Origin of the sequence: Sutcliffiella halmapala (genome assembly GCF_002019665.1) — a bacterium.
Classification (GTDB): domain Bacteria; phylum Bacillota; class Bacilli; order Bacillales; family Bacillaceae_I; genus Sutcliffiella_A; species Sutcliffiella_A halmapala.
In genome coordinates, this window is the sequence record NZ_KV917375.1 from 3649802 (window position 1) to 4111174 (window position 461373).

Annotated in this window: 410 protein-coding genes, 17 tRNA genes, 3 rRNA genes and 4 pseudogenes (2 of these 434 only partly in view); 128 read left to right on the forward strand and 306 right to left on the reverse strand. The window is 37.5% G+C overall.

Annotated features, from left to right (window positions below):
* The 6 genes from BK580_RS18005 to BK580_RS18030 all read right to left on the reverse strand — a co-directional run.
* On the reverse strand, positions 1 to 767 hold the 5' portion of the coding sequence (locus tag BK580_RS18005) for a GAF domain-containing sensor histidine kinase (RefSeq protein WP_408055249.1). Its footprint begins 370 nt before the window's first position; only the first 767 of its 1137 coding nucleotides appear in the window; it begins with the start codon at positions 765 to 767; the stop codon falls past the left edge of the window.
* Positions 768 to 997: 230 nt separating this feature from the next.
* The gene (locus tag BK580_RS18010) at positions 998 to 2761 is read right to left on the reverse strand and encodes a phospho-sugar mutase (protein WP_078381680.1); all 1764 of its coding nucleotides are present in this window, start codon (positions 2759 to 2761) and stop codon (positions 998 to 1000) included.
* 424 nt (positions 2762 to 3185) lie between these two features.
* On the reverse strand, positions 3186 to 4883 hold the full coding sequence (locus tag BK580_RS18015) for a glycerol-3-phosphate dehydrogenase/oxidase (protein ID WP_078381681.1): 1698 nt from the start codon (positions 4881 to 4883) through the stop codon (positions 3186 to 3188).
* A gap of 157 nt (positions 4884 to 5040) precedes the next feature.
* The gene (gene glpK, locus BK580_RS18020; RefSeq protein ID WP_078381682.1) at positions 5041 to 6531 is read right to left on the reverse strand and encodes a glycerol kinase GlpK; all 1491 of its coding nucleotides are present in this window, start codon (positions 6529 to 6531) and stop codon (positions 5041 to 5043) included.
* Positions 6532 to 6546: 15 nt separating this feature from the next.
* Positions 6547 to 7122 carry a glycerol-3-phosphate responsive antiterminator gene (locus BK580_RS18025; protein ID WP_078381683.1) on the reverse strand — a complete coding sequence of 192 codons (576 nt, stop codon included), beginning with the start codon at positions 7120 to 7122 and terminating at the stop codon, positions 6547 to 6549.
* A 122-nt stretch (positions 7123 to 7244) separates the two neighbouring features.
* On the reverse strand, positions 7245 to 8147 hold the full coding sequence (locus tag BK580_RS18030) for an AEC family transporter (protein WP_078381684.1): 903 nt from the start codon (positions 8145 to 8147) through the stop codon (positions 7245 to 7247).
* A gap of 195 nt (positions 8148 to 8342) precedes the next feature.
* Between BK580_RS18030 and BK580_RS18035 the strand changes: the two genes are divergently transcribed.
* Positions 8343 to 8750, forward strand: coding sequence for a DUF4395 domain-containing protein (locus BK580_RS18035; protein ID WP_078381685.1), 408 nt, complete (start codon positions 8343 to 8345; stop codon positions 8748 to 8750).
* A gap of 45 nt (positions 8751 to 8795) precedes the next feature.
* Here BK580_RS18035 and BK580_RS18040 read toward each other — a convergent pair whose 3' ends face one another.
* The gene (locus tag BK580_RS18040; RefSeq protein ID WP_078381686.1) at positions 8796 to 10340 is read right to left on the reverse strand and encodes a bifunctional GNAT family N-acetyltransferase/carbon-nitrogen hydrolase family protein; all 1545 of its coding nucleotides are present in this window, start codon (positions 10338 to 10340) and stop codon (positions 8796 to 8798) included.
* A 205-nt stretch (positions 10341 to 10545) separates the two neighbouring features.
* On the opposite strand from BK580_RS18040, the gene BK580_RS18045 reads away from it, so the two are divergent.
* From BK580_RS18045 to BK580_RS18055, 3 genes are read left to right on the forward strand one after another with little or no spacing between them, the layout of a single operon-like run.
* Positions 10546 to 10941, forward strand: a complete 396-nt coding sequence (locus BK580_RS18045) for a hypothetical protein (protein ID WP_078381687.1) — start codon at positions 10546 to 10548, stop codon at positions 10939 to 10941.
* An 18-nt stretch (positions 10942 to 10959) separates the two neighbouring features.
* Positions 10960 to 11571 carry a gluconate 2-dehydrogenase subunit 3 family protein gene (locus BK580_RS18050; protein ID WP_078381688.1) on the forward strand — a complete coding sequence of 204 codons (612 nt, stop codon included), beginning with the start codon at positions 10960 to 10962 and terminating at the stop codon, positions 11569 to 11571.
* The gene (locus BK580_RS18055; protein ID WP_078381689.1) at positions 11549 to 13111 is read left to right on the forward strand and encodes a GMC family oxidoreductase; all 1563 of its coding nucleotides are present in this window, start codon (positions 11549 to 11551) and stop codon (positions 13109 to 13111) included. The genes BK580_RS18050 and BK580_RS18055 overlap by 23 nt, the downstream gene beginning before the upstream one ends.
* 157 nt (positions 13112 to 13268) lie before the next feature.
* Here BK580_RS18055 and BK580_RS18060 read toward each other — a convergent pair whose 3' ends face one another.
* A complete protein-coding gene (locus BK580_RS18060) occupies positions 13269 to 13553 on the reverse strand; it encodes a thiamine-binding protein (protein WP_078381690.1) in 285 nt (94 codons plus the stop codon).
* Between the two features lie 231 nt (positions 13554 to 13784).
* Between BK580_RS18060 and BK580_RS18065 the strand changes: the two genes are divergently transcribed.
* Positions 13785 to 14219, forward strand: a complete 435-nt coding sequence (locus BK580_RS18065; protein ID WP_078381691.1) for a disulfide oxidoreductase — start codon at positions 13785 to 13787, stop codon at positions 14217 to 14219.
* Between the two features lie 2 nt (positions 14220 to 14221).
* Positions 14222 to 14704 (forward strand): thioredoxin family protein, encoded by a 483-nt coding sequence (locus BK580_RS18070; protein WP_078381692.1) that lies wholly within the window; start codon positions 14222 to 14224, stop codon positions 14702 to 14704.
* 22 nt (positions 14705 to 14726) lie between these two features.
* Here the strand turns inward: BK580_RS18070 and BK580_RS18075 are convergent, their stop codons facing one another.
* A complete protein-coding gene (locus BK580_RS18075) occupies positions 14727 to 15140 on the reverse strand; it encodes a DUF5365 family protein (RefSeq protein ID WP_078381693.1) in 414 nt (137 codons plus the stop codon).
* A gap of 142 nt (positions 15141 to 15282) precedes the next feature.
* On the opposite strand from BK580_RS18075, the gene BK580_RS18080 reads away from it, so the two are divergent.
* The gene (locus BK580_RS18080; protein ID WP_078381694.1) at positions 15283 to 16176 is read left to right on the forward strand and encodes an RluA family pseudouridine synthase; all 894 of its coding nucleotides are present in this window, start codon (positions 15283 to 15285) and stop codon (positions 16174 to 16176) included.
* Between the two features lie 7 nt (positions 16177 to 16183).
* On the opposite strand, the gene BK580_RS18085 is transcribed toward BK580_RS18080, so the two are convergent.
* Complete coding sequence (locus tag BK580_RS18085; RefSeq protein ID WP_078381695.1) at positions 16184 to 16603, reverse strand: GNAT family N-acetyltransferase; 420 nt, start codon at positions 16601 to 16603, stop codon at positions 16184 to 16186.
* 149 nt (positions 16604 to 16752) lie between these two features.
* On the opposite strand from BK580_RS18085, the gene BK580_RS18090 reads away from it, so the two are divergent.
* Positions 16753 to 17511 carry a FixH family protein gene (locus BK580_RS18090; protein ID WP_078381696.1) on the forward strand — a complete coding sequence of 253 codons (759 nt, stop codon included), beginning with the start codon at positions 16753 to 16755 and terminating at the stop codon, positions 17509 to 17511.
* Positions 17512 to 17549: 38 nt separating this feature from the next.
* Here BK580_RS18090 and BK580_RS18095 read toward each other — a convergent pair whose 3' ends face one another.
* From BK580_RS18095 to BK580_RS18105, 3 genes are read right to left on the reverse strand one after another with little or no spacing between them, the layout of a single operon-like run.
* Positions 17550 to 18674 carry a DHHW family protein gene (locus BK580_RS18095; protein WP_169865103.1) on the reverse strand — a complete coding sequence of 375 codons (1125 nt, stop codon included), beginning with the start codon at positions 18672 to 18674 and terminating at the stop codon, positions 17550 to 17552.
* Positions 18675 to 18688: 14 nt separating this feature from the next.
* Complete coding sequence (locus BK580_RS18100) at positions 18689 to 20113, reverse strand: MBOAT family O-acyltransferase (RefSeq protein WP_078381698.1); 1425 nt, start codon at positions 20111 to 20113, stop codon at positions 18689 to 18691.
* Positions 20114 to 20151: 38 nt separating this feature from the next.
* Positions 20152 to 20712 (reverse strand): DUF4358 domain-containing protein, encoded by a 561-nt coding sequence (locus tag BK580_RS18105; protein ID WP_078381699.1) that lies wholly within the window; start codon positions 20710 to 20712, stop codon positions 20152 to 20154.
* Positions 20713 to 20988: 276 nt separating this feature from the next.
* Between BK580_RS18105 and BK580_RS18110 the strand changes: the two genes are divergently transcribed.
* Entirely contained in the window at positions 20989 to 21315 is a 327-nt protein-coding gene (locus tag BK580_RS18110; protein ID WP_078381700.1) for a hypothetical protein, read from the forward strand.
* Positions 21316 to 21363: 48 nt separating this feature from the next.
* On the opposite strand, the gene wrbA is transcribed toward BK580_RS18110, so the two are convergent.
* The 5 genes from wrbA to BK580_RS18130 all read right to left on the reverse strand — a co-directional run bounded on the left by wrbA (position 21364) and on the right by BK580_RS18130 (position 26544).
* Positions 21364 to 21975, reverse strand: a complete 612-nt coding sequence (gene wrbA / locus BK580_RS18115; protein ID WP_078381701.1) for an NAD(P)H:quinone oxidoreductase — start codon at positions 21973 to 21975, stop codon at positions 21364 to 21366.
* A gap of 121 nt (positions 21976 to 22096) precedes the next feature.
* A complete protein-coding gene (locus BK580_RS18120; protein WP_078381702.1) occupies positions 22097 to 22495 on the reverse strand; it encodes a DoxX family protein in 399 nt (132 codons plus the stop codon).
* A gap of 429 nt (positions 22496 to 22924) precedes the next feature.
* Complete coding sequence (locus BK580_RS18125) at positions 22925 to 24850, reverse strand: S8 family serine peptidase (protein ID WP_078381703.1); 1926 nt, start codon at positions 24848 to 24850, stop codon at positions 22925 to 22927.
* A 230-nt stretch (positions 24851 to 25080) separates the two neighbouring features.
* On the reverse strand, positions 25081 to 25230 hold the full coding sequence (locus BK580_RS23710; RefSeq protein ID WP_169865106.1) for a hypothetical protein: 150 nt from the start codon (positions 25228 to 25230) through the stop codon (positions 25081 to 25083).
* A 12-nt stretch (positions 25231 to 25242) separates the two neighbouring features.
* Positions 25243 to 26544: a helix-turn-helix transcriptional regulator gene (locus BK580_RS18130; protein ID WP_169865109.1), complete on the reverse strand. Its 1302-nt coding sequence runs from the start codon at positions 26542 to 26544 to the stop codon at positions 25243 to 25245.
* 299 nt (positions 26545 to 26843) lie between these two features.
* On the opposite strand from BK580_RS18130, the gene BK580_RS18135 reads away from it, so the two are divergent.
* The gene (locus tag BK580_RS18135; RefSeq protein WP_078381705.1) at positions 26844 to 27356 is read left to right on the forward strand and encodes a MerR family transcriptional regulator; all 513 of its coding nucleotides are present in this window, start codon (positions 26844 to 26846) and stop codon (positions 27354 to 27356) included.
* Between the two features lie 22 nt (positions 27357 to 27378).
* Here the strand turns inward: BK580_RS18135 and BK580_RS18140 are convergent, their stop codons facing one another.
* Positions 27379 to 27666, reverse strand: a complete 288-nt coding sequence (locus tag BK580_RS18140) for a hypothetical protein (protein WP_078381706.1) — start codon at positions 27664 to 27666, stop codon at positions 27379 to 27381.
* A 114-nt stretch (positions 27667 to 27780) separates the two neighbouring features.
* Here BK580_RS18140 and BK580_RS18145 point away from each other — a divergent pair, with 114 nt between their 5' ends.
* Together BK580_RS18145 and BK580_RS18150 are read left to right on the forward strand one after the other, a co-directional pair.
* Positions 27781 to 29088 carry an ATP-binding protein gene (locus BK580_RS18145; RefSeq protein ID WP_169865112.1) on the forward strand — a complete coding sequence of 436 codons (1308 nt, stop codon included), beginning with the start codon at positions 27781 to 27783 and terminating at the stop codon, positions 29086 to 29088.
* Positions 29089 to 29222: 134 nt separating this feature from the next.
* A complete protein-coding gene (locus tag BK580_RS18150; protein WP_078381708.1) occupies positions 29223 to 29465 on the forward strand; it encodes a hypothetical protein in 243 nt (80 codons plus the stop codon).
* Between the two features lie 63 nt (positions 29466 to 29528).
* Here the strand turns inward: BK580_RS18150 and BK580_RS18155 are convergent, their stop codons facing one another.
* From BK580_RS18155 to BK580_RS18165, 3 genes are all read right to left on the reverse strand, one after another.
* On the reverse strand, positions 29529 to 30593 hold the full coding sequence (locus BK580_RS18155) for an SDR family oxidoreductase (protein ID WP_078381709.1): 1065 nt from the start codon (positions 30591 to 30593) through the stop codon (positions 29529 to 29531).
* A gap of 262 nt (positions 30594 to 30855) precedes the next feature.
* Complete coding sequence (gene proC, locus BK580_RS18160; RefSeq protein ID WP_078381710.1) at positions 30856 to 31674, reverse strand: pyrroline-5-carboxylate reductase; 819 nt, start codon at positions 31672 to 31674, stop codon at positions 30856 to 30858.
* Positions 31675 to 31907: 233 nt separating this feature from the next.
* Entirely contained in the window at positions 31908 to 33176 is a 1269-nt protein-coding gene (locus BK580_RS18165) for a hemolysin family protein (protein ID WP_078381711.1), read from the reverse strand.
* A gap of 301 nt (positions 33177 to 33477) precedes the next feature.
* Between BK580_RS18165 and BK580_RS18170 the strand changes: the two genes are divergently transcribed.
* From BK580_RS18170 to BK580_RS18180, 3 genes are all read left to right on the forward strand, one after another.
* Complete coding sequence (locus BK580_RS18170; protein WP_078381712.1) at positions 33478 to 34446, forward strand: ring-cleaving dioxygenase; 969 nt, start codon at positions 33478 to 33480, stop codon at positions 34444 to 34446.
* Positions 34447 to 34594: 148 nt separating this feature from the next.
* Entirely contained in the window at positions 34595 to 34774 is a 180-nt protein-coding gene (locus BK580_RS18175) for a hypothetical protein (RefSeq protein WP_078381713.1), read from the forward strand.
* 85 nt (positions 34775 to 34859) lie between these two features.
* Positions 34860 to 35771 carry a GNAT family N-acetyltransferase gene (locus tag BK580_RS18180; RefSeq protein WP_078381714.1) on the forward strand — a complete coding sequence of 304 codons (912 nt, stop codon included), beginning with the start codon at positions 34860 to 34862 and terminating at the stop codon, positions 35769 to 35771.
* An 81-nt stretch (positions 35772 to 35852) separates the two neighbouring features.
* Here the strand turns inward: BK580_RS18180 and BK580_RS18185 are convergent, their stop codons facing one another.
* The 3 genes from BK580_RS18185 to BK580_RS18195 form a co-directional block, all read right to left on the reverse strand.
* Entirely contained in the window at positions 35853 to 36854 is a 1002-nt protein-coding gene (locus tag BK580_RS18185) for a DUF3231 family protein (protein ID WP_078381715.1), read from the reverse strand.
* Between the two features lie 121 nt (positions 36855 to 36975).
* Complete coding sequence (locus BK580_RS18190; protein WP_078381716.1) at positions 36976 to 37836, reverse strand: VOC family protein; 861 nt, start codon at positions 37834 to 37836, stop codon at positions 36976 to 36978.
* The gene (locus BK580_RS18195; protein WP_078382826.1) at positions 37836 to 38267 is read right to left on the reverse strand and encodes a DoxX family protein; all 432 of its coding nucleotides are present in this window, start codon (positions 38265 to 38267) and stop codon (positions 37836 to 37838) included. Before BK580_RS18195 ends, BK580_RS18190 begins: the two co-directional genes overlap by 1 nt.
* Before the next feature lie 167 nt (positions 38268 to 38434).
* Here BK580_RS18195 and BK580_RS18200 point away from each other — a divergent pair, with 167 nt between their 5' ends.
* Positions 38435 to 38755: a winged helix-turn-helix transcriptional regulator gene (locus tag BK580_RS18200; RefSeq protein ID WP_078381717.1), complete on the forward strand. Its 321-nt coding sequence runs from the start codon at positions 38435 to 38437 to the stop codon at positions 38753 to 38755.
* An 84-nt stretch (positions 38756 to 38839) separates the two neighbouring features.
* On the opposite strand, the gene BK580_RS18205 is transcribed toward BK580_RS18200, so the two are convergent.
* The 3 genes from BK580_RS18205 to BK580_RS18215 form a co-directional block, all read right to left on the reverse strand.
* A complete protein-coding gene (locus BK580_RS18205) occupies positions 38840 to 39328 on the reverse strand; it encodes a DinB family protein (RefSeq protein WP_078381718.1) in 489 nt (162 codons plus the stop codon).
* 24 nt (positions 39329 to 39352) lie between these two features.
* Entirely contained in the window at positions 39353 to 39763 is a 411-nt protein-coding gene (locus BK580_RS18210) for a DUF1761 domain-containing protein (protein WP_078381719.1), read from the reverse strand.
* 81 nt (positions 39764 to 39844) lie between these two features.
* Complete coding sequence (locus tag BK580_RS18215) at positions 39845 to 40642, reverse strand: helix-turn-helix domain-containing protein (protein WP_078381720.1); 798 nt, start codon at positions 40640 to 40642, stop codon at positions 39845 to 39847.
* A gap of 220 nt (positions 40643 to 40862) precedes the next feature.
* Between BK580_RS18215 and BK580_RS18220 the strand changes: the two genes are divergently transcribed.
* Entirely contained in the window at positions 40863 to 41066 is a 204-nt protein-coding gene (locus tag BK580_RS18220; RefSeq protein ID WP_078381721.1) for a hypothetical protein, read from the forward strand.
* A 118-nt stretch (positions 41067 to 41184) separates the two neighbouring features.
* On the opposite strand, the gene BK580_RS18225 is transcribed toward BK580_RS18220, so the two are convergent.
* The 4 genes from BK580_RS18225 to BK580_RS18240 are packed head-to-tail and all read right to left on the reverse strand — an operon-like array spanning position 41185 to position 45079.
* Positions 41185 to 42198, reverse strand: coding sequence for an ABC transporter ATP-binding protein (locus BK580_RS18225; protein WP_078381722.1), 1014 nt, complete (start codon positions 42196 to 42198; stop codon positions 41185 to 41187).
* Positions 42191 to 43216: an ABC transporter ATP-binding protein gene (locus BK580_RS18230; protein ID WP_078381723.1), complete on the reverse strand. Its 1026-nt coding sequence runs from the start codon at positions 43214 to 43216 to the stop codon at positions 42191 to 42193. Before BK580_RS18230 ends, BK580_RS18225 begins: the two co-directional genes overlap by 8 nt.
* A gap of 13 nt (positions 43217 to 43229) precedes the next feature.
* Positions 43230 to 44156 carry an ABC transporter permease gene (locus BK580_RS18235; RefSeq protein WP_078381724.1) on the reverse strand — a complete coding sequence of 309 codons (927 nt, stop codon included), beginning with the start codon at positions 44154 to 44156 and terminating at the stop codon, positions 43230 to 43232.
* Between the two features lie 23 nt (positions 44157 to 44179).
* Positions 44180 to 45079, reverse strand: a complete 900-nt coding sequence (locus BK580_RS18240) for an ABC transporter permease (protein ID WP_078381725.1) — start codon at positions 45077 to 45079, stop codon at positions 44180 to 44182.
* 350 nt (positions 45080 to 45429) lie between these two features.
* On the opposite strand from BK580_RS18240, the gene BK580_RS18245 reads away from it, so the two are divergent.
* Positions 45430 to 47028 (forward strand): glutathione ABC transporter substrate-binding protein, encoded by a 1599-nt coding sequence (locus BK580_RS18245; protein ID WP_078381726.1) that lies wholly within the window; start codon positions 45430 to 45432, stop codon positions 47026 to 47028.
* Positions 47029 to 47206: 178 nt separating this feature from the next.
* Here the strand turns inward: BK580_RS18245 and BK580_RS18250 are convergent, their stop codons facing one another.
* The 8 genes from BK580_RS18250 to queG form a co-directional block, all read right to left on the reverse strand.
* Positions 47207 to 50563, reverse strand: a complete 3357-nt coding sequence (locus BK580_RS18250) for a pullulanase (RefSeq protein ID WP_235864067.1) — start codon at positions 50561 to 50563, stop codon at positions 47207 to 47209.
* A gap of 244 nt (positions 50564 to 50807) precedes the next feature.
* Positions 50808 to 52055, reverse strand: a complete 1248-nt coding sequence (locus tag BK580_RS18255; RefSeq protein WP_078381728.1) for an ATP-binding protein — start codon at positions 52053 to 52055, stop codon at positions 50808 to 50810.
* A gap of 613 nt (positions 52056 to 52668) precedes the next feature.
* Positions 52669 to 53838 carry a sporulation protein YhbH gene (gene yhbH / locus BK580_RS18260; RefSeq protein ID WP_078381729.1) on the reverse strand — a complete coding sequence of 390 codons (1170 nt, stop codon included), beginning with the start codon at positions 53836 to 53838 and terminating at the stop codon, positions 52669 to 52671.
* A gap of 306 nt (positions 53839 to 54144) precedes the next feature.
* The gene (locus tag BK580_RS23715) at positions 54145 to 54309 is read right to left on the reverse strand and encodes a hypothetical protein (protein WP_169865115.1); all 165 of its coding nucleotides are present in this window, start codon (positions 54307 to 54309) and stop codon (positions 54145 to 54147) included.
* Positions 54310 to 54432: 123 nt separating this feature from the next.
* Complete coding sequence (locus tag BK580_RS18265; RefSeq protein ID WP_078381730.1) at positions 54433 to 56328, reverse strand: PrkA family serine protein kinase; 1896 nt, start codon at positions 56326 to 56328, stop codon at positions 54433 to 54435.
* 410 nt (positions 56329 to 56738) lie between these two features.
* Positions 56739 to 57239, reverse strand: a complete 501-nt coding sequence (trmL, locus tag BK580_RS18270) for a tRNA (uridine(34)/cytosine(34)/5-carboxymethylaminomethyluridine(34)-2'-O)-methyltransferase TrmL (protein WP_139365003.1) — start codon at positions 57237 to 57239, stop codon at positions 56739 to 56741.
* 63 nt (positions 57240 to 57302) lie between these two features.
* Positions 57303 to 58193 (reverse strand): amidase domain-containing protein, encoded by an 891-nt coding sequence (locus BK580_RS18275; protein WP_078381732.1) that lies wholly within the window; start codon positions 58191 to 58193, stop codon positions 57303 to 57305.
* Positions 58194 to 58286: 93 nt separating this feature from the next.
* A complete protein-coding gene (gene queG, locus BK580_RS18280; RefSeq protein ID WP_235864068.1) occupies positions 58287 to 59444 on the reverse strand; it encodes a tRNA epoxyqueuosine(34) reductase QueG in 1158 nt (385 codons plus the stop codon).
* Between the two features lie 91 nt (positions 59445 to 59535).
* Between queG and BK580_RS18285 the strand changes: the two genes are divergently transcribed.
* A complete protein-coding gene (locus BK580_RS18285; RefSeq protein ID WP_139364927.1) occupies positions 59536 to 60210 on the forward strand; it encodes a B3/B4 domain-containing protein in 675 nt (224 codons plus the stop codon).
* 536 nt (positions 60211 to 60746) lie between these two features.
* Positions 60747 to 61262, forward strand: a complete 516-nt coding sequence (locus tag BK580_RS18290; protein ID WP_078381735.1) for a hypothetical protein — start codon at positions 60747 to 60749, stop codon at positions 61260 to 61262.
* 229 nt (positions 61263 to 61491) lie between these two features.
* Here BK580_RS18290 and BK580_RS18295 read toward each other — a convergent pair.
* From BK580_RS18295 to BK580_RS18395, 21 genes are all read right to left on the reverse strand, one after another.
* Positions 61492 to 61565: transfer RNA gene (locus BK580_RS18295), tRNA-Gly, on the reverse strand.
* 39 nt (positions 61566 to 61604) lie between these two features.
* A tRNA-Leu gene (locus BK580_RS18300) sits at positions 61605 to 61686 on the reverse strand.
* Positions 61687 to 61707: 21 nt separating this feature from the next.
* A tRNA-Leu gene (locus tag BK580_RS18305) sits at positions 61708 to 61796 on the reverse strand.
* 29 nt (positions 61797 to 61825) lie between these two features.
* Positions 61826 to 61899 (reverse strand) — tRNA-Cys (locus BK580_RS18310).
* Positions 61900 to 61910: 11 nt separating this feature from the next.
* Positions 61911 to 61985 (reverse strand) — tRNA-Gly (locus BK580_RS18315).
* 4 nt (positions 61986 to 61989) lie between these two features.
* Positions 61990 to 62064 (reverse strand) — tRNA-Gln (locus BK580_RS18320).
* A 104-nt stretch (positions 62065 to 62168) separates the two neighbouring features.
* A tRNA-His gene (locus BK580_RS18325) sits at positions 62169 to 62244 on the reverse strand.
* Between the two features lie 19 nt (positions 62245 to 62263).
* Positions 62264 to 62337: transfer RNA gene (locus tag BK580_RS18330), tRNA-Trp, on the reverse strand.
* 29 nt (positions 62338 to 62366) lie between these two features.
* Positions 62367 to 62450 (reverse strand) — tRNA-Tyr (locus BK580_RS18335).
* A gap of 7 nt (positions 62451 to 62457) precedes the next feature.
* A tRNA-Thr gene (locus BK580_RS18340) sits at positions 62458 to 62533 on the reverse strand.
* A 10-nt stretch (positions 62534 to 62543) separates the two neighbouring features.
* Positions 62544 to 62619: transfer RNA gene (locus tag BK580_RS18345), tRNA-Phe, on the reverse strand.
* Positions 62620 to 62641: 22 nt separating this feature from the next.
* Positions 62642 to 62717, reverse strand: a tRNA-Asp gene (locus BK580_RS18350).
* A gap of 4 nt (positions 62718 to 62721) precedes the next feature.
* Positions 62722 to 62798 (reverse strand) — tRNA-Met (locus BK580_RS18355).
* A gap of 166 nt (positions 62799 to 62964) precedes the next feature.
* Positions 62965 to 63040: transfer RNA gene (locus BK580_RS18360), tRNA-Val, on the reverse strand.
* Positions 63041 to 63046: 6 nt separating this feature from the next.
* A tRNA-Glu gene (locus BK580_RS18365) sits at positions 63047 to 63121 on the reverse strand.
* Positions 63122 to 63130: 9 nt separating this feature from the next.
* A tRNA-Ser gene (locus tag BK580_RS18370) sits at positions 63131 to 63222 on the reverse strand.
* A gap of 4 nt (positions 63223 to 63226) precedes the next feature.
* A tRNA-Asn gene (locus BK580_RS18375) sits at positions 63227 to 63301 on the reverse strand.
* Between the two features lie 9 nt (positions 63302 to 63310).
* Positions 63311 to 63427, reverse strand: a 5S ribosomal RNA gene (rrf, locus tag BK580_RS18380).
* 118 nt (positions 63428 to 63545) lie between these two features.
* Positions 63546 to 66477, reverse strand: a 23S ribosomal RNA gene (locus BK580_RS18385).
* Positions 66478 to 66712: 235 nt separating this feature from the next.
* Positions 66713 to 68262: ribosomal RNA gene (locus tag BK580_RS18390) — 16S ribosomal RNA — on the reverse strand.
* Together the 16S, 23S and 5S rRNA genes with 17 tRNA genes alongside form the textbook arrangement of a ribosomal RNA operon.
* Positions 68263 to 68667: 405 nt before the next feature.
* On the reverse strand, positions 68668 to 69540 hold the full coding sequence (locus BK580_RS18395; RefSeq protein WP_078381736.1) for a nucleotidyltransferase-like protein: 873 nt from the start codon (positions 69538 to 69540) through the stop codon (positions 68668 to 68670).
* Positions 69541 to 69739: 199 nt separating this feature from the next.
* Here BK580_RS18395 and BK580_RS18400 point away from each other — a divergent pair, with 199 nt between their 5' ends.
* Complete coding sequence (locus BK580_RS18400) at positions 69740 to 70093, forward strand: YgzB family protein (RefSeq protein WP_078381737.1); 354 nt, start codon at positions 69740 to 69742, stop codon at positions 70091 to 70093.
* Positions 70094 to 70129: 36 nt separating this feature from the next.
* Here the strand turns inward: BK580_RS18400 and perR are convergent, their stop codons facing one another.
* The 6 genes from perR to BK580_RS18430 all read right to left on the reverse strand — a co-directional run bounded on the left by perR (position 70130) and on the right by BK580_RS18430 (position 75314).
* On the reverse strand, positions 70130 to 70564 hold the full coding sequence (gene perR / locus BK580_RS18405; RefSeq protein WP_169865117.1) for a peroxide-responsive transcriptional repressor PerR: 435 nt from the start codon (positions 70562 to 70564) through the stop codon (positions 70130 to 70132).
* 105 nt (positions 70565 to 70669) lie between these two features.
* Positions 70670 to 71227 carry a cob(I)yrinic acid a,c-diamide adenosyltransferase gene (locus BK580_RS18410; RefSeq protein ID WP_078381739.1) on the reverse strand — a complete coding sequence of 186 codons (558 nt, stop codon included), beginning with the start codon at positions 71225 to 71227 and terminating at the stop codon, positions 70670 to 70672.
* A gap of 2 nt (positions 71228 to 71229) precedes the next feature.
* Positions 71230 to 72186 carry a D-2-hydroxyacid dehydrogenase gene (locus BK580_RS18415; RefSeq protein ID WP_078381740.1) on the reverse strand — a complete coding sequence of 319 codons (957 nt, stop codon included), beginning with the start codon at positions 72184 to 72186 and terminating at the stop codon, positions 71230 to 71232.
* A 134-nt stretch (positions 72187 to 72320) separates the two neighbouring features.
* A complete protein-coding gene (locus tag BK580_RS18420; protein WP_078381741.1) occupies positions 72321 to 73868 on the reverse strand; it encodes an AbgT family transporter in 1548 nt (515 codons plus the stop codon).
* Between the two features lie 435 nt (positions 73869 to 74303).
* Positions 74304 to 74774 carry a thioredoxin-dependent thiol peroxidase gene (gene bcp, locus BK580_RS18425; RefSeq protein ID WP_078381742.1) on the reverse strand — a complete coding sequence of 157 codons (471 nt, stop codon included), beginning with the start codon at positions 74772 to 74774 and terminating at the stop codon, positions 74304 to 74306.
* Positions 74775 to 74891: 117 nt separating this feature from the next.
* Positions 74892 to 75314 carry a potassium channel family protein gene (locus tag BK580_RS18430; RefSeq protein ID WP_169865119.1) on the reverse strand — a complete coding sequence of 141 codons (423 nt, stop codon included), beginning with the start codon at positions 75312 to 75314 and terminating at the stop codon, positions 74892 to 74894.
* Positions 75315 to 75559: 245 nt separating this feature from the next.
* Between BK580_RS18430 and BK580_RS18435 the strand changes: the two genes are divergently transcribed.
* The 4 genes from BK580_RS18435 to BK580_RS18450 all read left to right on the forward strand — a co-directional run bounded on the left by BK580_RS18435 (position 75560) and on the right by BK580_RS18450 (position 83756).
* Complete coding sequence (locus tag BK580_RS18435; RefSeq protein WP_078381744.1) at positions 75560 to 76855, forward strand: glutamate-1-semialdehyde 2,1-aminomutase; 1296 nt, start codon at positions 75560 to 75562, stop codon at positions 76853 to 76855.
* A 324-nt stretch (positions 76856 to 77179) separates the two neighbouring features.
* On the forward strand, positions 77180 to 81649 hold the full coding sequence (locus BK580_RS18440) for a glutamate synthase-related protein (RefSeq protein WP_078381745.1): 4470 nt from the start codon (positions 77180 to 77182) through the stop codon (positions 81647 to 81649).
* Between the two features lie 141 nt (positions 81650 to 81790).
* Positions 81791 to 82294 carry a CBO0543 family protein gene (locus BK580_RS18445; protein ID WP_078381746.1) on the forward strand — a complete coding sequence of 168 codons (504 nt, stop codon included), beginning with the start codon at positions 81791 to 81793 and terminating at the stop codon, positions 82292 to 82294.
* Positions 82295 to 82658: 364 nt separating this feature from the next.
* Positions 82659 to 83756, forward strand: a complete 1098-nt coding sequence (locus BK580_RS18450) for an aromatic acid exporter family protein (protein WP_078381747.1) — start codon at positions 82659 to 82661, stop codon at positions 83754 to 83756.
* A gap of 197 nt (positions 83757 to 83953) precedes the next feature.
* On the opposite strand, the gene BK580_RS18455 is transcribed toward BK580_RS18450, so the two are convergent.
* The 5 genes from BK580_RS18455 to fabL form a co-directional block, all read right to left on the reverse strand.
* The gene (locus BK580_RS18455) at positions 83954 to 85699 is read right to left on the reverse strand and encodes an ABC transporter ATP-binding protein (RefSeq protein ID WP_078381748.1); all 1746 of its coding nucleotides are present in this window, start codon (positions 85697 to 85699) and stop codon (positions 83954 to 83956) included.
* A gap of 179 nt (positions 85700 to 85878) precedes the next feature.
* Positions 85879 to 86409, reverse strand: a complete 531-nt coding sequence (gene ntdP, locus BK580_RS18460) for a nucleoside tri-diphosphate phosphatase (protein ID WP_078381749.1) — start codon at positions 86407 to 86409, stop codon at positions 85879 to 85881.
* A gap of 133 nt (positions 86410 to 86542) precedes the next feature.
* The gene (locus BK580_RS18465) at positions 86543 to 86794 is read right to left on the reverse strand and encodes a YgaB family protein (protein ID WP_078381750.1); all 252 of its coding nucleotides are present in this window, start codon (positions 86792 to 86794) and stop codon (positions 86543 to 86545) included.
* A 247-nt stretch (positions 86795 to 87041) separates the two neighbouring features.
* Positions 87042 to 87239 (reverse strand): gamma-type small acid-soluble spore protein, encoded by a 198-nt coding sequence (locus tag BK580_RS18470; RefSeq protein ID WP_078381751.1) that lies wholly within the window; start codon positions 87237 to 87239, stop codon positions 87042 to 87044.
* A gap of 82 nt (positions 87240 to 87321) precedes the next feature.
* Positions 87322 to 88071 (reverse strand): enoyl-[acyl-carrier-protein] reductase FabL, encoded by a 750-nt coding sequence (fabL, locus tag BK580_RS18475; RefSeq protein ID WP_078381752.1) that lies wholly within the window; start codon positions 88069 to 88071, stop codon positions 87322 to 87324.
* Between the two features lie 133 nt (positions 88072 to 88204).
* Between fabL and BK580_RS18480 the strand changes: the two genes are divergently transcribed.
* The gene (locus tag BK580_RS18480) at positions 88205 to 88429 is read left to right on the forward strand and encodes a hypothetical protein (protein ID WP_078381753.1); all 225 of its coding nucleotides are present in this window, start codon (positions 88205 to 88207) and stop codon (positions 88427 to 88429) included.
* Between the two features lie 48 nt (positions 88430 to 88477).
* On the opposite strand, the gene mutY is transcribed toward BK580_RS18480, so the two are convergent.
* Together mutY and BK580_RS18490 are read right to left on the reverse strand one after the other, a co-directional pair.
* Positions 88478 to 89581, reverse strand: a complete 1104-nt coding sequence (gene mutY / locus BK580_RS18485) for an A/G-specific adenine glycosylase (protein ID WP_078381754.1) — start codon at positions 89579 to 89581, stop codon at positions 88478 to 88480.
* 15 nt (positions 89582 to 89596) lie between these two features.
* A complete protein-coding gene (locus tag BK580_RS18490) occupies positions 89597 to 89914 on the reverse strand; it encodes a hypothetical protein (protein WP_078381755.1) in 318 nt (105 codons plus the stop codon).
* Positions 89915 to 90132: 218 nt separating this feature from the next.
* On the opposite strand from BK580_RS18490, the gene BK580_RS18495 reads away from it, so the two are divergent.
* A complete protein-coding gene (locus BK580_RS18495) occupies positions 90133 to 91116 on the forward strand; it encodes a metal-dependent hydrolase (RefSeq protein WP_078381756.1) in 984 nt (327 codons plus the stop codon).
* A 108-nt stretch (positions 91117 to 91224) separates the two neighbouring features.
* Here BK580_RS18495 and BK580_RS18500 read toward each other — a convergent pair whose 3' ends face one another.
* On the reverse strand, positions 91225 to 91494 hold the full coding sequence (locus tag BK580_RS18500) for a YfhJ family protein (RefSeq protein ID WP_078381757.1): 270 nt from the start codon (positions 91492 to 91494) through the stop codon (positions 91225 to 91227).
* Between the two features lie 155 nt (positions 91495 to 91649).
* On the opposite strand from BK580_RS18500, the gene BK580_RS18505 reads away from it, so the two are divergent.
* The gene (locus BK580_RS18505; protein WP_078381758.1) at positions 91650 to 91817 is read left to right on the forward strand and encodes a small, acid-soluble spore protein K; all 168 of its coding nucleotides are present in this window, start codon (positions 91650 to 91652) and stop codon (positions 91815 to 91817) included.
* 28 nt (positions 91818 to 91845) lie between these two features.
* The gene (locus tag BK580_RS18510) at positions 91846 to 92016 is read left to right on the forward strand and encodes a YpzG family protein (protein ID WP_078381759.1); all 171 of its coding nucleotides are present in this window, start codon (positions 91846 to 91848) and stop codon (positions 92014 to 92016) included.
* Positions 92017 to 92055: 39 nt separating this feature from the next.
* On the opposite strand, the gene BK580_RS18515 is transcribed toward BK580_RS18510, so the two are convergent.
* The gene (locus BK580_RS18515; RefSeq protein ID WP_268877418.1) at positions 92056 to 92382 is read right to left on the reverse strand and encodes a YfhH family protein; all 327 of its coding nucleotides are present in this window, start codon (positions 92380 to 92382) and stop codon (positions 92056 to 92058) included.
* Between the two features lie 395 nt (positions 92383 to 92777).
* Positions 92778 to 94427, reverse strand: a complete 1650-nt coding sequence (locus tag BK580_RS18520; RefSeq protein WP_078381760.1) for an L-lactate permease — start codon at positions 94425 to 94427, stop codon at positions 92778 to 92780.
* A gap of 112 nt (positions 94428 to 94539) precedes the next feature.
* Here BK580_RS18520 and BK580_RS18525 point away from each other — a divergent pair, with 112 nt between their 5' ends.
* A complete protein-coding gene (locus BK580_RS18525) occupies positions 94540 to 95199 on the forward strand; it encodes an SDR family NAD(P)-dependent oxidoreductase (RefSeq protein ID WP_078381761.1) in 660 nt (219 codons plus the stop codon).
* 8 nt (positions 95200 to 95207) lie between these two features.
* On the opposite strand, the gene recX is transcribed toward BK580_RS18525, so the two are convergent.
* Complete coding sequence (gene recX, locus BK580_RS18530; RefSeq protein ID WP_078381762.1) at positions 95208 to 95999, reverse strand: recombination regulator RecX; 792 nt, start codon at positions 95997 to 95999, stop codon at positions 95208 to 95210.
* A 113-nt stretch (positions 96000 to 96112) separates the two neighbouring features.
* Between recX and BK580_RS18535 the strand changes: the two genes are divergently transcribed.
* From BK580_RS18535 to BK580_RS18555, 5 genes are all read left to right on the forward strand, one after another.
* Entirely contained in the window at positions 96113 to 97024 is a 912-nt protein-coding gene (locus BK580_RS18535) for a TIGR01777 family oxidoreductase (protein ID WP_078381763.1), read from the forward strand.
* 23 nt (positions 97025 to 97047) lie between these two features.
* Entirely contained in the window at positions 97048 to 98175 is a 1128-nt protein-coding gene (locus tag BK580_RS18540) for an amidohydrolase (RefSeq protein WP_078381764.1), read from the forward strand.
* A gap of 223 nt (positions 98176 to 98398) precedes the next feature.
* Entirely contained in the window at positions 98399 to 98959 is a 561-nt protein-coding gene (locus BK580_RS18545) for a GNAT family N-acetyltransferase (protein ID WP_078381765.1), read from the forward strand.
* Between the two features lie 124 nt (positions 98960 to 99083).
* Positions 99084 to 99206, forward strand: coding sequence for a YfhE family protein (locus tag BK580_RS18550; RefSeq protein ID WP_078381766.1), 123 nt, complete (start codon positions 99084 to 99086; stop codon positions 99204 to 99206).
* Positions 99207 to 99343: 137 nt separating this feature from the next.
* Positions 99344 to 99541 carry a YfhD family protein gene (locus BK580_RS18555; protein WP_078381767.1) on the forward strand — a complete coding sequence of 66 codons (198 nt, stop codon included), beginning with the start codon at positions 99344 to 99346 and terminating at the stop codon, positions 99539 to 99541.
* A 47-nt stretch (positions 99542 to 99588) separates the two neighbouring features.
* On the opposite strand, the gene BK580_RS18560 is transcribed toward BK580_RS18555, so the two are convergent.
* Positions 99589 to 100104, reverse strand: a complete 516-nt coding sequence (locus BK580_RS18560) for a DoxX family protein (RefSeq protein ID WP_078381768.1) — start codon at positions 100102 to 100104, stop codon at positions 99589 to 99591.
* A gap of 584 nt (positions 100105 to 100688) precedes the next feature.
* Between BK580_RS18560 and BK580_RS18565 the strand changes: the two genes are divergently transcribed.
* Positions 100689 to 102197, forward strand: a complete 1509-nt coding sequence (locus tag BK580_RS18565) for a gluconokinase (RefSeq protein WP_169865122.1) — start codon at positions 100689 to 100691, stop codon at positions 102195 to 102197.
* 257 nt (positions 102198 to 102454) lie between these two features.
* On the opposite strand, the gene nhaC is transcribed toward BK580_RS18565, so the two are convergent.
* Complete coding sequence (gene nhaC, locus BK580_RS18570) at positions 102455 to 103849, reverse strand: Na+/H+ antiporter NhaC (RefSeq protein ID WP_078381770.1); 1395 nt, start codon at positions 103847 to 103849, stop codon at positions 102455 to 102457.
* Between the two features lie 507 nt (positions 103850 to 104356).
* Positions 104357 to 105490, reverse strand: coding sequence for a sensor histidine kinase (locus BK580_RS18575; protein ID WP_078381771.1), 1134 nt, complete (start codon positions 105488 to 105490; stop codon positions 104357 to 104359).
* Positions 105491 to 105961: 471 nt separating this feature from the next.
* On the opposite strand from BK580_RS18575, the gene BK580_RS18580 reads away from it, so the two are divergent.
* The 4 genes from BK580_RS18580 to BK580_RS18595 all read left to right on the forward strand — a co-directional run bounded on the left by BK580_RS18580 (position 105962) and on the right by BK580_RS18595 (position 109098).
* Entirely contained in the window at positions 105962 to 106741 is a 780-nt protein-coding gene (locus BK580_RS18580) for a TerC family protein (protein ID WP_078381772.1), read from the forward strand.
* A gap of 145 nt (positions 106742 to 106886) precedes the next feature.
* Positions 106887 to 107666 (forward strand): transporter substrate-binding domain-containing protein, encoded by a 780-nt coding sequence (locus BK580_RS18585; protein ID WP_078381773.1) that lies wholly within the window; start codon positions 106887 to 106889, stop codon positions 107664 to 107666.
* Positions 107667 to 107728: 62 nt separating this feature from the next.
* Entirely contained in the window at positions 107729 to 108373 is a 645-nt protein-coding gene (locus tag BK580_RS18590; protein ID WP_078381774.1) for an amino acid ABC transporter permease, read from the forward strand.
* Positions 108370 to 109098 (forward strand): amino acid ABC transporter ATP-binding protein, encoded by a 729-nt coding sequence (locus BK580_RS18595; RefSeq protein ID WP_078381775.1) that lies wholly within the window; start codon positions 108370 to 108372, stop codon positions 109096 to 109098. Before BK580_RS18590 ends, BK580_RS18595 begins: the two co-directional genes overlap by 4 nt.
* Positions 109099 to 109398: 300 nt before the next feature.
* Here the strand turns inward: BK580_RS18595 and BK580_RS23720 are convergent, their stop codons facing one another.
* Both BK580_RS23720 and BK580_RS18605 read right to left on the reverse strand, forming a co-directional pair.
* Positions 109399 to 109575 carry a hypothetical protein gene (locus tag BK580_RS23720; protein WP_169865125.1) on the reverse strand — a complete coding sequence of 59 codons (177 nt, stop codon included), beginning with the start codon at positions 109573 to 109575 and terminating at the stop codon, positions 109399 to 109401.
* 59 nt (positions 109576 to 109634) lie between these two features.
* Complete coding sequence (locus tag BK580_RS18605) at positions 109635 to 110402, reverse strand: ArsR/SmtB family transcription factor (protein ID WP_078381777.1); 768 nt, start codon at positions 110400 to 110402, stop codon at positions 109635 to 109637.
* Between the two features lie 188 nt (positions 110403 to 110590).
* Here BK580_RS18605 and BK580_RS18610 point away from each other — a divergent pair, with 188 nt between their 5' ends.
* A complete protein-coding gene (locus tag BK580_RS18610) occupies positions 110591 to 111871 on the forward strand; it encodes a phytoene desaturase family protein (RefSeq protein WP_078381778.1) in 1281 nt (426 codons plus the stop codon).
* Positions 111872 to 111946: 75 nt separating this feature from the next.
* Here the strand turns inward: BK580_RS18610 and BK580_RS18615 are convergent, their stop codons facing one another.
* Positions 111947 to 112684, reverse strand: a complete 738-nt coding sequence (locus BK580_RS18615) for a DUF2161 domain-containing phosphodiesterase (RefSeq protein WP_078381779.1) — start codon at positions 112682 to 112684, stop codon at positions 111947 to 111949.
* 39 nt (positions 112685 to 112723) lie between these two features.
* Positions 112724 to 115942, reverse strand: a complete 3219-nt coding sequence (locus BK580_RS18620; protein WP_078381780.1) for a DEAD/DEAH box helicase — start codon at positions 115940 to 115942, stop codon at positions 112724 to 112726.
* Positions 115943 to 116207: 265 nt separating this feature from the next.
* Between BK580_RS18620 and BK580_RS18625 the strand changes: the two genes are divergently transcribed.
* A complete protein-coding gene (locus BK580_RS18625; protein ID WP_078381781.1) occupies positions 116208 to 116648 on the forward strand; it encodes a hypothetical protein in 441 nt (146 codons plus the stop codon).
* Between the two features lie 137 nt (positions 116649 to 116785).
* On the opposite strand, the gene BK580_RS18630 is transcribed toward BK580_RS18625, so the two are convergent.
* Both BK580_RS18630 and BK580_RS18635 read right to left on the reverse strand, forming a co-directional pair.
* Positions 116786 to 117412: a metal-dependent hydrolase gene (locus tag BK580_RS18630; RefSeq protein WP_078381782.1), complete on the reverse strand. Its 627-nt coding sequence runs from the start codon at positions 117410 to 117412 to the stop codon at positions 116786 to 116788.
* Between the two features lie 212 nt (positions 117413 to 117624).
* Positions 117625 to 118500 (reverse strand): YitT family protein, encoded by an 876-nt coding sequence (locus BK580_RS18635; protein WP_235864069.1) that lies wholly within the window; start codon positions 118498 to 118500, stop codon positions 117625 to 117627.
* Between the two features lie 294 nt (positions 118501 to 118794).
* Here BK580_RS18635 and BK580_RS18640 point away from each other — a divergent pair, with 294 nt between their 5' ends.
* From BK580_RS18640 to BK580_RS18675, 7 genes are all read left to right on the forward strand, one after another.
* Positions 118795 to 120228 carry a hypothetical protein gene (locus BK580_RS18640; protein WP_078381783.1) on the forward strand — a complete coding sequence of 478 codons (1434 nt, stop codon included), beginning with the start codon at positions 118795 to 118797 and terminating at the stop codon, positions 120226 to 120228.
* Positions 120229 to 120610: 382 nt separating this feature from the next.
* Positions 120611 to 121738 carry a GerAB/ArcD/ProY family transporter gene (locus tag BK580_RS18650; RefSeq protein ID WP_078381785.1) on the forward strand — a complete coding sequence of 376 codons (1128 nt, stop codon included), beginning with the start codon at positions 120611 to 120613 and terminating at the stop codon, positions 121736 to 121738.
* Entirely contained in the window at positions 121713 to 123281 is a 1569-nt protein-coding gene (locus BK580_RS18655) for a spore germination protein (protein ID WP_078381786.1), read from the forward strand. Before BK580_RS18650 ends, BK580_RS18655 begins: the two co-directional genes overlap by 26 nt.
* A 1-nt stretch (position 123282) precedes the next feature.
* Positions 123283 to 124479: a Ger(x)C family spore germination protein gene (locus tag BK580_RS18660; protein ID WP_169865127.1), complete on the forward strand. Its 1197-nt coding sequence runs from the start codon at positions 123283 to 123285 to the stop codon at positions 124477 to 124479.
* 159 nt (positions 124480 to 124638) lie between these two features.
* Complete coding sequence (locus tag BK580_RS18665) at positions 124639 to 125172, forward strand: sigma-70 family RNA polymerase sigma factor (RefSeq protein WP_169865130.1); 534 nt, start codon at positions 124639 to 124641, stop codon at positions 125170 to 125172.
* On the forward strand, positions 125162 to 125980 hold the full coding sequence (locus BK580_RS18670) for a DUF4179 domain-containing protein (protein WP_078381789.1): 819 nt from the start codon (positions 125162 to 125164) through the stop codon (positions 125978 to 125980). Before BK580_RS18665 ends, BK580_RS18670 begins: the two co-directional genes overlap by 11 nt.
* On the forward strand, positions 125949 to 126482 hold the full coding sequence (locus BK580_RS18675) for a DUF5643 domain-containing protein (RefSeq protein ID WP_328589068.1): 534 nt from the start codon (positions 125949 to 125951) through the stop codon (positions 126480 to 126482). Before BK580_RS18670 ends, BK580_RS18675 begins: the two co-directional genes overlap by 32 nt.
* A 58-nt stretch (positions 126483 to 126540) precedes the next feature.
* Here the strand turns inward: BK580_RS18675 and BK580_RS18680 are convergent, their stop codons facing one another.
* From BK580_RS18680 to BK580_RS18700, 5 genes are all read right to left on the reverse strand, one after another.
* Entirely contained in the window at positions 126541 to 127506 is a 966-nt protein-coding gene (locus BK580_RS18680; protein WP_078381791.1) for an ABC transporter ATP-binding protein, read from the reverse strand.
* Positions 127506 to 128525: an ABC transporter ATP-binding protein gene (locus BK580_RS18685; protein ID WP_078381792.1), complete on the reverse strand. Its 1020-nt coding sequence runs from the start codon at positions 128523 to 128525 to the stop codon at positions 127506 to 127508. The genes BK580_RS18680 and BK580_RS18685 overlap by 1 nt, the downstream gene beginning before the upstream one ends.
* A 10-nt stretch (positions 128526 to 128535) precedes the next feature.
* Entirely contained in the window at positions 128536 to 129609 is a 1074-nt protein-coding gene (gene opp3C / locus BK580_RS18690; protein WP_078381793.1) for an oligopeptide ABC transporter permease, read from the reverse strand.
* Positions 129606 to 130538: an ABC transporter permease gene (locus BK580_RS18695; RefSeq protein WP_078381794.1), complete on the reverse strand. Its 933-nt coding sequence runs from the start codon at positions 130536 to 130538 to the stop codon at positions 129606 to 129608. Before BK580_RS18695 ends, opp3C begins: the two co-directional genes overlap by 4 nt.
* A gap of 183 nt (positions 130539 to 130721) precedes the next feature.
* Positions 130722 to 132374, reverse strand: a complete 1653-nt coding sequence (locus tag BK580_RS18700; protein ID WP_078381795.1) for a peptide ABC transporter substrate-binding protein — start codon at positions 132372 to 132374, stop codon at positions 130722 to 130724.
* 142 nt (positions 132375 to 132516) lie between these two features.
* Between BK580_RS18700 and BK580_RS18705 the strand changes: the two genes are divergently transcribed.
* Entirely contained in the window at positions 132517 to 132885 is a 369-nt protein-coding gene (locus tag BK580_RS18705; protein WP_078381796.1) for a DUF3899 domain-containing protein, read from the forward strand.
* A gap of 135 nt (positions 132886 to 133020) precedes the next feature.
* On the opposite strand, the gene BK580_RS18710 is transcribed toward BK580_RS18705, so the two are convergent.
* The 3 genes from BK580_RS18710 to BK580_RS18720 form a co-directional block, all read right to left on the reverse strand.
* A complete protein-coding gene (locus BK580_RS18710) occupies positions 133021 to 133947 on the reverse strand; it encodes a dipeptidase (RefSeq protein WP_078381797.1) in 927 nt (308 codons plus the stop codon).
* A 27-nt stretch (positions 133948 to 133974) separates the two neighbouring features.
* Positions 133975 to 134673, reverse strand: coding sequence for a gamma-glutamyl-gamma-aminobutyrate hydrolase family protein (locus BK580_RS18715; RefSeq protein ID WP_078381798.1), 699 nt, complete (start codon positions 134671 to 134673; stop codon positions 133975 to 133977).
* Positions 134674 to 134847: 174 nt separating this feature from the next.
* A complete protein-coding gene (locus BK580_RS18720) occupies positions 134848 to 140745 on the reverse strand; it encodes a lamin tail domain-containing protein (protein ID WP_078381799.1) in 5898 nt (1965 codons plus the stop codon).
* Positions 140746 to 140958: 213 nt separating this feature from the next.
* On the opposite strand from BK580_RS18720, the gene BK580_RS18725 reads away from it, so the two are divergent.
* Positions 140959 to 141243 (forward strand): DUF5316 domain-containing protein, encoded by a 285-nt coding sequence (locus tag BK580_RS18725; RefSeq protein WP_078381800.1) that lies wholly within the window; start codon positions 140959 to 140961, stop codon positions 141241 to 141243.
* Between the two features lie 51 nt (positions 141244 to 141294).
* Here the strand turns inward: BK580_RS18725 and BK580_RS18730 are convergent, their stop codons facing one another.
* From BK580_RS18730 to BK580_RS18740, 3 genes are read right to left on the reverse strand one after another with little or no spacing between them, the layout of a single operon-like run.
* Complete coding sequence (locus BK580_RS18730) at positions 141295 to 143115, reverse strand: ABC transporter substrate-binding protein (RefSeq protein ID WP_078381801.1); 1821 nt, start codon at positions 143113 to 143115, stop codon at positions 141295 to 141297.
* A 45-nt stretch (positions 143116 to 143160) separates the two neighbouring features.
* A complete protein-coding gene (locus BK580_RS18735; RefSeq protein ID WP_139364929.1) occupies positions 143161 to 144672 on the reverse strand; it encodes an ABC transporter permease in 1512 nt (503 codons plus the stop codon).
* Between the two features lie 13 nt (positions 144673 to 144685).
* A complete protein-coding gene (locus BK580_RS18740; RefSeq protein ID WP_078381802.1) occupies positions 144686 to 146146 on the reverse strand; it encodes an ABC transporter permease in 1461 nt (486 codons plus the stop codon).
* Positions 146147 to 146279: 133 nt separating this feature from the next.
* On the opposite strand from BK580_RS18740, the gene BK580_RS24125 reads away from it, so the two are divergent.
* Both BK580_RS24125 and BK580_RS18750 read left to right on the forward strand, forming a co-directional pair.
* Positions 146280 to 148031 (forward strand): ABC transporter ATP-binding protein, encoded by a 1752-nt coding sequence (locus tag BK580_RS24125; RefSeq protein ID WP_078381803.1) that lies wholly within the window; start codon positions 146280 to 146282, stop codon positions 148029 to 148031.
* Positions 148032 to 148110: 79 nt separating this feature from the next.
* A complete protein-coding gene (locus BK580_RS18750; protein ID WP_078381804.1) occupies positions 148111 to 148911 on the forward strand; it encodes an alpha/beta hydrolase family protein in 801 nt (266 codons plus the stop codon).
* Positions 148912 to 149077: 166 nt separating this feature from the next.
* Here BK580_RS18750 and BK580_RS18755 read toward each other — a convergent pair whose 3' ends face one another.
* The 10 genes from BK580_RS18755 to BK580_RS18800 all read right to left on the reverse strand — a co-directional run bounded on the left by BK580_RS18755 (position 149078) and on the right by BK580_RS18800 (position 160628).
* Positions 149078 to 150055 (reverse strand): Gfo/Idh/MocA family protein, encoded by a 978-nt coding sequence (locus BK580_RS18755; protein WP_078381805.1) that lies wholly within the window; start codon positions 150053 to 150055, stop codon positions 149078 to 149080.
* A 78-nt stretch (positions 150056 to 150133) separates the two neighbouring features.
* Positions 150134 to 151243: a Gfo/Idh/MocA family protein gene (locus BK580_RS18760; RefSeq protein ID WP_078381806.1), complete on the reverse strand. Its 1110-nt coding sequence runs from the start codon at positions 151241 to 151243 to the stop codon at positions 150134 to 150136.
* Between the two features lie 26 nt (positions 151244 to 151269).
* Positions 151270 to 152148, reverse strand: a complete 879-nt coding sequence (locus tag BK580_RS18765; RefSeq protein ID WP_078381807.1) for a sugar phosphate isomerase/epimerase family protein — start codon at positions 152146 to 152148, stop codon at positions 151270 to 151272.
* Positions 152149 to 152183: 35 nt separating this feature from the next.
* Positions 152184 to 153017, reverse strand: a complete 834-nt coding sequence (locus tag BK580_RS18770; RefSeq protein ID WP_078381808.1) for a carbohydrate ABC transporter permease — start codon at positions 153015 to 153017, stop codon at positions 152184 to 152186.
* A gap of 13 nt (positions 153018 to 153030) precedes the next feature.
* Positions 153031 to 153936, reverse strand: a complete 906-nt coding sequence (locus tag BK580_RS18775) for a carbohydrate ABC transporter permease (protein ID WP_078382830.1) — start codon at positions 153934 to 153936, stop codon at positions 153031 to 153033.
* Between the two features lie 120 nt (positions 153937 to 154056).
* Entirely contained in the window at positions 154057 to 155346 is a 1290-nt protein-coding gene (locus tag BK580_RS18780; protein ID WP_078381809.1) for an ABC transporter substrate-binding protein, read from the reverse strand.
* 245 nt (positions 155347 to 155591) lie between these two features.
* Positions 155592 to 156770: a GntR family transcriptional regulator gene (locus tag BK580_RS18785; protein ID WP_078381810.1), complete on the reverse strand. Its 1179-nt coding sequence runs from the start codon at positions 156768 to 156770 to the stop codon at positions 155592 to 155594.
* Between the two features lie 287 nt (positions 156771 to 157057).
* Positions 157058 to 159085, reverse strand: a complete 2028-nt coding sequence (gene ptsG / locus BK580_RS18790; protein ID WP_078381811.1) for a glucose-specific PTS transporter subunit IIBC — start codon at positions 159083 to 159085, stop codon at positions 157058 to 157060.
* Between the two features lie 200 nt (positions 159086 to 159285).
* Positions 159286 to 160116: a glucose PTS transporter transcription antiterminator GlcT gene (gene glcT / locus BK580_RS18795; RefSeq protein WP_078381812.1), complete on the reverse strand. Its 831-nt coding sequence runs from the start codon at positions 160114 to 160116 to the stop codon at positions 159286 to 159288.
* 320 nt (positions 160117 to 160436) lie between these two features.
* Entirely contained in the window at positions 160437 to 160628 is a 192-nt protein-coding gene (locus BK580_RS18800; RefSeq protein ID WP_078381813.1) for a hypothetical protein, read from the reverse strand.
* A 1284-nt stretch (positions 160629 to 161912) separates the two neighbouring features.
* On the opposite strand from BK580_RS18800, the gene BK580_RS18810 reads away from it, so the two are divergent.
* Positions 161913 to 162824 (forward strand): nuclease-related domain-containing protein, encoded by a 912-nt coding sequence (locus BK580_RS18810; protein WP_235864070.1) that lies wholly within the window; start codon positions 161913 to 161915, stop codon positions 162822 to 162824.
* 29 nt (positions 162825 to 162853) lie between these two features.
* Here BK580_RS18810 and BK580_RS18815 read toward each other — a convergent pair whose 3' ends face one another.
* The 5 genes from BK580_RS18815 to BK580_RS23730 form a co-directional block, all read right to left on the reverse strand.
* Positions 162854 to 163111, reverse strand: a complete 258-nt coding sequence (locus BK580_RS18815; RefSeq protein ID WP_139364930.1) for a hypothetical protein — start codon at positions 163109 to 163111, stop codon at positions 162854 to 162856.
* Positions 163112 to 163262: 151 nt separating this feature from the next.
* The gene (locus BK580_RS18820; RefSeq protein ID WP_139364931.1) at positions 163263 to 163508 is read right to left on the reverse strand and encodes a hypothetical protein; all 246 of its coding nucleotides are present in this window, start codon (positions 163506 to 163508) and stop codon (positions 163263 to 163265) included.
* A 44-nt stretch (positions 163509 to 163552) separates the two neighbouring features.
* Positions 163553 to 163696 carry a hypothetical protein gene (locus tag BK580_RS23725; RefSeq protein ID WP_169865133.1) on the reverse strand — a complete coding sequence of 48 codons (144 nt, stop codon included), beginning with the start codon at positions 163694 to 163696 and terminating at the stop codon, positions 163553 to 163555.
* Positions 163697 to 163811: 115 nt separating this feature from the next.
* Positions 163812 to 164057: a hypothetical protein gene (locus tag BK580_RS18825; RefSeq protein WP_078381817.1), complete on the reverse strand. Its 246-nt coding sequence runs from the start codon at positions 164055 to 164057 to the stop codon at positions 163812 to 163814.
* A complete protein-coding gene (locus BK580_RS23730; protein ID WP_169865136.1) occupies positions 164035 to 164217 on the reverse strand; it encodes a hypothetical protein in 183 nt (60 codons plus the stop codon). Before BK580_RS23730 ends, BK580_RS18825 begins: the two co-directional genes overlap by 23 nt.
* A 731-nt stretch (positions 164218 to 164948) precedes the next feature.
* On the opposite strand from BK580_RS23730, the gene BK580_RS18840 reads away from it, so the two are divergent.
* Together BK580_RS18840 and BK580_RS18845 are read left to right on the forward strand one after the other, a co-directional pair.
* The gene (locus tag BK580_RS18840; protein WP_078381820.1) at positions 164949 to 165881 is read left to right on the forward strand and encodes an L-lactate dehydrogenase; all 933 of its coding nucleotides are present in this window, start codon (positions 164949 to 164951) and stop codon (positions 165879 to 165881) included.
* 45 nt (positions 165882 to 165926) lie between these two features.
* Positions 165927 to 167501 carry an L-lactate permease gene (locus BK580_RS18845; RefSeq protein WP_078381821.1) on the forward strand — a complete coding sequence of 525 codons (1575 nt, stop codon included), beginning with the start codon at positions 165927 to 165929 and terminating at the stop codon, positions 167499 to 167501.
* 154 nt (positions 167502 to 167655) lie between these two features.
* Here the strand turns inward: BK580_RS18845 and BK580_RS18850 are convergent, their stop codons facing one another.
* The 14 genes from BK580_RS18850 to BK580_RS18915 all read right to left on the reverse strand — a co-directional run bounded on the left by BK580_RS18850 (position 167656) and on the right by BK580_RS18915 (position 186492).
* The gene (locus tag BK580_RS18850; RefSeq protein WP_078381822.1) at positions 167656 to 168834 is read right to left on the reverse strand and encodes a M20 family metallopeptidase; all 1179 of its coding nucleotides are present in this window, start codon (positions 168832 to 168834) and stop codon (positions 167656 to 167658) included.
* Between the two features lies 1 nt (position 168835).
* On the reverse strand, positions 168836 to 170065 hold the full coding sequence (locus tag BK580_RS18855) for a Zn-dependent hydrolase (protein ID WP_078382832.1): 1230 nt from the start codon (positions 170063 to 170065) through the stop codon (positions 168836 to 168838).
* Between the two features lie 21 nt (positions 170066 to 170086).
* Positions 170087 to 171283, reverse strand: coding sequence for a hypothetical protein (locus BK580_RS18860; RefSeq protein WP_078381823.1), 1197 nt, complete (start codon positions 171281 to 171283; stop codon positions 170087 to 170089).
* 388 nt (positions 171284 to 171671) lie between these two features.
* The gene (locus BK580_RS18865; RefSeq protein ID WP_235864071.1) at positions 171672 to 172670 is read right to left on the reverse strand and encodes a GGDEF domain-containing protein; all 999 of its coding nucleotides are present in this window, start codon (positions 172668 to 172670) and stop codon (positions 171672 to 171674) included.
* A gap of 291 nt (positions 172671 to 172961) precedes the next feature.
* A complete protein-coding gene (locus tag BK580_RS18870; protein WP_078381824.1) occupies positions 172962 to 173942 on the reverse strand; it encodes a carbohydrate kinase family protein in 981 nt (326 codons plus the stop codon).
* Positions 173943 to 173967: 25 nt separating this feature from the next.
* The gene (locus BK580_RS18875) at positions 173968 to 175446 is read right to left on the reverse strand and encodes a glycoside hydrolase family 32 protein (RefSeq protein ID WP_078381825.1); all 1479 of its coding nucleotides are present in this window, start codon (positions 175444 to 175446) and stop codon (positions 173968 to 173970) included.
* A 293-nt stretch (positions 175447 to 175739) separates the two neighbouring features.
* The gene (locus BK580_RS18880) at positions 175740 to 177347 is read right to left on the reverse strand and encodes an ABC transporter substrate-binding protein (protein ID WP_078381826.1); all 1608 of its coding nucleotides are present in this window, start codon (positions 177345 to 177347) and stop codon (positions 175740 to 175742) included.
* 21 nt (positions 177348 to 177368) lie between these two features.
* Positions 177369 to 178244 (reverse strand): carbohydrate ABC transporter permease, encoded by an 876-nt coding sequence (locus tag BK580_RS18885; protein WP_078381827.1) that lies wholly within the window; start codon positions 178242 to 178244, stop codon positions 177369 to 177371.
* 17 nt (positions 178245 to 178261) lie between these two features.
* On the reverse strand, positions 178262 to 179191 hold the full coding sequence (locus tag BK580_RS18890; RefSeq protein WP_408055265.1) for an ABC transporter permease: 930 nt from the start codon (positions 179189 to 179191) through the stop codon (positions 178262 to 178264).
* 631 nt (positions 179192 to 179822) lie between these two features.
* Positions 179823 to 181148, reverse strand: coding sequence for an ABC transporter substrate-binding protein (locus BK580_RS18895; RefSeq protein ID WP_078381829.1), 1326 nt, complete (start codon positions 181146 to 181148; stop codon positions 179823 to 179825).
* 19 nt (positions 181149 to 181167) lie between these two features.
* Positions 181168 to 182766 (reverse strand): response regulator transcription factor, encoded by a 1599-nt coding sequence (locus BK580_RS18900; protein ID WP_235864072.1) that lies wholly within the window; start codon positions 182764 to 182766, stop codon positions 181168 to 181170.
* Positions 182741 to 184546, reverse strand: a complete 1806-nt coding sequence (locus tag BK580_RS18905; RefSeq protein WP_078381830.1) for a sensor histidine kinase — start codon at positions 184544 to 184546, stop codon at positions 182741 to 182743. Before BK580_RS18905 ends, BK580_RS18900 begins: the two co-directional genes overlap by 26 nt.
* Before the next feature lie 287 nt (positions 184547 to 184833).
* The gene (locus BK580_RS18910; RefSeq protein ID WP_078381831.1) at positions 184834 to 185379 is read right to left on the reverse strand and encodes a response regulator; all 546 of its coding nucleotides are present in this window, start codon (positions 185377 to 185379) and stop codon (positions 184834 to 184836) included.
* 78 nt (positions 185380 to 185457) lie between these two features.
* On the reverse strand, positions 185458 to 186492 hold the full coding sequence (locus tag BK580_RS18915) for a Delta(5) desaturase DesA (RefSeq protein ID WP_078381832.1): 1035 nt from the start codon (positions 186490 to 186492) through the stop codon (positions 185458 to 185460).
* Positions 186493 to 186726: 234 nt separating this feature from the next.
* On the opposite strand from BK580_RS18915, the gene BK580_RS18920 reads away from it, so the two are divergent.
* Positions 186727 to 187428, forward strand: coding sequence for a metallophosphoesterase family protein (locus tag BK580_RS18920; RefSeq protein WP_078381833.1), 702 nt, complete (start codon positions 186727 to 186729; stop codon positions 187426 to 187428).
* 72 nt (positions 187429 to 187500) lie between these two features.
* On the opposite strand, the gene BK580_RS18925 is transcribed toward BK580_RS18920, so the two are convergent.
* The 5 genes from BK580_RS18925 to BK580_RS18945 all read right to left on the reverse strand — a co-directional run bounded on the left by BK580_RS18925 (position 187501) and on the right by BK580_RS18945 (position 192658).
* Entirely contained in the window at positions 187501 to 188154 is a 654-nt protein-coding gene (locus BK580_RS18925) for a TetR/AcrR family transcriptional regulator (RefSeq protein WP_078381834.1), read from the reverse strand.
* A gap of 33 nt (positions 188155 to 188187) precedes the next feature.
* Positions 188188 to 189258: an ABC transporter permease gene (locus BK580_RS18930; protein ID WP_078381835.1), complete on the reverse strand. Its 1071-nt coding sequence runs from the start codon at positions 189256 to 189258 to the stop codon at positions 188188 to 188190.
* Positions 189255 to 189980 carry an ABC transporter ATP-binding protein gene (locus BK580_RS18935; RefSeq protein ID WP_078381836.1) on the reverse strand — a complete coding sequence of 242 codons (726 nt, stop codon included), beginning with the start codon at positions 189978 to 189980 and terminating at the stop codon, positions 189255 to 189257. The genes BK580_RS18930 and BK580_RS18935 overlap by 4 nt, the downstream gene beginning before the upstream one ends.
* Before the next feature lie 162 nt (positions 189981 to 190142).
* Entirely contained in the window at positions 190143 to 191747 is a 1605-nt protein-coding gene (locus BK580_RS18940; RefSeq protein ID WP_078381837.1) for an ABC transporter permease, read from the reverse strand.
* Positions 191747 to 192658: an ABC transporter ATP-binding protein gene (locus BK580_RS18945; protein WP_078381838.1), complete on the reverse strand. Its 912-nt coding sequence runs from the start codon at positions 192656 to 192658 to the stop codon at positions 191747 to 191749. Before BK580_RS18945 ends, BK580_RS18940 begins: the two co-directional genes overlap by 1 nt.
* A 198-nt stretch (positions 192659 to 192856) precedes the next feature.
* Between BK580_RS18945 and BK580_RS18950 the strand changes: the two genes are divergently transcribed.
* The gene (locus BK580_RS18950) at positions 192857 to 193444 is read left to right on the forward strand and encodes a TetR/AcrR family transcriptional regulator (protein WP_078381839.1); all 588 of its coding nucleotides are present in this window, start codon (positions 192857 to 192859) and stop codon (positions 193442 to 193444) included.
* 136 nt (positions 193445 to 193580) lie between these two features.
* Here BK580_RS18950 and BK580_RS18955 read toward each other — a convergent pair whose 3' ends face one another.
* The 3 genes from BK580_RS18955 to BK580_RS18965 all read right to left on the reverse strand — a co-directional run bounded on the left by BK580_RS18955 (position 193581) and on the right by BK580_RS18965 (position 195310).
* Entirely contained in the window at positions 193581 to 194336 is a 756-nt protein-coding gene (locus BK580_RS18955; RefSeq protein ID WP_139365006.1) for a class I SAM-dependent methyltransferase, read from the reverse strand.
* Positions 194337 to 194400: 64 nt separating this feature from the next.
* The gene (locus tag BK580_RS18960) at positions 194401 to 194793 is read right to left on the reverse strand and encodes an SRPBCC family protein (protein ID WP_078381841.1); all 393 of its coding nucleotides are present in this window, start codon (positions 194791 to 194793) and stop codon (positions 194401 to 194403) included.
* A 34-nt stretch (positions 194794 to 194827) separates the two neighbouring features.
* Positions 194828 to 195310, reverse strand: a complete 483-nt coding sequence (locus BK580_RS18965) for an SRPBCC family protein (protein WP_078381842.1) — start codon at positions 195308 to 195310, stop codon at positions 194828 to 194830.
* A 652-nt stretch (positions 195311 to 195962) separates the two neighbouring features.
* Between BK580_RS18965 and BK580_RS18970 the strand changes: the two genes are divergently transcribed.
* A complete protein-coding gene (locus tag BK580_RS18970) occupies positions 195963 to 196430 on the forward strand; it encodes an RNA polymerase sigma factor (RefSeq protein WP_078381843.1) in 468 nt (155 codons plus the stop codon).
* Positions 196431 to 196434: 4 nt separating this feature from the next.
* Positions 196435 to 197637 (forward strand): hypothetical protein, encoded by a 1203-nt coding sequence (locus tag BK580_RS18975; protein ID WP_078381844.1) that lies wholly within the window; start codon positions 196435 to 196437, stop codon positions 197635 to 197637.
* 83 nt (positions 197638 to 197720) lie between these two features.
* On the opposite strand, the gene BK580_RS18980 is transcribed toward BK580_RS18975, so the two are convergent.
* The 9 genes from BK580_RS18980 to BK580_RS19020 form a co-directional block, all read right to left on the reverse strand.
* Positions 197721 to 198479: an urease accessory protein UreD gene (locus BK580_RS18980; protein WP_139364934.1), complete on the reverse strand. Its 759-nt coding sequence runs from the start codon at positions 198477 to 198479 to the stop codon at positions 197721 to 197723.
* Positions 198480 to 198537: 58 nt separating this feature from the next.
* Positions 198538 to 199155: an urease accessory protein UreG gene (gene ureG, locus BK580_RS18985; RefSeq protein WP_078381846.1), complete on the reverse strand. Its 618-nt coding sequence runs from the start codon at positions 199153 to 199155 to the stop codon at positions 198538 to 198540.
* A gap of 39 nt (positions 199156 to 199194) precedes the next feature.
* On the reverse strand, positions 199195 to 199881 hold the full coding sequence (locus BK580_RS18990; RefSeq protein WP_078381847.1) for an urease accessory protein UreF: 687 nt from the start codon (positions 199879 to 199881) through the stop codon (positions 199195 to 199197).
* Entirely contained in the window at positions 199874 to 200320 is a 447-nt protein-coding gene (gene ureE / locus BK580_RS18995; protein ID WP_078381848.1) for an urease accessory protein UreE, read from the reverse strand. The genes BK580_RS18990 and ureE overlap by 8 nt, the downstream gene beginning before the upstream one ends.
* 10 nt (positions 200321 to 200330) lie before the next feature.
* Positions 200331 to 202037 carry an urease subunit alpha gene (ureC, locus tag BK580_RS19000; protein ID WP_078381849.1) on the reverse strand — a complete coding sequence of 569 codons (1707 nt, stop codon included), beginning with the start codon at positions 202035 to 202037 and terminating at the stop codon, positions 200331 to 200333.
* A 2-nt stretch (positions 202038 to 202039) separates the two neighbouring features.
* Entirely contained in the window at positions 202040 to 202357 is a 318-nt protein-coding gene (locus tag BK580_RS19005) for an urease subunit beta (protein ID WP_078381850.1), read from the reverse strand.
* Positions 202358 to 202404: 47 nt separating this feature from the next.
* On the reverse strand, positions 202405 to 202707 hold the full coding sequence (locus tag BK580_RS19010) for an urease subunit gamma (protein ID WP_078381851.1): 303 nt from the start codon (positions 202705 to 202707) through the stop codon (positions 202405 to 202407).
* 353 nt (positions 202708 to 203060) lie between these two features.
* Positions 203061 to 204536 carry a protein adenylyltransferase SelO gene (locus BK580_RS19015; protein ID WP_078381852.1) on the reverse strand — a complete coding sequence of 492 codons (1476 nt, stop codon included), beginning with the start codon at positions 204534 to 204536 and terminating at the stop codon, positions 203061 to 203063.
* A gap of 96 nt (positions 204537 to 204632) precedes the next feature.
* Positions 204633 to 205946, reverse strand: a complete 1314-nt coding sequence (locus BK580_RS19020; protein WP_078381853.1) for an MFS transporter — start codon at positions 205944 to 205946, stop codon at positions 204633 to 204635.
* A gap of 120 nt (positions 205947 to 206066) precedes the next feature.
* On the opposite strand from BK580_RS19020, the gene BK580_RS19025 reads away from it, so the two are divergent.
* Positions 206067 to 207290, forward strand: a complete 1224-nt coding sequence (locus tag BK580_RS19025) for a helix-turn-helix domain-containing protein (RefSeq protein ID WP_078381854.1) — start codon at positions 206067 to 206069, stop codon at positions 207288 to 207290.
* Between the two features lie 394 nt (positions 207291 to 207684).
* Complete coding sequence (locus BK580_RS19030) at positions 207685 to 209247, forward strand: glycoside hydrolase family 10-like protein (protein ID WP_078381855.1); 1563 nt, start codon at positions 207685 to 207687, stop codon at positions 209245 to 209247.
* Between the two features lie 107 nt (positions 209248 to 209354).
* Here BK580_RS19030 and BK580_RS19035 read toward each other — a convergent pair whose 3' ends face one another.
* From BK580_RS19035 to BK580_RS19055, 5 genes are all read right to left on the reverse strand, one after another.
* A complete protein-coding gene (locus BK580_RS19035; RefSeq protein WP_078381856.1) occupies positions 209355 to 210383 on the reverse strand; it encodes an SPFH domain-containing protein in 1029 nt (342 codons plus the stop codon).
* A gap of 41 nt (positions 210384 to 210424) precedes the next feature.
* The gene (locus BK580_RS19040) at positions 210425 to 211207 is read right to left on the reverse strand and encodes a TPM domain-containing protein (RefSeq protein WP_078382835.1); all 783 of its coding nucleotides are present in this window, start codon (positions 211205 to 211207) and stop codon (positions 210425 to 210427) included.
* Between the two features lie 11 nt (positions 211208 to 211218).
* Positions 211219 to 212247 carry a TFIIB-type zinc ribbon-containing protein gene (locus tag BK580_RS19045; RefSeq protein ID WP_078381857.1) on the reverse strand — a complete coding sequence of 343 codons (1029 nt, stop codon included), beginning with the start codon at positions 212245 to 212247 and terminating at the stop codon, positions 211219 to 211221.
* An 84-nt stretch (positions 212248 to 212331) separates the two neighbouring features.
* Entirely contained in the window at positions 212332 to 213012 is a 681-nt protein-coding gene (locus tag BK580_RS19050) for a PspA/IM30 family protein (protein WP_078381858.1), read from the reverse strand.
* A gap of 267 nt (positions 213013 to 213279) precedes the next feature.
* Positions 213280 to 214152, reverse strand: coding sequence for a LysR family transcriptional regulator (locus BK580_RS19055; protein ID WP_078381859.1), 873 nt, complete (start codon positions 214150 to 214152; stop codon positions 213280 to 213282).
* A 252-nt stretch (positions 214153 to 214404) separates the two neighbouring features.
* Between BK580_RS19055 and BK580_RS19060 the strand changes: the two genes are divergently transcribed.
* Positions 214405 to 215682, forward strand: a complete 1278-nt coding sequence (locus BK580_RS19060; RefSeq protein WP_078381860.1) for a uracil/xanthine transporter — start codon at positions 214405 to 214407, stop codon at positions 215680 to 215682.
* A gap of 128 nt (positions 215683 to 215810) precedes the next feature.
* Here BK580_RS19060 and BK580_RS19065 read toward each other — a convergent pair whose 3' ends face one another.
* On the reverse strand, positions 215811 to 216452 hold the full coding sequence (locus BK580_RS19065) for a hypothetical protein (RefSeq protein WP_078381861.1): 642 nt from the start codon (positions 216450 to 216452) through the stop codon (positions 215811 to 215813).
* A gap of 90 nt (positions 216453 to 216542) precedes the next feature.
* On the opposite strand from BK580_RS19065, the gene BK580_RS19070 reads away from it, so the two are divergent.
* Both BK580_RS19070 and BK580_RS19075 read left to right on the forward strand, forming a co-directional pair.
* Positions 216543 to 218714 carry a sensor domain-containing diguanylate cyclase gene (locus BK580_RS19070; RefSeq protein ID WP_078381862.1) on the forward strand — a complete coding sequence of 724 codons (2172 nt, stop codon included), beginning with the start codon at positions 216543 to 216545 and terminating at the stop codon, positions 218712 to 218714.
* Positions 218715 to 218890: 176 nt separating this feature from the next.
* Positions 218891 to 219529, forward strand: coding sequence for a hypothetical protein (locus BK580_RS19075; RefSeq protein WP_078381863.1), 639 nt, complete (start codon positions 218891 to 218893; stop codon positions 219527 to 219529).
* Positions 219530 to 219824: 295 nt separating this feature from the next.
* Here the strand turns inward: BK580_RS19075 and BK580_RS19080 are convergent, their stop codons facing one another.
* Positions 219825 to 220379 (reverse strand): helix-turn-helix domain-containing protein, encoded by a 555-nt coding sequence (locus BK580_RS19080; protein ID WP_078381864.1) that lies wholly within the window; start codon positions 220377 to 220379, stop codon positions 219825 to 219827.
* A gap of 114 nt (positions 220380 to 220493) precedes the next feature.
* Between BK580_RS19080 and BK580_RS19085 the strand changes: the two genes are divergently transcribed.
* Complete coding sequence (locus BK580_RS19085; RefSeq protein ID WP_078381865.1) at positions 220494 to 221078, forward strand: LysE family transporter; 585 nt, start codon at positions 220494 to 220496, stop codon at positions 221076 to 221078.
* A 72-nt stretch (positions 221079 to 221150) separates the two neighbouring features.
* Here BK580_RS19085 and BK580_RS19090 read toward each other — a convergent pair whose 3' ends face one another.
* The 8 genes from BK580_RS19090 to BK580_RS19125 form a co-directional block, all read right to left on the reverse strand.
* Positions 221151 to 221954 (reverse strand): nucleotidyltransferase domain-containing protein, encoded by an 804-nt coding sequence (locus BK580_RS19090; protein WP_078381866.1) that lies wholly within the window; start codon positions 221952 to 221954, stop codon positions 221151 to 221153.
* Positions 221955 to 222055: 101 nt separating this feature from the next.
* A complete protein-coding gene (locus BK580_RS19095; protein WP_078381867.1) occupies positions 222056 to 222787 on the reverse strand; it encodes a class I SAM-dependent methyltransferase in 732 nt (243 codons plus the stop codon).
* Between the two features lie 245 nt (positions 222788 to 223032).
* On the reverse strand, positions 223033 to 225141 hold the full coding sequence (locus BK580_RS19100) for an MMPL family transporter (RefSeq protein ID WP_078381868.1): 2109 nt from the start codon (positions 225139 to 225141) through the stop codon (positions 223033 to 223035).
* A gap of 132 nt (positions 225142 to 225273) precedes the next feature.
* Positions 225274 to 225849, reverse strand: coding sequence for a TetR/AcrR family transcriptional regulator (locus BK580_RS19105; protein ID WP_078381869.1), 576 nt, complete (start codon positions 225847 to 225849; stop codon positions 225274 to 225276).
* A gap of 99 nt (positions 225850 to 225948) precedes the next feature.
* Positions 225949 to 226572 (reverse strand): YesL family protein, encoded by a 624-nt coding sequence (locus tag BK580_RS19110; RefSeq protein WP_078381870.1) that lies wholly within the window; start codon positions 226570 to 226572, stop codon positions 225949 to 225951.
* 136 nt (positions 226573 to 226708) lie between these two features.
* The gene (locus BK580_RS19115) at positions 226709 to 228247 is read right to left on the reverse strand and encodes a type 2 periplasmic-binding domain-containing protein (protein WP_078381871.1); all 1539 of its coding nucleotides are present in this window, start codon (positions 228245 to 228247) and stop codon (positions 226709 to 226711) included.
* Positions 228248 to 228264: 17 nt separating this feature from the next.
* Complete coding sequence (locus tag BK580_RS19120; protein WP_235864073.1) at positions 228265 to 229185, reverse strand: carbohydrate ABC transporter permease; 921 nt, start codon at positions 229183 to 229185, stop codon at positions 228265 to 228267.
* A 16-nt stretch (positions 229186 to 229201) separates the two neighbouring features.
* Positions 229202 to 230098 carry an ABC transporter permease gene (locus tag BK580_RS19125; RefSeq protein WP_078382837.1) on the reverse strand — a complete coding sequence of 299 codons (897 nt, stop codon included), beginning with the start codon at positions 230096 to 230098 and terminating at the stop codon, positions 229202 to 229204.
* Positions 230099 to 230453: 355 nt separating this feature from the next.
* Between BK580_RS19125 and BK580_RS19130 the strand changes: the two genes are divergently transcribed.
* Together BK580_RS19130 and BK580_RS19135 are read left to right on the forward strand one after the other, a co-directional pair.
* Positions 230454 to 232181 (forward strand): sensor histidine kinase, encoded by a 1728-nt coding sequence (locus tag BK580_RS19130; protein ID WP_078381872.1) that lies wholly within the window; start codon positions 230454 to 230456, stop codon positions 232179 to 232181.
* 1 nt (position 232182) lies between these two features.
* A complete protein-coding gene (locus BK580_RS19135) occupies positions 232183 to 233817 on the forward strand; it encodes a response regulator transcription factor (RefSeq protein WP_169865140.1) in 1635 nt (544 codons plus the stop codon).
* 382 nt (positions 233818 to 234199) lie between these two features.
* On the opposite strand, the gene BK580_RS19140 is transcribed toward BK580_RS19135, so the two are convergent.
* The 8 genes from BK580_RS19140 to BK580_RS19175 all read right to left on the reverse strand — a co-directional run bounded on the left by BK580_RS19140 (position 234200) and on the right by BK580_RS19175 (position 244401).
* Complete coding sequence (locus tag BK580_RS19140) at positions 234200 to 235177, reverse strand: exonuclease domain-containing protein (RefSeq protein WP_078381874.1); 978 nt, start codon at positions 235175 to 235177, stop codon at positions 234200 to 234202.
* 109 nt (positions 235178 to 235286) lie between these two features.
* On the reverse strand, positions 235287 to 236369 hold the full coding sequence (gene xylF, locus BK580_RS19145) for a D-xylose ABC transporter substrate-binding protein (RefSeq protein ID WP_078381875.1): 1083 nt from the start codon (positions 236367 to 236369) through the stop codon (positions 235287 to 235289).
* 22 nt (positions 236370 to 236391) lie between these two features.
* A complete protein-coding gene (locus BK580_RS19150; RefSeq protein ID WP_078381876.1) occupies positions 236392 to 237936 on the reverse strand; it encodes a response regulator in 1545 nt (514 codons plus the stop codon).
* Complete coding sequence (locus BK580_RS19155) at positions 237930 to 239375, reverse strand: sensor histidine kinase (protein ID WP_078381877.1); 1446 nt, start codon at positions 239373 to 239375, stop codon at positions 237930 to 237932. The genes BK580_RS19150 and BK580_RS19155 overlap by 7 nt, the downstream gene beginning before the upstream one ends.
* On the reverse strand, positions 239372 to 240349 hold the full coding sequence (locus BK580_RS19160; RefSeq protein ID WP_078381878.1) for a substrate-binding domain-containing protein: 978 nt from the start codon (positions 240347 to 240349) through the stop codon (positions 239372 to 239374). Before BK580_RS19160 ends, BK580_RS19155 begins: the two co-directional genes overlap by 4 nt.
* Before the next feature lie 163 nt (positions 240350 to 240512).
* A complete protein-coding gene (locus tag BK580_RS19165) occupies positions 240513 to 241685 on the reverse strand; it encodes a sugar ABC transporter permease (RefSeq protein ID WP_078381879.1) in 1173 nt (390 codons plus the stop codon).
* Between the two features lie 12 nt (positions 241686 to 241697).
* A complete protein-coding gene (locus tag BK580_RS19170) occupies positions 241698 to 243218 on the reverse strand; it encodes a sugar ABC transporter ATP-binding protein (RefSeq protein WP_078381880.1) in 1521 nt (506 codons plus the stop codon).
* A gap of 73 nt (positions 243219 to 243291) precedes the next feature.
* The gene (locus tag BK580_RS19175) at positions 243292 to 244401 is read right to left on the reverse strand and encodes a sugar ABC transporter substrate-binding protein (RefSeq protein WP_078381881.1); all 1110 of its coding nucleotides are present in this window, start codon (positions 244399 to 244401) and stop codon (positions 243292 to 243294) included.
* A 433-nt stretch (positions 244402 to 244834) separates the two neighbouring features.
* On the opposite strand from BK580_RS19175, the gene BK580_RS19180 reads away from it, so the two are divergent.
* On the forward strand, positions 244835 to 246100 hold the full coding sequence (locus tag BK580_RS19180; RefSeq protein WP_078381882.1) for a SulP family inorganic anion transporter: 1266 nt from the start codon (positions 244835 to 244837) through the stop codon (positions 246098 to 246100).
* 306 nt (positions 246101 to 246406) lie between these two features.
* On the opposite strand, the gene BK580_RS19185 is transcribed toward BK580_RS19180, so the two are convergent.
* The 9 genes from BK580_RS19185 to BK580_RS19225 all read right to left on the reverse strand — a co-directional run bounded on the left by BK580_RS19185 (position 246407) and on the right by BK580_RS19225 (position 255441).
* A complete protein-coding gene (locus BK580_RS19185; protein WP_078381883.1) occupies positions 246407 to 246946 on the reverse strand; it encodes a chromate transporter in 540 nt (179 codons plus the stop codon).
* Between the two features lies 1 nt (position 246947).
* Positions 246948 to 247517, reverse strand: a complete 570-nt coding sequence (locus tag BK580_RS19190) for a chromate transporter (RefSeq protein WP_078382838.1) — start codon at positions 247515 to 247517, stop codon at positions 246948 to 246950.
* Between the two features lie 26 nt (positions 247518 to 247543).
* Positions 247544 to 249148, reverse strand: a complete 1605-nt coding sequence (locus BK580_RS19195) for a gamma-glutamyltransferase family protein (RefSeq protein ID WP_078381884.1) — start codon at positions 249146 to 249148, stop codon at positions 247544 to 247546.
* A 93-nt stretch (positions 249149 to 249241) separates the two neighbouring features.
* Entirely contained in the window at positions 249242 to 250264 is a 1023-nt protein-coding gene (locus tag BK580_RS19200; RefSeq protein ID WP_078381885.1) for an ABC transporter ATP-binding protein, read from the reverse strand.
* Positions 250248 to 251237, reverse strand: coding sequence for an ABC transporter ATP-binding protein (locus BK580_RS19205; RefSeq protein WP_078381886.1), 990 nt, complete (start codon positions 251235 to 251237; stop codon positions 250248 to 250250). The genes BK580_RS19200 and BK580_RS19205 overlap by 17 nt, the downstream gene beginning before the upstream one ends.
* A gap of 8 nt (positions 251238 to 251245) precedes the next feature.
* The gene (locus BK580_RS19210) at positions 251246 to 252790 is read right to left on the reverse strand and encodes an ABC transporter substrate-binding protein (protein WP_078381887.1); all 1545 of its coding nucleotides are present in this window, start codon (positions 252788 to 252790) and stop codon (positions 251246 to 251248) included.
* A gap of 20 nt (positions 252791 to 252810) precedes the next feature.
* The gene (locus BK580_RS19215; RefSeq protein ID WP_078381888.1) at positions 252811 to 253707 is read right to left on the reverse strand and encodes an ABC transporter permease; all 897 of its coding nucleotides are present in this window, start codon (positions 253705 to 253707) and stop codon (positions 252811 to 252813) included.
* A gap of 14 nt (positions 253708 to 253721) precedes the next feature.
* Positions 253722 to 254663, reverse strand: coding sequence for a nickel ABC transporter permease (gene nikB / locus BK580_RS19220; RefSeq protein ID WP_078381889.1), 942 nt, complete (start codon positions 254661 to 254663; stop codon positions 253722 to 253724).
* 334 nt (positions 254664 to 254997) lie between these two features.
* Positions 254998 to 255441 (reverse strand): Lrp/AsnC family transcriptional regulator, encoded by a 444-nt coding sequence (locus BK580_RS19225; protein ID WP_078381890.1) that lies wholly within the window; start codon positions 255439 to 255441, stop codon positions 254998 to 255000.
* 446 nt (positions 255442 to 255887) lie between these two features.
* On the opposite strand from BK580_RS19225, the gene BK580_RS19230 reads away from it, so the two are divergent.
* The gene (locus tag BK580_RS19230) at positions 255888 to 256379 is read left to right on the forward strand and encodes a hypothetical protein (RefSeq protein WP_078381891.1); all 492 of its coding nucleotides are present in this window, start codon (positions 255888 to 255890) and stop codon (positions 256377 to 256379) included.
* Positions 256380 to 256880: 501 nt separating this feature from the next.
* Complete coding sequence (locus tag BK580_RS19235; protein WP_078381892.1) at positions 256881 to 257450, forward strand: biotin transporter BioY; 570 nt, start codon at positions 256881 to 256883, stop codon at positions 257448 to 257450.
* 116 nt (positions 257451 to 257566) lie between these two features.
* Here BK580_RS19235 and abc-f read toward each other — a convergent pair whose 3' ends face one another.
* Positions 257567 to 259210 carry a ribosomal protection-like ABC-F family protein gene (gene abc-f, locus BK580_RS19240; RefSeq protein WP_078381893.1) on the reverse strand — a complete coding sequence of 548 codons (1644 nt, stop codon included), beginning with the start codon at positions 259208 to 259210 and terminating at the stop codon, positions 257567 to 257569.
* Between the two features lie 364 nt (positions 259211 to 259574).
* Positions 259575 to 260447, reverse strand: a complete 873-nt coding sequence (locus BK580_RS19245; protein WP_078381894.1) for a LysR family transcriptional regulator — start codon at positions 260445 to 260447, stop codon at positions 259575 to 259577.
* A 285-nt stretch (positions 260448 to 260732) separates the two neighbouring features.
* Here BK580_RS19245 and BK580_RS19250 point away from each other — a divergent pair, with 285 nt between their 5' ends.
* Positions 260733 to 261551 carry an SDR family oxidoreductase gene (locus BK580_RS19250; RefSeq protein ID WP_078381895.1) on the forward strand — a complete coding sequence of 273 codons (819 nt, stop codon included), beginning with the start codon at positions 260733 to 260735 and terminating at the stop codon, positions 261549 to 261551.
* A gap of 86 nt (positions 261552 to 261637) precedes the next feature.
* On the opposite strand, the gene BK580_RS19255 is transcribed toward BK580_RS19250, so the two are convergent.
* The gene (locus BK580_RS19255) at positions 261638 to 261994 is read right to left on the reverse strand and encodes a winged helix-turn-helix transcriptional regulator (protein WP_078381896.1); all 357 of its coding nucleotides are present in this window, start codon (positions 261992 to 261994) and stop codon (positions 261638 to 261640) included.
* Positions 261995 to 262230: 236 nt separating this feature from the next.
* Between BK580_RS19255 and BK580_RS19260 the strand changes: the two genes are divergently transcribed.
* Entirely contained in the window at positions 262231 to 262833 is a 603-nt protein-coding gene (locus BK580_RS19260; RefSeq protein WP_078381897.1) for an NADPH-dependent FMN reductase, read from the forward strand.
* Between the two features lie 251 nt (positions 262834 to 263084).
* On the opposite strand, the gene BK580_RS19265 is transcribed toward BK580_RS19260, so the two are convergent.
* Positions 263085 to 264077, reverse strand: coding sequence for an ABC transporter substrate-binding protein (locus BK580_RS19265; protein ID WP_078381898.1), 993 nt, complete (start codon positions 264075 to 264077; stop codon positions 263085 to 263087).
* Between the two features lie 117 nt (positions 264078 to 264194).
* On the opposite strand from BK580_RS19265, the gene BK580_RS19270 reads away from it, so the two are divergent.
* Together BK580_RS19270 and BK580_RS19275 are read left to right on the forward strand one after the other, a co-directional pair.
* Positions 264195 to 265226, forward strand: coding sequence for a FecCD family ABC transporter permease (locus tag BK580_RS19270; RefSeq protein ID WP_078381899.1), 1032 nt, complete (start codon positions 264195 to 264197; stop codon positions 265224 to 265226).
* Entirely contained in the window at positions 265226 to 266227 is a 1002-nt protein-coding gene (locus BK580_RS19275; RefSeq protein ID WP_078381900.1) for a FecCD family ABC transporter permease, read from the forward strand. The genes BK580_RS19270 and BK580_RS19275 overlap by 1 nt, the downstream gene beginning before the upstream one ends.
* A 169-nt stretch (positions 266228 to 266396) precedes the next feature.
* Here BK580_RS19275 and BK580_RS19280 read toward each other — a convergent pair.
* A pseudogene (locus BK580_RS19280) lies at positions 266397 to 266582 on the reverse strand (ATP-binding protein); the annotation flags it as partial.
* Between the two features lie 225 nt (positions 266583 to 266807).
* Between BK580_RS19280 and BK580_RS19285 the strand changes: the two are divergent.
* Positions 266808 to 267290, forward strand: coding sequence for a DUF2798 domain-containing protein (locus BK580_RS19285; protein WP_078381902.1), 483 nt, complete (start codon positions 266808 to 266810; stop codon positions 267288 to 267290).
* Positions 267291 to 267412: 122 nt separating this feature from the next.
* Here BK580_RS19285 and BK580_RS19290 read toward each other — a convergent pair whose 3' ends face one another.
* The 5 genes from BK580_RS19290 to BK580_RS19310 form a co-directional block, all read right to left on the reverse strand.
* Complete coding sequence (locus tag BK580_RS19290) at positions 267413 to 267976, reverse strand: alpha/beta fold hydrolase (RefSeq protein ID WP_078381903.1); 564 nt, start codon at positions 267974 to 267976, stop codon at positions 267413 to 267415.
* A 50-nt stretch (positions 267977 to 268026) separates the two neighbouring features.
* Positions 268027 to 268872: a VanY-A/VanY-F/VanY-M family D-Ala-D-Ala carboxypeptidase gene (gene vanY, locus BK580_RS19295; protein WP_078381904.1), complete on the reverse strand. Its 846-nt coding sequence runs from the start codon at positions 268870 to 268872 to the stop codon at positions 268027 to 268029.
* A gap of 96 nt (positions 268873 to 268968) precedes the next feature.
* Complete coding sequence (locus tag BK580_RS19300; RefSeq protein ID WP_078381905.1) at positions 268969 to 270084, reverse strand: sensor histidine kinase; 1116 nt, start codon at positions 270082 to 270084, stop codon at positions 268969 to 268971.
* Positions 270077 to 270772, reverse strand: a complete 696-nt coding sequence (gene vanR / locus BK580_RS19305; RefSeq protein ID WP_078381906.1) for a vancomycin resistance response regulator transcription factor, VanR-F/VanR-M family — start codon at positions 270770 to 270772, stop codon at positions 270077 to 270079. The genes BK580_RS19300 and vanR overlap by 8 nt, the downstream gene beginning before the upstream one ends.
* Positions 270773 to 270831: 59 nt before the next feature.
* Complete coding sequence (locus BK580_RS19310; protein ID WP_078381907.1) at positions 270832 to 271896, reverse strand: DmpA family aminopeptidase; 1065 nt, start codon at positions 271894 to 271896, stop codon at positions 270832 to 270834.
* Positions 271897 to 272136: 240 nt separating this feature from the next.
* Between BK580_RS19310 and BK580_RS19315 the strand changes: the two genes are divergently transcribed.
* The gene (locus tag BK580_RS19315) at positions 272137 to 272421 is read left to right on the forward strand and encodes a hypothetical protein (protein WP_078381908.1); all 285 of its coding nucleotides are present in this window, start codon (positions 272137 to 272139) and stop codon (positions 272419 to 272421) included.
* A gap of 74 nt (positions 272422 to 272495) precedes the next feature.
* Here the strand turns inward: BK580_RS19315 and BK580_RS19320 are convergent, their stop codons facing one another.
* From BK580_RS19320 to BK580_RS19340, 5 genes are all read right to left on the reverse strand, one after another.
* Positions 272496 to 273323 (reverse strand): MetQ/NlpA family ABC transporter substrate-binding protein, encoded by an 828-nt coding sequence (locus BK580_RS19320; RefSeq protein WP_078381909.1) that lies wholly within the window; start codon positions 273321 to 273323, stop codon positions 272496 to 272498.
* 19 nt (positions 273324 to 273342) lie between these two features.
* On the reverse strand, positions 273343 to 274005 hold the full coding sequence (locus BK580_RS19325) for a methionine ABC transporter permease (protein WP_078381910.1): 663 nt from the start codon (positions 274003 to 274005) through the stop codon (positions 273343 to 273345).
* Positions 273998 to 274747: a methionine ABC transporter ATP-binding protein gene (locus tag BK580_RS19330; RefSeq protein ID WP_078381911.1), complete on the reverse strand. Its 750-nt coding sequence runs from the start codon at positions 274745 to 274747 to the stop codon at positions 273998 to 274000. The genes BK580_RS19325 and BK580_RS19330 overlap by 8 nt, the downstream gene beginning before the upstream one ends.
* Positions 274748 to 274861: 114 nt before the next feature.
* Positions 274862 to 275473 (reverse strand): hypothetical protein, encoded by a 612-nt coding sequence (locus BK580_RS19335; protein ID WP_078381912.1) that lies wholly within the window; start codon positions 275471 to 275473, stop codon positions 274862 to 274864.
* Between the two features lie 62 nt (positions 275474 to 275535).
* Positions 275536 to 277089, reverse strand: a complete 1554-nt coding sequence (locus tag BK580_RS19340) for a histidine kinase N-terminal 7TM domain-containing diguanylate cyclase (RefSeq protein ID WP_078381913.1) — start codon at positions 277087 to 277089, stop codon at positions 275536 to 275538.
* Between the two features lie 192 nt (positions 277090 to 277281).
* Here BK580_RS19340 and BK580_RS19345 point away from each other — a divergent pair, with 192 nt between their 5' ends.
* Positions 277282 to 277671 (forward strand): hypothetical protein, encoded by a 390-nt coding sequence (locus tag BK580_RS19345; protein ID WP_078381914.1) that lies wholly within the window; start codon positions 277282 to 277284, stop codon positions 277669 to 277671.
* A gap of 128 nt (positions 277672 to 277799) precedes the next feature.
* Here the strand turns inward: BK580_RS19345 and BK580_RS19350 are convergent, their stop codons facing one another.
* Positions 277800 to 278870 carry a Gfo/Idh/MocA family protein gene (locus tag BK580_RS19350; RefSeq protein WP_078381915.1) on the reverse strand — a complete coding sequence of 357 codons (1071 nt, stop codon included), beginning with the start codon at positions 278868 to 278870 and terminating at the stop codon, positions 277800 to 277802.
* A gap of 273 nt (positions 278871 to 279143) precedes the next feature.
* Between BK580_RS19350 and BK580_RS19355 the strand changes: the two genes are divergently transcribed.
* From BK580_RS19355 to BK580_RS19370, 4 genes are all read left to right on the forward strand, one after another.
* Positions 279144 to 279521: a type IV pilus modification PilV family protein gene (locus tag BK580_RS19355; protein WP_078381916.1), complete on the forward strand. Its 378-nt coding sequence runs from the start codon at positions 279144 to 279146 to the stop codon at positions 279519 to 279521.
* Positions 279518 to 280051 carry a Flp family type IVb pilin gene (locus BK580_RS19360; RefSeq protein ID WP_078381917.1) on the forward strand — a complete coding sequence of 178 codons (534 nt, stop codon included), beginning with the start codon at positions 279518 to 279520 and terminating at the stop codon, positions 280049 to 280051. Before BK580_RS19355 ends, BK580_RS19360 begins: the two co-directional genes overlap by 4 nt.
* A gap of 57 nt (positions 280052 to 280108) precedes the next feature.
* Positions 280109 to 281464 carry a prepilin-type N-terminal cleavage/methylation domain-containing protein gene (locus BK580_RS19365; RefSeq protein ID WP_078381918.1) on the forward strand — a complete coding sequence of 452 codons (1356 nt, stop codon included), beginning with the start codon at positions 280109 to 280111 and terminating at the stop codon, positions 281462 to 281464.
* A gap of 396 nt (positions 281465 to 281860) precedes the next feature.
* Positions 281861 to 283039: an IS256 family transposase gene (locus tag BK580_RS19370; protein WP_078378567.1), complete on the forward strand. Its 1179-nt coding sequence runs from the start codon at positions 281861 to 281863 to the stop codon at positions 283037 to 283039.
* A 320-nt stretch (positions 283040 to 283359) separates the two neighbouring features.
* Here BK580_RS19370 and BK580_RS19375 read toward each other — a convergent pair whose 3' ends face one another.
* The 10 genes from BK580_RS19375 to BK580_RS19420 all read right to left on the reverse strand — a co-directional run bounded on the left by BK580_RS19375 (position 283360) and on the right by BK580_RS19420 (position 291588).
* On the reverse strand, positions 283360 to 284256 hold the full coding sequence (locus BK580_RS19375; protein WP_078381919.1) for a PHP domain-containing protein: 897 nt from the start codon (positions 284254 to 284256) through the stop codon (positions 283360 to 283362).
* A complete protein-coding gene (locus tag BK580_RS19380; protein WP_078381920.1) occupies positions 284253 to 284693 on the reverse strand; it encodes a GNAT family N-acetyltransferase in 441 nt (146 codons plus the stop codon). The genes BK580_RS19375 and BK580_RS19380 overlap by 4 nt, the downstream gene beginning before the upstream one ends.
* Positions 284694 to 284702: 9 nt before the next feature.
* Complete coding sequence (phnL, locus tag BK580_RS19385) at positions 284703 to 285422, reverse strand: phosphonate C-P lyase system protein PhnL (RefSeq protein ID WP_078381921.1); 720 nt, start codon at positions 285420 to 285422, stop codon at positions 284703 to 284705.
* 14 nt (positions 285423 to 285436) lie between these two features.
* Complete coding sequence (locus BK580_RS19390; RefSeq protein WP_078381922.1) at positions 285437 to 286627, reverse strand: alpha-D-ribose 1-methylphosphonate 5-triphosphate diphosphatase; 1191 nt, start codon at positions 286625 to 286627, stop codon at positions 285437 to 285439.
* 270 nt (positions 286628 to 286897) lie between these two features.
* Positions 286898 to 287758 carry an ATP-binding cassette domain-containing protein gene (locus tag BK580_RS19395; protein WP_235864074.1) on the reverse strand — a complete coding sequence of 287 codons (861 nt, stop codon included), beginning with the start codon at positions 287756 to 287758 and terminating at the stop codon, positions 286898 to 286900.
* On the reverse strand, positions 287755 to 288603 hold the full coding sequence (locus tag BK580_RS19400; RefSeq protein WP_235864140.1) for an alpha-D-ribose 1-methylphosphonate 5-phosphate C-P-lyase PhnJ: 849 nt from the start codon (positions 288601 to 288603) through the stop codon (positions 287755 to 287757). The genes BK580_RS19395 and BK580_RS19400 overlap by 4 nt, the downstream gene beginning before the upstream one ends.
* A gap of 35 nt (positions 288604 to 288638) precedes the next feature.
* A complete protein-coding gene (locus BK580_RS19405; RefSeq protein WP_078381924.1) occupies positions 288639 to 289766 on the reverse strand; it encodes a carbon-phosphorus lyase complex subunit PhnI in 1128 nt (375 codons plus the stop codon).
* 5 nt (positions 289767 to 289771) lie between these two features.
* Entirely contained in the window at positions 289772 to 290395 is a 624-nt protein-coding gene (phnH, locus tag BK580_RS19410; protein WP_078381925.1) for a phosphonate C-P lyase system protein PhnH, read from the reverse strand.
* Entirely contained in the window at positions 290382 to 290819 is a 438-nt protein-coding gene (gene phnG, locus BK580_RS19415) for a phosphonate C-P lyase system protein PhnG (protein ID WP_078381926.1), read from the reverse strand. Before phnG ends, phnH begins: the two co-directional genes overlap by 14 nt.
* Positions 290820 to 290862: 43 nt before the next feature.
* Positions 290863 to 291588 carry a GntR family transcriptional regulator gene (locus BK580_RS19420; protein WP_078381927.1) on the reverse strand — a complete coding sequence of 242 codons (726 nt, stop codon included), beginning with the start codon at positions 291586 to 291588 and terminating at the stop codon, positions 290863 to 290865.
* Positions 291589 to 292083: 495 nt separating this feature from the next.
* On the opposite strand from BK580_RS19420, the gene BK580_RS19425 reads away from it, so the two are divergent.
* The 4 genes from BK580_RS19425 (at position 292084) to BK580_RS19440 (ending at position 295887) form a co-directional block, all read left to right on the forward strand.
* A complete protein-coding gene (locus BK580_RS19425) occupies positions 292084 to 293178 on the forward strand; it encodes a PhnD/SsuA/transferrin family substrate-binding protein (RefSeq protein ID WP_078381928.1) in 1095 nt (364 codons plus the stop codon).
* Between the two features lie 278 nt (positions 293179 to 293456).
* Positions 293457 to 294245 carry a phosphonate ABC transporter ATP-binding protein gene (phnC, locus tag BK580_RS19430; protein WP_078381929.1) on the forward strand — a complete coding sequence of 263 codons (789 nt, stop codon included), beginning with the start codon at positions 293457 to 293459 and terminating at the stop codon, positions 294243 to 294245.
* On the forward strand, positions 294235 to 295020 hold the full coding sequence (locus BK580_RS19435) for an ABC transporter permease subunit (protein WP_078381930.1): 786 nt from the start codon (positions 294235 to 294237) through the stop codon (positions 295018 to 295020). Before phnC ends, BK580_RS19435 begins: the two co-directional genes overlap by 11 nt.
* Positions 295021 to 295887 carry a PhnE/PtxC family ABC transporter permease gene (locus tag BK580_RS19440; RefSeq protein ID WP_078381931.1) on the forward strand — a complete coding sequence of 289 codons (867 nt, stop codon included), beginning with the start codon at positions 295021 to 295023 and terminating at the stop codon, positions 295885 to 295887.
* A 171-nt stretch (positions 295888 to 296058) separates the two neighbouring features.
* On the opposite strand, the gene BK580_RS19445 is transcribed toward BK580_RS19440, so the two are convergent.
* From BK580_RS19445 to BK580_RS19455, 3 genes are all read right to left on the reverse strand, one after another.
* Positions 296059 to 301005: a cell wall-binding repeat-containing protein gene (locus tag BK580_RS19445; RefSeq protein ID WP_078381932.1), complete on the reverse strand. Its 4947-nt coding sequence runs from the start codon at positions 301003 to 301005 to the stop codon at positions 296059 to 296061.
* Positions 301006 to 301454: 449 nt separating this feature from the next.
* Positions 301455 to 301724: a phospholipase D-like domain-containing protein gene (locus BK580_RS19450; RefSeq protein WP_139364936.1), complete on the reverse strand. Its 270-nt coding sequence runs from the start codon at positions 301722 to 301724 to the stop codon at positions 301455 to 301457.
* A 561-nt stretch (positions 301725 to 302285) separates the two neighbouring features.
* The gene (locus BK580_RS19455) at positions 302286 to 304340 is read right to left on the reverse strand and encodes a catalase (protein ID WP_078381934.1); all 2055 of its coding nucleotides are present in this window, start codon (positions 304338 to 304340) and stop codon (positions 302286 to 302288) included.
* A 343-nt stretch (positions 304341 to 304683) separates the two neighbouring features.
* Between BK580_RS19455 and BK580_RS19460 the strand changes: the two genes are divergently transcribed.
* Positions 304684 to 305085, forward strand: a complete 402-nt coding sequence (locus BK580_RS19460; RefSeq protein ID WP_235864075.1) for a MerR family transcriptional regulator — start codon at positions 304684 to 304686, stop codon at positions 305083 to 305085.
* A 47-nt stretch (positions 305086 to 305132) separates the two neighbouring features.
* Positions 305133 to 305873, forward strand: coding sequence for an SDR family oxidoreductase (locus BK580_RS19465; RefSeq protein WP_078381936.1), 741 nt, complete (start codon positions 305133 to 305135; stop codon positions 305871 to 305873).
* A gap of 420 nt (positions 305874 to 306293) precedes the next feature.
* Here BK580_RS19465 and BK580_RS19470 read toward each other — a convergent pair whose 3' ends face one another.
* The 3 genes from BK580_RS19470 to BK580_RS19480 form a co-directional block, all read right to left on the reverse strand.
* Positions 306294 to 307052 (reverse strand): hypothetical protein, encoded by a 759-nt coding sequence (locus BK580_RS19470; RefSeq protein ID WP_078381937.1) that lies wholly within the window; start codon positions 307050 to 307052, stop codon positions 306294 to 306296.
* 182 nt (positions 307053 to 307234) lie between these two features.
* Entirely contained in the window at positions 307235 to 307792 is a 558-nt protein-coding gene (locus BK580_RS19475) for a thioredoxin family protein (protein ID WP_078381938.1), read from the reverse strand.
* Between the two features lie 197 nt (positions 307793 to 307989).
* A complete protein-coding gene (locus BK580_RS19480; RefSeq protein ID WP_078381939.1) occupies positions 307990 to 309258 on the reverse strand; it encodes an MFS transporter in 1269 nt (422 codons plus the stop codon).
* Between the two features lie 311 nt (positions 309259 to 309569).
* Between BK580_RS19480 and BK580_RS19485 the strand changes: the two genes are divergently transcribed.
* Positions 309570 to 309770: a hypothetical protein gene (locus BK580_RS19485; RefSeq protein WP_078381940.1), complete on the forward strand. Its 201-nt coding sequence runs from the start codon at positions 309570 to 309572 to the stop codon at positions 309768 to 309770.
* Here the strand turns inward: BK580_RS19485 and BK580_RS19490 are convergent.
* The 3 genes from BK580_RS19490 to BK580_RS19500 form a co-directional block, all read right to left on the reverse strand.
* A complete protein-coding gene (locus tag BK580_RS19490) occupies positions 309741 to 310676 on the reverse strand; it encodes a LysR family transcriptional regulator (protein ID WP_169865143.1) in 936 nt (311 codons plus the stop codon). The genes BK580_RS19485 and BK580_RS19490 overlap by 30 nt on opposite strands.
* Before the next feature lie 76 nt (positions 310677 to 310752).
* A complete protein-coding gene (locus BK580_RS19495; protein ID WP_078381942.1) occupies positions 310753 to 311784 on the reverse strand; it encodes a hypothetical protein in 1032 nt (343 codons plus the stop codon).
* Positions 311774 to 312286, reverse strand: a complete 513-nt coding sequence (locus BK580_RS19500; protein ID WP_235864076.1) for a sigma-70 family RNA polymerase sigma factor — start codon at positions 312284 to 312286, stop codon at positions 311774 to 311776. The genes BK580_RS19495 and BK580_RS19500 overlap by 11 nt, the downstream gene beginning before the upstream one ends.
* 228 nt (positions 312287 to 312514) lie before the next feature.
* On the opposite strand from BK580_RS19500, the gene BK580_RS19505 reads away from it, so the two are divergent.
* The gene (locus tag BK580_RS19505) at positions 312515 to 315181 is read left to right on the forward strand and encodes a choice-of-anchor I family protein (RefSeq protein WP_078381944.1); all 2667 of its coding nucleotides are present in this window, start codon (positions 312515 to 312517) and stop codon (positions 315179 to 315181) included.
* 495 nt (positions 315182 to 315676) lie between these two features.
* Here BK580_RS19505 and BK580_RS19510 read toward each other — a convergent pair whose 3' ends face one another.
* The 6 genes from BK580_RS19510 to BK580_RS19535 form a co-directional block, all read right to left on the reverse strand.
* Complete coding sequence (locus BK580_RS19510) at positions 315677 to 316420, reverse strand: sensor histidine kinase (protein WP_169865145.1); 744 nt, start codon at positions 316418 to 316420, stop codon at positions 315677 to 315679.
* A 488-nt stretch (positions 316421 to 316908) separates the two neighbouring features.
* Positions 316909 to 317916, reverse strand: a complete 1008-nt coding sequence (locus BK580_RS19515) for an IS1595 family transposase (RefSeq protein ID WP_078381946.1) — start codon at positions 317914 to 317916, stop codon at positions 316909 to 316911.
* A 66-nt stretch (positions 317917 to 317982) separates the two neighbouring features.
* Complete coding sequence (locus BK580_RS19520) at positions 317983 to 318693, reverse strand: hypothetical protein (RefSeq protein WP_078381947.1); 711 nt, start codon at positions 318691 to 318693, stop codon at positions 317983 to 317985.
* Between the two features lie 108 nt (positions 318694 to 318801).
* Complete coding sequence (locus BK580_RS19525; protein ID WP_078381948.1) at positions 318802 to 319512, reverse strand: copper homeostasis protein CutC; 711 nt, start codon at positions 319510 to 319512, stop codon at positions 318802 to 318804.
* A 297-nt stretch (positions 319513 to 319809) separates the two neighbouring features.
* Positions 319810 to 323925, reverse strand: coding sequence for a S8 family serine peptidase (locus BK580_RS19530; RefSeq protein WP_078381949.1), 4116 nt, complete (start codon positions 323923 to 323925; stop codon positions 319810 to 319812).
* Positions 323926 to 324111: 186 nt separating this feature from the next.
* Positions 324112 to 325383, reverse strand: coding sequence for a helix-turn-helix domain-containing protein (locus BK580_RS19535; protein ID WP_078381950.1), 1272 nt, complete (start codon positions 325381 to 325383; stop codon positions 324112 to 324114).
* A 234-nt stretch (positions 325384 to 325617) separates the two neighbouring features.
* Between BK580_RS19535 and BK580_RS19540 the strand changes: the two genes are divergently transcribed.
* The gene (locus BK580_RS19540; protein ID WP_078381951.1) at positions 325618 to 326847 is read left to right on the forward strand and encodes a helix-turn-helix domain-containing protein; all 1230 of its coding nucleotides are present in this window, start codon (positions 325618 to 325620) and stop codon (positions 326845 to 326847) included.
* 80 nt (positions 326848 to 326927) lie between these two features.
* Here the strand turns inward: BK580_RS19540 and BK580_RS19545 are convergent, their stop codons facing one another.
* The 4 genes from BK580_RS19545 to BK580_RS19560 form a co-directional block, all read right to left on the reverse strand.
* On the reverse strand, positions 326928 to 331076 hold the full coding sequence (locus tag BK580_RS19545; RefSeq protein WP_078381952.1) for a S8 family serine peptidase: 4149 nt from the start codon (positions 331074 to 331076) through the stop codon (positions 326928 to 326930).
* Between the two features lie 695 nt (positions 331077 to 331771).
* On the reverse strand, positions 331772 to 332485 hold the full coding sequence (locus BK580_RS19550; RefSeq protein WP_078381953.1) for a hypothetical protein: 714 nt from the start codon (positions 332483 to 332485) through the stop codon (positions 331772 to 331774).
* 19 nt (positions 332486 to 332504) lie between these two features.
* Complete coding sequence (locus tag BK580_RS19555) at positions 332505 to 333050, reverse strand: signal peptidase I (RefSeq protein ID WP_078381954.1); 546 nt, start codon at positions 333048 to 333050, stop codon at positions 332505 to 332507.
* 374 nt (positions 333051 to 333424) lie between these two features.
* Complete coding sequence (locus BK580_RS19560; RefSeq protein ID WP_078381955.1) at positions 333425 to 334867, reverse strand: spore germination protein; 1443 nt, start codon at positions 334865 to 334867, stop codon at positions 333425 to 333427.
* A 302-nt stretch (positions 334868 to 335169) separates the two neighbouring features.
* On the opposite strand from BK580_RS19560, the gene hemF reads away from it, so the two are divergent.
* Both hemF and yiaA read left to right on the forward strand, forming a co-directional pair.
* Positions 335170 to 336093: an oxygen-dependent coproporphyrinogen oxidase gene (gene hemF / locus BK580_RS19565; RefSeq protein WP_078381956.1), complete on the forward strand. Its 924-nt coding sequence runs from the start codon at positions 335170 to 335172 to the stop codon at positions 336091 to 336093.
* Between the two features lie 68 nt (positions 336094 to 336161).
* Positions 336162 to 336626, forward strand: a complete 465-nt coding sequence (gene yiaA / locus BK580_RS19570) for an inner membrane protein YiaA (RefSeq protein ID WP_078381957.1) — start codon at positions 336162 to 336164, stop codon at positions 336624 to 336626.
* A gap of 166 nt (positions 336627 to 336792) precedes the next feature.
* Here the strand turns inward: yiaA and BK580_RS19575 are convergent, their stop codons facing one another.
* From BK580_RS19575 to BK580_RS19665, 19 genes are all read right to left on the reverse strand, one after another.
* The gene (locus tag BK580_RS19575) at positions 336793 to 337047 is read right to left on the reverse strand and encodes a hypothetical protein (protein ID WP_078381958.1); all 255 of its coding nucleotides are present in this window, start codon (positions 337045 to 337047) and stop codon (positions 336793 to 336795) included.
* Positions 337048 to 337356: 309 nt separating this feature from the next.
* Positions 337357 to 339744, reverse strand: coding sequence for an RNA polymerase recycling motor HelD (gene helD, locus BK580_RS19580; protein ID WP_078381959.1), 2388 nt, complete (start codon positions 339742 to 339744; stop codon positions 337357 to 337359).
* Between the two features lie 367 nt (positions 339745 to 340111).
* The gene (locus BK580_RS19585; RefSeq protein WP_078381960.1) at positions 340112 to 341398 is read right to left on the reverse strand and encodes an MFS transporter; all 1287 of its coding nucleotides are present in this window, start codon (positions 341396 to 341398) and stop codon (positions 340112 to 340114) included.
* A gap of 207 nt (positions 341399 to 341605) precedes the next feature.
* Positions 341606 to 342841, reverse strand: a complete 1236-nt coding sequence (locus tag BK580_RS19590) for a dicarboxylate/amino acid:cation symporter (protein ID WP_078381962.1) — start codon at positions 342839 to 342841, stop codon at positions 341606 to 341608.
* A gap of 294 nt (positions 342842 to 343135) precedes the next feature.
* Positions 343136 to 344206, reverse strand: coding sequence for a Gfo/Idh/MocA family protein (locus BK580_RS19595; protein WP_235864141.1), 1071 nt, complete (start codon positions 344204 to 344206; stop codon positions 343136 to 343138).
* Between the two features lie 450 nt (positions 344207 to 344656).
* Positions 344657 to 345748: an ABC transporter ATP-binding protein gene (locus BK580_RS19600; RefSeq protein ID WP_078381964.1), complete on the reverse strand. Its 1092-nt coding sequence runs from the start codon at positions 345746 to 345748 to the stop codon at positions 344657 to 344659.
* Positions 345749 to 345777: 29 nt separating this feature from the next.
* Positions 345778 to 347004, reverse strand: a complete 1227-nt coding sequence (locus BK580_RS19605; protein WP_078381965.1) for an MFS transporter — start codon at positions 347002 to 347004, stop codon at positions 345778 to 345780.
* Between the two features lie 33 nt (positions 347005 to 347037).
* Positions 347038 to 348306 carry a CehA/McbA family metallohydrolase gene (locus BK580_RS19610; protein WP_078381966.1) on the reverse strand — a complete coding sequence of 423 codons (1269 nt, stop codon included), beginning with the start codon at positions 348304 to 348306 and terminating at the stop codon, positions 347038 to 347040.
* A 13-nt stretch (positions 348307 to 348319) separates the two neighbouring features.
* Positions 348320 to 349189: a carbohydrate ABC transporter permease gene (locus tag BK580_RS19615; RefSeq protein WP_078381967.1), complete on the reverse strand. Its 870-nt coding sequence runs from the start codon at positions 349187 to 349189 to the stop codon at positions 348320 to 348322.
* 1 nt (position 349190) lies between these two features.
* Positions 349191 to 350069, reverse strand: coding sequence for an ABC transporter permease subunit (locus tag BK580_RS19620; RefSeq protein WP_078381968.1), 879 nt, complete (start codon positions 350067 to 350069; stop codon positions 349191 to 349193).
* Between the two features lie 68 nt (positions 350070 to 350137).
* Positions 350138 to 351562, reverse strand: a complete 1425-nt coding sequence (locus tag BK580_RS19625; RefSeq protein WP_078381969.1) for an extracellular solute-binding protein — start codon at positions 351560 to 351562, stop codon at positions 350138 to 350140.
* A gap of 17 nt (positions 351563 to 351579) precedes the next feature.
* Positions 351580 to 352626: a LacI family DNA-binding transcriptional regulator gene (locus BK580_RS19630; protein WP_078381970.1), complete on the reverse strand. Its 1047-nt coding sequence runs from the start codon at positions 352624 to 352626 to the stop codon at positions 351580 to 351582.
* A 210-nt stretch (positions 352627 to 352836) separates the two neighbouring features.
* On the reverse strand, positions 352837 to 353100 hold the full coding sequence (locus BK580_RS19635) for a TetR-like C-terminal domain-containing protein (RefSeq protein WP_169865148.1): 264 nt from the start codon (positions 353098 to 353100) through the stop codon (positions 352837 to 352839).
* A gap of 59 nt (positions 353101 to 353159) precedes the next feature.
* Positions 353160 to 353951, reverse strand: a complete 792-nt coding sequence (locus BK580_RS19640) for a DUF817 domain-containing protein (RefSeq protein WP_078381972.1) — start codon at positions 353949 to 353951, stop codon at positions 353160 to 353162.
* Positions 353952 to 354062: 111 nt separating this feature from the next.
* Complete coding sequence (locus BK580_RS19645; RefSeq protein WP_078381974.1) at positions 354063 to 354284, reverse strand: helix-turn-helix domain-containing protein; 222 nt, start codon at positions 354282 to 354284, stop codon at positions 354063 to 354065.
* Positions 354285 to 354294: 10 nt separating this feature from the next.
* The gene (locus tag BK580_RS19650; protein ID WP_078381975.1) at positions 354295 to 354777 is read right to left on the reverse strand and encodes a DUF2975 domain-containing protein; all 483 of its coding nucleotides are present in this window, start codon (positions 354775 to 354777) and stop codon (positions 354295 to 354297) included.
* A gap of 206 nt (positions 354778 to 354983) precedes the next feature.
* The gene (locus tag BK580_RS19655) at positions 354984 to 356204 is read right to left on the reverse strand and encodes an amidohydrolase (RefSeq protein ID WP_078381976.1); all 1221 of its coding nucleotides are present in this window, start codon (positions 356202 to 356204) and stop codon (positions 354984 to 354986) included.
* Between the two features lie 60 nt (positions 356205 to 356264).
* Complete coding sequence (locus BK580_RS19660; RefSeq protein WP_078381977.1) at positions 356265 to 357491, reverse strand: amidohydrolase family protein; 1227 nt, start codon at positions 357489 to 357491, stop codon at positions 356265 to 356267.
* Between the two features lie 51 nt (positions 357492 to 357542).
* The gene (locus BK580_RS19665; protein WP_078381978.1) at positions 357543 to 359114 is read right to left on the reverse strand and encodes a glutathione ABC transporter substrate-binding protein; all 1572 of its coding nucleotides are present in this window, start codon (positions 359112 to 359114) and stop codon (positions 357543 to 357545) included.
* A gap of 280 nt (positions 359115 to 359394) precedes the next feature.
* Between BK580_RS19665 and BK580_RS19670 the strand changes: the two genes are divergently transcribed.
* The 8 genes from BK580_RS19670 to BK580_RS19705 all read left to right on the forward strand — a co-directional run bounded on the left by BK580_RS19670 (position 359395) and on the right by BK580_RS19705 (position 367569).
* The gene (locus BK580_RS19670) at positions 359395 to 360291 is read left to right on the forward strand and encodes an ABC transporter permease (RefSeq protein ID WP_078381979.1); all 897 of its coding nucleotides are present in this window, start codon (positions 359395 to 359397) and stop codon (positions 360289 to 360291) included.
* Between the two features lie 18 nt (positions 360292 to 360309).
* Positions 360310 to 361230 (forward strand): nickel ABC transporter permease, encoded by a 921-nt coding sequence (gene nikB, locus BK580_RS19675; RefSeq protein WP_078381980.1) that lies wholly within the window; start codon positions 360310 to 360312, stop codon positions 361228 to 361230.
* Positions 361231 to 361242: 12 nt separating this feature from the next.
* A complete protein-coding gene (locus tag BK580_RS19680) occupies positions 361243 to 362262 on the forward strand; it encodes an ABC transporter ATP-binding protein (RefSeq protein WP_078381981.1) in 1020 nt (339 codons plus the stop codon).
* Complete coding sequence (locus BK580_RS19685) at positions 362262 to 363260, forward strand: ABC transporter ATP-binding protein (protein ID WP_078381982.1); 999 nt, start codon at positions 362262 to 362264, stop codon at positions 363258 to 363260. Before BK580_RS19680 ends, BK580_RS19685 begins: the two co-directional genes overlap by 1 nt.
* A gap of 89 nt (positions 363261 to 363349) precedes the next feature.
* On the forward strand, positions 363350 to 364099 hold the full coding sequence (locus tag BK580_RS19690) for a sensor histidine kinase (RefSeq protein ID WP_078381983.1): 750 nt from the start codon (positions 363350 to 363352) through the stop codon (positions 364097 to 364099).
* 12 nt (positions 364100 to 364111) lie between these two features.
* Complete coding sequence (locus BK580_RS19695; RefSeq protein ID WP_078381984.1) at positions 364112 to 364807, forward strand: response regulator transcription factor; 696 nt, start codon at positions 364112 to 364114, stop codon at positions 364805 to 364807.
* A complete protein-coding gene (locus BK580_RS19700) occupies positions 364804 to 366117 on the forward strand; it encodes an SLC5/6 family protein (protein ID WP_211279050.1) in 1314 nt (437 codons plus the stop codon). Before BK580_RS19695 ends, BK580_RS19700 begins: the two co-directional genes overlap by 4 nt.
* Positions 366118 to 367569 (forward strand): cytosine permease, encoded by a 1452-nt coding sequence (locus tag BK580_RS19705; RefSeq protein WP_235864077.1) that lies wholly within the window; start codon positions 366118 to 366120, stop codon positions 367567 to 367569.
* A gap of 407 nt (positions 367570 to 367976) precedes the next feature.
* On the opposite strand, the gene BK580_RS19710 is transcribed toward BK580_RS19705, so the two are convergent.
* The 3 genes from BK580_RS19710 to BK580_RS19720 all read right to left on the reverse strand — a co-directional run bounded on the left by BK580_RS19710 (position 367977) and on the right by BK580_RS19720 (position 371951).
* Positions 367977 to 369542 (reverse strand): glutathione ABC transporter substrate-binding protein, encoded by a 1566-nt coding sequence (locus BK580_RS19710; protein WP_078381986.1) that lies wholly within the window; start codon positions 369540 to 369542, stop codon positions 367977 to 367979.
* A 193-nt stretch (positions 369543 to 369735) separates the two neighbouring features.
* Positions 369736 to 371205: an amidohydrolase family protein gene (locus BK580_RS19715; protein WP_078381987.1), complete on the reverse strand. Its 1470-nt coding sequence runs from the start codon at positions 371203 to 371205 to the stop codon at positions 369736 to 369738.
* A gap of 350 nt (positions 371206 to 371555) precedes the next feature.
* The gene (locus BK580_RS19720) at positions 371556 to 371951 is read right to left on the reverse strand and encodes a VOC family protein (RefSeq protein WP_078381989.1); all 396 of its coding nucleotides are present in this window, start codon (positions 371949 to 371951) and stop codon (positions 371556 to 371558) included.
* 162 nt (positions 371952 to 372113) lie between these two features.
* Here BK580_RS19720 and BK580_RS19725 point away from each other — a divergent pair, with 162 nt between their 5' ends.
* Positions 372114 to 372977: a helix-turn-helix transcriptional regulator gene (locus tag BK580_RS19725; RefSeq protein ID WP_078381990.1), complete on the forward strand. Its 864-nt coding sequence runs from the start codon at positions 372114 to 372116 to the stop codon at positions 372975 to 372977.
* Between the two features lie 52 nt (positions 372978 to 373029).
* Positions 373030 to 373407, forward strand: a complete 378-nt coding sequence (locus BK580_RS19730; protein ID WP_078381992.1) for a VOC family protein — start codon at positions 373030 to 373032, stop codon at positions 373405 to 373407.
* A 154-nt stretch (positions 373408 to 373561) separates the two neighbouring features.
* On the opposite strand, the gene BK580_RS19735 is transcribed toward BK580_RS19730, so the two are convergent.
* From BK580_RS19735 to BK580_RS19765, 6 genes are all read right to left on the reverse strand, one after another.
* Positions 373562 to 374476, reverse strand: a complete 915-nt coding sequence (locus BK580_RS19735; RefSeq protein WP_078381993.1) for a VOC family protein — start codon at positions 374474 to 374476, stop codon at positions 373562 to 373564.
* A 222-nt stretch (positions 374477 to 374698) separates the two neighbouring features.
* Complete coding sequence (locus BK580_RS19740; protein ID WP_078381994.1) at positions 374699 to 375250, reverse strand: hypothetical protein; 552 nt, start codon at positions 375248 to 375250, stop codon at positions 374699 to 374701.
* A 241-nt stretch (positions 375251 to 375491) separates the two neighbouring features.
* A complete protein-coding gene (locus BK580_RS19745) occupies positions 375492 to 375998 on the reverse strand; it encodes a hypothetical protein (protein WP_235864078.1) in 507 nt (168 codons plus the stop codon).
* Positions 375999 to 376407: 409 nt separating this feature from the next.
* The gene (locus tag BK580_RS19750; RefSeq protein ID WP_078381996.1) at positions 376408 to 377037 is read right to left on the reverse strand and encodes a class I SAM-dependent methyltransferase; all 630 of its coding nucleotides are present in this window, start codon (positions 377035 to 377037) and stop codon (positions 376408 to 376410) included.
* A 355-nt stretch (positions 377038 to 377392) separates the two neighbouring features.
* Positions 377393 to 378307, reverse strand: a complete 915-nt coding sequence (locus BK580_RS19755) for an exonuclease domain-containing protein (protein WP_078381997.1) — start codon at positions 378305 to 378307, stop codon at positions 377393 to 377395.
* 708 nt (positions 378308 to 379015) lie between these two features.
* Positions 379016 to 379861 carry a GNAT family N-acetyltransferase gene (locus BK580_RS19765; protein WP_078381999.1) on the reverse strand — a complete coding sequence of 282 codons (846 nt, stop codon included), beginning with the start codon at positions 379859 to 379861 and terminating at the stop codon, positions 379016 to 379018.
* Between the two features lie 737 nt (positions 379862 to 380598).
* Between BK580_RS19765 and BK580_RS19775 the strand changes: the two genes are divergently transcribed.
* Positions 380599 to 381198: a restriction endonuclease gene (locus BK580_RS19775; RefSeq protein WP_078382001.1), complete on the forward strand. Its 600-nt coding sequence runs from the start codon at positions 380599 to 380601 to the stop codon at positions 381196 to 381198.
* 498 nt (positions 381199 to 381696) lie between these two features.
* Positions 381697 to 381825 carry a hypothetical protein gene (locus tag BK580_RS24060; protein ID WP_268877427.1) on the forward strand — a complete coding sequence of 43 codons (129 nt, stop codon included), beginning with the start codon at positions 381697 to 381699 and terminating at the stop codon, positions 381823 to 381825.
* Positions 381826 to 381871: 46 nt separating this feature from the next.
* On the opposite strand, the gene BK580_RS19780 is transcribed toward BK580_RS24060, so the two are convergent.
* Together BK580_RS19780 and BK580_RS19785 are read right to left on the reverse strand one after the other, a co-directional pair.
* Positions 381872 to 382147, reverse strand: a complete 276-nt coding sequence (locus BK580_RS19780; protein ID WP_078382002.1) for a hypothetical protein — start codon at positions 382145 to 382147, stop codon at positions 381872 to 381874.
* A gap of 132 nt (positions 382148 to 382279) precedes the next feature.
* Positions 382280 to 382462 (reverse strand): hypothetical protein, encoded by a 183-nt coding sequence (locus BK580_RS19785; protein ID WP_078382003.1) that lies wholly within the window; start codon positions 382460 to 382462, stop codon positions 382280 to 382282.
* Positions 382463 to 382896: 434 nt separating this feature from the next.
* On the opposite strand from BK580_RS19785, the gene BK580_RS19790 reads away from it, so the two are divergent.
* Positions 382897 to 383532 (forward strand): HNH endonuclease family protein, encoded by a 636-nt coding sequence (locus BK580_RS19790; RefSeq protein ID WP_078382004.1) that lies wholly within the window; start codon positions 382897 to 382899, stop codon positions 383530 to 383532.
* 73 nt (positions 383533 to 383605) lie between these two features.
* On the forward strand, positions 383606 to 383848 hold the full coding sequence (locus BK580_RS19795) for a hypothetical protein (RefSeq protein ID WP_078382005.1): 243 nt from the start codon (positions 383606 to 383608) through the stop codon (positions 383846 to 383848).
* A gap of 87 nt (positions 383849 to 383935) precedes the next feature.
* Here the strand turns inward: BK580_RS19795 and BK580_RS19800 are convergent, their stop codons facing one another.
* From BK580_RS19800 to BK580_RS19810, 3 genes are all read right to left on the reverse strand, one after another.
* Positions 383936 to 384133 (reverse strand): hypothetical protein, encoded by a 198-nt coding sequence (locus BK580_RS19800; RefSeq protein WP_078382006.1) that lies wholly within the window; start codon positions 384131 to 384133, stop codon positions 383936 to 383938.
* 63 nt (positions 384134 to 384196) lie between these two features.
* Positions 384197 to 384670 carry a hypothetical protein gene (locus BK580_RS19805; RefSeq protein WP_078382007.1) on the reverse strand — a complete coding sequence of 158 codons (474 nt, stop codon included), beginning with the start codon at positions 384668 to 384670 and terminating at the stop codon, positions 384197 to 384199.
* A gap of 139 nt (positions 384671 to 384809) precedes the next feature.
* Entirely contained in the window at positions 384810 to 385559 is a 750-nt protein-coding gene (locus BK580_RS19810; RefSeq protein WP_078382008.1) for a YqjF family protein, read from the reverse strand.
* 189 nt (positions 385560 to 385748) lie between these two features.
* On the opposite strand from BK580_RS19810, the gene BK580_RS19815 reads away from it, so the two are divergent.
* Positions 385749 to 387173: an FMN-binding glutamate synthase family protein gene (locus BK580_RS19815; RefSeq protein ID WP_078382009.1), complete on the forward strand. Its 1425-nt coding sequence runs from the start codon at positions 385749 to 385751 to the stop codon at positions 387171 to 387173.
* Positions 387174 to 387178: 5 nt separating this feature from the next.
* Positions 387179 to 388297 carry an NAD(P)/FAD-dependent oxidoreductase gene (locus BK580_RS19820; protein WP_235864142.1) on the forward strand — a complete coding sequence of 373 codons (1119 nt, stop codon included), beginning with the start codon at positions 387179 to 387181 and terminating at the stop codon, positions 388295 to 388297.
* 234 nt (positions 388298 to 388531) lie between these two features.
* Here BK580_RS19820 and BK580_RS19825 read toward each other — a convergent pair whose 3' ends face one another.
* The 3 genes from BK580_RS19825 to BK580_RS19845 all read right to left on the reverse strand — a co-directional run bounded on the left by BK580_RS19825 (position 388532) and on the right by BK580_RS19845 (position 391300).
* Entirely contained in the window at positions 388532 to 388837 is a 306-nt protein-coding gene (locus tag BK580_RS19825) for an antibiotic biosynthesis monooxygenase family protein (RefSeq protein WP_078382011.1), read from the reverse strand.
* Between the two features lie 194 nt (positions 388838 to 389031).
* Positions 389032 to 389658 carry a hypothetical protein gene (locus BK580_RS19830; RefSeq protein WP_078382012.1) on the reverse strand — a complete coding sequence of 209 codons (627 nt, stop codon included), beginning with the start codon at positions 389656 to 389658 and terminating at the stop codon, positions 389032 to 389034.
* A gap of 883 nt (positions 389659 to 390541) precedes the next feature.
* Positions 390542 to 391300 (reverse strand): hypothetical protein, encoded by a 759-nt coding sequence (locus BK580_RS19845; protein ID WP_078382014.1) that lies wholly within the window; start codon positions 391298 to 391300, stop codon positions 390542 to 390544.
* Positions 391301 to 391775: 475 nt separating this feature from the next.
* On the opposite strand from BK580_RS19845, the gene BK580_RS23735 reads away from it, so the two are divergent.
* Complete coding sequence (locus BK580_RS23735; RefSeq protein ID WP_169865151.1) at positions 391776 to 391946, forward strand: beta/alpha barrel domain-containing protein; 171 nt, start codon at positions 391776 to 391778, stop codon at positions 391944 to 391946.
* 325 nt (positions 391947 to 392271) lie between these two features.
* Here BK580_RS23735 and BK580_RS19855 read toward each other — a convergent pair whose 3' ends face one another.
* The 8 genes and pseudogenes from BK580_RS19855 to BK580_RS19890 all read right to left on the reverse strand — a co-directional run bounded on the left by BK580_RS19855 (position 392272) and on the right by BK580_RS19890 (position 403869).
* The gene (locus BK580_RS19855; protein WP_139364938.1) at positions 392272 to 394116 is read right to left on the reverse strand and encodes a serine/threonine-protein kinase; all 1845 of its coding nucleotides are present in this window, start codon (positions 394114 to 394116) and stop codon (positions 392272 to 392274) included.
* Positions 394117 to 394167: 51 nt separating this feature from the next.
* Positions 394168 to 397041 (reverse strand): AAA family ATPase, encoded by a 2874-nt coding sequence (locus tag BK580_RS19860; protein ID WP_078382016.1) that lies wholly within the window; start codon positions 397039 to 397041, stop codon positions 394168 to 394170.
* Positions 397038 to 397691 (reverse strand): hypothetical protein, encoded by a 654-nt coding sequence (locus BK580_RS19865; protein WP_078382017.1) that lies wholly within the window; start codon positions 397689 to 397691, stop codon positions 397038 to 397040. Before BK580_RS19865 ends, BK580_RS19860 begins: the two co-directional genes overlap by 4 nt.
* On the reverse strand, positions 397672 to 398976 hold the full coding sequence (locus tag BK580_RS19870) for a hypothetical protein (RefSeq protein ID WP_078382018.1): 1305 nt from the start codon (positions 398974 to 398976) through the stop codon (positions 397672 to 397674). The genes BK580_RS19865 and BK580_RS19870 overlap by 20 nt, the downstream gene beginning before the upstream one ends.
* Before the next feature lie 320 nt (positions 398977 to 399296).
* Complete coding sequence (lsrB, locus tag BK580_RS19875; protein ID WP_408055266.1) at positions 399297 to 400316, reverse strand: autoinducer 2 ABC transporter substrate-binding protein LsrB; 1020 nt, start codon at positions 400314 to 400316, stop codon at positions 399297 to 399299.
* 13 nt (positions 400317 to 400329) lie between these two features.
* On the reverse strand, positions 400330 to 401331 hold the full coding sequence (locus BK580_RS19880; protein ID WP_078382020.1) for an ABC transporter permease: 1002 nt from the start codon (positions 401329 to 401331) through the stop codon (positions 400330 to 400332).
* An 85-nt stretch (positions 401332 to 401416) separates the two neighbouring features.
* Positions 401417 to 402349: pseudogene (locus tag BK580_RS19885) on the reverse strand (ABC transporter permease subunit); the annotation flags it as partial.
* Entirely contained in the window at positions 402346 to 403869 is a 1524-nt protein-coding gene (locus tag BK580_RS19890; protein ID WP_078382022.1) for a sugar ABC transporter ATP-binding protein, read from the reverse strand. The pseudogene BK580_RS19885 and the gene BK580_RS19890, both read right to left, overlap by 4 nt.
* A 396-nt stretch (positions 403870 to 404265) precedes the next feature.
* On the opposite strand from BK580_RS19890, the gene BK580_RS19895 reads away from it, so the two are divergent.
* From BK580_RS19895 to lsrF, 4 genes are read left to right on the forward strand one after another with little or no spacing between them, the layout of a single operon-like run.
* Complete coding sequence (locus tag BK580_RS19895) at positions 404266 to 405210, forward strand: sugar-binding transcriptional regulator (RefSeq protein WP_078382023.1); 945 nt, start codon at positions 404266 to 404268, stop codon at positions 405208 to 405210.
* A 1-nt stretch (position 405211) separates the two neighbouring features.
* Entirely contained in the window at positions 405212 to 406771 is a 1560-nt protein-coding gene (gene lsrK, locus BK580_RS19900; protein ID WP_078382024.1) for an autoinducer-2 kinase, read from the forward strand.
* A 23-nt stretch (positions 406772 to 406794) separates the two neighbouring features.
* Positions 406795 to 407151 (forward strand): cupin domain-containing protein, encoded by a 357-nt coding sequence (locus BK580_RS19905; protein WP_078382025.1) that lies wholly within the window; start codon positions 406795 to 406797, stop codon positions 407149 to 407151.
* 24 nt (positions 407152 to 407175) lie between these two features.
* Positions 407176 to 407964 carry a 3-hydroxy-5-phosphonooxypentane-2,4-dione thiolase gene (gene lsrF, locus BK580_RS19910; RefSeq protein WP_078382026.1) on the forward strand — a complete coding sequence of 263 codons (789 nt, stop codon included), beginning with the start codon at positions 407176 to 407178 and terminating at the stop codon, positions 407962 to 407964.
* 250 nt (positions 407965 to 408214) lie between these two features.
* Here lsrF and BK580_RS19915 read toward each other — a convergent pair whose 3' ends face one another.
* The 3 genes from BK580_RS19915 to BK580_RS19925 form a co-directional block, all read right to left on the reverse strand.
* Positions 408215 to 409426, reverse strand: coding sequence for a HEPN-associated N-terminal domain-containing protein (locus tag BK580_RS19915; RefSeq protein ID WP_078382027.1), 1212 nt, complete (start codon positions 409424 to 409426; stop codon positions 408215 to 408217).
* Between the two features lie 29 nt (positions 409427 to 409455).
* Entirely contained in the window at positions 409456 to 410316 is an 861-nt protein-coding gene (locus tag BK580_RS19920) for an AbaSI family restriction endonuclease (protein ID WP_078382028.1), read from the reverse strand.
* 99 nt (positions 410317 to 410415) lie between these two features.
* Positions 410416 to 411801, reverse strand: coding sequence for a reverse transcriptase/maturase family protein (locus tag BK580_RS19925; RefSeq protein ID WP_078382029.1), 1386 nt, complete (start codon positions 411799 to 411801; stop codon positions 410416 to 410418).
* A 93-nt stretch (positions 411802 to 411894) separates the two neighbouring features.
* On the opposite strand from BK580_RS19925, the gene BK580_RS24065 reads away from it, so the two are divergent.
* The gene (locus BK580_RS24065; RefSeq protein WP_268877428.1) at positions 411895 to 412017 is read left to right on the forward strand and encodes a hypothetical protein; all 123 of its coding nucleotides are present in this window, start codon (positions 411895 to 411897) and stop codon (positions 412015 to 412017) included.
* 492 nt (positions 412018 to 412509) lie between these two features.
* Here the strand turns inward: BK580_RS24065 and BK580_RS23740 are convergent, their stop codons facing one another.
* The 6 genes from BK580_RS23740 to BK580_RS19955 all read right to left on the reverse strand — a co-directional run bounded on the left by BK580_RS23740 (position 412510) and on the right by BK580_RS19955 (position 417509).
* Positions 412510 to 412668 (reverse strand): hypothetical protein, encoded by a 159-nt coding sequence (locus BK580_RS23740; protein WP_169865154.1) that lies wholly within the window; start codon positions 412666 to 412668, stop codon positions 412510 to 412512.
* A 329-nt stretch (positions 412669 to 412997) separates the two neighbouring features.
* Complete coding sequence (locus BK580_RS19935; RefSeq protein ID WP_078382030.1) at positions 412998 to 413780, reverse strand: TdeIII family type II restriction endonuclease; 783 nt, start codon at positions 413778 to 413780, stop codon at positions 412998 to 413000.
* A gap of 145 nt (positions 413781 to 413925) precedes the next feature.
* The gene (locus BK580_RS19940; RefSeq protein WP_078382031.1) at positions 413926 to 414345 is read right to left on the reverse strand and encodes a MazG nucleotide pyrophosphohydrolase domain-containing protein; all 420 of its coding nucleotides are present in this window, start codon (positions 414343 to 414345) and stop codon (positions 413926 to 413928) included.
* A 146-nt stretch (positions 414346 to 414491) separates the two neighbouring features.
* Entirely contained in the window at positions 414492 to 415286 is a 795-nt protein-coding gene (locus tag BK580_RS19945; RefSeq protein WP_078382032.1) for an Eco47II family restriction endonuclease, read from the reverse strand.
* A gap of 15 nt (positions 415287 to 415301) precedes the next feature.
* A complete protein-coding gene (locus tag BK580_RS19950) occupies positions 415302 to 415664 on the reverse strand; it encodes a hypothetical protein (RefSeq protein ID WP_139364939.1) in 363 nt (120 codons plus the stop codon).
* 483 nt (positions 415665 to 416147) lie between these two features.
* Positions 416148 to 417509, reverse strand: coding sequence for a DNA cytosine methyltransferase (locus tag BK580_RS19955; RefSeq protein WP_078382034.1), 1362 nt, complete (start codon positions 417507 to 417509; stop codon positions 416148 to 416150).
* A gap of 434 nt (positions 417510 to 417943) precedes the next feature.
* On the opposite strand from BK580_RS19955, the gene BK580_RS19960 reads away from it, so the two are divergent.
* The 3 genes and pseudogenes from BK580_RS19960 to BK580_RS19970 all read left to right on the forward strand — a co-directional run bounded on the left by BK580_RS19960 (position 417944) and on the right by BK580_RS19970 (position 419123).
* Positions 417944 to 418414 (forward strand): helix-turn-helix domain-containing protein, encoded by a 471-nt coding sequence (locus BK580_RS19960; RefSeq protein WP_078382035.1) that lies wholly within the window; start codon positions 417944 to 417946, stop codon positions 418412 to 418414.
* Positions 418415 to 418504: 90 nt separating this feature from the next.
* Positions 418505 to 418832: pseudogene (locus BK580_RS19965) on the forward strand (DUF771 domain-containing protein).
* An 81-nt stretch (positions 418833 to 418913) separates the two neighbouring features.
* On the forward strand, positions 418914 to 419123 hold the full coding sequence (locus BK580_RS19970) for an Arm DNA-binding domain-containing protein (RefSeq protein ID WP_328589078.1): 210 nt from the start codon (positions 418914 to 418916) through the stop codon (positions 419121 to 419123).
* Here the strand turns inward: BK580_RS19970 and BK580_RS19975 are convergent.
* The 3 genes and pseudogenes from BK580_RS19975 to BK580_RS19985 all read right to left on the reverse strand — a co-directional run bounded on the left by BK580_RS19975 (position 419109) and on the right by BK580_RS19985 (position 420222).
* Positions 419109 to 419513 carry an HNH endonuclease domain-containing protein gene (locus BK580_RS19975; protein ID WP_078382037.1) on the reverse strand — a complete coding sequence of 135 codons (405 nt, stop codon included), beginning with the start codon at positions 419511 to 419513 and terminating at the stop codon, positions 419109 to 419111. The genes BK580_RS19970 and BK580_RS19975 overlap by 15 nt on opposite strands.
* Before the next feature lie 30 nt (positions 419514 to 419543).
* Positions 419544 to 419906 (reverse strand): hypothetical protein, encoded by a 363-nt coding sequence (locus tag BK580_RS19980; protein WP_078382038.1) that lies wholly within the window; start codon positions 419904 to 419906, stop codon positions 419544 to 419546.
* 33 nt (positions 419907 to 419939) lie between these two features.
* A pseudogene (locus BK580_RS19985) lies at positions 419940 to 420222 on the reverse strand (nucleoside triphosphate pyrophosphohydrolase).
* A gap of 259 nt (positions 420223 to 420481) precedes the next feature.
* Between BK580_RS19985 and BK580_RS19990 the strand changes: the two are divergent.
* Positions 420482 to 421513, forward strand: a complete 1032-nt coding sequence (locus BK580_RS19990; RefSeq protein ID WP_078382039.1) for a S66 family peptidase — start codon at positions 420482 to 420484, stop codon at positions 421511 to 421513.
* Between the two features lie 712 nt (positions 421514 to 422225).
* Here the strand turns inward: BK580_RS19990 and BK580_RS19995 are convergent.
* From BK580_RS19995 to BK580_RS20025, 8 genes are all read right to left on the reverse strand, one after another.
* Positions 422226 to 425519: a DEAD/DEAH box helicase gene (locus BK580_RS19995; protein ID WP_078382040.1), complete on the reverse strand. Its 3294-nt coding sequence runs from the start codon at positions 425517 to 425519 to the stop codon at positions 422226 to 422228.
* Positions 425509 to 426720, reverse strand: a complete 1212-nt coding sequence (locus BK580_RS20000; RefSeq protein WP_169865157.1) for a sigma-70 family RNA polymerase sigma factor — start codon at positions 426718 to 426720, stop codon at positions 425509 to 425511. The genes BK580_RS19995 and BK580_RS20000 overlap by 11 nt, the downstream gene beginning before the upstream one ends.
* Positions 426721 to 426970: 250 nt before the next feature.
* Entirely contained in the window at positions 426971 to 427123 is a 153-nt protein-coding gene (locus BK580_RS23965) for a BrxA family protein (protein WP_235864080.1), read from the reverse strand.
* A gap of 519 nt (positions 427124 to 427642) precedes the next feature.
* The gene (locus BK580_RS20010; RefSeq protein WP_078382042.1) at positions 427643 to 428266 is read right to left on the reverse strand and encodes an EcsC family protein; all 624 of its coding nucleotides are present in this window, start codon (positions 428264 to 428266) and stop codon (positions 427643 to 427645) included.
* 202 nt (positions 428267 to 428468) lie between these two features.
* Positions 428469 to 428630 carry a hypothetical protein gene (locus BK580_RS23745; protein ID WP_169865160.1) on the reverse strand — a complete coding sequence of 54 codons (162 nt, stop codon included), beginning with the start codon at positions 428628 to 428630 and terminating at the stop codon, positions 428469 to 428471.
* Between the two features lie 312 nt (positions 428631 to 428942).
* On the reverse strand, positions 428943 to 429095 hold the full coding sequence (locus BK580_RS23750) for a hypothetical protein (RefSeq protein WP_169865163.1): 153 nt from the start codon (positions 429093 to 429095) through the stop codon (positions 428943 to 428945).
* 45 nt (positions 429096 to 429140) lie between these two features.
* On the reverse strand, positions 429141 to 429326 hold the full coding sequence (locus BK580_RS20020; RefSeq protein WP_078382044.1) for a pepsin/retropepsin-like aspartic protease family protein: 186 nt from the start codon (positions 429324 to 429326) through the stop codon (positions 429141 to 429143).
* Positions 429323 to 429583, reverse strand: coding sequence for a hypothetical protein (locus BK580_RS20025; RefSeq protein WP_078382045.1), 261 nt, complete (start codon positions 429581 to 429583; stop codon positions 429323 to 429325). The genes BK580_RS20020 and BK580_RS20025 overlap by 4 nt, the downstream gene beginning before the upstream one ends.
* Before the next feature lie 293 nt (positions 429584 to 429876).
* Between BK580_RS20025 and bioD the strand changes: the two genes are divergently transcribed.
* The 3 genes from bioD to BK580_RS20040 are packed head-to-tail and all read left to right on the forward strand — an operon-like array spanning position 429877 to position 432495.
* Positions 429877 to 430569 (forward strand): dethiobiotin synthase, encoded by a 693-nt coding sequence (gene bioD / locus BK580_RS20030; protein ID WP_078382046.1) that lies wholly within the window; start codon positions 429877 to 429879, stop codon positions 430567 to 430569.
* Positions 430566 to 431945, forward strand: coding sequence for an adenosylmethionine--8-amino-7-oxononanoate transaminase (bioA, locus tag BK580_RS20035; RefSeq protein ID WP_078382047.1), 1380 nt, complete (start codon positions 430566 to 430568; stop codon positions 431943 to 431945). Before bioD ends, bioA begins: the two co-directional genes overlap by 4 nt.
* Positions 431938 to 432495, forward strand: coding sequence for a biotin transporter BioY (locus BK580_RS20040; protein ID WP_078382048.1), 558 nt, complete (start codon positions 431938 to 431940; stop codon positions 432493 to 432495). Before bioA ends, BK580_RS20040 begins: the two co-directional genes overlap by 8 nt.
* A gap of 249 nt (positions 432496 to 432744) precedes the next feature.
* On the opposite strand, the gene BK580_RS20045 is transcribed toward BK580_RS20040, so the two are convergent.
* Positions 432745 to 434019 carry a hypothetical protein gene (locus BK580_RS20045; protein ID WP_078382049.1) on the reverse strand — a complete coding sequence of 425 codons (1275 nt, stop codon included), beginning with the start codon at positions 434017 to 434019 and terminating at the stop codon, positions 432745 to 432747.
* 663 nt (positions 434020 to 434682) lie between these two features.
* Between BK580_RS20045 and BK580_RS20050 the strand changes: the two genes are divergently transcribed.
* Positions 434683 to 435933 carry a DUF418 domain-containing protein gene (locus BK580_RS20050; RefSeq protein WP_078382050.1) on the forward strand — a complete coding sequence of 417 codons (1251 nt, stop codon included), beginning with the start codon at positions 434683 to 434685 and terminating at the stop codon, positions 435931 to 435933.
* Between the two features lie 86 nt (positions 435934 to 436019).
* Here BK580_RS20050 and hxlA read toward each other — a convergent pair whose 3' ends face one another.
* The 13 genes from hxlA to BK580_RS20115 all read right to left on the reverse strand — a co-directional run bounded on the left by hxlA (position 436020) and on the right by BK580_RS20115 (position 448442).
* A complete protein-coding gene (gene hxlA, locus BK580_RS20055; RefSeq protein WP_078382051.1) occupies positions 436020 to 436643 on the reverse strand; it encodes a 3-hexulose-6-phosphate synthase in 624 nt (207 codons plus the stop codon).
* 11 nt (positions 436644 to 436654) lie between these two features.
* Positions 436655 to 437491: an SDR family oxidoreductase gene (locus BK580_RS20060; protein WP_078382052.1), complete on the reverse strand. Its 837-nt coding sequence runs from the start codon at positions 437489 to 437491 to the stop codon at positions 436655 to 436657.
* 2 nt (positions 437492 to 437493) lie between these two features.
* Positions 437494 to 438564, reverse strand: coding sequence for a mannonate dehydratase (uxuA, locus tag BK580_RS20065; RefSeq protein WP_078382053.1), 1071 nt, complete (start codon positions 438562 to 438564; stop codon positions 437494 to 437496).
* Between the two features lie 9 nt (positions 438565 to 438573).
* Positions 438574 to 439200, reverse strand: coding sequence for a bifunctional 2-keto-4-hydroxyglutarate aldolase/2-keto-3-deoxy-6-phosphogluconate aldolase (locus BK580_RS20070; RefSeq protein WP_211279052.1), 627 nt, complete (start codon positions 439198 to 439200; stop codon positions 438574 to 438576).
* An 11-nt stretch (positions 439201 to 439211) separates the two neighbouring features.
* A complete protein-coding gene (locus BK580_RS20075) occupies positions 439212 to 440231 on the reverse strand; it encodes a zinc-binding alcohol dehydrogenase family protein (RefSeq protein ID WP_078382054.1) in 1020 nt (339 codons plus the stop codon).
* Positions 440232 to 440242: 11 nt separating this feature from the next.
* Positions 440243 to 441517 carry a TRAP transporter large permease gene (locus tag BK580_RS20080; RefSeq protein WP_078382055.1) on the reverse strand — a complete coding sequence of 425 codons (1275 nt, stop codon included), beginning with the start codon at positions 441515 to 441517 and terminating at the stop codon, positions 440243 to 440245.
* On the reverse strand, positions 441514 to 442011 hold the full coding sequence (locus BK580_RS20085; RefSeq protein WP_235864081.1) for a TRAP transporter small permease: 498 nt from the start codon (positions 442009 to 442011) through the stop codon (positions 441514 to 441516). The genes BK580_RS20080 and BK580_RS20085 overlap by 4 nt, the downstream gene beginning before the upstream one ends.
* 75 nt (positions 442012 to 442086) lie before the next feature.
* Positions 442087 to 443076, reverse strand: a complete 990-nt coding sequence (locus BK580_RS20090; RefSeq protein ID WP_078382056.1) for a TRAP transporter substrate-binding protein — start codon at positions 443074 to 443076, stop codon at positions 442087 to 442089.
* A 76-nt stretch (positions 443077 to 443152) separates the two neighbouring features.
* Entirely contained in the window at positions 443153 to 444163 is a 1011-nt protein-coding gene (gene allD / locus BK580_RS20095) for an ureidoglycolate dehydrogenase (protein WP_078382057.1), read from the reverse strand.
* A 10-nt stretch (positions 444164 to 444173) separates the two neighbouring features.
* Positions 444174 to 444719: a 6-phospho-3-hexuloisomerase gene (hxlB, locus tag BK580_RS20100; RefSeq protein ID WP_078382058.1), complete on the reverse strand. Its 546-nt coding sequence runs from the start codon at positions 444717 to 444719 to the stop codon at positions 444174 to 444176.
* A 15-nt stretch (positions 444720 to 444734) separates the two neighbouring features.
* Positions 444735 to 445691, reverse strand: coding sequence for a sugar kinase (locus tag BK580_RS20105; RefSeq protein ID WP_078382059.1), 957 nt, complete (start codon positions 445689 to 445691; stop codon positions 444735 to 444737).
* Between the two features lie 18 nt (positions 445692 to 445709).
* Positions 445710 to 446714 carry a LacI family DNA-binding transcriptional regulator gene (locus tag BK580_RS20110; RefSeq protein ID WP_078382060.1) on the reverse strand — a complete coding sequence of 335 codons (1005 nt, stop codon included), beginning with the start codon at positions 446712 to 446714 and terminating at the stop codon, positions 445710 to 445712.
* Positions 446715 to 447002: 288 nt separating this feature from the next.
* Positions 447003 to 448442, reverse strand: coding sequence for a sulfatase family protein (locus tag BK580_RS20115; protein ID WP_078382061.1), 1440 nt, complete (start codon positions 448440 to 448442; stop codon positions 447003 to 447005).
* A 1029-nt stretch (positions 448443 to 449471) separates the two neighbouring features.
* Here BK580_RS20115 and BK580_RS20120 point away from each other — a divergent pair.
* Positions 449472 to 450329 carry an AraC family transcriptional regulator gene (locus BK580_RS20120; RefSeq protein WP_078382062.1) on the forward strand — a complete coding sequence of 286 codons (858 nt, stop codon included), beginning with the start codon at positions 449472 to 449474 and terminating at the stop codon, positions 450327 to 450329.
* A gap of 216 nt (positions 450330 to 450545) precedes the next feature.
* Here the strand turns inward: BK580_RS20120 and BK580_RS20125 are convergent, their stop codons facing one another.
* From BK580_RS20125 to BK580_RS20145, 5 genes are all read right to left on the reverse strand, one after another.
* The gene (locus tag BK580_RS20125) at positions 450546 to 450923 is read right to left on the reverse strand and encodes a hotdog domain-containing protein (RefSeq protein ID WP_078382063.1); all 378 of its coding nucleotides are present in this window, start codon (positions 450921 to 450923) and stop codon (positions 450546 to 450548) included.
* 21 nt (positions 450924 to 450944) lie between these two features.
* On the reverse strand, positions 450945 to 451928 hold the full coding sequence (locus BK580_RS20130; protein ID WP_078382064.1) for an MBL fold metallo-hydrolase: 984 nt from the start codon (positions 451926 to 451928) through the stop codon (positions 450945 to 450947).
* Positions 451929 to 452026: 98 nt separating this feature from the next.
* The gene (locus BK580_RS20135) at positions 452027 to 452833 is read right to left on the reverse strand and encodes a helix-turn-helix domain-containing protein (protein ID WP_078382065.1); all 807 of its coding nucleotides are present in this window, start codon (positions 452831 to 452833) and stop codon (positions 452027 to 452029) included.
* 25 nt (positions 452834 to 452858) lie between these two features.
* On the reverse strand, positions 452859 to 453434 hold the full coding sequence (locus BK580_RS20140; protein ID WP_078382066.1) for a LysE family translocator: 576 nt from the start codon (positions 453432 to 453434) through the stop codon (positions 452859 to 452861).
* Between the two features lie 168 nt (positions 453435 to 453602).
* Entirely contained in the window at positions 453603 to 454325 is a 723-nt protein-coding gene (locus BK580_RS20145) for a sulfite exporter TauE/SafE family protein (protein WP_078382067.1), read from the reverse strand.
* Between the two features lie 439 nt (positions 454326 to 454764).
* Between BK580_RS20145 and BK580_RS20150 the strand changes: the two genes are divergently transcribed.
* Genes BK580_RS20150 through BK580_RS20160 form a run of 3 tightly spaced genes read left to right on the forward strand, consistent with a single transcriptional unit; the run spans position 454765 to position 456779 of the window.
* Positions 454765 to 455148, forward strand: a complete 384-nt coding sequence (locus BK580_RS20150; protein WP_078382068.1) for a GntR family transcriptional regulator — start codon at positions 454765 to 454767, stop codon at positions 455146 to 455148.
* Positions 455138 to 456004 (forward strand): ATP-binding cassette domain-containing protein, encoded by an 867-nt coding sequence (locus BK580_RS20155; RefSeq protein WP_078382069.1) that lies wholly within the window; start codon positions 455138 to 455140, stop codon positions 456002 to 456004. Before BK580_RS20150 ends, BK580_RS20155 begins: the two co-directional genes overlap by 11 nt.
* A 1-nt stretch (position 456005) precedes the next feature.
* The gene (locus tag BK580_RS20160; RefSeq protein ID WP_078382070.1) at positions 456006 to 456779 is read left to right on the forward strand and encodes a hypothetical protein; all 774 of its coding nucleotides are present in this window, start codon (positions 456006 to 456008) and stop codon (positions 456777 to 456779) included.
* Between the two features lie 150 nt (positions 456780 to 456929).
* Here the strand turns inward: BK580_RS20160 and BK580_RS20165 are convergent, their stop codons facing one another.
* Positions 456930 to 458726: a hypothetical protein gene (locus tag BK580_RS20165; protein ID WP_078382071.1), complete on the reverse strand. Its 1797-nt coding sequence runs from the start codon at positions 458724 to 458726 to the stop codon at positions 456930 to 456932.
* A complete protein-coding gene (locus BK580_RS20170) occupies positions 458726 to 460783 on the reverse strand; it encodes an efflux RND transporter permease subunit (RefSeq protein ID WP_078382072.1) in 2058 nt (685 codons plus the stop codon). Before BK580_RS20170 ends, BK580_RS20165 begins: the two co-directional genes overlap by 1 nt.
* 163 nt (positions 460784 to 460946) lie before the next feature.
* Here BK580_RS20170 and BK580_RS20175 point away from each other — a divergent pair, with 163 nt between their 5' ends.
* A protein-coding gene (locus tag BK580_RS20175; protein ID WP_078382073.1) for a TetR/AcrR family transcriptional regulator crosses the window boundary here: on the forward strand, positions 460947 to 461373 show its 5' portion. Its footprint extends 140 nt past the window's final position; only the first 427 of its 567 coding nucleotides appear in the window; it begins with the start codon at positions 460947 to 460949; its stop codon lies beyond the right edge, outside the window.

Genomic DNA, 461373 nt, shown 5'->3' on the forward strand with positions numbered 1-461373 from the left:
AGCGCACTTACTAAACCATTTTCAAGCCCCTGTGGTCGAAGTTGCCAAATAAGGGCACGCATTTCACTCAACGCCTCTTGTGAAAGCTCTTGCATATAACTCAGCATCTCTTTAATTTGCGGATCTTCTGTTAATTCCTTTGTCCCTCTTGCCGTTAACATCAGCGAAAATAACAGCTGGTTGACGGAATCATGAAGGTCTCTTGCTAACCGGTTACGTTCAGCAATAACTAATAAATGCTGCTCATTTTCGGCAAGCCTAATCCGTTTTAGCGTTGTTCCAATTTGAAAGGCAACCGATTCTAATAAAGCTAGCTCTGTATCAGAAAAATAGGTTTTGTTTGGGGAAGCTACATTTAACAAGCCAAACTTCTCCTCTCCTGCCCGTAATGGTACCGTCGCGTGGTGGGTGATATCATCTGTATTTCCCCATTTAAATTTAATGGCATCTTCTAGCCTTTTACATTCAATAATATTGGAGGCACGCTTTAGCCGACCATCTTTATACTGATCTAAACACCAACATCCCCCTTTACACATTGGCTTTTTATTATTACCAACAAGCGCTTCTGGAAGATGATGGTCCGCCGCTAACGTATATGATCCATTCTCATCTATTAGGTAAATCCAGCCTGCTTGTAGACCTGTCACTCGAAGTAATTCCTCGAGTACTCCATTTAACATTGTCTTTTGATCATTAGCCTGGTTTAATGCCTCCGCAATTATCTTTAAAGCACGTAACTCCTGCACCCTCTGATCCTCACCCAAAAAATCCCCTCCCACTACACACTTCTAATCCGTATCATTATTCCTCTATTTTACCAAGCCCCTCACACATTCACCTTAGAAAAAAGTCTCGGATTCTCTACAACTTTAGTCTCAGGAAGTTTATCTATTGTTAAATTTATGGGACTAACCCCTTTTTTAATAAACTGGATCATACGATTAGAACGTAATAAAAGGAAAGGCAGAAGCCTTTCCTTCGATTACTTACTTATTTACGCTTTTCCTACAGAGTTCATATTAGTTAAGAACTCCTCTACTTTTACCATAAATGCGTTAGAAATTTCTTCTAGCTTTTCTTTACTTTGGGTAAAAGTCTCGGATTGAATGCCAAAATAGAATTTAATCTTCGGCTCTGTTCCAGATGGACGTACACATACCCATGATCCGTCCTCTAAAAAGTATTTCAATACATTGGATTTTGGTAATTCTATCTTTTCACGTTTTCCTGAAGCAATAACAGTTCTTTCTTGACTCGCGTAATCTTCCATAGCGACCACTTTGTAGCCATTAATTTCCGCTGGTGCAGACTCTCGGAAAGCGGTCAATAGGTTGCCAATTTGCTCGGCGCCTTCCTTACCTTTTAATGTTAGAGACTTCATACCTTCTAAATAGTAGCCATACTGTTCATATAAATCAATCAAGCCCTCATACATCGTCTTGCCCTGTTTTTTGTAAAATGCACAAATTTCAACTGCCATTAAAGCTGCTTGAACGGCATCTTTATCACGTGCAAAATCACCAATTAATGAACCATAGCTCTCTTCGTATCCAAATAAGAAGGAATATTCACCAGTTGCTTCATATTGCTTCATTTTTTCTCCGATGAATTTAAAGCCAGTCAAGGTGTCCACTGTCGCAACCTTATAACTATCAGCAATCACTCGACCAAATTCAGAAGTAACAATTGTTTTTAACATTACTCCATTTTCAGGAAGGGTACCCGTTGCTTTCTTTTCAGACAGTAGATAGTGAAGGAATAACGCTCCCGTTTGATTCCCAGTTAGCACCACATACTCGCCCGCTTCATTCTTCACAGCCACTCCAAGTCTATCAGCGTCAGGGTCTGTTGCGATTAAAATGTCCGCATCTATTTCTTTTCCATCACGAATCGCAAGCTCAAATGCGGCATGCTCTTCTGGGTTAGGAGAAGCAACCGTTGAGAAATTCGGATCTGGCAGTTCTTGCTCTGCTACAATCTTTACATTCTTATAGCCTAAAGCTTCTAATCCTGCGCGAACTGGTAAATTTGCTGTTCCGTGAAGGGGAGTAAAAACAACCTTCACTTTGTCACCCATTTCTGCTCCTAATTCAGGATGAACAGAGATTGTTTTAAGCTTTTCTTGATAAGCTTGATCCAATTCTTCCCCAATCATTTTAATGAGTCCTTTTTCTTTTAGGACTTCTTCTGATTCCACCTTAATTTCCAACTCATTTTCTACTTCCTGTACTTTTGCAATCACTTGATCTGCTTCGAATAAAGGAAGCTGTCCTCCGTCTGGACCATATACTTTATATCCATTATATTCCGGAGGGTTATGACTTGCGGTCACTACAATTCCAGAAAAGGCGTTTAATTCACGTACCGCAAATGATAACACGGGCGTTGGACGCAGACTTTCAAATACATAGGTTTGAATACCATGACTAGCTAAAGTTTTAGCTGCTTCCATCGCAAATTCAGGAGACTTATGACGGCAATCATACGCAATCGCTACGCCACCTCTTTTTGCATTCTCCCCAAAGGATTCTATGTAACGCGCAAGACCTTCCGAAGCTTTTCGGACCGTATAAACATTCATTCTATTTGTACCAGCGCCGATTTCTCCTCGCATACCACCTGTACCAAACTCTAATTCTTTATAAAAGCTATCCTCTTTTACTGTTTCATCGTCTTTCATTTCCTCAATAAGCTTGACCATTTCCTCGTCAAGATTCGTGTTACTTTCCCAAAGTTCGTATTTATCCATCCAGTTCATCTGTCTCTTCCTCCTTGCAATTATCAGGATACTGTACATTTCTCTTTTACACGTACACCTTCCTGCAAAAAAAATCCGTCGAATTATGACAAAATATGCACGAGTGAACGCTTCCATCCTTTATTATACTAAAAAAATAAGGCTATGTTAAAGCTAATTATTAATACTTGCCTAACTCTTGCTGGTGATTGGAACGAAAGTCGTAGCCCATACAAACCAAATTTGCACTATGAAGGATGAAAATGTATTTGTTAAATGTTAGTTACATCTAAACCGGGCTACTCTGAGGTCTTATTTTTCCTTACAATTCAAATCCATAACCTCAGACACTCGGCACAACTGCAACGGAAATCATCCGGGGGATCAAAGGTAACACCCTATTCTCAAGCTAGCCAAAAAAAAAAGGAATCGCATAGGCAATTCCTTAACCAATTTTTTTTGCAGCGTCAGGTTCTTCATCATCTACTACCACTACCGCATCTTTCAAGTGCTGTTCAAGCGTTTTTTGATATTGTTGTAATTGCTCTTTTGTCCATATCAGTTCTTTTGCCATGATTTCTATTACTTTCCCTTTCCACTTTTGAACCCAAGCAATCTGAAAGAAAAGGGCGCCCGTTCGTCGGATAAAGAAATCCAATGGTGTAACCGTCATTTCCTCATGAATAGCATAGATTAACTGGCTGTATACATCTAATGGCACCCCAAGCTGCTTCGCTTTTTTATCAGAAGAACCAGCAATAGAAAATAGTTTATCGACATTAGACCCATACATCGCTGAAAGTTTTCTTGATTGTTCCTCTGTCAATCCGAAGTCTGTTCCTTCTTTTGTCTTTTTATCAATAAAGTGTTGAAGGTTTTTAGATCCACCGACATCTCCACCTGAGATCGGTAACTTTTTAGTTTTACTAGGGCCAAAGTTCACTCCTAATTCTTTGGAAAATTGCTTATTAATTTGATTGACAACCATTTCCGCCATTTTTCGATATCCTGTTAACTTTCCACCAGCAATCGTGATTAAACCTGAATTGGAAATCCACACCTCATCTTTTCTTGAAATTTCAGATGCGGATTTTCCTTCTTCATAAATTAGCGGACGTAATCCTGTCCAACTGGACTCAATATCAGTCTCGCTGATGCTTAAGCTTGGAAATAAATAATTGATAGCCTGCAATACGTAGTCTTTATCTTGTCTCGTCATACGTGGATGGACCATGTCCTCTTTATACACGGTATCTGTTGTTCCGACATATGTTTTTCCATCTCTAGGAATAGCAAAAATCATTCGCTTATCTTCTGTATCAAAATAGATGGCTTGCTTTAATGGAAACGTCTTTTGGTCAAATACAAGGTGAATTCCTTTCGTTAATTGTAAGTACTTCCCTGTTTTGGAGCCGTCCATTTCACGCAAGGAATCTACCCAAGGACCAGCTGCATTGACGACCTTCTTCGCTCGTATCTGATACGCCTTGTTGCTAATTTGATCCACAACCAACGCTCCTGAAACCTTCCCATTTTCGTATAATAATCTCTCCACTTTTGCATAATTTACAGCATCCACGCCTTGTTTTACCGCTTCTTTCATAACCTCAATCGTAAGGCGAGCATCATCTGTACGATATTCTACATATACGCCTCCGCCTTTTAGCTTATCCCAAGAAAGCAAAGGCTCTAACTTCATCGTCTCTGTTGCATTTAACATTTTGCGCCGTTCACTTCTTTTCACATTTGCTAAAAAATCATAAAGTCTTAAGCCAACAGACGTGGAAAACTTCCCGAAAGTTCCACCTTTTTGAATAGGCAAGAGCATCCATTCCGGTGTCGTTACATGTGGACCATTTTCATAGACAACCGCTCTTTCCTTACCAACTTCTGCAACCATTCTCACCTCTAACTGTTTCAAATAGCGCAAACCACCATGGACTAGCTTTGTCGAGCGACTAGATGTTCCTGCTGCAAAATCCTGCATCTCTACCACCGCTGTTTTCATCCCTCTAGTAGTTGAATCTAAAGCAATTCCACTGCCGGTAATCCCTCCACCTATCACGAGGACATCATACGTTTCTTCTTTCATTTTTTCCAAAAGCATGGTGCGATTGGTACTTGAGAAAGTTAGTCTTTTCATTGAGCGAGCCTCCATTTTTATGTATATTTTGTGTAAAATATATACAAAAAAAGACCACAGGAAACATAGACAAAGCTCTTGCTCTGATTATGTTCTGTGGTCTCTCCTAATCTCCAACCGAAATATTAACTTATTTTCATTATAACATATGGATTAATTACTTAAAAGCCATAGTTGCGTTAATTGCTTTTTTCCAGCCATCATAAAGTTTTTCCTGCTCGGTTACTTTCATCTTCGGTTCAAAGCTTTTCTCTATGCTCCACTGGGTAACTATGTCTTCTTTATTTCCCCAAAATCCTACAGCTAATCCAGCTAAGTAGGCGGCACCTAATGCCGTTGTTTCATTAATTGTCGCTCGCCCAACGTCCACTCGAAGCAAGTCACTTTGAAATTGTAGTAGGAAATTATTTTTCACTGCGCCTCCATCCACTCGGAGTGCTTTTAATTTTATAGCGGAATCCTGCTCCATTGCTGTTAATACATCCTTTGTTTGATAAGCTAGAGACTCCAATGTAGCTCGGACAAAGTGCTCCTTGGATGTTCCGCGCGTTAATCCAAAGATGGCTCCGCGGACATCGCTATCCCAATATGGAGTACCAAGACCGACAAATGCTGGCACCACATAGACACCTTCACTTGATTCCACTCTAGTTGCATACTCCTCACTGTCCTTGGCATCTTTTAGCATTCGCAACCCATCACGTAGCCATTGAATTGCCGAGCCTGCTACAAAAATACTACCTTCTAATGCGTAGGTTACTTTACCGTCTAATCCCCAGGCAATCGTTGTTAAGAGCCCATTCTCTGATTTAATCGCCTTTTCTCCGGTATTCATCAACATAAAACACCCAGTACCATAGGTGTTTTTCGCCATCCCTTCTTCAAAGCAGGCTTGCCCGAATAACGCAGCTTGTTGATCTCCAGCAACCCCAGCAATCGGAATTTCCTCTCCAAAAAAGTGATAATCGATCGTTTTAGTATATACTTCAGAAGATGACTTTACCTCTGGCAACATGCTTGATGGAACATCTAAAATCGATAAAAGCTCTTCGTCCCACTTAAGCTCATGAATGTTATACAGTAAAGTTCGGGAGGCATTCGAGTAATCGGTTACATGCGCCTTTCCCCCAGAAAGCTTCCAAATTAACCAGGTATCAATTGTTCCGAATAACAATTCACCCTTTTCCGCCTTTTCTCTTGCCCCAGCTACATTGTCCAGTAGCCACTTCACTTTCGTTCCTGAAAAATACGCATCAATCAAGAGACCAGTTTTATCACGAAATAGCTGTTCATGACCTTGTGCTTTCAGTTCTTCACAAATGGTCGCAGTTTGTCTCGATTGCCAAACAATCGCGTTATGTATCGGCTGTCCTGTACGTTTATCCCAAACCACTGTCGTTTCCCGTTGGTTCGTGATTCCAATCCCTACAACCTGTCCAGGTTTAATTCCTGATTCAGACAGGCAAGAAGCAATAACAGCCAAAATAGAGCTCCATATTTCATTCGCATTGTGCTCCACCCAACCTGACTTTGGGAAGTATTGCTGAAATTCCTTTTGCGCAGTATAGACTACTTCCCCCTTTTGATTAAATAAAATTGCTCGCGAGCTCGTTGTACCTTGGTCTAAAGAAAGAATATACTTTTCCACGATTTCTCCACTCCCTCACGTTTCTTTTTCATCTGTTTTCGCGTAATGTCTCCACAATTCCTGCTTTGAAGTGGTAACTGCAGTAGCACCTGCGGCAATTGCTCTATCCACATCCTCCACGGAACGAATCAATCCTCCTGCGAATACTGGAATTCCCGTCTTCTCCTTTACTTCTTTTATCATATGAGGCACTACTCCAGGTAACACCTCGATAAAATCTGGTTTTACTTTCTTAATCACTTGCAAGCTTTTCTCTACCGCATTTGAATCTAGTAAAAACAATCGTTGAATGGCATAAATTCCTCGTTGCTTCGCCTTTGCTATAACAGCAGCCCTCGTCGAAATAAGTCCAGCTGGCTTTAAAAACTGACAGAGAAATTCCCCAGCATGTTCATCATTTTTTATCCCTTGTATGAGATCCACATGAACAAAAAGTTTCTTGTTCTCCCTCTTCGCAGTTTGAATAAAACTAGGAATCTGTGAAAGTTGACTGTCAAGAATCACCCCATACTCATAGCTTGATTGCAAAAAAAGCTCCAGACTTTTCCCGTTTTTGACTGCTGGAAGGATGATTTGTTGTTGAAAGGTCATTATGGATCCCTCTTTTCTACTTTTAATTAGAAGCTCTCCTCTATCAGAGAAGTTAGATATTAGCCAAAGGACAAAAAAGAAACTAAATTCAACACCAAAGTATCTTCATTTAGAAACCCACATCACAGAATCAACCAAAACAACACCGGCAATGTTACTAGCGTCAAAAGTGTGCTCACTAATGTTGCACTAGACACAAACTCTGGTTCTGTATTAAATTCTACCGCATACATCGTAGTATTCGCCGCTGCAGGCATCGCAGCCATTACAATCATTAGCTGTTTTATCATAAGATCAACAGGTAAAACCAATGTGATAAGAAAAGCAATAATTGGCGATATTACTAGTTTAGTAGAAACAGCATAGAATAATTTTTCTTTTTTAGTCGTTCTAATGGAGATTTTTGCGAGCTGCATCCCCAGAATCACCATAATGACAGGAATTGTTGCATCCGCTACCAAATGAACTGCTTCCATAATAGATACTGATACTGGAACAGCTAGATATTGAAATAGTAACCCTAATGCCGCACCATACATAATTGGCATTTTAACCACCGCTCTAACTGCTGAGCGAAATCCGTCACTTTCCGGACTACCTTTTGCTGCATAATACACCCCTACTGTTGCCATAAGCATCTGCTGAGCAACCATCAAAACTACCGCATACTCAAATCCAACAACACCAAACAGTAATAACGCTAGTGGCGTCCCATAATTTCCGTTATTCATGAAACTAGCTGAAAGAATTAACCCACATGTTTCAGCGCGAGAATACTTCTTTAGCCATGAAAGGAGATAGACAAATAGAATAAGTGAAAAACAAAGTATTACCGTGTAGAGGACAATATAGAGATGTTCACTCGTAAATTGATTCGTGTAAAATGTCCGAAACACCAAGACTGGTGATAATAAATAGAGTGCCATCTTGGAGAGAGCCTTCGTATCGAAGCCAAGCGTCTTTTGTCCAATAAAACCAATGGCAAATATCAGAAAAACTGGTAAAAGTACATCTAAAAAAATCATGGGATTCCTCTCAATCTTCTACAATACCGTCACGCGGTTTTCCTACTATATTACCAAATTTCTGAAGGAAAAGTTGAAATTATTTCGAGTTACTGAATAATTTCAACACTTTATCCTAATTTCTTCCCTTGCACAATCTCCTCTTTATCGAGTAGACTAGAAGTATTCCGATTAAATAGGTGGGATTAATAAACAATGATACCTAAACCTCTCGTTACCGTTAATCAATGGTTTATCTTACTTACTGTGGCCATTTCACTTTTAACTGGCTTTTATTTTCTATTATTGCTTCCTTTATTGGCAGGGTTAAGTGGCTTGCTAACTGGTTACAATCCAGTCTTAAAGATTGCTAGCAAATTTTTAGCTAAACCACCTTCTTCCTATATTCAAGAAGATAAAGCACAGCTACAGTTTAATCAAACGATTGCTGTGAGCTGCTTAGCACTATCACTGATAGGTTTTTACACAGGTTACACAATTATCGGTTTTGCCTTTTCTATCATGGTTGGCCTTGCATCTGGTGTCGCACTACTCGGATTTTGTGTCGGCTGTTTTATCCGATTCCAGTGGCAACAATACCAATATCGTCGTTCGACAAAATAAAAAAGCGAAGATGACTTCACACACGAGTCATCTTCGCTTTTTTCATTATTTTTTATAGTTGATTTCATACACATCTCGTCTGCGATCCTTTAACTGACGAACGGTTCCTGATTGACGTTGTCTTCTTAAAATTTCCAAATCAACATCTCCATTTATTACCATCTCGATATTTGGATTACACTCCCCTACTATGCCATCACGAGCAAACTCAAAATCAGATGGTGCAAAAATGGCCGATTGCGAATATTGAATATCCATGTTTTCTACTTGAGGGAGATTTCCACATGTCCCTGCGATAACCGTATATATTTGATTTTCTACTGCACGAGCTTGCGCACAATAACGAACACGTAAGTACCCTTGACGGTCCTCCGTATTGAACGGACAGAAAATAATATTCGCACCCTTATCGGTAGCAATTCGAGCTAATTCTGGAAACTCAATATCGTAACAAATTTGAATCGCAATTTTCCCACAATCTGTATCAAATACTTTAACTGTATCCCCTCGGCTAATCCCCCACCATTTTCGTTCGTTTGGAGTGATGTGTATCTTATACTGCTTTTCAATCGTTCCATCTCTTCGGAACAAATAAGCAATATTAAAAACTTTATCATCTTCCTCTACAAAATGAGAGCCACCAATGATATTTACATTGTACTTAACCGCTAAATCAGTGAATAGTTGAATATAATCTTCGGTATATTCGGTTAAACGTTGCACCGCCTTACTTGGCGATCTTTCATTTAAGAAGGACATTAACTGAGTAGTAAATATCTCTGGAAATACCGCAAAATCAGCACCAGCATCAGATGCTACATCTGTATAATATTCTACCTGTGTCGCAAATTCTTCAAACGAACTGATCGATTTCATCATGTATTGTACTACACAAATCCGAACTGGAAACGATGTTTTATAATGCCGCTTCGTTTGCGGAATGTACTCAACATTGTTCCATTCCATTAAGGTTGCATATTTATTAGAAGCCAGATCATCCGGAAGATATCCAGGATTAATACGCATGAGAGTAAACTCATTTAATAATTGGAAGGATAAGACTGGATCATAAATTTTGTGCCTCATTACTTGTTTCACATATTCTCGAGGTGCCATTTCATCAGCGAATTTATGATAGTTTGGAATCCTCCCACCTATAATAATACTTTTCAAATTTAATCTACGTGCTAAATCCTTTCTTGCTTCATATAATCGATGTCCTACTTTCATTCGACGAAAGCCAGGATGTACCATTACTTCAATACCATACAGATTATAACCATCTGGATTATGATTGGTTATGTAACCTTCTTCGGTAATATCGTCCCAAGTATGTCGATCATCGTACTCATCGAAGTTAATTAAAAGACTTGAACATGAACCTATAATCTCCCCATCGTATTCCGCACATAACTGCCCTTCTGAAAACATCGTCAAGTGACTTTCTAAATGTTCTCTCGTCCAAGGCTGCATCCCTGGAAAGCATAAATGTTGAAGGGCAATAATATCATCTATATCTTTCATTTCTATATTTCTTATCATCATTTTTTTCTCGAATTTAGACAAATCAATTTTCGACACAACATCCATCTCCTACTCTTTTGCAAAATGAAACATTCATTCTTTTGAGTTTTTTATATAAAAAAAGAGAATTACCCAATATTACTTATTCCCCAAATTCACTAGAACAAAACCTCCTCTGTATCTTTCGCCTCTAGTTTTGCATACTTCTAGCCTCCTTTTAAAATAATATGTATAACAATGAACAAAATCCCCTTCAATTGGAGGCTATTATATGATTATTGGCTGGGATTCTTGGAGCTTAGCCCGTGTACTCACTTTATTTCTTGGTTTTGGTTACTTCTCATTTTGGATACAAATCTATTTATGGCATAAAAGAGGAAAGTTTCATGTTTGGCAAATGTGGATACCTGTCGTTGCATTACCTATAGCAGGGATAGTCGCAATCCTTCTAGCCATCTTTCCCGTAACTTGGTTAATCTGGCTCCATAGCTTTATTTCCTTACTAGTTATCGTGACAGGTTCATATGGAAGTCTTCTTCACTGGAAAGCAATTAGCAAAAGAACAGGTGGAATTAAAAAGGAGAATCTGATGTCTGGTCCCCCTATCACTCTTCCGTCTATCATTTCTTCTCTTGGATTCATTGCATTACTACTTGTTTGGTTCTAATAATGGGAGGTGGAGTAGTTGCAACACCCTAAAAATTCTTACTATCCTGAATATAATGTAGTAGACCAATTTCATGAATGGGATAAAGTGACACAACACGTAGTAAAGACTCGACTAGCAGCTTTTCATGTCGAGTTTTTCACCCCAGAAGAACAAGAGTTACTAGTAGCCTTGTTTCCAATATTCTTTCCCTCTCACCTTGGAGACATTGGAATCAATTGTCTATCTATTTTAGACGAGCGTTGTCGACAAGAAAAAATTCAAACCTATGCTAGAGGTACGAGTCTTTTAACAAAGGACGTCATTCGTAAAGGCTTAAAGGCGATACATCTCGAATGTTTCACTCAATTTCATCAGCCCTTTTCAAAGCTAGAAAACAAGCTTCAGCATTCCTATATAGACTCTATTAAGCAAAATATTAGTACAAAGGATATGTGGCAAGATTTTAGTCCAGCTTTATTTGTTAAAACATTCTCTTGTGAAATGATCAAAATAATATATTCAGATCCTTCTGTATGGTCAAAGATAGGTTATGGTGGCCCTTCCTATCCAAGAGGCTACTATGCGTTTGGATTTAAACAGTTTGATTCTTGGGAGGCCCCCTTATATGAAAAGAAGCGAGATGGTTGATATTTGTATTATCGGTACAGGGGCAAGTGGGAGTCTCTTAGCAAGTGAGCTTAGTAAAAGCGGACTGTCTGTTGTTTGCTTGGAGGCTGGCCCTAACAGAATTCCACAGCTTGACTTTGCAAGTGATGAGCTTGAAATGGAGAAATTATTTTGGAATGACCCAAGAATTAGTCTTGGCTCTGATCCGCTCGATCTTGCAAGAAGCACATCAGGAAAAGGAGTTGGCGGTAGCGCCGTTCATTATACAGGACAGCTTTTGCGTTTTCATCACTCTGACTTCCGGACAAATTCATTTGAAGGTGTTGGAGAGGATTGGCCAATAAATTATGAAACATTAGTAAGTTACTATGAAAAGATAGAAAAGCGTTTGCTTTTATCTGGTCCAATTGATTTTCCGTGGGAGCCCTATGGAGGGAATTACCCTTATCCTCCTCATCACGATTTAAGTAATAATACCCTTAAATTTCGTGAAGGCTGTGAAAATGCTGGTTTACGACATGCTGTTTCACCACTTGCTATTCTCTCTGCACCATATGAAAATCGGCACCCTTGTACAAATCGCGGATTCTGTGAGGAGGGATGCATACCAGATGCAAAAACTACACCGCTTAACACCTTTATTCCTGAAGCAGTTAAACACGGTACTATTATTTACACTGAAGCAATGGCTACTTCAGTTGGATTAGATAACAAAGGTAATGTTACCGGTGTGGAATATATTCACGAAAACGAAACCTATTTTCAAAAAGCCCGGGTGGTTATAATAGCCGCTCACGCCATAGAAACACCAAGATTATTATTACATAGTAAGAGCTCTATTTTTCCAGAAGGACTCGCCAATTCGAGCGGCATTGTTGGCAAATATCTAATGACTAACTTAAATGATCATCTGCTAGTTAAATATGAGGAAGAAATTCGGATGTATCGTGGCAACCCTGTACAAGCCTTAACGATGGATCCCTATGAAATGGGTAAAGCTTCAGGATTTGCTCGTGGTTTTATTATGAATTCCTATGGCTTAAGACCTGTAAGACTTGCCAGCTTATTTATCGAGAATGATCCAACTTGTGTTGGGGAGGAATTAAGAAGTAGAATGCTCGATTATAATTTTTATGGATCTTTCGCAATGCTAAGTGAAACCTTACCACAAGAGTCCAATCAACTATCACTTGGCACTCAAATCGATTCCAATGGATTACCCGTACCAGTAGTGGAATTCTCCTTAAGTAATAATGATAAAAAAATCCGTAAAGAAGCCCGTAAGCTTTTGGAACAAATCGGACAAGCATCTGACGGAGTGCCAGCATATTATTTAAAATCTCATGCCCATTTAATGGGTGGGTGTCGGATGGGCATCGACCCTACCAGATCTGTATGTAATAGCTTTGGACAAACACATGATGTACAGAATTTATTCATTGCCGGCTCCCCAACATTTGTGACTGGTCCATCAGCAAATCCAACTTTAACCATCTATGCTTTAGCCTTGCGCACAGCGGAGTATATAAAAGAAGAACTACGAATGCGTAATATAGGGTAGACCAGGAAATAATTTTATCTCCTGGTCTACACACTTATTAGATTAAGTTGTTCAAATCTCTCATTATTTCCTGAGAAATTTGTCATATTCAAGCAGTTTTCGTCGTACTATGAACATCTATTAATAAACGATTCAGGTTAATGTACCTAATAAACTTTTACACATGAGTAAGTTTTTCCTCTAAAGACACGCCACTTTGCTTATAATGAATTTTCACATTGGTTACAACCTCTGTTGCTCCCGCATCAATTCCTACTTGTTGTGCTGTCTTGATTAAACTGAAGACTTCATCTAGAGGCCCTTCTACTACAGTTTCCATAGGACCAACATGACATGGGAGACCAGAATCCTTTAATACACTTACGATGCTTGGTATAACTCCGTCTGTATCAACATCTCTTCCATTAGGCATAATTTGTATTCCGACCGTATATTTAGCCATTTCCGCTCATCCCTTCTTTAATCCGTTATACCATACAATATCCTTGATAATGAAAGAGTAAACATTTTTCGTAGTTGATGCTCTTAATGACTTTTCTGCCTACCAAAATTTCAGTTCCTAATGTCTGTCATGAAATGTTCACAGGATATTAAGTGTAATAGCTTTGCAATGCACCCAAGTACGTACTATAATTTTAAACAAGAATACAGAAAAAAATGAGGCGAGTACTTAGTGGACCATTCAAAAAAAATAGAGAATCTATTGTTATTAGCTTCCGTCATTGCCCTAGTTGCTACACTAGGAAGCTTGTACTTTTCAGAAATTTTGTTATACATACCATGTGATTTATGTTGGTATCAGCGTATTCTGATGTATCCTCTCGTTGTTTTACTCGGTATAGCAGCAGTTAAAAAGGATGCAGCAATTGCAACTTATGTACTTCCGCTTTCCATCATTGGCAGCTCCATTTCTTTCTACCATTATCTTGTTCAAAAGGTAGAATTCGTTGGACAAAATTCTTTCGCATGTGGAATCGTACCATGTAATGGCCAATATATTAATTGGTTAGGATTTATCACCATTCCATTTTTAGCACTTATCGGATTTACTTCCATCACCATTATTTTAATTTTCGTAAAAAAATTGTCCGCAAAGGAAGGAAAATAACCTTGAAAAAAATTATCGTCATTGTCTCTATAATCGTTGCAATATTTGTTGCTTTAGCAGTCATAACGAATTATCAGCAGAAGAAAAGTTCAGAAGGTAACCCGTATGGAAAAGATAAAATCAAACCATCTACACAACAACAATTGAATGACCCTTTGTATCAAAATCTTATTTTGCCTGATCAATTAGAGGAAAAACTTGAAAACGGTGAAACGACTACTGTTTATTTCTATAGTCCGGAATGCGTATATTGCCAACAGACTAGCCCAGTAATCGTACCGATGGCCGAAGAAATGGATATTAATTTAGAACTGTATAACATTTTAGAATTTGAGCAAGGTTGGGCAGATTATAACATACACTCTACTCCAACTATCATTCATTTTGAAAACGGAAAAGAAATAAAACGTTTAGAAAAATATTATCAAGATCACTCTGTATATTCAAACTGGTTTGAAGATATAAAAGAAACTCCAAGCGAATAATTCGCTTGGAGTTCTTTCTTTGTTACACTAAGTATTGATTACTTGGTCGCATGTATCTACTTATCACTAAATGATTCTGCGTTTTTTGCTTAAATTGATCAATGGCAAATGGAAAGGAAAAGCCAAAGTCTCTTAACATATTTACATTCCTTGTAAATATTTCACGATGCTCATGTTTGATTTCCTCATCCTGGGTTACTTCAATTACGGCAATAATTGATTGAAGACATGAAATAATATGAAATGCTTCTTTCAATGTTCCATTATAATCGGTAAATGTGTCGTGAACTGCACCAGTGTGAAGCGATAACTGATTTTCAAGGTTTTCAATCTCTTTATCTGTGAAATAATAAGGAAGAATATTCGTTAAGAGGTGTTGGACCAATTCTCCAATATGGTCCTCTTGCTCTGGAGTAGATGCATATACAACTTTCACGAATTAAACCCACCTTTGTAACTTCTCTATAAGAGAAGAGTAACACAAATAGCTGTTTAATGGCGTAGGTAGTTAATGGAATCATATGAGTATATCCGACAAAAATTTCAGATAATTTTTCACCATAAAGGAGTTTTAATAGATGGTAATTGAATTACACGTTACAGTAGAAAAACCACCTTCCTTACAAGATTACTTAAGGAATTTGGTTGGCGTTCCTAAAGGTCTTCTACACGAGTTACGCATGTCAAAGGAAGTAAAAGTAAACCACGAAGAACCGGTCTGGACTCATTCCCTTCGCAAAGGCGACATAATCTCTCTTCCTCTATTTCAAGAAGAGGTGAGCCCAACACCCACTAATATAGATTTATCAATTCTTTATGAAGATGAGCATCTATTAATTCTCAATAAAGACGCTGGCATAGACACACACCCCGCGTCAGAAAACGATTACCATTCCCTTACAAATGGTGTCGCCTATTATTTTATTCAGCAAAGCATTCATTCCAAAGTCCGTCATATTCATCGCTTAGATAAAGAGACAAGTGGGGCAATCCTCTTTGCCAAGCATGCTTTAAGCGGCGCAATTTTAGACCGTGAATTGGAAGCAAGAAAAATAAAAAGGACGTATCTTGCACTAGTGGAAGGACTTGTAGAAACTTCTCAAGGAACCATTAATAAACCAATAGGAAAGGACCGGCATCATGCTTCAAGACGACGAATCTCTCCTAATGGGCAAATAGCCATCACTCATTTTAAAGTAGTCAAGAAATTTCCTAAAGAAAAACTGACTTTAGTAGAATTGAACTTAGATACCGGCAGAACGCATCAAATTCGTGTGCATATGAGTAGTCTAGGTCATCCGTTATTTGGAGATACGTTGTATGGTGCGAAAAGTAAACATACCCGTCATAGCCTTCATGCATGGAAACTGGAGGTTCCCCAACCGTTTAAGCAAGAAGGAATTTTCGTAACAGCTCCGATTCCTCTTAATTTCGGACCACCACTTCTATCTCTTAACATTGAAAAGCTGTAGCAAACTTCTACAGCTTTTTCTTAAACACATAACTTGTTTTATCATACTGCATTTTCACTTCATAAAAGCGGTGTGCATCTTTTCGTTGTAATCCTGATGAGAGTGTTACACTTTGACAGCCTTTTTCTTTTGCAAGATTTTCAACATACGATAATAGTTTTTCTCCATACCCCTTAGATCGTCCACTACTTGCTGTTACTAAATCATAGACATATATATGATAGCCGTCATAAAGGTTGGTTAATGTGATAATCCCTGCCACTGCCACTACTTCATTTCCTTCGTAGCATCCATACATCTCATAGCCTTCTTCTGTCATTTTTTCATACATTTCTAAAAAGGTTTCTTCTGTTAAATGTGTTCTCAATTCTTTTAACACAAGATATCCATCATGTAATTCTTCTTTTGTTTGAAGCTGTTTAATCATTTGCCTTCTTCCTCCCTTAGGTATATTTAAACACTTTTTTGGTAATTAACTTTATAGTACTAAAAAATTCACAAGATTGAGCTATTTTTTAAAAATCTACTCTACATTTATAGATATAATGAATTCATTGAGAAAAAGGAGTGCTAACCATGAAAAAATACACATTTTTAATAAGTATTATTATTACTATCCTTATATTAGCGGCATGCGGGAATAATTCGAACAAGGAAAGTACAGGAAACACGGATGAAGTCCCTACAATAATCGAGGTTGAAGTTTTGTTGCCTGAATCGATCGAACCTAATCAAGAAGTGAAAATTGAAGCACTTGTTACACAGGGCGGAGAAAAAGTAGCGGATGCAAACGAGGTAACTTTTGAAGTATGGAAACAAGGACAAGAAGCAGATCATGAAATGATAGAAGGAAAAAATGATGGTTCCGGCATCTACTCCTTCACGAAGAGCTTTGAAGAAGAAGGATTGTATTATGTTGTTGCCCATACTACAGCAAGAGAAATGCACGTCATGCCCCGTGTAGAGGTTACAGTAGGAAATCCTGATCATCATGGCCATGATTCCCATAATGAAGATCACGATGCACATGAACACGAGCATGAATCTACACTAATGATGACGCTAAATAACAAAGAGACAAAAAAAGTAAATCAAGAAACCACTCTTACTACGGAAATAAAACAAGAAAATAAGCCATTAACAGATGCACTTGTCAGCTTTGAGGTTTGGCATGAGGACTCTGATAAGCATGAATACATCGATGCAGTGGAAGTTAGCGCTGGCGTATACGAAGCAAAAACAACTTTCCAAACAGCTGGGCATCACAATATCCAAATACATGTAAAAAAGGATAAACTTCATGAGCATCAATTAGAAGTACTTGAAGTAGAATAACTCGTTCACACAGTAAAAGGCAGCCATCCAGCTGCCTTTTACTGTTTTAACCAAATCATATTTGAATCAGTCGAGAAATTAGCAATGTTATATAGAAACAACACTTCTGAGATTCCTTGTTCTGCTAAATAATCGTATATATTACTATGGTTATAGCGTAAATCGATGACATGTACTTCTTCATAATGATTCACTAAAAACGGTATGAGTGCATGTGCATATGAATCTTTAATCACTGCAAGTTTACGACCATTTTTTATAGTAGAAGTGATTGTTAACAAACTATGGTTTCCATCTAAAAAAAACGCATACTTATCCTTCGTGTTTAGATGCTTCCATTCATATAAACTTGGAGTAGTTCTCTGATTATCTTTATATTCTACTTCATAGGAAACCGTAAATTCGGGTTGAAAAATCTCCATGACATCGGGTTTAACATTGCGTAAATTGGCTTTTGAATGAAAGGTTCCATAAAATTCCTTCGATACATTACTAGTGGTAAAATCACTTATCTCATTTGGTTTAAAACCTATTATCTTAGCAGCTTCTGCATATGCATAATAGGCACCCCTCATCGTCCAGTGGTGGTCCGTTCGAAAATAGAGATTTTCTTCTTTATGGTGTCGAAACGATTCCAACACATCTATTAATTTTATTGAATCCGTAAGTTTACTAGTAGCTTCTTCCAATACCTCTTTTTGACTAAAGGAGGTTGCAAGGAAAGGGAGATTTTCAGAGTAAATTTCTACTGAAGTTGGAGCAAGCATTAAATAAACTTTTTTTCCCTCCGCTTTATTTGCAAAATAGTTTAGCGACTCTATATTTTGATACAATTTTTCTTTCGGTTTATCATAACCTTCAAACAGAAATTCATTTTTCCCAAAAAACACACCGTTATTTTCTTGTTTTAAGGTGGCTTTTTGAACCTCTGCCTTTATTCCCGTCCAAAAATCCTTCCAGATAAATTGATCACTTACATACTCCTCAAAATCACTCATATATCTTCCCGTTACAAAGCGTTGAATAGAAAATTCCGGCATTTGAGTAAGTACACGATTTTCATGTTCAGAAAAAGTTCTATCCTCTGCTAATAGGTTCATTAAACCAATGCCACCAACTATGCATATAAATAATACAATTTGCACTCTGTGTCCTACAGACATTGAAAAGCACCTCATTAGAATCGAAAATAGAGAAATGGATTAAAGGATTCATCCACTAAATAGGCAATGGATAATAATAATATCAACTGATAATATACTAACAAGATAGCCGTGATTGTAAAATTAAAAGCTCTTTTATTGATCCATTTTTCACTAGATTTCCGTATCGTTATCATTACGGGAGTAGCTGCAATAATAAGAATGACTAATAAGATAGAATGAGTATACAAGTCATATAGAAACTGAGCGTCCATTAGATGATTGCTTGTAAATCCAAACATAATTTTCAGATATGCTATCCCCTGCATATAATCTTCAAATACAAATAAAACCCAACCGACCAGAATAATAAGTATTAAATACATATGTTGCAGAATTGGATTCCATCTCTCCATTATTTTTAACCATCCAGCTTTTTCAATAGCAATAATTAGTCCGAAGTATAAACCCCAGATGATAAAATTCCAGCTCGCACCATGCCATAAGCCTGTTAATCCCCATACGATAAATAAATTTCTAATGGTGATATACTTTCCACTCTTACTACCACCTAGCGGGATATAAAGATAGTCTCGAAACCAAGTTCCAAGTGAGATATGCCATCTCCGCCAAAACTCTGTCACACTTCTTGCTATATAAGGATAATGAAAATTTCTCGGAAAATTAAAACCGAACATCTTCCCTAATCCCATTGCCATGTCTGAATATCCACTAAAATCAAAATAAATTTGAAAAGCAAAAGCAATGATACCCAGCCAGGCAGCAAATACCGTCAACTCACTAGTTTGTTGGCTTTGAATATTACTCCAAAGTAGACCAATATTATTAGCTAACAGAACCTTCTTTCCTAATCCAATTGAAAAATAGTTAATTCCTTCTACAAACTGCGCCGAATTCCATGTTCGATGATGAAGCTCATTGGCAATCGATTTGTACCGGACTATCGGACCAGCAATAAGCTGGGGAAATAAACAAACATACATAGCCAATGCAATCGGGCTTTTTTGTGGAAGTACTTGTCCACGATACACATCAATAGAATAGGACATCGTTTGGAACGTATAAAAGGATAATCCTATTGGAAGCGGCAAAGAAAGTAGTGCAATTTCTGTTCCAAAGAATTGATTTAAATTTATAACCAGAAAATCTGCATATTTAAAAAACATCAATATCCCAATATTAATAACGATAGAAGAAATGAGTGCTACCTTCGCTTTCAACGGTTGCTTATTACGATATTTATAAATGACTAGTCCATGAATATAATCCGTAAAAGCGGAAAAAAGCATAAGTAATATATAAACTGGCTCTCCCCAAGCATAAAAGACGAGACTAACACACAATAATACGATATTCCTCATTTTCTTCGGACTCACATAATAGAGCAAAAGACTGAGTGGCAAGAAAAAAAACAAAAAGGTTAAGCTACTGAAAACCACATGACCACTTCCATTTTTTTAAGTAGAAACGACCATCCTTACTCGAAATAACTATCAAAAATAGCCTCAATTTCATCAGGATTTTGAGCAGTCACATACAATAAGTATTTTCCATTCGTTTTAATCACATTATTTTTTACTTTTTCATATTGATCAGGTAAATATTGTTCCCATGTTTGAATTTGTGCTTCCTTTTCTCTTTCCAAGGCTGCTTTCAGTGAATCCACATGTTCCTTTTCCTTCGCTTCAAAAAGAAAGATTTCATCTGAATTAACATTCATCATTGCAGCTACTACATGTCCACTCGCAAGCTCTTCCTTGTTTAGTTGCATTTTTTCAAAATAAATCGCGACCATTGGATCCGTTTCATCTGCTTTCACTAAATCTGCTTCTATATATCCTTGTAAATTCCCATCCACATACACATCGTCGCCCGCACCATTTGCTTTCATATCTTCTGCTAACTGTTCTTTTATTTCATTCAACATTTCCTCGGTGGAGATATTCACATCCTTCTCCTTGTTCTCCGCGTTAGAACCGCAACCTGCAAAAATAAATACCAATAAACTTAACATTACTAAACTACTAAATCTTTTCATGATGTCCTCCTATTAGTTGAATATTTTTGGTTTACATTAATGTTAGACGGAAGTTTTCTAGGTTGGTTACACTTCTTCTTATTTTTGGAGGTTTTTTTGGGGCTGAATATTATGGGAGAGTGGAAGTTTTCATTTATATATGTGGAAATTTTTCTTAAAGACCGCTTTTTTGGAACAAACAACGTTATTTTATATTAAAATCCAACTGAATCATCATAATATTCCACTCACACATTCTTTTGTCCTGGGATATATATAACAAAAAGGAGTTTTACAATGGAGATGTATGACTACATGATGCTCATAAATGTGCTAGTTATTGTTTCTTCTGTGATAATCAGTTATTTCTATGTCTCACAGATGGTTCTGAGGAAGGGAGCTTTCATGTTTCATACAATGATTAGTCTCTCATTTGTTGTAATTACATGGTTTATTACTACGACCATCTGGTATTTCATTACTTTTCATGTTGATGAGCTTCTTTATATAAGCGGCATGCTTTTCCATATGATTGTTATGTTATTATGTATCACCGTGTTGATTGCTTATTTGATCGTAAGGCGCCCTTTATTATTGAGACACTATAAATCAAAGAGTAATTAAAAATACTCCTCACCCCCTTATTTTTGGAGGATGAGGAGTATTAATTATTTATTGCATTCCATTCTTCACTGCACTTGCAACTTGAATCGTACGTCTTGCTTGGTGCTTCACTGCTGCTGTTACATCTTCCTTCCAGTTACCCTCTTGATCAACGGTAACACTAGTTCCGTATGGATTACCCCCAGCTGCATAAGCTGAGTTGTCCGTGTAACCTGGGGCAACAACTATAGCACCCCAGTGGTACATCGTTGTATAAAGTGAAAGGATAGTTTGCTCTTGGCCACCATTAGGATTACTTGCAGATGCCATGGCACTTACCACCTTATTCGTTAGCTTCCCTTGAAACCAAAGTCCCCCTGTTGTATCAAGATATTGTTTCATTTGAGAAGGCACATTCCCAAAGCGAGTAGGGATACTGAATATAATCGCGTCTGCCCATTCTAAATCACCTAAGGTGGCTGTTGGGACATCCTTCGTATCTTCTACATGAGCCTTCCATGCAGGATTTCCTTCAATTACTTGTTCTGGTGCTAACTCAGGAACCTTGATAACTTTCACTTCTGCTCCTGCCTCAATTGCTGCTTCTTCAGCTGCTTTGGCAAGCTTATAATTGGTTCCTGTTGAACTGTAATAAATGATCGCTAATTTTACATTTGACATTTCACTCTCTCCTTTTCCTTTTAAATCCAAATATTATCATTCCATTTCCTAGCATATTTATACAAGAATTCATCTTACTAATTAACTCAGTACCCTTTTATCTCGAATTCAAACTATATATTTAAAAGAAAAGAGCATCGATCGCATAGTTACCTGCACCCATAAAAGCGAAAGCAATCGCAACCACTAATAATATTAAGTTGTATTCATACCCACCCGAAGTTGCCCAAAATCCGTTAGCAGCATGGACCTTGAAAATTGCTACAATCATTGTTCCCGCTAGAATGATTCCAGCAAACGGAGTAAACAAGCCTACTACTAATAAAAGTCCACCTATAAATTCAGAAAGCCCTGCGGCCGCTGCCATTGGTTTCCCCGGCTTAATGCCGATTGATTCAAAGAATCCTCCAGTCCCCTGGATACCGTGTCCTCCAAACCACCCAAACAACTTTTGCGCACCGTGTGCCATAAAGGTTAATCCAACCACTATTCTTATTAATAAAAGACCTATACTTAACATTTTATTTTCTCTCCTTAAGAAGTTTTATTTTGAAACCATTGAAAATTAATATCTTGATTTCGAGATAATTATATTCGAGATATATAGTGTGTGTCAACCTATTTTTTTCGCAAGGATTGTTAGGCTCTATGTTCATAAATCAAAACCGTAATGCTTTTATTAGAAAGCAAATAATTGACCTTTTAATCAAAGGCTGTTTTCGCATACTTTGTTGCTTTTCGTAAATAGAAATCACCCCGTCATAAACGTTGCAATCGTGCTCTTTTCCATCAGTAATGAAAGTACTCTCATCAATTTCCCAAGCAAAATGACTGGTAAAAAGTCCAAATACCGACTTTTTACCGACTTAAAGCAACAACCTTTACGAAAAGAGCCTAATCAAAAAAAGAGCTGCTGATATATTCATCAACAACTCTTCCTTCCAATATTTTAATGTACAATCGCTAAAGAAAAGGTTTGCGGACCTACTGGTACATTGTAAGCCTGCACTTCGACTGTATACGTTCCGCTTTGAGGAGCATTGATAAACACATTTTCCACGTTGTTTCTGCCATCCCAATTGTTATCATACGGTGCTGTAAAGTCATTTCCGACGTATTTAGTTCCATTTGGTGCAGTGATTACTAAGTCTAAATCATTCACTAAAGTTAGTGATGCCGTCGTGCTACCTGGTGCATCTGACCAAACAAGTGATATTTTTAAGGGTTTACCAGCTTGAGCCGTAAACGAATATGTTGCTTTTTGACTTGTTGATAAAGGGCTCGTTTCATTCACAAATGCGACATTTAGGGATTTATCTAACGTTACTCTTCCCCATCCTTGGTTACCATTTGGAAAGCCAAGTCCAACATCCGCAGCACCTGCAATTAAAGCAGCTTTTAAAAGGGAAGGCTTAGGAGTTACCCCTCTATTTTTCACAAAATGCTCCCTTAATTGTGCAACATTACCTGCTACAATTGGAGTAGCCATAGAAGTACCACCCATGTAGGCATATTTACTATCATGGTTTGCCCAGAATGAGGAATCTGGAGCTAATGATGATCTAGCAGAGAGAATATACGTACCTGGTGCCATGACGTCCGGCTTAATACGTCCATCTCTAGTAGGACCTCGTGAAGAGAATTGAGCAACATGGTTAATATTATCCGCATAAGATCCGAAGCTTGGACGTAGGTTTTCGGTTGCCCCAACTGTAATCGCATTTTTTGCTGTTCCTGGTGCACTGATTGTACCGCTACCTGGTCCCTCATTTCCGGCCGCAAAAAGAATCGTCATATCATTTTTTCTCACATAATCATCAACATTTCGAGAGTCTGTCGTATAGGCACCGTTTACTGGAGCCCCCCATGAATTCGTATGAATTCTCGCTCCAGCACTATATGCTTGACTGAATAATGTTTGTAGATTAGCAGGTAGTCCTCCCAGCCCTCCACCACTATCCATAATAGATTGAAAGACTAGATTGGCTTGCGGTGCCATCCCTTTATTTGTAGCATTTCCTAACACAGATCCAGCAACATGGGTTCCATGTCCATTTGGATCATTGGCGTTATTCGTTCTGCCCAGTGCATATAGTGCGGTAATCTTACCGCGGAATGCTTCATGCATCGAACTGTCATTTCTTCCTGTATCAAGCCCAGTATCAGCAACTGCTACAATCTGTCCTTGTCCATATAAGCCAAAGTTATTTTGTGCGACGTCTGCTTTCACAATGCCACGGGCCACGTCATTCAAAACTTCGTATTCAGGCTTTGGGGTTACGTATAATACATCATTATTTGTCGCGTATTGGGCAATTTGTTCCAATCCTCTTAAACGTACTTCTTTACTTCTTTGCTTTTTATCTAAAGCTACTGTTTCTACTAATTCAGAAGCTCCTCTGGAAAATAATTGCGGGTCTATTTTATATAAAGGTAAATATGGTTCAACCGATTCCAAATGCGCAATTGCGTTAGTTACGGCCTTTACATCCCCATCATATTCGACAATATAAGCGTAATCTGGTATGTAATCGAGAATTTTCGCTCCCGTCTTCTCTAGTTGAAGTTGCGTTTCCTCTAAAATAGGTCCGTCAAATTGAACGATATATAGCTTGTTATCCGCTGGAACTACTTCTAGTTTCTTTTGAATACTCTTTGGGATTTTCACATTTTCAGAGTTTACAAGAAAAGATGCCTTTCCCGTTTTTCCTTGCTTGGTGGCAGCCTTCTCTAGCGTAAGTGTCTCTATCCCCTTAAAGTCCAATTCAAAATTGTTCGCCCCAATAGTAGAAGGACTGCTTAAAGCAACAGAAGACAATAGTGCAGCAACTGATAAAACGGATAAAAAAACCCTCTTCGATCCTTTCTTTCTCATTCTATAGCTCAACTCCTCTCAATTTATAACACATCATTAATTTATCACAGGAAACAAAAACTTTATATTGGGAAAATTCAGATTAAAATAGCTTCATAATTCGCTTTTTGGGCTCATACTTTCCCAATGGAAAATTACTGTCAAGCCAGACTACAGCGACCATTCAATATTTTCTAAAAAAATGAAAGAAAAAAAGAACCCTCTCCAGTAGAGAAAGTTCTTTATTGTTTTTAACCATTTGGAAGCGGCTCAGGATGTTCATCTTTTAAAGCAGTAACCTCGCCATGTGCAATTACTTGAGGCTCTTGAATAGATTTTTCCAAAGTACCTACTAAAAAAAGAATTCCAACTAAAACTACAAGCAACAGTTTTTTTTTCATATTACCCTCCCCTTAGTATAAAAAAGTTTGCTTCTTTAATTCTTGGTAGCATAACGAATAGTAGTAGCTTGCTTTTTTGTATTTATAACAAGATTCAAAATAGATGGCGAGCCTCTCTGCATATTTAATAATTGGTTCTTTTAAATCTTGTTGTTGAAAAAAAGGTAAAACGACTTCTTGGAAATAGACATCAAGCTCATCCATATTGTCTGCTAGGACATAGTCAAAAATGGTGAAATAATAATGATATTCTACCAATTCGTCTGGACTAGTTAGCAAAGATTTCCCAATTTCTAACCATTTTCTACATTGAGTAGAATCTTCCATGTTATCGTATTCCATCAAAAGACAATAAATCGAATTTAATTTACTGTCTAACCCCCTATCCTCTTTTAAATAATAACTTTTTTCGAATTCTTCAATGGCTTGAGGATGTAATCTCTGTATAGAGTAAAGCTTGCCTAAGTTGTGAAAAATCAGAGCTTGCAGATACTTATTATTTAAGGACTCAGAAAGTTTTTGCGCTAATAAATAGCTTTCTTCTGAACGATCATATTCTCCAATACGGCGATAGCAAATTCCGAGGAGAACCTGACATTCAGCACTTCTTTTTAAATCATAGATAGCCTGGAAGATATGTAGGGCCTTTGTTGTATATGTAATACTTAGAGGAACTTTAGTTGTTTGACTATAAGTTAAGCCAAATAAATAGAATAGGTCCGCTTCTTCCGAACTGTCAAAGTTCGTATTTCTTTGTAATAGCTTTTCAGCAACTTTTAAATGCTTCAACGCATCAGCATAATTATTTAAGCGATAGGAAAATATAGCGTAAAATTTTTCAAAATAATAGTGCATTTGCAAATCAAAAATATCGTTAAATTGCTGGAGCTTATGTATTAAGAGTTTTGCCTGTTCTAAGTCTTGTAAATAAAGGTGGTATCTTAATTCAAACAAGACAAAGTACATATATGTTTTTGTATTCGCTGTCTGTATTTTTCTACCTAGTTCTTCATAGCTGTGCCTTATCTCATCACCATTACTAGTCATCATTAGTTTATACCATGCTATAAGTTCACTTAAGATGGTATCGTCCTGCTGTTCTATCAAGCTTACACCAAGTCTTTCACACAACAGTTGCAGTACTTCCTCACTAGGTGATGTTAGGTTATTTTCTATTTTAGAAAGATAGGAAACAGAGATGATACCCCGAGCTAAATCTTCTTGTTTTAAATTGCGTTGTATGCGAAAAAATTTCAATTTACTTCCAATATCCATTTTGGTTGTCTTGGCAGAATGTTGATCGACTTTTATCATATGGATCATTCCTCCGCAATCATTTTTATTCCGAAAATTCAGATTAATAATCACGCAACTATAAGTCTATGTGACTAAATCTTCCTTCTCTTTATTATAAAATGGATAAATGTATTTAGTAACCATTTTCTTATAGTTTTCTAGGCATATTTTTCATAGGAATATTTCCCCACTCTGTTTCATAGAATTATAATTTGTTATTTTTTCACTTTATTTGACGAACAGTAACTAGTTTTGTCTACCTAAAAGGATTTTGAGAGGAAATGTTTAATATTGATGTGTAAGGGAGGGATTATAGCATGGAATTAAAAACGCATGAAGTAGCAAGAGAGTTAGGGATGGCTCCAAGAACAATTCGAAAATGGGTAAAAAAATACAAAATTCCTTGTAGCAGAAATGACTATGGACACTATGTGTACGATCAAAAGGCCATCACTTTATTAGAAACCTTAAAAGCAAGCTCGGAAGTTGCTGGGACACTTGAGGTTTACGAGCATGTCCTCAAAAATAAAGAAGCTGCCTTAAACAATACTCATTCCACGGATTCTAAGGAGCATCAAATGGAAAAATTAATAGAAAGAATGAATCGTGCTGAGCAGCTATTAGATCAAAAAGCTGATGAAGTCGTATCTTATCAACTGCTTCAGCAACGAAAAGAAATTGAAGACTTGAATCGCAGAATAGAGAAATTAGAAAATGTCATCTTAACGCTACAAGAACCCCCTATCAAAAAATATGAACCTCCTCTCATTTTTGATCAGCCGATAAAACCCAAGCGTCGTGGTGTATTCCGTTCTATATTTGGACTGTAGGGAAGTTAACTTTCTTATATAGTTAGCTTCTTTTTTTGTTCTCTGCTTGTAAACTATCTAGAGCATGATTAAATTGTTTGATCAATAAAAGCTGGTCTGAATCTTCAAGGTTAGAATTAGTAATTCTTTTTATAGCAAGAAAATATTTTTCAATTGGTTGTTTTCTTGTTCTAGGATGGGTTAGTTCATCCTTTAACTCTACTTTAATGGCTTCTTTTAGTAGCTCCGTTTCTGAAACTCCTTCTATTTTTAAAGACCTGTTACTCCAAAGTTGTTGGTAAGCTATTAATAATTTTGTCGAATCCTCCAAGTTTTTTTCTCCTTTCTTCTTACAAATTCGTCAAACATATAGAATTTTCTTTCAATTTATGGTATTTTGTTAATGAATAATAGTACATATTGCATCTGGTTAAGGGGTCTCGTGATGAATTTACTGAAAGATATTCTACTTCAATTATTCTTTTTGTTTTTACCGACTGTAATTTACTATCATTTAAAGAATAGGGATCAACATACCTTATCTGAATTTAAGAGACAGATTATCGTTTTTTTGTATTGTTCTTCCTCGGTTATTCTTTGTATGCAATTTCCCATCGAATATCCGGAAGGTCTTTCCTATGACTTAAGCATTATACCAGTTATTATAGCCATATTATACGGTGGGTATCTTTCTGGCTTTTTAAGCATTATCGTCTATCTCACTAATTATATCTCTTTTGGAGGAGCAACTAGCTATCTACCTACATATCTTGCACTGCCAATCCTCGTTCTCCTACCAGCTATCTTACAACCTAAGTGGAAAGAACTTCCTAGAAAGAGTAAATATTTCTTTGCCTTTCTAATGATGTCTTTAAAACTCCCGTTACTTTATGTTTTTTTTATTTTTCAGAATGTAATAGGGAACCCGTCACATGATTTCATAGGAAACATTGTTCCCATTACTTTAAGTATCATCGCCCCTATTTTGGCAATACTTTTACTCGTTTATCTAATCGAATATTATTTTGACTTAGACGAATTACAAAAGCAAATGAAACGCATGAGAAGGTTACAGCATGTAAGTAATCTTGCAAAAGAGGTGTCAGAAGAAGTACATAAACCATTAACGATGATTAAGGGCTTTACCCAATTACTAGGCGCTGAACATAATAAAGTCAATAAAGAGTATGTGCCTATTATACTTTCTGAGCTAGATCGCGCTGAAGCAATTATTGATTCTTATATTAATTTAGCCAAGCCAGACCATTTTCCAGCTAGATCCCTTTCTTCCAAAGAACTGGTAGAAAATGTGATGGACGGGCTAAAAACATACGCAAAGAATAATCAAGTTTCTTTAGAAGAGCTTCAGGTTCGTAATCTACGCCTTCGTGGAAATATGGAGCTCTTATCAGAAAGCTTCACAAGTATCATTAAGTACTTCATCGATGCTACTCATTCCTCAAACGGAAAGGTTCTTATCAAGAATTACTTAAAAGGAAACAACGTAATTTTTGAAATAATAGATGTGAATCGAAAAACAAATTCTGAAGCCCTTGAATTACTTAAAAATTATTATTTTCATATGGAAAGTTTGCAAAATGAACGAATACAAACTGCCTTTTCGATTCTGTTTGCCCATAATGGGAATCTCTTCATAAAACGTAAACTCTTTAAAGGAAACCGCGTCATTATCACGTTGCCAGCCTATGTAAAAAAACGTAGTCCTGTAAACCCTAAGGTTGTTTCTTCATGAAAAAGTTGATTAGCTAGCAAATGCCACTTTCTGTATTTCGGAAGTGGTATTTTTTATTAGTGAACGGTATTTGTTAAAGGGTGTTGGGAATAATATAGAGTAGACTAATTATAGCTTAAGGGGAGTTTTCTATTATGGAACACCAAGACAGGAGACTGTTAATCACCGATGCAATTGCAAAGGAAGTTAATTTTGAAAATGAACCAAACCCATTACTCCATGAAAAAATGCAACAACACTTATCTATTATTCGTCAGGAACTTTCTGATAAATATCCAACCTCGTTAAAACAAGCACTTTCTCAACGTAGAATCGCGTTAAATCGAAAAAAACTCTCAAATTTATCAAATGAAGAGGAACATTACGAAGAAGCTTAACAAGCATTTGGCACAAAATCCCAAAAAAGAAGTTGCCATCCACTAAAGGAGACAACTTCTTTTTTATACATGCACTTTTCCCATATTAGGCTCAAAATAAGCCCTTACAATTATATTTAATACTTCATCTGTCATGTTCAAATGCGCTACTGGGCTTTCCGCAAGAAGTTCTTGAGTATTGGTATCGGCAAAAGAAATACTACGATCCAAATAAGGCTCAAATACATTTAACATTCCATTTAACTGTTCTTCCACTGGCGATAATAAAAAGCTTGTTCCTTTTTCGTATATACCTAAATCATCGAATTTTAAATGGTGTTTTATCGTATTCAAAATCTCTCTGTTCGTTGGTGGAGCTGGATTAATAACATTATAAATCGTATTTTTCTTTGCCTCAGTAGCAGCTATAGTTAAAATGTCTGCTACATAATCTACAGGTACTAAATTAGATGTCCCATTTTTAGAACCTACTAAATGCACCTTCTCCATGCTCGCTTTTCGTTCCAAGCGACGTTTGAACAACTCTAGTCCTCTCATAAATCCATATAAAGTGAACGCAGAATCCGCTTCCCCAGTTTTAGAATCTCCTACAATAATGGCCGGTCTAAAAATAGAAACATCCATTTTGTCTTGATAACGAAAAACCTCGTGTTCTGCTAATGCTTTACTCTCTTCATAAGGATTATTAAAGCCTTGATTCAGGTCATAGAGCTTCTCTTCCCCTTGATTAGAAACTCCCACGGTATATGCAGTACTCACATGTATGAATTTATCAGCTCCGATATTTTCCGCTACCTTTAATGCTTCTTTAGTACCTTGATAATTCATTTCCATTAACGTATCACGTAAATCATGATCAAATTTCACAAGCGCAGCTAGATGGTAGAAAATATCTATCTTATTCATTAATTGTTCCACGATGCGTTTAGGGAAGCCAAAATTAGGTTGAACGATATCCCCTTGTAAAATATTCACGCTCCCTTGTAATGAGAAGGGAAGGTTTTCTTTTAATGTATTAGCCTTGTCTAAGTTCCGTGCAAGTATATAAACAGTGTGACCATCTTCTAGTAAGTTACGAATTAACCTACCCCCTAGAAATCCAGTGGCACCAGTTAAGAAAATATTCATAAAAGCTCCTCCATCGGTAAAACATGATTTGCAATCAATTCTACTATAATCTTAATATAGAATCCTCCTTAAATCAAAACATGGAAAATATTGAAATTTGAGGGTCAAGCATGTGTTGCAAAAATACATGCCTTTTTATCATACACGAAAAGCTAACAGAATGGGGGCTTGTGTTAAGAAAAAGACATGTCAAATATAAGGTAAACATAGTAAAAGAGCACCTTTCCTTCTAAAATAAGGAAAATGCTCCATGTCTAACAAATTATTTCTGCTTTAAGGCAGCTAATTCCCTTGATTTCTTCGTGCAAGCCTCCATTGCAGATAGTACGGCTGGTCGGAGTCCATACTTTTCAAGAGCTATGACTGCTTCAATCGTTGCGCCACCCGGAGTACAAACATCATCCTTCAATTCACCTGGATGCCTTCCCGTCTCTAACACCATTTTAGCAGCACCCAGTACAGCTTGTGCAGCTAGTTTATAAGCTTGCTCTCGAGCAATTCCTTGTTGAACCGCTCCATCCGCCAATGCTTCAATAAACATATAGACATATGCTGGAGAAGATCCGCTAACAGCCGGAATCGCATCCATCAAATTTTCTGCCATTACTTCAACTCTTCCAAAGCTTTCAAATAATTGGATAACCGTCAGTAATTCACTATTACTCACTAAATCATTGGCACAAATTACACTCATGCCTTCTCCCACTAACGATGGAGTGTTCGGCATGACACGTACCGCTTTTATTGGTTTACCGAATGAACGCTCTAGAAAATCTAAGGTAATCCCTGCAGCAATAGTAATAATGACGGCGCCTTCTTTTACCGATTCCCTCATTTCTTCAATAACTTTCGCGTGCAAGTCTGGCTTCACTGCTAATAGTAGAAAATCTGCTTTTTTTGCTACTTCCCTATTGTGTAATCCTACCTGTATTCCATATTTTTCAGCTACCTTTTGTATCGTTTCTTCTGTCCGTGCACTTGCTAAGATATTACTGGATCTCACTAAATTAGCTTGAACTAATCCACCAATTATTGCTTGAGCCATTTTTCCACAACCGATAAAGCCAATCTTTTTCTCCATTTTCTGCTTCACTTCCTATTTATATATCCATATCCTCGTATTATATAAGATGGAACAGACTTGTACAATTTCTTACGATATATCTAAAATAAAATGCTACCCTGAAAATATAAAGGAACACTTTTGAACACCCTGTTGATTTCCGCTCTTATCAACATATTGCCAAAATCAACAATAACCCCAAAAAAGCCTCAGCCAATTAATAATGGCTAAAGCTTTATCTTACTTGTAGGTTATGCAGAGTAAACGATGTCTAGATTTCTTACCACGACTACTTTCTGAATGCGGTGTTTTTTTACTTCTTCAATGTGGATAGTAAAATGATCACATTCCACTTTTTCACCTTTTGTTGGTAAATATCCTAAGGTGTTGGATATCCAGCCACTCAAGGTGTTTGCGGAGGATTCTTCTACTTTTAATTGTAAGAGTTCGGAAAACTCCTCGACAGGGAGTCTACCGTCCATCCTGAATTTCCGATCATCTATCACTTCAATAAAATCTTCATTTTCATCATGTTCATCCCATATTTCACCAAAGATTTCTTCAATAATATCCTCAATCGAAATTATTCCAGCGGTTCCTCCGTATTCATCTAACACGATGGCTAGATGGTTTTGAGAGCTTTGTAGTTCCTTTAACAGATTAGATATTTTAGCCGATCCAATTACATAAAAAGGACTGCGGCTTATATCTTTCAAGGAAAACGAAGGATTCTGCACGTATTGTGCAAAGAAATCACGATAGGATATAACACCAATGATGTTATCAATGGATCCCTCATATAAAGGTAAGCGCGAATATTTTTCGTTAATAAAAATATCCTTAATTTCTTCGATTGGTGTTTCATTACAAATTGCTACAACATCAGGTCTTGGCGTTAAAATATCTTTTACAATGATATCATCAAAGCCAATAGCGTTGTGTAGTAACTCTCTTTCTTGAGTGAGAAAAATCCCTTCTTCTTCACCGATTTCCACCATTGCTTTTACGTCCTCTTCTGTTATGGTCGGCTCTTTTTTATTTACTCCTAGAAGCCTCTTGATACTTAACTTGAATTGGACGAACAACCATGCAATCGGGAGAAAGATTTTCATGACTGTCATTAAAGAAGCTGATATAAATTTAAGATAATTCTCGGCATACTGTTCGGCAAAAGATTTAGGTAAAAGCTCACCAAAGACAAGTACTAAAACAGTGATAATAGCAGCTGTTAGAGCGAGCGTACTGATTTGACTACCATACATTTGAATGGCAAGGTTCGTGGCAATCGTTGCTACTGCAATCTTCACCAAATTTTTGCCGATTACTATAGTAGACATGCTCCGATCAAAGTTTACTGCCATGCTTAATACACGTTTTGCTTTTGCATTGTTGTTGTCAGCTTGGTTACGAAGTCTCACTTTATTAACATTCGCTATCGCTACTTCAGATGCAGAAAAATATCCCATTAATATCAACAATGCCCCTAATAAAATTATCGAGTCATAGGGTATACTATCCAAGTTTCCATCACTCTCCTACTTATTGTTATTATTAATATATTTTGAATTGACGGTTTTAGCAATAAATATGCAAAAAAATAATGAATTTTTTTAATTTTCTATCTAATAATACAAAAAATCACTGTATATTAACAAGCAAAAGGTCCCTACAAGTATCTTCAACTTCCAAATTTTCTCTTTATACGTTCCTCTATTCCCTTACTTCATTGTTTCATGCTATAATTATCTCGAATTCGAGATTTATTGAAATATCTTAGCGTCTTTAACAATAACCAAAAAAATAAAAACGAGGAGAATGAATATGAACCTATTAGGACTGCATCATGTATCTATATTAACGGGAAAAGCAGAAAAAAACTTTCATTTTTTCACAGAGATTTTAGGCATGCGTTTAGTAAAAAAGACGGTTAATCAGGACAACACTACCTCGTATCATTTATTCTACGGCGATGCGAAGGGAAATCCAGGAACAGAAATTACATTTTTTGATATCCCTGGATTAGGAAGGACACATGAGGGGGTATCCAGTATTTCTTCCACCTCCTTACGGGTAAAAAATACTGAATCCTTACAATTTTGGAAGTCCCGTTTTGAATCATTAGGGGTCAAATATTCGGAGATTGAAAAACGAGCAAATCGGGACACTCTTGCTTTTGAGGATTATGAGGGAACAAAGCTAATTCTCGTTGCAGACAATGGCGAACAAGGTGTTCCTGCTGGTGAACCATGGCAGAAAGAGGATATCCCGCAAGATCATGCAATCCTAGGTTTAGGTCCCGTTACTTTAACGGTATCTGATGCCAAACCTACTAGTGAAGTACTAACAAAAGTATTAGGTTTTCACTATGTTGGCTCTTACCCATCCTTAAAAGGTAACTTCCCTGCTATCGAGGTGTATACAACAGGTGAGGGTGGCGCTGGAGCAGAGGTACACATCGAAACGAGAAACGATTTGCCCAAAGAACGGATTGGGCGTGGCGGGGTCCATCATGTAGCATTTCGTGTCCCAAACAAAGAAGAATTTAACAACTGGGTAAATCGGTTACGTGAAACTCGCTTACCAAACTCAGGTGAAGTAGAAAGATATTATTTTAAGGCACTTTACTTTAGAGAACCTAACGGCATCTTATTTGAACTATCCACCGACACACCTGGCTTTGGTGCGGATGAACCACTTGAAACGCTGGGAGAAAAACTAGCACTTCCCCCATTTTTAGAACCAAAACGAGCAGAAATTGAAGCAAAGCTGAGACCACTTGAAATTAACTAAACGATAGCTTGAGCAGGAAGCAACCATGCTTTCTGCTTTTTTTATCCTTCTACCATTCTTTTTTTTGGGAAACCTCTCATGAAAGCGCAACCAACATCCTATGTTTGCATATAGTGTTAAGGAAAGGATAGGAAGGGAGGGTGTTTTCATGGAGAGAATTATTTTGTTTTTAGCTAGTATTTTTGCTGGCTTTGCGTTAATAAATGTACCGCTAACAGGAGCGTTTGAAGCATTAGATCCAATCGCTACCATCGTTGGAGTAATAACCATATTAGTATTCTCACTTGCCTTAATCTATTACGGTGTACGGTCATTAATAAAGAAATAGCTTTTCCTATTTTTACGGTATAATAATAAGTAGTAGTCTACCATTCCCGAGCGGTCTTAAGCACTACGACCGCTCGGGTTTTAAAATGGAAATGGAAATGGAAATGGAGGTCAATGTCATTACTAATTTAACAATTTCACTCGCTACCATTGATGAGCTGGAGACTGTTGCAGAGTTCATCGAAAACATGAATCAAAGGGAAGAGCATCACATTGGATATTGTGGTACTGATAAGCAGGAGATTAAAGATGCATTAATAGGAGATTTATCAGATGTTCCATTTGAAGCTAGCTTCCTCATCGCCACGATAAACAAAAGTATCATAGGAATAATAGGGTTTGATGCAGACGTCGAAAATAAATCCGCTGAAATATGGGGACCATTCATCCATAGGGAAAACGCAGAATACCTCCCAGCACTTTGGAATAAAATGCTTGAAATACTGCCATTAGAAATTACAACGCTTGGCTTGTTTCCGAACCAAAAAAACGACCTTATTAATGAATTTACTCTTCGTAACCCTATTTTAAAAACAAGCGCACAAACCATCTTGCAGGTTACTCAACATCTTCAACAAGAAGAAATTTGGTCTTTCCATGAATTGACTCCTGAATATTATGACCAAATGAAAAAACTCCACGATCAAACGTTTCCTGATACCTATTATAATGGAGCGCAAATAATTGAAAGGATTAATCCCCAAAGAAAAGTTTTGATACATACGAAGGAAAAGAAGTTAATTGGATACATCTATGTAGAAGTTGAGCCAAACTTTGGAGATGCAAATATTGAATTCTTTGCAGTAGAACCCTCCGAACGAAAAAAAGGCATGGGAGCTGCACTTTTACAAATGGCATTAGGCTGGATTTTTACATTTAAAGAAATCCAAGACGTCACTCTGTGTGTAGAATCAAGCAATAAAAAGGCAATTTCCCTCTATCAAAAAATTGGTTTTAAAAAGAAATACCAATTAAACTATTTTCTAATAAATCGTTAAACTTTCTAGACGGGTGGTTGAACTCCACCCGTTTTTCACGATTTATCCTAGATTTCATTTCATCTTTAAGCAAAACCACTATCATTTATATAAGTTACTCCTATCAATTGATTGTGGAGGTTGTTCCATCCACCCTCTATTAATCATTATTTCCAGGCCTTCTCCACCATACTTAGCAATTTCAGCCATCAGAATAGAATAATGAGCTGCTATATCTTTTCTTATTGAAATAGACATCGCATAGGAAAGTAAGTAGATACCAGCCGAAGTTGTGGTAGTAATGAGGAACATAAGCAATTTTTCGGAAAATGGCGATACAGTGGAATTGGTGACCTCAATACTTACAGGGATATTTCCAAAATGCTCTTCTTCCTTTAATACTTTATTAAAAAGCTCGACCTGTTTTTCTGCTAATTTTTTCCCTTTTAAGAAAAAACCCTTTATTTCTTTATCTTTCGTTACTTGGATTAAACCCATTAGCATAACTAATCCTATATAGTTTCTTTCAATTACATAAAAGATTTCACCAAGCTCTAACACATTCAATGGCCTTTTATCTCCAAACCATCCCTCTAGTAGTGTAGGGGGAACTACTAAATATTCTACTTCTTTAGGGTATGGTATTTTCGGCGGGCGATCATAGATTCCTTTACTTAACATTAATTGCAGTGATTTCTTGTAGAGCTTGGTTGATGTTCTCATGCACTCATCAAAATACTCCACAATATCCTTTCTTGCCACCTTTGTCAGAATGGTCGCGTAAAATGGAACAAGCATCTGACCAACACGATAAACAAAGCTTAATGCAAATAGATCTGTGTATAATGGAGGTGCCGATAAATCCACATCTTTATCAGTAAAACCGTCTGGAGTGGGAAATCCCTCCTTTTCAAAAATCTTCTTAATCTCTTTATTGTATATTTCCTCCAAATACAAAGCATCTTTTACAACATTTTTAATTTCAGAATCCTCTAATTGTTGTAAAAAATGCTTGTAAAAACACATCGTTGCGCTATTTTGGATATAAGATGTCCATAATGCCGCAATTTCTGGTGTTGTCAGTTGGATATTATGCTCTCTCATCTGGTTCTCCTAACATGCATATAATTTGTCCTATCTTTTGAAATTCCCCTACCTTTTATTCACAGGCTTCAACGATCTCGATAGCAAAAAAAATACAGACCCCAATAAAGGAATCTGCCAACTATATCACTATATGAAGTCTAATGCGATTACCTGATGGATCTTCCGTAAATATAAATCCATTTTCCTCCACAATAATTGCTTTCAAACTTTCCAATTGCTTTATTCTTATTTTTCTCGCTTCTTCGTTCGGGAAAATAAGTGTAAAAGATTTTAAACCAACACTATCCTTGGCTGGTCTAGGCGCACCTTGGCCATTCCATGTGTTTAATCCAATATGATGATGATAGTTACCAGTTGAGATAAAAAGAGCCTGCCTACCGTATCGATTGACGAGATTAAATCCAAGGCCTTTACAATAGAATTCTTCGGTTTTCTCTAATTCTGACACATGCAAATGAATATGCCCCATCAACGTCGCTTTTGGGAGGCCATCAAAAGCCACACCTTGCGCTTTTACAAGAAGGTTTTGAATATCCAATGGCTCAGATGACATCACTACTTCTTTATTGTTCCAATCCCATGTAGTTGATGGGCGATCTGCATATATTTCAATTCCATTTCCATCGGGATCTGCTAAATATAACGCTTCACTCACAAGATGGTCAGAGGCCCCTTGGATTGGATACCTTTTATCAATGAGATGTTGAATAACTCTACCTAAATCAGCTTGGCTTGGTAACAACAAAGCAAAGTGATAAAGACCGGTTGTCCTAGGTTGTTTCTGTATCACTTCTGTTGGTTGCTCAATCGTTAAAAGCGGCGTTTTTCCATCTGCAGTTAACGTCGCTTTTCGCCCTGTTTGCTCTAAAATACTAAACCCAATCATTTCTTGATAAAACGTTATGGATCGTATCAAGTCTTCTACTTTTAACACGACTTCTCCAACAAATACATTTGGTTCCTGATGAAATTCTCCCATTATTTATTCCCTCTCTTTGCGGAGTGTTCTTTATTTATTGGAAAGACCACATTATCTAATGCAAAAATTGATTTATTTACTAAGGCTAAATAAACAGAAATAGCTAATAACGCTAAATCAAATTCATACCCTGCCATTTGACCATTCCCCATAAAACCAGCAGCTAATTTCACCTTGATAATTGCTACAAGCATGATTACTCCAAAAGAAATCGCAACTACTCTCGTTCCAAAACCTACAATCATCGCAAGACCACCAACTAATTCTACGAATGCCACAATATATGCTGAAAAACCAGGAAGTCCTAAGCTTTCAAAGAATCCTACTGTATTATCTATGCCACCTTGAAACTTCGCCATACCATGAATAAAAAATGTAACACCTAATGTTATTCTTAATATCGTGGACCCTATATCGTGTTTACGTAACAACATGAACTTACACTCCTTCTTACTTTAATGTCAATTAGAAAGTAACTTACTTTATGTAAGTAATTATATTTTTATAACAAACTTATGTCAAGTAACTATTTTATATTTCACTACTAACTTATATTTAAGGATTTTATGGTATACTATTATTATAGGAGTGATTGATGATGAACAAATCGCAAATTTGCCCTAGATTTGAAAAAGCAATTACTATGCTAAGTCAACGATGGACGGGATTAATTATTTTCCAGTTACTTTCCGGTCCCCAACGCTTCTGTACAATTGAAGCTAGCATTGGGATTAGTGGAAGAGTGTTATCAGAAAGATTGAAGGATTTAGAAAATCAAGGTATTGTTAGACGAGAGGTATTTCCTGAAACTCCTGTTCGAATAGAATATTCCTTAACAATAAAAGGCATTGCCTTAGAACCTATATTACGCGAAATAGAAGTTTGGTCTAAAGCCTGGCTTGAAGAAGAAAATCACTAAAGTAGATAATGCCAAAATGTCGTGTACCTTTCCATAAATGACGAAAAGAAAACCATCCGATTAGTTGGATGGTTTTCTAATTTTCTATAGCTTCCACAATTCCTCGATCCCGGCAGCTCTTTTAATACTGTTTATCGCCCCTTGATGTAAACCTTCATGCCAATTAGCAAACGCTAAGATTTCACCAAGTGTGATTAACTGATAATCACCTATTTGAAAAGGTCTCACAATATTCTCTTCTAATCGTCTTGAATAGTTCATTCGAATACGCTCTGACTGATTAATCAACTGTTCCCGGAGCACGCCTAAGCTTGGAGGCTGAACATTCCAATTTAAAGGACTAGTATCCCTTTCAAATAAAGCGTAATAATCGTCTGGAACATGAGGCTCTTCCCCTATAAAAGAGGACATTAAAGTGTCCTGTGTAAGAAAAATGTGCCCGAAATTCCATCTTATCGTATTACGGAACCCTTGAGGCATTTCATCTGCTAGCTGCTCATTCGTTGCATCTAAAGCAAAGATTGTCCTTTTTCTAATAAAATCCATTTGTTTAAATAACAGTTCTTCTGTCACTTATATCTCGCTCCCTCTTTTTTATCATGACCATAGCCCAAGAATAAGGCCCATTACAGAAAATGTCACAATATGATATCCACCATCAATGAGAAAAAGCACAATTGGACGACGTTCAAATAAATACGTAATCCCAAATGCAGTTGCAACAAAAAATGCCCCTGCCATAAAACCAGCAATTAGCCCAAATACACCAGTACTATTTGGTCCAATAAACATAGCTAATACAAAGGAAATAATAATTGCCAAGACAAAGGATCCACCAAATACCTTCCCTGCTGTTTTTTTAAGTTGCTCTTCTGTAAAACCATGTAGTTTCATCCAGAGCTTACCAAATAGCAAGGAATACCATATCCCACCTATAAAAAATGCGGATATCGCAGCTACAATTACGGCAATAAAATTTATTTCTCCTATTACTTCTCCAAACCCCATAGTTATCCTCCTACCAATAATTACTTTTCAGCATGATTATATAAAACAAGTGAGCAATAAGATTGTAAAAATCGGACATGTTTACAAAAAATTATTGGATACTATTGCTTTTCTTTTATATTCTTCTGGTGTCATCCCAGAAAAACGTTTAAATTCCTTAATAAAGTGCGATTGATCATAATACCCTAAATCTAATAGATCGTTTGAATCTTCATTAATCGCATGTTTAAAAAGAAACATACTTGATTTTTCAAACCGATAAATCTGGGCAATAATTTTTGGAGAAATACCTGTTTGATCTTTAAAAATTCTATTTAACTGTCTTTCTGAATAACCAAATTTTGAAGCTAATTCGGAGATCATGATGCTTGGTTGTATTTGTTGTTCTCTAATAATAGTTTTGACAAGTTGATGATTTGCTTCCTTCCTTGGACTTAACTTATATAGAAGATAATAATCTAATTTAGTGAATATCTCTTCTATATTATCTGTGCTACAAAGGCTTTCAAATACTTCATCAGCGAAACTCCCCCATAGTAAGGAAAGTGGCTCCACTTCGTTAATGGTTTCGCTAATAGGTATTGGTAAAAATGGGAATAGACCATTTGGATAGAAGCGAACCCCAATTAAGTTTGATACACCTTTGTATGCTATATGTAATGGCTCTCGCTGAATGCCAGAAAGCCAAGCCTGCTTCATCCTATAGGTCTTCCGATTCCCCACTTGATAATTCCCTTCCAAGGCAAAGATCATCTCTATTTTGCCATTCGGAAGAATTGTTTCTTTCTTTGCAAAATCCCCTGTGTTCAATTGGACTTGCCAATAGCACTCTATCCAAGGTTGCAAAAGCTTAATAGGTTTTTTTATGTGATAATTCATCTCAACACCCTCGATACAAAATTATACAAATCCTTTTATCTCTAGTATTATTATCTTATTAGTTTAATGAATGGAGAATGGGATCACGAATGTTTTTTTAGAACCATCCCTATATTCTGACAATATATCCTTTTAAAAAAACCTTTCTTTCCAGTTATCTTTCATACCGAAAATAGTTTATACTATATGTACGATTATACCCGCTTAGGAGGAACAATAAATGACTGAAACAAATCAAACAAATCAAAATGAAGAGCCAAAAAAGAAAATCAGCCTACAAGATGCAATTAAAAAGCAACTAGAGCAAAAGAAAAATCAAGCCGGCAACAGCAAAACAAATCTAAATGGTTCAAAATCATCTCAAAAAATGAAAAGCCAACAAACTAAAAAGCCAAGTAATACAAGAAGAAAAATGGGAGTCTAATCCTCACCATATTAAAGCGTACACACCTTTTGAAAAGGTATATACGCTTTTTTTGATACTTTCTTATTCGTCAAAAAAAATCACTCCCAACTTTCATCGGGAGTGATTATACATTCAATTAATAATTCGTTTTTAATTGTGAGAAATCTACCGCTCCATCCTCAACTAAATGGCAAGCAGATTGCTGTACTTGTCCTGGAATATGATGCAGCTGAGGTTCTTCTGTACGACAACGGTCAAACGCATATGGACAGCGTGTATGAAAACGACATCCTGCAGGAGGATCAATTGGAGAAGGTACATCCCCTTTTAAGATAATGCGTTCTTTTTTCTGAGATAAATCAGTACTCGGTATCGCAGAGAGCAATGCTTTTGTATATGGGTGCTGTGGGTTAGTGAAAAGAGATTTTTTATCAGCAATCTCTACAATTTTCCCAAGATACATAACAATAATTCGATCAGAAATGTGACGAACTACGCCGAGATCATGAGAGATAAACAAGTATGTTAGTTTAAATTCACGTTGTAGATCTTTTAATAGATTCAACACTTGTGCTTGAATAGAAACATCGAGTGCCGAAACAGCCTCATCACAGATGATAAGCTTAGGGTCCACTGAAAGCGCTCGTGCAATTCCTACACGTTGGCGCTGACCACCACTAAATTCATGCGGATGACGATCGATTTGATGCGCGCCAATTCCAACTGTTTCTAATAATTCAACAATTTTTTTACGACGATCTTTTTTCGGCACTACATTTTGAATTTCAAGTGCTTCCTCTAGTATTTGACTAACAGTTTGGCGAGGATTTAGAGATGCATAAGGATCTTGGAAAATAATTTGTAGATCCTTACGCTTTTTTCTCATTTGCGACTTATTTAATGCTAGTAAATCCTCTCCTTGGAAGTTAACCTCTCCAGCATAAGGATTATCAAGGCGCAGAATCGCTCTACCAGTTGTAGATTTTCCACAGCCAGATTCGCCAACAATACTAACTGTTTCTCCTTCTTTTACCGTGAAGCTAATATCATCCACTGCTTTAACGTGATTGACCGTTCTGCCGAAGATCCCACCTTTAATAGGAAAGTACTGTTTAAGGTTTTTTACTTCTAATAATGTTTGATTACTCATGGCTAGCAGCAACCTCCTCTTGATTCTCCCATTTATCTGTGTACATCCAGCAACGTACTTGGTCACCATCTTCTGCTGTTTCAAGGTCAGGCAAATCTGTTAAACAGATTGCTTTCGCATGTGGACAGCGTGGAGCAAAGCGACATCCTTGAGGCAAGGCAAAAGGACTAGGCACTGAACCATGAATGACCGCTAAGTCTCCCTCGACATCTTGATCATGCTTAGGCACTGAGTTTAATAAACCAACTGTATAAGGGTGCTTTGGATCTGTAAATATTGTCTTTACATCTGCATATTCAACAACCTTACCACAGTACATAACGGCAACTTTATCACACATTTCCGCCACTACACCAAGATCATGCGTAATTAACATTAAGGATGTTCCGAGCTCTTCTTGTAATTTTTTCATTAAATCAAGAATCTGTGCCTGGATTGTCACATCCAAAGCCGTTGTCGGCTCATCTGCGATTAATAGCTCAGGATTACATGCTAAGGCAATCGCGATCATTACACGCTGACGCATACCACCAGACAATTCAAATGGATATTGTTTCGCACGCTTTTCCGGCGATGGAATACCTACTAAACGAAGCATATCAATCGCTTTTACCCAAGCATTCTTACGACCTAGCTTTTGGTGAATTCGAATCGATTCCGCGATTTGCTCCCCACAGGTTAAAGTAGGATTTAATGATGTCATTGGCTCTTGGAAAATCATTGAAACATTGTTTCCACGAATTTGCATCATTTGCTTTTTCGATTTATCCAAAAGGTTTTCGCCTTTAAAAATAATTTCTCCACCAACTACTTTTCCTGCTGGTTCTTGTAAAAGACGCATAATAGATAATGATGTAATACTTTTACCAGACCCTGACTCTCCTACGATTCCTATTGTTTTACCTTTTTCAATCGAAAAGTCTACACCGTCAACGGCCTTTACTTCTCCCTCATCCGTAAAAAAGGAAGTGCGTAAATTTTTCACTTCTAATATTTTTTCATTCTTTGCTACCGCCATTTTTTTCACCGTCCTAGTTCAAGTCTATACGTTTGTTTATTAAACGGTATGTGATATCTACTAAAAAGTTTACTGCTACGAACACTACCGCACACACGAGAATTGCTCCTTGTACCATTGGAAAATCACGAGCAGAAATAGAAGCGACGATATGACGCCCTAAACCATTAACAGCAAATACTGTCTCTGTGATTACTGCTCCCCCTAGTAAACCACCAAACTGTAAACCTACTACTGTAACTACTGGGATAAGAGCATTACGCAGGGCATGCTTATAAATAACAAATTTATCACTTACCCCTTTTGCATATGCTGTACGTATATAATCCTGGTTGATTACTTCAAGCATACTTGAGCGTGTCATACGAGCGATAATCGCTGCTCCACCCGTTGCAAGTGTAATAACCGGAAGTACCATTTGTTTCCAATCATTTCCCCAACCGGCAACTGGTAAGACTCCAAGATGAACAGAAAAGAAATAGATTAACATAATTCCAAGCCAAAAGTTCGGCATCGAAAGTCCAAACAAAGCTATAACCATGATAGAAGTATCTGCGAACGAATATTTTTTAGTAGCAGAGATAATACCTGCGATAAGTCCAAAAATAACTGCCAATAAAGTTCCCCATAATGCAAGTTCTACTGTAATCCAAAATCTAGAATCAAAAATTTCACTAGTTACAGATCTATTGGTACGAATAGAAGTACCTAAATCCCCTTGAACTGCATTAGCAACGTAACGGAAATATTGAACATGATACGGATCATTTAATCCTAACTTTTCACGCATTACTTCTACCTGTTCTGGATTCGCTTGCTCTCCTGCCATAATTTGAGCTGGGTCACCAGGTATTAAATGCATCATTAAAAATACAGCTAATGTCACACCGATCATAACCGGTATAGTTTGCAACAGTCTTCTTATGATATAAATAAACATGCTAAATTCACCTTCTCACTAAATTATTTTTTCGTTTTCGGATCTAACGCATCACGTAGTCCGTCACCAAATAAGTTAAATCCAACTACAACAAGCAATATTGCTATACCTGGGAACAACGTAATATGTGGAGCTTGAGAAATATAATGACGTCCTGCACTCAGCATTGCTCCCCATTCTGCTGTCGGTGGTTTTGTCCCTAATCCTAAAAACGAAAGTGCACTCGCCGTAATGATTGCAGAAGCTATATACAAAGTAGCTTGTACAATAATTGGTGAGAGAATATTCGGTAAAATATGTTTGAAGATGATTCTAAAATCACTAGAACCCATTGCTCTTATTGCATCAATAAACTCTAACTTTTTAATACTCAATGTAGAACCCCGAACGATCCTTGCAAATGTTGGTATTGCAAAAAAGGCTACGGCAAAAATAACATTTATTGTACTAGCACCTAAAATACTGACAATTGCTAGCGCTAACAATATTCCTGGGAAGGCAAGCAATACATCACAAAGTCTCATAATAAATGAATCTATCCATCTACCGTAATAACCTGCGACGATTCCTAACGTAACTCCGGCAATAGCTCCTATTAAAGTAGATAGAAATCCAACTGTTAAGGAAACTCTTGCACCATATAATAATCGGCTGTAAATATCTCTTCCTACATCATCTGTCCCAAGCCAATGCTCGGCTGATGGTGACTGTAGCTTATTCATTACAACCATATCATTAGGATTATGCGTAGCTAGTAATGGAGCAAATATTGCTAATAGTACAAAAAATACTACTATATACCCACCTACCATTGCCGCTTTATTTTTCGCAAGCTTTTTGTATAAAGCCTTCCAACGAAGCGATTTTGAATTTTGTCCATTAATAGGAATCCCTGGTGTAGATTGAAGCTGTGGTTGATCCATATTCATTTCTCCCCTTCACGAGTTTGTAACATTAAAATTTTTCATACAATTTTGCAACTAGATACTATAATAGCTATAAAGTCACAATATTACAATAGTGATATTACTTCCATTTGAATAAAAATACAAAAGTAAATGATATACAAATTTAATATCCCTTCTTAATTAAGAGGACTTTTTTTACACAAATGTAATATTATTATAGTTATCATTCTATTATTATTACAAAATTATTAAAATTTTTAAAATTCCTCTTGTGAATTTATAATTTTTCGATTATTATAAAAGTCAATCGTGGCTTATCCATTGATTAACTTTGCACAGACAAATACCAGGGGGGTAAAACGTACATGAAGTCAAAAAAGAATGTATTTCTAATGCTTCTTCTATCTCTAATGCTAGTATTATCAGCATGTAGTGGTGGAAACAGCAGTAACAAAACAGAAGGAAAACCTTCTGACAACGAAAATGGTAATACTGATGAAGAAGTAGCAGGTCAAGATGGTGGAGAATTAGTATTCGTTATTAACCAAGATGCACCAACTCTTGATCCTCATGGTATGAATGACACTGCAACAACAAATGCAACAACTCAAATTTTCGATCGTTTAACGGAATATGCAGCTGATGGAAGCGTAGTTCCAGCTCTTGCAGAATCTTACGAAGCAGTAGATGAAACTACTTGGGAATTCAAATTACGCCAAGACGTAAAATTCCACGATGGTACTGATTTCACTGCTGAAGCAGTAAAATTAACAATCGAACGTATCATTGATCCAGAATTTGCTTCTCCTCGTGCTGTAGTATTAAACATGATTAAAGAAGTAGTAGTGGTAGATGATTACACAGTTCAATTCAAAACGGAAAACCCATTCGCTCCACTTCCAGCTCACTTAGCGCATAACGCTGGATCTATCATTGCTCCTTCAGCAATTGAAGAAGAAAACAATGGCGGTAAAAAAGTTGACGAGAACCCAATTGGATCTGGTCCTTTCAAATATGTTTCTTGGAACCGTGGTTCTGAATTACTATTAGAAAAGAACGAAGATTTCTGGGGTGAAAAAGCTTCTGTAGATACATTGAAATTCGTAGTAGTTCCTGAGCAAGCTACTCGTGTAGCAATGCTTGAGACTGGTGAAGCTCACGTAACACAAGTTGGTGCTTCTGACGTAACTCGTGTAGAAGGCATGGCTGATGTAACATTATCTAAAGAAGCAAGTACTCGTATGGACTATGTTGGATTCAACATGAACAAAGCTCCTTATGACAATTTAAAAGTTCGTCAAGCAATTTCTATGGCTATCAACAAATCTGATGTTGTAGATGGTATTCTAGATGGTCAAGGTGTTCCTGCTGTAGGACCGCTTGCTCCAACAGTTGTTGGTAACTACCAAGGTTTACAACCATTAGGTTATGATGTAGATGCAGCGAAAAAATTATTAGAAGAAGCTGGTTTTGCTGATGGCTTTGAAACAACTCTATTTGTAAACGAAGGAAGCAAAGAACGTGCTGATATCGCTCTTTTAGTTCAAGCTCAATTAGCTGATATTGGTATCACAGTTAATATCGAAACTGTTGAGTGGGGTGCATTCTTAGAGAAAACTGCTGCTGGAGAGCATGAGTTATTCATCCTTGGATGGACTACTGTAACAGCTGACGCAGATTATGGATTATATGCATTATTCCATTCTTCTCAATTCGGTTCACCTGGTAACCGTTCTTTCTACAAAAACGAAAGAGTTGACGAATTACTTGACCTAGGACGTACTCAATCTGATCAAGCAGCTCGTGACGCAGCTTACAAAGAAATTTCTGAAATCCTAGTAGAAGAGGCTCCAATGGTTTACTTACAACATCCGGACTTCATCTACGGTACTAACGGTGTTGCTTCTGGTTTATTCGTAAACTTCAGTGGAACTCCATTCTTCAAAGATGTTAAGTTAAAATAAGCTTTTCATTAAAATAGCCACCTCTTCTCTTTTGAAGGGGTGGCTATTTTTAATGAATTGAGCTTTTCCTCGTTAATCTCGTTGCAATAACTAATACTAACCTGCTATTCATATTAAATTACCACCTTGATATAGAAATAAGGAAGCCTCCATAACATGAGACTTCCCTGAAAGTGCGCTATTTTTCTATAATAGCATTCCTTTTTCTTATATAAAGATATAGTCCACTACCTAAAACTATTAACAGGATACCTACTAAAATATATGTGTACATATCCGTTGCGGTTTTTGGTAGCTTATTATTTGTTTTTTCGTCCGCTACTTTATCTTTTACTTCTTTATCTTTTCCAGTATTCGTACCTTTATCTTTATCCTTTTCTTTATCGTTTTCTTTATCCTTATCCACTGGATCTTTCGGGTTTTCAGGATCAACTGGGCCAACCGGCTCTTCTCCACCTACCCGAATTACAACTGTCGTCAACGGTTCTATTGTAATACTAGTACTGGATAGATCAAAGCCACTAATCTCTGCAACTTCCAACACCCCAGCTTCATCACTATCTACCACAGTTACACCTTCTGTTAAATCTTGATTAAGTGTTAGCGTTCTTTCCTCAGAATCCGCATTCACGAACACAAAATATTCTGTACCATCTGTTGCCTCGTTACGGTACCCTATTACTAAGTCTTGCTCCTCGATTTCTGGCGCATCGACAAAGGTTATATTAGTATCTACTAATTCCTTTGTTCCAAGCGTAAATGCGTCGGTTGATCTTCTTAATTTAATCAATCCTGATGTATATTCTCTCGTGACATTATTAAGCGGATAAAGCTCTTCATTCGTTGCTTTTTCCCAATCAAATCTATTAATCGCATCCGTCGAATCATAAGAATCATGAATGAAATACGGATACTCAAATGGGTTGCCTTCCATATCTACCATATAAGTTTCCTTTTGCTCTGGTTTCCCATCTGCTCTCCATTGCTTTGTTCTACCATGCTCTTGCCCAGCATGAAGGAAAGCTGTTCCTTGAGAAGTTAAAACCATTGCGTTTCCTATACGAATGCGTTGATGAATTTCCTCCGCATGTTTATCAGGATCCTTCTTAATAGACTGTGCAATTACATCATGTAACGTTAAGTTGTCATGGGCCTCGATATATGGCACCACATCACCAGGGTCATCTGCTACAAAGTTATGTGGCTGTGCCTTAATATTATCAAAGATTTGTTGAATGTTTCTTGCTCCACCAGTTATAAACCTCGGCTCCCCTTCGCTTCCGAATCCAGACTTTAATTCATTTCTAAATTCATCTGAGAAAACACCGACACTTTCTGTATACTGCATCCAATCTTGATCAGCAGCCATAATGCCTGTTTCCCCATCATCCCCTGCAAAGGTTCTCCAGCCTTCTCCAATCATGATGATGTTAGGGTTTAACGCTTTGGCCTTGTCATAAGCAATTTGAATACTTTCTGCATCATGATCACCCATCATATCAAAACGAAAACCATCAACTTTATACTCATCCACCCAATACGTAATAGAATCAACTAAAACTTTACGCGCCATTTCGTGGGTAGTCCCTAATCTTCCCCCACCAAAACTCGTTTTAGCCTCACCATTAGCATCCATAAAGTGATAATAATTAGGCACTAAATCTTCAAAAAGACTTACTTTTGCAGTGTGGTTGTACACCACATCCAATACAACACCCATGTCTCTTTTATGAATTTCATGGATAAGCTCTTTTAATTCAGCAATTCTTAATGCTGCATCATCCGGATTTTCCGAGTACATGCCAGAAGGAGAGAAGTAACTATGTGGATCATAGCCCCAATTATAGTTATTACCTTGTGCTGAGTAATGCATTTCTCTCACATCATTTTCAAATTCATTGCCCCAGAAATAACTCATTATAGGTAATAACTGAATATGTGTTACGCCTAGTTCTGCAATATAATCCAGTTTGTCTATAAATGCTTTAAACGTACCAAACTGCGCATTTAAATCTGACTCGATAGATGGATCTGAAGTAAAATCGCGAACATGAACTTCCCAAATAATCGCATCTTCTCTTTTTTCGAAGCCGGCAATATTAGCAAATTCAAGCTCTGGTCCTACACGTGATGGATCTACAATTGCCGCCTTTCCTATTGGGTCATCGCCAGCTAGGTTATTAAATGTAGCCATTGATTTTGCATAAGGATCTAAAGCAATTTTAGATTCACCATTATGTTCAATTTTATAATGATAATAATACCCAGATAAGTCAGCAACTCCAGTGTTTTCTTTGTTTAAAAGAACTTCCCACACACCGCTTTCTCCAAGCGTCATCGGGATATCCCCGTTGATAATATTTTCTTGATTACTTTTATCATAAAGAATCACCGAAACAGAATTCGCGAGTGGTGACCATACTTTCAACGTAGCTTTTCCATCCTTGTGTAACGTGGCTCCTAAGTCGTTCCCTTCGTATCCATAAAGCTCATCAATCATTTTCCACCCAGCATCTGCTTTTACCGTTTTGCCTAAAAAAGTAATGGAATAGGGAGCCTTACTGCGATCTAGTGAAGCCTCAACCTCTACTTTTTTATCATCTACTATTTTTACTCTATTTACCGGAACTTCTTGATTCTCTTTATCTGTAATTTCAATTTGATCCACTAAAGATTCAGCATCCAATCCTTTCGTACTTGAGAAGTTAAGGACAAGCTTACTTTCCGAAACTATCTCACCAGATACCAGAACTGTAGCAGTTTCCCAGTACGGAGAAATATAGACTGTATCATCGCCTTCTTTAATCCATAATCGATTATAATCGGTAAGTGCAGAAAATGATTTGTCGCCACCATCTTTATCTTGTGTTACTTTATTCACGACTAAGAAACCAATTTTATCGGCATCATCTGCTATTTCCACATCCACATATGCTCCATAGCGGTCTCTCTGATCAGGAGTAAATGGAGTGGCATCTGTCGGCCAGGCACTTGAAGGATTCGCCACATCATCCCAAAGCCATAACCCCAGATTTTCAAACTGATTATCACCTCTTACATAATGAATTCTTACCATATTTTCTGCTAGATCGATAGGTTCATATGTATAAACGATATCTGAACCTTGTTTAATCCAAATTTCATTTTTTTCAGGAGTAGTGATAGTAAAGGACTTGTCCCCACCATCTTTCTCCTCAGTTTCCATGTTCAATACTAAGAAACCAACTTCCTCACCCGCTTCATTTAGCTGCACATCGATATAAGCACCATAGCTATCGGTTTGTTCAGGATTAAATGGAGTAGCGCCGTGTGGCCAATGTTCAGAAGGGGTAATTGCTTCTCCCCATAGCCATAACCCCAGATTTTCAAAATTATTATCTGTTCGTTGATAATGAATTCTAAGCGTATTTTCTGGAACTGATGTTACTTCCACATTCTTTGTAAGTTCCTCAGCAACTCCAGAATTAATTGTTGGAAAATTCCCCAATGAAAATACCAAAAGAACCATTAACAAGATAGCTATTGCTTTTTTCAACCGTTTTCTCCCCATAAATTACTCCCCACTCTCTTTGTGTTACGAAACTTCTCTCCAACATGAAAGGGTAATACACTCCCACCTATCTTCTCAATTTACAGAGGGTTGTGCAAACGTTTTCATAAATTAAGTCTAATAAACAAGCACGTAAGTGTCAATATATTTTTATTATTCAAACAATAACTAAACTGAAAAAAAAGAAAATCAGGGGCAACTGATTTTCTTATCTAATCATTATGACGTATCACTCCAAAATCGGTAAACTAATGGTAAACGTTGTCCCTTTCCCTACTTCACTTTTAACATCAATTTTCCCCTTTAATAACTCAATGATTTGAAAAGAAATCGTTAGCCCAATTCCTGTCCCCATATCTTTAGTAGAATAAAATGGAGTTCCTATTTTCTTCATCTGAGCCGCTGACATCCCCACTCCATTATCAGCTATTTCAATAAAAATTTCTTCCTCTTTTCGGTAGACATTAACCGTAATGACCCCTTCTTTTCCAACTGCTTCAATTCCATTTTTAATAATATTGATAAGAACTTGCTTTATTTCATCTTTATTAGCTTTGAGATATAAGGTTTGTTCAACGGCGTGACGTAACGTAATATTTTGGATGTTCGTATATGTATTCATAAGCTGTATGACATTTTCGACTTCTAAAGATAAATCTATCCTATCAAATTCTTGTTTATTGGGTTTAGCCAAAGAAAGATAATCCTGAATAATCGTTTGCGCTCGATCTAATTCACTAATGGATATCTCAATATACTTTTGCTGCGAACTATTAAGATTACCATCTCTACTCATTAGTTGTAAAAAGCCGCGTGTAGATGTCATTGGATTTCTAACCTCATGTGCAACAGATGCCGCGAGTTCACTAACAACCTTTAATTTTTCTGAACGCTGCAGCTCATGCTGTAAATGCATTTGCATATTTAAGTTTTCAATAATTAGTACAACTGTAATCAATGATATCCAAGTAATCAATGAAACAATAATCGTTACTACAATTTGATCTTGATGGTTTAAGGTTAATAATCGCATAGTTCTTGTAATAGTAATCATAAAGAATAGACCAGAGATGATGAGCACCTTATTTTTTAGTGCTAGGGAGTTAAACTTTTTTACACATAAACAAAGGATTACCGCTATGATCATATAATTGATCACCATCATCATAAACCCATTTTCACCTAGTATAAATAAATAGACAAGCATGGATATTAAAATAGCAAAACCTGTTACAAGTCCTCCATAAGTAAAGGCAAGAATGATTGGGATAATTTTCTGGTCATAGTAAGAACCATTTGTTACTTCTATTGGAAAAGACATAGTAAGTAACAACATAATTAATAAAACCAATAAAAATCGATAATCTACTTTTTTTGTAACGTTTGTCATCCCTTTATTTAAAAACTGATGGTAAAAAAGGATGGGAAATAGGATAATCAACACATGATACAAAACGTGACCTATATTGTTAAACATACCATCGCTCCTACGTTATAAAGAGTAAACAAATTTAAATACGCTATACTTCCTGATTTAAACATTTGTTTAAGATATAGTTCGCTTTTGGCATGTTCTTTTCCTCTAATGTGTAAAAGAAAAACCAACCCTCTGGTTGGTTTAGATTATACTTACTTCATTTTCTATTCTTCATTAGATTATTCTATAGTAAACCTCGGGTAGTGATTGTTGAACTTGATCTACTGATTTGTTGTCTTCTCAATTTGGGAATACATCGATTAATCGGAATGCTAGATAAAGTAGAGAATCCATTACTTTTCAAACGATTTTCCATCTCTTTAACTTGTGACCAGGTAACATTCCTAAATTAAAGCATGATAATAGCTGTACTATTTTTTCCGTTTGCATCTTCAACCAATTCTACTATATTTGCAACAGTAATCTTAATACCTGTTTTTTTATATTCCCATTTTATCAAGGACTCCAACTCTATCATCCCTATCTACTAATTTTGTAAACCATTTAACCTCCATTTGGCTGTTTTTTTTACTTATGTGTAATCATCTATCTCTGTCGTATCATATCCTAAGCTGCTTGAGACAAAGAAGACCAGCTTTTCAGCTGGCCTATTTTACGCATATATTTTCTTTTGATCCTTCTTAAAAAACTCTCTCATTGCATGAAACACATCTGGCTTTTGCTTTAAAATAAAATGACGGAATTTCTCATCATTGACATTTTTATAGGCTGACATTAGTGTGGAATGCCTGTTATACTGGTTTACCTCACCATACCCGAACATATTCGATACCTTCATCAGCTCAGCTACTAGCTTCACACAACGTTGATTGTCAGAGGTTAGGTTATCACCATCGGAAAAATGGAATGGATAGATGTTAAATCGAGTTGGGGAATATTTCGTGTCAATAAGCTCTAATGCCTTTCTATAGGCGGAAGAACAGATCGTTCCTCCACTTTCACCTTTAGAGAAAAAGTCTTCTTCACTCACAACTTTTGCCTCTGTATGATGTGCGATAAATTCAATGTCTACTGTTTCATATTTTGATCTCAAAAAGCGTGTCATCCAAAAGAAGAAACTTCTCGCCATATATTTTTCCCACATTCCCATTGAACCACTCGTATCCATCATCATGAGTACTACAGCTTTGGAATCCGGCTTCACTACTTCATTCCATGCTTTAAATTTTAAATCTTCTTGATAGATTGGATGAAAGCTTGCGGTACCAGTCATAGCATTTCGTTTATAGGCGGAAATCATCGTCCGTTTCTTATCGATATTACCCATTAACCCAGTACGTCTTATATCGTTGAACTCATAATTCTCAACAATGTTTTCATCCCGTTCTTTTTGTTGCAGGTTTGGCAGTTCTAATTGATTAAATAATGCTGCCTCCAAATCCATTAAAGATACCTCAGCTTCGTAGTAGTCCTCACCAGCTTGATCTCCTGCACCTTGACCCTTTCCTGGCCCCTTCTGCTGACCCGATCCATCTCTTGCAACAACATCTCCAACCTGGCTTTCTCCATCTCCCTGGCCAACATGTTTGTTTTTGTCATAATTATAACGAATTCTGTACTCATCTAAAGACCTGATTGGGATCTTCACGACCTCTTTGCCATTAGACATTACAATATTTTCTTCAGTAATAAGATCTGGCAAATTATTTTTAATAGCCTCCTGGACCTTCTCCTGATGGCGTTTTTGGTCGTCGTGGCCTTTTCGATGGAGGGACCAATCCTCTTTGGACACTACAAAATTCGTCTCATCTGACATCGTCATCAATATCCCTCCCTTTATTTGGTTAAAAAAACTTTTGGGGTAATTGGAACCATTTCATTAACACTCACATACAATATCTTGGTGAAATTTTAAAGAGACCAACCTTTTAGCAAAAGAAGGTTGGTTACTCTATCCTATGCAAGCATTCGAAATAATTGACAGATTATTAAGATAATTAGGCTCTCAACTTACAAGAATAGACAAGCGTCATCGGTTTCTTAGTATTACTAGTTTTATGCACTAACTAGCTTGTATTATACTGAATTTCGAAAATAAAAAAGCCTCCCATAAATCTGGAAGGTATTATTATTCTCTCTCATTTTCTTCGTTATTTTCATGTTGTTTAGGATCACGTTCTAGATTTGTTTTGTTTTGTTTTAATTGTTCCATTTCTTTTGCTAACTTTTCCATTTCTTTCTCATTAGGTGCCATTGAATTTACAATTTCAATAGTGTTTTCTTTTTTCATCATTATCACCCCTATTCACTAGATTCCCTGGTTTGTCTAAAGTCAAACCATTTATTGAATCCTTGCAATGAGGGATATTTTCAGAGGCAGAAAACAGCGACCACATATGCCGCTGTTTTCTGGAATCTACCTATTTAACAAGCTTCCTACATATCTCAGAAGATCGTTCGCAGAGCTAGAGTTATAGCCGTGCTCATCCACTAAACGTGCTACAACCTCGTTTATTTTCTTCAATTGTGTTTCATCAGGTGTTTTCGAGGACGTGGTAATTTTCACTACATCCTTTAAGTCTGCAAATAATTTTTTCTGGATGGCTTCTCTTAAACGCTCATGCGAATTGTAATCAAATCTCTTGCCTTTACGGGCATAAGCTGAAATACGAATCAGAATTTCTTCTCGGAATGCTTTCTTCGCGTTTTCCGAAATACCAATTTGCTCTTCAATCGAACGCATTAGCTTTTCGTCCGCACTCATTTCTTCTCCAGTTAATGGATCTCGAAGTTTAGCTTTATTGCAGTATGCTTCTACATTATCTAAATAATTGTCCATCAATGTCTTAGCAGATTCCTCATAAGAATAGACAAATGCTTTTTGAACTTCCTTCTTTGCGATATTATCATATTCTTTTCGAGCAACAGAAATGAAGTTTAGGAAACGTTCACGATCTTCATTAGAAATAGATGCATGCTGATCCAATCCTTCTTTTAATGACCTTAAAACATCGAGTGCATTAATCGAAGGAATCTCTTTACGGATGATAGTGGAAGAAATACGGTTAATCACATAACGAGGATCTATTCCACTCATTCCTTCATCAGCATACTCCTTTTTAAGCTCTTGTACGTCTACAGAATTAAAGCCCTCCACTGATTCTCCATCATACAAACGCATCTTCTTCACCAAGTCGATATCGCCACGTTTGGCTTCTTTCAAACGAGTTAAGATGGTAAACATTGCTGCAACTCTTAAGGTGTGTGGAGCAATATGAACATTTGCGACATCACTTTCATTAATCATTTTTTCGTAAATCCGTTCTTCTTCCGTTAGTTTCAAGTTATATGGAATAGGCATAACAATAATACGCGAATGTAATGCCTCATTCTTCTTATTAGAAATGAAAGAACGATACTCCGTTTCATTTGTATGCGCAACGATTAATTCATCTGCGCTAATGAGAGCAAAACGTCCTGCCTTGAAATTCCCTTCCTGCGTTAAGGACAATAAGTGCCAAAGAAACTTTTCATCGCACTTTAACATCTCTTGGAACTCCATCATTCCACGGTTAGCCTTGTTTAATTCTCCATCAAAGCGATATGCTCGAGGGTCTGACTCTGAACCAAATTCTGCAATGGTTGAGAAGTCAATACTTCCCGTTAAATCTGCAATATCCTGTGACTTAGGATCTGACGGACTAAAGGTTCCAATTCCGACACGCTGATTCTCTGATAAGAAAATCCGCTCTACTATTACATCCTCAATGCGACCACCGTATTCATTCTTTAATCTCATCATATTTAGAGGGGATAAATTCCCTTCAATTCTAATCCCATATTCTTGATAAAAGTCACTTCTTAAATGATGTGGAATAAGATGCAAGGGATCCTCGTGCATAGGGCATCCCTTTATCGCAAAAACAGCTCCACGCTCTGTAAGTGAATACTGTTCTAAACCTCGTTTTAGAATGGTTACTAACGTCGATTTACCTCCGCTTACCGGTCCCATTAAAAGCAGAATTCTTTTTCTAACATCCAATCGTTTGGCTGCAGGATGAAAATATTCCTCTACCAGGCGTTCTAATGCTTCTTCTAAACCAAACAAAGCACTACTAAAGAAGTTATACTTCCGTTGCCCATTTACTTCTTCCACCCCGGCGTCTTTAATCATATTGTAAACCCTTGAATGAGCGGATTGCGCTACCCATGGTTCCCGTTTAATTGTTTCCAAATACTCTCCGAAGGTTCCTTCCCACTTCAGCCTATGTTCTTCTTCTCGATACTCTTCAATTTTTCGTAAAATATCCATAAGGACCTCCCCTTTATTACATCTTCAAGAGCGTGTTTAATATACTCTATGCACATGGAAAGTGAAACATGCTTTATATTTCGAAAAGCGGAAGCGACTCGTTCCTCCGACAAGCAAATGATGAATTTCCATCAGCTTAACCTCTGGACTGTCAAAAATTATCCACACATTCCATTCACATTACTTGTCCTTTGGGATATAATATAGATAGTATGCTTACATGAACTTTACCTTACATAAGGAGGAAATGAGACATGGGAATAGGAACTTATTTAATTTTAGGCGTGTGCTTAGCTTTCTTAACTGCAATTTTCACAGCTGGTTATGATGGAAAACCGGGTGTACGTAAAAAATAATTTCATAAGCTTCACACAAAAAGACCTCCTTTTATAGGAGGTCTTTAGTTTGTGCTATTCTTCTGGAAACTCTAACGAAAGATTAGGATAATCCTGCTGACGTAATGCTTCATAAATTAATATTGCTGCTGTATTTGATAAGTTTAAAGATCGAACATTCGTCGTCATTGGTAAACGCAAACACTGCTCTAAATTATTCTGTATTAAATCTTTCGGTAAGCCTGTTGTCTCTCTGCCAAACACGAAGAAATAATCTTTTTCCATACTACTATAATCAAACGAGCTATGCGGCTTCGTACCGAACTTAGTAATATAGAAAAATTCCGCATTTTTATTTTTCTCGAATAGTTCATCTAATGAGTCATAATATACAACATTCACAAATTCCCAATAATCGAGACCAGCACGTTTTAACATTTTATCATCTGTTGAAAACCCTAAAGGTCTGATTAAATGTAACGTCGTATTCGTCGCTGCACAAGTACGTGCAATGTTTCCTGTATTAGCTGGAATCTCTGGTTGATATAAAACAACATGTAATCCCACAATATTCACCTCTATTTTCACCGAAAATATATCCTATACAACAATACCTTTTTATGAAACAAGAATCAACCTCTATTTCCTATCAAGAATATGAAAAAACTTATATTTTATATTTGGAGTATATGCAGTTGAATCCTCATACTTCCAATACCTCATTCTACTATTATAAGTATGTGCATTTACGAGGGGTTCACCATTTGGGTCTTTCGCTACAACAATCGTATTATGGTCAAATCGCCCATCTCCTTGAAAATCATAGCAAATTACGTCCCCTGGCTTTAACTGTTCAGCACGAGAAACTTCTTTCCCTTTGATCCCAGACTTCGCACTCGGTAAATACCAACGCAAAGCATGAGCTACTGTCCACGTATAGCTCCAGGAATTATTTCTCATCCACCAACCGCTACTTTTATTAGGGTACCCTACCATTGGGGCTCCACCAGCATGCAAGCACTGCGAAATATAATTCGTACAATCCACATCAAACTTTTTATATTTCGGATTAAAAGTATTCCACCATTGCTCAGCATAACGAACTGCTTCCATCCTATTGTAAGTAAAACGATAGTTCCTATTCGGTTCTACTTCCTCTTCGATTGGGGGAATCGAACATCCATATTCCGACGTTCCTTCCTCATTTATAGAATAATCCTGTACTACCTCATCACCTGACCAAAGTACATACCGATCGTTCACTTCCTCTTCAACATACAATTCTTCTTTTTGCCTCACTAAATAACGGATATGAATTTCATAAATAGCCGCCTCGTCTCTTCCCTCTTTCATCATCGATAGAATTCTCCCCGTTGCAGAACATTTTACAATATCTGCCCCTCGGCGTTCATGCATTTCTTGCTTTTGACTAATCGTATCTGAATTGATGATTACTCTACCAGAATGCTTACTTCTATAGACATATTTATCTAATCGACTCTGTATATGTAGCTTTAGCTTTTCTCTCATCAAAAAACCCCCATTATATTATCCTTATTATCATAATATGATGGGAAACTGATAAACATTAAGGAAAGTTGAGAATAGGAAAAAGACGAGAAGTTAAGTTACCTCCCGCCTTGCATCTTCTAAAAACTTAATCCCTTTTTCTATTTCTTTGAGCACTTCCTCATCCTGCTCTTTTTCTTTACTACTTATCAAGAACTCATGGGCACTTTGGTCTCCAATTTTCCCAATAGCCCATGCAGCAGTACCACGAATAACAGGACGGCTATCCTTTATCATCAGATCCATCAAATCAGGGATCGCCGTCTTATCTTTAAAGTGTGCCAAAGCTAAAATCGCATTACGTTGAATCGGCTTCTTTCCACGCCATGAACCAGAAATTTTCCCGAACTTCTCACGAAACTCTCGATTCGAGATAGTTAAAAGTGGCTTCAGCTTCGGCTTAACAATCTCTGGATCAGGCTCCATTTCAGGATGCAAATGAAAATCCATCCCTTTATTTTTCGGACAAATTGTTTGACAAGTATCACAGCCGTATATCCTGTTACCGATTTTCGTACGATACTGTTCTGGCAAAAAACCTTTTGTTTGCGTTAAAAAAGCAATGCATTTATTTGAATCAAGCTGTCCGCCCTGAACTAATGCACCAGTCGGACAACCTTCCACACACTTGTTGCATGACCCACATTGGTCCTCAATAGGTCTATCTGGCTCCAAAGCTATCGTCGTTATCATTTCTCCTAAATACACATACGAACCAAACTCAGGCGTTATAATCATACAGTTCTTACCACTCCAGCCGATACCCGCACGCTCAGCCACAGCTCGATCACTAAGCTCTCCTGTATCAACCATCGATCTAGTGAGAGCATCTGGCCTTTTCTCCAAAATAAAGGCTTCAAGCTTTTGCAACTTCTCTCTCAAAACTACATGATAGTCGACTCCCCAAGATGCACGACAGAAAATCCCTCTTCGATCCTCCCGCGTACTTCTCGGTGCATCCTTCATTTTAGATGGATAAGCCAGTGCAATTGCAATAATGGATCTAGCCTGTGGTAGCAATAATAACGGATTCGTTCGCTTTTCAATATCAGGCTCCTCAAACCCTGACTGATACCCAAGCTCCTGCTGAACCTCTAATCTCTCTTTAAGCGTAGTAAAAACATCTGCACTTGCAAATCCAATCTTATCTATACCAATTTCTTTACTGTACGCAATAATGTCATTTTTCAACTGCTGGTTGTCCCTATTCAAGGTGAACACCTCCTTAATCATAAAAAATTTCAATCTTCCTATATCCTAATGAATTTATGATACACTTACCATAATCAAACAATGGAAAGGAATGAAAAGTTTGCTAGTAACGATAAATCAATATGTGAAGGATTATGTTCCTTCCTCTAAATATGGAATCATACATTATGAAGATATCACGATTAGTCACTCTCCACAAATGCTCAAGGGAAGAATCAGACTCTTTCAAGAATCACTTTTATTAGACTTAGAAGATAAAGATATGAAAGACATCATAGGAATCAGAGAATGGCGTTCCATTTTCAAAAAGACAGGTACCGATCCATCCAGATATCGTCCCTCTGTTGAAGCCTTATATCGTCGTATAAAAAAGGGAGATTTTCTTAACCCCTTTAACTCTGCAGTCGATTTAAATAATTTCTTTTCACTAAAGTATGAGATCCCACTTGGTATCTACGATGCTTCCCATGTAAGAGAAGACATCGACTTCCGAATTGGAGGGGATCATGATACATTTGAAGGGCTAAACGGTCGAGAAATAAGCCTGAAGAACATGCTACATACTGCGGATCACATTGGCCCATTTGGTAGTCCTTTTGTAGACAGTAAAAGAACCGCTGTCTCAGAATCCACTAAGGATGCAATACACATCATCTATTTTAAACCATCCATGGACATTAACGAGTGTAAAGAAATGCTAAATGCTATTAGCGAAATGTTTATTCAAGTACATGGGGGAACAAGCAATCATAAAGTAGTATTTTAATAATAGTGAGCAAAAAGTATGTTTTTTAAAAGAAATATTTCAAAATTATGGATTTTATGGTAAAGTGTAAACAAATCTGTTTGGAAGAAAGGATACAGGAAACTAGTATGCCATCATTTACTTTGTAATGGACCATCCAACTGGATAGCTATCTCCCAAAAAAACAAACGTTTTTAACCAAGGGAGAAGTGCGCCCATTTCCATTACAAAGGAACAAAAGCAAACCAGCAGTTTCGTATGCTTTCAGAGGTCCTATTATGGGGCCTCTTTTTGTTATTTCCAAAGATCATTTAGTAAAAAGGCTACCCTGATTATCGTAAGGTTAGCTGTTAAACTCTCTGATGATTTCCGTGCCAAATATATTGTTTAACAGAGCCTAGTAAAAAAATCATGTGGACATTGATTTACTGGTTAATACCTAATTCGTTCAAGAAGCAACAATCTATCTGTAAACAGCCTTTTTCTAAATAATTATGAATACTGCCAACATCCAAACGGATGCTATTGTTCCTTAATCTTAATACGAGGTGAAGGACATGTCAGTAATTACTCATACATGGGAACTTTTTCAAAAAAACACAGTTCAAAGAGAAGTAAAACACTGCAAGATGTGCGGCAAAAACTCAAGATTTACCGATACAAATATTCGTAGGCACAATTCGAACGGTAAACATATATATCGATTTGCCATCTATAAATGTGAACAGAATCATACTTGGAATAAAAAGTTAGCTATCTACAAAACACACCATGACCATGCAAAAGTATATGGAAAACAAATAACGCAACAGGAAAATTCCTTAACAGAAATCCCTGTTACTTCCTATACTGCTACAGGAATATCAGCAGTATATATTACCCTTAAACATGTTTCCGGTACTTATCGAATTGATAGCCTTCTCTCCAATCAAATTCCAGACTGGAGCAGAATAACCATTACAAACAAAATTCGAAATGGCTCTATTTTAATTAATGACCAAACGATAAAACCAAGTACTAAAGTAGCAAAAAATAATATAATCTGTATAAATCTAATAGAAGATTCTTTATAATAATTTCTAGGTTATATTAATGAAAGTTCTTGTGCAGGAGCTTAAGTCACTCCTGCACTTTGTTTTGCTTTTATAGAAATCACTTACTTCTGATAAGAAAATACTAATCTGCTTCTTCTCTTTTACATCTTACGGTATCTTTCTTCCATTAAATAATCTAAAAATTTTTACAAACAAAAAACGCAATGTATCGTTTTGATAAACGAGACACTGCGTTAAATATTATGTATGGAGCGGGTGATGGGAATCGAACCCACGACATCAGCTTGGAAGGCTGAGGTTTTACCATTAAACTACACCCGCATATTCCATTCGTTTCTTTTTTATTTCCTGTGTAACTGATACCGGTGGTCGGGGTCGAACCGACACTCCAGAAGGAACACGATTTTGAGTCGTGCGCGTCTGCCAATTCCGCCACACCGGCGTAATGAAACAAATATTAAAATGGTGCCGAGGACCGGAATCGAACCGGTACGGTAGTCACCTACCGCAGGATTTTAAGTCCTGTGCGTCTGCCAGTTCCGCCACCCCGGCTTATTATAAATAGCTTAATATTAAAATAGTGGAGGCGGCAACCGGATTTGAACCGGTGATAAAGGTTTTGCAGACCTTGGCCTTACCACTTGGCTATGCCGCCTAAAAATTATATGGAGCGGAAGACGGGATTCGAACCCGCGACCCCCACCTTGGCAAGGTGGTGTTCTACCACTGAACTACTTCCGCAAAATGGCTGGGCTAGCTGGATTCGAACCAACGCATGTCGCAGTCAAAGTGCGATGCCTTACCGCTTGGCTATAGCCCACTGATGAAACATTATAAATCTCTTCCATGAATCTATAATGTAACTTATTCTTTAATTATTTTATAATAACAATTATATTAATCTTAAATCAATTTAATATTATATGGGGCGAATGATGGGAATCGAACCCACGAATGCCTGAACCACAATCAGGTGCGTTAACCACTTCGCCACACCCGCCATAATATAAAATTTAAATTGGCAGGGGCAGTAGGAATCGAACCCACACCGGAGGTTTTGGAGACCTCTGTTCTACCGTTAAACTATGCCCCTAGAGTTAAAAGTGTTACTATTTTTAAAAATGGTGGAGGGGGGCAGATTCGAACTGCCGAACCCGAAGGAGCGGATTTACAGTCCGCCGCGTTTAGCCACTTCGCTACCCCTCCATGTTTCTGGTGCCGGCGATAGGAGTCGAACCCACGACCTACTGATTACAAGTCAGTTGCTCTACCAACTGAGCTACACCGGCATTTGAAAAATGGTGGCTCGGGACGGAATCGAACCGCCGACACATGGATTTTCAGTCCATTGCTCTACCAACTGAGCTACCGAGCCTAATTTAATTATCTAAGAAAAATGGCGGTCCCGACCGGGATCGAACCGGCGATCTCCTGCGTGACAGGCAGGCATGTTAACCGCTACACCACGGGACCATTTTGGTTGCGGGGACAGGATTTGAACCTGCGACCTTCGGGTTATGAGCCCGACGAGCTACCGAACTGCTCCACCCCGCGATAATATTAAGAAATAATTGTTTCTGATGCTCTTTTCATACCAACTGTCCCGACCTCTAAAAGCTTAATTAGAGATGTATGTCAATCGGTACAACTCGAAGTTTTTGCAAGAAGCATATGCTCGTTGCTCCACCCCGCGATAATATAAGTAATGCTTTTCAAAAAATGGTGGAGGATGACGGGATCGAACCGCCGACCCCCTGCTTGTAAGGCAGGTGCTCTCCCAGCTGAGCTAATCCTCCAGATGTTGGTGACCCGTACGGGATTCGAACCCGTGTTACCGCCGTGAAAGGGCGGTGTCTTAACCGCTTGACCAACGGGCCAGTATATAATGGCGGAGAGCAAGGGATTTGAACCCTTGAGACGGCGTTGACCGTCTACACGATTTCCAATCGTGCTCCTTCGGCCACTCGGACAGCTCTCCATATTGGCTCCACCAGTAGGATTCGAACCTACGACCCTTCGGTTAACAGCCGAATGCTCTACCGCTGAGCTATGGTGGATCAATACAAGCCTGGCAACGTCCTACTCTCACAGGGGGACAGCCCCCAACTACCATCGGCGCTGAAGAGCTTAACTTCCGTGTTCGGTATGGGAACGGGTGTGACCTCTTCGCTATCGCCACCAGACAAATAATATTATATGTTTTTCAGAAAGAAAACAAGAGAATATTCCTCTTTTTATATTCTTTCAAAACTAGATAACGTATTTTCATATCAAGATTCACTAAGTATCGTTCATTGTTTTTGGGTTAAGTCCTCGATCGATTAGTATTCGTCAGCTGCACATGTCGCCACGCTTCCACCTCGAACCTATCTACCTGATCATCTTTCAGGGATCTTACTAGCCGAAGCTAAAGGAAATCTCATCTTGAGGGGGGCTTCATGCTTAGATGCTTTCAGCACTTATCCCGTCCGCACGTAGCTACCCAGCTATGCCTTTGGCAAGACAACTGGTACACCAGAGGTGCGTCCATCCCGGTCCTCTCGTACTAAGGACAGCTCCTCTCAAATTTCCTGCGCCCACGACGGATAGGGACCGAACTGTCTCACGACGTTCTGAACCCAGCTCGCGTACCGCTTTAATGGGCGAACAGCCCAACCCTTGGGACCGACTACAGCCCCAGGATGCGATGAGCCGACATCGAGGTGCCAAACCTCCCCGTCGATGTGGACTCTTGGGGGAGATAAGCCTGTTATCCCCGGGGTAGCTTTTATCCGTTGAGCGATGGCCCTTCCATGCGGAACCACCGGATCACTAAGCCCGACTTTCGTCCCTGCTCGACTTGTAGGTCTCGCAGTCAAGCTCCCTTGTGCCTTTACACTCTACGAATGATTTCCAACCATTCTGAGGGAACCTTTGGGCGCCTCCGTTACTCTTTAGGAGGCGACCGCCCCAGTCAAACTGCCCACCTGACACTGTCTCCCAGCCCGATAAGGGCTGCGGGTTAGAATTTCAATACAGCCAGGGTAGTATCCCACCGACGCCTCCACCGAAGCTAGCGCTCCGGCTTCTCAGGCTCCTACCTATCCTGTACAAGCTGTACCAAAATTCAATATCAGGCTACAGTAAAGCTCCACGGGGTCTTTCCGTCCTGTCGCGGGTAACCTGCATCTTCACAGGTACTATAATTTCACCGAGTCTCTGGTTGAGACAGTGCCCAGATCGTTACGCCTTTCGTGCGGGTCGGAACTTACCCGACAAGGAATTTCGCTACCTTAGGACCGTTATAGTTACGGCCGCCGTTTACTGGGGCTTCGGTTCAAAGCTTCGCTTGCGCTAACCTCTCCCCTTAACCTTCCAGCACCGGGCAGGCGTCAGCCCCTATACTTCGCCTTACGGCTTCGCAGAGACCTGTGTTTTTGCTAAACAGTCGCCTGGGCCTATTCACTGCGGCTCTCTCGGGCTTTAACACCCTAACAGAGCACCCCTTCTCCCGAAGTTACGGGGTCATTTTGCCGAGTTCCTTAACCAGAGTTCTCTCGCTCACCTTAGGATTCTCTCCTCGCCTACCTGTGTCGGTTTGCGGTACGGGCACCATACTCCTCGCTAGAGGCTTTTCTTGGCAGTGTGAAATCAGGAACTTCGGTACTATATTTCCCTCGCCATCACAGCTCAGCCTTATATGAGAAGCGGATTTGCCTACTTCTCAGCCTTGCTGCTTGGACGCGCATATCCAACAGCGCGCTTACCCTATCCTTCTGCGTCCCCCCATTGCTCAAACGGAGTGGAGGTGGTACAGGAATATCAACCTGTTATCCATCGCCTACGCCTTTCGGCCTCGGCTTAGGTCCCGACTAACCCTGAGCGGACGAGCCTTCCTCAGGAAACCTTAGGCATTCGGTGGAAGGGATTCTCACCCTTCTTTCGCTACTCATACCGGCATTCTCACTTCTAAGCGCTCCACCAGTCCTTCCGGTCTAGCTTCAACGCCCTTAGAACGCTCTCCTACCACTGTTCAAAGAACAGTCCGCAGCTTCGGTGATACGTTTAGCCCCGGTACATTTTCGGCGCAGAGTCACTCGACCAGTGAGCTATTACGCACTCTTTAAATGGTGGCTGCTTCTAAGCCAACATCCTGGTTGTCTAAGCAACTCCACATCCTTTTCCACTTAACGTATACTTTGGGACCTTAGCTGGCGGTCTGGGCTGTTTCCCTCTTGACTACGGATCTTATCACTCGCAGTCTGACTCCCATAGATAAGTCTTTGGCATTCGGAGTTTGACTGAATTCGGTAATCCGATGAGGACCCCTAGTCCAATCAGTGCTCTACCTCCAAGACTCTAACATATGAGGCTAGCCCTAAAGCTATTTCGGAGAGAACCAGCTATCTCCAGGTTCGATTGGCATTTCACCCCTACCCACACCTCATCCGCTCACTTTTCAACGTGAGTCGGTTCGGGCCTCCATTCAGTGTTACCTGAACTTCACCCTGGACATGGGTAGATCACCTGGTTTCGGGTCTACGACCACGTACTCATTCGCCCTATTCAGACTCGCTTTCGCTACGGCTCCGTCTCATCGACTTAACCTTGCACGGGATCGTAACTCGCCGGTTCATTCTACAAAAGGCACGCTATCACCCATTAACGGGCTCTAACTACTTGTAGGCACACGGTTTCAGGATCTATTTCACTCCCCTTCCGGGGTGCTTTTCACCTTTCCCTCACGGTACTGGTTCACTATCGGTCACTAGGGAGTATTTAGCCTTGGGAGATGGTCCTCCCTGCTTCCGACGGGATTTCTCGTGTCCCGCCGTACTCAGGATCCACTCAGGAGGGAACGAAGTTTCAACTACAGGGTTTTTACCTTCTACGACGGACCTTTCCAGGTCGCTTCATTTACCCCGTTCCTTTGTAACTCCATGTTGAGTGTCCTACAACCCCAAGAGGCAAGCCTCTTGGTTTGGGCTAATTCCGTTTCGCTCGCCGCTACTCAGGAAATCGCATTTGCTTTCTCTTCCTCCGGGTACTAAGATGTTTCAGTTCCCCGGGTCTGCCTTCAGTACCCTATGTATTCAGGTAAAGATACTACTCCATTACGAGTAGTGGGTTTCCCCATTCGGAAATCTCCGGATCAAAGCTTACTTACAGCTCCCCGAAGCATATCGGTGTTAGTCCCGTCCTTCATCGGCTCCTAGTGCCAAGGCATCCACCGTGCGCCCTTAATAACTTAACCGTTGACAAACTTAATTGTCGTGTTTTTCGATAACAGCGATGTTATCTAAAAGAAAATTACTAAGATGAACGATACTTGTGAATGTATCTTGATATTACTTACGTTATCTAGTTTTCAAAGAACATACATAGCGACTGATTTCCATCATATTAAGGAGGAATTTCAGTGCGTATATAATCATTTGAGAGAATGCTCTCTCAAAACTAAACAAAACAAACAGCGTCTTTTTCCTTAGAAAGGAGGTGATCCAGCCGCACCTTCCGATACGGCTACCTTGTTACGACTTCACCCCAATCATCTGTCCCACCTTAGGCGGCTGGCTCCAAAAGGTTACCCCACCGACTTCGGGTGTTACAAACTCTCGTGGTGTGACGGGCGGTGTGTACAAGGCCCGGGAACGTATTCACCGCGGCATGCTGATCCGCGATTACTAGCGATTCCGGCTTCATGCAGGCGAGTTGCAGCCTGCAATCCGAACTGAGAACGGTTTTCTGGGATTGGCTCGACCTCGCGGTTTTGCTGCCCTTTGTACCGTCCATTGTAGCACGTGTGTAGCCCAGGTCATAAGGGGCATGATGATTTGACGTCATCCCCACCTTCCTCCGGTTTGTCACCGGCAGTCACCTTAGAGTGCCCAACTGAATGCTGGCAACTAAGATCAAGGGTTGCGCTCGTTGCGGGACTTAACCCAACATCTCACGACACGAGCTGACGACAACCATGCACCACCTGTCACTCTGTCCCCCGAAGGGGAACGCCCTATCTCTAGGGTTGGCAGAGGATGTCAAGACCTGGTAAGGTTCTTCGCGTTGCTTCGAATTAAACCACATGCTCCACCGCTTGTGCGGGCCCCCGTCAATTCCTTTGAGTTTCAGTCTTGCGACCGTACTCCCCAGGCGGAGTGCTTAATGCGTTAGCTGCAGCACTAAAGGGCGGAAACCCTCTAACACTTAGCACTCATCGTTTACGGCGTGGACTACCAGGGTATCTAATCCTGTTTGCTCCCCACGCTTTCGCGCCTCAGTGTCAGTTACAGACCAGAAAGTCGCCTTCGCCACTGGTGTTCCTCCAAATCTCTACGCATTTCACCGCTACACTTGGAATTCCACTTTCCTCTTCTGCACTCAAGTTCCCCAGTTTCCAATGACCCTCCACGGTTGAGCCGTGGGCTTTCACATCAGACTTAAGAAACCACCTGCGCGCGCTTTACGCCCAATAATTCCGGACAACGCTTGCCACCTACGTATTACCGCGGCTGCTGGCACGTAGTTAGCCGTGGCTTTCTGGTTAGGTACCGTCAAGGTGCGAGCAGTTACTCTCGCACTTGTTCTTCCCTAACAACAGAGCTTTACGACCCGAAGGCCTTCATCACTCACGCGGCGTTGCTCCATCAGACTTTCGTCCATTGTGGAAGATTCCCTACTGCTGCCTCCCGTAGGAGTCTGGGCCGTGTCTCAGTCCCAGTGTGGCCGATCACCCTCTCAGGTCGGCTACGCATCGTTGCCTTGGTGAGCCGTTACCTCACCAACTAGCTAATGCGCCGCGGGCCCATCCATAAGCGATAGCCGAAACCATCTTTCAATAAAGAACCAGGAGGTTCTTTATATTATCCGGTATTAGCTCCGGTTTCCCGAAGTTATCCCAGTCTTAAGGGCAGGTTGCCCACGTGTTACTCACCCGTCCGCCGCTAACTTACAAAAGCAAGCTTTTGTAAGTCCGCTCGACTTGCATGTATTAGGCACGCCGCCAGCGTTCGTCCTGAGCCAGGATCAAACTCTCCAATAAAGAGTTTGAGCATTTGCTCAAAATTTGACTAGCTTGTGTTGCTTTTTCGTTCTTTGTTAATCACAATAGATTAACGTGGACGCTGTTGTTTTGTTTAGTTTTCAAAGATCATTTCAATCAGCCAATCGCTCAGAAGCGACTTTATTAATATAACATGTTTCAGTGTTTTAAGTCAACATGTTTTTTTATTTTTTGTTTCTTGTTTGTCTCGCAATTTGTTTCTTACTGCGGCGACGAATAATAATATACCATGATTGAATCAGTTACGTCAACACTACTTTTAAACTTTTTTAAAATAATTTAATACTTACTTATCCTCTCTACCCAATCCGGGAATAACCTTCTCTAATTATAGCGAAAACTTAGAGAGTTATTCCCTTTATGAGTTTGATAAAAAGGAGTTGTTTATTCTTTTACAACGCTATACTTCCTATGAAAAACTCCCTTACCTTTTGTTTCCACTTGTAGAACGTCAATATATCCTTTTTCAACTAAATAACCTACTAGCACACTAAGGTCTACCGAGTATTTAGATAACTGAGCATGATGAAGCATTTCATGGTAAGACCAGGACTCTTCTTTTTCACTCATTACCTCCAACAGATGTTTCGCCCCTGTTTTAGTTCGCGAGTAAATCAAAAACTCACTAGCCAAGAAAAGAAGCTCTAGTCTCTTATCAATTGGTTCATCTCCTTCTATTAACTCTTCATAAAGTTTATAGATTTCTGGCTCGATTTTTTTCACTTGATTCCAAACGGTCAATTCTGGGTGGAATCCGTGATCGATTACCGCTAATCTTGCTAAGTGATGTAAAGAGTGAACAATATGATTGTAGGCGTCTAGATAATGTTTAGAATCAAAAAAGTCTTTTCCTTCTAAGTATCTTCTTATTAGTTTTGAGAATTCAATTCCGATTTTTAGTTTCCTATCTTCTAAAGGAAAGTCTAAAAGTTTGTCTTTTAGATTATAGATATATTCATTACGATCAAATAAAACCTTTCCGTTAATAATCCAATCAATTACTCTCCTGTTGGTTCCAAGGGTAATCCATTCCTCTACTTTTTCTTCACTTGCGATGTAAAGTGCCGCCTTTTTATCTTGCATCTCATAATGTTTAATAAAAAGTGACTCTTCAAGTTCCCGGACCACCATAAATAAAATCACATCAAACTTATCTGTGTTTGGGCTGATAGGATTTCTTTTTTCTATCATTAAGATACCCTGTGTATTAGATTGACTTGCACGTTCTTGATATATCGGACGAAGTAAATCTTCCATCATTAAGACCTCCATATTAAAAGAGTTTCCCCCTACTATTCGACACTTTTTATAAAAAACCTTCTATCGCATTGTAATCCAGAACATTCCGTCAACTAATGGTATAAATGCTTCAATTTCTATAATGTTTTATAGAAGGTTTTACTACCTACTTTTTATCATGATTTGTGATATTATAGTGATTTAGGAGGTTTGAATTATGGCAGGTAAATATTCGAGTAAGATTAATAAAATACGTACCTTTGCACTGAGCCTTGTTTTTATCGGCTTTTTTGTCATGTATATAGGTATCTTCTTTCAAAGTAGTATGATTGTAATGACCTTGTTCATGCTATTAGGGTTATTGTGTATCGTAGGTTCTACTGTGGTATATTTCTGGATTGGAATGCTTTCGACAAAAGCTATACAAGTAGTTTGTCCAAATTGCGAGAAGGTTACTAAAGTGCTTGGTCGTGTAGATATGTGTATGTATTGCAATGAGCCTTTAACCATGGATCCTAATTTAGAAGGTAAAGAGTTTAACGAAAACTATAATCGCAAAAAAGAAAGCTGATAGGGAGCCCTATCAGCTTTCTTTTTTTAAATACTTTTAATGAGCACCTTTATTACACTCAGGGCAGACTCCGTAAATCTCCATACGGTGACGTGTTACTTTAAATCCCGTTACATGCGCTGCAAGAGCTTCTACTTCATCTAATCCAGGATAATGAAAGTCAACAATTTTGCCACACTCATCACATATTAAATGATAATGATCTGTTGTTACATAATCGAAACGACTAGAGTTATCTCCGTACGTTAGTTCTTTTACTAAACCAACCTCACGAAACACGCGTAAATTGTTATAAACAGTAGCAACACTCATATTAGGGAATTTCCCTTCAAGCGCTTTATATATATCATCAGCTGTTGGGTGAGACATAGATTGAATAAGATACTCTAAAATCGCATGACGCTGTGGAGTGATACGAACTCCAGTTTGCTTCAGTGTTTCGAGCGCTTCTTTTAATTGTTCGGTTGCCACAGTCATGCACCTCTCTTTTCATAAAGATTATTACTTTATAATATTTATAAATAGTGTACCTTGAATTTTATCTTTTTGTCAATCTTGATCTTTATAATATAGATATTAAGAAACCTCTGGATTTAGTATAGGTTCTTCCTGTTTTAATTGCGCATTTACGTATCTAGCAACGACAAATAAATAATCAGAGAGACGGTTAAGATAGGCGAGTACGTTTTGTGAAAGTTCTTCACTTAAGCTGACCGCTGATCGCTCAGCTCTTCTTACAATTGTTCGTGCACAATGCAGAGCGGCTCCAGCTTGTGATCCGCCAGGTAAAACAAAGTTCTTCAGAGGTGGGAGTTTAGCATCAAGCATATCCATTTCCTCTTCAAGGTTAACTATATGTTTTTCTGTTAACTTCCATTTCACTTCTTTTCCAGGTGGCGTTGCAAGTTCCGCACCAACATGAAAGAGGACAGTTTGAATGGAATGGAAGGATTGTAACAACTCATCTTTTTTTACAAAATCCTCATCTTTTAAATAAGATAGCGCTAAGCCGATCATCGAGTTTGCTTCATCACATGTGCCATACGCTTCTACACGCGCGTGGTTTTTATCGACTCGTTGTCCATATACTAATGATGTTTGTCCTTTGTCTCCTGTTTTCGTATAAATCTTCATATTTAGTATCCCCTCTCAACATTAATTATGTTTTGAAATTCGTTTTCCTTTTCCAAATAAACGTGTAAATTATGTTTGAATATTTTTAGCGCACGAGGCTGATAGTATTTCGTTCTACTTGATAAATGTGGTGTAACCGTTACGTTCGGCATTTTCCAGAAAACATGTCTGTCCTGCAATGGTTCTTGTTCGAAAACATCCAATACTACATGGGCAATTTCTCCATTCTCTAATGCATGGATTAACGTCGTTTCATCCACAACGTCTCCCCGGCCGACATTCAAAAAGACAGCACTCTTCTTCATTAAAGAGAAATGCTTTGCCTGTAAAATATGTTTTGTTTCGGATGTACTAGGCAGAACGTTTACGATAAAATCCGCTTTTGGCAGTACAATATCTAAATCATTCATGGAGTAAATTTCGTCAACAAAGGTAACTTTTCCTCCATTTCGATTTACTCCAAGCGTTTTCATTTGAAAGGCTTTTGCTAACCGGGCAATTTCTCCTCCAATGGAACCTGCACCTATAATTGCAATTGCTTGCCCATGTAGTTCAGCAATCGGTACGGCGCGGTTCCATGTCCCTGCCTTTTCGTTCTCAATAAGTATTTTCGTATTACGAGCAACCTGTAGCATCATGGAAATGGTATACTCTGCCATCGGAATTTTATGAATGCCTTTTGCGTTTGTCACTAAAATGTTTCGTTGCTTAATTGCGGATAACGGCATTAGTTCCATTCCTGCTGAGGTAACCATAATCCACTTTAAGTGTAATGCTGATTCGATATGAGCAGCTGTTAAGTCTTCTCCATAAGTTACGATAATTTCCGCTTCGGACCATTCCTCTTCAGGAACAAGATCTATTTTTTCATAAAAAGAAAACGTAATCGTCGGAAAGGTATTCTCTAAGTCTTCTATTAATTCCTTTTCTGTTGGTACAAAAGTTGAAACGACTTGCATGTCTTCCGCCTCCGTTATGTAACAAGTTCTTTTACTTAATCTAATCAAAAAAACACCTGCTTGTCCAAAGACAAACAGGTGTTTTTTTAATTAGTGTAAAAAAGGTTGTCAGAACCTTAGAGACATTTCATTTTTTAACCCATATATTCTATTGGTGCATTTGGCCCTAATGGTTGACCTGTTAACATCCAGATAATTAACATAGCAACCCAAACAATTGTGAAGAAGATGGAATATGGAATCATTGTAGATATTAAGGTTCCAATCCCAACCTTCTTATCGTATTTCTGAGCGAAAGCGATAACGATAGCAAAGTAAGGCATTAACGGTGAAATAATATTGGTCGTGGAATCAGCGATACGATAGGCTAACTGAGTAAGTTCAGGAGAATAACCTAGTCCCATCATCATCGGTACAAATACAGGTGCCATGATTGCCCATTTTGCAGACGCACTACCAATGAATAAGTTAATAAATCCCGTAACAATAATAAATGCAAGAATTAATAAAATCCCCATCATTCTATTATCGCTATCAAATCCAAGGTTTTGAATAAGCTCTGCACCATTAACTGCTAACACGATACCTAACTTTGTTTCATTAAAATATGCAACAAATTGCCCAGCTACAAAGGCAAGTACAATGTAAGCACCCATCGTTGCCATTGTATCTGACATTTGATTTGCAACGTCTTTGTCATTTTTAATGGATTTCGTAATAATTCCATAAACAATACCAGGAATGAAGAACATGATTAAAATAACAGGCACTAGTGTATGGAAAAATGGCGCTTCAAGAATGTCACCATCTCCGCGTAGTGGCCCCCAAGACGGAACGACTAATAAAGCTACTAAAGCAATAGTTGCAATAAAAGAAAATAATGCAGCCCATAAACCTTTTTTCTCTTCAGGTTTAAGGTAATCTACATCACCTTTGTATGCTCCTTTATATTCCCCAAGACGTGGTTCTACAATTTTCTCGGTAACGAATGTACCTACAATTGTTAAAACGAATACAGACGCAAACATAAAGTAATAGTTCATCATATAGTTCATACCAGCTGCATATTCAGGATTTACCGAAGCAGCCGCTTCTTGTGTTAAAGAACCTAATAATGGATCTAAAGAGGTTAATAAGAGATTTGCACTAAAACCAGCAGAGACTCCTGCAAACGCAGCAGCTAAACCGGCTAAAGGATGACGTCCTAATCCCGCAAATAATACTGCTCCTAAAGGAGTTAATACAACATATCCTGCATCTGCAGCCATAGAAGACATAATACCACCAAAAACAAGCGCAGCTGTCATTAACTGCCTTGGTACAGATGTTACAAGTCCACGTAGCCCTGCGCTAATAAGACCTGACCTCTCGGCTAATCCGATACCGAGCATTGTAACAAGGACAGTTCCAAGTGGAGCAAATCCCGTAAAGTTACTAACTGCACTTTGAAAGATATATGCTATTCCTTCAGAGCTTAGTAAGTTCTTTACCTGAAGAACCTCCCCCTCATTAATAGGATCATCTACTTGAACACCGAGGCTAGAAAACACACCTGATACCACAATTATTAGTAATGAAAAAATAGCGAATAACGTTACTGGGTGTGGAAGTTTATTTCCAACACGTTCAATAAAATCTAATGAACGCATAACAAAGCCACGTCTCTTAGTTGTTTTTTCCATTGTGTCATACTCCTTTCAATCTATTAAATTTTCAAAAAAACTGGGTAAAAACCAGATTTCAGTATAATAAATATCAAAGGAAGATGGAAGTGTTCTAGGAAAACACGAAAAATAATCAATATTATAAATTATCAACCTCTTACATAGAACTACCAATACACAGCTCCGTACATTCATTTTCATGAAAAAGTTAAGCTTACCTGCCTTATGACCTCAGAAATGCTAGGCGCTGGAGCTGGACGTCACTACCCTTACTAACTACACCATCCACCGTGCGTTTTCTTACCCATACAAAAAAGGAGCGTAAGCACCGTATGATGCTCACACTCTCTATACACGTCAACTTTTGAGGAGGTATGCCCTACACTATAAAGTACTCATAGGAGCCTTATTTGGAATTAGACGTTTGCCTTATTTATTGAAAAATAGGCTTGGTCAGTTTAGGTTTTCTTTAATGTATTGAAGGGCTTCTTCCACATGACCTTTTACTTTCACTTTTCTCCACTCTTTTGCGATTTGTCCCTCTTTGTCAATGATAAATGTGGAGCGTTCAATTCCCATGTATTCTTTCCCAAAGTTTTTTTTCAACTTCCAAACCTCATACAATTCTGCTACTGCGTGATCTTCATCCACTAGCAATAAAAAAGGGAGACCGTGTTTTTCGATGAATTTTTCATGCTTGGCTTGTGGATCTGGACTCACTCCAAGAATGACCGTATTCAAGTTAGAAAAATCCTCATGTTTATCCCGAAAATCACATGCTTGCGTTGTACACCCTGGTGTCATGTCTTTTGGATAAAAATAGAGCACAACATTTTTTCCTTTATAATCAGATAGCTTTACCGTTTCTCCCGAGTTAGCTAGAAGAGAAAAGTCAGGAGCTTGTTTTCCTAATTCAATCGTCATTACTATTCATCCTCCTTCAATTAATAACTTGTTCTCTTAGCCTATCGAATTAATCCAGCTTTTTCAACTTATCTGATACAGAACAGAGCATTTACATTCTTCCTTACATAGAAGTACTTACTTTTTCTTCGTATCTCTACTATCCATGTGGAGGACTACTCTAACTACAAAAGCTGCGGGCATTACAAAACCAATTAGAGCTTCTGTCATAGCAATGACTCGCCCTATCCCAATTGGGGTAATATCTCCGTATCCTACAGTTAAGATAGTAATTGCACTAAAATAAACCGAATGGGTAAATACAGAAAAGTAGCCCCCCGATATCTCTTCTCCATTTTCCACTAAAACTGGTATGCCTTCGATATGAAATACCGTATATAATAGGCCAAATGCAATTAATAAGGTCAAATAAATGAGTAGTAACAGGATAAGTGTTTCTTTTGAAACATATGGCATGCTCCGACTTTCAGATGCAAACACATGCGAAAAGCTTATAAATATAGCAAGTATAATAAAAAATATAAAAATTAAATAAAGCATCCTACTCCCCCAATTTGCGGACATGCTATTAATACAATATACGCTCGTGTTATGTAGGTATGCTTTTATTTTACATGCTTCCTCTCTATAAAATTTTTGCAACATCACTATGTAATATAGATACTATCCTTCTATTTTTAAATGAGGTCATAGTGATCATGGTTTTATCGCGGCTTCTATTCGTGATAAAATAACTTATCATGCACCAAGATCCATATATATAGAAGAAACCTAGGAGGATACATATGAATTTCACTAAATCTGAACAAATACATCAAGAGGCTCTTGAACATATAGTTGGCGGGGTAAATAGCCCATCTCGATCCTATAAAGCAGTAGGAGGCGGTTCGCCAGTAGTAATGGAACGTGGAGAAGGAGCATACTTCTGGGATGTAGATGGCAATAAGTATATTGATTATTTAGCTGCATATGGCCCAATTATTACTGGACATGCGCATCCTCATATTACAAAAGCTATCGAGCATGCTGCAAAAAACGGAGTACTCTTTGGTACGCCTACCCCACATGAAGTGAAATTTGCCAAAATGCTTAAAGAAGCGATGCCTGCTATGGAGAAAGTTCGTTTCGTAAATTCCGGGACAGAAGCGGTGATGACGACCATTCGTGTTGCTCGTGCTTATACTGGTCGTGACAAAATCATTAAATTTGCTGGTTGCTACCATGGACATTCTGACTTAGTGCTAGTGGCCGCAGGATCTGGCCCTTCTACCCTAGGAATACCTGATTCTGCTGGAGTACCAAAAAGTATTGCCAACGAAGTGATTACGGTTCCATTTAATGATATTGAACCATATAAAGAAGCTCTAAAAAAATGGGGAGATCAAATCGCAGCAGTTCTAGTAGAACCAATCGTCGGTAATTTCGGGATTGTAGAGCCTAAGCCTGGATTCTTACAGCAGGTAAATGATCTTACTCATGAAGCTGGAGCGCTTGTTATCTATGATGAAGTCATTACAGCATTTCGTTTCATGTATGGGGGAGCACAGGATATGCTAGGCGTGAAGCCGGACTTAACGGCCCTTGGAAAGATTATTGGTGGAGGATTACCGATAGGTGCGTATGGCGGACGTAAAGATATTATGGAAAAAGTGGCTCCACTTGGACCTGCTTATCAAGCAGGAACGATGGCTGGAAATCCGGCATCTATTCTTTCTGGTATTGCTTGCTTAGAGGTTCTACAACATGAAGGAGTATATGAGCATCTAGATTATTTAGGTAGCCTACTAGAAGAGGGCATTTTAGCACGAGCAAAAAAATATGGGATTACCATCACGATTAATCGTTTAAAAGGTGCTCTTACTATCTATTTTACGGACGAAAAGGTTGTTAACTATGAGCAGGCCGAAAATACAGATGGAGAGAAATTCGCTAAATTCTTTAAGCTGATGTTACATCAAGGAATTAACTTGGCACCTTCTAAGTATGAAGCGTGGTTTGTCACAACTGCTCATACGAAAGAAGACGTTTCTATTACTTTAGGGGCTGTTGAGCACGCATTTAAAGAATTAAATAATGCATAATTATACAAAGCGAAGTGTATTTGTTCACTTCGCTTTTATATGAAATTTATTGAAAACGCTTACAGACAACCACTTTCCCTCACCCACAGTTTTTCTTCATTTCAGTTACTCTGTATAAAAAATTGATTTTATCTTAGTAAAGTGTTAATATACAGATTAAAGTCTGAAAATTCCTTTTAAACACAAATATAAAACCATTCGGAATATTAGACGACCGCAACCTATAAAGCACGATGAAAGTGCTCCCGCATTTCTACTAAAACTACAGGAGGTGAATGGCTAGTTAGGGTCCCCTCTTATATCCCTAGTTTAAAGCCAATCGATATGACAAATTGGAGTCCAAGTACATTCAAAGATTTTCACAATGCTGAGCATGATGCTTGTGGAATCGTATCCGCTATTGAAAAGAAAAAAATCCCTACGAAGAAAAATATTGATGATTGCATAGATGCACTAGTAAAAATGAATCACCGCGCAGGTTTTATTAACGGGGAAGGTGATGGTGTAGGCATTCACATTGATATCCCACGTGATTTATGGAAACAAAAGTTAGAAGCAATTGGGGAAGACCCTTCAATTGTTGACAGAGAAGATTTTATTGTCGGTCATTTTTTCATTAACCATCATGTCGATGTTCCAGCAGTAAAAGAAGAGATTACGAGTCTACTTGAAAAAGAGTCTATTAAACTTATTTTTTCTTCTGATACTGTTACCTCTTCTGAAGCTTTAGGCCCGATTGCTATTATTCAAGATCCTGTTTTTTGGCAAATTGCTGCTATTTCAGAAAAACAAGCCTGTACACAAGCACAACTTTTTCAGTGTGCAATTGATATTGAGAAAAATGATGATGTCCATGTGGCTTCCTTATCAAATTACCATGCCGTATACAAAGTAATGGGTGCTGGGGATATTTTGCCGAAATTTTATCATGATCTAGCTAACCCACTTGTTGCGTCTACTATGACATTAGGCCATAACCGTTATTCTACCAATACACTTTCAAACTTCTTTCGTGTGCAACCATTTAGTGTACTTGGTCATAATGGGGAAATAAATACAATTGCAAAACTTCGTGACGAAGCGACAATGCTAAATGTACCACTTACAAAAGGTGGCAGTGATTCACAAGACTTAAATAGAACAATTGAAACACTAATTGCACGTGAAGGCTTCACTTTATTTGAAGCACTAGATATTGTATTTCCACCAATTGTAAATGAAATTAAAAGTTATCCATCCCATTTACAGGATTTATATGCTTACATTCGTGAAACTTGGGGACATTTTGCCCAAGGCCCAGCAGGGATTATCTCCCGCTACAAGGATGAAGCAGTATTTAGTTTAGATGCATTAGGTTTACGTCCACTTTGGATGTTGGAAACCGAGTCATCGTTTTATTTTTCATCTGAGCCTGGAATTATTCCTACAAGTGAGTATATGGCAGAGCCTAAACCTTTCTCTCCTGGTGAAAAGGTCGGGATGAAGTGGCAAGGTGAGGATATTCAAGTGTTTGACTACCATGCTTATCAAGAGGAAGTTTACAACCGTTTTGGCAAAAAATTCGCAATCGAAGCTTTTGCCAATCGCTTAAACATTCCTCAATTGGAATCATTCGTATCTGCTTCTCCACTACCGAAAGTCCATAACGGGCAGTATGCTGCATTTGGCTGGGACCGTGAGCATATTCAGCTGGTCGAACAAATGGCAGAAAAAGGGGCAGAGCCAATTCGTTCTCTCGGCCACGATGTTCCATTGGCAGCAATGAATCCTGGTAGAAACAATATAGCAGATTTCATTAAAGAAAGTGTGGCAGTTGTTACAAACCCTGCCATTGATCGTGATCGCGAAACAGAACACTTCTCTACTAGAACTGTTCTTGGAGCAAGACCTGCTATACGATGTACAGAGTCTGTAACTAGTGATTACACACTAGAATTACTTTCCCCTTTATTAATAGAAGGACAGATTGGTGCTGATTGTTCGGGAGTTCTGGAACAGCCTTCTTATGATCAGATTGTGCATCAGTTCCAAACTAGAAAATTAACCTACTATATTAATGCCACTTTTCTAGAACAAGAGGATATTGCTACAGCTCTAGATAGGTTAAAAGTAGAAGCCGTTGATGCTGTCAAGGATGGTAAAACACTTCTTATCATAGATGATGCACAGGCCCATAAGGACGGCCAACTTTGGTTAGATCCACATCTTGTAACAGCTGTAATTAATGAGGAACTAGTAAAACAACAATACCGTCGTCAATGTGCATTACTCCTTCGTTCTGGTGCAATCCGTTCTCTACATGACGTAATGGTCGCACTTGGCCTTGGAGCAAACGCGATTAGCCCTTATCTTTTATTTGGAACAGTTAGTGATGAAACGGCTACACCTGTTAAAAACTTATTCCAGGCGCTAACAAAAGGAATGGAAAAGGTTATTTCTACAATTGGAATCCATGAGTTAAGAGGATATGGTCGTTTATTCTCAAGCATTGGATTGCACGTAGATCTAGAAAAAGCATTGGGAATCGTTAACTTCTTAGGCTCTGACCAATTAGGCTATAATTTTATTAACTTAAAAGAAGATGCCTTACAGCGAGCGAAGGATTTCGAAGACGAAAAAGCTCGTCCAGGAAAGTCGTTCCACCTCTTTCCTCGTATTTGGAAGGCTATCGGTGATGTAGCGAAGAATGGTACGTACGATGACTATCGTGAAAAACTAAACGAACAAGAAACAAATAATCCTATTACGATTAGACACTTAACCGATTTAAAGGTTTCAAATAAAAAAGTACCGAAAGAAATCGTAAATATCGGAGTGGGCGGACATAGCCTACCATTCGTGATTGCTTCCATGTCATTTGGCTCGCAGAACGAGGTTGCTTTTAGAGCATATGCAGAAGCTGCCGATAAGCTTAATATGGTTAGTTTAAACGGTGAAGGTGGAGAGATTAAGGATATGTTAGGTAAGTATCCGAAAACTCGTGGCCAACAAGTGGCATCCGGTCGTTTCGGCGTCAATGCTGAGCTCTTAAACTCATCCAACCTTTTAGAAATTAAAATTGGGCAAGGGGCAAAGCCAGGAGAAGGCGGTCACTTACCAGGATCTAAAGTAACAGCGAAAATTGCAGAAGCTCGTAATGCAACGATTGGTTCTGACTTAATCTCGCCATCTAATAACCATGATATCTATTCCATTGAAGATTTAGCACAAATGATCGCTGAATTAAAAACAGCAAACGATCAAGCAAAAGTAGCAGTTAAAGTTCCTGTTGTACCAAATATCGGTACGATTGCAGTAGGTATTGCTAAAGCTGGAGCAGACATTATTACAATAAGCGGATTTGATGGTGGTACTGGTGCGGCAAGAATTCATGCCCTACAGTATGTTGGACTTCCTGTAGAAATTGGTGTTAAAGCTGCACATAATGCATTAATTGAATCTGGCCTCCGAAATAAAGTGGAAATTTGGGCAGATGGTGGAATTAAGAGTGCACTTGATGTGATGAAGGTCATGCTTCTAGGAGCTAACCGGATCGGCTTCGGTACCCTTTCTATGGTAGCTATTGGTTGTACAACATGTCGTGGCTGTCACTTAGATACGTGTCATGTTGGGATCGCGACCCAAATAGAAACCGAAGCACAGGCAAAAGATCATGGCTTACGCCGCTTTGTTCCTCGTCAATCTGATTTAGCGGTTCAAGGATTAGTGAATTTATTCTCTGCTTTTGGTGATGAGTTAAAAGTGTTAACAGCTTCATTAGGATATGATAACTTGCAGGATATCGTTGGACGTTCTGATCTACTAGAACAAGCACGTGGATTGGAAGCATTGGATTTATCCAATCTCCTTCATACACTTGAAGTACCACAAATGGCGCAAAAAGAAGTGGCTGCAAGTATGGAAAAAGAAAAACTATTAGTTGCTGCCGGTGCAGAATATCTTGACTATCAAGAGGATCAATTGCATCAATCTAGACAATTCGACGCAATTACAGCGGAACAACGTGTATTAGGAAGCCGCGTTTCCTGTCACCGCGTTCGCGGAAGACTTGACGGCTCTTACTTACAGCTTCCTGATGTCAACTTAAGCTATACAAAGGGCTCAATTCCTGGTAACGGACTTGGTGCCTATAACTCCAGTGGTATCAATATTGTAGTTGAAGGCGGTGTCCAAGATGGCATCGGGAAAACAGCTTTTGGCGGAAGCATTTTTGTCTTCAAGTATAAAGGGAAAAACGGTACACTTTATAACGGTTCCGTCGGAAAAGGCTTCGGCTATGGTGCTCAAAAAGGTGCATTAGTTGTTCAAGGAAACGCAGATGCCAGAGCCGGTATTCGTCTATCTGGTGCGGATATGATTATCGGCGGAAAAGTAACGACTCCAATTCCAGAGAAAGAACATGGAAACCTAGGAGTGAATGCTAACATTAAAGGCTTTGCGTTTGAATATATGACAAATGGTCGCGGTCTCGTACTTGGTGATCCAGGTCCATGGATTTGTGCCGGTATGACTGGTGGCGCAGTGTATCTTCGTCATCAGCCTGAAATGGGCTTAACGAAAGAAGCACTTCAGCGCAGAATTGCAAAAGGTGCAAAAGTTAGCCTAGAATCATTAAATGCTGTCGGGAAAAAAGATGTCGTCGAACTTCTTTCTCTCTACCATGATTCTTTACTCAAGCAACAACAGGTTGAAGAAGCTAATGAAGTGAAACAAATGCTAGAAGATCCTAGCAGCTATTTCCTACAAATCAACCCTGTGAAGGAGCAAGCAGATCCAGCTGTTTCAACAGAATAACAACAAAATTTAGGACAGTGCCGAATTTGGCACTGTCCTTTCTTGTCTTACGAACAACTTATTATAATTTTCACAAGGATAAATTACCTCTTTGGTAGGGATAGTATAAATGATTAAATTAATAAGGTTGGGTGATTAAAATTGGAAAGACTAATGATTAAAGGCCTGTTCTTTTTATGTATACTTTTCTTCCCCTTAGCACTAAAAACTTCAAAGTATAAAGAGATGCTTATTGTCTTTTTTTCTAAAGGAGTGCTTTCTATCTTACTCGATACATACGTGGTTAATACGAATCGAGTAAAATATCCGATTCGACCATTCCCGAAAATTTTCAGTACAAATATTCTCTACGATCTATTGTTCTTTCCTTTATTAAGTATTCTTTGGGTTCGACATTCGTATCATGATGATACACTCTCGAAAATTGTACTTAAGAGTCTGACCTATAGTGTCCCAATGAGTATACTTCAATGGTTTATGGAAAAAAACACGAAGTTATTCGAATGGAAAAATTGGTCGATTTTTCATACGTTTGCAAGTGTTAACTTTACTTTATTTATGATCAGAGGGTTAGTTGGGTTAATAAAAAAAGTTGATAAAGATTCCTCCAACAATAGTTGCATGGCCGTTCAGTATCAAGACTAAGTTAAGGAAGTTATATTTTAGTTCTGGGCTACTCTAAAAATACGGTGACCTCTTTAAACTCCCTGTAAATTTCCGTTCCGAGTGGCAGCGATCGCGGGCGGCCTGGAGAGCCTCACTTCTTACACTTCAAATCAACAGGGGAGATATATCAAAGCTTAGTTATAAAGACAGAACTATTGAATTTCTTATAATAGTTCTGTTTTTTATTCCCCTCATTTTTATTGCAGGAAGTTTTGAAACGGTGTATAGTAGTAAATTAGTGTTTAAGCGTCACGATAAATTTTCCCGAATTTTTTACATAAAGTTTGAATAGAACAAAAGTAGGTTATATTATTCGGAAGAACAGGAAAGGAATTACATTACCATGAAACTTGGTGCCAGAATAGTTAAGACAGGAATAGCTATTACGCTAGCATTATTTGTAGCTCAATGGCTAGACTTACCCTCCCCGTTTTTTGCGGGAATTGCGGCGATCTTTGCTATCCAACCATCCATCTATAGGTCTTATCAGTCCATTATTGAACATATTCAAGCAAACTTAATTGGAGCTATTTTAGCGATCATCTTTTCTTTAATTTTTGGACATGATCCATTCATTATTGGATTAACTGCCATTTTTGTTATTGGAATTAATTTAAAGCTAAAAATAGAGAATACGATTCCCTTAGCCTTAGTTACGGTCATCGCGATCATGGAGAGTCCAGGTGAAAACTTTTTAGAGTTTTCATTAATCCGCTTTTCAACTGTGATGATTGGTATTTTATGTGCGTTTCTAGTGAATCTATTCTTTATTCCACCTAAATACGAAACGAGACTCTATTATAAAGTAAAAGTAACAACAGAGGACATTTTAAAGTGGATTAGAATCAATATGCGTCATGCATCTGAGCACAATTTACTTAAAACAGATATTGAAAATCTTCGCCAACGGTTACTGAAATTAGAGCAATTATTTATGTTATATAAGGAAGAACGCACTTATTTTCCTACTAGAAAAAGTTCCAGTACAAAAGCACGTAAGCTCGTTATATTTCGTCAGTTAATTTTAACAAGTAATCGAGCACTTCATACATTAAAAACGTTGCACCGACTAGAAAATGAGCTACACCAAATGCCGAGTGAATATCAACATTATTTAAAAGCCGAGTTAGATCACTTAGTAAACCTGCATGAACAAGTACTTTTGAAGTTTGTTGGCAAAATAAAACAACATAATACGTCGGAAATGTACGCAGAAGAACAGTTTGACAAATCACAATTTATTGATGCATTTATGATTCATAAAGCAGATTTCCTCGATTCTGAGGAAAACGCTGACGTTTGGTATCACTTATTCCCACTAGTTTCAAAAATCATTGATTATAACGAACAACTAGTACATTTAGATAAGCTAATAGATAGCTTTCAAAACTACCATAAATCAGAAAATGAATTTGACATTGAGCAACGTGAAGAAGAATAAATAATCTAAACACTTCCCTGATTCTTTGGGAAGTGTTTTTATTTTTCCTTATCTATCTATTTTTAGTGCGATAGACACTCACAAACACCTACAACGGAGATCGGCGAGGAGTCCGAACAGAGGATAACCTATCTATTTTCAAGGGAGCCAGCAAACTAAAAACCGGTCTATAGCATAGTTGCTACAGACCGGTTAACTTACACAATCTCTTGAATCGTAAATAAATGATAATAATTACCTTGCTTTTTCATTAATTCATCATGACTTCCTACTTCCACAATTTCTCCATGCTCCACTAAAACAATTCTACTTGCATGTGTAATCGTAGATAATCGGTGGGCCACAACAAAGGTTGTTCGATTGGCAGCTAAGAGTTCCAATGATTCTTGTATGAGATGCTCGCTCTCAAGGTCTAGCGCGGATGTGGCTTCATCCATCACAAGGATGGGCGGATTTTTCAAGAACACACGAGCAATGGCCACACGCTGCTTTTGACCACCTGAAAGCTTGACACCCCGCTCTCCGACTTTCGTATCATAGCCTTCTGGTAGGCTGGAAATAAACTCATGAGCATTTGCTGCTTTGGCCGCTTCGATTATTTCTTCCATGGTTGCTTCTGGTTTCCCAAGAGCAATATTTTCTCGAACGGAATCACTGAACAAAATATTATCCTGCAGTACAATTCCGATTTGTTTACGAAGGGACTGTACAGTTACATCACGAATATCTACCCCATCTAACTTAATGCTACCACTCGTTACATCAAAAAATCTTGGAAGCAAGCTAACTAAAGTTGATTTTCCCCCCCCACTCATTCCAACAAGGGCAATCGTTTCTCCCTGCTTGACTTGCAACGTAATATTTTTCAACACATACGGTTCGTTTTCTTCATATTTAAAAGAAACGTTATCAAAATAAACATCTCCACGTGCTGTTTTACTGTTTTTTGCATTCGGTTTATCCGTGATATCGTACTCTTCATCTGCAAATTCAAACACACGATCCATAGATGCAAGGGATTGCGTTAAGGTGGTGGAAGAATTAATCAAACGTCTCAATGGATTGTAGAGTCTATCGATATATGCAACAAACATAACCATCTCTCCAACTGTTAAGCCACCATTAATTACTTGGTAGCCAGCATATCCTATTACTAAGAGGGGTGCGATATCGGTTATCGTATTAACCACTGCGAATGTTTTGGCATTCCAACTTGTATGCACAAGTGCTTTTGTTAAGAAATTTTTATTTTGTTTCTGGAATTGCTCCTGTTCATAGTCCTCAATCGCCATACTTTGAATGACAGGCATCCCTTGGACTCTTTCATGTAAATGACCTTGAACTTCTGCTAATGCTTGGGAGCGCACTCGAGTTAAATGTCTTAGACGACTATAAAAATATTTGATTGAGAAACCATATAGAGGGAAAAGCATGATAGACACAAGTGTTAGTGTAAAATCCACTTGGAACATGATAACTATAACAATAAGTATCGTTGCAAGGTCTAACCAAAAATTCATTAAGCCTGTAATGACAAAATTCTTTGTTTGTTCCACATCGTGTATTACTCTTGAGATAATTTCTCCAGCTCGGTTATTGGAATAATACCTCAAGCTTAATCGTTGAATGTGGTCAAATAACTTGTCCCGCAGATCATAAAGAATTTTACTTGCTGTCCATTGAGCGAAGTATTGTCTATAATACTCAATCGGTGGTCTAACAATTAAGAAAACTGCAAAAATAGTTCCCATAATTAGAAGTAATTCATTGGTTTTTTCTGTCGCTGATCGACCATCTATAAGTAAAATATCATCCACAATATACTTCAATAATAAAGGAATTAATAAAGGCAGACCAAACTTTAACATTCCAATTGCAATGGTACCTATTATTTGCCACCGATACGGTTTGACAAATTTCATGTACCTTTTAACACTACTCAAAAATATTCCTCCCTCTAAAGAAAAGTGCCGACGCCTTTAACTCGACAATATGTAATTTTCTAAAAGCTATTAATAGTTTTTTCTTTTCCGATTGAAACATGTAGTAATTTTATATACAACACAAAAAAAGGCCTGGCAAGTAAATTTGTACCAGTCACCTTTTTTATACGCCATAATTATTATCCTTGGTAAGTTAAATAACGTTCATACCATAAGTCGATAAAGTCTGGTGCAAAAGGACCTTTTCTTTGTCTAATCCATGAAATTAACGTGTTTACGTTACTTCTAAGTATTTTATCGATCACATCCGGATACTTCATTTCATTTCGATGCTTCTCATACTCATCTTCATCTAATAAAATAAATGTCATATCTGGGAATACTTTTATATCTAAATCATAATCAATATATTTTACTGCTTCGTCATCAGCAATGAATGGGGAGCTTATATTGCAATAATAATAAACACCGTCTTCCCTAATCATGCCAATTATATTAAACCAATGTCTAGCATGGAAATAACAAATTGCAGGCTCCCTCGTAATCCAAGTTCTTCCATCCGATTCGGTTACAATTGTTTTATCGTTTCCACCAATAACAAGGTTTTGCGTCCCTTTTAACACAGTAGTTTCATCCCATACTCTGTGGATTAGGCCATTGTGTTTATAACTATGTATTTGTATTGTTTCTCCTTCTTTGGGACAACCCATCCTTCTCCCCTTCTTTCATTTTTTGCCGCCTCGTCTCAAAAAAAGCAACCTTTTTAATCATTATAACGGTATCTGGTAGATTTTAAAACAAAAGAGCCATCTTTCTCTTCAGAAGACCGCTCTTTTTTAAATATTATAACGTTCCCTGAGTATTATAGGAACGTATTGCTTCCACTGTTTGTGATTCGAAAACTAACTGAATATCATTTAATTCTTTTTTCATGATTTGAATATCCTTCTTTAGATCCTGAAGTTTTGCAGCCTCCTCTTGTAATTGCTTGAGCTGCTGCTCAGCTTGCTGGCATCTTTCTATTTCAGACTGTAAAAACAATAGTCTGTCCATTGTCTTTAACTGCTCCGCTACTGCCATATCGAATTTATCCATACTTCTTCCTCCTTACCTAACTAAACCTTCTTCTATATATCATTCTTTTCTTAACCTACAATCCCTTTGACAACATCTGTAGACCTATTAGAACTTTTGTCGATTGATTTTGTAAGAGATGTTTCATTGGATGGTTAGGGACTGGATTGTTGGTGAGTACTTAGAGGTTTTGATGGGAGAACTGTCGATAGATAATAGAAAAGCACTCCCTATCGGTAGGATAAGGAGTGCTTTGTTGTGAAGCTTATTAGTTTTGTTGATTTTGTTGGTTTTTTTGCGCTTGAGATTGAGCGTTTTGTTGTTTTACTTCTTGTGCGTTTGTTTCACTTCCGAACTCAGCACCATATTGTTGTTGGTGGTTTTGAGCGTTTTGTTGTTTCACTTCTTGGATATTTGTACCAGAAGCAGTTTTACCTGCTTGATTTTGTTGGTTGTTGTTTGCCATCGTTTATCACCTCCACGAAATTAAGATAACCAAGAGGTAATAAAACTATGACAAAAAAATAAAAATTTCTTTTTGTATAAATTTAGACGAGTAGTGAACGTCCTCCGTCGACAATGATTGTTTGACCTCTAATCATGCTTGCTTCTTCAGATAAAAGGAACATTACTGTATTTACTAGGTCGTTTGGCTCTACCATTCTGCCTGCTGGAGTATTTTTCTTTGCATCTTCTAATAATTCTTCACGATTCGGAAAATGTTTCAGTGCGTCGGTATCTACTGCTCCTCCTGAAACCGCATTGACCACGATATTTTTATCCGCCAGTTCGACTGCCAGATAGCGTGTTAATGCCTCAATCGCAGCTTTTGAAACTCCTACTGTCGTGTAATTCTTTAAATAGCGAATAGACCCTAGGGAACTGATACTAACAATTTTCCCGCCACCTACTTTTTCCATCCTTTTTGCCGCCTCTTGTGCTAAAAATAATAAAGCCTTTGCGTTTATATTCATTGTCCAATCCCAATGTGACTCTTCTAAGTCCATTACATGTCGCAGAACACCTGAAGCTGCATTGCTTACCAATAAATCTAAACGTCCGAATTCCTCATCAATTTTTAGAAACATTTCTTGAATTTTTTCTGGTTGCCCTACATTCGCTTTGATAATCAAAGCTTTTACACCAAGTTGCTCAATTTCTGCTGCTGTTTCTTGGGCTGCCGCTTTACTACGATTGTAGTTAATTACTATGTCATATCCTTGACTTGCTAATTGTAGCGCGATTTTTTTGCCAATCCCTCTGCTGCTTCCCGTTACTAAAGCTACTTTATTTGCCATTCTAAAAGCACTCCTTTATGTATAAAAACTAATTTAATATATATCAGTATAGTCTTATTTGTTTCATCGAACAATAATTGGGTAGATTTTTAGTAAAGAGAGACAGAGTTCATGAAAAGGAGGAGGGATAGATATGTACGTCGGTAGAGATATGACCGAATTATCCATGATGACGAAAAAAGACTGGCAAGACAGTGAATTAGCCTATTTCCACCACTCGCTACAGCAAATGGTTCCCTATCTAAATGTAGAGGGACAAAGCATCCATAGAGAAATAGTCGAAGAAATTGAAGCAAGGGGTGGTCTAAAACGCAGTGAGGCTGATTATACCCATGGAACAAGAATGAGCTACGACTGATTTCCACGAATAAAAAGGATCCACCATTATGGTAGATCCTTTCCGTTATTATTCTTCTTTTTTATATTTCTTCCACATATTCTGATGAGATACAGGGAAAGCAAATTCCTTTAACTCTTCTTCGGAAACTACTACAACGTCATTACGATTAATGGATTGTCCTTTAAATTTCCCTACATATACATTAATATCCCAGACAAGATGGGAGAATACATGACGAATATCACAAAGATACTCATGCATCTCAACTTCAAGACCATATTCCGTTTTCATGAAGCTTTGTAATTGTTGCTTTGGGGTACCTAGCTCCTCCACTTTAGAAAAATTAGGGAATTCCCATAAATTCGCAAGTAGACCTTCACTTGGTCTTTTTCGAATTAAATAATTGTTATTTTCATCCAAAAAAATACCGGCAACCAAGGAAACTTGTTTGGTGGCTTTCTTTTTTGTTTTCACAGGAAGTTCACGTTGAACTCCCTCTTGAAAAGCCCGGCAATGCTCCTGAACTGGACACAGCATACAGGATGGTGAAGTGGGAGTACAGACAATAGCCCCAAGCTCCATTAGGCCTTGGTTAAAAAATGATGGATTATCTTTTGAGATTAAATCACGTATTACTGCTTCAAAAAGCTTTCTTGTTTTTGGTTTTGCGATATCTTCTCGTATTAGTAACACCCTAGATAGTACACGCATAACATTTCCATCTACAGCTGGCTCTGGGACTCCATATGCAATACTTAAAATCGCGCCCGTTGTGTAAGGTCCGACACCTTTCAACGAGGAAATTTCTTCTACATTATTTGGAACAATACCTTCGTAACGCTCGTGAACTTCCCGTACAGCACTTTGTAAATTTCGTGCTCGAGAATAGTATCCTAACCCCTCCCACGCCTTTAGTACTCTATCCTCGTTTGCATTCGCTAAACTTTCAATGTTTGGGAACTGCTCGATAAAGGAATTAAAATAAGGTATAACCGTATCAACCTTTGTTTGTTGGAGCATAATCTCAGAAACCCAAACTTTATATGGATCCTGATCTTTTCTCCATGGTAAATCTCTTTGCTCTTGGATGAACCAATTTATTAAATCGTTGCAAAATCCATCTACCTTGAAATTCTTAAGCAACTCATGCTGTGTAATATTTTTATTCAAAATAAACCTCCGGGATTAACTTGTAATTTTTAAACCGATATATTGAATTTTACCAACTTTTAGATCCATACACTCAGAAAGTTCTTGAAATACTTGATGTCTGGAAGAACTCCTTAACTTTTTTAAAGCAAAGTAATGAGATTCACTAGGTAAGAAAAAGGACTCAGTATAATAAGTGATACCTTTCTTATAGGACGTTTTGGTCCACTTAATTTCTTTAGCACCTATTTCTTTCATGATATTAAGAACATGTTTCATCGTTTGCTCATACTTTTGTATGACATTATCTTTTATAGGATATTCAATGAAAATATGCAACCGTTTTGTTATCATGTTTGAAAACACCCCTTTTGAACAAACTAATAAGAAAAGCGGATGTGGCTTGGTCAGCTCCGACAAGCATAAGACAGGTTTCCGTAAGAGGTCGACTTTTACCTCTGAAGGAAAGATGACTTATGACTCGAGGAGCTAGCCACTGGAGCTAGACAATAAGAAAAGCGGATGTGGCTCGGTAGAATTAAATACATCCAAAACAAAAAGGAGGGAGACCATTGGATACTGGAACACATGTGGTGATGGGTCTAGCTATCGGATCGATGGCGACCATCGATCCTTATGTTGCTAGTAGCCCCGAAACAGCTACTGCTATCATGATTGGAGCAATAATTGGATCGCAGGCTCCTGACTTAGATACCATCTTGAAGTTAAAAAATAATGCTAAATATATCCGAAACCATCGGGGAATTACGCACTCTATACCTGCAATATGTCTATGGCCACTAGGAATTGTCGCAGCAATTTACGCCTTTATTCCGGATGCAAATTTACTCCATCTATGGATTTGGACATTTTTGGCCGTAGTCCTGCATGTTTTTGTCGACATTTTTAACGCTTATGGGACACAAGCCCTTCGTCCCTTTACAAAAAAATGGATTGCTCTTGGAATTATTAATACCTTTGATCCCATAATATTTGGTTTGCATATAGTCGGCCTCGTCCTATGGGGATTTGGGCTACATGCTGGATATACTTTTTTAGCGATATATGTCGTTCTTATTGGCTATTACATTCTACGATACCAAATGCAGCAAAAAGTGCTACGCCAAGTGAGAACAGTGGTTCCTAACGTTACCAATACCATAATCTCTCCAACTATTCACTTTAATCAGTGGCATCTGGCCATTACTGCTGAAGGAAGTTTTTATGTTGCAAGATCTGTGAAGAATCAAATTATCATTCATGATACATTTGAAAAGGTACCACTACCTGAAAATGCAATGATCGAAGCAGCAAAACTTGATGATAATGTTTCCGCCTTTTTATCGTTTTCGCCTGTATATCGATGGGAAATGGAAGAATATGATGACCACTATGAGGTCCGATTCATCGACCTTCGTTATCGAAGCAAAGAAGAATACTACCCATTTGTTGCGGTCGTACAGCTAGATTTAGATCTCCATATCCTAAGCTCTTATACCGGCTGGATATTTAGCGAGGAAAAGTTAAGACAAAAATTAGATATCATTCCAAATTAAAAAAAAGAGGAACTAGCCTACGTGACTAGACAATAACCAACACAGAGAAGTCTCCCCAAAATACATTACCCGATCCTTTTAATAAAAAGATCGGGTATTTTCATTTCATTAGTGAGAAAAAAAATCATCTCCATCTAATAAATGCTTGTACTTCGGATTGTTAGAAAGGAATTGATGAAGTGATTCGCCATGGCGTTCAATAATCCCTGATACCATACGTTCAGTCATTTCCTTCCCTTTATATTTATACCCTGCTCTCGCATAAGTACTTTCAAAATCCTCCCATAAATGCTCTACCCAGGTTCTCGCTTTTTCATAAGAGAGAGCAGGGTTTTTCTCTAGGAGTTGATCAGTTAATCGTTCAAAATATTTATCCATTTTGTTCACCTCATATGGTTTGTTTTCACTTTTCTTATCATCACATAATTTGGGGTGATAAATCCAATAATATATATAGGTGCCTGACTCCTACTGCTTTAAAGCAGTAGGAGTCAGGCACCACAGCAATGCAATGATTGTAGGAGGCGATTCGTTTGAGGAATAAAGCTAAGGGCTTTCCATATCCAAATGACAACAAGTTTGATCAAGGGGAAAACATGGAAAAAGCGGATTATGCATCGAAACGCGCAAATGGAACGATTAACACGCATCCCCAAGAGCGTATGCGTGCCTCTGGCGCAAAGGAAGATATCACCTATTAAATTTTTTCTACTATAGGAGGGTCTTACATTGGGCAAACAATCAGGCAGAGCTTTTTATAACAACCGTTTTGTCACGAAAGAGAATCCTTTTCCACAACCGTTTGCTAGCGCTAAACACGCCTACCATCAAGTAAACGGGCAAACATCACAAGCTCAGAACACTCAGATTTTGGAAGTAATGACCAGAAAGAGATCTTAACGTAAAAAGCAAAGAGGGTTACTCCTCTTTGCTTTTTGCTTATTCATTCTTCATTAACATCGAAATAGGTAAGCCTTCTTCTTCCTTACTTATCTCTTCACCGTACACTCTATTTCCCCAAGCGAAAACTCCGTTCATATAATCAATTTTAAAGAAAACACCTGGGTCTCCTTCTAGTTCATATATATCACCTGGTTTATAATCATCAGGATTTAACATATAAGCCTTTGCCATCGTTATTTTTCTTTCCAATACGGCAAACTCATTGACGATTCCTAGTTGCTCAGCTTTTCTTGCTTTTTCTTTGAGTGTTGCTATCTCTTGATGTAATTCATGTGCAGTCATCTGACTATAACGTTTTTCCACTTACCTTCCCCCTACTACATTTACATAACTCAAGAATAGCATGCTTTAAAAGAAAAACAAATCTTAAAAACCTCCTCTATCAAAGCTCCTCATTAGTTCGAGACTAAAACAGAAATCAACAGGATGTTTAACTGGCCACCCAATTTTTAAGGTAGACACCATGCAATGAAAAGAAAAATCGCACCATGGATAATAAAAAAGTGGACCGCTGAGTATCCCCCGTCCCCCCTGATGATTGTAGTGCAAGGCGTGAGACTCCTGCGGTAATGCGAGTCGAAGGGAGACCCCGCAGGCGCATAGCGCCGAGGAGGCTCCCAAAACCGCCCGCGGAAAGCGAACGCCTGGCACGGAAATCATCAGGGTCTTCAAAGATGTCCTTTTATTTTCAGACTAGGCTAAAAAAATAAGAACAACACACCCATCCCCACTAAACCGGCCATAAGAGCGTAAAATAACATCGGAATCACTGTATAACGAATAATCGTTCCCTCTTTCCCTAACAAGCCAACAACCGACGCTGCTGCCACTACATTGAGGACACAAATCATATTTCCAGCATTTGCTCCAAGAACCTGTAGGGCTACGATAGTGCTTGGATCAAAACCTAATTGATCTGCAATGGAAAATTGGAAGAGGGTAAACATCATATTACTAAAAGTTGAACTCCCAGCAATAAAGGAACCAAGACTCCCTATTATTGGAGCAACCAAAGGCCAGGCTAAGCCAAACGTGCTACTCGCTATATTAGCAAGCTCGAGTGGCATACTCAGTAATTCAGCATTATTAGTGGAAGAGTTGATAAATATTCGAACCATTGGAACGGCAGCTCCTAAGGCAATCAAACTACCTCCCATTGTCATGAGTGATTGCTGCCATACTTTTCTTACTTGAGCATGTGGCATCTTGTAAAAAAGATGTGCCAGAAGTACCACTATCACAAATATTGTTCCAGGTAAATATAAGGGCTCTAGCATTAACCCTATGTTAGTCCCTAATATACCGTCCCAGCGAATTTTGACAGCCTTTAACCATGCTTTAAATGGGAATAAGTCTACCCTTGTTAGCACTAATAGAATTGCTACTATTATATATGGAACCCATGCCTTCTTTAATGTCATAGAAGAAACGTGATCTTTTTTACTACCGCCGTTTTCTTTTTCAGTCTGCAAAGTCCAATCCTCTTTCGGGAGTAACCATTTTCTTTTCGCAACCGGTATTATAATCGCTAATCCAAGGAGACCTCCAATCATGGAAGGAAACTCTGGACCTAAGAGACTTGCTACGATAAAGGCACAGAAAGTGAAAGTGAACCCTGCTAGCAATGCAAATTTCCAAACGGCAAACCCGTCTTTCCACGATTTTTTCGGACTGAAAAATCGGGTGAGCATTATTACTAAAATTAGCGGAATAAATGTTCCGATGAAAAACTCGATGAGTGAAATTTTTATTGCAACTTGTTGTAGAAATGTAGCCAAATCTTGTTGTCCAAGTACATTAGCCACTTCTATGGCTACAGACTCTCCTTGTCTTAAACCTTGGTCTACCCCTACAATAATGGGAGTACCTACCGCTCCATAGGAAACAGGAGAGCTTATCGCAATAAGCATTAACACGATAGCGGCAAGCGGTGGAAAGCCTAATGCTACTAGGATGGGAGCACCAATTGCAGCGGATGTTCCAAAGCCCGCAGCTCCTTCAATAAACGCTCCAAACAACCAAGCGACAATAATGAGTTGCACTCGCATATCCTTTGTAATCACTGTAAATCCTGTTCTTATAGCTTCTAATGCTCCACTATCTTTTAGCGTATTTAACAAGAGAATGGCACCAAATATTATCCAAAGAATAGAAAGCGCAATGAGAATTCCCTCTATCATGGAAGCAGCTATAATTATTCCTGGGACTTTCCAAAAAATGAAAGCTAGCAATGTCGTAATACCTAAACTAATCGGCATCGCGATTGTCGCGGGAAGCCGGAGTATGACTAAAAATAAAAAAACCGTTAGAATGGGGGTTAGTGCAGTGAGTATCTGCATGGATGTCATAGGGGATCACCACTTTCTTTTAACTTCACTTTTATTATAATATAAAGTTTGCTCAATATTTCACAAACTTTATGACAAAGTGATGAATACTACTATTAGGAGCGTACTTTACATGCATACTATACTAATTACTGGTGCTGGAACTGGCCTTGGAAAAGAGTTGGCCCTAGTTTATGCCAAAAAAGGACATACCATTATTCTCACGGGGAGAAAAAACGCCCCACTTCAAGAGGTTAAAGCTATGATTGTTGCAGATGGGGGACGCGCTTTCTCTCATACCTTGGATTTAACACAATTAGCAGACGTACAAAGAAAAGTTGCAGCTATTACAGAGGAACATACAGTAACTTATTTAATCAACAATGCTGGTGTCGGTTGCTTTGGATCATTAACAGAACTTGCTAGTGAAGAAATTGAATTAGCCATTCAAACAAATGTCCTTGGTACGATTTACTTAACGAAAGAACTTCTGCCTCATCTCTTAAAGCAGCAGCAGCCGAAAATTATGAATATCATTTCGACAGCTGGACAAAAAGGAAAAGTTAATGAAAGTGTATATGTTGCAAGTAAATTTGCAGTACGTGGGTTTACTGAAAGCTTACAGAAAGAATTAGAAGGAAAAGTCATGGTAACAGCGACTTATATGGGCGGCATGGACACTCCTTTTTGGAATGGAACCGATCATATTAAAGATAAATCAAGATTAAAATCTCCTAAAGAAGTTGCAGAGATTATTACTAGCCAAGATGTATTACCTGAAATTCATGTTTAGTGGGGGCTCTACTCTTCCCCCTCTAGCCACCTATCAATTAAATCCATGGAAAAGCCCTTGCGATATAGGGCTCCTTTCATTTTCATTTTATATTCATATCCTTCTAGTGAAGCATATTTACGGTGATATTTTTCTGCCTGTTTCACAATGGCGTCCCATTCTTCTGAAGTATCCTTTTCAAGGTCTGCCTCACTCACAGCATCTTTAATAATAGAGAATGAATAGCCCTTTCTTTTTAACGCTTGCTCCACTTTCTGAATCATAATTTTAAAAGCATCTTTTTTATATTTCGAATGATTTTTATGCACAAGTTTTATTGCATGTTCTAGTTCCGTTTCATAACTATATTCTACAAGGGCATCTTCAATCGTATTCTTGTCCACCCCTTTTTCCAAAAGTTCCTGCTTGATAACGTCCCTGCCTTTTAAGGTCGTTTGCACTTGTGTCCGTACATAAGCTATCGCGAATTCTGCATCATTTAAATAACTCTGCTCTTTGAGTTTAATTATAATTTCTTTAATAACATAACCCTCCATTTCCTTTTCCTTTAAATATCGTTCGATTTCTTTTTCCGTTCTCATTCGATAGGACAAATAATGAATAGCAGATAGATATGCCTTATTTATTTGATCACTATAAAGAATTTCTTCTATATCAAGTTCATCTAATTCCTTCCCTTTTACAAGTTGAAATTTAATTAAAGTGCCTTCATATACAGCAAAAGCATACTCTTCATCAAGAAAGATATTAAAGCGTTCTTTATTTTTTTGTTGAGCCGTAATTTTAGTTATTTTGCGCATTTACATTCACCTCATATGTTTTAGTAGCCAATCACCTTGAGTTAATTAAAGGATATTTAGGGAAAAGAACTAATACTATAAGTAAGATATTTTCTAAGAGAGGATGGTCGAACATGAAGATAGCCATTGCAGGGGGAACTGGACTTGTTGGTTCAGCTCTTACTGACTATTTAGTAGATAAAGGACATCATATATACATCTTAACGCGAAACAGCTCGAATAAAAAGGAAAAACCTCAAATCATGTATGTTGAATGGCTCCAAACAGGTTCAGTGCCTGAAAATTCCCTCGAAGGAATAGATGCAATTATTAACTTAGCAGGTGAATCAATCAATAGTAGTCGCTGGACTAAGCAACAAAAAAGAAAAATTATTGAGAGCCGTCTCTCTGCTACGAAAGAAATGCATAGAATAGTTAATACGATGCAGAAAAAACCTGAGGTATTCGTTAACGCCAGTGCGATTGGGTACTATGGAACATCCCTTAATGAAACCTTTACGGAAAAAAAAACCACACCAGGTTCAGATTTTCTCGCCTCCACTGTTTTTTCTTGGGAGAAAGAAGCGGAACAAATTAAAGAACTAGGTGTCCGAACTGTTTTTACTCGATTTGGAATAGTTCTTGATAAAAATGAAGGGGCACTCCCGAAGATGGTTCTCCCATATAAAATGTTTGTTGGGGGAAAAATTGGTTCTGGAGACCAGTGGATGTCATGGGTCCATATTAAGGATGTCGTTTGTGCTATTGCATTTTGTATCGACAATAAAGAGATAGAGGGTCCGGTTAATGTAACAGCCCCTACCCCTCTGCCGATGAAGGATTTCGGAAAAATACTAGGAAGTGTCATTAGTAGACCACATTGGTTTCCAACACCAGGATTTGCGTTAAAATTGGCTTTAGGAGAAATGAGCGAACTTGTCTTAAAGGGCCAGAAGGTATTACCTGTAAAGTTAGAAGAAAGCGGCTATAATTTCTTTTATAATCAGCTTGAAGACGCTTTGTCCAACATATTACAATCAAAATAACGACAGAAATTTAGGAGTTACCTATGAGCATAATCCATTTTAAAAATGCGATTGTTTATCCTATTACCTCCCCCCCTTTAAATAATGCGGATATCATGGTTGAAAACGGAAAAATCAAGGAAGTTGGGGAAAATTTAAATCACCCGCTGGTAGAGATGGTTATCGATTGTAAAGGTAAATATTTGTTTCCTGGTTTTATTGATGTGCATACTCATCTCGGTTTATATGACGAAGGAACCGGTTGGGCTGGGAATGATGCGAACGAAACCATTGACCCACTTACCCCTCATATCCGGGCCTTAGATGGAGTTCATCCATTAGACCAAGGATTTCAAGATGCGATTCTTGCAGGTGTCACCACTGTTCACATTATGCCTGGGAGCGCAAATGTCATTGGGGGCACAACCTCTGTCGTTAAAACAAGAGGTGTAAACATTCAAAAGATGCTAGTGAAGGAAACGGCTGGTTTAAAAATTGCTTTTGGAGAAAATCCTAAAAGAATTCATAGCCATGGAAATAAAGATTCCATCACGAGAATGGGGATTATGGGTATGCTTAGGGAAGCATTTCATCAAGCTAAGCACTGCGATAACCCAGACAATTTACGTGTGAAACCTATTGTGATGGCGCTAGAGCAAAAAATACCTGTCAAAATACATGCACATCGAGCAGATGATATTATCTCGGGAATTCGTTTTGCAGAAGAATTTGACCTTCGCTACACGATAGAACATTGTACAGAGGGTCACTTAATTGTCAATGAATTAAAGGATAAGAACCTCAAGGTTTGTGTTGGTCCAACTTTGACAAGGAAATCCAAAATCGAATTGAAAAATAAGAGTTGGAAAACTTATCAGAGCTTAGCTGAAAATGGTGTGGAAGTTTCGATTACTACAGATCACCCTTATACACCTGTCCAATACTTAAATGTGTGCGCAGCCTTAGCAGTTCGCGAAGGACTCGATGAACAAAAAGCGCTTGAGGGAATTACTATTTTAGCTGCTAGAAATATCGACGTAGATGAGCGAGTTGGGAGTATCGAAGTCGGCAAAGATGCAGATTTAGTTCTATGGTCTCATCATCCTTTTCAATTCCTTGCAAAGCCTGTCATGACAATGGTTGAAGGTGAAATAATTTACCAAAAAAATTAATAAAAAAGTTGTTTCTTTTTTAAATAAAATCGAGTATGATACGAAAGTAAACAAAATTAAATCAACTAACACTTTGTTTCTAAAATGTTAGGGAAGGCAAATGGTGCGCCACCAGTTTTACTGGTTCTAGTGGGTTCGATTCCCACCCCGAAATTTTTTGTAATTTAAAAAATTTCGAGGGTGGGTCACGTGACAGTTCTGCCCTCAATTGGAGGGATAAGACATGCTCAAAAAACGTGATTTTCACGAATCGCTTGCTCTTTATGAGCTAATGGTGCACCCTGAAGTCTTCCCTTTTGTGCGTCAAAAAGCCTTTTGCTATGATGAGTTTGTGTTCTTAACAAAACAAACTATCGAAGCAGAAGAGCGCGGAGAATTGATTTCACGTACCATTCTTGATGAGTGGGGCGCTCCAATTGGGACTATCAATTTATTCGACGTGCAAGATGGAGCAGGTTTTCTCGGTACATGGTTAGGTAAACCATACCATGGTAAAGGCTATAACCAAATTGCAAAGGACCAGTTTTTCGATGAATTGTTCTACGAACTAGATATTCAATCCATTTTCATGCGCATTCGTAAAGTTAATATTCGCTCCATGAAAGCTGCTGAAAAACTCCCTTATGTAGTCCTTGCAAACGAAACCCGCAAAAGCCTGCTCGACGAGATCAACGGCGGCGAAGATATCTACAATTTATACGAAATCTCTAAAGACCAATATACCCTTTACAAACTACGTACTCAGCATGAATTATTGCATGAGGAGCAGTTGAAGGAAGCTTAATAATGGTACTTGTCCTTGTCACGTTAACAAAATTAGCGCGATTTGGGCAGGTGCCTTTTTTGTATATTTTTCCACTACTTCGCTGATACTAATTGGGAGTACATATTCCAAGGAGGTTTTCAAGATGAGTGAGAAAAAGCGAAGAGAAAAAACAAAAAGAACATTAAGTAGCTCCCAGGAAGTAACCTATTCAAGGGAATTCAAAATGGCCGATCGTGTTGGAGGCTTTTTAGGGAAAAGACGGTAGTTTTAGGTGCCAGGCACTTTTCGAAAATAGTCGAAGGTAGGAACTCCCTCTCATTACTTGATGGATTTTTGGTGACCATACATACGAAGACATCTTTTTAGCATGCTTTTGTCTATCACAGTTTAGGAGGGCTTCTAATGGGCCGATCACGTGGGCATAAATCAAGAGGTAAGAATAAATCGTCTCTTCCACAAGTACCTAAAAACGCTAAGACATTTAATCATGATGCTGAATTTGCGAAGGAATATGGTGCAGACAGTGAAATATTAGAAGCCCAAGCGCTTGCTTCAGCAGCTGGGATTAAGAGAAACAGTAAAACGGATACGTTTAAATAGTAAGACAGAACAGGCACCACCCGTTGTTAGGTGGTGCCTGTTTATAATTAATGAGCTGTTACTTCCTTATGATTCATCGTATCTTTTTTATCCTGACGTCGTTGGTTCATTTTTTCTTTTATAAAACGAATGGCAAATCGATCAAGTCCGTAGATGTGAGCCGCTGTACCAGCTGCTAGTAAAAGTATTGCCACTGTGTAAAGAATTGGATTCGTGCTCAGCGTACCAGCTAGTAAAAAGTTTAAGTTCATGAATGCTGCTGCGATTAATGCTGGCACTGTTGCTAATCCTACTATTAAACCAATTCCCACTAACACTTCTCCCCAAGGAATAAGAATATTAATCAATTCTACGTTTGGTAATGCGACATTTTCTAGAAATCCTGCGTACCACCCTTTCACTGCTGGGTTTTCCCCACCAGCCTTAGCTATGGCACCGTGTAAAAATCCAGCTGCATCAAAGTTTCCTATTTTTGGTAGTCCTGCTTGTAACCATTGTATACCTAACCATATTCTCAGTACTGTCCATAGGATTGCCATCTTTGGTCCTCTTAACCATTTCATGATATATTCCTCCTAATTATTTGTGAAGTATTTCACAAATGTTTATAAAAAAATATTCAATTAGTTATTAGCCGGCTAGCTGTATTTTCTTTCAGAAAGTTTGTGAAGTATTTCACTTACTTTCTATCTTTACTATAATTCATTCTACAAAGTTTTACAATAGAGTTCACAAATAGTTCAAAATATTTATTTTTGTTAACAATTATTGTCCGCAAAGCTGTGGACAATGTTAGTAAATCGTATGATTCCTGTTATATCAATATATATTAATAGTAGGAATGTGAATAATATTTTGTGGAAAAGCGCCACATCGCCTGTTGATAATGTGGATAAGTGTGTGCATATCTTATTTCCCAAGGATTTCACTTGTTAATAACTTATTTTTGATCGTAAATACTACTTTATTTCTTTATTAGAACACATTACTTTTTACCTATATCATAATAACTTTGGGTAGGCAGCTCAAATAACAATTCTTTATATTTTTTAGCTGGACTAAAATTAGATAATAATGAAAGAAAAATCTCCATTTAAGATAAAATAAGATAAATGACCCAATGAGAACTTACAAACGGAGTGTACCTATGAGCAAATTCATGATCGGACTTGATATCGGAACATCCACAACAAAATCAGTAGTTTTCACCCCACAAGGCGAGATTATTTCAGAGTTTGAATATGCTTATTCAACCTATCACCCTAAACCGAACTGGGCCGAGCAAAATCCAAAAGAAGTGGAACAAGCGGCTCGAGTGGCAATTGCAAATTCACTGAGTCAAAAAAAGCTTATTGCTACCGACATTATCGGGTTGAGTATATCGTGTGCGATGCATTCTTTACTATGTATAAACGAGCACAACGAACCGATTTCTCCAGTAATTATATGGGCGGATGGACGAAGCTATCCGCAAGCTGCCATAATGAACGAGACTTATGGTAGAAGCATTTATGAAAAAACCGGGACGCCTATTCATCCTATGTCGCCATTTGTTAAATTAATTTGGATGAAGGAAACACAATATCAGCCATATTATGAAGCAAGTAGGTTTGTTTCCATCAAAGAATATATTATATACAAATGGTGCGGCCAATGGAAGGTAGATTATTCCATCGCTTCTGCTACCGGCTTATTTAATTTACATACCTTGCAATGGGACACTGAAGCCATGAAGATAGCTGGAGTTCAGTATAACCAGCTATCCACTGTTGTTCCTTGTACCGAGCAAATAGGGCCGTTAAGCGCTCACATTGCTGATGATCTTTTACTGAACACATCTATTCCAATAATTATTGGCTCTAGTGATGGCGTGCTTGCTAATATTGGAGTTGGAGCAATACTTGATGGGGAAGCTGCCTTATCGATTGGAACGAGTGGTGCAATAAGAAGATTTACAACAAAGTGTACGACTGATTTGCAACAACGAACCTTTCAATATGCATTTACCAAAGAGCTTAGTATTATCGGCGGAGCATCAAACAATGGTGTGATCGTACTACAATGGTTAGCCAGACAGTTCTCAACCTTAACGAAAAGAGAAACGATTACCGCGAGGGATTTAGAATCCTTAGCCTCTACCTCTAGCGCCGGAGCAAACGGTCTTTTCTTTATGCCATATTTAGCTGGTGAACGTGCACCAAAATGGAATGCAAAAGCAAAAGGTGGTTGGATCGGACTTACCCTTTCTCATAATAGCGCCGACATGATTCGCAGTGTGATGGAAAGTGTTATTTTTAACATGTATGAAATTCACGAAGCACTTCTTGAAACAACTGGTCCCACTAATAAATTGACGGTCAGTGGTGAATTTGTAAGCTCCCCACTTTGGGTGCAGATTACAGCCGATGTTTTCGATAAAATCGTTACTTTACCTAAAAGTCATCAAGCAACTGCCTGGGGTGCTGCCTGGTTAGGACTTTATGCCCTCGGAAAAGTAGACTCGATTGAGACAATAAAGTCGTGCATCCCTATTAAAAAGGAAGTCTTCCCTTCTGCAAAAAATATTTCACACTACGAAGAGGTTTATCACGTTTATAAAGAGCTTTATACAAAAAACAAACCGCTCTTCTCAGATATCGATTGGCTGCAAAACTAATAAGAAAAGACGCTTGAACATAAAACATGTTGAAGCGTCTTTAACATTATGAACTTTTTTATTAATGGCTCAGTAAAGTACAGTGTTTATTTTAGGTACTTAGCTGTTGATTGGAGCACGCGGCGAAGACTCCTGCGGGAGGTAGCGTTTTGTGGAGACCCCACAGGCGAAGCCGAGGAGGCTCCACAAGCGCCCCGCGGAAAGCGCAGCCTCGTGCGGAAATCAACTGCAGTATTTAACAGAGCCTTATTAATAACTCATGATACTTCTGGTTTTTCACGTTTGTAGATACTAATTCCCGTAAACCCATAAAAGATACTAAGTAATGGGCATAAGAGACAAAAGAACGCGTATGGCAGGTAATCTAATACTTCAACTCCAAGAACACTTGTCATAAATACACCGCTCACACCATAAGGAATCAGAGGGTTAATAACCGTTCCTGCATCTTCCAAGATTCGAGCTAGGTTCTTACTAGAGATGTCATTCTTTACGAACTCTTTTTCATAGGCATGTCCAGTTAAAATGATCGACATGTATTGTTCCCCAATTGTGATATTCACTCCAATTGCTGTTGCAACTGTTGACAATATGAGCTTTCCAGTAGATGTGATGAACGATTGTAGCATTGACATTAGACTTGCAATAATTCCAAGCTTTTGAATAAGCCCACCCATAATTAGGGTCAATAATACTAAGGAAACCGACCACATCATGCTCTGTATTCCACCTCGGCTAAGAATAGAGTCAATGCTCTCCTCACCAGTTTGGCTTGCATACCCATTTTGCATGACATCCATGAGCTGATTTATCGAGATGGATGGTTGCAAGCTGAAAGCAACTACAATACCTGCAATAATCCCAACCATCATTACAAAAATAGCCGGCACACGTTTCACTGCTAAGCCAAACATTATGACAGCAGGTAGCAATGCAAATGGATGAGTTAAACCTGCATTTTCTAACGTTTGGGGAAGTAGGGAAAGCTCTTCTAGCGAACTGTTCTCTCCTGGTTTACCCATAACGGTAAATAAAATGAGACATAACACAAATGCAGGAATCGTCGTCCAAAGCATGTCCCGGATATGTTCGAACAAATCTACTTTACCGATAGCAGATGCTATATTCGTTGTATCAGAAACTGGTGACATCTTATCACCCAAAAATGCACCTGATATAATAGCGCCTGCTACAATCGCTGGATTAAAGCCCATCGCAGTACCTAAAGCAATGAAAGCAACCCCTATTGTGGAAGCCGTGGTAAAGGCGCTTCCAATACAGGTACCAATAACCGCTGTAACGATAAAGGCACTAGGCAAAAAGAATTTTGCAGAAATAATTTGACTACCGTAGAAGATAAATGTCGGAATCGTTCCTGAGAGCATCCACACTCCAATCAATATTCCGATTAATATAAACAAGAAAATTGGAATAAGTCCTTCCTTTAAGCCCCTTTTTAATGCATTTTCAATAAAAGACCATGATTGTTTTTTTACAAGTGCAAATCCCATCAATACCACAATCGCAGTAAAGATTGGAATATGAGGTGATGCTTCAAATTTAAATAAAGAAATAAAAATAATAATAAATATTAAGCCGATAATACTTAATGCCTCGATACGACTAATATTTAGTTGGTCATGTTGATCCATGGTGAATCCTCCTGTTGTGTGTAATAATAATATGTTCTCTATTTATAAATTCACTAAAAACCTTTTAATAAATGAAAAAAAGCCCCTCCATCCCTGTCAAATAAGGGACGAAGAAACTCCGCGGTACCACCCTAATTAGCAAAAAGCTTTTGCTCACTCATAAAAAGATAGCTATAAATATCTATGTACCGTAATTCATCTATACCATGCCTAGATTTACACCATCCATCTAGTCTCTGATTGCTGCAAAAGGAATAGACTACTAAATACAAAAGCTATCAACATATATTCTAATGCTCATCTCGGCTCATCTAATCTACTGAATCCACTTCGCTAACACACTTAAACGCTTAAACGCTTTTAGGCGTTAAAGTATAGTATTAAAAATAATACACTTCCGAGGAAATGTCAACTGCTAAAATTAAACATAGGAGTTTCTTTCTTCTATACTAAAAAACCCTTGCCCTAGTTAAATATAACCTAACAAGGGTTTTCTAAGATAATAATCTACAATTCCAATGCTTCCAAATGATTTTGAGTTAATGAGGGAATCTTAATAACAAAACTCGTCTTATCGTCATTTGATCGACAATAAATCTCTCCACCGTGCTTTTCAATAAGCTTCTTACATATATAAAGTCCAATGCCTGTTCCTAAATCCTTGGTAGTAAAGAAAGGTTCAAAGATAGCATGAATAACTTCTTCGTTTATTTTTGGCCCATTGTTAGAAATAGTTAGCTCTGTGAAATTTTCCGAGTCCTTACAAACAATTTCTATAAGTCTAGGGGTTTCTTTCTGCTGAAGAGCATCAATAGAATTCATAATAAGGTTTAGCAAAACCTGTCTTAACTCATCTTTATTTCCGATTATGTTTATCGCAGGATTTGCGTCAAGCTGTAGCGATACATCTCCATCCAATAAACTTGGATATAAAAACTCAATTAACTCTTGAAGCAAATAGGACAGATTAACTTCTTCCTTTTTGCTTTCAATCAGTTCTTTTCTAGATACATGTAGAAATTGAGAAATCCGATAATTTAATTGATCCAATTCATGTTGGATGATTTCCAAATAAGGTAATTCTGGATATTCATTCTGTAAAAGCTTTGTAAATCCTATTATTGAGGTTAATGGATTTCTAAATTCATGAACAAAACTTGAGCTCATCTGTCCAAGTATGGTAAGTCGTTCTTTATGGGTTTGATTAATATACAGATCCTTTTCTTGCAGCTTTTTTTCTTTAATTTCCGTGTATTTTTTAACAGCTAAATAGGAAAATTGGTCGAACAATGCATTAATTTGCTCGATAAAGGGCTGTAATTCGCGAACTTCTAGTCCAGAGTTCCCTATCCATTTTATTATTTGGCTCCTACCAATGTTCACGTTGTAAACAAAATCACTGATATTCACATTTGCATCAACACGTTCATTTGCAGTTTTAAAGGCAAGTCTTTCCAACTCTTCTTCTTTAAAAGGACGTTGGATGGCGCGCTTTACCAATTCATACATTTGTATACCGTTATGAATAACCTCTTCTTTGTACAAATCATCCTCGGAAATGACAATTTTGCTTCTCCAATTATAAATAAACTCATCTGTGTTTTCTTCAAGGAACATATTTAGTCTCACCGAAGCATTCATTTTTTAAGAGCCACCTCCTACTATAGATTCGCATATTCTTATTTAATATCATAACAGAAATGAGAAAGTCATTTTGTATTTTTAACCATTTATGCTTAAACTTTTCACCTAGAATGATGAAGGAAACTGTAAGTATTTTGAACGATTTAGAAAAATAATTAGGTTATCACCTTGTTATTCAGTTTGAATACAAAGCCCATTTTTACAAATGATATGAAGTATAAGAATGAGGGTAGAAGAAAAGCGTAAGCGCCTCGTTCAGACCCGACAAGCATAAGGCAGTTTTTTAGAGGAGGTTGCTCTTTGACCTCTGCAGAAAAATGACTTATGACCTTGAGGGTCTAGGCGCTGGAGCTGGACGTCACTACCCTTACTTTACAAACCATCCACCGTGCGTTTTTATACTTTGTTATTCTGAAATAAAAAGCCTACAAGGATTCAATTCACCTAAATTTTCAAGGAGGAAATATAATGGATGTTGCTTTATTGTTGGAATATGGATGGGTTTTGCTCATTCTTATTGCCTTAGAAGGAATTTTAGCTGCTGATAACGCACTTGTTATTGCCACGATGGTCAAACATCTTCCCGAAAACAAAAGAAAAAAAGCCCTATTCTATGGGTTAGCTGGAGCATTTGTCTTCAGGTTTGGGTCATTATTTGTTATTTCCTATCTTGTTCATATTTGGCAGATTCAAGCGATTGGTGCCCTATATCTGTTTGGAATCGCTATCTATCACATAATGAGAAAACATGTTCTGAAACCTAGGAAAAAGAAAGCTACGGATATCAATCGAGGCTCTGGTTTTTGGGCAACCGTTATTAAGGTAGAGCTTGCAGATATTGCATTTGCTGTTGATTCCATTTTAGCAGCAGTAGCTTTAGCTGTTACCCTCCCTACGACAAACCTTCCAACAATTGGTGGATTAGATGGCGGTCATTTTGCCATTATCCTTACCGGAGGAATAATCGGTCTTGTCATAATGAGATTTGCAGCAGGTTACTTCGTTACATTACTCGATCGTAGACCAGGCCTAGAAACAGCTGCATTCTTAGTAGTTGCTTGGGTCGGTGTAAAACTTGCTGTGTATGCAATGTCCCACCCAGAGCTCGCCATCGTATCAGAAGAATTTGGGAAAGGAACGACTTGGAAGATAATTTTCTGGTCTGTCCTATTATTAATTGGTGTTGGGGGTTGGTTCTTATCCAAAGAAAAGCCCAAAAATACCGGGGAAGAGGAGACAATTGTTTAAAAGTATAGCTAAAGATTTACCCCTTCTCTAGCACCTATATTAGGGAGTATTCAATACTAATTACTCATCCATTTAGGCAAATTTTTTTTAAATATGTTATATTATTATTTGTGTTATATAATAATTTCGTTTTGGAGGGAATTGTATGAAGAAATTTAAGTTATTTGCAATACTTTCAATCCTTACTCTTCTTATTGCTGCTTGCGGTACCGATAAGGACGACACTGCTAATGAAAGTGGCAGTGAAGGGAAAGTTTATCGAGTAGGAATTGACACAACATATCCACCATTTGAATTTGAAAAAGATGGGGAATACACTGGAATTGATATTGATATTATTAATGCTATTGCAGAGGATCAAGGATTTGAAATTGAATTAAAACCAATGGACTTCGGTGGAATTATTCCTTCCTTACAAGCTGGTCAATTAGAAGTAGCGATTGCTGGTATGAGTATTACGGAAGATCGCAAAAAAGTGGTAGATTTTTCTGATCCATACTTTGATGCAGGTTTATCATTAGTTGTTGCTAATGATACAGATGACATCGAAAAGATTGAAGATCTAGCAGGGAAAAGAGTAGCGGTTAAAAACGGTACTACTGGAGCGACATTTGCCCAAGAGCAAGAAAAAGAACATGGATTTGACCGTCTAGTTCAATTTAATGATAGCCCAGCAATGTTCCAAGAGGTATCAAACGGAAATGCGCAAGCTCTAATTGAAGATTATCCAGTTATTGCTTATGCAATCGCTCAAAATGACTTAGGACTTAAAGTAGTTGGAGAGCGTTTGACTGGTGCTCAATATGGGATTGCTGTATTAAAAGGACAAAATGACGAATTACTTGAAAAAATTAATGCAGGATTAGCAAATCTTCGCGAAAGTGGAAAATACGACGAAATCCTGAACAAATACCTTGCAGAATAAATAATTTTTAACAAATATAGCGTGCTTAGCGCGCTATATTTTTATTGAAAGGAGATGTATGCATGGATATAATGAGAGCTGCCTTTCCTTACTTAATGGATGGCTTACAAGTTACACTTTATATCTTTTTCATTGCAATTATTTTAGGTTTTATCATCGGTTTAGTTGTAGCTTTAATGCGCTTAGCACCTTTAAAGATCCTAAACTGGATTGCGGTAATTTTTGTTGATGCAATCCGAGGAACCCCGTTTATCGTTCAGTTGTTCTTTATCTACTTCGGTTTAAATTCATTAACATTTATCTCTATGGATAATACGACAGCCGGGATTGTGACAGTAGCAATCAATGCGGGTGCTTATTTCTCTGAAATTATCCGCGCAGGTATTCAGTCTATTGATCGTGGTCAAACAGAAGCTGCTAGATCACTTGGACTTAATAGTGTTCAAACCATGAGATTCATTATTCTTCCTCAAGCTTTTCGAAGAATGTTACCGACCATTACAAACCAATCCATCATTAGTTTAAAGGACACTTCCTTACTATCTATCATTGGAATTGCCGACTTAACACAAAGAGGGCAAGTCCAGGCAAGTGCAACGTATGAAGCATTTACTATTTGGCTAACAGTAGGGATTATTTATTTCGTTATCATCTATCTATTATCTAGATTAGCAACCTTCGTCGAAAGGAGATTTGAGCTACGATGAGTATTATACAAGTAAAGAATTTAAAGAAATCCTTTGGCAAGCTAGAAGTTCTAAAAGATATTAATGCCGAAATCCAAGAAAAAGAAGTAGTTTGTGTCATCGGTCCTTCCGGATCTGGCAAAAGTACCTTTCTTCGTTGCTTAAATCGCCTTGAAGATATTACAGGTGGCAATGTTATCGTAAACGGCAAAGACATAACGGACAAAAAACTTGATATCAATAAAATCAGACAAGAGGTTGGAATGGTTTTCCAACAGTTTAACCTCTTCCCTCATAAAACAGTACTACAAAATATTACACTTGCTCCAATCAAAATACATGGAGTCGGTAAAGAAGAAGCAAACAAACGCGCTCTTGAGCTGCTTGATAAAGTTGGGCTACGTGAAAAAGCCAATACCTATCCAGGTCAATTGTCAGGTGGCCAAAAGCAACGTGTTGCAATCGCTCGTGCTTTAGCCATGAACCCAAAAATCATGCTGTTTGATGAGCCAACCTCCGCACTAGACCCAGAAGTGGTTGGGGACGTTTTAGCAGTCATGAAGCAATTAGCTGAAGAAGGCATGACGATGGTAGTAGTAACTCATGAAATGGGCTTTGCACGTGAAGTCGGCGACCGTGTTATCTTCATGGATGGAGGCTACATTGTCGAAGAAAACATCCCATCGGAACTGTTTGATAATACACAACACGAAAGAACGAAAGCATTTTTAGGTAAAGTATTATAAAAAAAACGGAGGGACTTCCCTTCGTTTTTTTGTTGGGGTTATTCGTTTGTAAAACTCGCTATTCGTTGGTATTCTCTCGATATTCGTTGGTAAACCACTGCTATTCGTCGATTAACCACTGCTATTCGTCGGTTAACCACTGCTATTCGTCGGTTAACCACTGCTATTCGTCGGTTAACCACTGCTATTCGTCGATTAACCACTGCTATTCGTCGGTTAACCACTGCTATTCGTCGGTTAACCACTGCTATTCGTCGATTAACCACTGCTATTCGTCGGTTAACCACTACTATTCGTCGGTTAACCACTGCTATTCGTCGATATACCACACCATTCGTTGGTTAACTCTCCCCATTCGTTGGTTAACTCTTCCCATTCGTCGGTAAACTCTCCCCATTCGTCGATATACCACGCCATTCGTCGATATACCACGCCATTCGTCGATATACCACTCCATTCGTCGATATACCACTCCATTCGTTGGTTAACTCTCCCCATTCGTCGGTTAACTTCCGCTATTCATCGGTAACCACCCCCTACTCCTCTTTCAACATTCTCCCTGTTTCGAGCAATGTCTTCATACCAGATAGGACAACTGGCAACCCGTTCTCTAACACTTGAGCAGTATTCGGTGATGCTTCCGTATTATCGTGGATAACAGTGACTAACGTGACTCCTGCTATTTCTGAATTCGGCTCAATTTCCCATGTAAGGCATGATGCTTTTTCCTCCGCCGTTTCTACTAAGGAAAGCAATTGCCAAGTCATTACCAATTTATGTGGAGGCTCTACCTGCAAAAGCTCACCTTTTGCCTGTACGCCCCCTTCTTGATTATAAATAATATAAGGCGATCCTTTTTTCCAGTCTGATTGAATAGAACCGTTGTACCAATACTTGGATGTCATCGATGGTTCTGTTAACGCATACCAAATTTCTTCAGGTGTTGCTTTTATCAGAATTCGATTCACCATCTGAGGTTTTTGTATCATCGCAGTTTCACTCTCCAAATCGGATTTTAATTGAGTTAAACCAATCGTCCAAGGTTCTGTATATTTACTAACCCATCTTTCATAAATCTGGCGGAGCGGCACCGAGTTTAAATAATGCAGTTTTTCTCTGCCGATCTTTCTAGTTGAAATTAGGCCAGATCCCTCCAATATTTTCAGGTGCTTCATTACACCAATCCTTGACATGTCTAAGTGCTTACACAGTTCATTTAATGTCCGCCCGTCTGACTCATACAATACATCTAACAACGTTCGACGACTTGGATCAGCGATGGACTTGAAGATATCATTATCCATCGAAAGCACCTCCTTCTCTGCAAAATTCATAAATATAAAATCATCTATTCCACTTGACACGTAACCAAATAGTAACATATGATAAAAGTAACTAATTAGTTACACACTAACATAAAAAGCGTTACTTGTCAGCTTGATGTACATTGCACTTTTGAAATGAAAAAAATTCAACATAAAGGATGAGGAGAATGAAAGCAGAAAAAAATAGATACGATTGTGTGGTAATTGGCGGAGGTCTTACAGGACTTACGGCAGCCGTATATTTAGCAAAAGCAGGACAATCTGTACTTTTACTCGAAAAGGAACATCAGCTTGGAGGATTAGCTCAAACAACTAATGTAAATGGAGCTTTATTTAATTTAGGCCCTCATGCCATGTATGAAGGTGGGGCTGCTTTGCGTATTTTAAGAGAATGGAATCTCCTACCTAAAGGCGGCTATGCATCTAAAAGTGGGATGGCTGGGATCTATGAAGGAAAAATTGTTAATGTACCGACCGATCTAACTCCAGAAGAAAGCCAGGAGTGGAGTAAGATTATGAGCACTTTAAGTGAGGTTCAAACCGAGTCCCTTTATTCAATCAGTATTACTTTATGGGCAGAAACCAACATCTATCATGACAGAGTTCGCCTCTTATTTTACGCAATGTGTCGACAATGGGCTTACTGTAATAACCTAAGCGAATTAAGCTGTGGTTATGTGATTAAACAAGGGCAACTTGCTGGAAAAGGTGTTAGATACGTAGAACACGGTTGGCAAACGGTTGTGGATTCCTTAAGAAATGAAGCGGAGAAATTCGGCGCGACCATCGTAACAGGAGTCAGTGCAAAGCAAATTACCTTACGAGATGGTAAAGTACACGGGGTTATTTTATCAGATGGAAAATCACTTGAAGTAAATGCAGTTATTACAGCTATAGGACCTCGTGAGGTTTGCGAGCTTGTTCAAGATTCAGAGCACATGTCACTTGGAAAATGGCAAAGAAACGCTCGGCCACTGTACGGTTCCTGTTTAGATGTCGCACTTAAACAGTTGCCAAATCCATCAGCTATCTTTGTTCTTGGTTTAGATGAGCCACTCTATTATTCCAATCATTCCGTATCTGTTAAATTGAGCGATAATGGTTCACATATTCTTCATACAATGAAATATAACGATAGCAACCGTCATACAGATGCAACAGAAGATGAAAAAAGGTTACTCCAACTCCTTGATTTATTACAACCAGGCTGGGAAAAGGAAGTGGTAGCCACTCGATTTTCACACAATGTCCTAATAGCTCATGATTCAAGAACGATCCATCATTATGGAGGAGGTCCCGCTCCAAGCCCAATCGTTCCAGAGGTTTATGGATTATTCGTTACGGGTGACTGGGTCGGAGCGGAAGGTCGATTAGCAGATAACGCAATGGCTAGTGCGAAACTTGCTGTGGAAGAGCTTTTGCATTTATACAAAACACAAATTCTGTGACATTCGTTTTCTAACACAATAAGCAAAGGCTCATTCCATCGAGTGTTTGGAATGAGCCTTTGTCTTTATTTATTTTCAACGTTCGTTATCCTTCCGCACCACCCTCGCCAAATAATAATCCACTAGCTCTAAATACTCCTTTAACTCCTCTTTCCCTTTCTCGCTAATTATATAAGTTCCTCTTTTTATTCTCTCAAACCACTTATAATAGTTTTTCGTAAGAATGGAGGAGGTTTTTTTACCCGTTCCCATCTCACCTAAAGCTTTCGGAGATAGAGGACCAAATTGTTCGAGGTAGCAGGCGATTTGGATACAATTTTCTTTATAAGCGGTCATTATTTTTGTTCGATTACTTCCACCAACGTTAGAATCAGAGCTTCGACCATTTATTTCTTTCAGGAGAGCTTCTCTTTTTCGTTTATTTTGCCGCAAGCTCTTGCCCCGATCAAAGGATGCTGGTTCGAATATAATTTCTGCTTTTTTACGTTTTCCAGTGAAAGAGACAAGAATTAAACCGAGTTCTAACCTTCGAATCAAATGACAAAGATCTGTCCAACGTTTCGATCTTAAACTATATGTTGGCTTCGGGATGGCGATGTACACACTATCCGTTAAACGCTGTCGTTTCGTTGCCTGAATGAGCAAATGGACATTTAAGGTCAGTTTTAATTCAATAATGACTAACTCGTCCTCTCTAATCATTGCCACATCGCAGTCGTTCACTTCCCCGTACACTTCATATCCTTCTTTTATAAAAAAGGAATGAATCGGTCTATATAAATCGACTTCATATATTTTCTTTTTGTCTTCCATATATATTACACCAACCTATACTATTCTCCATCTAGCTAGCTAAATCATCAATATTTCTCGAATATCCTCTTCGGTAAGCGTAGAAGTGGGTTTTTCCTCCGCATCGATAATTTCTTCAATCAGGCGTCTCTTTTTCTCTTGTAGTTCATTCATTTTTTCTTCAATGGTTCCTTTAGCAACTAGCTTGATAACTTGTACTTCATTTGTTTGTCCAATGCGATGGGCACGATCTGCCGCTTGCTCTTCAACAGCCGGATTCCACCATATATCATATAAAATAACGGTATCAGCACCCGTTAGATTAAGGCCCGTACCACCTGCTTTTAAGGAAATGAGAAAGAAATCACGTTCACCTGCATTAAATCGATGGCAGCTTTCCACTCTTTCTTCCGATGGAGTTTGTCCATCCAAATAGAAGAAAGGCAGCCCTTGAAAAGCTAATTCTCTCCCTATGAGCGCTAACATTTTGGTGAATTGCGAAAAAATCAGCACCCTTCTACCCGATAGCGTGGATTCCTTCACAATCTGCAACAGCATATCAAATTTCGCTGAGCTACCTTTATAACCGTCAACAAACAAGGTTGGATGGCAACAAATTTGTCGCAACCGCGTTAAGCCTGCAAGAATTTTGATACGATTTTTTCTTAGCGTATCTTTATCTAAATGCTTTAACGTATCGTGTCGTAGTTTCGCCAAATAGGCAGCATAGAGCTGCTTTTGCTCTGGAAGTAGCTCCACATACTCCATTGTTTCATTTTTTTCAGGTAGCTCCAAAAGGACATCCTCTTTCAATCTACGCAGCAAAAATGGTCGGATTCGCCTTGCAATAGCTTTCCTTGAAAGATTACTATATTCCTTTATCCCTTTGAATAATTCTGGAAAAACCACGTGAAAAATAGACCATAACTCCTCTAATGAATTCTCTACTGGGGTACCTGTTAGGGCGAATCGGAAGTCTGCTTGAATTCTTTTGACTGCTCGTGCTGTCTGGGTTACAGGATTTTTAAACGCCTGGGCCTCATCAAAAAACACGGTGTGAAAAGTTTCAGTTTCGAACCACTTAATGTCTTTTCTCAGCAAAGGATAGGAGGTAATTATTACATCCATGTCTGTTATAACCTTTTGCAGCTTGCCCCTTTCAGATTTATTTCCATCCATTACAACAGCTTCTATTTCAGGCGTGAATTTCATGAGTTCGCTTAGCCAGTTATAAGTCACAGACGATGGACAAACAATAAGGATTGGTAATTTCTTTTTCCGAATTGTAGTCAGTTCCGATTGGATATATGTAATGCTTTGCAGCGTTTTCCCCAGTCCCATGTCATCTGCTAGTATTCCACCAAATCCATAACTTGCAAGCGTTTTAAGCCATTTAAAGCCCTGTATTTGATAGTCTCGTAAAATATGTGCTAGTTGTATCGGCACTTCATATTCTAGACTGCTTGGATTGCGGATTTCTTCTAAAAACTGACGAAAAGACTCTTCTATCGTAAACACTTCTTGATCCCGAACAGAATCCAGGAGCGCCAAACCTTGAACAATCGGGACATTTAAACCGCTTTCCAAGTCTTCATTTTGGACTGGTAACGCGTGTAAGAAACGATTAATTTCTTCAAATTCCCTTGTTTCCAATGATAGAAGTGAGCCGTTTTTCAAGCGATAAAATTTCCGTTTTTCCTCTAAAGCCAATAATATTCCTTGTATCTGTTTATCTGGTATTCCATCCATTTCAAATTTAAATTCCAGCCAATTGGTCCGTTCTTTTTTGACCCTTACCCTAATCTGGGGACGAGCTTTCTCTTTGAAAATTCGGTTCCTCACAGCGGTTGTCGCATAAATTTGAAGGAGTTTTTGCAGCTTTGGAACGATATGGTACAAGAAATCATATTCCAACTCTTCATTATGCAAATAATATCCTTCATCTGTCGTGGCAAATCCGCTTTCCTCGATCAACTGGAGAATCTCCCCCTCCTTCTCCATATCTCTAATAAGAGGAACACGTCCAAGATATTCTCTGTCTTCTAACGGATTAATCATGATATTTTCATAATGAAACTCTAACCCTGCTAGCAAACGATTCTTAACACGATCCAAATAAAGTTTGGCAGTCAAAGCTGTATTGGCAAACTCCTTAGAGATAGCACTAGGTAAATGAACCTCACCTAATTTTCTTAACTCTGGAACTACTTTTCCTAAAAAATAATCTAATTGTTCTTGAGGAATCGAAATTTGATTGGTTCCTGATTGCTCTAGCATTTGTTTTAGCTCAAAAAGCCTGATACAGTCATCCTTTTTCAGGTTTACTAGTTTCCCTTCAGTTAACACCGTATTATAAGCTGTCATCAAAACCATTTGTTGAAGCCCTTTTATATTCAGTTGATAACCTTTTCTATCTGCTTCTATAAAATCAAACACAAGCGAAAGTGGTTCTTTCGCGACGCGAAGCCCCTCATATCTATTACCGTTATACACCAGTTTTATAGAGGATGTTCTCGCAAGAATAGGAAAAAGCCGCTCCCAAGAAGATGGAGGTATGAGCAATAAATTGTTATCGTAATCTGTACTTCTCCACTGTTCATTCACGTATAGCTTTTCATCATGGATTACATGAAGGAGTTGTTGGATCACTGCATTTGCTTCATGGCTAAAACAATGTATGGTTGGGTCATATTTAAAAAACTGAGAAAGCATACTAGACTTTCCTTCATTCACTTGCTCGAGAAATTCTCGAATATGCTGAACATTGATTTGGTTTATTTTCACTTCTATTCCAAACAGGTTTTCTTCCTTATCGATGGAAACAGGTGTACAAATAAATTCCGTATGTAATACTTCTCTTTTCTCAAAATGAAGCTGTTGAACACTAGATTTTGCTCTAGGTTGATCCTTAAAAAGAGTAAACAACCCCTCAGTAAGTTCTTGATTGGTCGAGGTGGCAGACAGAGAAACGCTTGTACCATAAGAAACTGTTCCTTGTTGCTGATGCTCATAAATTGTCAGCAAAACTGCTGCAATATGCTGACATTCCTGCTTAATGGATGCAAGCTTAGGGCAACTGCACTGCGTACGAAAACCTTCGTCACTATCCTTTACAATAACAACTTGAAAATCCTCACTTCCTATAACTGTAGCTTCACAACAATCAGCATCATATTGTTCCATCCTTACTTTATTAGCTCGATAAAAAGAGTCCCCTCTTTTGAAGGAGACTGTCCCACACAATTCTTTGATGATTTTTTGATTTAATTTAATGTTCAATTGTCTGCTCCTTCCAGAGGTATCTCATATTGTTTATGTTCTGGCTATTATGCACTACTTGTATACTCTAATTAGAAATTTTTCGAAGTTATATTTCCATTATTTGTAAAATTATTTGTTATTACCTACGACAACCGCTACTCTATTATCAAGATTGTACCATAAGGAAAGATTCCGCTCATTTATCTTTGTTTGTTAAATCCCACTCCTTACTTGTAACTTACCAAACACAGAAAACGTCCACTTTAAAAAAGGAGGACTGTATATGAGGATAAAGCAATTAGTTTCTTTTATCTTACTTTTTATCTTATTATTAACTTTCTCACATCCAACTCAAGGATTTGCAACATCGTGGGCATATCCTTTTGTAGTTTGGAAAGGATTTATTTATGAGATTAGTGACGAATACGTAACCAACATTGATAAGAAAATTGGTCATGTCACGAAGTATTCAGATATGGATTCTTATAGGGGGAACTTTTCAAACTCTTATCCAAAAGGGACAAAGTATTATTCGATTGAAGACATCCATACTGATGAAGCAATAGCAATTCGGGAGAAGAACGGCAAATATAAAAAGGCAATTAGAAGTGGCGAGTATATGGGAGGAAGATATGATTACCTAGGGATAGCAAAGAATGGTGTCACTATACTGTTAGTCATAGCTTTTTGTATCTATTTTGTAAAAAAGAGAAGGAATAAGTAAACACTTTGAAGGTTCCCTCGACTGCTCAGGTTCATTGGCGGAGGTCTCAAGTTGAGTGTAATGAAAAAGTCTTACTGTGTTCTATATATAAGAGTAGCGTTTCTATACAAACAGTAGAAACGCCTTTTTGCTAGCTCTTACAATTCTTTCGATGAAACAGGTAAAAATAGCTTAATTCCTCGCTTATTGAAGGGTAGTAGTTTCATATCTGCTATCAAATGACTGATGTATGCAGCAAGACATGTGTAGAAAACACCGTCAATCCGTAAGGACATTTCTAATTTTGAAGCGATAATTGCAAAGAAAATTACTCCCAATAACGAATGTGTATAACTACGATGGGACACGAAAGACGCTAATATGATATAAATACCAAATAGCATTAACCAGCTTTCTTGTAAGGAAAGCCCCCCTAGTAGCACACCGATACCAGAGATTGTGAGCATATGTTTTTGCTTAATTAAAGATGCAACTACTAACATCCCTATACCTATTCCAATTCCACGCCACTTCTCTGCAGTCCCTCCCTCATACAAGCTATATAAAATCATCAGCATTCCAATTACTTGAGCAATGGTTCTCGTTACTTTATGAGATAAGGTTATTTTGCCTCGAAGCTTTCCATCAATGTCAAGATCTGGAACCAGTGCACAAACGCTCCCTAATCCAATCAACACACATGTCTCGGTAGGTGTCGAGTGAATCGTATTCGCTACGATAAAACCAGTTGCCGCTCCAAATGTTGCATGTGCTGTACCATTCACTTTTCATTGCCCCTTATAAAATAAGTCATGGTCCACTTTTTGTGACCATGACTTATTTTACACCAAAACATTTGTTCTGTTTAGGGTCTCAAGACCTATTAGAAAAGCGCAAGCACCAGGAACTAACCGAAGTCAACTTTAACTAAATTACTAATACTATAATTAAATACTTCTCTTTTACACATTACAGAACGAGGGTCTGGCCCCTTAATCTAATGGAATTCCGACGTTTTTCGATATTGACTCCCCTTTACATCATTAACTGGTCCAATAGCTAGGAATGCATTCTTGTCAATATCGTCTACAATACTTTTCAATTTGGCTTCCTCTAACCTAGTTATGATGGAAAACATCAACCTTTTTTTCTGCTGAGGATTAACTCCCTGACCATCTACATAAGTCACAGAGCGCCTTAAGCGCTCCTTAATCGCTTGCCCGATTTCATCATAACGTTCGCTAATAATGAGCACAGATTTCGTTTCACTCATTCCCTGTACAACAACATCAATCGTTTTGGAAGCAATATAGTATGTAATGAGCGAATACATCGCTGCGGTCCAACCAAAAATAAAACCCGCACTCGATAAGATAAAGAGGTTGAAAAACATCACAATATTCCCAACCGAAAAAGGTGTTTTTGTACTAATTAATAACGCAAGAATTTCCGTACCATCTAAGCTTCCTGAGTTACGTAATACAACTCCCACTCCTAAGCCAACAATTATGCCTCCAAAAACTGCTGCTAATAACGGGTCATTCGTTGCCCCTTCTGAATGGTGTAAAAAAACAGTGAATATAGATGCCACTACTATGCCATAGGCACTCTGAAGGGCAAAAGTTTTACCTACTTGCTTATAACCTAAAATAATAAAAGGTATATTTAATAACACTAAAAAGACAGCTAACTTCAATTTAGTGATTTGCGCTAACATAATCGAGATCCCTACAATTCCACCATCAATCATCTGATTGGGGATTAGAAATTTCTCAATGCCTATTGCTAATAATAAGGCTCCTAGTGTAATCAAAACTAAGCTCTTCATTGTTTTTACTATTTTCATCGTCGTCGATTTATTTGTCTGCCCCAATATACCCACCTTCCTGAATCACTACTCACCGTGAGACGTCTCTATCTGCATTATTCCTTAGTAAGGTTGCCATAAAAAACCATATTTATTACATAAAATATGATAATTTTCTAATGAAGTTTATTTTGTGGGGAAAAACAGTTGCCGCTACCCTCTTCTTAAAGGTATTTCTCTACTTAGAGCAGATGTCTTTCTTCCTCTCCTACACCAAAGCCTTTCGCCCAACATAGCCTACTATACAAAGTTTCTTTTTATTAGCTTTCATACTTACAGCCTAGAAAGGAGTTTGTATAGATGGAACTAACTGCAGGACATTGGATGTATTTGATTGGTACGTGCGTGATTATTTTTACGATGTTGTTTCGGCAAAATGTGGTGGTACCTGCAATCTTGGTGACGTTTCTTGTTGGATGGATTTATAGCGGATCTTTCTCATTTGGGTTGCAGACGATATTTAATGCGAGTTTAACTGCGGCTGGGGAACTTTTTAATATCTTTTTGATCATTTCTATTATGACGGCCTTGCTTCATTCATTGAAGTCATTAGGTACGGATGAACAGATGATTACACCATTTCAGCGAGTGATGAAGAATGGGTATATATCCTTTTGGGTGATTGTATTTGTCACTTACTCTATCTCCCTATTCTTTTGGCCAACACCAGCCGTTCCACTAGTTGGTGCATTATTAATCCCAGTTGCAATTAGAGCTGGCCTTCCTCCAATTGGGGCAGCGATTGCAATTTCACTAGCTGGTCAAGGTATGGCACTGTCATCCGATTACATCATTCAAATTGCACCATCCTTAACTGCGACAGCAGCTTCAGTAGACGTTGGGACCTTGGCAGATCGCGCATTTATCTTATCGATTATCACAGGGATAACTGCACTGATACTTGCCTACCTATCCATACGCAAATTAATCTTACGCCCCTCAAGTGAACATCTTCTTAGTTGGAATAAAATCGAGAGTTCGCCCAATGGTGCGAAAGAGGAGACGGAATCAATCCCTACTCAAAGAAGTAAATACAGCACTCTATTTGCACTCCTTGTACCAGGAACCTTTCTTATCATTATCGTCTATATGATTCTCGCAAAATTTTCAGATGTACTCCCTTCCTTTGAAGGTGGCTCTGGAGCAGCTTTGATTGGAGGAGCCTCTGTTATCCTTTTGATTGCAGCTACGTTTTTTAAAGAGGCCCGCTCCTCTCTTACAAATGTTAGCAACCATCTTGTCAAAGGATTTGTATTTGCCTTTAAAGCGATGGGACCAGTTATTCCAATTGCCGGATTCTTCTTTATCGGCAGTGGAGAATTAGCGGCGAGTATACTAGGCAGCACTAGTGTGGAAGAAACACCATCTTTCTTATTTGATTTGATTCTCGCTGGTCAATCTTATATTCCAGAGAGTTCGTTTATTGCAGGGTTTGGAATTCTGTTAATTGGAATGATCACTGGGCTAGATGGATCTGGTTTTTCCGGCCTTCCTTTAGTTGGAGCATTATCTGGTGCTCTGGGTCAAAGCGTCGGTGTAGATCCTGCAACACTTGGAGCAATTGGACAAATGGGAGCTATCTGGGTTGGTGGAGGAACACTAATCGCCTGGTCTTCCCTAGTAGCAGTAGCTGGTTTTGCAAAGGTCCCAGTTATGGAACTCGTCCGACGAAGCTTTATCCCCGTCGTCGTTGGGCTCATAATAGCAACCATTATTGGATTGTGGATTTTTTAGTAATTTTTTACATTTGGTGCCTGGCCCCACTTTTGGGAGCAGGCACCTTTTTGAATTTTTTTACATATTACAATACGCTAAATGGGAGGATAAGGAGTAATTGAGGAAGCGGGATTTTTTTAGTTTAGGTAAGGTGGCGAATTCGTAGGATGATTACTCGTGCAACAATTATTTTATTTATTTTTACCTTCTTATTAATTGTAGGGATTGATTTATTGTTAAGGAGTCTTAATTATCAGGCTGTAATTCGTGAATTATTTGATTTTAGAAACAATCCGGGTGTCCTATATTGTTATTTAATGTTAATAATTGCCCTAATTTATTCTGTAATAGCAGATTTGCGAATTAAAAAAAGACACCTATTTAAAAAAAGGGTAAAACAATGAAAATTAAATTAGAACAAATTTCTTTACAACAGTTCATTTTACTATTTATATTTTTTGAAATTGGGACATCCATTGTTATAGCGATTGCAACAGAAGCAAAACAAGATGCTTGGATTGCTGTCATTATTGCCACAGTAGTTGGGTTAGTTTTAATGTGTATATACTATAAATCATTCAAGCTAAAACAAGGTACTCTATATGAGTTACTTTCTCATAGTTTCGGTAGGCACCTCTCTAAACTATTGAAATATGCCTATATCGTTTATTTTTTGTACTGCTCCTGCCGTGTCTTGCGTGATTTCAATGAACTCTTAGTTTCAGCGGTTCTACCGAATACACCAATAGAGTTTACTTCTTTTTTATTTATGGCAGTTGTAGTTTATATTATCTACTTTGGATTAGAGGTCTTTTCAAGAACAACAACCATTTTTGCACCGTATATGTTTTTGTTTCTTGCTACAATAACGCTTTTTCTTTGGGTTAATGGAAGTATTGATTTATCCCATTTAAAGCCTGTTCTAGCTGATGGAATGGGACCGGTTTATCGTTCGCTTTTTCCAGAGTTGCTAACCTTCCCATTTGGCGAACTAATTGTGTTTACAGTGATTTTTCCACAAGTAAAGAACATTAGTAAAAGTATTAAACCACTCTTACTAGCGATCTTAATCTCTGGAATCATCATCCTCTTCTATTTAATTCTTAATATTTCTGTCATAGGTCCAACAAGCTATGCAAGAACAACTTTTCCATTATTAAGCACTGCACGGGAAATATCAATCGCAAACTTTCTCGAAAGACTTGATGCCTTAGTCGTATTTATTGTGATGTTAGGAGTGTTTGTGAAGGTTTCCATTTATTTTTATTGTGCACTCAAGGGACTTGAATCTATTTACAAGCTACCCTATCGCTATTTTGCCTTTCCAATGGGTATGCTGACAGCTACGTTTTCAGTTGTCATCGCATACAGCTTTAATGAGCACATTATTGAGGGATTAGAGATTGTACCACTATATCTTCATATTCCGTTCCAATACATCCTACCTTTCTTAGTTTTCATAATCTTGCTAATCAAATCGAAGAAAGGAGCTACATCGAATCTTGAGAAGAAAAACTACAACACTTAAGAACTTATTAGAAAAAAAGAACAAGCCGGACAAACTCCCGACAAGTAAAGATGAGGCAATTAATTTTTATGCAAATAGTGACAAGATAATAGAACTGTTAAATCATTCGAGTGACCTAATAGTAGAAGATATATTTATTGGTAACTTACAAGCAAAACTCTTTTATTTAGAAACAATCTGCGACACACAAATGATTGTCGATCAAATACAAGAACCCCTTTTAAACCTTTCTCCAGATAAGGAAGAAGGTTTCATAACAGATAGTAAAAGAGAACTAACGAAACTTTTCTCAGGATCTAAGCTTTCCTTTTCAGAGGAATGGCTAGAAGCAAGTAGAAAACTGGTAAAAGGATATGCCCTTTTAGTTATTAAAGAAGCCTCTAACCTTTGTTTAATCCATGTAAAAGGAGTATCTACCAGAAGCATTAATGAACCTACCACTCAAACCATCATAAGAGGACCTAAGGACGGATTCGTTGAAGATATTTCCATTAATTTAGGAATAATAAGGAATCGAATTACGAACCCTAATTTATGTTTTCGAGATTATTATATAGGGGAAGACACGCAAACAAGAATAGCTGTTGGATATATAAGTAATATTGTGAACGATAAGTTAATAAAAGAAGTGACAGAAAGGATTGAAAAGATTCAAACCTTTGCAATCTTTGAGTCAGCCAATATTGAAGAAATGATTGAAGATAAAACCTATACACCTTTCCCTCTGATTTATAATTCTGAGCGACCTGATTCCGTCGCTTCTCATTTAGTTACTGGGAAAATAGCCATTTTTGTAGATGGGACTCCCTTTGTTTTAACAGCTCCTGCAACTTTCAATGACTTTTTTGCAGTCTCAGAAGATTATTATCAGCCATTTATTATGGGAAGCTTCTTACGGATAATCCGTTACTTTTCATTTATCATATCTTTGCTACTTCCGTCTTTCTATGTAGCGATTATTACATACCACCATGAGATGATTCCAACAACTCTTATCACTACGATTATCTCGCAAAGAGAAGGCATTCCATTTCCCGCTGTGGTTGAGGCGCTCATTATGGAAATCACGTTTGAAATATTAAGGGAAGCAGGTATCCGCATGCCAAGAGCTGTTGGACAAACCGTTTCCATTGTGGGTGGTCTTGTTATTGGCCAAGCAGCAGTTGAAGCAGGAGTTGTTTCTAATTTTATGGTCATCATTGTAGCCTTAACAGCAATAGCTAGTTTTGTTTCACCAGTTTATAACTTTGCTATTTCCACAAGGCTTCTTAGGTTTATCTTTATAATTCTCGGAGGTTCTTTAGGATTTTTCGGAGTAATGATAGGTCTTATCATGATGATTGGACATTTGAACAGCCTTAGATCCTTTGGGGCACCTTATGTTACACCAGTGTCACCTTTTAAGTGGAGTGATCAAGAAGATATTTTTGTAAGACTTCCTTATTACATGATGAAATCAAGACCTAGCTATCTGAAGACAAAGAAACCAATAAAGCAAGAGGCAGATAATTCACCAACACCTCCAACTTCAGAGGATGATTAATATGAATATAGTAAAAGTAACTCATCTATTCCTTCTGCTAACTTTACTTACTGGCTGCTGGGACTTGCAAGAAGTAAATGAGATTTCTATTGTATCTGGTTTAGCAATCGATAAAGGAAGTGAATCTAGATATAGACTGACAGTAGAATTGTTTAATCCAAGTGAAATGGGCTCAGAAAATGCTTCGGGACATACCGCAAGTATCGTATTAGGTATTGAAGGGGACTCCCTTGGAGAATTGACTCATAAAATTAACACGGTCATTTCAAGAAAACCAATTTATTCTCACATGAAGACCGTTATCATTAGCGAAGAAATAGCACAAGCGGGAATTGAAGAAATATTCGACATTATGGACCGCCATAGAGAAATTCGGAATGATTTTAATATTCTTGTTGTGGAAGCCCCAAATCTTGCAGCAGATGCATTAAGAATCACCTATCCATTACAAAAAGTATCTACACAAAAAATCAATTCCCAAGCAGAAACCTTCCAAAATGAGTGGGGTGGCGATCCTGGAATAAGATTAATGGATTTAGTCGACGCCATTGTCTCACCTGGTAGAGAACCAACAACTTCTGTCATAAAAATTATTGGAGGAGTTCAACAGGGGTCTACTGTTGAGAATAACCAAGCTACAACACCTCTTACCTATATCGAAATGGTCGGAAACAGTGTATTTAAAGACAATAAATTAATAGGAAAAATGTCCTTAGTAAATACGCGGAGTTACTTACTAACGCAAAATAATCTAAATCGAACTTCTATCGCAATAACTTGTAGTGAAAACAAGACAGTGGACATCCGTATTAAACGAATGAAAGCCAATACAACAGTTAAAATGATCGGTGGTGTTCCTAAGATTCAAATAAACATAAGTGGAGAAGGTACCCTTGAAGGTTCACAATGTCGCGACTCGATTGCTTCCTTTAAAGTAACCGACGAATATGAGAAGAAATCTGCAAAACTAATTGCAGATGAGGTCTTCCAAACCATCAACCTTGCCCAAAAAAAATACGGAAGTGACATTTTTGGCTTTGGAGAAACCCTATACAAAAGCACACCCTCTGAATTCAATAAAGTAAAAGACAACTGGAATGAAGTATTTTCAGAAGCCCAAGTCGAAGTGGATGCAACAATCAAAATTAGACGAAGTGGGTTGCGGATTGATTCTTATTTGAATGAATTAAATGAATAATTGTACCAATGATGGTGCCTGTCCCCGCTGCGTTAATAGTGAAAGGAGCAAGGAAAGGCACTATTTTTCATGTCGTATTTCAAAAAAAAAATTGTTAAAACTATTTCACCAACTATTTTGTCTTATACTAAAGAGAGATTTTTGAGCAGGGGGAAAGACATGGAGATGGAGGAGCTTATTAAAAAAGCCCAAAGAGGCGATGAAGATGCCTTTACTGAAATTATTTATACGTATAAAAACCTAATGTATCATGTTGCCTTTACCTATTTTCACAATGAACATGATGCACTAGAGGCAATTCAAGAGACTACTTATCGAGCTTACAGTTCCATAAGAAAACTCAAGGATCCTGCTGCAGCCAAGTCGTGGCTGTTAAGAATTTTATCGAATTATTGTTTGAATGAGCTTCGAAAAAAGAAGCGGTTTGTACAAGGCGGCTTGCCTTTACAACTAGAGGAGCCACTTTTCGAAAAAATCGATCTCAGTGATAGCATTTTCTTAAAAGAAACAATTATGAAATTGAAGAAAAATCTACAGCAAGTTATTTTTCTAAAATATTTCCAGGGATTCACCACAAAAGAAATTGCTGAAATCCTAGATAAACCCGAAAGTACCATTAAAACTTGGATATACAAAGCCTTAAAACAATTACGCCTACAAATGGAGAGAGAAGGTATTGCTGATGGACGATAAGAAAATTCAGATACCTGAATCAATTGACCAGTATATTCAACAAGGGATTCATAAAGGAAAGCGCATCAAAAAGATAAAAAAGAGATCGATTGTGAGCATTCTAAGTTCCATCGCTCTAATCTTTTTATTTATAACAAGCGTTCGCGTCTCACCTGCCTTCGCCAACACAGTAAAAACGCTGCCTGGAATGGAGGCAATTGTAGACATGATTCAAGGAGACCAAGGATTAGAGGATGCTCTTTCAAATGACTTTATTCATGAGGTGCATGTAGAAGAGACGCTTGAGGGCATCACTTTCTCAGTTGATCAAATCATTGTCGATCAAGCAAGGATGATCATTTTCTACTCTCTTAAAACAACAGGTAAACAAAAGTATTTACGTTTAACCAATCTGAACTTGCTTAACCATAATGATAATCAAATTAAAGCGGTTATTGAATACTCTGATCCTAATGAAAATGTCAATCTTCAAGAGGTAGACAAAATGAACGGGAAAATAGTTGTCACCTTTGGCGATGATGAAGAGGTTCCTGAGAAATTAATCTTACAAACACAGCTTGAGCTTAATGATTCTGAAACAGCTTCCTACGACGAAGGTAGATTACTTGATTCAAAGTGGAATCTTGAAATACCAATCAAAAAAGAATGGTATGAAAAAACACGTGAGATTATTAATATTGATGAGACAGTGGAAATAAAAAATCAAAAGTTCTATGTGGAAAAAGTCGTTATCGACCCAACACTCATCGCGCTAGATATCAAGTTTTCTGCAGAAAATGAGATGCAGCGACTTAAAGCTAGTAGATGATCGAGGCGATGTGTGGGAACCTATCCAAAGTGGCACAATTAGTATGGGTTCAGGTGATGATTACACTCTTTTCTTCCAGAGTAATTATTTCCGCAAGCCTAAAGAACTTTACTTAGTGGGTAATTCTGTCCGAGCGATTCACAAAAATGAACAAGAAGTTGTAATCGACCTACAAAAAGACCAATTAACTAAGGCTCCAAATGATGGAAGAATTCAATTAGAACAAGTGCTCCGCGAAGGTGACAATATACAATTTGATTTTTTAATCCAGATGGCAGAACGAGATAGAGATCATCTTTATGAAATCTTCGATACCGACCCTGTCAACTTAAATCAGGATGAAAATCGAGCTCAAGTTGGAATGGCTCGTTCGGATGAAGAGACACCCATCATTAGGATATTCTATACAATAAAATATCCAACAAATATGAAAGAGCTCAAACTAAAAATCACTGACTATCCACACCGAATTGCAGAGCCCTTCAAAGTTAAAATTAAATAGCGAGGAGCTTGCCCCCACCGTTTTACTCTATTACCGCAGTGGGGGTCAGGCACCTATTTCAATATAAATGACAGGCAACATAGTGATTCCTTTCAACTTCTTTCCATGATGGTTCCTCTTGTGTACAGATGTCCATGGCCTTTGGGCATCGTGAAGAAAATCTACAGCCAACTGGTATGTTTGTTGGACTAGGAACATCTCCCTTTAAAATGATTCTTTCCCGTAGACGTTCTAGGTTTGGGTCTGGTAGAGGGATTGCTGATAAAAGTGCTTCGGTATAGGGATGAAGTGGTCTTTCATATAAGCTTTCGCTTTCAGCCAATTCCACCATTTTGCCTAAATACATAACTGCGATTCTGTCGCTAATATGCTTTACCATGGATAGATCATGAGCTATGAATAAATAGGTTAACCCTTTCTCTTCTTGAAGTTGCTTTAATAGATTGACAATTTGCGCCTGAATGGATACATCAAGTGCAGCAATTGGTTCGTCTGCAACAATAAACTGCGGATTAACAGATAGTGCGCGCGCTATCCCAATACGCTGTCTTTGTCCCCCACTAAATTCATGTGGATAACGATCCGCATGTTTATGACTTAAGCCAACTTGCTCTAGTAGGTCTGTTACTCGTTTTCTTCGATCTTCTTTCCCCATATCTGGTTGATGTATCAACAATCCTTCTGAGATAATCTCCTCTACTGTTAGCCTTGGGTTTAAAGAAGAGTAAGGATCTTGAAAGATCATTTGCATCTTTTTTCTATTTTGTTTCACATTAGCTTTCGACATCTTAGCATGGAGATTTTCATTTTCATAGAGAATTTGACCTTTAGTGGGAGAATAGAGTTGAACCATGGTACGACCAACAGTCGATTTACCACAGCCTGATTCACCAACAAGACCAAGTGTCTCACCTTTATAGATAGAAAAATTCAATCCATCAATCGCCCGTAATACACTGCTTTTTCCAACTTTAAAATGCTTCTCTAGATCTTTCACTTCAATTAAAACCTCTTGGTTACTCATTAACTTTTCCCTCCTACAAGTTCAAGGGCCATATTTTCAGGTGTTCTTTGATCTTGGAGCCAACATGCTACTGTATGATTATCAGATAAGGTAGTTTGTTTAGGTGAAAAATAATGACATACTTTCATTGTGTATGGGCATCTTGCAGCAAAAGGACATCCAGTTCCAAGATGAGCCAAATCAGGAGGAGTACCCGGTATCGGAATTAACGCGTCAGTTTTAGCAGCATGAAGCTTTGGCATTGATTTTATCAATCCTAATGTGTATGGATGTTGCGAGTGATAAAAAATCTCATCAACTGTACCCATTTCTACTATTTCTCCCGCGTACATTACCGCTACACGGTCTGCCATATTTGCTACAACCCCCAAGTCATGGGTAATCAAGATTATAGCCGTTCCAGTCTTTTGTTGTAGGTCTCTCATTAAATCCAATATTTGTGCCTGAATCGTCACATCAAGAGCTGTTGTAGGTTCGTCTGCTATTAGTACTTTTGGGTTACATGCTAATGCCATGGCAATCACAACACGCTGCCTCATCCCTCCAGAAAACTGGTGAGGATAAGCATCTATCCGACCCTCTGGATTAGGAATTCCAACTAATCTAAGCATTTCAATGGCTCTCTGCTTTGCTTCCTTTTTTGTTATATTATGATGCTTCTTTAACCCTTCCATTATCTGTTTTCCAATTTTCATCGTCGGATTCAGAGAAGTCATTGGATCCTGAAACACCATGGAAATTTCAGAACCACGAATCGCTTGCATCTCTCGAACCGATAAATTTAATAGATTCTTATCTTCATAGAGAATTTCACCTTGAGTTATCTTTGTATTATGCTTTGGTAATAGGCGCATAATCGTTTTAGCTGTAACAGATTTCCCAGAACCTGATTCCCCTACAATGGCTAGAGTCTCTCCTTTATATAGGGAGAACCCAACACCTCTGACAGCCTGTACCTCACTTTTATGTGTATGAAAGGATACTTGTAAGTTGCTTACTGTTAAGATTGGCTTTGTCATATTGTCCTCCCTATTTTCTCATTTTCGGATCAAGTGCATCCCTAAGTCCATCCCCTAGTAGGTTAAAACAAATCATCGTAGCGCTAATGATAATCGCTGGGAAAAATAATTTATAAGTAAAAAAGCGCATCGCTTTATAGCCGTCCTCGATTAGAACTCCCAATGATGCTTGAGGTGCCTGTAAACCAAGACCGATAAAGCTTAAAAACGCCTCAAAGAAAATCGCTGTCGGAATGGTAAACATAATCGTAACGATTATTGGCCCCATGACATTTGGAAGTAGATGTTTCCAGATTAATCTATTGTTCGATGCCCCTAATGTACGCGAGGCAAGCACGAATTCCTGACTCTTAAGCTGGAAGATTTGCCCTCGAACAACACGAGCCATACCTACCCAACCGGTTACTACCATAGCCAAAATAATCGAGGTTATTCCTGGATCTAAGATAAGTATGAACAAGATGATGACAACTAAATTTGGGATTCCCACTAACACTTCAATAATCCGTTGCATAGCCGTATCAACTCGACCACCGTAAAAAGCTGACAATCCCCCATATAAAACACCAATCACTAAATCTAAAAATGCCGCAACTAATGCAATATAAAGAGATATTTGTGTTCCTTTCCATACCCTTGTCCAAAGATCACGTCCAAATTCATCTGTGCCAAACCAATAATTTGTAGTAATATCTCTAACTTCATATTGATTGACACCATTCGTGTCCTTTCCGTTAAAGCCCATCCATTCTAGACCGGAAATTTTTGGTGGAAGATTTGTGTGAGCTATGTTTTGACTCCGATAGGTAAATTCATTCATAGACGGTCCAATAATTGCCATAACTGAAAGAATAAAAAGAATAATAATAGAAATTATTGCCCCCTTATTCTTTACTAATCTATTAAACGCTTCCCGCCAGAATGATATAGAAGGTGCAGAAATCTCTTCCTGTTTACTACTATCAAAAGGGGCACGAACAAATAAATCGTCTGTAATTTCCTTGGGAACAACCTCAAAATGATGTGGCGTATTTTTATTTTGTAAAATAGGGGTTGGTGAGTTTGTGTTTTTTTCTACTTTCATGCCTGTTCCCCCATTCCAAAATTAATTCGAGGATCAAGTAATCCATATAAAATATCTACTATGAATACAATAAAAATAAATAAAGCACTATAGAAAAGCGTAATTCCCATGATAACACTATAATCTAATACTAAGATTGATAAGGTAAATTGCTCCCCAAGGCCAGGAACTGCAAATATTTTTTCGATTACGAGGGTACCAGTCATGATACTAACAGCAAGTGGTCCAAGCATTGTCACAACAGGAATTAACGCATTGCGAACTACATGCTTTGTAACAATAGCAACTTCACTAATCCCTTTTGCCCTAGCAGTAATGACATAGTCTTTTCCAAGCACTTCTAGCATTTCACTTCTGATAAATCTTGCTACAGTAGCTATAACTGTCACCGAGAGGGCTAATGAGGGTAAAAAAGTATGTTCATAGCTTTCCCATAATGCAGGAGGCAGCCAGCCAAGTTTAACTCCAATATAATATTGAAGTAATGCTGCAAAAACAAATGATGGAATCGACATACCTAATACAGCGATAGTTACGGAACCATAATCCAGTATAGAATTATGCTTTAATGCAGAGACAATTCCGAGTATTAATCCTACTATCGTTCCAAAAATAAGAGCTTGGAATCCAATTAGTGCAGAAGGACCAATTCTATCACTGATCATGCTGTATACTGTTCTTCCTTGATATTGAAAGGACATCCCCAAATCACCCTGAATTAAATTACCCATATAGCGAATATACTGGAGAGCAACCGGCTGATCTAAGCCATATTTCGCATTCAGGACAGCGAGTTGGTGCTCTGTTAACTTTTCCGGATTACTATAAGGTGTTCCGGGAAGAAATTTCACAAGGAAAAATGTTGCCGTGACAACAATAAATAATGTGATAAGCATATATATAACTCGTTGAAGGAGAAATTTTTTCATTATAACATCTCATTTCTATACATACTTGTAAAAATCGAAAGAATTACTCTCACCTAGAACAAAAGCGTAAGCACCTCGTTCAGCTTACGGCTTGCATTAGATAATAATCCTTCTTATTCTATAAAAAAGGGTAGGATGCATAAGAAGATACATCCTACCCCTAACCTGCATTACACGCGTTGACTATTCAATATATGCCCATTTGTATGAGAAGTCAGGACCACTTGGATGTTTAACAAGCCCTTTAATACTACTACGTTGTAAGACTGCTTCACCGCGTTGATATAAAGGAACAAGTGCAGCATCTTCTCCCAGTAACAATTGCTCTATCTCTAGTAGCATCTCATATCGTGCACTCAAATCTGTTTCTAATCTTGCTTTACTCACCAATTGGTCTAAATTAGGATTATGATAATCCATACGATTAGCAGAGCTTCCTTTTACCCACATATCTAAGTAAGTCATTGGATCACTGTAGTCTGGCCCCCATGTGGATAAAGATAAATCGTACTCCACTGCTTTTTCAATTTCTAAACGCTGAGCAAAAGGTACAGCTTTTAATTCTAATGTGAAGCCTGGAAGATTATCCTGAAGTTGAGCCTGGATATACTCCGCAGTTTTCTTCATTTCTTCTGAATCAGCGATATTAATGGATACTGTTAACTTGTCTACACCAGCTTCCTTAAGACCTTGTTTAAACAGCTCTTGCGCTTCTTCAATAGTGCCTGTATTAAAATCACCGTTTAACTCTCGATAATCCTTTTTATCAGGAGAGAAGTAGAATCCCTCAGGAACAACACCGTATAATGGAGTTGAGCCGTCTTTTAAAATCACATCCGTTAGCCCTTGGCGGTCAATTGCCATACTAACTGCCTTACGGATATTTTTATTTTTCAAGATTTCGTGATTATGATTGAAACGTAGGAACACAAGTCCTGCTTGCTTTGTAATCTGAAATTCCTCGCTATCCTTATATTGATCAACAAAAGAGGTGGAGAGTTTCACTCGATCGATTGTATTACTTTCATAGAGGTTTGCCGCAGTTGTAGAATCCTTGACGACATAAACATTGATGTTATCAAGCTTAACAGAATCAGCATCATAGTAATCCGGGTTCTTTTCAAACTTCCAGCTTTGCTCTTGCTGCCAATCTACTAGCTTGAAAGGTCCATTTGAAAGAATATTTTCAGCTTCTAAAGCATATTGGTCCCCTAGCTCCTCCACAAATTTTTGGTTTTGAGGTAGGAATGTTGGAAACGTCAATAAAATTTCAAATAGAGGATTTGGATTTTCAAGCGTTACTTCTAGGGTTTTCTCGTCAAGAGCTTTTACCCCCAATTCACTAGCAGCCATTTCTTCATTCATGATTGCTTCCGAGTTTTTCACACTTGCCGTTACAAACATAAAGTTGTATGGTCCCGCTGTTTCGAATACTCTTTTCCATGCGAATTCAAAATCATTTGCCGTAACAGTTTCACCGTTACTCCATTTTGCATCACGTAGGGTGAAGGTATGTACAACTCCATCTTCACTTACATCGTGTTTCTCAGCCATTCCATACTGTGGTTGATGATTTTCATCTTGTCTATATAGACCTTCGTTGTTATTATTCAATACATCAAACGCAATAGCATCGTGTGCCTGTGTAGAATCAAGTGTAGGAATATCCGCCGTTGCACTAATATTTAGCACCTGCTTACTATCACTAGTCTTCTCTCCACCTTTATCCTTATCCGCCCCCGCTTCATTCGAAGAACCAAAATTACATCCTGCTAGAATAGAAGAAAGCATTAAAACTAGAATCATAACTGATAAAAATCTCGGTTTACTTTTCATAATATTCCCCCTTTTCATAATTGACAGAATATAATATTCTGTATTTAGTAGTTTACTTCAATATTTATTTACATACAACTTAAATTTCCAATAAATGAATATATTACTATACTGTTTCTAGTCTTTAAGGAGGTGTTATGGAATGAAGCTAATTTTTTTATGGATACTTACTTTACCAGTCTCTTACTTCGCAATCTCACTTTTCTATCAGTCCTCATATTTACTGAACTGGGCTAATTTCCTTTTTCTGCTTGGTTTGGGTTTAGTTTTAACAGGAGGCATGTTGTTTGTTATTTCTGGAGGTTTTTTTAGCTCTTTTATCTATAGTTGCAAGGTGTTCTTCACTTCCATTAGTAGAAAAGCACAAATAATTAAGGAGATTGAAGGAGATGTAGTACGGGAAAAAAACAGCTTCCGTAAAGACTACCTCTCCTCCAAAATACTAGTTAATATTGGATTATGTTATTGTTTAGTAAGTTTGTTTTTTTCTGTTTTATTAATTATTTTATAGAAAGGTTACCTTGAAAATACGGTGGCCTCTTTGAACACCCTGTAGATTTCCGTGCCAATCAACATCGTATCAATGTTAAGAATGAGTTAAGACATAGCGGTTAGAATAATAGATGGAAGGGTAACTAGCCTGTTTTTACTTTGGACAGTAGTCTAAAAAGTTTTGATAGGCAAATCCTTTTACTTCTTCTTCGGTGAAATGGTTCAGTAGTTCATTTATCAAATTCTGATATTTGGAGGCATCTTCAAGATCGCTAATATACGTGCTAATTCCATCAAAATCAGAGCCAAGACCAATTTGCTTCTTTCCACCTAACGAACAGAAGTGGTCAATGTGCTTGATTAAATCAGATATCTTTGCATTACCATCTTCTTTAACAAATGGTGGGCAATAAACGACGTGGATTCTTCCACCTTTAGCGAATATTGCCTTGGCTTGATCGTCATTCAAGTTTCGAGGATGATTACAGATTGCTTTTGCATTCGAATGACTGGCAATGGGGTATTCTGCTAAAGCAATCACATCCCAAAAAGCTTTCTCACTTAAATGTGAAACATCTGTAAGTATTCGATTTTTATTATTAAATTGAACAATTTCCTTCCCGAACGAAGTTAGTCCCGCACCACGCTTCTCTCCAACACCGTCTGCCGCTAAATTCGCATTATTCCAGGTTAAACCCACAGAGCGAACCCCTAATTGATAAAGCAGTTTTAGTTTTTCCAGGTCGTTTCCGATTGCGTCTACACCTTCGAGAGTTAGGATTGCTCCAATTTCCCCATCTTTAAGAAGAGCTATATCTTCCCATTGCTTAATTTGTTTCATTTCTTGGTTCTTAGCAAGAATTTCATTATAAAAATAATCTATTTGATCCAATGCAGCTTGAAACTTTTGTTCGACTTTTACATCAGGATAAACAAAAACTGCATAGCATTGAACCCATACCTTTCCCTTTTTCAACCGTTCCATGTTTGTATCCAATTCCTCTGAATTAGCATAACTCAGGCTTCCTTTTGACTCCCACAACTTTAATAAAGCGTCACAGTGCAAATCAATAATCTTCATACTCCTTTTCCCACCTTATTTTCTTATTTAACAACTTTGTAGAAATCTACTGAAAATTTGTTTAGAAATCGCATCACCATCAACAGCTAAAGGCTCTGGATGCCATTGCACCCCTAACACAAATGTATGCTCAACACTTTCAATCGCCTCGATTATTCCATCAGAAGCATGCGCAGAAACTACCAAAGGTTTAGGGACATTTCGAACCGCTTGATGGTGGAAAGAATTAATTTTGAATTTTGACTTTCCTGTAATTCGCTCCAATAAACTATTTTCAGTAGTTGTAACATAATGGGACAGATGCGTTCTGTTCGCTTTTTGAGCGTGTTGCAGCAAAGGTTCATCAATTTGACTATAAATATCCTGATACATATCGCCACCAACGGCAATGTTCAAAATTTGAATACCTCGACAAATCGCTAGTATAGGCTTATTGGCAGCAAGCATTTTTTCAATCATCGCGATTTCAAAGCTATCTCTTCCTGGCGAAATCATCCCTAAATTAGGATGCGGTTCTTCTCCGAACAAAGTCGGATCAATATCCCCTCCACCTGTCACCACTAGCCCATCAATCTTATCCACCAGCTGAGCTACATCCGGGTCAACCCCTATTGGTAAAATAACCGGAATTCCACCTGCTAGAATAATAGCCTGCACATAATCATTCGAAAGACTATGCTTATAATCAAGCTCGACATGAGAAGTTATCCCGATAATTGGTTTCATTTTCTTCCCTCTCTCTGTTAGTAATTATCTTAATTTTCATTATAATATCATATTTCAGATAAAAATTTACTATGGAAGCTTAATCAAATAAATCATTAATCATTTAATTACCCATTAATTTCATAAAAAACAAGTATCCCCCACTACTTTAAAGTAGCGGGGGATAGACACCTTTTAATTAAATTGCAATTTCCTTCTATGGTAATAAAAATATGCAGTTCCTAAAATCAAGAGTGTTATACCTATTACAAACAGGTTGTACACATTTGTCCCCGTATTTGGAAGCTTTCCTCCAGGCTCCTGATCGGTTGGTTGTTTATTATCTTCTTTTTCTGGTTTATCCGGTATCACTGGTGTTTGATCCTCTGAATCTGGTATAGATGGATCTGGCTGCTCCGGATTACTTGGGTCTACAGGATTAGTAGGTTGTTCCGGTTCGTCTGGATCAATCGGATTAGTTGGATCGGTTGGATCAGTTGGGTTCTCTGGATCTGGAATGTTTGGTATCTCCGGATTTGCACCTTTTCTAAATGACCAAATATCCGAGACAGTGCGTCCAGTGTGTTGATCTTCTGCCACCACATACCACCAATATGAGTTACCTTCCACTAGTCCTTCCCACGTATAATCCACAATATCTCCGCTTAAGACATTTTCAACTTTTCCTATTTCCATCTCAGTATATACGTTGACTGTGAAATAGTCTGTTGCAACTCGTTTTACTTTAGGTTCTAAATCTAGATTAATGATAAACTCATCTTTTTCAGGGTACGTACCCGAATCATAGTAGTTGTACTTATCTAAATATGGTGAGTACGTATTAACTAAGATTCTATTGTTTGCCGTATCAAAGTGGAGTAAGCGCATATAGCCTTGGCCACCCTCTGGTCCTGCCTGATAGTCAGCTAGCATTTGGAAAACTTGACGGTCAGGAATACCATCTCCATCATCATCAATTTCATCTACTAAAAGCTGACTTTCATGGTAGTGTCCGCTAAGTACCGCAACGACATTTTTATTTGGTAATACGACTTCATTATAAAGCTTATCTCCTAATGGATGCCTAACACCTGTCGCTTGTAAATACTCATGAAAACTTAGGATTGCCATTCGATCTGGATGTGCAGCTAACACTTCATTCATCCAGGCAATACCTTCCTCCTCTACACCCCATCCAAGGTAGACCATAATATAATCGTTTCCATTTGCTGATATAAGATCATAATGTCCACGATTATTCTCATAGGAGCCGCCATAATAAGGTTTATCACTAAAACGATCTTCTCCAAAGTATTTATAATACTCCGTATAATCATTTGTTTTATGATCCACATCGTGGTTCCCTGCTAATACACCATATGGAATATTTTTCTCGTCCAATACTCTCATAGACCGATCAGCATTAATCCATTGATATTCTTGATTTGCGACATTGACAATATCACCTGTGTGGAAGACATATTTAATTTTCATCTCTTCTTGCATTTCAGCAATCCACTGTGTTTGACGATCAAATATATATGGATAACTTTCTGCATAATACTGCGTGTCTGACATCCAAACAAAGGTATAGTCATACTCCTCCGAGGAACTAGGAATCTCATCTTGGACGAGTACATTTATAGATTCATCTTTAATAAAATCCTTTACTTCTACATTACCTTTTAATTCAAAATCTTCTGTTCCAGCTATACGATAATCAACAATCGCCCATTTACTTGTAGTATGATTCCAAGCATACATGGTTACTTTACGACCTTCTAGTGAATTTCCTTTCCATACTAGCTCGACAAGATCATTTTCTGCAATTGACGAATCTACTGTTACATCAAAACGGTGGTATGGAAATTGGGTCGTAGCGTCGGTAACTAAGTATTGACCATCCTCTTTTGATACAAGGTCAATTTCTTCTTCTGTAAAAGCTGTTTCTCCCTCTGGTACCATTGTTTGAGGAGGTTCTACATCATTAGCATTTTTATAACCATTCACTTTATCTGTTTGACTAGCATCATATTGGAAGCCACCATAAAAAGTAACATCCAACTCATCCTCTGTTGGATCCGTGACTCTTACCTGTAAGTTAGGATCACCATCTACAGCATTATTCAAATCATCTGCTGGAGAAATTAACTCTGGTTTATATGGATTTTCATTCACAACTGAGAAATGAACAATTTCTACTGCTTCATTTCCAACCTGGTCGATAGCTACTACCTTTAGCTGATGTTCTCCTGCAGCTAATTTAGAGGAAGAAGTAGCATATGGTACGGAAATTTCCTTTTCATCTAGGTGAATCTGAATATTTTTTATACCTGCGATTTCATCTGTTGCATTTGCATCGATTGTGAAGGATCCCTTGTATTCTTTTCCTTCAACTAATGAAGTTGTAATGACCGGAATCGTATTATCTACCTGTACATTTACTTGAATCTCTTCGTCTGAATCCTGCACCTTAATTACATGATCTCCATCATTGACCGTTGTGGTGTCCCATTTGTATGATTTCGAAGGGGCATGCTCATTTTCGATTGTAAATGTAAAATCTTCAAAAATACGATATGTCCCATCGTCTCCCATATCAAATACTTGGGAAGGATTATTTTTAACTGGATCACGCAAGACTGTACCATCAGCTAACACTAAACGGACATTTCGTAAATTATAATCATCACGGTTATCTGGTGAATCTAAATCAAATGGTGATGCTTTGTTACCTGAACGAATCGTAATGATATTATCTCCAAGCTCTAAGCGATCTGGATCGATTGGCACAGTAATCGTCTGCCATTCAGCAATCCAATCATCGAAAATGTGAAGAATATTATCTCCCATTGTGACCCCATTTTGGAAAAAGGTATTTATCCCACTCACCTCAAATGCAAAGTAAGCTGTGTGTTCAACGGAAGAGAACACTTCTCCTAACACTTCTTGATTATCAATAAACAGTTTCACATCATCAGGATTATCCTCTTTTGACGTTCCTTTAATAATGGTTTCTCCAGTTAGAATCTCTCCCTCTTTTACATTTAAGCGTAAACTCGAGAAATCTAACTCTGAAGTAACTTGAATTTGATACGTTTCACTAGTTACTTCATTAGTTCCATCAGAAATTTGAAAATAATATTCCACATACTCTTTTGCGATAATGTCTGGTGAATAGATAGTATGGTGGTAAAGTAAATCATTATAATCTTTCGCTAAAATTGCTTGTGTAAAATCTGTTTGATCATTTGTGCGGTATAAAAGTCTTACTGTTTTAACTTCTTTATCATCCTCTGCATCTAACACAATATGAATATTTTCATTTTGATCTACCTCTGAAATTGCTGTTAAATTCTCATAAGTTGGTGGGATGTTATCCACCGGAAGCTGTACCGTCTCTAGAGGAACTTGGTCAGGCTCTACTGTTCCTGGCGTAGCTGCTTTTTCCTTTGCACTAATCTTCAGCATTTGAGTCGAGCCATCTAAAGGATACTTATATAAGATAGCCTTATCTGGTGCTGCATCTATCACACTCGGAACATCATTGTAGTAGGCAACTGCAAGTTCTTTCTTTGAATTTGTCGCAACTACTAAACCACGCATTGCAGCATTGGCCATTCCATCACTATATATACGAACAATGTCCTTATTTTCTACTAGATTTGTTCCATAATTTGCATTAAAATCAGCAACTGTTTGAGCACCATTTTGAGAATTAATAATCCAAAATACAAGTGTGCCCTTTGAAGGTATCACAACATCATCTGGAACTGATGCCCAAATTACATCTGTTGCACGATCTGATCCATAGCGATATTGAATTTTATAATCTTTAAAATTAATAGCCTGATTCGTATTATTATAAATTTCGATAAATTCATACCCATCTGCTGTTCCAACATTTGTGGAATCAGGGACTACTTCTGTCACAAGAAATGGTGGCAAAGCTTGGTAGTCTACTTCTGTTTGCTCTACCTCAATTGTGTACTCATTTGTTTTAGTCACATTATGGCCATCCGAAGCTTCCAAGTAGTAAACGAGTGTTGCATCTACTTTTACACCTGGGATTTCAGCGACATAGCTTGAGGAACCATTAGAACGTTGACTCATAGCTAAAGAGGTGAACGTTTCATCGCCTATTTTTTTATAAAATAAAGTAGCAAAAGGAGCAGCCATATTATCGGTAATCGTTGCTTCTATTAAAATAGGACTATATGACTGACTAGCTGTCACAGGTGTATGTTCGATAACCGGTGCTTCATTATCTTCTGGAATTTCATCTAATAACACTGGATTGGTTGGTACTTGAATTTCTTCTACTGTACCTGGAGTTGGAGCTGCTAACACTTGAAGCTTATCCATTTCGGTACCTGATGCTGGAAATATATAGTCAATACCAAGTCCATTATTATCACTTTCGTTCACCAGATAACTTGCCGATACAACTTCTTCTCCTTGGCCATCCTTTATCACAAGCGCCCGGTTTCCACCATTCGCAAAACCAGGAAATACATCTGTATACTCTACTACCTGTTCACGTGATAAGTCTAATTGGAAATTCTCGTTAAATTCCACTAAGGTTCGATTTCCATTATTAAACCAAAACACTAAAGTTTCTTGCGGTTCCACCACAACAGCAGGAACGCGGAATGGTAACTCATTTCCTGTATCTGTATATTTATAGATAAATGAATAGTTAGCTAGATTCAGAGCTTGGTTCGTATTATTATAAATCTCGAAAAACTCATAATAATCCGTACCTGCCCCCACTGAATTTGGGGATAACTCTGTTATTAATAAAGGTAGTTCACTATACGTTTCCTCAGGTACCTCCACCTCTATCGAAAAAGTTTCTGTTGTAGCATTATTTACTCCATCTGTCGCTTCAATATAATAAGTAATAGTAGATAATACAGCTGTTCCTGGTATAACAGCAGAATAATTCTCTCCATTCCCGCTCATCGGAATAGAAGAGTACGCAGCATCTGGTTCATTTTTATAATAAAGATTTGCTCCCACAACCTGAACATTATCTGTAATGGTAGCTTCTATTGAAACTGGGGATAATCTAGTACTTTCAGAAACAGGAGTATGAGAAATAACTGGAGCTAGCTCGTCCATCTCAGGAACTTCTATTTCCTCTACTTTCACCGGCTCTTTTGGAACCTGAACTGGATCAAGTGTTCCTGGAGTTGGAAGGGCAAGGACTTTATGCTTCTCCATATCCGTACCTATTTCCGGATACTTGTACTCTATTCCAGCACCCGTGTTATCCGTTTCATTTCCTAAATAGCTTGCAGAAACAAGAACTCTAGCTTGTTTATTCTTAATCACAAGGGCACGGTTACCACCGTTAGCAAATCCCGGGAATACATCTTTAAAATCTACAACTTGATCAACATTTAAGCTCAATCCAAAATTACTATTAAATTCTTCTAATTCTTTATCCCCATTATTAAACCAAAACACCATGGTCTCTTGTGATTCCAATACAACCTCTGGAACTTGGAATAAAAGTTCATTTCCACTATCCGTATATGTATAGTAGAAAGAAAGATTAGATGTATTTATCTGTTGATTCGAGTTATTGTATAGCTCGAAATACTCAAAATAATCTGTTCCAGCACCAGCTGAGTTAGGTGAGATTTCCGTAATAAGCAAGGTAGGATAACTATTGAAATCTACTTCAGCTGTTGGTGCTTCTTCTACTTCTGTGCTATCAGTAGACTTTTCCTCATTTAAAGAGCTAGGACTTTCCTCCTCTGAGCTAGTTTCCAACTCTTTTTCCTCTTTTACTTCTTCTTTCTCAGGAGTACTTTCTGGCTCCTCTTCCTTATCTAGAATGATTTCAGATTCTTCTACTTTTTCTTCATGAGGTATTACTGACTCATTGGATGTCGGTTCTTCCATATCCTCCACACTATCGTCTGGATTTGGTACTACCTCCACTTGGATAGTTGGTACTTCATGATCCTCTTCCGCATGAACAACTTTACTTGGAACTAAAGTGTGAAAGCTCGGCATAACAATAGCAACTATCATTAAAGCAATAAGTACCTTCCTTAACCTCTTCCTCATTCTAGAATTCATCCCCGCACTCCTCATATCTTTGTATTTTTCTGAACAATATTAATGTTAAGGTAAGTTTGTTAATGCAATATGAAGAGGATATTAATTTTTAAGAAATTTGTTTATTTTTGGCGATATTTGCTAATTGGTGCCTGACCCCGTTTGGAAAAAAATGAAACTTCTTTCAAGCAAAGACGTATGTATACTATTAGTTACTTTAGGAGGTCGGTTCCTTTGAAATTTCTTTATGCGGGCATTATTCTTTCCATTATTGGTGTTCTATTATCTATCGTGATATGGGGGATGGATCAGGCATACCTTATTAGCGGAGGGCTTGCAGCTATATTTATTGGATTATCGATGCTGACTTCTGGTGCTTTAGTGAATGGAGATAGTATGCGGGCTAATTTTGCCACCGAAACAAAAGAAGATAGGCATGATCGCAGAAACATGACAACCATGTTTCTTTTACTTGGGTTACCTAATCTTGGAATAGCGCTATTATTCTATTATCTATAAAAAAATGCCTGACCCTTTACCGCTTTATAGCAGTGAGGGTCAGGCACCTTTTTAGTTTCCTCTATAATTCTTCAAAAATTCCTTCACCTTCTCAGGATCAGCTATTAGTTCATTGCCTGTATTCACCAACGGACTAACTGTCGAGACAGCCTTAAGCTTGTTATTTTGGTAGAAATTTAAGAATTCGTCTTGGTTAATGGAATATAATACAGCTTTTCTTAAATCTTCGCTATCTGATACTTCACGGTTGGCAGTATTGAACAGCATGTAAATGACAGCATTACTTTCATTTTTTTGTAAGAATAACTTTTCGTCATTTTCCACTAAATCGTATTTCGTTTCAGGTACTCCGTTGAATAGATGAATTTCGCCATTACGTAATGCAGAAAGCGAACTATCTGGATCTTGAATGAAACGGACAGTTACCGTAGATATTTTTGCTTCAAAATCTGTGCCAGGCAGATAAGCTGGATTTTTCAGGAATGTTGCTTCGTAATCATTTTTGCTTGAAAGAATGTAAGGACCACTAGCATATAAGTGATTATTGTATTGGTCACCTTCTGTTACCGTATTCTGATCTCCATAAGGAATGTCTTTTGTTGCGTCAAAGGATTCCACTTCATAAGTATTGATGCTTTCCACTTGTTTCTTAGATACAATCCCGGCAGATTGGTGTGCTAAGTAGTTTAATACTTGTGGAAACGGTTTAGACGTTGTCACCTTTACTACCTGATACTTTCCATCTTGGTTATTTGCATCATTTTTATCAGAAACAAGTTCATTAATTTTCACATCTAATTCTTGCTCAAGTGCTTCTCTAATTGTTCCAGTGCCACTTGATTGTTTCGTTGCATCAAGGACACTTAGATCTGTAATAAGCTCTGCATCTTGAATATGCTCATGTAGACTATATGTGCGATGATCTGGTACAGAATTCGCATCACTTGCTCGTTTTAAGGAGAAGATTACATCATCCGCACCTACACGTTCTCCTGTGTCTTCTGCTTTTTTATCCGTAACCTTTGCAAAATTGATATCATCTCTTAATAGGAAGTAATACTCTGAATTTCCTTCCGCAATACTGTGGTTAAGAGATAGGGAACCTTCAGAAGTAACGACATCATCATCTGTTAAGTTAACTAGACGAACATACATATTCGTATTTAATGTATTGATGGATCCATCGTTCCCTTTTATTGGATCTAGTGAAGTCAATGTTCCAATCGCTTGCTGAACTACTAAAGGAGTCGTGTCTCTCTTTGAAGAATCATTATAATCGATCGTTTCCCATGCTACTGCACGAGATTTAGCAAGACGAACAGTATCTATATTTAGCACCTCTGTGTTAACACCTTGTGCTTTAAATGAATTATAAAGCGGGGCAATAAATGCTTTGTCAAAAACAAGACGCTGTTCCAATTCTTTATAAGTGTTTGCGAACTCTTCAGGGGTTTCTGTACTTGCTTTATCAATGAGGCGATCGACCTCTTCATCCTTCATAATGCTATTAGCACCATCAGATTTAAATAGTGCGCGAACGGCATAGTCTGGATTTCCTGTAACAGTCGTCCAGCTAGAAAGCGCAATATCATAATTTCCCGCATCCTTCTGTGCAGTAAAGCTACCATAGTCTGGCTGCAAGTTCAGTTTTACTTTAAAACCATTTTTGACCAACTGATCTCGTACAATATTAATATCATCTTCTGAACTAGACTGTCCGAGGATTTCTATCTCAACTTGGGATTCGTTCTCTGTTACTCCATCATTAGCAGTTTCATTTTCTTCTTCTTTAACACTTGATTTCGTATTGATGCAGCCCGATAACATTACTACCATTACTAATAATAGTGCCAACCATGATTTCTTCAACATGTATTCCCCCTAGATAATATTATTTTATAAAAAAGCATTAAAGCTTTATTCTACTCTTGGATCTAGTGCATCTCTTAATCCATCTCCTAAAAAGTTAAAGGATAAGACGAGTGCGATAATTGCAACTCCAGGATAAATCGCTAGATAGGAATGGGATTCTAGATAAGTACTGCCAATCTTTAAGATGTTCCCCCATTCAGGGATATGTGGTTCAATCCCTAGCCCTAAGTAACTTAAACTACTCGTTGCTATGACTGCTCCCCCGACTGTTAACGTAGATTTGACAATCATAGGAGCTAGCGAATTCGGAACAATCTCTCGAAATATAATGGACAGATTACTCGCCCCTAGTGCTCTTGCAGATTCTACATATTCCAAGTTGGACACCATCAGCACATTAGCACGCATTGTCCTTGCATAGGTTGGGATCGCTCCAACACTCAATGCGATAATTAATGTAATCGTGTTAGACCCAAATGCCGCGATGATAACAATAGCTAAAAGAATGCCAGGTATCGCATAAAGAATATCTAACAATCTCATAATGATATTGTCTGTTCGCTTGCCATAATAACCGGACAAGGCTCCAAGCACCCCACCTATTACGAATGGGATTATGGTTGAAAGCACTCCTACTATAAGGGAAATTCTAGCTCCAAATACAATCCTTGAAAATAAATCCCTACCAAAATTATCTGTTCCTAACGGATATTCTAGGCTTGGCGATTGTAAGATCGCTGCGTAATTATTTTCCACTGCCAAGCTATAATCGAATGTATAATAGCTGCAAATAGAAATGGAGAAAGCAAAGGTAATAAAGAACAAACCCACCATCGAAGTAGTATTTTTCGATATTTTCTCCCAAACTATATAGGCAGTTTTTTTAAGCGCTACTGCTTTGTTCCGATGTTTTATTAATAATAAATAGGAAATCAATATTGCAAAGATATTTCCTGTAATTGCTGTTAATAAAAGAAGAATGGAAAAGATAAACATCAGCTTAGGCTGTTTCTCGATTTTATCAAAAGCAATCAACAATAAAACAAGAACTTGAAAGATGAGTATAACCAACAGCAATAACATAGCTAACGGGAAGGTATCTGCGACATATGGTTTATATAAATTTAACGCTGAAACAGCAATGATAAAGAGCTGATTAAGCAACATATAGAGCGCGTAAATGTACTCTGGTGTCTTCTTTATTTTTATTAATTGAGCCGCTGCACTAAAAATAAAGATATTACCCGTCAGCAAGCTTAATAGTTGAATGAAACCTATTTTTCGAGTAGAAGCCTGGATATAACCAATGTTATTCAAATCTAACTTTATTTTTAAGGTAAGCAAGCCTTGAATAATCGTAAAAAGTCCATAGACGACAAATCCATAAAACAGGTAGGGCTTTATCACTTTTTCGCCAAAATCGACACTGCTCCATAGTAGAATAATAGTTAAAACTAGTGACATAACCGTTGCAAATCCAGCTTGTTTATATTCAGTGGATAATTGCAAGGAATGCTTTTTCATATAATCTGGAACTTTTATTAATTTATTAGACATCGCTACACCTGCTTTAATATTGTTTCATTTTGGAACGGATGCGCGGATCAAAAAACGCATATAAAATATCAATCAATAAATTCACTAAAGAAATCGTGATTGCGATATATACGACGCCGCCCATGACACTTGGAATATCAGGAATAAACTGTTTATCTACTATGTAACTTCCTATTCCGTTAATATTGAACACTTTCTCTGTTACTGCAGCGCCACCAAGCATCCCTCCAAACAACAGTCCGATTACTGTGATGATAGGAATCATCGCATTTCCAACTCCGTGCTTCCACAATACTTGATGTTTATTCAATCCCTTGGCTTTAGCCGTTATCATGTAATCCTCATTAATAATTTCCAATGTTGAAGATCTTGTCATTCGCGCGATCGATGCTGTCAATGCGGTTCCCAAAACAACAGCAGGCATTATGATAGATAGCCAATTGTGTGGACTGAATGTTGCTGGTAACCATTGTAATTTAATAGAAAAGTTTAGAATGAAAATGAGTCCTTGCCAGAAATTTGGAATAGACAACCCGATTAATGCAATGAACATAAATGTATAATCGAAAAAAGAATTTGGTCTGGTTGCGGATATAATTCCAATCGGTATCGCAATCATAATAGCCATAAGCAAGGAGATAACCGCAAGAATCATCGTTACTGGAAACCTTCTTATAATACTCGATGCCACATCTTCATTTCCTGTGAAAGATCTCCCTAAATCAAAGGTAACAATTCCTTGAATCGCATTCCAAAGCTGTACAAAATACGATTGATCCAAGCCATAAAGCTGGTTAAAAGATGCAATCTGCTCTCTTGTTGCAGCCTCCCCCAAAATGTTAGCCGCAGGATTAAACGGGGATAAATACATAATCGTAAAAACAAAAAATGCCACACCAATAATGACAAAAAAACTCATGACTAATCTCTCTGCAATATATTTCATATAAGCATTGCTGTATAAGAAGATCAACACATACATAAGTAGACCAGGAATCAAGGTTACAGCTAAGAAAAAGGGATTATTAATTTGCGAAGAAAAAAACTCCACATAGGTTGTTTTCCTTTTGCCGCGCTGCTCCAGCAGTTCGTTCGTCCGTTCGAGCAAGATTTTACGGTACGACTCTTCTGACCATGCTTCCACTATCTTTTCCGTTGTAGCGTGAGATACTTCTTGTTGGAAAAAGGCATGCTTTCTACTTAACTGCTCTTTAAAACGTTCTCTAAGCTTTTCTTTATAACCATTTTCAAGAAGCTGACGTTGCACTTGGTGTTGAACTTCTAATGAATGATTAGTTTTTCCCCTCAAAAAATAGAGTAAGGCAACAATCAGATGGACAGGCAATCCCAACAAAAGTAGCAGCCACTTGTATGTCGTTTGATGTTGCATTTTTTTGTAATGATGATTGATTGTTTCAGATATCGCTAGAGGGTAAAAATTTTTACCATTCTTTATTTCCTTTACTACCTCCATTTGCTTTGTATCACCTGCCTTATTTTAAATTGTATAATTCCGATAGGTATAGTATACTTTAAAAAAATCAGATTACAATATAAAAAATTCCTTTATTACATAAAAATTCAGATTGTTAGTAGGTGGAAGAGCTATGGAAACATTGCTACAGGTAAAAGACTTAAAAATATCCTTTCAAACCGGTGACACCGAGTTTGAAGCCGTTAAAGGGGTTAGTTTTGAAATAAAGAAAGGCGAAACCTTAGGAATCGTTGGGGAGTCAGGAAGTGGGAAAAGCGTTACTGCTAGGTCAATTATGCGCCTTCTCCCTTCACCTCCTTCCTTTATGAAAAGTGGAGAAATCACTTACCAAACAGAAGATCTTATTTCAAAGAGTGAAAAAGAAATGGAAGCTATTAGAGGACGTCATATCAGCATGATATTCCAGGATCCAATGTCCTCTTTAAATCCTACCATGCAGGTTGGAAAACAAATTATAGAAAGCTTGATTAAGCATCAAGACCTTCCTAAAAAAGAAGCAAAAAAAAAGGCATTGGAATTACTGCAATTAGTGGGGATACCTAATAGTGAATTAAGATACAGCCAATATCCGCATGAATTTTCTGGCGGAATGAGACAGAGGGTCATGATCGCCATTGCGCTTGCTTGTAGACCTAGTCTACTTATTGCTGATGAACCGACCACGGCATTAGATGTAACCATCCAAGCACAAATCCTGAACCTTATGAAAGAAATGCAGGAGAAATTCGGCACTGCCATTATATTGATCACACATGATTTTGGAGTAGTAGCTAGAATGTGCGATCGAGTGGCCGTCATGAAAAAAGGGGAAATAGTGGAAACAGGAACAACGGAAGCGATATTCGAAAGCCCTCAGCATCCCTATACGAAGAAACTATTAAACGCTCTGCCGCGGCTTGACGAAACGAAGAAGAAAAAAAGAACTCCCCTGATTCTCAGAGGTGCTGATGTAACAGAGCCACTATTACAGGTCACTTCTTTAAAGCAACACTTTCCATTAGGAAAAGGAAAGATATTAAAGGCTGTTGATAACATCAGCTTTCACATTAATCCTGGAGAAACATTAGGTCTTGTTGGAGAATCTGGTTCAGGGAAATCCACGACAGGTCGCGCGCTACTACGACTACATGAACCTACAGATGGTGAAGTCCTCTACAAAGGAATACCAATTAACCGATTAACAAAGACAGAACTGAAAATTATGCGCCGTCACATGCAGATGATTTTTCAAGACCCCTACTCTTCTCTCAATCCACGTAATAAAGTGGTGGATATCATCGGTCATGCTCTAGATTTACACGGGATGGCAAGAAGCAATCAGGAAAGAAAGAAAAAAGTCGAAGAACTTCTCGAGATGGTGGGACTGGATGCTTTTCATGCAGAACGATATCCACATGAGTTTTCCGGAGGTCAACGCCAACGTATCGGAATAGCTCGCGCCCTTGCAGTAGAGCCAAGCTTTATTGTTTGTGATGAACCGCTTTCTGCACTAGATGTATCTATTCAATCGCAAATTGTTAGCTTACTAGATGATCTTCAGCAAAAACTGGGTCTAACCTATTTATTTATTGCGCACGATCTATCCATGGTAAAACATATTAGTGATAGAGTTGCAGTAATGTATCGAGGAAAAATTGTAGAACTAGCCGAAAGTGAAGAGCTCTATTCCAATCCACAGCATGAATATACAAAGTCGCTGCTTTCTGCAATACCTATTCCAGATCCGAAAGTAGAATCACAGAAAAAGAGAGTACTATTTCAAGAGAACTCCGAGGTCGATAAGTATAACCTGCAGTACTCAGAGCTCGTGGAGGTCACCAAAGGTCATTGGGTCGCCATGCCTTCTAAATATGAGGTCATGTAAATAATTCTCCACGACTCTAAACCATGTAGGAAGAATGGTTTAGAGCCCTTTTTAATTAGATTCTTTTAGGAGGGACAGAATGAAAAGCACTTTAGCTATTGATTGGCAAGGGATAAATCTTTCTGTATCCATTGAATATCCAACATCTTACTTCGATAATGACATGAAGAATGCATTATTTCCTGTCATCATAATTTGCCATGGCTTCATTGGATCGAAGGTGGGAGTCAACCGACTGTTCGTGAAAGCTTCTAAAGAGTTAACTTTAAAGAATTATATAATTGTCAGATTTGACTATCTTGGATGTGGCGAAAGCGAAGGGGAATATGGAAACAATACAATGCATGACATGATTCATCAAACGAAACAAGTCATTAGTTTGGTGAAAAAATTAGAAAGAACGGATTCAACCAACCTTACACTTATCGGTCATAGTTTGGGTGGAGCAGTCGCCCTCCTTACCGCCATTAAAGAGCAATCCGTTAAAAAGTTAATATTATGGTCAGCAGTAGGAAACCCTTTTCTGGATATCATGAATATTATTAAGAAACGCGTAACTGATCTCGATTATCATGATACTTTCGATTACCAAGGTTTTCTTCTAAAAAAGGATTTTCTCCTCTCATTAAAAGAATACGAACCTTTAAAATGGAGCTTTAATTACACCGGCGATGTCCTGGTGATTCATGGAGATGAAGATGAGGAAATTAGTGTTCATTATTCTACACAATATGAACTAGCTTTTCATTCCAGACAAACGGGAGCGATGAAGAAACATATCATCTCAGGAGCAGATCACACCTATTCCTCTCATTCCACTTATAACCAATTAATTCAAACGACTATAGATTGGATGGAGAGTTATAAGCAGACCTCATAAAATAAGGTGCCAGACCCCCAACATCGCTTTATAGCAATGTTGGGGGTCTGGCACCTTCATTTCATTTATATGCTACTTCTACACTATCTCAATACAACCCTTTACACCAAAACTCACCTTACCATCTTTAATCTCAACAGCTTCACCGGCAGCCAGCATCACTATTTTAATTATAAGGGGTTACGTTCGGTATATAGCCATCCGACTGATAAATCAACTCTGTTAGCTTAACTACTTCTTTTGCGAAATTTCCTGGCACCATTACTTCATGATGTCCTAAGATCGAATCTATAAAACTTTTATCCGAATTCATTGTTTGCTGAGGAATCTCAGGTTTTATCGGAGGGTTTCCAATCTTACGAACCGTTATGTTTCCATTATCGTAAAAAATAGCTCCATCTTCCCCACAAAAAACATAGGTTTCATGCCAGCACGGGGCATTCCCCACAATATTAAGGCCTGCGACAACATTATTCTCAAAACGAATAGTTGTAAAAGAATCAATCTCTACTGGAGAATCACGTAATTCTAGTTTTGACTCTACTTCCATTGGTTTTAATCCTGTAGTCCACAGAAGTACATCAATTATATGACTGCCCGAATCCATGAGCATCCCTCCCCCTGAAAGGTCAGGATTTTGGCGCCATGTTTCAGCGGAGAGCTGCTTCCATTCTTGATAAAGACAGGCGGTAATTGAGGTGAGATTTCCAATAATATTGTTCGAGATTGCCTCACGAATATATAGAAACGCTGGTTCAAAATGTCTTTGATAAGATACTTGAAGTACTCTATTCGCGTTTTTTGCAAATTTAATTAGTTGCTCCGCTTCTTCTAGTGAACAAGCCATCGGTTTTTCAATCAAAACATGACAATTATGGCTCATTGCATCCATCACATGTTCAAAATGAAGGGTATGCGGAGAACATATAATCACCGCATCCATTGGAATTTGTTCTAACATATCATGATGATCATTGAACTGTGCAACACCGTTAAGCTTAAAACGATTAATTAAGGTATCTCGATTATTTCTATTAGGGTCTGCAACCGCTACAATTGTAACGCTTTTTAATTCTTTTAACTGTTTAACATGTAAATGAGAAATGCCACCTGTACCAATAAGTCCTACTTTGACAATTTTCATTCTATCCCTTCCCTCAAAAAGATTAAAAAAATTTGTAGTCTCCATGTCTCATAGCAAATCTTTTTTGATTCTTAAGCTTTACTTATTTGGAACGAAAATAGGTTGTTCGTCAAAAGAAACTGCTTTACCCGTTTTTGCAGACTCATAGATAGCTTCTATAATTCGCGTGACAACATATGCTTGTTCTGGTCTTACGACTGGTTCTGTGTCATGAAGTATATTATCTATCCATAGGCGGGCTTCTAAATCAGCATCGGTTTCAGAATTTCCATCGTAGAATGCTACGCCTCCTGCACCAAGATCCACTTTTGTCGTGTAAAGTTTCCCAAAGTTTTCACCGTTTATTCTAAGACCATCTTTCATATCAGCTCCACCCTCTGTTCCACTTAGGGAACATTTTGCCTCATCAATATCTAAAGAATTGAGGGCCCAACTTGCTTCTAAAACAATGGTTGCGCCATTTTCCATCGTGATAAATCCAAATGCAGAATCTTCGACTGTAAACTTCTCCGGATCCCAAGGCCCCCATGCATTAGCCGCATCTTCCTTCTGACCCAATTTATGATAAGTAGAACCCATAACAGTCTTTGGCTTATAGTTGTTCATCATCCACAAAGTTAAATCAATGGCATGTGTACCAATATCGATTAATGGACCTCCACCTTGCTTTTCTTCATCAAGAAATACACCCCAAGTTGGAACAGCACGACGGCGAATAGCATGAGCTTTAGCAAAATATACTTCCCCAAGATCACCACGTTCGCATACTTTATGTAAATACTGGCTGTCTGGACGAAAGCGATTATTATACCCAATGGTTAGTTTTTTACCAGAACGTTTAGAAGCTTCTATCATAAGACGAGCTTCCTCTGAAGTTTTCGCCATTGGTTTTTCACACATGACATGTTTCCCTGAATCAAGAGCTGCAACTGCTATTTCAGCATGGGAATCATTCGGGGTCAGTACATGAACTACTTCAATTGACTCATCCTCAAGTAGCTCTCTATAATCCTCATAAACTTTCGCATTCTTAATCCCGTATTCTATTGCAGCTTTTTCAGCTCTTTCAATCAGTACATCACAAAATGCAACAAGTTCCACTGATTTAAGCTTCGATAAACTGGGCATATGCTTTCCATTGGCAATACCGCCACAACCGATAATAGCTACTTTTACTAGTCTAGACATATAATTTCTCCTCCTATAACGCTTTATTATTTGAAATAAATTTCAAGATGTTCTTTTGCCTTTACAATTCCCTTACGTTCATCCTCAATAGAACCCCAATAGCGATGGTCTTCTAATTCAATACTGATGGGACCATTGTAACCAATCTTTTCTAATCGTACTGCAATTTTTGCCCAGTCCACATCACCTTGTCCTGGAATCGTGTAACGCCATGACCCTTCGGAAAAATCATATTTGGATCCAAATGTAGCCGGAATCACACCACATTCATATAATTCATCATGTAAAATTTCAGTATCTTTTCCGTGGCAGTAAGTTACTTTTTCTCCAAATTCGGTTAAGAATCTTAAATGATCTATACCTAGTCTAACTAAATGAGACGGGTCATAATTAATTCCGAAATGTTTAGATGGAATGACATGAAACATCGCTCTGAGCATTTCCGGTGTACAGCCTAGGGTAGGATAATAAGGTGCAGGGCCGGGCCAGCCTTCAAGTGCGATATAAATATTCTGATTCTCGGCATGCTTTACAATATTAGGAAATGTATCTTTCCAAATATCAAAAGCTTCCTTACGAGACATTGTAATATCTTCAGGAACTAGACACATAAATATCACTTTGCCACCAAGTTGTGAGACTTCCGTTATTTGATTTTTTATGGCATCTACTGCCTCTGCTCTACTCTTTTCATCAATACTGAGCAGCTTTGTATGCCCCACCGCCCCTATTCCATCTATCGATCCGACTTCAAGTCCCGCTTTTTCTAAAACAGTTTTCACCTCTTCGTTATAAAAGGGCACATCTAGTACATCTAAACTAATACTAGAAGCCCAATTTGCCACAGATTCTATTCCCTCGGCACCAATATTCGGCGGTATTCTCATCCCTATTTTTTTGACCATCTTAAAAACCTCCTTCAGAATAGGTATCTATCAATTTATTTAATTCCACTGAATGTAATACCTCTAATAAATGTTTTTTGTAAAAAGAAAAATAGAATAATAACCGGAATTGTCATCATTGTTGAGACTGCCATCATAAGACCCCATTCAGAGCCTTTTTGACTTTGAAATTGTTGTAAACCTAGTGATATTGTATATTGAACAGAATCGGTTAAATATAATAACGGTCCAATAAAATCTGTCCAGCTTGCCATAAATTGAAACAATCCAACCGCTAGAACAGCCGGTTTTGCTAGAGGTAGCATAATTTGCCAATAAATTCTAAACTCTCCAGCTCCATCAATTTTTGCAGCCTCTCTTAAACTATCAGGTAACCCCATAAAAAATTGTCTTAGTAAAAAGATGTAAAAGGGTACTCCAAAAAAAGCTGGTATAATCAATGGATATGCTGTTCCAACCATTCCTAATTTTTCAAACAACAAAAATAACGGGATCATGGTTACTTGGCCAGGAATCATCATCACTCCAATGGTAATGATAAATAGAATATTTCTGCCGGGCCATTTTAGCTTTGCGAAGCTATATGCAACAAGTGGACATGAAATGACAGCTCCCAAGGTACTAAAAATAGTAATGATAATTGTATTTTTTAAATAAGTAAAAAAGGGTATATAAGTCATTGCATCAAGGTAATTGCTCCACATTACCGGTTTTGGAACCCATTCTGGTGGAAATGTGAAAATTTGCGTCATCGGCTTTAATGATGTCGATACCATCCAAATAAATGGGATTATAAAAAAAAATGAGGCAACAATTAAAACAATATGAGCTGAATATCGGGATACCTTCTTTTTCATCGTGCCATCCATGGTTTTACCCTCCTTATTTCCCTTGATAATGGACCCAACGCTTAGATGTAATAAATACGAATGCAGTTAGTCCCATAATAATCACAAACAAAATCCAAGCCATAGCAGAGGCATAACCCATCTTAAAGAACTTAAATCCATTGTCATACAAATACATTACATAGAAGGTTAAGGAATTAGCTGGTGTTCCCTGTCCTTGTGTTAATGTATAAGGTAAAGTAAATTGTTGGAAAGCACCGATAATACCCATTACGAGATTAAAAAAGATTACTGGTGTTAATAGAGGGAGCGTGATATGTAATGTCTTTTGAAACCAATTTGCTCCATCCACTTCTGCAGCGTCATAATAGTCCTCTGGTATATCACTAAGACCAGCAAGATAAATAATAACCGCCTGACCAATTCCCCATAATGACATTATAATAAGAGAAGGCTTTGACCATGTCACACTTCCGAGCCAAGCTGGACCTTCAATCCCAATTGTGTTCAAAAATCCGTTGACTAGACCAAACCCTGGATTCAATAGCCACATCCACAAAACAGCAAGAGCTACATGTGGAACAAGTGTTGGTAAGAAAAAAATCGTTCTGTAAACCGCCATCCCTTTCACTTTCATGTTCAACATCATTGCAAGCGCAACACCAAAAATAATACTCAATGGTACAAAATAAACAGCAAAGTAAACTGTGTTATACACTGATTTCCAAAATAATGTATCATGTAATAAGTCCTTATAATTTTGTAATCCGATAAATTCTCCTGGCTGAAGGATACTGTATGAAGTAAAACTAAAATAGATGGAAGAGAATAACGGTATAGCATAAAAAATAACCAAACCGATAATCCATGGTGAAGCAAATAATAGTCCGTGTTTGTATTTCCCCCAATTAGGTAACTTTTTCTTGGGGGCATAATGCAATTGACTTCCTTGCCCTGTTTCAAAAGACTTTATTGGATCTACTTTTTGTGCATTCCCTTCCACTTTAATCCTCCCCTTACTCTAGAAAAATAGGGAGAGTAAAAACCCCTCCCGCAATTTTTACTTATTAAGCTCTTTATTCACTTTTTCATTGACCTTGTTTAGAAGTTCTTCTGGTGTACCATTTCCTCGAGTAGCATTTTCTACGGCACTTGCTAGTTCGTTCCAATATAATGACCCTTGTGTCATAACAGGTCTATGGTTAGAAACAGGTAATATTTCAACAAATTCTTTTAAGATGGGGTCTTCTTTATAACCCAGTTCTTCATTTACAGAATCTATAACTGAAAAGTCTCTAGCAATTTCACTAAATATTTTTTGGCCTTCTTCACCGCCATAGAACTTCATAAATTCCCATGCAGCTTCTTCATTTTTTGCCCCTTTAGGTATTACAACTGACCAACCACCTGACCATGTTGTATGATTCTCACCAGTCGGTGTTGGCATTGGGAAAACACCATAATTTAAATCCGGATTAAATTTCTTAATAGCGGAAACTTCCCAAGGACCACTCACTTTCATACTAAGTTGCCCCGTTAAGAAAGGGTCCATAGCGCCTGTACCTTGCGAATCAGTAAATCCAGCAATGTCCTCAACATTATATTTTTTCGCAAAATCCGTCATCCATTGTAGTGCATCTATGACCTTTGGATCGTTTGCTGTAACAGTATTTGTTTCAGGATCAAAGAACTCTCCTCCAAATGCCCATCCCCAGCCGTATAACCAGCCTTGGCCAAACCAAGGAATAAAGCCAATTCTCTGGAACCTCTTACCGTCTTTGATAGTTAACTTTTCTGATGCGGCTTCTAATTCAGCTATTGTTTTTGGTAGGTTGTCAGTATCCAGCCCTACTTCTTCGAAATGATCTTTATTAAAATAAACAAGACGTGAATCAGTGGATATTGGTACCCCGTATAAATTACCCTCATAACTCGCTTCATCCCAAGCAAACGGATAATAGGACTCCTTAACAACTCCGCTTGCCTCCGCTAAATCTGTTAAGTTCAATAACGAACCTTGTGCAGCCCAAGCTCCAATCTCAAAACGGTCAAAATAAGCAACATCTGGCGGGTTGCCTCCTGAAATAGCGGTCAGTAGTTTTTCATTTTGTCCTTCTCCCTGATTAGCAGTATAAACGGCTTTTATTTTAATTTCGGGATTTTGTTCTTCAAAGGCTTTAATGACGGCATTAGCAGCTTCCTCTGTAGAATCTGTCAAAGAATGCCAAAAAGTAACAGTAGTTTGACCTTCCGATGAGCTCGAATCAGAAGAACATCCAGTGAGAAACATGGATACAGTGAAAACGAATGCAAATGATAACAATCCAATCCTCTTTTTAAGTTGACTCATTTTAATCCCCCTGCCATTTTTATTAAATGCTGGTTTAACTTTCCGTTTGTTATTATGTAACTTCATGATGACCCATTAATAAAGCGCTTTCATTCTAAAAGAAAAAAATAGAACAAAAACAAATATGTTATACTAACCATAACTTGTTATTATTAATGGTATGTTAATAGATTACCAACGTAAATAATATATGTCAACATGGTTTTTTTATTTTTCTGAATTTTTAATAAAATAAAAAACAGCCCTTATTTATCATTAAGGGCTGTTTTACTTTTTTCACGATTAACACAAATCGAATTTTGTACCATTGTAGACTTCCCCTCTATTAAAGAGAATCCAATGGCCGTGTACTTCGGGATTTTTTCACCTTTTATGTGCTTCATTAAAAAATTAACTGCTACACTTCCCATTTCACGTTCGTGTTGACGTATATGTGTAAATGTAGCTTGATTCAAACAATTTTCGGGTGAGTCGAAACATACTATTGAATAATCTTCAGGAACTTTTTTTCCTAAGTCAGTTATAACCTTTTCAAGTATGAGGGCCAAATCATATTCACAAACATTAAAGCCGGTAACAGTAGGATTTTCATAGATAAACCGTTTAATTGCTTGATAATCTTTATTGTTTTCAGTTTCATCCTTAGAGTAATCTTGCGGTAAGTTGGAATAAAGATGATTGAGATGGAATTTCGGATTTAAAATTAACCCCTTCTTTGAATATGAAAGGTTAAACCCTTTTAATCTCTCTTCAATTGTAGATGTTCCAGTGGGTGAAGAGGATAAGAATGCAATATCTCTATGTCCTAAAGAGAACAAATAATCAGTTAACATTTCGCTTGCCGTTTGATTATCCGTGCAAATTGAACTTGCTGGTATACCTTTCAAATATCGATCAATTAAGACTAGAGGAAAATTATTTAATACTAACTTTAAGAGTTCTACATTATAGTGCTCACCATTAACCGGAAAAATAATCAGTCCATCTACTCCGTAGTTTACTAGACTTTTTATCGCATTCTCTTCTTCTTTAATCTCTCCATGTGTGCGACGGATTATTAAATGACAATTATTTTGCAAACACTCTTCCTCGATTGCCATAACAAGGTTTGTTCCGAAGGCATCTGAAAACCCAGGAATAATTAGAGCAATTAATTTACTATCTGAGGCATTATCGAACTTAGAAAGATCCGCTTGATTTACTGTTGGATGCTCCTTAGAAACGAAAGACCCCTTCCCTCTTATCCGCTCAATAAAATTGTTTTGTGCAAGTAAATCTAGCGCTTTTTTGGAAGTAATTCTACTGACATTAAAATCTTCAGCCAACTCTTTTTCAGATGGAACTCGATCACCGCGCTTTAAAAGTCCTTCTTTAATCTGTTCAAGCATATAATTATATATTTTTTCATATAGAGGAGTATTCATAGCATCTTATCACCTTTTAGTTAGTTGTTATACTTATTATAACTAACATAACATCTACATTCATTTAATACAACAAAACGGATAAAAGATCTATATTCTTTTGATTATAAATATGCATATGTAGTAAATAACACACAATAATATCTATAAACAAGTCCTTTTTATTGATTTATGGTGTTTTCAGGATCCAGATAGCATTCTTACTATACTACTTTTTATAGATCAAAAAAAACGCTTGGTCATCCCCAAGCGTTTTCCTATGTCCAATGTGGACCATTATTTAACTCTTACTTCTTCACTACCTCAATACGACCGGTCTCTCCAAATCTAACCGTTCCATCCTTAATCTCAACCACTTCCCTAGTAGCTAGATTGGTAAAGATGATTGGTGTAATGGTGGATGTTGCTTCTTCTTGAATGATTCTTAGGTCTACTTTTAATAGTGGCTGGCCTTGCTTAACTGTGTCTCCTTGCTCAATTAAGCTCTCGAAACCTTTTCCTTTTAAGTTAACCGTATCAATCCCAACATGTACCAGAACTTCCCTGCCTTCTGGAGTTTCAATTCCGATTGCATGTTTTGTTGGGAACAAGTTGACAATTTTACCATCGACGGGTGATACGACTGTTCCGTCTGTTGGCTCGATTGCAAAGCCGTCGCCCATCATTTTTTGGGAGAAGATTTTGTCTGGTACTTCACTGATTGGTAAGAGTTTACCAGTCATTGGCATTGCAACTTCAAATCCAGTCGATGAAACAGCTACAGATTCCTTCGTTGCTGCTACTTCACTGTTTACTGGTGTTTTCCCACTAAGAATATCTTGGATTTGCCCTTTAATTATTTCAGAACGTGGTCCAAAGATTGCTTGGATGTTTTTATCAATCTGCATTACTCCTGAAGCACCAAGCTTTTTCAATTGCTCTTTATCTACCTTCTCTACATCGCGCACACTGACACGAAGACGAGTGATACAAGCATCTAAATCAGCTAAATTTTCTTTTCCTCCAAGTGCTTGCAACACGCCATATGGAAGATCCGTTGCCGCAGAGCTCGTACCATTTGCTTCTTCTTCCACTTTTTCCTCACGACCAGGTGTCATTAGATTGAACTTCTTAATCGCAAAGCGGAAACCAAAGTAATAGATTACCGAGAATGCCAGACCTACTGGAATGACTAACCACCAAGCCGTCTGATTTGGTAAGATACCGAATAAGATATAGTCAATGACACCACCCGAGAATGTCATCCCGATTTTTACATTTAAAATATGCATCACCATAAAAGATAATCCAGCAAACAATGCGTGAATTCCAAAAAGCACCGGTGCTACAAATAAGAAACTGAATTCAAGTGGTTCTGTGATACCTGTTAAGAAGGATGTTAAAGCCGCAGAACCCATAATTCCTGCTACATACTTCTTTTGTTCAGGGCGTGCACAATGATAGATTGCTAAAGCTGCTGCTGGTAGACCGAACATCATGAATGGGAATTTACCAGTCATGAACGTACCTGCTGTCAACTCTACTCCATCTCTTACTTGTGCCATGAAAATCGTTTGATCCCCACGAACAATTTGGCCTGCTGCGTTCGTATAAGAGCCAAATTCAAACCAGAACGGCGAATAGAAAATATGATGTAAGCCAAATGGAATTAATCCACGTTCAATGACACCGAAAATAAATGCCGCTAAAGTGCGGTTAGATTCTGTCATGAAGTAGGAGAACGTATTTAATCCTTCTTGTGCAAAAGGCCAAATAAAGTTCATAATTATTCCTAAAACAAGTGCAGAAGCAGCTGTAACGATCGGTACAAAACGCTTTCCTGCAAAGAAACCAAGATAAGATGGAAGCTCAATATTGTAGAATTTATTATACATATAAGCTCCGAGAACTCCGGCTATAATACCACCAAACACCCCGGTTTGTAGGGTCGGAATTCCAAGTACATTGGCAAGAGCCGGATCAGTTGCGACCTGTTCTGCCGTCACCCCACTAATAACACTCATCGTGACATTCATAATTAAATAACCAATCATCGCTGCAAGTCCGGCAACACCATCACCGCCTGCAAGTCCAATCGCTACCCCCACCGCAAAGAGAAGCGGTAGATTCGAGAAGACAATACTTCCTGCTTGCTCCATAATCTGAGCAAGTAAAATAATCCAATCTGCCTCTAAAAATGAAAGACGGCTTACAAGGTTCGGATTTTGCATCGCATTACCAAAAGCAAGCAAAATACCTGCAGCTGGCAATAATGCAACTGGAAGCATTAACGCGCGTCCGATACGCTGCAAGACCCCAAAAGATTTCTTAAACATAGCTTTTTCCTCCTAAATATTGTACATGCATGTCAGAAACGCTCTCAATCTATCAAAAACAACAAAAAAGACATGAGAATCAAGAAAGGGTACACAAAGTAAAAGTAGATGTATGTATATCTACCTTCCATTGCGTGACCATCTTTCTTCCTCTCATGCCTGCATCACCAGTAACACGTGAAAAAAGTGTCGTGAATATTCTATTGTTTTGAAAGCCTTTGCAAATGTAAGGTCAAATACACGGCCTCAGCATCTGGGACAGACTTATGTAATTTCTGCTGCATTATTTTAATCAATTTCCAAGCTAGATTGTAGCACACTGGATATTCAGTCTGCAATACTTTTGCAAGAATTTCTTGATTTTCCGGTTTATTTTGTCCAGTCTTAACTCTCTCAATGGAAGCATGAAAATGCCGAATCAAACGTAAATAATTCACATCCGAACGATCAATTGAAATTTTCAAATAAGATTCAATCACTTCCACCATCTCACTAATCAACTGCGTATGCCGGTTAACCTCCGACAAATCACGATTCGTCAACGCACTATGAATATGTAGCGTAATAAAGCCAATTTCCCCCTCAGGAATAGCGAGATTAAGCTGCCCATTCAACCACTCCACAATCTCCAGTGCAACTGCGTACTCCTTTGGATAGGCGAGCTCCGTTTCCGTCAGAAAAGGATTTTTAATATCAAGCCCCTGTTGAATCCGCTTCACAGCAAAATAAAGATGGTCTGTCAGTCCGACATGAATATGCTCATTCAACCGAACCTGAAACCGCCGCTCAATTCGCTCAATACACTCATTCATAAGACCAATAAACGACTCGTCTACATAGTTAAGTAGCTGCTTATATTGCTGTTGTTCACCTTGGTCTTTTAACACAAAAAACTTCTCCGCGCGATCGACTGTTACATCCTCTCCCGCTTTCTTCCCAAAGCCGATTCCTTTACCCGTAAGAATAACTTCATCGTATTCTGGATGTTCGGCGATAAGAACATTGTTGTTTAGTACTTTTTTGACTTGCATGGGCATTCCTCCGTGCTAAAAACTGCAATATATATTAAAGTACGCTAGGATAGAAATAGAGTCAAGTTTACAAGACGGATACTCCATACACCGAAAGTAAAATATGAAGCATTTTACATGTAGAAAATCTTCACTAAACAATAAGGGCTCTCTTCTTTATAAGTGGGTAAGGAGCAAGAACAAAGTCGCCCTTGGGGAATTGTACGACAATAAGGCAATAGGAATAACCCCACTCTTCTATTTGGATGAGTGAGGTTATTCTAATAGAAGTATTGGAACCATCTAAAAATGTTAGTGGAATAGATTGAATTTGATTTCACTTAATCTTTCGGTGCGTCAAGTGCCTGGTAATCTAATTGATATTTTCCGCCTTCTGCAACTTCGGAATGGTATAGCGCCTTAAGTGCAAAGTTCTTTTCAAGGCCGTGTTGTTCCATCAGCTCTCTAAGGCGTTGTTGCAGTTCATTATTATCTTTTATAAGCTGTTTCATTTGAGACTTCATAAACTTCAATGGATGATAACTCCTTTCAAATACAATAAGTAGTCTTCCTAGTATACATGATTTTTGTCAATGGTGAAGAATAATAGGGGGCAACGTGCTAGTTCTTACACGATGTGTGATGTTCTTGGATAGATTTATACCAATGCCGATTAGAAAATAAGGTTTACTAATTAAGAATCCCCCTTTATCCTATGAAAACTTCCTTCCTGTTATATTTTTTAATTATTTAGATAATTAGTGACAAATTTCAACCATTCATATATACTCTAACTATTCCTCCAAGATCCCCCCTATTGCTAAGTTATAAAAATTACTAGAAAGTGAGTTGGTAATTATAATGAATGTCCTCGTTTTATGCCCATGTAACAGCGGAATCCCTCGGAATATATGTTGCGATCTTCTTCCTGAAATCAAAACCTTCATTAATTCAAACCCAAGTCCCTTCATACAACAAGAACACATTGATAATATCAAAATTGCCTCTAAGTTCAATATGCCCATACGAGGATATCTCCATTTTTACAGAAAAGAACTAATACATTACGTAAAAGATGTTACAAACGATGATAACACTTACAACTTCCTCGAATCCTTTTCTTACTATCTGTGCGCAAAGCATGAAGTAGATCAAATACACTCTTGGAATGAATGTCAAACCAGCTTCTGGGATGAATTTATTTCCACCTATTGCCCTCATATCATTTACCTCTCAGCTCATGAAAAGGAAGTAGATGAGTTCCTCTATCAACTAACCACATTCGCAACCTGGTTTGAAAAGCAGCAAACTGTATCACTACTCCATTTCATTGATCTATTTATAACAGCCTACAAATCTGAGTTGCTACTATGTGAGAAGTTAATAAATTTTCTTTACCAAAAACATTGGCCGAATATATTACACAAAATTGGAATTACCTGCAGGCATTGGATGAGGAGGAAAACATATTAAATAACTACTCCTCCATTCAAGATGGCTTGTTTGAAATCACTGAATGTAAGAATAAGCATGTTGTTGTTCAATTACTAAAAACTAAAGAATATTTTTCTATAGCTGGATTACCTACTAACCTCGTTAAACCTGAGCTTTATTACATGGCACCATCGGTCGACACTCCAGTGGAAGTTCTTGGGACTGGATTTTCACTTCGGGTGTATATCCTCAGCAATCTAAATTGTATTTACCTCTTCACATGGAAACCGCTAAAACCTACCTGTATAATAGCACTTCGTTTCGCGTTTAATTTAGCAAAATGAAACAGTTAAGATACTTATAAAGAATAAAGGAGACACGTTGTGACGTTAAAACCTCGCCTCGAATCATTCGAATTAAAGGTGCTGAGATCCCTAAATATTCGTATGAATTTAAAAATAAACGAACAAAGCAACTACATGTACCTCAAAAAAGGCTACGATGGTGAAAGATTATTTGACAAATGGTTAGAAACCCTCACCAATGCACATCTCATTCTAAACGATTTATTACTGGAATATAACGGTACGGTCTTTCAAATTGATACATTATTATTTTACTCAGATAAAATTTACCATTTCGAAGTGAAGAATTATGAAGGCGATTTTTACATCGAAGCTGACAGATGGTATGCATTGACAGGAAAAGAAATCAAGAACCCCTTACTTCAATTAAAAAGAACGGAATCCTTATTAAGACAATTACTAGTAAAAAAAAGATTTAATCACACTATTGAATCTTATCTTATCTTCGTAAACCCTAAATTTCACCTTTATCAAGCACCTCTAAATCTACCGATTGTTTTTCCGACACAACTTACACGCTTTATGGAGAAGCTGAAAAACAAGCACTCTAAATTAAAAGATTCACACAAGAAATTAGCGAAGGAATTACTATCTATTCATAAAGACGAAACACCTTACAATCGATTACCTGAATATCAATATGATGAATTAGAAAAAGGTCTGATTTGTCCACTTTGTCACTCGATGTATACTACTTTTAAACCCATTTTAGTTTGTAATAGTTGTGGTGAAAAAGAAAGATACCCTACTGCTGTATTAAGAGCTATAGAAGAACTCCAAACTTTGTTTCCTGATAAAAAAATTACTACAAGCCTAATCTATGACTGGTGTAAAATTATTAAATCCAAAAGTACCATTCGTAAAACTCTCAAAAAAAAATTCAAGTTAGTGGGGTACAGTAAAGCTTCTTATTTTGTGAATCACGAGTAATTTTTTAGGCTCAAATTTCATTCATACTATTAGACACTTGGCCTCCACTTTATCCGGAGGCTTCTTTCTTTTTTGAGAGCACTTTTTTCGGCTTCGGGCTTTTCTATTACCTCTATCACGCTTTTGCGATCACCCTTTTCAGCTTCGGGCTTTTCTATTACCTCTATCCTGCTTTTGCGATCACCGTTTTTGGCTTCGGGCTTTTCTATTACCTCTATCCTGCTTTTGCAATCACCGTTTTCGGCTAGATGCAATTCTATTACCTCTATCACGGCTTTTGCGATCACCCTTTTCGGCTTCGGGCTTTTCTATTACCTCTATCCTGCTTTTTTGCGATCACCGTTTTTGGCTTCGGGCTTTTCTATTACCTCTATCACGCTTTTGCGATCACCCTTTTCAGCTTCGGGCTTTTCTATTACCTCTATCCTGCTTTTGCGATCACCCTTTTTTGGCTTCGGGCTTTTCTATTACCTCTATCCTGCTTTTGCGATCACCCTTTTCGGCTTCGGGCTTTTCTATTACCTCTATCCTGCTTTTGCGATCACCGTTTTCGGCTAGATGCAATTCTATTACCTCTATCTCGCTTTTGCGATCACCCTTTTCAGCTTCGGGCTTTTCTATTACCTCTATCCTGCTTTTGCGATCACCGTTTTCGGCTAGATGCAATTCTATTACCTCTATCACGCTTTTGCGATCACCCTTTTCAGCTTCGGGCTTTTCTATTACCTCTATCCTGCTTTTTTGCGATCACCGTTTTTGGCTTCGGGCTTTTCTATTACCTCTATCACGCTTTTGCGATCACCCTTTTCAGCTTCGGGCTTTTCTATTACCTCTCTCCTGCTTTTGCGATCACCGTTTTCGGCTAGATGCAATTCTATTACCTCTATCTCGCTTTTGCGATCACCCTTTTCAGCTTCGGGCGTTTCTCTAGCTCCTCTCTCTCTCTTTTGCGATCACCGTTTTTGGCTTCGGGCTTTTCTATTACCTCTATCCTGCTTTTTTGCGATCACCGTTTTTGGCTTCGGGCTTTTCTATTACCTCTATCACGCTTTTGCGATCACCCTTTTCAGCTTCGGGCTTTTCTATTACCTCTATCCTGCTTTTGCGATCACCCTTTTCGGCTAGATGCAATTCTATTACCTCTATCACGCTTTTCCGAACACCGTTTTCGGCTAGATGCAATTCTATTACCTCTATCCTGCTTTTGCGATTACCGTTTTCGGCTAGATGCAATTCTATTACCTCTATCCCCCCTTTTGCGATCACCCTTTTCAGCTTCGCCCCTTTCCATTACCTCTTCCCCGATTTTGCAATCACCCTTTTCGGCTTCGCCCCTTTCCATTACCTCTTCCCCGCTTTTCCAAACACCATTTTCAGCTTCGCCCCTTTCCATTACCTCAACCCTCACTCTTTGAGCCCACCGATTACTCAATCGAGCGATTTCACAGTTTTATTCCTCTAACTTTACAAACTAGAAAACCACCCTCAATCGCTGAAGGTGGTAGGAATATCATCAATCAACCATCTTATCAACCATGGTTTCCAACTTCTTCACTGTTTTCCAATTCCGCACCGTCACCGGAACTCCCAGCTTGGAAATTTTGGCTGCAAGCTTAGAATGTCGAAAGCTTTGACGTAAAAAAAGGTAGGTCTCTCTTCCTTTTATGGAGCATTCCTCCAAGTCACTTTGGTAAACAAGCAATTAATCGACACCTGCCTTTGAAGGTTCTTCGGCCGACAAAGCTAAATGAACACTTTCATCTTCTTGTAAAGAGTCAACCGGAAATGGACAATCACTAATAATCTTTGTCTTTACCTGAAAAAAGTATACTGAAAATCCCCTCTCCCTCGGTAATTTTTAAACTAATTGATACCAAAGCTCTTTTACGCAGTTGTGACAACTCCATGACTAATGGGCAATTTTAAAAATTATTTATTATACTCTTCTATTGCATTTTTTATAAAATGTAGTAAATTATATTATGTGAAGTATTTCACAAAGTTATTTCCGAAAAATAAAATTATATATAAAAACACTCACTCTCTTTTTTTAACCCATCATGTGAAATATTTCACAAAGTTGTTGTCTGTTATTCTCATATTATATAACTGGAGGAAATTAGAATGAACATTACATTAGGCGATAAAGTAGTTTTAGTAGGAACTGGTGCTGTAGGAGCAAGCTATGCATATGCGGTAATGAATCAAAGTATTTGTGATGAACTAGTACTTGTTGATTTAAATGAAGCAAAGGCTCAAGGAGATGTAATGGACTTAAATCATGGGGTTGTATATGCTCCATCCACGATGAAAATTAGATACGGTACTTATGAGGATTGTAAGGATGCTGCCATTGTTGTTATTTGCGCAGGGGCTGCTCAAAAGCCTGGAGAAACAAGACTTGATCTCGTCAGCAAGAACCTAAAAATTTTCAAATCAATTGTTACTAGCATTATGGATACAGGCTTCAATGGAATCTTTTTAGTAGCAACAAATCCTGTCGATATCTTGGCTTATGCAACATGGAAATTCTCTGGTCTTCCGAAAGAGAGGGTCATTGGTTCTGGTACCATTTTGGACTCAGCAAGATTCCGCTACTTATTAAGTCAGGAATTCGGTGTAGCACCAACTAGTGTTCACGCTTATATCATTGGTGAACATGGTGATTCAGAGTTACCAGTATGGAGTACAGCCAATATTTCTGGTAATCAAATTGCAGCTGAATTAACAGAGGAAAGAAAAGAAGAAATCTTTGTGGAAGTTCGGGATGCAGCCTATAAAATTATCGAGTCAAAAGGCGCTACTTACTATGGAATAGCTACTGGACTAGCGAGAATCACTAAAGCAATTCTTAACAATGAAGAGGTTGTCTTACCAGTTGGGTCTTTACTAGAAGGTGAATATGGTCACGAGGATGTCTATGTCGGAGTACCTACAGTAATTAATCGCTCTGGTAGAAAGAATATTATTGAACTTTCATTAAATACTATAGAGAAGGAAAAGCTGGCACACTCTGTTAAGACATTAAAAGATATACAAACTCCATTTTGGAAGTAGTTCTTCTTAATAATAAGCCATTCTCACAAAAGGGAGATTCATGAAATGTTAGTAGAAACCTTTAATCCATTTAATAATATATTAATTTCATCACTAGTAGCAGCGATTCCGATTATCTTATTTCTCTTATGCTTGACCATTTTTAAAATGAAAGGACTATATGCGGCGCTGTTAAATCTTGGTGTTACCTTTCTCATCGCGATGCTTATCTTTGATTTACCATTTGGAGAATCCGTTGGAAGTGTAATCCAAGGTGCCCTTCAAGGAATGTGGCCAATCGGTTATATCATCGTAATGGCCGTTTGGTTATATAAAATTTCCGTTGAATCAGGAAAATTTGACATCCTACGAGCAAGTATTGCAGGCATCTCACAGGATCAGCGACTACAACTTCTATTGATTGGTTTTTGTTTTAATGCATTTCTTGAAGGAGCTGCAGGCTTCGGGGTTCCCATCGCAATCTGTGCCGTTCTATTAGTTTCACTAGGATTTAAACCACTGCAAGCAGCAATGCTTTGTCTAATTGCAAATGGTGCATCTGGGGCGTTCGGGGCAATTGGTATTCCTGTTGCCATTACAGGCACGCTAAATTTAGAAGGTAATGTTACTTCTATGGACGTTTCCATGATGACCGCACTAACATTACCGATTATCAATTTTTCGATTCCATTTTTACTTATCTTTTTGCTAAACGGATTAAAAGGTGTGAAGGAAATTCTACCTGCCATCTTAGTAGTCGCTAGTACTTATACAGTAACGCAAGCTCTTATTACCATCTTTTTAGGTCCAGAGCTAGCTGATATTATTCCTTCTTTACTAACAATGGGTGTCTTGGCATTATTCTTAAGAAAATGGCAACCAAAAAATATCTTTTTACTAAACAATCAAGAGGTTAAAATTGAAAAGCATTCTGTCGGTGAGATTATCCGAGCATGGTCTCCCTTCTATTTACTAAGTATCTTTGTATTAGTTTGGAGCATCCCCGCATTTAAAGCTTTATTCCTAGAAGGTGGAGCACTAAACTTTACGATTGTAAAATTAGCAATACCAGGTTCTTCTCTATTCTCTAGCTTCAACTTAGTAAGTGCAACAGGAACTGCAATATTATTGGCTGGAATCACAACTATTTTAACAACTAAATCGATTGGCTTCCCAGCAGGATTCAAATTATTGAAAAAAACCGTATTAGAGTTTTGGATTCCAATTATGATGATCAGCGCTATCTTAGGTATCGCGAAGCTAATGACACATGCTGGTTTAACAACTGTATTAGGAGAAGCGGTTGCTACAACCGGAAGCATCTTCCCATTAGTATCCCCAATATTAGGATGGATTGGAGTATTTATGACCGGATCTGTTGTTAATAACAACACTTTATTTGCACCGATTCAAGCAACTGCCGCAAACATTATCGGAACAGATCCAGCACTACTAGTTTCAGCAAATACAGCAGGTGGGGTAATGGCAAAACTCATTTCTCCACAATCAATCGCCATTGCAACCGCGGCTGTTGGTCAAACAGGAAAAGAAGCACTTTTAACAAAAATGACGTTAAAATATAGCTTTGGTTTACTTGCCTTTGTATGTGTTTGGACGTTTCTGTTGTCATTAATGTTTTAGTGGGGTTTAGGGGGTTTAGTAATTTTAGTGTGGCCTGCCCCCCAGCGCTATAATGCCCTGGGCGGGCAGGTCTTTATTCTTTCATTCGTATGAAAAACTTAGCTTTAGCAACAATTCTATAAGTTCGCACTTTCCCTCTTTATCACAGTGTGGGTCAGGCACCATTTAAGTACCCCCAAGCATACTGAGCATACAACTCCGCACCTGTTGCTAGTGCATCTTCGTCAATGTTAAATTTCCCATGGTGATGTGCCCACTGTGTATCTTTTTGAAGGTTGCCGCTTCCAACGAGAGCAAAGCTACCTGGTGCATGGTCCAAATAGAAGCTGAAATCTTCTCCGCCCATGGTTGGCTCTTCATGATAAATCACATCTTCGCCAAATGCTTCTAAAGCAACTGCTTGGACTAGTTTAGCACTGGATTCATCGTTTAAGACTGCTTGAGTACCACGAATGTATTCTAACTTTGCTGTAGCACCATATACAGCTGCAACATGTTCCGCATAATGCTGTAGCTGTTTTTCAATATGATCTCTAGTTTCAGGATGGAAACAACGGACCGTTCCTTCAATGACGGCATTTTCGGCAATCACATTAAACCGTGTTCCGACCACCATTTTTCCTACAGTGAGGACTGCAGGACTTTTAGCATCGATGGTTCTAGAGACTACTGTCTGTACATTCATGACGAAGGACGAGGCAACAATTGCGGTATCAATACAATCCTGTGGCATAGCTCCATGACCGCCTTTACCTTTAAACGTTACTTTAAATAAATCCGCTGAGGCAAAACTTGGCCCAGGATTGCAGGAGACTTTATGGGTCGGCATCTGTGACCATATGTGAATACCGAAAACATTATCTACTCCGTCCATTGCTCCTTGCTTTACCATTGCTTTAGCACCTTCCGCTATCTCTTCTGCAGGCTGAAACAATAAGCGGACGTTTCCTGGTAAATCGTCTTTTATTTTAATTAATGCTTTTGCCGCTACTAATAGCATCGCCGTGTGGGCATCGTGGCCACAAGCATGCATTTTTCCTCTTTCTTTTGACATATACGGTAGATTCTTATTCAGCTCTTCAACCGGTAATGCATCCATGTCGGCTCTTAGGGCTACGGTTTTCCCAGGTTGTCCACCTTCGATTGTGGCAATGACGCCAGTAGGGTCAAGCTTCTGAAAAGGAATTTGTAATTTTTCTAGATAGGAACAAATAAAAGCAGTGGTTCTTTCTTCCTCCCAAGGCAATTCAGGCTCACTGTGTAACTTTCTCCGTATTTGGATTAATTCTTCGCTGTTGTTCTGAATGGCTTTTTTGATTATTGGATGAATCATTCTACTCTGCCTCCGTTAAGGTTTTGGCTGCTTCATAGAGAATATGAACAGCTTTTGCTAAATCTCTAGAGTCTGACCACTCTTCCGGACAATGGCTTAGCCCATCTTTGCTAGGAACGAATAGCATGCCAACTTCAGTAAAATCAGAAAAGACCATGGCGTCGTGTCCCGCTCCACTGTTGATAGAACAGTACGGAACTTCTAATTTATTACTCTTTTGTTTTAATAAAGAAATAATCTCTTGATTCATTGCTTTTGGTTGAATATATAAAAGCTCCTCCACGGATGTGGTAATCCCATTAGCATTATAAGTTTCTACTATTCTACTTACTTGTTCGATAACATTTCGGACATTTTCTTCTCTACCTGAACGGATATCCACTGTAAATACGACAGTATCTGGAATAACGTTGGCTCCATTCGGAAATACATGAAGGCGACCAGTTGTTATTACTGTTCCTTCCCCTTCTTGAATTGCTAGTTCTGGTAATTGGGAAATCATACTAGATGCGACGACTAGAGCATCTGCACGTCGATCCATCGGGGTAGTTCCTGCATGCCCCGCTCTACCCTTTACTGTAACTTCCAATTGTGTTAAACCAACAATTGCTTCTACAACACCAATCGGAGTGTTTTTTTCTTCTAGAATTGGTCCTTGTTCAATATGCAATTCAAGATAGGACTTAATAGTGTTGGAATCTCTTTTCTTCGTTAAAGATGTATCTAAGCCGATAAGCTTCATTGCCTCTACAGTGGAGATTCCATTTTTATCTGTTAGATTACTGAAGTCCTCTTCACTTAGTAAGCCAACCATTCCTCTTGATCCCATTAGGCCACCACCAAATCTTGAACCTTCTTCTTCGACCAGCGCAACAACTTCTAATGGGTATTTCGGTTTTAGCTTATTTTCCGCAAATAGAGCAGCCACTTCAAGACCAGCTACAACTCCGGCTGGTCCGTCATAAGCACCTCCGTTTGGTACAGAATCAAAATGGGAACCGATAAGGACGCTAGGGGCATCTTTCAACATCCCTTCAATCTTTCCAAAAATATTACCAAAACCGTCTTCGTGAACGACCAAACCGTATTCTTTCATAATTCTTTTCAAATAGTTTCGTGCACGTAGATGTTCTTCACTATAAGTTAGTCGAGTAGTTCCTTTATCAGGTGTAGCAGTGAATGTACTCAATGTATTAATATGTTCTTCGATTCTTTTTTGGACGTTGTTCATACTGGTCATCCATCCTTTCTCCTACAATAACCCTACAAATATACCTGCTAAAACAACGGACACTATCGTAACAGTGATAAATCCTCCGACTAGCATAGGTGGCAGCATGTGGCTCGTTAATATTTCTCTTTCTTTTTCATCTTCCGTTAATGAGTTAATTACCTCATTCGTGATAATATAATCTGCCGGGAATCCATATAACGCTGTCAATGAAACAGCAAACGCCATTTCTTTGCTTACTTTTAAAATCTTTCCTGCAATGAAGGAAAAAATATACATACCGATAACTCCTATGATGATTGTTCCAATAAGCGGGTAGATAATCTCAAGCATCATACTCGGTGTTGCTTGCTTTAAGCCGTCAAAAATAAAGAGCATAAGTGCCATTATGGCGAACCCAAAACCATTCGCTTTTTGTAATACCTGCCTTTCAAGGAATCCAGCACTTGTTGCTATTACACCGAACAATAAACAAAGAACGAACGGACTAACAGTTAAAACTGGCGCCAATAGAGTAGATACAAGATAGGCAAAATACGATACAAGTGCCAGTCTAAAAAACTTAAAGAAATCTGTATTATATTTTTCAGGTAGGTTTTTAAATAATTTTAATTCCACTTTCGGCGTTTCAGATACTCCAGATGTAGCTAGTTCTTGTTTGCTTTCCTTTAATTTCCCACTTCGATATTGTGTAAGAAGTCTTTTCCCTTCTTTTTTCAACACGATTGAGGTGATCGGATATCCCGCAAACCCTTGCATAACATAGATGACAATGGCAAACACGGATAAGGTTGCTAACCCCGCTTCTTTTGCACCTTCTGACATGATTAAAGCTGACACTACCCCACCCACTAAAGGCGGAATTGCTACGACAACTGTCTGATAGCCAAAAAGCAGTGTTCCTATACTAAACAAAATCGCGATTATTCCTAAAATACCTGAGAGTGCAATCACTATTGTCTTCCATTGTTTTTTCAACTCTTGAATCGATAGCAAAGTTCCCATATTGGTAATCAATAAATACATCATCATGGTAGCTACAACTGGCGGTACTCCTGCCAATGCCACAATGTCTTGTGGAAAGAAAGTCCAATATCCAAGAAGGAACAAAACCGCGCATACGAACATAGATGGAATCCATGCTTTCGTTCGAACGGCAACTAAATCCCCGAGAAATAAAATGAGTACAATTATTACTAACGCTAGCATCTGTGACATAAGTGTTCCGCCCCTTTTCTGTTTTGAATTCTATTTCGTACGATATACGAAATATTTTATGATAGTAAAATAATAGTATAGTTATACTTTTCAGTCAATTTAAATTATTTTTAATTTTCATGTAATCGTTTTCATTTTGTTTTACTTAGTAATTAATCCTTTCTTCTTTACAATCCAATAACAATAAAATTATATTGAAATGTTTTCTTTGATTATTGGCTTTGTTAAACACCGCTGTACTTTATCAGAGCCAATTGATTAAAAACAACAAAGACTCTTCCTTAAAAGAGAAAGAGTCTTTGCATCATATAAATTCATTTTAAAACTACCTGAAGTTGCTCTTACATGTAACGAATAGACCTCCACTTCATTAAAGGCAGGATAGATTCTAATGACAAACTTGGTTACGCCCCATGCGTTTAGCTTTATATAGGCATTCATCGGCATATTTTATTATTTGTTCCGTGTTCTTTATGGTCTCTGGGAATGTCGCTACACCAATAGAAACCGTTATGTTGATATGGTCTTGTTGAGAAATAGGAAAGGGATGTTTTTCTACTGCACGACGAATTCTTTCAGCTATTTCAATTGCTTGGTGATTTGGACAATCTGGTAAAATAACGGAGAATTCTTCGCCGCCATTTCTTGAAACTGTGTCAAAGGATCGAGTAGAGTTCAGGAGAACTTCCCCTAATTCTTTTAAGATGATATCTCCAACTGGATGCCCGTATTTGTCATTGACCTTTTTAAAAAAATCTATATCTAAAAGCAATAGTGATAGACGTTCGTTTTTTTCTTTTGCCCGTACTACTAGTTGATTCCAGACATCATCAAATTGTCGCACATTATTTAGGCCGGTTAGAAAATCCGTGGAGGATTGTTTTTCATATTTTTTTAACAAGGTATGTGATCGTTTTAAGTAATGATACACATAAATAGAAATAAGTCCTCCGATAGTAGAGATAACCCAAAAAATCGGAATTAAGACAAATAACAGCTCTTTATTATGGACGAGTATAAAAAGCATGAAGGTAAATTCAATATTTGCAAGCCCAATCATTGTGAGCGATTTCTTTATAATTCCTTTAGAGGAATCCATTTTTTTTACGATTAGATAAAACCCTAAAAAGAGCGAAATCATCAAAATTAGTGCAGCAATGGATGAAATGTTACTCCCTATCATAAATCGACCTACGATGATTAATAGAGTACTGATGAAGCCAGGAAACACCCCTATGAATAGCATAGTCAGCATAACAGGCAAATATCGTAGGTCTAAGATCGTCTCATCTGTAAGCTGTATGGAAAAATACATGAGCATATTTCCCAATACCCCACCAGCGATTCCGTCTACTAGGCCCAATTTTCTAGGAGACAAGTTTTCCAACTTGGTATTCCATCTAATTTGTAAATAGATAAACAAGAGGGAAATTAATATACATAAATTAATAAATAGATCAGATAAAAGATCGATAATAACCACCTCAATAATACTTCTAGCGGGCGTACACAAAAAAAAAGCCTATAAATATTTCTAGGCAATTTTAACTATATATTTTTTATGGTAGTTTGGAAAGAGCAATTAGAAAAATTTGATTATCTTTCACATTTAAAGCCAGAGGAAGGTGTTTACAGCAGAAAAAAAGGAGGCTTTACTTCCAGCCTCCCTTCTCTATAATTAAGTAACGGATATTTCTTCTATATTCTCAACATCCGCAACACTCGGTAGTGCAGAAATCGCACCTACCTTCGTACACACTAAAGCTCCCACTTTATTGCTGAAGGAAATAATTTGTTTAAGTTGATTAAAGTCTTCGGAAGCACTCTTAATATCCACTTCTTTTGCTAGTTGGTAAAGCGTAGCTCCAACGAAGGCATCTCCTGCACCAGTGGAATCAATTGATTTAACTGCAATACTTGGAACAATTTCGAAACGCTGACCATTTGAGATAAATGTTCCTTCTTTTCCTAATGTTACCGCTACTATTTTTGCACCTAAATCATGAAATACCTTAGCTCCTTTTAAGACATCCTTCTTGCCAGATATAACCTCTAATTCTTCCTCACTTACTTTTACAAAGTCTGCTAGAGCAATTCCTTCTTTCGCTAAATCAACAAAGACTTGTACTCTCCCGACCCAAAGATCTTTTCTGAAATTCGGATCAAAAGAAATGAATTTTCCTATGTCCTTCTCTGATTTCATTGTATTTAAGTAAGTTTCCTGGAATGGATTCTGTAATAGAGCGGTTGCGGAACCGAAATGTAAAATTGAGCATTTTTTTAGTTTCGCTTTATCGATATCTACTTCCTGTAAATAAGCATCTGCGCCTCGGTTGAAAGTAAAGTCTCTCTCTCCATCTGCCTTTAAGGATACAAAAGCTAATGTGGTTGGATGTTGTGTATCTCGCACGATCATAGAAGTATCAACTTTTGTTTCCGCTAATGTATTTATTAAAAATTCACCAAATGGATCATTCCCTACTTTGCCACAGAAAAGGGCATTTCCACCTAACTTCACCACCGTTGCACATACATTGGCTGGTGCTCCTCCTGCCTGTTTTTCAAAATGATGACCTTCGACTAAGTCGATGTCGACATCTGTACAGAAAAAGTCAATTAGTAATTCTCCGATACAAAATATTGATGTACTCACTTTCATGACACCGCCCTCTCGATAAATGAAGTTACTTACTCCATATCGAATCTAGTTCTGTTAATTTCAAGTAGTTAAGCTTTGTTGTTCCCTCTTTAGAAAATAAGTTAAGTTGGTTGTAGGGTTTACTTGGGAATACTAGACTAGTAAAAGCCGCTTCACCATCATTTGCAAATACCTCAAGGGATGAAGTATCGATAAATAGTTGAAGCTCGAGTTTGTTATTCTTCAACTTCAATGGAGCTTCTTGTACAGCAGCAAAAGATTCAGAAAAGCTGTTGTCTCCCGCATTTGTTCGATCCACTGATAATAATCCCTTAGCCACATCATATTGAATGATAATTTTTTCATCTGCCGTACTCTGAACAACGAGACCGAAAGAATCGGCATTTTGTGCTTCCCATTCGAGATTCACTTCCATTCTATCACTAACCATTTCATAGGAAACATCGTTTGAATCAATCGTAAAATTCTCGGAGATCGATGCCCCTTTTCGAATCGCCTCGATTCCTACTACTGGCTTTTGAACTAAGCGAGCTCCTTCATCACTAGCAGTTAATGTTAGCTCTCTTGGCAATGTCATCGCGCTACGCCAGCCATCTGTTGGCAGTAAATTTGCATAACGCCAGTTACTCATCCAGCCAATATACATTCTTCGTCCGTCTTCTGATGGAATATCTGACCAGCTGACTCCCGCATAATTATCTCTACCATAATCTAACCAAAGAATCGTTTCATCCGTGTTATCATTTACAAAAGTCGTTCCGTCAAATTGTCCGATAAAATATTGGGTTCTTGATCCCTCTTTAAACTCAGGATTATCTCCAATACTTACGAGCATCACCCATTTTTCATTATTATCTTCCCCGTCAACAGGAAGTTTGAAGAGATCAGGACATTCCCACACCCCTGCATGTGATCCAGCTCGGTTCCCAAATTCACTGGCAAACTCCCACTCAAGGAGGTTAGGAGATGTATAAAGCATCACAGTTTGTCCTGTAGCTAATATCATCACCCATTTATTCGTTTCACTATGCCAGAAAACCTTTGGGTCGCGGTAATCAGTAATATTTATATCGGAAAGCACTGGATTCCCTTCATATTTAATCCACGTTCTTCCAGCATCCTTACTATAGGCGATGCTTTGACGCTGGCAAGGTCTATCAGAATCAGGATAAGTCCCAGCACTTGTATAAATGGCTACCAGACCCGGTGCTTCCTCAAAAAAGCCGGATGTATTATTCCAATCCACCACGGCACTTCCGGAGAAAATATCTCCATATTCATCAGGGAATAAGGCAATAGGAAGGTGCTCCCAATGAATCAGATCTTTACTGACTGCGTGTCCCCAGTGCATCGGTCCCCATGTTGTACCAAATGGATGGTGTTGATAAAAGAGATGGTATTCTTCGTTAAAATATACCATGCCGTTCGGATCATTCATCCACTTTTGTTCTGGTGAAAAATGAAATTGTGGACGGTGTTTTTCTTTATACACTTCATTAGTCATATTTAAAATCCCCTTTTCTTTTAAAATAAACAAGAAAGGATAAGACTGTACTTTAACCAGCTTTCTGTACAGCCTTCCTTCTAATTCTTATTTATAGTCTCTGTTAAACACCGCTGTTGATTTCCGCACGAGGCTTCGCTTTCCGCTGGGCGCTTGTGGAGCCTCCTCGGCATTGCCTGCGGGGGTCTCCACAAAACGCTACCTCCCGCAGGAGTCTACGCCTCGTGCTCCAATCAACAGCTAGGTACTTAAAAATCAACACTGTACTTTAACAGAGACATTTTATATAGCGATTATTGTGTATTTCTGTCGTATCCAACTTGCTTAATTTCCAACCACTCTTGTAGCCCAAGTCTATCTAATTCTGTTAAGTAATCTGGCCATTCCTCTTCGACTTTTCCATTTGTAATCCATTCTGCACGTTTTCTTTCTACATATGGAACCAAATCTGCTTCGATTGTAGCAAGTTTATCTAATTCTTCAATGGAGAAAAATACTTTTGGATAAATATTCTCTGCAGTCATATCAGGTACCATCACTTCTTTCATTAGACCTAATCTCCAAGCAGCATCATCCGGCTTTGTGGTCACATTTCCATAATAGCTATCCAAAATGGCTAAAGGGCCAGCAATAAAGGTTTTTTGTCTTAATTCCCATGGTGAAGTTCCGTCTAACGGTAAATGCTTTAACATTCTTGCTGTTTCATCCAATTCAAAAATATTTTGTTGCGTATCGTCTCCATGAGTCCCCCAGTTGTTTTGTACGGATTGTAGTGGGTCATATAATTGATCAATCCATTTTGCTGTTAATTCTAAGTTTTTATTAGCACTTGTGATGACCATTTTATTTCTATCAAAGCCCATGCCATTTGTTCGAGCAACATTTTTATGACCATTCGGACCAGCTAGAGCAGACATCAGTTCATAGGTGTCATTCATCCCTGTAATATTTCCTTTATCCCATGTAAAGTACAATCCATAACGATTGTCTTTTCCTTTGGAGAGGTACGTGTTCCAATCCTGTTCAAACGCTTCCACATCGATTAATCCTTCTTGATATAATTCTTGGAAAAACTTGATTCCTTCTTTATATCCATCATCCTTAACCGTGTATATTACTTCTCCATCATCACTTACGACAGTATGATCCCAGTTATCACCAAGACCAAAGGAGCCGAATAAAAAGGATAAGTCTTCTCCACCATGGTTAATGATAAAGGACATTGGAATCGTTTTACCATCTCCTGCTGGATCATTTTCTTTAAAAGCAATTAATACTTCTTTTAATTCATCCGTTGTCGTTGGCATATCTAATCCTAGTTTGTTTAACCATTCCACATTAATCCAAGGAAAAGCATCTACTGAGTGAATACTCTCCTTCCCAGCACCTAATTCTTCAATCCATGGAAAAGAGTAAATGTGTCCATCTGGGGCTGTCATCATTGCACGATACTCAGGTGCTTCCTCTAGCACTTTTTGTAGATTTGGCATATGCTCGTCTATTAATTCTTCAACTGGAATAATCGCTTCATCTTTTGCTAGTCTTAATAATTCATAGTCAGATAACCCGGCATCTAATATAGCATCCGGAAGCTCACCACTAGCAAAAGCTAAATTCCTTCTTTCTGCAAAAGTATCCCATGCAAAGTTTTTCCACTTAATATGAACTCCTGTTTCTTCCTCTAAACGCTGATATATTAATTTGTCGTTTGGATCAGACGGTGCGATTGGAGAGCTTTGTGTCATAAAGTTCAAAGTTACTTTCTCTTCCAGTGGAAACGATACATTGGAAAGTTCATAATCCTCTGATGAAGCACTTTGACTCGATTTATTACTGCATCCTGTCGCAATCAACATACCTGAAATACATAATGCTGACATTGTTTTAAACATTTTTTTCATAGAAATCCCTCACTTTTTATATTATTTTAATGAACCTACCATGACACCTTTTTCAAAGTACTTCTGGAAGAATGGGTACATAATCAATAAAGGTAAACTTGCTAGAACAATAGATGAGTATTTAATAATCTCAGAAATTCGCTGCAACTCAGCCATCGCAAGCTGGTCCCCTATCATTCCAGGCTGTACTTCGTTTTGAATAAGAATCGAACGAAGGACTAGCTGAAGTGGATAAAGCTCACGATCGTCGAGATAAATTAATGCATCAAAGTAGGCATTCCATTGGCCGATAAATGCATATAAAGCTAGAACAAAAATAATTGGCTTCGATAATGGCAATACAATCTTCAAGAATATCTTAAATTCAGAGGCACCATCGATTCTTGCAGCTTCTTTCAGCTCATTTGGAATTGCTTTAAAATACGTTCTCGCTAGAATAATGAACCAAACTGATAATGCGTTTGGTAAAATAATCGCCCATATTGTATTGAGCATTCCTAAATCACGAACAACTAAATACGTTGGAATCAAGCCCCCATTAAAAAACATTGTGATGAGGAAGAAGATCATCAGTGCTTTCTTTCCGACTAAACCTTCTGCAGATAATGTATAGCCAGCAAGGACACAAACTGAAACAGTGACTATCGTAAATCCAGCCGAATATAGGATAGAGTTAAAAAAACCTCTCATGATTGTCCCATCCATCAATATTCGTTTGTACCCTTCTATTGTCCAATCAGATGCGCTAATGGAGAATCCTTTAGACAGCAGGACGTTCGGTTCTAAAAAAGAAGCAAGTAATACATAGAGAAGTGGAAACACAACAATTATGACAATGATAGACAACAGTATTTTATTAATGAATAGCAGTAGGCGATCGTTTTTTGAGTTATTCACTCTTTCCTCCTCCTTTCTTATAGAAGACCTTCGCCTTCATTTAATTTTTTGACCACTTGATTAACAAACACTAGTAAAATCACATTGATAATGGCATTAAATAAGCCAACTGCTGTAGCAAATGAAAAGTTCCCTGCCAATAACCCTCTTTTATAAACATAGGTTGGTAGTATCTCAGAAGCAGGTAAATTCATCGAGGTTTGCAATAAATAAGCTTTTTCAAAACCAATCGCCATAATCCCCCCAGCAGCTAAAATGAATAGTACCGCCATCACCGGCTTAAGTGTTGGAAGATCAATATGAATGATTCGTTGGATAAGCGACGCTCCGTCCATCGTAGCTGCGTCATGCAGTTGCGGGTCCACGTTAGCTAGTGCTGCAACATAGATAATAGATGCCCAGCCAGCCCCTTGCCATACACCAGACCAAATGTAAATCGACCTAAATGAATCTGGATCAGACATAAACGAAATAGGATTATCTATGAAAAGAGATAGAATGGCATTAATAGGCCCTGTTGGAGAAAGAAAAAGGAAGACCATTCCCGAAACAACCACTATCGAGATAAAATGTGGGGCGTATAGAGCCAATTGAACATTCTTTTTAACCTTAGCCCTTCTCAACTGATTTAACATGAGAGCCAATATGATAGGGATTGGGAACCCAATTAAGAGCTCAAATGAACTTAATTTAAGCGTATTCATAAAAATATCTAAAAAATTGGGGGATGTTAAAAAGCTGGTAAAGTGTTTAAGTCCAACCCATTCGCTTCCCCATATCCCCTTCATTGGACTGAAATCCTTAAACGCGATCGTCGCCCCGTACATCGGGATATATTTAAAAATGATAGTAAGAATAACCGCTGGAGCGATAAGCAAATAAAGAATATAGTTTTTCTTTATATAATTTAGTTGCCGTTTTATTTTCTTTTCAGGTTTAATCTGTATAACTGTTTCTTTCTCCACCTTTACTAATTCTGGCAAGCTAGTAACCTCCTTTTGTGAAATTATTATCTTTTTATCATCGGGTTCCAACAAAAAAGCGTTTTCATTATAAAGCAAAAAAATCGGATAAGTCTTAGCTTTGCTGTTTTCTCCCTTCTTCATTTCATTATCTGATTTAAAATATAACAAAATCATTACACGTAATATTTCAATATTTTTGGGTCTCGATCTTTAATATTTTCGGGTTTTGATTTTTCAGACAAAAAAAGAGGATGGGACATAAATTAACTTCCCAGCTTTATTTACGAACGATTTATACTAAAGAATGCCTTAATGTAAAGGTTCTGTTAAACACCGCTGTTGATTTCCGCACCAGGCTTCGCTTTCCACGGGGCGCTTGTGGAGCCTCCTCGGCTACGCCTGTGGGGTCTCCACAAAACGCTATCTCCCGTAGGAGTCTTCGCCTTGTGCTCCAATCAACAGCTAGCGTCCTAAAAATCAATACTGTACTTTAATATAGCTAACCTAAAAAATCCGAACTTATGCAAAACTCTACTTAGAATTTCGCATAATAATTCGGATTTTTCTTTAACAAATATTCTTTTATCCCAGCCTCAAGGAAGAACGATATTGGTTATTTTGGAATTACTCTGAGGCCATTATTTATTTTCTCAACTGCCTTTAATACTGATTCTTCCACGTCTTTTCCACCGATACCCACATCTTCAAATAGTTCCTTTATCGCTACACTTACTACAGGGTAAGCTGGCGTAACCGGTCGATTTTTCGAATGATTTTGTGCCTGGTGAACAAAGATATTTTTCGGATATTCTTGTAGTTCTGGAAACTCCTCGGCGACGGAATATCTCGCTGGTATATCACCGGTTATTTCTACATATTTCTTAGATCCTTCATAACTCGTAACATACTCAATGAACTCCCAGGCTTCTGCGGGATAGTTGGACTTTGTTGAGATTCCGAGGGACCAGCCCCCATTTGGAACCACCTGTTTTTTTGCCATAGGTAATGGGGCTATTCCATAATCTATTCCTAATTTAAACGCAGAATCGTTCTTTTCATAGTCTGCTAATGTCCAAGATCCCATCACCGTCATTGCAAGATTCCCTTCGACAAACGGATCCTGTGGAAGTTCCACCATAGCTATCTCATGTTTGTGATAAAGATCTTGATAAAACTGCAATGCTTCTAATGCTTGCTCTGAATTTATATAACCATCTGCTGTAGTACCATCTGGGCTTAAAACCTCTGCACCAAATTGCCAGAGAATTGGTAGTTTAAAATAAGCAGGAGATTCTCCGTCACTAAAGCCTTGTGCTGGATCAATCCCATACACATTGTTAGAAGGATCATTTAATTGTTGTGCAATGTCTACCACTTCATCCCAGCTCATTGGTTTATCTTTTGCTGGAAATGGGATGCCAGCTTTTTTGAATAAATGCTTATTATAAAAAAGAGCAACACCAGACTCGACAATAGGGGCTAAATAGATTTCATTTTGATATATTAAGCCATTCATTGTAGTAGTTGGAAAATCAGCTATATTTCCTTCTGATCGCATCTGTTCATCTATGGATAAAAGCGATCCTGAGTTAGCATAGACTGCAAGGTTAGGACTGTCGATTGCCATAATATCAGGAGGGTTTCCTGCGGCAATTTCCGTTCGTAATCTTAATTCATAATCACCGTATGGAATGGCAACTAAGTTAACTTTAATGGTAGGGTGTGCAGCTTCAAATGCTGTAATTAACTCTTTGTATGCCGTATTCTCCAATTTCGTCCCACTATTTCTCCAAAACATTAATTCGATGGATGGCTTATCCTCTATTTGCTCCATCCCTGATTCATGTTGATCTCTAGGGAAGAGCAAGAAAACCAAAGAAAATCCAACCATACTTAGTACAACAATGGAGGCCATCAGGATTCCTATCTTCTTTTTCATATCTATTCCCTTTCTTTTGTTAGGCATTCAACTTAAATGCTTTTCGGTACTCTACTGGTGTTTGTCCAACATGCCTTTTAAATACCGTACTGAAATAACCCGAATTAGAGAACCCAACGAGATTCGAAACGTCAATTATTTTCAATTGGGGATTTTCCAAAAACCGCTTAGCATTTTCCATTCGCAAGTTAATAAGATAGTCGCTAAAATTTTGACCGACATGTGCTTTGAAGATTTCAGATAAATAGGCGCTATTAATATGAAATTGTTCTGAAAGACTCGAAAGTGAAATTTCACTGGCATAATGCTGCTCTAAATAATGACGAACCTTTTCAACAATTACCGTTCCATTAGACGAGCTACGGATTACTTGTACCTTTTGGATAATCGAATACGCTAATCGAACGAGGCTTTCAATGACCCTAGATTGAGAATTAAGCTCCCATATACTTTGTTGGCAATTCCAAATCATATTATTAATCTCGTTTGAATCAATATCATATTTTCTGGCATGGGATCCTAACAAAAACAAAACTCGATTTGCAATAAAAGAAAATGTCATGACAGATTGATTGGTTGATTCTCCTAAAATCTCTTTCATATTATGGACAAAGGCATCGTGATTTACATTTTCTATCGCATTGATTAAGCGTTTTTCAAACTCAGTGGAAAATTCAAACATCTCATGATTAACAGCCCCATCGATAACCTGAGAGTGTGTTCCCAACTGACTTTGACTCCAAGAAAGCAAAGCTGAAATATATCCGGTTTTAAATTCAGCTTGACCAGTGACCACTTTCCCAATGCCAACAACAGTTTCTAGTTGTAAAAAGCTCTTCATCATTTTTTGTAGCTTGATAATAAAGCTCGATTTATGTGTTAATTGGTTTATGTCTACGCGACGAATAAAGTGAATCATATTTGCATAACTAGCATCATAGAACGAATATGTTCCTTTGTTCTCTTCTGCGATTTCCTTACAAATCATTCTAAAGGGAAGCCATAATTCTTTTAAGTTATTCGGGGTAGTAGCTGATTCTCTCATCTCCACTGTTATAATCTGTACGCTTACGTTTTCATTAGCAAATTCGTCTAGCTGTAATTGCCGCAATCTCTCCAGCGCGACATTTAGTTCTGACCATTCTTCTTTAACTAAGTAGAGCAAATACTGTTCTCTCATCTCTTCAAACTGATTATGAACTAGTCGAAGCATTCTCTCTGATTCCACTTCTTTTTTCTTTTCGCCTTCTATTTCTATACGTATTCTTTGTAAAGCATCCATTAATTCATCCGGCGCAACTGGTTTTAATAAGTAATCTTTTACCCCTTCTATCATTGAAGTTCTAACATATTCAAAATCGGAATAACCAGATAGAACGATTACTTTAACATGAGGGTGCTCCAGATGACAGCGTTTCACGAATTCAATTCCATCCATTATGGGCATTCTCACATCTGTAAGAACAATATCCACTTCCATTTCCTCTAGTTTCTCGAGGGCTTCTTGACCATTAGATGCTTCCCCCACGATGCGAAACCCTTCTTCTTCCCACTCCACTTTCATTCTTAAACCTTTGCGAATTTGAATCTCATCATCGGCGATTAACACCCTCATCATGTATATCCCCCCTCGTTGTTATATACAATATCACCCTTGTGCCTTTACTCTTTTCAGAATGGATGTTAAAGGAAAAATTCGCCCCATAATATAGCTTTAGTCTACCAAGGACATTCTTTAATCCAATGCTCGTACCTTTACTTGCTAGTACATTATTTAACTCGTTATTTTTATTAGCATCCAATAAATTTGCGATAACCTCTTCTGACATTCCCACTCCGTTATCTTCTACGGTAATAATGATTTGATCTTCCGTCTTTTTCGTTTTTATTCTAATTGCAGCATGTGTGTTCTCTATAAAACTGTATTTTACAGCATTCTCTACGAGTGGCTGTATTACAAATTTGATGATTGGGAGAGTTCTTGTTTCCGGATCCTCCTCCATTACAACGGAAATCGTATCTTCATACCGTACTTTTAAAATATCGGTAAAATTTCGAATGTAATTCATCTCTTCCCCTAATTCCACAACATCACTATGTGTGTTCAAGGAATACCTCATCATGCGTCCCAAGTAGACGCTGACATTCATTACCTCTTTATTTTTCCCCTGTGCTGCCAGTCCCCCGATAATTTCTAGCGTGTTATTCATAAAATGAGGATTAATCTGTAGTAACAAGGCTTTATACTCCGCATCTTTTCTACGAATATTTGCTTCATATTCTATTTTTATTAATTGATCTAGGCGGTAGATGGTTTGATCAAATACTTTTACAAGATAGCCTACTTCATGATTATCTGATTTAATAGTCGGCATCATTTTCTTCGCTCCAGAAAAGTCTCCTCGTTCCATATATTTCATTGCTTTGGCAAGCTTTCCTAAAGGACTAACGATATTGGAAGAAAGTAAAAAGGAAGCGATCATGGTAAGGATAAAAATAATCGCACTTGTTAGAAGTAATTTATTTTGCAATTGATTAATCTTAAAAAACAGTTCAGATTTAGTAATTTCACTAAATAAAACCCAATCTCCAATTGAAAGCTTTTGATAGAATACAAGGTATTCTTCACCTTCATGTTTCGTTTCAAACAACCCTTTAGTAGGTTTACCACTTGTAATATGATCTAAGCTTTTCTCTAGTACATATTGCGGGGTTTTTACTGAACCAGGTAAAACATTTTCCCCTAAGCTATTTAATAAATAAACACGTCCATTTTCTCCAAGCTGAATCTTACTTAACGCTGTTTCGAGCAGTGATGAAGGGAAATTAACCTTTATTACACCGGCTAGCTCAAGTGTGTTTATATCAAACAAAGGAAGAAGATAACTACTTATTTTCACTTCGCTCATTTCACGGTGTTGCTGGAAATTATCTGTATGCGCTTTCACCCAACGTTGATGATTATCCGGAAAATCTTTATACCATTCCATCTCCTCTAATAAAGGATTATTCACCCAAATTCCTGTTCCATCATTTAGAAAAACCGAAAAAGACATCATATTTGAATTATTTAAGACCATGGAAGCTAGCTGAGCTTTCAATTCATTTTTCTTCAACAAACGTTCGGTTTGTGAGGATTCAGCACCCTCCTTTTCCAACTTCAACCACTGCTGAGTTGTTTGATCAACGAGTACTTGCTTCCCCAAATCTTCAGCTTGCATTGTAATTGAGTTAATATAAAGAGAATATTGCTCCATCATGTCTTGAGTAGCATTCTTTGTTTGATTTTCCATAATAGACGTAAACCAGCTCGGTACAATAAACGATAATACCAGAAATGGAACCGTTAACAATAATGTGAAAATAATAAAAATCCGATTTCGTAACGAAAAAAACATATAGCCTCCAAAAAAATGTGTTTTCATTTTAGCAGAACATTGTCACGCGAAGATATTTATATCAATCACTATGACACTATTCTATATAATTTAGCATAATCTTTAAAACCATACTATAGGTGGTTTTATTCCAATTAAAAACAGTAAAAGCGTTGTATGTATATATTATTAAGAGAACATTATAAAAAAGCATCTTTTTTCTGAACGTAACTATTTGTATCTTAAAATAACAAAAAACTCTTTCCCTAAAAGAAAAAGAGTTTCAAAAAGTGGTAATAGATAGTATCTTAGCCAGTTGGCAATTTCATATTATCCATAATAGTAGAGAAGTATTTCCTCACACTTCCCATTGTTTTACGTTGCGGATTAGAAAGGTCATTGTTGGAAGTTCCATCATTTAAAAAATCCAAGATTTCGACGTCCCGTTCCGTATCAATGGAATCTTCATCCATCAAATCAGGAGCGTACATTTCTTCTCCATCCATAATGCGGTGGACAGCCCAAACTAAATCCTCACTTGGAGTATCCTTTAGCAAATACCCTTGAACCCCAGCGTTTAATGCGCGCTGAAAGTAACCTGTCCTTGCAAAAGTAGTTAGAATCATCACTTTACATCCAGATTCCTTCAAAGCCTCTGCTGCTTCCAGCCCACTCTTTTTCGGCATCTCGATGTCCATGATACATATATCTGGCTCTAGCTCTTGCACAAGCCTTAGTGCCTCTTCCCCATTGCTCGCCAGCCCGACTACTTCCATATCTTCTTCCAAATTGAGTAGGGAACCAATTGCACCTAATAGCAATTCTTGATCCTCTGCAACAACTATTCGAATCATGTACGTTCCCTCCTGGGTAGCTTTGATTATAGAGAGACTCCCCTCAATTAAAGGGGAGCCTGTCAATATGCACGAAGATTAATGTTCTGCTTTCATTCGTACAGCCATGTTTTCTTTTACTTGTTTTTTTGCTTCTCTGAACGTTACAAAGTTCTTTTTCTGCTCATCCCATAAACGGAAATGAATGGAACGCAAGCTTGTTGCAAGTGTAATTGTTGGTACGTTCTCTAAAGGAGGCGTGTTTTTGTGTGCCTCTTCTAGCTTGTAGTTTGGTACTCTTGGGCTTAAATGGTGAACATGGTGATAACCAATATTACCTGTTAGGAATTGCAGAAGTTTCGGAAGTTTATAAAAAGAACTACCTTCCACAGCTGCTAGCACGTATTCCCATTTTTTATCTTCTTCAAAATAAGAATCCTCAAATGTATGCTGTACATAGAACAACCAAATACCAATAGATCCTGAAATCATGAAAATAGAACCTTGTACAATTAGAAACGTCTGCCATCCGATAGCCCAACATAGTAATGCAATCAAGGCCACGATAAGAACATTCGTCAAGTACGTGTTGTTACGTTCTTTCTTTCTAGCACCTTTACGGTTGAAACGATTTTTCAGAAGGAACACATAGATCGGTCCAATTCCAAACATAACGAATGGATTGCGATAAATACGATAAGCTAAACGAGTCTTAAGTGGTGCAGCTAAATACTCATCGACTGTTAACGTCCAAATATCCCCTGTTCCACGTTTGTCCAGGTTTCCACTTGTTGCATGGTGAACAGAATGCTCATGTCCCCATTGATCATAAGGAAATAACGTTAATACTCCAGTAACTGTCCCAACGATTCGATTCAAACGACGGTTCTTGAAAAATGAATGATGCGTACAATCATGAAAAATAATGAAAGTTCTTGTCAAAAATCCAGCGGCAATCACCATTGGAACTAATGCTAACCAATAAGAAACCGGAAGACTAATATATGCAAGGTACCATAAGAGAAAAAATGGACCTAATGTGTTGATAATTTGCCATACACTTTTTGCTGTTTGTGATTGTTCAAAAGGAGCAACCTGCTTTTTAAGCGTTTTCGTATTATTTTGTGAGGTCATATTTTTTATTTCCCTTCTTCGTTATGTCGTTAATTCACATTATAGAGGAATAGAAAATAACGTGTTAGTAGCAGGTGTCATATGCAGAGTATGACAAATGTCATATATAGTTGAAAAAACCTTATAAATAAAGGGTTTTCATTTTTATGTTCATCATTTTATTATTAATAAAGTTATATTCTGAAAATTATGTTAAAATAAAAGGACAAACGTTAATGATAGGAAGTGGACACATTGAAACGCATACTAGCCATAAGTGATATCCATGGGGATATAGAAAAGTTTGAGAAACTCTTAAAGCTTGTGGAATATAACAAAGAACAAGATCAGTTACTTCTATTAGGAGACTATGTAGATCGGGGACGAAATTCTAGAGCCGTTCTAGATAAAGTAATTAAGTTAAAAGCAGAAGGAGCTATCGCCTTAATGGGCAATCACGATCAAATGATGATTGATGCATTTCAAGATGATCCAATAAACCTGAAAAGATGGTATTACAACGGTGGAATCAAAACCCTTCAAAATTACGGCTACGAAATCGAAAAAGACGATGCGAACTATTGGTACACCACAGATGAATACCCGGATCCAATACAAATGAATGAAGAAATTCGTGCTCACATTGAGTTTCTTAAAGAACTCCCCTATTACTATGAAACAGACACCCACATCTTTGTCCATGCAGGTGTTCATCCCGAAACACCCATTCATTCCACAGAACCTTATACATTAGTGTGGATTCGTGAAGAATTTCATAAAGGATATACCGGAGAAAAGACCATTGTTTTTGGACACACGCCAGTGAAATACTTACACGAAAGCCCAGATGTCTACTTTGGAGATAATAATATTATTGGAATTGACGGTGGCTGTGCATATGGAAAAAGGCTTAATTGTTTGGAAGTTGAGAGTCGACGGGTGCTTTTTGTGGAGTAGATAGGAAGAATAAAGGGTGCCTGCCCCCAGTACTGTATAGAAATTAAGTACCGAGAGCAGCCACCCATATAACTACTTTCGTATGCCATTCATTATAAACGTAATAATATTCTCCACTTCTTCCTCTTCATTAATGTTAGAACGATCCGTTTGTAAGACAAAGCGTGACACTAAGTAGCCCCCAATTAGCGTAAACAGCATTCTTAAAATAGTATTGCTAGGAAGCTCAACAAGTTCTCCACTTTCCTTATATTTTTCTATCACAATAATGATCCTACTTAATACATTTTCCGTAAAGTAGGGAGCAATTTCTTTTCTTAGTTCTTCTTTATATAGAACCTCTTTGACTAATATTTGAAATATTTCTTTATTACCATTTACAAATTCAATGCGATTTTTAAGAAGAGCACGTAAAAAGTCTTCAAACGAAAGGATGTGTACTTGCATAATTTCATTAAAAACATTCTCTGCCATAGTAGGCAACGCTTCTTTTATAAACGGAAGTATTACCGACAGCAATAGATTATCCTTCGTTCCATAATGGCGAAAGATAGTTCCTTCCGCCACTCCAGCGGCCTTTGCAATTTCACTTGTCGATGTATTGGAATACCCTTTTTCTGCAAACATTTTGATAGCTGTCTCCACTATTTTCTGTTGCTTATCGGTTGTTTTTTTAGATAGTTTTGTTTGGGCAATCATTTCATCTAACAAATTATGCTTAGACATATAAAACCACTTCCTTCTTGCTTATGGCCTTCATTATAACTTACGATACCTCTTCAATGCGAACACATTAAGCGTTATAAACAACACAGCAAATACTACTAATGCCAAAATCTCTCCACTAATATCGCTCAACGTAAGACCTTGGTACATGACACCCTTTAATGCATTTGCTCCATAATACAATGGCATGATTTTCCCGAGTGCTTGTAGCCAATCGACCATTCCATCAATCGGAATAATGCCCGAAAAGAACACTTGAGGAATTACGGCTACTGGAATGAATTGAACCATTTGGAATTCCGATGCCGCAAAAGTAGAAAGGAGTGTTCCTAAGGACAGTGCGACTAATGCGAGTAATAAGTTTATTAAAATAACATTCCAAATTGAGCCTACTAGTACCATATCTAACAGCGTTACTGAAAAAAACACGACGATAATCGTTTGAATAACGGCAAATATTCCAAAACCTATGAGGTAAGCTGTAACGATTTCTCCTCTCCGAATTGGTGTTGCCATTAAGCGATCCAATGTTCCAGAAGTTCGCTCTTTTAATAAACCAATACCTGAGATCAAAAATACGAAAAAGAAAACAAAGAATCCAACTAAAATAGGACTTAATACATCAAAGAATTCCGTATCACTGCTCCCATACACATAGCTTGTAGCAATTCCCTCTTGCATCATCTCTATAGTGACAGGAAGTTGTTCTATTAACTTTAACTGAGCCTGTGCAGCAACTGCTTGGTTGACGATCATTTCTAATCTTTTTGCAGATGCTGGATCGGTATTTTGAATGGTTAATGCATATTCTTCCTGTTCCATTCGTAGGAAGCCATCCAGGTCACCTTCAACCACTATCGCTTCGGTTTCATTTAAGCCAGTCTCATTCTCATATACTTCGATTATGATATTTGCATCCTCAAGTACTTGAACTAGCTCAGCATCAATATTAGAAACACCTAGTTTAAGGTCCGCTCCCTCCCCGCTAAATAAAGCATACATCAAGGATAAAATTAATAATGGTGCCACAAACAGCAATGCTAAGGTTCGTTTATCTCGAAGCATCTGTTGACATATTCGTTTAATTAACGCGACTATTCTCATTGACCTCTCCTCCCAGCGTTTAGGAATACCTCATCAAAGTTTGCCGCATTGTATAGCTCTTTTAATTCCTTTGGCGTCCCATTTGCTAAAATATGTCCGTCCCTAATCATCGCGATAAAATCACATCTTTCTGCTTCATCCATGACATGGGTCGTCACGATGATTGTCTTGCCCTCTTCCTCTTTTAAACGTAATAATTCATTCCAAATACTTAGTCTTAATTCTGGATCTATTCCAACTGTCGGTTCATCTAAAATAAGGATTTTTGGATTTTGAATTAACGCAATTGCTAACGATAATCTTCGCTTCATTCCACCAGAGTAAGTTGAAACTTTTTTGCTTAATTCCTTTGTGAGGTTTACTAAATCGGCGGCGTAAGCGATTCTTTCCTTCATTTCTGTTTTAGTTAGTTTGTACAGAGAAGCAAAAAATTGAAGGTTTTCTTTTCCTGTCAGTTCTATATACAAAGCATCTGATTGCGCCATATACCCAATATCTTGGAGCAGTTCAAGATTAGGCATTTTTTTCTTTAATACATGGATGCTACCTTTAGCAGGCGTATCCATCCCAACGATCATTTTAACTAAGGTTGTTTTCCCTGCACCCGAAGGACCGATAAATCCGTAAATTCTCCCTTCTTCAATCGATAAATTTATCTCATTTAACACTACTTTTTTACCAAAACTCTTCGTTACATTTTCTATTTCAATGGTGACAGACATTAATAAAACCTCCCTGATCACTTTTAGTGAGTGATTACTCACTTTTATAATAACATGGTTTTAGTCTACGTCAACAAAAATAACAAAAGATGCCTGACCCTCAGTGAGTTAAATCCTTAACTCATTAATCTTTGGGGCCAGGCACCGATTTTCATTTTTCAATTACCCTTCAATATCACGTTTTCTATATCCTATAAAACCTGCTAATAAGAGTACTATTGATATAATAATTAGTGTAGTGACTTTCATATAATCTATTTCTTCTACTGGAAGCTTTGGAATATGCCCAAATGGTGATAGTTTGTTCATCCACTCAGGGAATTGAAACAATCCGCCCAAATAAACGACAACAAAGGAATAAGCTAAATACAACCAGATAACACCTGTAAATTTAGGGAAAAGGCCAACAAGTAACACCGTTAAACCAACCATCACCCAAATTGCTGGTAAATAAACCATTGCCCCTTGAAAAACGGTTGTAAAGGAAATTGGGTCATCCATCACCGCTACCCCTCCAGACCACAGTCCAATAACGGCAAGAATTAAAGTAATGAATCCTATAATCATAGATAAAGTAAAATAGCTTCCCATAACTTTCATACGGGATACTGCACGAGAAAGTAAATGTTCTAGATGATTCTTCTTCTCTTCACCTTTAAGCTTTAACATCACCATTAAAGTGGGAATCGTGCAAATCATCGCAATAATTGACATAAGCATCGTTAAAAATTGTTCTGTTAACGTGGCTCCTCCAGCTGAAGCTAGGAGCTCTGCCATCATATCATTACTTTCAAAAAATGCTTCCAAATCACCTAACACAGAACCATAAGAGATTCCTAAAATATATGCCCCAATTGCCCATGCAATCATTCCTGTTCGTTGTAGCCTAAATGATAAACCTAATTGCGTTTGGAGGAATTTTGATGCATTACTTCTACCTGGTCTCGATGGAATCAACCCTGATTCTAAATCACGGATTGCATTAAAATAAAGAGCGAGCCCTACTATGAACATAGAGACAGCAAGTGTAAGGAAAATCGGCCACCAATAGTTATTAACATAAACTTCTGTTCCAACAATCCATCCTAGTGGAGAAAACCATGAAAGTGTCTCATTGCTCACATCTCCTACCGCCCGAAGAAGATAGGCACCTACTAATACGGTAAAGGAATAACCGATCGTTCCTCTCGTATTCTCGGAAAGCTGCGCAAATAAAGCAGTGATTGCCGTAAAGAAAATACCGGTTGCGCCAAGGCCTGCTCCATATAATAGGGAGCCATTTAAATCCATGCTTTCAATACCTAAAGAGTACAGGCCAAATCCACTAATTAGTGCTAACAACACATTTACTCCAAACAATACGAGAACTGTTGAAGTAAGATTAGATAATCTTCCCACTGGAAAAGAGCGAATCAGTTCAATTCGACCCTCCTCTTCATCGCCTCGAGTATGGCGGGTTACAAGCAAAATACTCATAATTGCGACTACAATAGCAGTGAAAAGCAACATTTGGTGGGCCATCATCGCACCTTCTGTATAGTAATCGAGCCCATATCCGGGACCAATCATGGCAGTCATCGCTGGATTCCTCATCGTTTCTGCAATTGCCTGTCGTTCTTCCGCTGATTGATACAGGCCAGTAAAGTAAAATGCAATGATAATCGTTGTGACCGATAAGGAGATTAACCAAATTGGAAGGCGAAGTCGATCACGTCGAAGAATAAATCGAGACATCCTTCCAGTCTGATTAAATTGCTGTTTCCACATTAGGAAACACCTCCTGCTCCCGGATGTGAACGATCGCCTTCATAATGGCGCATAAATAGATCCTCTAATTTTGGCGGCGAACTTTCTAATCTCACAACTCCAAATTGACTCACATACTTGATGATAGCATCCAAATCCCCACTATCCACTTGAAAGGATACTACACCATCATTGTCTTCTATTTCATGTACGCCTTTTAACTCGTTTAAAGCTGTTAGTGGTTGCTTCGTCTCTACTAGTAGATTCGTTCTTGTTAAATGACGTAACTCGTTTAATGTCCCAGATTCAATAATCTTTCCTTGGCGAATGATTCCGACTCGATCACATAACTTTTCTACTTCCGATAAAATATGACTGGATAGTAACACACTTTTTCCTGCAAGCTTTGCCTCCAATACACAATCGTGGAAGACTTTTTCCATTAAGGGATCGAGTCCAGAGGTTGGCTCATCCAATATATATAAATCAGCTTCAGAGGCAAACGCCGCTACTAACGCAACCTTTTGACGATTACCTTTTGAATAAGTTCGACACTTTTTCGACGGGTCTAAGTTAAATTTTCGAATTAACTCTTCACGGCGATTTCCATCCGTAGAGCCCCGCATTTTCATAAAAATATCAATGACTTCTCCACCGGTTAAATTGGGCCAAAGATTCACATCTCCCGGTACATAAGCAATCCGTTTATGAATTTCAACTGCATCCTTCCAAGCATCCAAACCGAAAATTTTTGCTTCCCCTTCCGTTGCTTTCAATATACCCAGCAGTACGCGAATAGTCGTGGACTTCCCAGCTCCATTGGGACCAATAAAACCAAATACTTCACCCTTATTCACTTCCAAGTTGACTCCATTTAATGCTGTAAACTTCCCGAATTTTTTCGTCACATTCGTTGTTTTTAAAATCGTCATGCCAGATCCTCCTCCTCTTGTCTAACTAACCCGAATTATCCAAATAACGGAAAACTCTAGCCGAATCATTAATATTATGAAATATTATTATCTATATAGTTCATAATATAAAATATATACTCCTTCATCAAGTATTTATGAACTATTTCATTTGTTTGATTACAAAATTTATACTAAACTATGAAAGAGGTGAACGGAATGGACGGTTTTCAACGAAGAAGGGAAAAAAAGAAAGAGGATATATTAGAGGCGGCTACCAATTTATTCATGGCAGATGGCATCCAAAATGTCTCCATTTCCGAAATAGCGAAAGAGGCAAATGTATCCCAAGTAACCATTTATAACTATTTTGAAAGCAAGCAAAACTTAATTCTTGAGGTTTTTAATTATTATATAGACAAATCAGTAAGGGATTTTGAAGAGATCATTCACGATACCATTCCCTTCCCCGATAAAATAAAACAGATTATCTTTCGAAAAAAAGAAACAGCGCAACAAATAAATGAAGAATTTTATGAATATATCATGCAGGATTTTTCAGCAGCAGGAAACTACATGGAAAATAAATATTTAGAAAAAGCGCTCCCCCATTTTACAGATTTTTTCCAACAAGGAAAGGAACAAGGCTATATCAACCCGAATCTCTCCATGGAAGCGATCCTTTTCTACATTCAAATGATTTCCCACTATTTTCAAAAAAAAGACTTCCATGCTGATGTCCTGCCATTAACCGATGAACTTACGAATATTTTCTTTTATGGGATTGTTGGAAAGAGGGATGAATAGGAGATATTCTTTCTTTTTAGAAAAGTTATTAACATATATACACTGGTGGCTTTTAAAACTAAAAGCCACCTAATAAACATCTATTTTTATTAAGGTAATTTTCCAAACACATCTTTTCTTAAAAATTTAAATCTACTTACACTTTCCCTAAATAACTTTTAGTAATTTTCGGTAATCTTATTTCTCCATTAGTGCTGTATTTCTCAAATAAATCCGATAATGCAGTAATAAATTGACCATATCCCTTTTCTGTCTGTTGTAGAGAATAGGATGAGGAGAGGTTCCTTCCAATAAAACTCTCATAATCTAAGATCCATTCATTAATATAGCTTCGAAACTCAAATTTTCCTTTATTAAAAAATTTGTCATAAATTTGTGGACTTTCCTCTATTCCGCCGCTAAACCCTTTAAAACTAGGGCACATTTGATGAAAAAGCTCCTGCATTTCCAAATATATCGGACTTGATAAGTCTTTACTATTCCACACAAGTGCTACGTTCGCATCATTCTTTAAAATTCTTTGACATTCACCCTTGAATCTTTCGGTATTAAACCAATGAAAAGCTTGGGCTACTGTTACTAAATCGATTGTGTTGGTCGACAATCCAGTATCCTCCGCAGTCGCATTAATAGAAGTGAACCTTGGAATCTGGTTCAACTCGTGTTCTGCAAGTGAACGCATATCATCATTTGGTTCAACACCTATTACCTGTAATCCTCTCCCTAGTAATTGTTTACTTAAAATACCTGTACCAGAGCCAATATCCGCAACACTACTCGCTTCCTTTAGTAAATTAGCCGATAATAAATAATCTATATATTCATTTGGATAACTAGGACGATACCTAGAATAAGCATCTGCCTTACCAGTAAAACGTTCCGAATGATTCACCATCCATCCCCCCTTTTCCCAATCAACATTAATCGACAAGCGACAGGCATCTGTCGACTTTGTTTTATTTATGTGGTAGTTCGTTTCCTCCTAAATAAGCTTTTAAGTTTTCTAAGGACTGGTTGAAACCTTCCATATTAATGGTTACTTGTGTCCCGGCGTTTTGTGGTGTCAATTTAAAAATGAAGAGCATATCCCCATTTTCAGTTTGATAAGAAAACACATAAGGATACGTGATCTCAATAAGCTTAAACTTCATTTCTATGCTTTCATCTTCTTTCAGATTATTGTACTTAGTTGGCATCAGAGTAAAGACAGCCTGTCCTCCTACTTCTAACTTAGAAATGGACCATTTCGATCCAGGGGCATACCATATGGAAAAATGCTCGTCATTCGTAATGGCACCCCATACTATTTCTGGACTTTGTTCAAGAAAAATAGAACTGGTTCCATTCATCTGGTAATTCTCCTCGCATATGAGACATTTAAATTTATTTTACAAAAGATTCAAATGCATCTTTGTATACTTTTCTTAGCTCAGCCGAATTATCTGGCCACTCAACTTGTCTCCCATTTACCAGCATATCCAATACATCAAGACATCTGTGCCATCCAGCTGCCATATTAACCGTCATTGAAAGATCATCGAAAGTATGAGTAAATATTAAGCGACATCCTTCTGCCTCAGTCTGCAATTCCATATGTAGTAAGTCATTAATCTCTCGAAAAGCAAAGATCTTAGAAGGATTATATTCCGTAATAATCCCTTCATACTTCGATCCTTCACCGTCATCAAACCTTAACACCCCACCTGTTTTTAGATCCATTTCCTCCGTCGCAAACGGGTACCACTGTACAAACTGCGCTGGAGAAGTCATTGATTTAAAAACACTTTCCGATTTTTGCGAAAACAAACGTACAAACTTTAAAGCATAACGCCCCTCAATTTCATGTATTGTCCCATATTTATTCACCTTATTTTCCCTCCTTAGATCATTCCATATGGTAAGTCGTATATTTCTAGGTAAATTTTAGCATAACATCATAGAATCACTGAAACAAAAACAGACAGGTGTCAGGAACCTGTCTGTTTTATCAATTATCAACTGTATCTTCGACTTCAGATTTGATATTAGGATTTTTTAAATCTCAAGTAAAATTTTTCTTGAAATTCGAGAAAAATATTTAAATCTTCCAACACTTCCCTTTCCTCAATCGTTATCTACATGAATCAATCAAAAATTTCACTTATTTCTTAAATATAAAAAATGTAACAAGTAGTACCTGAACAAAATCCTAGAAACAGAAAGGAAGTCAAAAAAATGTTTCCGACTGAAGAGTATTTAGTAAAAGAAAAAATCAGCAGGATGATTGAAGACTCTAGATTAAATTATTTTGTAGCAAGTCAACAAACCACAAAAAATAAGGTCTTTTTATTTAAATGGAAGTCCCTTATTCTAATTTTTCAACGTTAGGTTACATGTATAATTAGTGTATGATACTGAACAAAACAAATATTTTAAATTATTTTATTTTTCTCCAACACTAGCTGCTCTTCGAACGTTATCTATATGAAACAAGTAACATTTAGGAGGAAAATAACCTAATTAAAGCGAGTTGAACAATTTGGAAGTATGTGATCTCTATGAAACGCTCAAGTATGACCTGCATCGATTTGCTAATTCCATCACTAGGCATGAGCAAGAAGCCGATGACCTTGTCCAAGATGCTTTAGTTAAGTCGTTAAAGGAAGAACAGCTTTTAAGTTTACCAGTTTATAAGCAAAAGGCTTGGTTTTATCGGGTGATGAAAAATCGCCTTATAGATGATCGGAGGAAGGAAAAACGACTGACCGTATGGGAAGAGGATTTCGAACTTCCATTTGGAGCCCTCACGGGTGATCATAATCACGTAGAAATTACTGAGCTACTTTCCCATTTACCCCAGGAATTAAGCGATCTTGTTTTTAAAAAATATTGGTTGGGGCTTACAAGTCAGGAAATCGGGGAGCGATTAAGTCTCCCTGCTTCAACTGTTCGCTATAAGCTTCACTTAGCAATCAAACGATTAAGAAAAATTATCGAGGAGGAATAATTAGATGAAGCAATGTATTGGAAATGTTGGAGTGTTAGATTTATTAAATGCAACAGAAGAAAGTGTAAAGAGAGTCGAAAGTATTGAAAATGTAGGGATGGTTCTCTACCGAAAACAGACTGCTCCCTTTATATCTTCGTTGAATATCGGGAACATTGGAAAAAGTGTTGAGGTGCCTGTGGGATATAGCTTTATAAACGGAATCCTGAATGTAGACCTTGCCTATTTACAATCAATCACCACACCAGTACATGCCGTGGTAAACGGGGCTGTTATTATCGCTAGGGATGTCCTTGCTGAACAATTAGATAATGCACCATTAAAATTGATTATAAATGGTAATGTCTATTGTCCACCTCACCTCTCCGGAACGGCTTCCTCGCTTTTTTCAGTAGGCGGAGCAAAGATAGATGTATATGAAATTACTCCTCCACGATTTGAAAATGGCGTACTTAACTTAACGAATTCGTTCCTTGCTGCACTAGATGAACCACAATACCTAGTGGTAAATGGCGTACTTAATATTTCACACGATGTGGATATGGAAAAATTCAAGGAAAAAATAAATAAACTACAAGTTAACGGGGTAGCTACTATTTTTCAAGACCAAGAAACCGAATTTTATAAAAAGGTAGAAACTCTTACATCTTGTAAACTTGTTATTATCCCAACAGGTTTTGAGGTTTTAAAAAAATCTCTTCGATTAAATAGTCGCTCCATCCGACGTTTTCAGCAGAAGAAAATCTATACAAGAAAACCAATCATTATCGAAGCCGATGTAACACGTGAAATGCTTGCCAATGCATTTACCAATATTTACTCTACTTCTATTATTATTTGCCATGAAACAACAGAGGATCTTCTCTATGAGCTTTCTAGTGTCATGGAAACAGAAATATTATCCTATGAAAACAGTTTTGTCTGGATTGAAGAAAATGAAGTATGGTCCAATGATCAATTACTTGCATTAGAGCAACCCGTTAATTTTATCGTGAATGGGCAGCTATCCTTAGATAAAGATGTGCAAGAGGCAGTAATACAAGAGAAAATTTCTACATTAGATATACTAGGAGAAGTAATGGTAAGCGAGCAAAAATTAAAAGGTACCCTCCAAAATTTAATTAGAGTAAATACGGGTCGAGTTAAAGAAACTGACGCACTAACAGAGAATACAGATTTACACAATGTCGGAGTTCTCTCTCTATAAAAGATAATAAAGGCATAGCTACCTATGCCTTTTACTTATTTATTTCCATATTCCAATAGGTCTGTAACTGTTAATCACAAAAACTAGCCTTTTCTCCATTCCAATCTTTCACCATTATATAAACGCTCTCTAATGAAATTCTCGCATTCGGTAAATACATGTTCGATACCCGTTATACGATGTGCCAATATTTTAACGACCATCCCTTTCACACTTAATATACTAGCACCGAAACGAATATTTTCGGAAAGTGACAAAAGCTTTGTTCTTAATGCTTCTACACATGCTTCATCCATTTTTTCATGAAGGAAAAACAGCGTTCCAATGTAGGTATATCCTTCTAGATACATTATGCTTTCCAGCTTTTCCTTTGATTCTAAGAGGAGATGATCGAAGACCGCCAATGAGCCATCCACCATTATTTTCATTTTAGATACAACTTTATGATAGGAAAAAGGCGCCCCATCTTCCGACCATCCAGGTGAAATAATATCCGTATAGAAAAAAACAGCAGATGAACTCATGCATACATTTATCTGTTGGATGAAATTCGCGTCTTTATATGGAATTAAGGAATCTTGCTTTATAAACAATTCACTACTGTCCTTCAATAAATAATTCGTTGTTTGGGTAACTCCAAAACGCCGCGATTTATATACTTTGGTAGAAGCCTGTGTCGTTAGTGCGAGTTTCGCAGAATCATGGACTATCACTTCTGTGTGATAGGAATCCCCATCTACATACCCTCCTCCAACATGCATGAGTGTGAGTAAGGGCATATCTTCTGCTATATAAATGGGCCTCGTTATTTTTAGTACCCCATCAAAAAAACTATTGGTCACGATCGACTTATTTCCCTTTTTTCCTACTTCTACCAGAAGATAACCTGTGTGGGTCACGTCACGTTTCCAATCCTACAAGGAATGCCTCGCGTTTAATCCACTCCACCACATCTGCAACACCTGTTCCATCTTTTAGATTAGTAAAAATAAATGGTCTGTCACCACGAGTAGTCAAGGTGTCTCGCTTCATCACTTCTAGATTGGCGCCGACATAAGGGGCAAGGTCGGTTTTATTTATAATAAATAAATCGGATTTGATCATTCCTTGCCCACCTTTACGCGGTATTTTTTCTCCTTGTGCAACATCGATTATATAAATGGAAAAGTCCACAAGCTCTGGCGAAAAGGTTGCAGCCAGATTATCCCCACCACTTTCTACAAAGATTAAATCTAGATTGGGGTGACGTTCATTTAATTCATCAATCGCAGCAAAGTTCATCGATGCATCTTCCCGTATAGCAGTGTGTGGACAACCGCCTGTCTCTACACCTATAATTCGATCCTGTGGTAATACTCCATTTTTGATTAAAAATAACGCATCTTCTTTCGTATAAATATCGTTGGTAATGACCGCTATTTCCAAGTCTTTTATTAATTCACGCGTTAATTTATCTACTAATAATGTTTTCCCTGCTCCTACAGGACCTCCAACTCCAATTCGAATAGGTTCTCCCATTTTATTCATCCTCTCCCTACCTCATTTATTCGCTTGCTTTTAGGACATAAAAAGCCGTACAGATAGCTGCTCATGGATCATTTGAGCAATTTCTAATCCAGGTGGACACCCACCAAAGTTATCCTCTGCAAGCTCCATAATTTTCTCGACTCGCTCCGATAGAAACGGCTGTATCTCATGAAGCATTTTTTGACCATCTGTTTGCCCTAAAGGAATACCTCTTACCCCGTTTTGAATGAGTGAAGAGGTATTGGCAAATAAGTAAACAGATAAAGTGGTGGTCAGGTCAACATGTAAGCCTTCACAAAGAATGGAAAAAACAATGGAATTATGTCCATGGCATTCTTTCGCTTTCACCCTCGTTTCATAGATTTTTAGAATTTCCAAATCATATAATTCATTCATTACTTTTGTTAACTGTCGGCCAATTTTTCTATTTCCTTCTCGTGTTTCCTTTGCGTTTCCGAGGGCAAATAATTCCTGATCGAGTTGCCATACCCTGTCTAAATCGTTTCTTTTTATTGCTTCATAGGCTAACCGGCAGGCTAAACCGTCTGTATATACACATTGTGAGGATAGATATAGTTGAATAGCATGAAAAAAAGACTGCCGGTCACTTATTTTCCCCTCTTGTATATAGGTTTCCAGCCCAAAGGAATGCGAAAATGCCCCTGAAGGGAAATTAGAATCGCAAATTTGTAGCAAGTGTAAGAGTTTACTAGTCATGGGAGTGCCCGATATGCTTGAATGCTTCCTTCATTTTTCTATTTTCCCGAACGAAAGGGATGTCTAAATCTTGTAGCAGCTTTTCTACTAAATAATCATACTGCACAATCATTTCTTCATTCTCAAATTGTGCTGGCAGATGCCGATTCCCAAGTTGATGGGCAATATCTCCCATCTGTAATAAATTAGTAGGTTGAATGACTAGTACATCATCTTCTATAACGCTAATAACAATCGCGTTCTTTTCATCCTGATAAAGAATATCTCCGTCCAATAATTCCTTTCCACTTTTAAGGCGGATACCTAGCTCCTTACCATGATCTGTTTTTACGCGTTGCACTTTTTTTACTAATTCATCGCTTCTTAAGTAAACACGTTCGACATGTGTGGTTGGTGCTCCCGAATTTTTTACGTTTCCAATAATTTCTTCAATAATCATTTTGGTCACCTCAAAATAAAAAGTATCGTTGAGCCAAAGGAACCTTTTTATCTGGCTCACACGTAATTAACTCGCCATTAACCTTAACCTCATATGTTTGTGGATCAACGTCTATTTCTGGCGTTTCCCCATTGAATACCATATCTTTTTTTGTTAATTTCCGTATATCTTTCACAACTGCAATACGTTTCTGTAAACCTAGTTTCTCATGAACACCTCTATCAAACGCAACTTTAGAAAGAAAGGTATAGGAGGTATCATACTTTGCCTTCCCCATGCTGCCAAACATCGGTCGATATAGTACAGGCTGCGGAGTTGGAATCGATGCATTCGGATCACCCATCACACTCCAGGCAATCATTCCCCCTTTTACAATCAGTTCTGGCTTAGCTCCAAAAAAGGCTGGTTTCCACAACACAAAATCCGCCATTTTTCCGATTTCAATCGAGCCAATATATTCAGAAACTCCATGAGCGATCGCTGGATTAATGGTGTATTTTGCAACGTATCGCTTCACTCGGCTATTATCATTCGTTTCTCCTTTTAGGAGTTCACCACGTTGCCGCTTCATTTTGTCAGCCGTTTGCCACGTTCGTGAAATAACCTCACCTACTCTTCCCATCGCTTGCGAATCAGAGCTAATCATACTAAATACACCAAGATCATGAAGAATGTCTTCTGCTGCTATCGTTTCCTTCCGTATACGCGAGTCCGCAAATGCCAAATCCTCCGGGACAGAAGGGTCTAAATGATGACAAACCATGAGCATGTCTAAATGCTCAGCTATCGTGTTAATGGTAAATGGTCTTGTAGGATTAGTAGAAGAAGGAAGTATATTTGAGAATGCCGCCGCTTTAATAATGTCAGGAGCATGCCCACCTCCAGCTCCTTCCGTATGATACGTATGTATGACACGTCCATCAATGGCACGAAGCGTATCTTCAACAAATCCCCCTTCATTCAAGGTATCCGTATGAATTGCAATTTGGACATCATATTGATCAGCAACCTTTAAGGCAACATCGATATTCGCTGTAGTAGTTCCCCAATCCTCATGTAGCTTCAAACCGACAGCACCCGCTTCAATCTGCTCCTTCAGTGCTTCTTCATTCGAGGCATTACCTTTCCCTAAAAACCCTAAATTCACCGGGAATTCCTCTGCTGCTTTTAGCATATTAAAGATATTCCATTCACCTGGGGTACAGGTTGTCGCATTCGTACCAGCTGCAGGACCAGTCCCACCACCAAGCATCGTCGTAATTCCAGATTCAATAGCGGTTTGAATCAATTGCGGGCAAATAAAATGAATATGCGTATCCACACCACCTGCCGTTAAAATCATTCCTTCTCCTGCAATTACTTCAGTAGAAGCACCAATAATGATATCTACCTTATCCATTAACAATGGATTTCCAGCCTTTCCTATTGCTGAAATTTCACCATCCTTCACACCTAAATCAGCCTTATAAATACCTGTATAATCAACGATCAATGCGTTCGTCACCACAAGATCGACACACGCTTCTCTCGTAGCTAAAGGATGTTGCCCCATTCCGTCTCTAATGACCTTCCCCCCTCCAAACTTTACCTCCTCTCCGTATACGGTATAATCTTTTTCGACTTCAATAAACAGTTCCGTATCTCCAAGCCTTACTTGATCACCTACCGTCGGACCAAACATATCCGCATATTGGCGTCTCGACATCTCAAAACTCATTCCTACACCCCTTTATCCAGTGCATCATTCGTTAAATTATTTAATCCATATACTCTCCTCTCTCCAGAAAACGGGATTAGCTCAACTTCCCTCTCATCACCTGGTTCAAAACGCACCGCTGTACCAGCTGGAATATTCAACCTCTTTCCAAATGCCTTTTCCCGATCAAATGCTAGCTTGCTATTAATCTCAAAGAAATGAAAATGTGATCCCACCTGAACAGGACGATCTCCTTTATTTATAACCTCTATTTTTATTGGAGTTTTCCCTACATTGCATGTGACCATTTCACTTTTCAGCCTATATTCTCCCGGTACCATCTTTCCACCTCTTTCTTTATAGACTGCTAATGCAATATTTCCCCCTATTATCTAATGGGATCATGCACAGTCACTAATTTCGTTCCGTCCACAAAGGTAGCTTCCACTTGGATATCGTGAATCATTTCGGGAATTCCCTCCATACAGTCCTCACGGGTCAAAATCTGTTTTGCATCCTGCATTAACTCGGACACAGTTTTCCCATCTCTTGCTCCTTCAAGCACTTCATAGGTGATAATGGCAATTGCTTCGGGATAATTCAACTTTAGACCTCGGTGCTGACGTCTTCGTGCTAAATCAGCAGCGACCACTATCATAAGCTTCTCTTGCTCCCTTGATGTAAGCTTCACCTTGTGCCCCCCTTTCTTAGCTTTCTAATGATGGATACTAAGTTACTGAAACCAAATTATTTAATGTTAGCTTTCCTTACATTAAATGTTATGAATTTTAACATTATTATAATGGTGATTGATTTAAGAATCAAATAATTTTCTGAAGATTTACACAAAACAAACATAAACCCAATCGTTTTAACGTTTTAAATTACAGTTCTCTTCATAACCGTTGAGCAAATGAAACACAATCCTAGTAATTCATCCTACTATACAGAAATTTTATGACAAATAAAAAAACAGAGACACTTAGCGGTCTCTGTTTTTTAGTTATTTTCTTTTTCTACCTATTACTAACTCCAACTCCACCATCAAGTCCCACAATAAGTCTGATAAGGCTTACTCCCCGGCCCTGGTATTGTGCAGAATGCTTCCTGCTCAGATAAATGCGCATAAGGTTTCGATAGCATCGCAACCAAATTCTCCATCACCTTATAATCCCCAAATTCCACCGCCGCCTCTAGTGCAGATTCTACTCGATGGTTACGTGGAATAACTGCAGGATTACTATTCCTCATTAACTCATGCGAGGCTTCCTTTGATTCCGACTGCCTACCTAACCTCTCCTGCCAACGCTTTTGCCACTCTACAAATTCCGGTTTTCCATCCAAGACATTCTCGCCTATCTTATCAAAGGTTAACGCACGGAATGTATTCGTAAAATCCGCCCGATACTTTTGCATGACACTAAGAAGCCCTTCAATAAGCGATTCATCCTCAGCCTCTTCCTTAAACAACCCAAGTTTCTCCCTCATGCCAGCAAGCCAATTTTGCTTATAAAGCCTTGAATATTCATAAAGTGCCTCCTGAGCTATTTCTACTGCCTTCTCCTGATTCTCATGGAATAATGGCAATAAAGCTTCGGCAAAACGCGCAAGATTCCAACCTCCAATACGCAGTTGATTTTCATAGGAATAGCGCCCTTGTCTGTCAATTGAGCTGAATACCGTTGTTGGATCGTACACATCCATAAAAGCACATGGACCATAATCAATCGTTTCTCCGCTAATCGTCATATTGTCAGTATTCATCACCCCATGAATAAACCCAACCAGCTGCCATTTCGCAATCAGCGAGGCATGTCGTTTCATTACTCCCTTAAAAAAGGAAAGATAACGCTGCTCATCCTTTTCCACCTCTGGATAATGACGCTCTATAGCATATTCAGCCAAAGCACGAAGCTCCTCCACTGTGCCCCAGTTCGCAACATATTGAAAGGTTCCAAAGCGAAGGTGACTGGCAGCCACTCGAGTCAAAATTGCACCAGGCAACTCAGCTTCTCTGATAATAGACTCACCAGTCGTTACTACAGCTAAGCTTCGCGTCGTCGGAATTCCAAGCGCATGCATTGCCTCACTTATGATGTATTCGCGCAGCATTGGACCAAGTGATGCTCGACCATCACCTCCACGAGAATATGGTGTACGCCCTGATCCCTTCAGTTGAATATCAAATCGTTCACCTGCAGGGGTAATGTGTTCACTGATCAACATCGCCCGTCCGTCTCCAAGCCTCGTAAAATTCCCGAATTGATGACCTGCATATGCTTGAGCGAGTGGCAGAGCACCAGCAGGCACCTGATTACCAGCTAATACTGCTACACATTCTTCACCTTGTAGCGCCGCAGCCTCTAATCCTAGAGATGCTGCTAAAGAATCATTGAGAACAATTAACTTTGGCGCTGAAACTAGATTGAGATTAACAGTAGAAAAAAGTACGTTTGGCAGACGTGAATAACTATTGTCAAAGTTCCAACCTGGTTCATGCGTTTCTTTTTTATGTGTCATTGGATCTCCTTTTCACCCTATGCTATTTATCAACACAGGCTAGTTCATGTGATTACGTTATTAATGTATTATACCCTTTTCGCACATGGATGACGCCTAATCTTTCGCTCTCGACATTTCTACCGCCACTTCATTTAATGCTTTGTCTACCTCCATCTGAGGATATACCTTTCGAATAATAGATGGTCTTACAACGATAAGAACCGATACGATAAGCATAGTAGCAGATAAGATTAAAACCCATTGTGCTGGGAAAAAGTCGTACAAAAATCCGTACAAAACCATGCCTAGTGGGGTCAATGCCATTAACATCGATTCGAATACAGAAAAGACACGGCCTTTGTATTCATCTTCCACTGTTTTTTGCAGCATAACCTGCAACGGAGTATTCACAACCATTAGCATCGATCCAAAGCAGAACATAATAACCATATAATAGGTAAACATTAGACCATATGACATCGGAAACAAGAGTGGCATTCCAACCCCTCCCATGAATACTCCCATCGCCAAAATACCTCTTTTTGAAACAAGTAGTGGAAATTGAACTTCTTTCCTTACTGAAAAATAGATGGACATTAATAGCATTCCAATGGAAAATGCACCTTGTGTAAAGCCAAAATGCTGTGGTTGCATATTTAATTTTTCAATGAGAATATAGGAATAGCCAACCTCATAAGCCCCAAATAAAAAATTTACTAATAGCCCCATCCACATCACAACGATAATAATGGATTGTAATTTCAAATACCCTATTCCCGCTTTTATACTTTGCCACATCGTCTCTTTCTGTTCGCCCTCCACCACTTGTTTCTCTTTCGCGAATAGCTTGAAATCCATCGTCGATTCAAGGATCACAGCTATGCTTGAAGCAACCATATACATAACAAGGAAAACTGGAATGGACACGGTGCCATACAATAGACCCCCTACTGCTGGGCTACCAATGGCAGCAAAAGAGATTGACATTTGATTCAAAGACATCGCTTTTTGGATTCTGTCTTTATCGATAAGACTAGTAATGGATGAAGAAAATGCGATTCCCGAAAACATCGAGGTCAACGACAAAATACATGTAGTGATATAAATAGAAACTAGAGAAAGTCCAGAAGTTAACGTAACAAGAAGAAGTCCACCGATTGTCAAAGTGGTTGCAATTTGTGAAGTTATAACGATCATTTTTTTGGAATATCGATCGGTGATCACTCCTGCAAAGGGTGCAGCAAGCGTCCGCGGTAAAATATTGCATAGTAAGTTCGTTGCAAAACTCGTTGCTGAACCTGTCATTTGTAAAATGTAAAAGCTTATCGCAAACGTATAAACCTGCGCACCAAAAGAAGAAACCAACTTACTAATCATAAACGTGTACAGATGATACGTCGCCTTTTTCAGCTTCAAGCTCTCTTCCATAAAAACACCTCATTATTCTGAAAGTTTAATTTAATTAAACAAATTATAACACGCACAGCTCTTCCCTTTCAAGAAAAAGTTTAATATAATTAAACAAAAGAATAACAAGGAGTGTTTTACATGCTAGGCGAACGCATCCGTAAACGAAGAAAACAAAAAAAGATGACGCTTGAAGCACTTGCAGGTACGGAACTAACAAAGGGCATGCTCAGCCTCATCGAAAATAATAAAGCGAAACCTTCAATGGAGAGCCTCTCATATATTGCAGAACGGCTGGAAGTGGACCTCTCTGATTTATTAGAGGAAATTGACTCAGGAGAGTTAAGAGGAATCTTAGAGCAGGCTGAAAAAATTTACAATACAATTGGTTTAACGGATAAATATAAACAACTAATTAAAATTATTGATCCCTACGTTTCGAGTCTTTCTCAAGGTTATGAGACTGCTCGATTATTGGAAATCTATAGCTATTCCCTTTATTACGAAAAGAAGCAAGACTGGCAAGAGCCCTTAAACCGAGCTGCGAAAATATACGATCAAATGAATATCTCATCAAATCGCGCGTTCATCGGTATTTTCCGTTCAACCATTAAATTTAAAGAACATGACTACTCTAAGTCCCTTGAAATAATCTTAAATGAGCGAAAAGAGATTGAAGCTACCCATGCCTATATTGATCCACTAGCAAGACTAAGTCTTGATTATCACGAAGCTATTTTATACTTTGCAGTTGGCGATTCCCAATCAGCAACAGAGACAATAGAAAAGGCACTCACCCTCTCCAAGGAAAAAAGAATTTTTTATCTAATCGATGACCTATATCGTCTCGCTGCCGCACAAGCAATGACAGAACAAGACCATGCAAAAAAACAATACTATTTAACAAAACTGAGGCAATATGGAGAATTTGCTGATCATTTATCATCGCTCCATTTTTGCGAGCTCATCGAAATCATCACCATGATTATGGAAAAGCAACTATATAACGAAGCTCTAACTAGGATCGAGCAATACCTTTCTAATGCAGATAAAATCCACTTCCATGAACCATGGTTTTACTTAGAAAAAGGGAAAGCTCTCTACTACCTTAAGTACTATGAAGAGGCCCTACTCACATTTAATAAAGTAGTAATCCCAGAAAATATTCACCATCCATTCGACCTATCGATGTTTTATGTAATGGATAGCTATAAAGCACTAATTCAGCTTGAGCTTGGACAGACCATAGATGCTCAAACAACAATAAAAAAAGCAGTTCAAAATTTCGAACCACTACTAGAAACACCCTTTAAACAATTTAACCGTGAAGCTTTTCGTAAAATTAACCAAACCATATCAAATTAAAAAGGGCCCGATCCTCATCGCGATAAAGCAATGAAGGGTCAGGCTCTTTTTTGATGTACTTAATAAATTCTTTTCTCATCTATTCTCACATCTGTAAAGAGTATCCTCCTTACTCACTTCCTAAAATTTCATTATAAGCTTGCTACAGCTTAAAGATCCTACAAAAAAAATTCAGCTTCCACTTAGCACTATATATCTATCCCCTCTAAATCAAAATCCATAATAAAATTTTAGAATATTCAATTTTTAATCCGTTGGTTCTATATACCATTAAAATATTTACTTTTATAATAAAAACAGAAACAATATTTCAAATTTTTAAACATTTACTGAAATATTATTTCAACAATTGAAAGCGCTCACGAAAACCATTAGGAAGGCGAGGGATTCACAGATGAAATTGGGACAACCATGTAAGTACATAATGATTACGCTTTTACTTTTCACTATGACCATTCCCCTTTACCCATCAAAAGGGAACGCGGAAGTAAATTATGGTCCAAAGTATGAAATGCGGGCAGCCTGGATTGCAACCGTACAGAACATTGACATGAGGGCTGGCATGAACAAGGAAGCATATAAAGTTTGGGTGGAAGAGACAATTGATTTTCTAAAAGGAAAGAACTTCAACACAATTATCTATCAGGTAAAGCCTACCTCTGATGCTTTTTATCCATCTGAATTAGAGCCTTGGTCCAAGTATATTACTGGAAGAGAACAAGGTTCTGATCCAGGCTATGATCCACTCGCGATTATGGTGGAAGAATCTCATAAGCGAGGCATTGAGGTTCATGCATGGGTCAATCCTTACCGTGTGACAATGCCAAATGAAGGATTGGAAACTTTAGCTGAAAACAATGTGGCCAATCTTCATCCGGAATGGGTGGTTAGATATGGTACACAATACTACTTAAATCCAGGTATTCCTGAAGTACAGGATCATTTGATTGCTACAGTTGAAGAACTCGTCACCAATTATGATATCGAAGCAGTTCATATGGATGACTATTTTTATCCATACCGTATTGCCGGACAGGAGTTCCCTGACCAAGAAACCTTTGCCCAGTATGGCAGCGAATTCCATAATATTGAAGACTGGAGAAGAAACAATGTTAATGAGCTCGTCGCTGATATCAATAACTCTATCAAAGACATAAAAAATTGGGTGCAATTTGGAATTTCTCCGTTCGGTGTATGGAGAAATATTGCCGACGACCCAACTGGTAGCAATACACAGGCTGGCCAAACCAACTATGATGACTTATATGCTGATACAAGACAGTGGATCAAAGATGGAAGCATCGATTATATTACTCCGCAAATCTATTGGTCAAGAGGACTTGCAGTAGCCGACTATACTATTCTACTAGACTGGTGGAGCAATGAAGTTGAGGAGTATGCATGGAATCACCCTGTAAATCTCTATATCGGAACAGCAGATTATAAGGTCGGTGACAATTTCGATCAGAATTGGTATGACCCTTACGAACTTCCTGGTCAAATCCTGGACAATCGCCAGAATAAAAATGCACTAGGGCAAATGCACTTCTCTTTAAGACAGATTATTAAAAATAACCTCGGCTATGCAGATATTTTATCCAACGAAATCTACACAACTCCAGCATTGGTGCCAGCTACTTCTTGGAATGGAAACAAGTTACCGAAAAAACCGAAGACAGTTAAAGCCAATAAAGCGAAAGATAGCATCAAGTTGACGATTGATAACAAAAAGCACTCAGATGCAAGAAAGTATGTCATTTATCGCTTTGAAGGAAATAAGGAAGGAGATTATAAAAATCCTGCGAATATCGTGGACGTCATCTATGCATCCAACGGAGTTACTACGTTTGTAGATAGCACAATTAAAAAGGGGAAGGTATATACGTACGGCGTTACTTCCATATCCAATACCGGTGTGGAAAGTAAGGATGCTAAAACGGTCAGAGTGGTAAAATGAGAAAAAAAGCCTGACCCTCATCGCTTTACAACGATGGGGGTCAGGCCTATTAATGGAAGGAAACATGGGGCCTCCCTAATTTCTTTAGCCCTTCACACTAGTGAGGGTCATGCCCCTACTAGTTTATGCCCACAATTACTACAAAAATTCCCCCCACCAGTTTTCGTTCCGCAATTAGGACAAAAATTCGGCTTCTGCTGATTTTCTGTCTTCGGTTCTGGTGGTTGTGGAGCTGGTTGTGCATTTGGCGGAGCTACTGGTTGATTTGGCTGTTGATTTTGATTCTGATTCTGCTGATTCATCTTATCCATCATTTGATTCGCCATATTCATACCCATCACCATGCCAGCCATATCAGATGCAGTCCCGCCTCCATTCATTTTTCCAGTGGCCATGCCATCTACCAGCGAGATTTGCTGGTATTTATCGACACTACTAACCATACCATGTGAGGCTACTTTATTAATCATGTCTTGAATTTCTTTTGGATAGTTGAAGCTCATGACATTAAATCCAGTAATGGAGAGCCCATTGTCCATAATCTGCATGTCTAAATCATCTTTAATCCCCTTTGAAATTTCAAAGGAGTTGGACTGAAGGTTGAACATATCCTTTCCTTCCCTTGTAATCCATTTCATCAGCAACTGATCAAGAACAGAGGTAATACGGATTCGGACATCCTCGACTAAATATTGATTTCGAACTCCAGCAATTTTATCAATTAAGGCAATATAGTCATTTACTTTAAAATCGAATGTTCCATTGGCTCTAATGGGCATACCACCGGGGAGTCCAGGTGCCGGGATATTAATCGCATTTCTCGTACCCCATTTCACATTGAAAATTTTGGTGTTTACGAATAGCACCTCTACTCGCATCCCACTATTGAAGCCAAATCTAAAGCCCTTTAAAGTGGACAAGAAAGGAATAATTTGTGATTCGATATCGTACTCTCCCTCATCATGGAAGACACCCTCAATTTTCCCATTGTTAAAAAAGATCGCATCTTGCCCAGGACGAATAATTAATCTACTTCCCTTTTTGATCTCTTTATTTTTCCATTTATAAAAGATCATATCATCTCTAAATTCTTCCCACTCTACTACATTTGCAAATTGATTTCTAAAAAAAGACATCCTTCATCTGCTCCTTTCAACTTTCTCAGTAAAAGCAGTAATCAAAACTTCCCTCTACTGCCACTATGTGAATGACCACCGCCCGTGATTCCGCCACCGCCGCCACCACTTTTATTGTTGTTGGTCGGCTTTTTCCGCTTCGTCACGGTTTTTCTTACATATCTATCATGCTTACTAATTATGCGTGAATTGTTGCTATCCATATAAGTTCTCGCACTTACGGTAACTCTACCACCTGAGCGATAAGCCATGAGTGTTACGATGACACCAGCTACAATGATGGAAACTAACAACTGGAACCACCATTTAAATAAAACATTCTCTGGATTGACGCCTGGTTTATACCCCATATAGTCATGAGACGTATGGATGAAGGAAGAGAATGCTTCAAAATATTGGCCGTCTGATAGAGCAGGGGTAATTTTATTACGAATCTGATTCATTCGTTGGTCATCCAAATAATCCTCTGCTTTTTTAAAACCAGCCAATTTGACATCTCTTTCTTGCAGATCAATCGTTAAAATCGCTGTATTTCCATGGGGCTGGTTATAGCCAGGAGCTTGCTCATCATAAAAATCCCCTACATATTGATCAATATCCTTCCCATCCGTTCCATTTGCAGTGATGATAATAAAGGCCGTCTCTCGTTCAGCACCTAATTCACTTGCTAAAGCTTCTAATTCAGCCACCTCATTATCTGTTAACAGCTGAGCATAATCATAAACAAACTGCTTCTGATGAGGAGCTTCTGCATGAACAGTCATTCCCAATGGAAGTAATAGTAGTAGCGCTGACAAAAAGAAAATCAGACTACGTTTTTTCATCCTTTTCCCACTCACCAAAAGCCACCTCCCATCATGAAGGAGACCGTTTTTAAGGCAAGCAAGCTTCCAGCAGCTATGCCACCAAACCACATAGCCACCTTCCCGCCACTGATAGGTGGTTTTCCCACTACTTTTCCTGTCTGTCCATTCATGGCAAAAGTATGCTCTGATTGCTTATAATCATAGCTGACCATCCATACAGGCAGTAAAACATACTTACTTGTCACACTTCTCGTATCAATTTTCTTATTCTTATAATTAACGGAATGATAGCCTGTTAAAGTAGAACGAATATAGGATTCAATGTAGTCACTTATTTTATCCTTCGCTCTGGGAAGTAGTTCTTTATCTGTATAGTTATATTTCTCTGCAATATACCCTACCAAATAGGGCGTTTTAAATTCTTTTAATTGATCATATGGATAGGGTTCTAATTTATCCATTAACGCATCATTCATTTTTTCTGATGCATCAACAGGGATCTTTACATAATCCAGATTCAAATCTCGAAAAGCATCATAATACTTTGTTTCCGTGTAAATATACTCTCCACTTGAGTACGTTCTGACCTTTGTACAAATAGCATCTACTTGTACTTTACTATTTAAATCGAACAACCAAAAAGGAACATACATCCCAGTAATACTCTTAATTCGGTCAGCATTCATAAAGCCTTTCGGAGTAAGCAGACCATTTCTGCACCATTTTTGAAAAGCCTTTGTAGCTTCTTCCTTGCTAATGGTAAAAGGAATCACCTTTGCCGGAGCAAGATTGCCTGATAATCGATCTGCAATTACCACACCAGCCCCACAAAAACTACAGCTTGTTGCAGAAGTCTCTGCTTCAGTGATTAAATCAGCTCCACAATTATCACAATGGTATTCCTTCACCTCATCCTCTGCAAATGTCGCCGTAATCAATTTCTCGGAATGTTCCTCGATATTTTCCTGCTTACCGCAGCTTTGACAAGATAATTTGCCAGAATCGGCATCAAAGCTCATATCACTACCACAGCTTGGGCATTTATAATGAAGTATCATATGCTACTCACCTCTTTCGTTTCAAGCAAAGGGTTAAAAAGGGGGAAAGCTGCAGCCTGCTAGCTACAGCTTTAAATTATATGACTAATTATTATTCTTTAATCTCTCTTTTAATGCAGCAAGCTCGTTATCTACATTACTGCTCTTTTGATCATATTTAGCGGTTAAGTCTTCTATATCATCTTTCGGACCAGCATTTAGCTCCGCCATTGCATTCGCTTCATCTAATGCACGATTCACCTTATCTTCCATTCTTCCAAATGCTGAAATAGAATTACCTGAATTAGCCCCAGATGCACCAAGTTTATTTATTCTTTCTTGTGTCTTAGCAACCGACCATTTTGCTTTTAATGCACTTCTACGGGATTCCAATTCACCGATATCTGCAACAAGCTTATCATGCATTTGTTTCATTTGCAGAGAGTTCGTGGAAGCCAATTGATAGGAAGCTTGCAGCTCAGAAAGCTTCGTTTCTAGAGACCCTTTTCTCTCGAGAAACTTCCTTGCATCCCCTTCGTCTCCAGCTTCTAATGCCTTGATTGCATAGCGTTCCATTTTCTCTATATCTTCCTGACACTCATTTAATAATCGTTTAGATCGCTGTTCTTCTGCCATCACCGACGCCGTTTCCGATTTCACCTTGCCTAAATCCCTATTAAGGTTTCGTAAATACTGATCAATCATTTTCTCCGGATTCTCTGCCTCATCTAATAGCGCGTTAATATTACTGGACATAATATCTTTAAACCTTGCAATGATACTCATAGTTTACAATTCCTCCTTTATTTTTCCTACCTGATATCGTTTTCTAACCTCTTCATCTAAACAAAACACCCAACAAATCATACATATGCAGGTGTAAATCATTTATTGAAGAAAAACTCTTACTAGTTTATACGGGATTGCTTTGAGAAAAGTTTCATTTTTTTGCGATGTCTTCTTGCAGTACATGACACCCTTATGTATCAAAAAGTACTAGGGAACTGTCACCAACTATCTTTGCCCCTTTATAGCAGCGAGGGTCATGCACTATTAAAAGGTACAATTCAAACGGTACATATCCAAAAAACGCTCTGCCACATGGGACAGATAGTACTTCTTCATCCAAGCGATTCCATATTGTGATACCAATCTAGAATCTTCTATTATATATTTATGTACGCTTGCATTTGAGAAAATATGCAGGGCGCTTTCCGGTATTAATGTTGCCCCGAAACCATCTTGGACGAGACTCGAAAGGAGCGTCATGTCCGAACAGCCACAAACGATATTCGGGGTAAGCTTGTTTTTGGCGAAAGATTGCAGGGTGAATTCGTAAAGCCCCTGTCCTTTCGTACTTGGCAAAATTAATGGAACGGCTGCTATGGCAGATAGCGATACCTCCTCGGTCCACTCTACACTGCTTACAAAATAAAAGGCTTCCTTTTTCAACATCAGGCTGGAAAATTCATCATCTTGAACAGGAAATCGAATGATGGCCAGATCAATTGTTCTATCCCTTAGAAGCTGAAAAAGCTGGACTGATTCGTTTTGATGAATCTCATACGTAACAGATGGATAGTGCTCCCTAAATGCAAATAAACGGGTGGAAAGCGAAGTTTCGGACAGCGTATTCACACCTAGCTTCAAGGTCCCCTTTAGTCCATTTCCCACTTCCTTCACTTCCTCCATGCCCTCTTCCATAAGCTTTGTTACTTGCACCGCATGCTGATAAAGACGTTCCCCAGCCTCTGTCAGGTGAAGCTTTTTTCCTTCCCGGTATATGAGATTTACGCCAAGCTCTTCTTCCATCTGCTTCAACTGCTGGCTCAGCGGCGGTTGGGACATATGCAGCTTTCTAGCTGCCTGTGAAATATTCTTTTCTTCCGCAATAACAGTAAAATACCGCAGCTGGCGAATATCCATGCTATCTCTCCTTGATCATATGTTTTTCCTATGATTTCTCTACAAAACAAATATCATTCATATAGTTGTACTTATGGTACCATATCTTAGGGGAAAGGTAGGTTGTTTTATGAAAGCTATTTTAATACTTATCATACTAACTTTTATACTTATGATGGTTAATATAATGGATGCAAATGGGACTGAACGACGCGTGTCCCCACCACAGAAAATTGAAGTTTTAGTTGGAGCAGACAAAAGAGGAGGTTTACTATGAAAAATTTCCAGTCATCCTTTACAGTCTTCTCATCGATACAATGGCTGTTCTTTATTTTTGCTAATACAGTGGTCGTTCCTCTGTCGATTGGGGCGGCTTTTGACGTTTCACCAGATGTGAGCAGAATGATGCTAAGTGCATCGCTGTTATTCACAGGATTGGCCTGTATTTTCCAAGGATGGATGGGTCACCGTTATCCCTTAATGGAGGGGCACTCAGGTCTGCTATGGGGAGTGATGCTAAATCTTGGACTGACCGCGTCTTCACTTGGAATGAGCTTCATGGAAATTGGCGGTGGATTGGCAACTGGCCTTCTATTAGCTGGTGGCGTCACGATGGTAATGGCCTTATTCGGCTGGACCTCCGTCTTGCCTAAAATATTCACCCCGATGGTGATGACGGTCTATTTATTCCTATTGACCTTCCAGCTGATGATGGTGTTCTTCCAAGGGATGCTCGGAATTACGGAGACTGGCGAGATGAATGTTCCTGTCAGTATCTTATCGCTCGCTATCGTCATTTTTGTCAGTGTGTTAAAAATAAAGGCACCAAAGGCAATCGGGAATTTTGCAATACTTATTGGGATTGTGGTGGGGTGGATTTTCTATGTCATTCTCTTTCCAGAGAAAGGACAGCAAGTACCCGAAGCAGCCTTTTCATTTGAGTTATTTCCATTAGGTGCACCAAACCTGGAGTACGGCATCATCGCTGTAGCGTTTTTTGCTGGTATGCTTAATATGAGCAACACCATTGCCTCGGTCCAAGCTGCGGCAGAACTTTATGGCGAAAAAGCGAAGCCGAAACAATTCCGAAACTCCTTCTTCTTTACTGGAGTGTTTTCGGTCGTTGCCTCCCTTTTTGGCCTTGTCCCGTATACACCTTTCACCTCCACGATCGGTTTTCTTCAAAGCACTCGAATATTAGATAAAAAGCCGTTCTTTATCGGAGGGATTCTATTGGCAGGAATCGGACTATTGCCACCATTAACCTCATTTTTGGTGACAATGCCAATGACCGTCGGAAATGCAGTATTATTTGTAGCATACTTACAGCTGTTTGGCACCGCATATAGCAGCTTGCATGGAGCAACATTCAACTCGGATACAATATTCCGACTAGCCGCTCCAGTCCTGTTAGGCGTTTGCTTAATGAACACCTCGCCAGCTGTCTTTAGCCCACTGCCAGTGCTCATGCAACCGTTCTTGACCAATGGCTTGATAATGGGTGTGCTGCTTTCGATTGTGTTGGAAAAGGTGACGAAGTGGGAGCAATAAAGGTGTCTGTCTCCCAGTGTGATAAAAATGCTAAAGGAAAAGTGTAGCTAAGCCTCGCTTTTCCTTTTATTCTAATAAAATACCAAGAGGGATACACCTCTATTTTATACTAGATTACCGCAGTGAGGTCAGGCACCCACTACAGTTTCTTCCAAGTCAATTAATATTTCTTCTCCTAATGTTACATCTTTGAGCTGTAAGTTCCCCGTTGATGAAAAGTCCTTTGGCATGTATCCATTTAGTGGCATTTTCGGTTCGAATAACCCTAGCATTTGATACGTTTCTCCAATCAACTTACTACACGTGTAATCATTGCTTTTTGAAGTGATGGAAAAGACTCTTCCCTCAATAACTTCTTCAATCATCTTCCATTGTGATGGGTTAGGTACACCGTGCACTTTTTTCATATATTCATATAACTTCTCTTCGTCTATACTTCCTTCAAGCAAACTTAAAGAACGTAAAGCATACTGGGGCGGAGTATAAGGTTCCAAATCATGTCCGTACGTTTTTAAACGATCGATTAACTTCACTACTTTTGGTCCCGTCTTATTGTCATGAAAATGGATATCCTCCAAGTTCGTCAATGATGTTGATTCAAAAAAATAAACTTCCCCAGTAGGATCTGGACGAACAACCATTCCAACATGAGACCACATACTATTTTCTAATGTTTCTACTAATTTACTAATAGGATATTTTCCACTAAATAAGATTAAATCCCCTGTTTTAAATTGGGAAAGAAGAGACGAATACGTGCTAGTTTTCAATTCTATTTACCCCCATAAACAATATTTTCGCTAAAACTCATGCTATAATTATACTAATCTAAAAATTAAAAATACAAGAGGTATATTGGAATGAAAGTAACTTCCCACAATTTTTTGATACTCTTTTTCTTTTTTCTAGTTTTATTTCTAACCGCACCGCCATCTACTAGTGCATCAACAAATCATATCGTACTACCTAAAGAATTCGCTGAACTATCAGTAACAAATCAATTAGAAATATATATTGACAAAAATAGTAATATTTCTAATGATGAAATTCTAAGTAACCGGGAGAATTTTCTACCACTCCAGGAAGCAAACGTTTCTGGGGATTTATCTGATGTGACTTATTGGATCAAATTGCCCCTCGTGAATTCGGCAACTTTCGATAGAGAAGTACTACTTGAGCTAAAAAAACCTCATTTAAGTTCCGTTGAATTGTATTCAGTAAAGAATGATGCTTTACATTTAGAAGAAACCATAGGCTATCGCTATCCATTTAAAGTGAGAATGATTGAACACCGTAATATGGTTTTTCCGCTTCAACTATTACCGGAACAAACCGAGATTTTTTACCTGAAAATAAAAACAGATAGCTTTTTTCAAGCCCCCATTTCTATTTGGGAACCTATCGCTTTTGCATCCGCAAATTACACCGCTCAAACATTTTTTGGTTTGTTTTACGGTATTATGATCGCCATGATTATATACAATAGCTTTTTATTTTTGTCACTTAAAGAAAAGACCTACTTATATTATATTTTATTCATTGTAGGATTTACTGTGCTTCAGTTTATTTGGGATGGATTTGCCTTTCAATGGCTTTGGGGCGATTTTCCTTGGTTTGCCCTGAGATCCAATTCATTCTTCATAATTTGGAGTTCTCTATTTTCCTTACAGTTTGCTAATCATTTTCTTCAGCTTAAAAACTGTGCACCTATTTTACATAAACTAACCAATGTATTCATAGTAACAAGTTCACTTTTACTGGCGATGCCTTTCATTCTTAGCATTAAAACGGCAACAATGATTAGTATGCTTGTTGCTAGTTTGTTCATTATATTAATAATTGCAATTGCCCTGAAAGTAAGGTTATACACTAGAGAAGCCAAGTTCTTTATTATTGCTTGGTCCCTTCTTTTAATCGGAGTTATCTTAAATTTATTAGCTGGCTATAAGCTTATTCCATTAACTCCGCTTTCATTATACGCTCCAAAAATAGGTGCTTTAGTAGTAGTACTCGTCTTATCACTGGGGCTAGCCGACAGAATTAAACGGATTACTTTAGAAAAAGAACAAGAATCTAGAAAATATTATATTCAAACACTTCTTCAAAGCTCGTTTAATCAACTGGCTAAGGTAAATACTTGGGACTCATTAGTAAAATGTGCGCTAGAAAGTTTAATTTCCATGACAAAATATGAAAAAGGATTCTACTTAACCTATGAAAATGAGCGGTGGGAACTGATTACGAAAACTGATGAACAAATTACTATTAATCAACCAATATCCATCCATGAGAAATTTCTAGAAAAAACCTTAACTATAAAAGATATAGACCCTACAATATTTGGAATCCAAAGTAAATCACAATCTTTCTTTTCTATCCCAATTTTGACTGCACAACATACCGGAATGTTCGTTATCTATAGCGAAGAAAAGAATGAATTACCAACCTTTGAAGCAAATATTATAATACCTACTTTTACCGAACAACTAACATTATTAATTAATAATCTATTCAACTATCAAAGCTTAAAGGAATCTGCCATGTACGATCATTTAACTAGAGTATGCAACAGAAAATACTTTATGGAAGAAGCCACTGAAATACTTTCACAAACAGCTAAATCTAATCACCCTTCTTCCTTATTACTTATTGATATTGACCATTTCAAGCGAGTTAATGACACATACGGACATACTGTAGGGGATCAAGCACTCACTTTTGTAGCCCAAAAAATAAGTACCGTCTGTAATGAAAAAGGAATAGTAGGGCGTTTTGGCGGAGAAGAATTCATCGTTATTCTACCTAACACAACATATACACAGGCATCCCTAATAGCCAATAAATTAATAGAAGCACATCACTTTCACCCCTTCATACTAAATAGTGGAAAACCATTATGGCTAACAATAAGTATAGGTGTTTGCAGCAATCAACAAAAAAATTTGAGTTTACAAGAAATGATCCAATATGCAGACGAAGCTTTGTATCAAGCGAAGGAAAAGGGGCGCGATCAGGTGGTGTTATACTCATAGTTACCTGACCTCCATCCTTGTCATCATCATAACTTCCTCTATTTTGCGTGGGATTGTCCAAAATAAGTCTGAATACCTATGTAAGGCAGGAAGATCGATAAAATTCAAGGATCACCTTATTATATAGAGGGAGAAGGCTGGATTTAACACTAACTCGTTATTATAGGAGGAAGCGAATGAACACATTTTTACTAGACCATCAAGTAGAGTTATTTATTACGATGGAAGTTCTATCACTTGTGTGTCTATTTTTATTTTGCTTAACACGCTATTATTTTAACTTACAAAAAATAAGCATTCTATTCATCTCTTTATTTATCGGCATTACAGCAGTAGAAGCATTATTTGCTTGGATGCTTTATAGTGTCACTGGTGAAATATCTACCCTGCAAATCATCATTTCTATCTTCGTAATCTATGCTGTCACTTTTGGGATTCAAGATTTTAAAAAATTTGATCGTTGGATGCGCAAGAAGATTGGGGATTGGAAAGGGATTGATTTATTAACGGAGAAAGACAAACATCTGATGGTCCTGCAAAAAGATCCTTCGTATGTAGCACGGAGGTATCGTCAATGGTCCATTGCTCATATTGTGCTATTTTTCACAGCACAAGCAATCTTTATTTCGCTCGGAACAGACAGTGTATCGGAGGCTCTTTCTTACATGAGGGATTGGTCTTGGTTTCAAGAGGGAACCTTTGAGAATAGTCCTTATTCAAGTGAAACCATCTACAATATCGCTAAGGTATGGGCTATCATCTTTGTCGTAGATACGATTTATTCATGGTCGTATACGGTGTTTCCTAAGAAATAATGAGTGCAAGATTTTATTCATAAGGCTCTTTTAAACACCGCTGTTGATTTCCGCACTAGGCTTCGCTTATCCAGAGGGCGCTTGTGGAGCCTCCTCGGCTTTGCGCCTGTGGTGGGGTCTCCACAAAACGCTATCTCCCGCAGGAGTCTTCGCCTTGTGCTCCAATCAACAGCTAGGGACCTGAAAATCAACACTGTCCTTTGGGTATACTTTTTGATTTTGCTCTGTTTCGTAAAGTTATGTTGAATTTCCCCCACCAAACCCAAACGCTCCCTTTAGTAGAGGAGGTGATTTATTAGTTAGGATAATGTATCGTCATGCTTAATCGGGTTAATTTTTCTCCCGTATTTTGATAGGTGTGAGGTCTATCAGCCCTAAATCTGATGGAATCTCCATTTTTTAATGTATGAGTACTTTCACCAACTTGAATCGTTAGTTCTCCATCGTATACCGTGATAATTTCCTCCGTACCATCTTTATGGGAGTCCGCACTTAATTTCCCACCTTTTTCAATTTCAACAGAGTAAACTTCAAAGCGTCTATCTTCTTGGAATGGGAAGTAGGGATACACTCTATATCTTCCATTATCTTCCGTTAATACTTGAATGTCATTTCTCAAAACCACTGTCGTATCAGGCTGTGGATTATTTATTAAGGCTGTAAATGAAATTTTTAAACCATTAGCTATTTTCCAAATCGTTGTAAGAGTTGGGCTTGACTCTCCTCTTTCGATTTGCCCTATCATCGTTTTGCTTACTCCACTTAATTGTGAAACCTTTTCCAAACTTAATTTTTCCTTTTCTCTAATCGCTTTTAAATTTCTTGCAAGAACAAGATGAATTTCCTCCATAATCTCGCCCCTTTCTTATTTACATTATAACGACTGATTTGTATAATAAAAAGTACAACGTTATAGTGTGTTTTTCAGTCGTCATAACGTACATCTTATTAAGGAGGTTTACATATGTCTTTATTTTCATTCTTGCTATTCGTTATTATTACTAGTTTTACACCTGGTCCCAACAATATCATGGCCATGACATTTGCAAATAATCATGGATTAAGAAAAACAATAACCTTTTGTTTAGGGGTAGGTATTGGATTTTTTGTCATCATACTTTTCTGTAGCTTTTTTAACAGGATTCTTATAAGTGTTATCCCAATAATTGAGTTTCCTTTGACCATTTTTGGTGTAGGATATATGTTATATTTGGCTTTTAAAATACTTACAAGTAAAAACAATAATGATGTTAATGATGACGTTAAACGAAACTTCTTCTTTATAGGTATCTTCTTACAATTTGTAAATCCAAAAGCTATTATATTTGGAATAACAGTTGTCGCAACTTTCATTCTCCCTTATTACGATTCCTATTTCAGCTATCTACTATTCTCTTTATTTTTAGGAATGATTGGTCTCACGAGTACATTTAGTTGGAGTTTATTTGGATCAATTTTTCAAAAATACTTAGTACAATACAGAAAACAGTTTAATATAATGATGGCTATTTTATTGGTATATAGCGCTTTTTCTATACTGGACAAATAGATGTAAAAAAGCTTGGATACATGCGTTTTCTAAGATTTTTTCTTTATCTGTACAACTAAGGCTCGTATTAATTTAAGAAGAAATATTGGCTTCATGTGCAAAGTTTGCACTAGCCCACTCCCCCTCGCTTTTAAACAACTTAAACACAGCCTCACGATCAGTCGGCGGATCATCTATCCAATCTAGCAGGGTACGAACAATAGATTCTTTATCCGGGAAGTATTGGATAAAGACTTCCGATTGCTCGTGAAGTCTTGTTGACCAAATCTGCGAACGCACCATTACCATGGAATAGTATGTACGAATGAGTTTACGAGCGAAGTTTTGTGAAAATGTTTTAAAGTCCTCGTTAGAAGCTGTTTCTAACCTCTTTAACGTCCGAGTAAGAGCCTCCCCAATATCACCATTGAAGCGAATGGCTATCTCTGATGTAAGTTTGTACGGACCAAATTGTTCTCCTAAATCCTCACCATACACACAAACTGAGATTTCCTTAAGAAATGCATTTTCGTAATAATTGGAGGGGTCAACCGTATAGTCGTAATAGGCAACAGCTATACCAACATCACGAACTAAAGAACGATACTTTTGAGACAGTTCTCCAGCAAGTTTCTTTAATTCAGCCAACTGAATGGAACTCAGTTTGCCATCAAACATCGCGATAAGGTCTAAATCTGACTTCACAGCAATCGCTTCACCTCTAGCTACGCTACCGTACACATAAACACTATGCAATTGTGGATGAAACACATTTTTAAGACTCTCGATAGATTCTTGAATGCAAGGCCTATAGACATAATCAATTTTATCTATACTAACATCGCTTACAATAAATCCATTAGAGTCTAGACCATATCCTGCTCTTAACATTACCATTTCATTCTCCTCCCTCTCATCTTCCTTACATACCAAATACTATAGTTTTTTCATCAACCTTTTTGGCCGTAAGACCTCGCACTCATTGATTGGAAGTATTTTTACTTTTCTGCAGAAATAATTAAAAACATTGGCCTTCGGAGTTCATCTTTCATTTCTGGAACACTTTTTAACATTTCTTCTGAAGGAATGGGTTCCTTGACTTCTCTTATTCTAAATCCAGCGTCCATTAAGTTATTCAGATAAGTTGAAAACGTCCGATGATATTTTATAACGTTCTCTGTTAGAAATGCTGTTTCACGTGTTCCTTCCAATTGATAATCATCAACAGCCCAATGTAGCCGGTTCCCTTGTTCATCATAATACCAGTCTTGTTCATTACGGGAAGTAAAAATTGGGTGCTCTACGGAAAATACAAATGATCCTCCAGGCTTTAAGTAATCATAGACCTTTTGACAGATTGTTTCAAAAGACTCAATATAGTGAAAAGCCAAAGAACTAATAACCACATTAAATTGAGAAACAGAAAAATCGATGTCCTCTATTGGCATTTTTAGATAGGAAATGAAAGGATCATCCGTTTTTTCACGTGCTTTCTGAAGCATTTTTCCAGAAATATCTACCCCAATCACAGAACTAGCCTGTTGCTCACGCGCATATCGGCAATGCCATCCGAAACCGCAGCCTAAATCAAGTACACTTTTATTTCGTAAGTCAGGTATAAGTTTTTGTAATACATGCCACTCCCCTGCACCTTCAAGTCCCTTTAAGGAACGTGGCATTTTTTCATACACAGAAAAGAAATTCACTTCATCGTACTTGTTTTGCTTCATCAGTTATACATCTCCTTAAATTAAAGTAGCTTCCTTACAACATAATAGCTCTTATTTTAGATTATATAGATTACATTGGGTTGATGAAGAAGTTTCTCCAAAAGATTACTTTGGATATATTACAAGCAGCTTAAATAGTTTGATTAAATAATCCCCAAAAATGAAAAAAGGGTGCTTCTTCCCATCATTTATAAAAATGATGGAGAGTAGTACCCTTTCGATATTTTATCTAGCTGAAAACAAGTCTATCGATTCTCACTTGTTGCTTTGTCTTTTTCAAATAACATAATTAAACCAGGCAGGAGTATCCCTCTAATTAGGAATGTATCTAACAAGATTCCCACCGCTACAATGAAGCCGAATATAAAGAGCAATTGAATTGGCTGAGTCATCAGAACAGCAAAGGTTGCTGCAAGGATAATTCCAGCTGAGGAAATAACTCCCCCTGTGTTGGCAACGGCGATTTGCACCGCTTTTTTGACGGAATGCTTCTTTCTTTCCTCTTGGAAACGAGAGATCAGCATAATGTTATAGTCAATTCCAAGTGCTACGAGAAAAACGAAGGAATAGAGCGGAACTCGGTTGCTGATGGTATCAATATCAAAGAAAAGATTGGATAAAAAGATTCCGAGACCTAATGCAGCAAGGAATGAAACTAAAATCGTCCCCATCATGTAGATCGGCATTCTGATTGATTTTGTCAGCACTATCAACAACGCGAAGATCAGAATTGTTTCCAGGATAACAATAACGATGACGTCCCTGTTATTAACGGATCGATCATCCACAAGTCGAGCCGTTTCCCCGGCAAAATAAAGACTTCCTTCTAACTTGCTGTCCGCTACTATCTGATCTGCTTTATTGATGATTACCTCCATCGCATCAATAGAATCCACTGAATAAGGACTTTCTACAAACATAAGGCTATAATTGAGCACCTTGCCATCTTCCGCATTACCCGTTAGACGGACCGTGCTGACAAGTTTCTGATTTTGCAGTTCTTTTGTCAATGCCTCCTGCTGTTCATCTGTTAGTGAGTCCGTACCTTCAAACAGAACAGTGGTCGGTGCAAGATTACCCTTTTCGAACTTCTCTTCCAGAATTTCATAACCTTGGCGAGATGGCATATCTTCCGGAAAAGAGTTCAGGGTATTAAAGTCATATTTCAGATTGAATATATTGCTTGCAGCCAGAATAAGAAACAAACTGACTAAGACAACAGAAAGACCCGGTTTAGCCGTGACAAAACGTCCAATCTTACTCCACGCTGAATTGTTCTTGACCTTTTCATCTCCGACACGCGGTACTTTCGGCCAGAATGCTTTCCGTCCGAAGAGGGTAAAAAGGGCTGGTACCAGCGTGATTGATGCAAGCATGATAACCCCCATCGCCAAGGCAAAAGTTGGCGCAAAGTTTCGATAGTCGCCAAACTCAGCAAAGAATAATACAAGCATCGCCGCCAAGACTGTTCCTCCTGAAAAGAAGACTGGCATGCCCGTTACCCTCATTGCTTCTTTCATAGCGACAAATTTGTCCTGGTGATCCTTTAGCTCTTCCTGATAACGAGAGAAGACAAAGAGAGAGTAATCAATTACCGCAGCAAATAACAGAATCGACATGATTGATAATGTCTGGGTGCCAATTTCGAGATCGCCCATTCCCATCAAACCAAGCAGTTTCATCACCACCTCATGGACAAAAATTGCCGCTAATAACGGAATTAATGCCAGTAATGGTGAACGGTAAATGACAATCAACAAGATAAGGATAAGCCCTACCGTTGATAAGATCAGGACTACATCCGCTCTTGAGAAAAGATCTAGAGAATCGGACGCTATTCCAGCCGGTCCCGTGATATACAAAGTTAAATCGGATGATGCTTTTACGTACTCCTCGATTTGCTCCTTGGCCACTTTGATTTCTTTACTATCCAACCCGGGCTCCAAATTTAATGGGATAACTGCCGTTGTTTTATCCTCTGAGAAAAAACTGGCTACTGCCTGAGGAGGCAAGGAGGAAAATGGAATAACCTCATCCACCCCGCTAATCTGTGCATTTTTCATTCCAGCTAACAATCCAGCAAGATCAGCAATTTCTATTGCTCCACTATCTGATTGGAAAACCAAAATCGCTGGTATTCCTTCGCTATCCTTAAAATATTCGTCAACCTTCTTCTGTGCAATGACAGATTTCGCATCATCAGACAGTGAATCAACGCTTGTTACTTGATAGTCCTTGGCTCCCGGTGCAAACACGGCCAACACCAAAGTGATCACCAACCAAGTTATTATCGTAATCCACATTCCTCTTTTAGTAGAAACCTTATCGGTAATTCCTTGAAGAAAGGATTTCATCTTTATTCAGTCCCCTTTTACCTTATTTTTATTCAGTTTTAAAATAGATAAATGACACACCTGTCACTTTGGTCAAAAAATAATTGACACCTTTGTCACTATGATTTTCTCTCAAAGTGACAAAGGTGTCAATTAAATGTTTTTGAACATTCCGTGACTGATAATCTCCTTGATTGCACTAACCCATTCCTCACGTGGTACCCCAAAATGATTCGGAATGGCAATGGACTGAAAAATAAAGCCGAGCAACAAACCATCCGGAAGATCTCGTTTCAACCTTTGCTCTTCCTTGCCCAAGCGGATGAAGTCCTGCAGATTATGATACATAGCCAAATGCAGCTTATCCAGCTTATCTCTGTTGGATCTTACCTTTTCGTTACTATCTGTCGGAACATGCTGGACAATTTCTATAATCTTATAAATTGTCGTATGCCTGAAGATTAAATTTATCAAAAAATCAAATTGAGCCTCAAATCCTGTAACTGAATCAATTCCCTTCAACTCATCTAGAAATTGATTCATCTCATATAGCATAAACTCAGTGATCAGTTCCTCTTTATTTACATAATACTTATATAAAGCCCCCCTCGAAACCTCCAAGTGGTCGGCAAGAATACTAAAAGTAAATCCCTCATAGCCATGCTGGAGAAGAAGGAGCTTGGTTGCATCAAATAATTCAGCATCCGTAAACTTGCGGTCGCGCGCCATATCATCACCTCCGCTTTTATTATAAACGAAGAATTGCGCGGACAGAACCTTGACTAACTATTTCTTATCATTCAGGAAAAAATAAATCACTTGCTAAACTCAAACCTCATATTTTGAAAAAGCTTTTCTAAATATATAAGAATATAAAAATGCAAGTAAGGAAAATCCACCAAATGTTATAAAGTATAAACCTGATAGGAATCCAACTGTTGAAGAAAAAACAAAAATAATTGGAAAGAGAAAGAGAATTAACAATAACAGGAGATAAGGGAAGTTAGAAAGACCTATCAATAACGAATTTAATAATGAATTTTTAATTGTGTCTTTATATCTAGCCATATAAGGAAATATAAAAAGGAGGATGGAAAGATACATAAACCCAAAAATAATTACCAAACTTATAAAAAATATCTTAAGTAATCCATTAAGGGTTCCCAAGAGTAAGAAATTCACAAGTACTAAAATTCCAGCGGCTAACATAATGAACCAAACAATCGTGCTTTGGATGAAATTCTTTTTGAACGCTAATACAAAACTCTTGCCTATATTCTTATCTTCATCTCTTACCATTTTACCTAAGACATAGTATAAAGCCGTCAATGATGAGCCGATAGTTATAATAGGAATACAAAAAAGTAAGAATAAAAAGTTTAAGATCGCTAAATCGACAGTTCTTGTTAGAACTTTAAATAAGGAACTATCCAAATTAAATAGTTGACTCATTTTTGATGTCCCCTTTCAACAACATATTAATGCACTGATTCGTAGAGTTCTGATTAATTTTTTACTTTTACAAGAATAACAGCCGGCTCTTATAAAATATTATAAGCCGACTGTTTTTTCAGTGTAATAACATTATTTATTCAAAGGAATTGATATATCTTTCAAAGGCATCGTTCTGAATTTTGATATATTCTTCATATCCCATTTGTTCTAATTGAGCAATATACGAATCCCATTCTTTTGTAGCTCCACCATCAACTACCCATTTAGATTGCATAGAACTTACGAAAGAATCAATGTCTGTACTTAAAGCACTTAAACGATTCATTTCATCTACTGTATAAACAACATTTGGAAATTGTTCCTTAACATACGTGTTTATTTGTTTATCTAATTCAAGTTTTAATCCATCCCCACCATCAGTTGGAAGTGTTACTTTTTCATTAAATCCTTCCCCAACAAATTTAGGACCAAAGTCACGGAATGAATTAACCCAAGCAAATATATCTGCTGATTCACCTTCAGGAGCATCTAAGACTTTGTATGTTCCATCTTCAACTTTTTCGACTCCAACACCGAAGGAACCATAGAAGGTTTGAATACTCGCATCCTCCGTGTAAAATTTATCTACCCATTGCAATAATTTTTCTGGATTCTCTGCTTTTGTTGTGATCATAAACTCTCTTCTTTCATAAACAATTGCATCAGTCATTACATACTTTTCACCATCCGGCCCTTTAAGAGCAGATAATTGAACATACTCATTTGCATTTGGTCCAAAAGTGGCATCCGCTGTCCAACCAGAAGATACTCCAACCAAGGAAATTTCATCATTTTTACGTTTTGCTTCAGCCATAGAAGTATCTTGTGTAAAAGTCTCTTGATCAATTAACCCTTCTGAATAGGCTTTATGCATCCACTCAATTCCTTCTCTATATGCTTCCGCAGTGGGAATAAAGACTGGCTTTCCATCCTTAACAGTCATAGAGGTTGAATATGAACCTTTAGGCAATCCAAAGGGTAAAATATAGCCCATAACATCCCCTTGATAAGGAATTTCATCATGAAGATCTCCATTTCCATTTGCATCTTGCTCTTTAAATGCTTTTAAAACTTGATAAAATTCTTCATAAGTTTCAGGCATTGAGAGATTCAAGTTATCCAACCATTTTTGATTGATGTACAACGAATTTCCTGCAATTGGTCTTAATGGTAGCTTCTTTGGCAAACTATAAATATGGCCATCAGGAGATGTAACCATTGCACGTAATGCGGGATCCGCATCAAATGCAGCTTTTAGATTAGGCATATTTTCCTCGATTAATTCTTCTAAAGGGATAAATGCACCAGCGTTCTTCGCTATATCTGAATCACTTAAAGATAGGGATCCCCAAAATGCATCTGGTAATTCTCCTCCAGCCATTAATATAGATTTTTTGTCTGCCCATTCACTATTTAAATAGATATCCCAATCAATAGAGATTTCTGCCTCTTTTTCGGTTTCCTCAACAAATCCTTTTAAAAAGTCATCTCCCCAATCGGCCCAGCGAACTGTTGCAATTTTGTAGGTACCATCTTCTTTAGATGTTGAATTAGATGAGTTATTACTACAGCCTACTATTATACTAGCTGCTAAAGTGACACTTAATAATGATTTCATTTTATTTTTTAACATCTTTTCTCCCCCTAATACTATTCTTTTATTGAGCCAACCATAATTCCTTGATTAAAATACTTCTGTAAAAATGGATATAAACACATAATTGGAAGAGTAGAAACGACTATTGCTGCATACTTCATCATCTCTGATAACCTTCTTAATTCTGATGCTAGTTCTCCAGAAGCTGTTCCAAGTAGCGACTCATTCATAATTAAAATTCTCCGCAGCACCAGTTGAAGCGGCTGTAAATTCTCATTTGAAATATAAATCATAGCATCAAACCAAGAGTTCCATATCCCTACTGCTGTCCATAACCCAATGACGGCAAGAATAGCCTTTGACAATGGTAACACCATCGTAAAGAAGTATCTGATAGTACCACAACCATCAATTTGTGCGGCTTCCCAAAGGGTTTCGGGAATACTATTTTTAAAGAATGTTCTTGCGATTATAATGTTGAAGGCGGAAACAGAAAAAGGTAACACCAATACCCAAAATGTATCTATTAAGCCAAAGTTTTTCACTACTAAATATGTTGGAATTAGTCCACCACCAATGAACATGGGAGTAATATAAAAGATAGATATCCATTTTCGCCCAAACAAATCTTGCCTTGATAGAGCATAACCAGCTGGTATATTCACAAATAATGCAATGATCGTTCCCACTATGGTGTAGATAATCGTATTTCGATATCCAATCCAAATCATTTCCTGTTTCAGCAATTCAATGTATCCATCTATTTTCCACTCTTTTGGCCAAAACCACACATTTCCATTTGCAATGTCAACAGGATTACTAAATGAAGCGATTATAATAAACCAAAGAGGATAGATAATTAGAATCATCATCAAAATCGCGATTCCATACACGGAGAAATCAAAAATTCGATCTTTCCAGCTCTTTTCAACTTTTGTTTTTTTTAAATACTTCTTTTTTATAGTAAGTTCCAAAACCTTCTCCCCCCATCTATAACAAACTCGTTTTCGTTAGTTTCTTAGACATATAATTTACTAATAGTAGAACAACGACATTGACTACTGTATTGAACAACCCAATTGCTGTTGACAAGCTGTATTGAAAATGTTGTAATCCTACTTTATAAACATATGTAGAAATAACTTCACTACCTGCTAAGTTTAAGGGATTTTGAAGTAAAAGGACTTTTTCAAATCCTACACTCAAAAGACTTCCTGCTCGTAGTATCAATAAAATCATTGCAGTAGGCAAGAGTAATGGTAAGTCAATATGAAGAATTTTTTGCATTTTACTCGCGCCATCCATGGTTGCTGCTTCATAATATGTTGGATTGATTGCAGATAAGGCTGCTAAATATATGATACTATCCCAGCCAATGTGCTGCCATATATCACTCCATACATAGATACTGCTAAAAAAAGATGCCTTGGATAAAACGTTTGGCATTTCTACACCGATTAACCCTAATATATTCGAGATCAATCCACTGCTAGGTGACAAAAAAATTAAAATCATTCCACACATAACCATCGTAGAAATGAAATGTGGTAAATAAGTTGTTACCTGGAATACCTTTTTAAACATACTAATACGTATTTGATTACATAGTATTGCTAATGCAATAGGTAATGGAAATCCGACTAATATACTGTATAAGCTGATGTTTAACGTATTTTTTATTGTTAGAGCAAATTGGTACGAATTAAAAAACTGAATAAAGTGCTTAAACCCGACCCATGGGCTACCCAAAATTCCTAAAGCTGGCGAAAAATCTTTAAATGCAATGATAAGTCCATACATAGGTAGGTAGGAAAAACAAACCAATAATATGATCGAGGGAAGTAATAATACATATAATGGCCCGCTTTTCTTCATCTGCTTCTTCATTTTAGATGTTTTGCTTTCACTTGAGATAGTAGATACATTATTGATACCTTCAGTTACTACTTTTCCTTCCAACTCTCTGCCCCCTTTGACTAATTTATTTACTATTTACGAGTGCAATTAACAGTATTTTTCTCCTCCTCCACTTTATATAAATCATTATATGGTAGCGCATTCATTTAAAAATAGTAATAAATGGTTAAGTCCTTTCTACTATTCAGTACTAAATTTGCCATTTTAAAAATCCAATATTATAAAATAGCACTATTCAGGCTTTTCCTATCTATTTAACCGCTTTCTTAACGTTTTTGTGCTAGAAAATACAAATTGTTTCTATATAATTTAGAGTAAGGAAAGGATGGGAGATGAAATAAATTTGAATCTGCAATTTGGAAAGAACCCCTCACGTTCTGTTAATTATTACTCTAAAGTCCTTTTTATCATTTTGATTTCAATATTATTTATCAACATCTTTGTTTGTTTCTTTACGATTTCAAGTACTAGACAACAAAGTATCGATTATATTACCAATACTGTTAACCTCTACTTGAATGACGCCAAACAAAAATTTAATGCAATCGATCATTTTATGATTTGGACCGTTAAGCATGAGCCATTAATTAAAAATATCGAAAATTCAAAAGATATGTCAGAGTTACCTAAAAGTATTAATGATTTCAGATTAAGAGTGAATGATTTTCAATACTCTACCGGAAAAGAATATCAATTTTTTTTAGCACTAAAAAAAGAGAACTACTTTTTTAATAGTTCTCCCATTCAAATAACATATTCCGAATATCTACAAATGAAAGATTTCTTCTTATCAAAAAATAAAATGTTAACTAACAATGAAAGATTATCCAAATGGCATTCCTTTAAGATCAACGATAAATTCTATTTGTATCATTTTTTAGAATATGAAAATAGGATATTTATTTCATTGATTGCAGTAGAGGATATTCTACTACCCTTACAAGATATCAATTTAGGTAATAACGGAACAATTATTATGGAAAATGATAGCCAAGTTTTTCTTTCTGACATCGATCAAGTAGAGTTGTTCAAAAGGGAAAAATCGAATAACTTTTTTAGTAGTCACCTAACTTTTAAAAATACAGAGACTACTTTACCTTTTTCCATCCATGTCACTATTGATCATTTTAGTGCATTTGAAAGAGTCGTTTTAGCGCAGTTTGTCCTTATATTTGCAACAATCATTATTAGTTTGATTTTATTCCTAATACTGCTTTATATAAAAAACAAAGTAATATCACCCATTCAAAAATTTTCTCAAAATCTTTCAGATCTTAATAAAAATAATGAAAAAATTGATTTTGAAAGTAGCAGTATAATTGAACTTGAAAAAGCTAACACACAATTCAAAGATTTAATTTATGAAATAAAAAATCTAAAAGTGAACATATACGAACATGAAATTGAGAAGAAACAAATTCAAATGGATTTTATGAAACTACAAATTAAACCACACTTTTATCTAAATTGTTTAACCACTATTTATAGCATGGCGCAAATGGAAATGAATAAAGAAATTCAAGAAATGTCATTATCTACATCAAAATATTTTCGATACTTATTTCAAACGAACCAAAATTTTGTAAAACTTGAAAATGAATTAATGCATATAAACGACTATCTAGCTATACAAAAATTAGTATATGGAGACTCCTTCCTATTCGATTTGTCTATAGAACAAGATATAAGCAATACTAAAATTCCACCTTTAGTATTGCAAACATTTATTGAAAATACGATTAAACATTCCGTTTCTTTAGATGAACAAATCAAAATCTCCTTAAAAATAGATTATATAAATGACCAGAAAAGATTTATTAACATAACTATAAAAGACAATGGGCCAGGATTCTCACCTAATGTAATAACTAAACTTAGGAACAATATTCCTTTAACCACTAAAGCAGGAAAACATATTGGGATAAATAATGTAGTTCAAAGGCTTAAACTAATGTACGGTGAAGAATTTTCGATAGAATTTTCCAATGATGATTTTGAGGGTGGCGCTGTTATTACTCTCATAATACCCTATCATATTTATGAGGAGGATTAGCATGAATGTGTTGATTGTTGATGATGATCGATTTGTCGTATCTGCATTAGAACAAAAGATTGACTGGGCTTCTTTAGGAATTCAGCAAATATACACCGCTTACAATATTCGTCAGGCGAAAAAAATATTTGAAAAAGATACCATTCACATTCTTATTTCCGATATAGAAATGCCACAAGGGAGTGGTCTTGAATTATTGGCATGGATAAGATCTGAAGGTCTAAATGTACAAGCAATCTATTTAACTAATTTTGCTGACTTTAATTACGCACAAAAAGCAATTGAGCTCCAAAGCTTCGAATATTATTTAAAACCAATTGAATTTGAAAAACTTAAATTAATCATATTAAAAGCAGTAAATAAAGTTAAAGATAGTCAAAAATATGAGGATGCAATAAAGGTCGGACATTATTGGCAGCAAAACAAAGAGGAACTAGTGGAGCATTTTTGGCACTCTTATCTAAGAACCACCGACTCGAATTCATATGAAATGCTTCAAAAACAGTTAAAAATTAAACAAATAGATTATTCTATGAACGATATTTTTTTGCCACTATTACTAGCTTTTTTCCCTTATTCATTAGTAGATAATAAGGAAATAACTTCTGTATTTGAAGAAAATGATTATCAACATAAGTTAAAAACTATTATTGTTAAAACTTTTAAAAATAGTTCTCTTCGTTTAGATGGATTTCTAGACTTAAACAAAAATAAAGAAGAGTATCTAGCAATTTTCAAATTACAAGACACTTCTTTCGAAATGTCATCAAAGGATGTAATTGCTTCCTTTAATCAGTTAATTACTAACATTAACGACCTGATAAAATGCGATGTTCAATGTGAGGTGGGAGTTATCTCCACGTTAGATAAAGTAAAGCCTTCTATAAAAACACTTCAATTTTCTAGTAAAGAAACGATTAAATATAGGAACAAAACCTTCATGTTTGAAGGGCACAAAAAAAATGTCCAAAAATATGTTGAACCAAATCTTCAACTTTTAGAACATTATCTTCACATTAACAACAAATTAAGTTTTATTAATAAATGCTCTCAATATCTTACAAACTTACTAGAAAAAAATGCGTTAACTCCTAATGTGCTTTGTAGTTTTAGACTAGACATTACACAGTTAATATACACACATCTTAAGAAAAAAGAAATTCTTGCAAATAAATTATTTCAAGGAAAAACTGGTGATTTTCTACTAGAGCAATCTTCAAGGTCCGTAGAGGATTTAATGATTTATATCACATATTTAGTAGATGTTTCTCTAGATTACATGGAATTTACTGACTCTCAAAAATCTGTTGTCAAAACCATACGTGATTATATTGATCAAAATTATCAAGAAAACATTACAAGAGCTAGCTTAGCTAAAATTGTCTACCTTAGTCCAGACTACATTGCGCGATTTTTCAAAAAGGAAACTGGAATATCACTTGTAAATTACATCATAAAAAAAAGAATTGCTATTGCGAAAGACTTATTAAGCACGACAGATCTCCCTGTTCATACTATTTCTGATAAAGTAGGTTACGGAAATTATTCATACTTTACAAAACTATTTAAAAAAGAAACGAATTATACTCCAGTAGATTTCCGGAGATTGACCTATTCAAAACATGAAAACTACTAACAAATATTACTTGTTACTGTCATGTTCTGCTCTTTTGCAGTATTAAGTTAACGAAAAGGCAACCAAAAGTTCCTTGTCTTTTTTCTCTTCCCTACTGACGGTTAAATTATTGAACTTTATTATGTGTTATTAAATTTGCCTTGTTCATGACACGAACGGGGCTCTGTTTGTTTTCATTATGGATGTAAAAGTTTTTTGTAAGAAATCAAACAAAAATAGAATTGTATATTTTTTCTTCATCAATTATTAGATTATTGAACGATAGAAAAGTCGGGTCTATTCCTTTTCTATCGTATAGTTGAAACGAAATCCTCTAAATCATATCAATTCTCCCCGAACCAAACATTTCCTTCACTGAATCTTTTAAAGTGGCTGACATTTTTCAACACGAACCCAGTGTGCTTCCCTCCAACAACTGAAGAAACTCATCCTCTTGTAATATCTTAATCTTTCCATCCTTTTTCATCAGCTCATGGGCTTTGCGTTCTTTTGTGCTAAGTCCATCCGCCCCTACAATCGTCGGGTCCTGTTTACCTACGATTAGATAATCTGTTTTGCCACTCACACCACTTTTTATAATCGCCCCTTTATCCACCACTCTCTGCATCGCTTCTGCTCTATCCACTGTGCTTAACTCTCCAGTGAAGACAAGGTTCTTTTCAAAAAGGGGGTGCTTCGAATCAAACTCATTATGGACTGAAGTAATTTCACTTATGACTACTTTTGGTTTGAATTCCTTTTTGACATTCCTTTTGAAGTTACTTTGCTTTTTATAAAAACTCGTCTGAGGCTTCAACTCTGAAAACTTTCGGACAGGTATGGTGGAAAAAGTACTGCAGTAGGATCTGATAGATTTCCGTTTCTTCATACCGATGCATTTCAAGACAAGCTCCGCACATGCTTTTGCATCTGCCAAAGCATGGTGATGCTGATCAAGTTGGATTCCAAAATGTTCAATTCTAGCCTTCAGCGAGTTCCCTACTCCCTCTCCTCTACAAGCTCGGGTGCTAATTGGGATGCTACACACATATTCGAATTCAGGCATATCCAAAGAATAGTGGACCAAACAACTGTTCAATACACTAAGGTCAAATTGAGCATTGTGTGCCACTACCAAACTGTCTGAAAAATACCCTTGAATCTCCTCCCACACCTTGTCGAACTTGGGGGCATCCTTCAAATCATCTATCGTCAATCCATGGATCTTAGTAAATGCCTTGTCCACTTCCAAATTTGGAGGCTGTATCAAAAAATACTTTTCATCTACAATCCTATTATTTTCGACAAACACCATTCCTAAAGAGCACGCACTGCTAAAATGACTGTTTGCAATTTCGAAATCAATGGCAATAAAATCCACTACTTTCCCCTCCCTTTACCATATTTACTTTTCATCTATCATACAAAAAGTCTGGCACATGGTCTATTAGAAAGACTTTGAGGACAGGTCCCTCGCCCCTCAAATTGGGTCATGGAACCTGTCCTCCATACACATCTTCTCTAGAATGAAACCCATCTCGAATGATGGTTTCGTCCATGTTCTTCTTATCAACGGCAATCGGTTCAAGCAGTATGGATGGGACTTCGATTTTACCGTTGTTAACTTTTCTATCGGTGTCGATGTATTCGCCTTTTGCGAGCATTACCGCAAGCTCGGCAACCTTCTGTGCGAGTGTTTTGATAGGCTTATAGACAGTCATCGTTTGGGTATCTTGGACGATGCGTTGTGCGGCTAGGAGCTCAGCGTCCTGTCCTGCGACCGGAATTTTGCCGGCGAGTCCCTGTTTTTCCAGTGCTTCTATGGCTTTACCAGCCGTGGCATCGTTTGCGGCGATAACGGCATCGATCTCGTTTTGGTTGGCTACAAGCGCCGCTTCCATATTCGCAAAAGCATTTTCAGGAAGCCAGTTTTTGGTCCACTGATCATACACGATGATAATGTCACCTTTATCAATCAACGGCTGCAGCACATTGAATACACCTTTTTTAAATAAATGGGCATTATTGTCTGTATCAGCGCCACCAATATAGACGTATTTGCCTTTTGGAACCAACTTTGTCATTGCCTCAGCTTGGAGTTCTCCAACTCGTTCATTGTCAAAAGAAACATACAAGTCTATATCCGAATTTTTAACGAGGCGATCGTAGGAAACTACCTTAATACCAGCCAAATGGGCTTTGTTAACGATGGCGGCCGTTGCTTCTGCATTATGAGGGACGACAACAAGTAGATCGACCCCTTCACTGATCAACTTTTCAGCTTGTAGGATTTGCTCCGCATCGTCTCCATTTGCCGCCTTGATATGCACTTCGGCTCCCAAGGCTTCCACCGCTTCCTTGAAGAGATCCCTGTCTCTTCGCCAGCGCTCTTCCTCCAAGGTATCCATGGAAAAACCGATTTTAATCTTGTCATCAGCATCCAGTTCTTTTGGCAAAATTTTGGAGGGTACCGTAGGCTCAAGCGTCCGGTTTTCCTTTTCACAAGCCATTCCAGCACAGATCAGAGCCAATATGAAAATAATGCGTATAACTTGTCTGATCCCCCGAATCATATGCCTCTCCTCCTTATTAACTCTAGTAAACTTTATTTCCTAGCAGTGTTTTTCGGTATTCCTTCGGAGACACATTTGTCATCTTCTTAAACACTTTGCTGAAATAGTTTGGATCATGATACCCGACTTCAAAAGTGATCTCTTTGATGCTTTTTTCAGGATTAGCCATCAGCTTCTTCGCCTTTTCAATCCTACATTCCGTTAGAAAGTCTATATAGTTGACTCCCTGCTTTTCCTTAAACATTTTGCTAATATAAATTGGGCTCAAACCCACCTTTTTGGCCAAGCCATCCAAGGTGATATCCTCGTGGGAGTGCTCTATAATATAACGTTTGAGCTGATGAATCGTGTCTGCTTCTTTCCGGTCATAATGCTTGAAATAGGATTGCTTCATGCGTTCGTGTAACAAATCTGTCTCTACTCGCAGCTGTCGATAGTCAAGAATCGAAAAAGAATACATTGGCGTCTCAATTTCCACACCCATTTCACTCAAAACACGAGAGGAGACCCACAGCACTTCCTGTACCCGTTGCTGTGTGTGCAGAAGCTCGGCTCGCTCGTTCTCGTAGCATTGAATCATGTTCATCATATACTGACGCACCTGCTCCCACTGCCCAAGTCGAATCTGATCCGCGAACTCTTTTTTCTGATGTTTATTCAGATCTCCATTACAAACTTCCCCTACGACAGGCACATCCGAATAAAAGCGGTACTTCACAGGTAGTCCAGTATCCATCGTCGCAATAAGCGCGTCATGATAGGATTGTCGGATTAAATCCAGAGAACTACATACGCTACCGATACCAATAAACCAACCTTTATCAGCTTTTGAATTTGCTATAGTAAGAATCTCACGTGCAAGAGAAGTCGCTTGGGAGCGATAGGATTTATCAGAATCGCGGAACACAATTATCGGAAGTTGCGATCCATACAAAGCTCCAATCCATCCACTCCTAGTCCCCCTGATCTTTTTCTTTATAGCAGAATATAAATGCTCAGATCCCTTTGGAAGCATGACCAGCATTACAAACATTTCATCCCTCGAAGGCGTCTCCAACATTTCCACCAACATATCCAAATGGACCTCGTGGACATGTTCGAACAAAAGTTGCGTCACTACATCTGTTTCCACAAGCGATAAGGTTTTCTGCAGAGCTTCCTGTTGAACCTTGCGTCGTACCTGCTGCCTTCGTTCCTCTTCAATCTGCTCCAGCACTTTTCCGACTGTCACCACAATTTCACTTGCCTTACTCGGTTTCAGCACATAGTCCTTTGCCCCAAGCTGAATAGCCTGGCGTACATATTCAAACGTATCATAAGCAGTCACCATGATGAATTTAACAGCGGGATGATACGCAATTATTTGTTCCATCGTCTCCAACCCAGTTATACCAGGCATTTTGATATCCATGAGAATCAAATCCGGTTGAAACTCTTCAGTTACTTCCATCGCCATCATGCCGTTTTTAGCCTGCTTAATCACAATTCCTGGAAACCCTTTTTCCAAAATAGCCTGCATGCCTTCACGTTCAATTTGTTCGTCATCTACAATTAGGAGTTTTAGCATATCTTATCGACTCCTTGTTTTTTTATTTTTATAATTACCTTCGTACCGCAGCCTTCTTTGCTCTTTATATCAATCACGTCCTCATAGCCGTAGAAAAGACGCAAGCGCTTGACAACATTGCTGAATCCAATCCCTGTAGAATGACCCTCCGTTTGTACGGGTGTCTCGTTCAGAATCTGATCAATCTTTTCCACTGGCATTCCCATCCCATCGTCTTCTATTTCAATGATAACCCTCTCATTGTCGTCAATAACGCGGAACCAAATCTCTCCCCCATCCTCTTTCGGCTCTACAGCATGAATAACGGCATTTTCAATGATTGGCTGCAAGGTGAGTGCGGGAATCTTCCTATCCAGACATGTTTCATCCACCTCCATATGTAATTGGAGTCGTTCGGTGAACCTTGCTTTTTGAATATCCATGTATTGTTGCAACACGTTCACTTCCTCATGAAGGGTAACAGAACGATCTAGCTGTTTAAGGTTGTAACGAAGAATCCCCGCGACGCTAACTAGAAGATCGCTCGTTTCCTCCGAACCTTCTAAATACGCTTTTTTTGAAAGGGTATTTAGTGTGTTAAAAAGAAAGTGCGGATTAATCTGGCTTTGGAGGCTACGAAACTGGCTTTCTTGCAGGAGCAACTTGCTCTCCTGAAGTTCCCGCTCAAGTTGTGCCTTATGCTTCATTTCTAATATTAAATTGTTGATATTGATCCGCATCCTGTCAAAGGTTTTGGCCAAAAAAGCGATTTCATCATTCGTGTCGACCTTAACCTGTCGGTCGAAATTCCCTTTGGATAGTTCATTCGCTGCTTGTGTGAGCTTGAACACCGGTCTAGTAATGCTAAGTGAAAACCAATAAGTCACAAGCAACAACACACACGCAATCAGTAATAGTACCCATATTCCCAGTTTCATAACCTCGCCCGACTGCTCAATGATCCCCCGGTAAAAACGGTTGTAAGTCTTGAGCTCTGTATCAAGTAAGCTGAGAGACATTTCGGACATATACGTAGAAATCTTCGTCGCTTCCGTGAATTCATTTACCGACGCTTCACTATCGTTTTCCATATGGAACAGGAGCAGGCGGTCGGTCGTTTCGATGAAGCTATCAATCAAGTTGATGTAATTGGTCAAGGTGAAATTATTCTCTGCATTCCGTAACTTGGAAACATCATTCTTTGCTTTCTGGATTTTTTCCTTGCTCTCATCCAACTTGGTCCGATTAGAATTGGATGGCTGAATCATATAGTTATTTAGATCCGTTATGACTTGCTGGCTCGCTGTTGTCACTTCATTCATGCTGAGATATCGCTGCAGTATCTCATTGTATTGTTGCTGGGTTTTATGGTTGTGGTATGTAAGCGCTAACCAAATGACCGACATAATCACCAATATAACGGAGGTGAGCGTTAATATTTTCTTTTGAATACTGGTCATTGCACATCCGTCGCTTTCAAAATCGTAATCTCCGTTAAATAACCGTTCTTATTAAGAGGTACGGTTACGTCATTTAGCCACTCCATCATCAGTTGCACACTGATTCGGCCAATCATTTCCGGCGATTGTGCAAGCATTCCGTCAATCTTCCCCTGCTTCAGCAAGGACAATGACTCCGGCCCATCGTCAAAGGAATAGATATAATAAGGTTCAACTTGAGAGCGCTTTCCAATCTCCTTAATCATGGCCCCTAGCACATTTGCATTAACAGCGATAAAAGCATCCGCATTAGGTACTCTATTTAGTACATCTTGGGTGGATGCGATGATTTGCTCCCGAGTATCAGCTGTTTCCGCATGTACCAATTCGATTTTCGGATAATACTGCAGCACTTCCTTGATGCCCTTCAAGCGCTGTTTTTGATAAAATTCCTGTTTGCTGTCATACATGAGCACAACATTGCCTTCCACGCCCATGTCAGCCAAAAGCTGGCGTGCAATCATTTTTCCAGCCATATATTGATCTGATCCGACATACGTTCTTCGGAGACTCTCGTTCATTGGGACATCATTCGCCACCGTGATGATGGGAATGCCGTAAAAGGAGGCCTTAATTTTCGTGAGGTCTTTGAACTCTTCTGTGTCCATCCCCTGTATAATAATGCCATCCACCTTCGACTGAATGGCTATCTCCATGCTTTTCAAAAATTCTTCCTTGTTGTTGCCATAGCTTCCCCAAACCTCAAGGCTCGCCCCTTCCATCTGTGCCTGCCTCATCGCACCGCTTGCGACCTCGTCCCAAAATGGTGTCTCCATTTCTTGCGTTATCAGCACGAGACGTTGCTGTTCTTCGCTTTGGGTTATCTTTGGTGGCAGCTTCGAATCGGATCGAAATACTTTATTGGCCGATACAATTGTAAGATTACAGAGAATGGCAATGACAATACATAATACGATAATACTTGTTTTTCGCAAGGGAATCTTCCCTCCCTCCATGATGCTATTTTCATCATATCATCTATTCCGAATTGCACAATACTTGGTGTGAGAGTGGTAGATTGGGAGTTTAATTGAATAAGTGTTAAGAGGAATTCGAAGATTGTAAAAGGAGAGGGACTAAGTGTCACCCCTCCTATTGTTAACGCTTTTTACGAGTCATAACATCAAAAATAACCGCTCCAGCCAAAACTCCACCACGAATCATATACTGATACGAGATACCAACACCAAGCAGGTTCATCCCGCTTGATAGCGAAGCCATAACAATGGCACCAATGATGGCACCTGTCACTTTCCCTACACCTCCTGCAGAGGAAACGCCCCCTACATACGCAGCTGCAATGGCGTCAAGCTCAAAAAGGGTACCGGCAGTAGTTGTAGCCGATTGCAGACGCGCTGTGAACAAAATACCGGAAAGCGCTGCAAGCATCCCCATGGAACCAAATACAATATAAGTAATCTTTTTCACGTTGATTCCGCTGAGATGCGCGGCTTCGGGGTTGCTTCCGACTGCATAAATATGTCGACCAAGCACCGTTTTCGTCGTCAAGAAATGATAGACGATAACCACTAATAGCATGATAATAACGGTCCATGAGAAGCCGTTATAGCCAGCCAAAATCCATGTAATATATCCGATGATTGCAGAAACGAACACCAATTTTAATGCAAAAATAGGTTTAGAAACGACTTCAAAGTCGTACTTAATCTTATTTTTACGATTGGAGAATTCGCTATAGATGTATAAAAGTATTCCGACAACTCCGACTAGTAAGGATAACAAGTGCAATCCGTTCACCTGGACAAGGGAAGGGATAAAGCCGTTCCCAATCGCGTTGAAGTGGTCGTCTTGAATAATGATAGTTCCAGTCTTTTCCGTCACTTGCAATAGCGCTCCACGGAAGATGAGCATTCCTGCTAACGTTGCGACAAAGGAAGGAATTCCGATTTTCGCAACTAAAACACCATTGAAAAGTCCGATTGCCACACCTAATACGAGAATAATAGGAATCGTCACATATACCGGCACTCCCGATTGTGTGAGAAGAATCGCTGCAATAGCGCCAAGAAACCCTGCTGCATAGCCGACAGATAAATCGATATGACGAATGACGATAACAAGCGTCATCCCGACAGCAAGCACGGCAATATATCCGGCGGAATCCAATAGATTACTAATATTACGAGAACTCATAAATAGTCCGTCTGTCATAATGGAAAAAGTAAGAATAATAACGAATAATGCGATGTACATCCCATAATCGCGAATATTTTGATGAATCAACGTTCTTGCTTCCTGAACCACATTCATTGGTTTAACCTCCTAAAGCGTCGCGAGCTGCATGATTTTTTCCTGATCAGCATTCTCAATCGCAAGCTCCCCTTTAATTTCTCCCTGTGCCATGACATACACGCGGTCACTCATTCCGAGTACTTCCCCAAGCTCTGAGGAAATCATGATAATGCTAAGCCCAGCGTCAATCAACTTGTTCATCACCGTGTAAATTTCAAACTTGGCACCAACATCGATTCCACGAGTTGGCTCATCAAGAATCAAGAGCTTTGGTCCAACAAATAACCATTTTCCAATCGAAACTTTCTGTTGGTTCCCTCCGCTCAAATTTCCAACAAGCTGCTCCAGAGAAGATGCTTTGATGTGAAGCGATTCCTTATAGCCATCAGCCACCTTAATTTCCTCGTTATCATTGATAACACCGCCTGCTGCAATACCCTTTAAATTAGCGGCAGTAATATTGCTTTTAATATCCTGTAAAAGAAACAACCCATCGCCTTTCCGATCCTCGGTTACATAGGCGATCCCAGCTTTTATGGCATCACTCGTATGTTTCATTATCGTCGAGTTCCCATCCCACACGAGGTCCCCCTGTACTTTATAGGACTTTGCATTTCCGAAAATACTTAAGGCAAGCTCTGTTCTTCCTGAGCCCATCAAGCCTGCGATGCCGACAATCTCGCCTTTCTTGACGTGTAAATTGACGTCTTTTACAACCTCTCTCCCCAACTGTGGATCATACGCTGACCAGTTGTGTAGTTCGAGAATTTTTTCACCAATCACTTGATCAGGACGTTTCGGATAAATATCGGCAATCTCACGGCCAACCATATTCTTGATGATGACACTTTCCGAAATCTCCCCTTTAGCAGCATCGAGTGTACAAATCGTCCTACCGTCACGGATAACCGTCGCTTTGTCAGCAATCGAAATTACCTCCTTCAGCTTATGGGAAATCATGATGCAGGTAATGCCTTGCTTTTTCAGGTCCCGCAGTAGCTCGAGCAGATTTTCGCTGTCGTCTTCATTAAGTGCAGCTGTTGGCTCATCTAGGATCAAGAGCTTTACTTCCTTGCTCAATGCCTTGGCAATCTCAACCAACTGGCGCTTCCCAACACTCAAGTCCTTCACGAGCGTATCCGGTGTGATGTTTAGCTTCACTTTTCCGAGCAGTTTTTTCGCTTCGACAATCGTACGATTCCAGTCAATAAATCCACCCTGCTTCACTTCATTTCCAGCAAAAATGTTTTCATACACCGTCAGGTCCGGAAATAATGCCAATTCCTGATAGATGATTGCAATGCCTGTCTTCACACTGTCACTGATTTTGTTAAACTGCTGTACATTGCCCTCATACACGATATCGCCATCATAGGTTCCATATGGATACACCCCGCTCAGCACTTTCATCAGCGTGGACTTTCCCGCTCCATTCTCCCCTATCAAGCAATGAATCTCACCTTTTTTCACCTTAAAATTCACATCGCTAAGCGCCTTCACCCCAGTAAATTCCTTCGAGATCTGATTCATCTCCAAAATAAATTCACTCATGCTTATCCCCCCTTAACAAAAGCACTGACAATGACGGGATAGCGATAGACTCTACCACTATCCCGCTTAGTATTTATAATCCAGTAAACTCGCTAGCTTCGTAGTATTCGGAATCGATCAATTCCTTCTTCACGTTCTCTTCATCCACCACGATAACATCTGTTTGCTTCGCTTTTACTTCTTTATTTCCGTTATCGTAAGAACCAGTCGTATCAGGAGTCTTGCCATCTAGAATCTCCACTGCAATACCCATTGCATCCTTTACAAGCGTACGAACATCTTTGAATACTGTCATAGATTGCTTCCCATCAATCACATATTGAATGGAAGCTTTTTCTGCATCCTGACCAGTTACCAGGTAGCTCGTGATGTCTCCATCAGAACCGAAAACATCCGCAATGGAACGAGCAGTACCATCGTTTGGAGCAAGCACAGCCACATCTCCTTTAAGGTCTGCACCAGCAGCTGTCAAATGAGTCTGCGCTTTATTTTTCGCATCATTTGCATCCCAGTTTGTTGTAACCTGGCCCAAAATTTTACTCATTTCATCACGAGTAAGCTCTACTTTATCCTTTAACTTCTCTGCTTCAACAGAGTTGGCAATTTTGAATGTACCATCCGCAATTTTCGGTTGAAGCACACTCCATGCTCCTTCAAAGAATAGAAATGCGTTGTTATCTGAAGCTGCACCAGCATATAGATATAATGGAACATCTTTTCCTTGTGCATTATCAATCAAGTATTGCCCTTGTGCCGCACCAACTGCTACACTGTCAAACGTCACATAATAATCCACTGCATCTGTATTGGTGATCAGACGGTCATAAGAAATAACTGTTACGCCTTCCTTCTTCGCCGCTTCCACAGCAGAAGCTGCCGCAGCACCATCATGAGGAGTGATAATCAGTACCTCAATCCCTTTATTAAGCAACGTTTCCACGTTTTCTTTTTCCTTAGCAGAAGAACCTTGACTGAACAAAATTTCAGTCGTGTATTCGGAATCAGATAAAGCATCCTTAAAACGCTGCTCATCCTGAACCCATCTAGGCTCGTCCTTTGTCGGTAATACGATACCAACACTTACCTTGCTGCTTCCCCCACTACTGTTACTGCATGCTGCCATTAATGCCATCAACAGCATTACAACAAATAAAAAAGAAATAGATTTCCACGTTCTCTTCATTTGAATATCCCCCTTTAAATTGTCATCCATATGATTACAACCTAATTATATTGTTGATAGATCGATAGTGTAAGCGCTATCAATAGCACTCTTTTAGTTTCATCTGGACTTTTTTAATGTGAACGATTTCAGAAAAAAAAACGCTCCTACAAAAGCAGGAACGTCAGAAGGGGTCAACCCCACAAAACCTCATACATAAATCAGACACAACAAAAATATAAATCTACAAGGCTCTTTTCGTATAGATTATTGCTTTAAGCTGGTAAAAAGTCGGAATTTGGACTTTTTATCGTCATTTTGCATGGAAAATAGAAGAAAGATTCTCGAATACAAGATGGAAAAGAGCGCGATTGAAACTATTATGACGGATTGATTCTATTTACGAAAAGCAACAAAGTATGCGAAAACAGCCATCTACAAAGGAGATGTTGAAATGCTAGAAAAGATATTACCAGGTGTACATAGATTATTCCATTATAAATCTACCTACTTCACAGGAGACCTTACAAGTGGAATCATTGTGACTATATTATTCATTCCACAATGTATTGCCTACGCTGCTATCGCAGGAGTTCCACCACTATTAGGTTTGTATGCAGCTACCTTCCCTCTATTAATATATTCCTTATTTGCGAGTTCTAAATATTTATCGGTAGGACCAGTATCGATCGTTTCTCTGATGGTTTTCACTGGTGTTTCTGCTTTAACTCCTCAAGAAACATCTGATTATATTTCATTGGTACTACTTCTTGGCTTACTTATTGGGATTATTCAACTGCTATTTAGCATGATTCATATAGAACCTCTGTTTAATATTATTTCACCAGCGGTCATCAGTGGCTTTACTTCCGCTGTAGCAATTATTATTGGATTAAATCAGCTAGAAGCGATAATGGGGGTAGAATTAGCCCCTTATACTAACCTATATTATTTTTTCCTTGAGATTATAAAAAATGTTTCAGGAATAAATTCCTATACACTAGCAATTGGGGTAGGTAGTATACTGGCAATTCTTATTATGAATAGGATTTTCTCTCTATCTATTGCACCATTTTTAATAGTTGTGGTATCTACTTTCATGGTTTTCCTTTTTCAGTTACATCAAAATGGGGTTTCAATTATTGGCAATATTCCAGAGGGAATGCCTTCATTTACATTCCCAACCTTATCCCTTTCTTACCTAAAATCATTGCTTCCACTTGCACTTGCTGTTGCCTTCATCTCATTTCTTGAATCATATGCCATAGCAAAATCGCTAGCTGACCGGGAAGAAAACTCCCTTAATGTGAAGCAAGAATTGAGAGGGTTAGGACTAGCCAATGTAACAAGCTCATTTATAGGAGCAATACCAGTGGCTGGCGCATTTTCAAGAACAGCGGTTAATTACAAATCTGGAGCCAAAACAAATCTCTCCTCGATGATAACGGTATTCTTAATTTTGATTACACTACTTTTTTTCACCGATCTATTATTCTATTTACCAAAATCTTCCTTGGCAGCGATTGTCATTGTCGCTGTCGCTAGTCTAGTAAATCTAAAGCCCATCTTTGAGCTTGGGAGCAAGCCTTTGTATGGAATATTATTTACGTGTACCTTTTTAGCTTCACTCTTCATTGGTGTTTTATCAGGGTTACTGATTGGGATTTTTCTTTCTATATTAATAGTAACGATTCGAAACAGAATTATTGTTTATGTGTAAAATGACCCTATAAAACTACAAAATAAAAAAAGGATGGGACAAAACTAAAAAAACTCTTACAAAAGACGAACAATTTAAGTACCGGCTCTAAAAACCGCTATTGATTTCCGTGCAAGACTTCGCTTTCCGCGGGTGACTCGTAAGCCTCCTCGGCTTCGCCTGCGGGGTCTCACATTCGCCACTTCTCTAAGCAGGAGTCTTCGTCTTGCACTCCATTCAACCGCTGGAGTAGCCTAAAAATTAAACGTATATTTTGAACACATAAAAAAACACTTTTGTCCCAGCCTCTTTCATAACCTAATGAAGTTAATAATAATACAAGCCAGTAGTAGCACCTACAATAAGGGCGAGAGCTATAACAAATGCCGGATGTAACTTTATCTTTTCTAACAGTAAATAACTTCCTAATATTAGTAGGATCGTATAGGTTACACCTAAGCTAAAAATAGCATCTTTTGCAAAGTGAAATGTCATCCCCCCTAATAAAACCGCTATGACTGGACGGACAATAATAGAAATATTTTTAACCTTTGGATTTTCTTTATGCTTAAGCAATACAGCCATTAGTCCTAACATTAAAATGATCGATGGTGCTACAGTAGCAAATAAGGCAATAAAGCTGCCTAGAAAGCCTGCTTCGGTATAGCCAATGTAAGCAGCCATTTTAGTAGCAATTGGTCCTGGCAAGGAATTCCCTACGGCTAGCACCTCACTGAATTCCTGTCTATTCATCCAGTCATAATTATCAACTACTTCTTTTTCTATTAAAGGAATCGACGCTGGGCCACCCCCATATCCAAGAATACCAGGAATAAAGAATGCTAAGAAAAGTTGCCAATAAATCATGTCATCCCCTCCCTTTTTTAAACGGAAGAAATACTAGAATAAGCAAAAGTAAGATTATGATTGCTGGGTGGATGTTCATTAATTCTATAAGTAATAGACTTCCTAATAGGACAATTAGAGCTTTACGCCAACCGAGTGTATCTCCCGATTTCTTGACAAAATCCCATGTTAGAGTTGCAAGCATTACTGCTACAACAGGCACTACTGATGCAGACATATGCTGAACCCATGGTACGTTTTTATATGCTTGTAATAGCTGTAGTAAAAAAATCATTAAAAAAGCAGTTGGAGCAACACTTACAAACAAAGCAACTAATGCTCCAATGACACCACTAACTCGATATCCAATATAACCTGCAAGTTTCGTTGCAATCGGACCAGGCATTGCATTGGCTATTGCTAACGTATCAGAAAACTCTTCTTCGCTCATCCATTTATATTTTTTTACCGTTTCTTGATAGACAAGTGGAATAGCTGACGGTCCTCCTCCGAATCCTAGAATTCCCACTCGAAAGAAAGCTACACTTATATCTACATATGATTTCCAAACTGGACGTGGTGATGGGGAAATATAAGGTTTTTCTTTTGCTAACGCTTTTACCAAGCCGCTATCGCTCCATCTGTACGAGATTCTGTTCCACCAGTTAATACCCCCGTATCATTATTTCTCCAAATGATTTGTCCACGTCCAAAACTTCCACCATCTGGAGTAACATGTACATCATGCCCTTTTCTAGCAAGAGCTTGAATTAAATAATTCGGAAATTCCGGTTCTACATGGACGGATTTCCCTTTCATCCATTGCCATCTAGGCATATCCAAAGCAGCTTGAGGATTCAATAAATAATCTACCGTATTAGTAACCACCTGAAAATGTCCCTGTGGTTGCATATAACCACCCATTACACCAAATGGTCCAACAGCTTTTCCCTCTTTCGATAAAAATCCTGGAATAATAGTATGGTAAGTCCTTTTTCCAGGTTTTAAGACATTAGGATGGGACTCATCTAATGAGAAATCATGTCCTCTATTTTGGAGACTAATACCCGTTCCTGGAATGACAATACCAGAACCAAATCCCATATAATTACTTTGGATATAGGAAATCATATTGCCTTCTTCATCTGCAGCTGCTAAATAAACTGTTCCACCTTTTGGTAATTCATATGGCGAAGGCTTTCCTGCTTCATCAGAAATTACTTTACTTCTTTCTTGTGCATATTTTTCAGATAGCAGCTCTTCCACTGAAACCGGCATGGATTCTGGTTCAGTAATAAAGCTTTGCCCATCAGTAAATGCTAATTTCATAGATTCAATTTGCTGATGAAGTGTTTCAACGCTTTGCCATGCCGGAGGAGCCAATTGTTTAAAGATATTTAAAGCCATTAAAGCTACCATCCCTTGACCATTCGGTGGAATTTCCCAAACATCATACCCTCTGTAGTTCGTAGAAATTGGTTGTACCCATTCAGGTTGATAGGAGCTTAAATCACTTTTGGATAAAAATCCGTTATGTTTTTTCATAAATTCATCTATTTTATCTGCGAGTTCACCTTCATAAAAGGATCTTGCCTTAGTTTTTCCAATAGACCTTAAAGTAGCTGCATGTCCCGGCGATTTCCAAACCTCCCCAATTTCTGGAGCTCTTTCTTTAGGTGCAAATGTCTCGAACCAAGCATCAAACTCTGCTGTTTTAAAATCTTCTTTAAACTTATCGTACGCCCTTTTCCAAAATCTCCCTAGAATTGGTGTTAGCGGATAACCTTCTTCTGCATATCGAATAGCAGGTTCCAAAGCTTCGCCTAAAGATAAACGACCAAATTTCTGAGATAATTCAGCCCAAGCGGCTGGAACCCCAGGAACTGTGATAGGCGCTGTTCCGTGGACAGGCATTTTGGAATGCCCTAAGCTTCTAACCGCATCTGCAGTAATTGATTCTGGTGCAGGTCCTGATGCATTTAAACCATGTATTTGATCTTTGACCCAAACCAATGCAAAAGCATCCCCACCAATACCATTGGAAGTAGGTTCCACAACTGTTAGGGCAGCTGCAGTTGCAATTGCTGCATCAATAGCATTCCCACCCTTTTGAAGAATTTCTAATCCTGCTTGTGCTGCTAATGGTTGTGATGTGGCCACCATTCCCTTTTTCGCAAAAACAGTATGTCTCTTTGAACTAAAAGGGTGAAATAAATAATCCATATGTATTCCTCCTATATTTTACTTTTCTAATTCTAGCTGTATTAACTAAACAAAGAGTAAAAAAGATTCCTTCTACAAGGTAGAAGGATTGATTTAAGTTATTGGTTGTCCCGCAAAGTGACAGGCAGCATAATGATTCGTTTCGTATTCAACCCACTCTGGCTTTTTTGCTCTACAAATATCCGATACAATCGGACATCTAGTATGAAATGGGCATCCACTTGGTGGGTTTGCTGGATTCGGTAGATCTCCTTTTAGACGAATCCGCTTCCGATTTGAGTGAACGGTTGGTCTTGGTATAGCCGATAACAATGCCTGTGTATATGGGTGTAACGGCTTAGCGAATAATGATTTTACCGATCCAAGCTCGACTGTATTTCCCAAGTACATTACCAACACACGATCACAGAAATAGCGCACTACACCTAAATCATGAGAAATAAATAAGTAAGAAAGATTGTACTTTTCCTGTAGCGTCTTTAGCAGCTTTAAGACCTGCGCTTGTACCGAAACATCCAGTGCAGATACCGCCTCATCACATATAACAAAGGATGGATTTAAAGCAATTGCTCGAGCTATTCCAATACGCTGCCTTTGCCCTCCACTAAATTCATGTGGATATTTATCATAATGCTCTTCCTTTAATCCAACTTCCTGCAATAGCTGTAAGACAGTTTCTTTTTTCTCTTTTGCAGACATATTAGTATGCATCGTAAATACTTCTTCTAAGGCATGTCCTATACGTTGTTTCGGATTTAACGACGCAAAAGGGTCTTGGAAAATCATTTGCATCTGTTTGACAAATTTCAATTTTGCTTTTCTTTTTAAATGCTGAATTTCTGTATCCTGGAAGAATATTTGTCCTTCTGTTAACTCTTCCAATCCTAAAATTACTTTCCCTAACGTTGATTTCCCACAGCCAGATTCTCCCACTACCCCAAGACTTTCTCCCTCAAATAATTGTAAGGAAACATTCTCTACAGCTTTCACGTCACCCTGTTTACGCTTCAGCACCCCTCCAGTTATGGGGAAATATTTCTTTACCCCTCTTAATTCTAGGAGCACCTTGTGCTGAGTTTGTAGTTCTTCACTTTGTTGTTCATTTAACATGACCATTAGTGCACCCACTTTCTAACCAGCAATTAATATGATGGGAATTGGAAAGACTAACTAATGGAGGCTCTGAGGACCTACAGACATCCATCGCAAACTCACACCTTGGATGAAATCTACACCCAGTTATTTCTTCTGTTAAACTCGGTAATGAGCCTTTTATCGGTTCTAGTTCAAAATCCGGATCATCTACGTTCGGAACAGATTTTAATAATCCATTTGTGTATGGATGCTTTGGATTATCAAATATTTCTTCTACCAATCCTTCTTCTACCTTTTTCCCCGCATACATTACCATTACACGATCCGCAACCTCAGCTACTACTCCCATATCATGAGTGATCATCATGACACCCATGTTATATTGTTCTTTTAGGTCATTTATTAAATCTAGTATTTGAGCTTGAATGGTAACATCAAGCGCCGTTGTAGGTTCATCCGCAATTAACAACCCAGGGTTACATGATAAGGCAATAGCAATCATCACCCTTTGCCTCATCCCACCACTTAGTTCATGTGGGTACTGATTCATTCTTTTTTCTGGATAAGGGATACCAACCTGTTTTAATAATTCGATTCCTTGTTTCGTTGCTTCTTTTTTTGATAATTTATGATGGAGCATTAATGGTTCTCTTAATTGAAAACCAACTGTCAATACAGGGTTTAATGCTGTCATCGGCTCTTGAAAAATCATCGATATTTTCGTACCACGTAACTGCCTCATTTTTTCAGGAGAAAGCTGATGAATTTTTTCTCCTTCATAAAGAATTTCTCCATTTGTGATCATTCCGTTGCTTGGCAATAAGCCAATAACTGATAATGAAGTGATACTTTTTCCACAGCCAGATTCCCCTACAATACATAATGTCTCTCCTTTTTGAAGAGAAAAGGAGACATCACGAACAGCAGGCACTAGCCCGTCTGCTGTTCGAAATTCAGTCACAATGTTTTTGACTTCTAGTAATGTCTCTCCCATGGTTCACCCTACTCTCTTATTACGTTTGTTACAGACCATTTACCATTCGGATCTAATTCTAATCCACTGTATGAGCTTTCCAACGCCGCCGTAACAATTCCGTGATTCATTACAATCGCTACGTTTTCTTTAAGCATTAGTTCATTTGCTTGATCTAAATATTTTAAACGCTCTTCTGGGTCAACTGACGTTCTTGAGGATTCTACTAATTTATCGAATTCAGGATTACTGTATTGAGCTCTATTTGATGAACCTACGTTGTCGCTATGGAAATTCGGATAGTAAAATTCAGAACCATCTGCAGTTACATTTGACCAACTCAAGAATGTAATGTCATATTCTCCTACTCTAGCTGCATCTAAAAACGCTGCCCATTCCAATGTTTCAATGTTCACCTTAAAACCTACTTCACTTAATTGCGCTTGAACAATCTCCGCCATTAACTGGAAGTTCCCTCTGTTTGCAGTCAATAACTTAATTGGTCGTTGATCATAGCCGTTTTCTTTTACTAAAGCTTTTGCTGCTTCTACGTCATATGGAGTTCCTGCATTATCCCTAGACTCGTTATAACCAAATACTTTTGGTCCTAGTAAACTATCACTTCTTACTCCTAATCCATTTAATTTCGTAACATATGCATCTCGATCAATCGCACTTGCAACCGCTCTTCTGAATTCTGGGTCTTGATTATCAGGTCTTGAAAAATTGAAGGTTAAGTAGTTCACTGAAGTACCCTCTACTTTTTCAACACTTACGTTTTGCATGCCTTCTATTCTATTAATTTGTTCAGTAGGAAGCTGATCTAGAAATTGTATTTCTCCTGTTTGTAGCATCGAAATGGCAGTAGATACCTCTGGAACAACTTTAAATACTACTTTCTTTAATGCCGGTTCTCCATTTCTATACTCAGGGTTAGATTCAATAACAATTTGATCTCCTGGTACCCAGCTTACAAATTTAAATGGACCCGTACCGACTGGCTCATTCATTAAATCCTGCTTTTGATCCGCCTCAGGACTTACAATCGCAGCATTGGTGTGCGTTAATGCAGTTAAAAATGGACCATATGGATATTTTGTTTTTATTTCTACTGTATACTCGTCTATTACTGTAATAGTATCAACTGGCTCTAACAGAGAAGCACGTGGGGCAGCTGTTGCTGGATCGCGTAATTTATCAAATGTATATTTAACTGCTTCTGCATTAAATGCTGTTCCATCATGGAATTTTACACCTTGTTTTAACTTAAATACCCATGTAGTCGCATCTGGATTCTCGAAAGATTCTGCTAATTGAGGCTCGATTTCCATTGTATCTATATTCCTCTTAAACAACGTCTCATAGATATGTTCCGTAATATTAGCTGACGCAGAATCATTCATTAAAATGGGGGATAAACCAGCTGCATCCGAAATAGTAGCATAAGTTAGCGCCTGATCCCCCTTAGATTTTGAATCCCCACCGGTCGAACTACTTGTAGTTTCTCCTCCAGAACATGCAGCAAGTAGAAGTATTGCCAATAAAGTCGTGAAAAGCATCCAATTTTTTTTCATCGCTATTCCTCTCCATTCTATTATTTAATATCCATATTTGGATCTAATGCATCTCTTAAGCCGTCCCCAACTATATTAAAAGCAAACACTGTTAGCATAATTGCAATCCCCGGTACAACTGTTAGATGTGGGGATGTCCACATGAAGGCTTGTCCTTGAGCAATCATCGCTCCCCATTCTGGAGTTGGTGGCTGAGCCCCTAAGCCTAAATAGCTTAAAGATGCAGTCGATAAGATAGCAGTTGCCATTCGCATTGTAGCAAACACGATAATTGGTGCTATAGCATTTGGTAAAATGTGCTTCAGCATAATCCTTGCATCCGATGCACCTAGTGATCTCATTGCCATGATGTGTTCTTTCCCTTTTATAGAAAGCACAGACCCTCTTACAATTCTTGCACATGATGGGATGGACCAAATACTAATTGCTATAGCTACATTAATTAGGCTTGTTCCTAAAATCGCAATAATAAGCATGGCAAGCAATATTCCTGGAAAAGAAAATAGTAAGTCTACTATTCTCATGATAATTCCATCTAACCTTTTGTAATATCCCGCAAGTAGTCCAAGCGTAACTCCTCCAAGTAAACCTAAACTTACAGCAACAAACCCCACAACAAGTGATATTCTTGCTCCAAATACTATCCTACTCCATACATCTCTTCCATAATTATCTGTCCCTAACCAATGACTCTCACTAAAAACCGGTAATTCACTTGAACCTAGGTTTTGTTTTACAGGATCATGGATAGTAATGAGTGGAGCAAAAATTGCCATTGCAACTTGAATTAAGATGATTATTACTCCGATAACAGCTAGTTTATTTTTTAATAATCTCTTAATTGTTACCGTAAGGATTCTTTCTTTTTTCTTGACCTTTACTGTCTGTGTAGTTGGTAAACTAATAGATGGGTCCATGTTAACCCTCCTTTCTACTGATATTTGATTCTTGGGTCGACATATGTATAAGTAATATCAACAATTAAGTTCACTAATACAAACAAAGTTGCCACCAATAACACAGACCCTTGAACCATTGGAAAATCTCGAGATGCAATTGCATCAACCATCAACCTTCCCACTCCATTTATTGCAAATACTTTTTCGGTAATAATTGTTCCACCTAATAGGAAACCAAAGTTCAAACCAATTACAGTTATGACAGGGATCATGGCGTTTTTTAAGGTGTGTATCCAAATTACATTTCGTTCTTTTATCCCTTTGGCTCTTGCTGTACGAACATAATCCGCTTTTACTACTTCTAAAATAGAAGACCTTGCCATTCTAGCAATCATCGCTGCGGATCCTGTCCCTAAAGTAATTGCTGGTAAAATCAATTGCTTAAAGCCCTCCGCTGTGTAAAATGGCTCTGACAATCCGCCGACTGGTAACCATTGTAGATTCACTGCAAATACCAATATTAACAATGCACCAAGCCAAAAATTAGGTATTGAAATTCCAGCAAGCGCAATTGTTGTAGAAGTAACATCTAACCAAGAATTGTGCTTTAATGCAGAAATAAGTCCAGCTACTATTCCAATTACAATAGCTACTACCATACTAGCAATTGCTAGTTTTATAGTATTGGGAAACCTTACACTTATAGCTTCAAAAACTGGTTGGCGAGTTTGATAAGAATAACCAAAATCACCCTGAACTACATTTGAAATGTAACTTACATACTGAGTTATAAAAGGATCATTCAAACCTAAGTTTTCTCTTATTGCTTCTAAATCCGATTCTGTTGCAGTTGGTCCCCCAATCATCGCCGCAGGATCGCCAGGGGCAATATACATAGAAGAAAACACCAAAAAAGAAATACCAATTAATAGAAACACTAGTTGGATAAATCTTCTGACAATCATCGCAACCAAAATATCCCTCCTCATAAATCATTTGTTAACCATATACTCTAATATGATTACTTTTTGTTTATAAATATTTAAAAATGATTATATATTACGAAAAAGTATAAATCTATAGAAAATTTAGTTTTTTAATAAAAAAGCTGAATTTATTTCCTTTTGTTAAACATTTACACGAAAAACAAAACAAATCGTAATCTATAATAAAAAATAAAACCCATGAAGAAACAAATTGTTGTTAGCGGTTACAAATCATTTCGATTCTCAAACAAAAAAACCCATCATAAATGATGAGTTTTTTTATTAATATAGTATTTTTGCTATTTCATACATTTTGTAAAGATTATAGCTTTAGTCCTCTTCTGCTTTTAAAGCGTCGAAGCAAAATATGACTTTCAACACGAGTTATTCCGTCTAACGAATACAGTTCTTCATTAATAAATCTTTCTAGTGCATTAAAGTTATCTACTAATACATGCATATGTAAGGTAGATGGCCCTGTCATTTGATAACAACTTGCAACGCTGGGATTATCTGCTAATGTTTCCGCTACTTTTACAAGCGAACTAGGTTCACAATCTATTTCGAAAAATGCAGAGACATTTTTTCCTACTTTTTCACTATTTACAACAACTGTATATTGCTCTATTATTCCATCTTCTACTAATTTATTTACTCTTTCTCTAACAGCTACTCGTGATAATCCTAAATGTTTCCCAATTTCCACATAAGATAACCGGCCATTTTCTATGAGTAATTGTAGTATATTTTTATCAATATTATCCATATACCAACCCTCCCCATTTATACAAAACTAAAAGTATTATATTATAATTTCCAACAAAAAGAAATAATTATTCTCTCATTGTTTTCTTTTTGTCTGATTTTCACCCACCTTATTTTCTATATGAATATATTTTTTTTCATGTTGTACTGAAAAAATTAATGAGAGAATTTTTTATTCTTGTCTAATCTCCCAAAACCCTCCAAATGAAAATCCTCTTTACACATTTCTGTACAGGTCAATATACCTACTTCTCTAATCCTCTCAATCTGGACCATTCCCTCCGTTCTTTTCAACATAATATAAAAATAAAAATAAATTGTTAATATTCTTTCACTATGAGAAATAGTTGGCTGGTTTTTCAGTGTCTTGCTGCTACACTGTTCTTATATTAGTCATAGATGAATATGAATGAATTGGAAAAACTTTGTACTCTTGGAGGAATTCTTATGATAAATTTTGCTTTTTTCAGTGGAGTTGTTACCATGATCAGTGATTTTGTAATGAGTCCGAATGGAGAAGCTGAAGGCTGTTATAAACAGTTTTCTGTTGAAAACGGCGCAGGGTCAATGGTCAATTTTATCGTGTCACCCACCACTTACTTTATCGATCATGCAAGAGTCTCAATAGGAGATAGAATTACAGGCTATCATGACGCAAATGCACCAGTCCCTCTGATTTATCCCCCTCGATATAACGCGCTAATTATCGTAAAAGAAAACAACAGCCAAAATGTAAAGGTGGACTATTTCAATGAACAGCTCGTGAGCAGAGATGGACAATTGAAGCTGAACATCTCCCTTTATACTCAAATCCTAATAGCTAATGGACAGCCATTTACAGGAAACCTTGCCAACCGAAACCTGATTGTGATCTATGGTCCTGCCACCAAAAGTATTCCAGCTCAGACTATGCCTTATAAAGTTATTGTTTGGTGTTAAGAGAAAAGCACTACACGTTTTATGAAGAAAAAGATAGAGGCTGGGACATTAATTAAATCCCCATCTCTATTTACGAACGATTTAATCTAAATGCCCTTTTAAAGTACACTTTTGATTTTTAGAGTACCTAGCTGTTGATTGGAGCACAAGGCGAAGACTCCTTGCTTAGAGGTAGCGTTTTGTGGAGACCCCACAGGCAAAGCCGAGGAGGCTCCACAAGCGCCCTCTGGATAAGCGAAGCCTTGGGCGGAAATCAACAGCGGTGTTTAACAGAGCCAAACTAAAATAATCCGAACTAATGCAAAACTCTACTTAGAATTTCGCATAATAGTTCGGATTTTTCTTTAACAAATATTCTTTTGTCCCAGCCTCTTCTGTGCTTTGAATGTATCAAGTCGGTTCTTAGGAGAAGTTTCTTGTTGTTAAAAAAAAGCTTCCCATTTCCATCGTATTTATGTTAACTTATTTTAATAAAAGGTTAACATAAAAGGAGAATTCGAGATGGTTGGAAGAAATGAAAAATTAAGAATGTTAATATTATGTTCGATGTTTGCTGCCATTACCGCTGTATTAGCTCAAGTAGAGATCCCATTACCTATTGTACCAATTAGTGGACAAACACTTGCAGTAGGTCTGGCCGCAACGATTCTGGGTAGTAGATATGGGGCTACCTCGATGGTTTGCTACGTGGCACTTGGAGCAGTCGGATTACCAGTGTTTGCCGAAATGAAGGCTGGGTTTTCGATACTTGTCGGTCCTACAGGAGGATACATATTTGGCTTTATTTTAACTGCATTTATAACTGGACTCATTTTGGAGAAAACATCCTTTACACTTAAAATGGCGATGATTGCTAACACAGTCGGAATGATTATCACCTTATTGATGGGGACGATTCAATTAAAACTCGTACTAGATTTCACATGGTCTCAAGCATTAGCAGTAGGAGTCTATCCATTCATTGCTGTTGGACTTATTAAGGCCTTTTTAGCCAGTTGGATTGGAATTACTGTGAGACAACGATTAGTGCAAGCGAACTTGCTACAAGTAAAAAAAGATTTCGCAGCCTAACTACCATATTTTTTTACAAAAAAAGCTTGGAGAAGGCGTGCACTTCTTCTCCAAGCTTTTGTAACATACTTTTTTCACCTGATGGCACTATATTAGGTGAATTAAAATCCATTTCTTTATTTTAACTCTTTCATTAATTTCGTAAGCTCTTTAAATCTTTGATCAAGTTCCTTGTATTCTTTGTTTTGAGGAGACATGAAACTAAGCTTCCCTAAAACTTCTTGCATCTCTGTTTCGATTTGTAAGCGAGTTTCTTCCATATTTTTTGTACCTTTATCTTTATCAACCTTAACTACATCTAATTGTTTATGAACAGTATAGTTCGAAATAATAAGGTTTTGATTAGTCGTCTTTTCTAAGAAATACCGGTCATGCGATACCACTAATAGCGTACCCTTATATTGTGCTAACGTTTCTTCCAGTTGTTCGCGTGAGGGTAGGTCTAGATGGTTGGTTGGTTCATCTAAAATAAGCACATCTTTATCTTCTAAAATATACTTCATTAGCTTGCACTTTACACGCTCACCCATACTCATATTTAGAATTGGTTCTGTCCATTGTGAAGCCATAAATCCTAAATGCTTCATTAAATTTTGAACCCGCCCTCTTTCATGAAACGTTTCTCGATAAAAAAGCTCTGCTGGAGTTTGTTCAAGCGGTAAATCAAAGACCTCTTGTGTTAAATAACCAATATTGGCGGAAGGTGAAATCCACACCTCTCCATTAGCACTTTCTTGTCCAAGGAATACCTTTAATAATGTGGTTTTACCGCTACCATTTGGACCTGTGATTGCAACCTTTTCACCATGCTGTATCGTAAAATTAGTATCTTTAAATAAAATTCTTTCACCAAATGATTTGGCCAAATTTTTTACTTCTAAAAAGCGTTTACCTACTTTATTATTTGCTTTCATGGAGAAACGTACTTGATAATCTGGCTCGACTGCCTCAACATTCATTTTCTCGAGTTCTTTTTCAAGACGTTTTTGCTTTGATTTCACTTGGGCATCCATACGTTTTGCTTTTACACGATAATATTCTTTCACTCCTTCTTGCTTCGTCGATTGCGCATGCGCCTTATGTGACCATGAAGTTAGCTCCTTCATCTGTCCTTCAATTCGTTCGGCCATTTTCTGTTTTTTCTCATATTCGCGCTGTTGTGTAAGTCTTTTTTGATCACGAAATTTCATGTAACTCGAGTAGTTACCCTTGTGACTTACTACCGATTTATTTTCGATAGACCATATTTTCGTTGCTACTTCATCTAAGAAAAATCGGTCATGAGATACTAGAATAATCGTACCTCGATGACTTTTAATCAATTTCGTCAGGTACTGTAAGCTTTGATCATCAAGATGGTTTGTCGGTTCATCCAGTAGTAAAAGATCTGTATCTTGAGAAAATCCTTTTGCTAGTCGAGCCTTTAATCTTTCTCCACCACTTAAACTAGAGAAGTCATGAGTCGGAACATTCCACTGCTCTAAAAGGTTCGCTTCCTTAGAAGAAATATCCTCAAAAGAATAAGATTCTATTTCTTGTACTACCATCGTGATATCCATTCCACTATGGAGCCATGTTAATTGTCCTTCTGATGGTAATAAGTCACCGGTCAATAGCTTCAGCAGCGTTGATTTCCCTGCTCCGTTTTTACCAATAATTCCGATTACATCTCCTTGCTGCACATTTGAGTTAACTTTCTCAAAAAGGACGTTTTCATTTATCTCTACACTTACATTCTGTAATAACAATAATTCTTTCATACATACCTACCCCCTATGCTTGAGAGGATAAAAAAATCCTCCCAAATAATTTTGGAAGGATTAGTCGCATACTTGACGTATGTTCAATATAACCATACTTAAATAAGCCATTTAGCGTGAACGCTAAAACCGTATTTAGAGAAATGGGCAGACTAATCCTAAGTTTTTTATTATCTGAAATATGCTATTTCAAATTTAAAAATTTAGGTTAGTTATCCATCGTCCACCCATCATCCCTTTCGTTTTTATTACCGCGATTGTAACATGTATAAATCTAGCAAGCAAGTTAACTTGTAATAAATGGCACAAGGCTACTTCAATTGAATCGCATGCTAGCCAATACTCCTTTTATAAGACTTTAGATTCAAAAAAAATTTTCTACAAAGTCAACAAATTTTTTGACAGCTGGTGATAAATATTGATCTTTTCTCCATTGCAGCCCAACTTCCCAGTTCCAGCCCTCTTCTTGTATAGGCAGCCAAACTAGCCCATCCAAGGTCAAGCCTGGCGTCTTTGGTAACATCGAAACACCCAGTCCAGCCGCGACGAATCCTGCTACAGTAGTTAAATCTTCCACTTCATAAGAAGCAGAAAGTTCTGTTCCTGACTGCTGGAAACAGGATTCCAGGGTAGCTTTTAAACCACAGCTTTTTTTCAATCCAATATAGTTCTCATTCGCCAACTCATGAATGCTAAGTGATGATTTAGTCGCAAACTTGTGGTCATTCGGAACAATAATATAGAGCGAATCGGTAATCAGTGATAGCCATTCATAATCCTTTGAAATTGGTTTTGATGAAGTGATAATAAGATCACTTTTTCCTTGATCTAGCGCGGTACTTATGAAGGCATGGTTCCCTTGCTCTAACTCAAATTTGATTTTTGGATACATTTTAAGATAATTCCTTACCAACATAGGAACTAAGTCAGCTCCCAAAATGTTAAGAAATACAATGCTAATTAGTCCTGTTTCTGGATTTGACCATTCCTCAATTGCTTGTTTTCCATTTTCAAGCTCTTGCAATGCTCGCTCGACTTTTTCGGAGAATAACCGACCAAAACGGTTCAATTGAACATTCCGACCTTTACGCTCGAATAATGGAACACCTAACTCACTTTCCAGTTTCGAGATTGCCTGACTAAGGGCTGGTTGTGTAATGGAAAGAACTTCAGAAGCTTTTGTCATGTGTTGAAGTCGCGCTACAGTAAGAAAGTAATCTAGTTGAGTGAGTTCCATATCATCGCCCTATTCTAATTCATAATTATTTGTTATTAGTCTCATTAAAATAATAAATTAGACGCCAAACTTGGTCAATGTTAGACTCGACACAAGAAATAAAAACAGCTGCTTGAAGGGGATGAGGAATATGGAGGCACCTACAGCAAAGATTCGCAGATAAGGTCATATTCTTTTTCCACTTTCCCCTGAGAATTTTGAGCTTTTCGCTATAATTATCGTCAGTTATTCTTCCAAATAAAGAAAAAAATTATTAATACACTATTAGTGATAGGAGAGGATTGTATGAGCAAAACCATTTTTATTACGGGAACAAGTTCTGGGTTAGGAAAATTAACAGCAATTCATTTTGCCAAAATGGGATGGAACGTAGCCGCAACAATGCGGACACCAGAAAATGAATTAGAGTTGATCAAATATCCTAACATAAAAATTTTCAAGCTAGACGTTACAAATCTGGAGCAGGTTCAATCGGCCGTTGATCAAGCCATTACCACCTTTGGCCGAATCGATGTGGTTGTCAATAATGCCGGACTAGGTTCTTACGGGCCATTGGAATTAGCTACAGAAGAAACGATTGACTGGCAGTTTGCCGTTAACACTCGAGGTCCAATCAATGTGATTCGTAAATTCTTGCCGCATTTTAGAGCTAACGACGGAGGCATGTTCATTAATATTAGCTCATTTATGGGTGTTACAACTGCCGTACCGCTTGGTTCACTCTATAATATGTCCAAGTTTGCTTTGGAGGGCTTAACAGAAGGACTTTACTACGAATTAAAACCGTTGAATATTGAGCTTAGGTTAATAGAACAAGGAGGTTCATCCGGAAACAATTTCAAAAATAACATCATTTGGAATAACAATGAAACGATATCGGCTTATGATACACTGATGAACAAAGTGGAAACTCTGATGGCGAACACCCCAGATGCTCAATTAGACGATCCACAGACAATCGTAAATGCCATCGCAGGTCTTGCAACAGGAAAGAGCAAGCAATTCCGTACCGTGATTGGCCAAGCGGGGAATGAGTTATTGGCGCTTCGTAACTCCATCCCCATTGAACAATATCTAGAAAAAATCGCACAACAATATGATTGACCCAGAGGAATCAGACTAACAGGCTTAATTGAAACAAGGCATCCTCTAACTCCCATAAAAATAAAACAGAGCTAATCAGCTCTGTTTTATTTTCCTTGCTGCATCTCCTTCTCTCCATAAAGCTCGTCAAGATGCTGTAGATGGGTTACTCCCCACTCATGCATCGTTTCTAATAATGGCATTAAGCTCTTTCCATAATCAGTTATCGAATATTCAACCTTTGGCGGAATTTGTGCATAGACCTTACGATTAATAATATCGTGATATTCTAGTTCCCTTAATTGACTCGTAAGCATTTTCTTCGTTATCCCAGGGATTAGACGTTGCAGTTCACTAAACCGTAGAGTTTCTTTGTGAAGTATATGATAAAGAATCACAGGCTTCCATTTTCCAACAAGAATAACAAGCGCTGCCTCAACCGTACCATTACAATCTTCCGTCATCTCGCCACTCCTCTTAAGGTATCCTTTTGTATACTATGACACATTAATGTGCCTACTTCCAACAACTATTCTTAGGGATTATTATAACCATAGAAACTAAATGAGAACAAGAAGGAGTGATTACAAATATATAAACTATTTGAATTCAAAAAAATTAATCAAAAGTATTAGTTGAAACACTTATTGTTCGATTTTTAAAGGGAGATACCAGCTGAGAATGAATGGTGGTATAACAAATGAGCATTTTAAAGAAAATATTTGGAGCACAAACTAAGGAGGAAGAAACAATGTCAAATGGAAATTTAAATATCGGAATTATTTTAGGAAGTACACGCGATGGTCGAGTAAGTCCTCAAGTTGGAGAGTGGGTAAAAGGAATAGCGGAAAAACGAGAAGATGCAAACTATGAAATCGTAGATATCGCTGACTTTCAATTACCATTTTTAGGAACGACAGACGGCACAGAACCTGGAATTGGAGCATGGAATGAGAAGCTTGCTAGCTTAGATGGATTCGTATTCATCGTGCAGGAATACAATCACAGTATTACAGGAGCATTAAAAAATGCACTTGATTTTGCTCGCGAAGCTTGGAATAACAAAGCAGCAGGGATCGTAAGTTATGGATCAACTGGTGGAGCTCGTGCGGCTGAGCATTTACGTGGAATTATGGGTGAATTAATGATTGCGGACGTTCGCGTACATCCTACATTTTCCTTATTCACTGACTTTGAAAACTATACTACGTTCAAGCCAGCTGAACTACATCAAAAAAATGTGAATGAAATGCTCGCCCAAGTGAATGCTTGGAGCGGTGCATTAAAAACCTTACGAAAATAAGTCATTTGTGGATTAAATAGCATTATCAGAAGCCTATAATACTGCTTCTGATATGCTACACTTTCACCACTTTTGCTACTCCATTTTCTTTGTTCTTATGCTTTACTCTTTGAGTTTGTCCCTAATTTTCTAAGAAAGACGAGGAAACAAAGTTCACTACTCAGATAATAAACCGATGATTTATTGCATGATAAATTTGCTAGAAATATAAAAAGCCGATCTCCTAAAAAGGAAATCGGCTTCTTTCCTAACTATTTCACAATGCTTTTTAAAATATTTTCAATAATTTGCTCGTTAGCAATCGTACCAGTGTATAACCAGCTTTCATCAGGAGAAAATTCATGAACATTTCCAGCTTTTACAGCCGGGATGCTTTTCCATAGTGCCTCACTTAATGTTGCAGAGCTAGAAGCTTCACTATTAATTAAGAATAAATGTTCCGCGTCTAGTTCAACAAGTTTCTCTAATGAAATTTCACTCCAATTTCCAGTAGCGCTAGCAGAAATTTCTTTTACTACCGCAGGAACTTCCAAACCTAAATCACCGTACATTACGGCACCACTTGATAAGTTTTCACTAACCATAAAGAATTTGCCACCTACTAACCAAACCGCTGCAACAGAAGGATTTCCTACTTCTGAGCTAATGGTTTCCTTAGCCTGTGCCGCTTTCTCATCATATTGATCTAACGCCTGTTGCGCTTCTTTTTCCTTACCAAATACTTGTCCAACGCGAATTAATTCATCACGCCAGTCGTTATTTACCTCAGTACCAATTACATAGGTTGGCGCAATTTTACTATATTGCTCATACTTCCCGCCTTCTACCATACTAGCAGAATCCATAATGATTAAGTCAGGGTTCATTTCTTGTACAGCTTCAAATGGAAGATCATGTGGAATCGTTGGAATTCCATTCAGATCATTTTGTAAATACCCCTGGATGCTTGCTCCATCATTGACACTCCACTGTGCCACAGGCTTAATGCCAAGCGCCACAAGATTATCCTCTAGATAAGTTGCAATAACACGTTCCGGGTTAATGGGAACCTCAATCTCATTTCCCATTGCATCAGTTAATGTTCTTGTTGTTGCTTCCTGTGATGTCTCTTCTGATTGGTTTGTTTCTTCTTGATCAGAAGCTTCTTGTTTAGAAGTTTCTTCTCCACAGGCTGCTAAAGATAGTGTTAATACTCCAGCTCCAATAATCTGTATAAATTTTTTCATTTTTACTCCGTTAAGCATTACGAATCCCCCTACAAGTATGATAGAATAATATTTATCAGTGATAACGATTATCGTTTTCATTAAAATATATTATTCTATTATTGTCAATCATTATTTTTTGGAGCGTACATAACTATGAAGGAAAATACCGGAATCAATTCATCTACCCCAAAACAGAGAGTTCTTCGGATAAGCTTATTAATTAGTGGTGTCATTGGTTTGTTTATATCCATTGTTATTTCTATCAATTTTGGGGCTGCATCTTTAGGCTACCGTGATGTATTAAATGCTTTATTTGATTTTGACCCAGATAATTCTGCCCATATTATTATTCGCGAGTTACGATTTCCTCGTGCTATTGCCGCGGTTTCTGTAGGAGCTGCGTTAGCTGTATCAGGGGCTATTATGCAAGGAATGACACGGAATCCGCTGGCCTCCCCCTCCATAATGGGAGTGACAAGCGGCTCTGCCTTTTTCATTGCGCTTGCCCTTGCCATCATCCCAGGGATTACCTACCTCGGATTAATGACATTTTCATTTATTGGAGCTGGAGTAGGTTCCTTATTAGTCTTTGGGATTACATCGTTTTCTAGGGGGGGAATAACTCCCGTTAAGTTGGCGTTAGCTGGTTCAGCAATTACAGCATTGCTTAGCTCGCTCTCAACAGCGATTGGACTTAAGTTTAACATTTCAAAGGATATTAGCTATTGGTTTGCTGGTGGCGTCTCAAGCGTCCAGCCGCAGCATATTTTCTTTGCTCTACCTTTCATCGTTGCAGGTCTCGTTTTTGCCTTAATCCTTTCTCGCTCGATTTCAATTCTTAGCTTAGGTGAAGAAGTGGCAAAAGGTTTGGGCCAAAGTACCACTGCCGTCAAATTCTCAGGAATGATTGTTGTATTATTGTTAACAGGAGCGGCGGTGTCGATTGCCGGAATGATAGGATTTGTCGGGTTAGTTATTCCACATATTACAAGATTTTTAGTAGGAACAGATTATCGATGGATCATCCCTACTTCAGCCGTATTAGGCGGAGTTCTATTACTTACAGCCGATATAGTCGGCCGGATGGTGAACGCACCGTTTGAAACCCCTGTCGGAGCAATTACAAGCATCATCGGTGTACCCTTTTTCCTATATTTAGCTCGTAAGGAAGGAAGGGGATTATAATGAAAAAATTTAACACCTTGCTAATTTCAACATTAATTCTGATCGTTATTATGGGAGTCATCAGCATCAATGCCGGCCAAATTAAGATTCCTTTTATGGATGTATTTGCTACCTTATTTGGAAATGGTACCGCTCAAAATGAATTAACAATCTTTCAATTTCGGTTACCTCGCATCATCCTCGCAATTCTTGTTGGTGCTGGGGTCGCGGTTTCAGGGGCGATTCTTCAGGGTATCTCTCAAAATCCATTAGCTGATCCTGGTATTTTGGGCATCAATTCAGGAGCTGGCCTTGCTGTCGTCCTCTATATGTTCTTTTTTCAAGGAACTAGCTTTTTCAATGGCTCGATAGCGATATTTATCATGCCGTTTACTGCGTTAGTAGGTGCTTTCTTTGCAGCATTTTTAATCTATGTTTTATCTTGGAAAAACGGCCGGGTGACACCTGTTAGACTTTTATTAGTCGGAATTGGAATTAATGCAGCATTCGGTTCTGGTTTGATTATTTTCCAAATGAAAATGGAACCATTGAATTTCATGAAGGCGATTATCTGGCTATCAGGTACAATCTGGGGAACCAATTGGACATTTGTTTGGGCATTACTTCCTTGGCTCATCCTATTAATTCCCATAGCAATCTATAAATCAAGAGTATTAGATATCTTGCGACTCAGCGATCCAATCGCGATTGGCGTAGGTGTACGAATCGAAAGAGAACGGAGATTACTCCTTCTTATTTCCGTCGCGCTTGCAGGTGCCTGTGTTTCTGTTGGTGGAGGCATCACGTTTCTTGGCTTAATTGCGCCGCATATTACCAGAAGATTAATAGGAGCTAATCATGCAAAAGTACTTCCGCTAACAGCAGTTCTTGGTGCCTTACTTCTTCTATCAGCCGACACCATCGGGCGAGTCATTATGGCGCCAGTAGAACTACCAGTCGGAATCGTCGTCTCTATTTTGGGTGCACCTTACTTTATTTATTTACTCATTAAAAATGTGTAGAAAATTCCCTGTTCAGCTACATCAGGATTGAATAATTATTTACAAATCCTTTCATTTTTCTGTTTTATGTACATCGATCATTCTACAAAAACCAGCACTCTCCCTTATTGCGGAAAAGTGCTGGTTTTACTTAAAAGGTGAAGAATTATTTTTTAAACATCTTGATGGGTTAATCAAACAAACCTCTTAACAACTTTCCTCCAAGTGCTAGAGTTATAAATACGACTGTTCCAATACCAACTTCCGATTCAACAGAAACCGATTCTTTGTGGAGTTTGGCTATCTGCATCGCAATGCTCATTCCAAGACCTGACCCTTCTATTCTAGTTTCTGTATGGATCCCCCTGTAATAACGGTTAAAAGATTTTTCTTAGTTTTATAGATATTACATAGAAGTTTATCTGTAACTTTTTCCAACCAAAAAATCTAAACTAACAATTATTTCTGTTGAATTCCTTTTTAACAACGTTGACTCCTACCACTGACCCTTAGATAATAAACGTTCACAAAAATGTCACTTATGTAAAAAAATTTAAACATATATAATTACATTTATTCTCTAAAAGGAAGGATGTTTTAATTGCCTAGTACTAAAAAAGAAGGAATTATTTTCGGAATGTTTATGTGTTTTGGAATGGTATTAATCATGTCAGTTTATAACACAGCTTTACACGGATTTTCATCGTTTACAGTATGGAACGCAGTAATTCAATTTGTCGTAACATTTATCGTCGCTTTTATCGTAGAGTCATTAGTGGAACCGAAAGCGCGGAAACTCGCATTATCCCTGCCTTACGATAAATCGAAAGAAATGAACTTTATTATCGTGCTTTCTTTTTGTATGGTCCCTGCAATGGTGCTAATTATGTCAGTATACGGGCTGATGTTAACAGCATTACTGACAGGTATTGAAGGTTCCATTTTCACTGCTTACCTTAAAACAGTTGGTCTAAACTTTATTGTGGCACTTCCAGCTCAGTTACTTGTTGTTGGACCAATTTCACGTAAACTATTAACTAAATATATTAAACCATTAACACCAAATCCAGAATTAAATATGTAAAAACAAGCAAGCTATATTCAGTAGCTTGCTTGCTTTAGGGTTATTGGGACAGGTTTTCCAACCGTTTTCATTTTAGAGAAAAAAGCAAAAAGGACTATATCTCGTGCTCTATACCAAGATACCTAGCTTTTTAAAAACGCATTTTTTATATCCTGTACAAGTTCTGGCAAACCATTTTGAAAAAGGTGCTCACTGCCGTTCAAATCACGGATCTCAGTCCTGTGAATCTTCTTTGTATAATGTTCAAGATGGGAATACGGAACAATTTCCTCATTACGACTATGATAGAAAACTAACTCTTTCATTTCTGGAAGCTTGTTCTCAAAACCTTTCTGAAGGAAAAAATCATCGCAACTTTGCCACTCCTCATCCAATCCCCAAAAAGGAGACGCGATGATATACAATCCACTAATAGGAATAGTTATTGATTCTTCGGAAAGATACTTGACTAAAAACGCACCTCCCATTGAATGACCGACCAACACGACTTCCCCATGGATACTTCTAATGTTGGCCTCGAATACCTTTTTCCATTCCTGATACCTTGGAGCCTCAGGAGTTGGCATGTTTGGATGGATAACCTCATATTCCTTACCTAAATGCTGCTTTACATAGGTAATTAATCCACTACTACCTTCCTGCCTTTCTTGTGGTCCTGCGCTATGGATGAATAATAGTTTGTCCAAGAGAATTCACCTCTCCATTTAATAACTAAGATATTTATAAAAGTCACTTACTAATGTTGAACGGTCACAATGACGCCACCCATATTGTCTCCAGAAATTTCATACTGTTGATCGACTGGTACATCAATTGTCACACTTTGATTAATAGGATAATAAGAAATCGTATATTTTTTCCCATTAACACTAGCAGAAATGTTCTTTTCTCTCTTTAGATAGTCTAGATATTCTTCGAGGGCAAAATTTTTCTCTTTCATAATGGCACTATGCGGTAAGCCAACGTAGCGAATATGCCAAGGTTCATATTGAATCCCAGTCACTTCCGTTTTATCTTTTGGATAGCGTAAAATAAAGCCATACTTCCAAGCATTATTTTCAATCCATTTCCCTTCTAGTGCTTTATCCATCGTCATTTGTGTTGATCCGACATCAAGCGATAGACCTAGATTATGTTCACTATAACCTGCTGGCAAAGCATAGTCCGCACCCATTTCTTCATATAGTGCATGTTGCTCCTCGAAATTTCGAAAGCCACTACTTATAGAAAAGTTTCGAACTCCTTCTTTTTTTGCGGTTAAAACCATTTCAGAAAACTTTCGGGCGACATCCTCTGATAAACTGATATCAGTTTTGAGCACCTGAAACCCTTTTGTCAAATCTTCATTTCCAAATAGATTAACAATATCCGTTTTAATGCTATCTCTGTGAATCGGAAATTCATTATTGACTAGGAGCAGGTTTCCCTGGTAGATTTGTTCTCTTGAAATCTCTGTTTTCTCACTATATTCATTCGAGAATTCTTGATTAAATCTTTGAATTTCTACTTTATCTTCGTTCATTTTTATGACTACGATACACAAGCAACATACCATTAAAAATAAAAATCCCCACTTCTTCATCTTTCGTTTCCTCCTTCATTCCATGTACAACATATAAATAGAATAGGATAAACTTTTTAAATAAATAGTAGGGTATTGTTTAAGTTTTTCTTAAATTTATTCATATTCTATTGCTCCACTTCCCAGTGGCAAACGCACCTCAAATACTGTACGTATTAGATCACTTGTAGCCGTAATGGTGCCATGATGTTGTTCCACGATATTTTTTGCAATGAATAAACCTAGACCAGTACCCCCTTCTTGGTGTGTTCGTGCCTGATCGCCAGTAAAAAATATATCAAAAAGATGCGGCAATTCATTAGGAGGAATACAATCTCCATAATTCACGACCTGAACAACCACCTCCCCAGAATCAATATAACCATTAAGGTCTACAAATTGACCTTCATTTCCATAACGAATGGCATTAGTCATAAGATTTTCAAACACACGTGCTAACAACTCTCCGTCACCCAAAATCGTTAAATGACTGGTGACATTCATTCTAACTTTTAATTCATTCTTTTCGAAGACAGGGTACAGTTCTTCCGTTAATTGATATAAAAGATCATGTAAATTAATCTCCATTTTCTTCACGGATAACATACCATAATTCATTCTTGTTATTTCGAACAATTCATCAATAAGTCTTTCTAACCGCTGAGACTTAGTAAAAGCAATCGTTAAAAAATGCCTGCGTTGTTCTTCTGTCAAATTTTCATCCTTTAGAATTAAATCTAAATAGCCCAAAACAGAAGTAAGTGGTGTACGTAAATCATGCGCCAAATTCACGACCAATTGATCCTTACTGCTTTCTGAGAAATCTCCTCTTTCCACAGCTTCTTTTAATTTCTCACTTGCTATATTAATACCTTTGGCGATTTCGCTAAACTCATCATTAGATGATATTTCTACTCTATGACTGAAGTCACCACGAGCAAGCTTGTTAATCCCTTTTGATATCTCGTTGAAATAGATAGAATAGGACTTCGTTAGCAAAAAGAAAAACAAAATAGCTAAGGGGATAAAAATCAATAAAAAGAAGTTAATATCTCCAATATTGTTTACAAATAGACGAAAACGTGCTAGGGGATCTTCATAACGGACGGAAGTATGGTAGTAGAATTGCAGTACTTTAAAAAATAAATATGTAATGATTCCAGACAAACACATACTTAATCCAAATACTAAAAGCATCCTAGAGCGAAAGCTGTGTAAAAAGTTATTAGCCATTAAACGTATACCCAACTCCCCATATGGTTTTAATTAATTTGTTTTTTCTTTTATCATCTTCAAGCTTTTTTCTCAAGGTACGGATATGGACCATGACAGTATTAGCTCCTTCAAAATAGGCTTCCCCCCATACCTGTTGAAAAATAGTTTCTACATTATAGACTTTTTTCGGATGACTGACTAATAAATATAAAATATCAAACTCTTTAGGTGTAAGTTCGATGTTTTCACCATAAAGTGAAACTGACCTTTGTTCAGAGGAAATCATTAGTCCCCCATATTCCAAGACAGATTTACTATTAATTATTGGTTGATTCAATTTCATAGAGCGTCTTAATTGAGCATTTACTCGTGCAACCAATTCAATAGGGGTGAATGGTTTAGTGATATAGTCATCTGCTCCGATTACTAGTCCATGCACTTTATCAAAATCAGATGTTTTAGCGCTCAAAAAAATAATAGGCATATTATATTGTTCACGAACGTGACGTGTTACTTCATAACCATCTATTTTTGGCATCATAATATCTAAAATCACCAAATCAATAGACTGAGATTGGATTACATGAATAGCTTCCTGGCCATCTGTTACCTTAATGACACGATAACCTTCTTGTTCTAAATGAATTGCCACCAAATCCGCAATCTCCTCTTCATCATCAGCAATTAAAATTGATATTAGTTTCATCTTTTAAACCGCTCCTATCCAGTAGTACGAAAAAAGGATTATTATAACTATAAGTTTTACTAGAATAAAGAAATCTTAAACTCTTCTATTAAATCTTTTAATGCAGGTCTCTTATTTCCTTCCCGACCCACTATAGCCTCAGCCGTAATTAAAGAATTCAAAATAGCCTCCTCCGTCGCTTCTCCAACTGCCCTAAATGCCAAGTCGATTTCCTCTTCATGAATCATCGGCAACGATAGACAATATTCTGGTTTCTCATGTGGTATTTTAGTTGCAGTTGAAAAACCAATGACAATCTCGCCACTTCCGTTTGTAATAATAGAACCAGTTCTTGATAATCCAGTGACAGAACGCTTTATAATTCGATTCAATTGTCTTTCTGATACAGGTAGATCAGTTGCAACAATAATCATGATGGACCCCTTATCCTCTTCCTTATACGATTCGTCCATTGCTTCCTTCAGCTCTTGGCCAACCGCCTTACCATTTATCCTAAGATCACTTAAAATTCCAAAATTCGATAAGACCAAAACACCTATTGTGTACTTTCCATGGTTCAATTCCATTATTCGAGAAGCAGAGCCGATTCCACCTTTTAAGGAATAACAAAGCATGCCGGTTCCTGCACCAACCGCTCCTTCTTCAAATTCAGTCGAAGTATTTTCTACTGCTTGAAGCACATGCTCCGACTTCACGAACTTTGCTCTTATATCATTTAAGAACATATCATTGCATTCTCCAACGATAGGATTAACGGTTCCAGTAGTTCGACCAATTTCAGGATTTCGTTCTAACATATAGTCAATTAAGGCATCTGCCACAGTCCCAACATTTAAAGTATTCGTTAAAAGAATCGGTGTTTCCAAGGTGCCTAACTCTGCCAGTTGAATGGTTCCCATCGTTTTTCCGAATCCATTAATCACATGACTAGAGGCAATCAGCTTCTCTTTAAAAACATTTCCTTGATGCGGCAAAATAGCAGTGACACCTGTTTGCATCATTTTATCACTAAGCGTCACATGGCCGACTGTTACTCCTGCTACATCTGTAATTGCGTTATGATACCCTGGCTCCAGATGTCCTATTTTAACTCCGTAATCTCGTATTCTTTTTTGATTGAGCATTTGGAATCTCCTTTTATAACTTTTTTCCTATATCAGATTAGTAATCATTACTGTCAAAAATAACTTCCTCACCGGACAATAAACTAAGATTATCTTTTTCGACAATAACCATTTCTGCAAAAATCTCAGAAAACCTTTATTCGGCAACAAACTGGACCATGCTCACCGTTCTTTTCACCAAAATACTAACATAAAAGTATACAGTTGATTTCTTTAAGGCACAACCAGGGAGCGTGCATCATGGAGAAACTATATCAAGGCAATCAACCCGAATCCATTAAGATAAAATGGTACTGGATCGGCTTCCTCGTATTAGTGGCGCTTTGGATCATCAGCTTTCTATTCAGCAGTTTAATCGAACCCTTAAGACTCTTGCAGCTTCGCTTGTCACTTAATGGAGTAGCAGTCACTTATTTTCTTTCTATCCACTTTATCCATCTATTTTTGACCAAGAGAGGTAAACTGAAAGAGTTACAAAACGAAATAATTATCTGGTTCAATGGAAAAGAGGTTGGGAGAATGTAATCCCCAACCTCTTTTTACTTCACTACCGAGACCACGGGGACAGTCCCCGTGGTCTCTTTGGTCTCTTATCTTATTTAAAATGCTGGAATAGCCGTCTCATCATAATTTTCTTCTAAAAACTCGCGTACTTCTTGACTCGTCATCGCTTCGGCTAGCTTTTGAATTGCTTCTGAGTCCTTGTTATCTTCTCGTGCTACTAGTGTAATGGCAAAGTCGTTGTCTACTCCTTCGGTAAGTAGCGCATCACTTTTTGGTGTTAATCCAAGTGGCGAAGCGTAGGCAGGTGTCATGACTACTGCATCTGCATCATCATACATTCTTGCTAACATTAATAAATCTACTTCTTTAAAGTCATAGTTTTTCGGGTTGTCCACAATATCCGCTTGTGTATAGTAGTTTCCTGTTTTTTCACCTAACGTAATCACTTCATGTTGAGCTAACAAAGCCAATGAACGATCGATATTGGAAATGTCATTCGCAATGGCAATGACTGCACCCTCAGGTAAATCATCCATAGAGTTGTATTCTTTCGCATACACACCGTAATTTGCAAAATAGATAGGTGTTACTGGAACTAACTCTGAATCATTATTTCGATTGAACTCTTCCATGTAAGGAACATGTTGGAAGAAGTTTGCATCTACTTCTTCTGCAGCAAGTGCACTGTTAGGCTGAACATTATCACCTAACACAACCACTTCTAGAGTAATACCATCCTCAGCTAGCTTTGGTTTCACAAGATCCAAGATTTCTGTCATTGGAGGAATTAGCGAAGCTACCTTCAATGTTACTTCTTCCCTATCTTTATTTTGTACATCTCCACTTTCGTTCGCTTCATTACCTTGACCACAACCAGCTAAAATAAAGATAGCCGCCGTTATTAAAAAGAGTATTTTTTTCATGTTGTTTTCCTCCTGTTATTTACCTTTTATCAATCATTCTTGATACAGTTGTTCCAATAAATTGGATGAGCTGTACCAATATGACCATTATAATAATCATATAGATCATCAAATCTGTTTTAAATTGTTGATAACCATACCGAATCGCAAAGTCTCCGATACCTCCTCCACCGACCACTCCCATTATCGTAGAATAGGATATAAAACTAATAATCGATGTGGTTAAACCTAGAACAAGCCCAGAACGAGCTTCCACATAAAGAAATTTAAAGACTACTTCCCTAACAGAGGCCCCCATCGAAATAGCCGCTTCCATCACGCCTTTTGGTACATCCAATAAAGATTGTTCGACTAATCGCGAATAATGCGCAATTGCGATAATCGATAACGGAACAGTTGCTGCTGCTGTACCAATGGCGGTTCCAATAATGAACCTTGTAAATGGGATTAAAAATACAACCAATAATAAAAACGGAAAAGAACGAGTAATATTAACCAATAAGTTCAATGTCGAAAAAACAAATCGGTTCTCTAGCATTTTGCCCTTCCTGCAAAGAAAAAGCAACGTCCCAACTGGAAGCCCTACTAGAATCGCAGCTAAAATAGAAACACCCACCATAGCAAAAGTCTCGCCAATAGCCCGCAAAATTTCTGCTTCATATTGAACTAAAATCTCAGGCATGGTCCGTCTCACCATCCTTTGTTAGCTGCTCCACAAACCATTTTGGATTATTATCTAAATGTTGAATCCCTTTTGGTTCAATGGACACCGTTTCATAGATTTCTCCATCTGCCATGACCGTTACGCGATTACAGATACTTTTAATCACTTCCATCTCATGACTAACAAAAACAATGGTCACACCGAGTTGTTGATTAATATTTTTTAATACCCCTAGTATTTCACCAGCTGTATTTGGATCAAGTGAAGAGGTTGGCTCATCGCATAATAAAACTTGCGGACTATTCGCTAAAGCCCTAGCAATCGCAACACGCTGCTTTTGCCCTCCACTTAATTGTGCTGGATATTTTTCCATCAAACTCTCTAGCCCAACAAATTGAAGACACTCTACTACGCGGCTGTGCCGTTTTTTCCTTGGATAGCTGGCCAATTCTAAGGAAACCGCAACATTATCATAAACCGTTTTATTCGATACCAAATTAAAATGCTGAAAGATCATCCCAATCGATTTACGTGCCTGACGAAGCTCTTTGCTACTCAAGCTCGTTAACCGTTGACCATTTACCTCCACTTCCCCTTCATCTGGCACTTCCAACAAATTCATGAGCCGCAGCAATGTTGATTTACCGGCCCCGCTTGCACCAATAATTCCATGAATCTCGCCCTTATTGGTCGTTAAAGATACAGACTTAATAGCCTGAAACTGTGAAAAATATTTACTAACGTTCCGTAATTTAATCATAAAAAAAACCCTCTCTATTAATTGAAAGGTGTATTGCAACGCTAATTATTATAGCTCAATATGGAGAGGTTGTCATTTTAGTAGCTTCTATCAACATAGGTAGAAGCTAACTATTTAGTAGAGACTATAACTACTATTAGTAACACGTTGAAATCCTTTAAGTAATTTTATCCAGTAATCATCGGTAATTCCTTTTTCAGCGGTGTAGTAGTCTGAAAACCCACTCAACACATAATTCTCCCCGATTTCACCCGTATATAATAATGTTTCCTTCACTACTTTCACATACTCTTGCATCAATTTTTCCATCATTTTCAAAGTGGAGATTTGTTCCTCCGTTAACACTATCTCATCACCATCAAATTTTAGTTTCATAAAGAATTCTGCGTAGTCAGCATTAATACTTACTACTTCATCAAGACTTTCTTTTAATATGCCTAATTGTAACCCCATACCACTCACATCTTGGGTTACATATGCTATATCATGGAAACAGTATTCAAGTTCTCCAGCTGATGCTTCGGTTAATCTTCCTTCTTCTATTACATCTTTTAAGGTCCCTAGGTTATATAATGTGGCTTGGGAAATATCTGCTATTTGACTAGAGAGTTCACTAGAAAGATATTCTTCATAGGACCGTTTTTGCTTTTCAGAAATAGAAAATAAAACTAGGAAAGTCAACAAACTTAATCCTAAAATCGTATAAATTAAATAGTGTCTTTTCATAAAAAACCTCCATAAATCAAAATAGGAAAAAAGGAGCTGGTTCATGCCCCCAATTCCCTTCCTTACACCCCTACATAAACTCGCACTTGATTACGTCCTTCTCGTTTTGCAGAATATAAAGCTTTATCAGCTTTATTCAATAGCTGATGGAGTGTTTCCTCCGAATCTTCTGTTGCCACCGCTACTCCACTGCTTATAGTTACAGTGATAACTCCCTCAGTAGTGATGAGAGGCTGTGTCTCTATATGCCTACATAGCTGATTAGCTAATAATTCGCTCTCTGATAGTGGGCTTCCCTTCCATGCAAGCACAAACTCTTCACCACCATATCGAGCAAATAGCATCTCCTCGTTTAACTGTGTTTGACAAGTCTTTACTACATGGACAAGCAACTGATCGCCAACATCGTGACCAAAGGTATCATTTACTTTTTTGAAATAATCAATATCTATTAAAATGACTGTAAACGGTAATGAATACTTTTTTGCCTCAGCTAATTCTTGCTCGCATTTCTGAAAAAATGCCCGACGATTAAATATTTGTGTAAGTTCATCATAATAGGCTTGATGCTCTAATTTTACCTGTAGTCTCTTTAGCTCTGTAATATCGGTAAAAATAATTAATAAACCTTTACTATTATTAGCCTGCTGCAACGAAGAAGTACGTACCTGATAAATACGCTTTGAATTATTGGTTTCAAGTTTAATTTCCCGATGAAAAGCAATCTCTAATTTAGATGGAAATGATTCTCCTGATAGTTCAAACCAAACCTTATCAAAGTCCATCCCAAACATGGATTTAGTTAATGGTGGGAACATCCCCTTACTCGCTTGGTTAAATTCAATTAATCTATTGGATTCATCTAACACAATTACACCATCGTTTATACTATTAAATATTGAGTCCTTCGCAATCGGCGTAATCGTAAACAAACGTGATGAACTAATGGCCCATAAGTATAAAAGAGATGAAAAGCAGAGAACCATAGGTACAGGATCGACACCTGGAGGGGTGTATCCGATTAAATAAAGGAAAGCTGTAATCATCGGAAGTAGTTGACCGAACATTAATGAGATTAATTGAGTTCGATAAATCTTTGTTGTTTCTCTCCAACGAGAAAGTACTAGAAAAAATGCTACAAACATGCAGGAAAATGTAAAAATGCCATGAATCACATACCAAATACCAATCTCCTGCTGTATGTAAGGGGCTCCCAAAACTGAATCGACTTCAAACACTCGATAATGAAAGTGATGCAAATCATTCGTGGCAACCATCACCATACTAATGAAGGGGATGGTAAGAAAGGCAATCCACGTTTTTTTCGTTATTTTTATCCCCAAATATTTCATGATAAATAAAAGTCCCAAAGGTGGAGAAAACGGTAAACCAATATATTGAATGATCGTCCATAACTTCACTTGCTCAAGATTCGTAGCCATTAAACCAAAAGCAGAAGCAAAACAATACATGGCAATGGACGCCGTATAAACAATAAAAATATTTGCGATATTCGTATAGTTATAGCGCTTCACAAACACGTATAAGCATAAATACAAATTAATTACGCCTGAGGTACAAGCAAGAGTAATATAAGCAGTCAATTCCGTATTCACATTTTATCCCTCTTTTTGGATAACCTTTTTTACTTTAATTTAGCATATATATTAATAAATGGGGGACTTCCATTAGTAATACTTGGAACTTTTTTTGTAATTATTAGTTCATCTTCCGTTCATATTCAGAATGTACATTATAGAGGAATATACGATAAATAAATGCTTAATAATTGAAGGGGGATTTTCAGCATGAATAAAAATAGTCAAATACTGCTTCGCTTTGCAGGTGCTTTTGGAGTGATTGGAGCAATTTTGGGGGCACATATGGCAGGTGCCGGATCCTATGCATTTCGTCCAGTTCATGCACATATTCTTGTCGTTGGTTGGCTAACCCTTTTTGCATGGGCAGTTTTCTATAAGGTTTTTCAAACATCCCAAACACTTTTAACTAGAATTCATGTTTGGAGTGCAATAATAGGGTCTGTTGGCTTATCAGCAGGTATGTGGTTATACATGGTTAACCCATTTAATCTTCCAGAGGGAATCTCACTAATCTTTTATATCGGTGGCGGGGTAACATTACTTTTAAGCTTTGTCGTATTTTTCTTTATCACATTGTTTTACAAGGAAGAAAAATAAAGGACAGACCTATACCCCAACTTTAATTCGTCATAGTTGGGGCACAGAACCTGTTAGAGATCTTGAAAAAGTCGGTATTTCATGTCCAAATAAGCATTACCACACTCTTATTTTACATATTTATCTAACTAACCGATTTTCACTCTTCTTCCCTCTTCATGAGACTGTCTGATGGCATCAAGTATTATTTGCACTTGTTGTCCATCTTCAAAGAGAGGTAAAGAAAGATTGATTTCATTGGTTGCTATTTCCTTATACATTTGGTCAATCGAACGGTAGAAAGCATTATAATAACTTGCTGCTATTGAACTTATTTCTTCAGGTGTTTCAAGGTCCGATATTAGCTCAACCGGCTCCAACGGATTACTTCCTATTCCAACCAGCACTTTATTGTCGTGTGACATTACTAATGTTCCTTCTGTCCCATGGATTTCCAACTTCCAACCCTCAGCATGACGCACCGCACTTGTAAAGCTAACCGAGAAGGTTCCACCTCCCACAAATGTCCCCATTACTTGGAAGGCATCATCCGCTGTTCGAATTTCCTTCTCTCCATTTTCATCGATAAATTCTGGAACTTGGGTAGTTAATTGCCCAGATACAGACTCAACCTCACCTTCCGTCCACCAAAGTAGGGAATCGAACATATGAGAACCAATCGCTCCAAGCATTCCACCCGCTTGTTCCTTTTGTCCAAGCCAGCCCCGCTTACTCGAGATCGACCGCTCATAACCTGCCATACTTGTTGAGTAGGAAACATGCATGATTTCCCCTAACACACCACTAGAAATGATTTCCTTTATCTTTTGGCGAGCTGGCAAAAACCTAAATTCAAAATTAATCCAACCAAGCTTTTTCGCGTTGTCTCGAGCGGCTATCATCTCTTTTGCTTCCTCTGCGTCAAAGGACATTGGCTTTTCACACAATACATGAACTCCACTTTCATATGCCTTCACTACCATTTCATGATGCAGCTTAGGAGCAGATACTATGGAAACTAAATCTAGCTCTTCCTTCTCCAGCATATCCTGCCAGTTATCATAAACGTTTGCAATTCCCGTCTCTTGTTTAATCGTGTCCATTCTACCTCTAGAAACACTCGCAATAGAAACGACTTCAAACCCAGGGTGACTATTCATTATAGGTGCATGAACCTTCGCACCAAAACCTGTTCCAATAATACCGACTTTTATTTTCATCGTTTTACTCCTTTTTCTTTAAAGTGGATAAAAACATGTAATTCCGAATTTCGACATTTTACTCCACTAAGCATATTCTCTATCGATTGAGAAATACCTGCCTGTAAAGATATGTAACTGTAACAATCCGAGGCTTAAATCTATTTTTGTACGAAAAGTTTTTCTCTCCCAATAAAAATCAATATATGAACTACTCGTATATCTAGTATAATATCATTGTAGGAATAAAGTAGGAGTGAATAATTCACTGCTTAATGAATAGATGAGGTGTCAATGTTGCGAAAAATGAAGCTAATTTCAAATGAAAAAGGTGTTACATTAATAGAGTTACTCGCTTCCATTGTTATTTTAAGTATCGTAATACTAGGCCTCTTAACATTCTTCTCCCAACTGATGTCACACTCCTTGAAAGTAGAGGACAAGCTAACAACGATAAATTTGGCGGAAAAAGTACTAAATGAATATAAATTAGTTCAGGAAGAATTTACAGAACACGAGCTAAATGGAAAGATTTATTACTCTAAAGTGATTGAACTACCTGACCAAAGATACCTAGACCTCCTCCCAATACGGGTAGAAATTTATACCGATAATAGCTATAACTCAACCTCAATGGCGACACAAATATATGGTTATATGGAGGGTGAATGAAATTGTTCTTTTGGAAAAATGAACGCGGATACGCTCTGTTAATTGTTCTATTAACCATTGTGATTATTGGTTTGTTTATACCTCCCATTATGTCTAGTATTCTATCAAGTGCAACACAATTCAATAAATCGGAAGAGAAGGTTCAACATCAAAACCTAGTAGGGATGAGTGTAAACTACTTTGAACGGACAGTTACTGATCTATTAGAGATGTGGAAGCTCCCAGAAGATTGGGTACCTCCAACTAATTGGGATACTTGGACGGAAGCACAAAAAGAAAGCTATTTCAACACAATGATTATTCAATATATTGAAACGGAGCTTGGAAAACGAAACTTTCAAGCAAATCCACCACCATTTCGTGCGAATGGCACTCAATTCACCCTTTCCTATCGCGTTAATAAAAGTGGCGGACAAGTAATCTTTGAACTTGATATTTACACGAAGATTGATGGTGGAGATACAGTAACGACGAAAGAAAAGTTACCGATGCCACCGATGAACTTCAATATTACTAGTAGCAGTTCATAAAAATTGAATCACTTTATCACTCCCGCCTCGGAACTATATTAAAGCAGGTGAACAAGTATGATTAAAAAGAAATGGTTGGATGAGTCTGGTGTTACTTTATTAGAAGTACTAGTAACAATGGCCATTCTTACTTTTCTAACAAGCTTAACCTTTGGTGTCTTAACCACCACAGTAAAATACAAGGACAAAACGCAGTCCCACGTTAATTTAAGACAAGAAGCAAATTTAATCGTCAGTACCTTGAGAAACCAACACCAGCAACCTAATTATGCTTTTTGCTCCGAAAACTTATTAACTAACGACCAAATTTCATTTAAAGAGCTTACTATCACTGACACTAGTGCTACCATTTCAAAAGAGAACCCCTGTGCAGACTTTAAGTCCTCAGACGATTTGAACGTGCAATTCACTTTAACCGATAAACAAAATAATAGTTTTGATGTGGATACGGTAATCTCGGGTGGAAAATTGAATATGGCTAGTAAGGATATTAATGTAACGTTGCCGAGTATTGATGATGGACCCGGTAATTTTTATGATTTTTTGATAGCAGAGAATGTGTTTGTTTATGGAAAGCAACTAGAGTTTGCAGGAGGGAATATGATTGGACCTAATGCAACGATGGTTATTCTAGGGAATCTTTCTACCAATCAACTGAATGGAGGAGCGTTTAGTAAAGTTTCTAATATATTCATAGATGGTAATATTGATTTGGAGCATGGATCAGCAGGATTAGGGTCTAATACTAACCCTGGTTTTATTTATGTAAATGGTGATTTTCTCCTTAAAAGTGGTACACGAGATATATATGGGGATGTTTATGTAGCTAGGAACACCTTTCTTAAGGATGCAAATATAAGAGGGAATATTTACGTTCAAGGAGACGTTACTTTAAATTGGACTCCAAACCTAAGTAATAATTCAAGGGTATTTTATAAAGGTTCGTTAAATTATCCATCTTCTTTTGATAGAGGAATCATAGAAAAAATGATTAAAGATAGCAATGTACCTACAGTTCCAAATGAAAAAAAGTTGAATTTTGAAATACCGCCATTAAAATCAGATCAATGGTTTACTGCAAATGGTTACTCTCAGACACTCAAACAAAATAATATGAAACTATATGGAAATACCATAAATGTTGGTCCATCAATTAATGGACAATATGTAAATACCTTTAATAATGTAACACTAGTAAGTAAAGGAGATATAAAAGTAGAAGGTGGTGACTTAAGAATGACAGGAGTCCTATTTGCTCCTAATGGAAAGGTCACCTTCCATGGCGAATCTTTTGAAGGCCTAGTTATCTCTAAAGAAGGATTCTTTGTGACTAGAGGTGGTTCTACGGTCACCTTTAAAAATATTGAGCATTATATAAAAAATGTCCAAGATTTCCCGTTTCAAGTAAACTAATATTGAAGAACAAAATCGCAAACACAACTTCATTACCTTTACGTCCCAAGTAAAAATTATTTACTTGGGATTTTCTTTCTCTCTTTAGATGGTCCCTATACAGACTACACCTTGATTGTTCCCTCTATTTTCTTTTTTAGCGTTTAGAGGGCACGATTACCTCTTCATCGTTCCCTCTTTTTTATTTTTTGGCGTTTAGAGGGCACGATTACCTCTTCATCGTTCCCTCTTTTTTATTTTTTGGCGTTTAGAGGGCACGATTACCTCTCGATCGTTCCCTCTTTTTTCTTTTTTGGATAAAGTCCATATAATTGTGTAAATAGAAAGGTCACCATCATGACCCGTGGTGTTACAATGTTTTCGACCAAGAAAACTACACGCACGGAGGACATGATGATGACCCAAATCAATATTACTATAAATTTAGAAGATCTCAAAGAGAAAATCGAAAAAAGCGCTTTAGAATCACCTGTAAAAGCATCCCTTTCCCTTATTTTAAATTCTTTGATGGAAAAAGAAAGAGATGAGTACATCAACGCACTCTCTCATGAGAGAACTGAAGAACGCCGATCCTATCGGAATGGGTATTATGAGCGTGAGTTGATTACGGGAGCTGGTTCTCTAAAACTTAGAGTTCCTCGTACACGAGATGGGGAATTTTCTACCACTGTCTTTCAAAAATATGCACGCTGCGAACAGGCTCTTATTCTTTCCATGATTGAAATGGTGGTAAATGGGGTTTCTACACGAAAGGTAACGAAAATTGTAGAAGAGCTGTGTGGGAAAAGTGTGTCTAAATCTCTCGTTTCCAATTTAACCAAAACACTTGATCCTATCATCAACGAATGGAGAAACCGTCCATTAAACACGTTTTACTACCCTTATGTTTACGTGGACGCTCTATATATCAAGGTTCGGGAAAACCAAAAGGTGGTGTCTAAAAGTGTTCATATTGCTTGTGGGGTGAACCAAAACGGGCATAGAGAAATCATTGGCTTGAAAGTTAATCACTCGGAATCCACTGAAAGCTGGTCTAATTTCTTTGAGTACCTAAAATCTAGAGGACTTCAATCTCCTAAAATGGTGATCTCTGATGCCCATGCTGGTTTGGTTTCTTCCATTCAAACATCATTCTTAGGAACCTCTTGGCAGAGATGTGTGGTCCATTTCTTAAGGAACATCATGGACACCCTCCCTAAAAAGACAACAGAAGCTCGACAAGAGCTTAAAGACATGTTTCAGAACTCGGATATCAAACTTGTAAGAGAGATGAAAGCCCGTTTTGTGGAAAAGTACCAAGACACAAAGGGCTTCAGTAAAGCTATTAATAAACTAGAGGATGGGTTTGAGGACGCTATTCAATTTCATTCACAACCAGTTCAACACCATAAGAACCTACGTACCACTAACATGTTAGAACGTGTTAACAGAGAAATACGTAGAAGAGAACGAGTCATTCAGATTTTCCCTAATGAACAATCTGCCAATCGAATCATTGGAGCCGTTTTAATGAATATAGAAGCAGACTGGAATAAGCATAACATCCCCTATCTAAAAGATATCAAGCCTAATTAACCCTAAAAGATAGTGGTTAAGCCTAATTTCAAATTGACCTCTCGATGTAAATTCGAAATACGTATCGCTCACCTAATCTTATTTATTGTCTTGTCGAAACTCATTGTTGACACTTTTACACAATAATATGGACTTGACTCTTTTTTTGCGTTTAGAGGGCACGATTACCTCTCGATCGTTCCCTCTTTTTTCTTTTTTGGCGTTTAGAGGGCACGATTACCTCTCGATCGTTCCCTCTTTTTTCTTTTTTAGCGTTTAGAGGGCACGATTACGCCTCGATCGTTCCCTCTATTTTCTTTTTTAGCGTTTAGAGGGTACGATTACGCCTTGATCGTTCCCTCTATTTTCTCTTTAGACGTTTGGAGGGTACGATTACGAATTACTCGTTTCTTCAACATCTCTAAACACCCCTCCCCCATACTTTTCGACCCAAGCCTCGTTTCTCTTTCCCCGTAAAAGCCGTGGAAATCGGAGCCACCGGTTTGGACAAGGTTGTATTTTTTTGCGAGATTGCTCGCTTTTCTTTCTTCTGCCTCTTGGTGTAGTGGATGTTTTACTTCAATTCCTTCTAAGCCTACTTCCACCCAGTCTTGGACTGCTTCAAAATTATTAAATTGACCTGGATGAGCTAATACTGGGACTCCCCCAGCTGCTCGAATCGCTTTTATTGCATCAAAGACATCGATATATTCAATCGCTTCAAACGCGATACCTTTTGGCTCTGTCTCACTTCCTCTTGAAAACAGCTTTTTGTACAAATCGCCATAAATTCGGTCGGTGTAGCCTTTTTCCAAAAGAGCGTGCATAATATGCTGCTTGTAGACTCCTGTTCCGCCTTGAGCAAATTGTTCCACTTCATCCCACGTAATCTCGTAGCCGGCTGACATGATTTTTATGACCATATTGATGGAAGCTTGCTGCCTTCGCTCAATCATTGGTTGACATAGTTGGTAAATGGCTTGATGCCCAGGTGTCACAAAATAGCCTAATATATGGGCACGCGTTTGTCTCTTGTAATCATAAGCAGAGATTTCAATTCCTGGGATGATTTCTATCCCCAGCTTCTTCCCCAGTAACATAGCATAATCTAACCCAAGCGTCGTATCATGATCCGTGATTGCTAAGTGTGTAACACCATTCACTTTTGCTAAAGTAATGACTTCTTCGATTGTAAAAGAATTATCGGATATCTTCGTATGACAATGTAAATCAATCATTTTTTTATCAACTCCATCATGAAACTGACTCCATGCCTTTTAAAATCTAATGCATCATAAAAAGCATGAGCATCTTCTCTTTTTTCATTACTTGATAACATTAGCTTGTAGCAGTTATTTTCTGTCGCTATTTCAGCTGCCATATCCATCATTTGTTTTCCGATTCCCATCCTTTTAAAGCTAGGATGGACAACTACATTTTCGACAATAGCAAATTTCAATCCACCGTGTCCAAAATTATCACAAATGATTAAAGTAAACGTCGCTGCGATTTGCTTGTCCACTTCTAGTACAAATATTTTATAAAAAGGATAGACTTTAATTTGTTCGAATAATTGCTCGGCTTCGTTTATTGAAAACACCATTTCACGATCAAGCTCTTTAAGAAGCTCTAAATAAATCGTTAGCTCTTGTTTCCTTAACTCCCGAATGAACATATTTTCTCCTTAAATAGAAAGATTTGCTTTCTCATATAAATTTCCATCCTGTAAATGGTACTCACGGTCAACCACTGTCTCCATAAAGTCGATATCATGGAAGATTCCAATCATACTCGTACCATTTTCTTTTAATTCTACAATCATCTCTTTTACCGCTTCCTTAGATGAATGATCAAGTGAAGCTGTCGGTTCATCGAGCAAAAGTAGCTTAGGGCGTTTAATCATCGCTTGCGCTAAATTTAAACGAAGCTTTTCTCCACCACTAAATGTCCTCGGAAAGGATGTCCAAAGTTTTTCTGGCAGCTTAAAATGATGCAAGATCTTTTTAGCTTGTTCAACTGCTTCTTGATCTTCAACACCCATTTCAAATAATGCTTCCGCAACTACATCAATAGCAGTTACTCGTGGCATCACATTTAAAAATTGCGAGACATACCCAATCTCTTTATTCCGAATGGCAAGCATTTCTCTCTCCGTTGCTTGAATTAAATCAATCAGCCCGAATTGCTCAGAGTGATACATCATTTTCCCACCTGTTGGCAAATAGGTTCGGTAAATGCTTTTTAAGATTGTTGACTTACCAGCGCCACTCTTCCCAGTAATTCCGATAAATTCTCCTGGATTTAATGAAAAGCTAATCCCCTTACAACCTACGATTTGTTTTTCATTAAAGTGATGCATCATAAATGATTTTTCTAGATTTTCCACCATAAGAAGTTCATTCATTTTTTTCACCTCTCCTAATAAACTTCACTAAAAATTGATGTCTGTTGATAGTTCATCTGGCAAACCTGTTGACCATTTACAAAGACGGTTTCAAGAATTGGACGCTTCTCTTCTTCAGATATAATTAATAAATCTGCCCTCTTCCCTACCTCAATGGAGCCTACCTCACCTTCAATTTTTAACGCTTTAGCCGGATTGATGGTAACCATGTTAATCGCTTCGTTCATCGCCATTCCATGGTTGTATAATTTAAACACTGTATACAATAAGGACGATGGATAATAATCTGAACACAATATATCAACTAGACCGTGTTCTATTGCTTCCATTGCTGATAAATTATTGCTATGAGATTTTCCTAGTAGCGCATTCGGTGCTCCCATGACAACGAACAAGCCCATTTCTTTTGCTTTTTGAGCAACCTCTAGATTAATTGGAAATTCACTAATCGTCGTATTCCACTCTTTTACAACTTGTAGCTTTTCAACAGTATCATCGTCGTGGGAAGCAATTGGAACATTGAGTTCAAATGCTTGTTGCGCTAGTGCTCGAATATCGGATTCTCCTAATTTCGTTAATGTTTTACTCTCTTCAATAAACGATACAGCTTGGTCTTCTGTGTAATGTCGGTGTTGCATGAGGAGCTTTTTATGGACCTCCATATCACGAAACTGTCCTTGACCTGGTGTGTGATCCATAAAAGAAAGCTGGTCAATATCCTTGGATGAAAGGAGCTGGTGTACATCCGTTATGGCACTCAAGTTAGTAATCTCATAACGAAGATGAGTTTTGTGACGAATGAGATGCTGTCCCTTTGATAATTTTTTTATATTTTTGATGGCAGTTAAGACATTAGCATTTCTTCTGGTCCACTTATTAGCGTTTTCTTCCAATAGAGACAAAGAATGATAGATTGTTGTAATTCCTTCTCCCACCAACTTTTTTTCCAATTCATAAAACGATACTTCAATCGGAAAGGTACTGCTTGGTCGCGGTTCTAATTCCATTTCAATCGCATCACTGTGAGAGTCAACAAACCCTGGGATAATCCATTTTCCTGAAGCATCGATATCATCTGGGCCGATATCATGTGGGGTAAAATCTTCAATTTTTACGATGCAATCGTCCTCAATAGTTACCGTTCCGTTTGTAATTACACGGTCTGGCTTGACAATCTTCCCATTAAAAAGCTTTCTACGTTTCATCACTTTCTCCACCTCTTCCTATTTTTTATAAGGCTACTCTGAAAATATAAGATGACTCCTTTAAACGCCCTGTAGATTTCCGTGCCAGGCGTCCGCTTTCCGCGGGCGGCCTCGGGAGTCTCACGCCTTGCACTACAATCTACAGGGGAGTCGGGGATACTTGACGCTCCACTTATTCATCATCCATGGTGCGAATTTTGTTTGTACGGAGCGTCGCTTCTCCTTAGAGAATTAAGGAAACTTTTGAGAGTCAAAAGTTTTAAGATAGGCTTATAATAAAGAATGCACTAGCTGTTGGGTATATGGGTGTTGTGGGTCTTCTAGTATTTGATCTGTTAATCCGTGCTCCACAACCTTTCCGTATCTCATTACCATTGTTCGGTCTGCTAGCATTCGAATGACGCCTAAATCGTGGGAGACAACAATCATTGCGACATTCAATTCACGTTGGATTTTTCTAATTAAATCGAGTACTCGCGCTTGTACGGATAAGTCGAGTCCTGTAGTTACTTCGTCTAGTAATAGTAATGGTGGGTTATTCGCTAAGGCTTTGGAGATTTGTACTCGTTGCTGCATTCCACCACTGAAATTTTTCGGTAATTCGTCCATCCGTGTTAGTGGGATTTCTACATGATCAAGAAGCTCACCAGCACGCATACGAATACTTCCGACATGCAATGATCCAGAAGCAATTAATTTTTCAGCAATGTTTCCTCCGCTTGAAAAAGACATCCTTAAACCGAGTAACGGATTTTGATACACCATGCCAAGTAAGTGATTGCGAATATATCGTTTCTGCTGAGCTGATTCTGTAAAAATATTAACATCGCCGTTTTTATAAACAGAAATCATTGCTGAGCCAGATGTAATCTCGTCATCAAAATATAAGCTCTTCATAAGTGAACTTTTACCTGACCCACTTTCCCCAACGATCCCTATAATTTCTCCTTTATAAAGCTCCATATTGACGTTAATGCACGCCCAAACACTGCCACAATTAGGACAACGATTATCCTCTCCTGCTAGACTTTCAGGAGTTTCACACTGCGAACATCCCTCACCATAACGCTTATTTAAGTTTTGAACCTTTAAAATCGGCTCGAGTTCTTGATCGTGACATACCATATTCATACTAAGCTCCCCCTTTCCCGTTGACTTTTTTCACAATAGCCGGTATCCGAACATTGATGAAATTTTGTTCCTGTTTCACTATCATAGATTTCATCCAAATACGTATCATCACTACCACATAAACGACAAGACAATCCTTCAAAACTTTCCACTTCAAAAGGGTAATCCTCAAATTGTAAAGGAACGACATCTGTATAAGGTGGAATTGCATAGATTTTCTTTTCTCTTCCAGCTCCAAAAAGATACAAGCCCTCTGCTTGATGAAGCTTTGATAAATCATAGCGGGGAACAGGACTTGGGTTAAAGATATATCTACCGTTTACTTGACTTGGATAGTCTGCCCCAATGGTGATTTTTCCCCAGTGAACAATGTCCTCATAAAGCCGTAACCAAATGCTGCTATAATCCATTTCTGCGTGCAGGCGCTTCGTCTGCTTTTCCATGGCCTCTACTCTCCGAAGTGGCTCAGGTAATGGAACTTGAAGCACGAGAATTTGATCTTTTCTTAAAGGGGTTTCAGGAATTCGGTGACGAGTCTGGATAATCGTCGCCTCTTCTGAGTCATTGGTTGTTTCAATTCCTGTACAGTTTTGAACTAACTTCTTGATACTCACCGCATTGACACTGTCATCGTAACCTTGATCAATAACCTTTAAGCAGTCCGTTTCACCAATGAGAGATAGCGTTACTTGCAATCCACCTGTTCCCCAGCCTCTTCCGATTGGCATTTCCCGTGAAGCAAATGGCACTTGATACCCTGGAATAGCAACTGCCTTCAAAGTAGAACGACGTATTTCTCTTTTAGAACCCTCATCTAAGAAAGCATAATTATATGGATATTCGATCGAAAGCACATACATCAACCCTTTCTGTTCATTGATTAGACATAACTAAAAGTAGTAGCTGTCCTTGGCCCTGTTTGTTTTTCCTGTTTTGCTTCTTCTTGTGTTTTTCGAATCCGGTCTAACATAGATTGGAAGGTAATGTAGTGTGGTAATTTCAAATGAGAGACGAAGCCATGTGCTTCCACACTGTCAATGTGCAATAATACGAATTCTTCATCTTGAGTTGGTGCCATTCCTTCCGTTTCTAAGCTTCTCTCTAAGATGGACATAGAAATGGCTTTGACTTCGTTTTGTCCAAAGGTCAGTCCATACCCGAGTGTGAACTTAGCTTCGCCTTCATTATTTTGCGTAAAGGAATTAATTGTTTCTACTTCCGTTAGCATGATTTCTCCGATATAAATTGTGTCCTCATCATCACCAGCAAAAGGATAGGATATATAAACATCGCTGTATCCTACACGTAGTTCTCCGATCGTGGGGTGAACGGCCCCGTAACCCCGCATACTACTATAAGCGAGTGATGTCATCACTCCGGTTTCTCCTCTTGCTAGAACTTGCAATCTAGCAGAACGTGAAGCTGGGAAAATCAGCTTATCACGTGTAATATCCACAGGTTCTACTTCTTCTTCTGAACCATTTGCGAGTAACCCCTGCTCCTTCAAAAGCTCCGCGACTTTTGGAAAGATCAATTCTCTTTCATCCACTTCTATTTCCAGTTCAAATTCTTCTAGGAATCTAGCAATGGCTTCGCTACCTTCTTCTTTTAGATCAAAGCGTAGTAATCGATGTGTATAATCATAAGTGGGACCTAGTATTTGCCCATTAGGGATATCTTTAAAAGAAGAGGAGATCCTTCTTATGACACGCATCTCACTAGGCTCCACTACCGTTGAGTAATAATTTCTTGGTAATGTGGACCGATATGCTCGAAGTAAGAATGCTGCTTCTGCTGGATCTCCTTCTGATTGTTTTAAAGCTAAAGCAGCATAATCTGGAGCATAAAGCCCACCTTCTCCCATGACCCGATCAATTAATAAACGCATTTGCCTTTTTATTTGCTCTATGTGGAGCTCTTCTGAAGATCCTTTTAATCGATACCATTGAACAAGTTCATTTGCTTTTTCAATGGCCTGCTCACCACCAGTAACCGCTACATAACCCATTAATATCACTCACTTTCTATTAAAGTCGTTCTTGGAATTGCCATGATATCCCCTGCTTCTGTTACGAAAATGAAATCAACACCTAGTGGAAATTCCTTATTGATTTTTTTCCGCTCACTAAGCCATGCATTTGACATTCCTTCTATATTTATTGTCATTTTTTCCGCAATACCTGGTCCTTGGAACGTCAGTGAATTTCCGTTATCATTCGTAATAGTAGAAAGATTTTTTACGAGAATAATAATAGTTGCACTCAAATGTGGATCCTCTAGAGTGCCAATTTTCACTTGCTTCATCAATGGAGAGATTTCAGCATCCATTAATTCTTCTGGGATAAAAATGAAGTCTGCCATAGAGATAGGCGCCTCTACCCCAAACGTTTTCCATTTCAAATATTGCATGACTTCCTCACTTTGAGGACCAACCACTTTAAACGATACTTCTTGGTCAACTAATGCAAGGACAATTCCTTCAAGAACGGGTGAAAAGAGCTTATGTTTAGTTAAGTCCTCTACAGAAGAAGAAATGTTTTCGATTTTACCAGGTCGCGCCATACAATCAAGCAATTTCCGATAGATTACTTGTGTTTCTTTTACGATATCAAACGAATCTACATTAGCTTTTGTCATTGTAATCCTCCATCGTATCGAAATGTACTTGGGACTGAGCGACTAAGGCTGCTTCCTTCAAATGCTTGTTGCGAATAGCTTGTTCCTCATACTCCATCGTAGGAATTAATTCAGTAATTACGGATAACCCAGCATTAAAGGCTGCATCTACAACAGCTATATAATAGGAACGTTCTGGCTCCTCCCCTTTAACTACTCCCATTCCAAATTTTCCTTCGATGGATACAGTACATTCCGTCACGAGAATTTCTCCCATATAAAAGGGTTGCTCCGATACGGAATCACGAGCTTGGACCATCACTAAGCCAGTCGTTGGCTTTCGTTCTATTTGAACCGTTGCAACTTTCTCTACCTCAGAAGCTAGGTATTGGAGTACGCTAGGTTCACCTTCAACAAGAATTTTTGTTAATCTCGATTTTTTCATTCCTTATCAACCTCCTAATATAAAATCGGAAACGCTCCATTTCTTAAAACTCTATTAAACACTTATGCATATCTCCTCTAACTCGAGCAATACTGTATTCCAAAGGAAGCCCAGATGGATGATTCATTAAGCTTTCAATATGCAGAATGGGAATATTCTCTGGTAACTCTAATAAATCTGCATCGTTTAAAGAAGGTAAACTCGCTTGAAAAATAGATTTCGAACGAAACGGTTGTAATTGATAGTGATCCATTAAAATTTCATATAAACTAACAAACTGATTCAAATAGTTTTCTAACAAAGGAACATCTTGTTCTGGCATGATCGTTGTTGTGATGGAAAATGGCTTCTGATCAATGGATCGCAAAATTTCCAAGCGATAAACGAGATCCGTCTCACGTAATCCTAATTTTTCCTGTTCCTCTTTTTTCGCCGCTCCCTTCTCCCAATGAAGAAGTTTACTACTGTATTCCAATCCTTGTTTTTTCATGTTGTCAGTAAATCTCGTCTTATTGGATAGAACATAAACAATAGGCGCAGGAATTGGATTAACAAAACATCCTTTCCCATGAATGGGTGTGATCCACCCTAAATTAGTCAGTCTAGCAATTGCTTGCCTTACGATATTCCGATTGACAGTAAACTGACTGCACAGCTCATTTTCAGATGGGATTTTCTGATTTACAGCAAATTGATCAGAACGAATGTTTCTTATTAAATAATCTGCAATTTCCAAGTGGCGCAAAGATTCATCACGAGAACGTTTCATAAAACATCTCCTTTTAAAAACTGTGATACTAAAAATCTAACTTATCAACAAGTACAGGTGGTTAAGGCCGTGTAAATATAGTTATAAAAATTGTAAAAAAGTAAATTTTCAATTAATTAATCCTTTAAAAATCCCCGAACAACTTTACACTCTTAATAATATTTTTCGAAAATTCTTATACTTAATGCTGTAAGCACACATTTCTTAATTGCATTAGCCTTTTATTATCTAGCAAGTTAGTAAATGTCTTATTCATAATTCCGATTTTCTTTAACAAATTTTTACACAATTATCGTTTTCACTTAAGACTATGTTAAAAGAGCTTGGCTATAATGAGACTCGTTGGTCAAGTTACTTCATTAGGAGGTTTTAGCATAAATCATACGGATCATTCGAAGCGTCCTTAAGAGTTTAGTAGAATCGGTCATTATGTTTGTTTATGCCTTTGACTATCGAAACCTACAAAGATTTTCTAAAAAGGAGAGGAGTATTTAAATGAAGAAAGCATTAGTCTTATTTTTCACAATTACGCTTGTTACCATTCTAGCTGCATGTAACTCTTCAAGTAACTCAAGTTCTTCTAGTAATAACAGTTCTACTACTGAAGATCCAGGTACAAAAATCGCATCACAAGAGGAATCTAAAGATACATTAACAATTGTTTGGTACCCAAATGAATCAGGTGCAGATTTAAAGGATGCTCGTGACGAAATTGGACGAGAAATCGAAAAAGCAACAGGGGCAAAAGTTGAGCATCAAACAACAACTGACTACCTTATTGCAATTGAGACACTTGTTAACGGTAATGCTGATTTAGCTTTTATGGGAGCTCAAGGTTACATAGAAGCAAATGCCAAAAACAATAACATCCAGCCTCTAGTCGTACCAAGTGGAGTCTCTGGCACATTAGATGATGCAGTCTACTATTCTTGGTTAGCAGTTAAAAAAGGTAATGAAGACGAATATATGAACGGTTCTGAGTTTTCGATTGATAACATTGCTGGCAAAAGATTCTCATTTGTATCCAACAGTTCCACGTCAGGATTTAAAGTTCCATCTAACGGGATTGTTACTCATTTTAACAATATTGCTGAATACAAAGATTTAACAGCTGATGATTTACTAGAAGGTGGTAGTAACCAATTCTTTAGTGATGTGCTTTATGGTGGATCACACCAAGGTACAGCGGTAAACCTCTTAACAGACAGAGCAGATGTTGCTTCCTTCTGTGACACTTGTGTAAATAACTATATTGAATTTGTAAGTGGGGAAGAAAATCGTCCTGGTGCGGTATATAAAGTGGCAGAGGGTGCTGCTGAGCCATTTAACACAATGCCTGGAGAAGAGTTTGTCTTAATTTCCGTAACACCGGTATTAAATGCTCCTTTCGTTGTTAATCAAGATACTATGAGTACGGAATTAATCGACAAAATCCGTACTGCTTTCACTTCAGACGAGATGGCTCATAACGAGAAATTATTCGTTCCAGCAGATTCTGAATACAAAGGTTTATTCACCAAAAGTGCTGACGAGCGTTTCGTAGAAGTAGAAGATGCTTGGTTCAATCCAATTCGTGAACTATCTCGATAACAAAAGGATAATACTATAAGGCTCTTTTCGTAAAAATTGTAACTATTTGAAGATATTTATACCGCTGAGTGGATTGGAGCGAAAGGTACTCGACTCCTGCAGGACATAGAGGGAAGTGCGAGACCCCGCAGGCAAAGCCGAGGGAGGCTCGTACCCTCCCTGCGGAAAGCGAGTACCTGTAGCGGAAAGGAAAGGAACGGACAATCTTTCTTTTCTTATCTCGCGAAAAAGCCACAAAGTATACAAAAACAGCCTTTTATAAAAAGGAGTTAACTCATATGACAACGTTACTAGAATTAAAAAGCGTATCGAAGCATTATGGAAAAGATACTCTAGCGTTATCAGATGTTAACTTCTCTGTTAAAGAAGGAGAGTTTGTTTCCGTAATCGGACCATCTGGGGCTGGGAAATCAACTCTTCTTCGTTGCATTAATCGCATGATTGATGCAAGTGACGGAGAAATCATCTTTGATAATGTGGATATTATGAAATTCAACAAAAGAGAACTTCGCAAGCTACGAACGAGTATAGGGATGGTTTTCCAACACTATAATTTAGTTACTCGCTTAAGTGTTATCGAAAACGTTCTTCACGGTCGTCTTGGATATAAATCTACCTTTGCTGGTGTTTTAGGTTTATATAGTGAAGAAGAAAAACGGCAAACGATCCAAATGCTTGGACTACTCGGCCTAGAAGAACAGGTGTATAAACGATGCGATCAATTAAGTGGTGGGCAAAAACAACGGGTTGGTATTGCAAGGGCACTCGTTCAAAACCCCAAAATGCTATTATGTGATGAACCAATCGCCTCTCTTGATCCAAATGCATCGAAGGTTATTATGGATTACTTAAAAGAAATCTCTACTTCAATGGGAATTACGGTCATCGTCAATTTACACCAAGTCGATGTCGCTCTTAATTACTCAGATCGGATTATCGGAGTTAGTAAGGGAAGTATTGTCTATAACGGGTCACCTAAGGATATTACAAATGAAGAAATCCATCACATTTACGGTTCTGAAGCTGGTGACTTAATCCTTGACATTGGAGGAAGAAATGCAGGATAAATATTTTGCTAAAAAACGCTTTCGATCATCTATTATCCTTTTTATCATTGTAGCTATCACTTATGGAGCGATTCTCTTAACAGAGTTCAGTTTTATGAAAGGATTTTCGTCTATTCCAAAAGCTATTGAATGGGCGTTTACAAACTTTCTACCGAATGTCCAATCATTAGAGCGTCTCCCGAGTATACTAGATAAATTAGTAGAAACGGTGCTTGTTTCTATTGCCGCCACGACCATCGCTGCAATTTGTGCGCTCATGTTTGCCATTATGGGATCTAACACGACAAAAATAAATAATTTCATGTCGACAATTGCGCGTGGATTCGCTACTTTATTCCGTAATATTGATATTGCTGCTTGGTCATTGATTTTGTTATTCTCATTCGGCCAAAGCTCATTAACCGGCTTTTTTGCCCTCTTCTTTGTATCGTTTGGTTTTCTAACTCGTGCTTTTATTGAAGTGATTGATGAAGCAAGTAATAGCTCGGTTGAAGCTCTTCAAGCAACTGGTGCAACTTATTTAACAATTATTTTTCAATCTGTTGTTCCCTCAAGTATTGCCCAGATGATTAGTTGGGTGCTGTTCGTCGTCGAAACAAATATACGGAGTGCGACTTTAATCGGAATACTAACCGGCACTGGTATTGGTTTTGCTTTTGACCTATATTACAAAAGCATGAATTACAATGCGGCAAGCTTAGTCGTTCTTGTGATTGTAGTGACCATCCTTCTTATTGAATTCATTTCCAACTACGTCAGGAGGGTGATTCTGTAAATGGGAATCGAAAGATTAAATCCAAAACCTAATCATAGCAATGTAATTCAAGAATATCTTGATAAACCAATTAAAGTTAAACCAATCAACAAAACAAGAATTGTCATTCAATGTACACTGTATAGTTTACTTTTTTTAACTATATATGGATTTTTCAGCTTTGATTATAAAAACCTCAATGTATTTGAAGCAATCGTTTCAACACTCGTTAACTTTAAAACAATGTTTACTGAACCGCATTTTAATCACTTTACATTTGGTGAAGCTTTAAAAGCAGTATCCATCACACTTAGTCTCGCTATTTTAACAACGATTTTTGGAGCAATCATTGCTTTATTCCTTGCCCTATTAGCAGCTCAAAATTTATCGAATAAGTACATTTCAAATGCGATTAAAGGATTTGTTGCCATTGTTCGGGCTGTTCCAACTGTTCTTTGGGTATTAATATTTGCCATTGCAGCTGGGCTTGGTAGTGTTGCTGCTGTTATCGGAATGACCTTTCACTCTGTTAGTTACTTAGTAAAAGCCTACTCCGAATCGTTTGAAGAATTAGATCAAGGAGTTATCGAAGCGCTAAAAGGTAGCGGGGCTAACTGGTGGCAAATTGTCTTCCAAGCAGTGATTCCGTCCTCGATTACTTACCTAATCTCTTGGACGTTCTTACGTTTTGAAATCAACTTCGGTGTTGCTATTGCAATGGGGGCTGCAGCTGGTGCTGGTGGTATCGGTTTTGACATGTTCATGGCAAGTGCCTTCTATTATGATATTCGTGAAATTGGGACGATAACGTATTTTATTTTAATTGTAGCCATCTTACTTGAAGTTCTTGCTACGAGAATTAAATCTCGCTTTCGGGTGAAAGTCTAATAAAGGTTAAAGAGTAATACTCATAACCATATACCCGGATGTGATGGTGCCAGTCACTCCCAATTTTTTGTAGAAATTCAACAACTCCAGTAATCCAAATCCCTAGGAAAATTAAGAGAGGGTGTCCCTAAAGCATAGCTTTTGGTGACACCCCTTCTTAATTCAATATATTTATTTGATTATTTTTTGTAGATTAGCTGCCGTCTTCTCACTAACAGCTGCTTTGCCACCAAAAATTGTTATCTGCTTGATTCCTTGTTTTTTAATATAATTCGAAACAACTCCTGGTACGTTTTCTCCAACCAGTAATATTGCACTGTTATTTTTAGCTGCTAAAACGGCTCCCGATAATGCATCAGCATATCCTCTTCCAGTTGCAACATACATATGTTTATTATCTACTCCGAAAGCCTTTGCCACTTCCACATTCGTTTCATAACGATCGCTACCACTTAAACGATTAGCAGCTGGAAGTTGTTTTTCAATTTCTTTGGAAACTACGGAAGTTCCACCAACTATAATACTCTCTTTTGCACCAACCGCTTCGATTGCATCAATAGTATATTGAGGTAGATATTTAGCTGATGTTAATAAAATCGGCATTCCTTCTCTTGCAGCAAATGATGCTACAGACAATGCATCAGGAAAGTTTTGACCGCTTGCTACAACAACTTTATCCACACCATTTGGTGCTACTTGCTCTGCAATAAGCGCTGCTGTATGATAACGATCAGAACCGCCTATACGCTCCACTTCTAATCCTTTGCTTTTTAATTTATCTGAGATGACTTGACTAACTGCACCTTTTCCACCTAAAATTACAACCTTCTTAGCTCCTAACCTTTTGATCTCTTTCATTGTTTCTTCTGGTAGTTGATCACTTCTAGTTAGTAAAATTGGTGCTCCTAGTTTATACGCTAAAGGCACACCAGCTAGTGCATCTGCATAATCATTACCACGAGCTAATACAACAGTATTAGCAGTTGCCCAACCGTTACGGCTTACTTCTATTGCAGTTTTGTATCTATCTGCTCCAGAAATTCGATTTAACTGATCATGATTGATAAACAGTTTACCTTTTGCTTCTTGAACAACTCTGTTTCCTTCCACATCTGTAAATTCCACTTCAATAATAGCCCCTTGAAGGTTGACATTTGCTGGAACAGTCCATATTCCTGTGTAAACACCTGGTTTTACTTCTTCCATTACATTGCTTGAAGAAGATTTAGCAGTTAATTGTCCAGGTAGCTTAATGGAGTAGCTTGCCTTACCACCTTTTGATTCACTTCTAAACGAAACTTCTACTTTTTCACCTGGATTTACATACGTATCTACAGATGGTTTTAAATCAACAATTTCAGGATTTACCCTTTCAATATTTATTGGTGAAGAAGGCTCTGTTCTCCCATCCTTAGTCTCTGCTATTGCAGTTATCGTATTTACACCATGGTTCAATTTAATTGGAATACTGAAAGAACCATCTTCTTTACTAGTTTCAGTAGCTACATCCTTCCCGTTATTTTGAATGATAATTTTGCTTTTTGTTATTGTTTTTCCTTTTATTTCAATCTCAGTTTTCGTTGTTTTGGTGTTATTATCTGGCTTTTCGATGACTGGAGCTGGAATAGAATTGTTCACAACTGCACGAATCATCAAGTTTCCATATCCTGAATCCTCAACATGCTCCCATATTCCATTATATAACCACCAATTTCGGTCATGAAAAGCACCATCATTATCACTAAAGATACTTGGTGATGTACCGGCAGCAGAATTATCAGGTTGTACATATACTAAATAGAAATCTCCTGTAACAAAAATGTTTTTATCAGTTAAATCAACATGCGTCCACTCCCCATCTGTACGCGCGTTAGCATCAAATGGACCTGCAATTTTTTTCCCTGGGGTACCGTTTTTACCTGTGGAATCATAAACCGCTACCTGAAATCGAGTGGCGCCCGGAGTAGGGAATTCTGTATTAACTTTAAAGAGTCCACCTGTCAACCAAGATTTCGTAACGCCTTCTTCCAATGACATTCTGATAGCAAAGCCGTTGTTAGGACTTCCGCGCCAAAACCACGAATTTTCTGATGTCCCATCATCATAACCAATCTCTCCTGGGAACCCGATAAACCTTTTCAATTCAGCGTTCTGGGTGATATTCTTGTCCGAATGAAGAGTTATCGAGTATTCATTAAATACATAATCTTTCTTAAACACATGTAGTGTATAGGTACCTTCATATGCTGTAAGTGTAAATCTTCCGTTACTATCAGTTTTTACTGGGGTAATAGTTGCATCCTCTATTAAAGAAATGGTAGCATCGGCTATTGGCTTTCCTGTCGTTTCATCCTGTATTGCACCTTCTACCGTTCCCTTCCCTAAAGGCTTAAGAGTAAAGTTTGATTCGACAACCCCATCTTTTGGAATTGAAACCTGCTGGTCTTTGGAGTGAAATCCATAAGCTTCAGCACGAAGAGTGAACTCCCCAGCTTTATGATTGATAGAAAACCTACCATTTTCCGGGCTTGATGTACTAGAGAATCCAGAATCTAGTAAAGTTACCTTCGCACCTATTGGCATTACATTTGGTTGATTAGTAATAGCTTTAACATTTGTAGCTGTTGGAGCCAGAATACTATCTTGAGAGAGTTCTTTTGTATGAATAATTCCTGTTGACTCTCCTCTTTTCGTTTCCTCAACTTCTTCTAATGGTGTATCAGTTAATTCTATGTCATCTAAATACCAACCATCATACGAACGTATTTCAAATCCTGTCTGAACGGCAAACACATAGAAACTAATATAAATTCGATTTCCAGCGTAAGCGGAAAGATCTACCTCGCCATCTATCCAACCGTTCGTTGAATATTCTATTGGTAATCCGTTATCCTCGAATTTAGTCGCTTCTGTTCTAGCTAACATTTCCCAGTTTTCTCGATCCGTTGAAACTAGGATCGCTCCGTAATCTGTTGAACCACCTATTCCATCTGGACTGAAGTCATACCATTGCTTAAACTGCAAATATGCACTTCCGTTTTCCGGAATGTCGATAGGTGGCATATTGAGATAAGATTCAGTATTAGGAGCATGTGGACCATTAAGGGTTGTCCCGTAGACTTTTTCCCCTGAAAAAGCCTGTTCAGGTCCTGTTTGAGGGCTCCCCCATTGCCAATCATTATACACTCCTTCTGAATACCAACCTTCTGGAGCTTTTTCCAAATTATTAAAATAACCAATTGAGATTGCAGACTTCACTTCTACTTTATACGTTGGTGAAGTTACATTATTTTTCCCGTAATCTTCAATCATCCATTTATATGAAAATCTGGTACTCTTTACATTCTCACCTGGTACAATAGCTTGATAGGTCCCATTTCTAAAGTCACCCGCTGTTCTAGTTGCTTTAATTGTCTTCCACTCATTATCTACTAAATACTGAAGTTCAACGGTATCAACACTGATATTATCTTGTACTTCCACCGTTAAAGGCAGTACCACTCTATCGTATACAAAGTCAGGAGATGTGTGTTGGAAAGTAGGTTCTGAAGTATCCTTCCCATTTTGTACAACAAGCCCTTGAATCAATCCATTCCCTTGTTGGAATGATTTTATAGCATTGTAAGCGTTAACAAAACCGTATCCATACCCATAATTTGGAGTAGTCGAAAACTCTGAATCTGTCAATGGAATTGCTGTATCAATCAATAATTCCTCAATTTGCTCGATAGTCAATGATGCATTTGCTTGCATGATTAACGCAATAACTCCTGATATATGGGGTGTTGCCATGGATGTCCCACTCATCAGCTCATAATCATTAGTTGGAACAGCTGAACGAACATTAACCCCAGGTCCGGAAACATCCGGTTTCGTCTCATTATATGGACCAGGTCCACGGGATGAGAACCAAGCTAATTCGTTGTTATTATCTGTTGCCGCTACTGCAAAAGATTCTGGATAGTTCGCTGGTGAAGCAATCCACCCTTCCCCTCCATAACCGTCATTTCCTGCAGCAAATACTGGGAAAATCCCAGCTGCCCGCCAGTTTTCTACCATTGGTCGATACCATTCATCCAAACCTGGCCCACCCCCCCATGAGTTGTTCACAACATCAGGAGCCATTTCAGGATGAGGATTCCCTTCTGAATCTTTTGGTGCTAATACCCACTCACCAGCTTTTAAGAGGTCAACATCAGTACCCCCCCTATCTGAGAATGCTTTAACAGCTATCCATTTTGCACCAGGAGCAACACCTATTTGATTGCTTCCATCAGACTCTGAACCAACCATCGTTCCTACTGTATGAGTACCATGCTTTAAATCATCATATGGGATTTCTTTTCCTCCCACTGCATCGTACCAGTTAAAGGTATGATTAGGATTATTTGGTTTAGTAGGATTATACCCTCTGTATTTTTCAATCAAAGCAGGATGATCCCATTGAACACCTGTATCAATACTTGCTACAACAATACCTGATCCATCGATTCCCATATCCCAAACTTGAGGTGCACCAACCTGGCCCACTCCCCACTCAATTGTTGATTGAGTACTAACTGCTGTAGTGTCCGGATTAGATGCTGGAGCAATTAATTGTCGGGTTTCATTTGGAAGAATTTTTTCAACCTCCGAATATGTCGCAAGCTTTTCCATTACCTCTTTTGTTCCAGTAACTGCAATAGCATTGACAACGTAGAATGATTCAATGTTTTTTACCTTGCCCTCTTTTTTGGCACTTTCGAGGTAATCCACCACTTTATATTGAGTTTCTATTGCTGTGTTCCGAAGTGTAGAAACGATAGATGAACGAACATAAATCTCAGTACTTACTGCTGTTTTTTGCTTTTTTGCTTTTTCTGCTGCTTCTAATGCAACTTTATTCGTATCTACTTGTTCTTTAAATTTAACTAAGAATGTAACTTCCTTCTGGTCTTTAAATTGTTCAAAAAGTTTAGCATCCGCTTTATTAATTTGTATTTCGTTGTCACTAACTGATATGGGGCCATTGGATTTTTCCGTTGCCCAAGCGATATTCGGAATAAAAAAATTAGTTACTAAAGATAAAATCAATATTATACATAAAGCCAACTTTCCTTTTTTGACAAATGTTTTCAAATTACAAACTCCTCCATTACTTTAATCTTATTTACCAAAAATCCCATCACATAAAAACTATTATACTAATGCTTGTTCCCTCCTATTCAGTTGGAATTGACACTAGACAAAATATTATAAGTATTTAGAAAAATAAACAATACAGAATATATGATGATATCGATTTAAAATTTAGATGGAGGAGAAATTAATATTTAGAAAAAGGATATAAACCACTTAAGTAACGCGACTATTTAACTAAAAATATATTTTATGTGCATTAATTTGATTATATTGTAAAAAAAATGATATTAATTTCTTATAATAAAATATTGATATTTCGGTATATTTACTCATTAAGAATGAAGCAAAAAAACACTTACTATGATTACTACCCTGAAAATATAGGTAGATTGCTTGTTAAACTCCCTTTTGATCTCGGCTTTCCATAGCCTCTTAAGTCACTCTATCTAATGCCTGTTTTTTGTTGAAACTTCTACCTTCTCAAGATGATAAGTTACATTCATTTCTTTGGCAATTTGCCGTGATGAACCTAAGGAAGATACGATTTTCAACGCCCCTCTTACATGATGAAACATCCCGTCTAAAATTACCCGAACCTGCACACCTCGGCATGCCGCTTCTAATAGACTAGTAAAAAATAAAGAAGCTGCTACACCATCTTGGATAGAATGATACGTAATATCTATTCTTTCCTCCGCATTGTCTATTAAATCCAATCTTATCCCCAATGACTCTTGCCCATTTTCTAAGAGAACAACACGGTCTCTCCTAGTTTCATTGGGCACTAGTCTTTCAAGTAGAATCTCTCCTTCCTCCTAGTCAGCTTAGACATTTTCGTCTCCTTTATCTGATAGACTTTTTTATATGTATATGTTGGGGAATAAAAAGATTAGATTAAGATTTTGTTAGTATTCTTTTGGTAATGTAGATGTGTCTATTTGGGGCTACCCTGAAAGTAGGCTTTGTCAAAAAATGATGTCCTATTTTGAAGCTACTAGAGGTTAGATCTCGAGTTTTTCCTCCTTAACTTGTAGAGATTCTCACATCAATCACCAAGGTTCTCATGAAACTCTCGGTGGTTCTCATATAAGTTACAGAGGTTCTAACGTAAATCGCGAGGTTTCTCATATTTGTGCAATTTTTTAAAAGAGGTACCACCAATTAATCCCTGTTTCAAAATTATCACTGTACACGATAAAGCCCAAAAAGAAAAAACCCGTATATAACAAAATACGGATTGTTAGTTACTGTTATTAGTTTCACCTATTATCATTCTCTTAAACTACCTTACGACCCCACTGACGATGAGCTGCTATCAGCTTAATAAATTCGTTCGCAAACCACTCCATATCATCTGCCATGACCACCCCAGCGGCGTCACCAATCCCATTGACTTCCAGCCATTGCTTTCCTTCATGGGTGGCGCCGATTGGCTTATAGTGTGAAAAGGCTTCATGAATAAAGAAGGTTGCATCCTTGTTAAATTTCTTACTTTTTCTACTGCCTCGCACCATATACACAGCATCAAACAATACCGAATCCGCCGTTAAAAAAGTATGACCTGCCTCAAGTTCTACTCCATCAGTACCTTTAACCTTTCCGAGCTTTTCACTAATGACTTCCGGCTGGATGCCAGTTGCCTTTAGTTTATTCAGGACAAGCTTTAAATCCTTTCCGTTAAACCCTTCAGTAAGAATGATGGAAACTTTTCTTGTCTCAGGACGATGCGCTGTATTTTCCTGGCTCAGTGCAGGAGAGGTTTGTTGGATGTTCTCCCCAAAACCCAAACCTTTTGGAGCTTTTACTCCGATGTATTCTGCAATTGCATCCGCTAAATCATGATTAACATTTGCATACATGTCAACTACTTGCTGCCTGACCGAATTACTCATTACTTTTCCGAGTTCAAACCGAAAAGCATCGATAATATGCTTTTTTTCTGGTTTGCTCATACTATTCCAGAAAAGCGTTGCTTGGGAGAAATGATCCTTAAAGCTTTCACTTCTAGCCCGAACCTTTCTTCCCTCCACTTTTTCTTGATAATGGACATAGCCACCTTCTGCTTCACTAGCAGGCGAAGGGGTATTTCCAGCCAATGAGTTCCGATGATAGCTCACTTTTCCGACATTAATGGTTTGGCGATGGTAGCCGTCGCGCTGATTATTGTGAAAAGGACATACTGGGCGATTAATTGGTATTTCATGAAAATTGGGTCCACCAAGCCTAATTAACTGTGTATCTGTATAGGAAAATAAACGTCCTTGTAGCAACGGATCATTTGTAAAATCAATCCCTGGGACAACATGACCTGGATGAAAAGCGACCTGCTCAGTTTCCGCGAATACATTATCCACATTTCGAGTCAGGGTCATCTTCCCAATAATTTTCACCGGCACTACTTCCTCTGGCCATAACTTTGTCGCGTCTAATATGTCAAATCCAAAAGCAAATTCCTCATCTTCCTTAATAATCTGTACCCCTAGCTCAAACTCTGGGAAATTTCCCTTTTCGATATTCTCCCATAAGTCACGCCGATGAAAGTCAGGATCCTTTCCAGATATCTTTTGCGCCTCATCCCATACAAGCGAATGTATCCCTAGCTTAGGTTTCCAATGGAACTTCACAAAATGAGCCGTTCCAGACTCATTCACAAATCGGAAAGTATGAACACCAAATCCCTCCATCATCCGGAAACTCCTTGGAATCGCGCGGTCTGACATAAGCCACATAATCATATGAGCCGATTCCTGGTTGTTCGCTACAAAATCCCAAAACGTATCATGAGCAGATGCTGCTTGTGGAATCTCATTATGAGGCTCTGGCTTCACTGCGTGTATCACATCTGGAAATTTAATCGCATCTTGAATAAAAAACACCGGCATATTATTGCCAACAAGATCATAGTTTCCTTCCTCGGTATAGAACTTAGTCGCAAACCCCCGCACATCACGAACCGTTTCAGCCGAACCACGTGAACCCGCCACTGTTGAAAATCGAACAAAAACTGGAGTTTTCGCTGAAGGATCCTGTAAAAATTTTGCTCTCGTATACGGTCTCATACTCTCATATACTTGAAACTCCCCATGAGCCGCAAATCCTCTCGCATGAACCACCCGCTCAGGAATTCGTTCATGATCAAAATGTGTCATCTTTTCCCGAAAATGAAAATCCTCCATTAACGTTGGACCACGCTCACCAGCTTTTAAAGAAAACTCATCCTCCGCCATCTTCAGCCCTTGATTCGTCGTCAGTTTTTTCCCCTTATCGTCTACCCGAAAAAACTCCAACTGCTTATCCTTGCTCTTCTCATTTACCTTGCGCTCATCCTTCATGATTCAAGCCTCCCTTTTTGATAAATATTATGTTTGGATATGATTGGATATTCTGAATGAGATAGAGGAGCAGGGTTAGGAGTGATTTTTTTTTACTTTCTCTGGCAACACGTTCGATATAGAAGTAATTCTATTGTCTCAACATTATTCCGGGAGAGGTAATTTATTTTGTTATTGACCTAGAGTTCACTCTAGATTGTATGCTAATAGTGTCAGAAATAAAGAAATGCTTTTTATAAAATTTGGAGGCTAATAATTACACTTTAACGAGAATTGGAGAAGCTACACATAAGTAAAAAAAAAGGAACATTTAGAAAAAGTATGGAGATTGATACCGAGGAGTGTGGAGCATAAGATGTATTTTACAATTGGCCAAGTTTCTAAAGAAACGGGATTGTCTGTGTATACTTTACGATACTACGAAAAAGAGGGGATTTTACCACGATTAAAACGAAATAAAAGTGGTTTACGAATATATGGTCAAGAAGAAATCAACTGGCTTAAAATGATCACCTGCCTCAGAGAAACTGGTATGACCATCAAAGAAATGAAAGAATACGCTCGTCTTACTTTTCAGGGAGATGACACAATTAGCGAGCGCGAACAATTGCTTAAGAAACAAAAAACGAGACTGAACTTAAAAATAGAACAGTTAGAAATTTATATGTCCATGATTAATCATAAATTGGATATTTATTCTGAAAAACAAAAAGGACTAGGAACAAAAGGTAACATCGATAATTAGCGATATGGTGAACAGAAGTTACTATTATAAAAGGATGGTGTTCGTTAATGAGAGCTTTAGAAGGGAAAGTAGCGATTGTTACAGGAGGTTCCAGAGGGATTGGTGAGAAAATCGTCCTGAAATTAGCCTCTGAAGGCGCAATTGTCGTCATAAATTATGCCAATAGTGCAAATCGGTCAGAAAAACTTGCTGAACATATTATTTCCGAAGGTGGTGGAGCTTTAGCTGTACAAGGGGATATTTCTAAAATAGAAGATATAAAAAAATTATTCAGCATAACAATCAAGACATTTGGAAAAATTGATATCCTTATTAACAATGCTGGTGTCATGATTACGAAACCAATCGACCAAATCACGGAAGAGGATTTCGATGTTCAATTTTCAACAAATGTTAAAGGGACTTATTTTTCTATAAAAGAAGCTTATCACTATCTAGAAGAAGGAGGTCGTATTATTAATATTTCCACTTCAGTGATTGGAAATATGGTACCCGCATACAGTGTTTATGCAGGAACGAAAAGTGCAGTTGAACAGTTTACACGTCAATTAGCTAAAGAGTTCGGTCCAAGGAATATTACAATTAATGCTATTGCACCGGGTCCAGTTGCTACTGAACTATTTTTTCAGGGGAAATCAGAACAACAAATAGAGGCATTTAAAAATATGAATGCTTTTCGCCGACTTGGTACGCCCGATGATATTGCAGATTCTATTAGCCTATTATTGAGGGATGAATCGTCTTGGATTACAGGTCAAACCCTTCGTGTTAATGGCGGTTTCCTATAGAATCCATCATTACCCAGTATGCAGATAAGGAAAGTCTACCCTAGCTATTTTTATAATATCGTCTACTGAAAAAAAATTCCTTATACAAAAGGGCTAAATTTCATATAAGGAATTTTTTTCATTTACCTGGAATAAAGTTGGCGCCTACCTATGTGCTACTGGCTTCAGACGATGCCTCGTACATATCAGGACAGATCATTTTCGTTAAAGGTGGTTCAATTGTTACATGATTTTATTTAATACGAAATATCCTGAAACCGGGACGTGGTCTTAGTGTCCCCTCGTCCCATGTATATAATTTCATACTATGACGTTTCTCTTGTTTATGAAATTAAAGCTTGTACCAAGACACAGAGCTATCGGAAAAATATAGACGAACTTCAGACCATTTCAGGCTAGGGATTTTTCTTTGAAGGAATATTATAATTCTGAAGGTGTTTGTGTTGATGCAAGTGCTTCTTGTTCTGTGGCGATAATGTGTTCAATCTGTAAAACAGCGGATAATACGTGGATAAAAGCTTCCTGCAACGTGGATACTTTCAGGTGTTTGTCATAATAGTGCTTTATATGCTTCGCGATAGGTTCTCTTGCTTCGTAATCGAAATGGTAAAAATCAATAATTGGGAAGTACAAACTGTCTCCGATGGGAAGCAAAGTCCCCATGACAATTTCCCCTTGCTTTGGTGGGGTAGCGAACCTGTCATAGATGATAACGTCCACTGGCTCACCTGTCAGTGTATCCACAAGGATAAGTACTTGATCATTGAAGGTATGCCCAACGTAGTAAAATTTCGTTACAGCCTTTTCCCATTCCATTAGCCAAGAAATGATAAGTGGTTTATCTTTTAAGTCAGTATAATTTTTTGCAATATAGCTTTCGACGAAGGTCATCTCCATGCCTTGGCTAACCTCATATAATATTCTCCACCAAAACAAATTATGTTCTAGCGAACTTCGTTTTTCCTCGCTAGGATGATGGTCATCAATAAATTCTCCAAGTGTCTCCTGACATTGGTCAAAATACTCCGATACGATACCCTTGGCACACTCACCAAAGACCTTCGTTAACAACACTTCCTTTAACTCATGCGAAATCGGTAAATCATGCCGAAATTCCTTTACTTTTGATTCGGACTGGACAAAATTCACGACATTCTCAATAGTATTTTTCTTCTTCATACCTTCACCCTTCCATTTGGAAATTCTCTTACAGGTTAAAGGGTTCGACATTTTTCTTCAATTACCTTTATTATTTTTTGTTAATTTTATGGGTTTTGCAAAAAAAAAAGAAATTCCCATATTTCCCAAATCATTAAAAAAGGTTCCTGCACTCATACCACCTGCTGGAACCTTCCACTCCCTTAACTTACTTTCAGTTTGCCTAAAATACTTTCTGCAACAATGTTCCATAAAGAGGCATCAGTTACATACGATTCTTTTAGTTGTTTAAAAAGTGCAGCTTGCTTTTCTTTGAAATCAGGGGTATCAGTAGGTGGCAATGTAGCTTTCGCTTTTTCCACCTTTTCTTGGAGTTCAGCGGCTCTAGGTCCCCAAACAACTACCTCTTCTCCCTCTTGATTGATAAAAATAAAAATCGGAATCGCTCGAGCTGTTCCATTCGTTAAGTATTGATCCATAAGTTCTAAGTTTTGATCGCGGAGGATAAAACGGACATCTATATGAGCCTCGTTAGCAATATTCATTAAAATAGGATTGTTTAAAAGAGCATCGCCACACCAGTCTTCTGTTAATACAATTACTCTAAGCTTTCTACTTTTTAAATCCTCAAGTAATAAAGTAGCTTCTTCATTAAAAACAAAACTGTTAAAAATAGTTTCCATTTCTTCTTTATTTACGGTCATGCCCTGTTTATATTGTTCATATGTAAGTCCTTTTGCAAACCAATCATTTAAGTTCATTCATAGCACCTCGCAATAATTTAATACTATTAACGTATCAGAAAATGAGACATTACTGTTAATATAATGCTTCATTGATTTCTTTCAATACTAAGCACATTGTCCCTCAAAATTAATAAAGTGGATTATCTATACAAAGACCGAGTTTTTATTAAAACACAAACGGGTCGAGGTTCCTGTCCCCTCGACCCATATTACTATTGTATCGCCTTTTCTTTCAGCTGTGATTCCTTCAATGCAGGCTTTCCAGCTTCAATCAATACTTTGTTTCGACCTAAAACAATAGCCAGTATAATGATCAATACTCCAGTTCCAATTAGCAACCATTCGATTTCGATAAAATCTGCTATTGGACCAAATATCAGCATTCCAAGTGGCATCATCGAGGTGGAGATCATCCCCATTACACCAAAAACCCTACCTAAATAATCTTCTTCTATTTTCTCCTGCAATAAAACGGTAGCAGGTGTATTAAAAATTGGCATAGCGAGGCCGAATAAAGCCATGAAAACTAAATAAACCCAAAATAGTGGAACGATACCAAGTGCAAACGTACAGGCACCCATAATAATACTTGCAAATCCCATCGTTTTAACTTTATTTGAAAATCCACCCCAAGAAGCGATAACTGCTCCACCAATCATCATCCCAATGGAGAAAGCTATTTCAATTGCAGTAAGTCGCCACACATCTTCACCAAAGCTACGTGTTACTTGCAGTGGTGTCAAAAAGGCTGCTGGAGCCATTAAAACAAAAAATACTGCAAAGAAGAGGAAGAATTTCTTTAGAAACGCATTATTGTTCACATATTGTAATCCTTGTTTGAAATCACTAAAGTAGCTCGTTGTTTGTTTTTCCGTTGCCTTCTCATGTACAGCGATTTTCAGAAAACCAAATAGTGTAATAATTGCAATTGCTGCCGTGATGACATCAATAAAGAAGATAATTTCAAGCGAGGTTAATGCCAAAAGTGCTGCACTGACCATTGGCGATAGGAACATAATAATAGCCTGAATACTACCATTAATTCCATTTACCTTTGTTAGTTTATCCTTTGGAACAATTTGCGGTAAAATAGCACCGACAGCCGGCGTCTGAATTCCTGTCCCAAAGGCACGAATAGCAGCCATCACAAAAAGCAGCCAAATCGATTCAAAGCCCATTAAAAAGAGAATAGCAAGAATAAGTGTCGAAATGGCAATGAGCCCGTCCGCAATAATAATTAGCATTTTTCGGTTATAACGATCTGCCCAAACCCCTGCAACAGGTGATAAAATAAAGGTCGGAATAAAACCACAAATGATGTATAACGTCATCATCAAGCCAGATCCCGTCGTCAGCGTTACATGCCACATAATGGCATATTGAACCAAGGACGAGCCAAAAAGGGAAATCGTCTGACTACTAAGAAAGAGAATAATATTCCTTAACCAATTCTCCTCGATATTGTTCTTTACTGTACTCACAGCCTACCACTCATTTCTAATAATAATAAATACTCCATTTACATTATAAACATCGTACCGCTCTATTTACACTTGTTTTTAAAAACAACATCTGCTTTAAATGGACCCTTAAATGTAGAATTCCTCAAAAATGGTATTTTAACAATTTGAGACACACTTCACATCTGTTCCAGTTTTTAGCATACAAAAGAAGAGCCGAACATTATATCGACTCTTCTTTTTATAGATATAGATTTCTCGCTTAAGATTAAAGTCTCCTCCAGCATAAGGTGCGAAGACAGCTACCAATACGACAGATTGGAAAAGGTAAAATGTTAATAGATCGTTGGCCAACAGCTGCAATTGCATTTGTGATAGCTCCACGCTTATTCATGATACACTCCTACCTTATTCTAGAATATGTGGTCAAGCCTTTATTAACACCATTCCAGACTGTAGGATTTAATGAGTCACTAACCGATCAAATAATAGAAGAATTTTTTTCAGATTACGGTGGGAACTTTTTCTTTTGAGGTGGTAGTACAGTCACTCTTTCCACGGCTATATGTTTCTAAACATGAATACAATAAATTTTTAAATATATTTGCTGAAGTTCCAATATGTTTTTGCTTATGATGGACAAGTGCTATTGTTCTAATAAGAGATGGTTTGATTCGAATTGCTCTTAATTGACCATTATTTTCTAAGTTAAATAATGTACTAGATAAAATAGTAGCACCTTTCCCTTCCTTTACTAGGCAGATAATTGCTTTTGTATCGGTCGATTCAATAATAGGATCGAGAAGTATCCCCTGTTTAGCGCACACTATATCAAACCAATGTCTAAAGTAATGGTCTTTTGGATTTAATATTAACGGTATATTTTGTATGTCTTTTAATTCTGCTTCGTTTTGGTTCGCTAATACATGCTCAGCATGAACGACCAAATAAAATTCTTCTTCATATAAAGGTATAATTTTTAATTGCTCATCTTCTGGTGGCAAAATAGTTAATGCTAAGTCCAATTCATTTTGTTTTACTTTTTTAAGGACATCATCTAATGCATAAAATTGTAAGTGTATATGTGGATACATGGAATGAAACTCGACTAATGCCCTTGAAGCAATTTGGCTTAAATCACCAGAAAGTGCCCCAATTGTTAACCTGCCTCTATTAAGCGTTTGCAGTTCCTGTAAATGATCAGTAGCGCTTTTGATATTGTCAAAAATTTTATGGCAGTGTTCAAGTAGAATTTCCCCCGCCTCAGTCAGCGCTATTCTTCTACCCAATCTGTCAAAAAGTCGAACGCCAAGCTCATCTTCTAAGGCTTTGATTTGGTAACTTAAAGTAGGTTGTCCAATTCCTAATTTATCTGCAGTCTTTGTAAAGTGCATTTCTTCACAAATTGCCATAAAATATTCTAATTGTTTCAACTCCATGTTATTCACCATCTTTTCATTTTCATCTTTATTCCGAAAAGTTTCACCACTCTCAAATATGACGAACACAATGAAATTATAGATTCCAAAGTTCCACAAATACTTCTTCATTTATTTTAAAATATAAGGATTGACCGTAACTAATATATCCTTCCTTGATTACACCTAATGTAACATTCGTTCCATCAGTTAGATGCAAATTTAATTCTTTATATTGATCATTGTTACGAAAATCACCTAACTTTGCTTCTACATCTTGAACTGAGTATGGCTTAGCTTTATTTAATTCCTCTAAAAAGGTGTGAACTACTTCTATATTCTCAATTTTTTTGAAATTATTTGTATGGTTTAACGCATCCTCGTATGATCTAAATTTTGCTTCTTCAAGATTATTCATCAAATGCAACTTACCGAAAATATCACTTCCATCATTTATAGTAATCCCAGATAAACTCTCATAAAAATCCGCAAAAACTTCTCCATTTAATTCGTAATAAGTCATAATCCGAAAGTCCTTTTGATACCCTTTTACTGAGTAAACATCAATTTCCCCAATTGTCGAAGCAAATTCTTCTGCATATTTATCTTGTTTACTCCATTCATCAATACCAGCTTTTGTCATACCTAGCTTTTCACCCTTTATCTCAGAAGCTCTATTATTATGGATGGTTGTTGCTGATTGAGTATATATTTTTTCGTTATAAACAATTAACGGCATCATCTTTGCTGTACCCTGTTCTGGCAATTCAATCTCAGGAATTACTACCCCCGAATTAATTGTTTGGTCGTCAAATGATTGGCCACCAATTGATTGATCATTATTTGATTCGTCTTTATCTGATTGGCCATTAATTGATTGGTCATCAAACGATTGACCATCAATACTTGGGGAAGTTTGGGGAGGGCTGTTAGTTGTATTTCGATAATGATGGTAACTAAAACCTCCAACACTAAGAAAAACTAGACTAGCTGCAACAGTGATTATTTTAATTATGCTTTTATTTTTTTTCCTTTCAGTTTTAGCTTTCTTTACGCCCAAAACTGCTCTTTGATGAATGTTACTCGGGATTTCAATTCGATTCATTTCTTGTTTAATTTTATTTTTCATAAAATTCCTCCCACTTCAAACCTTTTCGGAGTTTACTAAGCCCCCGATATAATAATGTCTTTGCCGTACCCAAAGGAATTTTTAACGTTACAGATACTTCTTTAATTGTAAAATCAAAATAATATCTTAAAACAATAACCTGCTTCTCATTTTCATTTAATAAGTTGATTAGTTGTTCTAATGTAATGGAAAGTGATATATCCTTTTCATAATCATTTACTAGTGCACTTTCAATTTCAGACTTCCATTCAACGACCTTTTTTTGTTTTCTGAGAATATCGATGGAACAACTCATGGTAATTTTAATAATCCATGTTTTTATATAATTTGGCTCTTTCAAGTCTTTAATTGATTTAAAAGCGCGATACGCAGTTTCTTGAACGACATCAAGCGCATCCTCTTGATTTTTTACATAGACGAAAGCCGTACGATAAATATCATTTTCATATTTCTGAAACAGCTCTAAAAAGGCTTTTTCATTTCCTTTTTGAGCTTCCTTCACTAACTGGTTAATTTTCAGTCACCTCCAAGCCCTCATTTTATTAGACGTGGAATTTCTCCATTTGGCTTCAAAAAAATAAAATGGTCACATAGTACATACTCATTTAAAGTATTTCACTCTAATAAACAAAATATTTATAATAATTTTACAAAAATTCAACATAGTCTAAACATTTCTCTTCTACTCTAATTCTGGCAGTTTAATTTTTGAAACGAGGAGGGAAATTAAATGAAGAGGAATAAAATTTTCAACATATTCACTAGAATAGTTCTAGCCAGTGCACTTCTTCTTTCTTGCATTCCAATAAATTCGAATCATGTAAGTGCAGAAATAATAGCTCCCGATACGATTGATGTAAAAAAGATTGCAGGGTACAGTATTGGTTTAACCAATAAAGATGGCGGTGTTGCCGAAATTGTTAAATACAATTCGGACAACGAAAAATTTTATGTGATTAATGGTTATGGACAAACGATTGATATTGTTAGTCTGAAAGGACTAACATCTTCAGACACTGTGCAACAGCTTCAAAAAGAAAAATCGATCAATATTGCAGATGCGGTAAACACAGATACTTTCACATATGGTGACTTAACAAGTCTCGATATTCATATTTCTGAAAAGATTATCGTGGCAGCCGTTCAAGATATTGATTATACAAAAAACGGAAAAATTATCGTTATGAATTATGATGGAGAAATCAAAAAAACATTTGAAGCAGGCGTACAGCCTGACATGGTGACAATAACATCTGATGGTAAGTTCATATTATCTGCTGATGAAGCAGAGGCAAGAGGAGGTCTTGAAGGTGTTGATCCAGAAGGGTCGGTATCCATTGTTGAGGTCGAATCTGGGAAAGTCACCCACGTTAAATTTAATGATGAAAGCGTAATTGATGACGATGTTCATATTCGCCAAAACGGGACAAAGGCCGATGCTGTACGGGATTTGGAGCCTGAATATATTGCCGTTTCAAACGATGGTAAAAAAGCATTCGTCACCCTTCAAGAGAATAATGCCATTGCTACGATTGATATCCTAGCAGGGAAGGTACTATCTGTTAAGTCTCTGGGATATAAAGACCATTCATTACCAGGTAATGAACTCGATGCTGCTAGGAACGGAAAGATCGAAATCGAAAGACTCCCAATTTTAGGTTCGTATATGCCCGATTCTGTTGCATATGTAAACATTAGTGGTGTTGATTACCTTCTTACGGCTAATGAAGGGGATGCAACGGAATGGCCTGTGGAAAAACCAGACTTTGTTAATGTGGCTGAATTTAAAGATGTAAAAGAAACTATTTCACTTAATACAGAGCTTTTAAAAGGAATGACGGCTGACGAAGCACTAGCAGCCTTTGAAAGAATGAAAAATTCCGCTGATTTTAATAAACTTGAAGTATTGACTGATCGAGGAAATGACGCCATCTATACTTTAGGGGGACGGTCTTTCTCTATCTGGAAGGCAGATACAATGGAACTTGTCTACGATAGTGGAAGTGATTTCGAAACCATCACAGCACAACGATTACCAGAAGTGTTTAACTGGTCAAACGATGATGATGTATTTGAAAAACGCAGTACCAAGAAAGGGCCTGAGCCGGAAGATGTAAAAGTCGGGGTGATTGGGGATCAAATATATGCCTTTGTAGGACTAGAGAGAATTGGTGGCTTTATGACCTATAACATCACTAATCCAAAAGATGCTAAGTTTGCAAACTATATAAATAGTAGGGAATTCTCACAAGCAATTGCGGGTGATGTAGGACCAGAAGGACTTGATTTTATTCCCTCTGACATAAGTCCAACAGGACGTCCCCTTGTGCTAGTAGCAAACGAGGTTAGTGGGACAGTTTCGGTAAATGAGATACAAGTTGATTTGATTAAACCGATTGAAGGAATTACACTCGACCAAACCCAGATTAATCTAAAAGTTGGAGAAACCGTAAAATTACATGCTAGCATTTATCCAGATGATACCACAGAAAACAAGGGCCTAATCTGGACAAGCTCGAATAAAGCCGTTGCAGCCGTAACGAAGGATGGACTTGTAACTGCTATCTCTGATGGAAAGGCAACGATTACTGTCCAAACCAAAAATGGGACACATGAAGCCAAGGCTGATATTACCGTCACGACACCAACTCCACCTGTAACGGAACCAAAGCCAGAGCCATACAGTGATTATCAGGATTTAAACTATAATCTAATGAATGAGTTAGGAAACATCGTTTTTGATTATCCTTCTTACCCACAATTAAGTTTGGAATTAACAACTGATAAAGTGAAAGAACTGGTAAAAACTCATCCAAATGCTAAAGTAATAATTAAAAAAGGCGATGTTGAAGTTGAATTGCCTTTAGCCATACTGGAAGATATCGGTCAAAATGTGACACTCAAAATAGTTCCTAAATCGTTTAATGGGGCCATTGGTCCAGTATATGACTTTATGATCCAAAAGGAAGATGGAACATTAATTAAAACATTTGGAAATCATAAAATCACATTAAAATTTAAAGTCGACTTTTCAAAGGTCAAGGATTGGAAAAATATCATCGTTTATTTTATAGATGCACATGGAAAGAAGCTTGAGAAAATCGTTCCGACTAAATCGGATTCTGCTAAAGGTTATGTATGGATAGAAGCAGCTCATTTTAGTACTTATGGAGTATTTGAAGAAGCTTCTTCACCAAATGTACCAAAAGATTCAAAGGAACCTAATATCGAAAATCCTCCAAATAATTCTGGAGGTAAACCTACCCCTCATAAGCTTCCAATCACAGCGACAAACAGTTTTAATCTCGTTGTCATTGGTCTACTATTTCTAGCCTTGGGCGGAATTATATTTTTTGTTCAACGTAAAAGAAAAAAACTATTAAAAAATTCCATATAAGTCACGCACCTTAGTTGGCTTAATCGGGATTGATGATTAAGTGCTAATAAAGACAAAGAGGCTGGGATTAATTAAATCCCCATCTCTATTTACGAACGATTTAATCTAAATGCCCTTTTAAAGTACACTTTTGATTTTTAGAGTACCTAGCTGTTGATTGGAGCACAAGGCGAAGACTCCTTGCTTAGAGGTAGCGTTTTGTGGAGATCCCACAGGCGAAGCCGAGGAGGCTCCACAAGCGCCCTCTGGATAAGCGAAGCCTTGGGCGGAAATCAACAGCGGTGTTTAACAGAGTCCCAAAAAAAATCCGAACTAATGCAAAACTCTACTTAGAATTTCGCATAATAGTTCGGATTTTTCTTTAACAAATATTCTTTTGTCTTAGTATGTTTGAAATGCGCCTTTACTCTATTTAGATAGCATAAGAGTCATTTTCATACTCTCCTTCAATGAGTTTAGTTTGACAAAAACCAATCCTCATGTAGGTTCTTCAATTTAATCAGATGAATCCCTTCCAATGTTCAAATCACTAAAAGAAAACTGAGGAATCTCAATTTGAATATGAGTTCCATTAGGACTGCTATTAATCACTTTTATATCCCCACGATGTTCAAATATAATATATTTGACAAATGGCAATCCCAATCCTAGTCCATCTTTATTTGAAGTTGTAAAAGGATTAAATATACTTTCCCAATTCTCTTCAAAGATGCCTCTTCCAGTATCCTTAATATTTATATAGATTCTATCTCCTTGAATTTCTGTAGAGATTATTATTTTTCGATAATATCTATCTATTGGGAACGATTCTGAACTATTTTTAATCAAATTAACAAATACTTGTTTAAGTAAGGGTGGATTGATGTAGGTTTTTAATGTTCTATAATTCTTATCAAATACAACGTCTACAGAATTTTTTCTTAAGAAGTCCTCAGAGATTCCGATGGATCCCTCAATTATTTTATTTAAATCTGCCATTTTATATTGGAATGATTTATGTTTTAATAATTCCGTATAATTAATAATCAACTCGTCTAAATGCGTGCCTGTATTACGAATCATACTATTCATTCTTTTTCCTTCATCAGGTAAAGCGGGTATCTCATTTAATAAGGTAGAATATCCATTAATAACTTGTAATGAATTTTTGACTTCATGAACTAAACTCGCTGTAATTTTCCAAGCATCATCTAATTTCTTCTGGCGTTCTAATATACGATTGTAGTTAACTGTCAGCATGGTATTCATTCTTATAAAAGAAGCCTGTTTTCTAAAATATTGTGGTTTTTTCAGCAAAAGGTAATTATTCGTGACAACGATAAGTATTAATATTCAGATTATATTGATAAAAATACCCCATTAGTGTAAAATTACACTATGCAGAAATTGGAAGGGGTGTGAATTTTAATGACGTTTTTATCTATGATTGGTGTGTTGATTTTAGGTATAGTAATCTTAGTAATAGGGTTTGCAACAAAAAAATTATGGTTGAAAATAATTTCTATTGTTCCTCTTGTTATATCTTCGGTTCAAATCATTTATGTATTGTTTATGGTTGGTTAACTAAAAACAGGTTCATTTCTTCTTAAAATTCGCAAATAGTTCATTCACTTAGTAATTTGTATCGGAATAGAAGCTAAAGAAAATCTTAATTACAGTTTCGTTTTCATATAACGAAACTGTTTTTATATGCAAAAATCATCTTGCTCACCATCTTGCAAATCAATTTAAGCAGCTCTTAGTTCCTCAATCGTTGCGTAATTGGATCCCCTGCAACACCCCAATAATAACGAATTAATCTGCTCCTCAAAAGGTAATTTTTTATTTAGTTGGAGAAAACGGAACCAATACAGGTAATTGTCTAACCATCGGGTCGAAACCCCTTGAAATCTATCCAGCCACCGCTTTAATTGGTTATGGTAGCTGTTTACGTGTTGAATATGGTAGATATGCTTTCGTACATAAATCCCTTTTCTTGCATTGATGGTTTCGTGCGGTAGTTTCTTCAACTTGGCGAATTTCTTGTAATTTGTCGCCGTATCGGTACACAAGATACTGGATGAATCGATAAAATCCCCCAACACACTCTCGATTTCAGAGGCAGTTGTTCTCCCATAGCCATTTTTACGACTGATGATATTGCCGTTTCTATCCATTGCCACCAGGATGCTTACCTGACTTTTACTGATCCCACGCTCAGGAGCCACTCCACCACGTTTACGAGACTTCCTGTGAGAGATATGCTTGCTTCCCTTCATACTTTCTAGGAGGTAAGTTTCATCGCTTTCAATGACACCTTGAAGAACACTGTCACCAATGGAACGGACAGCATTTAACACTTTATGCCTCCAGTAGAATGCCGTAGATATATGGATATTCAGACGCTTTACAATTTTGGGAAGGGTGTATCCTTCCACCATCAACTCGATGTACTGAAGCCACAGATGAGGTTTATGTGTGCCTCCTATGGGAGTATTGGTCATATCGTTGAAAGTCTTAAAGCAATCCTTACATTTATAGCGTTGGCGACCACGATATTTTCCGTGTCGAACTACCGCAGTTGATCCACAATGAACACACCCAAGTCCCTCGCTGAAACGAGTTTCGCGAATGTTGGAGATAAACTTGGCAATATCGGATTTGATGGAAGTTTTATCCCGTTCCAAAGCACGAATAAACTTATCCTTTTCTACGTCAGGCAAATGATTAAAAGTTTGATATACCTTTTTCCACATCGGAACTACCTCCCGTACATACGTTCTTTATAGTATTATATGAGAGTAGAATAATATCCACAATATTTACGAAAACAGGCTAAAAGAAAAAACAATAATAACAGAAAAAATGATAACACCTAAACTACTAAATAAAGCGCCTGTAACAGGAATGAAATTTAGATACCCAGACAAGAACATTAAAAAAGAACACAAGGAGAAAATTCTCAAAAAATCTTTCAAATAAATATTATGAATTTGTCTTGAGATAATATAGGGAAAACCTACAAATATGACAAAACTAGTTGAATGTATCATATAAATATAATGAAATGGTCCATATTCTGGAAAGTAAAAAGAGGTTGTTGTGTTAAAAATCTGTACTTCTTTCAATCCAATTATTCCGAGATTTGTTAAATTTAGCACAAAGACTATAGAACTCCATATTAAGAAAATAATTAATGCTTTACGATTAAAAATAGTATATAAGAATCGATATGGCCATTGATTCTTAATATTAGAAATATGCTTGTTTAATAGTATATACGATAAGTAAAAGACAATTGGAACCATAAATGTAGGTCCAATTCTAAACAACTTAAAAAGCCATAAGATTAACTCTTCTGGCAATAGCCCCTTCAAATACAAAACACCAATGTCTAGCTGCCAAAGGCTGATGCAAATCATATAAAGCAATAAAGCAAAAGCTAAATCGGAACCTTTGTATATTTTAATAACACCAATCGCTAGTACAACAGGAATAATCCCTATTATAGCGATTAAAAATGCGATAATCACAGCTGTTTTCACCAACTCTTTTTATATCTTTTTACATAGGCACATGCATTATTTCACCCAAGACCGTGGTTAGTAATGGCTACTTCATTGATTTCTTGAAATATTGTTTTACAAAAATCCCCCCTTAGAATTCATCTTCCATTCTGTAAGCTTATTAAATGTTAGCTGATTAAATCCCTCTAGAAACGATTGCTTCATACGAACACCGCTTCCAAAATGATATTCACTTGCTCCTACTAACTGATTTAACTTTTCAATATTGTCTAGGTTCAACCCACTTCCAGGAAGAATAACTGGACCATGAAGCTTTTTTTCGAGTGAGACTAATTTTCTTAATTGCTCTTGACCTTCCCCACATGTCTGTTCTCCTCCAGAAGTTAAAATCCGCTTAACATTCTTTTTATACTTCGTTAACACTTGATAAGCCTCTGTTTGTGAAGCTACCTCATCAAAAGCACGATGAAAGGTAATATCAAGCTCGTTAGAAATCAATAGAACAGATTGTAAAATTTGCTCATTAATGGAGTAATCTCTATTCAATGCACCAAATACAATGCGATGATGCCCCTGATTTAACAAATTGCGAATATCTTCAACTATAATCTCCATGTCTGAATCATCATAAAAAAAATGATGACTATGCGGACGAATCATCACCTGAACAGGGATTGATACACTCGCTAACACTCTCTTAATCGTCCCGTAGCTAGGAGTCAACCCTCCTTCGCTTATCGCCGAGACTAATTCAAGACGATCGGCCCCTAATTTCTCTGCCGCTATTGCTTCTTGTTCATTTTGGACAATGACTTCTAGTTTCATGGTTCGTTCCTTTCATTTTGGACTATTATCTTTAAAAATCTTAGTGACGCTAATTTCCACCATTAGTATAATTCATATTCACGAAGAACTTAAGCTGTTTATGAGACATATTTAATTTCCCACACTTATTGCGGCAAATTTCATTTTCACTGTTATATTTAATTCTAATACATTCTTTATAGCCAGAGTACGAAAAGCAACAATTTATGTAAAATCAGCAAAAAGGGTGTTGAAGGAACGAATCCTTCAACACCCTAACCTCTCTTAATAGAGCAATTATGGATAAAAAAGAGTTATTTAAATACCAAGCTCTTGCAGAATTTTCTCTAAAGTTTTACCTTTAAAATTCTTCTTCGCTTCTGGTGCCTTCTCTACTGTTGGGTTTTGCATGAAGTAATTTTTCTTCACGAATCCTATGTCTAGAGCATCAACTTTGCCATCGAAATTGATATCTGCATTACGATCAGATGTCCCCCATTTTTCTTGAATGTAAACAGCATCCATCACGTCTATGACATTATCATTATTCACATCGCCAGCTGCTAGTGCATTTGCCAATAGGAGTTTATTTTGGTTAATGGTTTTACCATCTTCATGAAAACCGATGTTAAATGTTCTATAAAGATTGAAATGTCCTGGAATATTTAATTCCATCTCAAAAGTTTCATCTGTTAATGGTAGTTTGAAATGAACCTGAGGATTTTGATTAAAAATCCCTTCGTATACTTTTCCATCTTCACCTGTTACTTGCGCTACTGCTCCGATTGTCGAGTAATCAATTAGCCCCAAAGGCTGTTCATTACTTGTACCATAGTAGATCATCATTGACTCAGCCTTGATGGAAGCTCTAGCTAATGAATAAGTCGGAATCATATAGAATGAAGAACTTACGCTAAACAGCATATCATGTGTATTCCCATCAGAAACAGTGTAAGAAGTTTTCAACTGTTGAGGAGAAATCGGTCCAGCTGAATACTCATCCTTCACCTTATATGTGACATCTACTAAAGAGAGATCCCCTGATAAAGGCTTTTCTCCATCCTTCACCGTTATCGTAACCTGCTTCTTTAAAAGGTAAGGATCATGGAGATCTTCTGTTTTCACCGTAACCTTATCTTTTAGGCTCTGATGCGGTTTCACATCGACAATTTCAACTAGATTACTTTTATAATCAAATGTATAAACCGCTTCCTTTACATCTTCTACATTATTCAGAGATAACGTTACATCCATTGTATCTCCCATATAAGTTGCCGCACTTTCCGGCTGTCCAAATGCATATGGCTCCCCTTCCCTTATAAAGAAAATCTCTCTGCTTTCTCTAAAGGTTTGGTTAGAAGCTACGTCTCGGGCATAAAACCAAAGGTGCATTGGACTTGTTTCGTTCATCGGAATGTCAAGTGAAAACGAACCATCTTCATTCACTGGCAGCTGTCCGGTTTGACGACCAAGAAGATCCCGATAGAACACGTTATTATCTCCTTGAGTAAAGGATAGCCCCACTTCTTTCATAGATTCAATTTCTTTATCAAATACTGAACCTGAAATATTGACTGTTTTTTCATCTGGTTTGTATTCATATACATCTGATTTAATGTCTAGAGAAATCGTTGGTGCCGTATGTTCAAAGTATACTGGTGCCTCTTTGGAAAAGGTCTTGCCTTTATCATTTGTCCCAACAAGCTTCACCTTGTAATAGCCAGGATTGGCCAGTTCCTTTTGATAGGCAATCGGATTGTCTGGGCTTCCTGTCAGAGGATAGAAAGTCCCTTCAAAAGCACGATTAATCCCTAACTCTATATTGGTCGCGCTCGAGCTAAATCCATCAATTGTTCCAATAAATCCAATTTCTTTATTGGTATTCCCATCTACTAAGAAGAGGTCGAGTGTTTTCATATGTGACTTTAAATTGAAAATTGCATGTCCTGCCGTCAACATACCTGCGTAAGCATAGTCAAAACTATGAGTAAATGCTTCTGGAGTAATCCTCAAAGAATTGATTCCTTCATCTACTGTTTGAAACGCAAAAGGAACTTGGTAGGTTTCTTCTTGATTGTTCCGATTCGTATACACGACATATCCTTCATATGTGCCAAGCTCAGCTGATTTTGGAATCGTTATGAATACATTCATTTTTTTCTGGGCATTTCCGTTAACTTTCACTTCCGTTACTGTTGAAAGCTTTACTCCGTTTGCTTGGGCATCCTTCGAGTTTCTGCGATCCTTTTGGAACTTCACCTCTACATCAAATGTTTTGGATTCTTTACTATTGTTAAAAAGAACAACGGAACGATTGTCTGTAAGATGTTGACCACTCGGCGCATATGTTCCAAAGCTAAAAGCTGCCGTTTTATTTTCTATACTTTTCCGGTTTTCATTTCCACCAACTGGATTTTTCAATGTATCTTGCACTTCAATTCTCACATCGGAATGAACGGCTTCATAAGGATCGACAACACCTGCCCCTACTTCATACACACTATATTCACCAGATAAAGGGTCTGCTGTATTCATAAGAATCTGCTTTATCTGTGAGGGAGATAGGTCTGGATTTACTTGTAATAATAACGCTGCGACCCCAGCTGTATTAGGGCTTGCCATCGATGTTCCTGATAATCGTTCATATGCGTATTCATACTTACCTATTTGGTCCTCACCATTCATATAAGAAGGAACAGTTGAGAAGACCGAGACACCAGGAGCGATTACTTCCGGTTTAATATCATACGTTGTTCGGGCTGGACCACGGGAACTGAAATTTGCTAATTTGTTTCCTTCAGTCGTTTCCTGACCCATTTCATCGAAGGAGAAAGCCACCTCTTTTTCTAAGACATTCTCTCTCAGCTTGATTCCTTGTTCGTAAGATAAACTGAAGGTTGGGACAAATTGATAGCCTTTCCCTAAATAAACTGGAATGAATCCCTCTTCTGGAACATTGTTATAGAGTAAGACAGCTTTCGCACCATTTTTATAAGCATTTGTAATTTTATCTGGAAACTCGATAAGGCCCCTTTGTACGAGTACGATTTTTCCATTTACATCCTTATTTGTGTAAGACGATTCATATCCTGGTCCGACATCTACAACTGGAAGGTTTTCGCCCTCTAGTTCCGCCAAATTGTCTTCATACCCTTTTGCTAACAATTTTAAATCGGTAGAAATTGTATGGTCAGCATGCAATGTCCCTTTTGCCGTGACAATTTTTTCTGAAGTATCACTTGCCCCTACCGTTATTGCTAGTTCTGCAGTGCCTGGAGAACCGAGGGTATACATACCATTCCCACTGTTTCCAGCTGATACGACCGCTGTGACTCCTGCAAGCACAGCATTATTTACTGCAATACTTGTTGCATACATCGGATTGTTATAATTTGCTCCAAGTGAAAGATTGATAACATCCATACCATCCACAACAGCTTTATCAATGGCAGCTATAATATTCTCCGTATAACCAGAGCCATACGGTCCCAATACACGATAGGCGTAAAGTTCAGCATCAGGGGCCACACCTGTTACCGCATAATCATTGTTGTTATTTCCCGTTCCTGCAACAATCCCCGAAACATGTGTACCGTGTTGGGTATAATAAAATGAACCAGTGAGTGGATTTCTTTCTGAGGATCCAGAGTTTTTCCAATCCTCGTACGTTGTTTCCATTGGATCATTATCATTGTCAACAAAGTCATAGCCACCCTTATAAACATCCTTTAAATCTGGATGAAGGTAATCAATGCCTGTATCTATAACTCCTACCTTAACTCCTTTTCCAGTAATTCCTTCTGCATGTAATTGATCTACGCCTGGAAATGTTAGTATTCCTGTCTCTTTCCCCTCGTTTGTAGCTTTTTCTTGAGGAACAGGAGGCATTACATGGACCTCATCATTACTCCAAACTGCTTTTACCACATCGGATTGAAGCAATTCTTCTACTTTGTTTGCTGGTAGTTCCATCGAAACACCGTTCATCGCATTTTTGTACAATCTTTTTATTTTATGGGTATTCTTTTTCTTTTTTACATCTTCTTGATAAATTTCCTGCAAATCTGATTGGAAAGTTTGATGCGCTTCCTCTACTTTTCGTTTCGCTTCGTTTATTGATAGCTTCTTCCCTTGTGCAGCAGCTTCTACTACTGCTGATTTTGCAGGCTTGTCCTTAAATTCAACGATGACAGAAATATCCTCATCGCTTTCAAGATTAATAGTTTGAGATAGTTGAAGACCACTTTCGTCACTTAAGTGCAATTGATTTAATGCCTGCCTCTGCTTTGGAGTCAACTTGGACAATACGTGCTCAATTTGTGAGGTTGTATTTGCCGCAGCAACCTGAGTACTGGGAGATTGTACAAAAGAACTAAATAAAAGCCCTGTACTTAACGTAAAAATAGTCAAACTTCTGGTAAATTTATTTTTCATTTTTCTCTTCCTCTCATATCTTTTATCTCTCTTTAGTTATTATATTTAGATTTGACGGAATTTCGTTTTTGAAAAATTCCGTCAAATTAAACTAAAGCGAACATGTACCAGCTACACCGGTTCCGAAGTAGTACAAGTTTACTTTCTAGACAATTCAAAAAGAGAGCCTATTTTCAGCTCTCCCCTTTAATCAACCATATTTAATTTACTTATTCCTGCACTTAATAATTGAGTATATTTCTCCTCATGCTGAGAGGAGGCATATAATCTATATTGCCAAAAGGTTAACAGGCATTTTTTGAACCTTTCCATATTCCCTATTCTATTTGATAACTCCGCGACTTCTACTAGTTCTAGTAAACCCTCATCAAATTGGTGGCATTTACATAGAAGTAGCGCATATGCGCAGCGAAAATCCAAATACATTTTCCCTTTTAGCCATGGTCCTTTACTAACAGAAATATCGTCGATTACATGTTTGTATCTCTCTATTAACCTTTTAGCATCATCCAAGCGTTCCAACCGAACATATGAATCCAAAATTCTCGGCAAGCCAACATACATGTCTTTCCTATCTTCTAGCCAAAAGAGATATTCATCCACATGTTCTAACTGCCCATATTCCAATAGGGCAACATAGCGATTTCCAATTGCTGTATCAGCAAAAAACTCGTTTACTTGTGCGTATTGCTCGATAAGGTCTAATACTTCCTCAAGAGATGCACCTAATCTTGTCAGAGCAAATCCCTTATACATTAGAGCCCTTCCATAATACTCTCCTTCCGTTGCCAATCTTATTAATTTTTCAGCATAATTCAGCACTTGTCTCCAATCTTCTCGCCGATAATAATCTGCCATGATCCACATGTATGCTTCTTTTCTAATATCAGTTGGCATATATGCCAACTGATCTAATAAATGAGTCAATGCATGCTGACCTCTATCAGTCAATCTTACGATATAAAATTTCCGAAAATAACTAACCGCAACTTTTTCAGAAAAGCGATTAAGTTCACTATCTATAAATATCTCATACAGCGGTAGTGCCTGTTGTTCTTTTCCTGATAGAAAAAGCTGTTCTGCCACAGAAAAGATATACGAAAGGTTTTTCTTTCTAATTGTCATTGAATTTTCTTCCAACATTAAAGTTATCAAATCATTGCAATGCTTTTCATGTCCTTCGGCTGCACACTTATATAAAAACTGAATGCCTCTACGCTTGTCCACATGATTTCCTTCATTTAAACATTCTTCTACATAATACGGATAAAGTGTACCTTCAGTAAGTCCGAAAGCCTTTGTAATCGCATCAAGATGTTGCAATGAAAGTGTTTGTCTGTGATTCAGAATACGACTGATTTCACTTATATGAATGCCAGATTTCTTCGAAAGATCTGTTTTATTCCATTTATATAATTGAATATATCTTTGAATCTCTTGAAATAGAGCAACATTCATTTTTATTCCCTGATCCTTTCAGCATCGTTGTAGGATTTACCCCCGGACAAAAGCGTATTTTTTTATTTGATAGAATTTTTCAAAAATAAAATTCCATCAAATCTAATTATAATAAAAGAGATAATTAGATAAAAGAGACCAGAAGAAGTATTTCAACTTGGTAAATTAGTAGCATTTCTGTAATATGAAGATTGTTATTTTCCATATTTTTATCGTCCGTTGGAGGAATATAACATGCATGAAGGAAGAATTATTAAATTTTATCGTGAAAAGGCTAATTTAACACAACAGCAACTCGGCAATGAAATTTGTTCTGATACACATGTTTGTAAGATAGAGCGTGGTGGGACAGATTATTCTCAAGAAATCATTATGCTATTTTCAATACGATTAGGAATTAATATTAATGAGGAGGTAAAGAGATATAAAAATATAAAGAAGCTTCTTGATCGTTGGCATAATGCAATCATAAAGCAACGATATGAAGAAGTAGAGATGATTAAAAATGACCTAGAGAAAGAACAATTATTACAAATGATTGAATTCCAAATTCTTCATTATTTGCTTAAGGCGAGATACCACCTTCTCTATAATAATCTAAAACAAGCCAACATTATCATTAAGTCCATACAAAGGAAACATAAAAAATTACCTCCATATGAAAGTAATTTACTAAAACATCTATTAGGAATTTACTACCTATCAGAGAAAAATATGTTAAAAGCAGTAAATATACTTACAACCATTAATAGTGAAGAATACAATAACCCAGAGTATTATCTAACTTTAGCTACCTCCTATCTTGCTATAAACTCAAAGATAAAGGCATACTACTATGCAGAAAAATCACTACAATTTTTCAATAAAACCAATAATTTCTTTAAAGTAATTGACGCAGAAATGATTATGTTAATGACACGCGACAAGGACAGGAACAGCGATTTTCAAAGCGCAATCGATCAATATAAAGATTTAATTCATACATGCGAGCTATGCCATGCACCTGATAAGAAGGCAAGGCTATTGCATAACTTAGCATTTGAACACTATAGTAGACAAGAATATATACATGCCAGCGATTATTATCAACATTCTATCGCTCTTAAAGAAAAGAAATCAGTAGCATATTTAACCTCATTGGAAGGTTATATCCTTAGTTGCTATAAAGGAGATTTATTATCAAAAGATGAATTAGAGAATCTTTGCCATGAAGGGCTATCTATTTCAAGAGAGATTAACCAAAGCTTAAATAAGGTCAGTTTCAAGCTTCTCCTTTATCTAATCACCAATAAAAATAATGAATATTATCGCTACTTGAGTACTACTGCATTGCCGTATTTTAAAAAGTGTGGATATGTAACTTTAGTACAACGGTATGAAAAGGAACTATTTAACTATTATTTACGTATCGGTCAAAGTGATATGGCCCTAGAACTGGCAGACGTACTGATTAATAATAGCTAAGCAAATCGGACTAGCAAGAAGCTAGAATAATATTTTTCCCAAAAATGCCAGGTATACCACCTGGCATTTTTGGATGTTTACTAGTTGTTCAGTTCAAGACCAATAGACTTGAATAATTGTTCCAGCGTAACATTCCCCTGTTTCTCTTTTGGTTGTACTCCATCTTTAGCATCAGGTCCAATTTTCAAGAAATTTTTCTCAATGTAGCGAAGATCTTTTTCATCAACAATGCCATCTTGATTAATGTCACCCTTATTTACCCCTACATTTTTCTTTCCATAAGAGAAGACAGCAAGAATCGCATCGTTAATGTCAATCATCTTGTCGCCATTCACGTCACCAGCAACGCTATTGTCCACAAGCGTTATAACTCGTGACCCTACTAGCTCTCCATCAACGTATCTTCCTAAGGTCTCAGTCGTTTTGCTCGTAAGATGTCCTGGTACTTGCACATAAATATCATACTCTTGTTCAGTAATTGGTAGATTATCAATGACAAAGTGTCCATTATTATGAATAATCGATGCTTCATAGGTTTTTCCATTCATATTTTTCGCATATACCTTCGCTCCAAGCTTAGAATAATCGACAGTGTTATCCAATTGCCCATTATCTTTCAAGAATGCTTCTGGTCTATAATTTCCATTCACTAAAGAGTGTGCTGCTAGTATAGTAAATGACTTATCTCTAAACACTCGAATAGAAGTAACGTTAGAATCGGAAGTCTTCTTATATCTAAATGCGGTAATAGCAAATGATAATCCCTCTTCTAAAGAGTAATATTCATCGTTTATGACTTTGAATGTGATATCCAAGAACGGTATACCCTGACTGATAATTAAATCACTATCCTCCATCGATGCTCCTACTTTGACATTTCCATTATTCAATGTTGGTTCATCTAGCTTAACGTTAACTCCATTTTCCTCAGCATATTTTTTAAATGCCTCATTAACTTTGACATTTTGGAATTCAAAATACTTTGTATAAAAAGGTATAGTGAATTCCCCAGAGGAGAGTTGCTTAATATTGTTCAAATTCAATGTCATGGTAATTTCTTCCCCAAGTCGTACCTTTTCTTTGTCATAACTCGGTACCGCATACTCCGTACCTTCTTTTATGAATTGGTAACGTTTTATGCCCTGTGGATAACCTACAGAAGCTGTTGCGTTATCGAAAACGAATAAATTGGAGTCTATATAAGTCATATTGTCTATTGTGGACTTCATTGCAGGAAATCTAAAGTTACCTTCGCTATTAACCGCAAGGAAATAATGGAGATAGTAGTTATACTCCCACCAAAGAACTCCATTCACAGATTGATCAATATTCTTCCCTTTCTCCTTAAGTACATCAACTGTCGAATCATATACGTTTCCATGTACCCATACTGCAGGACCGTCGTAGCCTGCTTCTATCGTATACATTGAATCATTCACTTCATAAATACCAGGTTCCATGGATACCTCTACTACCGGAGGAGTATTATCAATCATCACAATATCTTCTTTACTGTAAGATTTCCCCTCACTATCATAGCCAATCATTTCGAACGTGTAATACCCTTCTGGAAGTTTCACTTTTTTATCAGAAATTGGCTGGGTCGGACTATTCGTGAATGGGTAGACCTCACCAGTAAAAAATCTTTCAATGAAGTAATCAATGCCTGTCATTACATTTCTAGAATTAAAGGTTCCGATAAATCCAATCGCGTCTCCAGTTTCCCCATCTCTCACTAATACATCCATCATCTCTAATGGACTTGTCAATTTAAGGTATACATGTGCGTATAACGTAGAATACGGGTGCAGATTGGATGCATCATTCGAGATCATTGGTCTGCTCAATCGCATATACTCTAGTCCTTTTTCTCCCACTCTGATTGAAAAAGGTAATTGATACGCTTCTTCGTTGTTTGTATTTACAATATAAATGTATCCTTCATACCTCCCGAACTTCGCATGTTCTGAAACACGAATAGTAGGGTTGATTTCTACAGATTTTCCAGCTTCTACAGAAACCGTATTAGGTATTACTACTTCAACGCCATTTTCTTCGGCATCTTGAACTTGACCCTTAGCAGGTAAAAACGCCACACTTATGTTATATTCTTTTAATTCTTGTTCATTAAGGTTTTGAATAACGACTTTTCTGCTGTCCTCTATCGGTCCATCTTCTGTTATAAAATGACTGCCGAAAGCAATGGAACCCGTTTCTTCATCAATTTCTATCAAATTTCCGTCTTGTTCATGCAATGTTTTGTCCATAACCTTTACTAGTGTTTCTGTATGGACCGCCTCATACGCATTAATTCGGCCTGATCCGATTTCATTGACGGAGTATTCGCCATTCATTTCATCTGCTGTATTCATTAAAGCTGCTTTAACATCAAAAGGTGTATATTCAGGATGTGCTTGTAAGATGAGTGCTGCTGTTCCAGCTACATGAGGAGCTGCCATGGATGTTCCTTGAAGTCGGGTATATGCTATATCATAATTTTTCCCATCTTGTGGATCATGTATATATTCAGGAATGGTTGAGAAAATCGCCACACCTGGTGCTACGACATCTGGTTTAATGTCATCATTTCCGACAGCAGGACCTCTTGAACTGAATTCAGCTAGGCGATCACCTTCTGTCTGAATGCTATCTAAAGATCCAAAGGTAATTTCTGATTGAGATAGCAAATGCTCCCCGTCAGTTTGTGCTATTCGGAAAGAAGGAATATAATTAGTCCCTTCACCTAGATAAGCTTCTATTTCGCCATCCACATTATTGTAAACAATTACAGCTTTAGCACCTGCCGCTTTGGCATTTTGTACTTTTTCATCGAATGAAATGATACCGCGTTGAATAACTGCTACCTTACCAGCTACATCTTTATTAGTAAAATCGGCTTTAGTTCCAATCCCAACATCAATAATTGGCAAGGTTTTATTTTCAAGATCTACTAAATTATCTGTAAAACTTCGCGCCAGCAGCTTCATGTTTGTGATGGTGGCATCCCCTGCACTTACAGTAATCGTTGGTATGGTTAACGACATATCGCTCGCACCAACTGAAATCACTAACGCAGCTGCGCCTGGAGATCCTAGCGTTTTTTCACCAGGACCTGAATTTCCTGCCGCAACTACCGTAACAATCCCTGAGAGCATCGCATTATTAACCGCAATAGATGTCGGACTGAGAGGATCATTGACACTCGTTCCTAATGATAAATTGATGACATCCATTCCATCCTTTACTGCTTTGTCAATACCTGCCATCACCGATCCAGTTGACCCTCTCCCATATGGACCTAATACTCGGTAAGCATAAAGATCAACATCAGGGGCTACCCCCTTTACTGCAGATGCTGAGCTGTTTTTCTTTTGTGCTGCGATGGATCCAGCTACGTGCGTTCCATGTAATGTATAGTAACTGGAACCACCCTCAAATTCAGCTCTTCCGGAATCCTTCCACTCTTGATAAGTTGCCTCCATCGGATCATCGTCTTCATCGACAAAATCGTATCCGCCTTTAAAAGCCTCTTTTAAATCTGGATGATTGTAGTCAATACCAGAATCAATAACCCCTACCTTTACACCTTTTCCTGTGATGTTCTCTTCGTGTAGCTTGTCCGCACCAATCTGTACAACGCTATCATCTACCTTTGATGGAGTAGATGCTTTCATTTCACTTGCTTCTTCTGGTAGGTCAAGCTTCACTTCATGATCTCTCCAAATACGTTTGACAACTCCTGTACTTAACAGCTCTTGCACCGCTGTGCCAGGTAATGTCATCGCTACTCCATTGAATGCCTCATGGTATTCTCTCGTGATAGTAGAGTCTTCCATTTTATCTTCATTTAGTCTATTCAGGCTTTTTATAGTTTTCCATTCTTTTCGAAACGTATCGTGATCATTTTTTACTTTATTTTTTGCGGAAGAAAGAGACATTCTTTTTCCTTTTGCAGCATCCTTTGCAACTTCCACCTCTGCAGGATCGTGATTAAATTCCACAATAATGTTGACTAATTCTGGACTCATTTGGTTAATATCTGGTGAAATAACAAACATAGGTGTGATTTCAAGCTCGTTCAGTGCTTTTCTTTGCTGATCCGTTAAATTCATCAACATCTGCCTTACGTCATTATCCTCTGCAACGGCTTTATAGGAAGCCCCTGTGGAAAATAACAAACAAGCAATTAACATTCCTGTAATAATCTGTCTTAGTCTACCTAACTTCATATCGTTCCCCCTGATAGTTCTCTATTATTTTTTTAAAAAAAGATTGGGTACCCTAGTTTGGATATTAATGAATATTCTGACTATCAGCAATAGGGGGATTTATCAGATCATTCGCATTATTATTTTTAAAAATAGAGTATGATAAATTAAACTTTTTCGTGATATTTGTACTATAGTGATGAAATAAAAACCTTAAATAAACAGACTTTATCCCATTATCCAACTATTATTAATACTTTTCATGAACAAAAAATCAGATTGAAAGACAAAAGTCCTATTTAAAAATCCCCCAATTCTATAACCTTATGTAAAAAATACATTGGGATAGAAGATAAATTACAATTAATTTAATGATAGACTCTGTTATTGTTCATTGTTGATTTTCGTGTAGGTATGAGAATTAATAGGCGGAGAATTTCCGGCTAAAGTATATAGATGGAGCTTAAGTAGCAGATATAAGCGGAGATATTCCGTTTAATTTCTCTAAATTAGAAAAACACCTAAGATTTGGGTACTATAAGCGGAAAAAACTCCCTTATTTTTAAAGAAATATGGGTATCTCCCAATATAAGCGGAATTTATCCGCTTATTTTTCAAACACAATACTGCTATAACAAAGCCTAATGAAAAATAACCTACTATATAGACGTATCTAGCAAAAAAAAGAGATGCCCAAAAGGACACCTCTCTTTAGATTAATATTTCGATCCATTTTCCATTTGTTTTGCCATTACGTTTAAGGTTGAACTATATGTTACTCCCTGATATTCATTTCCTGCTTTTTCATCTAGTTTAATAGCAAAAGAAAGATCGATGTATTGGTCAGCGTTAAGTTGCCAGAATTCATGCTTCTCTCCATCTTTTGATCCATCCCCTAACACCAACTTCGCTTTTCCAGAAATACCTTTTGCAGCAGGTTCGATTTCTTCTTCCTCTACAAATCCAACTACCATTTCAACACCAGGAGCAATTTTCTTAGATGCCTGCATGGCTGGATTGGTCGTACCATTGAAAAGTTCATCAAGATAGATCCTAGAGTCTTCCAAAATATCTTCTGTCATTACTTCTCCTTCTGAGAACTTATATGCAATATATCCAATTTTATAGGCATTTAAAGGAACATCTGCGTTTAAGGACTGATGATAAGTAGCTTTAAGGTATGCATCCATATCTCCAGTATTTTCAATTTTCAACCACTCACCATATTTTAATTGAGAAGGGGCAAATCCAGCGGCTTCAATGATTTTAGTATCCATGTCTTGTCCATTGTTAATTTCTAATATGCCATTAGTAATCTCACCTGTAGCATTCGTCTCAGACGTAAACCAAGAATATGTACCAAAGCTCCCTGATACAACAATTGCTCCTACCAATGCACTTCCTAATAAAGCATTTTTTATCTTAAACATGTCCACTTATCCCCCATATTCATAATAATTTTTTAGATACCGATTGTTGCTTATCCAATTTCATTTTTTCATAAACTGTGATGCATATATAGCCTGTCAAAGGAAGAACAATAAAAACCAAGAATCCCATCGGTCCTTTTGTATAGTTAGAAAGAAAGCCGATATTAGGAATATTAAACATCTCTTTTCCTAATATCATACTTGCTACTGTGACATCTTCATCCACAGTGTTGTTGTTATCACCCTTCGTATAAAAATATCTCTCTCCATTTTCTTCCGCAATTGACGTTATTCTATGAGTAATCAAGGTTTGCTCTTCGTTAAAAAAAGAAATGATATCACCCTGCTCAAGAAGATCTGCTTCAATCTCTCTAATAATAATGACATCCCCCGCTTTAAAAGCCGGCACCATACTATTAGATAAGACGGTGAGTGGTTTAAACCCGAAAATTGATAATGGTTTATTATTGCTAAGACTCATAAAAATAGAAAATATGATTATTACGACAAATACTATTATTGTAATAGGCACCGTTTTTTTAACGAATAGTGTAACTTGTTCCACTTCTCACCCTCTATTCCTGTTAAATATAAAAAACAACATTTAATCAGAATCTAGTAAAAATTCTGATTTATACCCATAGTATTTCATAGTTTTAAACAATAGTGTATTGGGGGTTATAGCGAAAAAAAAACCACAAAAAAAACAGGCAATAAAGCCTGTAAAATGTTACTTAAAGGGAAAAGAAGGTTATTTATAGCATCAGAAACAGTAAAGCGTGACAAAAATACCAGTCCATAATACTCAATCCAATCCCCCAACATTCCTATAGAAAGTCCAGCTTCCAAGTTGGGAGCGTTTAATATAATTCAAATACCAGCATGAATGGTTGAATTATTATGTAGATTTTCCCGTTAACACAACAACACTAAATCTCTTTAACCTTTGTCTTGAGTGTAATGATGTGGACTATTATTTAATTTTTGCAAATCCCCTCTATAAAAAACATCACTTAACTCTTGTAATTTAAAAGGTATAATCGGGGATAAGAATGGTACCCCGATTGATTTTAAACTTACCATATAAATAATCAAAGTGGTCGTTCCGATAATCAAACCTTTAAATCCAAAGAAATATCCTACAATAAGAAATGTCAACTGCACTACTCTTTGTGCAGCACCTAATCCCCTATTAAGGGTTAAGAAATTGGATACGGCAGTAACTCCTGTAACAATTAAACTTACTGGATGTATCAATTTTGCAGTAACTGCTGTTTCTCCAATAAGTATGGTTCCTAAAAGCGAGACAACTATGATAGTACTTTTAGGAATATGGAAAGAAACATCAATTAACACTCTTAAAAGGGTTAGTAAGATGATCATTTCCCAAAAGGTTGGAAGAAGTTCTTCTTTTGAAAGTAACGTTTCACTAACTTTCTTGGGAAGATCCGATTTATGAAATTTTTCTACCGCAACATATACCGCAGGCAAGAAAAGACCAATTACATAGCCTGAAAAGCGTAATAGTCGATTAGATAACCTTCCATAACTTTGGTGATATTCATCTGCTCCTTGCATAAATTCAACAAATAGAGCAGGAGCAATAATAGCATAAGGGAATCCATCTACCAACACTACTATTCTTCCCTCCATTAGGGAGGATACTACACTGTCCACTCTATCTGATTCTCTTACTAGTAAAAAAAAAGACTTCTGTTTCCCTTCTAGTGTCTGTTGTATTATTTTCGATGAAGCTAAATACTTTACGTTTACGTGCTTTAATCTATTTTTTACTTCTTTTAAAATCCCATGATCCGCTATGCCTTCTACATGCAATACTGCAACTTGCTTTTTGGCAATAGATCCATATCCTTGTGTCTCAATACATAAATCCGATGTTCTTAATGCACCTCTAATCAAGTTAATATTCGTCCCCATATTTTCCGTAAACCCTACAATTGGTCCCCGTGAAGATCGTTCGCTAATAGCTTCCTCTAAACTTCTCTCTGCCCACTTGGATGCCGAAATGATCAGTCCCTCTTGGTGACCATTACATAGCAGGAGGGCATTCCCTTGTATTATCCCTTCAACCATCTCCCCTATAGTAGCTGCTTTTTCCACCTCTGATGTTTCCAATACTAGCTCCCTTAGACTGTCCAGCAAGTCTTTATTATCTTTTAGGTGATTATTTAAGTTTAATAATGGTTGGATAACACAATCATGCAGGTTTTCTGTATCAACAATATCTTTAAGAAATAGAATATTAACTTCTTTCTTATTCCATTTATCTATTTTCAATCTACTTATGACCAAATCAGAAGTATGGTGTAGCGCTTCCATTATTTTATTTGTTAGTGGTTCCAATTCGTATTGTCGTCCCATCCAAGCACCTCATATAATATGTAACACTCTTACCTTGAATATTGATAGATAGGTAAAAAGTGAGCGGAATTTACCTATTACTATGCCCATGTTTCCGTAAAAAATGTGTCACTTTTCTTACTTGACTACTAATCGATCCATCCCCTCCATAAATAAACATGTAAAATTTACTATTTAAAAAAGGATTTTAAGAAAAATGTCGAAATACATTATACATATAGTAATAAATTCCAAATAAAGGAGGGGAATCTGGTTAGAAAATTCTTGCAGTAAATCATGGCAAGGTTTCCTACCAGCTAATTATGAAAGCAGTTTTAGAAAAGGTCGACAAAAACACCATTACTTCATTTTTTAAAAGTTTACAAGATTCTATCACTCAAGATATCGAAAATTGCGATGGCAAAGCAGTCTTTAAAGAGGAATTGTGGTACCGCAACGGCGGTGGTGGTGGGAGAACGAGAGTGATGGTAGATGGCAATATCATCGAAAAAGGTGGCGTCAATTTTTCAGAGGTGTTTGGCATCTTGCCCCATGCAGCAGCCGAAGCGCTAAAGGTAGAGAAGAACCAGGAATTTTTCGCTTCTGGTGTGTCCGTCATCTTACATCCAATAAGCCCCATGATTCCAATCATTCATATGAACGTGCGCTACTTTGAATTATCGAACGGTGCCAAATGGTTTGGTGGTGGAATCGACCTGACTCCCGTATACATCAATAAGGACGACGCCGTATATTTTCATCAATCATTAAAAACTGTATGCGATTGGCATAACCCATCCTATTATCCCGATTTCAAGAAAATTGCAGACGAATACTTTTATATAAAGCATCGTAAAGAAACCCGCGGAATTGGAGGAGTATTTTTCGATAAACTCAAGCCGTCTACTGAACTTTCCATTGAAAATCTTTTCGCGTTTGTGAAAGACATTGGCCTTACTTTTTCTCCCATCTACTTAAAGCTAATTAACAATAATAAGGATTTACCATATGGCGAAAAACAAAAACAATGGCAGCTTATCCGCAGAGGGCGTTATGTGGAATTCAACCTTATCTATGACAGAGGCACAAAATTCGGACTTGATACAAACGGTAGAATTGAATCAATCTTTATGAGCCTCCCCCCACAAGTCAACTGGCTTTATAACTTTCAGACTGAAGATGGTAGTGAAGAACAACTTACACAAAGTATGTTAAAAAGAGAGATTGATTGGATTACGTTTGAATAAGCTTTAATAGATGCATCCAATTCATCAATGGTTTTTGTAGGGAAATGGCCATAAAGGGGGAGACGAATATGTCTGATAACCAAGAATACCCATTAGTGAAAAGTAATGAAAATGTAGCGAAGGTGAAGGCAGAAAGAAAAGAGGGTGAGCCAACTGCAGCTTTTAAAGGCGCCAGTTGGGCAGCATTTGCAGTAGGTGTTTCTGCATACCTAATTGGTCTGTTTAACGCCACAATGGAACTCAATGAAAAAGGGTATTATTTCGCTGTACTAGTATTTGGACTCTATGCAGCAGTATCCTTACAAAAAGCAGTAAGAGATAAAGAAGAAGGGATAGCAGTAACCAGTTATGGTATTAGTTGGTTAGCACTTATTGTATCTATCTCTTTAATGGCAATCGGCTTATATAATGCCGAAAGTATTATTTTAAGTGAAAAAGGCTTTTATGGTATGGCATTTATACTTAGCTTATTTTCAGCTATCACCATTCAAAAAAATATTCGAGATACTCAATCAGCAAGAGAAAGAGAATAAAGAATTGGAAACAAAGGGACTTCTCCCACCCAAACCTTCAAGATTTACTGTATCACAATCTTCAAAATCCGTGTGCTTCTTGCGAGTTAACGTTGGAGGAGATCCCTTTTAGTGCATCAATAGGTTAAGAAAGTGTTTTCGATATCCGGACAAACATTCCAACCGGCTATGAACTTCTTCTTGCTATCTTTACCCATAGGTTGTTTAAAATGACGAACAGGAAATAGAAAAAAACCAAATTAAAAGCCAACCCTAAATACATGAAACTAAATGCTCCATCCCCATAATAGCCGAGCAAATCAGCTGGAAACCCAAAAATATGATTTCCTTCTTCATTTCTTATTCCAATCCCAGGAATAAGAGCGAAGCCAATTGTCACCAGTAAGCTGAGGATAAACAGGCTCTTTTTACTATTCATCATATTTTACATTCTCCTTTTGGAAGACATACTACTATTATACTTAATATCTAGGATATGTGGGTCACAGGGACAGGCACCACAACCCATTAACACCTTATTACAGTAAAGAATTTGAATGAGCAAAAAAGCACCTCTACTAGTTTCTAAGTAGTTCAGTTTTAGATTAGAAAATATAAAAACTCAAGACAGAGAATTTATATAAATTTAAAACGAGGGATGAAAAACCTATTACAGGTTAACATCCCCGTTTGTATGTGCTTTTAATTTTTGAATCTCTAAAGTGAACTAACCGTACTCATTTAATGATCCTTATTGGCTCCGTTCAACTCCACTGGAGAGATCTCTTCTTGTGTTCGGTGTTTCAATTAGAATAAGGCCCTCTTCAGAACCCCCTTGCAAAAATGGGCTCGGTTCACCTACGCTATAAAGCTGCAAGAAATGCATCGCTCTTGTGCAGGAGGTATAGAAAGTTCTTCGCAGACTCTCATCGCCGTATACTTGCTCTGATGCGTTATAGATAATGACAGCGTCAAATTCGATCCCCTTGGCCAAATACGACGGGATGACAACAACACCTTGTTCATATTCTAGGGAGCCGACCTTTAAGTGCTTAATACCCTCAATAGTAGACAAGGCCTCGTATGCATGTTTACTTTCCTCTGCTGATTTGCAGATGATGGCAATACTATTGTATTGAAGATTGCGTAATTCTGCGACTTTGGATGCAATGCATTTGTGTAGTTCTGTGTGATCCATTAATTTAGTCAGTACAGGTCGTTCGCCATCGCGCTCGAAAGGGATAATCTTTTCGCCATTAGGCACTAGTCTGCGTGTAAATTCAATGATCGGCTTTGTAGATCGGTAGCTCCGTGTCATGTTGATCACTTCTGTTGCGTCCTGTCCGTATAAGCCAATTAATGCTTGAAAATCAACCATTTCGCTAGCATGGGCGAAAATCGCTTGATTAAAGTCACCTAGCACCGTCATCCTCGCAGATGGGAACAACCGCTTTAGAAACTCAAATTGAAATGGGGAATAATCCTGTGCTTCGTCAATAATTACCTGCTTTATTGCACTATTCGACTGAAAACCTAGAATCAGCTCTTTCATCAATAACAGCGGAGTAGCATCCTCGTAAAATATCTTCCCGGCATCTAGCTTCTCTTGTGTCTCTTGACAAATATCCGCCCATTCCACTGGTGCTTCCCCCTCTATCCACTGTTGAATCATTTGTGGATCCGCAAAAAGCTGCTTATACAGCCCAGTAATGTCGACAAAATGAAACTCCCGAATTTGTTTTCGCAATGGCTTCAGCTTCTGGCGGACAATCAACCCGGCAAGTGCTTTTGGTTCCATCTCATAATCCGCAAGCTCTTCTCTTTTAAAGCCGCGTTTTTTCGCTAAGTAGCGATGCACCTTATGGTACTCCTCATTGCTAAGCAGCTCGATTTCCTCTTGTACCCACAGCTTATTCCGTTCTACCTTCTCGGCTTCCTTTATTTTCTTCAATAACCAATCCTTCAGCTTTTCAAGTCTATTGTGGAAACGGAGCGAGGTGTCACTACTATAAAACCTATCTACCAATTCTTTGGTAGTAACAAACGGTTGCCCTCTGAAATGAAGCCCCTTAAATAACATTCCCGCTAACTCTAATGACTTCCTGTATGCATGGATCGCCTCAAAAAATTGTGTGGATGCTTTGAATTGGATACTTGCAACCCTTGTCTTGTGCGCCGGCGAGTTCGCTGCAGTTAGCACATATTCTAATTGATCGTAGGGATTTTCAACTTGGAACTCTTTACTCAGTCGATGGTCTAAATATTCTTGAAAGGTGACCTGCTGCATATTCTCTTCGCCTAGTTCCGGCAGCACGTTGGACACGTAGCTGTTAAACATTGTATTAGGTGAAAATAGAATAATTTGATCAGCATTTAAGGTATCCCGATATTTGTAGAGCAAATAGGCAATCCGTTGCATCGCAGCAGAGGTCTTCCCACTCCCAGCTGCTCCGTGAACAATGAGCAGCCTTCCGTGATCATGACGAATGATTCGGTTTTGTTCATGTTGAATGGTCGCGACAATACTGTGCATATGTTTTTCCGTACCTTTGCCCAATACCTGCTGTAAAATCTCGTCTCCAATAGTGAGACTTGTATCGAACATGGATTGAAGCTCACCGCCGCGAATCAAATATTGCCACTTTTTCTCCAATATCCCTTCAATTACTCCTCCTGGTGTTACATACTTAGCCGGACCTGGCTGGTAATCGTAGTAGACATTAGAGATTGGTGCTCTCCAGTCGTAGATAAGGAAATTATCGCCACTTTCATCCGTAAGCGAGGAGATTCCAATATAAACTTTTTCCTGGGTTGAATCACCTTCTTCGATAAAATCAATACGGCCGAAATAAGGAATATCCTGCATACGACGCAGCGTGGACAATCTCTTGGATGCATGCCGATGGGCGCTTTGGCTTACAGACAGAGCTTGTGCCTCTTGTCTCAATCCAATGATGGTCTCAAGGTAATCGTCGAATGTATCCGTATTTACTTTAATTTCATCCCAAAAGTGTTTGCGGATATTTACCACTTCGTTCCGGTGCTGAGATTTTTCTGCCTCTAATCTGCTAATTTGCTCCGAAATAATCTCCATTACACTGTCCACTCGTTTTTGCTCCTGCTTATACTCTGAATTCATAGCAAACACTCCTTAATAAAATAAATCTAGGGGTTGACGAACGAATAAATTAATCGTATAATTAAGATAGGGATAATATATCTAAACTTGATTATACGATGTTTAACTATATAAATTTACCATAGATTCTCCTGTTTTTCAAGGCATGGAGCGTTTTTTTTATGTCTCGAACGTCATAAATGTTTCTTTCTACCCTCTAAACAACACCCTTTCCCCTCCACTATAAGAACACCTATTTTAATCACTATCATCATATCTAACTTTTATAAAAAACCTTTATCATGATTGGGACTTAACTTGCAGTTTGAAGTGCTGATTAAAAAGAAGAGTCGACAATTAAATCGACTCTTCTTTTTTAGGTTTGACGTTAACTGTGAACTGACTTTGCAGATGAATGAAACTTGGTTTTACGTCCCGTTTCCTGACGCACTTCTTTAATAGACATCACTCCCAGCAGACCAATCATAGAAAAGACAACTGGAGTAATAAAACCAATGTAGTATCCATCCCCTATACTCCCTGTAGCAGTCTGAAAATGATCCAATACGACTCCAAAAATACTTGGTAACAAAACAGCGCTTAGAAATCCACCCGTATTGGCAAATCCAGAAACAATTCCCGCTTCACTTATAGGAAAGGTTTGACGAACGACCGCAAAGGTTAAGGCACTTGCCCCAAATCCAAAGCCAATAATAAAGAAAAGCGCAATGAGCAGATAGTATGGCGGACTTCCTTTAAATAAAAGGAAGCATGCCCAACACAATAAAATAGTGAAATGAACCACAACGTAAGAGCGTTTAATCGCTCCCAAGCGACTTGTCATCCAACTTGCTAGAGGAGCACCAATAATGGCTCCGGTAAGACCGATCATAATCAGCTGACTCGCCTCTGATCGTGACATTCCATACACATTCATGCCAAATGGTACTGCCCATGATCCGATAAATCCGATATAAGCCCCGACCACCCCAAAGTGACAAAAAAACAAAGCCCACGCTTGTCGCGTTGAAAAGATCCTTTTTAGTAGATCCAACATTTTTTCACGTTGTTCCTCATTTTTTTCAGATGTGTATTCCAATTGTTTTGGCTTTGTTATAAGTACAAAATACAGAAGAATGCCGCATAGACACAGCAATACTCCAGCCGTAAAAAACGCTCCCCTCCAACCAAGTAAGTCTATCCAGGCTGAGAAAGGAACCGTCGCTAAAAGGAATCCTAGACTTCCGAACATTCCTGCCCAACCGATTAATCGAATAAATTCCTTGCCCTTAAACCATTGTCCCAAAATCAACACCATATTGACCCAGATAGTCGCGTCCCCTACTCCCGTTAGAATCCGAGCAAAAAACAGAACAAATTCATGTGTACCAAGGCTGTAAATAATAGTACCAATACCTGTAAAGATAGCACCCATAATGAGAAAAAAATTTGGCCCATAACGATCAGCCAAAATCCCCATCGGAATTTGCAATCCCGTGTATACAAAAAATTGAACACTTGTCAGTAACCCAATGGTTGAAGCCGTTACACTGAAATCTCTCATCACTTGATCTGTAATTAAACCCGGAGCAGTCCGCTGGCTAGCCATTAATAAATATGTAAACAAGACAGAAGCAAAAACAACCCATCTAAACCTACTATTTTGTTTGTCCACTGATTTCTACTCCTGTTAGTTTTTACTCTTATGTATATGGGCTTCTTGGAACAGTAGAAGGCTTTAATTCAATTCAATAAAAACAAACATGGCTTTAATTGTAAAGTAGTTTTTGAGCGTAAATAAAAACGCTTGGAAATAATCCAAGCGTTTTTTCACAATTTTCATTTGATGTTTCTCTTCTAACTTTTTACTTACGTTTTACGCTTACATTTTGTTTGTCTCTTGATTTTCGTAGTGTTTATCCTCTGACTTCTGAACCATAACCGCACATGCAGCATCACCTGTAATATTAACAGCTGTACGTGTCATGTCTAGTATACGGTCAACAGCTAGGACTAAGGCAATCCCTTCTACTGGTAAACCAACAGATGTTAAAACCATTGTTAGCATGATAATCCCGACACCAGGAACTCCTGCTGTACCAATACTTGCTAAAGTAGCCGTTAAGATAACAATGAGTAAATCTGTAAATGTAAGATCTATCATATACACTTGAGCGATAAATATAGTTGCAACAGCTTGCATAATTGCTGTTCCGTCCATGTTAATCGTCGCACCTAGTGGTTGGACAAAACTACTAACCGACTTAGAGATCTTTAAATTCTCTTGAGCAGTCTGCATCGCTACTGGTAAAGTTGCATTACTACTTGACGTACTAAAGGCAACGAACATCGCTGGTGAAAACTGTTTGAAAAACTCAATTGGATTACGTTTCCCCAAAATCGCAACGGTTGATCCATAAACGAGAACAGTGTGTAAAAATAAGGCTACAAAAATAGAAATCATATATAAGAACATGGCTTGTAAAGCTGAAAAACCAAGCTTTCCTATTGCCGATGCAATTAATGCGAATGCTCCATATGGAGCTATACGCATAACGAGTCCTACAAGGTACATCATAATCTCATTACCTTGTTCTACTAATTTTAAAACTCCTTTAGTTTTATCCCCTAGTCTTGCCATCGCAAATCCAATAAGAACCGCGAACGTAATAATCGGAAGCATATCACCATTAGCCATCGAATCAATAGGGTTCTTTGGAATAATGTTCAATAACGTTTCCATTACTGGAGGTGGGTCCCCTACTTCAATATTGGCTGCTTCCGTTTCAAAGGATCCACCTGCACCAGGTTGAATGATATAAGCTACTGAAAGCCCAATAGCAAGCGCAAGGGTAGTAGTAATTAAGAAATAGCCAACTGTTTTCCCACCAATTCTCCCAAGCTTTTTAGGATCACTAAGCCCAGCAGTTCCTAAAATGATGGAAAAAAACACAAGCGGGACGACTAGCATCGTGATCGAGTTTAGGAACACGGAACCGACAGGAACTAGGATATAATTATCCGCAAATTTAAAGGCTTCAGGTGCAAAAATATTAAACCCTAAACCAGTTATTAAACCTAAAATTAATGCAATGATTATATGTTTTGTTAGTTTCATAACATCCCCCTATTTCGTTATATGGACATAATTTTCTAATATAGTTAACTCTGTGTCAATGTAAGAAAATGTAAACCACTCAAAAGGGTACCGTGGGTCTAGGCACATTTCCTCACTATTTAATGGAAAAAATGTATGTAGTAATTTATTAGCTTGCGTTTAGTGATTAATTTTCATTTTATTAAAAACATTCTGAAATAATATGAATTTTACCATAAATAAAAGCTTGGAACCTCCCAAGCTTTTTTACATATTAATTATTTGTCGTTCACCTATTCTTAAGGTAAAAGATAACTATTTTTTACGACTATTCACTACTTCATCAATCACATGCTGAACACTCAGGCCGCTCGCAAAGGTTGCAAGCTGACTTTCCTTTTTACCTGTGATATGGTCAATCCATTTCCATACTTCGTTTTTATTCGTTAGTCGCCACGGACGGAATTTTTCTTCACTTGGTGGTTGATCCCATTGAAGGGCTGCTAGTCCTTGTAACTCAATCTCTTGCCACTTCTCTCCAACTTTTGCATATTGAAGGGAAGTACCAAGCTCGCAGGTTAATAAATGAAGGCTACCGTTTCGACCATGAAGCTTTATCTCAATTGTCTGATGCTTATTCGCTTGAGGCGTCACCCAGCTAGTAGAAAATGATGCCCTCACACCTTTATTAAACTGGGCTAAGAATGATACGGAATCTGCTGCTTGGTCCTCTGTCTTTTTATTAGCAAAGTCTACTAAATTTCCATTTTCCAAGAAAAATAATGAGCCATTCACTTTTATAATTTCGTCCTGCAAAATATACTGTGCCACGTCAATAATGTGGGACCCTAAATCTTGAAGAACACCACCAATGCCACCTTTTGAAATAGTTCCACGCCAACCAGGAGGACCATTCAATCCATAATCACCTGAATATTCAAAATACGAATTATGCACCTCACCAATCAAACCTTCTTCTAGAATCTCTTTCAACTTTTGGATACCTGGATGCTCCCGATACGTAAAATTAATAGCATGAACGACCGAACCCTCTTTTGCGACTTCTTCCATCTCCAAAGCTTCCTTCACGTTCATTGCCATTGGCTTTTCACATATAACATGAAGGCCATTTCGGATGGCGGCTAATGTTATATCTTTATGTGTATCATTCGGCGTAACAATACAAATACCATCTAAATTCTCTTTTTCTAGCATCTCGCGATAATCCGTATATACTTGCTCCACACCATATTTCCTCGCCATTTTCTCTGCACTTTCCCCTGTCTTACTACAAATAGCAGCGATTGTCACATCTTGATGCATTTGAAGTACAGGTAAATACCATAAGTCTGCAAACCAACTGGCACCAACAACACCCACCTTCACTTTTCCCAAGGGATTAAACCTCCTCCAAAACTACTAATTTCCCTGTCGCAGCTGACTTTATTACACTCTCCATGATTTTTTGATTTTCGTACCCATCTTTAAAGTTAGGTACATACTTTATGAACGGTCTTGCTATAAATAATCGACAAATCTTGTCATTGAATGGTGTGATATGGTCGTATCTTGAACCTAAATAACTAATATGTAATGTTCGACTAGGACATGTAAATTCCTTCAACAAATGTGCGGAAAAAATAAATAGCTCTACTAATAACCAACAGGGATGCTATTTGACTGACGGAGTAGAACTTTTTGCTTTCCTAACTTATTCTTAGTGTCCCACATTACTTCAGTCAATCAAGAAGGAATCCGATGATTTTGCCGTTAGTATTGAAATATAAATAGGAAAGAGGCATGTGCTATGCGTTTCACATTCCTCTTTCCTAGTTTCTATAGAATAATTCTCTCTTCTGTAATATTATCAAAAAAGTGGCCTTTACTTACATTTAAACCTAATTTTAATTTCTCCCCAGCGGCTACATTAATATCAGGAGAAACCCGTGATATAATACTAGTTCTATTTAATTGGCAGTATAGTATTCTTTCTGCTCCCAATAGTTCAGATACTTCCACAGCTACTTCCAGGGAGCCTGTATCCTTTAAGTGATCAAAAGGGGATAAATGCTCGGGGCGAATACCAAAAGTCATTTCTTTTTTACCGTTTAACTGTTTCTTTAGTTTTCTATACTTTTCTTCTGGCAATTTAATTAAACTATTACCTATTTTCACTCCACTTTCCGTTACTTCTGCAGGAATGAAATTCATAGCAGGGGATCCGATAAACCCTCCAACAAAGATATTATTCGGTTTTTCGTAGACTTCCTTTGGTGCACCTACCTGTTGAATAACGCCATCCTTCATGACAACTATTCGAGTTGCCATTGTCATCGCTTCGGTTTGATCATGTGTAACGTAAATCGTCGTGTTTTGTATTCGTTGATGAAGCTTTATTATTTCTGCTCTCATTTGAACCCTTAGCTTTGCATCTAGGTTTGAAAGTGGTTCGTCCATTAGAAATACTTGTGCATCCCTAACGATTGCACGTCCTAAAGCCACTCGTTGCCTTTGACCACCTGAGAGAGCTTTTGGTTTGCGATTTAAGTAAGGTTCTAAACCTAATATTCCAGCTGCCTCTAACACTCTTTTTTTGATTGTTTCTTTAGGCACCTTTCTTAAATGAAGGCCAAATGCCATGTTTTGAAATACTGTCATATGCGGATAGAGAGCATAGTTCTGAAAAACCATAGCAATATCCCTGTCTTTAGGCTCCACATCGTTCACCCGCTTACTATTAATCAGAAGGTCGCCTTCAGAGATCTTTTCTAGACCAGCAATCATTCGTAAAGTGGTCGATTTTCCGCAACCAGACGGACCGACAAATACGATAAATTCTCTATCTTTTATGTGAAGATTAAAGTCTTTTACTGCATTTGTATCTTTATCGTAGCTTTTATGGATGTGCTTAAGCTGAATTTCCGCCATTCTGTAGACCTCCTTGAAGTTAGATGATTTCACCTTTGAATAAATGCTTTGTTTACGCGTTTTAAGAAGTAATGCGGTAATAATCCAATTAGAATAAGCATCATAATGAAGCCTCGAAACATCCAGACATTGTCTTCAAAATAGAAATATAAAATAAACAAAAGCAATACACTCAGAGTCCTACCTACACTTAATGCTACCTCTCTGACTACCACTAGTTCTGTTCTTATTTTTCCATGCAGATCATACATAGAAATATTATTTAATGCTAATGTATGAAATGGCAGTTCAAATAAAGGCAAACAAATTCCGGAAATAATCCCGTACACCAGTAACGTCGTCCAGTTAACTTCTAATACTAAGCCGAATAAAGAAAGGCTTAGAAATAAATTCCCTATCAACATCATCTTCATTCTGTATTCTCCCCTCCCATATTTACCTATTAAATAGTAGGTAAATACGGAAAGGACCGTCGTTATAAAAGCAAAGCCACCAATGATAGATTCCTTTTCTGTCAGCATAAACACCCATAGAATGATAGCGAAAGATAAGACACCTGCACGAAATGAGTTAGCGGTGAAAGCATAAGTCAAAGCCCGCCATTCTCTACTTTTATGGACTATAATTATTTCCTTCCAATAAAAAGGTTCACTTTCCTTATTCTTAGGCAACAGCAAGCTAAGTATAAAAGTAAATAAAAAGATTAGTGCTGCTGCTGAAAATAACAGATAGTAACCTTTAAGATTGGTATAAGTTACGATAATCCAGCCTGCAAAAAGTGGACCTAGCATCTGGGAAAAGGAATTAAATATGCCGTTGACTCCATTAAACCAATCCCTGTTATGTTCCTTCGTATAATCAATGGACAAGGTATTTACTGCCATCCAATAAAATCCTGATCCTATACCGAATATAATCCCTAAGAGTATGATTGAGTTGCTAGCGGATTCCCCCAGATAGAGGATGAAAAGATAGAATAGTAATTGAAGTAGACCTCCTGTAATTAAGCCATTTCTTTTCGAACCCTTTTTGCTAATCCAACCTGCAAGTACAAAAGCTGGAAGCCAAGCAAGATACATCACTAAATTAAATAAGACAACCTTCTCAAACTGTTCCGTTACTCTGAATAAAAATACATTCACAAAAACATTGGCTAAACTATTTGCTAAGGTATTAAAACAAGAGATGGTTAATAATACCTTTGTTTTTTGAGAAAGTGTTGGTTGATTTAACTCTATTGCTACTGATTGCTCCATTTTTTTCTCCGATCGTGTGAACACAATAATTTATCATTCGAAATAGATGGGATTACTTAAAAGTGCAAGAGAGTAATCTTCTATCTCTTCGAAATACCTCCAGACTTCTACTCTAATAAACTTCTGGTCTTCTACAGATATCTTATATTCTAGGAATTCTTCTTTATTAGCTAGAATGAAGCACTTCTCTATGCCCCTATTTGTAATAATCTTGATTGTATCCCTGTCATTTAGCTTGGCTACCTTTATTAATACTTCCCTATCCACTAAAGAAGAGGTAACCTTATCTCCCATCGTATAGCCTGCGAAATTCATTTCTACAGTAGGACCCTCAGGGGAATAGGTCAAAAATAGGTGGCCCTGATCAATCGCACTAAAAATAGATTCGGTATTCTTCCCTTCTGCATACACCCAATTAGTCGGCGCACCATGTTTCACAAAGGGATGAGGCCGATGAACATCACTTCCTCCAACAGCCACTATTCTTTTCCCTGTAACTAATTGCTGATGCCACCAATTTAGTGTTGTTTCATTATCCTTCCTCCATGGACCATTCCAAACCTCTAGCCAATTGAAGGGAGCCTGTAAATCCCACATCCAAGGGCAGTGAGTACAGTGGGGATGATTAACTACTACCCTTCCACCCTGACTCTGAACTTGTTGAAAAATCGGTTCTATTTTATCTGTCTTTTTGAGACGGAAATCAATCCCCGGATCTTTTAAGCCTAGAAGATTCGCATGCCCCCAGCTTGTTGTTAACTCAAAACCAGGGATAAAATGAACGCTTGAATGCGGAGAAACATCATAATTCTGGCTTATTGTGTTATGATCCGTCAATGCAATAAAATCTAGGTTCTGTTCCTTTGCAATACTAATAACTTGTTCGATTGAATATGTTCCATCACTGTGAACAGTATGGGTATGCAAATCCCCTTTATACCATTGATACTGCTTGCTGAACATGCGGATGGTGACTCTAACCGAACATTCTGTTTCACTAATTTTATATAGACCCAAAAGGACTGCCCATTCTCCACTTTCAAATGCACCGGGTAAGTAACCTGGCGTGGCATAGTCTTCTTCCACCACAAAGGATTTTCTTGCCCCACCACTCCAGCCTCTTATGCGATTTTGATCCTTTAAACCTAAATCCACCACAGAGCCCGCGGTCAATATTTCATAACTAACTTCTAACCTTTTAATGTTGTTTTTCATGTGAAATGGTATTTCTACGTATTCTCCTTGTTGATCAGGGTAAAAGTTTTTTTCTATGGTAATACATTCCACATTGTTTCCGTTCATCCCTATCCCTCCGTTATTCCTTAGTTGAACCGAGCATAATTCCTTTTACAAAGAACTTTTGTACAAATGGATAAATGAATAGTAGCGGGATAAGCGCAATCATAATCCCTGCCATTCGAACATTGTTCGTAAAGAAATCTGCACTTGACGTAGCATCAGAAGTAATAATTAAAGAACGTAATGCTAACTGAAGCGTATATTTTTCTGGATCATTGATATACAACAAAGCGGACGTAAAGTGATTCCAACGACTTACAAACTCAAACAGGGTTATCGTCGCCAATCCCGGCAGTGCCATTGGCATGTATATTTTACGGAAGATGGTAAAATCCGATGCTCCATCCATTTTCGCTGATTCTGCAAGACTATAGGGCACGGAAAAGAAATAATTACGCATTAATAGAATACTGAAGCCAGACACCAATCCTGATATCACTAAGGAAGTGAGCGTATTCAATAAACCTAAATCCTTATTTACAATATAAAGAGGAATCATGATAGCTTCTGCAGGAATCATCATCGTGATCATGATAAAACTAATAATCATCTTCTTTCCCGGAAGTTCTTTTTGAATCAGAACATAACCAGCCATCGAGGCCAATATGACATGTCCAACTGTTCCAAAGATAGTAACAATGATATTATTCATAACTGGCCGCCATAGCTCAAGCCTGCTCCAAATGGTCTGATACCCTTCTAGACTAAATTGAGACGGCCACAATTTAATGCCTGGCTGCATCGATGCAACATTGGAAGAGAATGAAACCGCCCAAGTGTTAATCAGAGGAATAATCATTACTAGTACAAGTGAAAAAAGAAAGAGCGTATTAAAAAGATGAAATGGTTGTCTATATTCCTTCTTAGATAGAAAAAAATTCTTCATATTACATCTCCTCGTCATACCTGATTACTTTTCTTGTAACAATCGTTAAAATCAAGGTCATGATTAGTACTAAAAATGCTGCGGCGGATGCTATCCCCATCTGAAACTGTAAAATTCCCTTTTCATACGTATAGGTCATAAATACATTCACTTCACTTGCGATAGCGGGGTTGCTCAATATGAAAATTTGATCAAAAATTCTCAAAACACCCATGACATTCAATAACAAAACAATTTTCATAGTCGGTATTAATTGAGGTAGTGTGACATGTTTTATTTTCTGGAATCTGTTTGCTCCATCGATACTAGCTGCTTCATATAAGCTCGGGTTAATGCCTACAATAGCCGCCATATAGAGGATACAGGTGTAACCCATGTCCTTCCATATTGCCGTAAGAATCATGATTGGCTTGGCATAATCGCTTTTTACTAGAAAGTGAACAGGATTCTCTTTGCCAAACCACTTCAACAGTTCATTAACGAGACCACCATCAGGAGAAAGCAAGAAGATCCAGATTCCACCTACCACTACCCACGAGAATAGATGCGGTAAATAAATAACTGTCTGTGTGAAACGTTGGAAAATCGAACTTATTGCCTCATTTAATGAAATAGCAATGATAATAGGAAAAATAAAGCCGATTATTAATATCCCACCACTAATGGCAAACGTATTAATGGTTACCTTTAAAAATTCAGGGTCTTTCAAAACAAATAAGTAGTTTTCAAAACCAACGAACGGCCTATCCCCTATTAACCGGAATTCTTGAAAACTGATGATTAGCCCCCTTACCAAGGGATAATAAGCAAATAAGATAAAATAAATAAAAATGGGTATTAACATGAAATAAAGGGAACTATTCCTTTTTAATGTGTTCATATTTACACCTTCTGCTAAGTATTTTGTTAGATAAATACAGAAAGGAGAGGATTCCCCTCTCCTACTATTTATTTGTCAATTAAACTAGCATTGAGTAACTCCTTATGCATCATTTCTACTGCATCTTTAGCCGGAATTTCACCCATCATAGCTTGGAAAGCATACTTTGTTACAATTTTTTCAGCGTTAGGCCAATCAGCAGTAGAAACCTCAACCGTTGCATGATTATCTAAGATGATTTGTTGAGCTTCTTTTACACCCTTCATCTCTCCCATTGGATTTTGGAAGTTTGTATTGTTGGGAAAAGGGGCACCATGGTCCATACCATGCTCTTTACCTATATCCGTTAATTGATATTCTCCTGCTTCACTAACCGTAAAGTCATGATCTTTGATACCTAATGTCCCTAAGATATTACCTTCCTCGGAATGCCAGAATTCTAAAAAATCCATTGCCAAACCTGGATTTTCCGCATTTACAGGGATTGCCCAAAGACTTGGATCTCCGCGACGAAGCATAATTTTTCCATCTTCACCAACTGCACCTGGTATTCCCTTTGCTTCAAATTCAGTTTCAGGATTCTCTGTTTGCGCAATATTGTTAAACAATCCTACCCATGCGTCCCAATACGTCACCATCCCCACACGATCTGTTAAAAATAACTCCCGCATTTTTCCTGTATCATTTGTCGCAAAGTTAGGATCTAATATTCCTTCTTTATAAAGCTTTGCAAACCACTCATACACAGGTACAGCGTCTTCAGTAGCATATGGAATCGTTCTGTTGCCACTTTCATCTACCACATATCGATATTTCACTCCAGCAGCACTCATAAATCCTTGGATATCATACAAACCTGCGGTAGATAATCCATACGTATCATCTTTCCCGTTTCCATCCGGGTCTTCTTCTTTAAATGCTTTTAATACTTGATAAAAGTCCTCTAAAGTCTTTGGTTCTTCTAAATTTAATTTTTCCATCCAATCTTTGCGGACCGTTGGAAGCGTTCCTCCCTCAAACTTATTAAATATCCCGTAAATTTTTTCATCCTCTGTTTTTACAAGTTCCCATTCTTCAGTAGGAACAACTGTTGGATCTGATAATATCTTAGAACCTATAACTTCTTCTGTTAAATCAGTCAATACTCCCTGATCTACCAAAATATCTAGCATCGGCTTCGTTAAATAAACTAAATCGTATTTCTCACCTGAAGAAATAGTTGCCAAAAGTTTTTGGTCATAATCTGCCGGTGGCTTGTCCATCTTCACTTTAATACCAGTCAAACGCTCAATTTCTTTTTCGAACATTGCATGCTCTTCCGGATTTTTACCACCAACTACATTTGTTAATATCCTAAGTGTTTGATCACTGTTTTTTTCATCTGCAGCTACTGTGTCACTCGTTCCGTTGGATGATGAACAACCAGAAACAAAAATAGTAAGTATAAGTACAAGAATAAAACTTTTATATGGTAGCAACTTTTTATAAGTCATGATATACCCTCCATTATTTAAAAATTTTGTTTATTCTGCTCAAAAAACACCTTGCACCGAGATGTAGATCCTCGTTCTATGATAGTTGCAGGAATTACTACACGTTTAACTAAATTGCTTTTTGCTACTATTAATTCTGTCAATAACCGAGTAGCTTCCCGACCTAACAGCTCTGAATTCAGATTTGCACTAGATAATGGTGGAGAAAACTCGTGCGTTAGACCTCCATTATCACTGAAAGAGATAACCGATAGATCGTTTGGAATTTCAACCCGTAATTCAGCGGCTGCCTTAAAGACCCCAAATGCCATTTTGTCTGTATCTGTTATAACTGCTGTTACAGACGAATTCTCTTTAAGCAATTTCAAGGTAGTAGAATAAGCGAACTCGATAGATGTTAGTTCATTCTTAAACTCAACGATATGTTTGAAAGATTTTATTCCATAATCCTCACAAGCATTTCGATAGCCCATTTCTCTGTCTTTCGCAACCGTTCGATTTTCAGGTGCATTAAGGAATAATATGTCTTCATGACCTTTTTCAAGTAAATGCTTTGTCACCTCATACGCTATTCCAATATTGTCATTATCCACGTAAGAAACAGCATTTTCATACCGTTTTGGTGGTTTCCCGATAACAACTATCGGCTTCTCTTTAATAATTTCAGGTTTCAACCTGTTATCCCTTTCCATAGGATCCATCAGAATTTCCCCGTCAACTGGGCTGGAAACTTGATTCTGTAATTCTTCTTGAAACTGTTGCGACAAGGTATTTATTAATAATTGATACCCTGTAGAATTGCACTCATGAAGAACTCCATTTATTAAAGATAAATGAAAATGACTAAACTTCACGTTCTCTGCCTTCATGTTTAACCCCAAAATTCTTGTTTCCTTCGTAGCCAATGTCCTGGCCCAATAATTAGGTTTGTACCCAAGTTCCTTTGCTGCCTGCAATACTCTTTCAGAAACCTCCTTACTTATTGGTCTTTTTTTACTGAATACACTTGAAACCGTACTTTTTGAAACCCCAGCTACTTTTGCAACATCACTAATAGTCGTCATCCAAATTGCCTCCTTACACGTTAGATATTAAACCGGTTTTGTTAAGTGGACACACCTTTTATGTAAACAAACCATTAAATTAATGTTTAAAAATCTAAAATTAATTAAATCGGTTTTATGAGCTGATACCTCTATTAGCACAAAAAAAAGCAACTATTCAAACGTTGCTTTTCCGATTCGGTGAATAGAATCCCCGACCTGCTCAACCGCTTATTTCTGATTTTTTTTGATTCCGAGTAAAAATATATTTATAGCATAAATAAGACTTTCATCTAAATCGATAGGTAGTTTAAATTCATTATTTTGTTCTAATGATGCAAAGCCGTGAAGAATACTTCTTAGTGTTCTTACTGCGTGTATGGAGTCCTGCTCTGGAAGGCTATAGTCCATCAGCGCTTCAAGTACGATTGTAACAATTTTCTCGCCGGTTTCTACAACTTCAGAATCTTGATTCTCTGAGGAACAATTATCCAAAAAAAACAAATAGCAGCACTGATAACCATCAGTAATGCTATTTGTCTCTAAATCCTGTTTTATAAAACTTGACCAGTATCAACCCTAGTAGAACTTTTCCCCTTAACCAGCTTTAACGTCGCTACAATAAGAAAGCTAACAATCACTAATAAGAGCCATGAACTTACCTTTCCTAGATGAACGAGACTCCACGCATTGGTTTGGTTAGGATATTCCCAAGCGCCAAAGAAGGTGGCGATATTTTCGGCTATCCAGATAAAAAATCCGATGAGCACAAAAGAAAATGCGAGTGGCATCCGGTAACGAGATCCACCAACCTCGTAGGTGACCCATGATTTCCAAAAGACGATAATGACAAGTCCCGATAACCACCAACGAATGTCAATCCAATAATGGTGGGTGAAAAAGTTCAAATATATCGCAGCTGCAAGTGGTACAACTACTAGAAATGGAGGCCACTTCACAAGTTCAACATCTAGCCTTCTCCACGCTTGGCAAAGATAGCTCGCAACACTTGCGTACATGAAGCCACTATACAAAGGGACTCCGAAAATTTTCGAATATCCTTCCTCCGGATATGACCAGGACCCCATATGCACTTTGAACAGTTCAAGCGCAAGCCCAATAATGTGGAACAATGTAATAACCTTAAGTTCATCCCGTGTTTCAAGTCCAGATCGCACCATCCACCACTGCATTAGAAGGCAGATGATGAGTAGCCAATCATACCGTGGTAAAAAAGGAAGTGGTAAGATTTTGGTTAATGCTAAAGAAGCAAAAATAACAACAGGAAACAAACAAGATATGGCCTGCTCCCAGCCAAAACGTATGAGTTGTTCTAATGCTCTCATGCTTTATGCCTCCAAAAGTTTTTCGAAATATAACTACGTCCTAGTAATAAGTTAGCGCTAATAGTTTAGAGCGAAACACAAAGGTTTACCTCCATTAACTAACTCTACATTTTATCCATCCATGTCATCGTCAGGTCTGTATTCTAAAACATCGCCAGGCTGACAGTCTAAAGCCTTACAAATCGCCTCTAAAGTGGACAAGCGAACCGCTTTTGCCTTTCCATTTTTCAATATAGAAAGATTCGCCATCGTGATTCCGACTCGTTCCGATAGTTCTGTGACACTCATTTTCCTTTTTGCTAGCATCACATCAATATTGATTATAATTGCCATTGTTTTCACCTCAGACCGTTAATTCATTTTCAGATTTTATATCGATAGCTTCTTGCAGGAGTCTTTCGAGAACAGCAGCAAAGACTGCGATAACTAATGAAGCAAAAATAATGACCAATCCGATGATGATGACACCTGGGGCGTCGTCTCTCTCCGCTATGAGATAAAAGAGTGGCATGCCTACTACATAGAAGATACTGATTATAACGGCACATTTTTTGATATTCTTTAAAGCCTTAACAGATAATTCCGAGAACGCTTTGTTCTTGTCGATATAGCTTAAAAGTTTAACAGCTTGATACAGAGCAAAGTAAAAAGGTATCGCCGAACCATACAAAAGAATAAAAACAAGATATTTTAGATAAGCTTTATCTGGATATAAATCTACTGCAAAATTCCCAATCTCAGGCACCAAAAATATGCACATAGCAAGAACTGGAATTCCGATAAGAATAACAGCCGTCTTTAAAAAGAGAGTTGTTCCTTGTTTCATAAAAAGCACCTCACATATTTATTTTCAAATTGATTATAACATATATTTATCGTTTTACAATAAATTATTATTGCGTTTTATCCTTTTATTATTGTTATTAAATAACTTATTAATTTTGGACAAAGTTAAAAGCATTCCTCATTACAGAGAAATGCTCTATAAATGTAACCTTTTCAATTTCTAACTTGTTCAACCCTCAACTAACCTTAAACTTGCCCTACTACTACTTTCCCTTTATAAATAACTGCTTCACGCTTTGGTGTTCTTGCAACAGCTTCTGCGGAGCAAGCGGCGTTTACTAATAGTAAGTCTGCATCGTCACCTACAAGTGGCCATGTTACCTCTCCTGCTTTATTTAATGGAGTAGGTCCGCCTGTTCCATATTTTAGAACGTTCGCTAACGTACGTTCGTCACTTTTCCGATACACTTCACAATATCTTGTTACTTTTTCTAATACATCGCCTGTTCCATATGGTCCCCACGAATCATAAAAGCCGTCGCAACCTAGAAATACATTTACTCCATGGTGATCTAATATTTCAATCGGTGGAAGGGTTCGAGATATTGGAATAGTTGACATGATAGACATACCTAAAGCACTTAATTTTTGCGCGATTTCTTCTTGTTGGCCAACAGGGACATCTCCTAAACTGAACGCATGACTTACAGAGACCCGATTATTCCATTTTGCCTCTTCTACCATTTCGGCCAATTTATCAACAGTATAGTAACCTAGGTGACCACCGTCATGTAAATGGATATCTACATCTGCATTATATTCCGTCGCTAAGTTCATCACTTCATCTAGTGACTTTTCTATATTTTCATCTATTCCTGCTGGATCTAATCCTCCAACGAGATCTGCTCCTGATCTCATCGCCTCCCTCATTAAAGGAAGGACGTCCCCTTTTAATAATCCATGCTGCGGAAAGGCTACTATTTCATAAGTCAACTTGTCTGCATAATCTTCTAGAGCTGCTTTGACCCCTTCTAAATTTTTTAAGCCAATGTACGGGTCAATATTAACATGCGTTCTTATATGAGTGGAGCCATTTGAAAGTAATAAATCGATCATTTTACTAGCACGTTGTTTTGTCGTCGGAGCTAACTCTTTTAATTCCATCGCTTCATAACGGAGACGCTCTTTTAAATTTTTGACAGGTTTACAAGCTTTCCAATCTAAGGAAAGATATGTTTTATCTAAATGATTGTGCATCTCTTTCATCGTTGGAATAGCTAGCATTCCCTTCCCATCTACCACTTTTTCTGCTGCTGGAATGGTATAACTAGAAAGCTTTTTCTCTACTATTTTCCCATTAGAAATTTTAAGATGAAAAAGTTCCGTTTTTGTTTCATATCTACCACTTTCATCTTGCGTAAATCCAGTATCTAACTTAACATTTTTCAACCAGTAAGCTGACGTCATGGTTGCATCCTCCTTACAAACTATTATCAAGGCTATTATTTAGATAGAAATACAGCAATCTTATTTATGAACGTACTCTTTCGATTCAACTTTTTTACCTTTAAAGAATAAGGATTCTACCGTTCCCCTTCTCGCTACCGCTTCTGCAGAACAAGTAGCATTTACTAACATCATCGTGGCATCGTCTCCTACTTTCGGCCAAACTTGCTCCCCTTTTTCATTTAAAGGTGTCACTCCACCAGTTCCATATTTTAATGCTCTTGATAAGGAGAATTCGTCAATCATGCGAAATCTCTCCGCAAGCACACCTAGCTTTTGAATTGTATTTCCTGTACCAAATGGAGACCAATGATCGGTAATCGTATCGTGACCTAGCGAAAGCATTAAGCCTGATTGATCCAATGTCGGAACAGGAATAGTAGGTCGGTTTATTGGAATGGTTGTGGTAATATCCATTTCTTGTTCCTTTAAAATGGCTATCATTTCATGTAGTTCTTGGCCTTGTAGATCCCCTAGTGCAATTCCGTGACTAATGGTAGCTTTCCCTTTTAACTTTGCTTCTTCTGTGTAATGAGCCATTCTTTTGAAAGTAAAGGCGCCTAACGTGTTCGGATCGTGTAAATGAATGTCTACCCCTTTATTACTTTCAGTTGCTATATCAAAAATGGTATAAAGAGACTTCTCGATGTCTCGATCAACGGTGGCTGGATCAACACCACCAACTAATGTAGCACCATTCTTCATCGCATCCCGAACAAGCTGGACAGAATCACTTCGAAGTAATCCATGTTGAGGAAAGGCTACAATCTCATACGTCAGGACATCTTCATATTTCTTCAAGGCATTTACGGTAGCCTCGAGATTTTTCAGACCGATAACAGGGTCCACATTACAATGCGTTCTAATATGTGTGTGGCCATTTTTCAACAGTAACTCGATAATCTTTTCTGCACGTTCTTGCGCTGTTGGTAACAGTTTAGGAAGTAATTCCTGTTCTTCTTCTATTCTCGTAAAAATTCCTTTCGTAGGAGGCATACACGCCTTCCATTGACCACCATAATACGTTTTATCAATATGAATATGCATATCTCTTAAAGTAGGCAGTAGTAATTTTCCACTTGCATCGTACTGTGCTTCACCATCACTTGGAAACGTGTGGCTAATGTCCGCCACTTTTCCTTGTTCAATTTTTATGTGTGCGATTTCTGTTTCCGTACCAATTACACGTTCGTTCTCGTACTTAAACCCCTTCTCTAATCGAACATTCGTTAACCAATAACTAGTCATTTAATCTTCCTCCCTTATGTGTTAAATAAACAACTCACTTTGCAAAAGAGATTACTTAATTACTACATCTTCTATCATTAAATAATTAGATGCATTGATCCAAAATCCACTTACGTTATTACTGTGAACCGCCATATGCTCATAGTTACGAATTGGAATATATACGGCATCATCTAACTCTATTTGCATCACTTCTTCATATAATTGAAGACGAGTGGCTTCATCCGTTTCTTGTCGTGCCGCCTCAATCATTTCATCCACCTTAGGGTTACTATAATAGAAATGGTTCCCAGCAGGACCTTGAGATGCCGTATGGAATAAATTATACTGGTTGTAATCCCCATCACCAGTTGCGTTCCCCCAACCACCAATGAACATATCGTGCTCTGAATTATTGATCATTTCAATATAAGTACCATACTCCATTACTTGAATTTCAACGTCTATTCCAATCCCTTTTAACTGAGATTGAATCACCTCTGCCATATTAATCCGCTCTTTCCGATCACTAGTGAGTAGCTTAAGATTTAGACCACCCTCATAGCCTGCCTCTTTTAATAATTTCTTTGCTTCATTAAGATCGTAATCTAACGGTTTAACCTCTTCACTATGACCAAACACTTTCGGACTCATTGCGGCATTTGCAAGTGTACCGACATTATTGTAGACTCCTTCGATAATCGCTTCTCTTTCCACAGCATGACTGATCGCCTTGCGGACTCTTACATCATCGAGTGGTTTCTTTTGCGTATTAAACCCAACGTACTCTACAGCTAAGCCTTCAGTTCGATAAAGCCCCATATTATCGGAAGCTTCAATTCTATCTAGCTCGGTTACTGGTACTTGGTCATTAATATGTGCTTCTCCCGTTTCAATTAAAGCTAGACGAGTAGCGTCTTCAGGAACTACCTTAAATACTACTTGGTCAATATTTGCCTTTTTGCCCCAGTATCCATCGTTTTTTGATAATGTAATTTCTTGTCCCGATTTCCACGTTTCAAATACAAATGGTCCCGTTCCAATCGGATGTTCCAATAATTTATTAGGATCCTCTATTAAAGCTTTCGGACTTAAAATACTCCCCTCACTACTCGCTAAAATCGATAATAAAGGTGCATATGGGTAATCTAATACGAACTGTACTGTATATTCATCTACTATCTTTACTTCATTAATCATAGAAAATTTTTCTCGTTGTGGTGATCCCGTCTCTGGATCTAGCAATCGATCAAACGTTGCTTTCACTGCTTCTGCGTTAAAAACAGCGCCATCATGAAATTCGATTCCTTCGTTTAAGGTAAATTCCCACGTTGTGTCATTAACGACATTCCACTCCTTCGCTAAAAGTGGCTCTATTTTAAAATCCTTATCCGGCTTAACTAAACCCTCATACACCTTTTGATACACAATATTTGCTGAAGGAATATCTGTAATAAAATGTGGATCAAGCTTTGTTGCATCCGATAGTCTGGCTACGATTAATGACCCACCAGTTTTTACTGAATCACTGTCTCCATTTGACTGGCTAGAATTTGTAGATTGAGTAGAACAAGCTTGGGTAAAAAGTAAAACGATTCCTAAAATAAGAGACAACAATACTTGTTTGTTACGATGCTTTTTCATTCTCCTTCAACTCTCCTTATTTATTAATTTATTGATTCGAAATGAAACGCCCCTTCAAAACCTCCTTACGAATGGATATCTGTATTATAGAAAAAAATAGCGATATTTATTTGCAGTATTTTTACGAAAATTTACACTATTTAGACTAAAGATTTAAAACATATTTACTTTCAAGATATTTTTGATAATTTTTAATAAATCAGTTACTTAAAAGGAGGGTGCTAATAATCCATAAACTGTAAGGAAAGAATCACTTATCGATTATAAGGAGGTCAATTCGATGGAAGTAAAAAATGAAACGATAGCTATTGGTGGACAAGTACTTGCTCCCGTTAATCACTCTAAATTTAAAGACTTTGTATCTAACTTACTAATAAATAAAGCGGCTGCAGCCGGAGCAATCATCATTATTGTTTATATTTTAATCGCTTTATTTGCACCACTTCTTGCTCCATACGATCCATATGAAATCAATTTAGAAAACAAATTACTACCACCATCATTCGATCATTGGATGGGGACAGATGATAAAGGGAGGGATATTTTAAGTCGAATCATTTATGGATCACGAATTTCGATGGGTGTAGGGTTTGCCTCGGTTTTATTCGGAGCATTCTTTGGAATTACTTTTGGTCTAATTGCAGGCTACTATGGCAAATGGACCGATTCTATCATTATGAGAATGATGGATATACTACTAGCTTTCCCAGGAATTTTATTAGCACTAGCTATTATTAGCGCTCTCGGTCCAAGCATGATTAACGTTACCATTGCCGTTGGGGCATTTTCGGTTCCATTATTTGCACGAATTGTTCGAGGTTCCACTTTAGAAGTGAAACGACTTGAATATATTGATGCTGTTCGCTCTCTTGGTGCAAATGATGCGACGATTATCTTTGTTCACATTCTTCCTAATATCCTTTCACCAATAATAGTTCAAGGTACATTACGTCTTGCAACTGCTATTCTATCTGCAGCTGGGTTATCTTTTCTCGGTTTAGGCGCACAGCCACCTTCACCAGAATGGGGAACGATGTTAAGTAGTGGGAGAGATTTCTTATTCTCGGCACCTTATATTGCGATATTCCCTGGACTAGCAATCGCCATTCTAGTTTTAGGATTTAATATTTTTGGAGATGGACTACGTGATGCGCTTGATCCACGTATGAAATCGTAAATAGAGGAGGGAAAAGAAATGACGATGTTTATTTTAAGACGTATTGCTCAAACCATTCCAGTAGTCATTGGCGTTACGTTCGTTGTTTTCTTCATCATGCAACTAGTTCCTGGTGATCCTGCAGTATTACTTGCTGGCGAAGGTGCATCAAAGGAAACAATCGCAGCCGTTAGAGAGCAGCTAGGACTTAACAAACCATTATACGCTCAATATTTTGACTATCTATCTAACCTTTTACGAGGCGATTTTGGTGTTTCTTTAAAAAATAGCCAACCAGTCTTAGACGAAATCCTTGTTCGGTTACCTATTACGATTGAACTCGCTATTTTCAGCATCATTATCACGATTTTTCTAGGAATGATAGCTGGTATTGTTTCTGCGATTAAACCTTATTCCCTTACAGATACACTCGTTATGCTTGTAGCATTAATCGGTATTTCCATGCCTAGTTTCTGGTTAGGTCTTCTACTAATGTTTTTCTTTTCTGTGAAGCTACAGATCTTCCCTGTTGCTGGCTGGGATAGTTTGGTTCATACCATTCTTCCTGCTTTAACATTAGGAGCAGCTGGTGCAGCCATTGTCGCACGAATGACAAGGTCTAGTATGCTCGAAGTTGTTAGACAAGACTATATTCGAACTGCTCGTGCCAAAGGAGTTCGCGAAAGAGTCATTATCTATCGCCACGCACTACGAAATGCATTAATTCCTGTTATCACAGTCATCGGTTTACAATTTGGTGCACTACTTGGAGGAACCGTACTTGTAGAATCCATCTTTGCCATTAACGGACTCGGAAGAATGATTGTGGATGCAATTAGAATGAGAGATTTACCGATGGTTCAAGGTGGAGTGTTAGTTGCATCGATGGTGTTTGTTATCGTGAATTTATTCGTAGATATCCTCTACCGTTTCTTTAATAAGCGAATTGAACTTAACTAAGGAGGACAAATGATGGTAGCAAATAAAGAAGCAATTTTACAAGTGAAAGGATTAAAGACACACTTTTTTACAAAACGTGGGGTAAGCAAAGCAGTAGACGGCATTGATTTCACCGTAAATAAAGGAGAAACGCTTGGCATTGTTGGAGAATCCGGATGTGGTAAAAGTATGACTTCCCTTTCCATTCTCCGCTTAATTCCTTCTCCTCCAGGAAAGATTACGGATGGAGAAATTATATTTAAAGGAAAAGACATATTAGCCTTACCTGAAGATGAAATGAGAAAGATTCGCGGAAATGAAATCTCAATGATTTTTCAAGAGCCAATGACCTCTCTAAATCCTGTAATCCCAGTTGGAAATCAAATCGCTGAAGCTATTTCCCTTCACCAAAAAGTAAAAAAGAAGGATGCATGGAAAAAGGCAGTTGAAATGCTAAGGCTTGTCGGAATTCCCTCCCCAGAAAAACGTGCGAAGCAAGAGCCTTTTCAATTAAGCGGTGGGATGCGCCAACGAGTAATGATCGCCATGGCCCTTTCCTGTAACCCTGAGGTGTTAATAGCAGACGAACCAACGACAGCCTTAGATGTAACGATTCAAGCCCAAATACTAGAGCTAATTAAAGACCTTCAAACGAAGCTTGGGATGAGTGTTATCCTAATTACACATGATTTAGGAGTTGTCGCGGAAACATGTGATACGGTTGCAGTAATGTATGCAGGCAATATTGTCGAATACGCCACGACTGAACAATTATATGAAAATCCAAAACATCCATATACACAAGGATTGTTAGAATCTCTACCAAAGATTAACGAAGACCAAGAAGAGTTAAGAACCATCGAAGGAAGCGTACCGAGTCCTTATAATATGCCACAAGGCTGTCGCTTCGCTTCAAGATGTCCATATCAACGCTCACTTTGTCATGAACAACCGCCAACACTAGTAGAAAGTAGCGATGGATCTAAAGTAAGTTGTTGGAAGTATACCGATCAATGGGTAGATCAAGCCATGCATAGGGGGGTTCTTAATTAATGGAAACGACTGTAGCGAATCATTCATTGTTAGAAGTAAAGAACTTAAAGCAATACTTCCCTGTAAAACGAGATTCCATCTTTCAACCAAAATCCTATGTAAAGGCAGTCGATGATGTCTCCTTTTTTCTAAAGGAAGGAGAAACATTGAGCATCGTTGGCGAATCTGGGTGTGGGAAATCCACAACTGGTCGTGCCATTTTAAGACTAGATGAACCGACTGATGGAGAAATCTACTATTCTGGTCATAATATATTAAACCTCAATAAGAAAGAGCTGAGAAAACTTAGGAAGGATCTACAGATTATTTTTCAGGATCCATTTTCCTCTTTAAATCCTAGAAGAACGGTCAAACAAATGCTAAACGAGGCAATGGCGATTCAGAAAGTCGTTGAAAAACAAAATCGACTAGCTAGAATGGAAGAGTTGCTACAGATTGTAGGACTACCGACAGAAGCACTTGACCGCTATCCGCATGAATTTAGTGGTGGACAAAGACAAAGGCTCGGTATCGCAAGGGCACTTGCTGTTAATCCTAAGCTAATCATTTGTGATGAAGCCGTTTCTGCACTAGATGTTTCCATCCAAGCACAAATTCTAAATCTCTTAAAAAAGCTACAAAAACAGTTTCAGCTAACCTTTCTCTTTATTTCACACGATTTAAGTGTGGTAAGACATATTTCTGACAGAGTGATGGTAATGTATTTAGGAAAAGTCGTAGAGATTGCAGATAAAAAAGACTTATTTGAACAACCTTCACATCCATACACGAAGGCGCTAATCTCTTCCATTCCGATACCAGATCCCAAAATAAAACGGGAAAGAGTCTTATTAAAAGGAGATGTCCCTTCTCCAATTAACCCTCCTACTGGGTGCCGTTTCCATACACGTTGCCCATTCGCTGTAGAAAAATGTAGAGCAGTAGAACCAGCTTTAAGAGAGATGAAACCTAACCATTTTGTAAGCTGTCACTTTGCAGAAGATTTTGACCAACAATGATTTTTTTATACTATAATAGAAACAATATTTAATAAGGGTAAGGCACTAGCCTTCCCCTTTTAAGCACAATTGAAGGAGAATTGTATCTCATGATTTCGATTGAAGGTTTCTCCATTTACATCATGATTAGTGTTCTAGCACCTTTAATAGGTGTGTTTACCTTATTATTTTTATTTATATTCGAAGAAAGAATTGATCTTCTAGAGAAACAAAAACGGGAAATAGCATTAGAACGAGAACTGCAAACAGCCCGTTACAATCAATTGACACAGGAAATACAGCCTCATTTCTTTTTTAATACGTTAAATTCTATTTTAAGCTTAGCAAGGTTGGAGCGAAAAGAAGAATTAGTCCATTCCATCGAAACTTTATCAAAGCTATTAAAATTTAAATACCAAACGAATCAATCGCTTGTCACAATCGAAGAAGAACTAAACTATGTACAACATTATTTAGATTTACAAAAGGTACGATTTCGCGACAAACTCCAATCCACGATCTACGTGGACCCAGAAGTTAAAGAAGCCATCATCATCCCATATTTAGTCCAAACATTTGTGGAAAATGCCTTTAAACATTCATTTGAAAAGTACCTTGGCGAGGCAACGTTACGGATAACCATTGAAAAAAAGGAAACAGAAGTTTATGTGACAGTTTGGAATAGCACGCAGGATTCTATCCCTATGTCTACGACAGAAGTGGGCATTGGGTTAGAAAATATTAATAGAAGACTTGATTTACTCTTTCCCACAAATCGTAAAACGGTGCAAATTGTAAATGATAAAGCCGGAACAAGTGTAATTGCTATTTTCCCATACGAACTTCATACCAACAGTTAGGAGGGTGTTAGATTGAATATACTACTAGTAGACGACGAATTGCTTGAACTAGAACAACTAGACTATTTAATCACAAAAGAAATCCCCCATGTGAACATTTTTAAAGCACAGGATGCATCACAAGCAATGCAAATCGTAAAACAACACGATATTTTTCTAGCATTTTTAGATATTCAACTACCTGGCAAACCAGGATTGGAGCTAGCTAAGGAACTTACACTTACCTATCCTTCGATAGATATTGTCATGGTTACAGCATTCCAAAATTTTGAATATGCTAAAACCTCTATTAAACTTGGTGTCATTGATTATATAACTAAACCAGTCATTGAAGAAGAACTTACTTCCATCTTAAAAAAGTACTCGCAGCTTGGGCGATATTCCGATCAAGTAATGAGTGCCCTCCAAATTATTCATCAAGAATATAGTAAGAAATTAACGCTTGATTATTTAGCTTCAAAGATTCATATCAATTCTGCTTATTTAAGTAGAAAATTCCAGGAAGAAGTCGGCTTAGGATTTTCGGAATATTTAAATGACTATCGATTGAAAGAAGCCCAAAAGCTATTAGTAGATTTCCCTAACCTTAGCATCAATGTCATCTCTGAAAAATGTGGCTTTAATAGCCAACACTATTTCAGTCAAATTTTCCGTAAAGTAACGGGGTTTTCACCACGTGATTTTCGTTCAAAGGAGAAAATACTTTGAAGAAGAAACATCCTTATCATATTTTTATGCGAGGTTCTATTGGACTCGGAATAGGTTTTGGGATTGTCAGCTTATTAGCTAGATGGGCAACGGGCAATTCTTTCTTATTTTCCCCAGAAGTATTAGTTAAATATGGAATTTTAGGTGGAATAGGCTATTCGATCGTTGGAGCATTAGTATTTATTACACTAGGCTTTTTCGCCAAGATTATTCGAGAGCGGTTTCCGAGTGGGGAGACAATTGGGGATGCGTTAAAACAAAAACTCCATCCGGCTGGATATTGGTTTATGGTAATTCTCCTTATCTTATTAGGCACCGCCTCCCTACTCTTTCAAGCTTTGGGAGCAGGAATTCTAACACATACCTTTTTACACGTTCACGTTCTAGTTGGAACTTCCGTGTTCCTAGTTGCCTGTTTACTGCTTGGCGGAATAGGTGGAATGTATCGAATCCATCAGTTTTCGATTTTGACTATCATAATTATCTTTAGCGCCATTATTATTATTCCTGTTTATTCTTATATCCAAGAAGGCGTACACCCTGTTTATAAAGGGATCCGGCTTTATCATCCTTATATACTATTCTTTAAAAATACGGATACCATTTTATACATCTGTACACTTATACTAGTAGCTCTCGGTCTAACACTAACTGATAGGCCCACTTGGCAACATATTTTCAATTTAAAAAAAGAAAAAATAAAAATCACCTTCACGATGCTAGGTTTAATATGGGCAACAATTCCTTTAGCCTTAACTTCCCTGATTATGGTTGCTATCTCTGGAAGAGGTTTTGATCAAATCCTTTCGCTCGTTTTTGATCTACAAACCACCATCCTATTAATCCTTTTTGCTCTGTTTTGTATATTTGCCATTTTAACGGCTATGAGTAATGAGTTGAATGCCTTAACAACATTACTAGTTAAAAATGTGATAGAAACTTTCTCTCCATTAACAGATCAAGAGCGCTGGAGATACAGTAGTATTTCGGCTATTTTCATCTGTATTTTATTGCTTATTGTAATAGCTATTTTACCTCATTCTATTGCTCTATTTTATTTGTTCGGAAACATGTATGCAGCCTTACTGCTTCCAATGTTATACATTATTTTAAGTAAACGTTCAGTACCTACTATCATCCCTTTTTCATCTATAATAAGTGCCTTCGCAGGATATATTACCTCCTCATTTGTTGGTACTTTACAGTCTATTTGGGTCAGTTTTTTCGTTTCAGCTTTTATATGCTTAACCGTTTTATTAGTTAGGAAAATCAAACAATATTCATTTAAGGAAAGTTGGAGGAGAGACTAATTGGGGGAAAAAAGCATCTCATTGAATAACGAGACGGTATACAAGCCAGATATCTTACCTACAAGTCCTTCCGAAAGAACCTGGAAATTCGGGCACTTTTTCTCCGTGTGGATGGGCTCTGTTCATAATATCCCATCTTACGTTACGATTGGCGGTTTCTTTGCGATTGGCTTGTCCATTTGGCAAGTCTTTTCTATTATCACGATATCTTCTATTATCTTATCGTGCATGCTAATACTGAATGGACACGCTGGAAGCAAGTATGGAATTCCTTTTTCGATCCTACTTCGTAAAAGCTATGGGAGAAAAGGTGCCATTTTACCCGGTATTCTTAGAGGGGTAATTGCCGCCATTATGTGGTTTGGATTACAAACTTATGCGGGAAGTATTGCATTAACCATATTAATAGGAAAGTTTTGGCCAGACTATTTATTACTTGGAGGTACCTGGACTTTTCTAGGTCTTAGCCTTCCTAGCCTCCTATCCTTTCTACTATTTTGGTTGCTGAATGTCCTATTTATTTTTGGTGGAATTAAAACAATAGGAGCTCTCTCAAAAGCAATAACCCCTCTTATTTTTCTTGTATTTGGAGGAATGTCATGGTGGGCTATAAATTTAGCTGGAGGGATCTCACCTATTCTAAACTACACAGCAAAAGGGATAGAAGGAAATACTTTTTTTGTTTTCATCGTCTGTATCTCCGTTATCCTATCAACTTGGGTCGCACCTATTCTTAGCGTTTCGGATATAACACGCTTTTCCCGTTCGAATAGAGAACAATCTATTGGGCAAATATTTGGCTTACTCTCTACCTATTTATTATTCTCTTTAGCTAGTATAACCATCATTATTGGATCCGAAATTGCCTTTGGGACACCTATCTGGAACGTATTAGACGTAGTAGAAAAGTTTGATGATAAATTCGCTATTGCCCTAGCTTTATTTACCGTTTGCCTATCAACGTTATCAGTAAATATTGTTGGTAATATTATCCCTGCTGGCTACCAACTGTCCTCGCTTTTTCCTACGAAACTAACCTTTCGTACGAGTGCATTTATTGCTACCATATGTGGTATCCTCATCATGCCGTGGAAGCTAATGGAGGACTCTACTAGTATCTTTACCTTTTTGAATCTAATCGGAGGTTTATTAAGTCCCGTTATCGGTGTGATGCTAACGAATTACTATATCATTTGTAAAAGGAAGATTAATGTAGATAGCTTGTATTATTCAGAAGGCGCAGATTCGATTAATGCCGTTAGTGCACCTGCTATTTATGCAACTTTAATTGCTGGAGTGCTTTGTCTCTCTGGAGCATTTATCGACGCTCTGCATCCACTTTATAGCATTTCATGGTTTTCTGGCATAATTATCGCTTCCATTTGCTATCTTTTATTGTTCTTTGTTTATGAGTCTAAGGAGAAGAAAATCGATAGAAAAGAAATAGCGTAGAAAAAAGCATTATAATATGAATAACAAAAAACATACTAAGACATTAATTAAATCTCCATCTCTATTTACAAACGATTTAATCTAAATGCCCTGTTAAAGTACACTTTTGATTTTTAGAGTACCTAGCTGTTGATTGGAGCACAAGGCGAAGACTCCTTGCTTAGAGGTAGCGTTTTGTGGAGACCCCACAGGCGAAGCCGAGGAGGCTCCACAAGCGCCCTCTGGATAAGCGAAGCCTTGGGCGGAAATCAACAGCGGTATTTAACAGAATCAAACTAAAAAAATACGAACTACTGCAAAACTCTACTTAGAATTTCGCATAATAGTTCGGATTTTTCTTTATCAAATATTCTTTTGTCCCTGCCTCTTGTTATTCCATGCATCCTTCTAAGATGTACCTAGACCCTTTATCTAATAGAAACCTCATTAACTTCTAAATATCCAGATGGGTTGATATAGAAGCCTGTTATATCTTTCGATGTTGCAGCCATGTTCTCTATCACTCTTACCGGGATATATAATGCATCTTCCATTTGTATTTCCTGAGCTTGTGCATATAAATCAATCCGTTTGTCTTGATCCATTTCACGACGAGCATCTTCAATTAATTTATCAACCTTCTCATTACTATAGAAGAACGTATTACCTGAAGGCCCATGAGAGTTAGAATGGATCAAATTGTATTGGTTGTAATCGGCATCACCAGTTGCATTTCTCCAGCTTAGTAAAAACATCTCTGAATCGCCCTTATTCACCTGATCTACGAACGTACCATACTCAAGGACTTCGATGTTAATTTTAATTCCGATTCCTTTTAATTGTGATTGCACTACTTCCGCTAAATTAATTCGTTCCTTATTATCCATCGTCTTTAATGTCACTTCAAATCCATTTGGGAAACCCGCTTCTGCCAATAATTTTTTCGCTTCATTTAAATTATATTCGTAAGGAGTTAGCCCCTCATGATACCCAAATACTTTCGATCCGAGTAGGGAGTTTGCTTTTCTACCGACATTATTATAGACACCTTGAATAATGGAATCCATTTCAATCGCATAAGCAATTGCTTTTCGTACGCGAACATCATCAAATGGTTCCTGCTGAACGTTAAACCCTATATATTCTGTACCAAAACCTTCACTCCGGTAAACACCAACATTCGAAGAGGCTTCCACCGTGTTAATCATCGCAACAGACAACGGTTCTGCTATATGGGCTTCTCCGGTTTGAAGCATAGATACCCTTGTCGTTTCTTCAGGTACTATTTTAAAGATTACTTTATCCACATTAGCTTTTGTTCCCCAATATTGTTCATTTTTGTTCAATACTATTTCTTGACCAGGAGTCCATGATTCAAAGGTAAATGGCCCAGTTCCATTAGGTTCTTGAATAATTTCCTTGCCGTATTGTTCGATGGTGTTAGGGTTTATTATGCCACCTTCATGACTTGCTAGAATAGAAAGTAGCGGAGAGAATGGCTCTGTTAGGATAAACTGCACTGTATAATCATCAATCACTTTAACCTCTTCTACCATTTTTAATACAACTGCTCTAGGGGAACCTACATCGGGATCTAATAACCTATCAAACGTTACTTTTACCGCTTCCGCTGTAAAGTCTGTTCCATCATGAAACTTTACATTTTCTCTTAGTTTAAACTCCCATATGTTCTCCTCTAGTTGTTCCCATTTTTCTGCAAGCAATGGCACAATGTTAGCATTTTTATCTCTTCCTACTAATCCTTCATACACTTTGTTATGAGTAACAGATGCTGCATTTATGGTTGACATGAATTGATGATCAAGGTTTTCAGCATCTGACTGCCTAGTAATGACTAGCGTTCCACCATTATTAGAAGCTTTACGTTCTCCATTTCCTTCTTGCTTTTCACTACTTGTTGTCGAACATCCAGTAATCACAATCAAGATTAAAAAGATCGATATTAGCTTCTTCAAACTCTCTTTTCCTCTCATCTTCCAACCCCCTAATAATATTTGAAACAATACTTTGTCTAATTATAAAAAAGATTCAGATAATTTGTTTTTAATATATTTACTTTTATTATCAAATTCTTTACCTTTTTTATAAAAAGTTGGCCCGTTAAACGCCGCTGTTGATTTCCGCGTAAGTCTTCAGCTAGGGTTAGTTAAATAACATAGACAAAAGCTAAATAGAATCCACTACTTTAAAGGAGGTTCGGAACCGTTCATTTTCCGGTAAATGCTGATAATCTCTTTCTTCATATCCTTTTTTCATCTTGGAAAAGTATTGCTGACCCTTTTGCTTTAAGTCTTCTAAATCTACACCTGGTAGTTGTTGATCCTTCATCACTATTTGTCCGTTAATGATAGACAACTTCACGTCCTTGCCTGATCCACATAAGAACATAGTACGAATCGGATCATCCACTATACCCATATGGAATCCTTGTAAATCAATTACAATAATATCCGCTTTGGCCCCTTTTGCTAACCGACCAAGATCTGGCCTACCAAGGAAATTGGCTCCTCCAAGAGTTGCTGCCCGATAAAAATCAGCAAATGTAGAACCTTCTATTACCTTTTCTATATACCGCGAAAACATACTGCCTGTCCGAACATTTTGGAAAATATCTGGCGGAAAAGTATCCGTTCCTAACGCTAAATTGATCCCAGCCTTCTTATACTTAGCAAAGGATTCTAATGCAGACATATGCCTACCAATAATTAAAGGACAATGAATAACAGTCGTATTTGTTTCACACAGTTTTTCTAAATCGTTCCCTGCATCTATCTTCGTTTCACTATGGCCCGCTATTAAATGAGCATGAGGAATTCCAGTTTTAGGCCCGAGAAATTCTAAATCATACAAATAGTTAATCGGGGTCATCCCATGCTTTTCCACAATCGTGTCAAACTCAAATTTACCTTGTGCTGCATGCAGCTTAATCGGAATATTTAATTCATCACTAAAGTGTTTTGTTTGCCTTAAGGTTTCCTCCGTTTGACACTCAATTCTTTCAGGTGCAAGCATCCCTCTAATTAAACCATTATAGGCTCCATCAAAATCTTTTACAAACTGAACCGCACGCTGCAACCCTTTTCTTCCTGCTTCTTCATCCCAATATAGTTTTATTTCACCGTTTGGTTGAACGACTCTTATCCCGGCTTGATAACTTGGTCCAAGATATATTCTTAAACCTAGACTTCCAGCGTGATGAGCAGCTGCAGCTAGTTCTTCGTATGTTTCTGCCCACTTTTTATAAAATACTGAAGTAATCGGCATTGCTGTAGTCACACCATGGAGAATGAGTTGAGAATAGGCATAGAGAGATTTAAATGCTTCATCCTCAGGAGTCATCACTTCACGAGAACCTTTTTTTACATACTCCTCTGACCAAAGTAAATTTTTAGCTCTTTTACTCCCAGCTTCAAAATGCAATATATCATGATCAATATCACCAAGGGCATTTAAATCAATAAAACCAGGCGAAATGACGGAGTTACCAGCATCGATCACCTCATCAACATGTTCCGTGTAACTTTTACCAACAAAAAGAATCGTATCATCTTCATAAACGACTTCAGCATCTTCTAAAAGAACTTGATCCTCTCCATCATAACCTACGACATATTTACCTCGGATCTTCGTTTTCATTTTTCCTATCCCCTTTCATCCCCAATATAATAGAAGTAATTAGAGTAATTATAGAAAAAATGAAGATCCAACATTTTTAATTTTACTACTTATTTTTAAGGGATTTCTACTATCTAATTAGAGCTTAAGAGAAGTTGGCTAGTTTGAAGGGAAGGCTAAAGATGAACTTTGGCCTTCTGTTTCCTTGAAGTAGTTTTGGATTTGTTTGGTTGATTTGAGGATTTGTTAGATAAAATTAAGCATCTGTTAGGTAAATTCCGGTATCTGTTGGGAAGCATAAGACATTTTTCTTATTCAGCAAAAAAAGGTTCCTCCACCAAACTGGTGGCAGAAACCTTTTTTACTCTAACCTATTTCGCGTTCTCATCGGGTTGATGAACCCCAAACACATTCCCTTCCGTATCCACATAATACCCTTGCCACGCCATACCAGGCAAGGCATGCTTCGGTAACGCCACTTTGCCGCCATTTTCGAGAATTAGTTTTTCTGTTAAGTCGTAATCCTCCACTCCCATCGTACAAGAGTATCCATTCATAGGCTGGTTGGCTGCAGGTGGAGCACCTCTCCGCTGCATCAGTGCACCATTGATTCCCAGTTCACTCTCATCACCCGTTACTGCACCAAAGTAAGGCGTTCCGGCATAGTCACTCCAATCTTCAAATTTCCAACCAAACACCTCACCATAAAACTTCATTGCACGCTCCATGTTATCAACATGGACTTCAAAATGGATTAGTCTTCCCATGATTATATCCCTCCAAATTAGTTCATAGTTTCTTAATTCAATAGAAGTATTCTTTATAAAAAGATAATATCCTTTATTTCAATTTGAATAAGATACTTAAATTCCATAATTATGTATAATTAAGTATATAAAATAAAATCTGTCTATATTGGAGATTGTAGTATGGCAAAAAATGAATCTACCAATTTCGTTTTACATGAAAAAAGTGACCAGTTTTACTGGGAAGGAATTGGCCAACTAGCGATTAAAACTTTTTCAAATGGCAAAGCTCATTATAAGACTAATCAAGGATTTTTTGCGGTTGAAGAGAGTAGATACCTACTCCTCAATGAAGGTCCGTACACCATTTCTATTGATGAAACGAAGGATGTGGAGTCTTTTTGCGTTTTCTTTAATGATGGGTTTGCAACGGACGTTTTTCATTCATTAAAAGAAACAAACTATAATTTACTAAGTGAACCTTTCATGGATAAAAGACCAATTGGGTTCTTTGAAAAAACATATCCTATAGATACTATTTTATATTCTCAACTAGAAACCTTTAAAAAAGACCTACCTAGTCTTGAAGTGAATTCCGTTGGCTATGAGGAACAATTTCATAAGATAATGCAGTCTATTTTGAACGCTCAGTTTAATACATATAAGGAAATTGAATCACTAAAAGCAATTCGTAATTCTACACGTGAAGAGCTATATAGAAGAATTAGTGTAGCACATGATTATATTAGGTCATATTTCGATACACCAATAAAATTAAATGACGTTGCTCGGATTGCTTGTTTATCACCTAACCATTTTTTAAGAACTTACTCTCAACTATACGGTAAAACTCCCCATCAGCATATTTCAGAATTCAGAATACAAAAAGCAAAGCAGCTATTAGCAGAATTAGATAATACTATGACCGATATAACCTTTGAACTTGGATTTCAAAGTTCTCCATCCTTTAGCAAAATGTTTAAGCAATATGTTGGTATATCTCCTAAAGAATATCGGAAAAAGGTGATATTGGATAAGAAATTTTAGGCAAAATTAATTACACTTATAAAGTAAAGATATTTGAAGGGAGAAATGGTTTATGAAAGCTGAACTGATTCAAAATGTTGGACAAATTGGTATACCAGTTAAGGACTTAAATAGAGCACTAGATTTTTATAAAGAGAAACTAGGTCTTTCTCTATTATTTAACACAGATAATATGGCATTTTTTGAATGCAACGGTTTACGACTTATGCTAACACTTCCAGAAAAAGAGGAATTCGCCAATTCAAGTTCAGTAATTTATTTTCAAGTAAATAATATTCAAGATACTTATGAGCACTTAATAGATAAAGAAGTTACTTTAATCGACAAACCACATGTTGTGGCAAAAGTGGGCCAAACAGAAACATGGATGGTATTTTTTAAAGATACTGAAGATAATACTCATGCATTGATGAGTGAAGTACAAGTTTAAGAAAATCAAAAGGGACAGTGGGAACCATCCATCACTAAAAACAGATAACTCCATCCTACCTTGAAAAGTAGTTTGAAGTTACCTGTTTTCATCGTTCTTAACTGAGCCACCTCATATATAACTTACGTGGCAGCATCATTAGGCAGTATCCACCTTACCCCTTGTATGCTTTCTGTAATTCCACCAAATCAAATTTCTTCATTTTAAGAAATGCTTTCGTTACGCGTGCAAGTTGCTCCGGTGTGCAATTGCTCATCAGCTCGCCCATCTGACTTGGGACAATCTGCCAGGATACACCGTACTTATCCTTCAGCCAACCGCATTGTTCTGCTTCTGGAACCGCCGAGAGCTTTTCCCAGTAATAATCAATCTCTTCTTGTGAATCGCAGTACACCATAAATGAGATGGCCTCATTAAAATTAAATCTATGATTTTCTGCGCTATCCATTGCGGTAAACCACTGATTTTCAAGCATAAAATCAGAGAACATAATGGTTCCTTCTTCTTCAGGTTCCATGCCTTTCGGGTATCTTGCTATAAGACCCTCATTTGAGTTCTTAAATACAGATAAATAAAAACTCCTCGCCTCTTCCGCGTTGCCACATTGATCACCAACAAACAAAAGTGATGGCACTATTTCAGGTCGCTCTTCACCATCGGGGTCTGTAAGGATTAACTGCCAGCTCAAACCATACTTATCTTGAATCCATCCATACTTCTCACTGAACGGATACTTATCAAATGGCATTAGCACTTTACCACCCTCTAACAATTTATTCCAAACCTCATTTATTTTTTCACTCGCGTCTTTTTCTCGTGATGGGTCAAAATTCACCATGAAAGACACCGACGGATTGAACTGGAACAATGGCCCTGCGCTGATTGCCATGAACTTCTGCCCCCAAATCTCAAAAGAGACCTGATCACAGTCACCAGACGGTGTATCGTGAATGGTTGTTACATTCGTAACTTTTGATTCCGGAAAGATGGATGTGTAAAACTCAGCTGCTTCTTTTGCCTCCTTGTCATACCATAAATGCGTAACGATTTTTTGATTTGTTTTTGACATTTTTATCCTCCTCAACATCATTTATGTAAACTTCTTTTGTTTATTATTATCCCCTAAGCTAAATAACTTCAACATAAAAAGCGTTAATCCTTCACAGAATAACGCCAATTCTTAGTTAAATATATTCAACCAGATTTGTTGTTGACTCTTTTTTGCACCTAAGAGTCTAGCACCACAAAGCAAAAAACAGAGAGGATCCCCCTCTGTTCTACACAACTTATATTACCTGAACTTCGCCGCTTCAAAACGGGTACTGAAGTCTGGCTCATTGACATTAATTGCACCTGAAGACGTACTAGTCAAGAACACCTCAACAAGGTCGCCTGCTTCTAATTGAAGAATAGTAGCAACATTGATAGCATTCACATACACAAACAGATCGTCAATTTCATCCCAGAAATCGTTATCCGCTGCTACACTTACCCCATTCACACGGATTTCGACACGAACACGGTACGGAATCGTGCTATCATTTGCACTGAATGTAACGGTTCCAGCTACATAATAGACACCAGATCTGCGAGGGATAAATGTGGAGTTGTTAGCGTTGTAGACATCGCCAATATCAAATTGTTCTTCCTGGAACAGTACTTTGTAAAAGACATCGGCTTCATCAATTACCTGAGGTGTATTATTGACTGCTCGGAATGCGTCTGTTTCACTGGTACCATTGCCATTCTCATCATTACATTTCACCTTAATGTTAATATCTGTCTTACACTTTTGAATTTGATTTACTTGTGGGTATAGGCTGTATTGATAATTACATGCCATACTTTTTCACCTCCTTTCATATCTAAAGGTGTTTTACTAATAGGAAGGTATTTTAGCTTGTATCAGGGAGACATCTTGTCCTCTATTTTCTCTATTATTCTATGTTTAATTAGAGGAATTGTTTGGGTGGATAGAGAGGGTTGAATGTACATTTTTGACTCTAGCATTCTTAATAAAATAGTCCAACAGCATGCCGTATACGACTACCGTTAGACTATCTTGTGATGATTTGATATTTCAATCAGAACCTTGAAGCCTCAAAACGAGTACTATAGATAGGCTGGGTATCGGAGTTTAGCAGGATTTCTCCTGGCGTGGTACTTGTCAGAAAGATTTCAACGAGGTCGCCTGCTTCCAACTGGAGGATGGTTGCAACATTAATAACGTTCACCAAGACACCTTCCCCCCAATAATCATTGTCCGCTGCAACACTTACCCCATTCACACGGATTTCGACACGCACACGGTACGGATCTATCGTGTTATCCGGAAAGAAAGTAACCGTTCCTGCTACATAATAGATGCCGTCTTCACGAGGAACAAACGTAGAGGTATTCGCGTTATAGATGCCCCCTATATCAAATTGCTCGTCCTGAAACAGGACTTTATAGAAAGTATCCGCCTCATCTACCCGTTGAGGTGTATTATTTACCGCTCTGAATGCGGCAAGCCCCTGCTCACCATTTCCATCTCTACAGTTAACAATAATATTGATATCCTTGTCACCCTTCTTGGAAGTCTGATGCATCGGCTCATAATCCTCATTCATATAGTAATAGTATTTCATTCTATCAGTTCACCTCCTCTCTTTTCTCTATCATTCTATGAAAATATATTCAGAATGTGCGAGGAAAGGAAGGTACATTTCCTTCTCTATCGACCTTGAAGAGGGAAGCGCAGAGGTGGACACGGGGACAGAAAAGAATCCAATTTGGATTGATGCCAACACGAAAAAGAATAGCCGACGATTATATCGACTATTCTTTTTACAGTTATAGCTCAGTTAATGTATATATATTTTCTCTTCTTTTACCTAAGTGACTCAGCAAGCTTCAGAATTAAATTTCACTTTGTTCGATTTATTTTCTAATTCCAAAAAAGTGGATGGTCAAGAAACCTAGTGTCCCAACAAAGCCTAAATTTTCGTATGATTATCTTTATAATTCTTTCTTACATTTTACAAGTGTAAATTTTATTGGAGGTTTATTTTTCATGTTCTTACTTTGCTCTTCAATTTCTGAAAACTCTACCAGTCCATATTTTCCAAACTCTTGTTTTATGGAGTTTGAATCATAAAAAAACATTTTTACGCCTTCCATTATCTCGAAATAGTCTTTATCCAATTGTTTACCCTTACCAAACATTGGGGCTTCTTTTGAAACAGTTGTAAAAATCATATATCCATTTGGCTTTAACTGATTATAACAATCTTTAATAAGCTTCTCTCTCTCACTATTATTCAATAAGTGAATAAGCGCATGGCAAAATATCCCGTCATAGAGTTTATTATCAAAAGGCATGTCAGTAACTGAACCATGAAAAATATTAATATCAAGCCCATTTTGCCTCGCCAAACCAATCGCAGTTTTTGAAATCTCAATACCTGTAACATTTATTCCATTGTCCATAAAAACCTTTGCATTTCTACCATATCCAATACCTGGTACCAGTATGTCCTTCATATTCCTTTCAAGGAAAAAGTCCTTTGTCAGGATTGCGGAGTCTGTAGGCTCAAATCCCCACATCGTTTGTTTTTCTATAAAACTTGATTCCCAGAATTCCACTATAGCTCTATCTCCTTTATGTTTTTTAAATTGGGATGTTATGTTGTTTGAAGCTATTGTTTAAGTTTCAAGTAAAGACATCATACTTTTTAGAACTATAATTGGTATCTATCTATTTGTAAAATTTTTAACTTACTTTTGGTTTTAATGTAACAATTCGATATCTGGTAAAAATCCCCTTTGGCCATCCACCATTAGACAATTACGACGTTAAAGGTATTTATCAAGACAAGGACACCAACGAGATCATTAGAGAAATTCTTCTCTCTTGGTTATGAGAGAAACGGTTCTTTTGCTCCCTACATGCAGGAAGCAAAAGAACCGCTCACAACTGAATTTTCTCAGCATTCTCCAGCTATCAGCCCAGCATTTTCAAAAAGTCTAGCTCACTAATAATCTCTATCTTATATCCTTCTCGTATCATAGATTCTGCCTTTTTTAATTTACTGGACTTGTTGCGAGCAATTATGGCATGATCAAAATCACCTAAAATGATGTAGTTGGTTTCATCGTTTATGCCGTTTTGGGGGATCGCACCTTTTGCTGCAATCATTTCCGCAGCCTGTTTTCGTGACAATACCTCCAGTTTCCCGGTGAACACTACTCTTTTTCCATAGAAAACATGATGTGTTTCTGCATGGTTATTGACTGCAATTTCATTTAGATCTAGGGATACGCCCCTTTTGTTACTGATTCGAGAGGTTTTGAACGTCGTGTTAGTTAGTTGTCCTACGCTAATTCTTGTCTTTTCCAACAACGTCTGTTGATCCGGTATCTTGTATTCGTTCACCAAATTACTAAAGATATCCGCACAGGCTTTTGCATCCGCTAATGCATGGTGATGATCATCAAGCCGGATCTGAAAGTACTGACACATAGATTTTAGTGTGTGAGACGATAGCTCAGGGAGTAATTTTTTGGATAACTGGTAAGAACATAAAAGTTGTTTAGCCACCGGCGTAAGGCCATACCGCTTTAAATTATCTTTTAAGGCATAGCCATCAAATGGAAGATAGTGCGCCACCAGTAATTTATGTTCCAACTTACTTTTGACTTCATCATAAAACATATCAAAGGTAGGAGAATGAATGATATCTGCTTCTGTAATTCCATGAATAGCAACATTACGCGGATCAAACTCAACCTCCGGATTAATCAGCTGATAAATCGTATCTGTAATTCTACCATTTTCCACAAAAACGAAACCAACCGAACAAATACTATAACGCTGCGCATTTGCAGTCTCAAAATCAAAAGCAACGAAATCTTTCATTTTTGTTTCTCCTCCCCTTCTTTAGTTAAATAATAAGATCTCTATAAATATAGATAATTATAAATGTGACTAATAATATCGGGACCCATCCAAAGTCTATAAATATATTATTCGTTTGTTTATCATATTTTTTATAGCTTAAGAATTTTTCTATTGCAGAAAAAGTTATTCCTAGAAAGAAAAATAGCCCTACAGTGAAAAAGTTTAAAAATAATGCAGATAAAAGCAGTAAACTTAAAATAGAGTATCTTATTAATGGTAGTTTGAACATTTAATTATGTGCTCCTCTGTAGAATATTTCAATATGCCTTTTTGGTATTTTTAACGCTCTCAGGCTTACTATGGACCAGCAAATGGAATAATTTGATGGACAATACAAATTATCGTGACCGTTAATTTGAAGACAAGCTCACAAAAGAAGAGCGGCTCATAATTCCACTCTTCTTTTTTTCATTTATAACTTTTATACACAAGGTGTGGAGGGCACTAAGTTCATATTCCATACGAAAATAGTACGATAATTCAAAAAATTTGAACGATAACAAAATTACTAAAACCGATTTTTTTGGTCATATATTCGTGGACGAGGTACCTTCCGTCCACATTTTGTGTTGTTTAACTGTATCTTTATATTAAAAAAGCTGTACAAAGAATTAAGTTTCAAGCAGCCTTTACATATTGTAAAAGTTAAATAGTGTTCATTTACTCTCAATAATTATTTTTCTTTAAATAATTTCGAATCACGTCTTGGTTCTGGTGCCACCAAAGAATAGGAACCTCACCTAATTTTGTAAAGCCCAACTTTTGAGCAAGGGCATTAGAAGCATCATTCCCTGCATCACAATCCCAATATGGTATTAGATCTAATTCTCTACTTTTCCTAATAAACGTAGAACAAACTATTGTAGCTAAACCTAATTCTCGGTATTCATCCATTGTAATTATATCTGGAGCGATATAACCATTACCGATATAAAAAGTATTACATACACTGGCAAACTCATCATTATTGACTAAACAAATTCCAAATGCTTTATTTAGATAATTCTCAGCACTGTCCCATAGATTAGAATACGAATGATCAACTTGTTCCATATATTTATTAAACAAATACTCATCTATATTCTTAAGTACAAATCCATCAGGAATCTTTTCCGTGTGAACAATTCGGTTTTCTTCTAAAATGTAATGATTTCTTTTTAATTCTACGACATTTCCCTCAAGCGCTGGTTTTAAGATACTCACCCACTCTTTGGAAGACATATATAAGTCAAAGAAATTCGCATGATTGGATTGCTCTTTTAAATAGGAAATTAGTGGTTGATTAAATTGTGTATCTGAGATTTCTCCAAAAACATAGTAACAGCCGCCCTTATTTACCACTAAGCCGGCAGTTGGACTAGTTAAATTATTGACGAATATTTTTCCTTGTTGTTTTTGTTCAATAACAGCATATACAAAAACATTATGTATACCTTCTAAACCCTCGATAAGGTGTAATACCTCACCATACTGGTGCGTATTTATTTCATAAAAACTATTGGTTTTCACCATTTTTATCCCCTCTTTTAAACCAATTCTATTGCCTTCTTAATATTGATTATTTGCTCATTAGTATTAACTTCAACATAAAAAGCGTTAATCCTTTATAGAATAACACCACCTCTTAGTAAAATAATCCAACTATTATTGTTGTTTTTTGGGAAATCTATAAGTCTACTGAATTAATAATTCCGTAATATACCAGATCTTCGTATCGATTATCTTTTCTCACATGATCCATTAATATCCTTCTTGTTTCATGAAGAGACCTCCATTAGAACATCCTAGTTTCTGTACTTCGATAGAAAAAGTGCGATAGTCTTTATCTAGGCTATCGCACTCTCTATTTCAATATAACTAAAAAAAACTAGAATTTATAATCCCCAATAATCTATTTGTACCATTTTATTTTATTACTGAAAAATCTCTTTTTAAGAACCTGACATATAGCAACTCGATTTTCTCAATAAACTTATATATCTGATCATAAACACCTATTTTTTTTATAACTTCCATATCCTTTATTTCATAAATAAATATTCTAAATGTACCTTTTTCTTTTTTACATATCTTCTTGTTTTTTTGAAGTCCCCTTAGCAAGTTCTCTATTTAAATATTGAAAAGCATTCTAGCTAGAGGGAATGTTTAATACCAAAAAGTTCGTAATGAAGAATAAAAAAAGAGTTTTTTCATATTCTGTATATTTTTCGATTGAACTGATAATCCTTAAATTTGAGGTGATATATTAAATGGAATATTTTATTATTGTAATACTACTTGGACTACTAATTTTTCTATTGAAAAATCGACGTAGTTTAAGAGAAGAGGAGTACTATAGACAGATTATTGTTAAAGATGAGTTTAAAAGAACGATTGCTTTGGGGCTCTATCAGAGATTTTGCAAAGAAGTTGAAGAGAAAAAATATTCTTCCACGTTTTTAAAAAATAATCCCTTAGAATTTGAACATTTCATAGCTGATGTATTTAAACATAAGTACGGACTTGAAGCATTTGTAACCAAGAGTTCTGGTGACTTTGGAGTAGATATTGAACATGGCATTGGGGAAGACAAGGTGTTAGGTCAAGTGAAGTGTTATCGAGAAGATATGGGCTATGAAACAATTGCAATTCTTCATTCCAATATGGTCAAACAAAATGTATCTAAGGGCTATGTCGTTTCAACTGCTGGATTCAACGAAAATGCTCGCTCCTATGCTGAAGGCTTAGACATTGATTTAATTAATGGAATGGATTTAGTTGAAATGTGGATTAACCATAAGAGTCCTATCGTCAAAACTATTGAGTATCAACCTTTCATAAATGATAAGTCAGATACTATTAACATGTAATTATAGGAGGATCGTGGGGGAATTGATTACTTCTTCTGTCCCTTGTTTGAATTCCTAATATGTACATAGAGACTGGACTTGAATCAGAAAGATAGACCTTATAAATAAATGGTCCTAAATCTTTTTTTCTATAGAAAAAGGAAAATACATTTGGGTCTATTTTATTTATACTCCAGTCTCTTTCTTTTTTCCAAAAACCAAGAAACGTATAAAATCTCTATTTTTTTGAAAAAAGCACTAATCTAGAGATAATTAATTAATTATAATTATCCAGTTGGTTTATAAATAGAAATAACTTATATTTTCACATGTCTAAAGTTATATTCTATTGTCATATGCCTTTTTTACACCATCTCAAAAATGAAAGTACCATGAAGATAGTTAAAATGAGGCACGAAGCATCGAAAAAAATGAACCAGAAGTGAAGCCAAATGATTCTCGGGACTTGTCCCTAAAAAAATTTGAACAAACGGAATGAAAAAACTAGGTGGAAAATAATTGGGTGAATGTAGGACAAGTATAAGATCTGTTACAGATAGCTCCACCATTTATATGATGAAACAAAAGTCGCTTGTCCATCTAGTTCGAGGATTAATTCTTGAAGTAAAAGAATTTACTTTCGTCTGAAAATTTCTAGGTCTCGGTAACAGCTGTAGACCCTTCCTTAGTTTTGCTACTTTACATACCTTGCAATGTCTCGTTCATTCTTTACAGCTTTTTGCCATATAAAATCTTGGTCACTCTCTAAAGACTTTAGCGTTTCTGCCATTTCCTTATGTGCATGCTCGTTATCACGCTTCATTTCCATTTGATCTTTTTTCATTTCTCCTAGATCTCTCTTCATTTCCATTTGATCTCTTTTCATTTCATCTTGATCAGCCTTCATGTTACCTACCATTTGAATTAATTGTGATATCATGCCCTCTAATTTATTAAATCGCTCTTCCATTATCGATTCACCTCCTTCATTTATATTATAATGTAGAAAATAATCGATGAAAAGGGGCTCATTAAAAAAGCCCTCATTCCCACATGTAATTGGGAACGAAAGCTTTTTCTTATAGAGAATCCGAAAGCAAAATCAATTCATCCCTCCCCATTCTCCTTGGTTCTTGGATGCTTTTTCTTCTTTTGCCTTCTCTTTATGCGCTTGATTAGCAGCTGCACTGCCTAATTCCTTAGAAAATTCTGTATCAGTCTTACTTGAGTCAAATCCTTTTTTGTTCTTTTGATCTGGACCAGTTTTGCCATTTCTTTTAGCCATGGTTATCACTCCTTTTCAATTTTAGTATGAAAATTGTAAGGGAAAATATACATAATGACTTTTTTTATTTGTTATTCAAAATTGCTTTAGCATAGTTACTCAAATTCTAAGGTCACGCTTGTTCCAGCTCCAGAAATACTTTCAAAGAAATGGATGATAACAAACTTAGGAAGCAGTGAGAACTGCCCCCTCTGCTTATTCCCCCCCCACAGTTCGAAGGAAGCAGGAAGATAGGTTCATTTATTAATTTTTACAAAATTTTAACTTGTGAAAAAAATTATATGTACTATCATTTCAAGTAGATACATATTTCCATTATTACTTCGACGACGAAAACTGCATTTCCATGCCCTTTTGACTTTTGAAACTATTAAACTCTCATTCCAAGCGATGAGAGTTTGATATAAAAAAATTATAGTAGGAGGCATTTTTCTATGCTGAAGAAGAAAGCATTGTTGGTTTTTTTTACGTTGGTGTTATCGTTTTCTGTTTTTCATTTTGACTTACAATCAGCCTCGGCACTTCCCCCTGGAACACCTTCCAAGGCCGAAGCCCAATCTCAATTGAACTCACTGACTGTGAAAGCCGAAGATCCCATGACCGGCTACTCTCGGGATCACTTCCCACACTGGATTACCCAAGGAGGCGGCTGCGACACCCGCCAGATTGTACTTCAACGCGATGCCGACTACTATACTGGAAACTGCCCTACCACTAGCGGAAAGTGGTACAGTTACTTTGATGGCGTCATTGTGTACTCACCATCCGAAATTGATATTGATCACATTGTTCCCTTGGCTGAGGCTTGGCGTTCCGGTGCCAGCAGTTGGACAACAGAAAAGCGTCGCAGTTTCGCCAATGATTTAAGTGGCCCACAGCTGATAGCTGTAACAGCCAGCGTTAATCGCTCCAAAGGAGACCAGGATCCTTCCACATGGCAACCACCACGTGCAGGTGCACGATGCGCTTATGCAAAATGGTGGATTAACACGAAGTATCGTTGGGACCTACATCTTCAGTCATCGGAAAAATCATCTTTGCAAACTATGCTAAACGGCTGCGCTTACTAAATTCGTATATTTGTCTACAAGCACAGATGCTAGTACCTGTTGCTTCATTCAACCATAGAAAGGAGTCATTCGTATGGAAAGGAAATCATCTATCTTTACCGCAAGCCACGGAGTCATGACAGCTGAGGTTGGTGTCATTAGCGGAGAGCTCGAACTAAACACCACCTGCGATGAAGACGGGGTCCTCTCACTTGCTATCACCTATGTCGGCGCCGAAGAGTGGTACACCCTCCCTGGGGAAGACTACCGTCTGCACGATTTGCGTGACCACGAGGTTGTCCACCGCATGCTTGTTAAAGTGTTAGAACGAAATTGAAAGAAGTGGGTCGAAGGGACAGACACTTCGACCCACTAGATATTTATTTTCTGTTTCCCTTCCTCTAAACCACTCTCAAAAAATTCTTCAAGTTTTATTAAACCACCACACCAAAAGCATGATAGTCGTTATCCCCCAAGCTGTGGTTCCCACTATCCACCAGATGGTAAATTGAGTAGTACTTTTCTTACTTTCAACAATTCTTTTTATTAAAGAGAGAACAACAAAACCGATTAAAAAAGCTTTGGCTACACAAGCAACCAGAGCTTTTTTTGCAAATAGCATCGATGTTTCAATTCCTTAATAAGGGTAGTGGAAGACTTTCAATCTTGATAACTCGTTGTTCTTTTAATTAGCTGCTTTCTTTATTGATTTTTCCACAAGGTACTGAAAGCCATAGATAATTACGGCTAGGGATATATTTATCAAATACCAAACAGAGTGTTTCATCTTCTTAAATTTGACAATATCAAAAAAATTTCCAATGACAGGTAACGGATATGCATTAATTAAATCCAAAACCATATTTGTAATTAAGTATTTAGGAAAATTCCCGTATGTTAATCTAAATATCCATAGTGTTGCGACAAAATAAGGACCTAATAAAAATGTAAAATCGATTGGACCAGGAGATAAAGGATTATTAGTAATCCACCATTTTCTCCTATGAGAGATGAGACTAAACACACTTAAAATTAAATTGACAAAGCTGGCAACAGGTAAAAACCTTATAAAATTTCTTTTCCCCATAAACGGAACGGTTAGCCAAGGCAATATTAATGTTGCTAAAGAGAATGCAATTCTATAATTAATCTTAACCATTAAGCTCCTCTCCTCCTTTATTTGATATTCTTCCATTTTTCTAAGAGTATGGTTTTTTTATACAAATATATAAGGGCTAAAGTTTGCCCGTTCACACCGTATGTACATTTGCAGCATAAAACATTCCGACTTAGTCACTTCATTCAATCCGTTCATTTTTAATATTCCATATTAGCGAATCCATACCTGTGGAGAAATGAGCGATTGGTTTTACGTTAGAAAGATCAAAATGAAATGGTGTAATAAGGGTATTCCTGACTATTTCGAACTCTACTTTTTGTAATGGCCATGGCCGATGGTGTATTTCACCGCAATAGAGGTTGACTCCGTTAGTCGAACTATATAGACAATATCGCTCAGTGAGCCAATGGTCTAGCGTCCCTTCTTTTGGAAAAAAAACTTCCGATATTGGAACGTAATTGCCCTTAAATGCTATAGGCGTATTCGTGTTTCCTTTACGAGTACTTTGGCAATGAAAGGTTTGTCCTTCTTTTCGAAAAGAAATTTGCGCCGAATAATATGGTAAACGATACCATTTTTTTGCTATCTTTAAAGATGCCCAGTTCTCAACATCAATAGACATAAAATAAATACCGGGTTTTCCATTGCATGTAACATATGTCCTTACATTGATTTCTGGAAATTTAGGTGTAAGGGAAACATTCCGTATTCCAAGCGGATAAATTCCCTCTAAGACGAATACAATGATGCCTAGCCATGCGGAACCATTAAAGGTGTCAATTTGTAAGGAAGAAGGAATATATGGTCGTAGTTTTTCAAGTGGAATAGGCCAATGCAAAAACAACAGATTACTCCAAGTTTGCCGCATAATCCACTTTTTTGAAGGTAATGGATAAGGACGATGAACAATATCATCCATTATATTCATGAAATGGTCCCCCTAGTTTTCATATGTCCATAGTCTGGTGGAAAATGACAATTTAATACGATGAGGAATACAAAAAAGCTTAACTATTTTAAAGCATTCCTTTGGTATTTATATGATTTCCCATTTTTGGATATAATATGAGTCGTGGACTACCTTACCTAAAAATATGCTGAAGTTGGAGACATAATTATGTCGAACATTTTTTATTATTTGACCTTTACTATGCTGGCCATTATATTTGTCTCTTTTGTATTCATTCTTTTTGGTTGGCGTTGGATTATCAAACGAACCGTGAAGCACATGGGAAAAATCATTTTAACTGACAGTTATCAAGAAAATATATTGGAATTGATGCCAGGACTTCGGCATATGGGTGTTCAAAATATGCTTGAAAATAGCTTGCGCGCAGAAACAGGTGATGTCCTCCATCGCCCGCTTGGCTCATCCAAAAAATGGCCTCACTTGGATCCGCTTACCTTTATCCCAGCCCAAACAAGTCCGTTTCCCATTGATGGTGATGTGGATATCGATATGCGCGTAACGATTGGACCAGAAGCAAAAAAGCCAATGACAATAAAGATTCCCATTATAATCAGCGGGATGGCCTATGGAATCGCCCTAAGCGAGGAAGTGAGACTTTCTTTGGCGGAAGCAGCCAATAATGTTGGAACGGCTATTAACTCTGGGGAAGGGGCCGTTTTACCTGAAGAATTAAACAAAGCAGGAAAATATATTTTACAGTTTGCTAAAACAGAATGGTCAAAGGAAGAAGAGCTCATTAAACGTGCCAACATGATTGAAATTAAATTGGGACAAGGTGCACTATTCGGGACTGGCGGGAGAATTTCACCTAATAATTTAACAGGTCGTGCACGGGAGCTGATGGGACTTAAGGAAAATGAGGAAGCCATAATCTATGATAATTTCACTGAAAATGAAACATTAGAAGATATAAAGGAGATTGTTGAAAAACTCCGAAGATTTACTGGTGGTGTTCCTATTGGTGTAAAAATAGGAGCAGGTGGAAAGATCGAAGAAGATATAGATCATTTACTATACCTAGGTGTAGATTTTATTACAATTGACGGCGGTCAAGCAGCCACACACGGTGCGGCGCCTATTTTATCTGATGATATGGGAATTCCCACCTTACATGCAGTTGTCCGGGCTGTTAATCATCTAGAAAAGAGAAAAATGAAGGGGAGAATTAGTTTAATTGTCTCAGGCGGGCTTCTAGTACCAGGGCACTTCTTAAAAGTGATTGCGCTAGGTGCTGATGTGGTAAGTGTAGGTTCAGCTATTCTTTTTGCAGTTTCACATAGTCAAGCTCTCAATGCACTGCCTTTTGAACCACCTACACAAGTTGTTTGGAATGAAGGGAAATTTTCGGATCAATTTAATATTGAAGATGGCGTAAAATCAGCAGAGAAGTTCTTAACAGCAAGCATAGAAGAAATGAAAATGGCATTAAGAGCAATGGGCAAACGCTCTTTAAAAGAGTTATCCAAAACAGATTTAGTATCCTATGATGAACTGACCGCTAAAATGGTTGGAGTTCCATTTTCTTTTGAAGCTTGGGAAGACAAACAAATGAAAAAAGAGGAAATGAAGTGATTGCAATGCATATTGTTGTTATTGGAAGTGGATTTGGAGGGTTAAATGCTGCGGTTGAGCTTCGTAAAAAATTTAAACATTCACAACATGAAATCACCGTGATTTCTGATCAAGAACAATTTATTTTTCGTCCATCCCTAATTTGGCTTCCATTTCACAAGCATAGTATTGAAAAGATTACCTTCCCACTACGTCCAACATTTGAAAAAATCGGTGTTAGGTTTATTGAAAAAAGTGTCCAATCACTAATGCCAAAACAAAATTATGTGATATGCCATGATGATGAAATGATTACATACGATTATTTAATAATTGCGTCAGGCGCCTCTCCTGACTGGGCAAGAATAAAAGGATTAGAAGGAAAAAGTGCATCCATCTATGATATATCATCTGCTCTTAAAACAAGAAAAAGGCTTGAAGAGTTAGAAGAAGGTGAACCAATTGTAATAGGAGTTGCACAGGAGAATCCGAACCATGGCATTGCTTATGAGTTTTTATTTGAGTTGGATGCATATCTGAATGAGCATCTCATCAAATGCCCCATAACGTTTTTCACATATGAAAAAGAACTTTTTGACGGAACTGGAAAAGAGCCCACAGAAAAGCTCGAAGAATTAATGGCGGAAAAACAAATACAGTACTACTGTAATGTTTCTATTGAACAGGTTGATGATGGAAAGATCTATTTGAATAACGGAGAACGACTGCCTTATTCCTTTTTATTCGTTTTACCTCCTTATAAAGGAAAGAAATGTATTCTTACATCGAAAGATTTTGAGCATAAAAATGGCATCCTGCCCGTTCATGAAAGTCTCCAATCCATACAGTGGGAAAATATTTATGTAGTTGGGGATGCAAATAATATCAAAGGAATAAAATCAGGGCGTGCCGCTGAGCTTCAGGGCGTACTCGCAGCTGATAACATTGTCAAACAAATGCATCATGAACCACTTCAATCATTCCAGCAAGATACCATTTATTTTATGGAGCTTGGAAAAGAAGGTGCTATGTTTATTATGAATAAACCGTCTAAACAGGGAACAATCCAATGCACAATGAGTGGCATATTGCCACATATAATGAAGCGAGCGTTTGAAAATTATTACTTACTTAAATTCAGCTAACGAACTTAATATCTTTCTGTCTATTATGAAGCAAAGGTAGGACGATTCTTTTATTACCTTTTTGGATACAGCAGTACCCGACCCTATGCTTCATTAAATGATTCATCTATAATCAGCGCTTTCACACTTTACCTCAATCGTAATTCCTCCCGCTGAAAGGTTATTTAAATAACCCGGTGTCCACAGGAACAGGCACCACGACCCGTCTACACTTTAAAGTGTAGACGGGTCGACTTACCTCTCCACTCGACCCTCAACCCTTTCGAAGTGTTCCACTGTTGGAAATGGGTCATAAAAATGATGTAGTTGTTTTTTCCATTCTTGATACTCTGTCGATTGTCTAAATCCAACTGTATGATCTTCTAATGTTTCCCACTTCACCAACAATAAATATTTCCCCTTAACTTCCAAACATCGTTGTAATTCGTGAGATATGTAGCCCCTCATTGATGATATGATTTTTGATGCTTCTCGAAATGTTTCCTCATATTCCACTTCCATACCTTTTTTAACTTGTAGCATAACAGCTTCTAAAATCAATTAATCTCCTCCTTTTTAAATGTTTGTTTATCATTTTGTATTTTGAACTCCATTGGCCGTTAGTAAAGTAAAGATAACTAAACAATACGCTTTATTTCTCCAAATAATTCTTCAATGCATCCAAATCCTTGGCACAAATCTTTTTGAATGTTCGGGTCATCAGTTTACTAACCAGTTTTGCGATTCCAGTCTTATTACTCAATATTCATCTTGTTAATGAGCTCTATGATTTTTGCATCGTTACCTATGTCCACATTTACTAGATTTGTATTTTCGATAATATCGTTGTAAAACTTTTCACCAGCAGGATACTTGCCATCCCAACGTAAAGGGACGTTGTACAAATTAATTGTACCATCCCCATTACCACTATATGTTACGGAGCCATCCACTAATCGAGTACCTGATAACTGGATAACATCTTCCAGGTAATTAGCGCTCGTGTCATCTTCAGAATTAAGTGGTGTACCAGTTGAGATATGTCGAACATATAAATCAGCGATCTCTTGATTCGATCCAAGTTGTAACCATATTCGAGCGTATTCGATTTCCTTGGAAGAATATTTGGACAATGGATTCTCTTCTTTGCTTTCAGTTACGACTTCTTCTGTTTCAGGAGTGGAATCCGTTACTTCTTCCTCTTTGTCCACCTGGCTACTCTCTTCTGTATCGTCGAATTTTTTTTCTGATTGGGAGGTAGACTTATTCTCTGTGGTATCTGTTTTTGATGCTTCGTTCGTACCGCCAGTGCAAGCAACAAGCAATAGAAAGAGCAACACTAAAGTAACATTACAATAGAAAATCTTTGGTAGTTTCTTCATTTAATCATTGTATTCCTTCCTACTATCTCTTTCTTTATATCCTTCTAATAAATCAGAAACACTTTTTACATTGTTTATATTTATATTGTCTATATAATTTTAAATGGTTAGTTTAGGCATCACTTAATGAATCAAATAAATACCAGCCACCATCTTTTAAATTCCTTTCTATTTCTTTAGTAGTAGTTTCATTTGGTAAAACATATGTACAAGATTACTGATGTACCGTGCAACATTTATCGGGAAAATCTACATTCATCCAAATCAATGTTAATTTCTCCTTTTCTTCAATTTCAATCTATTTTCACCAATCATTTTGCCTAATTCTATCGTCCATAAGTATTGCAAATAAATAAGACGGAGCTTGAAGTTTTTGCAGTGTTACGGTACTTTCTAATGGAACATATTTTAACGCAACAGCAAATGTACCTTTTTAAACATTACGATTTGTCCTGCTAAGCTTAATTGTATTACCGAATACTTTATAGGTAAATTCTCCACCTCTAATTTGCTTAAAAACTTGACCTTCATTTTCACATATTCTTTCCCATACTAAATCAATCACCTAAATCACTCTTCCAAATTGTAGTCTATAAATACAATTAATAGTTCCTTTTCTTGTTAAATATTTTTCAAATATTAATGCCACATACAAAATTATCCACAATTAGACAATTCACCTTCCATTCACCCAATAAAAAAATAATTTCCATCTCATCTAAGATGGAAATTTGCTTATTGAATCGTAATCCTTCATCTAACTGAACTTCTAGATGGTAAAAATAGTTCTCACTTTGCCAAACTACAATTAAGAAAAACAATCCTCCATTTATTTTTACATGATGAAAAAATATCTATATAGTCTAATCTACTAATGGAGAGCTTAATTTTTTATAAGCACGCTCTCTAGATATTGATTTAGTAATTCATTCCAATGCTCTGACAATCTAAAATTATTGTATATTAAGGTATCTACTAGTTGTTCTAATAACATTTCGTCATTCAAAATAGATAAAGGAATTCGATGAATTACAGTAGAAAAGAATTCAATTATAAGTCTGTACTTTCTTCCATCACATCTAAGAGGATCACCTACTGGTAGCACTGCTTTTTCATATAAGATTATTTTCAGTAATACAGTAAGAACTCTTGAAGTACAAATAGATTCAACAACAGATTTTGCCCTTTGTATATCCATGACTTCAAGAATATGCGTAGGAATCCTCCCGTCCAAAATATATCTGCGTATTGTTTCTCTCTTTTGATTAGTAGCCCTAGCTATTTGTTCTATATTCATTCCATGTTCATTAATGAGTCTCATAATATGAAAGTTTTTAAAATGCCATGTAGTGTCTTTTTCTAATGTAATAGCAGTTGTTAAAATTCTAATTATTCTTTCTCTCTCATTTGTTAAAGCTAATTCAACTACTGGAATATATAAACTTGGGTATAGTCTAAGGTAAGCTGCAAACGTGCTAAAGCCTGCTACGAGTACACTCTCTCCATTAGTTAGTTTCTCAACGGCAATGGATTCTATATCTCTTATTCTAACAGCATGAATAATTCTATGAGCCTTTTTATCATGAGTAATCTCATCAATAAAATAAGTACTTATACCCTCTGGACGAATTAGTTTTAACAAATTTATCACCTCACTAATTAATATGAGATGGTAAATTTGTCCTATAACTAATAATCTATAAAGCTATTACTCTATAAGTTTAGTAAAAAGGATTGTTAGCTATTATTTATCTTCTCCTCGCTCGTAGTGGTATTTAAGAATGACCAGAAAACAACCATAATTGACCTGTTACCTTACACAGATTCGCTTAAAAAGCACACTTGTTGTCTGCATTCCTGAGGATACTGAAAAGCCGATGGTACTTCGGGTTTCCGGTGGACCAACTATATATATGCTCTCTTATGAAACTATTGTCCCCTACATAAAGGACTCCGTGCGCCATAATGAGGTGGTAGTTGGAGTATCCGTATTTGTAAACCCAAACCGTCACCAATCTTGCTCACGTCGTGACAGAAGCACATAATGATAGCCAACCCATCCTTGGCATCAAAGCATTTGGAAACAAACTCGAAATACGAGATGATGATTCCTAGCAATGGCCTCTAAAGTAGAAGCAGAAATTGGTGCCGACATCGTCAAAACCTACTACTGCTTTTACTTAGAAAAAATAACAAAAACACGCCCTATTCCTATTGGAATTGCTGGCGGACCGAAATTTAAAACCGTTAAAGAAGCATTAGAATTAACCTATAATGCAATGAATTAAGGAGCTGCGGGTTTTGATATGGGAAAGAATATTTGCCAGTCGGAGCATCCTGAGGTGATGATTCAAGCGATTCATAAGATTGTGAAGGAGGGAAATCGGGGAAGGAAGCATTGGGGTTTTATGAAGAGATTTTGGGGGTTAAGGGCTAGTTTAACATATGAAAATGTTCCCGCTATTTTATGGAATAGCGGGGATTTTTATTTTATAAAAGCTGTGTTATAAATTGAGTGGTTACTTCAATTTTGAAATCTGCTTGATGATACTCAACATTAATTTAATAATGTTGTTATTGAAACTGTTTTGATAGCTCTTTTTTAAGTTTTTCCTAAATCAGAAACTCATTTAAAGCATCCTCAAGATCATTAACAGTTTGATAACGCTTATCACGTTTATCCATTGCTTTCATAACAATACTTTGACAGGCAACTGAAACATAAAATCTTTTTTTAGGAAGTTTGTTACTTAATAAATAGAACAGTATCGCCCCTAGAGAGTAAATATCAGATAAATGAGATGAGTTTGCTAAATTATTTAGTTGTTGAGGATCAGTAAAATCTTCTTGACCATACCCTCTCTTGGATAAACCTGTAAAAAATGAGATTGATTTAGGGTCTTTCGCTAGTCCGAAATCTGCAACTTTTACTTTTAAGCCACTGTTTGTTTCAAATAACAAAATATTATTTGGGGCTATGTCTCGATGGTATTTATCACTCTCATGTAAGTACTTAACACCAGAAATTATCTGTTTAAAGATCTTCAAACGCTGGTCTATATGCGCACTCCTATTATCTTTCATCCATTTCTCTAAAGTGAAACTCGCTAGTGGCATAGTAAACCAAAAAGGGGAACCTTCAAGTTGTATTTTCTCGACTTCAATAATGTTCTTATGCTGTAACTCCTTAGTAAGCAGTCTGACCTCCCGTTTAAAGCGAAGTAAATATTCATCACCATCATTCCCATAAATCTGTTTAAAGTAGCTTTTTGGGAAAAGAACTTTGCAAGCTACAATTTTGTTTAATTCAGGATCAAAAACCTTATAGACTCTGGCAAAAGAACCATTTCCTAAGTCCTCCAAGACTATCATCTCAAACCGATGCCTAACATGATTTATTTTTAACATCTCTTTTTTTAGAGCAGTAATAGATTTAATGAATTCGACTAGATTTGACGATATAGTCTCTATTGAGCCAATCTCTACAAACTTAGATTGCAAATCATAATAGTCTAACAATAGAGCATTTAAAGCTTTATACTCAATATCTCCAACAACTTCGATTATTTTTTGTATGTAATCATTCATTTCATTAAGTAATAACTTTTTACTTTCCAATGACACTTTTAAATCTGAAAGTCTCATCACTAATTTTTGTAATTCTTCTACCGGTGAAATGGATATTAAAGGAGTATGTAATGTACTATTTATATCCGCTAGAAGTACCGAATCAAGTTCATCCAAAGTTATGTTTGCTGCAATAATTATTTCACTTTTATAAGTACTTAACAATTTGGGTTGATTCCAAATTTGATTAGATAAGTGACGTAATGGTATCTTTTCTCCTCGCTCTTTCAAACGGATGTAATGTCCAACTGTAAGAATTATTGACTTGAATTTTCGAAATGATTTACAATCAGAAATTATATTACCTGCTCGATCTATAATTACTTTTTCTTCAATCCACTGTAGCATCTGTTGCTTTAGGGTGCTTCTGACCCCTGTTGTCATATCAACTACTGAATTTTTTAATTTTTCAAGCTCAAGGTTGATATCTGATTTTCCTGCCATCAAAGAATCCAATGCTCTAGGATCTAGCTTGACAATTTTCGGTATCCACTGTACTGATTTCCGAGGCTTTAAATTCTTAAAATCAATTTGTATCACACCATCTATTAAAAGAATCTCTAAAGAATCGTTTAAATCAATCCAGTTGAATCTTTGAAGCAATTTATTAATAAATGGTTTATATTGTTTGGGACCATTTGAAAGTAATTTCAAGATAAATTCCATGAGTACCTTTTTACCATGCTGTTTATATAGAGTTGTTTCTACTCCACTATATTTTCGTCCACTCACAGACATTTCCATGGGAAAGCGATACTCACCCCTATATATCTTACTTATCTCTAAGCCAGTGTTGTGTTCGTTAATTGTAAACATATGATCTATAGCCACATTGATTCCTTCCCCTATTAATAATTTTTCAGCTACCAAATTTCAACCAATCTAGTCCTCCCTCATTTTTTTGACTATTAATGGCCTTGCAAAATCCGAATTTGACGGACACTGGCTACAATGAAACGAATGGTTAATCCACTGGATTGATTTAAGGGATTCACCAATTTGATGTGTGATAAAATATTGAATATCGGTTACTTGAAATACTTGACCGATATCATTTCCACTATAATCATCCACCTCGGCGTTAGGCTCATCTAAGAACATGATGGAAAGTTTTTCTCCTCTTCTCTTACTGCTTACCGCAGCCAGTAACACTAATAGACTTGTTCGAGCCCTTTGTCCAGAAGAGAGACTAGGACTATTAATATGGACTGGTTTCTTCCCGTCGAATCCAATTGATAGGTATAACTCCCATAACTCAGGGTCTTCTCCTCGTGACTCAAGTCGGCCAGTCGCATTGGTTCCGATTAAATCAGCCATCATGTGGAATTCTTCTATAAAGTCTTTCATCGTTTCTTTAATATGAATTTGAAGTGCTACAAGACTAATATTACACTCTTGTTCCCAACTATCTCTTTCTTCTTGTATATGGTTAAATCTATTTTGTAACTGACTAACTAATGCCTCTTGTGTTTTCACAATCTCCACTACAGTTTCATCAATATCTGGATTTTCGCGGATGAATTTGTTAATATTTTCAAAGATCCGCTCACTTTCTTTTCTTAGCTCTTTCGAAGAATATATTTCACCATTTTCGTTTTTGTACCTTGGAGAATTTATATCTTCAGGTATAAATTCTATATCCTCCTCCGAACAGCCAATTGCAATAAGTCTTTGTTTTATCTCTTCTAAATCCTTTCTTATATTTCTCAATTCCTGTGCTACAACTTTGATTTCTTGAGCTAATCTTTTGATTTCTTGCTGGCATTGTTGTAGCTTTACCTCGAACACTGCACTAGTAACCTTCAAATTTGTGAGAAGACCTGTAGTTTCTTCCTGCTGATGAATTACTCTATCACGTTGTGTTTCTTTATTTTGTTTTTCTTCAAAAAGGTTTTGGTATCTATCATTCAAGCCATTTAACTCTTTTTCTTTTATCGGTAATTTTTCAAGAGCATCCTGTTCATTTATGATATCTTGATATTTTTTAACTTCATTCTCATAATCTCTAATCAGTGCTTCTTTTTCTTTAACAACCTTCTTTTGCTCTTCTATTTCAATTTCTGTCATTGTTTTTTCTTTTTCTAGTGCCACCCTTCCACAAAATAAGCGATGATGCTTCTTAAAAATAGAGCCATCATGATCCTGCAGCAAACCCTTGAGGGTGATACTTGTTAACCCTTTTGTTTGAAGTCGATGACCTTCTTCAACTGTTTCGACTAAATAGATATCATTCAAACGAGTTAAATAACCACCTACTTGTTCTGGAAACGCCACATCGATTACTGATCTAATCGTTGGATAGGATATGTTCCTTTTATTATGGTTCTCCACATGGGATTTCGAAACACTTACTCTTGATGTGTATCTGTATTTTTCCTGAAGTTTTTTTGCTTCAATTTCTTGATTTTTATTAACAATTATCCTAAAACGCTCATTACCAAGAAAGGCCTCAACTGCTATCTGCCATTTTTCATATTCAGGTTTAAGCGATATGGCATCAGCTAGAAGAATGTATTCTATCTTGTTTTCGTTTAGTTTTGATGTAAAACCATACACGTGTTCTGGGTAAGGCTTATCCTGATCTAAATCTTTTTTTCTCTTCTCAAGAATTTCGAGTTTATCTTTCTCCTTATGCCAATCAATCTTGGCTTTTTCCATATTCTCCTTAGCATCTATATGACTCTGAATAAATTTTTCTTTATTTAATGGTTTAATTTCTTTAAGCCTTAATACTTCGTAATTGATTTTTTTTCTATCTGATAAGATCTCACCTAATTTTCCTGCTAGTTCATTAATGTTTTTTTGCAAACCTAATAAGGTAGTCTTACTCTGATCCTTTTCTGCTTCCATTTCCAAAATTTCCGACTCTATATTAGTTCTCTGTACTTCTAAACCATTTTTTTCATCTTGTTGCATACTAATCTCATTATGAAAATTTGATCTTTTTTCTTCAGTAGCCAGAATCAACTCATTATTTTCCCAAAACTCTATTTTTAACACTTTTTGCTTGACAGAATTTAATTCTAACTTACTTGATTGGTATTCTTTAAACTTTATAGATTTTAATTCTAGCTTTCTAAATAAATCCAATCCCTCATCAAGTGCTTTCTGCGCTTGATGCAGATTGACTTCCTGTCTGCCTAACTCATCTTTGGCCGATCTAAAGTTATCATGAATTTTTTTTATCCCTTTTAATTCAAAGATCTTTAGAAAAAGATCGTTTGCATCCAAATGTACAAGATTCTTAACGGTTGTTGGGTTCATCGACATAAGGTTTCGAAAAGCAGGCGTTACTCCTAAACAATCCTCTAGAATCTGCTTATATTGTTTTTGTGTTCTCTGACTTTGACTATAAGCCTTAGGATTTGTTCCCAAATCAATAATTTCAGTAAATGTACCGTCAAACACATAATACTCTTTTTCCGGACGCCCGTTCGAACTAACTTTTATTAAGCAGCAACAAGTAACTTCATCGTTCTGACAGCCGACGTTTTCAAATGGTCTCACTCCATTTATTGGGTCATTGTAAAAAGAAGCTCGGACAACGGCCCATTTACTTTTCTCATGCAAGTAATGGAGAGCATCACGGTTATTTTCGAATTTAGCGTCGCCTAGAAGTAATCTGAGTCCATCCATAATGGTGGTTTTACCATGACCTGATCCTCCTATAAAAGCATTAACTTTGGTGTGTGCCGGATATGGCTTGGAAGTGGTAGGCAATAACCCCCAATACGCAGTTGAAAAGTCTTTAATCATTTATTCCCATCCTCCTCCTCTCCATTAAAATTCATTTCCACCTCAGTACTCTTCTGATCTTCAGACAAATCTTTTGCAAATTGTTGAGTCAGATCCATCATTTCCTGAAGCATATCCTGTGTAATATTTTGAAGATATTCATTATAATGAAGCATATACATTGCTGGTCCAGCATAATAGCGATTTCCTTTTTCAATAACGTACCAATGTTTCTTCAACATTTTAATTAAAGACTCAATTGAACTTCGAGGGCTTCTTCTTCTAAAAAGAAACTTTTCACCATAATTTAGTATCAACTCGTCTAAGGTTGTATACACTTCTTGATCCCTGTGGCTTTCTGTCAACCGGGGCACAATAAGCTTAATAAAGAGTACGGTTATTAAAGCCATATGCCTTTTGTTGAAATCACTATTTTTCCGATGAAACTTATCAAAAGCTTCATCATCAAACTCCTTTTTTAGTCGTATCACATACCATTCACAATAAGGAAAATTGATCAGTTCATACCCCATCATGCCAAATGTTTGTTGCACTTCTCTATATAAAGTTAAATTTTTTTCTAAAGTCCCTACTGATTCTTTCGAAATCCACCCATAATGGAAAAGTGAACAAATTCGTTGTACTTCGGGATTAATAGTTATCTCCCCCATAATTCCCCCTCCTTAGATAGGCTTCTGTCATTTCTTTTATAGAACCCGTATTCAATGATTTAATGTTATCTTTTACATCGAGATCCAAAATCTCCTCTTTGATTGGTTCTTGTGCTTGAAGATTGGATATAAGTTTCACAGTTTGCCCGGTTCGATACATGGCAAATCCAAAGCTGTCAATTTCTGAAAATAAAACTTCGTCTAAAGGAGCATTTTGTCTATCTTGAATTTTATGAATCAGTTCATGATACAGTAATTGAAGTGGATTATCTTTACGTTCATAGATGATTTCTTCTTCTTCAAAATCAATGATTGGGGGAGGGGGCACTTCTGCCATTTCATTATGTTCTTGTAAAAAAAATGATTTCGTTTTATATACTACTGTCTCTTCTCTTAGTTGTGTGGTTTGCTTAGGTGCAGAAAAGTATTTTATTGCTAGATTGGTGAGATAGTCAAAAGAAGCGCCCTTAAGAAACTCATCCATTTTTTCAGGATCAAAATATTTCCCTATAGCACTGACATCTTGCAGGAGATTTTCTCTTGCATTTTCTAATGTTTGAGTTATTAATGCGGTTATTTGTCCACTGACTTCATAGAATTCATTCCTTTTATGGAAACTACTTGAGAAGTCATTTCTTTTCCTTATTTTCTTTCTTAACTCATTAATTGCATTCAATATTGTGGGACTTGTCTGCATGATTTCCCTTATCTCTTTTTTTGAACGACTTAGAATCATTCGCTCTATCTTGTCGCGAATATCTTTTAATTGGCTCATATGGATATCAAAGTTTTTTTCTACCGTATCTTGGTCCAAATTATAAAAATTAGATATTTCAACTTCGTTTCCTACAAGTAAAATTTCTTGAGCAAAATCCATTTCTCCGCGAATTACAGACCCAAATAGTCCGTGGGTAAGCAATGAGACAATACGTCCAGGCATTTGATAGTCGATACCATTAAAAATGATCCACTCATATTTAATTAAGTGCTTAATCACTTTATTTCGAGTGCTTTTCTGCATATAGTTAAGAATTTCATCAAGTTCAATACGAGTTATTATTCCCCCATATCGCGAGATAGTTCTGGCTGAGGCTAAGGCTAATGTCGTCATTTTAGGATCTTTCAGATTGAATACTCCGAAGATTTTATAATATGGTTCAATTTTTTTTGCATCGACAATATCATCTTTAGTCAAGTTATAGTCAACATAGATTGATGGTTGCTCTGCATCAGAAAACATACTTTTCCCTCGTTTCTTTTTTAAAATAACTGAAATTAGTAACATAGTTCGACTTTCTGTGACCTTTTTCCTGCTTGGGATATAAAGTATCACGTGATAGATCATTTTCTTGATAAAATTTATGCCCTTGGCCAATCTAAAGATTCAAGCGCATACAACTTAATAATTTCCCCATCGACAATGTAGCTCTTACTACTACTGTTCAGTAAGAATAAAGTCCTGCTACTCCATCCCTGCCAAAACCGCACCTATAACACCACCTTATTTCTTCATTTAAAATGTTCTTTATAAATGAAAAAACGTTTCTACGACTTCCAATTGAAAGTCGTAGAAACGTTCTTCTTTAACTTGGACCTCTCTCCTCTCTAAAAATCATACTCATCAATATTATTCTCCGTAAAAACAACCCTCTCCGGCAATAAAATAATCCCACTATCATCCGCCGTATAATCGTATCCTTGAATCGTATTCGGCTCTATTTTCACCGTTCCTATCTCTGGCACTTCGAATTCATCTCCAACTTTTAGGTCCTTTCCTTCTACTGTCATGAGGTAGGCAACGTAGGCAGCTAGTGCACCTTGCTGTTTAACATCCCAGAGACCGAATTGTTCAACAGTACCTCGTTTAACATAATCACGCATGACATTTGGTGTGGAGAATCCAGTGATGACAACGTCGCCATCTTTACCAAGGTTTTCAGCCGCTTGCGCCATGGCAGGTAAAGCAGTGGCATCTGGACAGATAATCGCGTCGATATCTTCATAGGTTTGGAGAATGCTTTCGCCTACTGATAAGGATTTTTGGGCATCATTTTCCCCGAATTGGGTGGTGACGATTTCCCAGCCTGGATAGTCGGCTTCAATGATTTCCTTTGCCTTGGTTACCCATTGGTTTTGATCGGTTACGGTTGGGCTTGAGTAGAAGAATGCTACTTTGCCTGTGTCACCAATTTGATCTGAGGTCATTTTAATTAATAGCTCTGCCAATTGTTCTGGAGTACCTTGATTGATATAGAAGGAACGGTCCTGTGGATTTACATCGGAATCCCACGTAATGATTTTCACGTCTTTATCTTTTGCACGTTTTAGTGCCTGGCTCAATCCATCGACAGATACAGAGGAAATCATTAAGGCATCGTAGCCTTGATTGACAAAGTTGTTAATATATTGGACTTGGCCAGCTACCGTTGCTTCGGTTGGGCCATCATATCTGAGCTCCACTCCTAATGAGTCCGCCATTTCCTTTGCTCCTTGGCCACCAGAAGTGAAGAAGCCCACTCCAGTCAACTTTGGAATGAAGGCAAGCTTCACATCTTCTTTGTCTTTCGCTTTATCTCCACCATTACATGCTGCCAAAAACACTCCAAGTACCAATACGAAAATCATCAAGACTACCAATCTAGTTTTTCTCATCTGTAAGATCCCCCTTATGAAATAGATGGTGCACTTTTTCCCATTTGGCATACTTTAAGACAACCGCTAACACTAAGATACTTCCAGTCACGACGCTAATGTGTGGGCTCGATAATCCAATCATTTGAAGACCATATTGCATGATGCCAATGAATATACAAGCGATTGCGGTACCCAAAATACTGCCTTTTCCGCCAAAGATACTTGTTCCACCTAGCACCACGGCTGTAATGACTGGCAGAACTGCTTCTGCTCCAAGATCAGAACGTGCGGAGCTGAAATAGGATGTCAGCACGATTCCCCCGATACCACCTCCAAGACCGGATAACATGTACGTACTCATGACGGTCCACTTTGTATTGATACCACTATAGGCGGATGCTTTTATATTGATCCCCACCAGGAACACGTGACGTCCGTACCGTGTGTAATGGAGTAAGATCCCGAAAAGGATAACACTCAGAAGAATAAGCCAGATTGGGTTCGGTATCGAAAGAAGTTTTCCATTTGCGAGTTCCACGAAAGAACTTGGAAAACCGCTGATTCCCTCATAGCCAGAAGCACTTGCGCCACCAGATATGATGAGTGCGATACCAGAAAACAAGAACATCGTACCAAGTGTGACAACTAAAGGCTGAACATTCGTATACGCTACCAACCCTCCATTTATTCCCCCTGCCGCTATAGCTACGATGAGTCCTATTAATAGGGCGAGCCATACAGACATTCCATTCATCCAAAGAACACCAAGCACGATGGAAGTCAGCCCCATAATCGAACCAACAGACACATCGATTCCACCTGTGATAATGACAAACGTCAGGGGGATCGCTGCAAGGACAATGAAGGCAAAATCGTTCATACTATACAGCAAATTATCAAGCTGAAGAAACCTTGAGGAAAGTAGGCCAAATAGCAAGCATTCTAGTATTACTAAGAGAACAAGAATCGCTTCCCAGCTACGTAAGATCGTCCATTTGCTTGCCATCTGCCTCGCCTCCCTTCCTCGTAGAAACCAACAAATCTCCCCTAGCTGGTCGACCTCTTTTTCTGATGCTTTCTTTTTTAATCAACCGTTGAAATTTCGAGTCTCCCACTACGATTAGAAGGAGAAGCATCCCAAAAATCGCATTATTGTAGTAGGCGGGGATTTTCAAATAAACCAAGGAATTAGTGATGGTTGTGAGGAAAATGGCCCCAAGCCCTGCTCCAATAACGGTTCCAAGCCCACCTGTAAGACTAACCCCACCTAATACAGCAGCGGCAATAACTTGGAGTTCCATTCCCGTACCTGTTTGATTTGGTACAAACCCAATATTCATGACAAAGACCATCCCTGCCAGTGCTGCGGATACACCTGATAAAATAAAGGCAAGGACCGTTACTCCTTTTACAGGAAGCCCGACTAGCCAAGCCCCTTCTCTGTTGTCTCCTACCGCAAAAAAATAGCGACCAAATCGGCTTCTCGTCAGCCAGAGGTGTGCGATAACCAATAGAACGAGCGCAATCCACACAGGAAGATTGATTCCCATAAACGTGACACCAGAAAGTTTCTTATAATAATTCGGGATATTTTCGATCCACATTCCTTTTGTAAAAATAAGCATAAGGCCACGAATAATACCAAGCATCCCGAGCGTCATTATAATAGAAGGAACTCGCAGATACGACACCCCGACACCATTTAAACAACCTACAGTTGCACCTACTATTAGCACAACCGGAATAACTACCCAAAGACTATAGCCACCGACCAATAACACGCCACAAACAGCCGCCGATAAGCCCATAATAGAACCAACTGATACGTCGATATTCGCGGTAAGCAACACGAAGGATTGCCCAACCGCCATTAAAAGAAGGATGACACTTGCCTTGATTAGTAACGAAAAAGAGGCAGCTGAAAAGAACGAAGAGTTGATGGCAGTGACTAGAAGGAGATAGGCGAAAAACAGAAGCACAATCGACCATTCTCTCACCTTCATCAACTTCATAACAAAGTTCATTTGAGTGGCACCTCCCGATTTATCCCAAAAGCAAAGGAGGCAATTGTGTCTGGAGTAAGTTCATCTCGGCCATCACATCTCTTCACTATTTTTCCTTCATATAAAACGACTACTTTATCGCTTAAGCTAACGACCTCCTCTATGTCAGAGGAAATTAACAGAACAGCAAGCCCTTCTTGTTTTAATGCCTGGATGATATGGTAAATATCCTGTCTTGCATTGGCATCAATCCCTCTTGTTGGTTCGTCAAGAATGATGATTTTTGGAGAAGCCGCCAAGCATTTGGCTAAAACGACCTTTTGTTGATTACCACCAGAGAGCTCCTGCAATTGTTGCTTAGTAGAAGTGCCCTTGATCCTTAGTTGTTTCACATAGCTAGAGGCTAGATCTCCCTCTTTCGTAAAAGGTAAAAAGAATTTGGATAATCGATGTAGGATAGTGGAAGAGATATTGGATTGAATAGAAGTGATGGAGAAAACTCCATGCTTGTGACGATCCTCTGGAACATAAATCAGGCCATGGTCAATGCGCTCACGAACAGTTAAGGATTGAATTTCCTTCCCATCGAGCCATACCACTCCATTTGTTACTTTACGAATACCAGCGATTGATTCCGCCAGTTCTGTTCTTCCTGCCCCGACCACCCCAGCTACTCCGAGAATTTCACCTGGACAAATGGCAAGATTAATATCTTGAAATCTTTCTCCAAAAAGCTGCTCTACCTGCAGGATAGGTTTTGGTTGGTTCCTGTTTGGAGAAGCATCCTTCTTTGCGTTACTATTTCCTGATTCGGTAGCTTTCGTCTCTCCTTCTGGCATCAAGCTTTCTAAAAGTCGGTCATACGTGAACTCCTTCGTTGGTCCCTGTGCAGAAATTACCCCGTCACGCAACACCGAAACCTTATCGGCCAGTCGGAAAATTTCCGTGAAACGATGAGTAATGTACAGAATACCAATGCCGGATTCTTTCAGCTGTTGAATCGTCTCAAATAGACTATCTATTTCACCAAAGGTCAAGGTAGAGGTTGGTTCGTCAAGAATTAATATTTCTGCCTCTCTTGCCAAACCGCGAATGATTTCTACTAGCTGCTGCTCTGCAATTGATAACGACATGGCTGTTTGGTTCAGCTTTAATTTCCAACCAAGCTTCTTCACTAGCTTCCTGACCTTTTCTTTCAATTCCGCTCTACTACCTGGCAGTCCTATCGTCATATTTTCCTCTACTGTCATATGTGAAAAGATGAGGGGTTCTTGTGGAACTAGATAGATGCCATGCTGATGTGCTTCACTTGTTGAGCGAAAGCGGACCTGCTTGCCCTTCACGATCATCTTCCCTCCATCTGATGGATAAAGTCCTGTAATTATTTTCATAAGAGTCGACTTTCCAGCCCCATTTCCTCCTACAATTGCATGCACTTCCTTGCTATTTAGCGTCAAGCTGACCCCATTTAGGACTTTGTTCCCTGAGAACTGCTTGAACATCTCTTCCATCTGAAGAAGTGGTAGTTGTTCTGAGTCCATTGCTTCTATCACCACCTTGCCTACATTTTTTGAAGCGCTTTCAAAATAAACATATGACAAAGTACCTGAAATATGTTCACTACTCCAGAAAAGCTTGTGATTTATTTACAGCTAAATCTCAAATTACGTTCGTTCCCCTCTTGTAATTAGGTACAAAGAGGGAGATTTACAAGTCATTCGGGCAACTCCCACAGCGCTTAAGCAGAGCATACGAGCTGGATCACCTTTGGATTCCGCAATAGAAATCATGAGTGGCGTTCAATCCATTTAACTCTATTTTCATAGTAACTTTTCAAAAAAGATTTTAGTTCTTTTCTACAAACCAAACAGATATACATGGGATTAAGCGTGCACATTTATAACAGGCGCGCACATTTGTTGAGGAGTGTACAGGAGATGGCACAGGATCAATATACGGAGAACCTACTGATAAAAGTTGCTTGGTATTACTATAAGGAAAATCTAACACAGAATGAAATCGCCTCCTTACTAGAAATTTCTCGTACAAAGGTGGTGAGGCTTCTCGAACGTGCCCGTTTAGAGGAAATCGTCCAATTCCAAATAAAGGGAGTAGAGACGAATTGTCTTTCCGTTGAAAAGGAATTTAAAGACGCCTTTTCGCTTCTAGATGTCTTTATTATCCCTACTCCCCCACCTTCTCAAGATGTAAGCGATAGTCTTGCAAGAGCAGCCTCCCAATATCTCAACCATAAGCTCCAGCCAGACGACCTTCTTGGCCTTGGATGGGGCAAGGCTGTTTCCCGTACAGTTGATTACTTATCGATGGAACCGACAAGCAGTGTCTCGGTGGTTACCTTAACAGGTGGCGTGAACTACTACCTTCATAATCGTCCATCCCAGGATCGTGGAATGGAGAAATTCCGTCATATTCACGTTATTCCCGCTCCTTTCCTCGCTTCCACAGAGGAAATGGCAACGATCTTTCTAACCGAGCCCTCCATCAAGGAGATTTTAGCATTAGGTTGTTTATCCAAATACATCCTTGTTGGAATCGGAGGTGTCTGTCCAGAAGCAACGATCATTCAAGAGGAAAAAATGACCCTGAACGAGCTTACCTTTATTAAACAGCAGGAAGCAGTTGGCGACATTCTCGGACAGTTTTTTGATCGCAATGGCAACGTGATTCCGCTTCCTCATCACAAGCGATTAATTGGGATGCCACTTGCTACCCTTACTTCAAGGAAGAATGTGATTGCGGTGGCTGGTGGAGAAAAGAAGACAGAAGCAATCTATGGCGCGTTAAAGGGCGGCTATATCCATTCCTTGATTACCGATGAAGAAACCGCTCTTTCATTACTCAGGATGGAGGTGCAGGCGTAAGATGGAACATATTTTATCCCTAGATGCTGGGACTGGAAGCATCCGTGCCGTGTTGTTTGACACGCTGGGCAATCAGGTCGGCGTTTCCCAAGAGGAATGGACTCACCTAGAAGATCCCCGCTATCCCGGATCGATGAATTTCGACTGGGAAGCGAACTGGAACAAAGTCGTCTGTTGTATTCAAGCCGTTATGAAGCAAACGAAAGTGCCACCAGCTTCCATTAAAGCGTTAAGCGCTACGAGTATGCGTGAAGGCTTGGTGCTATATGACGAAGAGGATAAGGAAATTTGGGCATGTGCAAACGTGGATGCCCGTGCTGGTGAGGAGGTAAAAGAATTAAAGGCAATCGATGCGAAAATGGAGCTTGAACTCTACTCCACTTCCGGGCAGACCTATGCGTTAGGGGCTATTCCGCGGTTATTATGGTTAAAAAAGCATGAGCCTACCATCTATCAAGCTACGAAAAAGTTGACGATGATCAATGACTGGATTCTCTTCAAGCTATCCGGCGTGTTACAGGTCGATCCCTCGAATGGCTGCACCACCGGATTGTTTGATTTAAAAAATAGAGAATGGAAAAAAGAGATAGCCAAACGTTGTGATATAAAAAGCGACATCTTCCCACCCGTCCATGAAGCAGGAAGCATCATTGGAAAAGTAACGGAGACAGCAGCCTCCCTCACTGGTTTATCAACGGAAACCCTAGTTATTTCTGGTGGCGGCGATGCACAAATGGCTACCGTTGGTGTTGGAGCAATTAAGACACAACAAACTGTAGTTTCTGGCGGCTCCTTCTGGCAGCAGGAGGTAAATATTGAAGAACCGCTAGTGGATATGGAAGGAAGAGTTCGAGTGAATTGCCATGCAGTCGAAGGAGTTTGGCAGATCGAGGCGATTGGCTTCTTCCCGGGACTCGTGATGAGATGGTTTCGCGACGCTTTTTGTGAGCAAGAAAAGCAAGAAGCACTTGCGTCAGGGCGAGATGCATACGAGATTTTAGAAGAAAAAGCTCGAGATGTTCCAGTTGGATCTAACGGTATCCTTCCTATCTTTTCCGATACGATGAACTACATTTCTTGGAGACATGCCGCTCCCTCCTTCATCAATTTGAGCTTGGATGCGAAGGGGACTGGGAAGCCGGAAATGTTTAAAGCACTTCAGGAAAATGCTGCACTCGTGACGCTCGGTAACCTTCGTCTCATTGAAGAAGCTACAGGTTTCTTCCCAAAGGAGGTCATTTTCGTCGGAGGTGCCGCCAAAGGAAAGCTTTGGAGCCAAACGCTTGCAGATGTGCTCGGTATTCCCGTAAAAGTACCGGTGGTAAAGGAAGCGGCTGCATTAGGCACAGCCTTATATGCAGGAGTAGGAGCTTGTCTCTACTCTTCCATTAATGATGCCGTCGAGCTAGTCGTAAAATGGGAGAATACTTATTTACCAGATCCAGATCATCACCATCAATACCTCGAAATCTATGAAACTTGGCGGAAGGTATATGCGGAGCAATTAAAGCTTGCTGATCTAGGAGTGACAACTCACATGTGGAAAGCCCCAGGCTTATGAATCCTAGCAAAGAGGTGAAGTAGATGAAAAAAGTAAATGAACGAGATTTTGAATACCGCTTTGGCGATAATGGCCCAAAATACTTAACCAAGGGACCAAATGTGGACGTAGGTGTGGTGGTACTAAAACCCGGTCAGCATTTCCCCAACCACTACCATACAGAATGTGAAGAAATTTTCTATATCTTAGAAGGCGAAATTGATTTTTACATTAACGGCGAAAAAGTCGAAGCCAAGCCAGGCGACATGATTCAATGCCGACCAGGAGACTCCCATTACTTAACGAATCAATCCGATAAGCGTTTTAAAGCTGTTTTTGTAAAGTCCCCGCATATCGGTAGGAATGATTCTGTAGTCATTGATGCACCAGTTTTATCGTAATTAAAATTTAAGGAGTGAAGGATTATGACATGGGGTTTTAAAAATCGATTAAACAAAATATTACCGAACGGCCGTGCAGTCATGCTCGCCATTGATCATGGGTATTTTCTAGGTCCGATTACTGGATTAGAAAGACCGGGAGAAACAGTGAAGGATTTGTTACCTTATACAGACTCGCTTTATTTAACTCGTGGTACACTGGACGCCTGCATTCCTGAGGATACTGAAAAACCGATGGTCCTTCGTGTATCCGGTGGACCAACCGTATTAAATGACCTCTCCAACGAAACCATCGTCACCTCCATAAAAGAAGCCGTGCGCCATAATGTCGTGGGAGTTGGAGTATCCGTGTTCGTCGGATCCAAATATGAAACCCAAACCGTCACCAATCTCGCACACGTCGTGACAGAAGCACATGACTACGGCCTACCTGTTCTTGGCATCACAGCAGTTGGAAAAGAACTTGAAAAACGAGATGCTAGATTCCTAGCATTGGCCTCCAGAGTAGTAGCAGAAATGGGTGCTGACATTGTCAAAACCTACTATTGTGAAGACTTCGAAAAAGTAACGAGAACATGTCCTGTTCCTATTGTGATTGCTGGTGGTCCGAAATTCGAGACCATTAAAGAAGCATTAGAAATAACGTATAATGCAATGAATCAAGGAGCTGCGGGTGTTGATATGGGGAGGAATATTTGGCAGTCGGAGCATCCTGAGGCGATGATTCGGGCGATTCATGGGATTGTGAAGGAAGGGCAGTCGGTGAAGGAAGCTTTGGGGTTGTATGAGGAGGTTGTGGGGGTTAGGGGGTAGTAGGTTTATATGGAGTTGTTCCCGCTATTGTGGAATAGCGGGAGGTTTTTATTTTTTAGAAGTTCGCTAAACCTAATTCGTTTATTAGATCAATTGTAGGCATTTATCTTTTAATAGATATACTCTCTCTACATAACTAACAAATATAAAGCAAAAAAGCATTTACGTTACTTGTATTACCTTTTACTTACTTAGGTTTGTAGTTACTTATGATACGGTTCTCTGTGGTGTATCTATGTGAGGTTTTTTCTTAGGCTTCATTAGAAATATGAGAAACTTTAGTCAGAATCATCTCATATGAAGACCCTTCAGCTCCAGATTCACCGAATTCTTTGTTTTCTAAGAAAAGGACATAGGATTTTTTTCTATTCCTAGAACTTCTATAAGCAATTCCATCTAAAGTTTTTCCATCAATAGTTTTAAAAATATGCCTAAAGTATTCCGTAACAATTTGTGTTGGCACATAGTCTATATGCTCTTTACCATCTTTACTAATAGGTTTGGAAAAATCCTCAAGGAATTTATAGAAAAAGATTATTACCTGCCTTTTTTCTCTTTCTTCTACATTAAATATACTTGGAATTTTAGGAAGCTCTGTTAAATCCAGGACAGTTAACTCTTTAGTATTTTCAAACTTACCTACACTAGCGACAACATTTTCACCTTGCTTATAATCAACCTCTAATATTGCAGTATCCATATCGCAAGCACCATAAAACATAGGGATGCCTGCTGGACTCATTCTATTAGAATTAAGAGCATATTCTCTAGGAGGCGTTCCTAGTTCTTTAGAAGAAGTAAAATATTCTCCCTTATTTGAAACACGTACTCGATAAAACTTTTGTGGAGGTAACACTTTTATTAATCCCATCTCTTCTACCATAGAACCTATAAAATCAATAATTTCATAAGGATTAAGGGAGCCATCAATATTAACAGAAGCAGCTGTTTTATAAAAAACATACCTTGTCTCATGTTTAACTAAATTTGAAAAGGTTCTCCAAGAGAAATATAGTTCTTCTTCCTCTGAGGTTCCATAAGGGTCAATTTCACACCACATAGTGTCTATCAACTGTTTTTTTATACCTTTCATTAAATATTCATTTTCAATCTCTGCTTCGGGACATAAAATTTCCTCCACAAAGTCCCATCCATCATAGATGGATACACCTAAATAGCCACCCTCTCTTGAATCATAACCTACTCCTTCATCATTAGGGTTTCCCCATTCATACTTTAGATGGTCAATTATAAACTCCATTACATCATCTATATCAGCTGCTATTGAAAATCCCTCCTCATTTGTAGCCCCACAGTAGCTACAGTAATTTGAATCAGCATTTTCTTCTATAAATTTTTGTAGAAAGCTCTCATTAATACAATCTCCACAAACATATTTATCACCAAAAGTAGTAAACCCATACACACTTTGCCTATCAAATAGTCGGTCATGTATCCCCATACTTCACAAATTTCTCCTTCCATCCATACTTATCTTATTTTCGGCTTATAGGTTTTTACTCTAGATGCACTTCTCTCCCAAACCAAACAATTTTCACTATAAGATTGCTCTATATTTAACTTATACTCACCTTTAAATCTATACATTACATCCCCAAGAGGACCTTTTACTTTGGCAAAGACAATTCTATTATGTATGTTGCTTTCAATATGCTCCTCCATATGAGCTTTTACTTTACTTTTATCCGTACTTTTTTCTCTAATAATTAGCTCATCTGAAGTAATAGAGTTGTCCCATTCATCATTAGGATACAATTTTGGAAACCAAAGTCTGGTATCATCTAGATAAGGGTGCTTTGCTCCTCCTTTAAACCAACTTTTATAATTATGTCCAAAACAATTGCAAACATCGACACATTTTTCAAATGCTACATTTTCTTTTAATTCTATATAGCCTTTATTGATATATGTCTTTGGGTCATTTTCTCTCTCAATATCCCATGGTTCAAATTCCCTTCCCAATTCACTAATTTTTTTATTTAAACATTGTATAATAAAATCAATTTGACTATTTATAGCATCCAAATCTTCACTCACATCTACTCTAAGAATCTCATGATTTGTAATAGACACAATATCTTTTTCCCTTATTTCATCCTGTATGATTTGATGAATATGGTGATGTTCGTCAACCTCTATATGGACTCCTAATTGTGGAAAATACATATCAGTCAACGCATATCTTCCGTCGTCCCTTACAACGTATTGTTGTGTAACAAACTTTACATCAAGATTGTCTAATTTATGCCAAATTCTAGTTACTACATAATTTTCATCCTTCTTTTTATTTGTCTTTGCTAATTGAGCTTTAATAAAATTGTACTTTTTCAATCTTTATCACTCCAGCTCCATTTGTTTCTGATTAAAATTGTAAAAACCATAAAAAAGACAAGCCAAATTTTAATTAAAGAAAAAATGGGCTTGTCTATATTATTCTGGTTTATCTAATCGTGATTGAATGTTTTTCCAGTGTTTCTTCACTTGTGTTTCCATAAGATTTATAGTATTTGAATCTTCATCAAATATCTTCTGCGCTCTTTCAGCATAACTAATAAAATTCCCATGCCCTTTCTTACTTTTTCCCAAGTGCGAGTAGTTCTTATATAATTCTCTCCTATATGATTTACGACCGAATTCTTTTGATTTACGATAGCATATCCTTACTTTTCGATATGTTCTCGTATAATATTTAAATAGACTTTTTTCTCTAATTCGAACTTCTTTACCATTAAAACTGAATCCTAAATAGTCTAATTTTGTTTCATTAAATTCTAAATCGGTAATCTGATTTTCAGAATAAAAATAATTCCCTGTCTTTTCAGGATGAATTTCTAAATTTGGAATCTGATCTTTTATATCATCCACAAATTTTTGATGAACTTGATAGTTATAGTCCTGGACTTCTCCTTCAATAGGAATTACTATAATTAAATCATCACAATATCTTCTATATAGTCCTTTTTGTTCCTTTACATACTTCTCCATTTTTTTATCAAAATCTAGTAAATATATATTAGAGCAAACTGAACTGATACCTGCACCTTGAGGAATTCCATAGCTCTTAGAATTCTTGTAAATGTTTTTATGCTTAAAGGCTCTGAATTCCTCTTCTGTGAAATATTTATGACTATTTTTAATTTCACTTTCAGTGTACTTAGTCTTTAATTCTGCTTCTATAGTATCTTTAATAAAGTAACTAAATCTTGTTATATTCTTGAAGATGTTAAAGTAATCGTCAGGTAATGTAGCCTTTTTTAGAACATATCGGATTTTCTCTTTAAGATACCTATGGTCCAATGTATCAAAAAAATTAGTAAAGTCAGCTACAAAAACATATGCATTCTTCTGTACTTTTAAAAAATCAATAACTTCTTTAGCAAAGTTAATATTACTTTTTCCAGATAAGTTATTTCTATAAGCAGTTGCAACTTCCTTAATATCTAGTTCATCTACAACAGAATTGTAATGGTTATTAAGCTTGTCACCATAGTATTTATATATAAAGCTATCAATGTGAGAAGCATAAAAAATTTTACGAACTTTTTCTTTTGGTTGTTTTTTTTTCCTACTATACTTTTGAAATTTAATCTCAAAATGCATAAATGGGTAAAATCCATGCTCAGCCACCCATTGGGGGTTCAGGATTTTAACCTTAACTTTTTCAATTGATTTTTTATTATCAAGATGCTTATAACCTTTTACACGATACTTTTTCTTGTTCATATTTGGCAGAGCTAGCAAGGGTATGTAATCGTAGCCTATTACTCTATTAAAGAAACCCTTGCAAGCATACTCTCCTTTCGAATTATAGACCATTGCTAGCCTATAAAGAGGCTACTAAATTTACTAATAGATTCTACTATAATTAGTATATTGATTTGGTTGATTATGACGATTGGAGGTATCCAAATGCCAAGTTATTCAGCAGCGTTATCGATAATAATTAGCTTGGTTAACCAAGTGATTACAATTGAGATAAAGCTTGACAGAAATTCACCAATTTCCCTCATAACTATTTTTATGAGGCGCTAACTATGCTAATTTTACCATTTTATCGACAAAATAGTCAAAAATATTTGATTTATTTTTCAGAGCCTTATTTAATAATTAGTTATATGTTGCCACTACATATTGAATATCAGACAACTTTAAAACTATTAATATGTATTCTATAAATATTCATACTAACTATTTAAAAAATAATAGCACTAAAAGAAGGGAGTAAGTACATGAGTTTATTTTTAGAAGATGATGAACCGCAAATGATTTAGGATGCTATTAATAGTGCTCAGCTTGTTTTCCATCCTAATTATGCATCAAGCGGAACGATAGATTACTCTGAATTTCTTGCATTAACCGGAGAAAAGGAAGTGATATTACTATTAGATAGGAACCAAAGCTTTTTCTGCTCTTCGGTGTATGCAACTGCTCTATAATAAGCCACTTTATAAATATAACCGCCTGGATTAGATACAAATTCTCCCTTCAAAATTTTTCCATAAAGCTCATCTACTGCAACACCTATTACATAGTTATCGCTAGCTTCTGGTGGAATTTTAGACCATTTTTCCGTATTGTATTCTCTAAGCCATCTAAATAACCGCTTTTATAAAGAAGACCAACCATTTTTTTGGGATTTAAGGATTCAACTGCTTCTCTAATCTTATTCCAAAGATCATCCACACCTCATGTCACCTCCGTATCAGTTTTTTGGTTCTTCTACTAAGGTAGTAATAATTGTTACACCTATTTTTTTTTGTTGTTATTCCTAGATGGGTAGTTCCTCCATTTTCGCCTCTACTTAATAAGTAATTACTATTACACTCTGATCTTTTTTGTCTTTAACTAGGTATGTAATCCTTTTTTCGTTTCTACTTTATAAGTAATTGTTGTTACACCTAAAAGATATTTATACATAAGTTTATAAAAAATCCCTTCAAGTTTCTGAACTAGAAGGGAATAACGTGCTAGTTAATGTTATTTTATTGTTGAGTTTTTATTGGAAAGCTGTCTTATGGATTAAATATCTCACTAAACTGGGAACCAAATCCTTCATTACCTAGTTCAATAAATAACGACCGTATTTCCTCCCAAGTTCCTGTTTCACCAGATAAGAAACCCCAAAAATTGTTTTCTATCAAAGCATCTATTCCTTGATTAAGTGGATAAGCTCTAGAACCATTTTTAGACCACCAAGAAGTTTCATAAGGATTAAATGGAAAAGCAATGTGAGCTTTCAACTGAGCTTGGGGTTCTTTACACAATCTGTAAGCATACCAATTCATCAATGTACTATTAAACTTTAATCCGCTACTTTGATTAATTTGGTTAGTCTTTATGTCAAACAAATATTCAACACCATCTTTTTTTACCCATAAATCTACTCCTTCACCAGCTGTAACGTTTATAAATTGTAGCTTGCTTAAGTTTAGCCCACTTATAACGGTTCTAAGTTCGTAAACGTACTCTTGTAAAGTAACACTATTACTTCTATTTTCTCTCTCTCTTCTCCACTTATCTACTACTTCTGATACCTCTTTTGGTAACGGATAAGGCATCTCAAGTCGGTCAGGTATTACAGTAAACCCATTTGATTCCGCTATTGTTCTTGCAATTGGCTCCCATAACGTTGTACCAAGACTTGTTTCTAATCCACCAACTAAAGATCGGATTCTTCTTTCTTTTGGAAAAATGTAATCCAAAACATGTGTTGTTCTAACGTCTCGATTAACAAAGAAATTTCTAATTGAACTTTCAATATTAGCTTTGATTCTTTCTTTTAATTGTTGATCCATACTATTCCCTCTCTTTTAAAAATTACAAAATTATGTAAGACAACTATAATTATACCAATTATTTAATGTGATGTTTTTTATATGGTTAAATAGTACTAACAACTGTTAATAGGGATGAATTCACTAAACATGCAATAAAAAACACTCAAAATTGATGATTATGAGTGCTTTCTTGATATACACGTATATTTTTTACCGGAATATCCTTGTTCTTTCTGTTTTTTACTTCTTCCATTTTTGAATAGAAACTATCCTCTATATCTACTTCAAAGTAATTTGCAAATTTAGTAATATAGGCTAAGCAATCAGCAAACTCCTTACCCAAGTTTTCTTTAATAGACTCTTTGGCTATATTAAAGGCCTGCTGTTCATCCATACCTTCGTTTATTAATGAATTAGTCTTATTGAACGCTTCCCTTAATTCTTCCGCTATTTCTGCAACTTCTGTTGTCAAAAGCATGTAATTATTTAAAAGAGAAGATTTTGTTTTTTCATAGTTATCTGTATTAATTTCCCAATTCATTTCTTCATGGTACTGTTTCATATATTCTTGTAATTGTTTCATTGAGCATTCCTCCGTTTAAAGAATAATCGATATTAATACTATACCAAATATGACACTTCACCAAAGAATATTTTAGTCAACAAAATTGAAATAAAAAAAGAGAAGGTAGACTTAAAAAAGACCTTCTCCTAAAAGTAAGCTAAAATTCAAATTGGGAAACCTTTGTAATGTCCAAAATTATCATTAAATAATTGCGTCAATATGTTTGTACCGTTTTTTTGAGAACGGTTAAATAATTCACTAAATAGATGGGAATGATCTTCTGAATCAATAATTTCGGTGGTGTACTTTATTTGTGTTTGTAAAAGATCCTCAATTGCTCTAGGTAAAGCTTTACATACTTTTGCAAACGCATGGGAATCGCCAGTAACTATTTCATAAAAATAATCACCTGAAACTTTATAAACTCTTGGATGATTATAGACTCTCATTTTATCAGGACCTTTTGTCTTATCAAAAGTTTGATTCCATTGGGTACAATAACTAGTTGGAGCAATTAATGAAACCCAGTAACACTTGGCATCAGGATACTCCTCAGCAAATCTTTCCAATTTTTGATATGTACTTTCTTGAGAACTACTGTTTACCGTATTTCTTTTATTTTTAATCTCTGCAAATAAAGTATTATCTTCTCTCTTAATGTCATAACCGGCATTACCTTTTTGAATAAATCCTTCAATTTCTCCGAGTAGCTTTTCATGAAAGTGGCCGATGAAATTACTGATATTTTTATCCATTTGACGTTGCACTTCACGTTCAATTAATTCTTTCTCTGAGACTCCCGAAAAGATCATATCAAAAGTAAGCTTTATCGGGTCAATTTGATTATTATAAAACTTTTTTATTGTATATTCATTCTTTTGTTTTTCATATTCAATATAAATAGATTTTATACAATCTAAAAAGCTCTGATCATCAATAAAATCAACAAACTTATTCATAACAATCCTCCAACCTTAAATATGACTATCAATGGAACGTATTACTCTACCTATTTGACTGTCTAATGAAACATAATTAATATCTGTTTTGTTCCAAAATTGACTACCAATCAGTTTTTGAATAGAGCCACTATAGATCCAACTACAAGAACAATCTATACATACGACGAAATAAGCATTTGAAAATGCGGATAATTCTTGCGTCGACCTATGAGATTGTGATCCTGTTAAAGTATCTTTTTTTGTTTTTAATTGAGTATAATAAAGAACACCAGTATTTTTATCAACCAAGATTACGTCGATACCTTTTAATTTAAAGCCTAATTCATATTCTGGGGAAATGACATTACTTGATAACATCGCTGTCCTTTCCCACAAATTACTCATTCTTGCTGATAAACTTCTAGTAATCGAATTCTCTGCTCCTCAAGCATTATGCTTTGTAAATAAGTTAGTTGCACCAGCTAATGCTCTAGCTTTAAGAGCCGGTATTTTTGCAATATAGTTTGATTGAAATGTATTTAAGATAGTTAAAATTTGTGCAGTGTTATCTGTTTTTTCGCTTAGAATTCCTGGAATATGTGTATTTATAATTGGTTCCCACATGCTAGATAGTACAATAGGTCATTTATACTATCAGGATTTCTTCCATGATGAGCTTCAAATGCCCTATATAAAAATTTCTCATATTTCACATCCTCATATTTTTAATAATGGAAATGGCTTTTCAATACCAAATAATACCTATTACTCATCTTTAATTATATATATGTAGCGATTTTGTAGCAATAGTAATTAATTTTAAAACTTATCCAATAAAAAATACCTACTCTAGGTAATGAGTAGGTATTTTTAAGTATATTAATTTGTAACACTAAATAAATTCATTTGTTCCACTACTACTTTTTGATTATCTTCATTAATACTATAGTTAATAATATTTGGTGCAACAATTTGATTTAAAGTATGAATCATTGATAAGCCAACATGACGGGCCAATTCGGTAGGTACAGCATTTCCAATCTGTTTATACTGTTGTGTCATTGAGCCTTCAAATATCCAATTATCAGGAAAGCTTTGGATTCTAGCATATTCTCTAACGGTAAATGGTCTTGTTTCATCCGGGTGACAACGTTCGGTTTGTTTCATATCTGGTGCAGTTGTAAGGGTTAAACACGGCTCGTCCCACGAGATTCTTCTTGCAATCCCAGTCTTTCCTCCACCCAAATAAAATGACCCTTTCATGTATTCCTTTTGGATTTCGATAGGTAAATCTCTCCAATAACCACCAGGCGGTACCATTTCCATTATTTCACGTTTACGTTCTGGATATTGACGGCCGGGAGAATCAGGAACATCTTGTAGCACGTCACGAAGAACAGGGATATAATCTCGTGGAGCCGGAAATCTAAAATTAGCCTCACAATCTTTCCTAGTACCAATAATGAAAATCCGTTCTCTTTTTTGTGCAACATTATAATTAGTTGCCTTTAGTACCTTGTAAGTCACGTTATAGCCAATTTCATCAAATACATCCATCATCCCTTGAAGTGTCTTACCTTTTTCATGACTCACTAGCCCTCTAACATTTTCCGCCAGAAACATTTTTGGTCTTAGCTCATTTAATAATTGAGCATACCAATAGAACATGGTTCCTCTTGCATCTTTAAGTCCAAGTTTCTTGCCGGCAAAACTAAAAGCTTGACAAGGATAACCACCTGATAATACGTCTATTTCTTCATCTCCAATATAATTTCTAATTCCTTCTTTAACAATATCGGCAATATCACCTTCAATTACTCTTAAATCTGGACGATTTGTTCTAAGTGTTGAACAAGCATGCTTATCGATTTCAAGAGCAGCAGCAGTTTCAAAACCAGCTTCCTCTAAGCCAAGCATTAAACCACCGGCACCAGCAAATACTTCCAAGACTCTATAAGGACGATCTGGTGTAATATCGTTGTTAACTACATCTAAAAAATTTTTGCCTGCTTCTCGATCTTTATAATCAATTTGTGGCCGTTCTCTAGTATCTAAATCAGTAGGAGTAACCCCGAAAAAGCTGCATAAGTCATAAAGCTCTTCTTGAGACTCCACTTTTCCAGTTTTTACAATATGGTCTAATTTATCTTTAGTAATACCTAACTTTTCGGCCCAATCTATATTTTTCCCAAAATCTGTTTCATTAATTAAGTTTTGTAAATTCTCAATCTTAATTTCCATTTTGAATAGTCCTCCCTTCAAAAAACGAACGTATGTTCTTATTTATAGTATAAGGGTTGTCCATATTTTTCACAAATTGTATTTGTTATTGTATCATAGAACTCTGTCGATTTGTGCTAGTAAATACTACTATTCTTTAAATATTAGTATAGTTCATCGTTATCAAAATTTCCGCTCTAAATTAACAAAATAGTAATATTTATTGACGAATAGAGACAAGGAAATGCTATCAGTTTCATGAGGGAGATAAGGTTATGTCAAGCATATAAATGATACTATTTTTAATCAAAATGTTAATCACTTAAAGCACCTCACTTATAATGTTTGACCTTAGTATAAAACAAAAGGGTTATCTTTTGCAACACTTTTCCACGAAAAATATTGCAAATGTTATATTAGTTACATATACTTTAAACAAAGTTACCACTTAGGAGGTGATTATTATTTCTGATTTCGGGAAATTTATTAAACAATTAAGAAAGGATAGGGGATTGTCATTAAAGGAAGTTGCAAAAAAAGGTGGTTTATCGCATCCTTATATTTCTCAAATTGAAAATGGGAAACGGAGCACACCAAAACCTGAAATAATAAATAAATTATCAATAGGTTTGGATGTCGATTATATGCAACTACTTGAAACTGCGGGATATTTACCAAAAATTAAGAAAGCTGAAGAAATAATTCACGATGTCGAAACAATGCGGGAGATAAGTAAAGGAAAATGGAAACAAGCCACACCTGAGGATATTAAACGAATGCAGGATGAACAAGATAAGGCATTAGCAGGAAAAGTATTTAATTTTGAAGACCTGTTGTCCGATGGATTTTATATTAAATACAAAGGTGAATTTCTTTCACCTGAACAAAAACGAAAAATTATTAAGTTTATGGATTATTTTTTATAAGCATGTAGCTAAGCTAGTCAATCAAAAAATCAATTAATAAAACAACAAATCCATAAAACTATCTTTTTGATCTAGACTGGGGGAGATAAAATGCAACAACTATCAGTAAAATTAAGTATTCCCGTTCCCTCTGATAGTATAATTATTTCCAAAGTAGAGTTACAGGAATTGAACAAGACACAGTTATCAGGTGCATAGTGGTCAATGAAAGACCTTGAAAAGAAAGTGAACCGCAAAAGTGAATGAATCAAAGAAAATATTCTTTATCCTCCTAAATCCGAAAACTGCTTGATGTGGATTCAGGTGGATTTGTATTCTATCCAAAAGTGAAAGGTCAAACGTGGTCTTTTCATGCCTTGAAAACGGCAGAGTTTTAGATAAAAATTTCCACCGTATATTTCAAAGTAACATAAAGTAGTTCTTCTGCTATCACTTCTTATTAAAAAATTTCTATTTAATTCAACTATTACATAACCATTTAATAATGGTTAAGATAAGGGTGACCTATATCAACCTACCGGCCACCCTTACCTATTCAATTAGGAAAGGAGGGTTCCGTACCAAAAAAGAGGCAACAATTACTGCTGCAGAAATAGAAGCACAATTGAGTAAAGGAATTGTTCCCCATTTAACGCCAGTTCCTATTGATCAGTGTTTTGATAAATGGCAACTTATCGCTTTTGGAGATATTGCATCAATTACAAGCTAATACGAGATTCCAAATGTTATCTGATTGAACAAACGACCATGGAATAAAATGGTCTATATGTGTTTCACGCTTCATTCCTGATAATGTTTTCCCGCAATAGAAACAATTCGCTTCGAAATAGTAAAGTAGTACTTTTTCAAATGGCCTTAAGGAAGTGCGTCTTGCAATACTTTCTACCTTCCCTAACAAATAATTAATGCTAGGTACTTCATTCAGCTCTTCAATCATGGCAGCCATATGATAATTGGTTAGGTTCACAAGTAGCCCCTGATAATTTAACATGAAGGTGTGAACAGCAGGATTGAGTTTGAAATATTCACGCTTATGATTAAAAGCATAAAACTTTCCCTTCGTATCCCCATAAAGTGCACCGAATACATTCGCTTTCATCGTTGTCTTCACTTTGCCAACCAGTTTAATCTAAACCGTATGATCAATTTTATCCCAATTAAATTCAGAGGGGATCGAATACAGTTGTTGTGCCTCTTGAATGAGTGTAACAACCTTAGCATTTTTCTGCAGATTACTATTTTGCTGGATAAGATTATGGTGAACCACCAAATTCCAATAAATTTTCGTAATGGAGTAGGCGAGTTGGTCATATGTTAACTCATAATCATCATTAACTTGATACAAATTTTCGATAAGTGCCTTTATTAAAGCAAACTTATAAGTAGAAGACTTTACAGATTTCGTGGACAACACCATCGTAAAAATCCGCCAAATCTCTTCGTCTGTTAAGTAGTACTCCTGTAGCTCACCGACTTTTAGTTTATGACTCAAGCTTCCTCCCACTTCCGATTACAGTGCCAGGCATTAATCATCCTCTACTTCTACTAAAAATATTTTCTGTTCAAATCCACCACGCTTTTTCACTTTCTCTTTGCGGATATTTTCTACCTCTTCCATTGAAGAGCCGTGATAGGCTGCAAGTGCATGGATTATTTCTAGCAGATCGGCTAGTTCTTCTAATGCTTCTTCCTTATTTTCAGCATTCATATACTCTTCCAGTTCTTCAAAGCTCTTTTTCTTGAGTTCCTTTATGTATTCCTCGTTAGATAAAATGGTGGTTGTGAAGTTTTTCCCTTATTTTTGGTATGTTATCGCGGACTAGGTTGTTGTAGACTGCATGTTAATCCACTATTCCTTCTATTTGTACTTTCTATTATAGGAAATTTCAGGTAGAAAATACACAAAAATTAACTACATAAGATTAGTGAAATTATAAGCTCATTTTAGCAAAAAACACTAGGGTCTTCCAAAACCGACCATATCCTTGAATAAAACAGGTATTTTAATAATTAAATAGAATTAATTCCATAGATAGACAACCGGATTATATAAAGGTGGGTGTTAATATGTTAATAAAGCCAAAAAAATTGCAGCCGGGAGATTGTGTTGCAACAGCAAGTCCTTCTTGGGGAGGAGCAGGCGAGCCAGAACTTAGATGGCGATATGAACAAGGGGTAAAGAGACTAGAGGAAATCTTTGGACTGAATGTTATCCCAATGCCGAATAGTTTGAAAGGGGAAGACTATCTTTATCAAAATCCACAGGCTCGTGCAGAGGATTTGATAACGGCATTTAAGGATGATCGTATAAAAGGAATCATTGCCAATATTGGTGGAGAAGATAGTATTCGCTTACTTCCCTATATCGATTTTGATGTGATACGTGAAAACCCGAAAATATTTATGGGTTACTCTGATGTGACCGTTTCCCATTTATTTTGCCATAAAGCAGGAATTTCTTCTTTTTATGGTCCAGCCATTTTAACCGATTTTGCTGAAAACGTGGAGATGGATTCCTATACCATTGAAATGGTGAATCGAACGCTCTTTTCCAATGAGATTATTGGTGAAATTCGACCAGCTAACGAATGGACGAGTGAGCGTTTAGAGTGGATCGAAGAGAATAAGAACCGACGACGAACAAGGAGGAGAAATTTAGGTAACGAAGTACTTCAAGGGTCAGGTATCGTACAAGGACATTTGATTGGTGGTTGTATGGAGGTACTTGAGTTTGCAAAAGGAACTGAACTTTGGCCTGAGAAAAAATACTGGGAGAACAGCATCCTTTTCTTTGAAACCTCTGAAGAAAAGCCAGACCCGAGTCTTATAAGATATTGGTTACGAAATTATGCTGTACAAGGTATTCTACAAAAGGCTAATGGAATCATTTTTGGTAAACCACTAGATGAGAAGTATTACGACGAGTATAAAGTAGAAATTCAAAAAGTAATGAAGGAATTTGATTTAGAGGATTTGCCGATTCTTTATAACATGAATTTTGGTCATACCGAACCAAAATTTATCTTGCCATATGGCGCAATGGCAGAAATTAATTGTGATAAGAGGAATTTCACCATTCTGGAAAGTGGAGTGGAATAATCGTCAATTGATTACAGCCACAAGAATGTACCATCTCTGCCATGTTTTTCACCAGCACTTGCCACGAAATTTACCACTTGATGACAACTTGTTTACCAATAGAAGAACGTCAACGATTTTGAGTGAAAAAGCCTAACCCTCTTTATCTTTAACGAGGAATTAGGCTTTGATTTTCCGCAATTGCTCCAATTGTGGAATATTAATTTCTAATGAATAGTAGCGTTGTACTGCTCAGAAAATGGATCTTTTTTCTTCAAATGAATGACAAACATTATATTTAAAAAAGAGAGAAACCTAATTATAAGATTACAATTACTTACTATTAGTAATAAACCGTCTATTTCCACTCTCTCCGAGAACTCTCTTTTGTTATTGATTTTTACCGAATAGATGGTTTAATCAATGCTGTAGCATCTTATCATTTTTGGTTTCTTCTAAGTCAGTAAAAAATGTCATAAAAGTACCATAATACCCTTCTTGTTCCCAATCTTGGTCGATGTTTTTTATACTTATTTATTCTATGACACTATTTCCAAAGTTCTTCTGTAATCTGGCCTGAAGGGACAGGAAAAAAGTAATGGTTTTCACTCAGGTATTTTAATATCCCTAATTGTCTTATCTTTAAGCGAAATAATTGAATCAGATAAATCTATTAAATAATGATTTAGAGAGTGTCTATGGATTGCCGCTTACTTTTTAAAGATGATAGATTTTACTTTTTCGGTTTATTTAAAGCATTCTTTACTTCGCTTGGTAGAATTCCCATAAAGTAGTCTTCTATATTATCCCAAAACCATTTTGAGTAATTTAGAATTTTCTCTTTTGGTGAATTCCCTTCTTGTTTTTTTATAAAAAGATACTTCAACATTTCAACGCTTGTATAATGTTTATCTTGAACATCTTTTAATATGCTATTTTGATAAAAATCACCTTGTTTAATAGCTTTTTCTAATGGATAAATTGAGTTCATTCTTAAATATATTTGTGGGTTGTTTCCACCTACCACTTGATAACTTAATAACTTTCGACTCTCCCCTATTCCAAGTGCTGCTAATTTCGCATCTAATTCAACACTATTTGCTCTCATGTAAAATGTAAGTATATCGCTACCATTCTCAACAAAATTATCACGAGGCTTCAATGTTGCTAACAAACCCCTCTTAATGAATGTCGTGAATAAATCTCCATCGTTATGAATGATATACTTCGGTTTAGAATCCCCACTACTTGGACGCTCGGATATGAATTTAATCTCTTTTATCTTTGAATATTCAAATGCTACGTTAATGACTGTTTGTGCAAACGTCATCGCTTCGAACCTATCAGAGATTTTTAATGCTTTCATAAAATGGTATCCAAGATCATCAACCGAAAATTGTTTTCCAGACATTCTATAATTATTTACGAATATTTCAAAAGCCTGTAAGATTAAGTTATATTCGGAAACAATTGACTCAACTGATTCATTATTATTTAATCCTACTTCTACTCCTGATACATAAATAAATTTTTCAAAAATAGATTTATGCTTCAGTTTCCCTCTTTCTTCTGATGAAAACAATGCAAATTTAAAACTAGGAAAAGACATACTTCTATAATATTTCTCCCATATTCCACTCAAGTTCACCTGATATACAGCAGAATAACTATCACTCTGTATTTCGTATAGTTTGCTAAAATACCTTCCTAAATTGGAATGAATAAATGTTCTTTCTAAATCAGGAGTTACGAATATTAAATCATTCCCAAATATGCTTCTTGGTCTTGCGACAAATGGAGAATATCCTAGCTTATTTGGTGAAGAAAAATCTTTCTCAATCATTAATAAAACTGTTTTCACTTTATTGTCTAATGAATCCTCATCGCGCTTGTTTTGAACAAAGATATATTTAAAATCCTCTGGACTAATAATTAAATTACGGTTATTATTCTTTTCTTTATATACCGATAAAACCTTTTTCATAACCTCTATAATTTGACTCTTTCTAATCGCCGACATACCATATAGCTGTTTAACCTCGTTCAAGTCACGATTTAAAAAATCAATTAAACCAAATCCATTAGCAACTTTATTCTTATCTCGAGCTGCCCTTCCGATTTCTTGAATATAATCAACAACATTACCAGTAGGAGCATAATGATAAACATTTGTAATATCAGGAATATCGATACCCATTCCAAAGGCTTTCGTTGCCAAAACAAATTGTAAATCTCCACTTACATATTGATATAAAACCTCATCTTTTTCCTCTTTTTTAAGGCTTCCATGATATTTACCTGTAGCTTTAGCAAGATCCGGTGCATTTTGCGTTAAAAAGTTATTGAAATCTGTCAACAATTTTACTGTTGGGAAATAAACTAATGATTTTTGTTTGTTTTTATGAGCTATTTTTAAATGTTTCAACGCTAACGAGTGCTTCGTTTTTCGATAATCCCTTCCTTCTTTCTCTAAATCTTTTTCACTACTTTGAACAACCATAATTAACTCATCACGACGAACTTTTCCGAAGTATGAAATAGGACTTAGCATATTAAGACTATTTCTCGTATCTAAATACATATCTTCTCGCCCACTGTATATAGCCGTGGCAGTGAAAGTAACGATAGGGAATTTATACTCCTTTCTTAATTTAGCTAGATAAATACCTAAATACCAATAGTCAGAGCGAAACGATTTTCCCCAAGTAGTTACAATATGAGCCTCATCAATAATCACAACACCAATATTTCTATTACCAATCAGCATTTTAATATCGGATCGAGCTTGAAGCGTTTCAGGAGATAAGTATAGTATGTCAACTTGCTGATTTTGAATTTCATCAAGTATACGTTCTTTTTCATAAGGTGGAGTATTTCCATTTATTGTTGCTGAATTTTTAATCCCTTTTCTTTGCATACTGTCAACTTGATCATTCATTAGACCAATTAATGGTGATATAACTAAAGTTAAAGGCTTATCATCTGCATATTTATCTGCTAAATATAACGCTGGGATTTGGAACATCACTGATTTTCCTGCTCCAGTTGCTGCAGTTATATATATATCTCGAAAATCTTCACCATGCATTGCTTTTTCTGCCTGAATGACTATATCATCGATAATTTGAGCTTGCGAAATATTTATTGTTTCTTTAGACTGATTCTCTATATTTTTATAAAACTCAATTTCTTTGAAATCATCGTACCCATAAACGTCATTCAATATTTTTACATAGGCATCTTCATTCTCTATTACCTTTCTTCTTATTGATAATGTTGTAAAATACATATTTATATCAGAAATATTAGCGAGAGTATTAATACGTGCTAAATAGTTATTAGGTAGTAGCTCATTTGCTCCTGATAAAACAAATAAAACATTAGTGGTATCTTTTTTTAATATAATGTTCATAATAAGATCTAAAAATGGAAGTTCATCATCAGATAACTCTATTTGTGTAATATTTTCGGTAGGATAATCTTCGCTAAATTTAAAGTTATAATCCTTCTCATCATAATATTTGTATGTTATTGGTTTTTCATCAAATTCTGGATATGTCACATAATAATTTCCGCTGTGCTTTGAATAATCTATTTGTCCATAAAATTTCGAGACGTTTTCTAATATTTTTAACTGATTATTTTCTAATTCAATATCTTCTTGGTAGTATAAATTATGATAAATGCTCTCAACATTTGACAGTGAACCTCTATATGGATACTGTTTATTAAACAGATTATTTTCGATTACCAATACGGGCATTTTATTAATAGCTTCTTGACCTTTAAATAATTGATATTCTTCAATCGTCATCCATAAATAAGCATCTGTAAAAGTACGATGTTTGATAATATCTTCTATTACCTGTTCTTGTAACGTTGATAAATCCACTGTATCGAAGTAGTCTATACTAAACGAAAAGTACTTTTTCTCTCTTTTTAATTCTCTTGTGTCAAAACCTTTTAAAACAACAATAGATGGTCCATTTTGTTCCACGATTCCCTCAATTCTTTTTTCAATATTCATACAAATACTCCTTTAATATTGTAGTCGTTTTTGGTTTTCGAAGCTTACTAAGTGCTTTTGCTTCTATCTGTCTAATTCTTTCTCTTGTCACATTAAATATTTGTCCAATATCCTCCAATGTCTTTGTTTCACCGTTTTTAAATCCAAAACGATAATATAAAACTTGCATTTCTCTCTCAGTCAAATTCGATTGAAAGATCTCACCAATTGTATTTCTTAATTCAAAATTATTATATTCCTCATCAGGCATATTTAAATTTTCATCTAACACAAGTTCGCCTAATGATGTGTTTTCATCTTTTCCAACAAGCCGATTAAGACTATCCAAATTACTTTGTGAAATATAAAAGAGTAATTCTTCTACAACATTAATTGGTTCTTCCATTTTTTTAGAAATTTCAAAGATTGTAGCAGGTCTAGCCAATTCATTCCACAATTCATTCTCGATTTGTATGAATTTATTCATTTTTTCTCGATAATAAACTGGAATTCGTATTAATGTTGAATAATCCGCTATCCCCCTAGTAATCGCTTGTCTTATCCACCAAGTTGCATAAGTTGAAAACTGATATCCCAAGGAAACATCGAATTTTTCTGCAGCCTTTAGTAATCCAATAACCCCTACTTGATACATATCATTCACATCGAATCCCACTGTTGTTAAGCCCGAATACTGCTTTACTATCTTCCAAACTAACTTTCTATTCGCTTCAACTAGATTGCTAAGTGACTTATTTCGTTTTGATTCATCTCCTGAATGTATTTGATTTAAATATTCAATATTCCATGACTTATCAATAACATCCTCAAGTGAATCAACATGATTAATGAAGCTGTCGTCATCCAATAAAGAATCTAAATCATTTTCTAATAAATCATCAGGTATATCAAAATCAATTTCATTTTTCTCTTGGGCTGTATCGTCAATAATGATATAGTCTCTTCTCGTTAGATTACTTAGAATATTCTCTTGTATACTTTCATCTATATTATTTTGATTGAACCATTTAGTAAGAATACTTCTATTAATTTCCTTTTCTAGCTCAATACACTTAAACAACTTCAATAATTTTGACTTTAATAAAGTTTTGGGATGATCAATGATTTTTATTTGCAAAGAATCTAGTTCATCATAAACCGCAAACTTTTCTTCAATGTCAAGTGTGTATTCTTTAAACCACTGTTCAACATTATTCTGCACTATTTTACTACCGAAACGAAAATTATTATTAATATGAGAAAGCAGATCATCAAGCTTTTTATTCATTTGCATCACTCCCCTTACTTACCCAACCGGTATCTTATAGTTAGCTAGTAATCTTTAAAAGCTACAATTTCATCGCCTTATGATCATTGTCATTAGAATTTACAAAGTACTTCTTCATTTCATCATCAAAAGCTGCTGCACGATTATAGACCTTATTAAAGCGATTTTTAATACTCACTGGACTTCATAATTGAAATATATAATTTTTCTCCGTGACTTCCTCCAAAATATCATTCTTAGATTTCCCTTGTAACATGAGTTCAAGAATAATAGAGATCTCATTTTCCGACCATTTTTCTTTTGTAAATCCAGCTGAATATTCCATGATGCATCTCATTCATCCAACTTTCCTAACTGACATAATTTTAATTAATCCTTGATCAACTACTTCAAGCCTACGTTTTCCACATTGTTGACGAAGAATTGTTGTATATTCTCCTTCTTTCATCAACTTACTTTTATTAATGGCATATAACTTTGAATAAGTTCTATCATTTTCGATTCGTCAATTTCATATTTATCTTTCTGCTGAATGAATATTAATTTTTCTAGTTTATTCCTTTCCTTATCTGGCATTATCCAAATGGATATTCTATCAAAATCTATTCAACAGAAAATTCCGAACTTAACTCAACTTGATAAAAAAAGACTTACTACTATGTAAGTCACTAAACCATTTCATATTGAAGTTCCACCTAAATTGAGGCCAGCAAACCACCCCTTTACACAAAAAACTATGCTCAAAAAATATTGGTTTGGTTTAATTCTATTTATTAAACAGCAAAACCCTTTTACTTTACATTTTATACACCAGGAATCTAGTTTTCGCATCTTATATTTTCTTCTCTACAATCAATTAAACAAAAAGTCGTTTAGCTGTTTTCCCTATAATATTTGTACCGATACCATCTACTGTTCCTCCAATAAACCCTCCTACCAGAGGTACAGCCTTCCCTAAATTAACTACACCTTTTTCTCCAAATTTAGTAACCAGCCTAAATCCAACTGCTTTATTTATCGATTTAATAATTTCTCCTGGTAATCTTTTTATAGCATGCTTTGTAAATGCAGTTCCTGCTTTAATTCCAGCTTGTTTTAATATATCCGAAGCTGAACGGCCAGTTAAGCATACGAAAACAAATGATTTTACTTGGTCATCTTTTAAATCATATCCTCTCATATGTGCAATTGCTGCAATCATCCTTATTTGTACATAAGTGACTGATGCAATGTTGGCTGGAATGGCTACAGGTAAGGTAATTAGTCCACCTAATCCAGTTAAAAATCCACTTGTTGCGGATTTAGTATTTTGCCATCGAACTAAACTGTCTATCGCTTTATCTAATGAATCGTGTTTAGACATATAGTTTTCAGATATTTCATATGCCGTATCTGTTCCTGGTAATCCATTTATAGATTTTTCATATGCCCAGTCCAACAATTTACCTACTTTACTCTCTGTTAATTCCTTATTTGTCATAATGAACCTCCTGCAAACAGGATAAATTTACTAATTATATTGTAATGCAAAATTAATAATTGGGCTATCAATATTTTGTTTCCTCTATTAGTCTTTGATAATATAATACTAAGTTGAAAATTGGAGACGGGGACAGCGTATTCATCTATTCCTAGACTAGGCTTGTCCCTGTGGACACATGTTTTGAACATAGAAAATCACCTCAAACGAGATGCTTCACTCTTCCTGCATATTCATTTGAATCAAATGAATATTTTTTAGTTACTATTTTACTAGGCTCAGTGGAGGTTTGATTATGCATCATCTTCACCAATAATTGCTTCAGATAATCATTTTCTCTTTGGAGCTGTTCATACTCTTTCATATTAATCCCTCAATATTTAATAATATATCTAGTATTATAGCCAATTACTCCACTACCACTTTCCTTTAACATTTCCCCTCAGAAAATAATTCAATATGTTAGTTTTCCATAAGAGAGATTAGTCACAACAAGCCTTACGACAAATTATTTAAACAGACATTTGCTTAAATATTACTTGCTACAGCAAAGGCACTTCCTTTTTACAGAAAGCGCCTTTTTATTATTACTATGATTCTTTTAAATAAGTTACGAGATTTGGACACAGGCACCACGACCCATTCACACTTTTATACACTAAGTATTTACCTTAACTTAATTTTTTCGAACAGCCATATTCTCAAAGTCGATGATTAATTTATTCACAAGAAAAAAATCACTTCCTATGATTCCGTCAAATCCATGCATTTCTCTAACATCACCGAGCTGTATAGTAAAATCATTAAGCTGAAACTTATCTATTGTCATTCCATTCACTTTTTGTTCTATACAGATTTCCGTACCACCAATTCCTTACATCTTTCGAGTTATGGCATTTTCTAAATCGAGCATCAGCCCGATTTCTTCACATAAATCTGTATCTAAAATGGTTGAAGAACAGCCAGTGTCAAGCAGTACATTACTAAAAGTCTTTTTCTCTCCGTTGTATTCAACCTGAACAGCGACTAAAGGCAAATGGTCATCCATCTCAAATTTCATACTCTTCTTCGTACTCCTATATATGGCTGCTCAATTACCTTTGTTTCTTCGTTATTTGTGTGAAAGATATATAATTCTCGATCTTGATTTTCTGCATGTAGTTTTTTATATACTTTCCATGCTGCATTTCCGTTCTCAAAATCATCAATAACTGACATTTCTTCAATGACTCTTTCCTTACCTTTTGTTTCTGATTTTAATGCTTCTACTAAGACACACCGCTCTGGAAAATGCTGACGTACTTCAGACCATTTCATTTTTTTACCTCCGCTCTAAATGAATTGCCTTTTTTATATTATAACATTAGGTGGACACAGGGACAGGTTTATTCATACAAAAATTGTAAAATAATAGTATGCATCTTCTTATCATTGTGTACATGTAGACATAAATAAGTGTTAAGAGATTTATGTCTACAAAAGGCTGAAGCAGTTGTTTTACTAGCCAGGCTGGCCATACTAACCATCCTGCTAGATTATATATTTACAAGATCACCTATTATATGTTAACCTTTTTATTGATTTAGTTTACATATAGAAAGAGTGGTCTTATGACACAACATTTTTGGATAGCGGGCACAGATACTGATGTTGGAAAAACATTGGTAACTACATACTTCATGCGATATTTTCAAGCAAAAGGAGAAAACGTAATACCTTATAAACCAGTTCAAACAGGAATCATTGTAGAAAATTCGAAGAAATATTATGGCGATACAGAATTTTATCAATCATTCAGTGAAGAAGTCTTAGTAGAAGAGCATTTGAATAGTTATTCTTTTAAAGAGCCTGCTTCCCCCCATTATGCTGCCATGTTAGAAGGTATAGTAATTGAAGAAGAGGTCATTTTACAACATATTAAACAATTAAAGTCTTTATATGACTGGGTGATTTGTGAAGGTGCAGGAGGCTTGTATGTTCCATTAAATGAACAACGAAACTATCACTTTCTTCACCTGATTAAACAATCACAGTTACCTGTAGTATTAGTTGCTCGTACAAAATTAGGCACGATCAACCATACATTACTATCGATCGAAGTCCTTAAAATGAATGATATCCCGATCGCTGGTGTTGTATTTAATGCATTTGAAGGTACGGAACTTGAGAGTAATAACATAAGGACAATTGGGCAAATCACAGACTTACCTTCTCTTGTCTTCCCTAAGTTAAAAAATCTATCAGACTTTAAAAATATCAGGCTAGAAGATACGGAATTCTTCGAAAGGTTGTTGCATATATGATTCCTACCATTTCAAATTTACAAAGAAGAGATTTAAATCATGTTTGGCACCCTTGTTCACAGATGAAGGATTATGAGGATTTTCCTCCCATTGTGATTAAAAGCGGGAAAGGCATTTATTTGTATGATGAAAATGGGAAGCAGTATTTAGATGCTGTTTCTTCTTGGTGGGTGAATTTATTCGGACATGCGAATGAGCGAATTAGCACTGCCTTAGCAAATCAAGCTTTTCAATTAGAGCATGTGATATTTGCAAACTTTACTCACGAACCAGCCGTTCTTCTAGCAGAAAAACTAGCAAAAATCACTCCGGATGGTTTAACTAAAGTATTCTTTGCAGATAACGGGTCATCTGCGATAGAAGTTGCTTTAAAAATGAGCTTTCAATATCATATGCAAAAAAACAAACCAAATAAAAAACGTTTTTTAGCATTAACAGATGCCTATCACGGCGAAACACTTGGTGCTCTGTCTGTAGGAGGAGTTGATCTTTATAACGAGGTATATCAACCACTATTACTAGATACGATTCGAGCACAAGGACCCGATTGCTATAGATGTCCATACAACGAGAGTCCCGATAGCTGCCGCACACCTTGTATATCATCTGTTGAAGAAAAATTAAAGGTACATCAAGCAGAACTAGCTGCTATTATTATTGAACCTTTAATACAAGCTGCGGCAGGTATGAAAATGTATCCTCCTACTTATTTAAAGAAGTTAAAGGAGCTATGTTTACGATATGATGTACACCTTATAGCAGATGAAGTGGCGGTAGGATTTGGTCGAACGGGAACGATGTTTGCGTGTGAACAAGCAGACATTACACCCGATTTCATGTGTTTAGCAAAAGGATTAACAGGTGGTTATTTACCACTCTCAGCCGTCTTAACTACAGAGGATGTTTACGATGCATTCTATGATGATTATGAAAGTATGAAAGCTTTCTTACATTCTCATAGTTACACAGGTAATCCATTGGCATGTAGAGTGGCACTTGAAGTATTACAAATATTTGAAGATGACAATTACTTGGATGAGATTCAAGAAAAAGGTGCTTACATGAATGAGTTAGCTTCCAAAGTATTCAATCACCAACCATATCTTGGGGAATACAGACAAACGGGTATGGTTGGTGCTATTGAATTAGTAAAAGACAAAGTGACAAAAGAATCTTTCCCTAGTGAAGAAAGAATTGGCTATAAGATTTATCAAATCGCTTTAGAGAAAGGCTTGCTCTTAAGACCGTTAGGAAACGTCCTTTATTTTATGCCGCCATATGTGATTACAAAAGAGGAAATTAATAAAATGATTTCTATAACAAATGAAGCAGTACAGCAGTATTTTGAAAGTACTAAGGTGCCTACATATGAATAAAAACTCTACTATTTCATTAACAGCTATTTCTTTATTTGCATCTTTAACAACAGTTGGAGCATTTATAAAAATCCCATTACCATATGTTCCGTTTACGCTGCAAGTTCTATTTGTCTTTTTAGCAGGGAGTTTATTAGGAAGTAAAAGAGGGATGCAAAGTCAACTTCTGTATGTCTGTATTGGCCTAGCTGGAGTCCCTGTTTTTACACAAGGAGCCGGTATTGGCTATGTTCTACAACCTACCTTTGGCTATTTAATTGGCTTTATTGCTGGAGCATTTGTAGTGGGATGGATGATGGAACGAATATCCAATCCAAAGACTTATCATTTTATATTAGCCAATTTTGCGGGGCTGCTAGTCGTTTACTTAATTGGCGTTCCATACTTATATATGGCGCTTAATACATGGTTAGGTGTGCCAAGCAGTTGGGCACATATATTAATGATTGGCTTTGTATATAGTATAGCCGGTGATATCGTTATTTCAGTCATTGCAGGATTTTTAGCTACGAGATTATATAAAGTATTTTATACAATTCGAAACTATTGAATACTGAAGAACACTTTCTATTTAAAAGAGTCCACAAATCCTTGAAATACAGGGATTTATGGACACTATCGGTAACCAGAGGTGAATATAAAAAAATATAACCACTTTCATCCTCACTTAACTCCCTTGTTCCTACCTCTGAAAAGCAAGTCCATTCTTCATCATTCAGATAACTCTCCTCAGCAACCCTATTTAATGAATGATATTTTGTTATTCTCCAAGAATACTACGCCAATCTCTCCTGCCCCACTAAACTAAATCATCTAATAAAATGACTTCACCGCTTCCTGCATGCACTCCATATTGACAATCTAATTTCCCGCATAAGACATATTGTTTTTCCTCAAAATCATAGACATAGATAGGCTTTAGTTCAAACAATTCTTTGATTTTCCCATACGCTTCTTCTTTCGTAATCGTTAATTTATCAGGTGCTTGAAATTGATTATAAATCTCCAACATCGGTTTATTATCCATGTAATTTACTGCTTGCAAGCTCCTTGCATCAATCATAATCATCAGTTTTCTTTGAAAAACACGATTATCCTTGTTATCGGCTCTTAATATTGCATGAATATAGCCTTTGTCACGATGAAGAGTTTTAAGTATCCATTTTCCAGTGTCATTCGGATATTCCTGACGTAAGAATTCCTCGACTTCCATCATACATTTTTCTATCTCTTCCTTTGTGATTGGGAAAGAAATAGGAGATGGTTCACATGAAAATGCTTGTTCTGCTGATACATCCTCAGTCCAACAAATTTCTTTCCTATCAAACGGTTTATAGATTGGATTATTCCAAGAAATTGTTTTATCTATTTTCAAATACGACCATACATCCGCTATGACTTCGAATGGAATCGTTAATGTTGCATCATTCGTAACATAAATCTCCTCAACCGCATAAACAGGAAATAATTTATTCTGTTCATAGGAAGGGTATTCAATCAACTTCAATTGTTCTTTTGCCAAATGTTCCACCATTTCAAGAGAAAGGGTATAAGTTTCTTCTTTAACCTTTTCTTTAGAAGGAAATTGTCCATGCACAGAGAACGAGGTAAGTTTCCCTTCCTGATTAAATTTAACGTCAATAAATCCAGAAGGAGATACCGCTACACCTTCAAAGCATTCTTTAAATTGAAGTTCCCCTTCATTTTCTTTATCTAATTGAAATTGCTTCCCATATGTCAGTACAGTTTCACGTTCAACCCATTTTATTATTGTCTTTATTTCCAGATTGGCAAAAGTAACCCCATCTTTTGCATATGTCTTACCCATTACAAAAATAGCACTCTCAAACTTACGAGTAGCTAAATTGATCTCAATAATAGCTGTACCTTCTGGATTCGAACCATCCTCCTGTTGTTCAGTTACATGATTCGGAAACCATTCCATACAAAGTTTATAGATTGTATCACTAAAGATATCGACGTTTCGAGAAAGGCTATGTTGTTCTAAGTAGTAGTTCTCTAATCCAAATTTTGTCCTTGTAAAATCAATTAATTCTTGTATTCTACTATCCATATGAATATCCCCTCTGTTCTGTAAAAATGTGCAAAGATCCTATTATCTCTTTTCCAAATATGTCAGATTTCCTGAATTTAACCACTTCATAGTTTCCTATTTTTTCCACAATACTTAATAATAATATTTACATCACTTAAAAGGATTTCTTTATCCATCCTCATATATCTTTGCTCCTGAAGTTTGAATATCTTCTTTGTGTTTTTTACTTATAAATCAATCGTTCACAGAATCAACCTCTATTTTTAAAATATTTATAAAATTATAATATAACCTCCGTTAATTTGGTATAATTTTCTAAAAAGAACACTTAAAACACCACCGAAAAATGGAGGTGCTTGCTTCATTAGATAGAACCTTTTAAATTTATTGTGTTTGAAAAGTAAACGGATAAATTCCGCTTAAATTGAGAAATACCCATGTTTCTTTAAAAATAAGGGGGTTTTTTCCGCTTATAGTACCCAAATCTTAGGTTTTTTTCTAATTTAGAGCAGTTAAACGGAATATCTCCGTTTATATCTGCTACTTAAGCTCCATCTATATACATTAGCCGGAAATTCTCCGCCTATGAATTCTCATACCTACACGAAAATCAACAATGAACCATAACAGAGCCTAAAGTCGATAATACCTGTCCCCTCTACCCTAAAAGGAGGTAATTACTTGAATAATGGTACCGAAACATCTCCCATATCTACGAAGGACCGTATTGTTTCGCTAGATATTATTAGAGGTTTTGCTTTATTTGGAATTTTGTTAGTGAATATACCGCTATTTCAGTCGCCAGGATTAATTCACGATTTGTATCTGATTTCGCCGGAACTAAGTAAAACAGACCAATTTTTGCGGATGCTGTTAGACGTGTTTGTGGAAACAAAATTTTTCACGATCTTTTCTTTATTATTTGGAGTAGGCTTTTACATTTTTATGAACCGTGCTGAGGAGAAAACGGGACGCTTTTATCGATTGTTTTCACGTAGATTACTAGTATTAGCATTATTCGGATTCCTCCACCTTGTCTTATTTTGGTATGGAGATATCCTTTTACGATATGCATTAGCTGGATTTCTACTAATTTTCTTTTACAAAAGGAAAGAGAAAACAATACTCATTTGGTTATTGTCCTTTACCATCGTCATGATTATTCTCCTTTCGTTAAGCTTTTTTAGTTCAGCTGACTCTGTCGACCAACAAATAACTAGTTTGCAAACTGAAGGAGTCATGAAAGTTGAGGAAGCAATTGAAGTGTATCAAAACGGTAGCTACGTAGAATGGTTATCCTTTCGATTTTCAAGCGAAGTCATTCCCGTTTTGCTAAATGTCCCATTTAATATTATTACTTCCTTATATATGTTTTTAATCGGGTTGTATGTTGCGAAGCGAGGAGTATTTCACAACTTCCCTGTACATAAAAACTTTGTAAAACGTGTATGGTTCTACAGTTTTTTTATTAGCATCCCAATTAGTACTGGTATTATCTTATTACATTTGAGAATACTAGATTTCGGGGTGTTAAATTCTCAAATGATTGAATCCCTGTTGATGATAAGTGGGTTAAGTCTTTCTTTTGTTTATGTTTCTACTATTCTATTGTTATTACAAAAGGCGATTTGGAAAAGGCTCCTACATCCGCTTCGTTATATCGGAAGAATGGCTTTAACGAATTACATCTTTCAAACATTGATTGGTGTTGGACTGTTTGTTGGTATAGGTCCGTATGGGGAAATTAACTTACGAATAGGGATTATGATAAGCTTGATCGTTTTCCCTTTACAAATACTAGGAAGTTACCTATGGTTAAAATATTTCCGCTATGGTCCTTTAGAATGGGTGTGGCGTACGTTAACATACCGTAGCTTACGAAAGAGTGCGGCAAAAATGAATACGGGGAAAGATTCGTCAACCATCTTGTAAAAATTAACCTGTCCCTATTATCTCCTTGCATATAAAAAAGAGTAGAGTCAATGATAAAATGACTCTACTCTTTTTGACTACTACACTTAAGTAATTGATTGTCTAATTTCTTTACATGTAGCTTCTGGATTATCACTTGCCGTAATCGCACTACCTACGATAAGTATATCAACCAATGAACCTTTCAGAGCTGATGCAGATTCAATGTTAATACCACCAGCAATGGCAACTTCCATTCCTCTAACTCCTTCAACAAGCTGAAAAAGATCCTTTGACGCAAATTCTCCTTCTTGTTGCATGTCTTTTCCTTTATGTAGGCAGACTAAATCCACGCCTATAGCTACAAGCTCCTCTACTCGCTTAGGCGAATCAACACCTAATAAATCAATCATTACTCGTTTTCCATAATCACGAGCTATTGCTAATGTTTCACGAATCGTTTGGTCGGAGGCAAAAGCCATAACAGTCATTATGTCTGCTCCTGAATTAAAGGCTTGCGTCGCTTCATGCTTACCCGCATCACAAGTTTTCATATCTGCTACTATTGTGGCATTGGGGTATTTTTCTTTCATTTCTCGAATAATTGCCATTCCATACTCTTTAATAACGCCTGTGCCGATCTCAATCCAATCAATCGTTCCCACAGTGGCATCCACAATACGGAAACATTCTTGTGCAGTTAATCGGTCTAATGCAAGTTGAATTTTCATCAATAGCCCTCCTAAACCCCAGAATAGGCCATGAACCCACCATCAACTGGCACAGTAATGCCTGTCACAAATCCAGAATAGGACTCATCAACTAGCCATAACAATGTACCTAACAAATCTTCTGGTTTTCCAAAACGTCTCATCGGTGTATGTGTCATAATTTTATTCGATCTTTCTGTTAAAGAACCATCTTCAGTCATTAATAGATTACGATTTTGCTTTGTTAAAAAGAAACCTGGTGCTATCGCATTTACCCTCAAACCAGTTTCTGCAAAATGGGTAGCCATCCACATTGTAAAATTATTAATCGCTGATTTTGCTGCACTATAAGCAGGAACCTTTGTCATTGGTGAGTATGCACTCATCGATGATATATTAATGATGACAGGTGTTTCTTGTTCCAGTAGCATTTCGCCAAATACTTGGCTTGTTAAAAACGTCCCTGTAAAATTGCTTGCAAATACTTGTGAGAAGCCATCTCCTTCTAAATCAAAGAAAGATTTCCCTTCCACTGCCTCGCCATAAGTTTCCATAGCTGTGATTGCATCTGGATGATTTCCTCCTGCACCATTAATTAAAATATCTAATCTTCCAAACTGCGAAAGTATCACTTCTCTCGCATTCTCTAATGATGAACGATCTAATACATTGGCAGCTATTGCTATAGCTTTTCCACCATTGGAACGAATCTCCTCAGCTACCACTTCACCTTTTTCGACAGTCCGGTTTAGAATAGCTACTTTTACGCCATGTCTGGCAAGCTCACGACACATCTCCGAACATAGGACACCACTGCCACCTGTAACGACAGCAACTCGTCCTTGTATATTACCATGTACTGGAATCATTACTATTCCTCCATTTCTTTCAAATTAAAAGCGTCCCATAAACCATTTAAATACATAATTCCTAAAGCACGATCATATAATCCATAGCCTGGGCGGCAATCTTCATCCCAAATATGGCGGCCGTGGTCAGGTCTTACATATCCATCGTAATTTTGTTCAGCAAGTTCTTTCATGACACCTGAGATATTTATGGAACCATCCTCAGTAAGATGAGATGTTTCTATAAAGCTACCATTATCATAAATTTTCACATTACGAATATGTGCAAAAGGCGAACGATTAATATATTTACTGGCAAGAGCAACCATGTCATTCTCCGGATTCGAACCTAAAGAACCTGTACAGAACGTAATTCCGTTGGCTGGGGAATTTGAGATGGCTAATAATTTCTTCAAGCTTGCTCCACCTGTCATGATGCGTGGCAATCCGAAAAGTGACCATGGTGGATCATCAGGATGAATCGCCATTTTAATCCCGCACTCTTCACAAACTGGCAAAATCTCTTGTAAGAAATAACGCAAGTTTTCCCAGAGTTGTTCTTCATCTATCCCTTTATATGCCTCAAATAACTCTTGAATTCGACCTAATTTTTCTGGTTCCCAGCCTGGCAAGGTCATTGATGATGCAGATGAAAACAACTCAACCAATTCTTTCGGTCCAATTGAATCCAACTTTTGTTTGTCATAAAATAATGCTGTAGAACCATCTGGTAGTGGATGAAATAAATCAGTTCGTATCCAATCAAAAACAGGCATGAAATTATAACAAATTACTTTTACATTAAACTCGCCAAGATTACGGATTGTTTGTTTGTAGTTTTCTATATATTCGTCACGTTGTTCATTTCCAAGCTTTATCGATTCATGAATATTTACACTTTCAACTACTTCTGCGTGGAAACCGTAGGATTCAATATACGACACTTCTTTTTTAATTTCAGCCTTCGTCCAGATCTCTCCAACTGGCTTTTCATGGAGTGCCCAGACAATTCCCTTTACATTTGGAATCTGCTTTATTTGTTCAAGAGTAACTGTGTCATTACCTTTACCATACCAACGGAATGTCATGTTCATGTTGGACACCTACTTCTTATTAATTACATCTAAATATTTTTGACAAAGGTCAATTACTGCTGCTTCTCCACCTTTGTGATACGCCTTTGTTAAATCACTTCCAATTCCAACTGCGAAAGCTCCTGCATCTAACCACTCGGTAATATTCCCAGTATGAATTCCTCCAGTTGGCATCATTCTGACTTGTGGAATCGGCCCATTTACAGACTTAATGAAGGATGGATCCATATTGTTTGCTGGAAATAGCTTTACAATATCACAACCACTTTCTAAGGCACGTACAATCTCAGAAATGGTTAAGCAGCCTGGCAGGTAGGGAACTGAATAGCGATTACATAGTTCACTTATCTCCTTGCTGAAATGTGGACTAACAATAAATTTTGCGCTATGAAGTAATGCATGTCGAGCCGTTTCTGCATCCAACACGGTTCCTGCACCAACTACGGCTTGTTCATCTGCTAATGCATCAAATACTCGTTCAATATTTGGTGTTGTATAAGTAACTTCAATGGCATTAACTCCACCTTTAATGGCTGCCTTTGAAATGGAAATTGCTTCTTCTGCGTCTTTTCCTCGAATAACAGCAACTAATTTCATTTTAGATAAAGATTGCAATACTTCGAATTTCTGAATCACACTTATACCTCCTATTCAAAAACAATAAGTGCTTTTCTAACAAGATCAGGATTCTCTTCAACAAATGTGAATGCCTGCTGAACATCTTTCAAAGGAAATTTATGAGTAATTAAGCCATTGGACTGTAATCTTTCTTCATTTAATAAACTAACGACTTTCTTAAATTGATCCGTTTGCAAGCGCGAACCTACAATTGTTATTTCTTTTTTCGTGATTGGCAATTGGGCAACCGCTGAAGGGCGTTCATCAAATCCAAGGCATACAACAGTTCCTGCAATAGATGCGACCCGTATACTTAATTCAAATGTTTGCGGTAGGCACACTGCGTCTATGACGACATTAGCCCCCTCCCCATTCGTATACTCCATTACCTTCTCTTCAACCGATTCAGTTCCAGCATGAATTACCCAATCAGCACCATTTTCTTTCGCAAATGCTAATCTCTCTTCTTTTAGATCCGTCATCATGACACGAGCCCCTACATGCTTCGCCATTTTTAAAATACATATTCCAATTGGTCCACAACCTTGGACTAGCACGGTATCCCCTTCTTCAACATTTCCGCGCCAAACCGCTTGTGCACCAATTGTATACGGTTCAGCGAGCACAATCTCATCCCAATCAAGGGTTGGGTCAACAGCATGTAGTTGTTTTTCAGGGAGTACGAAATATTCTCGCATTCCCCCATCTTCGTGTACACCAAACACCGATAACTTTTCACAAACATTTGGACGCCCCTTACGACATGCATAACATTCACCACAATAGCGGATAGGTTCAACAATGACATGATCGCCAACCTTCAATTGGGATACCCCTTCACCGATAGCCACAACTTCCCCAGTTACTTCATGACCTACCACACGTGGATATGTTGCAAGTGGGTTTGTTCCATGATAGATATGCATATCTGAGCCACAAATACCAACACGTTTCACTTTTACAAGTACTTCATCTACTTTTGTAATAACAGGTTGGTCAATATCCATTAATACCATTTCCATTGCATTTTTAATTTGTACTGCTTTCATTTTTTCACCTCTTAATTAAATAGACTTGGTAAGAATAATGTTATTTGAGGTACAAAAGCTACCAGGAGCAGCACGATAAGCATCACACCAATAAATGGAATTAATTCTAGCGTAACCTTTCCCATCGAAACCCTACCTATTTGCGAGGCTACGAATAAGCAAACACCGACTGGTGGAGTAACAAGACCAATTACCATTGCTAACACCATCGTAACCCCAAATTGGATAGGGTCCATACCAATCGTTGAAGCAACAGGTAGTAACACTGGGAAAAGAATAACTAATCCAGCAATCGTTTCCATGAAAGTACCAACAAAAAGGACTAATAAAATAATCAGTAAAATAACAATCACAGAATTAGTTGATATCCCTAAAATAAGATCAGCAACCATTTGTGGAATACGTTCACTTACCAAAATCCAGCCAAAAAGGTTAGCAAATCCTACAAGTAACATAATCGAAGCAGTTGAAGACATTGTCTGAACCATTATTGCTGGAATTTTTCTAATTGGTAATTCCTTACAAATAAATATTCCTACAATTAGAGCATAGATAACAGCAACAATCGATGCCTCAGTTGGTGTGAAATAGCCACCTAAAATTCCGTATAAAATAATAAGGGTCATTAATAGCGCCCAAAATGCGCCTGTGAAACTTTTCCAAACTTCTTTTAATGATTTCTTTTCCCCTTTTGGATAATTCCTTTTGACCGAAATTAAATAAGTTGGAATCATTAACCCTAAACCAATTAAAATTCCTGGTACTGCACCAGCCAAAAATAAATCACCAATTGAAAGGGAAGCTAATGTACCAACGATTATCATCGGAAGTGACGGTGGGATAATTGGTCCTACCACTGAAGAAGATGCTGTAACCGCTGCAGAAAACCCTGCTCCATAGCCCTCCTTCTTCATCGCTGGGATAAGTATTCCTCCAATACTAGCTGTATCCGCAAGTGCAGTACCTGAAATTCCAGCAAAACCCATTGAAGCACCAACATTTGCTAACCCTAAACCACCACGGATACGACCAAGAATGCTATTTGCAAATGCAATAATCCTGTCTGTAATACCACCTGCGTTCATTAAATTTCCTGCCAGAATAAATCCGGGAATACAAAGTAGTACAAATGAATTTAACCCTGTGAACATTTTTTGTGGAATAATTGCTAACGGGATATCAGCGAATATTAAATAAATAAGGGATGAGAGACCTAAGCTAAATGCCACTGGGACACCTAGAAAAATTAAAATGAGAAAAGAAATGAATAATATTAGGGCCATCATATTTCCCCACCTCCTTCGACTTCATAATCATTCTTTTTGTTACTCAGTAAAAATCCAATTCTGACTAAAGAAAACAGGAATAAGAATAAACTCATAATAAAAATGCCTGCATGTATAACTGACATTTGAAAAGGCATCGTCGCAGAAGCTTGACTCTTTCCTAATTGAATAAATGCATATCCTTCTTTTACCATAATTGCACTTAATATAAGAATCGTAAAATTTATACCTACGTCGTAATATCTTCTCACTTTTTCAGAAAATCTACCTATAATAACATCTACGTTGATATATTCATTTCGAAGTAATGCAAGTGGTGCTCCGAAACAAATTCCATACAAGAATAAATATCGCGTTAACTCCTCTGTCCAAACATACGAGTAAGGAAAGTAACGGGATAATATTTGAACCATTACTATAACAATAACCCCCGAAAAACAGACAATTGTTAAAAAGGCTAGAATTCGAGTTATCCATTTTAAAATATTCATCATTTAGCATTACTCTCCTTTCTAGAGGAAAGGCACTGTTGAACGTAGTTCTCTCAACGGTGCCTTTCAAACGACATCTTATTCAGCCGCTAAAATTCTTTCATATAAATCCAATTGCTCTTCTGTTAATGAGGATTGAATAGCTGGGAGCATTGCTTCACGGAAAGCTTCTTGATCAACATCAATGAATTCCATTCCTTCTGCTTTCAAAGCTTCTTCAATCGCTCCAATTTCTTGTTCGTATAGCTCGTCACCATAAGCTTGAGCTTCTTTAGCTGCTTCTAATACAGCTTCGCGTTGTTCATCCGTTAATGAATCCCATTGCTTATTTCCTACTAAAATATAAATCCAAGAATAAACATGCTCAGTTCTATTTACGTAATTTTGAATTTCATATAAAGCGCCACTTTTGATTAAGTCTACTGGGTTTTCCTGACCATCAATAACTCCTTGCTGTACGCCAGTAAATACTTCATTAAAGTCCATAACTTGAGGTTTCGCACCCGCAGCTTCCCATGCTTTCAAGAATAAGGGAACATTTGGAACGCGCATGCTAAATCCACTTAAGTCAGCTGGAGTTTTAATAGGATCGTTAGATGTTAAATTACGTGGTGCACGAGTATGATAATATAACGTGGTTAATTGGGCCTTTTCTTTAATTTCGGCTTCAATCTCTTCACCCAATTCACCTTCAACAACGGTTTTCACATGTTCTAAATCTTTAAATGCATAAGGAACTGCCATTAACGCAGCTTTTGGAGCCCAGTTTTGTAATGTTTCTCCAGATATAACCATGTCTGCTGTTCCTGCTTGGATCGCATTAATTGTATCTGTTTCTCCACCTAATGAATTATTCGGATATATATTAATTTCAATTTGACCATCTGTTTTTTCTTTCACAGAATCAGCAAACTTCACAGCTGTTTTGTGCCAGATATGATTTTCATCCGATAAATGTCCTAATTTCCATTTAACTACTTTCCCCTCTGTACTAGTAGAACCACCACCGCACGCAGTTAACATTAGCATGACAGCTAAAATTGCAGATACTAAACTCCATTTCTTCATTCGTTTTTCCCCCTAGTAATATATTGTTTTATTATATTTCTTGAAAAAGGCAGCCTTTGGTTACCCATTTCAACTATTATTTTTTTAAGTACTCATAAACCGTTGTTGCAATTGAAATACCTTCTTCTAGATTTTTTTCTTCATTTAATTGCTCGATTTCTCCAGGTACAAATACTTGAGAAAAACCAGGAGCTGGCGGAACATTTCGTAATTCTTCCATCATTTGATCCATTTGTTCTAAAAATGTATTAGTATCTGTAAAGAATCCAGGGTTAATCGCACAGAAATAATGTCCAAGCTTACGCTTTTTATCTAAATCACCATACATTTTAGCAACATGTGGGCCAAAAGCAGCTCCAGCTAATAAACCAGAGAAGATATCAACGATAAGAGATAGGCCATACCCTTTAGGGCCACCAAATGGTGATAAAGAAGCCACTTTTGTTGGGTCAGTTACTGTTTCACCATTTTCATCCACACCCCAACCAGCAGGTATTTCCTTTCCTTCTTCCTGATACTGAAGGATTTTTCCAAATGCTACATTTGACGTTGCCATGTCTAGGATCATAGGCTTTTTTGTTTTTGCAGGAACACCATAGGCTATTGGGTTTGTTCCTAAAAATGATTCTTTTCCACCAAATGGAACAACAATTTTATCTGTATGAGTCATCGCAATCCCAATCAGATTTTGTTCTGCAGCTTTTTGAACAAAGTAACTTAACGCTCCACAATGGCTGCTATTTATTGCTGTGACCATTCCAACACCATTTTCTTTTGCCATATCCATTGCATGTTGCATAGCAATATCACTAATTACATGGCCAAAACCATCATCTCCATCAACGATTCCAGTAACTGGACCTGTTTTTTTGAATTCAATGTTAGCATTTGGATTAATTCCACCCGCTTGAATTCGGCTAACATAATGCTCTGTTCGAAGTACGCCATGAGAATTAACATTACGCAAATCGGCATGAACAAGAATCGCTGCTATTTTTTCAGCGTTTTCTTTATTCACCCCTGCTCCTTTTAATTTCTTTACTACTAATTCTTTTGCTTCTTCATGTGGAATAACTACTTTTGACATCTTGATCCCCCTACTCTAAATTCAAATGTATCTTCTTCATCTCTTCCTGCAAGGAGGATGATTGTAAACTATCAATAATTGCTGCATCTAAAAGAATATGTGCAGATTGATCGAATTGATTTCCTAATGGCTGTATGGTAGATGGTTCACTAGGCAGGCGATGCTTAGTAGCAGCTGGAATAAGGAGACCACCACTACACCATGTACTACTAAGAGCATCCCGATTCGTTGTAACAAGAAATACATGCGCACCAACTTTAAAAGCGCTTTCACCAATGTGTACAGTTTGCGCTGTTTTACCAGATCCAGATAAAACGATTAATACATCTGAAGACCCAATCGCTGGCGTTGTAGTCTCTCCAATAACAAACACTCGTTTTCCACCATGCATTAATCGCATAGCTATTGCTTTTGCAACTAAGCCAGAACGACCTTCACCTGCAAAATAAAAGGTTCGATCTTCCTGAAGCAATTGAACAAGTGCACTGTATTCTTCCTCTGAAACTTGGCTACAAACTGTCCTCAATTCATCTAAAATAGTAGAAATCGTGTTCATTCAATGCTCCTCCTTTCATCGTTCAATTATTGGGTCATTTTGTATGAAAGCTATTACTTCATCTAAATATGGTAATCCTTCATTATCTCCGGATACATTTGTGACAAGTGCTCCTACACCATTGGCAAAGCGCAAGATTTCTTTCGGCTCATAATTGTGTAAGTACGCATAAATATAGCCAGCATCAAAACCATCTCCAGCACCTACTGTGTCAACGACTGAAATTTTGAAGGCTTCTCCTTTTGTCCATTCACCATTGCGATAAAGCATGGATCCATTCCCACCATCTTTAATAACGAAATCACGAATATTATAGTGATGGGCAAGTTCTGCTAGTTCTTTCTTCGAATCTTTACCTGTAATCAAACGAATTTCATCTAAACCTGTTAATAAAATGTCTACATTCGGAAAAATCATTTCATAAACTTTTCGCGCTTCCTCCATTGTCCATAGTTTTAGTCGGATGTTTGGATCGAACGAAATAGGAATGCTTTTCGCTTTTGCTCTTTTTATAATTTCCATAACAATATGTCTGTTTTTTTCATCTATCGCTAAGTAAACACCTGTTAAATGAATTAGATTGATTCCATCAAACATCTCGTCTGTTATGTCCTCAGGTGAAATAGTTAGAATAGGAGACTGATAGCGATAGTAATTTGTTTTTCCTGAACCATCCGCTTGAATCTCTTTAAAATTTAACGATGTGGGGTGTCCATCAACAAAGTTCACTTGTGACATATCGACACCCTCACCACGAGCAAAATTATATATAACTCTACCAAATTCATCTTTACCAAGACGACTCACCCATCTACTAGTAATGCCAAGCCGTGCACAGCCAATGGCAAAATTCAATTCTGCTCCACCCATCTTGCGCTCAAAATGAGTGACATAACGTAAAGGGCCTGTTGTCACAGGATTCATAGTAATCATAGCGTCGCCAATTGTTAATACATTAAATTGTGATGACATTCTACATTCTCCTTGCTGCTACACTGATCCCCTCTTAATCAACGATGGCAAATATCTTTTAATCTCATATTCTTCATCCAGTTGTTTATTACCAATCAACTCTAGTATTTTTATTGCTGCATCTTTTCCCATTTCAAAGGTTGGTTGCTTTACTACGGTTATTGGAGGGGTTGAAAAATCTAAAAATGGTGAATCATCGATTGCTGTAACGCTTACATCTTCAGGGATACGAAGGTTCTTCGCCTTCAAAAATTTCAACAGTTCAATTAACGACAAATCATTTGTAGCAAAAAAAGCACTCGGACGATCCTCACCTTCCCAAACTTTTTCTAAACGATCAACAATTTCATGTCGATCTGCTGTTATAATCCAATCCTTATTTAAAGGTAATCCATTATTAACTAATACCTTTTCAAATCCAGCTATTCGTTCCATTCTAGGTGTTATCCCTCTTGTTACTGATGTACTAACTAAACCAATTTTAGTCTTTCCACTTTGAATAATTGGGTCAACTGCAAGCTGTGCTGCTTTTTCATTATCTAACATCAAGATAGGGTAAATAGGCGGGTCCATTTTACGGTCTAAGAAGACAATCGGAAAATTGGATTTTTTTATTTTTTCATACAAATCAGCATTCCCGCTAGTAGGAAAAATGATTAATCCATCCACTTGCTTTGCCATTAACATTTCAATATAACTTCGCTCTTTTTTCGGATCATCATCTGCATTACACACAAATAGATGAAAATCGTTATTTTCACAAACATCTTCGATTGAACGTATTATTTCTGTTGAAAACATGTGAAGAATATTTGCAACTATAACTCCAATCGTTGAAGTTTTCTTTTGCTTCAAGCTCTTTGCAATTTGATTTGGGATATACCCAAGTTCATAAATTGCTTGCTCAATACGTTTTTTTGTGTCCTCAGCCATATATTCATAACGACAATTTATGAATTGTGAAACTGTACTTTTTGATACATTAGCTTTTTTTGCTACATCTTGCATTGTTACTTTCTTCATTTTTAATTTCCTCACTAGTAAATCGGTTTAGTAAATCGGTTTAGTAGAATTATAAATGAAAACCCTTTCAAAAATCAACTGTTTTTTTGCAAAAAAACTAAACTATCAGACTTTTTAAATCGATTATACAGATTATCACGTTCAAGCTTCATTAAAATAACAAAAAAATCCTTGCACACCATATGCAAGAATTTTCTTGATTTCATTATTTGAAAAATTAGCTTAATACCTTATACAACAAAATTGACGGACCAGAAACCTATTATCCACAGAACCGTCACCACTGTTTCATCGATACAGACGCTCTAATCTATTTGCAGCAGCATAACGCTCTTCTTTACGTAGTTTTTCCAAATAGTTCTCTAGTGTATTGCCTCGAGTGTGAAAGGGACCACCTTCGTGCATGACCACCCACATCGGGTCAACTGGAGAATCAGATATGAGCATCTGTTCCGCTACCCATTCATCCAGAAGTATTAGTCCTTGAGCTACTATATCTTGGCGTTTGTCTACAAGATTATGAAGCTCGTGTGGATCGTTTTCTATATCAAAAAGCATGAGCTTAGGTAATTCCTTGAAGCCATCATGATAGGTTCTGATTAGGATCCAATTATCAAATCGAACGGATCGCTGACAACTCCATGCGTTTTGGCTCACAACGAGATATGGACGACCTATTGACTTTCCTTCTGTCAAAGCAGGTAAGAAGCTTTGGCCATCCCATTTTCCTCTTGGCTGACCTCCGGCATATTCGACAAAAGTTGGTCCAAAATCGATTTGATAATGGAAATCCTCTTCGACATGACCAGCTTTTATTCCAGGTCCAGCTATAATACAAGGAATGCGACTTGTTATATAATCTGCTGTATGATGATCACCATATATATTAAGTTCTCCTTGATTTTCCCCATGATCAGCTGAAATAACGATGATGGTTTCCTCTAAGATGCCCTTCTTATCCAATGCTTGAACAATTTTTCCAATATGATCGTCGACATAACGAATCGCTGTATCATACCCATCAATCCACTTTTTAAAATCCTCCCGACACGTTATCTCACTCGGGAGTCCTGGCCACTGGCCACCAGGGAGGTCACGAATACTCCTTGGCCCATAACCTTCTCTCTGTTTTGCAATAATTTCCTCTGTTAACCAGTCTGGAGCAGGATCATGTTCGAAAGGATTTCCATATTCTTCAGGAGTTCGGTAAGGGGTATGTGCATCCCAGAAATTAAGATATAAAAACCAATCCTCTTTCTCCGTACCTCTTTCCTCAATCCAACGTAACGCTTCTTCCGCTACATCTCCTGCTTTTTCCCCGGCATGCTTACCTGTATCATGTGTTTCCACAAAGCCTTGTAGCACATGCCAAGCTGCATGAAGGCCTGGAAACGGACTAATCATTGCTGTATGAAATCCAATAGACCTTAAGACGTCGACCCATGCCTGGTGTTCGGTCCCATGATAGTTAAAAGGTCGTTCTGCCCCAATTGGACGTATATCTGCTTGACGTCCCCCATGGTTCACTACACCATTATGAATGCCATATTTTGCACTAAATAATGCGGTACGAGAAGGAGCGCACGGCGCATCTGATGCATAATAATTTGTAAAACGCACTCCTCGCTTTGCTAATTTATCAATATTGGGAGAAGTTTCACGGTGATAACCATAACATCCTAAATGATCAGGACGAAGAGAATCGATATCGATATATAAAATTTTCATATTGGTACCCTTCCCTTTCTAATAATTAATTTAGCGTTTAAATTAATTGTATATTCTTACTATTAAATTTCAAGTCTAAATCTTTTTGATCTATCGTGGGTGGACACAGGGACAAGTATATTACCCATACAAAATTTGTAAAATAAACACACAAAAGAACCCTTAACATTTAAAAGGGCTATCTTGGTCACACTATAAAATTTGTGTTAAAAGCATTGGCTATAACGTTGCAAATGCTGAAATCAATTAGTAGATTTATCTACGGGAATGAAGGTTTATTTTAGGGAATCAAGAATCAGGTTAAAGATCCTAGCTGATAAATAGACGGAAAAATTCCACTTAATTCGTCATTATTATAAAAAAAAGCTTAAATAAACGGAGAGATTCCGCCTATTAACTCGAAAAATGCGAAAATGAGGGATTTTGCGATGCTTAATCGGAAAACCTCCCCTTATTTACCCCAAAACGAGCACCATTCGATATTTAACCGGAAAATCTCCGCTTATTTTACTTTTGTTGGTACCGCCGATCAAGGGCAAGACATCATATTAAAAGAAAGTGAGTTTTCCAAGAGAACCTCATTTTGATGTATTATGGTGAACACCATATCACAAACAAGTGAAGTTTCAAGCAAGGGAGTCTTAAATAAAAATTGATTTACCTCCTCTTCTACTAAAGCTGTGTTAGTTGAAGAACTGGTCATTAGATTATAAAAAACGCAGCGGATGCTAAAACCCCTGCGTTTTTCTGTGTGAAATTGTTGTCTAAAAGTATGCGAATTAGCTTGATATTGACCTTATTAATTCGGTTTTTCTACTTCTCATCAACCGAACTACTTAGAGAACCTTCACCACTGCTTCCTTCTTTAAACAAAAATTGGCTATAATAGGTCCTAGTATAAAAGATGTTCTGAAGAATTTCACTTAAATTACGAAGCTAAGTGCAGCTATAAATCCTGTCCAAACAGAGCACAAATTAACAGGCATTTTGTCCACATTAAACTTATTATATTTGTAGGAGTTGAAGCAGATGGCATTGGTAGAATCGTTACAAAAGGCAATAGACTACATGGAGGAACATTTACTAGAGCCTCTAACGATTGAGGAGATAGCGAAACATGCAAATGCATCTCCTTTTCACTTTCAACGTACGTTTATGATCTTGACCGATTTATCTGTCGGAGACTATCTTCGACGACGCCGTTTAACCTTGGCAGCCCAAGAGTTAACCAGCACAGCTAGCAAAATTATCGACCTTGCTTTTAAATATGGCTACGAAACTCCCGAAGCTTTCTCAAAAGCTTTTCGTAAACAGCATGGAATGACTCCGAGTGAAGCGCGAAAAGGGATTGGGAAGCTACAATCTTATAACCGCCTGAGGATACAGGTGAATTTGAAAGGAGCAGAACCGATGAAATATAAAATTATTGAAAGAGACGCTTTCCAAGTAATTGGAGTAAAACGTGAATGTCCATGTGGGACTGACACAGAAGGTCCGGGTATCCCAGAGTTTTGGGGTGAAGTCAGTGCAAATGGAACAGTCAACAAGCTGATGCAATTTATCAATGGAGAAATTAAGGGTTTATTAGGAATGACTGACAATTACAATCCTGATAAAAATACGATTGATTATTGGGTTGCTGCGGAGCATGTTGGAGACGTGCCGGATGGATTATCTAGCTTTCAATTCCCCGCATCCAAATGGGTCGTTTTTGAAGTACATGGGCATGCTCCAACGGCAATGGTCAGTGCTTGGAAACTAATTTATTCAGAATGGATCCCTTCTAATGGATATGAAATAGCTGAGCTTCCAGCCATAGAAGCTTACATCGATTCTGATCTCTTTAGTCCAAATGCATTGAATGAAATTTGGCTTGCCGTAAAATAGAACCTTGTACTTTACAAAAAATAAGTGCGCTGTCATACGTACGAAAGATGGGAATTCGTTAGACTGAATCCTCATCTTTCCTTTTTGATAGATATAATTCTGGTAGACTAGGTTCATCGTCCATGCAAAAATTGTAAAACACACATCAAAGAACCTTTAGCCATCATAAACGAGGCACTCATTCAAAAAGGAAGCACTTAGAACCGTCCCCACTGCTTAAAGTATTACCCCCGAAAAATCCCCTTTCAACACTTCTTTTTCATGCTGATTTTCGCATGAAAAGTTCGCCAAAATAGCAGTTCTATCTTTTTCATTCTTTTCGTATTTTTCAATGGTCACTTCACAAATGATGGTATCTCCCGTAAATACAGGTCTTAAAAACTCAAAATTCATATTCCGAGCCATTACGTTATAATCCCCACCTACTTTAGTTGGGAGGGTTGCTGTTAATAATCCTTGAACGACAAGTCTTCCTTGTTCATCTGGAGTGATATGATGAATGCCTTCATCACCTGAAACTTCAGTAAATAATTCCACATCCCTTACTGTAAAGGTTCGTTCAAACGTAATAATATCTCCTACTTTTAATGACATATCCATCTCCCCTTTCTTTCATTATGTAAGTGAATCTTGAAGTTTCCAATCTTTCGGCTTGATGTTCTTATCGATCCATTTCTTTGGTGGGGCTTGGTATGGAGTGGTGGGCATTAAATCACCATTGTGCCAGCTAGCTGCTCCTGACCGAAGCATTTCAGTGAGTAGAACTTGAATAAATTCTTCTGGTTGAAGTTGGAAGGAGTAGCGTGCAAAATCTTGGAACCAGCCACAGCTTAGTAGGTAGTTATCCACTTCTTCTTTTGCTAGTCCGTTTTTAATGATTAATGTGTATGCAAAGATCCTCTTAACGGCATGCCATGAATTTTTTTCTGGAGTTTTTAGAAACTTTTCATACCTTGTTCTAGCCGCATCAATGGCAGTCTGGGGATTCTCTATTAGGGGTCCATGTCCTGAATAAGCCTTTTGAATTCGGAGTTTAGAAATCCGATCCAAACTTTCTATCGATCGTTGAATAGATCCAACACCTTCACGAAAGATATTAATCCATCCGATATCATTATTGTGAAAGAGATCCCCGCAAATTAATATTTCTTCTTCCGGTTCATATAACGAGATATGACCTAACGTATGACCTGGTGTGTGTAAAACCTTCAAGATTCTACTTCCGGTATTAATCTCGTCATTATCTGAGAGCTTTGTCTGAACCAGATAAGGTTCTACAGGTTGATCCAACCATTCTGCACTACAGGCTTCATAATCACAGGAATTTATTAAACTAGCGTCCCAATGATGCGCAGCAATTTTCACCCCATAGTTTTGTTGAAAATGAAAATTTCCTCCTACATGGTCACTATGATAATGCGTGTTTACGATAAGATGTAATTCCTCTGGTGAAACACCTGCTTCCTTAATTAACTGCTCAGTCTCGTTCACATCACTACCAAAACCAGTATCAATAAGGATTGGTAACTTATCCTTAATCAGGATCATGTTTGCGCTTGGGTATTTTCTTTCCATGAAAATAATAGTAGAGTTCTGCATATGCTTTTCCTCCTTAAATTCCATGACTACACGTTGATGATCGAACGTTCACTCAACTATATTATAATCAGAATACTCAGAACAAAATAGCTATTTCTCTAATTCAGCTTAGTTGGGAGAGCCACTCCTCCATTTATATGGGACATATATTCGAATGCGGTTGTTCCATATACGCTTTTAAAGTGTTTATTTAAATGGGTTAAATCAACAAAATTACATTCCGCTACGGCTGAATAAATATCTCGATTTTTGTCTAATAAACGCTTTGCACGTTCCACTTTGTAGTTAAGAAAGTATTGGTATGGTGAAATTCCAGTATGAGCCTTGAATAATCTGATAAACTTATATTTTGATATATTAAGCTCTTTGCATATCACATCAAGTTTAAGAACACTACCTAAGTCGGTATGAAGAATTTCCTTTGCTTTTCTAATTAGACCGTCATCTTTTTTATATTCTGTAGAAAGATTAGTTGGATTTAGGCTATCTGTGAGGGATAAAAATAATTCCGTGCATAATGCCTCATCTTTTTCACTTAAAATAGCACTGGCAAGATTTAATATTTTTTGTTCCAGTCGATCATCATACACAATCGGCGTTGAAAAACGGACCATATCTTTTTTCTCCATAACCTTTAAAAGCATTTCTGGCTCAATGTATAACATGACATAATCAAGGCCTGTTTCATCATGCGCCATCCCGTCATGTGCCTGTTCTGGATTAAAAAGCATCACACCATTTTGATAGGATAATTGTAAACTTCCATCCAAATGATATTGTTGAATACCTCGCAATGTTACACCGATTGCATACTCCTGGTGAGCGTGGTTTTTATACCGAAAATCAGTCATACTTGCTGACAATGCAGTAATACCGGCCGATTTTTTATAGATAAATTTGTCCATATCATTCACCTCTCCATTATCTTACCTACATCCATATCATTATTGCAGAATAAGCTAATAATAGTGACATCGTTACATTAACCATCTTATTATACTTCTGTAAATACTTCTTGAAGAGTGTACCGAAAAGAACCCATGTTATAAATGCTAAAAATCCGATTAGAGTTATGGCTAAAACACTTATTGTCACCGCTGACATTGCGAGATAGTGAGGCAAAATAAAGCTAGGAATTACCGTCATTGTAAATAGAACCACTTTGGGATTTAAAAACTGCATAAGGAATCCATTCATAAAGGTGCCCGTTTGGTTTACCGTGGATTTGGATGAATCCATTTTGTAAATTTGATAAGCTAGATAGACCATATAAATGCTCCCAACTATCTGCAATACGACTAATATTTTTGGTATTACCGTTACAAGCATCGTATTCAACATAGCAGAAATAACAAGTAATAACCCAAAAGCAATCGTTGCTCCATACGTGTATTCCATTGCTTTTTTTGCGCCAAAATTATGCACCGTTGATAAGATGACGATATTAGTCGGTCCTGGAGTAATAGTAATGATAAAACAGTATAGTAAAAAAGATGTAATATTCATGAGAAAAACTCCTTTCAAAGTATCCTCATGTAATCATACATCTTAAGATTAAATGGCATATAGTATGTTATTGCACGGTTACTTGGACCAGGTACCCTTCCGTCCATCCACTCTTAGCACAAGAAACGACTGCTTAAACAATCGCACTCGTTTGTTTAATAAGGATTTTTATAAACTCATACTTGCAATAAGAAGATAAATACCTGTGAAACTCAAAAGGATATATGTAAATATCTTAAAAATCCGTTGATTAAGCCAATGGAAAATAATTTGACCTATAATCAACCCTATAAATACAACTGGAATTGCATAAATACTTGATTCCCATATTAATTTATTCGTACCTGTAAAGATTATTTGAGTAATTAGACTGATAAAATAAATAAACAGATAGAACGCTAAAGTAGTTGCTCTTAACTTCCCTTTTTCAGTATCAGTTCCTGTAAAGTAAAGTAATAACGGAGGACCTGGCATACCAATACTTGTTGTTAAAAGACCAGATACCCCACCAACTATGAAATCCCTATTACGAGTTGACTTTACTCTAAAGTTAACTATTAATAACAATGTTAATACTAAGAGCAGTACACTAACTCCTATTTTAAAAACGTTAATGTTAATGGAAATAAAGATTAATATACCAAAAGGTACACCCACTATACTTCCGATAATAAACCTCTTTAAAAGTGTAAAATCAATGTCTTTGCTTATTTTCCATATTAATGAAATTGAAATAAGTAATGATAAAATTATGTTTATTTGTATGGCTTCTTGCGGAAGAAACAACATCAGTAAGAAAGGTGTTGCCATTATGGAAAATCCAAAACCTGTACTTGTTTGCAGGATAGAAGCCACTAATATAATACATAAAAAAGTTAGCACATTCTCCAAATTTGACCTCCTATAAAAATAAACGCTATTAGTATTGGATCATTGACTCTGGCAGGAAGACAGACATTCATGTAAGATCCCCAAAGGATTTAAAGCAATCTATTCCTTTCTCCCCTTCTTCAGCTGTATGAAAATCAAACTGAGAAAGCATGCACAAATGAAACTGTTTACCCAATTCTTTGGACACCCCCTACTTCTTTACACGCTAGCATCATATACCCAAATCTCTCTTAGTCTCCATTTCTTCCTACTAATTCCACATATATTACTATTATTTTAATCACATTCATACAGAAACTCAAAGCTATTACTAAAAGAAAATTCTGGTGACATAAACAAAACAGTATTGACTTAATAGCCAGTCCACCATTATAGTTATATACATAACTATATAACCATATATGTGTAGCACACATATATAGAATAGTGGGCGATTAACATGAAAAAGACATTTGATCAGGATAAGCCAATTTATTTGCAAGTTCGCGAAAAAATTGAAGACCAAATTATTAATAATCAACTAAATGAGGGAGAGCAAGCACCTTCGACAAATCAGCTGGTGAGTTATTTCAAAATCAACCATGTCACGGTGGCCAAAGGGATTAATCAATTAGTGGAAGAAGGAATTCTTTTTAAAAAGCGAGGAATTGGTATGTTTGTAGCCGCGGGGGCGAAAGAGAAACTCGTTCAAAAACGTAAAGAATCTTTTATTGAAGAGTATGTAATCAAGTTAGTTCACGAAGCTGATAAGTTAGCAATCACTGAAGAAGAAATCATTGGATTCATAAAAACTGTAAAAGGTCGTGAAATAGATGAAGGTTAGAGCCGAAAATTTACAATTAAAATACGGGAACCAATTGGCACTTAAAGATATTAATTTTGAGTTAAGCGGTGAGAAAATATACGGGTTACTCGGCAGAAATGGAGCGGGGAAAACCTCTCTTCTATCCATGTTGGCATCATTCCGTGAACCAACCTCTGGATCCATTACCATTAATGGCGAAACACCATTTGAAAATGCTGACATTATGCAACAGGTTGCATTTCTGTATAGCAAAGACTATAAGGATGAATCTGATAATGTCATCGCAATGTTGGATGGTGTACAACGATACCGCCCACATTTTGACAGAGACTATGCTAGTTATCTTGTCGATCGCTTTAAACTTGATAAAAAGAAGCCTATCAAACAGTTTTCAAAGGGAATGCAATCAGCCGTGAGTATCATTATTGGTTTGGCAAGTAGAGCACCTATCACCATCCTTGATGAGGTATATCTTGGTCTGGATGCTCCTTCAAGAGATATCTTTTACAAGGAACTTTTAGAAGATCAAGAGAGGCATCCAAGAATTATTATTTTATCAACGCATCTTGTATCAGAAATGGATTATTTATTTGATGAAGTAATCATTTTAGATAAAGGTACCATTTTACTTCAAGAAGATTACGATTCCTTAATCACAAAAGGAGCGACTATTACAGGAAATGCTGCATTAGTCGATGACTTTGTACGAACGAAGAAACAGATGAATGTTCAACAATTAGGAAATACAAAAGCAGTGATGGTTTACGGAGAACTTAGTGAGCAAGAGCGCCAAGTGGCATTGGGTAAAGGGCTTGAAGTTGCACCAGTCTCCCTTCATGAGATGTTTGTTCATTTAACAGAGGAGGAAATGTAGTATGAAACAACATGCAATTTTCCCTAAAGTAGCAACCGATATATTTTTCACCCAATTAAAATGGGCAAGTGGTTTTTTAGGAGTATTGTTTATCGTTAATATTGGTAAATTAGTGCTATCAAGTATTTACGGGTATGAAGCTGAGGGATTTTTTAGTTCCATTTTTGTTGCAGGAAATATTTTTATGCTTGTAGTTGGAATTCTAGCTATCTATTTCCTTCCACATTATGTAGGAAACGGCGTGACAAGAAAGGATTACTTTACCGGAACAGTTCTAGCTTCCATTGGCTTATCTATTACTATCCCGGTAATAGCCTTCTTAGTATCTATCCTGGAACAATTTATTCTAAATATGGTGAATATAGCTTTAAGAGCACAAACCATTAATGACGTGGACATTGACGATAATATTATTGGCGATATTGTACAATCCATTATTATAACGCCTTACGTTGCTCCTCAACAAAATTGGCTGTTGGCTATCGGTGTACTAAGTCTAAATCTCTTTATCAATTATTTAATTGGTTGGTTAATTAGTTCAAGTTTCTACCGATTAAATGTTGTAGCTGGTTTAGGATTTATTTTGCTTGCAATTAATATTAAAATGCTAAAAGACACTTTCCTCAGAATTTCACTAGATTTACCTGTACCTGGTTGGTTTTCTAATTTAGACTTTCTGCCATCTGGAATTGCATTGGTGGGGATTTTACTTCTCGTAATTATTTCTATTTGGTTAATTCGTTTATTGACTAGGAGAGTTTCTGTTAAATTGTAGCTGGAGTGGACGAGTGGCCTGTCCCTCCATTCACCAGGTTAAGCACCAGAGTTGATAAATAGACGGAGAGATTCCGCTGTGCATAAGCGGAATCTCTCCTCTTATTTTGCCGGTTCTTCAGTGACCACTACCTGTCCCTATGGACACATCCTAAAACAATGCCTTCAACAATTCCCAAAAGCTTTTCTTTTTTTCTGGTTCAGCTTTCTTGGTTTGTTTTTCTGTTTTTTTGATGCTTTCGGTTTTGATGACGAATTGGACGGATGAGATGTTTTCGTTTTTGGGAGATACGAAGGAAACAGGTTGGAAATCTGATTTGTCGTATTCCTGAATCATTTTGTTGATTTCTTCTTGCATTTGGTTCGGTAAGTCTTTTGTTTCTTGATATAACTCTTCTGTACCGTCTTGTAGTTCTCCAACGCCCTTATTCAATTCGCTTGTTCCGTCTGTTAGTTGAACAATTCCGGAATGCAGCTGTGCATACGATGAAGATAACTCGCTCACGCCACCTGTATAGCTTACTAACCCGGAATGGAAAGCACCGTAGTTAGAAGACAATGCTTCGATGCCTTTTTGTAATTCACTAAGTCCGCTGAGGTCCGTTTCTTTTAAAGAAGCGGAAATTTCATTAGCAATGGACGTTAAGGCGCCACTCATCTCACGCACAGCCCCATCCACCTGTTGTAAAGCTGGTTCCACAGCTGCAAAGGCCTGCTCTACATTTGCATATGTCCCTTTTACCTTTTGGGCAGCAGCATAAGTTGCAACCAGTTTATCTAGTGATTCAGAATCAGCTCCACTTTGATAAAGTGCGGCAATTTCCTCTTCTGAAAGTTGATTTGCTGGAATCTCTTTGATTGATCCGTCTAAGGCCCCATACGCAAGAGCATAGTTCTTTTGCAAGGAACTAAGACCATTTGCCGTCTCTGTCAAACCTTCTGCCAATTGAAGGAGGCCTGATGGCAACTTATTTAGACTTGATAAATCAATCTCCGCAGCATCTCCCGAAAGGCCTGCATTAATTTTTCTCAGTGCGTCTTGTATAGAGCTTGAGGCATGGACGATCTCTGGGGAGGAGCCACTCAGCTTATTGATCCCATTATTATATTGTGCAGAACCGTCTCGAAGGCTTGCTGCTCCACTATTCATTTGAGCAACTCCATCCTGTAATTCCGCCACACCTTCGTTTAATTGCTTGATGGCATCAGATAATTGCCCCATATCTTCTGTCATATTTTCGGTTCCGCTTGTGTCAATCGGTAGGGTCGATGGAACAGCCGCTATTTCCACCCCTTGAAATTCAAAGTCCTTTACTTCTGCTTTGACAGCAAGCTTTTCCTCCTGGCCAGGCATGACGGTAAACGTGATTTGCTTGTTTTTCCCTGCATTTGCAAGCATTGCACCAGCCGCCTCCAAGTTCTGATATGAATTTGGAAACATCAAGGAAATCTGTAATAAATAGTTTTCAAAAAATACAGATTCGACCTCTTTATTTTCAGAAGTCTCCATAATTATTTCTAGTTGACCGGACTCTCCCGCCAATTCTGCTGGTTCGATTTCACGCCCATCCAGCAAAAAAGTTACCTTCACATCCCAAGGCAAGTCGGTTCCTTCTTCCATATTACCTTGATAGTAGAACTTACCTTTCTCTGCATCAAAGCGAACGTTTTCATCCTCTTGTTGAAGCTCTGTTAAATCCGTCAGATTTTTTACGCTGCTGTAGGAACCATAATCGAGAATCTCTCCAGCTTGTGCTACCTCAAGCGTATTAACGACATAGATTGAACCCAAGTCACCATTTGCTTTTAATGTTGCATAGATAACTTCATCTTTTGTTCTAACATTGCCTTTTGTATCTGCCTCTACCCCTGCAGCATTACTAAGAAAGGAAGGGAAGACTATCATTCCTGCGAGCGCTACACATAGTATTTTTCTTTTATTCATCATCACTTCTCCTCATAGAAATTAGCTTTATAGGTCGTTTTCTTCACAAGCTTGTCGCACACTAACAATAGTGCTGGCAAAAGAATTAATACCATCACAAATGCTAGTAAAGCACCTCTTCCAAGTAATAATCCGATAGATCCAACAATAGGATTGGAAGATGTAATCCATAAAATAAATCCAACACTCGATAATATTGCAGCCGATATCGAAATAGAGAATGTTTTCTCATCCAACGTTTTAACGATGGCTTTGACTGCAGACATTTCTTTGCGCTTATGACTATATTCCTCGATAAATAAAACGCCATAATCCAAGGTTGCCGCAAGCTGTACGGTACTAACGATTAAATAGCCTACAAATACTAATGGCGTTTCCGTAAAGTAAGGAATGGACAGATTAATCCATACAGCAGATTGAATAGTAATGAGCAATATGACTGGAATACTGAAGGAACGGAAACTTAGTAACAACACAAGTGCAATCGTTCCTATCGTTAGCACGTTTACGAGCGTATTGTCTTTTGTGACCGTATCTTTGATATCATTTAATGTCACACTTTCACCTAAGCTAAGCGACTCATTCCCATAATAGTTGGAGGCCGTATCCTGTACTCTTTCTACGATTGAAAAAGGTATGTCTCCTTCTGTCCCCTGGTTCGTATTAATGATGATTCTACTGTAATTTTCAGAGTAAAATTGATTCGTAATCGATTCACCTAAATACTCAGGTGGAATAACAGGATCGACCATGTTCACATAGGAGATAACACTTGTTACATAATCAAGCTCTTCTAGGTCTACCACTAGTTCCTCTTCTTTTGGCACATCACCTTTTGGAACTAAAAGAACAATAGGAGTTGTTTCGCCAAAATTATCTTGAATCAACTGGTAGTCCTTCCCAGCTCGAGTATCTTCTGGCAGTTCTCCAAGACCATACGTAAACGTTGTATTGCTTTGTGCTAAAAATGCCGGAATAATAAGGGCGGCTACAAGTAAAATACTAGGAACGGTTAGCTTAATAATCCTTTTTCCAATGCCATCAAAGCTAGGAATAAAGCTACGATGTTTCGTTTTCTCCATCCATTTGTAAAAATACAACGTCAGTGCTGGCAAGAAGACCATGACACTGATAAAACTTAGAACAATCCCTTTTACAAGATTTAGTCCAAGATCTGATCCAATTTCAAACTTCATAAATGTAAGTGCGATAAAACCGAAGAATGTAGTTGCGGCACTTACTGCAATAGCTGGAAATGATTTTTTCATGGCAAGCTCCATTGCTTCTTCTGGATTATTCGTCTTTTTTAAATAATCGGAAAAGCTATGAAGCAAAAACACCGCATAATCGAGCGACACGGCGAGCTGCAAGATTGGTGCTACTGATTGTGTGACAAAGGAAACCTCTCCAATAAAAATGTTGGTCCCAAGGTTAATCAAGACCGAAACACCAATAGCCGTCAGGAAAAATAGCGGCTCTATCCATGATTTAGTGGAGACAACCAGAATCAAAATAATAATGGGAACTAATAAAAGCGCTGCATACAAGGACTCGTTACCAGCCATTTTTTGTGAGCTGGCTGTATTGATCGCCTCTCCTGCAATGGCGCCCTCCTCCCCAATCACTTCATAGATGGCGTCAGTCGTTGCTACTTCCTCTCCCTCTTGGACACTAATAGAGTAAAGTGCATGGTTATTTTTATAGTAGGTTTCCACCATCTCGGCATCGGCCATTTCCAAAGGAGTCTTCAAATCAACGACATCATCTAGCCACAACACATCGGACACACCGTCAATAGAAGACAGTTTATCCTTGAAGGCAAGTGCATCCTGGATGGAAATGTCCATCATCATTACCCTTGTATCTGGAACCGAGCCAGTAAACTCTTCTTCCATAATTTCCATCGCCCTAGTAGACTGGGCATCTTTTGGCAAATAATCCACCATATTATAATTGACTGAAACAAAAAACTGCGCAACGGTAGCAAGGATCGCTACTAATGTAAACACAATTAAAACAGCCTTTTTATGTTTAATGATACGTGATGCTATATTTATCATGTTTCATCCTCTCTTGTGCTTTTAGGCTTTTCACCTTATCATTATATAAGACACGGTGTTGGATACTCAACAAACAGTTGCACATCCAACGTTATATAGGCAACACTAAAAATTATATTGTTGGTTAAAAGGGAAATTTTTTTGTGGAAGGACCGTTGAAAACATGAGCGAAAAATTAGACCGCAGAAAAAAATATACACGTAAAGTATTGAAAGAAAGTCTTATGTCTTTATTGAAAGAAAAATCAATTGGAAGTATTACCATAAAAGAGATCTGTGAACTAGCAGACATCAACCGATCGACTTTCTATGCCCATTTCTCTAGTCAATACGACTTGCTGAATTCCATAGATGATGAGTTTACCGAGGATATGGTCAAAACGTTAAATCAATATAATTTCTTAAAAGAAGACGAAGCATACCAAATGACCATGAAAATCTTTGAGTATATTGCAGCCAAAAGTGAGATTTGTAAGCTTTTACTCAGCGAAAACACCGAGGTACAATTTCAGAAAAAAGGCATGCAAATTGCCAAGCAATATATATTAAAGAACTGGCTCACAGACAAGCAAATAGACCCAGAAACGTACG

What these genes read in the sequence shown, in the direction of transcription:
- BK580_RS18010 (WP_078381680.1), bottom strand. Translation starts at nt 2,761, where the DNA reads ATGAACTGGATGGATAAATACGAACTTTGGGAAAGTAACACGAATCTT.
- BK580_RS18015 (WP_078381681.1), bottom strand. Translation starts at nt 4,883, where the DNA reads ATGAAAAGACTAACTTTCTCAAGTACCAATCGCACCATGCTTTTGGAA.
- BK580_RS18025 (WP_078381683.1), bottom strand. Translation starts at nt 7,122, where the DNA reads ATGACCTTTCAACAACAAATCATCCTTCCAGCAGTCAAAAACGGGAAA.
- BK580_RS18030 (WP_078381684.1), bottom strand. Translation starts at nt 8,147, where the DNA reads ATGATTTTTTTAGATGTACTTTTACCAGTTTTTCTGATATTTGCCATT.
- BK580_RS18035 (WP_078381685.1), top strand. Translation starts at nt 8,343, where the DNA reads ATGATACCTAAACCTCTCGTTACCGTTAATCAATGGTTTATCTTACTT.
- BK580_RS18040 (WP_078381686.1), bottom strand. Translation starts at nt 10,340, where the DNA reads ATGGATGTTGTGTCGAAAATTGATTTGTCTAAATTCGAGAAAAAAATG.
- BK580_RS18045 (WP_078381687.1), top strand. Translation starts at nt 10,546, where the DNA reads ATGATTATTGGCTGGGATTCTTGGAGCTTAGCCCGTGTACTCACTTTA.
- BK580_RS18055 (WP_078381689.1), top strand. Translation starts at nt 11,549, where the DNA reads ATGAAAAGAAGCGAGATGGTTGATATTTGTATTATCGGTACAGGGGCA.
- BK580_RS18060 (WP_078381690.1), bottom strand. Translation starts at nt 13,553, where the DNA reads ATGGCTAAATATACGGTCGGAATACAAATTATGCCTAATGGAAGAGAT.
- BK580_RS18080 (WP_078381694.1), top strand. Translation starts at nt 15,283, where the DNA reads ATGGTAATTGAATTACACGTTACAGTAGAAAAACCACCTTCCTTACAA.
- BK580_RS18085 (WP_078381695.1), bottom strand. Translation starts at nt 16,603, where the DNA reads ATGATTAAACAGCTTCAAACAAAAGAAGAATTACATGATGGATATCTT.
- BK580_RS18090 (WP_078381696.1), top strand. Translation starts at nt 16,753, where the DNA reads ATGAAAAAATACACATTTTTAATAAGTATTATTATTACTATCCTTATA.
- BK580_RS18095 (WP_169865103.1), bottom strand. Translation starts at nt 18,674, where the DNA reads ATGTCTGTAGGACACAGAGTGCAAATTGTATTATTTATATGCATAGTT.
- BK580_RS18105 (WP_078381699.1), bottom strand. Translation starts at nt 20,712, where the DNA reads ATGAAAAGATTTAGTAGTTTAGTAATGTTAAGTTTATTGGTATTTATT.
- BK580_RS18110 (WP_078381700.1), top strand. Translation starts at nt 20,989, where the DNA reads ATGGAGATGTATGACTACATGATGCTCATAAATGTGCTAGTTATTGTT.
- wrbA (WP_078381701.1), bottom strand. Translation starts at nt 21,975, where the DNA reads ATGTCAAATGTAAAATTAGCGATCATTTATTACAGTTCAACAGGAACC.
- BK580_RS18120 (WP_078381702.1), bottom strand. Translation starts at nt 22,495, where the DNA reads ATGTTAAGTATAGGTCTTTTATTAATAAGAATAGTGGTTGGATTAACC.
- BK580_RS18125 (WP_078381703.1), bottom strand. Translation starts at nt 24,850, where the DNA reads ATGAGAAAGAAAGGATCGAAGAGGGTTTTTTTATCCGTTTTATCAGTT.
- BK580_RS23710 (WP_169865106.1), bottom strand. Translation starts at nt 25,230, where the DNA reads ATGAAAAAAAAACTGTTGCTTGTAGTTTTAGTTGGAATTCTTTTTTTA.
- BK580_RS18130 (WP_169865109.1), bottom strand. Translation starts at nt 26,544, where the DNA reads ATGATAAAAGTCGATCAACATTCTGCCAAGACAACCAAAATGGATATT.
- BK580_RS18135 (WP_078381705.1), top strand. Translation starts at nt 26,844, where the DNA reads ATGGAATTAAAAACGCATGAAGTAGCAAGAGAGTTAGGGATGGCTCCA.
- BK580_RS18145 (WP_169865112.1), top strand. Translation starts at nt 27,781, where the DNA reads ATGAATTTACTGAAAGATATTCTACTTCAATTATTCTTTTTGTTTTTA.
- BK580_RS18150 (WP_078381708.1), top strand. Translation starts at nt 29,223, where the DNA reads ATGGAACACCAAGACAGGAGACTGTTAATCACCGATGCAATTGCAAAG.
- BK580_RS18155 (WP_078381709.1), bottom strand. Translation starts at nt 30,593, where the DNA reads ATGAATATTTTCTTAACTGGTGCCACTGGATTTCTAGGGGGTAGGTTA.
- proC (WP_078381710.1), bottom strand. Translation starts at nt 31,674, where the DNA reads ATGGAGAAAAAGATTGGCTTTATCGGTTGTGGAAAAATGGCTCAAGCA.
- BK580_RS18170 (WP_078381712.1), top strand. Translation starts at nt 33,478, where the DNA reads ATGAACCTATTAGGACTGCATCATGTATCTATATTAACGGGAAAAGCA.
- BK580_RS18175 (WP_078381713.1), top strand. Translation starts at nt 34,595, where the DNA reads ATGGAGAGAATTATTTTGTTTTTAGCTAGTATTTTTGCTGGCTTTGCG.
- BK580_RS18180 (WP_078381714.1), top strand. Translation starts at nt 34,860, where the DNA reads ATGGAAATGGAAATGGAAATGGAGGTCAATGTCATTACTAATTTAACA.
- BK580_RS18185 (WP_078381715.1), bottom strand. Translation starts at nt 36,854, where the DNA reads ATGAGAGAGCATAATATCCAACTGACAACACCAGAAATTGCGGCATTA.
- BK580_RS18190 (WP_078381716.1), bottom strand. Translation starts at nt 37,836, where the DNA reads ATGGGAGAATTTCATCAGGAACCAAATGTATTTGTTGGAGAAGTCGTG.
- BK580_RS18200 (WP_078381717.1), top strand. Translation starts at nt 38,435, where the DNA reads ATGAACAAATCGCAAATTTGCCCTAGATTTGAAAAAGCAATTACTATG.
- BK580_RS18210 (WP_078381719.1), bottom strand. Translation starts at nt 39,763, where the DNA reads ATGGGGTTTGGAGAAGTAATAGGAGAAATAAATTTTATTGCCGTAATT.
- BK580_RS18215 (WP_078381720.1), bottom strand. Translation starts at nt 40,642, where the DNA reads ATGAATTATCACATAAAAAAACCTATTAAGCTTTTGCAACCTTGGATA.
- BK580_RS18220 (WP_078381721.1), top strand. Translation starts at nt 40,863, where the DNA reads ATGACTGAAACAAATCAAACAAATCAAAATGAAGAGCCAAAAAAGAAA.
- BK580_RS18225 (WP_078381722.1), bottom strand. Translation starts at nt 42,198, where the DNA reads ATGAGTAATCAAACATTATTAGAAGTAAAAAACCTTAAACAGTACTTT.
- BK580_RS18230 (WP_078381723.1), bottom strand. Translation starts at nt 43,216, where the DNA reads ATGGCGGTAGCAAAGAATGAAAAAATATTAGAAGTGAAAAATTTACGC.
- BK580_RS18235 (WP_078381724.1), bottom strand. Translation starts at nt 44,156, where the DNA reads ATGTTTATTTATATCATAAGAAGACTGTTGCAAACTATACCGGTTATG.
- BK580_RS18240 (WP_078381725.1), bottom strand. Translation starts at nt 45,079, where the DNA reads ATGGATCAACCACAGCTTCAATCTACACCAGGGATTCCTATTAATGGA.
- BK580_RS18245 (WP_078381726.1), top strand. Translation starts at nt 45,430, where the DNA reads ATGAAGTCAAAAAAGAATGTATTTCTAATGCTTCTTCTATCTCTAATG.
- BK580_RS18255 (WP_078381728.1), bottom strand. Translation starts at nt 52,055, where the DNA reads ATGTTTAACAATATAGGTCACGTTTTGTATCATGTGTTGATTATCCTA.
- yhbH (WP_078381729.1), bottom strand. Translation starts at nt 53,838, where the DNA reads ATGACGATGTCAGATGAGACGAATTTTGTAGTGTCCAAAGAGGATTGG.
- BK580_RS23715 (WP_169865115.1), bottom strand. Translation starts at nt 54,309, where the DNA reads ATGATGAAAAAAGAAAACACTATTGAAATTGTAAATTCAATGGCACCT.
- BK580_RS18265 (WP_078381730.1), bottom strand. Translation starts at nt 56,328, where the DNA reads ATGGATATTTTACGAAAAATTGAAGAGTATCGAGAAGAAGAACATAGG.
- BK580_RS18275 (WP_078381732.1), bottom strand. Translation starts at nt 58,193, where the DNA reads ATGAGAGAAAAGCTAAAGCTACATATACAGAGTCGATTAGATAAATAT.
- BK580_RS18285 (WP_139364927.1), top strand. Translation starts at nt 59,536, where the DNA reads ATGAAAAGTTTGCTAGTAACGATAAATCAATATGTGAAGGATTATGTT.
- BK580_RS18290 (WP_078381735.1), top strand. Translation starts at nt 60,747, where the DNA reads ATGTCAGTAATTACTCATACATGGGAACTTTTTCAAAAAAACACAGTT.
- BK580_RS18395 (WP_078381736.1), bottom strand. Translation starts at nt 69,540, where the DNA reads ATGGAAGATTTACTTCGTCCGATATATCAAGAACGTGCAAGTCAATCT.
- BK580_RS18400 (WP_078381737.1), top strand. Translation starts at nt 69,740, where the DNA reads ATGGCAGGTAAATATTCGAGTAAGATTAATAAAATACGTACCTTTGCA.
- BK580_RS18410 (WP_078381739.1), bottom strand. Translation starts at nt 71,227, where the DNA reads ATGAAGATTTATACGAAAACAGGAGACAAAGGACAAACATCATTAGTA.
- BK580_RS18415 (WP_078381740.1), bottom strand. Translation starts at nt 72,186, where the DNA reads ATGCAAGTCGTTTCAACTTTTGTACCAACAGAAAAGGAATTAATAGAA.
- BK580_RS18420 (WP_078381741.1), bottom strand. Translation starts at nt 73,868, where the DNA reads ATGGAAAAAACAACTAAGAGACGTGGCTTTGTTATGCGTTCATTAGAT.
- bcp (WP_078381742.1), bottom strand. Translation starts at nt 74,774, where the DNA reads ATGACGATTGAATTAGGAAAACAAGCTCCTGACTTTTCTCTTCTAGCT.
- BK580_RS18430 (WP_169865119.1), bottom strand. Translation starts at nt 75,314, where the DNA reads ATGCTTTATTTAATTTTTATATTTTTTATTATACTTGCTATATTTATA.
- BK580_RS18435 (WP_078381744.1), top strand. Translation starts at nt 75,560, where the DNA reads ATGAATTTCACTAAATCTGAACAAATACATCAAGAGGCTCTTGAACAT.
- BK580_RS18440 (WP_078381745.1), top strand. Translation starts at nt 77,180, where the DNA reads ATGACAAATTGGAGTCCAAGTACATTCAAAGATTTTCACAATGCTGAG.
- BK580_RS18450 (WP_078381747.1), top strand. Translation starts at nt 82,659, where the DNA reads ATGAAACTTGGTGCCAGAATAGTTAAGACAGGAATAGCTATTACGCTA.
- ntdP (WP_078381749.1), bottom strand. Translation starts at nt 86,409, where the DNA reads ATGGGTTGTCCCAAAGAAGGAGAAACAATACAAATACATAGTTATAAA.
- BK580_RS18465 (WP_078381750.1), bottom strand. Translation starts at nt 86,794, where the DNA reads ATGGATAAATTCGATATGGCAGTAGCGGAGCAGTTAAAGACAATGGAC.
- BK580_RS18470 (WP_078381751.1), bottom strand. Translation starts at nt 87,239, where the DNA reads ATGGCAAACAACAACCAACAAAATCAAGCAGGTAAAACTGCTTCTGGT.
- fabL (WP_078381752.1), bottom strand. Translation starts at nt 88,071, where the DNA reads ATGGCAAATAAAGTAGCTTTAGTAACGGGAAGCAGCAGAGGGATTGGC.
- BK580_RS18480 (WP_078381753.1), top strand. Translation starts at nt 88,205, where the DNA reads ATGTACGTCGGTAGAGATATGACCGAATTATCCATGATGACGAAAAAA.
- BK580_RS18490 (WP_078381755.1), bottom strand. Translation starts at nt 89,914, where the DNA reads ATGATAACAAAACGGTTGCATATTTTCATTGAATATCCTATAAAAGAT.
- BK580_RS18500 (WP_078381757.1), bottom strand. Translation starts at nt 91,494, where the DNA reads ATGGATAAATATTTTGAACGATTAACTGATCAACTCCTAGAGAAAAAC.
- BK580_RS18520 (WP_078381760.1), bottom strand. Translation starts at nt 94,427, where the DNA reads ATGACATCCATGCAGATACTCACTGCACTAACCCCCATTCTAACGGTT.
- BK580_RS18525 (WP_078381761.1), top strand. Translation starts at nt 94,540, where the DNA reads ATGCATACTATACTAATTACTGGTGCTGGAACTGGCCTTGGAAAAGAG.
- recX (WP_078381762.1), bottom strand. Translation starts at nt 95,999, where the DNA reads ATGCGCAAAATAACTAAAATTACGGCTCAACAAAAAAATAAAGAACGC.
- BK580_RS18535 (WP_078381763.1), top strand. Translation starts at nt 96,113, where the DNA reads ATGAAGATAGCCATTGCAGGGGGAACTGGACTTGTTGGTTCAGCTCTT.
- BK580_RS18540 (WP_078381764.1), top strand. Translation starts at nt 97,048, where the DNA reads ATGAGCATAATCCATTTTAAAAATGCGATTGTTTATCCTATTACCTCC.
- BK580_RS18545 (WP_078381765.1), top strand. Translation starts at nt 98,399, where the DNA reads ATGCTCAAAAAACGTGATTTTCACGAATCGCTTGCTCTTTATGAGCTA.
- BK580_RS18550 (WP_078381766.1), top strand. Translation starts at nt 99,084, where the DNA reads ATGAGTGAGAAAAAGCGAAGAGAAAAAACAAAAAGAACATTAAGTAGC.
- BK580_RS18555 (WP_078381767.1), top strand. Translation starts at nt 99,344, where the DNA reads ATGGGCCGATCACGTGGGCATAAATCAAGAGGTAAGAATAAATCGTCT.
- BK580_RS18560 (WP_078381768.1), bottom strand. Translation starts at nt 100,104, where the DNA reads ATGAAATGGTTAAGAGGACCAAAGATGGCAATCCTATGGACAGTACTG.
- BK580_RS18565 (WP_169865122.1), top strand. Translation starts at nt 100,689, where the DNA reads ATGAGCAAATTCATGATCGGACTTGATATCGGAACATCCACAACAAAA.
- nhaC (WP_078381770.1), bottom strand. Translation starts at nt 103,849, where the DNA reads ATGGATCAACATGACCAACTAAATATTAGTCGTATCGAGGCATTAAGT.
- BK580_RS18575 (WP_078381771.1), bottom strand. Translation starts at nt 105,490, where the DNA reads ATGAATGCTTCGGTGAGACTAAATATGTTCCTTGAAGAAAACACAGAT.
- BK580_RS18580 (WP_078381772.1), top strand. Translation starts at nt 105,962, where the DNA reads ATGGATGTTGCTTTATTGTTGGAATATGGATGGGTTTTGCTCATTCTT.
- BK580_RS18585 (WP_078381773.1), top strand. Translation starts at nt 106,887, where the DNA reads ATGAAGAAATTTAAGTTATTTGCAATACTTTCAATCCTTACTCTTCTT.
- BK580_RS18590 (WP_078381774.1), top strand. Translation starts at nt 107,729, where the DNA reads ATGGATATAATGAGAGCTGCCTTTCCTTACTTAATGGATGGCTTACAA.
- BK580_RS18595 (WP_078381775.1), top strand. Translation starts at nt 108,370, where the DNA reads ATGAGTATTATACAAGTAAAGAATTTAAAGAAATCCTTTGGCAAGCTA.
- BK580_RS23720 (WP_169865125.1), bottom strand. Translation starts at nt 109,575, where the DNA reads ATGGAGTGGTATATCGACGAATGGAGTGGTATATCGACGAATGGCGTG.
- BK580_RS18605 (WP_078381777.1), bottom strand. Translation starts at nt 110,402, where the DNA reads ATGGATAATGATATCTTCAAGTCCATCGCTGATCCAAGTCGTCGAACG.
- BK580_RS18610 (WP_078381778.1), top strand. Translation starts at nt 110,591, where the DNA reads ATGAAAGCAGAAAAAAATAGATACGATTGTGTGGTAATTGGCGGAGGT.
- BK580_RS18615 (WP_078381779.1), bottom strand. Translation starts at nt 112,684, where the DNA reads ATGGAAGACAAAAAGAAAATATATGAAGTCGATTTATATAGACCGATT.
- BK580_RS18625 (WP_078381781.1), top strand. Translation starts at nt 116,208, where the DNA reads ATGAGGATAAAGCAATTAGTTTCTTTTATCTTACTTTTTATCTTATTA.
- BK580_RS18640 (WP_078381783.1), top strand. Translation starts at nt 118,795, where the DNA reads ATGGAACTAACTGCAGGACATTGGATGTATTTGATTGGTACGTGCGTG.
- BK580_RS18650 (WP_078381785.1), top strand. Translation starts at nt 120,611, where the DNA reads ATGAAAATTAAATTAGAACAAATTTCTTTACAACAGTTCATTTTACTA.
- BK580_RS18660 (WP_169865127.1), top strand. Translation starts at nt 123,283, where the DNA reads ATGAATATAGTAAAAGTAACTCATCTATTCCTTCTGCTAACTTTACTT.
- BK580_RS18665 (WP_169865130.1), top strand. Translation starts at nt 124,639, where the DNA reads ATGGAGATGGAGGAGCTTATTAAAAAAGCCCAAAGAGGCGATGAAGAT.
- BK580_RS18670 (WP_078381789.1), top strand. Translation starts at nt 125,162, where the DNA reads ATGGACGATAAGAAAATTCAGATACCTGAATCAATTGACCAGTATATT.
- BK580_RS18675 (WP_328589068.1), top strand. Translation starts at nt 125,949, where the DNA reads ATGAGATGCAGCGACTTAAAGCTAGTAGATGATCGAGGCGATGTGTGG.
- BK580_RS18680 (WP_078381791.1), bottom strand. Translation starts at nt 127,506, where the DNA reads ATGAGTAACCAAGAGGTTTTAATTGAAGTGAAAGATCTAGAGAAGCAT.
- BK580_RS18685 (WP_078381792.1), bottom strand. Translation starts at nt 128,525, where the DNA reads ATGACAAAGCCAATCTTAACAGTAAGCAACTTACAAGTATCCTTTCAT.
- opp3C (WP_078381793.1), bottom strand. Translation starts at nt 129,609, where the DNA reads ATGAAAGTAGAAAAAAACACAAACTCACCAACCCCTATTTTACAAAAT.
- BK580_RS18695 (WP_078381794.1), bottom strand. Translation starts at nt 130,538, where the DNA reads ATGAAAAAATTTCTCCTTCAACGAGTTATATATATGCTTATCACATTA.
- BK580_RS18700 (WP_078381795.1), bottom strand. Translation starts at nt 132,374, where the DNA reads ATGAAAAGTAAACCGAGATTTTTATCAGTTATGATTCTAGTTTTAATG.
- BK580_RS18705 (WP_078381796.1), top strand. Translation starts at nt 132,517, where the DNA reads ATGAAGCTAATTTTTTTATGGATACTTACTTTACCAGTCTCTTACTTC.
- BK580_RS18710 (WP_078381797.1), bottom strand. Translation starts at nt 133,947, where the DNA reads ATGAAGATTATTGATTTGCACTGTGACGCTTTATTAAAGTTGTGGGAG.
- BK580_RS18715 (WP_078381798.1), bottom strand. Translation starts at nt 134,673, where the DNA reads ATGAAACCAATTATCGGGATAACTTCTCATGTCGAGCTTGATTATAAG.
- BK580_RS18720 (WP_078381799.1), bottom strand. Translation starts at nt 140,745, where the DNA reads ATGAATTCTAGAATGAGGAAGAGGTTAAGGAAGGTACTTATTGCTTTA.
- BK580_RS18730 (WP_078381801.1), bottom strand. Translation starts at nt 143,115, where the DNA reads ATGTTGAAGAAATCATGGTTGGCACTATTATTAGTAATGGTAGTAATG.
- BK580_RS18735 (WP_139364929.1), bottom strand. Translation starts at nt 144,672, where the DNA reads ATGTCTAATAAATTAATAAAAGTTCCAGATTATATGAAAAAGCATTCC.
- BK580_RS18740 (WP_078381802.1), bottom strand. Translation starts at nt 146,146, where the DNA reads ATGGAGGTAGTAAAGGAAATAAAGAATGGTAAAAATTTTTACCCTCTA.
- BK580_RS24125 (WP_078381803.1), top strand. Translation starts at nt 146,280, where the DNA reads ATGGAAACATTGCTACAGGTAAAAGACTTAAAAATATCCTTTCAAACC.
- BK580_RS18750 (WP_078381804.1), top strand. Translation starts at nt 148,111, where the DNA reads ATGAAAAGCACTTTAGCTATTGATTGGCAAGGGATAAATCTTTCTGTA.
- BK580_RS18755 (WP_078381805.1), bottom strand. Translation starts at nt 150,055, where the DNA reads ATGAAAATTGTCAAAGTAGGACTTATTGGTACAGGTGGCATTTCTCAT.
- BK580_RS18760 (WP_078381806.1), bottom strand. Translation starts at nt 151,243, where the DNA reads ATGTCTAGACTAGTAAAAGTAGCTATTATCGGTTGTGGCGGTATTGCC.
- BK580_RS18765 (WP_078381807.1), bottom strand. Translation starts at nt 152,148, where the DNA reads ATGGTCAAAAAAATAGGGATGAGAATACCGCCGAATATTGGTGCCGAG.
- BK580_RS18770 (WP_078381808.1), bottom strand. Translation starts at nt 153,017, where the DNA reads ATGGATGGCACGATGAAAAAGAAGGTATCCCGATATTCAGCTCATATT.
- BK580_RS18780 (WP_078381809.1), bottom strand. Translation starts at nt 155,346, where the DNA reads ATGAGTCAACTTAAAAAGAGGATTGGATTGTTATCATTTGCATTCGTT.
- BK580_RS18785 (WP_078381810.1), bottom strand. Translation starts at nt 156,770, where the DNA reads ATGAATACTCCTCTATATGAAAAAATATATAATTATATGCTTGAACAG.
- ptsG (WP_078381811.1), bottom strand. Translation starts at nt 159,085, where the DNA reads ATGTTTAAGAAATCTTTTGGGGTCTTGCAGCGTATCGGACGCGCGTTA.
- glcT (WP_078381812.1), bottom strand. Translation starts at nt 160,116, where the DNA reads ATGCAAGTCAAAAAAGTACTAAACAACAATGTTCTTATCGCCGAACAT.
- BK580_RS23730 (WP_169865136.1), bottom strand. Translation starts at nt 164,217, where the DNA reads ATGGAAAGGGGCGAAGCTGAAAATGGTGTTTGGAAAAGCGGGGAAGAG.
- BK580_RS18840 (WP_078381820.1), top strand. Translation starts at nt 164,949, where the DNA reads ATGAACATTACATTAGGCGATAAAGTAGTTTTAGTAGGAACTGGTGCT.
- BK580_RS18845 (WP_078381821.1), top strand. Translation starts at nt 165,927, where the DNA reads ATGTTAGTAGAAACCTTTAATCCATTTAATAATATATTAATTTCATCA.
- BK580_RS18850 (WP_078381822.1), bottom strand. Translation starts at nt 168,834, where the DNA reads ATGATTCATCCAATAATCAAAAAAGCCATTCAGAACAACAGCGAAGAA.
- BK580_RS18855 (WP_078382832.1), bottom strand. Translation starts at nt 170,065, where the DNA reads ATGAACAACGTCCAAAAAAGAATCGAAGAACATATTAATACATTGAGT.
- BK580_RS18860 (WP_078381823.1), bottom strand. Translation starts at nt 171,283, where the DNA reads ATGTCACAGATGCTAGCGTTAGTAATAATTGTACTCATTTTATTTCTC.
- BK580_RS18870 (WP_078381824.1), bottom strand. Translation starts at nt 173,942, where the DNA reads ATGAAAGTGAGTACATCAATATTTTGTATCGGAGAATTACTAATTGAC.
- BK580_RS18875 (WP_078381825.1), bottom strand. Translation starts at nt 175,446, where the DNA reads ATGACTAATGAAGTGTATAAAGAAAAACACCGTCCACAATTTCATTTT.
- BK580_RS18880 (WP_078381826.1), bottom strand. Translation starts at nt 177,347, where the DNA reads ATGAAAAAAATGTTTAAAACAATGTCAGCATTATGTATTTCAGGTATG.
- BK580_RS18895 (WP_078381829.1), bottom strand. Translation starts at nt 181,148, where the DNA reads ATGAAAAAGAAGATAGGAATCCTGATGGCCTCCATTGTTGTACTAAGT.
- BK580_RS18900 (WP_235864072.1), bottom strand. Translation starts at nt 182,766, where the DNA reads ATGATGAGGGTGTTAATCGCCGATGATGAGATTCAAATTCGCAAAGGT.
- BK580_RS18905 (WP_078381830.1), bottom strand. Translation starts at nt 184,546, where the DNA reads ATGTTTTTTTCGTTACGAAATCGGATTTTTATTATTTTCACATTATTG.
- BK580_RS18910 (WP_078381831.1), bottom strand. Translation starts at nt 185,379, where the DNA reads ATGATTCGAATAGTTGTTGCAGAGGATCAAGAATTGCTATTAGGTGCA.
- BK580_RS18915 (WP_078381832.1), bottom strand. Translation starts at nt 186,492, where the DNA reads ATGACCTCACAAAATAATACGAAAACGCTTAAAAAGCAGGTTGCTCCT.
- BK580_RS18925 (WP_078381834.1), bottom strand. Translation starts at nt 188,154, where the DNA reads ATGTCTAAGCATAATTTGTTAGATGAAATGATTGCCCAAACAAAACTA.
- BK580_RS18930 (WP_078381835.1), bottom strand. Translation starts at nt 189,258, where the DNA reads ATGAGAATAGTCGCGTTAATTAAACGAATATGTCAACAGATGCTTCGA.
- BK580_RS18935 (WP_078381836.1), bottom strand. Translation starts at nt 189,980, where the DNA reads ATGTCTGTCACCATTGAAATAGAAAATGTAACGAAGAGTTTTGGTAAA.
- BK580_RS18940 (WP_078381837.1), bottom strand. Translation starts at nt 191,747, where the DNA reads ATGTGGAAACAGCAATTTAATCAGACTGGAAGGATGTCTCGATTTATT.
- BK580_RS18945 (WP_078381838.1), bottom strand. Translation starts at nt 192,658, where the DNA reads ATGACGATTTTAAAAACAACGAATGTGACGAAAAAATTCGGGAAGTTT.
- BK580_RS18950 (WP_078381839.1), top strand. Translation starts at nt 192,857, where the DNA reads ATGGACGGTTTTCAACGAAGAAGGGAAAAAAAGAAAGAGGATATATTA.
- BK580_RS18960 (WP_078381841.1), bottom strand. Translation starts at nt 194,793, where the DNA reads ATGAATGGAACCAGTTCTATTTTTCTTGAACAAAGTCCAGAAATAGTA.
- BK580_RS18975 (WP_078381844.1), top strand. Translation starts at nt 196,435, where the DNA reads ATGAAGCAATGTATTGGAAATGTTGGAGTGTTAGATTTATTAAATGCA.
- ureG (WP_078381846.1), bottom strand. Translation starts at nt 199,155, where the DNA reads ATGGGAGAACCTATTCGAATTGGAGTTGGAGGTCCTGTAGGAGCAGGG.
- BK580_RS18990 (WP_078381847.1), bottom strand. Translation starts at nt 199,881, where the DNA reads ATGACTAGTAAACTCTTACACTTGCTACAAATTTGCGATTCTAATTTC.
- ureE (WP_078381848.1), bottom strand. Translation starts at nt 200,320, where the DNA reads ATGATTATTGAAGAAATTATTGGAAACGTAAAAAATTCGGGAGCACCA.
- ureC (WP_078381849.1), bottom strand. Translation starts at nt 202,037, where the DNA reads ATGAGTTTTGAGATGTCGAGACGCCAATATGCGGATATGTTTGGTCCG.
- BK580_RS19005 (WP_078381850.1), bottom strand. Translation starts at nt 202,357, where the DNA reads ATGGTACCGGGAGAATATAGGCTGAAAAGTGAAATGGTCACATGCAAT.
- BK580_RS19015 (WP_078381852.1), bottom strand. Translation starts at nt 204,536, where the DNA reads ATGACACATAAAAAAGAAACGCATGAACCAGGTTGGAACTTTGACAAT.
- BK580_RS19020 (WP_078381853.1), bottom strand. Translation starts at nt 205,946, where the DNA reads ATGGAAGAGAGCTTGAAGCTGAAAAAGGCGACGTATCATCTGTACACG.
- BK580_RS19025 (WP_078381854.1), top strand. Translation starts at nt 206,067, where the DNA reads ATGCTAGGCGAACGCATCCGTAAACGAAGAAAACAAAAAAAGATGACG.
- BK580_RS19030 (WP_078381855.1), top strand. Translation starts at nt 207,685, where the DNA reads ATGAAATTGGGACAACCATGTAAGTACATAATGATTACGCTTTTACTT.
- BK580_RS19035 (WP_078381856.1), bottom strand. Translation starts at nt 210,383, where the DNA reads ATGTCTTTTTTTAGAAATCAATTTGCAAATGTAGTAGAGTGGGAAGAA.
- BK580_RS19040 (WP_078382835.1), bottom strand. Translation starts at nt 211,207, where the DNA reads ATGAAAAAACGTAGTCTGATTTTCTTTTTGTCAGCGCTACTACTATTA.
- BK580_RS19045 (WP_078381857.1), bottom strand. Translation starts at nt 212,247, where the DNA reads ATGATACTTCATTATAAATGCCCAAGCTGTGGTAGTGATATGAGCTTT.
- BK580_RS19050 (WP_078381858.1), bottom strand. Translation starts at nt 213,012, where the DNA reads ATGAGTATCATTGCAAGGTTTAAAGATATTATGTCCAGTAATATTAAC.
- BK580_RS19055 (WP_078381859.1), bottom strand. Translation starts at nt 214,152, where the DNA reads ATGGATATTCGCCAGCTGCGGTATTTTACTGTTATTGCGGAAGAAAAG.
- BK580_RS19060 (WP_078381860.1), top strand. Translation starts at nt 214,405, where the DNA reads ATGAAAAATTTCCAGTCATCCTTTACAGTCTTCTCATCGATACAATGG.
- BK580_RS19070 (WP_078381862.1), top strand. Translation starts at nt 216,543, where the DNA reads ATGAAAGTAACTTCCCACAATTTTTTGATACTCTTTTTCTTTTTTCTA.
- BK580_RS19075 (WP_078381863.1), top strand. Translation starts at nt 218,891, where the DNA reads ATGAACACATTTTTACTAGACCATCAAGTAGAGTTATTTATTACGATG.
- BK580_RS19080 (WP_078381864.1), bottom strand. Translation starts at nt 220,379, where the DNA reads ATGGAGGAAATTCATCTTGTTCTTGCAAGAAATTTAAAAGCGATTAGA.
- BK580_RS19085 (WP_078381865.1), top strand. Translation starts at nt 220,494, where the DNA reads ATGTCTTTATTTTCATTCTTGCTATTCGTTATTATTACTAGTTTTACA.
- BK580_RS19090 (WP_078381866.1), bottom strand. Translation starts at nt 221,954, where the DNA reads ATGGTAATGTTAAGAGCAGGATATGGTCTAGACTCTAATGGATTTATT.
- BK580_RS19095 (WP_078381867.1), bottom strand. Translation starts at nt 222,787, where the DNA reads ATGAAGCAAAACAAGTACGATGAAGTGAATTTCTTTTCTGTGTATGAA.
- BK580_RS19100 (WP_078381868.1), bottom strand. Translation starts at nt 225,141, where the DNA reads ATGAAATCCTTTCTTCAAGGAATTACCGATAAGGTTTCTACTAAAAGA.
- BK580_RS19105 (WP_078381869.1), bottom strand. Translation starts at nt 225,849, where the DNA reads ATGGCGCGCGACCGCAAGTTTACGGATGCTGAATTATTTGATGCAACC.
- BK580_RS19110 (WP_078381870.1), bottom strand. Translation starts at nt 226,572, where the DNA reads ATGAGTCAACTATTTAATTTGGATAGTTCCTTATTTAAAGTTCTAACA.
- BK580_RS19115 (WP_078381871.1), bottom strand. Translation starts at nt 228,247, where the DNA reads ATGTTAAAAAATAAAATGAAATCATTATTAAGTGTCACTTTAGCAGCT.
- BK580_RS19125 (WP_078382837.1), bottom strand. Translation starts at nt 230,098, where the DNA reads ATGAAGAAGCAGATGAAGAAAAGCGGGCCATTATATGTATTATTACTT.
- BK580_RS19130 (WP_078381872.1), top strand. Translation starts at nt 230,454, where the DNA reads ATGGGAGATGAAATAAATTTGAATCTGCAATTTGGAAAGAACCCCTCA.
- BK580_RS19135 (WP_169865140.1), top strand. Translation starts at nt 232,183, where the DNA reads ATGAATGTGTTGATTGTTGATGATGATCGATTTGTCGTATCTGCATTA.
- xylF (WP_078381875.1), bottom strand. Translation starts at nt 236,369, where the DNA reads ATGATTCGGGGGATCAGACAAGTTATACGCATTATTTTCATATTGGCT.
- BK580_RS19150 (WP_078381876.1), bottom strand. Translation starts at nt 237,936, where the DNA reads ATGCTAAAACTCCTAATTGTAGATGACGAACAAATTGAACGTGAAGGC.
- BK580_RS19155 (WP_078381877.1), bottom strand. Translation starts at nt 239,375, where the DNA reads ATGACCAGTATTCAAAAGAAAATATTAACGCTCACCTCCGTTATATTG.
- BK580_RS19165 (WP_078381879.1), bottom strand. Translation starts at nt 241,685, where the DNA reads ATGAATGTGGTTCAGGAAGCAAGAACGTTGATTCATCAAAATATTCGC.
- BK580_RS19170 (WP_078381880.1), bottom strand. Translation starts at nt 243,218, where the DNA reads ATGAGTGAATTTATTTTGGAGATGAATCAGATCTCGAAGGAATTTACT.
- BK580_RS19175 (WP_078381881.1), bottom strand. Translation starts at nt 244,401, where the DNA reads ATGAAGAGAACGTGGAAATCTATTTCTTTTTTATTTGTTGTAATGCTG.
- BK580_RS19180 (WP_078381882.1), top strand. Translation starts at nt 244,835, where the DNA reads ATGCTAGAAAAGATATTACCAGGTGTACATAGATTATTCCATTATAAA.
- BK580_RS19185 (WP_078381883.1), bottom strand. Translation starts at nt 246,946, where the DNA reads ATGATTTATTGGCAACTTTTCTTAGCATTCTTTATTCCTGGTATTCTT.
- BK580_RS19195 (WP_078381884.1), bottom strand. Translation starts at nt 249,148, where the DNA reads ATGGATTATTTATTTCACCCTTTTAGTTCAAAGAGACATACTGTTTTT.
- BK580_RS19200 (WP_078381885.1), bottom strand. Translation starts at nt 250,264, where the DNA reads ATGGTCATGTTAAATGAACAACAAAGTGAAGAACTACAAACTCAGCAC.
- BK580_RS19205 (WP_078381886.1), bottom strand. Translation starts at nt 251,237, where the DNA reads ATGGGAGAGACATTACTAGAAGTCAAAAACATTGTGACTGAATTTCGA.
- BK580_RS19210 (WP_078381887.1), bottom strand. Translation starts at nt 252,790, where the DNA reads ATGAAAAAAAATTGGATGCTTTTCACGACTTTATTGGCAATACTTCTA.
- BK580_RS19215 (WP_078381888.1), bottom strand. Translation starts at nt 253,707, where the DNA reads ATGGACCCATCTATTAGTTTACCAACTACACAGACAGTAAAGGTCAAG.
- BK580_RS19225 (WP_078381890.1), bottom strand. Translation starts at nt 255,441, where the DNA reads ATGGATAATATTGATAAAAATATACTACAATTACTCATAGAAAATGGC.
- BK580_RS19230 (WP_078381891.1), top strand. Translation starts at nt 255,888, where the DNA reads ATGATAAATTTTGCTTTTTTCAGTGGAGTTGTTACCATGATCAGTGAT.
- BK580_RS19235 (WP_078381892.1), top strand. Translation starts at nt 256,881, where the DNA reads ATGGTTGGAAGAAATGAAAAATTAAGAATGTTAATATTATGTTCGATG.
- abc-f (WP_078381893.1), bottom strand. Translation starts at nt 259,210, where the DNA reads ATGAAAGAATTATTGTTATTACAGAATGTAAGTGTAGAGATAAATGAA.
- BK580_RS19245 (WP_078381894.1), bottom strand. Translation starts at nt 260,447, where the DNA reads ATGGAACTCACTCAACTAGATTACTTTCTTACTGTAGCGCGACTTCAA.
- BK580_RS19250 (WP_078381895.1), top strand. Translation starts at nt 260,733, where the DNA reads ATGAGCAAAACCATTTTTATTACGGGAACAAGTTCTGGGTTAGGAAAA.
- BK580_RS19255 (WP_078381896.1), bottom strand. Translation starts at nt 261,994, where the DNA reads ATGACGGAAGATTGTAATGGTACGGTTGAGGCAGCGCTTGTTATTCTT.
- BK580_RS19260 (WP_078381897.1), top strand. Translation starts at nt 262,231, where the DNA reads ATGAGCATTTTAAAGAAAATATTTGGAGCACAAACTAAGGAGGAAGAA.
- BK580_RS19265 (WP_078381898.1), bottom strand. Translation starts at nt 264,077, where the DNA reads ATGCTTAACGGAGTAAAAATGAAAAAATTTATACAGATTATTGGAGCT.
- BK580_RS19270 (WP_078381899.1), top strand. Translation starts at nt 264,195, where the DNA reads ATGAAGGAAAATACCGGAATCAATTCATCTACCCCAAAACAGAGAGTT.
- BK580_RS19275 (WP_078381900.1), top strand. Translation starts at nt 265,226, where the DNA reads ATGAAAAAATTTAACACCTTGCTAATTTCAACATTAATTCTGATCGTT.
- vanY (WP_078381904.1), bottom strand. Translation starts at nt 268,872, where the DNA reads ATGAAGAAGTGGGGATTTTTATTTTTAATGGTATGTTGCTTGTGTATC.
- BK580_RS19300 (WP_078381905.1), bottom strand. Translation starts at nt 270,084, where the DNA reads ATGGCTAATAACTTTTTACACAGCTTTCGCTCTAGGATGCTTTTAGTA.
- vanR (WP_078381906.1), bottom strand. Translation starts at nt 270,772, where the DNA reads ATGAAACTAATATCAATTTTAATTGCTGATGATGAAGAGGAGATTGCG.
- BK580_RS19310 (WP_078381907.1), bottom strand. Translation starts at nt 271,896, where the DNA reads ATGCTCAATCAAAAAAGAATACGAGATTACGGAGTTAAAATAGGACAT.
- BK580_RS19315 (WP_078381908.1), top strand. Translation starts at nt 272,137, where the DNA reads ATGGAGAAACTATATCAAGGCAATCAACCCGAATCCATTAAGATAAAA.
- BK580_RS19320 (WP_078381909.1), bottom strand. Translation starts at nt 273,323, where the DNA reads ATGAAAAAAATACTCTTTTTAATAACGGCGGCTATCTTTATTTTAGCT.
- BK580_RS19325 (WP_078381910.1), bottom strand. Translation starts at nt 274,005, where the DNA reads ATGCCTGAGATTTTAGTTCAATATGAAGCAGAAATTTTGCGGGCTATT.
- BK580_RS19330 (WP_078381911.1), bottom strand. Translation starts at nt 274,747, where the DNA reads ATGATTAAATTACGGAACGTTAGTAAATATTTTTCACAGTTTCAGGCT.
- BK580_RS19335 (WP_078381912.1), bottom strand. Translation starts at nt 275,473, where the DNA reads ATGAAAAGACACTATTTAATTTATACGATTTTAGGATTAAGTTTGTTG.
- BK580_RS19345 (WP_078381914.1), top strand. Translation starts at nt 277,282, where the DNA reads ATGAATAAAAATAGTCAAATACTGCTTCGCTTTGCAGGTGCTTTTGGA.
- BK580_RS19350 (WP_078381915.1), bottom strand. Translation starts at nt 278,870, where the DNA reads ATGAAAATAAAAGTCGGTATTATTGGAACAGGTTTTGGTGCGAAGGTT.
- BK580_RS19355 (WP_078381916.1), top strand. Translation starts at nt 279,144, where the DNA reads ATGTTGCGAAAAATGAAGCTAATTTCAAATGAAAAAGGTGTTACATTA.
- BK580_RS19360 (WP_078381917.1), top strand. Translation starts at nt 279,518, where the DNA reads ATGAAATTGTTCTTTTGGAAAAATGAACGCGGATACGCTCTGTTAATT.
- BK580_RS19365 (WP_078381918.1), top strand. Translation starts at nt 280,109, where the DNA reads ATGATTAAAAAGAAATGGTTGGATGAGTCTGGTGTTACTTTATTAGAA.
- BK580_RS19370 (WP_078378567.1), top strand. Translation starts at nt 281,861, where the DNA reads ATGACCCAAATCAATATTACTATAAATTTAGAAGATCTCAAAGAGAAA.
- BK580_RS19375 (WP_078381919.1), bottom strand. Translation starts at nt 284,256, where the DNA reads ATGATTGATTTACATTGTCATACGAAGATATCCGATAATTCTTTTACA.
- BK580_RS19380 (WP_078381920.1), bottom strand. Translation starts at nt 284,693, where the DNA reads ATGTTCATTCGGGAGTTAAGGAAACAAGAGCTAACGATTTATTTAGAG.
- phnL (WP_078381921.1), bottom strand. Translation starts at nt 285,422, where the DNA reads ATGAATGAACTTCTTATGGTGGAAAATCTAGAAAAATCATTTATGATG.
- BK580_RS19390 (WP_078381922.1), bottom strand. Translation starts at nt 286,627, where the DNA reads ATGAAACGTAGAAAGCTTTTTAATGGGAAGATTGTCAAGCCAGACCGT.
- BK580_RS19395 (WP_235864074.1), bottom strand. Translation starts at nt 287,758, where the DNA reads ATGAATATGGTATGTCACGATCAAGAACTCGAGCCGATTTTAAAGGTT.
- BK580_RS19405 (WP_078381924.1), bottom strand. Translation starts at nt 289,766, where the DNA reads ATGGGTTATGTAGCGGTTACTGGTGGTGAGCAGGCCATTGAAAAAGCA.
- phnH (WP_078381925.1), bottom strand. Translation starts at nt 290,395, where the DNA reads ATGACAAAAGCTAATGTAGATTCGTTTGATATCGTAAAAGAAACACAA.
- phnG (WP_078381926.1), bottom strand. Translation starts at nt 290,819, where the DNA reads ATGAAAAAATCGAGATTAACAAAAATTCTTGTTGAAGGTGAACCTAGC.
- BK580_RS19420 (WP_078381927.1), bottom strand. Translation starts at nt 291,588, where the DNA reads ATGAAACGTTCTCGTGATGAATCTTTGCGCCACTTGGAAATTGCAGAT.
- BK580_RS19425 (WP_078381928.1), top strand. Translation starts at nt 292,084, where the DNA reads ATGAAGAAAGCATTAGTCTTATTTTTCACAATTACGCTTGTTACCATT.
- phnC (WP_078381929.1), top strand. Translation starts at nt 293,457, where the DNA reads ATGACAACGTTACTAGAATTAAAAAGCGTATCGAAGCATTATGGAAAA.
- BK580_RS19435 (WP_078381930.1), top strand. Translation starts at nt 294,235, where the DNA reads ATGCAGGATAAATATTTTGCTAAAAAACGCTTTCGATCATCTATTATC.
- BK580_RS19440 (WP_078381931.1), top strand. Translation starts at nt 295,021, where the DNA reads ATGGGAATCGAAAGATTAAATCCAAAACCTAATCATAGCAATGTAATT.
- BK580_RS19455 (WP_078381934.1), bottom strand. Translation starts at nt 304,340, where the DNA reads ATGAAGGATGAGCGCAAGGTAAATGAGAAGAGCAAGGATAAGCAGTTG.
- BK580_RS19465 (WP_078381936.1), top strand. Translation starts at nt 305,133, where the DNA reads ATGAGAGCTTTAGAAGGGAAAGTAGCGATTGTTACAGGAGGTTCCAGA.
- BK580_RS19470 (WP_078381937.1), bottom strand. Translation starts at nt 307,052, where the DNA reads ATGAAGAAGAAAAATACTATTGAGAATGTCGTGAATTTTGTCCAGTCC.
- BK580_RS19475 (WP_078381938.1), bottom strand. Translation starts at nt 307,792, where the DNA reads ATGAACTTAAATGATTGGTTTGCAAAAGGACTTACATATGAACAATAT.
- BK580_RS19485 (WP_078381940.1), top strand. Translation starts at nt 309,570, where the DNA reads ATGTTAATAGATCGTTGGCCAACAGCTGCAATTGCATTTGTGATAGCT.
- BK580_RS19490 (WP_169865143.1), bottom strand. Translation starts at nt 310,676, where the DNA reads ATGGAGTTGAAACAATTAGAATATTTTATGGCAATTTGTGAAGAAATG.
- BK580_RS19495 (WP_078381942.1), bottom strand. Translation starts at nt 311,784, where the DNA reads ATGAAAAATAAAATTAAACAAGAAATGAATCGAATTGAAATCCCGAGT.
- BK580_RS19505 (WP_078381944.1), top strand. Translation starts at nt 312,515, where the DNA reads ATGAAGAGGAATAAAATTTTCAACATATTCACTAGAATAGTTCTAGCC.
- BK580_RS19510 (WP_169865145.1), bottom strand. Translation starts at nt 316,420, where the DNA reads ATGCTGACAGTTAACTACAATCGTATATTAGAACGCCAGAAGAAATTA.
- BK580_RS19515 (WP_078381946.1), bottom strand. Translation starts at nt 317,916, where the DNA reads ATGTGGAAAAAGGTATATCAAACTTTTAATCATTTGCCTGACGTAGAA.
- BK580_RS19525 (WP_078381948.1), bottom strand. Translation starts at nt 319,512, where the DNA reads ATGAAACTAGAAGTCATTGTCCAAAATGAACAAGAAGCAATAGCGGCA.
- BK580_RS19530 (WP_078381949.1), bottom strand. Translation starts at nt 323,925, where the DNA reads ATGAAAAATAAATTTACCAGAAGTTTGACTATTTTTACGTTAAGTACA.
- BK580_RS19535 (WP_078381950.1), bottom strand. Translation starts at nt 325,383, where the DNA reads ATGAATGTTGCTCTATTTCAAGAGATTCAAAGATATATTCAATTATAT.
- BK580_RS19540 (WP_078381951.1), top strand. Translation starts at nt 325,618, where the DNA reads ATGCATGAAGGAAGAATTATTAAATTTTATCGTGAAAAGGCTAATTTA.
- BK580_RS19545 (WP_078381952.1), bottom strand. Translation starts at nt 331,076, where the DNA reads ATGAAGTTAGGTAGACTAAGACAGATTATTACAGGAATGTTAATTGCT.
- BK580_RS19550 (WP_078381953.1), bottom strand. Translation starts at nt 332,485, where the DNA reads ATGTTTAAGATAAAAAATGCTTTATTAGGAAGTGCATTGGTAGGAGCA.
- BK580_RS19560 (WP_078381955.1), bottom strand. Translation starts at nt 334,867, where the DNA reads ATGGGACGACAATACGAATTGGAACCACTAACAAATAAAATAATGGAA.
- hemF (WP_078381956.1), top strand. Translation starts at nt 335,170, where the DNA reads ATGAAAGCAGTTTTAGAAAAGGTCGACAAAAACACCATTACTTCATTT.
- yiaA (WP_078381957.1), top strand. Translation starts at nt 336,162, where the DNA reads ATGTCTGATAACCAAGAATACCCATTAGTGAAAAGTAATGAAAATGTA.
- BK580_RS19575 (WP_078381958.1), bottom strand. Translation starts at nt 337,047, where the DNA reads ATGATGAATAGTAAAAAGAGCCTGTTTATCCTCAGCTTACTGGTGACA.
- helD (WP_078381959.1), bottom strand. Translation starts at nt 339,744, where the DNA reads ATGAATTCAGAGTATAAGCAGGAGCAAAAACGAGTGGACAGTGTAATG.
- BK580_RS19590 (WP_078381962.1), bottom strand. Translation starts at nt 342,841, where the DNA reads ATGAAACTAACAAAACATATAATCATTGCATTAATTTTAGGTTTAATA.
- BK580_RS19600 (WP_078381964.1), bottom strand. Translation starts at nt 345,748, where the DNA reads ATGGCGGAAATTCAGCTTAAGCACATCCATAAAAGCTACGATAAAGAT.
- BK580_RS19605 (WP_078381965.1), bottom strand. Translation starts at nt 347,004, where the DNA reads ATGGAGCAATCAGTAGCAATAGAGTTAAATCAACCAACACTTTCTCAA.
- BK580_RS19610 (WP_078381966.1), bottom strand. Translation starts at nt 348,306, where the DNA reads ATGAACGGAAACAATGTGGAATGTATTACCATAGAAAAAAACTTTTAC.
- BK580_RS19615 (WP_078381967.1), bottom strand. Translation starts at nt 349,189, where the DNA reads ATGAAGAATTTTTTTCTATCTAAGAAGGAATATAGACAACCATTTCAT.
- BK580_RS19620 (WP_078381968.1), bottom strand. Translation starts at nt 350,069, where the DNA reads ATGAACACATTAAAAAGGAATAGTTCCCTTTATTTCATGTTAATACCC.
- BK580_RS19625 (WP_078381969.1), bottom strand. Translation starts at nt 351,562, where the DNA reads ATGACTTATAAAAAGTTGCTACCATATAAAAGTTTTATTCTTGTACTT.
- BK580_RS19630 (WP_078381970.1), bottom strand. Translation starts at nt 352,626, where the DNA reads ATGACGACTATTAGTGATGTTGCAAAAGTAGCTGGGGTTTCAAAAAGT.
- BK580_RS19640 (WP_078381972.1), bottom strand. Translation starts at nt 353,951, where the DNA reads ATGAGAGCATTAGAACAACTCATACGTTTTGGCTGGGAGCAGGCCATA.
- BK580_RS19645 (WP_078381974.1), bottom strand. Translation starts at nt 354,284, where the DNA reads ATGGCAATTATAATCAATATTGATGTGATGCTAGCAAAAAGGAAAATG.
- BK580_RS19650 (WP_078381975.1), bottom strand. Translation starts at nt 354,777, where the DNA reads ATGAAACAAGGAACAACTCTCTTTTTAAAGACGGCTGTTATTCTTATC.
- BK580_RS19655 (WP_078381976.1), bottom strand. Translation starts at nt 356,204, where the DNA reads ATGACGTCAGCTTACTGGTTGAAAAATGTTAAGTTAGATACTGGATTT.
- BK580_RS19660 (WP_078381977.1), bottom strand. Translation starts at nt 357,491, where the DNA reads ATGACTAGTTATTGGTTAACGAATGTTCGATTAGAGAAGGGGTTTAAG.
- BK580_RS19665 (WP_078381978.1), bottom strand. Translation starts at nt 359,114, where the DNA reads ATGAAAAAGCATCGTAACAAACAAGTATTGTTGTCTCTTATTTTAGGA.
- BK580_RS19670 (WP_078381979.1), top strand. Translation starts at nt 359,395, where the DNA reads ATGGAAGTAAAAAATGAAACGATAGCTATTGGTGGACAAGTACTTGCT.
- nikB (WP_078381980.1), top strand. Translation starts at nt 360,310, where the DNA reads ATGACGATGTTTATTTTAAGACGTATTGCTCAAACCATTCCAGTAGTC.
- BK580_RS19680 (WP_078381981.1), top strand. Translation starts at nt 361,243, where the DNA reads ATGGTAGCAAATAAAGAAGCAATTTTACAAGTGAAAGGATTAAAGACA.
- BK580_RS19685 (WP_078381982.1), top strand. Translation starts at nt 362,262, where the DNA reads ATGGAAACGACTGTAGCGAATCATTCATTGTTAGAAGTAAAGAACTTA.
- BK580_RS19690 (WP_078381983.1), top strand. Translation starts at nt 363,350, where the DNA reads ATGATTTCGATTGAAGGTTTCTCCATTTACATCATGATTAGTGTTCTA.
- BK580_RS19710 (WP_078381986.1), bottom strand. Translation starts at nt 369,542, where the DNA reads ATGAGAGGAAAAGAGAGTTTGAAGAAGCTAATATCGATCTTTTTAATC.
- BK580_RS19715 (WP_078381987.1), bottom strand. Translation starts at nt 371,205, where the DNA reads ATGAAAACGAAGATCCGAGGTAAATATGTCGTAGGTTATGATGGAGAG.
- BK580_RS19720 (WP_078381989.1), bottom strand. Translation starts at nt 371,951, where the DNA reads ATGGGAAGACTAATCCATTTTGAAGTCCATGTTGATAACATGGAGCGT.
- BK580_RS19725 (WP_078381990.1), top strand. Translation starts at nt 372,114, where the DNA reads ATGGCAAAAAATGAATCTACCAATTTCGTTTTACATGAAAAAAGTGAC.
- BK580_RS19730 (WP_078381992.1), top strand. Translation starts at nt 373,030, where the DNA reads ATGAAAGCTGAACTGATTCAAAATGTTGGACAAATTGGTATACCAGTT.
- BK580_RS19735 (WP_078381993.1), bottom strand. Translation starts at nt 374,476, where the DNA reads ATGTCAAAAACAAATCAAAAAATCGTTACGCATTTATGGTATGACAAG.
- BK580_RS19740 (WP_078381994.1), bottom strand. Translation starts at nt 375,250, where the DNA reads ATGGCATGTAATTATCAATACAGCCTATACCCACAAGTAAATCAAATT.
- BK580_RS19745 (WP_235864078.1), bottom strand. Translation starts at nt 375,998, where the DNA reads ATGCATCAGACTTCCAAGAAGGGTGACAAGGATATCAATATTATTGTT.
- BK580_RS19755 (WP_078381997.1), bottom strand. Translation starts at nt 378,307, where the DNA reads ATGAAAGATTTCGTTGCTTTTGATTTTGAGACTGCAAATGCGCAGCGT.
- BK580_RS19765 (WP_078381999.1), bottom strand. Translation starts at nt 379,861, where the DNA reads ATGGTGAAAACCAATAGTTTTTATGAAATAAATACGCACCAGTATGGT.
- BK580_RS19775 (WP_078382001.1), top strand. Translation starts at nt 380,599, where the DNA reads ATGGAATATTTTATTATTGTAATACTACTTGGACTACTAATTTTTCTA.
- BK580_RS19780 (WP_078382002.1), bottom strand. Translation starts at nt 382,147, where the DNA reads ATGGAAGAGCGATTTAATAAATTAGAGGGCATGATATCACAATTAATT.
- BK580_RS19785 (WP_078382003.1), bottom strand. Translation starts at nt 382,462, where the DNA reads ATGGCTAAAAGAAATGGCAAAACTGGTCCAGATCAAAAGAACAAAAAA.
- BK580_RS19790 (WP_078382004.1), top strand. Translation starts at nt 382,897, where the DNA reads ATGCTGAAGAAGAAAGCATTGTTGGTTTTTTTTACGTTGGTGTTATCG.
- BK580_RS19795 (WP_078382005.1), top strand. Translation starts at nt 383,606, where the DNA reads ATGGAAAGGAAATCATCTATCTTTACCGCAAGCCACGGAGTCATGACA.
- BK580_RS19800 (WP_078382006.1), bottom strand. Translation starts at nt 384,133, where the DNA reads ATGCTATTTGCAAAAAAAGCTCTGGTTGCTTGTGTAGCCAAAGCTTTT.
- BK580_RS19805 (WP_078382007.1), bottom strand. Translation starts at nt 384,670, where the DNA reads ATGGTTAAGATTAATTATAGAATTGCATTCTCTTTAGCAACATTAATA.
- BK580_RS19810 (WP_078382008.1), bottom strand. Translation starts at nt 385,559, where the DNA reads ATGAATATAATGGATGATATTGTTCATCGTCCTTATCCATTACCTTCA.
- BK580_RS19815 (WP_078382009.1), top strand. Translation starts at nt 385,749, where the DNA reads ATGTCGAACATTTTTTATTATTTGACCTTTACTATGCTGGCCATTATA.
- BK580_RS19820 (WP_235864142.1), top strand. Translation starts at nt 387,179, where the DNA reads ATGCATATTGTTGTTATTGGAAGTGGATTTGGAGGGTTAAATGCTGCG.
- BK580_RS19830 (WP_078382012.1), bottom strand. Translation starts at nt 389,658, where the DNA reads ATGAAGAAACTACCAAAGATTTTCTATTGTAATGTTACTTTAGTGTTG.
- BK580_RS23735 (WP_169865151.1), top strand. Translation starts at nt 391,776, where the DNA reads ATGGCCTCTAAAGTAGAAGCAGAAATTGGTGCCGACATCGTCAAAACC.
- BK580_RS19860 (WP_078382016.1), bottom strand. Translation starts at nt 397,041, where the DNA reads ATGATTAAAGACTTTTCAACTGCGTATTGGGGGTTATTGCCTACCACT.
- BK580_RS19865 (WP_078382017.1), bottom strand. Translation starts at nt 397,691, where the DNA reads ATGGGGGAGATAACTATTAATCCCGAAGTACAACGAATTTGTTCACTT.
- BK580_RS19870 (WP_078382018.1), bottom strand. Translation starts at nt 398,976, where the DNA reads ATGTTACTAATTTCAGTTATTTTAAAAAAGAAACGAGGGAAAAGTATG.
- lsrB (WP_408055266.1), bottom strand. Translation starts at nt 400,316, where the DNA reads ATGATTTTCGTATTGGTACTTGGAGTGTTTTTGGCAGCATGTAATGGT.
- BK580_RS19880 (WP_078382020.1), bottom strand. Translation starts at nt 401,331, where the DNA reads ATGGCAAGCAAATGGACGATCTTACGTAGCTGGGAAGCGATTCTTGTT.
- BK580_RS19890 (WP_078382022.1), bottom strand. Translation starts at nt 403,869, where the DNA reads ATGGACTCAGAACAACTACCACTTCTTCAGATGGAAGAGATGTTCAAG.
- BK580_RS19895 (WP_078382023.1), top strand. Translation starts at nt 404,266, where the DNA reads ATGGCACAGGATCAATATACGGAGAACCTACTGATAAAAGTTGCTTGG.
- lsrK (WP_078382024.1), top strand. Translation starts at nt 405,212, where the DNA reads ATGGAACATATTTTATCCCTAGATGCTGGGACTGGAAGCATCCGTGCC.
- BK580_RS19905 (WP_078382025.1), top strand. Translation starts at nt 406,795, where the DNA reads ATGAAAAAAGTAAATGAACGAGATTTTGAATACCGCTTTGGCGATAAT.
- lsrF (WP_078382026.1), top strand. Translation starts at nt 407,176, where the DNA reads ATGACATGGGGTTTTAAAAATCGATTAAACAAAATATTACCGAACGGC.
- BK580_RS19915 (WP_078382027.1), bottom strand. Translation starts at nt 409,426, where the DNA reads ATGGGGATACATGACCGACTATTTGATAGGCAAAGTGTGTATGGGTTT.
- BK580_RS19925 (WP_078382029.1), bottom strand. Translation starts at nt 411,801, where the DNA reads ATGGTCTATAATTCGAAAGGAGAGTATGCTTGCAAGGGTTTCTTTAAT.
- BK580_RS24065 (WP_268877428.1), top strand. Translation starts at nt 411,895, where the DNA reads ATGCCAAGTTATTCAGCAGCGTTATCGATAATAATTAGCTTGGTTAAC.
- BK580_RS19935 (WP_078382030.1), bottom strand. Translation starts at nt 413,780, where the DNA reads ATGGATCAACAATTAAAAGAAAGAATCAAAGCTAATATTGAAAGTTCA.
- BK580_RS19940 (WP_078382031.1), bottom strand. Translation starts at nt 414,345, where the DNA reads ATGAAACAATTACAAGAATATATGAAACAGTACCATGAAGAAATGAAT.
- BK580_RS19945 (WP_078382032.1), bottom strand. Translation starts at nt 415,286, where the DNA reads ATGAATAAGTTTGTTGATTTTATTGATGATCAGAGCTTTTTAGATTGT.
- BK580_RS19955 (WP_078382034.1), bottom strand. Translation starts at nt 417,509, where the DNA reads ATGGAAATTAAGATTGAGAATTTACAAAACTTAATTAATGAAACAGAT.
- BK580_RS19975 (WP_078382037.1), bottom strand. Translation starts at nt 419,513, where the DNA reads ATGAAAGCGAATGTATTCGGTGCACTTTATGGGGATACGAAGGGAAAG.
- BK580_RS19990 (WP_078382039.1), top strand. Translation starts at nt 420,482, where the DNA reads ATGTTAATAAAGCCAAAAAAATTGCAGCCGGGAGATTGTGTTGCAACA.
- BK580_RS19995 (WP_078382040.1), bottom strand. Translation starts at nt 425,519, where the DNA reads ATGAATATTGAAAAAAGAATTGAGGGAATCGTGGAACAAAATGGACCA.
- BK580_RS23965 (WP_235864080.1), bottom strand. Translation starts at nt 427,123, where the DNA reads ATGAGATGCATCATGGAATATTCAGCTGGATTTACAAAAGAAAAATGG.
- BK580_RS20010 (WP_078382042.1), bottom strand. Translation starts at nt 428,266, where the DNA reads ATGACAAATAAGGAATTAACAGAGAGTAAAGTAGGTAAATTGTTGGAC.
- BK580_RS23745 (WP_169865160.1), bottom strand. Translation starts at nt 428,630, where the DNA reads ATGAAAGAGTATGAACAGCTCCAAAGAGAAAATGATTATCTGAAGCAA.
- BK580_RS23750 (WP_169865163.1), bottom strand. Translation starts at nt 429,095, where the DNA reads ATGACAATAGATAAGTTTCAGCTTAATGATTTTACTATACAGCTCGGT.
- BK580_RS20020 (WP_078382044.1), bottom strand. Translation starts at nt 429,326, where the DNA reads ATGAAATTTGAGATGGATGACCATTTGCCTTTAGTCGCTGTTCAGGTT.
- BK580_RS20025 (WP_078382045.1), bottom strand. Translation starts at nt 429,583, where the DNA reads ATGAAATGGTCTGAAGTACGTCAGCATTTTCCAGAGCGGTGTGTCTTA.
- bioD (WP_078382046.1), top strand. Translation starts at nt 429,877, where the DNA reads ATGACACAACATTTTTGGATAGCGGGCACAGATACTGATGTTGGAAAA.
- bioA (WP_078382047.1), top strand. Translation starts at nt 430,566, where the DNA reads ATGATTCCTACCATTTCAAATTTACAAAGAAGAGATTTAAATCATGTT.
- BK580_RS20040 (WP_078382048.1), top strand. Translation starts at nt 431,938, where the DNA reads ATGAATAAAAACTCTACTATTTCATTAACAGCTATTTCTTTATTTGCA.
- BK580_RS20045 (WP_078382049.1), bottom strand. Translation starts at nt 434,019, where the DNA reads ATGGATAGTAGAATACAAGAATTAATTGATTTTACAAGGACAAAATTT.
- hxlA (WP_078382051.1), bottom strand. Translation starts at nt 436,643, where the DNA reads ATGAAAATTCAACTTGCATTAGACCGATTAACTGCACAAGAATGTTTC.
- BK580_RS20060 (WP_078382052.1), bottom strand. Translation starts at nt 437,491, where the DNA reads ATGATTCCAGTACATGGTAATATACAAGGACGAGTTGCTGTCGTTACA.
- uxuA (WP_078382053.1), bottom strand. Translation starts at nt 438,564, where the DNA reads ATGAACATGACATTCCGTTGGTATGGTAAAGGTAATGACACAGTTACT.
- BK580_RS20075 (WP_078382054.1), bottom strand. Translation starts at nt 440,231, where the DNA reads ATGAAAGCAGTACAAATTAAAAATGCAATGGAAATGGTATTAATGGAT.
- BK580_RS20080 (WP_078382055.1), bottom strand. Translation starts at nt 441,517, where the DNA reads ATGATGGCCCTAATATTATTCATTTCTTTTCTCATTTTAATTTTTCTA.
- BK580_RS20085 (WP_235864081.1), bottom strand. Translation starts at nt 442,011, where the DNA reads ATGATGAATATTTTAAAATGGATAACTCGAATTCTAGCCTTTTTAACA.
- BK580_RS20090 (WP_078382056.1), bottom strand. Translation starts at nt 443,076, where the DNA reads ATGAAGAAATGGAGTTTAGTATCTGCAATTTTAGCTGTCATGCTAATG.
- allD (WP_078382057.1), bottom strand. Translation starts at nt 444,163, where the DNA reads ATGTCAAAAGTAGTTATTCCACATGAAGAAGCAAAAGAATTAGTAGTA.
- hxlB (WP_078382058.1), bottom strand. Translation starts at nt 444,719, where the DNA reads ATGAACACGATTTCTACTATTTTAGATGAATTGAGGACAGTTTGTAGC.
- BK580_RS20105 (WP_078382059.1), bottom strand. Translation starts at nt 445,691, where the DNA reads ATGTCATCACAATTTAATGTATTAACAATTGGCGACGCTATGATTACT.
- BK580_RS20110 (WP_078382060.1), bottom strand. Translation starts at nt 446,714, where the DNA reads ATGAAGAAAGTAACAATGCAAGATGTAGCAAAAAAAGCTAATGTATCA.
- BK580_RS20115 (WP_078382061.1), bottom strand. Translation starts at nt 448,442, where the DNA reads ATGAAAATTTTATATATCGATATCGATTCTCTTCGTCCTGATCATTTA.
- BK580_RS20120 (WP_078382062.1), top strand. Translation starts at nt 449,472, where the DNA reads ATGGCATTGGTAGAATCGTTACAAAAGGCAATAGACTACATGGAGGAA.
- BK580_RS20125 (WP_078382063.1), bottom strand. Translation starts at nt 450,923, where the DNA reads ATGTCATTAAAAGTAGGAGATATTATTACGTTTGAACGAACCTTTACA.
- BK580_RS20130 (WP_078382064.1), bottom strand. Translation starts at nt 451,928, where the DNA reads ATGCAGAACTCTACTATTATTTTCATGGAAAGAAAATACCCAAGCGCA.
- BK580_RS20135 (WP_078382065.1), bottom strand. Translation starts at nt 452,833, where the DNA reads ATGGACAAATTTATCTATAAAAAATCGGCCGGTATTACTGCATTGTCA.
- BK580_RS20140 (WP_078382066.1), bottom strand. Translation starts at nt 453,434, where the DNA reads ATGAATATTACATCTTTTTTACTATACTGTTTTATCATTACTATTACT.
- BK580_RS20150 (WP_078382068.1), top strand. Translation starts at nt 454,765, where the DNA reads ATGAAAAAGACATTTGATCAGGATAAGCCAATTTATTTGCAAGTTCGC.
- BK580_RS20155 (WP_078382069.1), top strand. Translation starts at nt 455,138, where the DNA reads ATGAAGGTTAGAGCCGAAAATTTACAATTAAAATACGGGAACCAATTG.
- BK580_RS20160 (WP_078382070.1), top strand. Translation starts at nt 456,006, where the DNA reads ATGAAACAACATGCAATTTTCCCTAAAGTAGCAACCGATATATTTTTC.
- BK580_RS20165 (WP_078382071.1), bottom strand. Translation starts at nt 458,726, where the DNA reads ATGATGAATAAAAGAAAAATACTATGTGTAGCGCTCGCAGGAATGATA.
- BK580_RS20170 (WP_078382072.1), bottom strand. Translation starts at nt 460,783, where the DNA reads ATGATAAATATAGCATCACGTATCATTAAACATAAAAAGGCTGTTTTA.